The organism is Arthrobacter sp. zg-Y1116, assembly GCF_024385485.1.
GTDB lineage: Bacteria > Actinomycetota > Actinomycetes > Actinomycetales > Micrococcaceae > Arthrobacter_B.
Genome location: NZ_JANFLR010000004.1, coordinates 113,994 through 575,366 on the forward strand (window position 1 = coordinate 113,994; position 461,373 = coordinate 575,366).

General features: G+C 65.5%; 391 protein-coding genes, 2 tRNA genes and 2 pseudogenes (2 of these 395 running past the window's edge). 227 read left to right on the plus strand and 168 right to left on the minus strand.

Translation table 11 applies throughout. The annotated features are described in order from the left end of the window. The 8 genes from NNX34_RS12040 to NNX34_RS12075 all read left to right on the plus strand — a co-directional run. Window positions 1–123, plus strand: partial view of an FAD-dependent oxidoreductase gene (locus NNX34_RS12040; protein ID WP_255766766.1) — the final stretch only. The gene continues 1,137 nt to the left of window position 1, outside the view; the window shows 123 of its 1,260 coding nt (coding positions 1,138–1,260); the start codon falls outside the window, past its left edge; it ends in the stop codon at window positions 121–123. Further along, a complete protein-coding gene (locus NNX34_RS12045; protein ID WP_255766767.1) occupies window positions 120–968 on the plus strand; it encodes an NAD(P)-dependent oxidoreductase in 849 nt (282 codons plus the stop codon). The genes NNX34_RS12040 and NNX34_RS12045 overlap by 4 nt, the downstream gene beginning before the upstream one ends. Window positions 969–982: 14 nt before the next feature. Beyond that, window positions 983–1,777 (plus strand): ABC transporter ATP-binding protein, encoded by a 795-nt coding sequence (locus NNX34_RS12050; protein WP_227923191.1) that lies wholly within the window; start codon window positions 983–985, stop codon window positions 1,775–1,777. Continuing rightward, window positions 1,777–2,643, plus strand: a complete 867-nt coding sequence (locus tag NNX34_RS12055; protein WP_227923193.1) for an ABC transporter permease — start codon at window positions 1,777–1,779, stop codon at window positions 2,641–2,643. Before NNX34_RS12050 ends, NNX34_RS12055 begins: the two co-directional genes overlap by 1 nt. Next, on the plus strand, window positions 2,640–3,656 hold the full coding sequence (locus NNX34_RS12060) for an ABC transporter substrate-binding protein (RefSeq protein ID WP_255766768.1): 1,017 nt from the start codon (window positions 2,640–2,642) through the stop codon (window positions 3,654–3,656). The genes NNX34_RS12055 and NNX34_RS12060 overlap by 4 nt, the downstream gene beginning before the upstream one ends. Before the next feature lie 88 nt (window positions 3,657–3,744). After that, window positions 3,745–4,941: a lipase gene (locus tag NNX34_RS12065; protein ID WP_370647270.1), complete on the plus strand. Its 1,197-nt coding sequence runs from the start codon at window positions 3,745–3,747 to the stop codon at window positions 4,939–4,941. Between the two features lie 468 nt (window positions 4,942–5,409). Continuing rightward, window positions 5,410–7,089, plus strand: a complete 1,680-nt coding sequence (locus tag NNX34_RS12070; RefSeq protein ID WP_255766769.1) for a hypothetical protein — start codon at window positions 5,410–5,412, stop codon at window positions 7,087–7,089. Further along, a complete protein-coding gene (locus tag NNX34_RS12075; RefSeq protein WP_255766770.1) occupies window positions 7,086–7,343 on the plus strand; it encodes a hypothetical protein in 258 nt (85 codons plus the stop codon). Before NNX34_RS12070 ends, NNX34_RS12075 begins: the two co-directional genes overlap by 4 nt. Here the strand turns inward: NNX34_RS12075 and NNX34_RS12080 are convergent. The 6 genes from NNX34_RS12080 to NNX34_RS12105 all read right to left on the minus strand — a co-directional run bounded on the left by NNX34_RS12080 (window position 7,340) and on the right by NNX34_RS12105 (window position 19,262). Beyond that, window positions 7,340–8,872, minus strand: a complete 1,533-nt coding sequence (locus NNX34_RS12080; protein ID WP_255766771.1) for a hypothetical protein — start codon at window positions 8,870–8,872, stop codon at window positions 7,340–7,342. The two genes, NNX34_RS12075 and NNX34_RS12080, sit on opposite strands and share 4 nt — an antisense overlap. Next, window positions 8,869–12,249, minus strand: a complete 3,381-nt coding sequence (locus NNX34_RS12085; protein WP_255766772.1) for an exodeoxyribonuclease V subunit beta — start codon at window positions 12,247–12,249, stop codon at window positions 8,869–8,871. The genes NNX34_RS12080 and NNX34_RS12085 overlap by 4 nt, the downstream gene beginning before the upstream one ends. Beyond that, entirely contained in the window at window positions 12,246–15,101 is a 2,856-nt protein-coding gene (locus NNX34_RS12090; protein ID WP_255766773.1) for a PD-(D/E)XK nuclease family protein, read from the minus strand. Before NNX34_RS12090 ends, NNX34_RS12085 begins: the two co-directional genes overlap by 4 nt. Window positions 15,102–15,195: 94 nt before the next feature. Continuing rightward, complete coding sequence (locus NNX34_RS12095; protein WP_255766774.1) at window positions 15,196–16,770, minus strand: SIR2 family protein; 1,575 nt, start codon at window positions 16,768–16,770, stop codon at window positions 15,196–15,198. Between the two features lie 72 nt (window positions 16,771–16,842). Then, window positions 16,843–18,327: an ADP-ribosylglycohydrolase family protein gene (locus NNX34_RS12100; protein ID WP_255766775.1), complete on the minus strand. Its 1,485-nt coding sequence runs from the start codon at window positions 18,325–18,327 to the stop codon at window positions 16,843–16,845. Next, entirely contained in the window at window positions 18,324–19,262 is a 939-nt protein-coding gene (locus NNX34_RS12105) for an ARPP-1 family domain-containing protein (RefSeq protein ID WP_255766776.1), read from the minus strand. Before NNX34_RS12105 ends, NNX34_RS12100 begins: the two co-directional genes overlap by 4 nt. Window positions 19,263–19,354: 92 nt before the next feature. Between NNX34_RS12105 and NNX34_RS12110 the strand changes: the two genes are divergently transcribed. Further along, the gene (locus NNX34_RS12110; protein WP_255766777.1) at window positions 19,355–20,020 is read left to right on the plus strand and encodes an NUDIX domain-containing protein; all 666 of its coding nucleotides are present in this window, start codon (window positions 19,355–19,357) and stop codon (window positions 20,018–20,020) included. A 137-nt stretch (window positions 20,021–20,157) separates the two neighbouring features. On the opposite strand, the gene NNX34_RS12115 is transcribed toward NNX34_RS12110, so the two are convergent. From NNX34_RS12115 to NNX34_RS12130, 4 genes are all read right to left on the minus strand, one after another. Then, entirely contained in the window at window positions 20,158–20,799 is a 642-nt protein-coding gene (locus NNX34_RS12115) for a DUF4352 domain-containing protein (protein WP_255766778.1), read from the minus strand. A gap of 79 nt (window positions 20,800–20,878) precedes the next feature. Further along, window positions 20,879–21,379: a hypothetical protein gene (locus NNX34_RS12120; protein WP_255766779.1), complete on the minus strand. Its 501-nt coding sequence runs from the start codon at window positions 21,377–21,379 to the stop codon at window positions 20,879–20,881. Beyond that, window positions 21,372–21,797, minus strand: coding sequence for a PD-(D/E)XK nuclease family protein (locus NNX34_RS12125; protein WP_255766780.1), 426 nt, complete (start codon window positions 21,795–21,797; stop codon window positions 21,372–21,374). The genes NNX34_RS12120 and NNX34_RS12125 overlap by 8 nt, the downstream gene beginning before the upstream one ends. A 334-nt stretch (window positions 21,798–22,131) precedes the next feature. Then, window positions 22,132–24,645 carry a sigma-70 family RNA polymerase sigma factor gene (locus tag NNX34_RS12130; protein WP_255766781.1) on the minus strand — a complete coding sequence of 838 codons (2,514 nt, stop codon included), beginning with the start codon at window positions 24,643–24,645 and terminating at the stop codon, window positions 22,132–22,134. A 231-nt stretch (window positions 24,646–24,876) separates the two neighbouring features. Here NNX34_RS12130 and NNX34_RS12135 point away from each other — a divergent pair, with 231 nt between their 5' ends. From NNX34_RS12135 to NNX34_RS12150, 4 genes are all read left to right on the plus strand, one after another. Continuing rightward, a complete protein-coding gene (locus NNX34_RS12135; RefSeq protein WP_255766783.1) occupies window positions 24,877–31,674 on the plus strand; it encodes a DUF4011 domain-containing protein in 6,798 nt (2,265 codons plus the stop codon). Between the two features lie 53 nt (window positions 31,675–31,727). Beyond that, entirely contained in the window at window positions 31,728–32,813 is a 1,086-nt protein-coding gene (locus NNX34_RS12140) for a DUF3320 domain-containing protein (protein ID WP_255766784.1), read from the plus strand. Window positions 32,814–33,006: 193 nt separating this feature from the next. Continuing rightward, the gene (locus NNX34_RS12145; RefSeq protein WP_255767247.1) at window positions 33,007–36,120 is read left to right on the plus strand and encodes a DEAD/DEAH box helicase; all 3,114 of its coding nucleotides are present in this window, start codon (window positions 33,007–33,009) and stop codon (window positions 36,118–36,120) included. A gap of 102 nt (window positions 36,121–36,222) precedes the next feature. Then, entirely contained in the window at window positions 36,223–37,335 is a 1,113-nt protein-coding gene (locus tag NNX34_RS12150; protein WP_255766785.1) for a DGQHR domain-containing protein, read from the plus strand. An 80-nt stretch (window positions 37,336–37,415) separates the two neighbouring features. On the opposite strand, the gene NNX34_RS12155 is transcribed toward NNX34_RS12150, so the two are convergent. The 4 genes from NNX34_RS12155 to NNX34_RS12170 form a co-directional block, all read right to left on the minus strand. Beyond that, window positions 37,416–38,243 carry a hypothetical protein gene (locus NNX34_RS12155; protein ID WP_255766786.1) on the minus strand — a complete coding sequence of 276 codons (828 nt, stop codon included), beginning with the start codon at window positions 38,241–38,243 and terminating at the stop codon, window positions 37,416–37,418. Between the two features lie 115 nt (window positions 38,244–38,358). Beyond that, window positions 38,359–40,056 (minus strand): NERD domain-containing protein/DEAD/DEAH box helicase, encoded by a 1,698-nt coding sequence (locus NNX34_RS12160; RefSeq protein WP_255766787.1) that lies wholly within the window; start codon window positions 40,054–40,056, stop codon window positions 38,359–38,361. Between the two features lie 72 nt (window positions 40,057–40,128). Next, window positions 40,129–41,892, minus strand: coding sequence for a GTPase (locus NNX34_RS12165; protein ID WP_255766788.1), 1,764 nt, complete (start codon window positions 41,890–41,892; stop codon window positions 40,129–40,131). Beyond that, a complete protein-coding gene (locus tag NNX34_RS12170) occupies window positions 41,889–44,021 on the minus strand; it encodes a GTPase domain-containing protein (protein ID WP_255766789.1) in 2,133 nt (710 codons plus the stop codon). Before NNX34_RS12170 ends, NNX34_RS12165 begins: the two co-directional genes overlap by 4 nt. 174 nt (window positions 44,022–44,195) lie before the next feature. On the opposite strand from NNX34_RS12170, the gene NNX34_RS12175 reads away from it, so the two are divergent. The 11 genes from NNX34_RS12175 to NNX34_RS12225 all read left to right on the plus strand — a co-directional run bounded on the left by NNX34_RS12175 (window position 44,196) and on the right by NNX34_RS12225 (window position 61,868). After that, window positions 44,196–44,414: a hypothetical protein gene (locus NNX34_RS12175; RefSeq protein ID WP_255766790.1), complete on the plus strand. Its 219-nt coding sequence runs from the start codon at window positions 44,196–44,198 to the stop codon at window positions 44,412–44,414. Between the two features lie 3 nt (window positions 44,415–44,417). Beyond that, window positions 44,418–45,140 carry a hypothetical protein gene (locus NNX34_RS12180; RefSeq protein ID WP_255766791.1) on the plus strand — a complete coding sequence of 241 codons (723 nt, stop codon included), beginning with the start codon at window positions 44,418–44,420 and terminating at the stop codon, window positions 45,138–45,140. Window positions 45,141–45,208: 68 nt separating this feature from the next. Then, window positions 45,209–46,195, plus strand: coding sequence for a UvrD-helicase domain-containing protein (locus tag NNX34_RS12185; RefSeq protein WP_255766792.1), 987 nt, complete (start codon window positions 45,209–45,211; stop codon window positions 46,193–46,195). A 945-nt stretch (window positions 46,196–47,140) separates the two neighbouring features. Next, on the plus strand, window positions 47,141–47,434 hold the full coding sequence (locus tag NNX34_RS12190) for a hypothetical protein (protein WP_255766793.1): 294 nt from the start codon (window positions 47,141–47,143) through the stop codon (window positions 47,432–47,434). Between the two features lie 494 nt (window positions 47,435–47,928). Beyond that, window positions 47,929–49,215 carry an N-6 DNA methylase gene (locus tag NNX34_RS12195; RefSeq protein WP_255766794.1) on the plus strand — a complete coding sequence of 429 codons (1,287 nt, stop codon included), beginning with the start codon at window positions 47,929–47,931 and terminating at the stop codon, window positions 49,213–49,215. 11 nt (window positions 49,216–49,226) lie between these two features. After that, window positions 49,227–50,384 (plus strand): hypothetical protein, encoded by a 1,158-nt coding sequence (locus tag NNX34_RS12200; RefSeq protein ID WP_255766795.1) that lies wholly within the window; start codon window positions 49,227–49,229, stop codon window positions 50,382–50,384. A gap of 74 nt (window positions 50,385–50,458) precedes the next feature. Continuing rightward, window positions 50,459–51,298, plus strand: coding sequence for a hypothetical protein (locus NNX34_RS12205; RefSeq protein WP_255766796.1), 840 nt, complete (start codon window positions 50,459–50,461; stop codon window positions 51,296–51,298). Window positions 51,299–51,387: 89 nt separating this feature from the next. Further along, complete coding sequence (locus tag NNX34_RS12210; RefSeq protein ID WP_255766797.1) at window positions 51,388–53,283, plus strand: DUF262 domain-containing protein; 1,896 nt, start codon at window positions 51,388–51,390, stop codon at window positions 53,281–53,283. 247 nt (window positions 53,284–53,530) lie between these two features. Next, window positions 53,531–58,402: a type ISP restriction/modification enzyme gene (locus NNX34_RS12215; RefSeq protein WP_255766798.1), complete on the plus strand. Its 4,872-nt coding sequence runs from the start codon at window positions 53,531–53,533 to the stop codon at window positions 58,400–58,402. Window positions 58,403–58,871: 469 nt separating this feature from the next. Next, a complete protein-coding gene (locus NNX34_RS12220) occupies window positions 58,872–60,134 on the plus strand; it encodes an arginine deiminase (RefSeq protein ID WP_255766799.1) in 1,263 nt (420 codons plus the stop codon). A 285-nt stretch (window positions 60,135–60,419) separates the two neighbouring features. Beyond that, window positions 60,420–61,868: a basic amino acid/polyamine antiporter gene (locus tag NNX34_RS12225; protein ID WP_255766800.1), complete on the plus strand. Its 1,449-nt coding sequence runs from the start codon at window positions 60,420–60,422 to the stop codon at window positions 61,866–61,868. Between the two features lie 309 nt (window positions 61,869–62,177). Here the strand turns inward: NNX34_RS12225 and NNX34_RS12230 are convergent, their stop codons facing one another. The 8 genes from NNX34_RS12230 to NNX34_RS12265 all read right to left on the minus strand — a co-directional run bounded on the left by NNX34_RS12230 (window position 62,178) and on the right by NNX34_RS12265 (window position 68,952). Continuing rightward, a complete protein-coding gene (locus tag NNX34_RS12230) occupies window positions 62,178–62,471 on the minus strand; it encodes a putative quinol monooxygenase (protein ID WP_255766801.1) in 294 nt (97 codons plus the stop codon). Window positions 62,472–62,574: 103 nt separating this feature from the next. Then, window positions 62,575–62,976 carry a carboxymuconolactone decarboxylase family protein gene (locus NNX34_RS12235; protein ID WP_255766802.1) on the minus strand — a complete coding sequence of 134 codons (402 nt, stop codon included), beginning with the start codon at window positions 62,974–62,976 and terminating at the stop codon, window positions 62,575–62,577. After that, complete coding sequence (locus tag NNX34_RS12240; protein WP_255766803.1) at window positions 62,973–63,887, minus strand: NAD(P)-dependent oxidoreductase; 915 nt, start codon at window positions 63,885–63,887, stop codon at window positions 62,973–62,975. The genes NNX34_RS12235 and NNX34_RS12240 overlap by 4 nt, the downstream gene beginning before the upstream one ends. Window positions 63,888–63,897: 10 nt before the next feature. Beyond that, window positions 63,898–65,097, minus strand: coding sequence for an alpha/beta fold hydrolase (locus NNX34_RS12245; RefSeq protein ID WP_255766804.1), 1,200 nt, complete (start codon window positions 65,095–65,097; stop codon window positions 63,898–63,900). Then, the gene (locus tag NNX34_RS12250) at window positions 65,087–65,887 is read right to left on the minus strand and encodes an N-acyl homoserine lactonase family protein (protein WP_255766805.1); all 801 of its coding nucleotides are present in this window, start codon (window positions 65,885–65,887) and stop codon (window positions 65,087–65,089) included. The genes NNX34_RS12245 and NNX34_RS12250 overlap by 11 nt, the downstream gene beginning before the upstream one ends. After that, entirely contained in the window at window positions 65,884–66,591 is a 708-nt protein-coding gene (locus tag NNX34_RS12255; RefSeq protein WP_255766806.1) for a GntR family transcriptional regulator, read from the minus strand. The genes NNX34_RS12250 and NNX34_RS12255 overlap by 4 nt, the downstream gene beginning before the upstream one ends. 56 nt (window positions 66,592–66,647) lie before the next feature. Beyond that, window positions 66,648–67,631: a carbon-nitrogen hydrolase family protein gene (locus NNX34_RS12260; RefSeq protein ID WP_255766807.1), complete on the minus strand. Its 984-nt coding sequence runs from the start codon at window positions 67,629–67,631 to the stop codon at window positions 66,648–66,650. Next, a complete protein-coding gene (locus NNX34_RS12265; RefSeq protein ID WP_255766808.1) occupies window positions 67,624–68,952 on the minus strand; it encodes an MFS transporter in 1,329 nt (442 codons plus the stop codon). The genes NNX34_RS12260 and NNX34_RS12265 overlap by 8 nt, the downstream gene beginning before the upstream one ends. A 171-nt stretch (window positions 68,953–69,123) precedes the next feature. On the opposite strand from NNX34_RS12265, the gene NNX34_RS12270 reads away from it, so the two are divergent. The 6 genes from NNX34_RS12270 (at window position 69,124) to NNX34_RS12295 (ending at window position 73,965) form a co-directional block, all read left to right on the plus strand. Then, complete coding sequence (locus NNX34_RS12270; RefSeq protein ID WP_255766809.1) at window positions 69,124–69,744, plus strand: phosphatase PAP2 family protein; 621 nt, start codon at window positions 69,124–69,126, stop codon at window positions 69,742–69,744. 98 nt (window positions 69,745–69,842) lie between these two features. Further along, window positions 69,843–70,337, plus strand: coding sequence for a hypothetical protein (locus tag NNX34_RS12275; RefSeq protein WP_255766810.1), 495 nt, complete (start codon window positions 69,843–69,845; stop codon window positions 70,335–70,337). Further along, entirely contained in the window at window positions 70,334–71,338 is a 1,005-nt protein-coding gene (locus NNX34_RS12280) for a hypothetical protein (protein ID WP_255766811.1), read from the plus strand. The genes NNX34_RS12275 and NNX34_RS12280 overlap by 4 nt, the downstream gene beginning before the upstream one ends. Continuing rightward, window positions 71,289–71,873: a hypothetical protein gene (locus NNX34_RS12285; RefSeq protein ID WP_255766812.1), complete on the plus strand. Its 585-nt coding sequence runs from the start codon at window positions 71,289–71,291 to the stop codon at window positions 71,871–71,873. The genes NNX34_RS12280 and NNX34_RS12285 overlap by 50 nt, the downstream gene beginning before the upstream one ends. Window positions 71,874–71,878: 5 nt before the next feature. Continuing rightward, on the plus strand, window positions 71,879–72,310 hold the full coding sequence (locus NNX34_RS12290) for a helix-turn-helix domain-containing protein (protein WP_255766813.1): 432 nt from the start codon (window positions 71,879–71,881) through the stop codon (window positions 72,308–72,310). Window positions 72,311–72,756: 446 nt separating this feature from the next. After that, window positions 72,757–73,965, plus strand: a complete 1,209-nt coding sequence (locus tag NNX34_RS12295; RefSeq protein ID WP_255766814.1) for an alpha-hydroxy acid oxidase — start codon at window positions 72,757–72,759, stop codon at window positions 73,963–73,965. A gap of 55 nt (window positions 73,966–74,020) precedes the next feature. Here NNX34_RS12295 and NNX34_RS12300 read toward each other — a convergent pair whose 3' ends face one another. Beyond that, the gene (locus NNX34_RS12300) at window positions 74,021–75,298 is read right to left on the minus strand and encodes an MFS transporter (RefSeq protein ID WP_255766815.1); all 1,278 of its coding nucleotides are present in this window, start codon (window positions 75,296–75,298) and stop codon (window positions 74,021–74,023) included. 26 nt (window positions 75,299–75,324) lie between these two features. Here NNX34_RS12300 and NNX34_RS12305 point away from each other — a divergent pair, with 26 nt between their 5' ends. Next, a complete protein-coding gene (locus NNX34_RS12305; RefSeq protein ID WP_255766816.1) occupies window positions 75,325–75,915 on the plus strand; it encodes a TetR/AcrR family transcriptional regulator in 591 nt (196 codons plus the stop codon). On the opposite strand, the gene NNX34_RS12310 is transcribed toward NNX34_RS12305, so the two are convergent. Further along, complete coding sequence (locus NNX34_RS12310; protein ID WP_255766817.1) at window positions 75,878–76,411, minus strand: hypothetical protein; 534 nt, start codon at window positions 76,409–76,411, stop codon at window positions 75,878–75,880. The two genes, NNX34_RS12305 and NNX34_RS12310, sit on opposite strands and share 38 nt — an antisense overlap. A 180-nt stretch (window positions 76,412–76,591) precedes the next feature. On the opposite strand from NNX34_RS12310, the gene NNX34_RS12315 reads away from it, so the two are divergent. Both NNX34_RS12315 and NNX34_RS12320 read left to right on the plus strand, forming a co-directional pair. Further along, window positions 76,592–77,404 carry an excalibur calcium-binding domain-containing protein gene (locus tag NNX34_RS12315; RefSeq protein ID WP_255766818.1) on the plus strand — a complete coding sequence of 271 codons (813 nt, stop codon included), beginning with the start codon at window positions 76,592–76,594 and terminating at the stop codon, window positions 77,402–77,404. A gap of 176 nt (window positions 77,405–77,580) precedes the next feature. Further along, window positions 77,581–78,774, plus strand: coding sequence for a hypothetical protein (locus NNX34_RS12320; RefSeq protein WP_255766819.1), 1,194 nt, complete (start codon window positions 77,581–77,583; stop codon window positions 78,772–78,774). Window positions 78,775–78,802: 28 nt separating this feature from the next. Here NNX34_RS12320 and NNX34_RS12325 read toward each other — a convergent pair whose 3' ends face one another. Then, window positions 78,803–80,053 (minus strand): acyl-CoA dehydrogenase family protein, encoded by a 1,251-nt coding sequence (locus NNX34_RS12325; protein ID WP_255766820.1) that lies wholly within the window; start codon window positions 80,051–80,053, stop codon window positions 78,803–78,805. Window positions 80,054–80,161: 108 nt separating this feature from the next. Here NNX34_RS12325 and NNX34_RS12330 point away from each other — a divergent pair, with 108 nt between their 5' ends. Continuing rightward, window positions 80,162–81,346, plus strand: coding sequence for a thiolase family protein (locus NNX34_RS12330; RefSeq protein WP_255766821.1), 1,185 nt, complete (start codon window positions 80,162–80,164; stop codon window positions 81,344–81,346). 8 nt (window positions 81,347–81,354) lie between these two features. Here NNX34_RS12330 and NNX34_RS12335 read toward each other — a convergent pair whose 3' ends face one another. Beyond that, entirely contained in the window at window positions 81,355–81,483 is a 129-nt protein-coding gene (locus NNX34_RS12335) for a hypothetical protein (protein WP_255766822.1), read from the minus strand. Window positions 81,484–81,598: 115 nt separating this feature from the next. On the opposite strand from NNX34_RS12335, the gene NNX34_RS12340 reads away from it, so the two are divergent. Together NNX34_RS12340 and NNX34_RS12345 are read left to right on the plus strand one after the other, a co-directional pair. After that, a complete protein-coding gene (locus NNX34_RS12340; RefSeq protein ID WP_255766823.1) occupies window positions 81,599–82,138 on the plus strand; it encodes a hypothetical protein in 540 nt (179 codons plus the stop codon). A 71-nt stretch (window positions 82,139–82,209) separates the two neighbouring features. Beyond that, the gene (locus tag NNX34_RS12345) at window positions 82,210–82,620 is read left to right on the plus strand and encodes a hypothetical protein (RefSeq protein ID WP_255766824.1); all 411 of its coding nucleotides are present in this window, start codon (window positions 82,210–82,212) and stop codon (window positions 82,618–82,620) included. Window positions 82,621–82,667: 47 nt separating this feature from the next. On the opposite strand, the gene NNX34_RS12350 is transcribed toward NNX34_RS12345, so the two are convergent. From NNX34_RS12350 to NNX34_RS12405, 12 genes are all read right to left on the minus strand, one after another. Continuing rightward, window positions 82,668–83,456 carry a hypothetical protein gene (locus NNX34_RS12350; protein ID WP_255766825.1) on the minus strand — a complete coding sequence of 263 codons (789 nt, stop codon included), beginning with the start codon at window positions 83,454–83,456 and terminating at the stop codon, window positions 82,668–82,670. A 149-nt stretch (window positions 83,457–83,605) separates the two neighbouring features. Beyond that, window positions 83,606–84,403 carry an HAD family hydrolase gene (locus tag NNX34_RS12355; protein ID WP_255767248.1) on the minus strand — a complete coding sequence of 266 codons (798 nt, stop codon included), beginning with the start codon at window positions 84,401–84,403 and terminating at the stop codon, window positions 83,606–83,608. Between the two features lie 5 nt (window positions 84,404–84,408). After that, window positions 84,409–87,156 carry a phosphoribosyltransferase domain-containing protein gene (locus NNX34_RS12360; protein ID WP_255766827.1) on the minus strand — a complete coding sequence of 916 codons (2,748 nt, stop codon included), beginning with the start codon at window positions 87,154–87,156 and terminating at the stop codon, window positions 84,409–84,411. Next, window positions 87,153–88,343 carry an HpcH/HpaI aldolase/citrate lyase family protein gene (locus NNX34_RS12365; protein ID WP_255766828.1) on the minus strand — a complete coding sequence of 397 codons (1,191 nt, stop codon included), beginning with the start codon at window positions 88,341–88,343 and terminating at the stop codon, window positions 87,153–87,155. The genes NNX34_RS12360 and NNX34_RS12365 overlap by 4 nt, the downstream gene beginning before the upstream one ends. A gap of 4 nt (window positions 88,344–88,347) precedes the next feature. Next, on the minus strand, window positions 88,348–89,268 hold the full coding sequence (locus NNX34_RS12370) for a hypothetical protein (RefSeq protein WP_255766829.1): 921 nt from the start codon (window positions 89,266–89,268) through the stop codon (window positions 88,348–88,350). Window positions 89,269–89,271: 3 nt separating this feature from the next. Beyond that, complete coding sequence (locus NNX34_RS12375; protein ID WP_255766830.1) at window positions 89,272–89,823, minus strand: TerD family protein; 552 nt, start codon at window positions 89,821–89,823, stop codon at window positions 89,272–89,274. Continuing rightward, window positions 89,823–90,341 carry a hypothetical protein gene (locus tag NNX34_RS12380; RefSeq protein WP_255766831.1) on the minus strand — a complete coding sequence of 173 codons (519 nt, stop codon included), beginning with the start codon at window positions 90,339–90,341 and terminating at the stop codon, window positions 89,823–89,825. The genes NNX34_RS12375 and NNX34_RS12380 overlap by 1 nt, the downstream gene beginning before the upstream one ends. Window positions 90,342–90,379: 38 nt before the next feature. After that, window positions 90,380–91,573, minus strand: a complete 1,194-nt coding sequence (locus NNX34_RS12385) for a toxic anion resistance protein (protein ID WP_227923330.1) — start codon at window positions 91,571–91,573, stop codon at window positions 90,380–90,382. Window positions 91,574–91,666: 93 nt separating this feature from the next. Next, entirely contained in the window at window positions 91,667–92,248 is a 582-nt protein-coding gene (locus NNX34_RS12390; RefSeq protein ID WP_255766832.1) for a TerD family protein, read from the minus strand. A gap of 28 nt (window positions 92,249–92,276) precedes the next feature. Then, window positions 92,277–92,858, minus strand: a complete 582-nt coding sequence (locus tag NNX34_RS12395) for a TerD family protein (protein WP_255766833.1) — start codon at window positions 92,856–92,858, stop codon at window positions 92,277–92,279. A gap of 28 nt (window positions 92,859–92,886) precedes the next feature. Next, complete coding sequence (locus NNX34_RS12400; RefSeq protein WP_255766834.1) at window positions 92,887–93,477, minus strand: TerD family protein; 591 nt, start codon at window positions 93,475–93,477, stop codon at window positions 92,887–92,889. A gap of 12 nt (window positions 93,478–93,489) precedes the next feature. Further along, a complete protein-coding gene (locus NNX34_RS12405; RefSeq protein WP_255766835.1) occupies window positions 93,490–94,602 on the minus strand; it encodes a DUF475 domain-containing protein in 1,113 nt (370 codons plus the stop codon). Window positions 94,603–94,914: 312 nt separating this feature from the next. Here NNX34_RS12405 and NNX34_RS12410 point away from each other — a divergent pair, with 312 nt between their 5' ends. Next, the gene (locus tag NNX34_RS12410; protein ID WP_255766836.1) at window positions 94,915–95,223 is read left to right on the plus strand and encodes a hypothetical protein; all 309 of its coding nucleotides are present in this window, start codon (window positions 94,915–94,917) and stop codon (window positions 95,221–95,223) included. A gap of 69 nt (window positions 95,224–95,292) precedes the next feature. Here the strand turns inward: NNX34_RS12410 and NNX34_RS12415 are convergent, their stop codons facing one another. Both NNX34_RS12415 and sigK read right to left on the minus strand, forming a co-directional pair. After that, entirely contained in the window at window positions 95,293–96,051 is a 759-nt protein-coding gene (locus tag NNX34_RS12415) for an anti-sigma factor domain-containing protein (RefSeq protein ID WP_255766837.1), read from the minus strand. Beyond that, entirely contained in the window at window positions 96,048–96,746 is a 699-nt protein-coding gene (gene sigK / locus NNX34_RS12420) for an ECF RNA polymerase sigma factor SigK (protein ID WP_255766838.1), read from the minus strand. Before sigK ends, NNX34_RS12415 begins: the two co-directional genes overlap by 4 nt. A gap of 167 nt (window positions 96,747–96,913) precedes the next feature. On the opposite strand from sigK, the gene NNX34_RS12425 reads away from it, so the two are divergent. From NNX34_RS12425 to NNX34_RS12455, 7 genes are all read left to right on the plus strand, one after another. Next, window positions 96,914–97,747, plus strand: a complete 834-nt coding sequence (locus NNX34_RS12425; protein WP_255766839.1) for a hypothetical protein — start codon at window positions 96,914–96,916, stop codon at window positions 97,745–97,747. 251 nt (window positions 97,748–97,998) lie between these two features. Continuing rightward, entirely contained in the window at window positions 97,999–98,436 is a 438-nt protein-coding gene (locus NNX34_RS12430; RefSeq protein WP_370647271.1) for a class F sortase, read from the plus strand. A gap of 116 nt (window positions 98,437–98,552) precedes the next feature. Continuing rightward, complete coding sequence (locus NNX34_RS12435) at window positions 98,553–101,006, plus strand: hypothetical protein (protein ID WP_255766840.1); 2,454 nt, start codon at window positions 98,553–98,555, stop codon at window positions 101,004–101,006. 239 nt (window positions 101,007–101,245) lie between these two features. Continuing rightward, a complete protein-coding gene (locus NNX34_RS12440) occupies window positions 101,246–103,288 on the plus strand; it encodes a hypothetical protein (RefSeq protein WP_255766841.1) in 2,043 nt (680 codons plus the stop codon). Window positions 103,289–103,405: 117 nt separating this feature from the next. Beyond that, window positions 103,406–104,455 carry an SGNH/GDSL hydrolase family protein gene (locus NNX34_RS12445; protein WP_255766842.1) on the plus strand — a complete coding sequence of 350 codons (1,050 nt, stop codon included), beginning with the start codon at window positions 103,406–103,408 and terminating at the stop codon, window positions 104,453–104,455. Between the two features lie 85 nt (window positions 104,456–104,540). After that, on the plus strand, window positions 104,541–105,347 hold the full coding sequence (locus NNX34_RS12450) for an enoyl-CoA hydratase/isomerase family protein (RefSeq protein ID WP_255766843.1): 807 nt from the start codon (window positions 104,541–104,543) through the stop codon (window positions 105,345–105,347). Beyond that, window positions 105,328–106,200 (plus strand): 3-hydroxyacyl-CoA dehydrogenase family protein, encoded by an 873-nt coding sequence (locus NNX34_RS12455; RefSeq protein ID WP_255766844.1) that lies wholly within the window; start codon window positions 105,328–105,330, stop codon window positions 106,198–106,200. The genes NNX34_RS12450 and NNX34_RS12455 overlap by 20 nt, the downstream gene beginning before the upstream one ends. Here NNX34_RS12455 and NNX34_RS12460 read toward each other — a convergent pair. Beyond that, on the minus strand, window positions 106,187–107,230 hold the full coding sequence (locus tag NNX34_RS12460; protein ID WP_255766845.1) for a nucleoside hydrolase: 1,044 nt from the start codon (window positions 107,228–107,230) through the stop codon (window positions 106,187–106,189). The genes NNX34_RS12455 and NNX34_RS12460 overlap by 14 nt on opposite strands. Before the next feature lie 88 nt (window positions 107,231–107,318). Here NNX34_RS12460 and NNX34_RS12465 point away from each other — a divergent pair, with 88 nt between their 5' ends. Then, complete coding sequence (locus tag NNX34_RS12465; RefSeq protein WP_255766846.1) at window positions 107,319–108,476, plus strand: FAD-binding oxidoreductase; 1,158 nt, start codon at window positions 107,319–107,321, stop codon at window positions 108,474–108,476. A gap of 40 nt (window positions 108,477–108,516) precedes the next feature. On the opposite strand, the gene NNX34_RS12470 is transcribed toward NNX34_RS12465, so the two are convergent. Continuing rightward, window positions 108,517–109,704, minus strand: coding sequence for an ROK family transcriptional regulator (locus NNX34_RS12470; RefSeq protein WP_255766847.1), 1,188 nt, complete (start codon window positions 109,702–109,704; stop codon window positions 108,517–108,519). A gap of 205 nt (window positions 109,705–109,909) precedes the next feature. Here NNX34_RS12470 and xylA point away from each other — a divergent pair, with 205 nt between their 5' ends. The 4 genes from xylA to NNX34_RS12490 all read left to right on the plus strand — a co-directional run bounded on the left by xylA (window position 109,910) and on the right by NNX34_RS12490 (window position 114,394). After that, window positions 109,910–111,091 carry a xylose isomerase gene (gene xylA / locus NNX34_RS12475; protein WP_257795155.1) on the plus strand — a complete coding sequence of 394 codons (1,182 nt, stop codon included), beginning with the start codon at window positions 109,910–109,912 and terminating at the stop codon, window positions 111,089–111,091. Window positions 111,092–111,181: 90 nt separating this feature from the next. Further along, the gene (locus tag NNX34_RS12480; protein WP_255766849.1) at window positions 111,182–112,603 is read left to right on the plus strand and encodes a xylulokinase; all 1,422 of its coding nucleotides are present in this window, start codon (window positions 111,182–111,184) and stop codon (window positions 112,601–112,603) included. A 10-nt stretch (window positions 112,604–112,613) separates the two neighbouring features. Then, window positions 112,614–113,543 carry an aldose-1-epimerase gene (locus NNX34_RS12485; RefSeq protein ID WP_255766850.1) on the plus strand — a complete coding sequence of 310 codons (930 nt, stop codon included), beginning with the start codon at window positions 112,614–112,616 and terminating at the stop codon, window positions 113,541–113,543. Window positions 113,544–113,638: 95 nt separating this feature from the next. Next, a complete protein-coding gene (locus NNX34_RS12490) occupies window positions 113,639–114,394 on the plus strand; it encodes a hypothetical protein (protein ID WP_255766851.1) in 756 nt (251 codons plus the stop codon). A 24-nt stretch (window positions 114,395–114,418) separates the two neighbouring features. Here the strand turns inward: NNX34_RS12490 and NNX34_RS12495 are convergent, their stop codons facing one another. From NNX34_RS12495 to NNX34_RS12515, 5 genes are read right to left on the minus strand one after another with little or no spacing between them, the layout of a single operon-like run. Next, complete coding sequence (locus NNX34_RS12495) at window positions 114,419–115,417, minus strand: acetylxylan esterase (protein WP_255766852.1); 999 nt, start codon at window positions 115,415–115,417, stop codon at window positions 114,419–114,421. 51 nt (window positions 115,418–115,468) lie between these two features. Next, window positions 115,469–117,832, minus strand: coding sequence for a glycoside hydrolase family 3 N-terminal domain-containing protein (locus NNX34_RS12500; protein ID WP_255766853.1), 2,364 nt, complete (start codon window positions 117,830–117,832; stop codon window positions 115,469–115,471). 2 nt (window positions 117,833–117,834) lie between these two features. Next, window positions 117,835–118,653: a carbohydrate ABC transporter permease gene (locus NNX34_RS12505; protein WP_255766854.1), complete on the minus strand. Its 819-nt coding sequence runs from the start codon at window positions 118,651–118,653 to the stop codon at window positions 117,835–117,837. Beyond that, window positions 118,653–119,603: a carbohydrate ABC transporter permease gene (locus NNX34_RS12510; protein ID WP_255766855.1), complete on the minus strand. Its 951-nt coding sequence runs from the start codon at window positions 119,601–119,603 to the stop codon at window positions 118,653–118,655. Before NNX34_RS12510 ends, NNX34_RS12505 begins: the two co-directional genes overlap by 1 nt. A gap of 20 nt (window positions 119,604–119,623) precedes the next feature. Further along, on the minus strand, window positions 119,624–120,931 hold the full coding sequence (locus tag NNX34_RS12515) for an ABC transporter substrate-binding protein (RefSeq protein WP_255766856.1): 1,308 nt from the start codon (window positions 120,929–120,931) through the stop codon (window positions 119,624–119,626). A 139-nt stretch (window positions 120,932–121,070) separates the two neighbouring features. On the opposite strand from NNX34_RS12515, the gene NNX34_RS12520 reads away from it, so the two are divergent. Next, window positions 121,071–122,096: a LacI family DNA-binding transcriptional regulator gene (locus NNX34_RS12520; RefSeq protein WP_255766857.1), complete on the plus strand. Its 1,026-nt coding sequence runs from the start codon at window positions 121,071–121,073 to the stop codon at window positions 122,094–122,096. A 251-nt stretch (window positions 122,097–122,347) separates the two neighbouring features. Here the strand turns inward: NNX34_RS12520 and NNX34_RS12525 are convergent, their stop codons facing one another. After that, on the minus strand, window positions 122,348–124,138 hold the full coding sequence (locus tag NNX34_RS12525; RefSeq protein WP_255766858.1) for an HNH endonuclease signature motif containing protein: 1,791 nt from the start codon (window positions 124,136–124,138) through the stop codon (window positions 122,348–122,350). Window positions 124,139–124,396: 258 nt separating this feature from the next. Between NNX34_RS12525 and NNX34_RS12530 the strand changes: the two genes are divergently transcribed. Next, complete coding sequence (locus NNX34_RS12530) at window positions 124,397–124,687, plus strand: hypothetical protein (protein ID WP_255766859.1); 291 nt, start codon at window positions 124,397–124,399, stop codon at window positions 124,685–124,687. A gap of 52 nt (window positions 124,688–124,739) precedes the next feature. Here the strand turns inward: NNX34_RS12530 and NNX34_RS12535 are convergent, their stop codons facing one another. Further along, entirely contained in the window at window positions 124,740–125,336 is a 597-nt protein-coding gene (locus tag NNX34_RS12535; protein WP_370647050.1) for a VOC family protein, read from the minus strand. Here NNX34_RS12535 and NNX34_RS12540 point away from each other — a divergent pair. Next, the gene (locus NNX34_RS12540) at window positions 125,335–126,237 is read left to right on the plus strand and encodes a DUF5996 family protein (RefSeq protein ID WP_255766860.1); all 903 of its coding nucleotides are present in this window, start codon (window positions 125,335–125,337) and stop codon (window positions 126,235–126,237) included. The two genes, NNX34_RS12535 and NNX34_RS12540, sit on opposite strands and share 2 nt — an antisense overlap. 251 nt (window positions 126,238–126,488) lie before the next feature. Next, window positions 126,489–126,944: a DUF3817 domain-containing protein gene (locus tag NNX34_RS12545; protein WP_255766861.1), complete on the plus strand. Its 456-nt coding sequence runs from the start codon at window positions 126,489–126,491 to the stop codon at window positions 126,942–126,944. A gap of 71 nt (window positions 126,945–127,015) precedes the next feature. On the opposite strand, the gene NNX34_RS12550 is transcribed toward NNX34_RS12545, so the two are convergent. From NNX34_RS12550 to NNX34_RS12565, 4 genes are read right to left on the minus strand one after another with little or no spacing between them, the layout of a single operon-like run. Continuing rightward, window positions 127,016–128,335 (minus strand): multidrug effflux MFS transporter, encoded by a 1,320-nt coding sequence (locus NNX34_RS12550; RefSeq protein ID WP_255766862.1) that lies wholly within the window; start codon window positions 128,333–128,335, stop codon window positions 127,016–127,018. Between the two features lie 33 nt (window positions 128,336–128,368). Beyond that, entirely contained in the window at window positions 128,369–129,214 is an 846-nt protein-coding gene (locus NNX34_RS12555; RefSeq protein ID WP_255766863.1) for an SDR family oxidoreductase, read from the minus strand. A gap of 3 nt (window positions 129,215–129,217) precedes the next feature. Then, window positions 129,218–129,919 carry a type 1 glutamine amidotransferase domain-containing protein gene (locus tag NNX34_RS12560; RefSeq protein ID WP_255766864.1) on the minus strand — a complete coding sequence of 234 codons (702 nt, stop codon included), beginning with the start codon at window positions 129,917–129,919 and terminating at the stop codon, window positions 129,218–129,220. Window positions 129,920–129,963: 44 nt separating this feature from the next. Then, window positions 129,964–130,854 (minus strand): aldo/keto reductase, encoded by an 891-nt coding sequence (locus NNX34_RS12565; RefSeq protein WP_255766865.1) that lies wholly within the window; start codon window positions 130,852–130,854, stop codon window positions 129,964–129,966. 192 nt (window positions 130,855–131,046) lie between these two features. On the opposite strand from NNX34_RS12565, the gene NNX34_RS12570 reads away from it, so the two are divergent. From NNX34_RS12570 to NNX34_RS12585, 4 genes are all read left to right on the plus strand, one after another. Next, window positions 131,047–132,534 carry an aldehyde dehydrogenase family protein gene (locus NNX34_RS12570; protein ID WP_255766866.1) on the plus strand — a complete coding sequence of 496 codons (1,488 nt, stop codon included), beginning with the start codon at window positions 131,047–131,049 and terminating at the stop codon, window positions 132,532–132,534. Between the two features lie 21 nt (window positions 132,535–132,555). Beyond that, complete coding sequence (locus NNX34_RS12575; protein WP_255766867.1) at window positions 132,556–133,965, plus strand: aminomethyl transferase family protein; 1,410 nt, start codon at window positions 132,556–132,558, stop codon at window positions 133,963–133,965. A 110-nt stretch (window positions 133,966–134,075) separates the two neighbouring features. Beyond that, window positions 134,076–134,465, plus strand: coding sequence for a VOC family protein (locus NNX34_RS12580; protein ID WP_255766868.1), 390 nt, complete (start codon window positions 134,076–134,078; stop codon window positions 134,463–134,465). Between the two features lie 118 nt (window positions 134,466–134,583). Next, the gene (locus NNX34_RS12585) at window positions 134,584–135,963 is read left to right on the plus strand and encodes an MFS transporter (RefSeq protein WP_255766869.1); all 1,380 of its coding nucleotides are present in this window, start codon (window positions 134,584–134,586) and stop codon (window positions 135,961–135,963) included. On the opposite strand, the gene NNX34_RS12590 is transcribed toward NNX34_RS12585, so the two are convergent. Beyond that, window positions 135,960–136,322 (minus strand): hypothetical protein, encoded by a 363-nt coding sequence (locus NNX34_RS12590; RefSeq protein ID WP_255766870.1) that lies wholly within the window; start codon window positions 136,320–136,322, stop codon window positions 135,960–135,962. The two genes, NNX34_RS12585 and NNX34_RS12590, sit on opposite strands and share 4 nt — an antisense overlap. Before the next feature lie 168 nt (window positions 136,323–136,490). Here NNX34_RS12590 and NNX34_RS12595 point away from each other — a divergent pair, with 168 nt between their 5' ends. From NNX34_RS12595 to NNX34_RS12605, 3 genes are read left to right on the plus strand one after another with little or no spacing between them, the layout of a single operon-like run. Further along, window positions 136,491–137,315 (plus strand): (Fe-S)-binding protein, encoded by an 825-nt coding sequence (locus NNX34_RS12595; protein ID WP_255766871.1) that lies wholly within the window; start codon window positions 136,491–136,493, stop codon window positions 137,313–137,315. Further along, entirely contained in the window at window positions 137,312–138,811 is a 1,500-nt protein-coding gene (locus tag NNX34_RS12600) for a LutB/LldF family L-lactate oxidation iron-sulfur protein (RefSeq protein ID WP_255766872.1), read from the plus strand. Before NNX34_RS12595 ends, NNX34_RS12600 begins: the two co-directional genes overlap by 4 nt. Continuing rightward, complete coding sequence (locus tag NNX34_RS12605; RefSeq protein ID WP_255766873.1) at window positions 138,808–139,428, plus strand: lactate utilization protein C; 621 nt, start codon at window positions 138,808–138,810, stop codon at window positions 139,426–139,428. Before NNX34_RS12600 ends, NNX34_RS12605 begins: the two co-directional genes overlap by 4 nt. A 13-nt stretch (window positions 139,429–139,441) precedes the next feature. Here NNX34_RS12605 and NNX34_RS12610 read toward each other — a convergent pair whose 3' ends face one another. Together NNX34_RS12610 and NNX34_RS12615 are read right to left on the minus strand one after the other, a co-directional pair. Next, the gene (locus NNX34_RS12610; protein WP_255766874.1) at window positions 139,442–140,551 is read right to left on the minus strand and encodes an alpha/beta hydrolase; all 1,110 of its coding nucleotides are present in this window, start codon (window positions 140,549–140,551) and stop codon (window positions 139,442–139,444) included. A gap of 220 nt (window positions 140,552–140,771) precedes the next feature. Further along, complete coding sequence (locus NNX34_RS12615; protein WP_255766875.1) at window positions 140,772–142,178, minus strand: aminomethyl transferase family protein; 1,407 nt, start codon at window positions 142,176–142,178, stop codon at window positions 140,772–140,774. 302 nt (window positions 142,179–142,480) lie between these two features. Here NNX34_RS12615 and NNX34_RS12620 point away from each other — a divergent pair, with 302 nt between their 5' ends. Beyond that, window positions 142,481–143,464, plus strand: coding sequence for an ABC transporter substrate-binding protein (locus NNX34_RS12620; protein WP_255766876.1), 984 nt, complete (start codon window positions 142,481–142,483; stop codon window positions 143,462–143,464). Window positions 143,465–143,466: 2 nt separating this feature from the next. On the opposite strand, the gene NNX34_RS12625 is transcribed toward NNX34_RS12620, so the two are convergent. The 3 genes from NNX34_RS12625 to NNX34_RS12635 all read right to left on the minus strand — a co-directional run bounded on the left by NNX34_RS12625 (window position 143,467) and on the right by NNX34_RS12635 (window position 147,063). Next, the gene (locus NNX34_RS12625) at window positions 143,467–144,327 is read right to left on the minus strand and encodes a methylenetetrahydrofolate reductase (RefSeq protein WP_255766878.1); all 861 of its coding nucleotides are present in this window, start codon (window positions 144,325–144,327) and stop codon (window positions 143,467–143,469) included. A 99-nt stretch (window positions 144,328–144,426) separates the two neighbouring features. Then, window positions 144,427–146,166 (minus strand): L-lactate permease, encoded by a 1,740-nt coding sequence (locus NNX34_RS12630; protein ID WP_255766879.1) that lies wholly within the window; start codon window positions 146,164–146,166, stop codon window positions 144,427–144,429. A gap of 189 nt (window positions 146,167–146,355) precedes the next feature. Beyond that, window positions 146,356–147,063 carry a YoaK family protein gene (locus NNX34_RS12635; RefSeq protein ID WP_255766880.1) on the minus strand — a complete coding sequence of 236 codons (708 nt, stop codon included), beginning with the start codon at window positions 147,061–147,063 and terminating at the stop codon, window positions 146,356–146,358. A 187-nt stretch (window positions 147,064–147,250) separates the two neighbouring features. Between NNX34_RS12635 and NNX34_RS12640 the strand changes: the two genes are divergently transcribed. From NNX34_RS12640 to NNX34_RS12650, 3 genes are all read left to right on the plus strand, one after another. Next, complete coding sequence (locus NNX34_RS12640) at window positions 147,251–149,005, plus strand: gamma-glutamyltransferase family protein (protein ID WP_255767251.1); 1,755 nt, start codon at window positions 147,251–147,253, stop codon at window positions 149,003–149,005. Beyond that, window positions 148,989–149,672: a GntR family transcriptional regulator gene (locus NNX34_RS12645; protein WP_255766881.1), complete on the plus strand. Its 684-nt coding sequence runs from the start codon at window positions 148,989–148,991 to the stop codon at window positions 149,670–149,672. Before NNX34_RS12640 ends, NNX34_RS12645 begins: the two co-directional genes overlap by 17 nt. Before the next feature lie 112 nt (window positions 149,673–149,784). Next, on the plus strand, window positions 149,785–150,747 hold the full coding sequence (locus NNX34_RS12650; RefSeq protein ID WP_255766882.1) for an L-lactate dehydrogenase: 963 nt from the start codon (window positions 149,785–149,787) through the stop codon (window positions 150,745–150,747). 40 nt (window positions 150,748–150,787) lie between these two features. Here the strand turns inward: NNX34_RS12650 and putP are convergent, their stop codons facing one another. After that, window positions 150,788–152,296 carry a sodium/proline symporter PutP gene (gene putP / locus NNX34_RS12655; RefSeq protein ID WP_255766883.1) on the minus strand — a complete coding sequence of 503 codons (1,509 nt, stop codon included), beginning with the start codon at window positions 152,294–152,296 and terminating at the stop codon, window positions 150,788–150,790. A gap of 59 nt (window positions 152,297–152,355) precedes the next feature. Next, the gene (locus NNX34_RS12660; RefSeq protein ID WP_255766884.1) at window positions 152,356–153,084 is read right to left on the minus strand and encodes a DUF72 domain-containing protein; all 729 of its coding nucleotides are present in this window, start codon (window positions 153,082–153,084) and stop codon (window positions 152,356–152,358) included. Between the two features lie 114 nt (window positions 153,085–153,198). Here NNX34_RS12660 and NNX34_RS12665 point away from each other — a divergent pair, with 114 nt between their 5' ends. The 5 genes from NNX34_RS12665 to NNX34_RS12685 all read left to right on the plus strand — a co-directional run bounded on the left by NNX34_RS12665 (window position 153,199) and on the right by NNX34_RS12685 (window position 156,493). After that, the gene (locus tag NNX34_RS12665; protein ID WP_255766885.1) at window positions 153,199–153,708 is read left to right on the plus strand and encodes an SRPBCC domain-containing protein; all 510 of its coding nucleotides are present in this window, start codon (window positions 153,199–153,201) and stop codon (window positions 153,706–153,708) included. 116 nt (window positions 153,709–153,824) lie between these two features. Next, on the plus strand, window positions 153,825–154,814 hold the full coding sequence (locus NNX34_RS12670) for an LLM class flavin-dependent oxidoreductase (protein ID WP_255766886.1): 990 nt from the start codon (window positions 153,825–153,827) through the stop codon (window positions 154,812–154,814). A 49-nt stretch (window positions 154,815–154,863) separates the two neighbouring features. Then, the gene (locus NNX34_RS12675; protein ID WP_255766887.1) at window positions 154,864–155,334 is read left to right on the plus strand and encodes a thioesterase family protein; all 471 of its coding nucleotides are present in this window, start codon (window positions 154,864–154,866) and stop codon (window positions 155,332–155,334) included. Between the two features lie 102 nt (window positions 155,335–155,436). Next, window positions 155,437–155,982 (plus strand): YetF domain-containing protein, encoded by a 546-nt coding sequence (locus NNX34_RS16175; protein ID WP_255766888.1) that lies wholly within the window; start codon window positions 155,437–155,439, stop codon window positions 155,980–155,982. A 307-nt stretch (window positions 155,983–156,289) separates the two neighbouring features. Continuing rightward, window positions 156,290–156,493: a cold-shock protein gene (locus tag NNX34_RS12685; protein ID WP_146362594.1), complete on the plus strand. Its 204-nt coding sequence runs from the start codon at window positions 156,290–156,292 to the stop codon at window positions 156,491–156,493. Window positions 156,494–156,871: 378 nt separating this feature from the next. Here NNX34_RS12685 and glsA read toward each other — a convergent pair whose 3' ends face one another. Next, window positions 156,872–158,686 carry a glutaminase A gene (glsA, locus tag NNX34_RS12690; RefSeq protein WP_255766889.1) on the minus strand — a complete coding sequence of 605 codons (1,815 nt, stop codon included), beginning with the start codon at window positions 158,684–158,686 and terminating at the stop codon, window positions 156,872–156,874. 206 nt (window positions 158,687–158,892) lie between these two features. Here glsA and NNX34_RS12695 point away from each other — a divergent pair, with 206 nt between their 5' ends. The 6 genes from NNX34_RS12695 (at window position 158,893) to NNX34_RS12720 (ending at window position 165,071) form a co-directional block, all read left to right on the plus strand. Next, window positions 158,893–159,096 (plus strand): cold-shock protein, encoded by a 204-nt coding sequence (locus tag NNX34_RS12695; RefSeq protein WP_146362590.1) that lies wholly within the window; start codon window positions 158,893–158,895, stop codon window positions 159,094–159,096. Window positions 159,097–159,367: 271 nt separating this feature from the next. Beyond that, a complete protein-coding gene (locus NNX34_RS12700) occupies window positions 159,368–160,666 on the plus strand; it encodes an Nramp family divalent metal transporter (RefSeq protein WP_255766890.1) in 1,299 nt (432 codons plus the stop codon). A 185-nt stretch (window positions 160,667–160,851) separates the two neighbouring features. Then, on the plus strand, window positions 160,852–162,279 hold the full coding sequence (locus NNX34_RS12705) for a serine/threonine-protein kinase (RefSeq protein ID WP_255766891.1): 1,428 nt from the start codon (window positions 160,852–160,854) through the stop codon (window positions 162,277–162,279). Window positions 162,280–162,304: 25 nt separating this feature from the next. After that, entirely contained in the window at window positions 162,305–162,718 is a 414-nt protein-coding gene (locus tag NNX34_RS12710; protein WP_255766892.1) for a YchJ family protein, read from the plus strand. Window positions 162,719–162,866: 148 nt separating this feature from the next. Then, the gene (locus tag NNX34_RS12715; protein ID WP_255766893.1) at window positions 162,867–163,922 is read left to right on the plus strand and encodes a zinc-dependent alcohol dehydrogenase family protein; all 1,056 of its coding nucleotides are present in this window, start codon (window positions 162,867–162,869) and stop codon (window positions 163,920–163,922) included. 132 nt (window positions 163,923–164,054) lie between these two features. Then, window positions 164,055–165,071 carry a zinc-binding dehydrogenase gene (locus NNX34_RS12720; protein ID WP_255766894.1) on the plus strand — a complete coding sequence of 339 codons (1,017 nt, stop codon included), beginning with the start codon at window positions 164,055–164,057 and terminating at the stop codon, window positions 165,069–165,071. 9 nt (window positions 165,072–165,080) lie between these two features. Here the strand turns inward: NNX34_RS12720 and NNX34_RS12725 are convergent, their stop codons facing one another. After that, complete coding sequence (locus NNX34_RS12725) at window positions 165,081–165,731, minus strand: NADPH-dependent F420 reductase (RefSeq protein ID WP_255767252.1); 651 nt, start codon at window positions 165,729–165,731, stop codon at window positions 165,081–165,083. Between the two features lie 107 nt (window positions 165,732–165,838). Here NNX34_RS12725 and NNX34_RS12730 point away from each other — a divergent pair, with 107 nt between their 5' ends. Then, on the plus strand, window positions 165,839–166,936 hold the full coding sequence (locus tag NNX34_RS12730; RefSeq protein WP_255766895.1) for a HoxN/HupN/NixA family nickel/cobalt transporter: 1,098 nt from the start codon (window positions 165,839–165,841) through the stop codon (window positions 166,934–166,936). A 38-nt stretch (window positions 166,937–166,974) separates the two neighbouring features. On the opposite strand, the gene NNX34_RS12735 is transcribed toward NNX34_RS12730, so the two are convergent. From NNX34_RS12735 to NNX34_RS12765, 7 genes are read right to left on the minus strand one after another with little or no spacing between them, the layout of a single operon-like run. Further along, window positions 166,975–167,697 carry an ATP-binding cassette domain-containing protein gene (locus tag NNX34_RS12735; protein ID WP_255766896.1) on the minus strand — a complete coding sequence of 241 codons (723 nt, stop codon included), beginning with the start codon at window positions 167,695–167,697 and terminating at the stop codon, window positions 166,975–166,977. A gap of 32 nt (window positions 167,698–167,729) precedes the next feature. Beyond that, on the minus strand, window positions 167,730–168,632 hold the full coding sequence (locus NNX34_RS12740; protein WP_255766897.1) for an urease accessory protein UreD: 903 nt from the start codon (window positions 168,630–168,632) through the stop codon (window positions 167,730–167,732). Beyond that, the gene (gene ureG / locus NNX34_RS12745) at window positions 168,589–169,341 is read right to left on the minus strand and encodes an urease accessory protein UreG (RefSeq protein ID WP_255766898.1); all 753 of its coding nucleotides are present in this window, start codon (window positions 169,339–169,341) and stop codon (window positions 168,589–168,591) included. Before ureG ends, NNX34_RS12740 begins: the two co-directional genes overlap by 44 nt. Further along, the gene (locus NNX34_RS12750; RefSeq protein ID WP_255766899.1) at window positions 169,334–170,017 is read right to left on the minus strand and encodes an urease accessory protein UreF; all 684 of its coding nucleotides are present in this window, start codon (window positions 170,015–170,017) and stop codon (window positions 169,334–169,336) included. The genes ureG and NNX34_RS12750 overlap by 8 nt, the downstream gene beginning before the upstream one ends. Before the next feature lie 8 nt (window positions 170,018–170,025). Further along, window positions 170,026–171,732 carry an urease subunit alpha gene (locus tag NNX34_RS12755; RefSeq protein WP_255766900.1) on the minus strand — a complete coding sequence of 569 codons (1,707 nt, stop codon included), beginning with the start codon at window positions 171,730–171,732 and terminating at the stop codon, window positions 170,026–170,028. Window positions 171,733–171,734: 2 nt separating this feature from the next. After that, entirely contained in the window at window positions 171,735–172,052 is a 318-nt protein-coding gene (locus tag NNX34_RS12760; RefSeq protein WP_304659956.1) for an urease subunit beta, read from the minus strand. Further along, a complete protein-coding gene (locus tag NNX34_RS12765) occupies window positions 172,049–172,351 on the minus strand; it encodes an urease subunit gamma (RefSeq protein WP_255766901.1) in 303 nt (100 codons plus the stop codon). The genes NNX34_RS12760 and NNX34_RS12765 overlap by 4 nt, the downstream gene beginning before the upstream one ends. A gap of 96 nt (window positions 172,352–172,447) precedes the next feature. Here NNX34_RS12765 and NNX34_RS12770 point away from each other — a divergent pair, with 96 nt between their 5' ends. After that, on the plus strand, window positions 172,448–173,197 hold the full coding sequence (locus NNX34_RS12770) for a sulfite exporter TauE/SafE family protein (RefSeq protein ID WP_255766902.1): 750 nt from the start codon (window positions 172,448–172,450) through the stop codon (window positions 173,195–173,197). A 12-nt stretch (window positions 173,198–173,209) separates the two neighbouring features. Here the strand turns inward: NNX34_RS12770 and NNX34_RS16180 are convergent, their stop codons facing one another. Then, on the minus strand, window positions 173,210–173,848 hold the full coding sequence (locus tag NNX34_RS16180) for a hypothetical protein (RefSeq protein WP_370647054.1): 639 nt from the start codon (window positions 173,846–173,848) through the stop codon (window positions 173,210–173,212). 197 nt (window positions 173,849–174,045) lie between these two features. On the opposite strand from NNX34_RS16180, the gene NNX34_RS12780 reads away from it, so the two are divergent. Next, the gene (locus NNX34_RS12780; protein ID WP_255766903.1) at window positions 174,046–174,942 is read left to right on the plus strand and encodes a phosphodiesterase; all 897 of its coding nucleotides are present in this window, start codon (window positions 174,046–174,048) and stop codon (window positions 174,940–174,942) included. Here NNX34_RS12780 and NNX34_RS12785 read toward each other — a convergent pair. Beyond that, on the minus strand, window positions 174,939–175,364 hold the full coding sequence (locus NNX34_RS12785) for a pyridoxamine 5'-phosphate oxidase family protein (protein WP_255766904.1): 426 nt from the start codon (window positions 175,362–175,364) through the stop codon (window positions 174,939–174,941). The two genes, NNX34_RS12780 and NNX34_RS12785, sit on opposite strands and share 4 nt — an antisense overlap. A gap of 142 nt (window positions 175,365–175,506) precedes the next feature. Here NNX34_RS12785 and NNX34_RS12790 point away from each other — a divergent pair, with 142 nt between their 5' ends. Then, on the plus strand, window positions 175,507–177,180 hold the full coding sequence (locus NNX34_RS12790) for a catalase (RefSeq protein ID WP_255766905.1): 1,674 nt from the start codon (window positions 175,507–175,509) through the stop codon (window positions 177,178–177,180). Window positions 177,181–177,249: 69 nt separating this feature from the next. On the opposite strand, the gene NNX34_RS12795 is transcribed toward NNX34_RS12790, so the two are convergent. Further along, window positions 177,250–178,743 carry a stealth family protein gene (locus tag NNX34_RS12795; protein WP_370647056.1) on the minus strand — a complete coding sequence of 498 codons (1,494 nt, stop codon included), beginning with the start codon at window positions 178,741–178,743 and terminating at the stop codon, window positions 177,250–177,252. Window positions 178,744–179,074: 331 nt separating this feature from the next. Between NNX34_RS12795 and NNX34_RS12800 the strand changes: the two genes are divergently transcribed. From NNX34_RS12800 to NNX34_RS12810, 3 genes are all read left to right on the plus strand, one after another. After that, entirely contained in the window at window positions 179,075–179,731 is a 657-nt protein-coding gene (locus NNX34_RS12800) for a hypothetical protein (RefSeq protein ID WP_255766906.1), read from the plus strand. A gap of 222 nt (window positions 179,732–179,953) precedes the next feature. Next, entirely contained in the window at window positions 179,954–180,583 is a 630-nt protein-coding gene (locus NNX34_RS12805) for a DUF6318 family protein (RefSeq protein WP_255766907.1), read from the plus strand. A gap of 408 nt (window positions 180,584–180,991) precedes the next feature. Beyond that, window positions 180,992–181,489 carry a hypothetical protein gene (locus tag NNX34_RS12810; RefSeq protein WP_255766908.1) on the plus strand — a complete coding sequence of 166 codons (498 nt, stop codon included), beginning with the start codon at window positions 180,992–180,994 and terminating at the stop codon, window positions 181,487–181,489. A 584-nt stretch (window positions 181,490–182,073) separates the two neighbouring features. Here NNX34_RS12810 and NNX34_RS12815 read toward each other — a convergent pair. From NNX34_RS12815 to NNX34_RS12825, 3 genes are all read right to left on the minus strand, one after another. Continuing rightward, window positions 182,074–182,868, minus strand: coding sequence for an MSMEG_6728 family protein (locus tag NNX34_RS12815; protein WP_255766909.1), 795 nt, complete (start codon window positions 182,866–182,868; stop codon window positions 182,074–182,076). Window positions 182,869–182,880: 12 nt separating this feature from the next. Then, window positions 182,881–183,438: a GNAT family N-acetyltransferase gene (locus NNX34_RS12820; RefSeq protein WP_255766910.1), complete on the minus strand. Its 558-nt coding sequence runs from the start codon at window positions 183,436–183,438 to the stop codon at window positions 182,881–182,883. Between the two features lie 65 nt (window positions 183,439–183,503). Next, the gene (locus tag NNX34_RS12825; protein WP_255766911.1) at window positions 183,504–184,139 is read right to left on the minus strand and encodes a DUF1684 domain-containing protein; all 636 of its coding nucleotides are present in this window, start codon (window positions 184,137–184,139) and stop codon (window positions 183,504–183,506) included. A 22-nt stretch (window positions 184,140–184,161) separates the two neighbouring features. On the opposite strand from NNX34_RS12825, the gene NNX34_RS12830 reads away from it, so the two are divergent. Next, window positions 184,162–184,908 carry a TSUP family transporter gene (locus tag NNX34_RS12830; RefSeq protein WP_255766912.1) on the plus strand — a complete coding sequence of 249 codons (747 nt, stop codon included), beginning with the start codon at window positions 184,162–184,164 and terminating at the stop codon, window positions 184,906–184,908. 116 nt (window positions 184,909–185,024) lie between these two features. Further along, window positions 185,025–186,275, plus strand: coding sequence for a DUF6350 family protein (locus NNX34_RS12835; RefSeq protein WP_255766913.1), 1,251 nt, complete (start codon window positions 185,025–185,027; stop codon window positions 186,273–186,275). On the opposite strand, the gene NNX34_RS12840 is transcribed toward NNX34_RS12835, so the two are convergent. After that, window positions 186,272–186,703, minus strand: coding sequence for a hypothetical protein (locus NNX34_RS12840; protein WP_255766914.1), 432 nt, complete (start codon window positions 186,701–186,703; stop codon window positions 186,272–186,274). The genes NNX34_RS12835 and NNX34_RS12840 overlap by 4 nt on opposite strands. Before the next feature lie 40 nt (window positions 186,704–186,743). Here NNX34_RS12840 and purN point away from each other — a divergent pair, with 40 nt between their 5' ends. Next, complete coding sequence (gene purN, locus NNX34_RS12845) at window positions 186,744–187,322, plus strand: phosphoribosylglycinamide formyltransferase (RefSeq protein WP_255766915.1); 579 nt, start codon at window positions 186,744–186,746, stop codon at window positions 187,320–187,322. Window positions 187,323–187,329: 7 nt separating this feature from the next. On the opposite strand, the gene NNX34_RS12850 is transcribed toward purN, so the two are convergent. Beyond that, on the minus strand, window positions 187,330–188,682 hold the full coding sequence (locus NNX34_RS12850) for an MFS transporter (RefSeq protein ID WP_255766916.1): 1,353 nt from the start codon (window positions 188,680–188,682) through the stop codon (window positions 187,330–187,332). A gap of 262 nt (window positions 188,683–188,944) precedes the next feature. On the opposite strand from NNX34_RS12850, the gene purH reads away from it, so the two are divergent. The 3 genes from purH (at window position 188,945) to NNX34_RS12865 (ending at window position 193,048) form a co-directional block, all read left to right on the plus strand. Further along, on the plus strand, window positions 188,945–190,558 hold the full coding sequence (gene purH, locus NNX34_RS12855) for a bifunctional phosphoribosylaminoimidazolecarboxamide formyltransferase/IMP cyclohydrolase (RefSeq protein WP_255766917.1): 1,614 nt from the start codon (window positions 188,945–188,947) through the stop codon (window positions 190,556–190,558). 164 nt (window positions 190,559–190,722) lie between these two features. Then, a complete protein-coding gene (locus NNX34_RS12860; protein WP_227924196.1) occupies window positions 190,723–191,958 on the plus strand; it encodes an NADP-dependent isocitrate dehydrogenase in 1,236 nt (411 codons plus the stop codon). 127 nt (window positions 191,959–192,085) lie between these two features. After that, window positions 192,086–193,048 carry a bile acid:sodium symporter family protein gene (locus tag NNX34_RS12865; RefSeq protein ID WP_255766918.1) on the plus strand — a complete coding sequence of 321 codons (963 nt, stop codon included), beginning with the start codon at window positions 192,086–192,088 and terminating at the stop codon, window positions 193,046–193,048. A 314-nt stretch (window positions 193,049–193,362) separates the two neighbouring features. On the opposite strand, the pseudogene NNX34_RS12870 reads toward NNX34_RS12865, so the two are convergent. From NNX34_RS12870 to NNX34_RS12880, 3 genes and pseudogenes are all read right to left on the minus strand, one after another. Beyond that, window positions 193,363–193,758: pseudogene (locus tag NNX34_RS12870) on the minus strand (Hsp20/alpha crystallin family protein); the annotation flags it as partial. A 184-nt stretch (window positions 193,759–193,942) separates the two neighbouring features. Further along, complete coding sequence (locus NNX34_RS12875) at window positions 193,943–195,412, minus strand: glutamate--cysteine ligase (protein ID WP_255766919.1); 1,470 nt, start codon at window positions 195,410–195,412, stop codon at window positions 193,943–193,945. Window positions 195,413–195,418: 6 nt separating this feature from the next. Continuing rightward, window positions 195,419–195,958, minus strand: coding sequence for a hypothetical protein (locus NNX34_RS12880; RefSeq protein ID WP_255766920.1), 540 nt, complete (start codon window positions 195,956–195,958; stop codon window positions 195,419–195,421). Window positions 195,959–196,189: 231 nt separating this feature from the next. Between NNX34_RS12880 and NNX34_RS12885 the strand changes: the two genes are divergently transcribed. The 4 genes from NNX34_RS12885 to NNX34_RS12900 are packed head-to-tail and all read left to right on the plus strand — an operon-like array spanning window position 196,190 to window position 198,256. Continuing rightward, entirely contained in the window at window positions 196,190–196,960 is a 771-nt protein-coding gene (locus NNX34_RS12885; RefSeq protein ID WP_255766921.1) for a hypothetical protein, read from the plus strand. Next, window positions 196,960–197,385, plus strand: coding sequence for a phage holin family protein (locus NNX34_RS12890; RefSeq protein WP_255766922.1), 426 nt, complete (start codon window positions 196,960–196,962; stop codon window positions 197,383–197,385). The genes NNX34_RS12885 and NNX34_RS12890 overlap by 1 nt, the downstream gene beginning before the upstream one ends. Continuing rightward, window positions 197,382–198,011 (plus strand): DUF3618 domain-containing protein, encoded by a 630-nt coding sequence (locus NNX34_RS12895; protein WP_255766923.1) that lies wholly within the window; start codon window positions 197,382–197,384, stop codon window positions 198,009–198,011. Before NNX34_RS12890 ends, NNX34_RS12895 begins: the two co-directional genes overlap by 4 nt. A gap of 50 nt (window positions 198,012–198,061) precedes the next feature. Next, the gene (locus tag NNX34_RS12900; RefSeq protein ID WP_255766924.1) at window positions 198,062–198,256 is read left to right on the plus strand and encodes a hypothetical protein; all 195 of its coding nucleotides are present in this window, start codon (window positions 198,062–198,064) and stop codon (window positions 198,254–198,256) included. 95 nt (window positions 198,257–198,351) lie between these two features. On the opposite strand, the gene NNX34_RS12905 is transcribed toward NNX34_RS12900, so the two are convergent. The 7 genes from NNX34_RS12905 to purU all read right to left on the minus strand — a co-directional run bounded on the left by NNX34_RS12905 (window position 198,352) and on the right by purU (window position 206,584). Beyond that, window positions 198,352–199,443 (minus strand): Gfo/Idh/MocA family protein, encoded by a 1,092-nt coding sequence (locus tag NNX34_RS12905; RefSeq protein WP_255766925.1) that lies wholly within the window; start codon window positions 199,441–199,443, stop codon window positions 198,352–198,354. Between the two features lie 203 nt (window positions 199,444–199,646). Next, window positions 199,647–200,729 (minus strand): sugar-binding protein, encoded by a 1,083-nt coding sequence (locus NNX34_RS12910; protein WP_255766926.1) that lies wholly within the window; start codon window positions 200,727–200,729, stop codon window positions 199,647–199,649. A gap of 56 nt (window positions 200,730–200,785) precedes the next feature. Next, complete coding sequence (gene mmsB / locus NNX34_RS12915) at window positions 200,786–202,078, minus strand: multiple monosaccharide ABC transporter permease (protein ID WP_255766927.1); 1,293 nt, start codon at window positions 202,076–202,078, stop codon at window positions 200,786–200,788. After that, on the minus strand, window positions 202,075–203,646 hold the full coding sequence (gene mmsA, locus NNX34_RS12920; RefSeq protein WP_255766928.1) for a multiple monosaccharide ABC transporter ATP-binding protein: 1,572 nt from the start codon (window positions 203,644–203,646) through the stop codon (window positions 202,075–202,077). Before mmsA ends, mmsB begins: the two co-directional genes overlap by 4 nt. Window positions 203,647–203,857: 211 nt before the next feature. Further along, window positions 203,858–205,072: an ROK family transcriptional regulator gene (locus NNX34_RS12925; RefSeq protein WP_255766929.1), complete on the minus strand. Its 1,215-nt coding sequence runs from the start codon at window positions 205,070–205,072 to the stop codon at window positions 203,858–203,860. Between the two features lie 50 nt (window positions 205,073–205,122). Then, window positions 205,123–205,650, minus strand: a complete 528-nt coding sequence (locus NNX34_RS12930) for a gamma carbonic anhydrase family protein (protein WP_255766930.1) — start codon at window positions 205,648–205,650, stop codon at window positions 205,123–205,125. A gap of 64 nt (window positions 205,651–205,714) precedes the next feature. Beyond that, window positions 205,715–206,584, minus strand: a complete 870-nt coding sequence (gene purU, locus NNX34_RS12935) for a formyltetrahydrofolate deformylase (protein WP_255766931.1) — start codon at window positions 206,582–206,584, stop codon at window positions 205,715–205,717. Window positions 206,585–206,638: 54 nt separating this feature from the next. On the opposite strand from purU, the gene NNX34_RS12940 reads away from it, so the two are divergent. After that, window positions 206,639–207,178 carry a GNAT family N-acetyltransferase gene (locus tag NNX34_RS12940; protein ID WP_255766932.1) on the plus strand — a complete coding sequence of 180 codons (540 nt, stop codon included), beginning with the start codon at window positions 206,639–206,641 and terminating at the stop codon, window positions 207,176–207,178. Here NNX34_RS12940 and NNX34_RS12945 read toward each other — a convergent pair. Continuing rightward, the gene (locus NNX34_RS12945; RefSeq protein WP_255766933.1) at window positions 207,153–208,223 is read right to left on the minus strand and encodes an FAD-dependent oxidoreductase; all 1,071 of its coding nucleotides are present in this window, start codon (window positions 208,221–208,223) and stop codon (window positions 207,153–207,155) included. The genes NNX34_RS12940 and NNX34_RS12945 overlap by 26 nt on opposite strands. A 283-nt stretch (window positions 208,224–208,506) precedes the next feature. Between NNX34_RS12945 and glyA the strand changes: the two genes are divergently transcribed. The 5 genes from glyA (at window position 208,507) to NNX34_RS12970 (ending at window position 213,546) form a co-directional block, all read left to right on the plus strand. Beyond that, complete coding sequence (gene glyA / locus NNX34_RS12950; RefSeq protein ID WP_255766934.1) at window positions 208,507–209,790, plus strand: serine hydroxymethyltransferase; 1,284 nt, start codon at window positions 208,507–208,509, stop codon at window positions 209,788–209,790. A 2-nt stretch (window positions 209,791–209,792) separates the two neighbouring features. Further along, complete coding sequence (locus NNX34_RS12955) at window positions 209,793–210,785, plus strand: bifunctional methylenetetrahydrofolate dehydrogenase/methenyltetrahydrofolate cyclohydrolase (RefSeq protein WP_255766935.1); 993 nt, start codon at window positions 209,793–209,795, stop codon at window positions 210,783–210,785. A 67-nt stretch (window positions 210,786–210,852) separates the two neighbouring features. Beyond that, window positions 210,853–211,830, plus strand: a complete 978-nt coding sequence (locus NNX34_RS12960; RefSeq protein ID WP_255766936.1) for an ABC transporter ATP-binding protein — start codon at window positions 210,853–210,855, stop codon at window positions 211,828–211,830. Next, window positions 211,823–212,716, plus strand: a complete 894-nt coding sequence (locus NNX34_RS12965) for an ABC transporter permease (protein WP_255766937.1) — start codon at window positions 211,823–211,825, stop codon at window positions 212,714–212,716. Before NNX34_RS12960 ends, NNX34_RS12965 begins: the two co-directional genes overlap by 8 nt. Beyond that, a complete protein-coding gene (locus NNX34_RS12970) occupies window positions 212,713–213,546 on the plus strand; it encodes an ABC transporter permease (protein WP_255766938.1) in 834 nt (277 codons plus the stop codon). Before NNX34_RS12965 ends, NNX34_RS12970 begins: the two co-directional genes overlap by 4 nt. A 7-nt stretch (window positions 213,547–213,553) precedes the next feature. On the opposite strand, the gene NNX34_RS12975 is transcribed toward NNX34_RS12970, so the two are convergent. Continuing rightward, window positions 213,554–214,075 (minus strand): O-acetyl-ADP-ribose deacetylase, encoded by a 522-nt coding sequence (locus NNX34_RS12975; protein WP_255766939.1) that lies wholly within the window; start codon window positions 214,073–214,075, stop codon window positions 213,554–213,556. A 112-nt stretch (window positions 214,076–214,187) separates the two neighbouring features. Between NNX34_RS12975 and NNX34_RS12980 the strand changes: the two genes are divergently transcribed. From NNX34_RS12980 to NNX34_RS12995, 4 genes are all read left to right on the plus strand, one after another. Continuing rightward, on the plus strand, window positions 214,188–214,691 hold the full coding sequence (locus NNX34_RS12980; protein WP_255766940.1) for a hypothetical protein: 504 nt from the start codon (window positions 214,188–214,190) through the stop codon (window positions 214,689–214,691). Window positions 214,692–214,774: 83 nt separating this feature from the next. Next, a complete protein-coding gene (locus NNX34_RS12985) occupies window positions 214,775–215,668 on the plus strand; it encodes an exodeoxyribonuclease III (RefSeq protein ID WP_304659958.1) in 894 nt (297 codons plus the stop codon). A gap of 11 nt (window positions 215,669–215,679) precedes the next feature. Beyond that, the gene (gene trpS / locus NNX34_RS12990) at window positions 215,680–216,714 is read left to right on the plus strand and encodes a tryptophan--tRNA ligase (protein ID WP_255766942.1); all 1,035 of its coding nucleotides are present in this window, start codon (window positions 215,680–215,682) and stop codon (window positions 216,712–216,714) included. A 4-nt stretch (window positions 216,715–216,718) separates the two neighbouring features. Continuing rightward, window positions 216,719–217,315, plus strand: a complete 597-nt coding sequence (locus tag NNX34_RS12995; protein WP_370647058.1) for a 2'-5' RNA ligase family protein — start codon at window positions 216,719–216,721, stop codon at window positions 217,313–217,315. Here NNX34_RS12995 and NNX34_RS13000 read toward each other — a convergent pair. The 5 genes from NNX34_RS13000 to sdhC form a co-directional block, all read right to left on the minus strand. Next, entirely contained in the window at window positions 217,312–218,088 is a 777-nt protein-coding gene (locus NNX34_RS13000; RefSeq protein WP_255766943.1) for a S9 family peptidase, read from the minus strand. The two genes, NNX34_RS12995 and NNX34_RS13000, sit on opposite strands and share 4 nt — an antisense overlap. A 78-nt stretch (window positions 218,089–218,166) precedes the next feature. After that, window positions 218,167–218,943, minus strand: coding sequence for a succinate dehydrogenase iron-sulfur subunit (locus NNX34_RS13005; protein WP_146363732.1), 777 nt, complete (start codon window positions 218,941–218,943; stop codon window positions 218,167–218,169). Next, window positions 218,943–220,709 carry a succinate dehydrogenase flavoprotein subunit gene (gene sdhA / locus NNX34_RS13010; protein ID WP_255766945.1) on the minus strand — a complete coding sequence of 589 codons (1,767 nt, stop codon included), beginning with the start codon at window positions 220,707–220,709 and terminating at the stop codon, window positions 218,943–218,945. Before sdhA ends, NNX34_RS13005 begins: the two co-directional genes overlap by 1 nt. A gap of 67 nt (window positions 220,710–220,776) precedes the next feature. Beyond that, complete coding sequence (locus NNX34_RS13015; RefSeq protein WP_227924224.1) at window positions 220,777–221,259, minus strand: succinate dehydrogenase hydrophobic membrane anchor subunit; 483 nt, start codon at window positions 221,257–221,259, stop codon at window positions 220,777–220,779. A 6-nt stretch (window positions 221,260–221,265) separates the two neighbouring features. Continuing rightward, window positions 221,266–221,643 (minus strand): succinate dehydrogenase, cytochrome b556 subunit, encoded by a 378-nt coding sequence (gene sdhC / locus NNX34_RS13020; protein WP_146363726.1) that lies wholly within the window; start codon window positions 221,641–221,643, stop codon window positions 221,266–221,268. A gap of 225 nt (window positions 221,644–221,868) precedes the next feature. On the opposite strand from sdhC, the gene NNX34_RS13025 reads away from it, so the two are divergent. The 18 genes from NNX34_RS13025 to NNX34_RS13110 all read left to right on the plus strand — a co-directional run bounded on the left by NNX34_RS13025 (window position 221,869) and on the right by NNX34_RS13110 (window position 241,908). Next, complete coding sequence (locus tag NNX34_RS13025) at window positions 221,869–223,005, plus strand: mannose-1-phosphate guanylyltransferase (RefSeq protein ID WP_255766946.1); 1,137 nt, start codon at window positions 221,869–221,871, stop codon at window positions 223,003–223,005. Between the two features lie 100 nt (window positions 223,006–223,105). Continuing rightward, complete coding sequence (locus tag NNX34_RS13030; RefSeq protein ID WP_255766947.1) at window positions 223,106–224,296, plus strand: amidohydrolase; 1,191 nt, start codon at window positions 223,106–223,108, stop codon at window positions 224,294–224,296. 290 nt (window positions 224,297–224,586) lie between these two features. Continuing rightward, complete coding sequence (locus tag NNX34_RS13035; RefSeq protein WP_370647272.1) at window positions 224,587–225,675, plus strand: BMP family protein; 1,089 nt, start codon at window positions 224,587–224,589, stop codon at window positions 225,673–225,675. Window positions 225,676–225,804: 129 nt separating this feature from the next. Then, on the plus strand, window positions 225,805–227,367 hold the full coding sequence (locus NNX34_RS13040) for an ABC transporter ATP-binding protein (protein ID WP_255766948.1): 1,563 nt from the start codon (window positions 225,805–225,807) through the stop codon (window positions 227,365–227,367). Next, on the plus strand, window positions 227,364–228,713 hold the full coding sequence (locus NNX34_RS13045) for an ABC transporter permease (protein ID WP_370647061.1): 1,350 nt from the start codon (window positions 227,364–227,366) through the stop codon (window positions 228,711–228,713). Before NNX34_RS13040 ends, NNX34_RS13045 begins: the two co-directional genes overlap by 4 nt. Further along, a complete protein-coding gene (locus NNX34_RS13050; RefSeq protein WP_255766949.1) occupies window positions 228,710–229,996 on the plus strand; it encodes an ABC transporter permease in 1,287 nt (428 codons plus the stop codon). Before NNX34_RS13045 ends, NNX34_RS13050 begins: the two co-directional genes overlap by 4 nt. A 90-nt stretch (window positions 229,997–230,086) precedes the next feature. Next, entirely contained in the window at window positions 230,087–230,503 is a 417-nt protein-coding gene (locus NNX34_RS13055) for a cytidine deaminase (protein ID WP_255766950.1), read from the plus strand. A gap of 2 nt (window positions 230,504–230,505) precedes the next feature. Further along, a complete protein-coding gene (locus NNX34_RS13060; RefSeq protein ID WP_255766951.1) occupies window positions 230,506–231,795 on the plus strand; it encodes a thymidine phosphorylase in 1,290 nt (429 codons plus the stop codon). A 368-nt stretch (window positions 231,796–232,163) separates the two neighbouring features. Beyond that, a complete protein-coding gene (locus NNX34_RS13065) occupies window positions 232,164–232,832 on the plus strand; it encodes a DedA family protein (RefSeq protein ID WP_255767258.1) in 669 nt (222 codons plus the stop codon). A 19-nt stretch (window positions 232,833–232,851) separates the two neighbouring features. Beyond that, window positions 232,852–233,991: an adenosine deaminase gene (locus tag NNX34_RS13070; RefSeq protein WP_255766952.1), complete on the plus strand. Its 1,140-nt coding sequence runs from the start codon at window positions 232,852–232,854 to the stop codon at window positions 233,989–233,991. Continuing rightward, window positions 233,984–234,670 (plus strand): MazG nucleotide pyrophosphohydrolase domain-containing protein, encoded by a 687-nt coding sequence (locus tag NNX34_RS13075; protein WP_370647273.1) that lies wholly within the window; start codon window positions 233,984–233,986, stop codon window positions 234,668–234,670. The genes NNX34_RS13070 and NNX34_RS13075 overlap by 8 nt, the downstream gene beginning before the upstream one ends. A gap of 170 nt (window positions 234,671–234,840) precedes the next feature. Next, window positions 234,841–236,127 (plus strand): phosphopyruvate hydratase, encoded by a 1,287-nt coding sequence (gene eno, locus NNX34_RS13080; RefSeq protein ID WP_255766953.1) that lies wholly within the window; start codon window positions 234,841–234,843, stop codon window positions 236,125–236,127. Between the two features lie 538 nt (window positions 236,128–236,665). After that, window positions 236,666–237,154, plus strand: coding sequence for a septum formation initiator family protein (locus NNX34_RS13085; RefSeq protein WP_255766954.1), 489 nt, complete (start codon window positions 236,666–236,668; stop codon window positions 237,152–237,154). Between the two features lie 64 nt (window positions 237,155–237,218). After that, window positions 237,219–237,884 carry a DUF501 domain-containing protein gene (locus NNX34_RS13090; RefSeq protein ID WP_227924235.1) on the plus strand — a complete coding sequence of 222 codons (666 nt, stop codon included), beginning with the start codon at window positions 237,219–237,221 and terminating at the stop codon, window positions 237,882–237,884. Beyond that, window positions 237,881–238,858 (plus strand): Ppx/GppA phosphatase family protein, encoded by a 978-nt coding sequence (locus tag NNX34_RS13095; protein WP_255766955.1) that lies wholly within the window; start codon window positions 237,881–237,883, stop codon window positions 238,856–238,858. The genes NNX34_RS13090 and NNX34_RS13095 overlap by 4 nt, the downstream gene beginning before the upstream one ends. Then, window positions 238,855–240,270: a S8 family serine peptidase gene (locus NNX34_RS13100; RefSeq protein ID WP_370647274.1), complete on the plus strand. Its 1,416-nt coding sequence runs from the start codon at window positions 238,855–238,857 to the stop codon at window positions 240,268–240,270. Before NNX34_RS13095 ends, NNX34_RS13100 begins: the two co-directional genes overlap by 4 nt. A gap of 69 nt (window positions 240,271–240,339) precedes the next feature. Continuing rightward, the gene (locus NNX34_RS13105) at window positions 240,340–241,725 is read left to right on the plus strand and encodes an NAD(P)/FAD-dependent oxidoreductase (protein WP_227924237.1); all 1,386 of its coding nucleotides are present in this window, start codon (window positions 240,340–240,342) and stop codon (window positions 241,723–241,725) included. Between the two features lie 109 nt (window positions 241,726–241,834). Next, window positions 241,835–241,908: transfer RNA gene (locus NNX34_RS13110), tRNA-Leu, on the plus strand. A 10-nt stretch (window positions 241,909–241,918) separates the two neighbouring features. Here the strand turns inward: NNX34_RS13110 and NNX34_RS13115 are convergent. Further along, window positions 241,919–242,476: a hypothetical protein gene (locus NNX34_RS13115; protein WP_255766956.1), complete on the minus strand. Its 558-nt coding sequence runs from the start codon at window positions 242,474–242,476 to the stop codon at window positions 241,919–241,921. A gap of 211 nt (window positions 242,477–242,687) precedes the next feature. Here NNX34_RS13115 and NNX34_RS13120 point away from each other — a divergent pair, with 211 nt between their 5' ends. Continuing rightward, window positions 242,688–244,082 carry an ABC transporter substrate-binding protein gene (locus NNX34_RS13120; RefSeq protein ID WP_255766957.1) on the plus strand — a complete coding sequence of 465 codons (1,395 nt, stop codon included), beginning with the start codon at window positions 242,688–242,690 and terminating at the stop codon, window positions 244,080–244,082. Window positions 244,083–244,189: 107 nt separating this feature from the next. Here NNX34_RS13120 and NNX34_RS13125 read toward each other — a convergent pair whose 3' ends face one another. From NNX34_RS13125 to NNX34_RS13140, 4 genes are read right to left on the minus strand one after another with little or no spacing between them, the layout of a single operon-like run. Continuing rightward, window positions 244,190–244,936 carry an ABC transporter ATP-binding protein gene (locus NNX34_RS13125; protein ID WP_255766958.1) on the minus strand — a complete coding sequence of 249 codons (747 nt, stop codon included), beginning with the start codon at window positions 244,934–244,936 and terminating at the stop codon, window positions 244,190–244,192. Then, window positions 244,933–245,940 (minus strand): ABC transporter ATP-binding protein, encoded by a 1,008-nt coding sequence (locus tag NNX34_RS13130; protein ID WP_255766959.1) that lies wholly within the window; start codon window positions 245,938–245,940, stop codon window positions 244,933–244,935. The genes NNX34_RS13125 and NNX34_RS13130 overlap by 4 nt, the downstream gene beginning before the upstream one ends. Next, entirely contained in the window at window positions 245,937–246,917 is a 981-nt protein-coding gene (locus NNX34_RS13135; RefSeq protein ID WP_255766960.1) for a branched-chain amino acid ABC transporter permease, read from the minus strand. Before NNX34_RS13135 ends, NNX34_RS13130 begins: the two co-directional genes overlap by 4 nt. 14 nt (window positions 246,918–246,931) lie before the next feature. Then, the gene (locus NNX34_RS13140) at window positions 246,932–248,227 is read right to left on the minus strand and encodes a branched-chain amino acid ABC transporter permease (RefSeq protein WP_255767261.1); all 1,296 of its coding nucleotides are present in this window, start codon (window positions 248,225–248,227) and stop codon (window positions 246,932–246,934) included. Between the two features lie 346 nt (window positions 248,228–248,573). Between NNX34_RS13140 and NNX34_RS13145 the strand changes: the two genes are divergently transcribed. The 6 genes from NNX34_RS13145 to NNX34_RS13170 all read left to right on the plus strand — a co-directional run bounded on the left by NNX34_RS13145 (window position 248,574) and on the right by NNX34_RS13170 (window position 254,396). Continuing rightward, window positions 248,574–249,416, plus strand: a complete 843-nt coding sequence (locus tag NNX34_RS13145; RefSeq protein ID WP_255766961.1) for a Bax inhibitor-1/YccA family protein — start codon at window positions 248,574–248,576, stop codon at window positions 249,414–249,416. Between the two features lie 148 nt (window positions 249,417–249,564). Continuing rightward, a complete protein-coding gene (locus NNX34_RS13150; protein ID WP_255766962.1) occupies window positions 249,565–250,275 on the plus strand; it encodes an ANTAR domain-containing protein in 711 nt (236 codons plus the stop codon). Window positions 250,276–250,305: 30 nt separating this feature from the next. After that, window positions 250,306–251,292 carry an aldose 1-epimerase family protein gene (locus NNX34_RS13155; protein ID WP_255766963.1) on the plus strand — a complete coding sequence of 329 codons (987 nt, stop codon included), beginning with the start codon at window positions 250,306–250,308 and terminating at the stop codon, window positions 251,290–251,292. Between the two features lie 48 nt (window positions 251,293–251,340). Then, the gene (locus NNX34_RS13160; RefSeq protein WP_255766964.1) at window positions 251,341–252,573 is read left to right on the plus strand and encodes an AI-2E family transporter; all 1,233 of its coding nucleotides are present in this window, start codon (window positions 251,341–251,343) and stop codon (window positions 252,571–252,573) included. Beyond that, the gene (ilvA, locus tag NNX34_RS13165; RefSeq protein ID WP_255766965.1) at window positions 252,570–253,811 is read left to right on the plus strand and encodes a threonine ammonia-lyase; all 1,242 of its coding nucleotides are present in this window, start codon (window positions 252,570–252,572) and stop codon (window positions 253,809–253,811) included. The genes NNX34_RS13160 and ilvA overlap by 4 nt, the downstream gene beginning before the upstream one ends. Before the next feature lie 3 nt (window positions 253,812–253,814). Further along, complete coding sequence (locus NNX34_RS13170; RefSeq protein WP_255766966.1) at window positions 253,815–254,396, plus strand: rhomboid family intramembrane serine protease; 582 nt, start codon at window positions 253,815–253,817, stop codon at window positions 254,394–254,396. Between the two features lie 31 nt (window positions 254,397–254,427). On the opposite strand, the gene greA is transcribed toward NNX34_RS13170, so the two are convergent. Next, a complete protein-coding gene (gene greA, locus NNX34_RS13175; RefSeq protein WP_255766968.1) occupies window positions 254,428–254,919 on the minus strand; it encodes a transcription elongation factor GreA in 492 nt (163 codons plus the stop codon). Window positions 254,920–255,143: 224 nt separating this feature from the next. Next, a complete protein-coding gene (locus NNX34_RS13180; protein WP_255766969.1) occupies window positions 255,144–255,602 on the minus strand; it encodes a DUF4307 domain-containing protein in 459 nt (152 codons plus the stop codon). A gap of 57 nt (window positions 255,603–255,659) precedes the next feature. Here NNX34_RS13180 and mca point away from each other — a divergent pair, with 57 nt between their 5' ends. From mca to NNX34_RS13195, 3 genes are read left to right on the plus strand one after another with little or no spacing between them, the layout of a single operon-like run. Then, window positions 255,660–256,577 (plus strand): mycothiol conjugate amidase Mca, encoded by a 918-nt coding sequence (gene mca / locus NNX34_RS13185; RefSeq protein WP_255766970.1) that lies wholly within the window; start codon window positions 255,660–255,662, stop codon window positions 256,575–256,577. A gap of 51 nt (window positions 256,578–256,628) precedes the next feature. Continuing rightward, window positions 256,629–256,952 carry a hypothetical protein gene (locus NNX34_RS13190; protein ID WP_255766971.1) on the plus strand — a complete coding sequence of 108 codons (324 nt, stop codon included), beginning with the start codon at window positions 256,629–256,631 and terminating at the stop codon, window positions 256,950–256,952. A 10-nt stretch (window positions 256,953–256,962) separates the two neighbouring features. Then, window positions 256,963–259,071 (plus strand): thioredoxin domain-containing protein, encoded by a 2,109-nt coding sequence (locus tag NNX34_RS13195; protein ID WP_255766972.1) that lies wholly within the window; start codon window positions 256,963–256,965, stop codon window positions 259,069–259,071. Here NNX34_RS13195 and NNX34_RS13200 read toward each other — a convergent pair. Next, window positions 259,068–259,820 (minus strand): hemolysin III family protein, encoded by a 753-nt coding sequence (locus NNX34_RS13200; RefSeq protein ID WP_255766973.1) that lies wholly within the window; start codon window positions 259,818–259,820, stop codon window positions 259,068–259,070. The genes NNX34_RS13195 and NNX34_RS13200 overlap by 4 nt on opposite strands. A 184-nt stretch (window positions 259,821–260,004) precedes the next feature. Between NNX34_RS13200 and NNX34_RS13205 the strand changes: the two genes are divergently transcribed. From NNX34_RS13205 to NNX34_RS13220, 4 genes are all read left to right on the plus strand, one after another. Next, window positions 260,005–260,766: an isoprenyl transferase gene (locus NNX34_RS13205; protein ID WP_255766974.1), complete on the plus strand. Its 762-nt coding sequence runs from the start codon at window positions 260,005–260,007 to the stop codon at window positions 260,764–260,766. Between the two features lie 172 nt (window positions 260,767–260,938). Then, window positions 260,939–262,255 (plus strand): PhoH family protein, encoded by a 1,317-nt coding sequence (locus tag NNX34_RS13210; protein ID WP_255766975.1) that lies wholly within the window; start codon window positions 260,939–260,941, stop codon window positions 262,253–262,255. A 61-nt stretch (window positions 262,256–262,316) separates the two neighbouring features. Then, window positions 262,317–262,850: a prepilin peptidase gene (locus NNX34_RS13215; protein ID WP_255766976.1), complete on the plus strand. Its 534-nt coding sequence runs from the start codon at window positions 262,317–262,319 to the stop codon at window positions 262,848–262,850. Window positions 262,851–262,854: 4 nt separating this feature from the next. Beyond that, window positions 262,855–263,325, plus strand: a complete 471-nt coding sequence (locus NNX34_RS13220; protein ID WP_255766977.1) for an NUDIX domain-containing protein — start codon at window positions 262,855–262,857, stop codon at window positions 263,323–263,325. Window positions 263,326–263,393: 68 nt separating this feature from the next. Here NNX34_RS13220 and NNX34_RS13225 read toward each other — a convergent pair whose 3' ends face one another. The 5 genes from NNX34_RS13225 to NNX34_RS13245 form a co-directional block, all read right to left on the minus strand. Then, window positions 263,394–265,106 (minus strand): MDR family MFS transporter, encoded by a 1,713-nt coding sequence (locus NNX34_RS13225; protein ID WP_255766978.1) that lies wholly within the window; start codon window positions 265,104–265,106, stop codon window positions 263,394–263,396. Then, window positions 265,107–265,826, minus strand: a complete 720-nt coding sequence (locus NNX34_RS13230) for a TetR/AcrR family transcriptional regulator (protein WP_255766979.1) — start codon at window positions 265,824–265,826, stop codon at window positions 265,107–265,109. A 124-nt stretch (window positions 265,827–265,950) separates the two neighbouring features. Beyond that, window positions 265,951–267,372 carry a class II fumarate hydratase gene (locus NNX34_RS13235; RefSeq protein ID WP_255766980.1) on the minus strand — a complete coding sequence of 474 codons (1,422 nt, stop codon included), beginning with the start codon at window positions 267,370–267,372 and terminating at the stop codon, window positions 265,951–265,953. A 41-nt stretch (window positions 267,373–267,413) separates the two neighbouring features. After that, window positions 267,414–268,076: a carbonic anhydrase gene (locus NNX34_RS13240; protein ID WP_255766981.1), complete on the minus strand. Its 663-nt coding sequence runs from the start codon at window positions 268,074–268,076 to the stop codon at window positions 267,414–267,416. A 64-nt stretch (window positions 268,077–268,140) separates the two neighbouring features. Further along, complete coding sequence (locus tag NNX34_RS13245; protein WP_255766982.1) at window positions 268,141–268,734, minus strand: DUF4245 domain-containing protein; 594 nt, start codon at window positions 268,732–268,734, stop codon at window positions 268,141–268,143. A gap of 176 nt (window positions 268,735–268,910) precedes the next feature. On the opposite strand from NNX34_RS13245, the gene glpX reads away from it, so the two are divergent. Next, window positions 268,911–269,951, plus strand: coding sequence for a class II fructose-bisphosphatase (gene glpX / locus NNX34_RS13250; RefSeq protein ID WP_227924263.1), 1,041 nt, complete (start codon window positions 268,911–268,913; stop codon window positions 269,949–269,951). 56 nt (window positions 269,952–270,007) lie between these two features. Here glpX and NNX34_RS13255 read toward each other — a convergent pair whose 3' ends face one another. Continuing rightward, the gene (locus tag NNX34_RS13255; RefSeq protein WP_255766983.1) at window positions 270,008–270,853 is read right to left on the minus strand and encodes a tryptophan-rich sensory protein; all 846 of its coding nucleotides are present in this window, start codon (window positions 270,851–270,853) and stop codon (window positions 270,008–270,010) included. A 111-nt stretch (window positions 270,854–270,964) separates the two neighbouring features. On the opposite strand from NNX34_RS13255, the gene NNX34_RS13260 reads away from it, so the two are divergent. Continuing rightward, window positions 270,965–271,993 carry a peptidoglycan bridge formation glycyltransferase FemA/FemB family protein gene (locus NNX34_RS13260; protein ID WP_255766984.1) on the plus strand — a complete coding sequence of 343 codons (1,029 nt, stop codon included), beginning with the start codon at window positions 270,965–270,967 and terminating at the stop codon, window positions 271,991–271,993. 141 nt (window positions 271,994–272,134) lie between these two features. On the opposite strand, the gene NNX34_RS13265 is transcribed toward NNX34_RS13260, so the two are convergent. The 3 genes from NNX34_RS13265 to NNX34_RS13275 form a co-directional block, all read right to left on the minus strand. Further along, window positions 272,135–273,457, minus strand: a complete 1,323-nt coding sequence (locus tag NNX34_RS13265) for an MFS transporter (protein WP_255766985.1) — start codon at window positions 273,455–273,457, stop codon at window positions 272,135–272,137. Window positions 273,458–273,566: 109 nt separating this feature from the next. Beyond that, window positions 273,567–274,595: a 4-hydroxy-2-oxovalerate aldolase gene (gene dmpG / locus NNX34_RS13270; protein ID WP_255766986.1), complete on the minus strand. Its 1,029-nt coding sequence runs from the start codon at window positions 274,593–274,595 to the stop codon at window positions 273,567–273,569. Next, the gene (locus NNX34_RS13275; RefSeq protein WP_255766988.1) at window positions 274,592–275,539 is read right to left on the minus strand and encodes an acetaldehyde dehydrogenase (acetylating); all 948 of its coding nucleotides are present in this window, start codon (window positions 275,537–275,539) and stop codon (window positions 274,592–274,594) included. The genes dmpG and NNX34_RS13275 overlap by 4 nt, the downstream gene beginning before the upstream one ends. Window positions 275,540–275,679: 140 nt before the next feature. Between NNX34_RS13275 and NNX34_RS13280 the strand changes: the two genes are divergently transcribed. Next, window positions 275,680–276,492 carry an IclR family transcriptional regulator gene (locus NNX34_RS13280; RefSeq protein ID WP_255766989.1) on the plus strand — a complete coding sequence of 271 codons (813 nt, stop codon included), beginning with the start codon at window positions 275,680–275,682 and terminating at the stop codon, window positions 276,490–276,492. Between the two features lie 12 nt (window positions 276,493–276,504). Here NNX34_RS13280 and manA read toward each other — a convergent pair whose 3' ends face one another. Genes manA through NNX34_RS13300 form a run of 4 tightly spaced genes read right to left on the minus strand, consistent with a single transcriptional unit; the run spans window position 276,505 to window position 281,229 of the window. After that, a complete protein-coding gene (manA, locus tag NNX34_RS13285; protein ID WP_255766990.1) occupies window positions 276,505–277,833 on the minus strand; it encodes a mannose-6-phosphate isomerase, class I in 1,329 nt (442 codons plus the stop codon). A gap of 49 nt (window positions 277,834–277,882) precedes the next feature. Next, window positions 277,883–279,523, minus strand: coding sequence for an LCP family protein (locus NNX34_RS13290; RefSeq protein WP_255766991.1), 1,641 nt, complete (start codon window positions 279,521–279,523; stop codon window positions 277,883–277,885). A 5-nt stretch (window positions 279,524–279,528) separates the two neighbouring features. Next, window positions 279,529–280,059: a 5-(carboxyamino)imidazole ribonucleotide mutase gene (gene purE / locus NNX34_RS13295; RefSeq protein ID WP_255766992.1), complete on the minus strand. Its 531-nt coding sequence runs from the start codon at window positions 280,057–280,059 to the stop codon at window positions 279,529–279,531. A 3-nt stretch (window positions 280,060–280,062) separates the two neighbouring features. Then, window positions 280,063–281,229, minus strand: a complete 1,167-nt coding sequence (locus NNX34_RS13300) for a 5-(carboxyamino)imidazole ribonucleotide synthase (RefSeq protein ID WP_255766993.1) — start codon at window positions 281,227–281,229, stop codon at window positions 280,063–280,065. A gap of 193 nt (window positions 281,230–281,422) precedes the next feature. Between NNX34_RS13300 and NNX34_RS13305 the strand changes: the two genes are divergently transcribed. Then, window positions 281,423–281,974: a GtrA family protein gene (locus tag NNX34_RS13305; protein WP_255766994.1), complete on the plus strand. Its 552-nt coding sequence runs from the start codon at window positions 281,423–281,425 to the stop codon at window positions 281,972–281,974. On the opposite strand, the gene NNX34_RS13310 is transcribed toward NNX34_RS13305, so the two are convergent. Beyond that, window positions 281,952–282,686, minus strand: a complete 735-nt coding sequence (locus tag NNX34_RS13310; RefSeq protein WP_255766995.1) for a TIGR03089 family protein — start codon at window positions 282,684–282,686, stop codon at window positions 281,952–281,954. The genes NNX34_RS13305 and NNX34_RS13310 overlap by 23 nt on opposite strands. Before the next feature lie 335 nt (window positions 282,687–283,021). Here NNX34_RS13310 and NNX34_RS13315 point away from each other — a divergent pair, with 335 nt between their 5' ends. Genes NNX34_RS13315 through NNX34_RS13325 form a run of 3 tightly spaced genes read left to right on the plus strand, consistent with a single transcriptional unit; the run spans window position 283,022 to window position 288,755 of the window. Next, window positions 283,022–283,567, plus strand: a complete 546-nt coding sequence (locus NNX34_RS13315) for a WhiB family transcriptional regulator (protein ID WP_255766996.1) — start codon at window positions 283,022–283,024, stop codon at window positions 283,565–283,567. Beyond that, a complete protein-coding gene (locus NNX34_RS13320) occupies window positions 283,567–287,046 on the plus strand; it encodes a glycosyltransferase family 2 protein (RefSeq protein ID WP_255767262.1) in 3,480 nt (1,159 codons plus the stop codon). Before NNX34_RS13315 ends, NNX34_RS13320 begins: the two co-directional genes overlap by 1 nt. After that, window positions 287,043–288,755, plus strand: coding sequence for a DUF5719 family protein (locus NNX34_RS13325; protein WP_255766997.1), 1,713 nt, complete (start codon window positions 287,043–287,045; stop codon window positions 288,753–288,755). Before NNX34_RS13320 ends, NNX34_RS13325 begins: the two co-directional genes overlap by 4 nt. Before the next feature lie 19 nt (window positions 288,756–288,774). Here the strand turns inward: NNX34_RS13325 and NNX34_RS13330 are convergent, their stop codons facing one another. Then, the gene (locus NNX34_RS13330; protein WP_255766999.1) at window positions 288,775–289,287 is read right to left on the minus strand and encodes a metallopeptidase family protein; all 513 of its coding nucleotides are present in this window, start codon (window positions 289,285–289,287) and stop codon (window positions 288,775–288,777) included. Between the two features lie 141 nt (window positions 289,288–289,428). On the opposite strand from NNX34_RS13330, the gene NNX34_RS13335 reads away from it, so the two are divergent. The 3 genes from NNX34_RS13335 to ahcY all read left to right on the plus strand — a co-directional run bounded on the left by NNX34_RS13335 (window position 289,429) and on the right by ahcY (window position 291,604). Continuing rightward, window positions 289,429–289,818, plus strand: a complete 390-nt coding sequence (locus NNX34_RS13335) for a DUF3499 domain-containing protein (RefSeq protein WP_255767000.1) — start codon at window positions 289,429–289,431, stop codon at window positions 289,816–289,818. Between the two features lie 96 nt (window positions 289,819–289,914). Then, window positions 289,915–290,100 carry a Trm112 family protein gene (locus tag NNX34_RS13340; protein ID WP_255767001.1) on the plus strand — a complete coding sequence of 62 codons (186 nt, stop codon included), beginning with the start codon at window positions 289,915–289,917 and terminating at the stop codon, window positions 290,098–290,100. Between the two features lie 37 nt (window positions 290,101–290,137). Then, entirely contained in the window at window positions 290,138–291,604 is a 1,467-nt protein-coding gene (ahcY, locus tag NNX34_RS13345) for an adenosylhomocysteinase (protein WP_255767002.1), read from the plus strand. Between the two features lie 39 nt (window positions 291,605–291,643). On the opposite strand, the gene NNX34_RS13350 is transcribed toward ahcY, so the two are convergent. Beyond that, window positions 291,644–292,444, minus strand: coding sequence for an RDD family protein (locus NNX34_RS13350; protein ID WP_255767003.1), 801 nt, complete (start codon window positions 292,442–292,444; stop codon window positions 291,644–291,646). A 54-nt stretch (window positions 292,445–292,498) separates the two neighbouring features. Here NNX34_RS13350 and NNX34_RS13355 point away from each other — a divergent pair, with 54 nt between their 5' ends. After that, window positions 292,499–293,491: a stage II sporulation protein M gene (locus NNX34_RS13355; protein WP_255767004.1), complete on the plus strand. Its 993-nt coding sequence runs from the start codon at window positions 292,499–292,501 to the stop codon at window positions 293,489–293,491. Window positions 293,492–293,584: 93 nt separating this feature from the next. Next, window positions 293,585–295,303 carry a TIGR01906 family membrane protein gene (locus NNX34_RS16185; protein WP_370647275.1) on the plus strand — a complete coding sequence of 573 codons (1,719 nt, stop codon included), beginning with the start codon at window positions 293,585–293,587 and terminating at the stop codon, window positions 295,301–295,303. Between the two features lie 70 nt (window positions 295,304–295,373). Here the strand turns inward: NNX34_RS16185 and NNX34_RS13365 are convergent, their stop codons facing one another. Continuing rightward, complete coding sequence (locus tag NNX34_RS13365; RefSeq protein ID WP_255767005.1) at window positions 295,374–297,182, minus strand: AMP-dependent synthetase/ligase; 1,809 nt, start codon at window positions 297,180–297,182, stop codon at window positions 295,374–295,376. A 44-nt stretch (window positions 297,183–297,226) separates the two neighbouring features. Then, window positions 297,227–298,714, minus strand: coding sequence for a dolichyl-phosphate-mannose--protein mannosyltransferase (locus NNX34_RS13370; RefSeq protein ID WP_255767263.1), 1,488 nt, complete (start codon window positions 298,712–298,714; stop codon window positions 297,227–297,229). Window positions 298,715–298,928: 214 nt separating this feature from the next. Here NNX34_RS13370 and rsmI point away from each other — a divergent pair, with 214 nt between their 5' ends. Together rsmI and NNX34_RS13380 are read left to right on the plus strand one after the other, a co-directional pair. Continuing rightward, window positions 298,929–299,819 (plus strand): 16S rRNA (cytidine(1402)-2'-O)-methyltransferase, encoded by an 891-nt coding sequence (gene rsmI, locus NNX34_RS13375; protein ID WP_255767006.1) that lies wholly within the window; start codon window positions 298,929–298,931, stop codon window positions 299,817–299,819. A 158-nt stretch (window positions 299,820–299,977) separates the two neighbouring features. Further along, window positions 299,978–301,459 carry an NAD-dependent succinate-semialdehyde dehydrogenase gene (locus NNX34_RS13380; RefSeq protein WP_255767007.1) on the plus strand — a complete coding sequence of 494 codons (1,482 nt, stop codon included), beginning with the start codon at window positions 299,978–299,980 and terminating at the stop codon, window positions 301,457–301,459. A 71-nt stretch (window positions 301,460–301,530) separates the two neighbouring features. Here NNX34_RS13380 and NNX34_RS13385 read toward each other — a convergent pair whose 3' ends face one another. The 3 genes from NNX34_RS13385 to NNX34_RS13395 all read right to left on the minus strand — a co-directional run bounded on the left by NNX34_RS13385 (window position 301,531) and on the right by NNX34_RS13395 (window position 306,363). Beyond that, on the minus strand, window positions 301,531–303,882 hold the full coding sequence (locus tag NNX34_RS13385; RefSeq protein ID WP_255767008.1) for a DUF3488 and transglutaminase-like domain-containing protein: 2,352 nt from the start codon (window positions 303,880–303,882) through the stop codon (window positions 301,531–301,533). After that, window positions 303,879–305,216 carry a DUF58 domain-containing protein gene (locus tag NNX34_RS13390; protein ID WP_255767009.1) on the minus strand — a complete coding sequence of 446 codons (1,338 nt, stop codon included), beginning with the start codon at window positions 305,214–305,216 and terminating at the stop codon, window positions 303,879–303,881. Before NNX34_RS13390 ends, NNX34_RS13385 begins: the two co-directional genes overlap by 4 nt. An 82-nt stretch (window positions 305,217–305,298) precedes the next feature. Further along, entirely contained in the window at window positions 305,299–306,363 is a 1,065-nt protein-coding gene (locus NNX34_RS13395; RefSeq protein ID WP_255767010.1) for a MoxR family ATPase, read from the minus strand. A gap of 156 nt (window positions 306,364–306,519) precedes the next feature. Here NNX34_RS13395 and NNX34_RS13400 point away from each other — a divergent pair, with 156 nt between their 5' ends. Together NNX34_RS13400 and NNX34_RS13405 are read left to right on the plus strand one after the other, a co-directional pair. After that, complete coding sequence (locus tag NNX34_RS13400) at window positions 306,520–307,467, plus strand: TatD family hydrolase (RefSeq protein ID WP_255767011.1); 948 nt, start codon at window positions 306,520–306,522, stop codon at window positions 307,465–307,467. Window positions 307,468–307,886: 419 nt separating this feature from the next. Then, window positions 307,887–308,981, plus strand: a complete 1,095-nt coding sequence (locus NNX34_RS13405) for a resuscitation-promoting factor (RefSeq protein ID WP_304659967.1) — start codon at window positions 307,887–307,889, stop codon at window positions 308,979–308,981. A 28-nt stretch (window positions 308,982–309,009) separates the two neighbouring features. Here NNX34_RS13405 and NNX34_RS13415 read toward each other — a convergent pair whose 3' ends face one another. Beyond that, a complete protein-coding gene (locus NNX34_RS13415) occupies window positions 309,010–310,224 on the minus strand; it encodes a helix-turn-helix transcriptional regulator (protein ID WP_255767012.1) in 1,215 nt (404 codons plus the stop codon). Between the two features lie 248 nt (window positions 310,225–310,472). Here NNX34_RS13415 and rsmA point away from each other — a divergent pair, with 248 nt between their 5' ends. From rsmA to NNX34_RS13430, 3 genes are read left to right on the plus strand one after another with little or no spacing between them, the layout of a single operon-like run. Beyond that, window positions 310,473–311,357, plus strand: a complete 885-nt coding sequence (rsmA, locus tag NNX34_RS13420) for a 16S rRNA (adenine(1518)-N(6)/adenine(1519)-N(6))-dimethyltransferase RsmA (protein WP_255767013.1) — start codon at window positions 310,473–310,475, stop codon at window positions 311,355–311,357. A 19-nt stretch (window positions 311,358–311,376) separates the two neighbouring features. Then, window positions 311,377–312,333 carry a 4-(cytidine 5'-diphospho)-2-C-methyl-D-erythritol kinase gene (locus tag NNX34_RS13425; protein ID WP_255767264.1) on the plus strand — a complete coding sequence of 319 codons (957 nt, stop codon included), beginning with the start codon at window positions 311,377–311,379 and terminating at the stop codon, window positions 312,331–312,333. 6 nt (window positions 312,334–312,339) lie between these two features. Then, entirely contained in the window at window positions 312,340–314,235 is a 1,896-nt protein-coding gene (locus NNX34_RS13430) for an ABC-F family ATP-binding cassette domain-containing protein (protein WP_255767014.1), read from the plus strand. Between the two features lie 33 nt (window positions 314,236–314,268). Here NNX34_RS13430 and NNX34_RS13435 read toward each other — a convergent pair whose 3' ends face one another. The 5 genes and pseudogenes from NNX34_RS13435 to NNX34_RS13455 all read right to left on the minus strand — a co-directional run. Beyond that, the gene (locus NNX34_RS13435; protein WP_255767015.1) at window positions 314,269–316,779 is read right to left on the minus strand and encodes an FtsX-like permease family protein; all 2,511 of its coding nucleotides are present in this window, start codon (window positions 316,777–316,779) and stop codon (window positions 314,269–314,271) included. A gap of 6 nt (window positions 316,780–316,785) precedes the next feature. Further along, window positions 316,786–317,562, minus strand: coding sequence for an ABC transporter ATP-binding protein (locus NNX34_RS13440; RefSeq protein ID WP_255767017.1), 777 nt, complete (start codon window positions 317,560–317,562; stop codon window positions 316,786–316,788). A gap of 99 nt (window positions 317,563–317,661) precedes the next feature. Next, window positions 317,662–318,414, minus strand: coding sequence for a TetR/AcrR family transcriptional regulator (locus NNX34_RS13445; RefSeq protein ID WP_255767018.1), 753 nt, complete (start codon window positions 318,412–318,414; stop codon window positions 317,662–317,664). A 112-nt stretch (window positions 318,415–318,526) separates the two neighbouring features. Then, the gene (locus tag NNX34_RS13450) at window positions 318,527–318,982 is read right to left on the minus strand and encodes an NUDIX domain-containing protein (protein WP_255767265.1); all 456 of its coding nucleotides are present in this window, start codon (window positions 318,980–318,982) and stop codon (window positions 318,527–318,529) included. Between the two features lie 6 nt (window positions 318,983–318,988). Further along, window positions 318,989–319,573, minus strand: a pseudogene (locus tag NNX34_RS13455) (TetR/AcrR family transcriptional regulator); the annotation flags it as partial. 162 nt (window positions 319,574–319,735) lie between these two features. On the opposite strand from NNX34_RS13455, the gene NNX34_RS13460 reads away from it, so the two are divergent. The 12 genes from NNX34_RS13460 to NNX34_RS13515 all read left to right on the plus strand — a co-directional run bounded on the left by NNX34_RS13460 (window position 319,736) and on the right by NNX34_RS13515 (window position 340,707). Continuing rightward, window positions 319,736–319,807: transfer RNA gene (locus tag NNX34_RS13460), tRNA-Gln, on the plus strand. Window positions 319,808–319,894: 87 nt separating this feature from the next. Beyond that, the gene (gene glmU / locus NNX34_RS13465) at window positions 319,895–321,412 is read left to right on the plus strand and encodes a bifunctional UDP-N-acetylglucosamine diphosphorylase/glucosamine-1-phosphate N-acetyltransferase GlmU (protein ID WP_255767019.1); all 1,518 of its coding nucleotides are present in this window, start codon (window positions 319,895–319,897) and stop codon (window positions 321,410–321,412) included. Beyond that, entirely contained in the window at window positions 321,412–322,395 is a 984-nt protein-coding gene (locus NNX34_RS13470; RefSeq protein WP_255767020.1) for a ribose-phosphate diphosphokinase, read from the plus strand. The genes glmU and NNX34_RS13470 overlap by 1 nt, the downstream gene beginning before the upstream one ends. A gap of 256 nt (window positions 322,396–322,651) precedes the next feature. Further along, entirely contained in the window at window positions 322,652–323,260 is a 609-nt protein-coding gene (locus NNX34_RS13475) for a 50S ribosomal protein L25/general stress protein Ctc (protein WP_255767021.1), read from the plus strand. A 66-nt stretch (window positions 323,261–323,326) separates the two neighbouring features. Further along, window positions 323,327–323,914: an aminoacyl-tRNA hydrolase gene (pth, locus tag NNX34_RS13480; protein WP_255767022.1), complete on the plus strand. Its 588-nt coding sequence runs from the start codon at window positions 323,327–323,329 to the stop codon at window positions 323,912–323,914. 442 nt (window positions 323,915–324,356) lie between these two features. Beyond that, the gene (locus NNX34_RS13485) at window positions 324,357–326,963 is read left to right on the plus strand and encodes an AAA family ATPase (RefSeq protein WP_255767023.1); all 2,607 of its coding nucleotides are present in this window, start codon (window positions 324,357–324,359) and stop codon (window positions 326,961–326,963) included. A gap of 30 nt (window positions 326,964–326,993) precedes the next feature. Continuing rightward, a complete protein-coding gene (locus tag NNX34_RS13490) occupies window positions 326,994–329,690 on the plus strand; it encodes a LuxR family transcriptional regulator (RefSeq protein WP_255767024.1) in 2,697 nt (898 codons plus the stop codon). A gap of 292 nt (window positions 329,691–329,982) precedes the next feature. Beyond that, the gene (locus NNX34_RS13495; protein ID WP_255767025.1) at window positions 329,983–332,229 is read left to right on the plus strand and encodes a LuxR C-terminal-related transcriptional regulator; all 2,247 of its coding nucleotides are present in this window, start codon (window positions 329,983–329,985) and stop codon (window positions 332,227–332,229) included. 295 nt (window positions 332,230–332,524) lie between these two features. Further along, window positions 332,525–335,269, plus strand: coding sequence for a LuxR family transcriptional regulator (locus NNX34_RS16190; RefSeq protein WP_255767026.1), 2,745 nt, complete (start codon window positions 332,525–332,527; stop codon window positions 335,267–335,269). Then, complete coding sequence (locus NNX34_RS16195; protein WP_370647065.1) at window positions 335,266–338,013, plus strand: LuxR C-terminal-related transcriptional regulator; 2,748 nt, start codon at window positions 335,266–335,268, stop codon at window positions 338,011–338,013. Before NNX34_RS16190 ends, NNX34_RS16195 begins: the two co-directional genes overlap by 4 nt. Before the next feature lie 334 nt (window positions 338,014–338,347). Then, entirely contained in the window at window positions 338,348–339,931 is a 1,584-nt protein-coding gene (locus NNX34_RS13510) for a sugar transferase (RefSeq protein WP_255767029.1), read from the plus strand. Window positions 339,932–340,080: 149 nt separating this feature from the next. Then, on the plus strand, window positions 340,081–340,707 hold the full coding sequence (locus NNX34_RS13515) for an acetyltransferase (protein ID WP_255767030.1): 627 nt from the start codon (window positions 340,081–340,083) through the stop codon (window positions 340,705–340,707). 20 nt (window positions 340,708–340,727) lie between these two features. Here NNX34_RS13515 and NNX34_RS13520 read toward each other — a convergent pair whose 3' ends face one another. Further along, window positions 340,728–341,528 (minus strand): SGNH/GDSL hydrolase family protein, encoded by an 801-nt coding sequence (locus NNX34_RS13520; RefSeq protein ID WP_255767031.1) that lies wholly within the window; start codon window positions 341,526–341,528, stop codon window positions 340,728–340,730. A gap of 592 nt (window positions 341,529–342,120) precedes the next feature. Between NNX34_RS13520 and NNX34_RS13525 the strand changes: the two genes are divergently transcribed. The 4 genes from NNX34_RS13525 to NNX34_RS13540 are packed head-to-tail and all read left to right on the plus strand — an operon-like array spanning window position 342,121 to window position 346,836. Beyond that, window positions 342,121–343,371 carry a glycosyltransferase gene (locus NNX34_RS13525; protein ID WP_255767032.1) on the plus strand — a complete coding sequence of 417 codons (1,251 nt, stop codon included), beginning with the start codon at window positions 342,121–342,123 and terminating at the stop codon, window positions 343,369–343,371. Continuing rightward, entirely contained in the window at window positions 343,368–344,804 is a 1,437-nt protein-coding gene (locus NNX34_RS13530) for an O-antigen polymerase (RefSeq protein WP_255767033.1), read from the plus strand. The genes NNX34_RS13525 and NNX34_RS13530 overlap by 4 nt, the downstream gene beginning before the upstream one ends. Next, window positions 344,801–345,601: a CDP-alcohol phosphatidyltransferase family protein gene (locus tag NNX34_RS13535; protein ID WP_255767034.1), complete on the plus strand. Its 801-nt coding sequence runs from the start codon at window positions 344,801–344,803 to the stop codon at window positions 345,599–345,601. Before NNX34_RS13530 ends, NNX34_RS13535 begins: the two co-directional genes overlap by 4 nt. Further along, window positions 345,601–346,836: a hypothetical protein gene (locus NNX34_RS13540; protein WP_255767035.1), complete on the plus strand. Its 1,236-nt coding sequence runs from the start codon at window positions 345,601–345,603 to the stop codon at window positions 346,834–346,836. The genes NNX34_RS13535 and NNX34_RS13540 overlap by 1 nt, the downstream gene beginning before the upstream one ends. A 171-nt stretch (window positions 346,837–347,007) precedes the next feature. Here NNX34_RS13540 and NNX34_RS13545 read toward each other — a convergent pair whose 3' ends face one another. From NNX34_RS13545 to NNX34_RS16200, 3 genes are all read right to left on the minus strand, one after another. Further along, on the minus strand, window positions 347,008–348,474 hold the full coding sequence (locus NNX34_RS13545) for a polysaccharide biosynthesis tyrosine autokinase (protein ID WP_255767036.1): 1,467 nt from the start codon (window positions 348,472–348,474) through the stop codon (window positions 347,008–347,010). A gap of 68 nt (window positions 348,475–348,542) precedes the next feature. Then, on the minus strand, window positions 348,543–349,265 hold the full coding sequence (locus tag NNX34_RS13550; protein ID WP_255767037.1) for a hypothetical protein: 723 nt from the start codon (window positions 349,263–349,265) through the stop codon (window positions 348,543–348,545). Window positions 349,266–349,314: 49 nt separating this feature from the next. Beyond that, a complete protein-coding gene (locus NNX34_RS16200) occupies window positions 349,315–352,383 on the minus strand; it encodes a LamG-like jellyroll fold domain-containing protein (protein WP_370647276.1) in 3,069 nt (1,022 codons plus the stop codon). A gap of 244 nt (window positions 352,384–352,627) precedes the next feature. Here NNX34_RS16200 and NNX34_RS13560 point away from each other — a divergent pair, with 244 nt between their 5' ends. Together NNX34_RS13560 and NNX34_RS13565 are read left to right on the plus strand one after the other, a co-directional pair. Further along, complete coding sequence (locus NNX34_RS13560) at window positions 352,628–353,077, plus strand: adenylyltransferase/cytidyltransferase family protein (RefSeq protein ID WP_227924308.1); 450 nt, start codon at window positions 352,628–352,630, stop codon at window positions 353,075–353,077. Next, on the plus strand, window positions 353,074–354,561 hold the full coding sequence (locus NNX34_RS13565; RefSeq protein ID WP_255767038.1) for a glycerophosphodiester phosphodiesterase family protein: 1,488 nt from the start codon (window positions 353,074–353,076) through the stop codon (window positions 354,559–354,561). The genes NNX34_RS13560 and NNX34_RS13565 overlap by 4 nt, the downstream gene beginning before the upstream one ends. On the opposite strand, the gene NNX34_RS13570 is transcribed toward NNX34_RS13565, so the two are convergent. Beyond that, window positions 354,554–355,027 carry a VanZ family protein gene (locus NNX34_RS13570; RefSeq protein WP_255767039.1) on the minus strand — a complete coding sequence of 158 codons (474 nt, stop codon included), beginning with the start codon at window positions 355,025–355,027 and terminating at the stop codon, window positions 354,554–354,556. The two genes, NNX34_RS13565 and NNX34_RS13570, sit on opposite strands and share 8 nt — an antisense overlap. 298 nt (window positions 355,028–355,325) lie before the next feature. Between NNX34_RS13570 and NNX34_RS13575 the strand changes: the two genes are divergently transcribed. Both NNX34_RS13575 and sufU read left to right on the plus strand, forming a co-directional pair. Further along, window positions 355,326–356,642, plus strand: coding sequence for a cysteine desulfurase (locus NNX34_RS13575; protein WP_308219744.1), 1,317 nt, complete (start codon window positions 355,326–355,328; stop codon window positions 356,640–356,642). After that, window positions 356,643–357,092, plus strand: a complete 450-nt coding sequence (gene sufU, locus NNX34_RS13580) for a Fe-S cluster assembly sulfur transfer protein SufU (RefSeq protein WP_255767040.1) — start codon at window positions 356,643–356,645, stop codon at window positions 357,090–357,092. 64 nt (window positions 357,093–357,156) lie between these two features. On the opposite strand, the gene NNX34_RS13585 is transcribed toward sufU, so the two are convergent. Continuing rightward, the gene (locus NNX34_RS13585) at window positions 357,157–358,470 is read right to left on the minus strand and encodes a UDP-glucose/GDP-mannose dehydrogenase family protein (RefSeq protein ID WP_255767041.1); all 1,314 of its coding nucleotides are present in this window, start codon (window positions 358,468–358,470) and stop codon (window positions 357,157–357,159) included. 322 nt (window positions 358,471–358,792) lie between these two features. On the opposite strand from NNX34_RS13585, the gene NNX34_RS13590 reads away from it, so the two are divergent. The 3 genes from NNX34_RS13590 to NNX34_RS13600 are packed head-to-tail and all read left to right on the plus strand — an operon-like array spanning window position 358,793 to window position 362,082. Beyond that, window positions 358,793–360,049 carry a glycosyltransferase family 4 protein gene (locus NNX34_RS13590; RefSeq protein WP_255767042.1) on the plus strand — a complete coding sequence of 419 codons (1,257 nt, stop codon included), beginning with the start codon at window positions 358,793–358,795 and terminating at the stop codon, window positions 360,047–360,049. 13 nt (window positions 360,050–360,062) lie between these two features. Beyond that, on the plus strand, window positions 360,063–361,091 hold the full coding sequence (gene gmd, locus NNX34_RS13595; protein ID WP_255767043.1) for a GDP-mannose 4,6-dehydratase: 1,029 nt from the start codon (window positions 360,063–360,065) through the stop codon (window positions 361,089–361,091). After that, the gene (locus NNX34_RS13600) at window positions 361,084–362,082 is read left to right on the plus strand and encodes a GDP-L-fucose synthase family protein (RefSeq protein ID WP_370647277.1); all 999 of its coding nucleotides are present in this window, start codon (window positions 361,084–361,086) and stop codon (window positions 362,080–362,082) included. Before gmd ends, NNX34_RS13600 begins: the two co-directional genes overlap by 8 nt. Before the next feature lie 73 nt (window positions 362,083–362,155). On the opposite strand, the gene NNX34_RS13605 is transcribed toward NNX34_RS13600, so the two are convergent. Then, entirely contained in the window at window positions 362,156–363,769 is a 1,614-nt protein-coding gene (locus tag NNX34_RS13605) for a cell wall metabolism sensor histidine kinase WalK (protein ID WP_255767044.1), read from the minus strand. A gap of 181 nt (window positions 363,770–363,950) precedes the next feature. Between NNX34_RS13605 and NNX34_RS13610 the strand changes: the two genes are divergently transcribed. Further along, complete coding sequence (locus tag NNX34_RS13610; protein WP_255767045.1) at window positions 363,951–364,766, plus strand: response regulator transcription factor; 816 nt, start codon at window positions 363,951–363,953, stop codon at window positions 364,764–364,766. A gap of 79 nt (window positions 364,767–364,845) precedes the next feature. Here NNX34_RS13610 and NNX34_RS13615 read toward each other — a convergent pair whose 3' ends face one another. From NNX34_RS13615 to NNX34_RS13630, 4 genes are all read right to left on the minus strand, one after another. Continuing rightward, entirely contained in the window at window positions 364,846–366,534 is a 1,689-nt protein-coding gene (locus tag NNX34_RS13615) for a cell wall metabolism sensor histidine kinase WalK (RefSeq protein ID WP_255767046.1), read from the minus strand. 109 nt (window positions 366,535–366,643) lie between these two features. Further along, the gene (locus NNX34_RS13620; RefSeq protein WP_255767047.1) at window positions 366,644–367,018 is read right to left on the minus strand and encodes an Hpt domain-containing protein; all 375 of its coding nucleotides are present in this window, start codon (window positions 367,016–367,018) and stop codon (window positions 366,644–366,646) included. A 267-nt stretch (window positions 367,019–367,285) separates the two neighbouring features. Further along, window positions 367,286–367,720 (minus strand): VanZ family protein, encoded by a 435-nt coding sequence (locus NNX34_RS13625; protein WP_255767048.1) that lies wholly within the window; start codon window positions 367,718–367,720, stop codon window positions 367,286–367,288. Continuing rightward, window positions 367,717–368,295 (minus strand): low molecular weight phosphatase family protein, encoded by a 579-nt coding sequence (locus NNX34_RS13630; RefSeq protein WP_255767049.1) that lies wholly within the window; start codon window positions 368,293–368,295, stop codon window positions 367,717–367,719. The genes NNX34_RS13625 and NNX34_RS13630 overlap by 4 nt, the downstream gene beginning before the upstream one ends. A gap of 221 nt (window positions 368,296–368,516) precedes the next feature. On the opposite strand from NNX34_RS13630, the gene NNX34_RS13635 reads away from it, so the two are divergent. The 5 genes from NNX34_RS13635 to NNX34_RS13655 all read left to right on the plus strand — a co-directional run bounded on the left by NNX34_RS13635 (window position 368,517) and on the right by NNX34_RS13655 (window position 371,979). Beyond that, complete coding sequence (locus NNX34_RS13635) at window positions 368,517–369,029, plus strand: alternate-type signal peptide domain-containing protein (protein ID WP_255767269.1); 513 nt, start codon at window positions 368,517–368,519, stop codon at window positions 369,027–369,029. Between the two features lie 84 nt (window positions 369,030–369,113). Continuing rightward, window positions 369,114–369,665, plus strand: a complete 552-nt coding sequence (locus NNX34_RS13640; RefSeq protein WP_255767050.1) for a hypothetical protein — start codon at window positions 369,114–369,116, stop codon at window positions 369,663–369,665. 18 nt (window positions 369,666–369,683) lie between these two features. Continuing rightward, window positions 369,684–370,427: a signal peptidase I gene (locus tag NNX34_RS13645; RefSeq protein WP_255767051.1), complete on the plus strand. Its 744-nt coding sequence runs from the start codon at window positions 369,684–369,686 to the stop codon at window positions 370,425–370,427. After that, the gene (locus NNX34_RS13650) at window positions 370,427–371,386 is read left to right on the plus strand and encodes a hypothetical protein (protein WP_255767052.1); all 960 of its coding nucleotides are present in this window, start codon (window positions 370,427–370,429) and stop codon (window positions 371,384–371,386) included. Before NNX34_RS13645 ends, NNX34_RS13650 begins: the two co-directional genes overlap by 1 nt. Then, window positions 371,383–371,979, plus strand: coding sequence for a hypothetical protein (locus NNX34_RS13655; RefSeq protein ID WP_255767054.1), 597 nt, complete (start codon window positions 371,383–371,385; stop codon window positions 371,977–371,979). Before NNX34_RS13650 ends, NNX34_RS13655 begins: the two co-directional genes overlap by 4 nt. Here NNX34_RS13655 and nhaA read toward each other — a convergent pair. The 4 genes from nhaA to NNX34_RS13675 form a co-directional block, all read right to left on the minus strand. Further along, window positions 371,976–373,340, minus strand: coding sequence for a Na+/H+ antiporter NhaA (gene nhaA / locus NNX34_RS13660; RefSeq protein ID WP_255767055.1), 1,365 nt, complete (start codon window positions 373,338–373,340; stop codon window positions 371,976–371,978). The two genes, NNX34_RS13655 and nhaA, sit on opposite strands and share 4 nt — an antisense overlap. Before the next feature lie 168 nt (window positions 373,341–373,508). Beyond that, on the minus strand, window positions 373,509–373,730 hold the full coding sequence (locus NNX34_RS13665; protein WP_255767056.1) for an SCO4848 family membrane protein: 222 nt from the start codon (window positions 373,728–373,730) through the stop codon (window positions 373,509–373,511). Between the two features lie 3 nt (window positions 373,731–373,733). Next, entirely contained in the window at window positions 373,734–374,237 is a 504-nt protein-coding gene (locus NNX34_RS13670) for a DUF2505 domain-containing protein (protein ID WP_255767057.1), read from the minus strand. Between the two features lie 128 nt (window positions 374,238–374,365). Further along, entirely contained in the window at window positions 374,366–375,028 is a 663-nt protein-coding gene (locus NNX34_RS13675; RefSeq protein WP_255767058.1) for a hypothetical protein, read from the minus strand. Window positions 375,029–375,313: 285 nt separating this feature from the next. Here NNX34_RS13675 and mfd point away from each other — a divergent pair, with 285 nt between their 5' ends. Next, window positions 375,314–378,913 carry a transcription-repair coupling factor gene (gene mfd, locus NNX34_RS13680; protein ID WP_255767059.1) on the plus strand — a complete coding sequence of 1,200 codons (3,600 nt, stop codon included), beginning with the start codon at window positions 375,314–375,316 and terminating at the stop codon, window positions 378,911–378,913. 8 nt (window positions 378,914–378,921) lie between these two features. Here mfd and NNX34_RS13685 read toward each other — a convergent pair whose 3' ends face one another. From NNX34_RS13685 to NNX34_RS13700, 4 genes are all read right to left on the minus strand, one after another. Further along, entirely contained in the window at window positions 378,922–379,059 is a 138-nt protein-coding gene (locus tag NNX34_RS13685; RefSeq protein ID WP_255767060.1) for a hypothetical protein, read from the minus strand. Window positions 379,060–379,191: 132 nt separating this feature from the next. Continuing rightward, on the minus strand, window positions 379,192–379,443 hold the full coding sequence (locus NNX34_RS13690) for a hypothetical protein (RefSeq protein WP_229952409.1): 252 nt from the start codon (window positions 379,441–379,443) through the stop codon (window positions 379,192–379,194). Window positions 379,444–379,482: 39 nt separating this feature from the next. Next, window positions 379,483–380,157 carry a deoxyribose-phosphate aldolase gene (gene deoC / locus NNX34_RS13695; RefSeq protein WP_255767061.1) on the minus strand — a complete coding sequence of 225 codons (675 nt, stop codon included), beginning with the start codon at window positions 380,155–380,157 and terminating at the stop codon, window positions 379,483–379,485. Between the two features lie 136 nt (window positions 380,158–380,293). Next, entirely contained in the window at window positions 380,294–380,437 is a 144-nt protein-coding gene (locus tag NNX34_RS13700) for a hypothetical protein (protein ID WP_255767062.1), read from the minus strand. A gap of 154 nt (window positions 380,438–380,591) precedes the next feature. Here NNX34_RS13700 and NNX34_RS13705 point away from each other — a divergent pair, with 154 nt between their 5' ends. From NNX34_RS13705 to NNX34_RS13715, 3 genes are all read left to right on the plus strand, one after another. Beyond that, complete coding sequence (locus NNX34_RS13705; protein WP_255767063.1) at window positions 380,592–381,656, plus strand: hypothetical protein; 1,065 nt, start codon at window positions 380,592–380,594, stop codon at window positions 381,654–381,656. Window positions 381,657–381,793: 137 nt separating this feature from the next. Next, window positions 381,794–382,255: an STAS/SEC14 domain-containing protein gene (locus NNX34_RS13710; RefSeq protein ID WP_255767064.1), complete on the plus strand. Its 462-nt coding sequence runs from the start codon at window positions 381,794–381,796 to the stop codon at window positions 382,253–382,255. Continuing rightward, window positions 382,252–383,835 (plus strand): EAL domain-containing protein, encoded by a 1,584-nt coding sequence (locus tag NNX34_RS13715; RefSeq protein ID WP_255767065.1) that lies wholly within the window; start codon window positions 382,252–382,254, stop codon window positions 383,833–383,835. Before NNX34_RS13710 ends, NNX34_RS13715 begins: the two co-directional genes overlap by 4 nt. Before the next feature lie 48 nt (window positions 383,836–383,883). On the opposite strand, the gene NNX34_RS13720 is transcribed toward NNX34_RS13715, so the two are convergent. From NNX34_RS13720 to NNX34_RS13730, 3 genes are read right to left on the minus strand one after another with little or no spacing between them, the layout of a single operon-like run. Beyond that, the gene (locus NNX34_RS13720; RefSeq protein WP_255767066.1) at window positions 383,884–384,441 is read right to left on the minus strand and encodes a dihydrofolate reductase family protein; all 558 of its coding nucleotides are present in this window, start codon (window positions 384,439–384,441) and stop codon (window positions 383,884–383,886) included. Between the two features lie 18 nt (window positions 384,442–384,459). After that, complete coding sequence (locus tag NNX34_RS13725) at window positions 384,460–386,232, minus strand: phospho-sugar mutase (RefSeq protein WP_255767067.1); 1,773 nt, start codon at window positions 386,230–386,232, stop codon at window positions 384,460–384,462. A 48-nt stretch (window positions 386,233–386,280) separates the two neighbouring features. Beyond that, the gene (locus NNX34_RS13730; RefSeq protein ID WP_230024962.1) at window positions 386,281–387,081 is read right to left on the minus strand and encodes a purine-nucleoside phosphorylase; all 801 of its coding nucleotides are present in this window, start codon (window positions 387,079–387,081) and stop codon (window positions 386,281–386,283) included. 90 nt (window positions 387,082–387,171) lie between these two features. Between NNX34_RS13730 and NNX34_RS13735 the strand changes: the two genes are divergently transcribed. Together NNX34_RS13735 and NNX34_RS13740 are read left to right on the plus strand one after the other, a co-directional pair. Further along, window positions 387,172–388,578 (plus strand): NAD(P)H-quinone dehydrogenase, encoded by a 1,407-nt coding sequence (locus NNX34_RS13735; RefSeq protein ID WP_255767068.1) that lies wholly within the window; start codon window positions 387,172–387,174, stop codon window positions 388,576–388,578. Between the two features lie 178 nt (window positions 388,579–388,756). Continuing rightward, the gene (locus NNX34_RS13740) at window positions 388,757–390,184 is read left to right on the plus strand and encodes an MFS transporter (protein ID WP_255767069.1); all 1,428 of its coding nucleotides are present in this window, start codon (window positions 388,757–388,759) and stop codon (window positions 390,182–390,184) included. A 98-nt stretch (window positions 390,185–390,282) separates the two neighbouring features. On the opposite strand, the gene NNX34_RS13745 is transcribed toward NNX34_RS13740, so the two are convergent. Further along, a complete protein-coding gene (locus NNX34_RS13745) occupies window positions 390,283–392,088 on the minus strand; it encodes a biotin carboxylase N-terminal domain-containing protein (RefSeq protein ID WP_255767070.1) in 1,806 nt (601 codons plus the stop codon). Window positions 392,089–392,680: 592 nt separating this feature from the next. Here NNX34_RS13745 and NNX34_RS13750 point away from each other — a divergent pair. Further along, window positions 392,681–393,283 carry a hypothetical protein gene (locus NNX34_RS13750; protein ID WP_255767071.1) on the plus strand — a complete coding sequence of 201 codons (603 nt, stop codon included), beginning with the start codon at window positions 392,681–392,683 and terminating at the stop codon, window positions 393,281–393,283. A 255-nt stretch (window positions 393,284–393,538) separates the two neighbouring features. On the opposite strand, the gene NNX34_RS13755 is transcribed toward NNX34_RS13750, so the two are convergent. The 5 genes from NNX34_RS13755 to NNX34_RS13775 form a co-directional block, all read right to left on the minus strand. Next, window positions 393,539–394,174, minus strand: a complete 636-nt coding sequence (locus NNX34_RS13755) for a Maf family protein (protein WP_255767072.1) — start codon at window positions 394,172–394,174, stop codon at window positions 393,539–393,541. 93 nt (window positions 394,175–394,267) lie between these two features. Continuing rightward, window positions 394,268–395,662: a dicarboxylate/amino acid:cation symporter gene (locus NNX34_RS13760; RefSeq protein WP_255767073.1), complete on the minus strand. Its 1,395-nt coding sequence runs from the start codon at window positions 395,660–395,662 to the stop codon at window positions 394,268–394,270. Between the two features lie 173 nt (window positions 395,663–395,835). After that, window positions 395,836–397,536: a DUF885 domain-containing protein gene (locus tag NNX34_RS13765; RefSeq protein WP_255767270.1), complete on the minus strand. Its 1,701-nt coding sequence runs from the start codon at window positions 397,534–397,536 to the stop codon at window positions 395,836–395,838. A 74-nt stretch (window positions 397,537–397,610) separates the two neighbouring features. Beyond that, window positions 397,611–397,844, minus strand: a complete 234-nt coding sequence (locus NNX34_RS13770) for an acyl-CoA carboxylase subunit epsilon (protein WP_255767074.1) — start codon at window positions 397,842–397,844, stop codon at window positions 397,611–397,613. Beyond that, a complete protein-coding gene (locus tag NNX34_RS13775; RefSeq protein WP_255767271.1) occupies window positions 397,841–399,430 on the minus strand; it encodes an acyl-CoA carboxylase subunit beta in 1,590 nt (529 codons plus the stop codon). The genes NNX34_RS13770 and NNX34_RS13775 overlap by 4 nt, the downstream gene beginning before the upstream one ends. A 264-nt stretch (window positions 399,431–399,694) precedes the next feature. Between NNX34_RS13775 and NNX34_RS13780 the strand changes: the two genes are divergently transcribed. The 13 genes from NNX34_RS13780 to NNX34_RS13840 all read left to right on the plus strand — a co-directional run bounded on the left by NNX34_RS13780 (window position 399,695) and on the right by NNX34_RS13840 (window position 420,450). Next, complete coding sequence (locus NNX34_RS13780; RefSeq protein WP_255767075.1) at window positions 399,695–400,552, plus strand: NAD(P)-dependent oxidoreductase; 858 nt, start codon at window positions 399,695–399,697, stop codon at window positions 400,550–400,552. A 59-nt stretch (window positions 400,553–400,611) separates the two neighbouring features. Beyond that, complete coding sequence (locus NNX34_RS13785; RefSeq protein ID WP_255767076.1) at window positions 400,612–401,499, plus strand: biotin--[acetyl-CoA-carboxylase] ligase; 888 nt, start codon at window positions 400,612–400,614, stop codon at window positions 401,497–401,499. Between the two features lie 34 nt (window positions 401,500–401,533). Beyond that, on the plus strand, window positions 401,534–402,103 hold the full coding sequence (locus tag NNX34_RS13790; protein ID WP_255767077.1) for a PH domain-containing protein: 570 nt from the start codon (window positions 401,534–401,536) through the stop codon (window positions 402,101–402,103). Next, window positions 402,096–403,244 carry an adenylate/guanylate cyclase domain-containing protein gene (locus NNX34_RS13795; protein WP_255767078.1) on the plus strand — a complete coding sequence of 383 codons (1,149 nt, stop codon included), beginning with the start codon at window positions 402,096–402,098 and terminating at the stop codon, window positions 403,242–403,244. The genes NNX34_RS13790 and NNX34_RS13795 overlap by 8 nt, the downstream gene beginning before the upstream one ends. 236 nt (window positions 403,245–403,480) lie before the next feature. Then, window positions 403,481–409,498: an Ig-like domain-containing protein gene (locus tag NNX34_RS13800; protein ID WP_255767079.1), complete on the plus strand. Its 6,018-nt coding sequence runs from the start codon at window positions 403,481–403,483 to the stop codon at window positions 409,496–409,498. A gap of 71 nt (window positions 409,499–409,569) precedes the next feature. Continuing rightward, complete coding sequence (locus NNX34_RS13805) at window positions 409,570–410,547, plus strand: MoxR family ATPase (protein WP_255767272.1); 978 nt, start codon at window positions 409,570–409,572, stop codon at window positions 410,545–410,547. Between the two features lie 8 nt (window positions 410,548–410,555). Continuing rightward, a complete protein-coding gene (locus NNX34_RS13810; RefSeq protein WP_255767080.1) occupies window positions 410,556–411,914 on the plus strand; it encodes a DUF58 domain-containing protein in 1,359 nt (452 codons plus the stop codon). After that, window positions 411,911–414,388: a transglutaminaseTgpA domain-containing protein gene (locus NNX34_RS13815; protein ID WP_255767081.1), complete on the plus strand. Its 2,478-nt coding sequence runs from the start codon at window positions 411,911–411,913 to the stop codon at window positions 414,386–414,388. Before NNX34_RS13810 ends, NNX34_RS13815 begins: the two co-directional genes overlap by 4 nt. Before the next feature lie 7 nt (window positions 414,389–414,395). Continuing rightward, window positions 414,396–415,289, plus strand: coding sequence for a PP2C family serine/threonine-protein phosphatase (locus NNX34_RS13820; RefSeq protein ID WP_255767082.1), 894 nt, complete (start codon window positions 414,396–414,398; stop codon window positions 415,287–415,289). Beyond that, window positions 415,286–416,806 carry an FHA domain-containing protein gene (locus NNX34_RS13825; protein WP_255767083.1) on the plus strand — a complete coding sequence of 507 codons (1,521 nt, stop codon included), beginning with the start codon at window positions 415,286–415,288 and terminating at the stop codon, window positions 416,804–416,806. Before NNX34_RS13820 ends, NNX34_RS13825 begins: the two co-directional genes overlap by 4 nt. Further along, window positions 416,803–418,404, plus strand: coding sequence for a serine/threonine-protein kinase (locus NNX34_RS13830; RefSeq protein ID WP_255767084.1), 1,602 nt, complete (start codon window positions 416,803–416,805; stop codon window positions 418,402–418,404). The genes NNX34_RS13825 and NNX34_RS13830 overlap by 4 nt, the downstream gene beginning before the upstream one ends. 90 nt (window positions 418,405–418,494) lie before the next feature. Continuing rightward, complete coding sequence (locus NNX34_RS13835) at window positions 418,495–419,292, plus strand: hypothetical protein (protein ID WP_255767085.1); 798 nt, start codon at window positions 418,495–418,497, stop codon at window positions 419,290–419,292. Next, complete coding sequence (locus NNX34_RS13840) at window positions 419,293–420,450, plus strand: RDD family protein (protein ID WP_255767086.1); 1,158 nt, start codon at window positions 419,293–419,295, stop codon at window positions 420,448–420,450. Window positions 420,451–420,477: 27 nt separating this feature from the next. Here NNX34_RS13840 and eccCa read toward each other — a convergent pair whose 3' ends face one another. The 4 genes from eccCa to NNX34_RS13860 all read right to left on the minus strand — a co-directional run bounded on the left by eccCa (window position 420,478) and on the right by NNX34_RS13860 (window position 427,250). Further along, window positions 420,478–424,485: a type VII secretion protein EccCa gene (eccCa, locus tag NNX34_RS13845; RefSeq protein ID WP_255767088.1), complete on the minus strand. Its 4,008-nt coding sequence runs from the start codon at window positions 424,483–424,485 to the stop codon at window positions 420,478–420,480. Next, window positions 424,482–425,450 (minus strand): hypothetical protein, encoded by a 969-nt coding sequence (locus NNX34_RS13850; protein WP_255767089.1) that lies wholly within the window; start codon window positions 425,448–425,450, stop codon window positions 424,482–424,484. Before NNX34_RS13850 ends, eccCa begins: the two co-directional genes overlap by 4 nt. Window positions 425,451–425,541: 91 nt before the next feature. Continuing rightward, the gene (gene eccD / locus NNX34_RS13855; protein ID WP_255767091.1) at window positions 425,542–426,867 is read right to left on the minus strand and encodes a type VII secretion integral membrane protein EccD; all 1,326 of its coding nucleotides are present in this window, start codon (window positions 426,865–426,867) and stop codon (window positions 425,542–425,544) included. A gap of 5 nt (window positions 426,868–426,872) precedes the next feature. Continuing rightward, on the minus strand, window positions 426,873–427,250 hold the full coding sequence (locus tag NNX34_RS13860) for a hypothetical protein (protein WP_255767092.1): 378 nt from the start codon (window positions 427,248–427,250) through the stop codon (window positions 426,873–426,875). Window positions 427,251–427,393: 143 nt separating this feature from the next. Here NNX34_RS13860 and NNX34_RS13865 point away from each other — a divergent pair, with 143 nt between their 5' ends. After that, on the plus strand, window positions 427,394–427,711 hold the full coding sequence (locus NNX34_RS13865) for a DUF6457 domain-containing protein (RefSeq protein ID WP_255767093.1): 318 nt from the start codon (window positions 427,394–427,396) through the stop codon (window positions 427,709–427,711). A 104-nt stretch (window positions 427,712–427,815) separates the two neighbouring features. Here NNX34_RS13865 and NNX34_RS13870 read toward each other — a convergent pair whose 3' ends face one another. Next, window positions 427,816–430,164: an FdhF/YdeP family oxidoreductase gene (locus NNX34_RS13870; RefSeq protein ID WP_255767094.1), complete on the minus strand. Its 2,349-nt coding sequence runs from the start codon at window positions 430,162–430,164 to the stop codon at window positions 427,816–427,818. A 337-nt stretch (window positions 430,165–430,501) separates the two neighbouring features. Between NNX34_RS13870 and NNX34_RS13875 the strand changes: the two genes are divergently transcribed. The 8 genes from NNX34_RS13875 (at window position 430,502) to NNX34_RS13910 (ending at window position 438,553) form a co-directional block, all read left to right on the plus strand. Beyond that, a complete protein-coding gene (locus tag NNX34_RS13875; protein WP_255767095.1) occupies window positions 430,502–430,837 on the plus strand; it encodes a hypothetical protein in 336 nt (111 codons plus the stop codon). A gap of 79 nt (window positions 430,838–430,916) precedes the next feature. After that, window positions 430,917–431,222, plus strand: a complete 306-nt coding sequence (locus NNX34_RS13880; RefSeq protein ID WP_227924368.1) for a pore-forming ESAT-6 family protein — start codon at window positions 430,917–430,919, stop codon at window positions 431,220–431,222. A 252-nt stretch (window positions 431,223–431,474) separates the two neighbouring features. Then, window positions 431,475–431,933: a hypothetical protein gene (locus NNX34_RS13885; RefSeq protein ID WP_255767096.1), complete on the plus strand. Its 459-nt coding sequence runs from the start codon at window positions 431,475–431,477 to the stop codon at window positions 431,931–431,933. 7 nt (window positions 431,934–431,940) lie between these two features. Further along, window positions 431,941–432,522, plus strand: a complete 582-nt coding sequence (locus NNX34_RS13890) for a hypothetical protein (protein ID WP_255767097.1) — start codon at window positions 431,941–431,943, stop codon at window positions 432,520–432,522. Between the two features lie 102 nt (window positions 432,523–432,624). Further along, window positions 432,625–434,874 carry an NAD-dependent DNA ligase LigA gene (gene ligA / locus NNX34_RS13895; protein WP_255767098.1) on the plus strand — a complete coding sequence of 750 codons (2,250 nt, stop codon included), beginning with the start codon at window positions 432,625–432,627 and terminating at the stop codon, window positions 434,872–434,874. After that, entirely contained in the window at window positions 434,871–435,665 is a 795-nt protein-coding gene (locus tag NNX34_RS13900) for an inositol monophosphatase family protein (protein WP_255767099.1), read from the plus strand. Before ligA ends, NNX34_RS13900 begins: the two co-directional genes overlap by 4 nt. Window positions 435,666–435,691: 26 nt before the next feature. Beyond that, window positions 435,692–436,555, plus strand: a complete 864-nt coding sequence (locus NNX34_RS13905) for a phosphotransferase (RefSeq protein WP_255767100.1) — start codon at window positions 435,692–435,694, stop codon at window positions 436,553–436,555. A 231-nt stretch (window positions 436,556–436,786) separates the two neighbouring features. Next, window positions 436,787–438,553, plus strand: a complete 1,767-nt coding sequence (locus tag NNX34_RS13910; RefSeq protein ID WP_255767101.1) for a DUF222 domain-containing protein — start codon at window positions 436,787–436,789, stop codon at window positions 438,551–438,553. Window positions 438,554–438,586: 33 nt separating this feature from the next. Here NNX34_RS13910 and NNX34_RS13915 read toward each other — a convergent pair whose 3' ends face one another. Next, window positions 438,587–439,339: a bifunctional 2-polyprenyl-6-hydroxyphenol methylase/3-demethylubiquinol 3-O-methyltransferase UbiG gene (locus NNX34_RS13915; RefSeq protein ID WP_255767102.1), complete on the minus strand. Its 753-nt coding sequence runs from the start codon at window positions 439,337–439,339 to the stop codon at window positions 438,587–438,589. 148 nt (window positions 439,340–439,487) lie between these two features. On the opposite strand from NNX34_RS13915, the gene NNX34_RS13920 reads away from it, so the two are divergent. The 9 genes from NNX34_RS13920 to NNX34_RS13960 all read left to right on the plus strand — a co-directional run bounded on the left by NNX34_RS13920 (window position 439,488) and on the right by NNX34_RS13960 (window position 448,111). Next, the gene (locus NNX34_RS13920) at window positions 439,488–439,952 is read left to right on the plus strand and encodes a TraR/DksA C4-type zinc finger protein (RefSeq protein WP_255767103.1); all 465 of its coding nucleotides are present in this window, start codon (window positions 439,488–439,490) and stop codon (window positions 439,950–439,952) included. Window positions 439,953–440,072: 120 nt separating this feature from the next. Continuing rightward, entirely contained in the window at window positions 440,073–440,567 is a 495-nt protein-coding gene (locus NNX34_RS13925; protein ID WP_255767105.1) for a GNAT family N-acetyltransferase, read from the plus strand. Between the two features lie 193 nt (window positions 440,568–440,760). Next, window positions 440,761–441,057 (plus strand): Asp-tRNA(Asn)/Glu-tRNA(Gln) amidotransferase subunit GatC, encoded by a 297-nt coding sequence (gene gatC / locus NNX34_RS13930; RefSeq protein WP_227924393.1) that lies wholly within the window; start codon window positions 440,761–440,763, stop codon window positions 441,055–441,057. 8 nt (window positions 441,058–441,065) lie between these two features. Continuing rightward, the gene (gene gatA, locus NNX34_RS13935; RefSeq protein ID WP_255767106.1) at window positions 441,066–442,568 is read left to right on the plus strand and encodes an Asp-tRNA(Asn)/Glu-tRNA(Gln) amidotransferase subunit GatA; all 1,503 of its coding nucleotides are present in this window, start codon (window positions 441,066–441,068) and stop codon (window positions 442,566–442,568) included. Then, entirely contained in the window at window positions 442,569–444,086 is a 1,518-nt protein-coding gene (gene gatB / locus NNX34_RS13940) for an Asp-tRNA(Asn)/Glu-tRNA(Gln) amidotransferase subunit GatB (RefSeq protein ID WP_255767107.1), read from the plus strand. It abuts the gene before it with no gap. A 111-nt stretch (window positions 444,087–444,197) separates the two neighbouring features. Continuing rightward, window positions 444,198–445,097 (plus strand): aminoglycoside phosphotransferase family protein, encoded by a 900-nt coding sequence (locus NNX34_RS13945; RefSeq protein WP_255767108.1) that lies wholly within the window; start codon window positions 444,198–444,200, stop codon window positions 445,095–445,097. A gap of 61 nt (window positions 445,098–445,158) precedes the next feature. After that, window positions 445,159–445,899 carry a protein phosphatase 2C domain-containing protein gene (locus NNX34_RS13950; RefSeq protein ID WP_255767109.1) on the plus strand — a complete coding sequence of 247 codons (741 nt, stop codon included), beginning with the start codon at window positions 445,159–445,161 and terminating at the stop codon, window positions 445,897–445,899. After that, a complete protein-coding gene (locus NNX34_RS13955) occupies window positions 445,889–447,013 on the plus strand; it encodes an FAD-dependent oxidoreductase (RefSeq protein WP_255767110.1) in 1,125 nt (374 codons plus the stop codon). Before NNX34_RS13950 ends, NNX34_RS13955 begins: the two co-directional genes overlap by 11 nt. Before the next feature lie 183 nt (window positions 447,014–447,196). Then, window positions 447,197–448,111, plus strand: a complete 915-nt coding sequence (locus NNX34_RS13960) for a hypothetical protein (protein ID WP_255767111.1) — start codon at window positions 447,197–447,199, stop codon at window positions 448,109–448,111. Between the two features lie 217 nt (window positions 448,112–448,328). Here the strand turns inward: NNX34_RS13960 and NNX34_RS13965 are convergent, their stop codons facing one another. Together NNX34_RS13965 and hutH are read right to left on the minus strand one after the other, a co-directional pair. Further along, the gene (locus tag NNX34_RS13965; RefSeq protein WP_255767113.1) at window positions 448,329–448,628 is read right to left on the minus strand and encodes an acylphosphatase; all 300 of its coding nucleotides are present in this window, start codon (window positions 448,626–448,628) and stop codon (window positions 448,329–448,331) included. 100 nt (window positions 448,629–448,728) lie between these two features. Then, complete coding sequence (gene hutH, locus NNX34_RS13970) at window positions 448,729–450,306, minus strand: histidine ammonia-lyase (protein WP_255767114.1); 1,578 nt, start codon at window positions 450,304–450,306, stop codon at window positions 448,729–448,731. A gap of 123 nt (window positions 450,307–450,429) precedes the next feature. Between hutH and NNX34_RS13975 the strand changes: the two genes are divergently transcribed. The 7 genes from NNX34_RS13975 (at window position 450,430) to NNX34_RS14005 (ending at window position 459,585) form a co-directional block, all read left to right on the plus strand. After that, window positions 450,430–451,263: an IclR family transcriptional regulator gene (locus NNX34_RS13975; RefSeq protein ID WP_255767115.1), complete on the plus strand. Its 834-nt coding sequence runs from the start codon at window positions 450,430–450,432 to the stop codon at window positions 451,261–451,263. 24 nt (window positions 451,264–451,287) lie between these two features. After that, entirely contained in the window at window positions 451,288–452,973 is a 1,686-nt protein-coding gene (hutU, locus tag NNX34_RS13980; RefSeq protein WP_255767116.1) for a urocanate hydratase, read from the plus strand. Between the two features lie 21 nt (window positions 452,974–452,994). Next, window positions 452,995–454,200, plus strand: a complete 1,206-nt coding sequence (locus NNX34_RS13985) for an allantoate amidohydrolase (RefSeq protein ID WP_255767117.1) — start codon at window positions 452,995–452,997, stop codon at window positions 454,198–454,200. After that, window positions 454,197–455,633 (plus strand): formimidoylglutamate deiminase, encoded by a 1,437-nt coding sequence (locus tag NNX34_RS13990; RefSeq protein WP_255767118.1) that lies wholly within the window; start codon window positions 454,197–454,199, stop codon window positions 455,631–455,633. Before NNX34_RS13985 ends, NNX34_RS13990 begins: the two co-directional genes overlap by 4 nt. Beyond that, on the plus strand, window positions 455,630–456,853 hold the full coding sequence (hutI, locus tag NNX34_RS13995) for an imidazolonepropionase (RefSeq protein ID WP_255767119.1): 1,224 nt from the start codon (window positions 455,630–455,632) through the stop codon (window positions 456,851–456,853). Before NNX34_RS13990 ends, hutI begins: the two co-directional genes overlap by 4 nt. Window positions 456,854–456,940: 87 nt before the next feature. Beyond that, window positions 456,941–457,729, plus strand: a complete 789-nt coding sequence (locus NNX34_RS14000) for a CPBP family intramembrane glutamic endopeptidase (protein ID WP_255767120.1) — start codon at window positions 456,941–456,943, stop codon at window positions 457,727–457,729. Window positions 457,730–457,776: 47 nt separating this feature from the next. Continuing rightward, entirely contained in the window at window positions 457,777–459,585 is a 1,809-nt protein-coding gene (locus NNX34_RS14005; protein ID WP_255767273.1) for a glycoside hydrolase family 2 protein, read from the plus strand. A gap of 132 nt (window positions 459,586–459,717) precedes the next feature. Here NNX34_RS14005 and NNX34_RS14010 read toward each other — a convergent pair whose 3' ends face one another. Continuing rightward, window positions 459,718–460,545: an endonuclease domain-containing protein gene (locus NNX34_RS14010; RefSeq protein WP_255767121.1), complete on the minus strand. Its 828-nt coding sequence runs from the start codon at window positions 460,543–460,545 to the stop codon at window positions 459,718–459,720. A 654-nt stretch (window positions 460,546–461,199) separates the two neighbouring features. Continuing rightward, on the minus strand, window positions 461,200–461,373 hold the end of the coding sequence (locus tag NNX34_RS14015; RefSeq protein WP_255767122.1) for a VOC family protein. Its footprint extends 477 nt past the window's final position; 174 of the gene's 651 nt are visible here — the last part of the coding sequence; its start codon lies beyond the right edge, outside the window — the gene reads right to left on this strand; the stop codon is at window positions 461,200–461,202.

Below are 461,373 nucleotides of genomic sequence, written 5' to 3' on the forward strand. Positions count from 1 at the left end.
ATGGGCACCTCGTTCGCCACCGGGCATGCGGCCGGCCTGGCCGCATCACTCCATAGTTCCACCGGCAGTGTGGACGTTTCCAAGCTGCGCGGACTGCTTCAAGACCAGGGGGCCCTGCTGTGAGTATCAACCATCCGGACCCTAAACGGATCGCCGTCACCGGTGCCGCCGGCAGCCTGGCCCGGGACATCATTCCCCGGCTGGCCGATGCGGGCTACTCCATGGTCTGCGTGGACCGGACACCGCCGGCCGAATCCTTCGGACAGGACTGGGTGCTCACCGAGGTGGCCGACACCGGGACGCTCGTGGAGGCGTTCCGCGGATGCGGTGCCGTCATCCACCTGGCCGGGATTCCGCTGGAAGATGACTGGGACCGGATCCTGTCCGCGAATATCGACGGCACCCATTCCGTCCTGGAAGCCGCCCACATGGCCGGGGTACCGCGGGTAATCCTTGCCAGCTCCATCCATGCCGCCGGGTTCACCCCGGTACCTCCGGCCGGGGACTCCGTTCCGGACAACACCCCGGTGCGGCCGAACACTCTGTACGGCGTCTCGAAGGCGGCGGTGGAAGCGCTGGGCAGCTACTATTCCGACCGTTTCGGGATGGACGTAGTCTGCCTGCGCATCGCGTCGCGGTTCGACCGGCCGCGGGACGTCCGGATGTTGAGCACCTGGCTCTCGCCCGACGACGCCGCCCGCCTCTTTACGGCAGCCCTGACGGATTCAGTGAAAGGATTCCGGATTGTCTGGGGGGTTTCAGCCAACACACGAAGCTATCTCTCGCCGGACGCCGGGACCGCCCTCGGCTACGTTCCCAAGGATGATGCAGAACGTTACGCCGGAGACCTGACGGGCCCGGCGGCACCGGCTTCGGCTGCAGAGTCCGACTGGGACCGTCAGTTCATCGGCGGCGTCTTCTGCTCACCGCGTCCTCCCCGCCAGCCCAGCATGCATCCCTCCACCTGATGAGGAATTTCGAAATGACACAAGCTCCACCCGAGGTCCGCTACGCGTTCGAGGTCGACTCGGTCCATAAGGTCTTCACCGGATCGCAGAACGTGCACGCCCTTGATGACATCAACCTCAAGCTGAAAGAGGGCTCCTTCACCTGCATCGTCGGCCCGTCCGGCTGCGGGAAGTCCACCCTGCTCCGGATCCTGGGGGAACTGGAAACGGCTACCACCGGCACGGTCACCCGGAACGTTTCCGCGGAGAAGGTGCCGGCGTCGGCCTTTGTCTTCCAGGAACACGGGGTATTCCCGTGGTTCAACGTCCTGCAGAACGTGGCCTTCGGCGAGCACATGGCCGGCGTCGGCAAGCGGGAACGCCTCGAACACGCCCGGCACTGGATTGCGGAAGCCGGCCTCACCGGTTTCGAGGAAAGCTATCCGCACCAGCTCTCGGGCGGAATGCGCCAGCGCATCGCCATTGCCCGGGCCTTTGCCACCGGGTCCCCGGCGCTGCTCATGGATGAGCCGCTCGGAGCCCTGGACGCGCAGACCCGCATGCTGATGCAGGAACAACTGGTTCGGCTGTGGGAACTGGAACGCAAGACCGTTGTCCTGGTGACGCACTCCATCGACGAGGCACTCCTGCTCGGCGACCAGATCGTGATGATGTCCGCCCGCCCGGGCCGCGTCAAGGAGATCATCGACGTGCCCTTCGGACGTCCCCGCAGCATGGAAATCGAGGGCACCAGCGAATTCGGCTCCATGAAGCAGGACATCTGGGATTCCCTCCGCGACGAGGTACAAGCATCTTTGAGGTTCTCCTAATGACTAACACCGCAACTGCCCCCAAGACCACGGACTCCTCCGAGCTCGACGGCGCCATCCGCCGTGAGTACCGGCAGGTTGTCCGGCTGCGCTACCGCGACATCCTGCTGTCCACCCTGACCCCGGTGCTGCTCCTGGCTCTGTGGGAGGTGGCCGCCCGGAACGGTGCCCTGGACGCCCGGCTCTTCACCCCGCCGAGCCTCATCGCCGAGCAGGCATGGAAGATGACCCTGAGCGGCGAGCTGTGGCAGCATACCTCGGCCACCATGGGCCGACTGCTGCTGGGCTTCGTGCTGGGCGCCGTCACCGGCATCCTGGCCGGCCTGCTGATGGGAGTCTGGCGGCCGGTGCGCGCCGCGTTGGGGCCGACCTTCACCGCCCTATATGCCCTGCCGAAAATCGCCATTGTTCCGCTGCTGCTGCTGATCTTCGGGCTGACGGAGACCCCCAAGGTGCTTTCCGTTGCCATTTCCGTGTTCTTCGTAATGCAGATCAACACCCTGGCCGGCATTGTCCAGATCGACAGCCGGGTGCTGGAAGCGGCCCGGGCCTACAAGGCCAGCGGACTGAAGCTCTTCCGCTACGTACTGCTTCCCGGGGCAACTCCGGCGATCATGACGGGCCTGCGCGTGGCCGCGGGAATGTCCGTTATCGTGATCACCGCCGTCGAGTTTGTCGCCTCCAACAACGGCCTGGGCTATCTCATCTGGAACTCCTGGCAGCTGTTCCAGCCCAGCAAAATGTACGTCGGCCTCATTGTGGTGTCCCTGGTGGGCGCAGCGGTGACGGCGCTCATCATCCTTCTTGAACGGGCTGCCCTGCCCTGGAAATACTCATCCGGATCAAAGAAGAAAGATCAAAAATGAAAAAACACCTCAAGGTCCTGGCAGCAACGGTGCTGGCCGGACTTGCCCTCTCCGCCTGCGGCGCGGACTCGGGCTCCTCTTCCTCCGAAGAGGGGTCAACGGAAACCGCAACGGTGAAGGTCGGAATTGTCCAGCTGCCGATTTTCGCACCGATTTACGTTGCTGAAGCGAAGGGCTACTTTGACGAAGCGGGCCTGGACGTCCAGCTCGAAACCGTGAAGTCCGGCCAGGACGCGGTGCCGCTGGCGTCCAGCGGAAAGCTCGACGTCGTTGCCGCCGGCTTCTCCGCCGGCATGTTCAGTGCCATTGCAACCGGCCTGGACATCAAGGTTGTGGCGTCCATGGGTGTCAGCGACGGCGACACCGAGAAGAGCCCGACTGACCTGGTGGTCTCCAAGGCCAAAGTTGATTCCGGTGATATCACCAGCATCGCTGACCTGAAGGGCAAGAAGATCGGTGCTGCCGGCGGTGCGGGCGGCACGGGTGCCTTCCTGCTCAGCCTGGCCCTCGAAGAAGAAGGCCTGACCATCAATGACGTCGAGATTGTGAACCTCGGCAACCCGGACATGCCGACGGCGCTAGCCAACGGCAGCCTGGACGCCGGCTTGATCTCGGCTCCCTTCTCCACGCTGGCCATCGAAGACGGCACTGGCGTTTCCATGGCTGTCCCGCCGGCCGGGACTTCCGGTACCGGCATGCTGTACGGCGGCCAGTTCGCCGACACCGAGAACGCTCAGAAGTTCTTCGATGCCGTAGCCCGGGCTGCAAAGGACCTGCAGGGCGAGGACCGCTACTCGGACGAGAACCTGAAGATCATTGCCGACGCGACGGGACAGACGGTCGAGGAACTGAAATCCGTTCCGCTCTACACCTGGATGCCGAATCTGGAACCGCTGCCTGAGCAGCTGGAGGGTATGGAAGCTGTCTGGATGGAATCCGGTGCCATTGAGTACGAGGAAGCCATCAAGCAGGACACCTATATCGATTCATCCTTCTCCGAGAAGACGTCCTAACTACATCTGTATGGCATTCGCAGCGGCATCCCGGGAAACCGGGGTGCCGCTGTCTTGTCTGGGCGCCGCATAAACTGAGGGTGCCTATGTGGACAACCGAGAGAAGACCCTGAGCATGATCACCACCCCCATTACGCCGTCCCTTGTTCGCGGTGCGGCGGAACTGGAAACGACTCCCCGCGGTCTTCGGCCTCATCGGCTGCCAGCCTGGGTGCGCAACAGGTTCCCCGATCCGCAGCTGATGATGGCGGAAAGCCAGCCGTCTGGTGTCCGGTTGGTTTTCTCGACGACGGCGGAGGTTCTGGCGGTTGTGGTGCACCCGTCCCGGGTGGTTTACCGGGGTGCGGACCGGCCCCGGGGTTCTGTGGATCTGGTCGTGGACGGGAAGTTGCTCGAGAGCGACGAGCTCACCGGCGGCGACTATGTCGAGGTGGATATGTCGACCGGGGCGGCGACTCCGTTTGAGGGGCCGTCGCATACCAGCGTGTTCCGGCTGCCTGCGGGCTCCAAGGTCGTTGAGGTTTGGCTGCCGCACAATGAGGCGGTTGAGTTGGTCGAGATGCGCTCGGACGCTCCGGTGGCGCCGTATTCCTCGGGCAAGCCTGTCTGGTTGCACCACGGAAGCTCCATCAGCCACGGTTCGAATGCCGCTACGCCGTCCTCTATCTGGCCTGTGGTTGCGGCCCAGTTGGGCGGGGTGGAGCTGCATAGTCTTGGCCTAGGCGGGAGCGCTCTGGTGGACCCGTTCACGGCGCAGGTTCTGCGGGACACGCCTGCCGATCTCATCAGCGTGAAGCTGGGCATCAACGTGGCGAATATGGATTCCATGCGGCTTCGCGCTTTTGTGCCTGCGGTGCACGGTTTCCTCGATACGATCCGCGAGGGGCATCCGGAGACGCCGCTGGTGCTTATTTCGCCTATCTTCTGCGGTATCCACGAGGACACTCCAGGGCCTGGCGCTTTCGATCCGGCGTCGTTTGGTACTGATCAGGTTCGGTTTATCGCTAGCGGTTCGCCGGAGGGTGTGGCTGCGGGGCAGCTGACGCTCCGGGTGATCCGGGAGGCGTTGGAGTCACTCGTGGCCCGCCGGTCGGACGACCCGAACCTGCACTTCCTGGATGGCCTGAGTCTCTACGGGGCCGAGGACGCTGAGGTGCATCCGTTGCCTGACGCTCTGCATCCGGACACTGATACGCACCGGATGATCGGGGAGCGGTTTGCGGAGTATGCGTTTGCGGTAGACGGGCCGTTCGGGAAGGCGGCAGGAGTTGGGGTGCCGGCCTAGACGGATAAGGCGCTTACTTACATCCCGGGCTGCTATGTGAGCGCCTCACCCTCACCCGGCGCGAAAACTGCAGCTGCGTTCGCCAGCTGTTGCTTAGGGGTTGTGGCACGTCTTCTGCACCTCCGACTCCTCGAGAAGGACAAGGATTTCGTGCAGACTTTTCTGTCACATTGATATGGAGCGTATAGAGACCATCTTCCCTGGTGCCCGGTCACTATGAATTGCCGCTATTTCATGATGGGCGTCGTATTTTTGGATATAGCACTCCTGTTATTCGGGGACGGGGTGCGGGAAAGTCGAAGGCGGATAGTTTCAATTCGGCATCGTATCCACTGACACTTTCCAACATCGGGAAAGTGTCAGTGCTTCCCGGTACCTTGTTGTTCATCATTAGATGCAGGAATTTGAGGTTCCATGCACCCCTAACGGCTTCGACAGCGGGCCGCCCAGAAACTGGAGAGTTCTTTCATGGAATCAGCGTCCCCCTCCCCGCCGACGGACTGTACCGTCTGGATTCCCGCCGCTGAGTGGCCGCGGGTACAGACCGTGTTCGAAGCCATGAACAACGCGGAACCGGTCTGGCCCGGACTGCGGATTCCCGCGGAAACGTTGCCGGTTGAGGTTTTCGTGGACGAGAACGGCGACGCCGCGTACAGCTGTGAAAGCACCTCAATAGCCCACGACATTGTTGGGGAATCCACCGGATATGACATCTTTGGCGAACCGGGCTGGACCCTTGAAAAGTTCACGCTGTTCATGACGTCCCGGAAGCACATGTATAGCGAATCTGAGAACGGGAAATCACCCACCCTCGCCGCTCTGGCCGGTTACTGGCAGACCCCGTTCCTTGTCGACACGGCACAGAATGACTCCCACTTTGTGTACTTGGTAACCCCCGACGGAAATGTCACCATCGTCGAGTATGACGGCGGGCAGGACGGGATGCTTTCCCTTCGGGAAACATTCTTCGTCCGGGGTCTCGAAGCCGCGCTGGCGCTGCCGGGGGTTACCCTGCGCAAAGCCGGTCCCCGGCCACTGCCGGGCGTGGACTCGTTTGCCGCCAACCGCCAGGGCCTGCTCCATGACTGGGTTACTGCCCATGATCTCGGGCGGATGTCCGCCCCTCAGGGCGCGGAACTGTGCGCCAATGACCTGTTGTTCCCGCACCGCGACGAGATCAACACGCACCGACCGGTGGTCGCCTACGTGCGCAGTGCGCAGCACCTGTACGAACTGCTGTATCCGGTAACCCAGGAGCTGGGCCCGTTGGAGCTTCTGTGCGCCGTGGACGGAGTGCTGCAGCGCTACGTCGATCCGGAGACGGGCGCGGAGCAGGGACTGGGAGCCCTGGCCACCGACTGGGCGGATTGGATCCTTGAAGATTCGGTTCCGGAAGGACACCGGAGACCCAAGCAGCCCTGGGAGGGTAACAGCCTCGACGCCCGGCTGTACCGGCTGGAACATCACATCGTGGACTACGACGACCAGGAAACCGGCACCTCCCAGTTCGTTACCGCCCTGGAGCTGGAGACCTGGCTGAAGAGCGCCTTGGGCCGGCACAACCTCCCCATCAGTGTCGACGTTCTGAATGACGCGGCGCTGCTGCTCAAGGCGGGGACCATGCCCGTGTTCCAGCAACACACCTACGAGCGGTCTGAAGGTCCGGAGCTGAAGGTCCGGAAATCAAAGCAGTTCTTCTCCCCGTGGGCCGGATTCCGGACCTGGGAGCACCCGGATACCGGGCGCCATCTGTTTCAGCCGTATCTGAATACGGTGATGGACGGGGAAAAGGTGGAGTCCTTCCACGCGGTGAGCTGCCTGGACTTCGATGAGCTGGAACCGTACCTGCTGCCGAGCGGAGCCACGGTGGACATGCAGTCCTGGTTCGTGCTGAGCGTGCGTGATACCAGGACCTGCATCCTCTTTCCCGCCGCTGGCACCATGCTCAAGGTCAGCACTGACAACGACGGCGCTGCCGCCCGGATCACGGCGCGCGAATACCAGGGCCGACGCCGGGAACTGGATCGGGAACGTGCCTTCCACACCCGGTGGGCGGACTGGTTGGACGCCGACCATCAGCTGACCCACCAGGAAATCCTGGCGGGCATGGACACCCTGGACCGGATGATCAAGGAGAACAGTAAATGATTAGCACCAAGGACGACACCACCTCCGGTACCGGGACCGTCGCGGACTTCGGCTCCGTCCGCTGCCTGTGGGACGACTCGGTCTGCGTGGATCCGCCCACGCATTTCGTGGCCCTCGAGCTGGCCGAAGGGCCGGACGCCGAAGTCTTCTGCGTTCGGCATTATGTCCTCACCCTGGCCCGGATGTGCCAGTTGCACCTGCCGGATTGCGAGGGAGACTTTGCTGGCCATGTGGCCAGCCACGGGGAGCTCTAGGGGGCAGGCGGTACCCGACGTACCCCACCGCGAGCCTCCGGACCGGAGGCTCGCGGAACGGCTGTCCGCGGCGACTTCGGATAACGCTTCCGGATTCCGGCAAACCACAGCAGGAATCCCACAGGCAAGATCACCCCGAGGACGTACCCACACGGCGTGGCCGGCTCCACCAAGATCGCCGCCGAGCCCAGCGCCAGGCCGCCGGCTCCGATGAGGGTTGAGTATTCCCTGACCTGACGTTCGTTGACGTCTTTGCGTTCTTCCTCTTCCAGCGCCACACGGTTCCCCAGGTGGCTGGTCCAGTCGTTGTAATCCGTTGCGAGGCGGGCGAAAGCTTCCCGATCTCCCAGGCTCTGCTGCAGCTTTTGCAGGTATTCCGTCCACTCCGGCTGGTTCGGAACATTGTCGAACCAGATGCAGTTTCTGAAGAAGAAATAGCTGTCGCCGAAGTCGCGCAGGGCTTTCAAGGATGTTTTCAGGTCCGGCTTGTCGATTTCCATGCTGCGGGCCTGCGCAGCGAGTTCATCCGTAAAGTATTCCAGGCATGCATGTTGCCAATAGCTCAGGAGGGCAAGTTCCACGAACGGATTGTCGCCAGACTTCAGAACTTTGAGTTGATCCCACCACGCGTCCGGGACATCATCGGTAAAGATCACTGATGTCCCGAACGGCTCAACCCGGACATCGAAAGCGCCCGTCCGCTTCAGGAAGTTGGCGTTGGCGTACTCGTGGGAGTCAGGCGGAAGGCGCCGGTTATTCCGGTTGTGGGTCGCGAAAAAATAGGACCACTTCTGTAGGGAATTGGTCCCCCAATTGCGGTGGGTGTGCAGGCTTTTGAGCGGAGGAGGTACCCCGGGTCCGCTTTGGACCGCCATGGTCACGGTGGAAATGTAAAGCCGTGACGAGACAGAGAGGCGGTCAGCACCCTTGGGTTGGAGCACTCTGCCGTCCCCCTGAAACCGCAACCACGGTAGTCCGACGTGGTGGATTATTGATACCAAGGCTGCGGGAGGGCCGGACTTCGGTCCCTCCTTCGACCGCACGAGGAAATCTTCAAGGTCTGTTCCGTCCTTCACCTCGAGATCGACAATGAGGAACTGGCTGGTCCTGCTGCCGATGCGGAAGGAAATGCGTTCCACCTCCCAGCCCTCAACATCCTGGAAAGGGGTGGTTGACCCCGTCCATGCCTCACGCGTGGCCATCGATGCTTCGTCGAATCCCAACGCCCGTGCCATCGGTTTGCCCAGCAGATTCTTGGAAAACTTGCTTCCGGCGTCGCCGTTCCTTTCCACTTCGAGGGTCTCCGAGAGGAGCCCTTTTCTACCGGTCTTTGATTTTGCTGTTCCTGTTCCGATTGGCTGCCATTCGCCCGCCGGAGTATCGCCCAGCCGGCCTGGCTCCGGAACCCCGGGCATTTCGGGTAGGGGAACGATGTAGGTGACCCGGACAGTCTTCCAGCTGAACTCCGGTGTTTGGGCCTCGACCAGGGAATCCCGGTCAGTATCGCCGGCGGCTTGCGCGTTAATCATGATTCTTCTGTTCCCCCAGTTAGTGTTCTTTGCAAAACCTCTGCTCCGCCGGCACGGCAGAAAATCAGGACCAGCTCGCTGACCTGCTCCCCGGTAATCCGCTCGATCATCAGGGCATAGGTGCCCAGCTGCCGCCAGTACGCGGCGAGCTGCTCGGCGCCAACGCTGACGTCGGTCTTGAAGTCGGCGATGACCAGACTCCCGTTGTCCTCCCGGTACATCAGGTCGATGATGCCTTCCAGTGTCTGGTCTCCGTGGGGAGCCACCATCGGCAGCTCCAGCCAGTGCTCCCGGTCGGCGGCGCGACGCACCGGCACAGTTTCCAGTGCTGCCCGTGCGTAGGCCTCCAGATCGGCCGGGATGCGCAGCCCGGCAGCCGCGGCCACCCCGGACGCCAGCCCGGACAGCGACGGCGAGAGTTCCAGATCGGTCAGTTCCAGCAGCCGGTGCAGGGCGGTGCCGAACACCGGCCCGTGCTCCACCGGAATCCCGTCAAACCCGGGCAGCGACTCTTCTGCTCCGTCAGGCGGCTGGAAGGACGAGGTGGCCTCCGGCGCCGGGACGCCGCCGTCGGCCGCGGGATCCGTGGACCCGGCGCCGTCGCCCTTGGCCAGCGCGGTGGCCGACGTCCGGGACGAACGGGCCGACTGCTCCACCCACTTAGCCCGGTCCTCTTCCCACTTCTCGAACGCGGGCACGGGCGCCGGCGTCACCGGAGCCTTGTCCAGCGGAGGAAGCTCCTGCGGAAGCTCCAGATCCGGCGCCGGCTGATACTTCTTTCCCGGGGCGGCAGGCTCCGCCTGGGCTTTCTTCTCCATGTCGGCAAGCTGGCCGCTCATGCTTGATCCGGACCCGCTGTAGTGCGAGACCACCAGGTGGCTCATGGCACGGGTGCAGGCCACGTACAGCAGGCGGAGGCGTTCGGCGTCGCTGAACTGTGTTTCCAGCTGCTTGGCGGCGGCAAACCCGGAGGTTTCCACGTCCTTGAGGAAACGCACCAGGGTGTTCCCGGCGCCGTCCCACAGGACAGGGTCGGACACGGGCCGCGGCGCGGACCCTGCCCCGGCCAGAATCACCATGGGGAACTCCAGGCCCTTGGACGCGTGGATGGTCATGATCCGAACGGCGTGCAGATCCGTTTCGGGCACCACGGCTTCCTTGACCCGGGCATTGTCCCCCTGCTGGGAGGCAGCCCAGTTCAGGTAGTCCCGCAGCCCGCCGTGGGTGGCCTCCGACCAGGCGCGGGCCTGGTCAATGACGAACCGGATCCGCCGCCACACATCCCGGTACCGCGGCGTATCGGTGGCCGCTTCCAGCACCCGCTGTTCCCCGGCCAGCTGTTCCAGCAGTTCGGCCGGCGAGCGGACCGGCAGCTTGCCGTGCAGTTCCCGGAGGCAGGCCAGCGCCTTGTCGACGGCTGAGTCCTTCTGCCCATGGGGTGCGGGGGCGTAGAGATTCCAGTGGCCGCCGGCCTGCTTCCAGCGGAACAGGTCATCATCGCCGCAGGCAAAAAGCGCGGAGCGCAGGGTGAGCACGAGGGCCGCCTGATCAGCGGTGTTGCTCAGGGCCCGCAGTGCCAGCAGCAGGTCGGTGACCTCCTGCGTGGCATACACCAGGGAGGAGGCCTCGGCCCGGTATTCGATGCCAGCCGCATCCAGGGCATCCTCGATGTAGGGCAGCGCAGTCTTGGCGGGCAGCAGGATGCAGACGTCGCTCAGCTGCAGGTCCTCCCCGGCGTATTTTTCCTTGTTTCCGCCCTGATGCCGCCAGGCAGGGGTGCCGGCGCTGCCGGTGGCTACCCGGATGGCGGCGGCCACGTCGCGAGCCTCCATCGCGCCGCGTTCGGCAGCGGAAAGCTTCCCGCTGCCGCGGCCGATGACTGCGACGGCGGGGCCGCCGTCGTTGATCCACTCCGGCCGGTCGGGGTCCGGCGCCAGTTCGGCATACTCCGGCTGCACGGTCCCGTTGCCCTGGATGAGCCGGCCGAAGGCGGCGTTGACCCACTCCAGCACCGCGGTGGTGGATCGGAAGTTGATCTCCAGGGTGGCAATGGCGGAGCCGGTGTCCGCGGCCGCACGGTTGCGGGCGGAGAGGAACGTGGCAATGTCGGCCCGCCGGAAGCGGTAGATGGACTGCTTCGGGTCGCCCACCATGAACAGGCGCCCCGGCGGAACCGGCAGCTCGGCCCAGCCCTCGGGCCCGCAGCCGGTGCTTGCGGCGAGCCGGACGGCGATTTCGGCCTGCACCGGGTCGGTGTCCTGGAACTCGTCGAGCATCAGGTGCGTGTAGCGCTGCTGCAGCGGTCGGCGGGCCGGCGCGTCGTCGTCGTCCGCGCCGACCAGGAGATCCCGCGCATGGACGAGGAGGTCGTGGTATTCCAGTTCGCCGCTGCGCTGCCGGGTCCGGGCGGCGTCGAGCAGGATCTGGGCCATGATGGCGCTGACCGTGGCGACGGCGGGGGAAACCATCTCCGTGATGGTCTGGTTCCGCTGGGCGACCAGGTTCTTGAACTGCTCCCGGACGCTGTCGATGTGTCCGCCCCAGTTGGGTTTGCGACCCCCCGAATACCCGTTTTTGGGCAAGCTGTTCAGCACGTCGATGATGCTGCCCAGGTCTTCGGAGCCGTGCACTTCCTGCAGGCGGGTCCGCCACGCCTCCACAACAGGGAAACGCTCCAGCAGCGGATCCGCCGGGTCCGTGCACTTTGACTTGTTTTCCAGGACCAGTTCCGCGGCGCGCAGCAGGGGTCCGACGTCGATGGCGGGGACACGCTGGCGCTCCGGCGGGCGGGTGCGCAGCCGGTCCCAGTTCTCGTCCAGTGTCCCGGCCACATTGCGCAGCTGGTCCAGCGTGACGCCGACGGCGAGCAGCACCTGCAGCGCCTTGTCCGCGGCGGGATCCGTGAACAGGGCCTGCTGCACCTCTTCCCAACGCCGCTCGAAGGCGATCTGGGCGCGCAGCTCGTCCACCACGGTAATCAGCGGAGGTACACCGGCTTCGATCGGATATTCGCCGATCAGCCGGGCGGCGAACGCGTGGATGGTGCCGATCGGGGCAGCATCCAGCCGGTTCAGGGCCTCATCCCGCAGCCCGGCAGCCGCCTCGGTGACACAGCGGCAGCGGTCTGCCAGGGCCTTCCGGAGCCGTTCCCGCAGCTCGCTGGCGGCCTTTTCCGTGAAGGTGATGGCGGCGATGCTGCCAATGTCGATGCCGCTGTCCACCAGGGCGGTGATGCGGCCCACCAGGGCGTGGGTCTTGCCGCTGCCGGCACCGGCGTCCACGAACACGGTGGTGGACAGGTCAGCGGCGATCTGGTTCCGCGCCGCCTGGTCCTTCTTCGTGTTCTGTTCCGGCGGGGAGCATTGCGGGCAGCTCATTTTTCCTCCTGGAAGAACCGCGAATAATCGCTGAGGGCGGGGTCGGCCTGCAGCCGCTCCCAGGTGTGCCGGACGCCGGCGGCGCCCATCATGGTGGTGTGGTTGATGCCGCGGTCCGATTCGGGTCGGGGCGGGAAAACCCCTGCCCGAAGTGCTGCCATGATCAGTCCCGCGTCCGCGCGGAGGGTGGCAACGACGTCGTCGGTCACCGCGTACCCCACGCTCCGGTAGTCGCCGCGGGCCGTGATGAACCGGTATTCGGCGCGGACCTCCGCGGTGTTGTCCTGCCGGAACCGGCGGGCGAAGAGTCCGTAGACCGGCAGCTGGAAACGGGTGCCTCCGGCGGTGGGATCGCTTTCCTTCAGGGACTTGTATTTGTCCGATTTGCCGGTCTTGTAGTCGATCACCAGCACCTGGCCGTCGCTGTGCCGATCCACCCGGTCCACCTTGCCGCGGAAACGCACGGTGCTGCCGTCCGGCAGGTCCAGCTCCACGGGGTGTTCTTCCTCCGGTACGCCGAATTCCGCCTCCACGCCGATGTGCGTCCAGCCGGTCTGGCGGGCGGCGTCATCGGCGTCGTGGACCTGAGCCAGGTCCGCACGCATCCGGGACTTGTCCCGGTCCCAGGTGTGTTTCAGCCAGGCCGGATTGGCAGTGTCCTCGAACGCCTTTTCGGCAATCTCCAGCAGCCGGCGGGCGTCCGGGTGCGAGCCTGAGGTCAGTTCCAGGACGTAGTCCTCCAGCACCTGGTGCATCAGGTTGCCGCGCTGCATGTGGCTGATCTGGACTTCCAGGGTCACGTCCTCGAACAGCTCGGCCTTCAGGATCCGGCGCAGGAAATACCCCAGCGGGCTGATCACCCAGTCCTCCAGGTTGGTGGGGGAGATGGGCACGTCCGGATCAATGATGGAACCGGCGACGGCGGCCAGGTTGCCGTTGAAGCGGGAGAAGGTTCCGATGCGGCGGTGGTCGCGCACCTCCAGGGCTGCGGCCAGGACCCGATCCACGGCGTCGGAGTCCGGACCTTCGGTCAGCAGCCGGCGGACCCGCCATTCCTGGGGCGTGGCGGCGAGGCCGCTGGGATCGCCGTGGGTGAGGCCGTGGGCGAAGGACTGCAGGTCCCGGATCTTTGCCTCGCCGAGCCAGCGTGAGGGGGAGAGCCCGCCGCCGGCACGCAGGCTGCCGCGCGGATAGAGGACGGTGCGGCGGGTGCCGGTGGCCAGCAACCGCTGGAACTGGTCCTTTGCCGCCGCGGCGCGTTCGTGGACGGTGGGTAACGGGGCGGCCAGCAGGGGGATGGCGGCGTCCGGCAGCAGCGGGTTTTCCCGGATGCGGGCCGGGGCCAGCCCGTCCGCTGCGCCGACTATGAAGACGGTGTCCAGGTCCCGGCCCACGCCGTCGGCGTAGGAGCCCAGGACCACGCCGGTGCCGCTGCTGCCGGCCCAGAAGCGGCCGGAGTCAATGCCGCGGCTGACGGCGGCGCGGATGGCGGCTGCCGAGGGTGCAGGGGCGATGCCCTCCAGCAGGTCCAGTTCGCGCAGGAGGTCGGTGACGCGTTTACGGGCCTCGAGCGGCTCCAGCTCAGGGGAGCCCTGGCGCGGGGCGAAGAATTCGTCCACGAAGTCGGTGAGGCCCGCTGCAGCGGCGGTCCAGCTGCCGGCGTTGAAGAGCCGGGCGAGGCGTTCGCCGAGGATGGCGACGAACTCGGTGAAGCGGGCGTAGTTTTGCCGCCGCTGCTTCTCGAAATCCGGGAGGTCTTCGGTGGCTTCGTCCTCCTCCGTATCCTCGGGGGGATGGGCGTGCAGGCGCTCGCAGACAGCGCTGCTGGGCAGCTCCCCGTCCCGCCAGTTGGGAGAACCTTGGGACAGGGTGTCCAGGATGATCCGCACGTCGGGGGCGGCGGGGTCCAGGCTCAGCAAGTTCGCGAGGCCGCGGGCGAGGGCGGAATCCGCGAGGCCCCGGGCGCCGGCGCCGACAAACTCGATCCCGGCCTCGGTGAGGCGCCGGGCCAGCAGGGTCCGGTAGGGGTCCGCGGCGGAGTAGAACACTCCGATGCGGTGCCCGGGTTCATTCGCTGCGAGACGCTCGATGACGAGGCGGACGACGGCGCGGGCTTCGTCGTCGGCGTCGGAGGCACTGAGGACCGTCTCGTCTTCTGTGAGGGATGAGGCGGCTGTGAGGTGGGTGATGCCGTGCTGTGAGTCCAGGGCGGTGCGGAAGGCGGCGGCGGAGGGGTCGTGTTCGGGGGCGAGCTGGAATCCGAGGACGCTGCCCAGCCGCCGGGCGGCCTGCGGTGTGCCGAGGGCCGTGGTGGCTGCGGTGTAGCGCTCGTGGCCGGTGTACCAGCGGGCGCCCAGGGCTGCGGTGGCGCTCCGGTGGACGCGGGCCACTTCGCGGACCAGGCGGGGCAGGTTGTTGAGGTTCTCGGGGCAGGCCGCGTCCAGTACCGAGGAGGTGCTGGCGATGGCGCGGGCGGTGGCGGGCTGGTCGGCGACCTGCTCGAACAACCCGGGCGCCTGGGCCAGGACGGCCGTGATGGCACCTTCGCGGACCACGGCCGGCAGGGGAGCGCGGCCGGACAGCTGGGCGCCGGCTGCGGCGAGTTCGTCCGCGAGGTCGGGAAGGGTGACGGTGCGGACGGCGGCGCTGCCGCGGCCGTTGTTGAGGGTCCTGCCGAGGTAATGCTTGATGTCTAAGGCGGAGGAGTGGGACGGGGCGATCACCGTGACCGGATGGAGGGGACGGCCCTGCTGCGCCTCCGCCACGGCTGCGGCCAGCGCCTGGAGTGCTTCCGGCGTACTGGCGTAGCTGAGTGTGTGCGGGCTCGGGCCCGCAGCTGTTTCCGTACTCAATGAACTCCCCCTAGTTATTAAGTGAGTTCAACCTAGCAGGAGGGGGCGACGGTTTCGGGGCGGCTGGCCGGTGCGGAGCCGTTCGTAGTGGTGATTATGAGCTGGGAGCCGGAGCGCCCAGCTCAGCCAGCATCTCCCGCAGTCGGACCCCGCCGCTACTCTGGGCTTCCCCGTCGGTAAGGCGTTTGCCCAGATCCAGCAGCGACTCTCGGAGAGACTTTTCGGGCTCGGTCAGAGCCCCTTCATATCCTTCGGCCAACAGGTACGAATGGCTGTCCGTGGACAGGGCCACCAAGAGATCCAGGAAAATCTCAAGTGTTCGCCCGGAAGAGGGGATAAATTCCTTTCGGGATTCCGTGCTCATCGGCACCAGATTCAACTGGTCGGACCACATCCGCTCGTCCAGCGGATCGGTGGAGAGCATCAGTGCCGTCGCGGGTCCTTCCCCGGTCCTGCTTTCCTTGGGCAATGCCTGTTTTACATCGTGCAGGATCTCGTGGAAGTGGTCATCGGTCAGGCCGAAACCCACGAAGAGGAGGTGCTGCGTCATGAGGGTTGCTTTCACCAGAGCGGAAAGCGCGTTGCGGGACGTGCTGAAACCGAGATAGTCGTCCCTGGTGAGCACTATCGATTCCGGGTCCGTCACCGATCCATGGAGCTTGAGCAACCAATCGTCGTGTTCGCCGGCGCCGTCGGGAATCACAGAGCGCGGGACGCCGGCGTCGCCCGAGGCAATCTCAAAGAGTTCGTCGTAGTTCAGGGTGATCGCTTCCCTGCTGCCCAGACTGGCGAGGAGCGCCGGAGCCAAACCGTATCGTTTCAACTTCACGAGCTTCACGATGGCCTGATTGAAGGACAACGCATCCGGCTCGGCGCGTTCCTCGTAGATGGAGCGCAGAATGCTGGCTTGGTCGAGGTGGCCTCGCTTTTCGAGTGATTCTGTCTCGGAGTCTGTGAGCTTAGCGGTCTTGGCCAGCGCGGCCAGAAGCTCCGTCCAACTCGGTGCCCCGGCACTCATGCTCACGCCCGCTCCCATGAAGGGGACGAGCTTGCCGTCGCGGGCGTGAGCGGCCAAGCGTGCGGCTTGCGTCTGGTGCTCGCGGTCGAGGGGCGCCCACCATTCCGGCTGGCGCTTCCTGAGTTCCTGGGCGAGGGCAAAGTCCTTTTCGTTTGCCAGCACCAGTACGACATCGACGCCGGCCTCGGCGGCCGCGCTGCGTGTCTCTTCGAGGAGCAGACGAATGACGTCGCCTTTCACCAATCCTGCGCCGCCGCCTCCCGTTCCGAAAAGCGGCATCGCCAGCAGGGGGACGGGGCGGGATGGTTCGCGGCCAGCTTCGTTCCGCCGTCGTTTGGCTCCTTCGGCAGCTATACGGATGAATTCCCTTAGCGGAGGAATGAGCTCATTAACTAATGAAATCCCGGAGTACGGCACGGCGGTGAGGACCGGCAGCGGTTCATTGGCCGGCCACGTTTGGATCGGCTGCGCGAGCATCGCTCCACCGGCGAAGGCGGGGTCTTTGCCCTTCTGGACGGCGTCCTCGAGGCAGGGCACAGCGCGACGCCAGTGGCTGGCAATGCTGTAGGTCCGGTCGGTGGGCAGCAGCCACGCATCGCAAGCGAAGTTGGTCAGGCTGCCCCTGGTCACGAAGACGTGTGATTCCCCCATGAGGGAGTTCTACCACGGCCAGCTCCTGACCCACGTATTCGTGAGGTAGGACCCGGCCGATGCGCCGGCCGGTTAGGCAGTGATTTCATCCGACTCCGCCGCCAGAACCTGCCGGAAGGCCGAATTCGGGTGGGCGTTGGGGAGGACGCGGCGTACGCGTTCGAGCGCTTCCAACGGAGTCACCCCGGCGGCCCGGGCGCCGTACAACGCGGCGACGGTCGGCGTCCGCGACTCGGCCCGCACGCAGTGCAGCAGCACGGTCTTGCCCTCGGCACGGAAACGTTCGACGGCGGCGGCCGCCTCCTGCAGCACGTAACCGGCGTAGGCATTGGACTCCACCGAGGCGGAGTCCACCAGCCAGAACGCTGCATGGTTTTCCGGCGTAATGCCGGGGGCGTCGTCCGTGCCCAACCGGCACAGGCTGACCACAGCATCGATGCCCAGCTCCGCAGTCCTTTCAAGCGAGCCCACCCCGCCCAGCCAGACGCCGTCGTCGTCCGGGTGCCGGACCAGGACATCGGTCCGGTCCCATCCGTTGTAGTCAAAATGTGCCGTGCGCGGCCACTGGCGGATCTGGCGGCCGTTGCCGCCGGCGAGTTCGATGCCGAGGGTCATCAGGTCCCGTGTGCGCAGCCCGGGCCAGCCGTGCAGGTTGCGGCGCCATTCGAACGGGACGGCGGAGAAGCCATAGGCGGCGCCGAGCAGGGAGCCGGCGATGGCGGCCACTGTGTCGGTGTCATTACCGCCGCGGACCGCCTCCTCGAGTGCAGCCCGCAGGTGGCCGGGGCCTTTGCTTCCGGCACGCGTGGCGGCGATGGCGCTCCAAGCGCCCTGCAGCGCCTCCACCACCCAGCCGTTCTTCGCGAAGTCCCGTGGCCGGGAGCGTTCGGCGGTTTCGATCCGCTCGAGCCACAGCGCGGCACGGTCCGGCGGCAGCAGCGGCAGCCCGGTCCGGATGTCCAGTGTTCCGGTCAGGACCGCCTCGCGGATGGCGACGCACCACAGGCCGCAGGCCTCCCGGGCATCGTCCTCCACATGGGTCAGCGCGCTGAGTTCACCGGCAGCCGTCATGAGGTCGGCCGGCTTCCGGCCCAGATAGGCCAGGGCCAGGGGAGCGGTGCGCATCAGGGAACCGTTACCGCCGCTCCGGCCGGCCCGTTCGTGGAAAGCCTGGGCGGCGTGGGCAAAGTCCTCCGCGGTGACCTCGGATCGGCCCGCGGCCGCCGGCTGCTGATTCGCGGCATGGATGACGTTCCTGGTCTGCGAGCCCACATCCTTGGCTTCAGCGGCCCACGCCGTCCAGGCGCGGACGACGGCGTCCAGTGCGGCGGGGGTGGGGCCGGCGTCGAGAAGCGCTTCGGCGATGGGGATGGCCATGGAGGTGTCGTCGGTCCATTCAGCGGGATCGAACCCGAACGGGCCGCCACCCTTCATGGTGACCTCGGCGCCGTCGGGCAGGGGCGCGCCGAATTCGTAGCCGGCGCCCAGGGCGTCTCCAGCGGCGAGGGCAACAAGTACACCGGCGGCGCGGTCATTCTGCGCGGAGTTCAGATTCATAGGGCCTCCATCAGGGGGTGATTGGTGTTCCAGCAGGATAGGTGGGCGATATCGGGTTCCCGGTGGGGGAGCCTGACGGCCATGCCTTCCGCGATGACAGGGCCGCGGATGCCAAGGATGTTACGGCTGCGCATTGAGTCGTGGCGCCGGACGCCCTCGCTGTAGAACTCGCCGAAATCGATGGTTCCGGCGATGGCAGCAAAGTCGCGGGCGAGCTGGCCGGGCATCGGTACGGTGTTCTGGGTTGCTGCGGGCAACAGTGCCGCATCGAGCAGCGCCGCGTCCAGGAGCTGCTGGTAATGGAGTCGGAACAGTGTGGCGGTGCCGAAGACTTCCAGTAGCAGGGGTTGCCCGCCGACGCCGATCACCACACCGCGCTGGCCGTCAAGCGGCTTCGGCGCGGTGAAGCGGTGCCTGTCGAGGCTGCCGAAACGGTCCAGGTGCTCGGGAAGGGAGCTGGTGGCTGAAGGGCCGCGGACAGCGTCGAAGCGCCGGACCCTTTCCCAGATCTGCTCCTGGCGCCGGCTTCCGGCCTCGGGCGGCCCGCCGCCGGCCATCTTCGCGCGAATGCTCAGCGGCGCCCGCCGAGCTTGGCAGCGGTGTGTGTCTTGTCCGGCTTCCCACCGTCCGGCCTCGACGCAGAAGGTGTCGATGTCCACGGTCTCGCCGGTATCGATGAGGACGTCACGGGCGCAGGTGCGGTGCTGTTGTCCGCCCTCCAGCAGTTCGCCTTCGAGTAGCAGGGCGGCGTGTTTGCCGTTGTTGCGCACCGTCAGCTGGCCGACCCTGGCACCCGTCGCCAGCTCGGAAACGGCAAGGTCTGCGTGGAGTCCGGTGCTGATGCCGAGCCTCCCGTGTCCGGCTGTCCAGACGGGAAAGATCGTCAGCGGGCCGGCGGCAGTGCCGGCGCCGACGTGGAGTTGTGGAATCTGCATATCGAACCTCCTCGCTTTAGCGCAAATGTGAGCTAAGTAGTTCCAGTATGCACCGGTTGCATCTTTTGCGCAAGATTGAGATAAATGAGGGTATGAGTGAGTTCCGCGCATCCCTGTCCCTCCTGGAATATCCGCGGCCTTCGGTGGCCGTGGACACCGCAGTGCTGACCGTGGCCGGGGCTGAACTAATGGTCCTGCTCGTACGCAGGCGCGAGGAACACCACGCGGGGGAGTGGGCGCTGCCCGGCACGTTCCTGCGGGAACGTGAAACCCTGGCGGCCGCCGTCCTGCGATCCCTCCGGGACAAGGCCGGAATCGAGGGGAGGGTCCCGCAGCAGCTCCATGTCTTCGATGATCCGGGCCGGGATGACCGAGGCTGGACACTGTCCGTGGCCCATGTGGACGCAGTCCCGTTCCGGGAGTTGGAAACCCCGCTGCAGTCCGATGATGTCCGTCTGGCTTCGATCGCGGCGGAGGCGGACCTGATCGCTGCTCTGCCCTACGGCCACGCAGATATGGTGCTCTTGGCGGTTGAGCGGATGCGGCAGGACTATGCGCAGACTCCCGATCCGGCGGGCCTGCTGCCCGAGCCCTTCACACTGAAGGAACTCAGGGACCTACACGAAGCGGTGGCAGGCCGGACGCTGATGCGCGACACCTTCCGCCGGCAGATGGAACCGCAACTGGCCGGTACCGGGCAGATGTCGGACGGCACGAGGGGGAGGCCATCGCGGTTGTGGCGGCGTGGGGCGGTATAGCAACACGCCGGGGAGAGTGAATATGGCGCACAGTCGGCAGAAACGGGATCGCGACGCCGAAGAAGTGCGACCAGTCCGTGGTCACTCTGGTAAACCAAGTGACCGCGGACAAGCGCGTGGGTCGGTACAGGGTTGGGTTACGGCAGGTCTAGACGAACGATTGCGGGTTCGGCCGACGGTTCAGTCTCCGTGTCACGGAAGGCAAGCGCGAGCACTTTCGCTCCGTCGGGAACCAGGAATCCGTATGACATCTGGGATTCGAATCCAGGTTGAAGGCTTGCGTTGCACTGAGGGTTGTCCTTCATCTCATACAGGGAATCGATGGGGTCGAAGAGACGATCTTCAGCATCGAACAGGCCGACCTCAATCGGCCATCCACAGGTCAAATCCATGGATTCCTTGCCGTTGTTTTTTACGGTGGTCGTGACGATGACGTAGTGGCCGCCCGTTTGCGCGGGCACCTCTGTATACGTTTCATAACCGCTCCCCGAGCGGTAGTTGGTTTGGTTGAGCGAGACGGTTGGCGAATTCGCGGCACTGTGGACGGTCATTTGTACGCCGCCCTGTTCTGCAGGTTCCCCTACTTCTGCATAGCCCTTCTCAGTGGGCGACGGGGTCGGGCTAGGAGTAGCGGTGGGAGGCAAAGTGGGTTTTAGGCTCTTCGCTGTTTGCTCCTGAGTATCTGAGGGCACTGGCCCTTGGGCGTGCTGCACATCGGTCGTGCCACAGCCGGCCGCAATCAGTGACAGCGCGACGAGCGGTAAAAACAACTTCTTCAATTTTGATCCCCAACAAATATTTCGATTAATGGTGCCGGCGGTGAATGTTAGCCAACCTGCAAAATTTTACAGCTACCTATTACCGCCGAAGATTCGCAAAGGGTAGTTGGCCGTAGGCCACGAAGAACTCCTCCAGTAGCTCGTCCTCGGCGACCTTGGCGGACCGATCGGTAACCGGAAGCCACGCGATAGGTAGGTCGCGAGAGTTGGAGAGCTGCCATATGTACCGCCCTCCCTTGTGGCCGACGGATATACCTTGGCCGAACTTTGCGAATTCGCCGATCCGCTTCCGCAGGCCGCGGGTGCCGCTCGTACCCGCATCGGCTTTGCCGATATAAAGCGTCGGTGCATCCCACAACCGGCCCTTCAGCTTGGCAGGATCATCCGTCGGATCCGCGCCCTTGAACCATCCGCCCTCGCTGGTGTCGAGGACCTCGTGCGCACTGTCCGTGCTCCGTAGCACCGCGTACACACCGGGCTCGCGAGGAACGGCCGACAGATCGAGGTCTCCGAACGCCTTAAATCCGGTGAAGCCCCGACTTCTTAGATCCATCTCATTGAATGCACTCACACTAAACATGTGTACTCCTCAGGACCTCGGCGCCGCTGGCGCGGCAGAAAATCAGCACCAGTTCACTGACGCCTTCACCGGTAATCTGGCCGATCATTTTGGCGTACGTCCCCAACTGCCGCCAATACGCGGCCAGCCGCTCCTCGTTCACGCTGATATCAGTCTTGAAATCGGCGACCACCAGGCTGCCGTCATCCTCGCGGTACATCAGATCGATGATGCCCTCCATGGTGTGTCCGGTCTCCGGCACCATGATTGGCAGCTTCAGCCAGTGCTCGTGGTCGGCAGCCCGCCGGACAGGTGGGCCCTCCAGCGCTGAGCGGGCGGACGCTTCCAGATCGGCTGCGTTGCGCAGACCGGCACCGGCGGCGACGTCGGCCGCCAGCCCGGGAGGCGACGGCGACAGCTCCAGATCCGTGAGTTCCAACAGACGGTTCCTCGGCCAGATCGTCCAGTGTGGTTGTGCGGACGGCTGCGCTGCCGCGGCCGTCGTTCAGGACCCGGCCCAGATAGTGGGAAAGGTCCAAGGCGGAGGTGCGGCTGGGTGCGATCACCGTGACCGGCTGCAGCGGCCGGCCCTGCTGGGCCGCTGCTACGGCATTGGCCAAAGCCTGCAGTGCTTCGGGCGTGCTGGTGTAAGCCTGCGTTCGGGCCCCTGCGCTCGGTGCTGAACCGGCACCCGATGAATCTGTACTCAATGAACTCCCCCTTGTTATTAAGTGCACTCAACCTAGCAGCAGGTGCTGACGAGTCCTGGTTCACTACGCCGCGTCGTCGGACGCTTCCGATTCATCTTCGGCGCCCGGTGCCATCCCGTCGCCGTCGTAGAGGTACGCCCAGAGCACGCTGCATCGGGAGGGGTGGCGCAGTTTCTTCATGGTCTTGGATTCAATCTGCCGGATGCGCTCCCTCGTCACCCCGTACACCTGACCAATGGCATCGAGCGTTTTCTCTTCCCCATCAACCAACCCGAAACGAAGGGCGATCACCCCTGCTTCCCTTTCGGGGAGGGTGTCCAGCACGCTGTGGATTTGTTCCGTCATCAGTTGATGAATGATCGGATCGGCGGTGTCGAGGCCGAACGGGTCCCAAAGCTGTTCGGACATGGCTTCCATGCCGCCCCGGCCGTTGGGGACTTCGAGCTCAAGCGAGATAATGGACTTGTCGGCGGAAAGCAGCGCCGTGATTTGTTCTACCGACATACCAGTCCGTGCGCTAAGGTCATCTAAACTCGGTGCGTCCCCCAACAGGCCAGGCTCTTGCTGGGCAGTCCACAGTTTTTGCAACTTCTCAACCACGTGAACCGGCAATCGAATCGTGCGAGCCTGATCCGCCAGTGCACGGGTGATAGCTTGTCGAATCCACCATGTGGCGTAGGTCGAAAACTTGTTGCCGAGCTGGTAATCGAATTTGCGGACGGCCCGGTGGAGGCCCAAATTTCCTTCCTGGATTAGATCCAGAAAATCCAAGCCCCTGCCAATATGCCCCTTAGCCAGCGAAACTACGAGCCTCAAGTTGCAGTTCAGCAGCCGGTCAGCTGCCCGCTGCCCTGCATGCCTCAACGCTTCAAGTTCGCGGATTTCGCGTCTGGGGCGGAAGGCAGTCTGATCTGACAGCAGGTGAGCAGCATAAAGGCCAGCCTCGATCTCCTGCGCGAGTTCAACTTCCTCTTCGGCCGTCAGGAGCCCGTAACCTCCAACACGGCCCAGATAATCATGAACGGGGTCCGGGGATATCTTCACCGTTTTACGAAGCACCTCGGGCCAGTCGTCATCCCAATCATCAAGTACGAAACCCTGTGGCGATGGCTCTTCGGAAGTCTCGGTCTTGGAGGCAGCGCTTTCCTCCGTATGCTCCGGAACCGGGACGTCAAAGAGCTCCAACTGTTTCATCGGTTCCGGGATCGGCGGATTGAGGAAGTCCTCGAGTTGTTCGAGGTCGGACTCGAGGTCGAAGAACTCCACGTTCCGGGCAAACGGGAGCACGCGGCCCAGGAATTCTTCACCTTGGACATCGGGGTCCTCGACGGTGTCCTTGGAATAGAGCACCACTAGGCGGCCCGCCCGTCCATCCACTTTCTTCCGGATGACGCGGCCGAGCCGCTGGACCATTTGCCGTTGGCTGCGGTTGGCCGCCACGATGATGCCGAGATCTGCTTCCGGAACGTCAACACCTTCGTCCAGGAGCCGTGGCGCGGCAAGGAGCTGGGAAGTACCACTTCGGAAATCGGCCAGTCCCTGTTGTCGGTCGGCGTCGGACATTCCGCTGAAAATAACCGAGGCACTGGTACCCATGGACGAGTACACCTGTTGGGAACGGCGCGCGGAGTCCTGGGTTTGAGTGAATACAAGTGTGCCTTTTGACCGGTCTACTGTCTCTCTCAATGCTGCCAACGCGTGGTACTTTGTGCGGGCATCTGACAAGAGAGTGAGGCGTGAGGCCATAGCGCGCATATACCTACGGGCTACCGTGGTTTCACGGGTCTGGGATTCGGAGGCCGCTAACGAGGCGACCGCAGCGATAAAGGCATGAAACGGGGTCCGTGGCACCTCGGCATATGTAGTCAGGATACGCGCAGATTCCGTCATAGTCGCCGAAAGCTCATCGTAGTTCTCCCGTTCACTGGGAGTTAACTCGACTCCAACCAACGCGATATCGAACGGAGCAATTACCTTATCCCGGAGTGCCCGGTCGTACCAGAGCGTGTACACAACACCCCCGAAATAGGGGGAAAGGACCGCCTCATGCTGCTGATCCGTTCGCTCATAGGTAGCTGTGAGTCCCAGCCGCCAGGCGTAACCTTCCTGCAAGGCGTTTGTGAACATCGGTGCGGCATACCGGTGGCATTCATCGGCAATGATCAGTCCGGCTTTATGGCTACGCAGGGTCGCCCGATTCGACGCCGTATGAACTATCGCCACCAGCACATCAACATCGTCGAGCGAGTCAGTATGGCCATTGCCAAGTGCCCCGCGTCGGACGCGCGGCAAATCGGCTCGAACTGCAGACAGCCACTGGCGCTGCAGTTCAGCAGTGGGGACGAGGATGAGTACCTTCATTCCCTGTCGGACGGCTTCAAACGCCGCCGCGATTCCGACCTTTGTCTTGCCCGACCCTGTAACTGCCTCGATTACTCCACATCTGGCATTCGAGTGCCAGGCCTTCAGCGCTTCCTGTTGCCACGGGTAGAGGAAGGCATAGTCGTAACCGGTTGGCACCCCTTCAATGGTGGCGGCCCCCGGGACTCCCTCGGAACCGGTGGTGAGCTCGGTCATATTTCCCCAATGCAAAGACGGACGGAATTGTGATTCACAGATGGTGCGTTGAGAGTCACACTAGGACTCGGCACTGACATTTCAGGAATTGCAGCCAGAAAAAACTTTTTGTAACCCTTTGGGCATAACTTTTTGTAAGTTCCTCGCTGCAGGACAGCTAGCAAGTTACCGGTCGGTATATTCTGGCTGAGCGACGTCTGGGGAGGCGCCGATCGAGCATAGGGATGTGGAATGGCGTTATCCAACAGGGAGTTCATCGGAAGAACCTTGGAAATCTTGTCCAAGGTGCTGGAACCCTACATCGATCGGGCGATGGCTGAAGTCTCACCGGGAGTCGATTGGCCGTCCCTGCTATCCCGAAAAGACGAGCTCGCAGGCCGCGGCCTCAAGACGTACAAAGCCAGCGACGTGCAGACCCAGCTGCGGATGCTTACGGAGCGGCTCGGCAACCTTGGCTATCCTTTTGCCCTCCCGCCGGAAGCCAGCGCCTATGCCAGCGAACTGAGGCAAATCCGTAATCTGTGGGCCCACAACGAGCCCTTTTCGGACGATGACGTCGTGCGCGCTATCGATACCGCCCTGCGGCTCATGCGATGGATGCGACTGGATAAGCAGGCGGAGGAAGGTCAGCAGCTGCTGAAGGACTTCCGCGAAAACAGCGCTGCCGCTCCTCTCCCCGATCCCCCCGCCCCGGTCCCCGCCGCACCGCGCCCCCGGGCAGCGGTTCCCCGACTCGCTCCCGTCCCACTTTTCTTGGACACAGAAGCCGTATCCCCGCCACCTGCTCCAAAGGTTGAGGCACAGCAGGGAACCACCATCACCCTCGAGACCGCCTCGGAGGTCAGCTATGCCATGTCCTACAACGGCGGGCAGGTCATTAACCGTCTCGTTGTGGCGAACCCCGGCCCCGAAATCCGTGGGGCAGTACTGCAGCTCAGTCTCACCGCGGAAATAGGCGTCGTATCCCGGACCAGCGAGCATTACCTGGACATTCCCGCCGGCGGTTCGATCACGTTGTCGAGCCCCAACCTCCAGGGCGATCCCGCAGCCATGCTGCAGCTCGAAGACCGCCAACAGGGCACCGTCCGTGCCGAGCTCAAGGTGGAGAACGACGTCGTGGCGTCCGCCAGCCGGGACGTCGAACTGCTCGGAGCGCAGCACTGGAAGCTGCGGCGCGGACTGCTGGCGTTGGAATCCCTCGCGGCCTTCGTCCAGCCCAACCATCCGGAAATCGCGAAGCTCTGTTCTGAAGCGTCCGACCTCCTGAAGGCGGAGACCGGCAACAGTGCGTTGAACGGCTACCAATCAGGTTCCGAACGCGCCGACGCGATTGCCTGGGCCATCTTCCGGGCGGTCCAGAGTCGGGGCATCCGGTACAGCGAGCCTGCTCCGTCCTGGGGTCAGCACGCCCAGCGGATCCGGACGCCGGAGCAGGTCCTCAGCGGCCAGTTCGGCACCTGCATGGATACCACGGTGATCCTGGCCGCGGCGTTGGAGTTCGCCGGGCTGCAGGCAAACCTGTGGCTGATGGACGGACACATTTTCGTTGGCTACTGGCGCGATGAACGCAACTTCCAGACTCCAGCGCTGGAAGAGGCGGCCTATCTGGTCAATGAAGTGGATCTGGGCAACATCCGCCTCATGGAATCCACGATGGTCACGGACGGTGGCGAAACCTTCCGACCGCAGGACGTGCACGACGCCGCGTACAAGCGTTACCTGACCGGAGAGATGGACGAGGTCCGCGGGGTCGTGGATATCTTCGGCGCCCGCAGCGCCGGCATCCGGCCCATCCCGGCCCGGCTCACCAACGTGGGCGGAAAAGTGGAGGTCTACGAGTACACGCCCCCGCGTCCGGAAATGCCGTCCGTACCCCAGGGCAGCGGACGGGGATCCAAGAGCCGGGCCGACGCCAAGCAGCTCCCCCCACGTATCAGCCAGTGGAAGAACGCGCTGCTTGACCTCAGCCTGCGGAACCGGCTGATCAATTTCACCAAGACCGCACGCTTCCCGCTGGCGGTACCGGACAGCTGGATCGGGCAGTTCGAGGACCTGATCAGTGCCGGAACCCCGATCACGCTGGCCGCCTCCGACGACGTCGCCGCCATGCAGCGCGAACGAGGCGTCCGCTACGGCCGCGACCTGCCGCAGGAACAGCTGGCAGACATGCTGGTCAAGCGCCACGCCGTGTTCGCCGACGTCACCGAGGCCGGCTACCAGTCGCGGATGCGCAGCCTGGCCTATAAAGCCCGAACCCTGATTGAGGAAACCGGTGCCAACAACCTGTATCTGGCGTTGGGGTCGCTGGTATGGAGCCTCGACGGGAAGGAACTCCGTTCCCCGCTGGTCCTGGTGCCGGTTCAACTGCGCCCGACGTCGAAACAGGGTCCCTACGAGGTTGTCCTGGACGAAACGGGCGGCTCGACGCCGAACTACTGCCTGCTCGAAAAGCTCCGCATGGAACACGGGATGGAAATCCCCGGGCTCGCGGATCCGGAGGAGGACCACTCAGGCATCGACCTGGACGCTGCGCTCGGCGCAGTGCGGTCCGCCGTCCAGGCCAAGGGACTGCCGTTCCGGGTGGAACCGACCGTGGACCTGTCCATCCTGCAGTTCGCCAAATTCCGGCTCTGGAAGGATTTGGACGAGCATTGGGAAGAACTATCCAAGAACCCCTTGGTCCGCCACCTGGTCAGCACGCCCACTGACCCGTTCACCGATCCGGCCACCACGGAAACGGGCGAAGACCTCGACGAACTCGCGGCACGGGTGCCCATCCCGGCAGACTCATCCCAGCTGCAGGCCATCTCCGAAGCGGTCGCAGGAAAGACCTTCGTCCTGGAAGGACCTCCCGGCACCGGCAAGTCCCAGACCATCACCAACCTTTTGACCCGCGCCGTGGCCGACGGGAAACGGGTCCTCTTCGTGGCCGAAAAGCGCGCAGCGCTGGAGGTCGTGCAGAAGCGGCTCGACGACGTCGGCATGGGTGTCTTCGCGCTGGACCTCCATGACAAAGGGAGCAAACCGGCCGCGGTCCGAGAACAGATCCGACGTGCCCTGGACCACCACGCCGATCCGGACCGCCAAGGCCTGGACGCCGCGGTGAGCGAGCTGAACAAGGCACGGCGGGGACTCGTCCGCTACGCCGCACGCCTCCACGACGAAAACAACGCCGAGCTCTCGCTCTACAGTGCCCGGACCAAGGAGCTCGCCGTCGGGGACGAAGCTGAGCCGCTCTCCGTCCCGGAATCCTTTGTCGAAAAGACCAGCATTGACCAGTTGCAGCAGCTGCGAAGCCTGCTGGCCGAACTTCCAGATGTTGCCGACCCAGCTGCTCCGGGTGACCGCACGCCGTGGGGGTTCATCACCCGCCCCCTCACGAAAGCCAAAGCGGAGGCGGCAAGCGATGCCGCCCGCCGGTTCCAGGCCGCCCTGGACCGGACCACGGCGGATCCCGAATTTGCCCGCGTGGTGGAATCGGCACGCACCGTGGCCGACCTCGGAAAGCTCCGGGAGGTACTGTCCGCCGGCACTTTGGACCTGGACCTGCTGGATGAAGTGGCCTCCCGCCGGTGGAACAACGCTATCGACGGACTCGGCAACCACGTCACGGCCTTTATCGGTGCCGCCCATCCAGGGCTGGACAAGGTGGTGCCCGAAGCCATCGACCTTCCCGTGGCAGATCTTCACGCCCAAGCAGTTGCTGCGGCGGAATCCGGCTTCTTCGGGCGGAAGAAACGGCTGATCGCCGTCCGCGACCAATTGGCGAACTACATCCGCCCCGGCGTCGTGGTGAAACCCAAGGACGTCCCTGCCCTCACCGAAGCGCTGCTCACCGTCCAGAGTGCAGCGCGGGGCCTGGCCTGTGAGGCTGCATCGGTCCCGGGTGTTCGGTTGCCGGAGTCCTGGAACCCGCTGACCGAGGCCGGCCAGCACATGCTGAGGCACTCGGTGGACTGGCTCCGTTGGGCGTCGGACCTTGTCAAGGTCACCGGCAGGCCGGGCGATCAGACCTTCCTACAGATAATTCGCACCTACCTGCGCAAGGCAGGGCAGGTACCGGAAGGAGTGGGGAGGACCGCCGCCGACCTCGCGCAGGCGGCCGCCGACCTGTTCAACGCTGCAGGAGTGGGGCCCAGGGACCTCGAAGCCTGGCTGGGCGGTGCCACCTTGCTGGACCGCTGGACCCAGACCAGCCGAGGCCGCGACGTCGAACGTCCCGGCCTGCCGTCGCTGGCCCGCTGGCTGGACTTCATGAAGGCACTCGAGCCGTTGAACGTTGCTGGTCTGGGCGCTGCCCGTGGGCAGCTTAAGTCCGGGACAATTCCTGCCGACGACGCCGTCGGCGCGTTCGAACGCGGCCTTGCCCTAGCTGCCCAAAGCGAGCGTTCGGCGGCGACCGGGTTGGACCGCTTCGAGGCACGCAGCCACGAAAAGATGATTGAACGTTTCATCACGCGCTCCGCCGCCATCCGCCAACAGCTGAAGGCCGCCGTGCCCGCGGAAGTGTTAGCGCAGCGCAGCTTTAATCCGCAGTCCGAAGCGGGACAGATGGGCAAGCTGCACCGCCAGCTGGGCTCCAAGCGCGGGATGAAGGTCCGTCCCCTGCTGGAGAATTTCGGTGAGCTGATTACCCGCATCACGCCGTGCGTCCTGGTCAGTCCCGACTCCGTGGCGCGTTTCTTCCCTGCACGGTCAGACCTGTTCGACCTGGTGGTCTTCGACGAGGCGTCCCAGATTCGGGTGGCCGACGCCGTTGGTGCGATGGGCCGCGGACGTTCCGTCGTCGTCGTCGGCGACAGCAAGCAGATGCCGCCCACCTCCTTCGCCGAAACCAGCCTGGACCGGGACGACGAAGAGGATGACGCAGCGGACACAGTGGCGGATGAGGAATCAATCCTCTCCGAATGCGTGTCGGCGCGGGTTCCCCGGCAGTGGCTGACCTGGCACTACCGCAGCCAGGACGAGTCGCTGATCGCCTTCAGCAACCAGCAGTACTACGACAGCAAGCTCTCATCCTTCCCGGCCCCCGTGCATGGCAGTGCCAGCGCCGACGTGAAGGGCTACGGTGTGAACTTCATCCGCGTTACCGGCGGGCACTTCAACCGGACCGGCAAAGGCAAACTGCTTAGGACCAACCCGGTGGAGGCAGAGGCAGTCGTGGCGGAGATTCGCCGCCGCTTCCTCGCCTCGCCGCAGGTGTATCCCTCGGTGGGCGTGGTGACCTTCAACCTGCAGCAACGCGCCTACATCGAGTCTCTGCTGCGCGACGCCGAGGACCCCCGAATTGCCGAAGCATTGGACGCGCCGGACGGGCTCTTCGTGAAAAACCTGGAAAACGTACAGGGCGACGAGCGGGACACCATCCTGTTCTCCACCGGCTTCTCGAAAAACGAGAGGGGCTACCTGCCGCTGAACTTCGGTCCGCTGAACCGCAGCGGCGGCGAACGCCGGCTCAACGTAGCGGTCACACGTGCCCGGCGGCAGGTCATCGTGTTCTCCAGCTTCGATCCGTCGGATTTGCGGGCGGAGGAGACCTCGTCGCTGGGTATCAAGCACCTGCGCAGCTACCTGGATCTCGCGGCCAGTGGAACCGACGCCCTGCCGTCCGACGGCCGGCGGAAGCCCGCCGTGGACCGGCACCGGGAACAGATCGCAGATGCCCTGCGTGAGCGCGGGCTGGTGGTCGCCACCGACGTCGGACTGTCGGACTTCAAGGTGGACCTCAGCGTGGCGCTGCCCGAGGAGCCCGAGCGCCCGTTGATGGCGATCCTTTTGGACTCGCCCGTGTGGGCCTCCCGCGGAACGGTGGGGGACCGCGATGGACTGCCCACCGATGTGCTTTCACGGATGCTGCGGTGGCCGTCGGTCCAGCGGGTGTGGCTGCCGGAATGGCTGTCCGATTCGGCAGCGGTGCTGGACCGGTTGGAGAAGGAAATCCGGCGCGAAGACCTGTTGGCGGAGCCCGAGGTTGAGGTGCAGGAGCCGGTCGTTGTGCCGGTTCCCGTGGCACGTCCCGAGCCCGCTGTGGTCAAGGCTGTCCCGATTCCTCCGGCTGCTCCGGTGTCGAACGCTCAGCCGTACGTCCCGTGGTCCTACCGGGGAACCGGCGGCATCGAGTATCTGGACAACCTCGGCTCATCTCCCCGCGCCCGCGAAACGGTACGTGCCGTGCTCGAGGCGATTGTCGAAGCCGAAGGGCCCGTTCATACTGCACGGCTGGCGAAGCTGGTCTGCGCCGAGTTCGACCTGAACAAGGTGAACGGCCAGCGGGCAGATTCCGTCCTGAAGCTGATCGATCGTAAGAAGTTCCATGTGGATCGGGATGAGTTCGTCTGGCCTACGTCGCTGGATCCGACAACCTGGGTAGCTTACCGGGAAGCCGACGAATTTGAGCCGCGGAAAATCGAGCACGTCAGTCTGGTGGAGATCGGCAATGCGATGGCTGAGCTGTGTCGGGATGCCGCCGGACTGGCACCTGAGGACCTGAAGAGGCAGGCAGTCCGGGTCTTTGGTGGCAAACGGGTGACCGCGGGTATTGGGCAGCGGCTCGAGGATGCGCTGAGCGCAGCGCTGGATGCTGGGAAGGTGTCGTTCTCCGGGAGTGGGCTGGTGGTCGCCGCTGCTTCTCGTATAGTCACCCGCACGACGCAGTTGGACGAACCGGCCGCGGAGAGGAGGGAGCCTGACGGGACTTCCACCGCCTGGACCGAAGAAAGATCACGACAAGTTTTGCACCTGTATCGCCAGGGGCTGATGGTCAGGGACGTTGCACTCAATGCGGGGCTGGACCAGCATGACGTGGCCACCCACCTGATCAACAGGCTCCTGACTCCCGAAGGGGACATCATGGACGAAACCGGAGCGTACAGACACGGCAAAGCCTATTTGCCTGCCGAGCTCCGTCGAATGGAAGACCTATACCGCAAGGGTGAGTCTCTGCCCACAATCGCCAGTGACCTTCGCAGGACGCAGCTCGGCGTCGGCTGGCGGTTATTGGACGAGGGACTACCTCGTGCTGGGCGATAGCCACAGGGTCTGAGGAAGCCAGTTGAAACCAAGACCTCCACTCGGAGGCACTAATGGGGGAGAAAACCATGTCAAAGCACCATGTCCACGCGGCATTGGACCTGCTAAGCGAACGCCTGGATCCTTTTATCCAAGCATCGCTGCAAGACCAAATTCTGGGGCTGGAATGGTCATCTGTTCTGCGGGAATTGGACCAGATGAAGGGGAAAGAAGGCTGGACATATTCCCGCCGTGACCTGTCCCTCCAGCTGCGTATGCTTACGGAACGTTTGGGCGCTTTGGGATACCCGTTTGACGCGGGTGACAGGAACCGAACACTGAGTTCCTACGGGTCCGTACTGCGGATCATCCGAAACCGACTGTCCCACGGCGGCGAGTTCGAGGTCTTTGATGCCCTCCAAGCGGCCGACACTGTTCGAACAGTGCTGACCCATATTGGCGACACAGATGGTGCCGACCGGGCTGGGGAGATCCGGACAGCTGTTATCAAGGATCTGTTGGAAGCAAGCGAACCAGAAAGCGAAGCCGTTGCGGATAGCGATGATGAGGCCGTGCCGGTTCCAGCCGGCTCTAAGTCAAGCAACGCTGAAGCAGGAAATGGCGTAGATGTGCTTTACGGCTCCGTACCGTGGGAGTCCTGGACCCAGGTTGTTGTCGGGGAACAGGAAGACCTCGATTCAATGAGAACCGTTCGTGTCAAGGAGAACGTGCGGAGCCTGATTGAGGACATTGCCGAGGCTGAGGGACCGGTGCACCAGGATCGCGTTGCTCGGCTTGTCGGCCTTGCTTTCGGTTTTTCTCGCCTGGTGCCGGCGAGAATGAGGAGGATCCTTAACCAGATTCCCAGAGCCTCGGTTGATGTCGACTCCTACGGCTTCGTGTGGCCGAAGGGCATTGATCATTCGCGCTGGCTCATCCATCGAACAGGGACCGGTTCAGCACGCCCATTTGAGCAAATTGCCCCAACTGAAATCGCGAATGCCATTGTGGCAGTGATCAAAGATGACCCGTCGGTAGCTGGAGCCGACCTCCGGCGCAGGGTTCTTCAGCAGTTCGGCCGCAAGCGAAGCAGCAAACCAGCTCGGGAACAATTCGAACTCGGCCTGGCGTACGCAAAGAGCAGCGGGCGAATCCAGTAGTTGCCGCCGCTCTTCAAAAACTGTCAGTACCTACCGATAGCCTCAGCGGTAGGAGAAACGGTCCTCATAGGTGAGGATCGCATATTGGTTGGGAAAGCTATGTTAATAAAGTTGGTCCATCGGCCCATTGTCCGGGAGCTGAACCGGTTGGTAGGGGAGTAGAGTGATCCATTCCCACATCCCCGGCGAACGCATGCCGGAAGGGCTCTACGAGCTCCTCAACACGAATGATCTCCGACAGACATTGGCTGGACAGACCGGGTTGAAAGCTGTCCTCGAGCCCGTCCCGGACTCACTGTCCTCGGAAGCGTTGTCCTCTCACATCGCACGCAGGGTGCGGCAGGCGCTGGACCAAACCAACCCCGAAGACCGGGTAGCGTTGGCCAACTCATTGCTAAGCCGCCTTAGCGCAGACGGGCTGGAGCCCGGACCCCAACAGCTGACTTCTCTGTTCGCCGAAGAGGGGCTACGCCGTCGCCAGCTCCGCCGGCCCTCAACACCGCTCAGCCAGCCTGCACTGTTGACGAACGGTAAGGACGACCCCAACCTTGCCGCCGAGATCCGCACGGAAATGGGTTCAGCTGACACGGTAGATATGCTGTGCGCTTTCATCCGCTGGACCGGGCTTCGGCTGCTTGAACCAGCCCTGGCCGAGCTGCGGGACCGTGGCGTGAAGCTGAGGGTCCTCACCAGCACCTACATGGGTGCCACGGAACGCCGGGCCATTGATGAACTCGCCGTGAAGTACGGCGCCGACATCAAGATCAATTACGAAACGCATGCCACCCGGCTGCATGCCAAGGCATGGCTCTTCCGGCGGAACACGGGTTTTGATACAGCCTATGTGGGCAGCTCGAACCTCAGCGCCCCGGCCATGCTCGACGGACTGGAATGGAACGTCCGGCTCTCAGCGGTCGGCACACCAGAGTTGCTGCAAAAATTTGAGCTCACTTTCGACAGCTACTGGGAGCAGTCGGCTTTTCAGACATACGACCCTGTGCAGGACGGCGATAAACTCGACGCCGCTCTGGCCCGAAACGGCGGTAAATCCACGTCACGCCCGGCTGCAGCTACCGGGTTGGAACTTCAGCCGTTCGTCCACCAGCAGGAAATGCTGGAAGAACTGGACGCCGCTCGGGAAGTCCATGGTTACCACCGCAACCTCCTTGTGGCAGCAACAGGCACCGGGAAAACGGTTATTGCCGCACTCGATTACAAGCGGCTCTGCGAGGCAGCAGGGAAGCCTTTGTCACTTCTTTTCGTGGCGCATCGGAAAGAGATCCTGGAACAGTCGCTGCATACCTACCGTGACGTGATGCAGAGCGGATCCTTTGGTGAATTGTTCGTCGGTGATCACCGCCCAACGGTGTGGAAGCAGGTGTTCGCCAGCGTCCAGTCCCTCGCTGCCTACGGCATCAATAAGCTCGTCCCGGACGCGTTCGACGTCGTCGTCATTGACGAGTTTCATCATGCCCAGGCGCCGACGTATAGGCGACTGATCGACCACCTACGTCCTCAGGAGCTGCTCGGCCTGACTGCTACTCCGGAGCGAGGCGACGGCGTCAACGTTGCCGAGCAGTTCTTTGGCGGCCGCATCGCCAGTGAACTGCGACTGTGGGATGCGCTGGATGCCGACCTGCTCGTGCCCTTCCACTACTTTGGGGTCGCTGATGATGTGGATCTTTCACAGATTGAATGGAAACGCGGCAACTACGACGTCGGCCAGCTGAGTAGTCTCTATACGGGCAACGATGTGCGTGCTGCGAAAGTCATCAAGGAACTGCGGGACAAGGTCACTTCCACAGAGCTGATGCGTGCACTGGGCTTCTGCGTTTCGGTGCAACATGCGGAATACATGGCTGCGGTCTTCAACCGAGCAGGGATTGCTTCCATCGCCGTCTCAGGGAACACCCCGGAGTATGAACGGGCAGATGCGCTGAGACAGCTCCGTACACGAGAACTGAACTGCATCTTTGCGGTCGACCTCTTCAACGAGGGACTGGACCTGCCTGAAGTCGACACCATCATGCTGCTTCGTCCGACGCAGAGTTCAACCGTTTTCCTTCAGCAGCTCGGCCGCGGCTTGCGCCGGGCAAAGGACAAAGCGGTCCTCACCGTGCTGGACTACATCGGGCAACAGCATCGCGAGTTCCGTTTTGAGACGAAACTCCGGGCACTTACCGGGTTGGGGCGCAAAACGCTCGCAAAGGCTGTCGAGGATGAATTTCCCTTTCTTCCATCCGGCTCGCAGATTGTGCTGGACAGGGTGGCGCAGAAGATCATCCTCGACAACATTCGTACCCAGCTCCGATTTAACAGGCGACAGCTCGTCACGCATGTGCAGTCCCATGGAGAGCTAAGGCTTGAGGATTTCCTGCGGGAATCGGGGCTCAGCCTGGAAGACATTTACCGGAAGACCGGTGATTCATGGACGGCGCTGCTCCGGGACGCGGGCCTCATCGACCAGGTTTATGGCCCGGAGGCCGTCATTGCGGGAAAAGCTGCCCCGTCCGTTGCTGAGGAGGCTATTCTCCTTCGGCGCATGACGACGTTCCTATGCGTTGATGACCCGGAACGGGCCGAAACCTATGCACGTCTCGTTTCCGACGGCGCTCCGCGTTATGACCAGTTGAGCAACCGGGAGCAGACGCTGGCCAGGATGCTGTTTTTCGCCCTGTGGCCGGAAGGTGGCGGCTTCTCGGATTACGACGCCGGACTCGACTTCGTGCGCGCACTTCCACCCGTTGTTTCGGAAATTCAACAGCTCATGGACCTGGGCATTCAACGGTCCCGCTACGCACCCAAAGGCTTGGGCCGTGGCCTCCAGCACGTCCCGCTGTACTCCCACGCAACCTACCGGCGCGAGGAAGTCCTCGCTGCTTTGGGTTACCTTTCGTTGGAAGGACGCCGGGCGCGACACCGGGAGGGTGTTGCTTGGTGTGAGGACACAAAGACTGACGCCTTCTTCGTCACGCTCGAAAAGGACGCCAAGGACAGGGCGGCATCGATCATGTATAAGGACTACGCAATGAGTCCCGAGGTATTCCACTGGGAGTCCCAGAACGCGACGGCTCCCGGAAGCCCAACCGGTCAGCGGTATCTGGACCACAAGAAGGCAGGCAGTCAGGTGCTGTTGTTCACCCGGCCACGTGAAAACGACGGCTCGGGTTTGACCATGGCGTACACCTGCCTTGGGCAAATGGACTACATGTCGCACACGGGGTCAAAACCTATCGCTATCACGTGGAAGCTGCACCGGCCGATGCCCGGAGACGTCTACGTCGAGGCTAGCGCTGTTGCTTTGTGACCCTGAATTCGTTGCTGATCCGTCCGCATCGTTTCACTTCGAAGTAACCACGCCCAGCGTTGCTACAATTCATTATCAATCACTATGGGGGGACCGACCGCAATGAATAAAAACATGGAAATTCTAGGTGTACTAGATGCCGATCGCGAGGCAGTTGGCTTTATGACGCCCACTGCGATGAAGGGCCTCCTTTTCATAAGTAACTTTGAGAAAGAAGACCCAGACTCGCCAGCTCCCGACGGGCATGGGTACCAGCGGGAACCGATAAAAGATCGTATTCCCAAGATCGCTCGGTTTTACCTAGATAGCGGCCACATGGCCCGCACCACGCCGCTAACACTCTCCATACGGCTTGCGGACTCAAAGCAGATTTCTCATTTCATCGAACTGTTCAACGCCGAAGACAAGCACGCCATTCGGGAGGCTTTTGGCGATTCTTGCATCTCGGTCGTGGACGGACAACACCGGTACCTCGGCTTGGTCAAAGCAAATGAGATGGATGAAAACTACAACCCGAAAGTTCCGGTGTTGGTCAACTTTGGACTGACTTTCGCCGAAGAGGCTCAGTTCTTTGACGTCATAAACAGCACACAGCGCAAGCTGCCCAAGGCGCTGATAGAAATCACAAAGGCTGACGTTATCGACGCGGGCGAGATGACTCATGCTCAACGAATTCGCTTGATCACGACAATGCTTGCCCGGCACGCGGATTCCGTATGGCTGGACCAAATCAACTTCACGGGTGCCCGAGACCCCAAGAGGCCTGTCACCTTCGAGGGAGCACGACGTTCCACCGCTTCCATGTTCTCTAAAGAGATTCTTGAGCGCATTGATGCCAGGGACCTGAACGCCGAAAGGATTGCCCGTGATTTCTGGCGGCTGGTCGCAGAAGCCTGCCCGGATGCCTGGAATAACGAGCCGCGGAAAATCACGAACGACGACGGAGAAGTGGTTGAGGCGGATGTCGCGTACCGGCTAAAAGAACTGGTAGGTGTGGCCTCCCTGGCAAGGCTGGGTCAGAACGTCATAGCGAGTGCCCTTGAGCATGACAGTTTTGACCAGAGGTTTGCCCAACTCATCGGGAAACTGGCTGCAGTCGACTGGGCGAAAATTCCGGGGAATCCCTGGATGAGGTCGCAGGCAGGATTCGCCGGTCAGTCAGAGCTGTACAGCGTTCTCTATAGCTGGGTTTACAGCGGTAAACACCCAGAGTAGGAGGTCCCACTTGGGCTGTAAGTTCTGAGTTGACAGTGGCGTGCCATTCCAGCGAATGGCCCGCCACTGTCTGCCGTGCCTCATAGACAGTCTGGAGTCCGAGCTGATGCTTCGCTTTCTGACTGATCGTCCAAGTCGATGTCGCTGAGGATGTCCTCCAGGAGCGCAGCTTTAGCCATTGCGGCAAACTGCGCCTCCGTGTTTCGAGTATGAATCCCCACCAGCTCGGCCAGGGTCTCCAGGGGACTGTCCTCCCACTGGCGGGTAAAGCAGAAATCACCTTCTTCTAAGTCGATCCACAGAACGAAACCATGCTCGGGTATGGGGTCCTTCTCGACAACAAATCGAAGACTGCCTCTTTCAGAGGTGTATGTCTGGCCTTCGGGAGGATCAGAGGCTACCCAAGTCATTGCTCCAGTACGGGTGGCATTAATTAATCGATCGATTACGGTATCCCAGTCATCGTCTGTGGCCACACACACCAGCGATAGCTGTTCTTCTTCAGTCAGAGGGGTGCCGTGATCTATGCTGCCCAGAATTTTGACCAGCGATGCGGCTGCCGCCCGCAGATGTGCTTGGGCCTCGTTACGCCGTACCTGCTCCCTAATAGCTCGAAACAGGAGGTCAAATGGAATGCCCTGAGCAGACTGCTTGTTCGTGACTTTGATCGGCTTTTCAGAAGCGGGTTGTCCACCAATCTCCCTTCGGACTGACATCTGATAGGAGAATCCACGGAAGCGTCCAAAAAATGTGAAGGAAGTCTGCCCCTTATAAGCTCGGAAGTGCCGAGCATTTGTGCTGGGATCGAAGTTCGGATCTATTTCCCAAACAAGTTGCCCGGTTTCTGTGGCCGTTAGGACCTTTTCAACGAGCTTAGTCCATTCCGTTGTGTCGAAATCATATGGCATTATGTTGTTTCTCCCCATTGATACTCGATGCTGCTGATCGGTAATAGAAGATGTCTGTTATCTGGTTCCTCACCGAGTCTAATGTCTTGTTTGATGCGGTGTGTGTGCAGCATGCCTATATCGTGTAGATGGAATCCGTTGGTGGCGCCCACCCCTCCGCCCGCCCCAAGGCCAACTCCAGCTCCCGCCCGCCGGCTTCAGCAATCAGCGCCGGATCACCAACCACTACCAGCAGGCACCGAGCCCGCGACAGCCCCACATAGAGCTGCTCCGGAGCACGGGCCATGTCCTTGAACCCGTTCACACAGAGGATCACGACCGAGCGTTCCAGCCCCTTAAACCCCAGGACATGCCCGTAGAACTCCGCGTCGTCGTCGTGGAAGGACTTCCAGTACTCGGGGATGCGCTGGGACTCGTAATAATCCTGATGGATCGGATGGCGCTTGTTGGTGGTGAGCAGGGCGATCTGGTTGGCCGCCCAGCCTTCGTCAATGAGAACGTCCACGCAGTCGCTCGCCACATCCAGCGCATCTTCGGTGTCGCAGGCCACGAGGCGCACCGGCAGCCCGTCCCCGCCGCGGGGTGAGAAGTGTTCGCCGGCGAACCCACGGAAGGTGTGCGCGATCCGTTTGGTGTTGCGCAGGTTCTCGTCGATGTGCAGGGTGACGAGCCCGGCAGTGGGATCCTCAGCTGTTCCCGCGGCTGCCGCGTCCCACCGTCCGTAGACGTTCTGCCGTTCGTCCATGAACGCGTACACCCCGCCGTCGTCGGGCTTCTTCAGACATGCGAGCAGCGCCTCCCACCAGAGTGGGGCGAAGTCCTGGGCCTCGTCGACGACGACGGCGTCCAGCTTCTCCTCGACCGGCAGGACGTCGGCGAGTTCCTTGAGTAGGCGCGGCATCTCCTCGTCGAAGTACTCCTGCCCGGACCCGTCGGGCACGCCCAGAGACTGCACGTACTCGTGGAACTCGCCCACGAAAACCGGCCCGGCCTGCTTCCAGCCGGCGACCTCGCGGCGCAGGTGCATGCTGAGTCCCTTGTTGTAGCAGAACAACCCGACGCGCTGGCCGGCCTTGGCGAGGCGCTTGGCCTTCTCGACGGCGAGCCAGGTCTTGCCGCTGCCGGCGCCGCCGACGAAGCGGGCGCGGGTGATGGAGCGGGTGGAATCCAGCAGGACCTTCTGCCGGGTGGTGAGCCGTTCCTGATGGTCCTCCAGCTCGGCGGCGTCCAGCCCCGGGCGGTCTGCCGGGGTGAGGTCGCCAGAGAGATGGGGGAGGATGCGCTCGAGGTATTTCGGGGAGAGCGGTACGGACCCCTGCCCTTCGGTCTCGATGGCGGCCCGAATCTTTGCGGCGCAGCCGGTTTCCAGCTCGGCCTGGTCGATGATGAGGCTGCGCGGCGTGCCGGCCATCTCCCAGCCGGGCTGGACGTCGGAATAGGGGAAACACGCCATGTAGGTGATGCGGCTGGTCAGGGGAGTGCCGAGGCGGCTGCCGATCCAGTCCTTGAAGGCGTGCTGGGCGCTCTGGGCCTGGGCGACGGGGCTTGCCATCGGCCGTTTTCCGGTCCGGTCGCTTTGGTACCACTGGCCGTTCTCCACGGAGACCCGGCCGCCCTTGACCTCAAGGACGGCGACGCCCACGCCGGGCCAGAGGACCAGGATGTCGATCTCGTGTTCGGCGCGGCCGTGCCGCAGCTGGACCGAGTGTGCCAGCACGACGTCGTCGGGCAGCTGGGCATGGAGGGCGTTCCAGACCGCCTGTTCGGCTAGATGGCCGTCCTGAAAGTCGGGCTCTTCCGGTATGCAACGCACGATTCCCCCTAGTGACGGCTGGAGCCGACTATTGGGTAATCTACCTGACGGATCCAGAAGACTCGGGGCAGCTCAGGGAGCTGCCGCGCCGGCGTCATATTGGAGCGCCTTGCTGTTTGCGCTGGACAAGGTTGTCAACGTGCTTTGTGCTCGCTCCCGGACGGCCAGAAGCCGTTCCCGGTAACCGGATCTCGTTGTACGCGTCCCGTGGATCTCTTGGGCAAGTCTGTCGATGCGCTGGAGCTCAGGCCCGAAAAGATCCTCCAAGCTGTCATTGACTGTCCGGAGCGCGTCCATCACGATGCCGTCTGCCTGCGCCAGTATCTGCTCGGTAATGTCGCGGTGACGTTGGGTACGCTCCCGTTCAGCCTTTACGGCCGACCGTTCGTCGGCGACGACCCCGTACAACTCCTGTCCGACGGTGAACACAACGTTGCCCGCCTTCGCGATCTTGCCGACGTTGTTTGCGAGGCGCACCGCCTCCCACGGCTTGAACTTCTTATGGAAAGCCTTACCGACCTTGAACACGACCTTGTGTCCTACACTGCCGGCGGCCGCTCTCGTACCGGTGCCAGCCCCCCAAACCTCGTTGAATTTCTTAAGATGCTGCGAGAACCCACCCGCCCAGCCTGGCATCTGCTGATGCGGGGGGCCTCCCCGTCGAACCGCCACATTCGGTGCTTCGAAGCCGCTTGTAGCGGCTTCACCAAGTCCAACTGAAATACGTCCGAACGGTGATGCCTCGATCTCCAGGATTTCCGAGGCCAGATCGTCGAATTGGACTTCGAGCAGCTGACGCACGGCATCCTCAAACCGCACGAGGGCTCCACCGAGGTCATCGTTTAGGGTGGCTAGCGCTTTGTCATGCTCGTCGTCGGTGGATCCCTGCAGCCCATTTTGCTGCTCGTTCGATTCGATGTGGTCGGCGAACCGGGTGGCGGCCCGACCCGCCGCTTTGCGGAATTCGCCTGCGCGGGCCTCGAGCAGGGAGTTGAGATGGATACGCTTCTTGGCGAGCGCGGAATGTTGCCGGGACAGGACAGTGAGCGCGGCTTGTTCGTCGGGGTCATCCGTCAGGTCTGCGATCGATTGGAAAGCAAGTGCGGCGATGTGTTGCAGCGGCTGGCGAAGCGTGCCCTGCTCTCCCTGTTGTGCGGCGAAACGATTGATGAGGCTCGCGACATTGTCGAGGCCTGATTCCTCCACAAAAGCACGCGATGCAGCTTCGTCGATGGGGGCAAGAGCAAGGCCATCAAGGTAGTACTGGGCATCGCATTCAACCCATGGAACCTTATCGAAGGACCCCAGCGCATCCCTGATGGCGGCGTCCCGCACCCCTTCGGCAGCACCCATCGTGCCTGACTTGGTGACCACGATCATCGTCTGGCGCGATTTGCCCAGTCGCCCGATAACATCGCGGAGATGCTCGGAGAGCACGTTGTCGAACAGCTCGACAGTCACCGCAAACAGCACGAGGTCAGCTGATTGCAGCGCCTTTTCGGCCAGATCGTCGTGGTGGGGGCGGCCCGCATGCACTCCTGGAGTATCGACTAGACGGACATCGCCGTCCCAATCGAATTCTTCCACGGCATCGGTAGTAACCCCCGACCCTATGACGACGCCGGCTTCGCCTTGCGTCAGCGCCTTGATTAACGTGGATTTGCCGCTACTGTACTGGCCGGTGAAGACCAATAAGGGCGTTGAATGGGGGTCGACAGTCAGGCGGTCGAGCAACGGTTGCCCCACAGCCGGATCCAGCTCGTCAAGGACTCCACGAAGCTCGTTGCCCAACTCCCTAATGGCGGACGACGACTCCTTATACAGGTTAACGCTCACGGTTCGGACGACCTTCTCTTGTGCTCAATGCGGATGTATTTCCCCGTGTGCGATGACAAAGCGTCGGACCAAGTGTCCGTAATGCCGCTCGGGACATCCTCCTCTATAAGGATGGTCGCGGCGCCGGACTCGGGCGTCAGGACTGTAGCTGGCTTGTCGGTAAGGCCGAGGACATAGGGGAGTGCGGACGCTGCCCCGTCCCCGGAATCGGGCGGATGACCGCTGGCGAGCTTCTCCCCTATGTCTGGCGGGAACAGCCACGCCTCCGAGTGTGCAGAAGTTTCGAACTCGGCGAGGATACAAACACCCGGAACCCGAGTAGCCCGTTTAAGGAAACGTGCCAAACGTTCACGGCCGGCTAACCGCAGCAGGGCGGAAACTGTTTCTTTGTCCAAATCCTTAATCAGGGCACCGAGCTCCTTGCTTTGTGTAATCCGCTGCTCCGCCAAATAAACCAGTGACTGACATTGGTCTTCACCCCGGGCACGCTCGGCTTCTAAATGGGCACGGACTACGCTGAGACGTTCTTCGGCGACTTGGCTATATGCGCTTTCCAACCGGTCCAGAATGGGGCCAATCTGCTTGGCCAGCTCCTCACGCCGTTTCCGCAGCACGCCGTCTTTGCCCAGGAACCATCGGTCCCCGAGTCCTTTGAGGGGTTCCAGCGCGAGACCTAGGCCCAAACCCACGAGACCTCCGATCGCGGCGGGGACGACCGCACCGGGGCCGCTGGGTATCCCTACCAAGGCTCCGATCTTGGTACCGGCCCAGGCGCCGGCTATGGCACTACCGACGTTCATACCCCGGACCCCCAAGCGGGCCAGCCTGTTCCCGAGTACTGAATCAAACCCGGTGAGATCACGTAGGCCGAACATTTCCCCTGAAACGTGCGTCCACTCGGCGTCCGCTGCGGTGATCGACGACGTCACGTCATCCATTAGTTTCGAGAGCCTAGAATCCAGCATAGCGGTCAGTTCATCGTGTAAAGCCTGGAGTTCTTCATCCCATACCTGTTGGACCGATTCCCCAAAGTCCGACAGTGACAGGTGCCAGTCGTGACGCCGTGCCACAACGATTGCGATCTCGGAAGCCATGTCTTCGCCCGCCAGCCGAAGGATACGGGATAGGCGCCGGTGGACCTCTTCATTTCGCTTCCCGCTCTGGGCGGCATACGAGCGGTAGGTTTCCGCCCCTTGCGCCAATGACAGCATGAGGATTTCGGCTTGGCTGCGTTGCCCGTCCACCATGCGCAGTACCCGCCTGCTTGCGCTTCGAGCGCTGTATTCGCGATTCAAGGAGTCAATAAGGTTACGGATACGGCTAGCAGTCTCGAGCTCTTCATCAACGTCGCCGGTGTGTGCGCGAGCCTCAGTTGCAGCCAGCGCGTGGACGTGGATGATATCGAGGGGTTCGACAGCTGCTTTTGCCATGTGTCGCCTGAGCTCACTAACCAGTCCCTCCCTCTGCCCGAAGACGCGCTCAGGGAACCTCAATAGGTTCAACCTTCCGACGCCGCCGAGGGACTGCCTGCAGTTCAGTGCAACGATGATCGGCTTACCCATGAGGGCGAGACCGGTGAGTGCATGGGCTGTCTCCTCCTGGACAGAGTCGCTGCTCGCGACCCACAGGATGAGATCTGCTTCGCGGGCAGCCTCGAACGCTAGCTCAACATCTTCGGCTCCGTCTTGGGCGCCGACGCCGGGAGTATCAACGATCTCAATGTGGCGGAATCCTTCCGGCTGCGCCACGAAAATATCGCGCGAGAACCGCTGGCGACCGTCTCCGATCCGGTCAAAGTGGGCACCTGAGAGCGCTGCCAGGAGCGACGATTTACCTGCCATTGTCCGACCCATGAGGACAACCCTCATCGGGGAATTCAGGGACGGTTCGTCGTCCTGCCAGCTACTCCAGGAGGTATCGTCGAGGATGGATATGCCGGGAACGGCGCCCTCCAACCCGGACTCTTCCAGCATGGCCTTGTCGCGAATGGCTTCCACCTCAGCGGCAAAGGCTCCCACGACGTCGTGAATATCAGAATGGGTGCCTGATGGTGCCGGCTCTTCCCCGAAAAACACGGGCAAAGCCGAGGGTAGCCACTTATGGCGGGAAGGCGGGTCGGGGTCGGTCACGTCCCGATCCTCTCACGGCCATCGAGGAGCAGCGGAACGCGTTTCACGACATACGCGCCGTGCCCGTTTGTGTCGTAGGCCACGGATATCCTCGTCCTAGGCGTTAGAGCCCTCGTCGGTGAGGGCGTTAGGGATGGGGAAGAGCCATGACGATTGAGTCGATGGACACAATCAATGAGCAGGTCCGAAGAGATCGCCGTTGAGCAGGCGTATTTCGATGCAGCAGCGGAGGCTCGGGACGTCGCAGCAGCTGAACGGTCCGTTGAGAACTGGTCGGCAGGTACCGCGGCCGAGCGGCGTGCCTTCCAGCGAGCCTTCGACTCCAACGGCTCGGGCTTCGCCGACGCAAATATCGCCTTCGGGAGGATGGACCTCGACGACGGCGAGGTGTAATATGTGGGCCGCCAACGGATCTATGACGCGGATAAACAGCTCTTGGTCATCAACTGGCAGGCGCCAGCTGCTACCGCATACAACCAGGCCACTGCGGGCAATCCGAACGGACTGCTTCGTAAGCGGGCTTTTACCGCCGAGAACAACCGGATCCTCGATTTCCAGGACACTGTTTTCAAGGAACTGGCTGCGGCAGTTGCGGAGCTCGAACAGTGGGAATCACCTGATGACGCGCTGCTCGATGCCCTGTCCACGAAGCGCAGCGGCCAAATGACCGATATCGTCCGCACCATCCAAGCAGCGCAGGACAAGATTGTTCGTATGGGCAAGGACCGCCTGCTCATCGTGCAGGGCGGCCCGGGCACAGGAAAGACAGCGGTAGCCCTGCACCGCGTTTCATGGATCCTCTTTAACTATCAGGATGAGATCCGGCCGCAGGATGTCCTGGTCGTGGGACCAAACCCCACGTTCACCCGTTACATTAGGCGCGTCCTCCCGGATTTGGGAGACAACGACGTCGTCCAGCAGTCACTACCGGAAATGCTCGCGCATGGGGTGAAAGTCGCCGCTACCGAGCCTGACGACGTAGCCGCAGTGAAGGGGTCTGCGATGATGGCGGACCTCGTGGCCGCGGGACTCAACGACCGCATTCGGGAACCGAAGACACCCGTTCGGGTCCAGATGCGGGGGAGCGGGCGGTACATCGAGATTCCGGCCGCTCGGTAACGGAGCTGATCCGGCATTTCCGCAGCGAACCATACCTGGATGGAAGGCTGAAACTCCGGGCGGCGCTCGTGGAGCTGGCCAATGCCGAGCTGCGCATTCCCGGCAAGCTGGCTTCAGCAAACCTACTGGATCCCAAGAGCCTTGAGTCGGCAGTGAACTCCGTATGGCCGCAGCTATCGGCTCCGCAGTTCGTCCGCGAACTGCTGGGCTCGAGGGACCGCATCATCCGTGCCGCCGCAGACACCGATCTGCGCGCTTCGGACGTCAGTCTCGTACACCGACCCATGGCCTCCAGTATCTCCGGCGAGCCCTGGACGCTCGCGGATCTGGCGCTCATCGACGAGGCGACGGAGGCCATGCAGGGGGAGCAGGAGCTTTTCCAGCACATCGTTGTTGATGAAGCGCAGGACTTGTCGGAAATGCAGCTGATGGCCATCCGGCGGCGCTCGCGTAAGGGCTCAATGACAATCGTGGGTGACATCGCGCAGTCCACGGGACCGACCGCTCTGGACTCTTGGGACAGGGTCACTGACTTCCTGCGGTCGAGCCTTCCTGCTGAAACGGTGGAGCTGGAGCACGGTTACCGCGTACCCCGGGAGGTCTTTGCGTTGGCGGAGCCCGTGCCGAAGGTGGCGGCCCAGTCGGTGGCTCCTCCGACGGTTATCAGGTCTGCGGGGGAGGGACCGCAGTTGACGTCTAAAGATCCTGATCAGCTGCACGCCGAGCTCGCGAGAATTGTCTTACACCACAGCGGCAGGGGCCGGTTCGTCGGCGTGATCGCCGTCGAGGAACAGTGGGATGATATCCGGGCTGCATTCAGAGCTGAGGACATCCAATGGAGCGAATCAACTTCGGGGGACCTGAGCAGTGCCATCAACCTGGTGACGCCAGAAGCCTCCAAGGGACTGGAATTCGACGCCGTTATCCTCGCGGACCCACGGGGAACGGTTGCTATACATCGCCCTGACCCGCACAACCACGCGGCTGGACATTATTTATCCGTCCGGCAGGTTGCCGGAGATCCTAGGCGGAATGGCCGCCAAGGTCGTAGGTGAGAACGAGCCGGATCAGCTGGCTGTCTTGGAAGTTGGAGTTTCGCTTCAGCAGACGGCGGCGTTGGGATCTTCCAGTGGGATGACACCGGTACCAGAAGCTGCGGAGCCGAAAGTGTCGCGTCGGCGCCGATTGATACTTCGCCTGAACCCCTACTCACCGAACCTAGTCTCGACCTCAGAGGAGAGGCACTCCAAAGCGGTGCAGTACTCAGTCCCATTCAGCAGCAGATGGTAAAAATGGCCGCCCAGCTATTTGCCAAAGAGATGACGTCCGCTGTCCAGCCTGAACTTCGCCGAGAGGTGCTCAAGGAAATCAGTCGAATTCTTGATTTGGGTTAGCTTCAACCTCGTGAGGTCTTGAACAGGGCTACCTGAAGACTCCCGGCCACCGACACAATAAATGGCTCTGCATCTATCGAACATGTGTGTCGTAGGATGTCGTTGCAAGAAAGTTATGCTGAATCTACTACTGGGGGGTAAGTTGTGGGCTGGTTTCAAACGAGGAGTGAGGCACCTGTTGTGGGAAGGGTCATCGTTCGCTTTACGTATGAGCCAAGATCCACACTGACATACACCCTAGACCAAGGAGAATCAGGTCGCGTCTGGCAGATGAGTATGCAAGCGCTTCTCACTAACTACAATTTTTCCTCGCTGGAAGAGGCGTTGGGGAATATGATCCCTAACGCTCTAGATGTGCTCAATAGAGATGTTCCCAGCCTTGTAATGGGCGAATTCCGAGTAGACATTGATAAGAGTTGCGAGCCGGCGGAAGTCATTTGTGTGACAAATGACGCGAAGTTTCTTGATTCGGAATGGAGAGCTGTTCGGGCTGCCGCTGTGCGAAATTAGTCGGGTCCAAAGCTCTCGCAGAAATTCAAGATTAGTCAGCTCCGCCTGTAAGACGCGCTGGATGCCGAACTCCTCGTGCCCTTCCACTACTTCGTCGTGGCCGACGACGTCGATCTCTCGGAGGTTGAATGGAGGCGCGGCAATTACGACGAGCTCCGCAACCTGTACACAGGCAACGACGCGCGGGCCGCGAAAGTGGTCACGGAACTGCGGGACAAGGTGTCGTCCACGCAGCAGATGTGCGCCCTGGGGTTCTGCGTTTCGGTTTCAGCATGCGGAGCACATGGCGAAGGTCTTCAACAGGCGGAATTCCCTCTGTTGCCGTTTCGGGGGACACCCCGGGCGATGAGCGGGCCGATGCGCTCAGGCGACTTCGGAACCGGGAGCTGAACTGCATTTTCGCGGGTATGCTTCCATTGATACGGTGCCATGTGCGTCGGCCCCGATGTTGGCCAGTTCCATTGCGTACCAGCCCGTATGAAGCGCAAGGACCATTATGTTCAGAATAGAGCTATGGCCAGCCAATCTTGACCCGTCACCAGTTTGTTTCGGCCCATATATGGCCTCCTTATGGGCGGGCGGTCACGGCTCGTACTATCGGCTGGATTAAGTACCCAACCCTACGCGGACTGATTACCGTGGCCTAAGCCGATGATCGAGGTCCCTGGCTTGACTCGGTGGAGGGGCTGAATTGGTGTCGCATCAGCATTCGTTACAAGAACCAGATGCTTTTAGCAGCCGCCGCGGAATTCGGGAATGCTCTCTTAAGGGGATTGCATCGGTGACTTGCGACCGCTAAAGCAAGAAAAGCGAGCTTCGATTTGCTGAGATCAGTGCAGAAGTGTTAACTTACTTAGTTACCCGAAATACCGATAGGAGAATCCATGGCGAGGGAGCAGAACCGTATCCGCGAGGTCGCGGAACAGCTGCACGGTCTTGGCTATCCCCTCGTGCAGACGCAAGTACGGGTACCGAGCGCGGTTCGTCTTAGGGTGGATGTTCTCGCTTGGGCGGTTAACGATGAGGGAGCAATCGTCCCGAGCCTGGCCATCGAGATCCAGAACGGCCAGCGACCTGAGGCCGCGCTGCCGCTGCTTGCACAGGTTCGAGCCGCGCTGGGTACAGTCGAGCACTACATCCTGGCCGAGGATCGATGGTTTCTCGCAGGTCGTGGGCTACGTATGATTCAACCGGCAGATGGACCACCCACGCCCCGGCGCCACTCCGAGGGGCAATTGAAATCCCTTGAGCTGGTCACCGAGCTGCTCCAGCAGCGAATTTGGTCGAATACCAAGGCGGGCAGTGACGGCAATCAGAACGGGTCCGCCTTGAGCGCGTTCGTCGATGCCGTGTCGGTTGATTCCGATCGTTCTACGATTGAGACCGTGCACGGTGACGTCGTCGCCGTTGAACCGACTGTGTTGTGGAATGCGAGGCGAGCCGTCCTCGCGGACATTGCGGAGCGTGACCGCACGACGAGCCAGCATGTTAGCCGGCCCGGTATCTCATCCGCGATAAGTTCACTCGTCGGGGCACGGCTTGAGGGAACAGTAGTAGATCCGTTTTGCGGATCGGGATCATTCCTCTGGCTGTTGCAAGAGAGAGCCGTATGTGAAGGCCGTGATATTGAAACGATTGGGCGAGATATTCGCCAAGACGTCATTCATGTTGCGTCCGTGATTGGCCAGACGGCCCCGACTGGAATTACCTTCGAAATTGGTGACGCATTCGCGGATGCCCTACCGGAAGCGGATGTGATCGTAACCGCACCGCCCATGGGTGTCCGACTCACAACGCCACACAAGTTGCAGAACGGCACTTCGACCCGGCAGGCGGATGTTGCAGCCGTGGACGTCAGCCTCCGTGCCCTCAAGCCCGGCGGCCGCGCGGTGTTTCAACTGGCCCCGGGCATGACCTTTCAATCTGTATCAGAGGCCTACCGCGACTACTTGTCGCATGAGTACCGGGTGGCGGCGTTGATCGGATGCCCGCCTGGGTCTGCTTACGGCACCATGATCCAGACTGTTCTGATGGTCGTTGACAAGTCACCTGCCGGCGAGACGTTCGTCGCACAACTCTCCGAGGATTGGGAAACGCAGCTCGCCCCTAATGGGCCAGTGATGATGGCTGCGCTCTCCCATATCGATGGCCCAGGAAACGGTTCTCGATGAGCTCGAGACCGATGACGATCGTAGATCTTCGGCTGGAGCCCGATTGGGTTCCCAGACGGTTGGTGAGCGGCACCTTCCGGTGGCCAGTTTCGACGCAAACGCTTCAACTGGATGAGATCGGGACACGGATCCAGCCACGGCTGTTCGTGGAGCAAGGCTCGCAGGTGATAGTTCCGGAGGGCATCGACCGCGTGCACGGTGGTATTCGTAGGCGTACGACGAAGTACCAGGGCGCAGGACACCTCGTTGGCGGAGAGATTGGGAACCTGCAGCCTGGCGACGTCCTCATACCGGCACGTGCAGACCTTCCCGCCTTGATGCTCCACGCTGACTTGGCAGGATCAACAGTGTCAGGAGGATTCTCAGCGTTTCGGTTCACGACTCAAGCCGACGCATATTGGGTTTGGGCAGTGTTCAGCTCGGTTGCCGGCCGCGATTTCCGCCGAGCGTTCCTGAGCGATTCTTCGTGGGCAAAACGGCCGCGTGTCGGTGATGCTGCGCTTCCGTGGCCCGATGAGGCTACCCGCGCTCGGATGCTGAGCTCTGTGTCCGCGATCGAATCGCAATGCCGTGGCCACGAGGAGAGCGCGGTTGCCACCTGGTGGAACACGACGGACTTGCGTCGGACTGAGTGGAGGATAGCACTGGCAACGCCGGAACCGGAGCGGCTATTCGACGGGGTTCCGCTCGCCGATCTAGCCATCGAGATTAGGCCAGGTAGGGCATTCAACTCAGGTGAAACCCTCACGGCAGCGACCGATGGCGCGCTTCCGGTCGTGACTGGGGCGACGCTTGCCGGCCGTCCGATCACTCGATGGTTGGTCGAAACGTCGGCTTCGGTTGTAGCCGAAGCCGGAGATTTACTCGTCGCTGTCGTCGGAAAGCGCGCGAACGCCCGGATCGTCGAACAGCGCTCAATATTAGACTCCGGAGTCTATAGGGTGCGCCTCGCCGAGGCGCGTCTGAGCACAGCGGTCGCGGCCTTCTTTAATGGCCAAACCGGTTACGGGCTTCGCAGCACTCTCCTATTCGGAACAACTATCCCTCGGGTGAGCGTCAACGATCTCAGGCGCATGCGCATCCCGGAGTCGGTGCTGCGGGGCGAGGCTCCAGACAGGCCCACGGAACCACTCGCTGAAAGGCTGGAGCGCCTGCTGTGGTCCAAATGAACTGCGTCTTCGTGCCGCTAGTGTTCGCGGAGCTGTACAGGCACCTCGCTCAGGAACAGCAACACTCAAACGCCTTGGAGGACCAACTCGCCTCGATTCACCTGCCGCTTGAGTGGCTCGTCGAAGCTAGGGACGCCTACGACGAGAAATGGAACTCTGAACTTGAGTACACGACACCGGACAACCTAGCCCAACAAACCTTGACGGAACAACACTCGCAGTTTGCGTCATGGCTGCTCGCCAGCCTGCATACCAGCGGGCCGTGTGGCGAGCTGTCCTCGAAACTCGAAACCAGCGTCATGACGCGTGCCTTGCACGAGGTCGGCGGGATAAAGATGCCACTTCCGCCCGTCCTCAGCCCGAAGATCATTGGGTGGACGCTTGGCAGCGTGATCGGCCGAAGGGGGAACGACCTCCCGGTTGTGCCGGCATTGGTGCCGTCCGACGAGAATATCCAGATGGCATTCGAGGGCCTCGTAGAGCACGTTCTCGCGATTCAGGGGATGGATGAGCCGTGGCCCGAAATGATGCAGACAGCCATGTACTGGCGCGGGTACGGTCTCGCTGAGGCGCTTCGCCCGGATGCTGGTTCAGGAGGGCCCGCTCTTAAACAGCTTCGGCTTGAGGCGTTCTCAACTATGGCATCCGCCGAGCGAGTCGAAGTTGGAAATCACCTCGACAAATTCAACGGCCGACGCAACGCACTCTCGCACATCGCGGATGATCAAAGCCGAACCCGGTTCATTGATGTGATTGACGAGATCCGTCAATCATCCGGTGTTGATCTCACCATGCGTGCGATGACACAGTTCGTGTTTAGTGATGTGGCGCGCGCCGCAAGGGAGCAGCCGCCTCCAGTCGTTCGTCGGGGAGCATGGGAAGTAATGGAGCATGAAATCCAAGTCTGGATCTGACTCCGTTTCGAGCAGTTCTAGGACCTCCCGAAATGTGGTTGGGCCCAGGAGAGTTTTCGCGCTCCTTACTAAGACAAGAGGATTTTCAAATGTCGTTTCAGACCCCGCAGTACAGCCTCGATGTGTTGCTGACGAAGACTCGAACGGGTGCGCTGCAGTTGCCAGATTTTCAGCGACCCTACCGGTGGAACGACGAGCGCATCCGTTCTTTGATCGTGACGATCCTGCGCGGACATCCAATGGGCGTGCTTATGACCTTAAGGACGGGTGGCACGGAAGTCCGCTTCAAGCCGCGCCCTGTTGAAGGATCGCCAGCTGTAGGCGTTGAGCCTGAGCTCCTCCTGCTGGACGGGCAGCAACGGACGACTTCCATGTTCCAGGCATTGACCGGTAGCGGAGTGGTGGACACGGAGGACGACCGCCATAGGAGGATGCGCCGCAGGTACTTCGTAGATGTGCGCCAAGCCCTTGGTAGTCCCCGGGAGCAGGACGCTGCGGTTCGCTCCCTACCCGAGGATGGGATCGTTCGTAGCGATTTCGGCCGCCAGATCGAGATCGATGTGTCAACACAAGCTGGGCAGATAGCTCACGGATTGATGCCCGTGGCTACGCTCTTCAATCGGGATGCTGCGTTGCCCTGGCTGTTCGAATACATGAGCGCGGCCCCAGAAGAGCACTCTGCACGGATGCAGGTTTTTCAGGACTTCACCACCAAGGTGCTCACTCCGGTATCCAACTATGCAGTACCCGCCATCGAGCTGGGTAACGACACCACACGAGAAGCCGTGGCGACGGTCTTCGAGAAGGTCAACGTGGGCGGCATGCCCCTGGACGTATTCGAACTGCTCACAGCTACTTTTGCCGGGGACAACAGCTACTACGAAGAACGTGGAGAAGATTTCCGTCTTGCAGAAGACTGGAAGAGAACGCAAGACATCATTGCCGCGCATCCCGTTCTGAAGGACTTCAGAACAACCGACTTCTTGATGGGCGTCTCCGTGCTAGTCACGCTGGAAAATCGTGACGCGGCCCTACGGGGACAGGACCCGAAGCCGCCGGCAACCAGCGCTCGGCGGGAGGACATTCTCTCAATGAGCTTGGCAGACTACCTCCGATGGGCAGATCGCTTACGAACAGCGCTGCCCGCAGTGGCTAGGCACTTGCATTCCCTCCACATACATACGGCCAACGACATTCCGTACAAAAGTCAGGTTGTTTCGCTAGCTATCATCCACGTCCTGCTTGGTACGGAAGCCGAGGAATACGGCGTTCGCGCTCGCATCAATCAGTGGTTCTGGTGCGGTGTTCTCGGCGAACAGTACGGGTCGACCATTGAGGGTAAACTCGCTCGCGACGCCGAGCAGGTGCCCAGCTGGGCCAGAGGTGGCGTACCGGGGGAGCGGCTGACACAGCCCGACATCGTAGCGCGGGCACAGTTTGCGGAAACCCGTCTGGGATCATTGCGGACTCGGAACGCCGCGGCCTACAAGGGGATCTATGCACTGCTTATGGCTCAGGACGTTCCATGCCGCGACTGGAAAATGGATCAGATCATCGACCACAGCAGCTACCAAGACTTGAAGATCGACATTCACCACATATTCCCAAAACAATGGTGTATCGAAAATGAAATCCCTGTTCCGTGGCGGGAAAGCATCATAAATAAAACGCCCTTGTCTCGGAGGACGAATATCCAGATAGGCGGTGTCTCCCCGGCTACTTACATGCAGAAACTGGATGCTGGGCTACCTGCAGGGCACCTCGATGCCCTGGTACGTACCCATGCCATAGACCCGGACACGCTCCGTGAGGGTGACTTTGACAGGTTCTTCCTTGCCCGGATGAAATCACTCGTCGCTCTGATTGAAAAAGCAACTGGCAAGGCTGTGAACAGAGACTGGAACGAGGAAGCCGAAGCCGAGGTTTCCCAGTTTGACGACACTGAAGGAGTCGAACTCGAGGAGGTGGACGAGGTAACTGCGTAGGTGCTTCTTGGTCGGAGCCCAGATCGGGCATTCTGGGCGCGGCGCGCTGATAGATGCAATGGCCAGCCGTCGGCTGTGAGTTGAGACGCGTGCCTCTGGAAGGGGTTTGGCGTCTTGCGCTGGTCCCGGTAGGGGCGGCCGGTGAGAGTCGGTGTGGTTTGGGCCCGTGTGGCTGGTTGGAGGTCATATGATATGAGTGGCCGGTTGCGGCCGGATATGTTTGTTTCTCTTCGCTGGGGGTCCTTTCATGGCTACTACGTTTGATGTGTTACTTGATTCCTACCGGGAGCTTGCTGATTCGGAGCGGATGAAGGGCAGCTACTTCGAGCAGCTGGTCAGCCAGTATCTGGAGAACGACGGTGTCCAGGCTCCCCAGTACCAGAATGTCTGGCTGTGGCGGGACTGGCCCGGTCGTGACGGCAAGAAGGACAACGGTATCGACCTGGTTGCCGAGCGGCAGGACGGCGGGTTCACTGCGATCCAGTGCAAGTTCTATGCCGAGGGTCACCGCATCCAGAAGCAGGACATCGACTCGTTTGTTTCGGCGTCGGGGAAGCCCCCATTCACGCATCGCCTGATTGTTGACACCACTGGAGCGGCTTGGTCTGCGAACGCGGAGGAGATGCTGGAAGGCCAGCACCTTCCTATTCAGCGGATCGGGCTGACGGATTTCCGTCATTCCAATATTGACTGGGCCACCTACGAACTGACCGACCCTTCCAAGGCTCCGCGGCTGCATGAGAAGAAGCAGCTGCGCACGCATCAGCATGAAGCGGTCAACGCTGCCATGAAGGGTTTCGAAGCCCATGACCGGGGCAAGCTCATCATGGCGTGCGGTACCGGTAAGACCTTCACTGCGCTGAAGATCGCTGAGCGTTTCGCGGAAAAGGAAGGGCACGTCCGCGTTCTTTTCCTTGTCCCGTCCCTGGCCCTGATGTCCCAGTCGCTGAAGGAGTGGTCTGACGAGACCTCGCTCCCGATGCACGCGTATGCCGTTTGCTCCGATACCAAGGTGGGTCGTCAGAAGAACTCCGACTTCACCGATGTCGCGCTCCACGATCTGCAGATCCCTGCCACCACCGACGGGGCCACGCTGGTGAAGGCCATGGGGTCCCGGGAACTGGACGAGGGGATGACTGTTGTCTTCTCGACGTACCAGTCCATTGACGCGGTGTCCCAGGCGCAGAAGGCCGGACTGTCTGACTTTGACCTGATTATCTGCGATGAGGCTCACCGCACCACCGGTGCCACGCTCTCGGGCACGGAGGAATCCCACTTCGTGAAGGTGCACCGTAACGACGTCGTGGCAGGTGCCAAACGTCTCTATATGACGGCCACGCCTCGCCTGTTCAATGACGATACGAAGAACAAGGCGTTGGAGCGGGACGCCATCCTCTGCTCAATGGATGATGAGAGAATGTATGGTCCGGTGTTCTACCGCATCGGGTTCGGTGAAGCGGTCACGAAGAAACTCCTGACCGACTACAAGGTCCTGGTCCTTGGCGTGGACGAAACCCAGGTGGTCTCCAGCTTCCAGGACCAGCTTGCAGACTCGAACATGGAACTGCAGATCGATGACGTCGCCAAGCTCATCGGCTGCTGGAACGGGTTGGCGAAACGCCGCTCCGGCACCCACGAGGCATCATTTGGCAACGATGTCGCGCCGATGCGGCGTGCGGTTGCCTTCAACCGGGATATCAAGTCCTCCAAACTGGTGGAGTCCGAGTTCGAGGACCTGGTACGCGTCCATCTCACGAACATCGACAACGAAGACCCCACCGATGATTTGAAAGTGGAGGTCAAGCACGTCGACGGCGGGTTCAACGCCATCACCCGGGCAGAGCGTTTGGACTGGCTCAAGGAAGACGTCGACGGCGCGCAGCCGACCTGCCGGATCCTGACCAACGCCCGTTGCCTCACGGAGGGCGTGGACGTCCCGTCCCTGGATGCCGTACTGTTCCTGAACCCGCGCAACTCGATGGTCGACGTGATCCAGGCCGTGGGCCGGGTGATGCGCATCGCCGAAGGAAAGCAGTTCGGATACATCATCCTGCCTATTGCCATTCCCGAGGGGATGTCGACGTCGGAGGCGCTGCGTGACAACAACCGGTACAAGGTTGTCTGGCAGGTTCTGCAGGCGCTGCGTGCCCACGATGAGCGGATGGACGCGGCGATCAACCAGATCGAGCTGAACGATAAGGCGCCGGAATCCATCCTGGTGGACACGGTGGATCTGAGCCCGAAGAAGAAGCCGTCTCTGCTGAATCCTTCCCCGACTCCTGGTCCGGATCAGCCTGACGAGCCCAAGTATGAGCAGCCGACCCTTCAGTTCCCGGCGGAGGAGTGGAAGGACTCGGTCTACGCGAAGATCGTGGATAAGTGCGGTAACCGGATGTATTGGGAGGACTGGTCCAAGGACATCGCAGATATCGCGAATAAGCACATTGCCCTCATCAACAATCTTCTGGCTACGGCTAACCCTGAGCATCGGAAGGCGTTCGATGAGTTCATTCAGGGTTTGCAGGAGAACCTGAATCCTGAGATCGATGAAGCGCAGGCTATTGAGATGCTGGCCCAGCATCTGGTGACCAAGCCGGTGTTCGATGCGATGTTCAAGGACTCGAACTTCACCGAGCACAACCCGGTGTCGGTGGCGATGCAGAATATCCTGAACCAGCTCGATCAAAATTCCGCGTTCGAGAAGGAACGGGCCGGCCTGGAGAAGTTCTACGAGTCGGTGCGGGCGCGGGTGAAGTCGATTGATAACGCTGCCGCGAAGCAGAAGATCATTGTGGAGCTTTACGACAACTTCTTCCGCAACGCGTTCCCGCGGGTCGCTGATCGGCTGGGGATCGTCTTCACCCCGGTACCGGTGGTGGATTACATCCTGCACTCCGCTGATGCTGCGCTGCGCCTGGAGTTCGGCAAGTCCCTGTCGGATGAGGGTGTGTCGATTCTTGAGCCGTTCGTTGGTACGGGCACGTTCGTGACCAGGTTGTTGCAGTCGGGGTTGATTAAGCCGGAGGATCTGCACCGCAAGTACACGCACGAGCTCTTCGCGAACGAGATTGTGCTCCTGAGCTATTACATTGCGGCGATCAACATTGAGACGGTCTTCGCGGAGGAATCGGCTAAGCACGGGCTGGAGCATGGTTATGTTCCGTTTGATGGTATTGCTTTGACGGATACATTCCAGTTGAACGAGTCCGATGGAGCTTTCGAGTCTGGTGGTTTCTTCCCAGAGAACTCGGAGCGGGTGAAGCGACAGAAGAACCAAGACATCCGTGTCATTGTAATGAATCCTCCATACTCTGTCGGGCAGACCAGTGCCAATGACAACAATCAAAACCAGAAGTACCCTGCACTGGACGCCTCCATTAGTGCCACCTACGCCAACCGTTCCACTGCAACTAATAAGAACACCCTCTACGACTCCTATATTCGAGGTATCCGTTGGGCATCTAACAGGATTAAGGATGACGGTGTAATCGCATTTGTCTCCAACGGCGGTTTTATTGATAGTAATACCGCAGACGGCATCCGGAAAACTTTTGCTGCTGAGTTCAGTCGGATATTTGTGTACAACCTTCGTGGTAACCAGCGCACATCTGGAGAAACCTCACGTAGAGAAGGCGGTAAGATATTTGGCAGCGGTTCGCGCACCCAAGTCGCCATCGCAATTCTTATTAAAAACTCCGCCCATGTTGGTAGTGCAGAAATATTTTATCGCGACATCGGTGACTACCTTACGCGCGACCAGAAGCTTGATATTCTAACTGTTGAAAAGTCCCTCGGGGGAACCGAATGGGACAGGATATATCCTAATGAGCACGGAGATTGGGTAAATCGTCGCGACGATCGCTTTGATTCTTACCAACCGATTGGGGACAAGCTAACCAAGGGCAAGGCAAAAACTCCGGCTGTCTTTGAAAATTATTCTTCCGGTTTGAAGACTAATCGAGATGCATGGGTGTACAACTTTAGCTCGTCGAAGCTGAAGGATAATGTATCGCGAATGATTGAAACATACGAAGTTGAACGAGAACGATACCGTACGGCGAATCATATTCTCGATGATTCGGGAGTGATGGCCTTCGTGGATCGAAACCCAACCCGTATCAGCTGGGATCGGTCTCTCCGGACCAGTCTCCGTCGCGGGAAAGAGGTAGCGTTTACGCCTGAGAAAATTCAGAAGAGTCAGTATCGGCCGTTTTGTAGCCAAAACGTCTACTTCGATAGATCACTCAATAATGATCAAAGTCAGCTTCCGAAAATGTTCCCGACACCCGATCATTCCAACTTGGTGATCACTTTGCCTGGGCCTGGTTCGGCAGGGCCGTTCTTTACTTTGATGCAGAATCAGCTTCCCGCCCTAGGTGTGGCTACGTCGCTTCAAATCTTCAGCCTCTATACGTATACACAACAGGAGGCCGGAGATTCCCAAGGCGATCTTTTTGCTGACGACGAAGCGGATGCGGTCATCAACGGATTTTGTCGTAGGACTAATGTCACTGATGCTACGTTGGCTGATTTTAGGGGCGTTTATCAGGACAACAGTATTTCCAAACTAGACATATTTTATTACGTCTACGGTGTACTTAGCAGCCCTAGCTATCGACAGCAATATGAAGCTGACCTCAGGAAGTCGCTTCCTCGCATTCCTCGGGTTCAGGAGTTTTGGAAATTTAGTACTTGTGGTCGTCGTCTGGCGGATCTGCATGTCGGGTACGAGTCTGTTGCGCCATTTCCCCTCGAGGAGATAATTCAAGGCAATGCGGGGGGGGATCCTTATGAATTGTTTAGAGTCAAGAAGATGTCCTTCGGTGCCCGAAAAGATCGCTCGATGATTGTTTACAATAAAAATGTTACACTTGCCGGCGTTCCCGCCGAGGTGTTCGAGTACCGGCTGATGGGTGATAGATCAGCACTTGAATGGATAATGGACCGGTACCGGATAACGACGCATAAGGAGTCTCAGATTGCCAACGATCCCAATGACTATTGCCGCGAGATTCGGGATCCTAGATACATCGTTGACCTCATAAAAAGAATCGTCACCGTTTCGTTAGAAACCAATAAGATCGTGGAGACTCTTCCCGCTCTGGAGGTCATCGGATAACCTGTTCGTGCGTTGCTGGGTCGCCACTTCCAAGGGGTGAAATTCGCCAAGTCCGGATTGGTGGCTGATGCGGGCTCTGGGCTGAATTACGCGGAGTCAATGAGACGGGTTGGGGCAGCATGTCCCGGCTCCGCATTCCGAGCCGGAGTGCCTTGGTGGTGGCTTCCAATCTCATCTCGGTGTCCCGCTTGGCCGTCCTTTAGGGACCACCGAATGTTCAAGCGTGCCGGTCCGAATCTGCCGGCTAATGGGGCGACTATCTGCTGGCCGGACTTCGTGCTCACATAACTTCATGAGGAAACGGTTTGAAACGGCTTTCGCGGCCTGATCTTCCTGGAGGGGAGGGAACGCGGGCGAGGGGCGTTTAGATGCCCGTCGGAGGAGAATCACCGGGGGAAGGTGTCTCGATTCGGCCCCCGCCCCTCCGTCTGGAAGGATGCTGGTAAGCCTGCTGATAAAGGAGCCACCCATGCCTTCCCCCGCCTCCACCCCGAACACCGCCGCCTATGGGGTGCACTCGGAGGTCGGCAAACTGCGCAAGGTCCTGGTCTGCGCGCCGGGCCTGGCCCACGAACGGCTCACCCCCACCAACCGCGAAGACCTGCTGTTCGACGACGTGATGTGGGTGGAAAACGCCCAGCGCGACCACGCGGACTTCGTCACCAAGATGGAAAACCACGGCGTGGACGTGGTGGAACTGCACGACCTGCTCGGCCAGACCATGGACCTGCCCCAGGCACGGACCTGGCTGCTGGACCGGAAAATCGTGGCCAACCGGGTCGGGCTGGGACTGGTGTCCGGCACCAGGGCCTTCCTGGATTCGCTGACCGGAGCGAACCTGGCGCGCTACCTCATCGGCGGGCTCGCGACGTCGGACCTTCCCGCCGACTACCGCACCGGGTACATCGCCCTGGCCCGGGAATCCTCGGGCCGGCCCGAGTACCTGCTGCCGCCGCTGCCCAACACCCTCTACACGCGGGACACCACCTGCTGGGTCGGCGGCGGGCTGACGCTGAACCCGCTGTACTGGCCGGCACGCCACGACGAGACCCTGCTGATGCAGGCCATTTATAAGTTCCATCCCGAGTACGCGTCGTCCACCGTGTGGTGGGGCGACGGGGAACAGGACTGGGGCCAGGCGTACCTGGAAGGCGGGGACGTGATGCCGGTGGGCAACGGCACCGTGCTGATCGGCATGGGGGAGCGCACCTCCCGCCAGGCCATCACCCAGCTGGCGCAGTCGCTGTTCGCCGCCGAGGCCGCCGAGCGGATCGTGGTGGCCGGCATGCCCAAGCTGCGCGCAGCGATGCACCTGGACACCGTGTTCACCTTCGCCGACCGGGACCTGGCCACCATCCACCCGGCCATCGTGGACGGCATCCATGCCTTCACCATCCACCCCTCGGACCGCAGCCCCGGCCTGGAAGTGCGGGACCACCGCGACCGCCGCTTCGTGGACGTGGTGGCCGAGTCCATGGGCTACAAAAAGCTGCGCCTGGTCGAGACCGCCGGCGACTACTCCGCCTCCGAACGGCAGCAGTGGGACAGCGCGAACAACGCCGTCGCGCTGGAGCCGGGCGTGGTGTTCACCTATGACCGCAACACCCAGACCAACGCGGCGCTGCGGAACGCCGGCGTCGAGGTCATCCCGATTGTCGGCGCCGAACTCGGCCGCGGCCGCGGCGGCGGGCACTGCATGACCTGCCCGATCATCCGGGATCCACTCGACTAACGACGACGGCGGCGTGCCGCGGCTGGCATGTGACCGCGGCCCCGGCCACGGTTTCGACGTGGGCTCCAGCGAACGCACCGCCTTTGACGGGTGCACGCCTTTCCACTGCAAGGACCCCTTCGGCAACCGCCTCCGGGCGCTGGCCACCGATTCGGACCCCGGCGTCTCCTTCTGAGAGAATAATGGTAAGGCTGCTGACGAAGGGACCCCTGCAGGGAGCGGGCGGCCCACCCACTGTTGTCTAACCGGTGTGACCTCAGCCGCCACGCCCGATTGGAAAGAACCATGTCTAATCCGCCTGCTCCGGGAGAGAAGGCCCCAGCAGCCAAACTCTCCCTGCTGACCCTCACCACTGTGGTGATCGGGTCCATGGTCGGGGCCGGGGTGTTTTCCCTGCCCCAGCGCTTCGCCGAGGAAACCGGGGTGTGGGGTGCGCTGGTCGCCTGGCTGATTGCGGGTTCCGGCATGCTGATGCTGGCCTTTGTGTTCCAGCGGCTGTCCATGCGCAAACCAGCGCTTGATGCGGGGGTCTTCGCCTACGCCAAGGCCGGCTTCGGAAATTACGTGGGGTTCTTCTCCGCAGCGGGTTACTGGGCCAGTGCCTGCGTGGGAAACGTCACCTACTGGGTGCTCACCATGTCCACGTTGGGAGCCCTGTTTCCGCAGCTGGGCGCAGGGGACACCCTCCTCGCCGTCGTGCTGTCCTCGGCCGGGCTGTGGGGATTCTTCTTCCTCATCAGGCGCGGCATCAAAGAAGCCACGGCCATCAACCGGATAGTCACGATCGCCAAGGTTGTTCCCATCCTGGTCTTCGTGCTGTTTGCTGTCTTCCTGTTCGACCCCGCCGTCTTCGCGGGAAACCTTACCGGTGCGGACTATACGGGGCCGCTGTTCGAGCAGGTCAGCAACACGATGCTGGTGACGGTCTTCGTTTTCCTCGGTGTCGAAGGTGCCAGCGTGTATTCGCGCCATGCCCGACGGCGGGAGGACGTTGGCCGGGCCACGGTCCTCGGATTTTTGAGCGTCTTTGCCATCTTTGCCTCGGTCACGATCGTTTCCTACGGCGTTCTGCCGATGGAACAGCTCGCCGAGCTGCGCCAACCATCCATGGCGGGTGTCCTGGAAGCGGGAGTGGGGACCTGGGGGGTGGTGTTCGTCAGCGCAGGCCTGATCATTTCGGTGATGGGGGCCTACCTGGCTTGGAGCCTGATGGCAGCGGAGGTCCTGTTCGTGGCGGCCACGGAGAAGGACATGCCGCGGTTCCTGTCCCGGGTCAGCGATGACGATGTCCCGGTCAACGCCCTGCTGCTGAGTACCCTGCTCAGCCAGCTGGTAATGGTCATCACCTACTTCTCCGGGGACGCCTTCGACTTCGCACTGGACATGACCGCGGTCCTGACGTTGTTTTCCCTCCTTTTCGCGGCCCTCTACGCCCTGAAGCTCGGTTGGAGCGGGGAAACGTATGAAGGAGCCCCGAGCCGCACCCGGCGGGGCGACCTGGCCATTGCCGTCATTGCCTCCATTTATTCAGTGTTCCTGGTCTATGCCGCCGGGCTGCCCCTGGTGCTGCTTTCGATGATCTTCTACGCCCCCGCCACCGTCCTGTTCGTGATTGCCCGCCGTGAACAAGGGCAGCGCGTTTTCCGGGGAGGGGAGCTGGTTCTTTTCCTCATTACTTTGGCCGGAGCCGTCGCAGGCGTGCTCGCCCTGGTCCGGGGCTGGATAGCGCTCTGATCTAGCGGACTCGCGGGCTGGCCACACCATGAGGGCGGCCCAGCGCTCCCGCGCCAGCGTCGACGTCGTCGAAGTCCCTGTCTGCTTGCCAGGCCACGGAGCACCCCGAGGTCCAGACCTGGCTGCTGGACCGCAAGATCATCGCCAACCGCGTGGGGCCGTCGGTGCCGAGCTGGGCAGTTGCCGCGGCGGCGGGCACTGCATGACCTGCCCGATCGTCCGGGACGGGCTCGACTAACGACGACGACGGCCAGGGACGCCGCGACGACGGATCCCGCCGGGGCAGCGGGGGCGGGAGGACCAAACCGCCTACGACCCGTACATGGATACCGTGCGGTCCTGAAGCAACTGGATGATGCGGCCGCGGCCGATTTGCTGGAAATGGACGGACTCGCGGTGGGCGTCAAAATCAGCCGCCGTGCGGTAGGACTCCAGAATCACAACTTTGCGCGGGTCCTCGACGCCGCGGAAGTACTCGTAGCGGAGGTTGCCTGCCTCGGTCCGGCTGGCTTCAGCCAGCAGCCTCAGTTCGGCAAGCACCTCGTCCTCGGAGCCCGGTGTGACGGTGTAGACGGCCACGACGTCGAAGGTCTTCTCTGGCACGGTTGTCTCCTTAATAGGGGGCGATGTTGGTTCTTCGCTTAGATAAGCAGGAACCCCTCGGGCCGTGCCCGGAGACGCGGCCCGAGGGGTAGCGGCGTTGGACCTATTCGGTGCCGGTATGAACAGAGACAGTGGGCTCCAGGCGTTCCGCGCCAACCACTTCTGCCCACGCCTCAACGCCGTACTGGAACGAGACGATGCCAGCCTCGGGCAGCGAGATTTCGATAGCCTCCAGGATTTCCTGCGGAGTGAGGCCCAGTCCCAGACCTACCTGGATGTGGCTCTTCAGCTGCGGCTTGGGGGCACGCATCACGGTCAGGCTGAGGATGAACAGAAGTTCCTTGGTCTTGCGGTCCAGCAGCCGTTCGCTGAGGTACGCGGCCTGAACCAGGTCATTGGCGGCCTGAAGGGCAGGGAAATCGGCCGCGGCCATCACCTTGTGGTAGTCGAGGACGTACCCCCGGCTGGTGGCCATCTGGTCAATGTATTCCTGTGCTTCGCTCATTCTTGGGTCCTTTCGTCGTCCCTGGTGTTACTGATTTGGATGGAGGTATGGGTTTCGTAGTACCGGGCCAGTTCGGTGTGATCCGGATGCTCTCCGAGCAAGGGACGGTTCTCTTCGGCAACGGCCAGCGCCCGGTCGGTGACGGGTGTGGTGATCCCCCCGGTCAGGCCCTGGGCGATCCGCAGATCCTTGAGCATGAGGTCGTAGGCGAACCCCGAATCGAAGGTCCCGGTCAGGATATGGTTCGGGTACTTCACCTCGCTGGCCTGGCTGCGTCCGGTGGAAGCGTTCAGGACCGTCACCATGGTCTCGGGGGTGATGCCGAATTTCGCCGCGGCAGTAATGACTTCGGCGGCGGCGGCAATGTTGGTTGCGGACAGCAGATTGTTCAGGGCCTTGGCGGCGTCACCGCTGCCGGCGGGGCCGACATGGTGCACAGCGGTCCCCATGGACTGGAGCAGCGGCCTCGCCCGGTCAAATGCCTGTTCTGTACCGCCCGCCATGATGGACAGCTCACCGGTTACAGCCTTGCGCTGGCCGCCGGAGACGGGAGCGTCGAGATAATCGATACCGCGTTGTTTCGCGGCCGCGGCAAGCGCCTTGGAGCTTTCCGGTTCCGAAGAACTCATGTCAATGACCAGTGCCCCCGGGGCCAGCGCCGCCAGGAGGCCGTCCCCGCCCTGCAAGATCGATTCCACGATGGCGGAATTCGGCAGCATCAGCACGAGAGTGTCCACGGATTTAGGGACGGACGCCAGCGAGGAAAGCCCTGCAATCGATAAGTCCCGGGCGAGCTTTTCCGTCACATCTGGGCGCGCATCAAAAATCGTGAGCGAATCTCCGGTATGACGGTGCAGGTTACGCACCATGGGCTCACCCATGGTGCCGAGTCCGATAAACAGGACTGTCATGTAGTTCCTCCTAAGAACCAAGTGTGGATAGTCGCAGTAATGCTTCCTGCAGGTACCGGGCAAAGCTGTGCGGTGCTTCCGCATGGGGAAAATGGCCAAGGTCGTCCATCAGGATGAACTCGGCGTTCGGGATCCTGTCCGCCAGGTCCTTTACCTTCTCCGGGGGGACCGTGGTGTCGTAGGCGCCGCCGAGGAGAATGACCGGCGGCGTTGAGCCGTCCAGGCTGCCGAGCTCAGTGCTCAGATCCCAGGTCACATAGCTTTTGATATCCGTGGGATAAGTGCCGTATCCGCCGTTGGTGTAACCCCACCAGACGCGGTCGCGCCAGGATTTCGGGGACGACGGCGACATGGCGCCGAATATCCATTCGGCCGCAGCAATGTTTTGGTTCACGTCCACGGCATCAAACCAGGGCGCTGTCCGGTTGCCGACCTGCACACAGGTTTGGGCCGCAATCGCACCCCGGAATACCTCGGGGTAGCGGATTACTGCCCGGACTGCGGCGGCGCCGGCCATGGATGCACCCAAAATGACAGGGCGGTCCAGATTCAGCGCTTTGGCCACACGGACCACGGTTTCCAGATAATCGTTCTCACTGAGGGTGTAGTCGGTTCCTGTCCTGCCCCAGGCCGGCTGGGATTTCCCGTGCCACGGAAGGTCCAGGCAGATCAGTTCGATCCCCTCCGGCAGGCACCCGGCCAGTCCGTGGAACTGCGTGGTGTCGCTGCCGGCGGTGGGCACGCACAGCACAGGGATGCCGCCGCCGGCCCGCTCCACGAAGACATCACATGTGCCATAGGTGCTGTGTTCAATGCGGTGGTAACTGCCCTGCAGGGGCGGTGGCGGGGGAACCGGTTCATCTGCTGACGATGTACGGCGAAGGACCTCGTGGGTGCGGCGGACTATCTGCAGGTGCTGTTCCAGAACCTTCCGGGATCCGGTCAGGTCCAGATCACCGCGCAGCAGGCAGGACAGCACGGACTGCCACTGCGGTTCCGGAGCCGGATCCAGCAGCCGCTGCCAGGTTCCATCCGTGCCGTGCAGGGAGAAATCGACCTGGCCGGGCTCGGCGTCCAGGAGCTTTCCATCGGCGAGGTGAATGGTGAGGACGTCGCCGTCGGAGACCAGTTCAAAAGCCACCTCGGCGCCGCGGGAAAGTGCCCCGAACTCGGCGTCGTCCCGCAGGGCCTGGATGCCGTTATTCCACATGATGAGCAGCTTTCACTGTGCTGGCGAATGTCCCCAGGGTGCCTTCCAGCCGATCGTGCCGGTCCAACTCGCTGATGTCATGGCCGCTGATGACGCCGGCGTAGGCACCGTCCCGGATGCGTTCCAGCACCCCGTAGGAGGTGGGCCAGTCCGCCATGGATTTGAAGAGCATGTCCTTCTCAATCTCCTCGTGGAAATGCCCGGCATCACTGGCCAGCAGCACGGTTCCCGCCGGGGTATCCACCTCGACGATGCTCTGGCCCGGGGTATGACCGCCGACCGGAATCATGCGGACCCCCTCCGCGACCTGGACAACCCCGTCAACAAGCTCCAGCGTTCCCGCGGCAAGAAGCCTGACCAGTTCGGCGATTTCCCCGGGTTCGACGAAATTGGTGAACAGGGGTTTTCGGGCCAGTGGGCCGGTCCAGAACTCGTACTCACTCCTGGCCATGTAGGCACGCCGGGGAGAAATCCGGTCCACGTTGCCGATGTGGTCATAGTGCGCGTGCGTGAGGATCAGGGCGTCGGGACTGGTTGTGACACCCAAGTGCTGGAGTGCCGTCAGTGGATCCACCAGTACTTCGCGGTTCCGCGCCCGCGCCGGGGCGGCGGCGTAACCGGTATCCACGAGGATGGTGGTTTGTGCATTGCGGATCACCCAGAGGTAGTACCCCATTGCATGCTCGGCGTCGGGTTCGCTGTACCAGTCGTAGTTCAGATACGCGTCGCTCCTGGTGGTGGTCCGTTGTCCATGCCGGACAATCAGGATTTCCCAGTCCTGCCCTGTCATAAACGTGCCCCCTCGGGCTCTGGATATTCGGTTCCGGAAAGGCTGTCGTGGGTTTCGCTCCTCAGGTGCGCCAGAGCTATGTCCCGGGCAATGTGGACGTGGGTCCGCGCGCATTCCAGCGCCCGGTACTCATCGCCGGCGACCACTGCGTCCACCATGGCCTGGATCTCTTGAAGCATCCGCTCGCCCCTGCCGGGGGAAGAGAGCGTCAGACGCCGCAACTGGCTGATGCGTGTCTGCACGTTCTGCAGCATTTCCCCGATCGTGTGGTTGCGCGAGATGGACACCAGCAGTGCGTAAAAGCGGTCCTTGATGGCCGTGATGTCCTCGACGTCGGCTTGGAGCGATGCCCGCAGTTCGAGCATCAGGATCGTCATGTCCTCAATGTCCGTGCTGTCGCGGCGCCGGGCCGCCAGCCGCATGATGGCGCATTCCAAGGCTTCCCGCACTTCGTAGAGTTCAGCGGCCACCTCCACGGTGAGACGTTCCACGATCGGACCCACGTTCGGTTCGATACGTACCAGCCGCTCCGATTCCATCTGCCGCAGGGCCTCCCGGATCACGGTCCGGCTGACGCCGAACTTTTCGACGAGGTCCTTTTCCTTCAGACGCATTCCCGGGCGGAAGGATCCATTGATAATTTCCCGCCGGATGGCCTCGACGATTTGCTCTCGCAGAGGGGCTGCAGTCTTTTGGATGGTCATAGCGTTTTCCTTACCCGGTCTTTTCTTCGAAGTGCATCTGCGCGGAACAGACATACTCAGTTTGGTGCCTTAGCAGTATGCACACCCCCTTGACCCGCGAGGGCCACCGGATTATCCAGCCAGGTGACGGGCTGCTTCGGCTGGCGGTCCACCTGCAGCTGGAAAATGTCCGGGCGTCCGTAATGCCCCACTACGTCCATATCGAGGTGGGCCCGTGTCTGGTCGGCCAGGTCGATCCGGGCGTAGAGGATGCCCTCTTCGTCAAAGAGCGGACCTGCGAGCAGCTCACCGAGCGGTGAAATAATCGCGCTGCCGCCGCGGAGGGCCAGTTGCTGGTCCTCGGGCAGTTCGGGCTCCAGCTCTGCGGGGATGTCCTCCTTTCGCAGGATCTGGCAGGCGCTGAGCACATGCACCCGTCCTTCGAGCGCAATGTGCGTCATGGTGGGCAGCCAGGTGGGGCGGTCGTCCACGGTGGGCGCGCAGTACAGTTCGATTTGCTGGGCATACATGGCGTACCTCAGCAACGGCATGTAATTCTCCCAGCAGATGACCGCACCGACCCGGCCGACAGGAGTGTCTACGACGTCGATCGTGGATCCGTCGCCGAATCCCCAAATCAAACGTTCAGAACCCGTGGGCATAAGCTTCCTGTGGATATTCAGGATCTGGCCGGTGGGTCCAATCGTTACCGCAGTGCAGTACAGGGTGTACCCGAGGCGTTCGATAACACCAATGACGACGGTTAGCTCCCCATCACGGGCAGCTTCCCCGAGCTCCCGCAGCTCTGGACCGTCCAATTCCACCGCTGAGTCGAAGTACCTGCGGAAGAGTTCACGGCCCTGCGGGGTCCGCCGGCCCACGTAGGAGTCCAGGCCCGCGCCTTTGGGATAACCTCCGATAAAGGCTTCCGGGAAGACCGCCAGCTCGGCACCGTGACGGGCACATTCCTGCATGAGGGAAACCGCCCGGCGGATGGCCTCCGGCGTATCAAACAGTGCTGATGCCGCCTGCACTACGGCAACTTTTGTCAGATCAGTCATTGAGATTCCTGTACCTGGTTTCGGGCATCAGCGGGATGAGGATGGCGCCGCAGACAACGGCAACTGCAATGAGATAGAAGGAGGGTGCTGCAGGACCGTAGCTGGATACAAGCCAAGTAGCGATGAATGGCCCGGGACCCGCCAGGAGAGCGTAGGCCACGTTGTATCCCAATGATGATCCGGTAGACCGGATCGAAGCGGGAAACAATTCGACCATCGCAACTACGCCCATCACCGCGATCATCGCCTGCAGCACCGCCCAGATGATGAGCGCGATGAGGACCAGCCAGAATTCCCCGGTGGAGATCATCAGGAACAACGGGTACCCCAGGACAGCGAAGCCCACCGTGGGCACAATGACCATCGGGCGCCGACCAATCCGGTCGGAGACCATGCCGGCAATGGGGTTGAGGGCGGCGTAGATAACCAGGCCGATGATGGAGACAGTCAGGGCCGGCACGGTTTCCATGCCTGCAACCTGCTGCAGATAGTTGTTCATGTAAGTCACCAGGTAATACAGGGAAACCCCGAAAATACCTGCGATGGCGAAAGCCATCAGGAACCCGCGCCAGAAGGCACCCCGCGGTGCACGGATTACCTCTCCTGCGTTACGGCGGGATTCGAGTTGCTGGAAGACCAGTGTTTCTTCCAAATTCCGCCGTATGTAGAGCGCGACTGCACCCAGCAGCAGGCTGATGACGAACGGAATACGCCAACCCCATGAAGCGACGTCTTCTGCGCTCAGCACCGAGTTGATGAGCAGTGCGACGCCGGTGCCGGCTATGAATGCCAACGCCGCAGAAGCGGAAACAACGCTGGCACGGGTGGCCCGCTGGGAGTTGGGTGCGCTCTCCACTAGGAACATCGCCGAACTTGTCCACTCTCCGCCCACAGACAGTCCCTGAACAAAACGCAGCACGGTGACAATGATCGGAGCGGCAATTCCGATGGTGTCAAAGCCGGGGGCGAGGCCAATCAGGGCGGTACACACGCCCATGACAAGCACCGAAATCATCAAGACGAGACGGCGGCCGAAGCGGTCGCCCAAGGGACCTAGAACGGCAGCGCCCAGCGGGCGGGCAAAGAACCCGACGGCGAAAACGGCGAACGCCGCGAGAGTAGCTGACGTTTCGTTATTCGAGGGGAAGAACGTCGCGCTGATATAGGCCACGAAGTATCCGTAGATCGCGAAATCAAACCATTCCATGAAGTTGCCTATGCCTACGGCTATTTCACGCTTGCCGAAGGGATAGCGGGCCTCTTGGGCCACCGAGCTGGGGGACTCCGTCGCCGGTGACGAAGCTGTCGGTAGTTCGGACATGGCTGCCTTCCATCGTTCTCATATGACGGTATTACGGTATGACGAGAGACACTATGTGCCCGGATTTGATTGTGTCAAGGGTCACATTTGGGCATTTTGAAAATAGGGACTCCGATATGGCCATATGGCCAGGAGCGAAACCGCTCAGCCCTGCCCCAGTAGAATCGACGGATGCCCGAAACCCGCCAGCCCACCGCACCGCCCGCATCACGCGCCACCACCGTCTCCACCCGCCTGGCACGCATCGTCACCGAAGTCTCCGCACCGGCCGTCCTCGTGGGAATTCTTCTTCTGCTGCAGCCGCTGCTCAGCCCGGGCGTGACTTGGCTGCAGGGCATCACGGCGGCGCTGTTCACGGTGGGGCTGCCCTTCGCCGGAATCCTGGTGCTGAAGCGGCGCGGCAGGGTCACCGACCATCATGTGGGCGTACGGACGCAACGCGCACCGATCCTGGCGGCCTCCGCCGTGTCGCTGGGCATCGGCGCACTGCTCCTAGTCCTGCTGGATGCCCCGGCCGCGATGTTCGGCGAAATCGGCGGCGTGTTCATCGGCATGATGCTGTGCCTGGCAGCGAACCTGGTGTGGAAGCTGTCGGTGCATTCCGCCGTCGCCGCCTACGTCGGGCTGGCCCTGCTGGCACCGATCCCGGCGGTCGGCGCAGCGCTGGCCCTGCTGCTGGCCTCGGCCACGGGCTGGTCCCGGGTGAAGCTCGGCGACCACACGCCCACCCAGGTCCTGGCCGGACACATCGCCGGATGCCTGACCTTCGCCGCAGCCATGCTGCTGCCCTAGGGCCCCGCGCTGAGGCCAATCAACAGATTGCGATAAAGTCGGGGGCAGTCTCTTTACATATTTGCCTGGCAAAGATGTGAAACAACGATGGGGGATTCATGACAACGCGATTCGGGAAGTCCGCCGGTGAACGGGCCACCTCAAAAGCAGTGGTCGCCGCCCTGCAGCTCGGCGAGCACGTCACCTTCGATGAACTGCTGGCCGCCGTAACCAAGACACACGGAAAACCCATTGAACTGCGCGACATCGACTCCGCCGTCATTCCTTCCGTCACCGGTCTCTGGATCGAGAAGGACACGAAGTCGATCATCCTGCTGCCCTCCGGCGACAACCGGCTGCACCGCACCCACGCCGCCTGCCACGAATTCGGGCACATCCTCCTGCGCCACCAAGGATGCGGCGGAGTGGAAACAACCATGCCGTCCGTGTTCCAGCACATCGGCAGCCGCCAGGGAATCCGGCGGATGCTGGCGCGGTCCCTGACCTGGAACGCAACCGAACGGGCCGCCGAGCAGGTGGCCTACCTGCTCTCGCTGGCCCTGCTGCCTCGGGAACGCGACAGCGCCAGCACCTTTGAACGGACCTTCCAGTGATCACCCTGCAGATGTTGCCGGCTGCCGCCCTCTGGACGCTGGTGATCATCCGGCTGGTGGGCCTGCGCTTCGGCTGGAAGCTGGGCATCCTGCCTGGCATGGCCGCGGTGGCCACCGGCGCCACCCTGAACATTGACCAGGTCTACCTCTTCGTAGATTCCCTGCTGGGGGAGCGGAACCTGCTCAACCTGATCGTCCACCTGCTCATGGGTGCCGGCATGACGGAACTGAGCCGCCTGCTGCTCAAGGCCACCGGCAGAACGGACGACGACGGCGGGCGGCACGTGAAGGTACTGATCGGCATGGGTGTTGTCCTGGCCGTCATCCAGACGACCCTGCTGCTGGTGTCCGATACCCCAGGCTCCGCCACCAACTTCACCGACACCTTCGCCTCGATCCCCACGATTGCCCCGTACCAGGCGAGCTTCTTTGCCTGGATCGGCCTGGTGCTCGGCTACACCGGTGTCGAATGCCTGCGCCGGGACAGGAGCGGAGAATCCCGGGAATTCGGCATCGGCGTGGGCATCCTCAGCGCCGGGTGCGGAGCCGGCGTCGGCGCCGTGTCCCTGAAAATGCTGCTCATCGGCCTGGAATTTGCCGGCGTGCAGGCATCCTTCGGCCTCTACATCGGCTACCGCATCCTCATGGCGCTGACCATGTTGGGCTTCGCGGTCGGGTTCGCGGTACCGTCCTACGCCCGCCTCAAAACCGCCGCTGCCGCCCGCCGTCGTCGTGCCAAAGACCTGGACGCCCTGCGGCCGATCGTGCGCCGCCTGATGAAGACCTGCGAAGGCACGCGGGCTCTGGAAGCGGCCAACGTGTCCCTCGACGCCCGCACCTCCAAGACCCAGCTCTACCGCTGGTTCATCCTCATCGGCGACATCCGGGTCCTGGAACCCGGGCTGCTGTCGCCGGAGGAGACCCGCATCATTGACGAGATAGGCAGAAGAATTGAAGACAACGGAACACCGGCCCGCCGCGCAGCTGTCCTCGGCGGTTAGCTGGTACTCCAAAATCCTGCCGCCGGCCCTGGTGCTGGCCGTCCTCATCATTGCTGCGGGGATCCAGGCGGGGCTGGGACCGGTTGGCGTGCTCCTGCTCCTGGCCGGCGTCGTCGTGGTGCCCGGGACGATCTACAAGGGCACCAAGGGACTGTTCCGACGCCGCGGGATACCGGACCGCTGGCGGGCCGCCCTGGTGGCTGCCCTGATGCTGGCCGGCGCCGTCGTCTGCTACCTCCTGCCCGTGGCCTCGCCGGTGCCCGAAACGGTGACCGGGCTGCTGCTCGGCAACCTGGGCCTCGTCTTCTTCCGGCGCTGGCTCAACGTTTCGGCGCACGTGTCCGTGCTGACCTTCGGCGTGCTTTGGATTATGGCGACATACGGGGCGGGCTGGGCGTGGCTGTTGATACTATCGCCGTTGATGATCTTCAGCCGGGTGTCCCTCGGCGAACATACGTTGCGGGAGGCGCTGTCCGGCGCGGCCCTGGGAGCGGCCACCTTCTGCTGTTTCCTCGCAGTGATGACTTGGAGCTGAACTACGTGAATGATTTTGATCTTCCCCCGGAGCGCGCTGCGGGCATCCGACGAGCCGAAACGCTTGCCCGGAAGATCAATCTCCTGCTGGACGTCATCATGTCCGACTCCGGAAAGCCCTTTGACTACCCGACAATTAGGGACGCCGCGCAGAAAGCGGGCTACTACCTCTCGCGCACCCGGTGGTCGCTGCTGAAGTCCGGCAAGGAGCAGGTGGTTCCAGAGGAAGCGCTGCGCGCCATTGCCGCCGTCTTCGACGTCGATCCCGACTACCTGCTGCAGGAGGACGGAAACCTGCCCGAGCGGGTCGAGGCCGAACTGGAACTGCTCCGCAGCCTGCGCCGCGCCGAGGTGCGGAACTTCGCGGCTCGGGCCCTGGGCCCGGTGGATCCGGAGGCCTTGAAGGCCATCGCGAAAATCCTGGACGAGGATCACTAGCCTTCCGCCCCTTTGCCCCGCGGCGTTCTTCGAAGCATCACGTCGCCGAGAAATACTTTGACCCGGACACCTAGCGGTGGTAGCGTCTCACCCATGTCTCACACATGTGTGAGACGGACTGAAAAGTTCATGAACGGCGGACGGAGCGATCCTGGGCCGATGGGGAATCTTCGTGCATTTGTGGCTGGGGGGTCACTGCCGAAGTCTCCACCTCGAAGGCTCACCGGCCTCCGTTCCCGTTTTCCGGCGCGTCTCGGCGCGCTGTATCTGTAGCATCCGCTGCCTGTGGGGGGTCGGTGGATGGCTGCAACCGAAGCCAGCGGATATCCTCCGCTGGCTTCGCTGTTTTCGGGAGGTGTTGAGGCTGCGCGTAAAGATCGGTCAACTCCTGCTCCATGACGGCCCCGCCGTCCTAGACTGGCGCCAAGCCGAGCCAGAAAGCAGCCATGAAACGCCGAATTCCCCAGTACTCCGAACTCCGCGATCTCGTCCAGTTTCGATCCTTCGACCTGGACCGCCGCCGTGCCCGCCTGGCCAGGGCAACCAACATCTGGGAACTGCGGGACATCGCCAAACGCCGGATCCCGGCCGCAGCCTTCGACTACGTGGATGGCGGCTCGTTCGGGGAGCACGCCCTGCAGCGCAACCGCGAGGCCTTCAATGACATCGAATTTGTGCCGCATGTGCTGCGCGATGTGACCGACGTGGATCTGAGCACCAAGATCGCCGGCACGGAGTCGGCCATGCCGGTCGGCATCGGTCCCACCGGGCTGACGCGGCTGATGCACACCGAAGGGGAGGTGGGCGGCGCGCAGGCCGCGGCCGCCTTCGGGGTGCCTTTCTCGCTCTCCACCATGGGTACGGCCTCCATCGAGGAACTGGCTACCACGGTGCCCGACGCCGCCAAATGGTTCCAGCTCTACCTCTGGAAGGACCGCGAACGTTCCCGCGAACTTGTGCAGCGGGCCGCCGCGGCGGGCTACGGCGCGCTGATCGTCACAGTGGACACCCCGGTGGCGGGCGCCAGGCTGCGCGACACCCGCAACGGCATGACGATGCCGCCCACCCTGACCGCCAAAACCATTCTGGACGCCTCTTACCGGCCCGAGTGGTGGTTCAACTTCCTCACCACCAAACCGCTGGGCTTCGCCAACTTCGAGGGTGAACGGGTCTCCCTGGCCGAAACCGTGAACACCATGTTCGAAGCCTCGCTGAACTTCGGCGACTTGGACTGGCTGCGTGAAACGTGGCCGGGCAAGCTCATCGTCAAGGGCATCCAAACGCCCGGCGACGCCGTCGAGGTCCTTGCCCGCGGCGCGGACGCCTTGGTGGTTTCCAACCACGGCGGACGGCAGCTGGACCGCGCCCCGGTGCCGCTGCGGATCCTGCCGTCCATCCGGGCTGCCGTCGGACCCGAGGCGGAGATCATCCTGGACTCAGGCATCATGTCCGGCGGCGACATTGTGGCGGCGCTTGCTGCCGGCGCGGACTTCACGCTCATCGGCCGGGCCTACCTGTACGGGTTGATGGCCGGCGGCCGACAGGGCGCCGAACGCACCCTGGACCTGCTGCGCACGGAAATGACCCTGGTGATGCAGCTGCTCGGCGTCACGAGCGTGGCCGAGCTGCGTCCGGAGCATATCCGCAGGGTGTGACCTTGCGGGCTCCGGGGTTCTGAAAGCAACCCCGGGTGACCGCCCCGGCTTTCGATCAGGACGCGGCCCCGGAACGGGCAGTCCGGAGTCCGTCGTCCGTCGATATGTCGTGGGTTCGGATGCGGGCAATGACCCCGGCAGCGCTGACGCCGCACGCCGCCGCGGAAACGGCAAAGGCCAGCCCGAAGCCGGACGCTTCGATGAGGGCACCGGTCAGGGCCGCCCCGGCGGCCTGCCCCAGGATGAGGCTGATGAAGAGGGCCGAGGTGCCGGCGGCGCTGCTGCTCGCCGTCGCGGTGGCCCAGATGATGAGGACCGACGTCGCGGCGGTGTAGGCCAGACCGAACAGTGCGGCCGCGGCGAAGGAGATCCCGGTACTCCCCGGTGCGACGGCCATCCCCGCGGTGGCCGCCGCGGTGGCCAGCACCGTGACCGGCCAGGTGAGGCGGATCGAGTGCCGGGCCAGCCACGGGGCGGTCATGACCGCGGCGGCGCCGCCGACACCAAGGGCAATCCAGGCCCCGGCAGACAAAGTGACGGGCATGCCGCCCTGGTCCTCGAGCAGGGTGCGTCCGTACACCCAGACCGCGGCGCAGCCGATGCCGTAGGTGAAGGCGGCGGCGAGCGGCCATTTCAACGCGCCCAGGCCCAATCCCCGCTGCCGGCTTCCGCCGCGCTGCCGGCGCCCGGCGTCGTCGTTCCTGCCCGCGTCTTCCGTCCCGCCCGCGCCCGCTCTGCTGCCTTGGAGACTCCCACGGCCCCGCGAGACGTCACCCAGCAGTACCCCGACCATGCCCGCCACCGCGATGACCGCGATCAGCCCCCACGCCAGCCGCCACGAGGATCCCAGAAGCAGTGCAAGCAGCCCGGCTGCAACTACCCCGAAGCCGGTGCCGGAGTTCACCACCGACTGCCGCTTCGCCACGGAGAACGGCTTCGTGTTCCGCTGCACCAGTTCCACCAGGGCGGGGGAAGCGAACCCTGCACCCATCCCGGCCAGCAGCACGGCCGCGGCAAAAAAGCCCGTGGACGGAGCCGCGGCGATACCCGCTGAGCCGAGTGCCGCCGTCGTCCCCGCCAAAATGGTCATCAGCCGCGGATGCCGCGGCGCGTAGACGAACCCCAGCGCGGCCGACACGCAGTAGATCACCGAGGCGCCGGAGGAGAGCAGTCCGCCGACGGCCGGGGTCAGGTCGAAGGACGTGGAAAAGGCGGGCAGGAACAGGCCGTAGCCCAGCCGCGCCAGGCCGTAGGTCGCGGCGATAAGGGTTACCGCGGCGACCGCGAAGAGCGGGCCGGCGGTCGGAAGAGAAGGCTGTAACGGTCGTTTCATTGAAACGTACGTTATATGCTGGCGGCATGGTTGGACAACCCAGTGCACGGAACCGTCTGCTCGATGCCGCCGAGGAGCTCGCCTTCACGCAGGGTGTCGCGGCGACACCCGTGGACCGGATCCTGCAGCGCGCCAACGTTGCTCCGGCGACGCTGTACGCGCACTTCGGCAACAAGGAGGGCCTGATTGCGGAGGCGCTGCGGCGCCGGCTGGAGAACTGGGATGCGGCGTGGCAGCTCGAAATCGCTGCCGCCGCCACGGACCGGGACCGGCTCCTGGCGGTCTTTCCCGCCCTGACCAGCTACCGGTCCGGCGCATCCGCTGCGCGCTGGTGTGCCGCGCTCGGCGTCGCTGCAGAAACCGTCGACCCGGGCCGGCAGCTCGCCGAAACCCTGTCGCAGGATACGCAGCTGCTCACCGACCGCTTCCGCGAACTTGCGGTGCCCGTTGTCGGCGCTGACGACGCCGACGCGCTGGCGGCCCACCTGCTGCTGATCTTCACCGGCGTGCTGGGCATGCTGCTCCGCGGTGCCTCGCCGGAAGATGCGGCGGCCACGGGCCGTGCCACCGCGGGTTTCGTCATCGACGGGTTCGGGCCCTCCCGCTCGGCCGCGTAGTCCCGCCCGGTCGCCTAATCCCGGACGACGACGGCGGCGTCCGTTTGCGAACCGGGGCCCCGCCGGGGCTGAGGTACCGGACGTCACGGCGGCCGTCGGTGAGGATGCGCAGGTCCTCATCCAGGTTCCTCCGCAGCTCCATCAACGCGAACTGGTAGCTCTCCGGATCTGCGGCAACATCGCGCAGGTAGCGGTTGCTGGCGGCTGACATTCGCATCATTACCTCGGTAGCACCGGATCCGGGCGTGAGGTGCGCGAGTGTCTCCATGACGTTTTCCCGCAGGTCCTGCACGGCGGACCGGTGCCGGGCTTCCATCGGTCCGCCCTGCGCCGGCTGGGGATCGATCGGCGCGAGCGTCCGCTTTAGGTGCAGGTAGGTGACCAGCTCGTTGAGCGCCCGGGACTCGTGCCGGCGATCCATGCTCCGCTTGGCCAGCCAGCCTGCACCGAAGCCGACCAGCACTCCGAGGACGGGCCAGAGAACGTTCCACTCCATTGCAACCTCCTGGGGACGTGCAGAGAGGCTACGGTGCTGTCCGGGCATCGGCTAGAGGATCGACGTCGGACCGGACTGCTTGGTGCCAGTTCCAAATGGCAACTGATCCTCCACAAGTCCTGTAGTCTTCGGGTCGATGCATTTGCATCCACATTCGACTGTTTTGTCCATGGGGGACCTATGTCTGTTTTGCCCGCCCGCCGCACCGCGTCAACGATGACCCGCAGCACCGCATCTTCCGCCCGCTCCCGGGTGCTCACAATCGGCGCGCTGGCGCTCAGCACCGTCGTCGTCCTGTCCGGTTGCGGCGGCGGCGATGCCGAACCTGCTGCCGCCACTCCATCGCCGTCGCCGACCAAGACCACTTCGTCCCCGACGCCGACGCCGACGCCGACTGCGACGCAGATCGCCAATAAGGCCTGCAAGACCGCCGGTGCCACCCAGACGCAGAAGCAGGCGGGAACAGCAACCCCCACCCCGTCCGCATCCACCAAATCCGCCAAGGCAACGCGTTCGTCATCCGCGTCTCCGTCGTCGACCACGGCTTCGCCGTCAGCCACGCCGACGTCCCAGTCCGTGGTCTATGTCTGCACGGAGAATGACAACGGCTTGCTCGTCTGGATGGACGAGGACAGCTCGATCAAACTGATTGCCGAGCGCCAGGAAGCTGCGGACAAGCAGGCGGAAGAGGAAGCCGCCGCAGCCGAACAGCAGCGTCTCGCCGACGAGGCGGCAGCAGCGGAGACCCAGCGCGTGGCCGACGAGCAGGCGGCAGCAGCGGCGGAAGCGCAGCGGGTGGCGGATGAACAGGCCCGCCAGCAGGCTGTTCCCGCCCCCGTGGTTCCGGCTCCGGCACCGCCCGCGCCGCCGGCCAGCGTTTACTACCCCAACTGCACTGCGGCTCGTAACGCCGGAGGCGCTCCCGTCTACGCCGGCGGGCCCGGCTACGGCACCCACCTGGACCGCGACGGCGACGGCGTCGGCTGCGAGTAATCCCACCAGTTTCCGGAAGCAGTAGATGTTGCCCTTGGACCCGCCTAGCGTGGTTCCAGGGGCAACTTCCGTTAACGGCTCCGGTATCCCGGAAGCCGGCGTTGTTGCCGCATCAGAAGCCGGCCGCGGTTTGCGGAACGGGGGAGGCCGGCCCGGTTCCACAGCGCTGAGGCATCATGTCGCACGAATCAACACCGGCAGCAGGTCCCCTCGATGCGTCCATGCCGCAGCGAAGTCCCGAGCTCGGAAATCCCCGCTCCGCTTGGCTGGTCCTCGGCCTGACGGCCGGGTTGCTCTGGGTGGCGGCACTGCAGGGGAGCCTCGGCGTCATCGTGTGGCTGCTGGCCACCGGATCGCTGCTGGTGCTCACCGCGCTGTATGCGCTGGGCTTCCGACGCCGCAGCTGGGCCAATCTGGACACGCTCGAACAGCGCAAATTCGCCCTGTCCCTCGGGGCCGTGGTGCTGGTGGTCGGTATGGTCGCAGGAGTCGTCTCGACGCCCGATCCCGTTCGAAGTTCAGTGTCCGCGGATGCCGAAGGCCTTCGGCCGCGGCCCGATCTTTTCGCCCTGCCGCCGACGACGCCGCCGCCCGGGGCTGTGCTGAACCTGCCGCTGCCGTCGGGTGTGGAGGACGCGATCGACGATTCGACGGATGAGCCGGGCGACGTTGCCGTACTTGCGGATGCTTTGGTGCAGGAGCCGCTTCAGCAGGTGTCCCTTCGAAACAGTCCGTGTGTCAGCGAAGGGGACACGCGCACGGAACGCCAGGTCGCGTACCGCTGCACGCGCAACCCGGCCGGGGATCTTGTGTGGCTGGACCGTGCATCCGTATCCCAGCAGGTGCAGGCCGAGCAGGAGGAAAAGGCACGCCAAGCGGAAGCGGAAAGGGCGCGTCAGGCGGACGCGAACCGACGGGAGCAGGAGGCGCAACAGCGGGCAGCCGAAGAACTCGCACGTGCTGAAGAAGCCGCCCGGAACCCCCAACCCCTGCCTCAGCCCCCGGTGAATCCGCCGGCCGATTCGCCGCAGCCCCCGCCGGTTGAGCCGCCTGTTGGACCGCCGACCGACCCGGGCGAGCCGCCTCCGCAGCCACCCACGGAGCCGCCGACGCCTCCCACCGAACCGCCGACCTCCCCGCCGAGTCCTGACCCGACGGCACCGCCCCCGGCACCGCCCACACCGCCGGGTCCGCCGGAACCGGGGACGCCGGACCCGGACATTCCGGTCATTCCGCCGGAATTCCCGTTCCCGCCCGATCCGCCTTCGCCTCCGCGGCCAACCCCGCCGCCGTCGTCGTTCGCCCCGCCGTCAGACGCACCGGACTCGACCGAGGCAGCCATCGAAGCCGTTCTGCCTGCCGCCCGGTAACCCGTGCCGCCCGGTAAACCAGCGCCGCCTACCGGAATGCGGAAATCCCCGTGATGTGCTGGCCCAGGATCAGGGTGTGCACTTCGTCGGTGCCCTCGTAGGTCCGCACCGATTCGAGGTTGTTCGCATGCCGGAGCGGTGAATAGTCCAAGGTGATGCCGTTGCCGCCCAGGATGGCGCGGGCGTCCCGGCAGATCGCGATCGCTTCGCGCACATTGTTCAGCTTGCCCACGGAAATCTGCACCGGTTCCAGCGTGCCGGCATCCTTGAGGCGGCCGGTGTGGATCGCCAGCAGCACGCCCTTGGAGATTTCCAGCAGCATGTTCACCAGCTTCTCCTGGGTGATCTGGTAGGCGGCGAGCGGCTTGTCGAACTGCAGCCGCTCCAGCGAGTACTTCAGTGCCTCCTCGTAGCTGTCCCGGGCCGCGCCCATCGAACCCCAGAGGATGCCGTAGCGGGCCTCGTTCAGGCAGGAGAACGGTCCGCGCAGGCCCTTCGCGCCGGGCAGCAGCGCCGAGTCGGGCACCCGCACGTCCGCCAGGAACACATCGCACTGGATGGAGGCACGCATGGAGAGCTTCGGTTCGATCGGCACGGCGGAGAAGCCCGGGGTGTCCGTGGGAACGAGGAAGCCGCGGACGCCGTCGTCGGTCTGCGCCCAGATCACTGCGACGTCGGCAATGGAGGCCAGCCCGATCCACCGCTTGGCGCCGCTCAGGACCCAGCCGTCGCCGTCGTGCACTGCGAAGGTGCTCATGCTGGACGGGTCGGATCCGGCGGTGGGTTCGGTGAGGCCGAAGCAGCCGATCAGTTCGCCGCGGGCCATACCCGGCAGGTACCGGTTCTTCTGTTCCTCCGACCCCCATTTATGGATGGCGGTCATGGCCAGCGACCCCTGCACGGAGACGAAGGTGCGCAGGCCCGAATCGCCGGCCTCCAGTTCCATCGCGGCGATCCCGTATTCGACGGCGGAGCGGCCGGGGCAGCCGTAGCCCTCCAGATGCATGCCGAGCACGCTGAGGTCGCCCAGTTCCCGGACGATTTCCACCGGGAAGACGGCGTCTTCGTACCAGTCCTTGATATTCGGCCGGATGCGCTCGTCCACGAAGGCGCGGACCTTCGCGCGCAGAGCCAGTTCGTCCTCGCTGAGGAGTCCGTCCAGGCCCAAGACGTCCGACGCCGTCCGGAGGGTTTCGAGGTCCGGTGCCGCGAGGGCGGGAGAGGCCGCGGCGGGGGAGGGGGAGGCCGAGGCGGTGGACGGCGTCGTGGGCGTGCTCATGGTTCCTCCTGCGGCCGCAGCTTCGCGGCCCGAACGTGGTGTCTTGCCGGAATCGGCGGCGTGTTGTCCAAGTCACATTACTATTGCGGGCGCAGTACTATTTCCAGCATGACTGAGGCTTATCTGGTGTCCGGCGTCCGCACTCCCGTCGGCCGCTACGGCGGTGCCCTCTCAAGCGTCCGCCCCGACGATCTCGCGGCCCTGGTATTGCAGGAGGCGGTGGCCCGCGCAGGGGTGAACCCTGCCGACGTCGACGAGGTACTGCTGGGCAACACGAACCAGGCCGGCGAGGACAACCGGAACGTGGCACGGATGGCGGCCCTGCTGGCCGGGTTCCCCGACACCGTGCCGGCGATGACCGTAAACCGGCTCTGCGCCTCCGGGCTCAGCGCGATCATCACGGCCTCGCAGATGATTAAGTCAGGCGCCGCGGACATTGTGGTGGCCGGGGGAGTGGAGTCGATGTCTCGGGCGCCGTGGGTGCTGGCGAAACCGGAGAAAGCCTTCGCCAAGCCGGGGGAGCTGGCCGATTCCGCGATCGGCGCCCGCTTCACTAACCCTCGGTTCTACGACCTGCCCGGCACCACGTATTCCATGCCCGAAACCGCCGAGGAGCTGGCCACCCGGGACGGGATCTCCCGCGAAGATTCCGACGCCTTCGCGCTGCGCTCGCACCAGCGCGCGCTCGCAGCCATTGACGAGGGGCTCTTCACGGACGAGATCGTGCCGGTGGAAACGAAGAAGGGCGTGGTGAAGACCGACGAGGGACCGCGCCGGGAAACCAGCATCGAGGCGCTGGCGAATCTGCGGCCCATCGTCCGGCCCGACGGCGTGGTGACCGCCGGGAACTCGAGCTCACTGAACGACGGCGCGTCCGCCGTCGTCGTCGCCAGCGCCAATGCCGTCCGTCGGCTGGGTCTGAATGCCCGCGCCCGGATTGTCGACGGCGCTTCCGCCGGTGTGGCGCCCGCCGTGATGGGCATCGGACCGGTGCCTGCAACGCAGAAGGTGCTGGACCGGGCGGGCTGGTCGCTTGGCGATCTCGAAGCCGTGGAGTTGAACGAGGCCTTCGCCGCACAGTCGCTGGCGTGCATACGCGCTCTGAACCTGGACGAGTCCATCGTGAACCGCGACGGCGGGGCCATCGCTCTGGGGCATGCGCTGGGGTCTTCCGGGTCCCGGCTTACGGTGACGATGCTGAACCGGATGGAACGTGAGGGTGCTTCGAAGGCCCTGGTGACCATGTGCGTGGGGCTGGGCCAGGGCGTCTCGATGCTGCTGGAGCGGGTGTAGGCGCTTACCTACGCGTCAGCCAGCCGGGCAAGCAGTTCGGCGTCCTTCGTGAGGATGGAATGGAGTGCAGCGTCGATTTCACGCCGGCGCTCGCCTCGATCCTCACTGTCCCGCGGGTCTTCATCCTGCTCGCTCATGCGAGCACTCTACCGCCCGCATGTTTCGGCAGCGCCGGGCTGTGTCGAAAGCATCCGCAATAGCTAGCGGACGTTAGTCTTTGGAAGTTATTTCAGGTGAAAAGAAAAAGGAAAAATGAGCAAGATAAATATGGCTACCGTGCTGCTGATTGGTGCAATTGCACTGACTGGTTGTAGTTCCGACGACAACGAAGCCGGAAATGAGTCGGCCGCAACGCCTTCGACCGTATCTGTCCCGACCAAGACGCCTGAGACGCCCGAGGCCCCTGAAGTAGCTGAGTCCGAGACTGCTGTGGCTGTGGCAGAACGTCTCAAGGCGAGCGTACCTACAATTAGCGCGATCACGGAGGTAACGGAAACCAACGATTCGAATGGTTTGATTGGCCGTCCCGGTCAATACACCAGCGCAGCCTGGATTGCCGATACAGCCGCTGACCCTAGTGAAACGGGTGTGGATGGTGGGGCCGTAGTTGAGGTGTTCGCGACTCCCGAAGACGCACAAACCCGGTCGGCATATATTCAGGAGACTCTTGCGAGCCTGGGCCCGGCATTCGGTACCGAGTATCACCATCTGGACGGCGCAGTTTTGCTTCGGGTCTCCGGAGTTCTAATGCCTAGTCAGGCGATCGTGTACGAACAGGCCTTCACCGAATAAACAGACAGTCTCAAATAAACCCGTCTCGATCAGGGGGTATCGCCATGCCGTTGTTCAGCACTAAACCGATAGTGGAAAAGAAGGAACAGTGGACCTCGGCCCAGCCGCCGCAGGCGGTCCTGGACGCGTTGGCCACGGCCTTCTCCACCCACGGAGAGGAGGTTCGGCGGGGAAAGTCCTCGCTGGAAGTGCACATGGGGTCCAACGCGCTGTACCGGACCTGGGGAAACATGACGGCTGAAGGCCGCGCCAATATGCCCGTCGCACTGACCTTCAACGCGTCCGAATCCGGGACCGGCACCTCCATCGAGGTGCACGCGTTCGACACCTTCGGTTTCCGGCTCGGCAGCGGTAAGTCCTTTGGTGTTGCGGAGAGCTTTAACCGGCGGTTGGATGAATTCCTGAGCTACGCAGCAGGGGTGATCGGTAGGGACCGCCCCATCACCGAGCCCGCTCCTGCCCCGCCGCGGATCAACATCTAGGCCGGTGTATCCGCAGCTCCGTCCGGCAGCTTGCGAGTGGAAAGGGCTTACCAGCGGACCTTCGGGACTGCACTCTTGGGAATTCCCGTTTTCCAGTTAGGGGGCCCGGGAATTTCGTCGGGATTGGCGAGGAAGTCATTCAATGCCTTCTCCGCCGTGCTCAGACCGTGTACGAACACCACGGGTTCGCTATTCCCCTGCGGGGCGGTGACCTGGAAGCCGGAACCCGCTCCCGAAGATGACTGATCAACAATCAGTACCGCCCAGGTGTCCTGGTGGTCAACATCGGGATTGCGGTGGCACACCAGGCCCGTGGTGATACTTCCCGAGATTTGCAGGTGCGCAGATCCATGCTCAATCAGCAGCGAGTGCCTCGCCTTCCGGCCGCCGTCCATGGCCTGGAGTTCCGTGACTGCGGCCTGCCAGATTTCGCTGACCGAGTTAAATCCTCGATACCCCAAAAACCACTCTCCGGTGCGGGCATTCTTGCGCATCTCGATCCGCATCTCCTGCAGGCCTATTCCGGTCAGCATGCCGACAATGAGACCTAGATTCCATGCAAGCGCGGGCATGCCGACAATGAAAAAGGATAGACATGAGCCAATCAGGGCGGCGAGGAAAATCCACGGCGACCGGAGTGGAAGTAGCACGACTATGGCACCAAAGAGCAGACCAGCCCCAAGCAAAGGGAAATCAGAGGGCAACTTATCCTGATTTCCATAGACGAACACGTACACAGCACCAGCCAGAGCCATGACGGGAAAGAGGAGCGGCAAAAAGGGAGGCTTACGGGGAGGGCGTACCCCGCCTTTCAAAGCACCTGGCTGTTGAGACATGGATGAGACCTTTCATAAATCCAGCAAAGAGCGAGGTTGCGGAGCCGATCCTATCCTTGAAAGGGAATAACAATCGAAGGCTTAACGGCATAACTGCCTGATTTTCCCAACGCCTTCCGGCAGCCTAAATGCCTCGCGACCAGCCAGCCCTATCCCCGCACCAGCCCCAGCATCAGCCGGACAATTTCTTCCCCGGCCAGAACCCCGCGCGCCTCGGTGACCTGAAGGTGCGGATCGAAGTAGCCGGCGTCGTCCAGCTCGCCGTGCGCGGGACGGAACGCCACGTCGGCGCACTCCAGCATCGGCCGGTCCAGCAGCGAATCCCCGGCCGCGATGATGCGGTCCGCACCGATCCGGCGGGCAACCTCGGCCACGGCCTGCTGCTTCGTGACCGGCGTGGGTACGCAGTAGAGCTTGCGGCCCTGCAGCGACACGGTCCAGCCGCGCGCATCGCACCAGTCCTCCAGAGCCAGCAGGAACTCACCGGGGAGGGCATCCCGGTCCACAATCGCGTACGCGAACAGGTCCTCAGCGGAACGAAGCTTCAGAATCCATTCATGGAACTCAGGACGGCCCAGGTAGGCCTCAACCTCGGCCAGCGGCGCGCACCCGGAGCCCACCAGGCCGCGCACGGAGGCCTGCCAGTCGGCGTCGGGCTCCCCATGGTGCAGGATGACGCCGCCATTGGTGGTGACGGCATACTCCGGCGTCGGGCCGGGCAGCTGGATGCGGCGGTACTGGGCCACGGTCCGCGTGGTCACGGGGACGAACACGGAGACTTCCGCGGCGGAGACCAGCAGCGCCTCGGCGGCACGGGTCATGAAGGACAGCGGCTTACCCTCATAGACTTCGGCCACCACCATGGCCGGAGCCAGGGCGTCCTCGGTGTTCAGGAACAGCGCGTTGGCGGAGTAGATCAGGGTGCGGTCCAGGTCGGACGCGAGCATCGTCTTCACGCGTCGGCCCCCGGAACGGCAGCAGCAACGGCCCGCCCGTCGGCGCCCACGGCGCCGGCAGTGAACCGGGGATGGATCAGGCCCACGCAGCTGAACGGCAGGTCCGGCACTTCCTCCACGGGCACGCCGCGCTGTTCGGCCAGAAGCAGCACATGCGCCACGTCCTCCAGCGCCCCGGGATGCACCAGCACCTTCCACGGCACCCGGCGCAGCAGCACACGGGTGGTCTCGCCGACGCCGGGCTTCACCAGGTTCACGTTGTGGATGCCGTATTCCTCGCTTAGGCGCTCCACTGCCTGCCAGCCCACCCACGTGGGGGTCCGGTCCGCAGCAGCGAGTGACGCCGCAGCAGCCTCCGCTTCGGGGCGTACGTCGTCGAAGTGCCGTTCGATCGCCGTCAGGAAGTCCCTCGACACATCGGCGCCGGCCAGATGCGCGTAGAACTTCGCGCCGTGGAAATTGTCCGGCGCAATCAGGTCCTTGTTGAAGACCGTGCGGGACACCAGCCCGGAGACGGTCGAGTTCAGGCAGGCCGACGGAATCAGGTAATCCTCCCGCGTGCCGAACAGCCCCACGGAGTGGCCGGGATCGGCCAGCACCGCGAGCTCCGGGGAGAACCGCACGCCGTCGGTGGCTTCGAACTTATCCAGCGCCGCGGTCAGCTCGCGTGTGATGGCACCCTTGCCGGTCCAGCCGTCCACGAACAGGATCCGCTCCGGGGAGTACGTCCGCGCCAGGTAACGCAGCGCCGTTTCATCCATTCCCACGCCGCGCACAATGCTCATGGTGTAGTGCGGCAGGTCCAGCCCATGCATCCGCTGCGCCCAACGGCGCATGAGGATCCCGATCGGTGTGCCGGCCCGGGCGAGCGACACCAGCACCGGTTCGCGGTTTCGGGTGGCCAGCGCCAGTTCGGTCACGGTGCCGACGGCGGACGCGACCCGGGGCGCGGAACGGCGCAGCGCCTCCTCGTACAGGTCCTGGTACTGCGCCGAGGGCAGGTACTCCATCGGCAGCGACTCCGCGTAGTTCGCCCCGCCGGACTGGATGGCCGCCTCCCGCTCGGCGGTGGGGGCCTCCAGCTGGGCGTCGCGCAGGTCCTTCAGCAGCCAGGTCACGTCCTCGGGCGCGTAGGACCCGAACTCCGGGCCGGTCAGCGGCACGGCCGCGGCAACGGAACCGGTCCAGTCCTCGGGCGCGGGGACATCGGCCGGCAACAGGACAACGACGACGGCGCCGGTCACCGCGCGCAGCGCCTCGGTCACGCTGCCCGGGCCGCTGATGGATGCAGGGTCGGTGCCGGGTTCGGGCAGGAGCACAATGCTGTCGAAGCCGGTGTCCGAGGCGCTGTCGTCGGCAGCTCGGCGGGGTCCGACGTTGTAGGCGTGCCGTGGGCCGGGACCATCCTCGGTGACATCGTGGCTGGCGAAGTCCACGGCATTGGCAATGGCGTAATCCGGCCGGTCGATCGGGACGATGGGGGAGCGGGTGGTGGTGGAGAACCGGACCGTGGCGCCCGGCAGGGCCTCGGCCACGGCGTTGGCGATGGTCAGCGGCACATGGATGAATTCCTCGCAACCCAGGAGCAGCACCGATTCCGCCGAAGCGGGCAGCGCGGCGGAGATGCGGGAGGCAACGAGCGCCAGGCTCTCTGCCGAGACTGCTCCGGGCAGGGCGTCCGGCAGGGTGCCGAGGTATTCGGAGGAGATGCCGGCACGGTTGCCGAAGCGGTCGCTGCGCAGGCTGCGTGCGGCACTGGAGTAATCCAGCACGGTCACGCTACCGGGGTCGGAAACGGCAGCGGACAACGCGGCCGGCTCAGTACCGGCCGGCTCTGCGCCGGCGGACTCCTGAGGAGCCAATCCGCCGATCAGTTCCTCGGCCCGGGCCAGGATGTCCTCGCCCAGTTCGATGCTGCCCGTCCCCAGCGCGACCACGCGGATGCTGCAGCCCAACTCGTCCGCGAGCTCGTCGAAACGGGCACGGTCGGTGTCCGAGCGCAGGTCGATCAGCGAGGCCACTACGTAGAGCGGATGCGGTGCGGCGGCATGCAGTTCGGTGATGGTGTTGATGACGGTGGCGCCGGTGCTGAGCTCATCGTCGACCAGCACCACGGGGGTAGGGCTGTTCAGCCGGGCGGGGTCCACGGGCAGCAGCCGGTGCGAGGTGGCGTGTGAATGGGCTTCCTCGAAGGCGCCGTACGCCACCGCACCCGCGGGTGCGTGCCGGGTGGAATGGATGTAGTAGGAGCCCAGCATGTCGGCGACGAGCCGGCCCAGACCGGTGGCGGTCTCCGCGTAGCCGATGGTCACCACCTCGGGGTGGGCGACGGGCAGGTCCCAGAGCCGTTCACGGGCATACTGCAGCCGGGCGCGCGGTGTGCGGGCCGCGGCGTGCCGGCCGCTGTCGTCGTTTGCCCGCCTGGATCCGGCTGTACTCTCGCCGTCCTCGAGCACCGCCGCAAGGTCGGCTGCGACGCCGCGCAGCACGGCGTCGTCCACCGTGCTGCCGAGTGCCGCTCCGGCCAGTGCGCCGAGAAGCTCTCCGGCAGCCAGGACGAGTGCCGGTTCGGTGGGTACATGTTTGGCCAGCACGCGGGACACGAGCAGGTGCGCGCGGCGGGGGTTGCGGCGCAATGCCAGTCCCACCAGGTCCTCTACCGGCAGCAGCGCTGCAGGATCAGAGGTGATCCGCACTCCCAGGGCCTCGTTCACAAATCCGCCGGTCCAGGGGTGGTGCTTCAATTCATGCTCGCTTCCAGAAGATCTACATAGGTGATGTCGGGGGCTGCCACGCCGAAGGCAGCGGCCCGGACGAGGGTGGAAGCTGCCCACGCCTGATGCGGTTTCATTTCGTTCATCTTGTTGCGGTAGGGCGACGCCGCGGCGCCGCCCCCGGCCTCGCCGGAAATGTGGAGGGCATCCAGGTACGCCTCGTGGCTGATCACGGACATGGCGTGGACCAGGGGAACATGCGAGGGGTGGATGACGGTCTTGCCGAGCAGTCCGTTGGCCTGGTCCAGTTCGATTTCGCGGATCAGCCCGTCCAGGTTCGCCGTCAGCAGCCGCTGGCGCAGGCCCAGCTCGTCGGCGTCCGCGAAGGGGGAGGAACGCAGCATCGGGCGCAGCAGGCGCTCGCCGGAGCTGTAGTGTTCCCAGACCGGGCCGCTGATGACAAAGCCGCCCGGCCTGCCGAGCATGTTGACGATGTCCCCGATCACCGCGGAGACCACCTTGACGTCGTAAATGGTGAGGTCCCGGGAACGGCGCAGCCCGTAGGCGCTGGACATGTCCGTGGCGCCGATCCGCACGGCCAGGATGTCCGGCCGGTTCGCTTCCAGCACCTCGAAGATGCCGCCGAGGGTATGCGTGCGGGTCTCGGCGTGGATCATCAGCGGAGACTCGAGGATCGGCATGATCCGCAGCGGCCGGGCACCGGGATCGACGGCCCAGCGGGCGTCGTTCACGGTATGCAGGGCGTCGAGGAAGCGCTGGGCGGCACCCGACGTGTTCTCGAACTTCGGAATCACGAACCCGGTGAGGACGTCCAGGGTCTGCCCGCCGCGCTCGGCGAGGCCCAGCAGCTGTTCGGGAGTGCGGACGCGGACGAAGAGCATCAGGTCTTCGGGGTCGCCGGCCTTCCGGATGCCGGCAGCGTGCAGCTCGGCGACGGCTTCCACCACGTTGGTCTCTGCTGCCGGAACCTCGGCGTCGGCAATGGAATCCTCCAGGCAGATGACCATGCTGACGGCTCCGCGGGCAGCCTGTTTGCGGACGTCCTTGACCAGGTCCGGGCGGGTTGCGGGGCAGTAAAGCGTGGCCCCGAGCGCGGTCGCCAGCAGTCCGGCGTCGGAATCGAGGGTCAGTTCCTGCGGTGCGAGATGGAACAGGCGGGCGGTTTCCGGCTCGCTGAGGTAGGAGAAATGGCGCATCGGATTAGCGCCCCTGGTAGGGGAGGCGGGTGGTCATGGTGAAGCCGAAGGCCTCCCAGATGGCTTTGAACTCCATGCCGTACGGCAGTTCCTCGGCCCGGAGTTCGAGTACGTCGTCAATGCGGATCACGGAGAGCGCGTAGTAGCTGCGGTGGCCGGCCTGCGCCGGGATGGTCACCGACTTGCCGTTGTAGACCCCCACGCTCATGGGCTGCTTCGGCTTCGCGAAGAACAGTGCCCGGCGCAGCATTCGAACATGGCGCAGCGGAACGAGCGCGAGGTCATCTTCATAGCCGACCAGCGGCCGGTTGCCCGGAGCCTGGACCTGGACGCCGTCCAGGTCTTCGGGCCGGAACTCGCCGGCGGAAATGGAGCCGGTGCTGTATCCCGGGCCCTCCCACACCGCACGCACGGTACCGGCAACCACGAGGCTGCCCACGGCGGATTCCATGGGGGTCAGGCGCAGTACCGGGTTCTGCCGGTCCAGGCTGCGCAGCTCGCCCATGCCCGGTGCCGGGAAGAGCCTGTTGTGCAGGGGCTCCGCCCGTACCGGTTCGGAAGTGCGGGAGGACGACGTCGGCCGTGGTGCTGCGGGGGCAGCGGCCCGGCTGCTGGCCGCCTCGGCATTCGGGGACAGGCCCAGCGAAAGCGACGGGGAGACCGACGGCGCGGGCTGCTGCCGCGGCGGCGGGGACAGTGAAAGGGACCCCGGAGCCGGAGCCGGGGTGGCCGGCCGGGCGGGCGCGGAAGCCTGGGGCGCTGAAGTGCGCGGCGCTGCGGCAGGGGTCGGCGGCGTCCGCGGCGCGGGGGCAGCCTGGGGCGCGGTGGCCGCTTGGGGCGCAGCGGGAGCCGCCGCGCGCGGCTTGACCCGGCGGCTCAGGAAGGGAAGGTCGGTGCGGACGGCCGACGAGCGGTTGACGGCCATCGCCTAGAGATCGAATCCGAAGTCGGCAGCCAGTCCGCGCAGGCCGGTGGTGTACCCCTGGCCCAGGGCGCGGAACTTCCAGTCGGTGCGGTGCCGGTACAGCTCGCCGAACATCATGGCGGTGATGCTGTCCCGGTTCGCCGAGGGCAGGTCGAACCGGACCAGCTCCCCGCCGTTGGGCCGGGCCACCCGGATGTAGGCGCTGCGCACGGCGGCGAAGGTGCCCGGTCCGCGCATCTCCGGGTCGGCATAGACGGCGAAGACGATCTTGGAGACGGCGTCCGGCACCCGGGACAGGTCGACGTCGATCTGCTCCGTGTCGTCGTCGCCCTCGAACACCACGGAACCCTCCGGGCTGGCGATCTGGTTGAAGAAGACCAGGTGCTCGTCGGAGAGGACCCGGCCGTCGGAGCCGCACAGCAGGGTCAGCGGAACCAGTTCGGCGGCGGGCCCGCGGCTGGGGATCACGTCCCAGCCCAGTCCCACCAGGACGGAGCTGAGGCCGGGGTTTTCGGCGGTGAGGGCGGCATTGGCGCCGGCTACCAGGGTTCCCATCAGCGGTCCCCGAGGGTCAGGGAGGAGGGGGAGAACTTGTCATCGAGGAACCGTCCGTGGGTGGACAGCTCGGCAATGGCGCCGGTGCGGACCTGGTTCTCCAGGTCCCGGGCAATGCCTTCCAGGATGGTGAGTTGGTCAACGAGCAATGTGGTGGCCTCTGAACTCTCGGTCCGCTCCCGGTCGCTGAGGGCCACGTAGGCACGCAGGGGCGTAGGGAGGTAATTGGTAATGATGGCGTTGAGCAGCACGCGCTGCTCGGTGGAGGCGCCGTGGCTGCCCACGTATTCGACCAACGGCGCCAGGATGTCATCGATCTGCCGGACCATGGAGGACACCAGGGTCGGCAGGGCGGCGCCCGCCCGGCGCACGGCCCGGCGCAGGTTCTCCAGCGACTTCACGGTCTCCTGGTGTTCGGCGTCAGGGCCCGACGGCGGCGTGGCCGCGGACAGCGCCGGTGGCGGTTCCGGCTCCGGCGAGTTGCCGAAGAGGGAACCGAAGAACCTGCCTACTGCCATGGCCTGCTCCTACCCACCGGTGCTGTCCTGCCCGGCATTTAGCGGGACTCGCTCTGGCGGGAGCGCTCGAGGTACGGCTTGGCCTGCGTGATGGTGGATTCCAGGGACTTCACGGTCCCTTCCATGTTGCGGGCCGCTTCCGAGCGGAACGTGTCGATCGCGTCCATGGTCTGGTACACGTTGTCGAACGCCTTCTGCAGGGTTTCCACGCTCACGCCGGAGCTGGAGGCCTGCTGGTGGATCCGGGCGGTCTGGTCCTTGAGCATTTCGCTGGTGCTCAGGATCATGTTGTTCGTGGTGGTGTTCACCGCGTCGATCTGGTCCAGCACCATCTTCTGGTTGGCCAGGGCCTGGGCCACGATGACGGCGGTGCGCAGCGCGGAAATGGTGGTGGTGCGCGCCCGCTCCACACCCTTGATCAGTTCCACGTTGTTCTTGCGGATCAGGTCCATGGCGAGGTAGCCCTGCACGGACACGGCCAGCTGGGTGAGGATGTCCTGGCGGCGCTGGCGGATGGGGAAGAGGACATCCGCTTCCAGGGCGTTGGCCTGCTCAATCTGCCCGGAGTTCTTGAGCTTGTCCACCTTTTCCACGCAGGCCGCATCCAGGGACTCGGCGAGCACGGAGTATTCGCTCAGGGTCTGCATGGTCTTCCACAGCTCCACCTTTTCCCCGGCGAGGGAGGCGTTGTCCTTGAGCAGTTCATCCTGGCCGGCCATCAGGGCCTTGATGATCTTGTCCAGCTGGACCTGCGCGGACTCGTACTTCTGGAAGTACTTCGCCAGCTTGTTGCCGCCGGGGATGATGCCGAGGATCTTGCGTCCGGTGCCCAGGTTCGCCTGGTTCGGGGTGAGGTCCTCGACGGTGCTGCGCAGGTCGCCCAGGGTGACGGCGACCTTCTTCTGCGCGTCGTTGCCGGACTTCTTCGCCCCGGCCACGGAGGTGGAGGAACGGTCCAGCAGACGGGTGGAGTATCCGGCGGACTGCACCATTTCCGCACCGGCCAGCTTGTTGATGGAATCCACCTGTGCGGTGAACTCCGGGCTGCGGGCGTCCAGCTTGGAGACTTCCTCCATGAAGGACTTGGCCTGGGCGGCGATTTCGACGCGGCGTTCCTCCGGCACCGGAACCATGCCCGGGGCGCTCTCGGGAGCGACCGGAGCGGGCGGTTCCGGGGCTTTCAGCACCAGGGCGGCTTCGGTGGCGTCCGGGGGAGTCAACGGTGTGGTCATGGTCCAGCCTTTTCTTGTGAGCTGCGTATACGGATGCGGGGAGTGTCCCGGCCTGCGGAACACTCCCCGCAGGGTGTAACTGGAAAAGCGAGTCTAGCTGAGCTGCACGCCGAAATCGGTGGCGATGCCGGCCAGGCCGGTGGCGTAGCCCTGGCCTACGGCCTTGAACTTCCACTCGCCGTTGTTGCGGTACACCTCGGCGAAGATCATGGAGGTCTCCGGCGCGGCGTCCTCGCTGAGGTCGAAGCGGACAATCTCGCTGTCGTTTTCCTGGTTGATGACACGGCAGTACGCTCCGCGGACCTGGCCGAAGTTCTGGTTACGGGCCTCGGCCTGGTCGATGGAAACCACAATGACCACGCGGTCGACGTCGGCGGCCATCTGCGTCAGGTCGATCTGGATCTGCTCGTCGTCACCTTCGCCGGCGCCGGAACGGTTGTCGCCCAGGTGGGTGACGGAGCCGTCCTTGGCAGCGGGCTGGTTGTAGAAGATGAAGTCGTCGGAGGAGCGCACCTTGCCGTTGGCTGCGATCATCAGCGCCGAGGCGTCCAGGTCGAAGGGTTCGCCCGTGGTGGTGCGCGGGTCCCAGCCCAGGCCGACTACGGCCTTCTGGAGTCCGGGATCGGTTTTGGTGAGGGAAAGGTTGTTGCCCTTGGTGAGGGTCAGTCCTGCCATGGTGTTCAGCTCCTTGTAGACGTGGGGATTAGTCGAGGGCGATGCCGAAGTCGGTGGCAACCCCGTACAGCCCGGACGCGTAGCCCTGGCCGATGGCGCGGAACTTCCACTCTCCGCGGTTGCGGTAGATCTCGGCGAAAATCATGCAGGTTTCCGCTGCGGCGTCTTCACTGAGGTCGTAGCGGACCACCTCAGCGTCGGTGTCCTGGTTGACCACGCGGCAGTACGCATCACGCACCTGCCCGAAGTTCTGGTGCCGCGCTTCGGCCTGGTCGATGGAGACCACAATGACCACGCGGTCGACGTCGTCGGTCAGGATGCTGAGGTCAATCAGGATCTGCTCGTCGTCGCCGTCGCCCTGGCCGGTGCGGTTATCGCCCTGGTGGACCACCGAGCCGTCCTTGGCGGACAGCTGGTTGTAGAAAATGAAGTCATCCTGGGAGCGCACCTTGCCGTCGGCTCCGAGCAGCAGAGCGGAGGCGTCCAGGTCGAACGGATCTCCGCTGGTGGTGCGCGGATCCCAGCCCAGGCCGATCAGGGCCCGTTCCAGGCCCGGGTCAGCCTTGGTGAGGGAAAGGTTGCTTCCTTTTGAAAGTGTCAGGCCGGACAAGGTGCTCTCCTTACGGATGGGCGGGTGGTTAGAGCGAGCGGGCTGCGGTGGGGATCAGGTCCATCACGGTGCGCCCCTGGGCGCGTTCGCCGATGGCCTTGAAGCTCCAGCCGGACCCTTCGCGGCCGACCTTGGCCATCACCATGGCGGTGTGGTTGCCGGCGTCGGTCAGCTGGTAGCGGGCGATTTCCGGGCTGCCGGGCGTGGAATCGTCGACCAGCCGGCAGAACGCGTTCTCCACCTGGTCGAAGGTCTGCCGGCTGTAGCTGGAGATCACGAACACGATGTTCTGCACTGCGGGGGAGACGGCTGCCAGGTTCACCAGGATGACCTCGTCGTCGCCCTCGCCGGCGCCGGTGAGGTTGTCGCCGGTGTGCTTGGCGGAGCCGTCCTTGCTCGCGAGCTGGCCGTACCAGACCTGGTCAACAGCGTTGCCGTTGGCGTCGAAGAAGATGGCCGAGGCATCGAGGTCCACTTCCGCGGTCTTCTTGCCGCCGAACAGTCCCCGCTTGACCGGGGCAGCGGAATCCCAGCCCAGTCCCAGGCGGGTCTTGCTCAGTGCTCCGCCGTCCTTCTTCGTCAGTGACAGCGACTGACCTTTCTGCAGGCTCAGGCCCATGATTCTCCCTCGTTAGTTTGTGTAAACAGGATCTTTGGATGCACCGGCGGACTTCGCTGCGCGCTTGTTACGCACAATCGAGGAGGTCAGCGACGCGAGGATGAAGACCACGCCGATCAAGCCGGTGATGACCTCGTTGATCTCGATTTCGATGGTGAGCAGCAGGATGGCCGCCAGGGCGCCGATGGCCCAGTGGGCACCGTGGTCCAGGTAAACGAACTCGTCCAGGGTGCCCTGCTTCACGAGGAACACGGTCAGGGACCGGACGAAGATCGCACCGATGAGGCCAAGGCCCAGGGCAATGATGATCGGGTCCGAGGTGATGGCGAAGGCGCCGATGACACCGTCGAAGGAGAAGGATGCGTCAATGACTTCCAGGTAGAGGAAGAGCATGAAGGCGGCCTTGCCGGTGGCCTTCACCAGGGCGCCGTTGCCGGACTTCGGGGCGCGTGCCTCGACGTCGTCGGCATCGAAGTCGTCGTCGCCGTCGACGTCGAACATGTCACCCAGGCCGGTGACCAGCAGGTAGGTGATCAGGCCGGCGGCGCCGGCGATGAAGACGTCAGTGGTGTGCGAGGGATCCGAGAGGGCACCGGCGGCCAGCAGGGCACCGAGGCCGACGATCAGCGAGGCGCCGTTGACCTTGCCGACCTTAGCGAACGGGGTTTCCAGCCAGCGCAGCCAGCGGATGTCCCGGTCTTCGAACATGAAGTCAAGGAAGATCATCAGCAGGAACAGGCCGCCGAAGGCGGCGATCTGCGGGTGGGCTTCATGCAGGAGGTAGCCGTAGCTGCCCGGCTCGTCCGGATCGCCCTTCTCGAGGGCCAGCTGCAGCGCTTCGATCGGGTTGATGCTGGCGGTGACGCCCACAATGACCAGCGGGAAGACGATGCGCATGCCGACGACGGCGATGAGGATGCCCACGGTGAGGAACATCTTCTGCCAGAAGGGGCTCATTTTTTCGAGAATGCGCGCGTTGACCACGGCATTGTCGAAGCTAAGGCTGATTTCGAGAACGCCCAGGATGGCGCAGAGGATGAGTGCCTCTACCCCGCCGTAGAAGAACGCCGTTACCAGCGCGGCGGCCGTGATAACAAACGACCAACCGAAAGTTTTGAAAAACACTCTGCTTGCAGCTCCTTCAGTTCCTGCGCGCAGCCGGTGGGGGCGGAAAGGGCAAAAACTAGGTAGAGGATGGCTTCATCCGAATCGAATTAGGCTTCAGTATGTCGCACCCCGGACACCGCGGGCAACTACCGGCGGTGACGTTCGCGGAGAGGGTAGAGCCAGGGGAGTGCAGGGCGCCAGAGCGGCGGCCGACTGCGGCAGTCCGTTGAGTCCTTTTGACGAGGCGGCGGCGATTGGGCGGCGGCCCTCGCGGTCTGAAAGAATAATGGAAAGCCTGCTTACTCAGGCACCCATTTGAAGGAGGACTGCATGCAGGACGAAAAGTTTGGGAACGGAAATCCGGAACCGGTTATGAACATTCCGGCAGCAGACGTCGTCAACGGCGGCGCATCCGCCGCCCCGCCCGCGCAGGTGGACCCCGCCGAGGTTGCCATCCTGGCCGAGGCCGAAGATCCGGGTACCGACCCGCTCCGGCTGCAGGAACTGGCCACCGACCACCCGCTGGCGCGCCCTGCGGTGGCAGCCAACCCCGCTGCCGGCCCGGAGCTGCTGGCCTGGCTCGGCGCGCTTGGCGACGCCGGCGTGAACGAAGCATTGGCGCGCCGCGGCGACCGCTAGCCTCCACTCCACTGGGAACGTCCCGTTGCACGAAGTCGATGCGGCGGGACGTTCCTTTTAAAGGGAAGCCTAGATCTCCGCGACGGCCACCAGCGGGAACGTAGGCGTGGCAGACCCGCCCGCAGGCTCAACCGTCAGGGCCACGGCTCCGGCCTTGGCGACGTCGCCGCTGAGCCAGACGCTGACGTCCCCTCCGGAAAAGTGCGTATCCGGAATGGGAGTCTCGCCCTCGAGCAGCCACAGCTGGTACTCCCGTCCCTCGCCGGGATCGGGCAGGGTGTCCGCGACGAACAGGGCGGCATCCTCCTCCCGGGAAACAACCAGGGTGGCCGGTTGGCCGTTGACGTCGACGCGCTGCGTGGCGACATCCGGTGCGGCCAGCAGCCGGGTTTCCCGGTCCTGTTCCTGAGCTGCCTGCTGTTCCTGCTCGCGCTGCTCCGACTGGACCCCCAGGTTCCAGCCGGCCAGGCCGATTCCGGGGAGCAGGACCGCAGCCGCTGCGGCGGCAAGGAGACGACGCCCGCGCCGTCGTCGTCGTTCCTCCAGGGAGACGACGACGGCGGCCGGCCCGGTCCGGGGGCCGGGCAGCGGCTGGGTGCCGTGGATGGAAGACAGAACGGAGCTGCGCAGGGCAGGCGGGGGAGTCTGGGCCGTCTCCGCAGCAAGGCCGGCGGTGACTTCGGCATATTCGGCGACCTCCGCCTGGCAGCGGGGGCAGTCCGCCAGATGTTGTTCGAATTCTTCGCGCTCGGCAGGCTCCAGGGCGTCCACGGCATACAGCGGGGCGAGCTCATGGAGGTCCCCGGCGTTCTGGCTGTGCTGGTTCATGACTGTCCCCCCAAAGCCGAGCGAAGCTTCTTCAACCCGTCACGGATCCGTGCCTTGGCCGTGCCCAACGGGATATCCAGGCGCAGGGCAACCTCCTGATAGGTGAATCCCTGGTAGTAGGCCAAGGCAACGGCTTCGCGCTGGAGCGGGGTGAGGGTGCTCAACCCGTTCTGCACCTCGTGGGTTTTCATCCCCTGCTCCACTTCCTGCCATGTCTGGTCCACTGGCGTTCCCGTCCGTTGGTCCTCGTAGGTCTGTTCCCGCTCGCGTTCACGGGCCACCTGGCGTACCCGGTCCACTGCCCTGCGGTGGGCAAGGGTGCATAACCATCCCAGCACTGTCCCGCGCGCCGGGTCGAAACGTGCGGATTGCTGCCAGGCCATCAGATAGACCTCCTGGACAACTTCGGCCGCGATTTCCGGAGACCGGGTCACCCGCACCGCCAGCCCGTACACCTTGGCGGAGGTGGCGTCATACAGGGCCGCGAAACTGGTTTCGTCACCTTCGCCGCAGCGACGCACCAGATCGTCGAGCCCGGGCCCTCGGTCCTCCTGCCCGTCTTCCGGTACGGAGGCAGGCCGAGCGGTGAAGTCCGTCGGGCCGGTTCCCGAGTCAGTCATGGGCTCCCACAGGTCATCCCTTCGACGACGGCCCCCGGCCGAGGCAACGGACGGGGAGATGTTCGCTGAGAACACTGTCATACTTTTGCACCGCGCAGATACCGAGTCTCCATACCCAGTGTTCGCAGCCGGGCCGCCGATGGATGGGTGCTCCTCTTATCTCCCCGGACAGGTAGCCCGCACAGATTTCAAAGTAATTTCCCTCACGACCCATCCGGGAACGGATCGGCTCCGAACCTTCCATGTCTAACGACCGATGCACGCACCTCGATGTGCACACCGACACGACGAAGGAACCGATCATGAACAAGAAGATGCGCCTGCTTGCCGTTCCCACCCTGGCCCTGGGTGCGCTGGCCCTTTCGACGGGTCCCGCCATGGCCCACGGCGAAGACTCCTGGTCGAGCCAGGCCACGCTGAACACCATGAACAATTCGGGCACCACCGGACAGGCCATGGTGGAGGTGCACGGCATGGAAGCAAAGGTCACGGTCAACGTCTCCGGTGCGGCCGAGACCTTCATGGACGGTCCCTTCCCGCACGCCCAGCACATCCACATCGCTGCCCAGGGTGTCTGCCCCGGTCCCGATGCGGACACCGACGGCGACGGCGTCGTCAACACCACCGAGGGACATCCGTTCTACGGCCACATCGGCAACTCGCTTACCACCGAGGGTGACACCAGTGCAGACTCCGCGCTGGCCATCGATCGTTTCCCGGGCGGATCCGCCTACACCTACGAGCGCACCTTCGAACTGACTCCGGAGACCGCAGCATCACTGAAGGACGGGTCCGCGGTAGTGGTAGTCCACGGCGTGGATCCCGCGCTGATGCCCGCCGCCGCAGCGGAGAAGATGTCCGACCTCGATGAGACGCTGCCTGCCGCAGCGACCCTCCCCGCGGCCTGTGGCACGCTCACCGGTTCGCAGATGGATGCGATGCCCGAAGGCGGAGCGGACACCGGGGTCGAGGCAGCAGCCGGCAACGGCAACACCGCCGGAATTGCCGTAGCCGGCGCCGGTGTTCTGGCCCTGGCCGGTGGGGCGATGGCTATCCGCCGTCGTGCCAACGCCTAAGACTGACCCCCGTAGCTGAAGCGTCGATTCCCATGACGGCATCCCGCCCCGGCCGCCGCGCAGGACTGATGTCCTGCGCGGCGGCCGCGCTTCTCCTGCTCTCCGGGTGCAGCGGCACAGCCGCCCCGGAGACCGGACCACTTACAACAACCACAACGACGGCGGCCTCCCCGGATTCCACGGCCCCCGCGCCAGGCCAGCCTGCAGCCCCGCAGGCTGACTCTCCTCCGGTGCTGGCACCCTCCGCGCCGGTGTCCTTAACTATCCCTGCCACCGGCACCAAATCCCGGCTCCTGCATCTAGGACTGCGGGAGGACGGTTCCTTGGAAGTTCCGCCGGAGCCTCCCGGTTCGCCGGCGAGCTGGTACACGGGATCACCCACCCCGGGGGAGCGCGGGCCCGCCGTGCTGCTGGGACATGTCAACGCCACCGGCGGGGGCGAGGGAGTCTTTGCCGGCCTGCGGAACCTGGTGCCCGGCGACCGGCTTGAAATTGCCCGGGAAGACGGGACCACCGCGGTCTTCTCGGTGGACCGGGGAGAGCAATACGGCAAGGACGAGTTCCCTACGCTCGCGGTCTACGGCAATACCGCCGGTGCGGAGCTGCGCCTGATCACCTGCGACGGTTTTGACCCTTCCACCGGAACCTTCGACGACAACTACGTTGTTTACGCCAGTCTCACCCGCTGAACCTGCCCCCCAGCCGAACCACGGCCCGTGCTAGGGTCTAGTGCCGTACGTATCTGTTGGCTCGGGGGGACCATCACTTACTCCTTCCGGGTCCTTGCTGACATCCTGGGGGAGTCTTGAAACACTGCACGTCCTGCGGCGCTGAACTGCAGCCGCATTGGAAATTCTGTACCAACTGCCAGGCGCCTCAGCCGGCACAGTCGGGCGGCGAAAACGCCGCACCTCAGGGCACGGAAGCCGATGCGGCCCCGAATTCCGGTACGCACCGCGCCGACTCCCCGCAGGACGCAGCCCCGCAGGCAGGCTCCCCTCAGACCGAGCCGCAGGCCGTCGACTCCCAGAGCCCGGCCGAGCAGCCGACGCAGCGCTTCGACCAGGCCAAGGCCGAGCAGCCGACGCAGCGCTTCGACCAGGCTCCGGCCCAGCAGCATCCGGCCCAGCAGCACAGCGAACAGCAGACCGCAGCCATGCGCGCTCCGGGAGCACCGACTTCAGTTTTCGACCCGCCCTTTGTCTCGCACGCCGCATCCCAGCCCGGCACCGGCTACGCCGGCTCAGGTCACGCCTCCGGAGGCCCGGAGGCAGTCGGTCCTAACTCAGGCGGTCCCACTTACGGCGCTCCCAACGACGGCGGCCCCGCCGGCCCGCAGGGACCCACCGGACCCGGCGCGCCGTCGTCGGGCGGCAAGAAGCCTTCCCGCAAGCTGACGATCATCCTGGTCTCCGTACTGGCACTCCTGGTCATCCTGGGGCTGGCGGCGTTCTTCATCGTGCAGAACATGGTCCGCGGAGGTGCCGGGTCCGCCGAAAGCGCTGCCGACAAGGTGGTGGAGGCCATCGAGTCCAAGGACATCATTGGACTGGCCACCATGGTGCCGCCGGAGGAACGCGAACCGCTCCAGCGCATCCAGGAACAAGTGATGGACAAGGTCGAGGAATTCGGCCTGGAGGAAGCCATCAACAAGGTCGCCGACGAAGACGCCGACATCGACGACGAACTGACTTTCGACGGCATCAGCATCACCTTCGAGGGTGTCGATCCCGAAGTCACCGAGATCGACGACTCCACTGCGCTGATCACATACACCACCGGTGAGGCACGGATCCAGCTGGATCCGGCGGAAACCACCGGAGCCATCCGCTCCGGTCTCGAGGCGGGCGGCTACGAAGACGAAGAAAAGATCGATGAAACCGTCCAGCTCAATGAACTGGGAGCGGACGGCTCTCCGCTGACCCTGGTGGCCACGGAACGTGGCGGCCGTTGGTACGTGAGCCCGATGTACAGCATCGCCGAAATCATCAACGAGGGTGAAGGGAATGACCGCGGCAGCGTTCCCGAAACAGCGGGCGGCAGCGACAGCCCGGCTGCAGCCGCGCAGGCCGCAGTAGAGGCGGTGCCGGAGGTGGTTTCCGAGGGAAGCCTGGAGCCGCTGGCCGGGACGCTGTCCATCCACGAAGGCAGCCTGCTGTACCTGTACCAGGACCTGTTTGACGACATGATGGCCGGGGCGGGCGGCGAAGAGCTGAACATCAGCGACGTGCGCTTCACGGATGGTGACAAGGACGGCGACCGTGCCGTCGCCGTCGTCGAGAACATCACCGTTGAAAGCGAATACGGCGACAAGATCACCCTGACCAGCGATTGCATCGAAGGCGAGCGGGAGTCCGACAGCATCTGCTTCGGCGATTCCGGTTACTCCATTGAGCCCTCCGTGGAGATGCTGGGCGGTGCGAAGATCATGAGCCTGACCACCATCGAGGAGGACGGCAAGTGGCGGGTGAGCCTGGGACACACCGTCGCGGACTGGATCATCAACTGGACCGATTCCCTGACCCGTGAGCAGGCCCTGGCCCTGATGCAGCTCGCGAACACCGAGGACGCCACCGGAGATATCAGCGTGGACGAATCCACCGAGGTGGAGTTCAACTCGGCCGGCTTCGCGGTCCTGAACCTCAAGGTGGACGAGGACATGGCCCTGCAGGCAGAAGACGGCGACTTCGGCGACATGCTGGTGTACTCCGAGGACGGCAAGGAGCAGATCGCGGACCTCGGATGGGGCGATGAGGTCGAGGCAGGCAACTACAAGCTCGTGGTCTTTGCCGGCCCGGAATGGCAGGAAGAGTTCGCCGAAAAGGGCAAGGACTTCGAGTACTCCGCCGACCTGACCCTGGTTGAGGGGAAGGGATACGACTTCTCGAAAGAGTCTTACTCTGACTCGGATTACTCTGCGGGCTCAGTGCCTTCCGGTTCGTACATCAGCAGCGATTACGGTGTGCTCTCCACCGGTGCCTCGTCAGAGTCCGTGAAGAGCCACACCCTCTCGAGCACCGACGTTGAAGCCGATCTGGAGATCAGCGCCCTCGGGTCAACGACATCAACGATCGTGATCGGGGTCACGATGGACGGTAAGGAAGAGAAAGTTGAAATCCCGGCAGGGGAGCGGACTGAATACTCCATCGCTTACCCCGCTGACGGGAAGGACCACGAGCTGAAAGTCCAGATACTGTCCTCGACTCCCGAGAGCGACTTCGCTCTTGTGAGCTATACGGTCGCGGTCAAGACGAAGTAGCACCGCTTCCCGGCGGCGGTTCAGCCCGTCGCCGGGTCTGCCGGACCACCGGCGTAAATGATTCTTGAAGATCCAAGGAAGGCGTTATGAAATTCTGTCCCGAATGTGGGAAACAACAAGAACCGGGGGGCCGGTTCTGTGCGGAGTGCGGGTATGCCATAGGTGCCGCGCCCGCTTCTGCAGCCTCCGCGCCGGGTACGGAACCTGCCGCCCATCCCGCAGCACCAACCGCCGGATCGGTGGAAGACCGGCAGCTCGCCGCAGTCGGGGCGGGTCAGCACGGTTATGGCCAGCCCGGCCAGGCCGGCCAGGCCTACGGCCAGGCCGGCCAGGCCTACGGCCAGGGTGGGTACGGTCAGCCGGCCCAGCAGCGTCAAGAGCAGCAGTATCCGGGTAACCCCGGCTACGGCCAGGCCCAGGCGCAGGCTTCCTCCGGCACCAAGCGTCCGTCCCCCTTTGCCGGGGTTCCGGTCAGCGACTACGTCCGGGACGGCATCGCGTTCCTGGCCCTCTTCGCCTCGCTGTTCATGACGTGGACCATCAGCACGAGCAGCTACGACGACGGCACCAAAGCCGGTGCCCGCGTTGACGTACTGCTGATTACCCTCCTGAGCATCCTGTCCCTGGGCATCAGCTATCTGTGGCGCGGCGGCGTCTTCGGCCCGACGGTCGGCTACCGGAAAATCCAGGACATTCGTCTCCTGGCCAACCTCCCGTACATCATCCTGGTGCTGGTGTACTTCGTCCTGAGCCTGGTATCGGGCTTCGGGGATGACAGCTACCGCTACCTGGGCGGCGCCGTCGCCGTCGGACTCGCCGGTGCCCTCCTCGCTGCACAGCCCCGGAAGGGTGAAATAGCCCCGGGCGACGTCGATCATGCCCGCCACCGGCGCTGGCTGTTCGTCATGCTGGGCATTGCGGGCTTTGCCGCCGTCGTCACCATCGTGCAGATCATCCTGTTTGTTATGGACGCGCATGACTACTACACAGGCGCCGGCGCGTGGCTGTTCCTGATTGCGCAGATTGTTGCCGCGCTCCTTGCAGTGGGGGTCCTGGGGCTTGTTGCCCTGAAGGTCTTCCGCGGCTCCGACGCCTGGCGCTTTGCCGGTGCGGCACTCGGTGTGGGCGCGGCTTTCCTCACCATGCTGGCACTCATGGGTGTGGATTCACTTGGGGAGGGCTTCTTCCCGGGGGTTGCCGGGTTCTCCACCTTCTTCTGGATGGCCTTCGGCGCTGCGGTTTCCGCTCCGTCCGTCGCCCGCACCACGCACCGGACCGCAGTTGCCCCTGCGGACCGGCTCACTGCCCTCCGCCCCCTGCTGCTCCTGACCCTGATCCTGGCGTCGGCCCTGGCCGTCTTCATGGTGGTCGGGCTGGTGCAGACCCTGTTGGAGGATCTCGACGGCGTCGCCACGTGGTCCGTGGGCCTGGTCCTTGCGCTCCTGCTGGTGGCTGCCACCGTAGTGGTCCGGAAGCTTGCCGCCCGCGACGAGCGGTCCGCCTTCGTGATGGGCAGCGTGTATGCGGGTGCCCTGTTTGTCCTGTCGCTGATCCTCATGATCCTTTTCGAAGTCCAGGACCTGGATTATTCGACGACGCGCACCGCGCCGTTGCCGATCGGAACGGTCATGTCCCTGATCATGGTGCTGACCTGGGTTATGCCCTTCGCGGTTCTGGCCGTGCTTTGGCTGGACAAGGCTGCGCGGGCACACTTCAAGTCGCTGCCCGCTTCCGGAAACTCGGGCACCGGTTTCGCCTTTGAAGGGGCTCCGGCCCGGGCACAGGTTCCCGCCATTCCGACGCCGGCCACTTTCGTTGGGGCTCAGCAGCCGCAGTTCCCGCAGCAGGGCCAGCCCGCTGGACAGCCCGTTCAGCAGCAGGCACCGGTTCAGCCCCAGCAGGCTCCCGTGCAGGAACCGGTGGTGGAACAGGCTCCCGTCCAGGCGCCCCAGCACGCAGCTCCCGTCCAGGAACCCGCTCCGGCCCGGGAACCCGTGCAGACTGCGGTAACTGAGTCGCCGGACCAGGACCAGGCCCAGGACCAGGATGAGGAAGTGTCCGAGGATACCGTTCGGCGTACGCCGGCCGCTGACCCGGATGCCGCCCTCCTGGCCGAAGCTGCCGATCCGGCCACACCCCTGGTCCGGCTCCAGGAGCTGGCTACCCACCCGCGGGCCCGGGTAGTCGTGGCAGCCAACCCGTCCACCTACCCGGCACTGCTGACCTGGCTGAGCCAGCTCGGCGATCCGGCCGTGAACGAGGCGCTGGGCCGCCGTCGGTAAACGGCCCTAAGTAATAGGTATGACGCGGCGGCCGACGTCGTTGGTGCGGGTTATCACTGCCAACGACGCCGGCCGCCGGCCTTTAACTTCCACCCGCTCAAGGATTCAGGGGCGCTCATGAAAAACTCCGCAGGCTCCGGCGCGAAGCGGCGTGCAGCAGCCGGCATCGTGGGGGCCGCAATGCTGCTCTCCGGGTGCTCGACCGCCCCTGCCGCGGGACCGCCGTCGGGCAGTACGACGACGGCGGCCAGCCCCGATCCCACCCCGAGCCCAACCTCCACGCCGTTACCGCCCCGGCCTTCGGGCTGGCTCGCGGAGGTAACCGGCGACGCCGGACGCCTGGCTATCCTCGGCGACTCCTTCGCCGCGGGAGAGGGGGCCGGCGATTACCGGCCTGCGGTGTCCGGCGTCCGGGATTCCTGCCACCGCAGCCTCCACCCGCCCGCTGCGGAACTGTTTGCCCCGCAGAACATCGCGAACCTCGCATGTTCCCGGGCCACCACCGGGCACCTGACCGCTTCGCAACGGCTGGCCGCCCTGGATCCCGGGGCCGGACCGACTACCGACCCCGGCACGGTCCCGGCGCAGCTGGAGCAGCTGCAGGGCTTCGAACCGACCTTGGTGGTGCTCTCGGTGGGCGGCAACAACCTCGACTTCGCCGGAATCCTGCAGGCCTGCCTGCTGGAAACCACTCCCTGCAGCGATGACCCGCAACTGGCCGCCCACGCGGCGGAGCAGCTGTCCGGCCTCGAGGCCGACCTAATGGACGCCTATGCCAGCGTCGCGACGGCCGTCCCTGCTCCCGTGCTGGTGCTTCCGTACCCCCAGCTTTTCGATGAGCCAGACGGCGACTGCGGCCGGCTCAGCACGGAGGAGCAACGCTTCGGCCGGGACCTCATCAATGACTTGAACGCCGTCATCCGGTCCGCCGTGGACAGCTCCTCCGCGCCGAACGTCTACTACGCGGACGCCGTCGAACAGGCCCTGGCCGGACACGGCGCCTGCAGCCCGGAACCGTTTGTCCATGCCGCGGATGTCTCCGGGCTGCTGCAGGCCGCCGATTCGTTTACCGCCAGCCAGGAGCTGCTGCACCCCACCTCTGCGGGCTACCGTGCCATGACCGCGGAGCTGGTCCGCTGGGCCGCAGAGCACCCCGTGCCGCAGTGAGCCGCATCACGGCAAAGCCCGGTGCCTGCGTAATACTAGGACTGCCGGCAAGGACGCCGGCCCGCAACGAGAGGACGGGCGCACCGTGACGGAACCCCCGCAGCAGACCCAGGCATTCGCAGGATTCTCCACGCTCCGGGTGAGCGAGGGAGCGGACCGGGTCCACGTCCAGCTGCACCGGCCCGAGGTCCGCAACGCCATTGACGCGGCCATGGTGAAGGAACTGCATGCGGTCTGCGCCGAACTGGAGCGGCAGCCGCGGGTCCTGATCCTCTCCGGTACCGAGGCCGGCGGAAAGGGGATCTTCGCCTCCGGGGCGGACATCACCGAGCTGCGCGAACGCCGCCGCGATGACGCCCTGGCCGGCATCAACTCCGGCCTCTTCACCCGGATAGCCGCCCTGCCGCTGCCGGTCATCGCCGCACTGGACGGATTTGCCCTGGGCGGCGGAGCGGAACTGGCCTACGCCGCGGACTTCCGGCTGGGCACACCACGGCTGAAGATCGGTCAGCCCGAAGCAGGGCTGGGAATCATGGCGGCTGCCGGAGCCACCTGGCGGCTGAAGGAGCTGGTGGGCGAGCCGCTCGCCAAAGACATGCTGCTGGCCGGACGGATCCTGTCCGGGGAGGAAGCACTGGCCGTCCGGCTGATCACCGAACTCCACCACCCCGCCGGCCTGCTGGCCGCCGCCCACGCGCTCGCGGACCGCATCACCGCCTCCGATCCGCTGGCCCTCCGCCTGACCAAAGCGGCCTTCGCCGCCCCGCGTGAAGCCCATCCGCTGATCGACAACCTCGCCCAGGGAATCCTCTTTGAATCCGAGGCCAAGTTCGACCGCATGCAGGACTTCCTCGACCGCAAGGAGAATTCCCGTGGCCCTCGAGAGCGCTGACACCGGCACCGTTCCGGCACGGGTAGGGGTGCTGGGCGGCGGACGCATGGGAGCAGGTATTGCCCACGCCTTCCTCCTGGCCGGAGCGGAGGTGGTGGTGGTCGAACGGGACCGGGAAGCCGCCGACGCCGCCCGCACCCGGATCACCGGGTCCCTAGCCAAAAGCGTGGAACGCGGGGATACGGACGCAAGCGCCCAAGAGCTCGCCGACCGTGCCGCCTTCGCCGTGGATTACGGACAGTTTGCGGGCTGCGGCCTGGTGGTGGAGGCGGTGCCGGAGGACTTCGCGCTGAAGTCCGCGGCCCTGCGCGCTGTGGAGGAACAGCTCGACGACGGCGCCTGGCTGGCGACCAACACGTCCTCGCTGTCGGTGGACCGGCTGGCTGCGGGTTTGAAGCGGCCGGAGAACTTCTGCGGCCTGCACTTCTTCAATCCCGTGCCGGCTTCCCGTTTGGTGGAACTGGTCCTCGGCGCCCGGACGTCGGAGCAGTTGGCCACCAGCGCACAGGAATGGATCGAAGCCCTGGGCAAGGCCGCCGTCGTCGTCCGCGATGCGCCCGGTTTCGCATCCTCCCGGCTCGGCGTCGCCATTGCCCTGGAGGCCATGCGGATGGTCGAGGAGGGGGTGGCGTCCGCCGAGGATATCGACGCCGCCATGACGCTGGGCTACCGCCATCCCACCGGCCCGCTGCGCACCACGGATCTGGTGGGACTGGACGTCCGGCTGGGGATTGCCGAGTACCTGTACTCGACACTGGGGGACCGCTTCGCGCCGCCGCAGATCCTCCGGGAGAAGGTGGCCCGCGGCGAACTCGGACGGAAGACCGGGCAGGGCTTCTTCAGCTACGAATAGCTTCGCCCGGAGCCACCGTGTCCAGGAAGGTCCGGACCATGGCGGGGTGGTCCAGCGCCATGGCCACCGAAATCACCGGAGCCGGGGCGAGCAGGCCGTGCACCGTGTCCTCGCCGGCGATTCTCCGCCGGTCCACCAGGGTCTGGCCGCGGCTGTGCCCGGCGAGCTCCACCCGCACCGGGTAATCCTCCAGCACCACGGTTTCCGGTGCAGCGATCAGGCAGGCGGCACCGGCGTCGCCGATGGTCATGGGGTCCAGGGTGCCGTCATTGGCGCTCACCGTGGGAAGCGGCTCCGCGCCCAGGACATCTCCGGCCGCCCGGGTCCGGGCGCCCAAGGCCAGCAGGGAGCCCACGAGCCGGGCACCGGGATCCGCGGAGGCTTCCAGCTTTAGGTACTGCGGCGCATCGAGGGTCGCGAGCATAAAGACGTCCAATCCGTACATGGTCACGGGCACGCCGCTCTCCAGCACCACGGCCAGCGCCTCGGGATCATGCCAGGCATTGAACTCGGCATGCGAGGTGGCATTGCCCATCCCGGCGGATCCGCCCATAAACACGATCCGTTCCAGCTTCCGGGCCGTGAGCGGGTAGGCCCGCAGGAACACCGCCAGGTTGGTCAGCGGGCCGATGCCCAGCAGGGTCACCCGTTCCGGAGAGTCTTCGATGGTGCGGTGCAGCAGTTCGACGGCGGCCAGGGGTGAAGCCGATGCGCTGGCGGCGGGCAGCTGCAGCCCGCCGATCCCGTTGGCGCCGTGGAAGGCGTGTGCATTGCGGGGCTCGTTGATCAGCGGCCGCTCCGCCCCGCGGGCCACCGGAACGTCCGGCCGTCCGGCAAGGTCCAGCACGTCCAGGGTGTTGCGCAGTACCTGGTCGACGTCGGTGTTCCCGGCCACGCAGGTCACGGCGCGCAGGTCGATGCGCGGGCTGCGGGCCAGGAAGGTCAGGGCCAGGGCATCGTCCACGCCGGTGTCGACGTCGGCAATCACCGGGATACGGCGCGGTTGATCGGGGGAGGAAGAAGAATGCACGGCGCCGTCTTTCGCTTAACCTGCTGGAAATTACCTGACAAGGTAACCAGAGAATTAAACCCTGCGGTACTTCATGAAGGGGAAAGGCATGCCGATCACGCTTCCGCCGGATACCGTCGCCGTCCTGGGCGGCGGAGTGCTGGGACTTTCCACTGCGGTGCAGCTGCTGCGCGGCGGTGCGGACGTGCTGCTGGTGACGGAAGCGGAGGTGGGCAGCGGAGCCTCCGGGCGCTCGCTGTCCTGGCTGAACGCCGGCGGCGGTTACGGCGAGGATTACTACCGGCTGCGGATGGCCGGTATCGACCGGTACCGGACCCTGCTGGCGCAGAATCCCGGCATCGACTGGCTTGCCTTCGACGGCGGCCTGTACTGGGATGACGACCCGTTCGTTGTCGTCGAGCGGCACAACGGTCAGACCCGGCAGGGCTACGAGGCCCGGATGCTGGAACGCGAAGACGTTCCAGGTGTGGTGCCCGGCGTGGACCCGGGGGTGTTGCCGCACCGGGTGCTGGTCAACCCGGGCGAAGGCTGGGTGTCGCTTCCGCACCTGGTCCGGTATCTGGCCGAGGAATTCACGATGCGCGGCGGCACCCTGATTGAACACGCCGGCAGGTGCACGGTTACCCGCGCGGTTCCGGGCGGCGCCGGGCCCGACGGCGGCATCAGGGCACGCGGGATCCGCACCGCCGGCGGGGAAGAATACGGGGCCGACGCCGTCGTCGTCGCCTGCGGAGCCGGCACCCCCGCAGTACTCGCCGAGGCCGGCGTCCACCTGCCCGACGCCTCCGACCCGGCCATGCTGGTGATCAGCGAACCGGTGGACCACGGACTGCGGGCCGTGCTGAACACGCCCCGGATCTCGCTGCGCCCGCACCCCGGCGGACGGCTCGCCATGGATTCCACCTGGTACCTGGACCGGGTGCAGCGCCTGGAGGACGGCAGCTGGAGCGTGGATCCCGAGGTGCCGGTCGAGCTGGCGGCGGAGGCGAGCCGGGTGCTGGCCGGGCATCCGGAGGTGGTGCCGCAGAGCCGGCAGCCGGGGTTGAAACCGGTGCCGGGGGACGGTGAACCGGTGCTCGGTGAGCTTGCCGCGCTGCCCGGCTGCTGGACCGCCTTCACGCACTCCGGGGCCACGCTGGGCCTGATCGCCGGGGAGCTGGTGGCCGCGGAAATCCTCACCGGCCGCCGGCACCCGCTGCTGGAACCGTTCCGGCCCGAGCGTTTCAGCTTCGGCTGGGACTCCTAAGCCGGCGGGTTTCTAGGCTTGCCGGTTCCTAGGCCGGTTCCTAAACGGCGCGCGGCGCGGCCAGCACGGGAGCGAAGGCCAGCTCCGCGGCGCCGACCAGCAGCAGTTCCGAACGCAGCGCCGCCCGGCGCAGCTGTACCCGCCGGCCCAGGCCCGCCACCGCCTCGGCGGCAACGGCGTCGGTCAGCCGCTGGGGATTGGAAGCAAACAGGGTGCCGAGGAAACCGCCCAGGACAATCGTGTCCGGATTGAAGATGTTCACGAAGTTCGTCAGCGCTACTGCCAGCTGATCCAGCTGCCGGTCCGCCTCGGCGCGGACTGCAGCGGTCTGCTGCTCGGCCATCGCCGCGTCCAGCGTGTCCTGGTCCGCACGGTCCAGGCCCAGCACCTCCAGCAGTCCGGCCAGGTTCACTTCCGTTTCCAGGCAGCCGCGCCGGCCGCAGTGGCACCGTTCACCGTCGCTGCGGACCAGCGTGTGTCCGAGCTCGCCCGCGTAGCCGTCCGCCCCGCGCAGCGGCCTGCCGGCGACGATGATCCCGCCGCCGATCCCGCTCGCACTGCCGTTGAGGTACACGGCATTGTCGGTGTCGACGGCGGCACCGAAGAGACTCTCGGCCACTGAACCCAGGGTGGCATCGTTGCCGGCGAAGACAGGCAGGGCGAGTGCCTCGGCCAGGGGCGCGGCCAGCGGCTCGTTCCGCCAACCCAGGTGCGGTGCCAGCAGCACCTGGCCGTCGGAGGTGCGGGTGAGCCCGGGAACGGCCACGCCGACCCCGGCAATCCGGTCCATTCCGGCCAGGTCCGGAGCCATCCCGGCCAGCACGGCGCGGGTGATGCTTACCGTCTCGGCCACGCTCGGCCGGGAAACCGTGTCGTGGCGGACCCGGCGGTGCACCCGGCCGCCCAGTCCCACCAAGCCGACGGTCACGGCGTCGACGTCGGGATGGACCACTACGGCGGCCACCCGCTCGTTGGGGTGGACCAGCGGGCTGGGCCGGCCGACCCGTCCGGCGGGCGGATCCGTCTCGTAAGCCAGCCCCATGCCGGCCAGTTCGCCGACGAGGGCACCGATGGTGGAGCGGTTGAAGCCGGTAAGCCGGGTCAGATCCGCGCGGGAGAGCTGCCCGTTCCGGTGCAGCAGGGTCAGGATGCGGGAGAGGTTGGCGGACCGCAGGTTATCGGTACCGCGGCTTGCCGGTGCAGGGGCGCTGATAATGCCGCGTTCCACGTCTTTGTTTCCTCCCCGGTTACTGGTCATCCTCCAGCCTACCTGTCGCCGTCATGATTTGGTTGGGGGCGGCAACAAAATATCCTCCGGCAGCCCGCACCGCGTGCGGGGCGGAAGCTTATTCGTCCGGGAACCATTGACACCGGACCGCTGCCCGAATATGTTGTTGCTTCCAACTAATACTTGATCTGGAGCTATCGTGACAATGACGCCATCGCCTTCCGACCGCTTTACCTTCGGCCTCTGGACCATCGGCTGGACCGGAACCGACCCCTTCGGCACACCGACGCGGGCCGCACTGGATCCCATCAAGGGCATGCATAAGCTCGCTGAACTGGGCGCCTACGGGGTGACCTTCCACGACAATGACCTGGTTCCCTTCGACGCCACGGCGCAGGAGCGGGACATCATCATCAAGAACTTCACCAACGCCCTGGCCGAAACCGGCCTCAAGGCACCCATGGTGACCACCAACCTGTTCACGCACCCGGTGTTCAAGGACGGCGGCTTCACCTCCAATGACCGCTCCGTCCGCCGCTTCGCACTGCGCAAGGTGCTGCGGAACATCGACCTCGCCGCGGAGCTCGGCGCGGAAACCTTCGTGATGTGGGGCGGCCGCGAAGGCAGCGAATACGACGGTTCCAAGGACTTCTCCGCAGCCTTTGACCGCATGCGTGAGGGCATCGACACCGCTGCCGGCTACATCAAGGAGAAGGGCTACGGGCTGCGCATCGCCATCGAGCCCAAGCCCAACGAACCGCGCGGCGACATCTTCCTGCCGACCATCGGCCACGGCCTGGCATTCATCGCCCAGCTCGAGCACGGTGACATTGTCGGCCTGAACCCGGAGACCGGGCACGAGCAGATGGCCGGGCTGAACTTCACCCACGGCATCGCCCAGGCCCTGTGGTCCGGCAAGCTGTTCCACATCGACCTCAACGGCCAGAAGTCCATCAAGTTCGACCAGGACCTCGTCTTCGGGCACGGCGACCTCACCAGCGCCTTCTTCACCGTGGACCTGCTGGAGAACGGTTTCCCCAACGGCGGACCGCGCTACGAAGGCCCGCGGCACTTCGACTACAAGCCCTCCCGCACCGAGGGCTACGAAGGCGTCTGGGAATCCGCCAAGGCCAACATGGACATGTACCTGCTGCTCAAGGAACGTGCCCTGGCCTTCCGCGCCGATCCCGAGGTGCAGGAAGCCATGCAGTACGCCGGCATTACCGAGCTGGCACAGCCCACGCTGGCTGCCGGTGAATCCGTCACGGACCTGCTTTCCGATTCCGCGTCCTTCGAGGACTTCAACGCCGACGCCGCCGCGGACCGCGACTTCGGTTTCGTGAAGCTGAACCAGCTTGCGCTGGAACACCTGATGGGTGCCCGCTAGGCTACCTGCGCACGACGCGCAAAACATCACCGAATCGTGCTGCCGCCGGGCCCTGGGGGACCGGCGGCAGCACCCGTTGAAAGGCTCGACATGCCACTCGTTGCCGGAGTCGACAGCTCCACCCAGTCCTGCAAGGTAGTCATCCGCGATGCCCGGACCGGCGCGCTGCTGCGCGAAGGCACGGCCCGCCACCCGGCTGGTACCGAGGTGGACCCGGAAGCATGGTGGGCAGCCTTCCTGGAAGCCGCGGAGGCTGCCGGGGGACTGGACGACGTCGACGCCGTCTCGGTAGGCGGGCAGCAGCACGGCATGGTCTGCCTGGATGAAACCGGTGCCGTGGTCCGCCCGGCCCTGCTCTGGAACGATGTCCGCTCCGCCGCTGCCGCGGACAAGCTCGTTGCCGATGCCGGGCCCGACGGTGCCCGGTACTGGGCCGACACCACGGGCTCCGTGCCCGTGGCCTCGTTCACTGCGACGAAGCTGCGCTGGCTGGCCGAAAACGAACCGGAAAACGCCGCCCGCACCGCCGCCGTCTGCCTGCCGCACGACTGGCTGAGCTGGCGCCTGGCCGGTTACGGGCCGGGCAGCGGTGCAGAAGGGCTGGCCGCCCTGACCACCGACCGGTCCGACGCCTCCGGCACCGGTTACTGGTCCCCGTCCACCGGCGAGTACCTTCCTGAAATCCTGGAGCAGACCCTCGGCCACGTGCCGCAGCTGCCCCGCGTCCTGGGTCCGCTCGAGGCGGGCGCCCACACCCCGGCCGGTGCGCTGATCGGGCCCGGCGCCGGTGACAACGCCGCCGCCGGACTGGGTGTCGCGGCCGGGGTGGGGGATGTGGTGGTCTCCATCGGCACCTCCGGCACCGTGTTCGCCGTCGTCGACGCCCCGACGTCGGACGCCACCGGCCTGGTGGCCGGCTTTGCCGACGCCACCGGTCACTTCCTCCCACTGACCGCCACCCTGAACGCGTCCCGCATCCTGGACGCCACCGCCGCCCTGCTCGGGGTGGAACTGAACGAACTGACACGGCTGGCCCTCTCCGCTCCGGCCGGTGCCGACGGCCTGGTGATGGTGCCCTACTTCGAAGGGGAACGCACCCCTAACCTGCCGGACGCCACCGGGTCCCTGCACGGCATGACGCTGCGGAACTTCACTCCCGCGAACCTGGCCCGGGCCGCCGTCGAGGCCGTGGCCTGCTCGCTCGCGGACGGTTTCGCGGCGCTGAAGAACACGGGGGTCTCCGCGCAGCGTGTGATCCTGGTGGGCGGAGCTGCCCGGTCCGAGGCGATCCAGCAGGTCATTGCGGCTGTCTTCGCGCTTCCCGTCACCGTCCCGCGGCCGGGGGAGTACGTGGCTGACGGCGCCGCCCGGCAGGCCGCAGCCATCCTCACCGGTGAGTGGCCTGCGTGGAACGACGGCGCGTCCGTGGTGGTCACGGCGGATCCCACGCCCGGGGTGCTGCAGCGTTACCGGCAGGCGGCGGGAAGCCCTGCGCTGCCGGCTGCCGGATAGGATCGGGCCCATGACTTCCTCTTTCGGGCCCAACGGCCATCCGGTTTCCCTGGCCGCCGGGGATTACCGGGCCACCATCCTGCCGGTGGGTGCCACGCTCGCCGGGCTGGCCTTCGGCGGCCGGGACGTGGTGCTGCCGCTCGCGGAGGACGAAATTCCGGAGGCCTTCAGCGGCAAGGTGCTGATGCCCTGGCCCAACCGGATTGCCGGCGGCCGCTACACCTTTGGCGGCACCGAGTACCAGGTGCCGGTCAACGAGCCCGAGACCGGCATGGCCCTGCACGGACTGGTGGCCTGGGATGCCTGGGACGTTGTCGAAACCTCGCCGGAGCGCGCGGTCCTGCGGCACCGGCTGATGGGACAGCCCGGTTATCCGTTCCAGCTGGAACTGCAGGCGGTCTATGCCCTGGATGCCGACACCGGGCTAAGCGTGGAGTTGTCCGCCGCCAATGCGGGCACTGCGTCCGCACCCTACGGAGCCTCTGCCCACCCCTACCTCACTGCAGACCGGGTGCCGGTGGACGGTTGTGTGCTGGACGTTCCTGCCGTGCAGGTCCTCGGTGGTCCGGAGCAGTCCGGCCGGCCCCTGGATTTGAGCGAACTGCGGGACACCGCGGGGACCGTGCTCTCCTTCTCCGCTCCGGAACCGATCGGTACCCGCACCGTAGACCATGCCTTCACCGGGCTGCCCGACGGCGACTGGCAGGTCACGCTTACCGACCCGGAGACCGGCTTCGGTGCTGTCCTGTCCGCCACCGGCAGGGAGGCGCCGTGGCTGCAGGTCTATTCCGGCGAGAAGATGGACCGCCTGGGCGTGGGCGTGGAGCCGATGACCTGCCCGCCGGATGCCTTCAACTCCGGGGAGGGCCTCATTGTGCTGGCACCTGGCGAGGAGCACCGGCTGGCTTTCCGGATTGCCGCCGTGAAGGCCGAATCCTAGTCATTAAGGTTAAGCAAAACAATAAACTGACTGCCCGCTGCCAAAGACTAAAAGTCTAAGAACTCGATTATCTGAACCTCAGCTATCCTGTAATTATGGCTATCTATTTTTCGTCGCGCGCGGCAAAAGAGTTATTGGACTATGAGGAAGGAGAGCAACATTTTGAAGCGGCCGGCACGGGCTCCGCGGAACTGAATCTTGGTTTCTTTAAGCTTCAATTGCCGTTTGTCCCGTGGAAGCGGAGGTTCACGAGATCTGAACGTCTACTCAAAGCAGCCCACCGGTACGGCAGGGAGATAGTCCCAGTGGAGCAGGCAAAAGAGCAGGACCTCGTGAACATCTCATTGCGAAACATTGCATACGGCGCGGTCAAGACAATGGGCATTGGCGGGAGCCAGGAGCCATTCACAATATTTCTGTTTGCCGGAGAAGCACCTCGGCTGGGGATCTCGCCATCAGTTTCTGTGATGGGGGTTGGATCGGTTGACAATTATTCGCGATACGTAGGGGATGAATCAGCGTTTAGAGGGACATGGTTTCCATCGAGTCCGGAAGGGCGGGCCGAAATTTATAGGCGGGAGGGGATCCTAACCGCAGAAGAACGCGACCGTGAATTTCACGCATGGGGCTTGTCCATGCAAGCGGAAGTGAAAACTGGGCATCAAGTCGAGTTGTTTGAAGATCTCTTAGGTTCCTTGAACCATAATCACATGAGCAGCGAAGTTGTGGTGGACAACTACCGTCAGTCTTTGAAAAAGGCAAAGCTCATCGGCGTTGTGGAAGACTCTCGTGAAAGCGATCAGGGCGCGCGGAGTCTCTTAGTTCGACCCATCCTAATTGACGGAAAATAACATCAATGTCCGTCTAGGGCCCAACTAATACACTTCCCCGAACTGCTTCTGCAGGAACGCCAGGGCCAGGACCTCGTCCTCGATGCCGCCGGCCTCATGCTGGTTGAACGGCCACACGGACAATTCCTTCGGTCCGGCGTAGTTGTTGTACGCGGCGTAGACGGTGGACGGGGGAGTGGTGGTGTCCATCAGCCCCACCGAGAACAGGGCGGGGGCCGTGGCGCGCGGCACCAGGTTCGCGACGTCGAAATAGCGCAGCGTCTGCATCACCTGCTGCGCCGCCCCGCGCTGCATGGACAGGAAATCAACGATTTCACGGTACGGGTAGCCGTCGGTGACGGTCAGTGCCCGCGGAAAGTCGGAAAGGAACGGCACCAGGGCGACGACGGCGGCCACCTCAGGGCACAGCGAGGCGGCAGCCAGGGCCAGCCCTCCACCCTGGCTCTGCCCCAGCACGGCCACCCGCGCCGGATCGACCGGTGCGGCTCCGCTGTCGGCCAGCGAACGCATAGCCTCCACCGCCCGGACGGCATCGGTGATTAGGCGGCGGTAGTAATAGGTCTGCGGGTCGAGCACCCCTCGCGTCATCACCCCCGGAACCTGCGGACCGCCACTGCCGGCGGCGTCCGGCGTCGCACCCGTGCTCCACCCCGCGCCCTGCCCGCGGGTGTCCATCTGCAGGTGGGCAAAGCCGGCGGAGGCCCAGAACAGGCTCTCGCGGGCGTCCCCGCGCCCGCCGCCGTAACCGACAAACTGCACGACGCCGGGCAGTTGCCCATCACCGCGCACGCTCCGGGCGGGCAGCCGCAGCCAGGCCTGGATGGGTTCACCGCCGAAACCCGGGAACACCACGTCGTAAACTTCCACCGTCCGCAGCCCGCTGGGGTAGGGGGTGACCCCTACCGCCAGCGGGTGCTGCCGTGCCTCGTCCAGGGTGTCCGCCCAGAACCGGTCCAGGTCCTCCGGAGCGCTGGTGCTGCCTCGATAGGCGGCAAGCTGGTCAGCGGGCAGGTCGTAGTACATGCGTTTCCGGCTCCCGGGTTGAAGGTGCGCGTTGCGTGCGGTTGCGGGTGTTCAGCCCAGCGGCACCACGTCCGCCGGACAGTGCAGCCGCCGGGTGTGGTCTACTTCCCGGACGGTTCCCGTCAGGGTAACACCGGCGGTTGTCCGGATATCAGTGCTGGAAGCCCCGAGCCGCAGCTCCAGCTCGCCGGGCTCCACAACGCGCTGCCCGTCCCGCCCGGTGAAGGACGCGGCGTCGGCCGGAACCGTAAACCGCACCTTCGCCGCTTCCCCCGAGCGCAGCGGGACCCGGGCGAACCCGGCCAGCCGCTGCACCGGACGCACCACCGAGGCCACCGGATCGTGCAGGTAGAGCTGGACGATCTCGACGCCGTCGCGCCCGCCGGTGTTGGCTACGGTCACGGAGACGGACGTTTCGCCGTCGACGCCGAACTCCGCCGGGCCGTCCAGGGCGATGTCCGACCAGTCGAAGCTGCTGTAACCCAGCCCGTGGCCGAACCCGAAGGCCGGCGTCGGGTCGATGCTGGACACGTCGCTCAACTGTGCGAGCGGGGCGGCCAGATAGGTGGACGGCTGGGCGCCGGGGGAGGCCGGGACGCTGACCGGCAGCCGGCCGCTGGGATTCACCCTGCCGCTCAGCACACCGGCGATCGCCGGTCCGCCCTCTTCTCCGGGGAAGAACGCGTGCACAATGGCGGCGGCGTCCGTGGCGGCGCGGCCCAGGGCATAGGGGCGCCCGGTCAGCAGCACCAGCACCACGGGTTTGTCGGTATCCAGCAGTTCATCCAGCAGCTGCTGCTGCACTCCGGGCAGGACCAGCGATTCGGTGTCGCAGCCTTCGCCGCTGGTGCCGCGTCCGAAGAGTCCGGACCGGTCGCCCAGCACGGCCACGACGACGTCGGCCTCCCGGGCGGCGGACAGCGCATCGGCGAATCCGTCCGTCTCGGGTCCGTCCACGCTGCAGCCGGCGGTCACGGTCATTGCGCTGTCCGGGAACTCGCCGCGCAGCGCTGCCGCGACGGTGGGCAGCTCGATTCCCGCTGCCACCTCGGGGTGCTGCACACCCACGTGGGCGGGGAAGGAGTAGCAGCCGAGGAACGCCATCGGGTTGTCGGCATTGGGTCCAACGACGGCGATCCGGCCCGGCGCTGCCAGCGGCAGGATTCCGTTGTTGGCGGTGAGGATCAGTGCCTGCTCGGCGACCTCGGCCGCCAGCGAGCGATTCTCCGGACGGTCCAGGTTCACCGAACCCAGCACGCCGGACGAGTCCGTGAGGTCCATGCCGGCCAGGGCCGAGGGCACCGCGGACCAGTCCGGGTCCAGCAGCCCGAGTTCGACCTTCTGGGTCAACACCCGCAGCAGCGCGGTGTCGATGACGGCTTCATCCAACCGCCCGGACTCCACTTCTTCGATGAGCTGCTCGCCGAAGGCATCCACGGTGGGAAGTTCCACGTCCACGCCGGCGGTCAGCGCCGCCGCAGCCGCCTCGCCGAGCGAACCGGCCACCCGGTGCAGTTCCTTGAGGAAGCTGATTCCGAAGTAGTCGGCCACCACGGTGCCGTCGAAACCCCACGTCTCGCGGAGCAGGCCGGTGAGCAGTGAGCGGTCCGCAGCGGAGGGGACGCCGTCGACGTCGGTATATGCGTGCATCACCGAGCGCACCCCGGATTCCCGCACGGCCATTTCGAAAGGCACCAGCAGGACGTCCGCGCGTTCGCGCATGCCGACGGAGACCGGGGCCAGGTTGCGGCCGGCCTTGGATGCCGAGTAGCCGACAAAGTGCTTCAACGTGGCCACCACGCCCGCACCTTCAAGTCCGCGGATGTAGGCGGAAGCGATGCTGCCCACCAGATACGGGTCTTCGCCGATGGTCTCCTCCACCCGGCCCCAGCGGGCGTCGCGTACGACGTCGAGCACGGGAGCGAGGCCCTGGTGCACGCCGACCGAGCGCATGTCGGTGCCGATAGCCGCACCGATCCGGCCGATCAATTCCGGGTTGAACGTGGCACCCCAGGACAGCGGCACGGGATACGCCGTGGCACCCCAGGCTGCGAACCCGGCCAGGCATTCCTCATGTGCCATGGCCGGGATGCCGAACCGGTTGGACTCGGCGATCCGCTGCTGGGTGCGCATCAGGGACAGGGCGCCCATGCCGGCGTCGACGGGCAGGGTGCCGAACGGCCGGGTGAGCTGGCCCAGCCCGTTCGGCAGGAGATCCTCCAGCGGCACCGGTTCCTTCATGTCGTGCTGGTGGGGTGCCACCTGGCCGCCTTCGCTGGAGGCACCGACCCAGACGCCGAAGAGCTGGGCCACCTTTTCCCGCAGCGTCATCTGCTCTGCCAGCCGGGCGGCGCGCTCGCGGGCGGTCAGGGAGGTGTCCCGCCAAGGGAGGTGCTGAACTGTTGTTTCTGTCATGTCTACTTTCCGCCAACGCCCATAAGGCCCTGGACCAGTGCGCGGCGCGCAAAGAGGTACACCAGCAGGACGGGAACCATGGAGAGCATCACCGCGGCGAGGATGCCCGGCACGTTGATGCCGTACTGGGTTTGGAAGTTGAAGAGGCCAAGCGTGATCACCTTGGTGGATTCCGACTGGGTCAGGATCAGCGGCAGCAGGAACCCGTTCCAGCCCTGCAGTGCGGCGAACACCGCAATCGTGGACAGCCCGCCCTTGGACAGCGGCAGCACCAGGCGCAGGAAGGTGCGTGTGGTGGACGCTCCGTCCACGGACATGGCTTCGTAGAGTTCGGGGGTGATGTCCCGCATGGTCCCGGAGAGGATCAGCGTGCAGATCGGCAGTGCGAACGCGGCCGTGGGCAGGATGATGCCCAGCAGGGTGTCATACAGGCCCACCGAGTTGATCAGGTAGAACATCGGCACAATCACTGCTTGGACCGGAATGGCCAGCCCGAGCAGGAAGAACCGGAAGATCAGCGTTGTGGAGCGGGACTGGCTGCGCACAATTGCGTAGGACAGCGGCGGCACCACCAGCAGGACAATGCCCACCACACCGGCCGTAACCAGGAAGGTGTTCAGGAAGTACTTGCCGAAACCGCTGTCGAAGACCAGCAGGAAGTTCTCGAAGGTCAGGCTGGTGGGCACGGACAGCGGGCCGTTGGCGCTGAACTCGGCACGGCTCTGCACGCTGGCGGCAACCATGACGTACAGCGGCAGGGCAACGATCAGGAGCCAGACGGTGACCGCGGCTCCGGCAATGTAATTGGGGCGGGTACGCATCAGACTCCCTCCATGGTGCTGCGCATTTTGTCGTAGCCGGAGGCCTTCACCATGATCAGTGAGATGGCGGTGGCCACCACCACGAGGACCAGTGCGATGGCGGAACCCATGCCGAAGTTGTAGCGGCGGAAGGCTTCCTCGTACATGTAGAACGCGGTGATGGTGGTGTCCGTCCCGGGTCCGCCGTTGGTCAGGATCAGCACCGTCTCGAAGGTGGTCAGCCCGCCCACCACCATCAGGATCACCGAGGTGATGATGCTGTTGCGCAGCTGCGGCAGGGTGATGGAAAAGAACTGGCGTGCCCGTCCGGCGCCGTCGATTTCCGCGGCCTGGTACAGCACCGGCGGAACGGACTTGGCGGCTCCCTGGTAGATCAACGTGTGGAAGGGGGTGAACTGCCACATACCCACGAAGATGATCACGCCGATGGCAGTGGACTGGTTGCCGAACAGGTTGCCGTCCCCGAACAGCCACTTGAGCTGCGCCGGAACCCCGAAGTTCGGATCCAGCAATGCGCGCCACAGCACCGAGATGGCGGCGGAGGAGAGCAGCAGGGGGAGGAAGAAGATGGCGCTGAGCACGGCGCGGTTCCGCTGCGGTCCTGCTGCCCAGACACCGAGCAGGATGCTCACGGGAGTCTGGGTGGCAACACCCAGCACAATGAACAGCACACTGAGCCACAGGCTCTTGAGCATTACCGAATCGCCGGCGAGCGTTTCCCAGTTCTCCGTGCCGACAAACTTCGGTTCGCCCAAGCCCGTCCAGGTCATAAAGGACAGGACGACGACGGCGATCAGCGGGACCACGGCGAAAAGCAGGAAGAAGACGGTGGCGGGCAGGGTCCAGGCGACGCCCGGACGGTTCAGCCGGGCCCGGCCGGCCCGCACCGGACGTCCCTTGGAGGGGTTGTCCGGTGCGGCCGGCGGCCGGGGTGGAAGCAGAGTGGTCATGGTCTCGGCAATCGGTCCGGCTATTTCTTCAACGACTGCATGGCTTCAATGAAACCGTCTTCGTCGATGCTTCCGGCGAAGAAGTCGGCAACAGCGCTGTGGATGGTGGGTGTTGCGGCCGGCGGGTAGGCCTGGTCCCAGGACAGCTGGAAGTTAGGCGCATCCTCTACCAGTCCGAACTGGAAGCGGGCGTAGTCCGGGTTGGTCGCCTGGTCCAGGAATCCCTCGGTGCTGGTGGTGGTGGGCAGGTTGCCGATGGCCATCTGCTCCTGGACAAACTCGTCCGAGTACATCAGCTTCAGGAAGTCACGTGCGGCTTCCGGGTAGCGGGTGTCCGCCAGGACGGAGTAGTAGTTGTTGGTGTTGCCGACCAGGTTGGCAGGATCTCCCTTGCCGCCCTCGATCTCGGGGAATTCGCTCCAGCCCAGGCCGCTGGCTGCGAACTCGGGGTTGACGTCCTGGATGGTGGAGTACTCCCAGGAGCCCATCAGTTCGAAGCCCGCCTGGCCGCTGGAGAGCAGGGTGTGGGAGCCGCCGTCGGTGAACTTCACGGACTGGAAGTTGGTGCCGAAGGCCCCGGTGTCCACCAGTTCACGCAGCATGCCCAGCGATTCCCGGCTTTCTTCGGAATCCCAGACGTCGGTGTCGCCGTCGATAGCGGACTGGAAGAGTTCCGGTCCGGCTACGCGGTCATAGACGTAGGAGAACCACATCTGGGTGGGCCATTCGTCGCCGCCGCCGAGGGCGATAGGGGTCTTGCCTGCAGCCTTGAGTTTCTCGACGGCGTCGAGCAGTTCGTCCCAGGTCTGCGGTGCTTCCTCGATGCCTGCCGAGGCGAGCACTTCCTTGTTGTGGAAGAGCATCACGGGCTGGGTGCCGCGCATCGGCACTCCGTACGGGGTGTCATCCACCGTGGCGACGTCGAACACCGAGGGAAGGAAGGCGTCCTTCAGCTGCGGATCCTCCTCGATGAAGTCATCCAGCGGCATCAGCAGATCTGCATCGACGAAGTCGGAGATGCTGCCTCCGCCCCAGTTGAAGAAGATGTCCGGTGCAGCGTCGGTGCTCATGACCGTCTGCAGCTTCTGCTGGTATTCGGCGCCGGGGATGGTATCCAGCACCACCTTGACGTCGGAGGTCTCATTGAAGCGTTCGACCATGGCGGATTCGACGTCGTTGCTCGCGTCTCCGTAAACGAGGACATGGATCTCATTTTCGGGACGGTCCGAGGCAGCGGAGTCGCCGCCTCCACAGCCGGCCAGGGTGAGGCTGAGCGCCAGTATGCCGGCGGCAGCCAGGACCGGGGTCCGGGACGAGGGTTTGTTCATCGTTGAACACCTTCCGAAAGTTTCGGTATATTGGTCGAAAGTTACTAGACGCCGTCAGCATAAGATGCGCGTAATGTGATGCGCAACACTTTTCGATAAACTGTTGTCCGCGCTGGCTCGAACACCCGAAGGACTACCTATGCAGTCATCACTGCCGCAGAACCCGGTCACGCTGGCGGACCTGGCCTCCGAGGCTGAGGTTTCACTCTCGACAGTTTCGAAAGTTCTCAACGGCAGAACGGACGTTTCGCGGAAAACGCGCGCGAAAGTCGAGGCGTTGCTGGAGGAGCACGGCTATCGCCGTAAAGGCGGGGCCAAGTCGCGGCTGCTGGAACTGGTGTTCCACGAACTCGAAAGCGCCTGGGCACTGGAGATCATCCGCGGCGTGGAGAACATTGCCCGGGAGAAGGGCCTGAGCGTGGTCCTGACGGAGAGCGGCACCCGGCACGCGCCGTCGCCCGAGTGGGTGGAAGGGGTCATCGCCCGCCGGCCAGTTGGCGTCGTACTGGTCTTTTCCGACCTGGCGCAGGACTCACGCCGGCAACTCGAAGCGCGGTCCATTCCGTTTGTGATCATCGATCCGGCGGGGGATCCTGCTCCGGATGTGCCGTCCGTGGGGTCGGCAAACTGGTCCGGCGGCATGATGGCCACCCGCCATTTGATCGATCTGGGGCACACCCGGATTGCTGCGATCACGGGGCCGGAGGACATGATGTGTTCGCTGGCGCGGATTGACGGCTACCGATCTGCGCTGAACAACGCCGCACTGCCGCTCGACCGGGATCTGATTCGGTACGGAAACTTCCACGTTGACGGCGGCCGCGATCACGCGCTGGAGCTGCTGTCGCTTCCGGACCGGCCTACTGCCATTTTTGCCGGCAGCGACCTGCAGGCGCTGGGGGTGCTCGACGCCGCCCGGCAGCTGGGTATCAGCGTCCCGGATGAGCTGTCGATTGTCGGGTATGACGATCTGCAGGTGGCGCAGTGGTCCAGTCCTGCGCTGACCACCGTGCACCAGCCGCTGATCGAGATGGCCGAAGAAGCTGCCCGGATGGCGGTCCGGTTGTTCGAGGGGGAGCGGCCGAACAACCTGCGCCTGGACCTGGCCACCTCGTTGGTGGTGCGGCAGAGTACTGCCCGGGTGCCTGCGGCCGTCACCTCATAGGCCCGGCTGGGTCCCGGCTGGGTCTCGGCTGGGTCCCGAGGCGCCCGGGTGCCCACTGCTGCCAGCGTCTTTCCGTGAGCCCGTGAGCCCGTGAGCCCGTGAGCCCCGTGACGCGATGACGCGGTGAGGCCGTGAGGCCGTGAGCCGGTGCGCCCACGACCCGAGGCGCCCGTGCGCCCGTGACGCCGTGATCCTGTAAGCCGTCCCGACACAAGGACGCCAGGATCTCATGCCGCCGTTTTGCACTCCGCTCAAAACGGCGGTGGGGCTTCAGGAATGTTTTTCTCATGGTCTGTCGTCGCGTGCGCCGTCCCTAGGTCCGGGAGCCGCTGCTTATGATCCGTCCGCGGGTCCGTCGGCTGCTGAGAAACCAAATCGAGAAACGGCTCTGCGCGATAGACTCGGCCGGTCGGCGAAGTCCACTCAATCACCCCGGGGATGGGCTGGCACGCTTTCCAATAGCCCAGAGTCTTGAACCGGTGGTGCCGGCGGCAGAGGTGTTCAAGGTTCCCGTGGTCCGTGGGACCGCCGCGCGCCCAGTCGATGGTGTGGTCGATGTCCGCATTTGCGGTGCTGACCCGGCAGCCGGGAAACCTGCAGGTTCCGTCCCTTGCGCGGAGCCAGCGGCGAAGCCCGGCAGGGACCTTTCTGCGCCGTCCCACGCCCAGGATCTCTCCGGTGTGCGGGTTTTGGGCCAGTCCGGTCCATCCGACGGCGTTGCGGGCCAGTCGGCGGGCTTCTTCGGCGCTGATGGGGCCGTAGCCGTGCAGTTCTGCCGGCTGGTCGTCGGCTCCGAAGAGGGTCTCTGCGCTGATCAGGACCATGATTTCCGCCCTCGGGACGATTCCATCGTCCGGTCCTGTTGGGCGATCGGGTGCGCCCTCCGGGCCGTTGCCAAAGCCGGTTCCGTCCTCGTCCCGGGTGGCTGCGCCAGTGTCATTGCTGGTGTGGCCGGTGCCGGGCCGGGTTCCGGACGCGTCTCGGGAACCGGCCTTGTCTCGGGCTCCGGCAGTCGCGAAAAGTCCCCGGCTGCCGCCCATCAGCAGCTGCGCCAAAATATCGGCACGCAGCTGGTCCGTGGTCCGAGGATCCCCTCCCGCCTGCTCACCCCGCGCCGCAGTGCTGAGAGCGGTATAGATCTGCTGCGCTTCCGCCGCACGCAGATGAGCCGACAGGCAGGACATACCGTCTTCTTCGCGGTCCAGGGTGACCATGCGCTGCTCGAACGCAGTCAGGTGCCTTTTGCTGACCGTCTCCGGGAACGTCTTTTCGCGCAGCCGCCGGGCCTTGGCCGAAAACTGCGCCCGCGTCTGACCCTCCGCAGCCTTCAGCAGGTCGGCCTCGAACCCTGGGAGTTTCTCCGCAGGAACGTTCTGGCACTGCTCCAGGACCACCTGGGCATGCTGGTACGAGAACCGCCCCTCCTCCAGCCCGGTCAGGGTCGCCGTATGGGTGCCGCACAGCTGCCCGGCCTCACTCAACAGCCGCTGACCGGTCACCTGCGGAACATTCAGGATGGCGGCACATTCGGCAGCCGCGAGGCTGAAAGCAATCCCGGGTTTATCCCGCTCCGACGGGTCGAAGAACTTGTCCCGGAAGATTTCCTCCATCCGGTTCAATAGGCGGGACCGCTGCGCCTGTCCCCAGGAAATCAAATGCTCCACCCGGACCAAAGCCTCACCGACCGTGGCTTCGTCAAAGGCTTCGAGGTTCTGCAGGGCCAGTGTGCCGGTGAAACCGTCCGGGTAAGCATCAGCAGTGTCCCCGGCGGCGCGGCTTTCAAAGGCCCCGTTCCGAAAAACCTTTTCCACCGGGTCGGCTTCGGCGGAGAAACCAGAAGGGGCAGCCGTGGAAGTGGAGGCTGGTCCGGTCGTGCCGGCGTCGGGCTTCCCGCCGTCACCGACAGTCACTGCCAGCGCCGCGCAAAACACCGCGAGAGTTACGGGAGAGCAGGACGCCTCCGCGTCACCAGCCGGCCTTGTCGGCGGCTGGTCCATGCCTGGCTCTTCAGTTGTCGGTTCGGTGTTTCCGAGCTGATCCATACCTCAGGATTTCATCCGGCACTGACATTTCCGGGCCCAAACCAGCCCCTAACTGGCCTCCCCGGAAATCGAAAATACCTGTCTTTTCTGCAGCACTACCTACCCCGGGAGCCTGGCTCCGGGAGTGCCCGCCGGAGGAGCCCCAACGCCCCCCCCAACGCCTCTCAGCACCGACATCTCAGCACCCAGGTTCGACGGACCACCTGATCATGGCTAAGGTCAGCGGGACCGATACACCGGAGAGAGAGCCGCCCCGCTATGCCGCAAAGTGTTGAAGACGTCCGCGATGAAATCCTTTCGGCCGCTTCTGCCGTCCGAGCCGCAGCGAGGATGGACGACGACGAGTGGCGGAGTGGGCTGGCAAACCGGATTGAGCACATGTTTGCCGGCATTACTGAAGTTTCCGACCTGCGGGAGAGGGCCGCTGACTGCCTGCGCCTGTACGGAGGGATGGGCTCCTTTGCGGACGTCGGCACCGAGGCCATGGCTGGCGCGGTCAACAAGCTGCGCGTGCCTTTGGTCCGTGCGCGCACTTTCGCGTTTGACTAGACAGGCCCGCCCCGCACCGTCGGACCGCCCTGCACCCGGTACGCCGGCAGGATCAGCCCGCAGGCGGTGAAAGGATTTCCACCCGGTTCCCGAACGGGTCCCTGCAATGGAACCGCTCGTAACCCTCGAACGTGTGCCGGTCAGCCCAGGAGACATCGAAGCCGTGCCGCGAGAGCCTGGCTCCCAGTTCCTCGAGTGCATTAGCGGAATCCAGCAGCAGGGCAGGGTGTGCCTTCCTGGCAGGAACAAAGGGGGAGTCCACTCCCAGATGAATCTCCGCGACGACGTCCTCGCCGTCGAACGCCCGGAACCAGCAGCCTCCCCGGCCGGCGAGCGACGGCGGCTTGTCCACCTCAGTCAGTCCCAGTGCCTCACCGTAAAACCGCCGGGCCTGGTCCTCCCCGCCCGTGGGTATTGAAACCTGTACATGGTGCAGCCGCATGAATCCCCCGAGTCCCGACTGATTACAGTAACGGACCTGATTGTGCCAGAAGGTGCCGTTGACCGGCTCCGGGGCGGGTTCCAGACTGGGAGCAGCACGTTCGCCGTCCACCACCGAGCGTCCGCCACCGAAGCCAGCCACCGCCACCGAAGCCACCGAAGCCACCGAGCCACCGCCACCGAGCCCCCGACCGAAGGCGCTTCCCATGGACAAAAACTTCCTGAACTACCCGGACTGGCAGGCCACCGCCGATACCCTGCACCTCTACCTGCAGGTAGCGGGCAAGGTGAAACTGGAGCACAGCTACCCAGAACCGGAATGGGGCCACGTACGGATGCCCCTCACCGTCCAGGGCATCGGGACCGGCATCATGCCGGGACCCGATACGAACTTCGAGATTTACTTCAACCTGCGCCAGCATCATGTGGACGTGCAGAACAGCAACTACATCCGCACCCGGATCGAACTCACCGACGGCCTCAGCGTGGCGGACTTCTACCGTCAACTGATGGGGGCGCTGGAATTCATCGATGCGCCCACGGTCATCAACACCGACCCCCAGGAATTCTACGATCCGGTGCCTTTCGACGCCGACACCAAGCACTCCACTTATGACAAGCACGCGGTGGAACTTTTCCTGGACAACCTGCACTTCGCCCACCGAAGCCTTGGGCAGTTCCTCGGGCCGGTGCGCGGAAAGGTCTTCGCACCGTCGTACTGGTTCGGCACCATGGACCTTTCCGGAACCATCTTCAGCGGACAGTCGGAGCCCTACCCCGGAAACGGCGTGATCGCCGTGAACTGTTTTGATGAACGGTTCTGCGAGTTCGGCTTCTGGCCCGGCGACCCGTCCTCCACCGAACCGGCGTTTTACGTGATGCCTTATCCGTTCCTCTCCAACATCGGCAGCTACGGGACCATGCTGGCTCCGGCCAAGGCAGAATTCCTCACTCGGTCCAGCGAGTTCATCCTCACGCTCAAGGACGCCTTCAGTTATGACGATCCGCAGCAGGCCGTGGTGGACTTCTGCCGAACGAGCTTCGACATAGTGCAACGGTTGGATCCGTGGGACGACATCGACTGGATCACCGAACCGCTGGCTTACTGACGGTAGCCCGGCGGCGCGGCACCCAGACCTCTTACGCCACGCGCGAGCAGCTCGAAAAAGCGCACGCCTGACCCGTCCGGCTTCGGCAGGAGGCTGCCGTGACACGACCCCGAACCCCGGGGCATCGTGTCGCGGCAGCCTTTTCTGTGGCCGGGCATCGACGGCGGTCCCGGGCCCGGGAGCAGATTCGCGCCACCCGCTGGCATGCTGACATACTGTTGGTAAACCCGAAATGAAGGCGGACCCCCTCGATGTCACCCCGCAAACTGTTCCGCACCCTCGCCCTGGCCGAAGCCGTGACCTGGACCCTGCTCCTGATCGGCATGTTCGCCAAGTACGTGCTGGATTTTGAAGCGCTCACGCCCATCTTCGGCGGCCTGCACGGCTTCGTCTTCCTGTCCTACGGCGTGGTCACCCTCTTTGTCTGGGCCAACCAGAAATGGCCGGCCCGCACCGGCATCCTCGGCCTGGCCACCACGGTGATCCCGTGGGCCACCATTCCCTTCGAGAAGTCGGTGGACCGCCGCGGCATGCTGAAGGGCGGCTGGCGGATGGCCCCCGGCGGCGAAGAGCCCACCAACGGCGTGGACCGGATTGCCGCCCTGGTGCTGCGCCGGCCGATCGCCGCCGGGATCGTGGCCCTGGTTGCCGTGGCCGTGGTCTTCAGCGTCCTGCTCTACCTCGGCCCGCCCGTTCAGCTGGGGTAACCGTTCCGCTGGCCCGCCCGTTCAGCTGGGGTAACCGTTCCGCTGGCCCGCCCGTTCAGCTGGGGTAAGCCCTAGGACTCCGTGGCCAGCGGGGCGCCCGGCTCAGCCGGGGCCGCGGGCTCAGCGGCACCGGAACGCAGCCGACGCCGGCCCGGACGGTTGGAGCCGCCGCCGCGGTACGCCGTCGTCGCCGTGGCCAGAATGAGGACGATCAGGGCGGCACAGCCGATGATCACCGAAACCATGGCCATCGCCCCGCCGCCGAGAATGCCGACCAGCGGGCTGATGATCCCGGCCAGGCCCACCTGGAGGGCACCGATCAGTGCTGCGGCACTTCCGGCCATATGCCCGTAGTCGTTCAGGGCGAGTATGGAGGAGTTCGAAGCGATGAAGCCGTGCATCGCCAGGACCAGCCACAATCCGGCGGTCAGGCCGGCGGCGCCGCCGAAGCCGGTCAGCACAATCACCGGCAGCAGGACGGTCAGCCCCAGCAGCAGGACCACGGCCAGCCGCAGGATCCCCATGGGGGAGTAGCGGCCCACGAGCCACGCGTTGAGCTGCGCGGAGATGACCATGCCGACGCCGTTGATCGCGAACACTGCGGCGTACTGTGCCGGGCTGAGGCCGTATTCGTCCTGGAAGACGAACGGCGAACCCACCACGTAGCTCATGATCACTGCCATGCCCAGGCCGGGAATGGTGGCCAGCGCCAGGAACTGCCGGTCCTTCAAAAGGACCCGGAAACCGCTGAAGGTGCTGGCGCCGCCCTTGGTCCGGCGCCGTTCCGGCGGCAGCGTTTCGGGCATCCACTTCAGCACGATCGCACCGAGCACAACACCGATCAGTGCCAGCGCCAGGAACACCGCCCGCCAGTTCCACAGGCCTGAAACGGCCTGCCCGATGCTGGGGGCCAGCAGCGGGGCCAGGCCGATGATCAGCATCAGCCGGGAGAGCATCGCGGCGGCGGAGGAGCCGGTGAACCGGTCACGGACCACGGCGAGGGCCACCACGCCGGCGGCGGCGTTGAAGAAGCCCTGCAGCAGGCGCAGCACAATCAGCGCGCCGATGTTGGGAGCCAGGAAGCACAGCAGCGAAACCACCACGTGCAGGGCAATGCCGATGATCAGCGGCAGCCTTCGCCCGAAGCGGTCCGAGAACGGTCCGATGACCAGCTGCCCGACGGCGGCACCGAGCAGGGTGCCCGAGAGCGTGAACTGCGCGGCGGCGGCGCTGGTGTGCAGGTCCTCGGCCACCTCCGGCAGGGCGGGCAGGTACATGTCCGTGGTCACTGCCGGAAGCGCGGCCAGCGCGCCGAGCATCAGGATGTATTTGATGCTCGTGCGGGTTGCGGTGCGGTTTCGTGTTCCGTTTTTGGGCGGGGTATCGCTCACAGGCACTCCTGGTGCGGTTGTGGTTCCTAAATTCTATGGATGGCGTACGCCGGCACCGGCCAGCACGGCGCGGTAGCCTTCCCGGTACGTGGGGTAGGCGAAGTCGAATCCGGTTCCGCGCAGGCGCCGGTTGCTCAGCCTGCGGTTGCCGCCGCGGCTGCTGGAGGTGTCGCCCGCCGGCGGCAGCTCGCGGCCGAGCTCGGCAGCCAGGAATCCGAGCACTTCGGCCAGCTCCACCGGCTCCATATCCACTCCAACATACAGCGGCGCGGGATGGAAAACCCGGGTGGCCAGGTGCACGATGGCCTCGGCTGCGTCGTCCCGGTGGATCCGGTTGGTCAGCTGCGTGCCGGCAGGTACGACGGCGGTTCCGGCGCTCACGGAGTCGATCAGCCGGGTGCGTCCCGGCCCGTAGATGCCGGAAAGCCGCAGCACCACCGCGTCGGGGCTGCGGGCGTGCAGCAGCTGCTCGGCCTCAAGGATGACGGCCCCGGTGGCCGACGCCGGGCGGGCCGGGGTTTCCTCGTCCACCTCGCCGCCGTCGGCATCCCCGTACACGGCTGTGGAGGAAACGAACAGGATGCGGCGCGGCTCCACGCCGTCGCGCTCCAGCGCGTCCAGGACGTTGGCGGTGCCGGTGACGTAGGCGGCACGGTAGGCCTCCTCGGTCCGCTGATCGGCGGCCACCGCAATGACGACGACGTCGGTGTCCGCCGGAATGCGCGGCAGGTCGCCTGCCAGATCCACGGTCTGCCCGGTGATCTCCTTCGGCAGTTTCTCCGGGGAGCGCCGCCAGCCGAGCACGGAAAAGCCGGCCGCAGCGAACCGCAGGCCGGCCTCCGTGCCCAGATCGCCGCAGCCGGCGATCAGGACCGTCATGTTCTACTCAGCCAGGGCGGAGATGACGGCCTTGGCCACATCCTCGCTGGACTGGGGGTTCTGGCCGGAAATCAGGTTCCGGTCGCGGACCACGTAGCTGGTCCAGGCGGGACCGGTTTCGATCACGGCGCCCTTGTTCCGCAGCACTTCCTCCACGAACCAGGGGGTGTTCTCCCCGGTGCCGCCGTTAAGCTCTTCCTCGTCCGTGAAGACGGTGAGCTTGCGGCCGGAGAAGATGAATTCGCCGTCCTCGGTTTCGGCGGCCAGCAGGCCGGCCGGGCCGTGGCAGAACGGGGCAATGATCTTGCCCGCGGCATCGGCCGCGATGAGGATCCGGCCCATGTCCTTGTCGAAGGCCAGGTCCGCCATGGGGCCGTGCCCGCCCGGCATGACCACGGCGTCGTACTCTGACATGTCAGCGTCGGCGAGCACCAGCGGCGAGGAGAGCTCGGCGTCAATGTAGGCAATGTACTGGGTGAAGGCAGCGGCCTTTTCCGGGCTGCCGGCGGATTCGGGAGCCAGGCTGACCTGGTCCACGGTGGGCTTCATGCCGCCGGGGGTGGCGATGCGGACGGTGTGTCCGGCTTCGCGCAGCACGCGGTGGGATTCAACCAGTTCCTCGGCCCAGTAGCCGGTGGGGTGTTCGCTGCCGTCCTTCATGGTGAGGGAGTCTGCTGCGGATACAACCATCAGGATATTTGCCATGCGTTCTTTTCTCCTTTGCTTGGCGGGAAAAGCGGAAAGTGTTGTTACTCGGCCGGTGCTGCGGCGGCGCCGGCGGCGTCCAGCTCAGCGAAGGTGGCGTCGTCGAGTGAGATGTCTGCGGCACCCAGGTTGTCCTCGAGGTGCTCGATGGAGCCGGTGCCCGGGATCGGCATCATGACCGGGGAGCGGCGCAGCAGCCAGGCCAGGGCAACCTGCGAGGTGCTGGCGTTCAGGCGCTTCGCTGCTTCGTCCACGGGACCGCCCGGCCGGGCCAGCTCGCCGGCGGAGATCGGGGCCCACGGAATGAAGCCGATGCCGTTGTCCTCGGCGTACTTCAGCACGTCCTCGGAGGAACGGTCGGTGAGGTTGTAGCGGTTCTGCACGGTGGAGACGGTGAAGAACTTCGACGCGGCTTCCAGCTCGGCAACGGAGACCTGGGACAGGCCGAGCGCCTTCACCTTGCCCTCCTGCTGGAGGTCGCGCAGGACGGCGAACTGCTCTTCGGGATCGACCTTGGGGTCGATGCGGTGCAGCTGCAGCAGGTCCAGGGAATCGACCCGCAGCTTGCGCAGCGCGAGTTCGGTCTGCTGGCGCAGGTATTCGGGGCGGCCCACCGGTACCCAGACGTCCGGGCCGGTACGGACGAAGCCGACCTTGGTGGCGATGCGGACGCCGTCCGGGTAGGGGTAGAGCGCCTCGGCGATGATTTCTTCGCTGATGTTCGGTCCGTAGGAGTCTGCGGTGTCAATGAAGTCGACGCCCAGCTCGACGGCGCGGCGCACCACGTCGACGGCGGTTCCGCGGCTTTCCGGCTCGCCCCAGACACCGGGTCCCACAATCCTCATGGCGCCGAAGCCAAGGCGGTGGACAATGCCGAGGTCCTTGAGGTCGATGGTGGGGGACAGGGCGGGAGAGGTTTCCGTCGTATCAGTCATGTAGGCGTCAACAAGGCCTGTCGCCGGGTTTATTCCTCAGCATCCTTACTTAGGTGCCGGCGGCCCCCTTTCGGACCCTGTTGTCCGGACCCCCGCTGTGGGCTACCTTGTACCCACCGTGGCAGGGCATTCGAAGCTTCCGGCCGGCGGATGCAGCAGCAGCAGCAGCAGCAACACAGAGAGGTGTTGGCGATGACGAAGACTTCCGCCCAGGTGGTGACCGGGCTGTACATCAACGGCGAGCCCCGGAGGACGCAGGAAACCCTGGCTGTCGCGGATCCTGCCAGGCCCGGGCAGGTGGCAGGCCACGCAGCGGCCGCAACCCCGGAGGACGTGGCGGACGCCGTCAGCGCCGCGAAGGCGGCCTTTCCCGCCTGGTCGGCGCTGTCCGCGCAGGAACGGGCGGCGCAGATGGCCGACGCGATTGCAGGCATAGCCGACCTGCGGGATGAGGACGCGGCCATCCTGTCCCGGGAGAACGGCAAGATCGTTATGGAGAGCTGGGTGGACGCCCTCGTTTTCGAGCTCCGCTGGCAGCTTGCCCTGTCCCTGGCCGATCAGGTGGACAGCGACGCGATCCTCGAACCGGCGCCGGGCATTCCCGTCACCACCACCGTGTCCTATCAGCCGCTGGGCGTGGTGACCGTGATTGTGCCCTTCAACTGGCCGGTCGCAATCCTCGGCGCATCCCTGCCCCACGCCCTGCTGGCGGGGAACACCGCCATCGTTAAACCGCCGCCCACCGCGCCGCTGGCAACCACCCGGATTGTGCAGCGCGTGGCCGAAAAACTGCCGCCGGGAGTGCTGAACGTCGTCACCGGCCGGGACAGCGACATGTCCGGCCTGATCCGGAACGACGACGTTGCCAAGGTCTGTTTCACCGGCAGCGTCAACGGCGGCAAACGGATTATGGAAATGGCCTCCGGGTCACTGACCCGGGTCACCCTCGAGCTCGGTGGAAACGATGCGGCCATCATCCTGGACGATGCACTGCTGGATGACACCCGGCTGGACCGGCTGCATGCCGCGGTCTTCGATACAACGGGCCAGATCTGCATGAACGCCAAGCGGATCTACGTTCACCGCTCCCGCATCGACGAACTGGTGCAGGGACTGTCCGCCCGGTTGGAAAACGCCGTCATCGGCTACGGCCTCGACGAAGGAACAACCATGGGGCCGCTGCATTCACCGGCGCAGAAGGCCTTTGTGGCAGACCTGATCGAGGAGGCAGAGGCCGCCGGCGCCGAGGTCCGCCGGTTCGGCACCCTTCCCACGGATCCGGACCTGCGGGACGGCAACTTCCTGCGCCCGGCGCTGGTCCTTGATCCGCCGCCGGAACTGCGGGTGGTCACCGAGGAGCAGTTCGGGCCCGTGATTCCAATCATTCCGTTTGATTCCGAAGACGAAGCCGTTACCTGGGCGAACGACAGCTGGGCGGGGCTCTGCGGCTCGGTCTGGACCGAGGATCCGGCAAGGGCGAACGCGGTCGGTTCGCGCCTGGCCTGCGGCTACGTGTGGGTCAACGACCACGGAGCAACCCGTCTGGACCTTCGCGCCCCGTTCGGCGGCATGAAGCAGTCCGGTATGGGCCGTGAACAGGGAATCCAGGGCGTCCGGGCTTTCCAGGACACCCGATCCATTGCCCACCTTGACGAAGTTGCAGCCGCGGCTGCCCACTGAGGCCCACGAAAGGAACCGAATATGTCCCCCAATTCCCTGCAGGAGGTTCTGGACGCGTCCGGAAACGCCGTGGATTACCTGCGCAATGTGCAGGTGGGCGCCTACGTTTACCCGGTCGTCGCTGCGGAGTTCACCAACTGGCGCAACGAGGTCCGGGCCTGGCGCGAATCGGCAGTGCTGTTTGACCAGTCCCACCACATGGACAACCTGAGCATCTCCGGACCCGGAGCCCTGCAGCTGATGTCCGATACCGCCATCAACTCGATGGCGAACTTTCCCGTCGGCAGGGCCAAGCAATATGTTCCGGTCACCCCCTACGGACACGTCATCGGGGACGGAATCCTGTTTCGGGAAGCGGAGACTGAATTCGTCTTTGTCGGCCGCTCGCCTGCCGTGAACTGGCTGCTCTACAACGCGGAACAAGGCGGATACGACGTCGAGCTGAAGACCGACCGGCGCTCGCCGTCACGCCCCATGGGAAAACCCGTATTCCGGGACTACTGGCGGCTGCAGATCCAGGGACCCCGCGCCTGGGACGTCATCGAGAAAGTGAACGGCGGCCCGCTGGAGCAGCTGAGATTCTTCAGCATGTCCCATATGAACGTGGGCGGAACCCGGGTACGGACCCTGCGCCACGGCATGGCGGGAGCGCCCGGCCTGGAACTCTGGGGTCCGTACGAGGACTACGACCGGATCCGGGACACCATCCTCAGCGCCGGCGCGGAGTTCGGGCTTGAACCTGCCGGCGCGCGCGCCTACTCCTGCAACACCCTCGAATCCGGGTGGATCCCCTCACCCCTGCCCGGCATTTACAGCGGGGAACAGCTGGCAGGCTACCGCCGCTGGCTGGGCGCCGACAGCTTCGAAGCTCACTCCGCCGTGGCCGGGTCCTATCTGCCGGACTCAGTCGAGGGGTACTACACCACCCCCTGGGAACTGGGCTACGGATCCTTCATCAAGTTCGATCACGACTTCATCGGCCGGGACGCGCTGGAGGCCATGGACCCGCAGGCCCAGCGCCGGAAGGTCACGCTGGCCTGGGACGGCGACGACGTGGCAACCATCCACGCCTCGATGTACCAACAAGAGGAACTGCCCTACAAGTTCTTCGACCTGCCCAATGCCAACTACGGTGCCTCGAATTTCGACACGGTTCTGGACGACTCGGGCCGGGTGGTGGGCATTTCCATGTTCACGGGTTACAGCTGGAATGAGAAGCGTCCGCTTTCGCTGGCCGTGGTGGACCCGGACGTGGAGATCGGGTCGCGGCTGTCGGTGGTCTGGGGCGAACCGGACGGCGGGACCCGGAAATCGTCGGTGGAACCGCACCGGCAATACAACGTCGGCGTGGACGTCAGCCCGGTGCCGTACTCCGAAGTGGTCCGCCGAACGTACACGGACGGCGGCTGGCGGAAAGCGGCGACGGTCTAGCCGGTACCGGTGCGACGGACAGCTGCGGTCCGGACTGGCCTGCCGGACGAGGACAGAAGCTGTCCGCAGCACCGTTCCACGCCGACGTCGGCGGCCCTAGCGTGAAGGCCATGGACTGGAAAATTGAACTAGTGCCCGTGCCGGTGTCCGACGTCGACGCCTCCAAGAACTTCTACGTAAACCAGGTGGGTTTCAACGCCGACCACGACGAACGCATCGATGAAAGCCTGCGCTTTGTGCAGCTGACTCCGCCCGGGTCTGCCTGCTCGGTGGTGATCGGTCCCGGCACCACCGACATGGTCCCCGGTACCCAGCGGATCCAGGTGGTGGTTCCCAGCGCGGCCGATGCCCGGCAGCACCTCGTGGACCACGGCGTGGCCGCCAGCGAGATCACCCCGCTGGACTGGGGAACGTTCGTTTACTTCAGCGATCCGGACGGCAATCAGTGGTCGCTGCAGGAAATGCCGGAGATCCCGCCCACCCTGCCGTCACAGCTGTAGGGCAGGCCTGCCCGCCGTCCGGCAGGCGCTGACACCTGCCGCGCTTGACCTCAACCGCACTTGAGCTTGTTGACTTCGAGCAGCACATCCGGAATCAACATCCTCAAGGAGCATTACTTTGCAGGCCGAACACAAGGTCAACACCGGGCGCGACCGCGCCGGTTTCTGGTCCCGCCGTTACCTCCCGACCAATGTAGGGCTCTTTACCCTTGCCTTCCTGTTTGCCTTCGAATCCCTCGCCGTGGGCACGGTCATGCCGGTGGTTGCACGGGAGCTGGACGGGCTGTCCCTCTACGGCCTGGCCTTCGGTGCGCCGATGGCCACCGCCGTCGTCACCATTGCGCTGGCCGGCGGCTGGACCGACGCGCGGGGACCCGCCCCGGCGCTGCGGACCGGCGTCGTCCTGTTTTCCGTGGGCATTGCCGCCGCAGCACTGGCGCCGTCCATGGTGATGCTGGTCCTTGGCCGGTCGCTGCAGGGACTGGGGGCAGGACTGGCGGGAGTGGCAATGTACGTGGTCATTGCCCGCGGCTACCCGCAGTCCCTGCGGGCCAAGGCCTTCACCGTGCTCAGCAGCGGCTGGGTGTTTCCCGCGCTGGTGGGACCGGCCCTTGCCGGATGGCTGAATGACCTGCTGGGCTGGCGGTCGGTTTTCGGAGTGGCGCCGCTGTTCGCCGTGGCCGCCTACGCAGGCCTTGCGCCGGTGCTCCGGAAGCTGCCGGGGAGTAAAGCCTGGCGTCCGGATTATGTGCGCACTGCATGGGCAGTGCTGGCGGCCGGGGGCGTGCTTGGCATCGGGCTGACCGGAGGTGACGCCACAGGATGGGCACTGCTGCCGGCTGCAGCCTGTGCCGCCCTGGTGCTCTTGTCCGGCCCGCGGCTGCTGCCGCGACGGACCTGGACCCTGGGCCGCGGCCTGCCTGCAACCATCCTGCTGCGCGGTTTCATCGGAGCTGCCTTTATCGGGGCGGAGGCCTATCTGCCCCTGGCACTGTCCGTGCACCGGGGGTTCACGCCTACGCAGGCCGGGCTGCTGCTGACCGTCTCGGCAGTGGCCTGGTTCGCCGGATCGCTGGCCGCGGCCAATCTGGCGGTCCTGGCGAACAAGGTGGCGAGGGTCCGTTTGGGGGCACTCCTCCTGGCCGTAGGCATCGGTGCGGCGGCATGGAGCGTGGATCCCCAGGTGAGTATCCTGCTGCCCGTGCTGGGCTGGGCAGTTGCAGGTGCCGGCATCGGGATGGCGTTTCCCACCCTGTCGGTACTGATGCTGGACTTTTCTGCCGAGGGGGAGGAAGGCACCAACAGTTCTTCCCTGCAGGTCAACGACAACCTGGTGCAGTCGCTGTGGCTGGCTCTGGGCACCGTGGCTTTTGCCCTGATGCTGCCGGTGGCGCCGCTGGGTGCGTTCATCGGCGCCTTTGCCAGCGCCGCCGGCCTGGCCGCCGCAGCGCTGGCCCTTTCGGGGCGGCTGGCACCGCCCCGGCCTGCACTGTCCTAGAGCTCGGCGGCTACGGCGTTCAGGACCTCGGCCAGGTCCGCTTTGCCCTGGCCCCAGTCCATCAACGTGGTGGGAACCGCCGGTGTACTCGTGGCCACCACGCGCGTGGTGCCGGCGTCCACCGGTTCAAAGGAGAGCACAATGTTGGATCCGTAGGACTTCCAGGTCATTCCGACCGAAAACTCGGCCCGTTCCTGCCACACCCCGGTGAGGGTCATCTTGGGTAACCGGTGTGCGGCCCGCTCGACGGCGGGCGGCAGGGCAGCCACAGGTGCGGAGATCACCAGTTCGCCCCGGCCGCGGGCGCGCTTCGAGGTTATGTCGAGACTGATTGTTTTTGCATTCCCCATGTTCGTCATGCAACAGAGAATAGCGCAGCGGTGATTGCCCTGCGGGAGGCCGGGAGGGAGGGTGCTGGGGGCCGATCGCGAACTTCACCCGCAGCAGGCATATCAATCGACGGAGTTATATTGAAAGATGGTTCCACCCGAGGAGGTGCAGCGCCGCACTTCCGCTGAAAGGCAGCCATGAAGATTGCTTTGTTCGCCACCTGCATTGTGGACGCCATGTATCCCTCCACGGCCCGCGCCACGGTCTCCATCCTGGAACGGCTGGGGCACGACGTCGTGTTCCCGGCCGGCCAGGCCTGCTGCGGGCAGATGCACCTCAACTCCGGGTACTTCCCGGAAGCGGTGCCCGTGGTCCGCAACCACGTAGAGGCTTTTGAGGCAGAGGAGTACGACGTCGCCGTGGCGCCGTCGGGCTCCTGCGTCGCCTCGGTGAAACACCAGCACGCAATGCTGGCCCGATCCGTGGGCGATCCGGACCTCGAATCCCGGGCCGCCGCCGTCGGCGCACGGACCTACGAACTCTCCGCCCTGCTGACCGACGTCCTGGGCGTGACGGACGCCGCCGCGCAGCTGGGCTCCTGGTATCCGCACCGGATCACCTACCACCCCAGCTGCCACGGCATGCGGCTGCTGCGGCTGGGGGACCGGCAGGCGAACCTGCTGCGCACAGTGGAAGGCCTGGAGCTGGAACCGCTGCCCGAAGCCGACCAATGCTGCGGCTTCGGCGGAACGTTCTCGCTCAAGAACGCGGACGTCTCCTCGGCCATGCTGGCGGACAAAAACGCGAACATCGCCGCCACCGGTGCGGAACTCTGTACCGGCGGCGACGCCTCCTGCCTCATGCACATCGGCGGGGGCCTCTCCCGCGAAGGCAGCAGCATCACAACCCTGCACTTCGCGGAGATCCTCGCCAGCACGCACGACCACCCGGCACCGCCGCCGGGTGCCGGGCGGGACAGGGCCCGGAGCACCGCTCGCCTCACGGGAAAGGCCGGACAATGAGTTCCACGTATCTGGGCATGCCGGCGGTTCCGGTTTTCGGCAGCGGCAACCTGCACACCACTGAGCCCTTTCCGGTCGCCGCGCGGCGGGAACTGGACAACGCGCAGCTGCGTGCCAACCTCGGCCACGCCACCCATACCATCCGGGACAAGCGGCTGCGCGTGGTGGCCGAACTGCCGGACTGGGAGGAACTGCGCGAAGCCGGCAGTGCCACTAAGGCCGCTGTCATGGCGCGGCTGCCCGAACTGCTTGAGCAGTTCGAGGGGAACTTCACCGCACGCGGCGGCGTCATCCACTGGGCGCGGGACGCCGCGGAAGCCAACGAAATAGTGCGGGACCTGATCCGCGACGCCGGCGCGGACGAAGTGGTCAAGGTCAAATCCATGGCCACCCAGGAAATAGGCCTCAACGAATACCTTGAAGAGCACGGCATTTCCGCGTTCGAAACCGATCTGGCGGAGTTGATTGTCCAGCTGGACCATGACAAGCCCAGCCACATCCTGGTGCCGGCCATCCACAAGAACCGGAGCCAGATCCGGGACATCTTCCTGCGCGAGATGCCGGATGTTGATCCGGACCTCACCGACGCTCCGGCCCGGCTGGCCGAAGCGGCGCGGCTGCACCTGCGCCGGAAGTTCCTTTCCGCGAAGGTGGCCATCTCCGGCGCGAACTTTGCCCTGGCCGACACGGGCACGCTCGCCGTCGTCGAATCCGAAGGCAACGGCCGGATGTGCCTGACCCTCCCGGAAACCCTGATCACCGTGATGGGGGTGGAGAAGCTGCTGCCCTCGTGGACGGACCTGGAGGTGTTTATGCAGCTGCTGCCCCGTTCCTCCACGGGGGAGCGGATGAACCCCTACACCTCCCTCTGGACCGGAGTCACGGCAGGCGACGGGCCGCAGAATGTGCATCTGGTGCTGCTGGACAACGGGCGCAGCGCGGCGCTCGCGGATGAGCGAGGGCGTTCGGCCCTGCACTGCATCCGCTGCAGCGCCTGCATGAACGTCTGCCCGGTGTACGAGCGCACCGGCGGGCACGCCTACGGCTCCACCTACCCCGGACCCATCGGGGCGATCCTTTCGCCGCTGCTGACCGGGATCACCTCCGAAGAGAACGCGTCGCTGCCGTACGCCTCCTCGCTCTGCGGCGCCTGCTACGACGCGTGTCCGGTGAAGATCAACATTCCGGAAATCCTGGTGCACCTGCGCTCCGAGGATGTTCAGAGCCGCCGCGGGACGAAGAAGGTGCCGGGGCAGATGGACGTTGCCATGAAGGCAGCGTCCTGGATGATGGGCTCGGGGCGGCGGATGGCCCTGGTGGAGAAGGCCCTGCCGTTGGGAAAGCTGGCGGCCGGACCGGATAGGAAAATCAAGAAGCTTCCCGGCCTCGCCGCCGGGTGGACCAGGAGCCGCGACATTCCGGCTCCGCCTGCGCAGTCCTTCCGGGACTGGTGGGCCAAAGAGCACGAAGACACTGCGTCGAAAGAGCAAGCATGAGCGCCCGTACGGAAATCCTGGACCGGCTGCGGTCCGCCCTCCACGATGCCCCGGAAGCACCGGAAATCCCACGGAAGTACCGGCACAACTCCGGCATGAACGAGGACGAACTCATCGAACTGCTCAGCGACCGGCTGCTGGATTACAAGGCCGGCGTCAGCGTGGTGGATGAAGTATCCGTGCCCGCCCGGGTGGCCGAACTGCTGGCAGGGGAGACTTCCTATGTGGTTCCCGCGGGACTCGATGAACGCTGGACGGCGCTGGCACCGGGACGGGTGGTGGATTCACCGGAGGAGCCGCTGAGCGTGGAGGAGCTGGACGGCATTGACGCGGTAGTGACCGGCTGCGCGGCGGCGGTGGCGGAAACCGGCACCATCATCCTGGACGGCAGCCCGGGGCAGGGCCGGCGGGCGTGTTCACTGGTTCCGGACCACCACGTGTGCCTGGTCCGGGCCCGGGACATCGCCGGTGTGCTCCCCGAAGCGGTGCGGCGCCTGGACGTCACCCATCCGCTGACCTGGATCAGCGGTCCGAGTGCCACCAGCGACATCGAACTGCAGCGGGTGGAAGGCGTGCACGGGCCGCGGCGACTGGACGTGGTGATCATCCGGTCCTGACCTTGCAGCCCGGCTAGGCGGCGAGCAGCCCCTTCGTGCGGGACAGGTCCTCCAGGAGGTCCTTGCCCCGGGAGATCACCTTCTGCGGCGGCTGCCCGGGCAGGGCGGATACGCCCGTCACGTCCGCCAGGAAGGTAACCGTCGAGTGCAGCGATTCCATCGCCTCGGGGCGGTGTAGCTGGAACTGATACTCGTGTCCCAGCCTTGGCTTGTACTCCTTTGGCCAGAACCTGCGGCGTACGGGCACCCCGAGGTCCTGCAGCCGGTCTGCCAGGGGCATCGACTGCTCCCGGGTCAGGTTGTCGCCGTTTCCACCGGAAATATAGGTGGGCGGAAAGCGGTGATCCACGTGTTTCGGGATGCACATGTGGTCTGCGGCAGGGGTGGCTGCCCAGTTCCTGGACCCCGTGTAGGCCCACAGGGCTTTCCGGAGTCCCCAGCCCACCGGCCCGGCCATGCGGGCCACGGATTCCAGATCGAAGACTCCGCAGTTCAACACGATTCCGCACAGCTGTCCGGGACCCGCCGCAGGAATAACCCCTGTGTCCCGGGCGTACTCCGGGTTGGTGATGACCAGGGCCAGCTGTGCGGCCAGCTGAGCGCCGGCGGAATCACCGGCCAGCACAATCCGGTCGGGATCCAGCCCGTAACGGTCCGCGCGTTCGCGGATGAAGCCCAACGCAGTGTTGAGCTCTTTCACCGCGGTCGGATAGACGGCTTCGGGTGAGATCGAATACCCAACCCCCAATACGGCGTAACCGTATCCGGCGAGGACCTTGAGATACGGCGCCACATCTTCCTTGGAACCGGAAATCCATGCACCGCCGTGGATCCACATCACCACCGGGAGCGGTTTCCGGGCCGGATCGTCGGGAAGGAACAGATCAAGGGAGGGTTTGCCGGCGGACCCCAGATAACGCAGGTCCCGGTGTCTGGTCACTGTGAACCGGGGGATATGGGGAAGGACCTTCTTCACCGGGACCTTGCCTGCACCGGCGAAAACCCCGCGAATGAGCAGTGCAGCCGGCCGGGGACCCCGCTGCAGCACGGCAGCGGCACTGATACCGGCAGCGGCGACCGCCCCGGCCAGGAGCCCCGCCGCAGTAAGCGAGGAGAGCTTCATCCCCTTAAGTTAAATCCCCGGAAACCGGCCCCTTTCGGCGGGTTCCGCGCCATTGAGCGGCTCAGGGCCGGCAGCTGCGAGGAATCTCATGGCCGGTGGTGTTGGACGGCACTGCGGGGACGCGCTGTCCGGATTCCGGGCAGCGGCCCAGGCGTGCCGGACGCTGCAGCGGGTTCCGTATAAGGTCCCCGGCATCTGCAGCGCCCGGCGCGTCCCCTTCTCAGGCCGGGCTGTTCCCCGTCCGCCAGCCGCCCTTGTACTCCTTGCGGACCGTTTCGGAGAACGGCACCGGGCTCACGGTTGCACGCACATCAAGCTGCCGGTGCGGTTCCACCGTTGTCTTGGCGCTGCCGCCGTCGGGCTCGCCCCACACCACCCGGAGTTCGGCACCCAGGGGCACCGACGGATCCACCGTTGCCAGCGAGAGGCCGCGGCGCTCGTTCGCCGAGTACCCGGTGAACATGGAGAGGCCCACGACGTTCCCGTCCGCATCGATGACCGAGTCGTAGTTGGAGGATCCGTAGTTGGCCAGCGGAAGGTCAAAGTGCTTGTAGGGTTCCTCCGTGCCCAACGGTGAGGCCAGGATCTTCCCCAGGTCTTCGGCGTTCCAATCCAGCGTCACTTTGCGGCGCTGTGCCGACGGGTCCATCTGTTCCAGGGCCTCCCGGCCAATGAAGTCGTGGTCGAACTTCACGAAGGACCCGTAGCCCAATTCCCACGGGGTCAGGTAGTAGTCCTCGATGTTCGGGCTGACAAAGCTGCCGGCAATGGCGTTGGAAGCTTCGTAGCTGTCCGCTCCCAGCCACTCCCTGTACGGCCGCAGCTCCTCACCCGTGTAGATGGCCGGCAGCGGAGAAGGGATCCAGCCGGACTCGAGCGTATTGGACGGATAGGCGCGGGCGCCGACGGCGGCCATCCCGTACTCCGCGCCGACGTCCATGATGGTGTCCCGCACTTTCTCGTAGGACCCGTAATCGCCCCAGATCTCCAGCCCCGGAGCTCCGGCCATGCCGTGGCGAAGCGTCCGAACCCGTTCGCCCGCAATCGTCATATGGTCCATGTTGAAGAATTTCAGCTGCTCCACCGAGGAGCCGTTCAGCTTCTCGATGATCTGCCAGGCATTGGGCCCCTGGATCTGGAACCGCCAGTAGCGTCGGGATACCGGACGGCCCATCGGCCGTGAGGGGGAACGCCGGTCGACCTGCACCTCGAGGTCATAGTCCCCGGTTTCTGCGTTGAACAGCAGCCAGTTTGCCGCAGGCGCGCGTCCCACGTAGATGTATTCGTCGTCGTCCTCGTGGAAGAGGATGCCGTCACCGATCACATGGCCTGACGGGCCGGTGGGAACATACTGTTTCGCCTTGTTGACCGGAAAATTCGCCACGCTGTTGACCGCGGTGTCGGAGATCAGTTTCAGGGCGTCCGGGCCCTTGATGAACAAGTTGTCCATATGGTGGGACTGGTCAAACAGCACGGCCGTCTCCCGCCAGGCCCGCTGTTCGCTGCGCCAGTTGCTGAACTCCGGCGCCACGACGGGATAGATGTACGCCCCGATCTGGGAATTACGGAGTCGATCCACAACATTTCCGCTCGAATCCAGAACGTCCTGCAGATTCTTAGGTGCCACGTTGAACCTCTTCTTCGCTGGGATAATGGAACGCTTTTCTCCGCAAGCCGCGCCTCCGCCGGCGGACCACGGAATCCATTTGCCGTCCCTCGCCCACCCACGGAGAAGCAGCACGGATTGACCTGACCCTAGGGCCATCTTCGAGTGCTGTCGAGAGTCGACACCCGGAGCCCCCGGCGGCAGGGTTCCCCGGCCCGCCGAATACCTCGCTGGCCGAGCAGGCTAAACACGGCTAGGGTGCAGCTACCGACAGGGCGGCCGGGACCTGGCTTGCCTCCGGCTAGTGAAAACTGGAGGGCACGATGAGGAAAACCGGTGTTGCTGCGGTCCTGGCAGCGGGCCTATTGGGCCTTACGGGATGCAGCGGAGGTTCGCCGTCGTCCGAGACCGAAAACGAAACCGGAGCCAGCGAGGACCTGGTGTCCATAGAGGTGGGGGTCATTCCCATTGTGGACGTGGCGCCGATCTACCTGGGGGTGGAGCAGGGATTCTTCGAGGACGAAGGCCTGGAACTGACCCTGACGCTTGCGCAGGGCGGCGCGGCGATTGTCCCGGCAGTCACCTCGGGACAGATGGCGTTCGGCTTCTCCAACGTAACCTCCATGATCGTGGGCAAGTCCAAGGGCCTGCCGCTCCAGATGGTGGCCCCGGGCGCCAGCACCACCGGCGACGTCGATGCGGATTTCGCGTCGGTGATGACGCTTCCCGGCAGCGGGATCGAGGAGATCGAGGACCTGGCCGGCAAGCGGGTGGGCGTGAATACGCTGAACAACATTTCAGACTCCACCATTTCCGAAGCAGTGAAGCAGGCCGGCGGTGACTACGAGAGCATCGAGTTTGTCGAGATGCAGTTTCCCGACATGCCGGCCCAGCTCGACGGCGGCAACGTGGACGCCATTGCCGCAGTGGAACCCTTTGTGACCATCACCGAGGCGCAGGGCGCCGTTCCGGTGTTCTCGAACTACGCGGAGCCCATCAAGGACCTCACCGTGGCCGTTTATTTCACCTCGGACCAGTACGCGCAGGAGAACCCGGAGACCGTGGAGAAGTTTGTCCGTGCCATGACGGCTTCGCTGGAATATGCCGATCAGAATCCTGACGAGGTACGCGCCGTCCTGCCGAGCTACACCTCGCTGGAACCCGACGTCATCGAGGAGTTGACCCTGCCCAGGTACTACGGCGAGATCAACCAGGATTCGCTGGAGGAGGTCATGCGCATCTCGCTCGACCGCGGACTGATCGAGGAGGAACCTAATCTGGAAGAGCTCCTGCCGCGGTCCGGGTGAGTTCAGCGGCGGTACCCATGTACCCAATCCGCCGTAGCCTTGATCCCGCCGAAGGTGTAGAAGTGCAGCCGGACATCACCGTGGACTGCGGGTGAAAGAGCCTCGGCCAGGTCCTGGATGAACCGGTCCGGGCCTGCCGTGCCCAGCAGATTGGTCAGGGAAAACCCGTACTTGTGGGCGATCCCGGCCGAGGAGGAAACCCCGAACCGGCGGGCGTAACCGAGGAGGCGCTTCACGCCGGCGGGTCCGGGGACGCCGATCCGGACGGGTGCACTCACTCCGCGGCTGCGGAGTTCCTCCAGCCAGGCAAGGACAGGAGCCACGTCGAAGCCGAACTGCGTGGTGATCGAAGCGTCCAAACCGGTCTCGTCCAGCGCCTGGATCTTGTCTTCCAGGGCGGTCCAGAGGGTGTCGGTACCAATGTCCGGATGACCCTCGGGGTAGCCGCTGATGCTCAAGGCCCGGACACCGTGCCCGGGCAGCAGTCCGCTGCGGATCACGGACAATGCGTCCGGAAAGGGGCCCAGCGGGGACACCGGGTCTCCGCCGACCACAAAAAGCTCACGCGTTGCGTCCGCTTCCTCGAGTGCCACCAGGAACTTGCCGAGGTCTTCCCGGGATTCCAGCCGCCGCGCGGAAATATGCGGAACGGGAACGAATCCGCCGGCCCGGACGGCCGCAGCGGCGGCGACGCGCATCGGGAGGTCCTCATTACCCAGGAACGTGACGTTGATCCGCGTCCCCGAGGGAATGGAAGGCTGCGCTTCCTGGAGCGCGCCAATGTCCTTCCCGGTCATCTCGAGCGAAAAATCCGCGAGTAGCTGCGCGGGGGCGGAAGGCGTTTCAGCGGGGTCCGGAGTCATGCGCGTTACCCTAGCGACCGCGGAAACCGGTGTCCATGGTTCCGCTCCGGAGCCGGAACCGTCCGGTTCCCAGGAGGACCCGGGAGGATGGCCGCGGAGCTACGGCAGCATCCACTCCAGGACGGGGGTGGACTGCAGATACACCAGGATGCACAGGGCGAGCAGCAGCAGCACGCTCCAGCCGATCACCTTGCGAAGCAGCACCGATTCCTGCCCGCTCATATTCACGGCGGCAGCCCCGATGGCCAGGTTCTGCGGGCTGATCAGCTTCCCCATGACTCCGCCGCCGGTATTAGCGGCGACCATCAGCTGCGGATCCAGGCCGGCTTCAATTCCGGCTGTCTGCTGCAGCTTGGCAAAAAGCGCATTCGCGGAGGTATCCGAACCGGTCACCGCCGTGCCGATCCAGCCGAGCACGGGGGAGAGGAAGGCAAAGAAGCCGCCGGTTGCCGCGAGCCACGTACCGATTGATACCGTCTGTCCGGAAAAGTTCATCACGTACGCCAGGGCCAGCACGCCAAGGATGGTCAGCGCGGCGGAACGCATCCGCACCGCCGTCGTCCAGATTTCCCGCACCGCCGCTCCCATGGTCAGCGGATACCGGCCGTTTTCATTGAAGCGCGAGTAGACCAGGGCGACTATCAGGCCCGTGATCAGCAGCAGCGTACCCGGACTGATCAGCCATTCGAAGGAATAGATCGTGGAGGACTGGGTCTGGCCGTTGCTGTCCAGCAGGGCTTCGTGCAGCACCGGCCAGGGGATCTCGATGTTGGTCTTCGCGAGCGCTTCGGGCACGTCGACGCCCAGCGTCCAGAGGTTCACAAAGCCGAAAATGACAATGACCGCCACATACGGGAACAAGGCCATCCACGCCCGGGACGGGGTTAACCGGTCCTCGGCGGTGTCATCCGCCGCGGTCAGCACGTCCGACGCCGCGCCGGTCCCCGAGGGCGTCCATCCATCGGCCCGTGCCTCGGCCAGTTCCGCCTTCATCCGCTGGCCCGCCTCGGCTCCGTTGCGCGGATGCCAGATGCGCAGGAACCCCACGGCGGCCAGCATGGCCACGAGGGAGGCCACGATATCGGTGAGCTCGTAGGAGAAATAGTTCGAGCAAAGGAACTGGAAGATGGAGAAAACGACGCCGGTGAACAGGGCTACGGGCCAGCAGTCCCGGAGGCCGCGGCGGCCGTCCAGGATGAACAGCAGGATCAGCGGCACAAACAGGGCCAGCACCGGTGTCTGCCGGCCCACTACGGCACCGATCTCGTCGCCGGTGTAGTTGGTCAGATTGGCGGCGGTGGTGATGGGGATGGCCAAGGCGCCGAAGGCCACCGGGGCGGTGTTGGCCACCAGCACCGCCGTGGCTGCACGGATCGGGGCGATGCCCAGGGCCAGCAGCATGGTCACGGTAATGGCCACCGGGGCGCCGAACCCGGCCAGGGCTTCCAGGAGTCCGCCGAAGCAGAAGGCCACCAGGATGGCCTGCACCCGCAGGTCCCCGCCGCCGATCGCGTCGAAGACCCTTCTCAGGTCCTCGAACCGGCCGCTGAGTACCGTCACCTGGTATAGCCAGACGGCCATCACGATGATCCAGACCACCGGGAACAACCCGAAAGCCGCCCCCTGCGTGGCGGAGAGCAGGGCGAGTCCAAGAGGCATGCCGAAACCGAAGACGCCGACGGCGAGGGCCACCAGCAGTGCCCACGCTCCGGCCACGTACGCCCGCGTCTTGGCGAAGGCCAGCAGGAAGAAAAAGGTCAGCAGCGGAAGCAGCGCCACGAGGGCGGAGAGGGCAACGCTGTTGAGCACGGGATCGGTGCTGGGAGTAAAGCTGTCCATAGGGGCCTCCGCGTCGAGCCGGAAGCGGGGCTCAACGGATGGAGCTTCCCGGCCGAACCGGAACACCGGTCAAACCTGGGAAGCGCTGGATCAAGCGTTCCTCCAAGCCTAAGGCCGGGTTCCCGGCTGGTAACCCCCGGAAGGCATCCGCAGCCCTGTACCGGAGAGGAAGTGTCCTTCCGGGCCGCTTCAGCCGGCCGAAACCCCGGCCGCGGCGCGTTCGCGGTGGTGGCGGACGTAACCGGTCACGGCCACCGTTATCGAGATGACGGCAGAGACGGTCAACCCCAGCCAGAGCCCGACCTGCAGGGCAGCAGCGCCGGCCACCGCCCCAAGCAGAATCAGGGCAATTGCGAGGGCACGGCGAACCCAGTGCTTGCTGTCCCCGCCGGCCAGCCGCGAATCCGAGGCGAGCCCGGTGATGGTTGAGGTCACCACCACTGTCGTTATCTCAGCGACCTTCAACCGCTTGGCGGTGGAGGCCTGGATCCCCATGGAGACGGCGAGAGCCGACGTCGTGATGCTGCCCAAAAGCGAACTGGCCTGCACGTCCACCACGGCCGTGAGGACGGCCAGTGCGGTAATGACACCGGCGACCACCATCAGTGACAGAGTGGTCCGCCCGGACCAGCCCTCCGGCTCCCTGCGCAGCATCCGTCCGGCCAGGGCCGCACCCAGCATAAAGAAGACCAGCGCCAGGACAGGGCGCAGGATCGGCAGATCGGCACCGCCGGCAAAGGCCATGCCCAGGAGCACCACGTTGCCCGTCATGTTTCCGGTGAAGACCCGGTCAAGGCCCAGGTAACCGACGGCGTCGACCACCCCCGTGGAGAAGGTCAGGGCCAGCATCAGCCATAAATGCACCCGTTCGGTTGGTACGGCGTTCAATCGTTTCACTGGCGGAATGTCTCCTTAGGCAGCCGTCCGTATACGAACGGGTGGCGGAATGTCCGATTGTATTCAAAATTGCGCCAGATGATGCAAGGATTCCCCTACCTCCGTCGTCTGCTGAAAGCTGCCCCCTTTGACCTACACAGCGCCTGCTCCCTTCACCACCCGTCCCACCCTGCAGGGCACCTTCGGCATGACTGCCTCGACGCATTGGCTTGCCACGGCCTCGGCGCAGGCCGTGCTTGAGCGCGGTGGAAACGCCTTCGACGCCGCGGTAGCTGGCGCCTTTGTGCTGCATGTCGTGGAACCGCACCTCAACGGTCCGGGCGGGGACATGACCGGCGTTTTCGCGACGGCGGAGAACCCCGGCGAACCGATGGTGCTGATGGGCCAGGGACCGGCTCCCGCCGCAGCCACCCGGGAGCACTACCTCGCCGAAGGCCTGGAACTGGTCCCGGGCGCCGGTGCCCTCGCCGCGGCCGTTCCCGCCGCCGTCGACGCGTGGTTGTTGCTGCTGCGGAAGCACGGCACCTGGGAACTTGCCGACGTCCTGGCCTTCGCGGTGGATTATGCCCGCAGCGGCCACCCCGTCCTGGGCCGCGTCGGCGCCACCATCGAGTCCGTGGCGGAGCTGTTCACCGAGCACTGGCCCACCTCGGCCGCGCAGTGGATGCCTGAAGGGCGTGTGCCCCGGGAGGGAGACCTCATCCGCAACGAGGCCTATGCCAAGGTGCTGGACCGCCTGGTGGAGGCCGGCTCCGGCGCGGGCAGCCGGGCTGAACGGATCGATGCCGCCCGGCGCGAATGGCGCGAAGGCTTCGTGGCGCGCGCTGCCGCCGATTTCACGGCCGCACCGCACCGGCACTCATCGGGCACAGACCATGCCGGCGTTATTACCGCCGCAGACTTCGCGGCCTTCGAAGCGGGATTTGAACCTGCTGTCACCTTCGACTTCCGCGGCCACACCATTGCCAAAACCGGGGCCTGGGGGCAGGGACCGGCATTGCTGCAGACCCTGGCCATCCTCGCCGGCTTCGATGACGAGCGGCTGGATCCTTCCACCGCGCTGGGCGCCCACACCATTCTGGAGGCCCAGAAGCTGGCGATCGCGGACCGCGAGGCGTACTACGGTGACGCGCAGGTCCCCCTCGACTACCTGCTGGGCGAGGAATATGCCGCGGAACGCCGCGCGCTCATCACAGACCTCGCTTCCCGCGATTTCCGACCCGGCACGGTGCCGGGCCACACGCCGTTTGTGCCGCCGCTGCGCACCGACTACCTGCCGCCCGCCCTGGCCGGTGCGGGCGGAGCCGGTTTTGCCGGCGTCGGCGAACCGACAGTGATGCCCACCGGCGAGACCCGCGGGGATACCTGCCACATCGACGTCGTCGACCGGTGGGGGAACATGGTTTCCGCCACTCCGTCGGGAGGCTGGCTGCAGTCCTCGCCGACCATCCCGGAACTGGGTTTCTGCCTGGGCTCCCGGCTGCAGATGACCTGGCTGGAAGAGGGCGCGCCGTCCACCCTGGCGCCGGGGAAACGGCCCCGCACCACCCTGACCCCCACGCTGGTGCTGAAGGACGGCGAACCGGTGGTTGCCCTGGGTTCGCCCGGCGGGGACCAGCAGGACCAGTGGCAGCTGCTGTACCTGCTGCGCACCATCGTCGGCGGGTACACCCCGCAGCAGGCCATTGACGCCCCCGCCCTGCACACCACGTCCATTCCCGGTTCGTTCTGGCCACGCACCTGGACACCCGGCGGCGCAGTGGTCGAAGACCGGCTGGGGGAGGACGTGATAGCCGAGCTCGAATCCCGGGGCCATGTGGTGACCCGGGCCGGGGACTGGGCGCTGGGGCGATTGTCCTCGGTGGTCCGCGCGCCTGGTTCGGGCCTCCTGCAGGCAGCCGCGAATCCGCGGGGAGCGCAGGGGTATGCGGCCGGGCGCTGACGGCACGTCGCGCGTCCGGGACACCCTCCGGCAGGACATCATCTTCGGCCGCCTGAACCCCGGTACGCGCATCACGGAAGCGGCCCTGGCGGCGAAGTACGGCATGTCCCGGGTCCCGGTGCGTGAGGCGCTGCGGGCGCTGGAAGCCGAGGGATTCGTGGAATCGCGGCCGTACGCCGGATCAACGGTTTCAGCCATACCGGTGGAGGAGGCGGATGACCTTTTCGCAGTGCGCGCGGTGGTGGAAGCTGCGACCGCGCGCCGGGCCGCTGAGCGGGCTGCCCGCCAGCTCAGCGCCGGTGCACCGGATGAAACGTGGTGGGACGCGCGGCGCGGCATGGCCCGGATCCTCGACGCCGGCGATGCGGCCGTTGCCGCCGGACGCCTTGACCTGCTGCCGGACCTGAACGTGCGGTTCCACCTCGGTGTCGCGGCGCTCGCGGACAGCCGGTCCCTGACGGCGCTGCTGCGCCAGCTCGCCGGCAAGATCGAATGGCTCTACGCGGCCGACGTCGGCTCCCGCGGCAAGGACTCCTGGAGCGAGCACCGCCGGATCATGGCCGCCGTCGACGCCGGTTCCGCAGCCCGGGCGGCGGAGCTGATGGAAGCGCACATCCAGGCATCCCGTGCCGGTTACCTGAGCCGCTTCCGTCCCGCCCGGGACTGACGCCGGCTTCCCCCTTCCGCAAGGGGGATGGGAGCTCCGGCCGTTCCGTTCGGGTGAGCCCCGAGCCTATAGTTCAAGAGGGGTTCCCTCCTACTGTGAGCGAGGCTTCAAGATGGCCAATATCACCACCCGACCCATCACAAAACTTGGAATCGTGGGAGCCGGAAGTGTCGGCACTTCACTGGCGTACGCGGCGATCATCCGAGACACGGCCCGCCAGATTGCGATTTACGACATCGACGCCGTCCGGGCAGAAGCCGAGGGGCTGGACCTGGCCCACGGCACGCAGTTCACCGGCGCCAACACGGTCACCGGCGGAGGCAACGTCGAGGACCTGGCCGGGGCTGACGTCATAGTCATCACCGCCGGTGCCCGGCAACAGCCGGGCCAGAGCAGGCTGGACCTGGCCGGCGCGAACGTGCGGATCCTGGAGAACCTGATGCCGCAGCTGATGGAGCAGGCTCCGGACGCGGTTTACATCATGGTGACCAACCCGGCCGACATCCTTGCCGTTGCGGCGCAGAAGATCGCAGGCCTGCCGCGCAACCGGATCTTCTCCTCGGGCACGGTTCTGGACACCTCCCGGCTGCGGCTGCTGCTGGCGCGCGAAGCACACGTACTGATGACCAGCGTGCATGCCACCATCATCGGCGAACACGGCGACAGCGAGTTCCCTGTCTGGTCCAACGCCACCATCGGGCCGGTGCCCATCCGGGATTGGAAGATCAGCGGAAGGCAGGTCTTTACCGACGAGTTCCTTGCCGCCGCCACGGACGACGTCGTCAACGCCGCCTACAGGGTGATCGACGGCAAAGGGGCCACCAATTACGCGATCGGCCTGGCCGGAGTGCGGATCATCGAAGCGGTGCTGAATGCCGAAAATGCCGTCCTGCCCGTTGCGGCCACGCTGGAGGGGGAGTACGGGATCAGCGGTGTTGCGCTGTCCCTCCCGTCCATCGTGGGCCACAACGGGGTCTACAAGATGCTCGAAATGCCGCTGGACGAGGCCGAGACCGGGAAGCTCATGGCCTCGGCCGAGACCCTGCAGGGCACTCTGAAGTCACTGGGAATCTGACGGACCCGTAAGGCGCGCGGTCCTTACGGGTCCGGGGTTCCTAGCTGACTGCTGACGGCTCGGGTTCCTGTGCCGGTTCCTTCGCCAGCCGGACGGCGTCGTTGAATTCGGCGTCAATCTCCGGTGAGGGTTTGTGGGTCAGCAGGCTGACCACCACGGTCAGGGCCACGTTGATGACGAAGCCGGGAACAATCTCGTACAGGGTTCCCGAGAGCGCATCCACGCTGCCCCAGATGTAGGCCGTGACGGCGCCGGCAATCATGCCGGTCAGGGCGCCGGCAGTGCTCAGCCGCCGCCAGAACAGGGCCAGCAGGATGGTCGGTCCGAAGGAAGCGCCGAATCCGGCCCAGGCGAAGCCCACCAGGTCAAGAATGGTGTCGTTGCGGCCCAGCGCAATGAGGATGGAAATCACGGAGACCACCAGGACGCCAAGCCGGCCGAGCATCACCAGGGACCGCGGGGAGGCCTCGCGGCGAAGCGCAATCCGGTACAGGTCTTCGACCAGCGCCGAGGACGTCACGATCAGCTGGGAGGAGATGGTGCTCATGATCGCGGCCAGCACCGCGGCCAGGACAAAGCCGGCCACGAGCGGGTGGAAGAAGACCTGGGCGAGGCTCAGGAAGACCGCTTCCGGTTCGTCCAGGGTCAGATTGTTCTGCTGGAAGTAGGCCACGCCTACCAGCGCAGTGAAAACGGCACCGATCACGCTGAAGAGCATCCAGCCGACGCCGATCCGGCGGCCTGCTTTCGCATCGGCGGGGGAGCGCAGCGCCATGAAGCGGACAATGATGTGCGGCTGGCCGAAGTAGCCGAGCCCCCAGGCGAGTGCGGAAATGATGCCCAGCGCTGTGCCGCCGGCAATCGGGTCCAGCATGTCCGGGTTCACCTCGCGGAGGGAGTCGGTCATGCCGCCGAAGCCGCCCACGTTGACCAGGCCAACCACGGGAACCAGTACCAGGGCGGCCACCATCATCAGGCCCTGCACCACGTCGGTGTAGCTGGCGGCGAGGAATCCGCCGAAGAGCGTGTAGGCAATGGTGACGACGGCAACGATCAGCATGCCGGTTACATAGCTTGAGCCGAAGGAGCTTTCGAAGAAGACGCCGCCGGCGACCATGCCGGAGGAGACGTAGAACGTGAAGAAGACCAGGATGATCAGGCCCGACACCACTCGGAGGAGCCGTGAGCGGTCCCGAAGCCGGTTCTCGAGGAAGCTGGGCACCGTGATGGAATTGTTCGCGACCATCGTGTAGGCGCGGAGGCGGGGTGCCACGAACTTCCAGTTCAGCCAGGCCCCGACGGTCAGGCCGACGGCAATCCAGCCTTCCACCAATCCCGAAACGTAGATGGCGCCCGGCAGGCCCATCAGCAGCCAGCCGGACATGTCGGAGGCGCCTGCGCTGAGGGCCGCGACGCCGGGCTTCAGGTCCCGTCCCGCGAGCATGTAGTCGTCCAGGCTGTTGGTCTTGCGGTAGGCCCACCAGCCAATCGCCAGCATGGCGAGCATGTAGATCGTCATGGCGATCACTTTGTACGTCTGATCTGTCATTGCTTAGTTGCCGTTCCGTTGGTGCGTGTGGGAAGTACGGCGTCCAAGTATGTCAGGAATCACATCGATGTAAGTTCTCGCAGCCGCCAGGCGTTCCGGACCGCATGTCCGCCGAGGTCGTTATTGAAGTAGGCGTAAACGTCCTTGCCCGCGGACTCCCACTCGCGGATCCGGGCCGCCCACCACTGCAGGTCTTCCTCGGTGTAGGAATCGACGTAGAGCTGCTCGGGGTTCGGTCCGTGCAGCCGGACGTACACAAACGGGGCGGTGGCGCGCAGGGTGCACGGCAGGTGCGCCCCGCTCATGACGGTGTAGGCGGCGCCGTGGCGTTCCAGCAGCTGGAAGACCTCGTCGTCGTTCCAGCTGTCGTGCCGGAACTCCACAGCCACCCTGATGTTGTCGGGGAGTTTCGCCAGGAGGTAATCCAGGCGGTCGTCGTCGCGCTCCATATCCGGGGAAAGCTGAAGCAGGAACACTCCGCTGCGGTCTCCCAGCGCGGCGAAACAGCGCTCGATCCGGCCGACCCACTCATCCGGATCCCGCAGCTTGCGCCCGTGGGTCAGCCCCCGGGGAGCCTTGACCGAAAAAACGTACCCTTCCGGCAGCCGGTCCCGGTAGGCGGCAAACGCCTCCTCGCGGGGCCAGCGGTAGAAGCTGCCGTTAAACTCCACGGTGTCGAATTCGCTCGCATACCTTTCCAGCCATACCCGGGCCGGCACGCCCTTGGGGTACAGCACGTTGCGCCAGTGGGTGTAGGCCCAGCCCGATGTTCCGATATGGATGCTCACAGCATCCAAACTAGCCGCTGGCTGTGCACCGTTTCGGGATTGTGCGTGCCTCCCTCGGGTTCCACACTGGAAGGGGATCCCGCCGTGCCACCCCCCTGCAGGCAGGAGCGTCGAATGAGTGACCAATTTCCCGATAGCGTGCTGCCGGAGGAGGATTTCCTGCACATGGTGCGGGATCTGCCGTCCGGCCCCACCGCCATCTACGAGGCCTGGATCGATCTGGCCCGAATTACTTCCTGGTGGGGCGCGGCAGGTTTTATCGTCCCGCCGGACCGCATCTCCGCCAATCAGCACGTTGGCGGGGACTACCAGGCGTGCATGATCAATCCTGCCACCGGCGACGAACTCTGGTGGGGCGGTGAATACCTGGTCCTCGATCCGCCGCACCGATTGGGAGTGACGCAGCAGTGGCAGCAGCCGGACGGTGCTCCGGCGGGTCCGAAGCGGGTGCTCAATGTCGAGCTGCAGGCCATGGACGTCGAGGAAGGGCCCCCCGTGACCCGCATGACATTCCGGGAGGGTCCCTTCGGTGCAGGCAGGGACATCGAAGGATATGAAAGCGCGTGGAGCGAGTCCTTTAAGCGGCTGGCCCGCTATCTGGCCGGACAACGCGGACCGGCGTGACCCGGCCGTTGCTGCAGGCAGGCCCCCGGATGAAATAACCCGGGCTGTGTCGGGGTTGCTACTAGCGTGCCCGGACAAAAAGGTCCGGAGCGCAAGCAACTGAAAGGCACGCTTCAATGACTGTTCCGCTCTCCATTCTCGATCTCGCCATCATCGATGAGGGCGAGACCGCACGCGATTCCTTTGCTTCTTCACTGGCGCTGGCACAGGAAGCGGAAAAGCTCGGATATACCCGCATCTGGTACGCCGAGCACCACAACATGCCCACCATCGCTTCCTCAGCCACCAGTGTGTTGATCGGCTACATTGCCGCTCACACCCAGAGCATCCGGCTCGGCGCCGGCGGCGTTATGCTGCCGAACCACGCTCCGCTGACCATTGCGGAGCAGTTCGGCACCCTCGAAACGCTGTTCCCGGGCCGCATTGATCTTGGGCTCGGCCGGGCTCCCGGCACGGACCAGAAGACGCTGCACGCGCTGCGCCGGGACCACATGTCCTCGGACAGCTTCCCCCAGGATGTCCAGGAACTGCAGGGATACCTGAGCGGCAACACCCTCATCCCGGGCATCAACGCGACGCCGGGAGCAGGCACCAACGTGCCGCTGTACATCCTTGGCTCCTCCCTCTTCGGCGCCAAGCTTGCCGCGGCCCTGGGCCTGCCGTACTCCTTTGCCTCGCACTTCGCTCCGCAGGCACTGCAGGACGCAGTGACCATCTATCGCCGCGACTTCAAGCCCTCGGCCCAGCTGGCCGAGCCGTACGTGATTGCCGGCGTGAACGTGGTGGCCGCCGAGACCACCGAAGAGGCGCAGCAGATGTTCGCCGATTCGCAGCGCCGCCGCGTGACCCAGCTCTTCGGCCGGGGCCGTACCTTCACCGATGAAGAGGCGGATGCCATCCTTCAGTCACCGGGCGGACAGCAGGTCAAGCAGATGGGCCGCTACTCGGCCGTCGGCAACCCCGAGGAAGTCCGGGACTACCTCGACTGGTTCACCGGGCATGCGCAGGCCGATGAACTGATCGTTGCCACTCAGACCGCCACACTGGAATCGCGGCTCCGCTCCTTCCAGCTGCTTGCGGATGCGGCGCTGCCGGTCCGCGCCTGAACCATGCCTCATCCACGGTGGCCTGCGGCTGCTGTGCTAGATATGAAGGATGAGTTCTAAGCCCCACGTCATCCACTGTTCCGTCGGCATGCGCTGGGGGGACATGGATGCGTACGGCCACGTCAACAACGTGGAGATTGTCCGCATTCTCGAGGAAGCCCGCGTGCATGCCTTCGGCCCTCCCGGCGGAACGGGAGGGCCGGGGCACAAGCCGGCTGTTCCGCTGTTCAGCGATGTTCCGCCCGGTACCCAGTCCCTCGTCGTCGAACACCGTGTCCGGTACGTTGCGGAGCTGACCTACCGGAACATCCCGGCCGACGTCGACGTCTGGATCAGTGCGGTCAAGGGCGCGAGCCTCACGCTTTCCTACGTCATACATGACCCGGTGACACAGCAGGCCTGTGTCCGCGCGGAAACCACGCTGGCCTTCGTCGACGGCGCAACGGGTGCGCTGCAGCGGCTGACGCCGGCGCAACGGGAAATGGCGGCCGCCCACAGCGGAGCTTCCGTTTTCGCGTGAAGTCCCGGCCGACCCCCGGCGGCCCCTATGATCGGCCCGCCCCGGCCAATAACATCTTCGGTAGTCCCGGCAGGTCCCCACCGGAAGCTAAGGAGATGCGCCGTGTGGCACAACCTCGGCATCACCCCGTCCGAAGCTCTTTGGGTTGTACTGAGTGCCCTCGGCATTTACGCAGCCTTTTCCCTGTTGGTGCGCGGCTTGGGGCAGCGCGCGCTGGCTAGCTGGTCCACGCTGGACCGCGCCATCGTCATTGCACTGGGCGGTGTGCTCGGCCGGGTGGTCCTCGGCTACACGCCCACCCTGGCCGCCGGCGTTATCGGGTTGGCCACCATGTTCGGGATGCTGCGCCTGGAGGGCTACCTTCGCCGGAGCAGGCACGGAGCCTACCTGTCCAGCCGGCCGATCCTCCTGATGGCCGGAAGCGAAGTGGTGCAGGAGGGTCTGCAAAAGGCGCACATCTTGGAAGAGGAGCTGTTCTTCAAGCTGAGGCAGTCCGGCATCCGGAACCTGACCGAAGTGGCAGCGGCGATCCTGGAGCCCACGGGCGAGGTCAGCGTTCTGCGCCGGGGTGAGCTCATTGCTCCCCAGCTGCTGCTCAGGGTGACCAACGCGTCCCGGATTCCGCGTGAGCTGGTGCTTCCCGAGTAGGTCAAGGCATGACGCCGACCACGGCACGAAGCCCTGTTCGACGCCATGCTCGACGAGAATCCAGCTTGGATCACTGAGGCCCGTACCAAGGGCCTGATCAGGTAAACGGAGGGCGCGGGGGAGTGGATTAGGCGCTCGGGCAAACCTCGTGTAGGCTGAAACGCAGTTGTTGTGTTGCGCATTTTGTATTTCAAGTGGCGAAACCCAATTGGTCTAGCTGCTTTTTCTGTAGAAGCGGTAAAGGAACACCGCGACTGAAACCGCCCGAAAGTCGGGATGTGTTTCGAATGCAGAAGGAATTAAAAAAATGGCTACAGGTACCGTGAAATGGTTCAACTCCGAAAAGGGCTTCGGCTTCATTGAGCCCGACGACGGCAGCGCCGACGTCTTCGCTCACTACTCCGCGATCAACTCCAACGGCTACAAGTCGCTGGACGAGAACCAGAAGGTTAGCTTCGACACCGAGCAGGGCCCCAAGGGCCCGCAGGCCTCGAACATCCAGGCCCTCTAAATTTCTTAGAGACTTTGTAACGGCCGCTTAGCGCCGATACTACATAGAGCAGGACGGGATCTCCCGTCCTGCTCTTGTGTTTAACCGGCGTGCTTGGGCTGAAGGTCGCCGGAAAGCGGGTTTCCCTGCAGTTTGTCAGGATTCCCGCGCTGCGCGGCGCAGGGATTGGCACAAACTGCAGGGATCCGGACAAAGCGCAGGGGGTCCGGACAGCTGGAAAGTGCGGGCCCGACATACCGTGCAGGCGCCCGGGTTAGGCGGCTTTAATATTCCTGCGAGCCCTGCGAGCGAGGAATTTCGTTGCCGCCGTTCCGGGTGCCGGAGCAGGAGCCGCCGCAGCGCCGGAGCAGGAGGCTGCGGAGGCCCGCCGCAGCGCCCTCAGTCGTGAATCCGGACGGCTGCCTCGCGCAGGTACTGTTCAACCCGGCTGTACGCGTCCTGGGTCAGGGCCTTCCACAGGTTCATGCTCAGCACCGGATCCTTTTCAGCCAGCTCGTCGATCGAGTCGGCGGTCAGCACCTTGACCTTCACCGGTCCCGCCGCCTTGACGGTGGTTTCCTGGCGTTTGTCCTCACCCATCGCCATTTCACCGAAGGTCATGCCCGGACCCAGCGTGGCGAGTTTGACCCTGCTGCCGTCCGGACCGGGCATGGACGTGGTGATGTGCCCGGAAACGATGAAGAAGACACCCCCGAAGCGCTGGCCTACGCGCCGGACCACGTCGCCGTCGTCGTACGCCCGGTCCTCCATCATTTGCTGCAGCAGCTGCGCTTCTTCGGGGTCCAGCGGGCTGAGCGCCGGGGAGTCTGCTGGATCGATGCTGTCCGGCAGGACAAGCTCGGTGCCGTAGCCTTCCAGCAGCCTGTTTTCGCACCACTCGATGGCCGCGGAACGCATGGTGAAGGATTCCGTCTTCCGGTCCAGTTCCTGCAGTGCGGCCGTAACCGACCCCTCGACATCCACCAGGGCCAGCTCGCGCCCGGCACGGCGGAGCATGTCTTCCGCCTCGGCAATCAGCCGGATAGCGACGTCGGACACTTCGTCCACGCTGCGCAGATCGGCAATGACGAGTTCGACGTCGTCGGGCAGCTCGGTAAGGGCCCGCACCATGGACTCGGCCCCGGCGAAGAGCAGGTCGCCGTTGAGCTCGATCACCTGGACCCGATGGCCGTGCTCGGCCAGGATCTCCGCAGCTTCGTCCGTCCGGCGGATGCCGGAAGGAGTGGAGGTGATGTCGTAGATGGCGCGGATGGCGGAGCGGCCGGTCCGTGCAGCCCGGACAAAGTGGAGGCCGAGGTCGTGGGAGAGCCGCTGGCTGACCGCCACCCCTCGCACGCTGTTGCCGTGGGCGTCCAGGGGAGGGGAATAGACGGCCAGGCCTACTTGACCGGGCAGGACGGCAAGGATGCCGCCGGCCACGCCGGACTTTGCGGGCATGCCTACGCTGCTGATCCAGGATCCTGCGTCGTCGTACATGCCGCAGGTGGTCATCACCGAAAGGACGCGTTCCACCGAGGCCAGGTCCAGGACTTCTTCTCCGGAGAGGGGGTGGCGGCCGCTGTTGGCCAGAGTGGCGGCCATCAGGGCCAGGTCGCGGGCGTTGACCATGACCGAGCACTGCCGGAAGTAGTCCTTGATAATCGGGGCGGGATCGGACTCGATGATTCCGAAGGAGCGCAGCAGATAGGCCAGCGCGGTGTTGCGGTGGCCGGACCTCAGCTCGGAGGCGTAAATCCGCTGGCTCACGTCGAGGTCACGGCCGGCGAAGGCCGAGTAGGTATCCAGGATGCGCTTGAACCGGGACCTGCCGCCGGATCCTTTGACCAGGGAGGTGGCGGTCAGGGCGCCGGCATTGATCATCGCGTTGGCCGGGCGGCCGGTACCTTCGGCCAGGGAGATTTCGTTGAAGGAGTCCCCGGACGGTTCCACGTCCACCTTCTCGTCGACCGCTTCCATGCCCAGGTCTGCGAGGGCCAGGGCGTAGGTGAAGGGCTTGGAGATGGACTGGATGCTGAACTCTTCGCGGGTATCCCCAACCTCATAGACAAAGCCGTCGGCGGTGGCGAGGGCAATCCCGAAGCAATCCGGGTTCACATTGGCCATGGCCGGTATGCCGCGGTACGGGGTGCCGTCTTTCAATCCGGCTATCTCGGCGTGGATCCTGCGTAGGTAGTTCTCGATCGGGGAGTCCATACTTCAAGCCTAGGTGCTTGCGGAGGGGTGACTCTCCACGGGGTGCGCGGTATACTTTTGTTGTTGCAGTGTTGTGCAATTTGTACGTTCAAGCGGCGAAACCCAGATCTAGGGCCAGCCGCTTTTTCTGTATTTTGCATGGAAGGCACGGCAGCGTGAAACTCCCCGAAGGTCGGGGCAGGTTTCGTTCAGAAGGATGATTAAAAATGGCAACAGGTACCGTGAAATGGTTCAACGCTGAAAAGGGCTTCGGATTCATCGAGCCCGATGACGGCAGCGCCGATGTTTTCGCCCACTACTCCGCTATCAACTCCAGTGGCTACCGGTCTCTCGAAGAGAACCAGAAGGTCACTTTCGACACCGAGCAGGGCCCCAAGGGTCCGCAGGCGGTTAACATCCAGGCTGTCTAATAAGACATTAGGTCCGTTTCACGGGCCGGCTTGAATCAGGAGCAGGACGGGATTAATTCCCGTCCTGCTTTTGTTTTGCCCGCCGGATTCTTTCGCTGGCCGTCCATTGCCGGCCCTCGCGGGCGGGCCGGGACGCGTGAGCAATCTAACGCAGGATGACCCGCCGAATGCCGTGTGCCCCAGCCTGGATGCGAAGCTAACCGGGCTCGGAGCGGCGTGCACCATGGGGTAAGCTCCGGCCACACGCGCACCCCAAGGTTAGGAACCAGGCATGTCGGCTGATACCCCTCCCAAGAGGCCCGTAAACCACTCCGATGCAGTGGACGACGACGGCGGTGCACCCGCCAAATGGAAGCTGGTCGGCCCCGGGCTCGTGGTGGCGGCTACCGGCGTCGGCGCCGCCGACATGGTGGCCACCCTCGTTGCCGGATCCCGCTACGGGTACGCGCTGCTCTGGGCGGTGATCCTCGGCGTCGTCCTGAAAATCATCCTGGTGGAGGGTGCCGGACGCTTCACCCTTGCAACCGGTCTGACCATCTTCGAGGGCTGGCGGTCCCTGGGTAAATGGACCACCTGGTATTTCGGCCCCTACATCATGATCTGGGGCTTCATCTACGGAGCCACCGCCATGTCCTCCGCTGCGTTGCCGTTGGCCGCGGTTTTCCCCGCCCTCCCGCTGACGGCGTGGGCGGTCCTGATGGGCCTGGCCGGTTTCGTTATGGTGTGGTTCGGCAGATACGCCACCTTCGAGAAAATCACCGCCGTGCTGGTGGGGCTGATGTTCGTCACGGTGGTGGGGCTGGCCGTGATTGCCGTGCCGAATATTCCGGCGATGTTCGCCGGACTGATTCCGATGATCCCCGAGGGCGGAGTGTTCTACACACTGGCATTGGCCGGCGGTGTGGGCGGAACCATCACCTTGGCCGCGTACGGGTATTGGCTGCGGGAAAAAGGCTGGTACACCCCCAAATGGATGCGGGTCATGCGCATCGACAATTCCATGGCGTACGTGATGACGGGCCTTTTCGTGGTGGCGATGCTCATTGTCGGCGCGGAAGTGGTCCGTTCCGCAGGAGTTTCCCTTTCCAGCGGCGACGAAGGCCTGCTGGATCTGTACGACGTGCTGAAGCTGGAATACGGAGACGTAGTTGGCACCGGATTCCTGATCGGGTTCTGGGCCGCCTCCTTCTCCTCGATCATCGGGGTGTGGAACGGCGTCTCGCTGATGTTCGCCGATTTCTGGGGGAACATCCGAGGCAAGGAATCCGGCCACCCCGACACCCGTATCGGCGGAAAGTACTTCCGCTTCTACGTCCTCTGGCTGACCTTCCCGCCGATGATCCTGTTCCAGCTCGGACAACCCATCGGCCTGATCCTGGTCTACGGCGTACTGGGTTCGCTGTTTATGCCCTTCCTTGCGGTGACCCTGCTCGGCCTGCTCAACGGCCGCCGCATCCCCAAGCAATGGGCCAACAAGCTCCATACCAACCTCGCCCTCGGTTTCACGGCGCTGCTGTTCATTGCGCTGGGCATCCAGCAGCTGTGGGACAACATCGCCAAGGCGCTGTAGCGGCACGGAAACTTCCGGAAGAGCTCCCGCAGGCCGGCCCGCCGCGGACCTTTCGCGGCGGGCTAGTTTAGCGCAGCAGGCGGGCTTCCACGAGGGGTAAAACAGAGTAAAAGAAAAGTGCTTACGGGCCATCTACGCAGCGATTCTGCTCAGCTACGCTATTAGCGGCGAGAGAAGGTTGCAGGATGGAAACCAGCGCAACAGGTGGCCTCGACAGGCTCATCGCAGGCCGATACCGACTCATCGAACCAATTGGACGCGGGGGCATGGCCACCGTCTATCGAGGCCAGGATGAAGCGCTCGGCCGCGACATTGCGGTGAAGCTCTTCCGCGCCAGTGCCGTGGCTCCGGACGACATCGGGCGCCAGGAAAACGAGATGCGCCTCCTCGCTTCACTTTCGCATCCGGGCCTGGTCACCTTGTTCGATGCGGGCAAGGACGACGCCGGCCCCGGGGACGGGAACGGCAAAGCGGGGGAGCCGCGGACGTATCTGGTCATGGAGCTGGTGGACGGTCCGGACCTGCGCAAGCGCCTGCGCGAGGGTGCCGTCCTGTCTGCGGATGTCCCCTCCATCGGGGCCGAGCTGGCGGGAGCCCTGGCCTATATCCATGACAGGGGTGTGGTTCACCGTGACGTCAAGCCGGCAAACATCCTTCTGCCGCCGGCTGTCGCGGGGACATCGCCGCGGGCCAAGCTGACGGATTTCGGTATCGCCCGGATACTGGGCGGCGCACGGATCACTGCTGCCGGTGCCACCCTCGGCACCGCCAACTACCTCAGCCCGGAACAGGCGTCCGGACTCGGGGCAGAGGCAGCAAGCGACATTTACTCCCTTGGCCTGGTGTTGCTTGAGTCCGTCACGGGAAGGGTGGAGTTTAACGGCAGCGCTATCGAGGCGGCGGTCGCCCGCCTCAGCCGCGACCCCGCGATTCCAGAGTCCCTGGAAAGCCATTGGCGCGGCCTGCTTTCCGCCATGACCAGCCGGGACCCGGACCTGAGGCCGACGGCCGCTGAAGTGTCCGCGACCCTGTTGGACTACCGCTGGGCGGAAGGGACGGTGCAGCCGGGACGGGTACCGCAGCTGGCCTCGGGCCCGGGTGGACCAGCAGGTCCGCCGGCTCCCGCAGACCGGGCTCCCGCCGAACCGGACTGGGACCCGTGGAGCGGACCGGCAACGCAGGCGGATGTTGCCTCCGTGAAAGCCGACGACGCCGCCGGGGGAGCCGGCGTCGTCGTTACCCCAAGGGAAGCGGACGGGACCGATGGCGGCCAGGCCCTGGGCGGGCATCCCTCGGCGCCCCTGCCTTCGGTTCCCCCGCCCATGGACCTGCCGGCCCTGTCCGGGCAGATCACGTCTCCGCCGAGTGTCCCGCCCACCGTAGGGACGGTAGCCGCAAAGCCGTTGTCCGAGCCGACGCCGCGTGTACAGGTGCTCGTCGAACCGCGGCAGTCCTTCGCCGGACGAGCCCTGCTTGCCGTCCTGGTGATGGCCGTGCTGACGGCGGCGGTGGTCCTGATGCTCGGGCGCGTGGGGGCGCTGCCGGACGGAGGCGTCATCCCGGGGGAGATCGGGCAGAACCTGGAGCGGCTGCAGGACAACTTCGGGCCGTAACGCACCGGCGCGGGATACTGGAGCGATGAGTACCTCTACACCCGTCCCGTCCACCCCTGTCACCGAGGAAAGCCGCTGCCCGTGCCTTAGCGGGGAAACCTACGGGAACTGCTGCGGGCGCTTCCACTCCGGAGGCGCCACCGCCCCCACCGCGGAGGCGCTGATGCGCTCGCGGTACAGTGCCTTCGCCACCGGAAACGTTCCCTACCTGCTGGCCACGTGGCATCCGGACCACCGCCCCGCGAACCTCGAACTGGACACCGGGATCGAATGGCGGCGCCTGGATATCCTTTCCACCTCCGGCGGAGGTCCCCTGGACAACACCGGCACGGTTGAATTCCGTGCCCATTACCGGCAGGACGGTCAGCGCGGTACGCAGCAGGAACGAAGCAGCTTTGTCCGTGAACGGGGTCAATGGCTCTATGTGGAGGGACGATAGCCCGCCGCTTCTTCCGGACAGCCACGGGCGGGACCTAGGCTTGAAAGCATCCGACGGCGGCCCCGAAAAAGGCACGCTCAGGGAAGCTCCCGAAATGCAGGCGCATCAGAGGTCCTGCACGTAAGTCGGATGAGCAGGCGAGGACACTATGAAAGCACTCGTTTATGAAGGCCCCGGCCAGAAGTCCTGGAAGGACGTTCCCGACCCCCAGATCCAAGACCCGCGCGATGCCATCGTCAAGATAGATACCACCACCATCTGCGGCACCGACCTGCATATCCTCAAGGGCGACGTACCGGCAGTTACGCCGGGCAGGATCCTAGGCCATGAGGGTGTCGGCACCGTCACGGAGACGGGCTCCGGGGTGAACGCCTTCAAGACCGGGGACAAAGTAATCCTGTCCTGCGTCTCGGCGGATGGTTCCTGCAGTTTCTGCAAGGAGGGGCTCTACTCGCACTGCACCGGAGAGGAAGGGCAGCCCGGCATTGGGTGGATCTTCGGACACCTGATCGACGGGACGCAGGCCGAGTACATCCGTGTGCCGTATGCGGACACGTCCATGTACCGGCTGCCGGAAAACGTCTCCCAGGAGCACGGTGTCCTGCTCAGCGACATCTTCCCCACCGGGTTTGAAATGGGCGTGCAGTACGGGCAGGTCCAGCCGGGCGACGTCGTCGCAGTGATCGGCGCCGGCCCCGTGGGGCTGGCCGTGATTGCGACCTCGGGACTGTACGGTGCCGCGAAAATCATCGCCGTGGACCTGGACGCCAACCGGGTGGAGCAGGCCCGAAAATTCGGTGCCACCCACGGAGTGAACTCCGGGGATAAGAACTGGCGGGAACAGATCATGGACCTGACGGATGGCTGGGGCGTGGACGTCGCGGTGGAGGCCGTCGGTATCCCTGCCACGTTCGAGATGTGCACCAGTATCGTCCGGCCCGGCGGCAACGTGGCCAACGTGGGGGTGCACGGGACGCCCGTGAGCCTGGAGCTGGACCGGCTGTGGATCGAGAACATCAACATCAGCATGGGCCTGGTCAACACGAATACCCTGTCCATGCTCCTGAAGCTGATTGCCGAAGGGAAGCTGCCGGCCGAGGAGTTCATCAGCCACCGCTATTCGCTGGGCGACATCCTCACGGCTTACGACACCTTCTCCCGGGCCGCGGAAACGAACGCGTTGAAGGTGATCCTGCAGGCCTGAGCAGTCATCCTGCGGGCAGGAGGGCGGCATCCGGTAGCGGGTGCCGCCTTTTTGCGCATTGGCGGCACCGGCAGATAATGAGAACTGCGGCCGCGTCTGCTCCCGCAGTTCTCAGCTCAGAAGAGGTTTTCCATGTCTAACGGCACCATGATTGCAGGACGGCTCAACGTAGAGACCGGCACCTTCGCCATGCAGGAAGTTCCGATTCCCGATCCTGGCCCGGGCTTCGTGCGCATCAAGGTCGGAGCCGCGGGCGTGTGCCTGTCCGACGTCCACCTGATCCAGGGCCTGCTGCGTCCGCAGTTCCTCCAGGGCAACGAGGTCACCCTCGGCCACGAGGTGGCCGGCACCGTGGACCTTCCCGGTGCAGGTGTCACCTCCGTTGCTCCCGGCGACCGGGTGGTGGTGCAGGCCGGGTACGAATACAACGGCGTCACGCTCACGATGGGCGTTGACTACGACGGCGGCTGGGCCGAGTACCTCGTGGTTCCCGCCGGTGTGCTGGTGCCGCTGGGTGATGACATTCCCTTCGACCAGGCGTCCATCATTCCCGACGCCGTGTCCACTCCTTGGGCTGCCATTGCCTCCACTGCTGAAGTGCGCGCCGGTGAAGCAGTGGGCGTCTGGGGCATCGGCGGGCTCGGTGCGCACGGTGTCCAGCTGCTGCGCCTGATTGGTGCCGCGCCCATCATTGCCGTTGATCCCATCCCCGAGGCCCGGGAGCGTGCCCTGGAATTCGGTGCCGATCTGGCGCTTGATCCGATGGCGGAGGACTTCTCGGACGCGATGAAGGCCGCCACCGCCGGACAGGGGCTCGACGTCGCCCTGGACTTCGCCGGTGTTGACGCCGTCCGGACCCAGGCCATCAACTGCCTGGGCCGGAGCGGACGCCTCGTGCTCGTGGGTCTGTCCGGCAAGCCGATGACCATCAATGACAGCACCGGTTTCTCCTTCGCACGCAAGCAGATCCGCGGCCATTACGGCTCGGACGCGCACCACGTGCCGCAGCTGGTGTCTCTGGCCCGGCTGGGCCGGCTCGATTTCGCCAAGTCCGTCAGTGCGCGCATCCCGCTGGCCGACGCCGAGCAGGCGGTCAAGGCGCTCGACGCGAAGGAAGGCAACCCGATCCGCCTGGTGCTGATCCCGTAGCGTCGTCCGCTACGGCATGTCTGCGTAGCGGACGGCATTGGCAAGGGCTTGTTCCAGCCCCTTGGTATCCAGCGCCTTCACATAGGCAGGTGTGTCGCGCTGCCAGCGCCAGCCTTCGGCCAGCGGACCGGCGTTGACGACGTCGAACCCGAATTCGCGAATCAGGGACGTCACCAGTTCTTTGGACGCCGCGTCGTTGCCGGCAATCGGCAGCGCGCGGCGGTTCGGCGTTCCGGCGGGGGTAGCCTGGCTGGTCAAGTGATCGGCCGCGATGTTGTTGAACGCCTTCACCACGTGCGAATCGGGCAGGTGGTTCTGCAGGAGTTCGCTGGTGGTGAGGGACTCGTCGTCGAGCTCGGCGATGTTCCCGTCCCGCTGGGGGTAGTAGTTCATGGTGTCGATGACGGTCTTGCCGCGCAGTTCCTCCACCGGCACATCCGCGTAGTTCTTCAACGGGATGCTCACCACCACTACGTCTGAGGCTTTCGCGGCTTCGGCCGGGGTGGCTGCGCGGGCATGCCCGCCCAATTCCATGATGAGTGCCTGGAGGGTCTCGGGGTCCCGCGAGTTACTGAGGACGACGTCGTACCCCTGCTTCACGGCGAGCCGCGCCAACTGTGAACCGATGTTCCCGCTGCCGACAAAACCGATGGTCCGAATACGAGGTGTGCTCTCCAGTGTGCTCATAAAGGCATAACCGAGGAGGCTGCCAAATATTCCGACCCCGCTGTTACGTCGCGGAAATCTACGTTCCCTACGATCGGCCCATGACTGCACCCTCCCGTCCCATTGCCCTGTCTGGTCCAGCCGCCCCGCACGACCCCCGCCGTCGTCGGACACTGGCGTGGATGGGGCTCGCCGTCCTCGCGCTGCACCTGCTGGGGTGGGGCGGTTTCCTGCTGGCGGTCGCACCGCACGGATACAGCACGGCCGCCGGATCAGGGTTCGGCGCCGGACTTGCCTTGACCGCCTACCTGCTGGGCGTGCGGCATGCATTCGATGCGGACCATATCGCGGCGATCGATAACACGAGCCGGAAACTGGCTGCCGGTGGCGACCCGCCGGTCTCGACCGGGTTCTGGTTTGCCCTGGGCCATTCAACCGTTGTGCTGCTCGCCGTCGGACTGCTCGCGGCCGGCGTTGACGCAGTCGCCGGGCAGCTCACCGACGATGCCTCGGTGCTTCGACAGTTTTCCGGGGTGTGGGGGCCGGCTGTTTCCGGCACCTTCCTGCTGGCAATCGGGGCCATCAACCTGCTGGCACTGCGCGGCATTGTCCGGGCGTACCGGAAACTACGGGACGGGAGATACAACGAGGTCGAGCTGGAGCGGACGCTGGATCAGCGCGGATTGGTTGCCCGGATGCTGGCTCCGGTGGCACGCCGCGTGGATAAGGCCTGGAAGCTGTATCCACTCGGGTTCCTGTTCGGGCTCGGGCTGGACACCGCCACCACCATCGGCCTGTTTGTGGTGGCGGGCGGCGCCGTCGTCGTCCTGCCGTGGCAGGCGGTGATGGTGCTGCCGCTGCTGTTCACCGCGGGCATGGTCCTTTTCGATTCGCTGGACGGGATCCTCATGAGCCGGGTGTACCGGTGGGCCTTCGACTCTCCAAAACGGAAGCTGTTCTACAACCTGGTCATTACAGCCGTTTCGGTGCTGGCTGCCTTCGGCGTCGGCGCATGGGTGCTTGGCGGACTGTTCACCGAGACACTGGCGCTGGAATCGGGCCCCGTCGCGTGGCTGGGGAACCTGAACCTGGAGTATCTCGGCTTCTCAGTGGTGGGTCTGTTTGTTGGCGTCTGGGGAATTGCCTACGCATTTTGGCGGGTCTCGGGGGAGCGGCTGGCTGCGGCAGAGAAGGGCTGAGTCCGCCGCACCGGCAGCGGCTTAGTGGAGCCGGCCCGCTAGATCCGCCGCAGGTAGCGTTCCGGACCGTTGAGGAAACTCTTCCAATAGGTCACCAGATCGAGTTCGTCCCACTGACGCTCCCGGAATCCCCATGGACCCAGCTCGAGGATCCGGGCTCCCGGAAGCGCAGCGAGCAGCGGCGAGTGGGTGGAGAGCAGGACCTGCGACTTGCCGTCCGCAAGTTTGTCCTTCAGGACACCCAGCAGTGCCAGGCAGCCGGAGAAGGACAACGCGGATTCGGGCTCGTCCAGCACCCACAGCCCCGGGCCGCGGAACCTGTCCTCCGCCAGCGCCAGGAAGGATTCCCCGTGCGAGAGGGAATGGAACTCCACATCCAGACGGGATGTGGAGGGGTTCTCCTCCAAGTAGGTGAAGAAACCGTGCATGGTCTCGGCCCGCAGGAAGTAGCCCCGCTTCGTCCCGCCGGGATTACGGACCAGCTGCAGGTGGCGGCTGAGCTCTGATTCGGTGCTGCGGGTGGTGTGGCGGGCACCGGTGGAACCGCCTTCGGGGGAGAGGCCAAATGCCAGTGCCACCGATTCGATCAGCGTGGACTTGCCGGACCCGTTTTCGCCCACCAAGACTGTGGCCTGGGCAAGGTCAAGGCCCGCCTTCAGCAGCTGCGCCACCGGCGGGAGGGTTGCAGGCCACTTCTGCCGGTCCAGGGGTTCCAAGGGGTGCTCCCGAACCTGGCGGATGGGGTATCGGTCCGTGAACATACGCAGATTCTGCCACGAACAGGTGCACCGGATCAGGCAGGGGCCTCACCGCGCAGCTGGTCCTTCCACGACCGGTAGACGGGGTCGGTTTCCCGTGCGGCTTCATGTGCCGTATCCGAAAGCGCCCGGATCACTGCTCCCTCCGCCGCTAAATCCAGGCGCCGTGCACTGCCGTCACCCCGCCCGGCGCCGTTACCGGGCCTGGGGCCGCCGACCGGCCCGGCGCCGTTCGGATGCAGGGACTGCGGCCGCCAACCGGCCGCCGTCGCACTGGACAGCACCTTGGCGGTGCCGAGGACGCCGACGGCGCGTTGCCGGGTGCCGCGCAGGTCAAGGTCTTCGTACAGGTAGTCCCCGTTCGGGCCGGTCAACCGGGTGATGCTCCGCAGCGGCCCGGCCTCCTCTCCGGAGCGGCCAAGGACCAGCGTTTCGCGGAGCAACACCCGGGCGCCGACGCCCAGCTTCACACGGGTTTCACGCAGCACGTTGGATCCGGCGGCAGCCACAAACGGTGCTCCCTCCCAGATCAGCACCGCGCCCTCGTCCAGCACCGCCTCGAGCGTCCAGCGGGCCTGCTTGCCTTCGGCGTCGTAGGCCACCATGCCGGCCGGCTCGACCACTTCCAAGGTGACACCCGGACCCACAGCCACCTCAATCCGGACGTCGTCTCCGCCGAGCAGCATCATGTGGATGCCGATCAGTGCCACCCGCAGCTGCCGTGCCCCGGAGCCCCCGGAACCGCCGGAACCCCCGGCAACCGGACGGGGCGCCAGATAATGCCCCTGATCCAGGAGCGCGAAACGTGCTCCCTCCCCGGAGGGTTCCACCGCGATACGGGTAGGCCGCTGCCCGGCGGGGTGCGCGCCGGACGGTGCGGAAGAAGGCACCCGCTCAGTGCTGGTGGACAGTGCCTTCATCCCCGTGCGCGTGGACAAACCCGCCGTCTTCGTCCGCATGGAAATGCGGCGCCATGGGTCCGGGGTCCTGCGGCGTATGCTGCCCGGATCGGTGCAGTGCCACCAGCCCGCGGACCCAGGCGCAGAGTTCGTCTACGGTGTCCTGCTGTTTGCGGGAAAGGGCCAGCACCGGAGCGCCGTCCCGTGCCTCGACGGCGTCCGCCACCATTTGTTCCACGTCCACTTCCACGTACGGAGCCAGGTCTATCTTGTTGATCACCAGCAGATCGGCACGGGCAATACCCGGTCCGCCCTTCCGCGCGACGTCGCCGCCGCCGGCAACGTCCAGCACAAAGATCTGTGCGTCCACCAAGGCAGGGGAGAAGGTGGCTGTGAGGTTGTCGCCGCCGCTTTCGACCAGGACGAGGTCCAGCGGCGCGAAGTCGGACTCCAGGTCCTCCACGGCGAGCAGGTTGGTGGTCACGTCATCGCGGATGGCCGTGTGCGGGCAGGCACCGGTTTCCACTGCGCGGATACGCTCCTCCGGAAGCACACCCGCGGAGCGCAGGAACCGGGCATCCTCATCCGTGTAGATGTCGTTGGTGATCACGCCGATCTGCAGCTCGCCGGCCATGGACCGGCAGATCGTGGCAATCAGCGAGCTCTTGCCGGTACCGACCGGACCGGCAACTCCCAGGCGCAGTGAACGGGTGGACGGGGCAGCAGCGGGGAACGAATTGTCAGGCAACGAATAGTCTCCTTGTTCTAGTGGTGTGGTCTTCGGCCCAGTGCTCCATCAACGGGGCGCTGAGGGCGGGAATATCGTCTAAGCCGCCAATGAGCAGCGACTCCACGGCGACAGCGTCGATCTCTCCGGCGGCGTCCAGGATCCAGGCGGTGGCATCCATCGGATCGATGGGCAGCAGCTTCAGGGCAGCTGCCACCACCGACTGCGCATCGTCGTAGCAGCAGAGCCGGGCGAGCTGCAGCTCGCCGACGCCGAGCGCAGCGGCAGTCACGCCCAGGGCCACGGGCCGGGTGGGCCGCGGGACGGTCCGCTGCAGCTCGACGACGGCGGGAGAGTCCGGTCTCAGCTTCCCGGCCAGTCGCAGCATGCCCCGGCCCAGACGGCGCGAGGCTTCCCGCTGCGCAGCGGAGGGCGTCCGCGCGTCGAGGGCAGCTTCGATCCGGGCAAAGCTGATGCCCGCTGCGCCGCAGGCGGACCGGTGCGCCAGCACCGCGGCGGCGGTTTCCACCCGGACCACTGTGTGCAGCCGGGCGAGCAGGTAGGGATACACGCCGTCGACCCCAAGGCCGGCCAGGACCGCAGGCTCCAGGCCCGCCGAATGTGAGTACGCCCCGGAGGGCAACCGCGAATCGGCCAGCAGGAAAGCCGCAACACCGACGTCGGGAGCTGGCAGCATCGCTTCCACTAGAACAGCGAGTAGCGCTGGGTCAGGGGCAGCTCGGACGCGGGGGCCGGTTCAATGACCTGCCCGTCGATGCTGACCATAAAGGTTTCCGGGTTCACCTGGATATCCGGCAGCGCCGTGTTGTTCGGCAGCGACGCCTTGGTGACGTCCCGGGTGGAGCGGATGGCGGTCAGTGTGCGGGTCAGCCCGAGGCGGTCCGCCAATCCGTCGTCGAGCGCGGCCGGCGCCACGAAGGAGGTGGACAGATGCGGTGCCGACGACGCGGTTCCCGCCAGTGCTTCCCGCATCCAGACGGGCTGGGGCGTGGGCAGGGTGGCATTGGGGTCACCCATCTGGCCAGCCACAATGGCTCCGCCCTTGATCACCAGGGTGGGGCGGATGCCGAAGAACGCCGGATCCCACAGCACCAGGTCCGCCATTTTGCCGATCTCGACGGATCCGACCTCGTGGTCGATGCCGTGCGCCACGGCCGGACAGATGGTGTATTTGGCAATGTAACGGCGCACCCGCTCGTTGTCGGCCGGAAGCTGTGAGTGCGTGGCGCCCATGTACTCCTTCATCACGTGCGCCACCTGCCACGTGCGGGTGATCGTTTCGCCGATGCGTCCCATGGCCTGGGCGTCGGAGGAGGTAATGGACATGGCGCCGAGGTCCTGGAGGACGTCCTCGGCCATCATGGTGTTGGCCCGGATCCGGGACTCGGCAAATGCCAGGTCCTCGGGGATCCGGGGATTCAGGTGATGGCAGACCATCAGCATGTCCAGGTGCTCCGCCACGGTGTTGACCGTGAAGGGGAGGGTCGGGTTGGTCGACGCCGGCAGCACGTTCGCGGCGGCAGCCACTGTGATGATGTCCGGAGCGTGCCCGCCGCCGGCACCCTCGGCGTGGAACACATGGATGCCGCGGCCGTTGATCGCCTCCAGCGTGTTCTGCACATAGCCGGCCTCGTTCAGGGAATCCGCGTGCAGGGCCACCTGGACGCCCCACCGCTCCGCGGCGGTCAGCGCGGCATCGATGGCGGCCGGCGTCGAGCCCCAGTCCTCGTGGACCTTGTAGCCCGCGGCTCCGGCCAGGGCCTGCTCTTCCAGCGAGGCCTGGCTGACGGTGTTTCCCTTGCCGTACAGCAGGAAGTTCAGCGGGAGGTGGTCCAGTGCCCGGTGCATCACCTGCAGGTTCCAGGCGCCCGGGGTCACCGTCGTCGCCTTGGATCCTTCGGCCGGTCCGGTGCCGCCGCCGCCCACGGTCGTGATGCCGGAGGCAAGCGCTTCCCGCAGGGCGTCCGTGCCCAGCAGATGGACGTGGGTGTCGATACCGCCGGCCGTGAGGATCCGGCGCTCGCCGGAAATGATCTCGGTTCCGGGGCCGATGACCAGCGCCGGATCGATTCGGTCCATGATGTCCGGGTTGCCCGACTTCCCGATGCCCGTTATCCGGCCGTTCCGGACCCCGACGTCGGCGCGCACAATGCCCCAGTGGTCCACGATGACGACGTTGGTGATCACCAGGTCCGGAGCGCCCTCGGCGGAGGTCCGGGTGGACTGGGCCATGGACTCGCGGATGTTCTTGCCGCCGCCGAAGACGGATTCGTCCCCGCCGAAGGTGTAATCCTGTTCCGGGCTGATCCAGAGATCGGTATCGCCCAGCCGGATCGAATCGCCCGTGGTGGGGCCGTACAGGTGGGCGTATTCGTGCCTGCTGATCCGCATGTTCAGGCCCCTTCCTGCGCGGTACCCCGGAGTTGAAGGCCGGGAACGGTGCCGGTGCCCGCCAACCGGACGAGGGTGACCTCGCGGGAGGCACCGGGTTCGAAGCGGACGGCCGTACCCGCCGGGACTTCCAGCCGGAAGCCGACGGCGGCATCCCGGTCGAAGCGCAGCACCGGATTCACGTCCGCGAAATGGAAGTGGGAGCCGATCTGGACCGGACGGTCGCCGTCGTTGGTCACCACCAGGCTGCGGGTTTCACGTCCGGCATTGATCTCTACGTCTCCCTGCGCGGTACGGATCTCACCCGGCACCAGGTTCATGAGATCGGGTCCGTAATAGTGACCAGCTTTCGGCCGTCAGGAAACGTGGCTTCAATCTGCAGATCCGGAATCATTTCCGGCACCCCTTCCAACACTTCGTCGCGGCGCAGGACCGAGCGTCCCTCGCTCATCAGGTCGGCGACCAGCCCGCCCTCGCGTGCCCGTTCCATCACCCAGCAGGAAAGCAGGGCCACGGCCTCGGGGTAGTTGAGCCGGATGCCGCGTTCGCGGCGGTCCCGTGCCACCATGCCGGCAACGCTAAGCAGCAGCTTGTCCTTATCAGCGGGAGTGAGGAACATGCGCCGATTCTGCCACCGGGTTGTTTCCGTCGTGTTGCGTAATTTGCGTATGCGGAGGAATTGGGAGCCTGCAGTTTTCCGCCATAGACTTCGGCAGTGAATTCCGGACTGCTGCTGGCCATCTTGATCGCCGTCTTTGTTGGGGGAATCGCGCAGCGTGTGGCCGGGATTGGTTTCGGGCTGCTGCTGGCGCCGTTCTTCATTGTTGCCCTCGGCCCGTACCCGGGTGTCGTGGTAACCAATGTTTGCGGGATGCTCGCCGCCGGTCTGGTGATCCGGCACGTCTGGCAGCGAATCGACTGGAAAATGTACGCCTCGCTGGCCGTCCCGGCGGCGCTCGGCGTCGTGCTGGGAACGTATGCGGCATCGGTCCTTCCAGTGGGACCGCTGGAAATCGGGGTCGGAATATTCATGCTCGCCGCCCTGACTTCATCCCTGGTGCTGAACCGCACCGAGGTGGTGCTGCGTGGAGGTTCGCCGAAAACTGCTGCAGGACTTCTGGCCGGCATCAGCAACTCCATGGCCGGAGCAGGGGTTCCGGCCGTGAGCGCCTACGCGGTACTGGCCCGGTGGCCGCAGGCCTCTTTCATGGCAACCATGCAGCCCTTCCTTGCCACCCTGAGCATCGTGACACTGGCGGCCCACGCCGTGGTGGACCCGGGGGAGTGGCCGCAGCTTGCCTGGTGGATCTGGGCACTGCTGGGCATCCTCACGGTGGCCGGGCTTCGAGCCGGAAGCCGGCTGGCACCGCACGTTCCCGAGTCCACGGCCCGCCGCGTCGTCGTTATCCTGGCCTATCTCGGAGCCGTATCCGCCCTGGTGAAGGGGATCATCGACCTGCAGTAGCCGCGCTGGAGCCTATTTGCCGCCGGACTTCCCGGCACGGTCCTTGGCGGCCTTGGCAACCTTCACGGCTGCAGCGGCCTTGGCGACCTTCACGGCCTTTCCGTGCTTGTCGGCTTTGGCAGCCTTCGCAGCCTTCTCAGTCTTGGCGGCTTTGGCGGCCTTGGCGGCTTTGGCAGCACCCTTGGCCCCGACCGCTGCTGCGGTACCCATCACCGGCGTCGGAACCGTGACGACCTTGACCTTGGTCTTCGGCCGCTTGCGGTCCAGGACCAGTGCGGCCGCAATGCCGGCCATCCAGGTGTCCTTCGCCAGCCCGAGGCCGTCGGGGGTGGGGCGGATGCCGTCTGCCTCGGTCATTCCCGGCGTCATGAGGTACATCCGCACCATGCCGCCCGAGAAACAGCCGAGCATGAGCCCGGCCAGACGGCTGGGGACGAACGGGAGCAGCAGGGACAGCCCCACGCAGATCTCGGCCGTGCTGAGCAGCTTGCCGAATTTCGCCGGTTCAATGTCCTGTACCTGGGGAAAGGCATGGGCGGCCATCTGCTGCAGGTAGGCCGCGTTTTCGGCATCCATATTGCGCTTGTTGAGGCCGGAGTTGAGGATGTAGGCGCCGGTGGTCAGGCGCAGGGGAATGTGGCTGAGTTTCATGGGGGTCCCTTCACAGACGATGCAATTCCGAGCCTACGGCCGCCGCGGTGCCTGCGCCAGAGTAGACGCTGGAACGAACGGTGGCGAAGAGCGGGGCAAAAATGTCCGAAACGCGGGGGAACAGGTTACTCACCGGTCGCCATCTCTGCTTTCATAAAGGGGTACGCTGCAGCAGCTGTCGACACAAGAAGGTTCCGATGGAATACCTCCCGGGTGAGCATCCTCGCCCGCGTCATTTCCTCCTCCATCTCAGCGACACGCACCTGCTCGGGGGTGACAACCGCCTGTATGGCGCAGTGGACAGCCATGCCAAACTCCGTGCGCTTTTCGCCCGCCTCGAAGACAGCGGACAACGGCCCGAAGCTCTGATTTTCACCGGCGACCTGGCGGACCGCGGGGAAGCCGGCGCCTACGCCAAGCTCCGGGAGATCGTTCTCCCTGCGGCTGAGCGGATGGGCGCCCGGGTGATCTGGGCGATGGGCAACCACGACAACCGCGCGGCTTTCCGCCAGGTCCTGCTGGACGAGGCCCCGGAAATGTCACCCGTGGACCAGGTGCACCACCTCGGCGGGCTGCGGATCATCACCCTGGACACCACGGTCCCGGACCACCACCACGGGGAGCTCAGCGACGGCCAGCTTGCCTGGCTGCGCCGTGAACTGCAGACGGCCGCTCCGGAGGGAACCATCCTCGCAATGCACCATCCGCCGGTCCCCAGCGTGCAGGACCTCTCCGTCCTGGTCGAACTGCGGCAGCAGCACCGGCTTGCAGGCGTCCTGGCGGGCAGCGACGTCCGGGCCATCATTGCCGGGCACCTGCACTATTCGACGTTCGGGACCTTCGCCGGAATCCCCGTGTCCGTGGCGTCAGCCACCTGTTACACGCAGGACCTCACGACGCCGGGAACCCGAGGCCAAGACGCGGGCCAGGGCTACAACATGGTCCACCTCTACGAAGATTCGGTGGTGCACTCCGTGGTGCCTTTGGAGGAAAGCGGCACCGTGGGGGAGCAGGTGGGGCCGGAGGAAACCGCTGCCCGCCTGGCGGAAGCAGGTATCCGGCTACCAGATGCGCTCACACTGACATCCGCCTAGTCCCGGGACGGCTCCGGACCCAGGTTGAAGAACCGGCCGGTGACGGTTTCGGGCACAATCTCCACGTAGCGGTACTTCTCCGTCCGAACCCAGGGCTGCAGGGGAAGGCTGTCCGCCGCTTCGATCTCGGCGCCCGTCTCCAGGAAGCGGGTTGTCCCCTTGACGACGACGGACCAGGCCTGATCGCTGTGGACGCCGTCGGCTTCGAACGCGACGTACGTATTGACCGCCATTTCCGCCAGCTTCGTGCCCGGCGCGGTGCGAAGGAGGAGCACGCCGTCGTGTGCCAGATAGTTGATGGGATAGATGCTGGGCCGGTTCGCCACACTGACCGCCAGGCGGCCGTGGTGGGTGTGTTCCAAGTACTTCCAGCTCTGTTCATCAGACAGTTCAACGACCGGGGGAAGCTCTTCATTAGTCATGCACTCAGTGTGCCAACGGTGTCCGACCACCGCCACCATCAGGTTGCTTATGAACTTGACTCTGTCCCGGCACTTGCAAGAGAGTGGACTAGGTAGTATTGCCCCGCCAGCAATAAACCTCACCACCGAGGAGCACACGTTTATGACAGATGCAGGACAGCAGCATTCCACTTCCGGCCAGAACGACGCCGGAGACCCGAAGACCCTGACCACACGCCAGGGACACCCGGTCTACGACAACCAGAACACCCGGACCGTGGGAGCCCGTGGCCCGGCCACGCTTGAGAACTACCAGCTCCTCGAGAAGATCAGCCACTTCGACCGTGAGCGGATCCCCGAGCGCGTAGTCCATGCCCGCGGTTTCGTGGCGTACGGCGAGTTCGAGGCTTCCGGCAAGTGGGGCGACGAGCCCATTGCCAAGTACACCCGCGCCAAGCTTTTCTCCGAGCCGGGCAAGAAGACCGATGTTGCCATCCGTTTCTCTTCCGTGATCGGCGGACGTGACTCCTCCGAGGCCGCACGCGACCCCCGCGGCTTCGCCGTCAAGTTCTACACCGAAGACGGCAACTGGGACATGGTCGGCAACAACCTGGGTGTCTTCTTCATCCGCGATGCCATCAAGTTCCCGGACGTGATCCACTCCCTGAAGCCGGACCCCGTCACGTTCCGCCAGGAACCGGCCCGCATCTTCGACTTCATGTCGCAGACTCCCGAAGCCATGCACATGCTGGTCAACCTCTTCAGCCCGCGCGGCATCCCCGCGGACTACCGCCACATGCAGGGCTTCGGCGTGAACACCTACCGCTGGGTCAACGCCGCCGGCGAATCGAAGCTGGTCAAGTACCACTGGCTCCCGCAGCAGGGCGTGAAGTCCCTGACCGAGGAAGACGCCGCGAACATCCAGGCCAACGACCTGGGCCACGCCTCGAAGGACCTCTACGAGGCCATCGAACGCGGCGACTACCCCAAGTGGGACCTGTACGTTCAGCTCATGGATGACCACGATCATCCGGAACTGGACTTCGATCCGCTGGACGACACCAAGACCTGGCCGGAGCAGGAGTTTGAGCCCAAGTACGTGGGCACCATGACCCTGAACCGCAACATCACGGACCACCACAACGAAAACGAGCAGATCGCTTTCGGTACCGGTGTCCTGGTGGACGGGCTGGACTTTTCCGACGACAAGATGCTCGTTGGCCGTACGTTCAGCTACTCCGATACGCAGCGCTACCGCGTAGGCCCGAACTACCTGCAGCTTCCGGTGAACTCCGCGAAGAACGCACGCGTCGCCACCAACCAGCGCGGCGGCCAGATGTCCTTCGGCACCGACCTCGCGCCGGGCCAGAACCCGCACGTGAACTACGAGCCGAACATCACCGGCGGCCTGCAGGAAGCAGCCAAGCCGGAGCAGGCCGAAGTTGGCCCCGAGCCTGAGGGCCGCCTGACCCGCGCCCGCCTGCCCCGCACGAACGATTACATGCAGGCCGGCCAGCGCTACCAGCTGATGGAGCAGTGGGAGAAGGACGACCTGGTCGCCAACTTCGTTGCCAACGTCGGCCAGGCTGTCCGTCCGGTGCAGGAGCGCATGCTCTGGCACTTCTACATGAGCGATGACGAGCTGGGCGCACGCGTCGGCGAGGGCCTGGGCATCAGCTTGGACGAGATCAAGGATCTCGGCCCGCTGGCTACCCAGACACTCAACGAGGAAGAAACCGAGCGCATGAAGAACCTGGGCCACAACGGTCCCCGGAACGTCGAAGGCCTCACCATGACCCACTGCGTGCCCAATGAGCACGTGGTAGTTACCCGGTAAGGAACTTCCACAAACAACGACGGCGCGGCCGCACTTTTCGTGCGTTCCGCGCCGTCGTTGTTTAATTCCCTACTTTTCCCAGGGTGCCCGGACCGGGAAGTACTTTTCGAGGAAGTCCGTCACCCGTTCGGCCCGTTCCGCCGCGGGGACTTCCGGGAAGCTTCCGTCATTGAGGCAGAACATGTCCTTGTGGCGTTTGGCGAGCAGCCGGTCCATCATCTTCAGGCCGGCGTAACTGGTGGTGTCCACGTACCGGACCTTCGCCGTCTCCTGCGTGACCGCCCGGCCTGTGAGCAGCGCGTAGTAGTGGTAGAGCGAGTTGGTCACGGAGATGTTGTCCTTGGCCCGGAAGGTGCTCGCGGCCGTGGCGGCGAACTCCTCGGGGAACTCCGCCTCCATTTCCAGCAGGACACTGCGGCGCAGGGGAGCTGCCGTGTGTTCCAAGTGGCGGGTGGTGACCCGGCCGAAGCGCTCCCAGAGCAGCCGGCGGTTCACTCTCGCAGCATTTTCGAAGCCGCTGCGCTCGGAATCATTGGCGCCCAGGCCAATCCGGGTGCTGGCTTCAATGAACTTGGTGATCCCGCCCGGGGAGAAGAACATGTCCGGGGCAACGGGGCGGCCAAAGAACATGTCGTCGTTGGAGTACAGGAAGTGTTCCGCCAGTCCCGGGATGTGCTGCAGCTGGGCCTCGACCGCCTGGGAGTTGTGCGTGGGCAGCACGGACGGGTCCTTGAAGTGTTCGGAGGCAGGCACGAAGGTGACGGACGGGTGCTCAGCCAGCCAGTCCGGCCGCGGCGAGTCCGAGGCAATAAAGATGCGGCGGATCCAGGGGGCGAACATGTGCACTGAACGGAGGGCGTACTTCAATTCGTTGATCTGCCGGAACCGGGCCTCGTGGTCGTCGCCTTCGCCCACCACGGCGCCGCTCATCCGGGCGGCGCGGGCGGCCTGGAACTCGGGGGAACTGCCGTCCACCCAGGAGAACACCAGATCGATGTCGAACCGGATGTCCGTGGCGTGGTCCGCGAACATGTTCTCGATGGTCGGCCAGAGCAGTCCGTGCTTTTCCACGGTGCCGCGGACCACCTCGGCAGCCGGCAGGGTTCGGCGGGTGAGGGAGTTCTCCACGGGCAGGGTGATGTTCTCGCCCTCCAGGTCCCAGAGTTCAATCTGCACCCCGGCCGAGCCTGAAATCAGCAGGTTTGTGCCGGTGAATGCCCGCGGGCGGTACACGCGGATGATCCGGGCCTTGTCGATGGAGGAGAGGTCCCCGTCTGCGATCAGCAGGGTCCGGCTCTTTTTGGTATCGACGGTCCGGGCGTAGAACGGCTCGTCGCGGCAGGCCTCGACCATCGCCTTCCGCAGCTGCTGGCGCACCCGGAGGTCGACGGCAATGACCGGACGCTGGTCGTTTCCGCGCACCAGAAGGTACTCCACCCCGGCGTCGTCGAGCACCCTGCGCACGAAGAGCAGGTCCTCCACCATGGCCTCGTGCGGTGTGAGACCGGTGTCCATGAGGGCCAGGCGGCCCTTGACCAGGGCGACATTGGTTCTTTGCTCCACTCGCTGGAGCACCGCGGGGGAAGCGGCGAGCAGGGTCTCCGGTTCGAGATCCGGTTCCGGGGCTCCGAAGTAGATATCGTGTTCGGCGGCTGTATCGGTAATAGGAACCTCCTAGGGCGGGTGGGCGCCCATAGTGCAGGCGCTGATGAGTGCTGCGTTGCACGGGAACTGCTGCCGGGCGTCCGGCGGGTCCTTCAAGATGCGCCGGGGATGCTCCGAACGCTATGTGCTCAACCGCGGGCCGCCAGTAGCATTGTCTTCGGACACGGACATTCCGGGAGTAGATGTGGGATACCGTAACACCGCCCGTGGCAGCACCGCGCGTAAAGCCATGGCTCGTAACATAACCGCCCGTAACACTGGCCTGCTCGCGGCAGCTTTGCTCCTCACCAGTATCTCATCCTGCGCTGCGCCGCCGCAGGAGGACCCGACGTCGTCCGCGCCACAGTGGTCCACCTATACGACGGCGGATAGCAGCCTCCGCTTCGAGCACCCGGCCGGGTGGGACATCCGGGAGCTTCCGGCACGCGCCAATGATCCGGCGGGCGGGGTGTCGCTGGAAGTGCTCGACGACGGCGGCCGCGTGCTTGCCCGGCTGGACACCGGCATCATCACGGACCTGAGCTGCACCGAACCTGCCGAACCGGCGTCCTACGTGGAGTATGAGAGCGTGCCGATGCCGAAGCTGGAGTCGAAACAGGGGTCCGACCAGCGGTTTGTCTACCGCTCCCTGGCACCGTCCGGGCCACGCAATGCCCAGGCAACCTACGCCGTGGTGAGCGGTCAACAGCAGAGTCCGGAATGCGGGCTGTTCGATTTCTTCAGGCTGACCGAGTCGAGCGGGGGACGGTTTGCGGGGGAGTACGGGGACGGTTCCGGGGATGCGCAGGACACGGATACCTATCTCGACGGTGCCGAACGGTACCGGGAGACGCAGGAATACAGCGACATCAAGGAGATGCTGACGTCCCTGCGCAACGCGGATTAGGACCGGGTGGGCAGCTGCGGGAGCACTTTCATCCGAGACTCCCAAATGCCTCATTTATAAGCCGGCTGATTTCTGTGAGCACTCTGGTGCCCTGTGGATAAGTCGCTACGCTCTGCAGCGGCCTGATTACTATGGCCGAACCGACTGCTTGATCCTTTGTCTCGCGGCCCACCCAGCCTTGGGGGTTTTCGAATGCGTAAAGTTCTCCGCCGTACCGTCCGAGTGAGGCTTGCGACCGTCGCGGTTGCGGTCCCGTTGCTGTTCCTGACCGCGTGCTCGGGTGCGTCTGGTGATTCCGGGGATTCCGGAGCAGGGAAGCAGCCTTCGAGTCCGGCTGCCACGGCTTCGGAAACGCCGACTCCGACTCCGACTCCCAGCGCCGAGTACAAGCCCGCGTCGGCTGAGGGGCCTGCGGAGAACGTCCCGCTGCCGGTGATGCCGGAGGAGGCGAAGGTCGAGTCCAAAGAAGGGCTCGAGGCCTTCGCCCGGTATTGGTATGAGGCAGCGAACTACGGGTACGAGACCGGCGATGTGGGGCAGGTCCAGGAGATTAGCAGTCCGGACTGTACTGCTTGCCTCAACTACTACGACGTAGTCTCCCGGGGGTTCGTTGATGATGATTGGATGGCGAACTCGGCCATAGAAGTCCTCGACGTTCACTCAGATTTTGTACTCACGCCCGACGGACGTTTCCAAGCGATCGTTTATTTTCAGCAGGAGGCGATGGAATACTACGGCCCGGAGGGGCTTCAAACGATGGGTGAACCTGACCCTGCTGTGGCGCAACTGCTAGAAGCCGTCTGGACAGATAACCAATGGAACGCCGTCGCCCTCGTAACCATCCAGGGCTGAGGGAGCCCGATGCGGAAGTTTAGCGCCCTTGCGCTGGCGGTATTCATATCCATGATGTTCCACCTTGCGCTGACGGGCCCATCAGCGGCGGAAGGCGGTGGGGAAGGGGATATGAAGGGCGGAGGAAAAGTGATTGGCACAGTTTATGTTCAGCATCCAGAAACTGGAATGTGGTCCCAAATGCCTGTCGGAATCCCTGATGACCCTTTTGGATACCGCTTCGAGCCAGTCTGTTTTGATGATTTAGCTGGAAACGTGGATTGTCTGGCCGCGAACCAGGCCGCGTGCACGGCCGGTGAGGATGGGAGACTGGTCCACTGGTTCCGAGGTCTAAAAACTCGTGATCCCAGCCTATGGGAAAAGGTCAGCGAAACCCCGTCCTGCATCTACTCCGAAGAGCCCGTGGACGTGGGCGAGCAGATCCAGGCACAGATCCTCACCGCCTTCCAGGAGCGCCCGATAGCTGCCGGGAAACTGGTCCTGCAACCCAGTCCCCACACGCTGGTAGGGATGGAAACCAACGTCTACGTCGAGGCCACAGAGCAGGTCTTTGAAATGGTGCTGCTGGACCAGACGGTCCGGATTGTTGCTACCCCCACCGAGTTCGAGCTGAACTACGGGGACGGCACCGTGTACGGGCCTACCAGTGTCCCGGGGGCCCCGTTGGTCCAGGACCGGTGGGGCGAGCAGACCCAGACCAGCCACAAATACGATGCCAGCGGCGACTACCAAGTGGGTGCCACTGTGCATTTCTCCGGAGCCTATTCCGTGAACGGCGGACCGATGATTCCCATCGATGGTCGTGCAGCGGTGTCCTCCGAAGCTCAGACCCTGAGCGTCTGGCGGGCGGAAACCCGCAGCGTCGCCGACAACTGCCTGGTGAACCCGAGCGGTGTCGGATGCTAGCCCGACACAGCGTGGTATGAGCCTGCGAACTACGGGTTCAAGCCGGCGAAGCGGGGCTCGTAGAGCGACAAGCAGCCCGGAATGTGACAGCGATCAGCCGGTACCGGCCCGGCAGAGCGGTGCGGCACATAGTCGGGCTCTTCCTGCCTCTCCATGCCGAGCAGTCTGCCCCGGAGGGCCGCGAATCGCGTGAGTTCCGGGCGCCGGGCCCGGAAATCCTTCGAATTGTCGGAATCCCTACGGTTTGTGACAATCCCTGCGCCGCGCAGCGCGGGGATCCGGACAAGGTGCGGGGATTCGGACAAGGCGCGGGGATTCGGACAAACCGCAGGGGGGATTCGGACAAGGTGCGGGGATTCGGACAAACTGCAGGGGGGATTCGGACAAGGTGCGGGGATTCGGACAAACTGCAGGGGGGATTCGGACAAGGTGCGGGGATTCGGACAAACCGCAGGGAGGATCCGGACAAGGCGCGGGGATTCGGACAAACCGCAGGGAGGATCCGGACAAGGATGGCGAAGTGGAAGTCGTCACCACCGCGACCATGAAGGTACGTGCATGGTGGACCCAACAGATGACGGCTGCTAGACGGAATCCGGCCGCGGCACCGCAAACAGCGTCCGGGGATCCTGCAGCACCGCAGGGTAGGCGAACGCTGACCGGGAAATTTCCCCGTTCAGCTTCACCTGCCGCACCGCCGTATCGTTCGTGAGCTCCACCGGCCCGGCACGGCCCAGAAGCAGGCGGGTCCGGTCAGCCGGAGAAAGAACAGCCACCTGGTCGCCGTCGTCCATGTCCTCGAGCAACCGAACCAACTGCCGGCCCCGCTTACCGGTGATCGGGGTGCCCTTGGCGGAAAGCATCGGCAGCACGATGGCGGCAGCATCGCCGTCGGGCACCGCACGCACCACCCACAGTCCTTCACCCGGGCCAGGGTCAACAGGATCCGGAACGTCGGCAGGGGAGGGCCAGACATAGGGCAATCCGGCCTCGGTATCCGGAAACAGCGGTCCGTAGACGTCCGGAGACTTCTCGATGAGGTTGGAGCGATGACTGCGGTGCAGTTCTTCGTTCCCGATCCAGACGGGAAGATCGACGTCGGCTTCCGCAGCCTCCGGAGCGAACTCCAGGATCTGTTCCCGGACGGTATCGGCATGTCCGCGGGCAATCCACTCACCCGTCATCGCCAGCCCGTAGGCGGTGAGCGCCGGCACGAAGCCCTTCCACATCAGCAGGGCGGGGTGGCGCTGCCAGCCGTAATCGGGAACCACCAGCCCGCGCAATAACTGCAGGGTCTCCACCCGCTGCTTGCCAAGCCGCGCCTGGTCCAGGACGGCGGCGCTGCGGGCGAAGCCCGGATACGGAAGGAAGGTCTGCACGCGCCTAGTCTGTCACTGCCCGCCGGTGCCGAGCTGCCGGACCATGATCAGGTCCCGGAAAGTGTGGACTCCCACCTGGAAGGACCGGCGCCCGAAGGTCTGGAACCCGGATTTGCGGTAAAAGGACTGGGCCCGCACATTCCGGTTGTTCACGCCCAGCCACATGGACCGGGCGCCCGCCGACTCAGCGGCCCGGGCAGCAGCTTCGACCAACTGCCCGGCAAGACCGCTGCCGTGCGCAGCCGGACGCAGATAGAACTTGCTCAGCTCGGCCGAGGGCAGCGCCGCCCGCCCCGACTCCAGCGCCTCCACGACCTCCGGATCGGACGGCGGCGCCAGCACGAGCAGGCAATAACCGCTGAGCCGGCCCTCCGTCCGGGCGACCAGCACACGGTAGGTCTCGTCAGCGAGATAACCGGCGAAGCGCTCGGCGGAAAGATTCGCCGCAATAAACGCCGCGCTGTCCTCCGAAGTTACCTCAGGCGGGCAGGCCAGCGGGAACGTGACGGCAGCCAGGTCGGCAAGCCCGGGAACATCTTCAAGGTCTGCGGATGAAATGGAAGCTTGCACCCTTCCAGCATAGGCAGGCGAAATGGCTCACCGGCCCGCCCCGTAACCCGGCAGGCTTCCCGAAATCAGTACCGTGCGTAGAGCTCGCCCACCTGCAGTGCGGCGTCCACGGTGTTGTCCGGACCCGGAAGCGGGCAGGCCCATGCCTCGTCATACGCGCAGGACGGGTTGTAGAGGAAGTTGAAATCCAGGATCAGGCTGCCGGGAAGATCGCCCGTCCCGAGGTTCGCGCCCTTGATCGTGTCCAGCAGGTACCGTCCCCCTCCGTAGCTGCCGCCGTCGACGCCGGATGTCGCATCGCGCACGGGAATGAAGACCCCGCCGCCGTAGGAGTCCAGATGCCAGACCGCCAGGCTGCCCACGCCGTCAGCGGAGACCGTGCCGAGCCGGGTAAACGGCACTACGCCGTCCGTCCCCGTAGCGACCTCCATCTTCTCGCCGGCGCCGGCGTCGTCAATTACCGCCTCGAACCGGAACGCCGGATCGTAGCGGGCCGTCCGCAAGCCGCGGAAGCGGCGCCGCGTGTCTTCGGGAAGGGGCGACGCCGGATGGGTGCCGAAGAGCCGGTCGCGTCCGGTGGCCCACAAGGCATGGGAGTGCGACGCCGACATGCCGTCGGCGGCTCGCCTCGCCTGCTCGTAAAGGGCGAACGTGTTACGGCGCCAATCGGCGGTGTCAAGGGCTGTGACGGGAGATACCATTCGTCCAGCGTAGTGTGTTCGAGTGACTACCGGACTCCTCATAGTGGTGCTCGTCGCCATCTTCATCGGCGCGATCGCCCAGCGGATCGCCGGCCTGGGCTTTGCGCTCCTGATTTCCCCCTTCCTGGTGATCATCCTCGGCTCCCACGGGGGAGTGCTGATGGTGAACATCTGCGGACTGGTCTCTTCGCTGCTGATCATGTCCCGTGTCTGGCGGGACGTGGACTGGTCCATGTACCGCTGGTTGGCGGTCCCAGCGGTTATTGCCAGCGTGCCGGCATCGGCAGCCGCGGTTTACCTGCCCGCCGCACCGCTTGCCGTGACGGTGGGCGCCGTCGTCCTCGTGGCGCTAAGCATCTCGCTGCTCCTGCAGCGCACCTCCGTGGTGCTGACCGGCAACGTGCCGAAAGCCGTGGCCGGTTTCGCTTCCGGGATCACGAACGCGATGGCCGGCGTCGGCGGTCCCGCCGTAAGCGTGTATGCGTTGCTGGCCCGTTGGCCGCAACGTCCGTTCGCAGCCACGCTGCAGCCGTTCTTCGTCACCACCGCCACGGTCACCCTGACGTCCAAGCTACTGCTGGATCCGGGGCAGATGCCGCCGTTCGAGTCCTGGGCGTGGGCATTGATCGGGGTCATGATCGTGGGCGGCATCTTCGTCGGCGAGAAACTGCAGCGCTATATCCGCGATGACCAGGCGCGGCTGGCCGTGATCGTTATTGCGTTCATCGGTGCGGCAGCGGCACTGGTCAAGGGTCTGATCGACCTCTAGGGCACCGCCGGAGTTACCCGACTCACGCCGGCGCCTCAACGGGCTGTGCAGGCCCGGATGGCACGATAGAAACGATGAAAATTTTATTGCGGCCGAAGAAGCCGGGTGTGCCGCCCATGCCACTCTGGTTGCAGGGGACCTTCGAACTGGGCCAGGCCGCCGTGCTTTCCGCCCTGCTGGTCCTCCTGCCGCTCATCGGCGTGTGGTTTGCCAACGGGTTTACGGATCGGGACTTCACCTCCCTGGCCCGCCTGGGCGGCCAGGCCTGGCTGCTGATCCACGGCGTGCCGATGTCACTGAGCTTCCCCGCCGGTGAACTGGGAGAGGCACCCGCCTCCGGGCTGCTCTCCTTCTTTCCGCTGGGACTGACTCTGCTTCCGTTCTTCCTGTCCTGGCGTGCGGGCCGGCGGCTTGCCCGGGCCTCGTATACGGACCAGCTCTGGCAGGCAGTTCTGGGCGCACTGGGCACCTATGCGCTGATCGGTGCCGCGGCGGCGTACTTCTGCAGTACCGAAGGCGTGCGGATTTCCGTGACGGCAGGTGCCCTGGTTCCGCTGATCGCCGCAGGTGCCGGGCTCATTGTGGGTGCCCGCATAGAGGCCGGCTCCTGGGTGCGGTTGATCGGCATGGACCTGACCGATTGGATTGCCCGCACCAGCCAGCATTCCCGCTGGGCGGGTTCCTACATGTGGGCCGCGATGCGCGCCGGCGCCGTAGGCACCCTCGCTGCGCTGGGTCTGTCCGCCGTGCTGCTGGTGGTGGCCCTGGCAATGAACTGGGCCGAGATCGCGTCCGTCTACGAACGGCTCGACGCCGGTGCGCTGGGCGGGGCGGTGCTCACCGTGGTGGAACTGGGCCTGATGCCCAACTTCGTGGTGTGGACGCTGGGCTGGGCGTCCGGCGCAGGCTTCTCGCTGGGAACCGGAAGCATGATCAGTCCGCTGGAAACCACCGTCGGTCCGCTGCCCGCACTGCCGGTGCTGGCGGCGCTGCCCGTGGGAAACATGGAATACGGCTACGCGGCTCTGCTGATCCCGGTAATGGCCGGGATCCTGGCGGGCTGGTGGTTCCTCCGGGAGGGCGAAAACCACTTCGACGAGTGGCTTTCCATCAAGATCCGCGCCCGCTGGTTCACCGCACCCGTTTCCACGCTTGTACTCGGGGTGATCGTCGGCCTGGTGTCCGGAGTGCTGGCCGCCGGCGCTGCCTGGCTGGCCCTCGGCTCCCTTGGCATCGGACGCTTCGTCAGCCTCGGACCGGACCCGTTGTGCCTGGGGCTGTGGGTGGCCGCGGAAGTAGGGATCGGCGTCGTTATTGGTTACGCCGTAGGGCCGTGGCTCGAGCGTGAACCCAAGCCGGACGCCTAGCGGATCTGCTGGAACGGCAGGTATTCCGCCTCGCAGGCTTCCACGCCATCGAGGGTGAGGGCGGAGCGCATGCAGGATTCGTAGGTTACGGTCTCATCCCAAAGCATGGCCATTCCGGCCAGCCCCAACGTAGTGAGGGCCGTAATGACCAGGCCCAGCGACACCAGTACCGGCATCAGCGGTCCCATCCGGCGCCTCGCCAGCTTGACCACGGCGATGATCCCCACCACCAACGCCGCGATCCCCAGCGCAAGCGGGATCAGCTTCCACGGCAGGACCAGGTTGCTGCTCAGCAGCATGGCGAACATCAGGAGCCAGAACACTCGCACGTACTGAATCGCGTTGCGTTTTTGCTCGTCTGTAGGCGCGGGATGGCGGCTGTCGGGCGCGGGCAAGGTCTTGGTCTGGTGCTGGGTGCCGTCGGTCATGGGTTTAAGCGTAGGGGACGCCGCGTCCTATGGTGGACGCATGCGCATCGTAGTCCTCGTGTCCGGCACCGGATCCAACCTCCAAGCGGTGCTGGACGCCGTCCGTGACGGCAGGCTTGACGTGGAGATTGCCGCCGTCGGCTCCGACCGGCCCGGAACCTACGGGGTCCAGCGCGCCGCCGACGCCGGCTACCCGACCTTCGTGGTCCCCTTCCGGGAGTTCCCGGTGCGGGCGGACTGGAACCGGGCCCTCACGGAAAAGGTTGCCTCCTATGAGCCGGATCTGGTCCTTTCCTCCGGATTCATGCGGATTGTGGACGAGCATTTCATCGACACCTTCGAGGGACGCTACCTCAACACCCACCCGGCGTTGCTGCCGTCCTTCCCCGGGGCGCACGGGGTCCGTGACGCACTTGCCTACGGTGTGAAGGTCACCGGCTGCACGGTTCACCTGGCCGACGCCGGCGTCGACACCGGTCCGATCCTCGCCCAGGCCGCCGTCGAGGTGCTCGACGGCGACACTGAGGAAACGCTGCACGAACGCATCAAGGTGCAGGAACGGCGGCTGTTGATTGAAACCCTGGACCGGATCAGCCGCGAGGGCCTGCCGGCGCTGTAACCACCGGCTAGTCCAGGGCCGCACCCTTTGTCTCCGGCGCGAACCGGGCCATCCACAGTACGGCCATGAGCACCAGGATCCCGGCCAGGGCGAAGGACATCGGCAGTCCCAGGTAGGGCCAGAGCACCGACACGAAGATCAGCGGACCGAAGCCGGCGCCGATCCGGGAAACGGTGGACGCCCAGCCGAAACCGCTGCCGCGCAGATTGGTGGGGTAGAGCTCCGACACATAGGCATAGAGCACGGGAATGGCTACCTGCACCACAAACCCGTACACCAGCAGCAGGATCGTGGCGGCAGCGGGGACATCCACCACCAGTGCGACCACCACCAGGATGGCAGCCGAAAGCGGGCCGGTAATCGCCAGGATCCATTTCCGGCCGACCTTTTCCACGAGCAGCGCGGCCACGATCACGCCCAGCAGGCCGACGGCGGCCATCCCCGAAGTGGTCAGGAACGCGCGGTGTTCGGCGAACCCGGCATCCACGAGGATTTTCGGCATCCACTGCAGGGCCAGGTAATAGACCAGCAGGATGGTCAGGAACAGGGACCAGGCCGCAATGGTGGTCTTGGCGCTGAACCGCCAGAGGTCCGTGAGCTGGGTGCCGACGGTGCGCAGGGACAGCTTCTCGGGGGCCTGCGGTTCGGGCAGGCGCCATTCGGTCTGTGTCCCGCCGGTGCGGCGGACCAGATCGTCGATGACCGCGGAGGCTTCCTCCGTGCGGCCCTTCCGGACCAGATAAAGCGGAGACTCCGGGACCGAGCGCCGCACCCAGAAGACCAGGAACGCGGGGATCACCATGATCAGCATGGTGTAGCGCCAATCCGCGAAAGTGGCCATGATGGCCGCTGAGGTGACACCGCACAGCGCTGCGCCGACGGGCCACCAGCCGTCCATGCCGGTCAGCACCCTTCCCCGCTGTTTCTTGGGAGTGAACTCACCCACCAGGGCATAGTCCACCGGAACGCAGCCGCCCAACCCGAAACCGGCCATGAAACGGAAGATGCAGAACCAGACGATGTCCGGGGAGAAGGCGCCCAGCACCGTAAAGATCGAGAACACCAGCAGCGTGGCGGAAAAGGCCCGCTTCCGGCCGATCGCATCGGCAATGGAACCCCAGACGAAGGCACCGATGGCCATGCCCAGCAGGTTGGCTGTTCCGATCCAGGCCGCTTGTGCCGGGGCCAGCGCCCATTCCTTGGAGAGCAGGGGAATCAGGACGCCGTTCAGCGTTACATCCCAGGCATCGAACATAAAGCCGAGGCCGCCGATGAGGAAGATCTTGCCCTGGACCTTCCACCGCCAGGGCAGGTTCTGGACCACCTGGTCACCGGTGGGCAGGGCGTTGGTGACGGACATGTGTTTCGGGGCCTTTCGGAGGGGAGGTGCGCGGGTTCGGGGAGAACACTACCGCGGCGGAGCCCCTGCATGTGGATAAAACCGAAGGGACTCGCGCGGAAGGGACTATATTGCCATCGCTGGATCACAGGCAGCCGGGCAGGAAAACGGGCCCGAGACGGGTTGTTACACGCAGCCCGGGGACCGGAAGGAAGCGAAGGCATAAACTTCTCGTGGGCCGCACGGCCTGCGCCCCGATCATCGACCATTTGGAGTGTCAGTTGTGAGCAATCCCGTCCTTGACCGTGTTCCCATCCGCCGGGCCCTGATCTCGGTCTACAACAAGACGGGCCTGACGGAACTCGCGCAGGGCCTCGCGGCAGCCGGCGTCAGCATTGTCTCCACCGGTTCCACCGCAAAGCAGATTGCCGCAGCGGGCGTCGAGGTCACCGAGGTCGCCGAAGTCACCGGGTTCAAGGAATGCCTGGACGGACGCGTCAAGACGCTGCACCCGCGGGTCCACGCGGGGATCCTCGCCGACCGCCGCCGCGAGGACCACATTGCCCAGCTGGAGGAAATGGAGATTGAACCCTTCGACCTCGTGGTGGTGAACCTCTACCCGTTCGTGGAGACCGTCCGCTCCGGCGCCGGCCAGGACGAAGTGGTGGAACAGATCGACATCGGCGGCCCCTCCATGGTCCGCGCCGCGGCGAAGAACCACCCCTCGGTGGCTGTGGTGGTGGATCCCGGCAAATACTCCGACGTCGTCACCGCGGCAGCCGAAGGCGGATTCGCCCTGGCGGAACGACGCCGGCTGGCCGCCGAAGCCTTCGCGCACACCGCTGCCTATGACACGGCGGTTGCCACTTGGACGGCAGAGCAGTTCGGGGACGGCACCGAAGACGGCACCAAGTGGCCGGCCTACACCGGTCTCTCCCTGGAACGCGCCGAGGTGCTGCGTTACGGGGAAAACCCGCACCAGGACGCGGCGCTTTACGTGGACAAGGGGGCCGCTCCCGGCGTTGCCCAGGCCGACCAGCTGCACGGCAAGGCCATGTCCTACAACAACTACGTGGACGCCGACGCCGCCCTGCGCGCAGCCTTCGACTTCTCGGAACCGGCAGTCGCCGTCGTCAAGCATGCCAACCCGTGCGGCATCGCCGTGGCTTCGCCCGGTGCCGCGGACCCAATCGCGGACGCGCACGCCAAGGCGCATGCCTGCGATCCCGTCTCGGCCTTCGGCGGAGTCATTGCCGCCAACCGCACGGTCACTGCCGGCATGGCGCGGACCGTGAAGGAGATTTTCACGGAGGTGGTGATCGCTCCTGACTTCGAGCCGGAAGCCGTGGAGATCCTTTCGGCGAAGAAGAACATCCGCCTCCTGACGCTGCCCGACGGCTACGGGCGCAGCAACACCGAATTCCGGCAGGTGTCCGGGGGTGTCCTGGTGCAGAAGGCGGACCGGCTTCAGGCTGAGGGCGACGACCCCGCAAACTGGACGCTCGCAGCGGGCGAGGCCGCCGACGAATCGACGCTGGCCGATCTGGCCTTCGCCTGGTCCGCCGTACGTGCAGCCAAGTCCAATGCCATCCTCCTGGCGAAGGACGGCGCGTCGGTGGGCGTGGGCATGGGACAGGTCAACCGGGTGGATTCCTGCCGGCTCGCCGTCGAACGTGCCAATACGCTCGGCGCTCCCGGCGAGGAACGGGCTCGCGGCTCCGTAGCCGCTTCCGACGCGTTCTTCCCCTTCGCGGACGGCCTGCAGATCCTCGCCGACGCCGGTGTCCGCGCGGTGGTGCAGCCGGGCGGATCGGTCCGGGACAACGAAGTGGTTGAAGCCGCGGCGGCGGCCGGCATCACCATGTACTTCACGGGTGCTCGCCACTTCTTCCACTGAAGTCCCGCCTGGAACGGCAAGGCGGTGCAGGTAATGCGCCGCCTTGCTGTTTAGGGCGCGGATAGTGGGCTGTGGCATAGTTGAACTCAAATAAAAGCCAAAAAGACGGGTTCCGTCATGCCACAAGACATGCTCCGGTGCCCACCAACACACAAGGAGATCGTGTGGCTGAGAAAATTAAGGTTGTGGGCTCTGTAGTAGAGCTCGACGGCGACGAGATGACCCGCATCATCTGGCAGTTCATCAAGGATCGCCTGATCAACCCGTACCTGGACGTAGACCTGAAGTACTACGACCTCTCCATCCAGAACCGCGACGCGACCGACGACCAGGTCACCATCGACGCAGCCAACGCGATCAAGGAACACGGCGTAGGCGTCAAGTGCGCCACGATCACCCCTGACGAAGCACGCGTCGAGGAATTCGGCCTGAAGAAGATGTGGGTCTCCCCGAACGGGACCATCCGCAACATCCTGGGCGGCGTGGTCTTCCGCGAACCGATCATCATCTCCAACATCCCGCGCCTGGTCCCGGGCTGGAACAAGCCGATCATCATCGGCCGCCACGCCCACGGCGACCAGTACAAGGCCACGAACTTCAAGGTTCCCGGTGCCGGTACCCTGACGCTGACCTACACGCCCGCCGACGGCAGCGAAGAAATCAAGCAGCAGGTTGTTACGTACAACGAAGATGGCGGCGTCGCCATGGGTATGTACAACTTCAACGATTCCATCAAGGACTTCGCGCGCGCTTCCTTCGCCTACGGCCTGCAGCGCAACTACCCGGTGTACCTCTCCACCAAGAACACGATCCTGAAGGCCTACGACGGCCAGTTCAAGGACCTGTTCCAGGAAGTCTTCGACGCCGAGTTCAAGGACCAGTTCGAAGCAGCCGGCCTCACTTACGAGCACCGCCTGATCGATGACATGGTTGCCTCCGCGATGAAGTGGGAAGGCGGCTACGTCTGGGCCTGCAAGAACTACGACGGCGACGTCCAGTCCGACACCGTGGCACAGGGCTTCGGCTCGCTGGGCCTGATGACCTCCGTGCTGATGACCCCGGACGGCCAGACCGTCGAGGCAGAAGCTGCACACGGTACGGTTACCCGCCACTACCGCCAGCACCAGCAGGGCAAGCCCACCTCCACGAACCCGATCGCCTCGATCTTCGCGTGGACCCGTGGCCTGATGCACCGCGGCAAGCTGGACAACACCCCCGAGGTCATCAACTTCGCCGAGACCCTTGAAGACGTTGTCATCAAGACGGTCGAATCCGGCAAGATGACCAAGGACCTGGCACTGCTGGTCGGCCCGGACCAGGCCTACCTGACCACGGAAGAGTTCCTCGCCGCACTGGACGAGAACCTCAAGGCCCGCCTGGGCGCCGAGGTTGCAGCCTAAGCATCACTGCACCAACGACGACGGCGCGCTGCCCCTTTACGGGGCGGCGCGCCGTCGTCGTTCCCCGCCTTGTTAAGCACCTGCGTAACAACTAGCGCTGCCGCACGGGCGGTGCCACCATGTGGGGATGTCGAACTCCACCACTGCGCAGCCCGCCGCGAAGAGCGCCGAAGAGCGAAGCGCCCGCATAGCGGTAACCGTGTTCCCGCTGCTGATTGTTGCCGGGGGAGCGGTGGCCCTGTTCTTCCCGCAGGCCTTCACCGGACTGTCCGGCTACATCAACCCCGGGCTGATGCTCATTATGTTCGGGATGGGCCTGACCCTGACCCTGCCGGATTTCGCGCTGGTTCTCCGGCAGCCGCTGCCCGTCCTGCTGGGAGTGGTTGCGCAGTACCTGATTATGCCGCTGCTAGGTTTCGGCATCGCCTGGGCGCTGCAGCTCAGCCCAGAACTCGCGGCCGGCGTGATCCTGGTGGGCTGTGCCCCCGGCGGTACGGCGTCGAACGTGGTGACGTACCTGGCCCGCGGGAACGTAGCCCTTTCCGTCGCCATGACGTCGGTTTCCACACTCCTTGCGCCGCTGCTGACCCCGCTCCTCGCGCTGTGGCTCGCCGGCCGGTACATGGCGGTGGACGCCGGGTCAATGGCATGGTCCATTGTCCAGATTGTGTTGATCCCGGTGGTGCTGGGCCTGGTTATCCGATATTTGGCACCCCGGGTGGTGGACCGGGTCCTGCCTGTCCTGCCCTGGATTTCGGTGCTGGCCATTACCTTCGTGGTTATTGCCGTGGTGTCGGGCAGCGCCGAAGCCATCTTTACCGCGGGCTGGCTGATCCTGCTGGCGGTGGTGCTGCACAACGGCCTGGGACTTGGGCTGGGTTACGGCGCAGCGAAACTGTTCCGGCAGCCGATTCCCTCGCGCCGGACCATGGCCATTGAAGTGGGTATGCAGAACTCCGGGCTGGCCGCGGGACTTGCCAGGCAGTACTTCGCTCCCGAAGCGGCCCTGCCTGCAGCGGTCTTCTCGGTCTGGCACAACGTCAGCGGTGCCTTGATGGCAGCCATCTGGCAGCGGCGCCCCACCAGCTGAGCGTCCGGCCGGTTAGGCCCAGCGCAGCCGATGAAACGCCCGTGACGCGGCGCAGGCCCCGGACACGCTGTCCGGGGCCTGCGCCGGTTGTGCCGGCCGTTCTGCGGCTAGATGCCCGCGCCTGGATCGCCGGACGAAGACTGCCCGGAACCGGATGATCCCGAGCCCGCGGATCCGGAACCGGATGACCCCGAACTGCCGCTGCTGTGGCCGAACGAGCCCGGCGAGCCCGAACCGCCGGAACCCGAGCCGCTGGACGAGACCGAGGCAGGCTCCGACGAAGACTGCCCGGAAATGGTGTGGCCGTCCTTGTAGGCGGCCGCCACCTCGATCTTGCGCGGCTTCGAGCGTTCGCTCACCGGAATGAAGACGCTCAGCACCCCGTTCTCGTACTTCGCTGAGATCGAGTCAATATCAATGCCCTGGCCAAGATTCAGCTGGCGCAGGAAGGTTCCGCTTTCCCGTTCGCGGTTAAGCCAGGTAACTCCCTCGGTGGTGTGGATGGTCCGCTCGGCCCTGATGGTCAGCAACTGGCCGTCAACGTCCACGTCCACTGAGCCGGGGTCGATGCCCGGCAAATCCGCGTTGAGGATGTAGTGGTCGCCCTCGCGGTAGAGGTCGATCGGCATGAGCCGCAGCCGCTGCCGGGGATCGAGAAGGGCGCCTGCCATCCGGTCAAGCTCGCGGAAAGGATCAAACTTCATCGCCATTGTCATCAACTCCTGTTGCCCCGGTACCCGCCGGGCACCGGTGGTTGGAATGCCGTTGTTGGAAAAGGGTCGATAAAGGTTGAGTCGTCATGACTCAACGATGGAATTCACGCTAGCACTCACCACTTTTGAGTGCTAGGTACAGCGTCCGATTCTTGCCGCCAGGCGCCCGGTTTTCGCCCGGTCAGCCGACCGGCCAGGAGTGGACAGCCGCATTGGTGTGCATGTTCTCCCAGTAGAGCCGGGAGAGCTCGCCCAGGGCCGCCGGCCGCGGCATCCCGGCATCCTCGAGGCGGCGCAGCGTGGCGATCTGCCAGGCAGCGCCGTTCTGCTCCGTGCGGGCACGTTCGGCCACCACGCTCAGGTAGCGGTCGATCAGGGAGGAATCCACTTTCAGTTCCCTCAGTCCCTCGGCGGCCTGCGGAATCAGGTGGCGCACAATCAGTTCGGCCACCGGAATCTCGCCGATGCCCGGCCAATAGACTGCTGCCTCCAGTCCGTACCGGGCGCAGGCCAGGAAGTTGTCCGACGCCGTCTTGAACGCAATGCGGCTCCACAGCGGCCGGTCAGCTGTGCGGATGTACTCCACGAGCCCGTAGTAGAACGCGGCGTTGGCGACCACGTCCAGGACGGACGGGCCGGCCGGCAGCACCCGGTTCTCCAGACGCAGGTTGGGAGTGCCGCTGCCGGGGTCGTAGATCGGCCGGTTCCAGCGGTAGACCGTGCCGTTGTGCAGGCGCAGCTCGGGCAGCAGCGGGGCACCGAAAGCGGTGGCTTCCGTTCCGCTGCCGGACAACTCCGGAAGCAGGGCAGGGAAATAGCGCACGTTTTCTTCGAAGAGATCGAAGATCGAGGTAATCCACCTTTCCCCGAACCAGACACGGGGGCGTACCCCTTGGTTGCGCATCTCCGGCGGCCGGGTGTCTATGGCCTGCTTGAAGAGTTCAATCCGGGTCTCGTGCCACAGCACATGTTCCATGAAGATGGGTGAATTGGCGGCAAGGGCAACCTGGGGGCCTGCGATCATCTGTGCCGCGTTCCAGGCCGGAGCAAACTGTTCGGGCGAGACTTCCAGGTGCAGCTGGACCGATGTGCACGCAGCCTCAGGCGCGATGTTCTGTGCGTAGAAGGACAACGGCTCCGGGCCGGACAGGTCGAGGAGGACGTCTTCTCCCCGGGCCTGGAGGACCGACGTGTTCAGGGCGGCATAACGCTGCCCGCTGCTGAGCCAATCCCATCCGTCCATGAAGCGGGGGGTGAGGGTGGGGAGGATGCCCACCATCATGATGTCTGCCGCTTCCTGGGCGGCACGCTCATCGGCACGGTTGAGCTGCACCCGGAGGCTGTCCTCGAGCTCCTTCAATCCAAACTGTGCCACCGACAGTGCGGGGTGGTTCATCTCGATGTTGAAGGCGCCGATTTCGGTCTGGAAGGCCGGATCGGCGATTCGCTCAAGGACAGCCGTGTTGCGGAGGGCGGGGGAGAAATCACGGTTGGTCAGGTTCAGCTCCAGTTCCAGGCCAATGCTGGCCGTGTCCGCAAACTGCGCGGTGGAAAGGAAGTGAGCGAAGTGGTCCAGGTTTTCCAGCAAGCGCTGCCGGTAAGCCGTGCGCTGCGCCCGGCTGAAGGTCCTGCTCGTAACTTCTGCGCCCATTGCCCGTTACTTCTTTTTCAGGCCCTTGAGGACATTGGCCGGCCGTTGCATCTCGCCGTGCTGGGCGCCCATCACAATCACCGCACCCGAAAGCACGGGGATGCTCCACTGCAGGACCTTCAGCTGGCGTTGGGCCGACTTCAATTCCTTGGATGCGCCCTCGCGGGGTTCTGTTGCCCCTTGGCTGCCCTGCTCCGAGAGCTTCCCTACCTTGCCGCCCAGGATGCCTGAATAGAGGGTGACTACCGCCGCCAGCGCCGTCACGGCTGCCTTGTATACGGTGAGAGAACCGACCCCCTCCTGCTTGGAGACCCGGGTTTTGTTGTCACCGATAAGCGCGAGTCCGGCCAGGAAATGCAATCCGATAGCTCCGGCCTGCACGGGGGCCCACTTTTTCCAGCCGAGGGCGGACAGCCGGGTTCTCTCAGTGGGATCCTTGGCCTCGGCAGTTGCTCCGTTAAGTCCGACGGCGCCCATCAGGGAACCGCCGAACCAAGCCGCCGCCGTGAGGTCATGGACGGATCGTGCTACTAGATTTGCAGCCAATGTGATGCTCCTGTGCGTTGTGGCCGAGGGGACTGCCCTGCCGGATTATTCGGCAGGGTACGGCGTCCGCTGGCTCTTCTGATCGGTGGAAAAAGAAAACCACGCACGGAATCCAATAGCAAGGGCACTTACAATCCTAACACGCTACACATTCGTAACTAAGTGTGCTTATTATCTTTGTACGGACCATCCGATCTTGATCAGCAGTTGCAATGACGAAAGAGAGCGATGATGACAGAGAACTTCACTCCGCGCGACGGAAGCCATGCAGCATCCCCGGCCGGAAGTACCAATGACTCCACAGCCGCTGCGAAGGCCGATGCGGCCAAGCAGCAGGCCGGTGACATCGCCCAGCAGGCCAAGGGTAACGCCGCTCAGGTAGCGGACACCGCCAAGTCTGAAGCAGCGGGTGTTGCCTCCGAGGTAAAGACCAACGCCAAGGACCTGTTTACCCAGGCCCGTTCCGATCTCACCGAGCAGGCAGGTACCCAGCAGCAGAAGGTGGCTGAAGGCCTTCGCTCGATGGCAGACGAACTGCACTCCATGGCGCAGTCCGGCCAGTCCGGGGTAGCCGCCGATCTCGTCGGTCAGGCCGCCAGCCGTGCGTCTTCGGCCGCCACGTGGCTCGACGGCCGCGATCCGGGATCCCTGCTGGACGAGGTCAAGGGCTTTGCCCGCCAGCGCCCCGTCGCCTTCCTCGCCATCGCAGCCGGAGCCGGTTTCCTGGCAGGCCGCCTCAACAAGGGCCTCAGCGCAGGCCTCCCGACGCAGGGTGCGTCCGGATCCGCCGGCCAGCACGTGGGACCGCCCGTTCCGCCCGTGACGCCTGTCCCGCAGGCACCGGTGGCACAGCCCACGGTCGGCACCGCCGCGACCAACGATCCGTTCGGCACCGAACCGGTCCGCCAGCCGGGTACGGGTCCCGCATCGGCCCAGACTCTTCCGCCCACCCCCTCCACCGGCGTTCCGGCAGCTGATCCCTACAGCGGTGGTCGGCACTGATGAGTACCGAACTCCCTCCCACACCAGCACAGGCTAAGGCTGAGTCCACGTCCCTGGGCGATCTGCTCGGCCAGGTGACGCAGGACATGTCCACCCTCATGCGTCAGGAAGTGGAGCTGGCGAAGGTCGAACTGAAGCAGTCCGCAACCCGCGCAGGCACGGGTGCCGGAATGTTCGCCGGAGCGGCCGTCGCAGGCTACTTCGTACTCCTCTTCCTCTCGGTCGCCCTGTGGTACGCACTGGGCACGACGGCGATCGGCTTCGGCTGGTCCGCAGTGATCGTGGCGGTTATCTGGGCCATCGTCGCTGCCGTCCTCGCCTCCCGCGGACGCAAGGAAATGAAGAAGATCAAGGGCATGCCGCAGACGTCCGAGACGCTGCAGGAGATCCCCCAGACTATGAAACCAAGCGAGGAAACACGATGAGTGAAAACCCGGATGAGATCCGCGCCGACATCGAAGCAACCCGCCGGCGCCTAGGCACCAACGTGGACGCCGTGGCGGACAAGGTAACTCCTTCCCACATCGTTCAGCGCCAGACGGACAAGATGAAGGACAAAGTATTCGGAGTGAAGGACAGGGTGATGGGTGTGGCCGATTCAGTAGGTAACAGCGCAAGCAATACCGGCAGCAACATCGGCGGCAGCGTGTCCGACATGGGCAGCAGTGTTTCGGACGGCATGTCTGCCGCCGGCTCCGCCGTCCAGGGTGCACCGGCGAAGCTCGCCGGCCAGGCGCAGGGCAACCCCATTGCCGCAGGTTTGATTGCCTTCGGCGCAGGCCTGCTGGCGGCAACGCTGATCCCCGCCAGCGACAAGGAGCGCGTCGCTGCTGACAACATCAAGACCGCCGCGCAGCCGATGACCGACGAACTGGCAGGCGCAGCCAAGGAAATGGCTGAAGGCCTCAAGGAACCGGCCCAGGAAGCGGTCGAGAACATCAAGGCCACTGCCACGGACGCCGCGCAGAACGTGAAGTCCGAAGGCCAGGCAGCCGCCGCGGACGTCAAGGATTCCGCTTCCGAAGCGCCGCAGAACGTGAAGAACGCCTAGCAGGCACCACACCACACCGCAGCACGCGTCACTCAGCAAAGGAGTACCTGATGCAGATCGACAAGCAGCAGATTATCGAATTTCTGAAGAATCGCGGCGACAGCTCGAAGGCAGGCCAGGCGGAGTCCGAACTGCCGGAGAAGGTGGATACCGAGCGCGACTCGGGTCTGCTGGACAAACTTGGTGTAAACCCCAAGGACCTGCTCGGGAAACTCCCGGGTGGCCTGGGCGGACTGGGCAGCTAGCACAGCACTGAAACGACGACGGCGGTGCCGCACCTGCAAAAGGTGCGGCACCGCCGTCGTTTTTAGTGCCTTGCCAGCTGCTGCGCCTCCACGGCTCAGTCAGCGGGGACAGTGGCCTTGTCATTGGCGTACAGCACGCCGATCTGCGCCCGTACCGCGTCAAAGAGCCGCATGGTCCGCAGGGAGTCCGCCCACGTCATGGTGGGGCTTTCCACCATGCCCGCCTGGATGCAGCGGGTCACCTCGCGCAGCTCGTACGCGTAGCCGTTGCCGACCTGCGGGAACCGCTCCACGCGGGCCTCGCCGTCCTGCGGCACGATGGTCAGCTCCACCGGGTTATGCAGGGGTGCGCCGGTGCGGAGCCAGCCCCTGGTGCCGGAAATGACCGCGGTCCGCGGGCAGGAGGAGACCAGAGACGAGGTCAGCTGCGCCAGGCCGCCGGACGGGTACCCGAGCGTCAAGGCGTTCTGTGTGTCCACGCCGTCGGCGTTGATGCTGCCTACTGCGTGGACCGTCTCCGGGTAGCCCAGCGCGCCCAGGGCAAAAGTGAGCGGATAGACGGTCAGGTCCAGCAGTGCGCCTCCGCCCGCCGCCGGGTCCCAGAGCCTGCTGGCAGGGTCATACGGTGCCGGGAAGCCCAGGTCTGCCTGCACCCAGTTGATGTCGCCGAGCTCACCTGAGGCAATGAGTTCCCAGATGCGGTTGATGCAGGGCAGGAAACGGGTCCAGACCGCTTCCATGAGGAACAGGTTGCGGGACCGGGCCAGTTCGATCAGGTCCTCGGTTTCGCGGGCATTGATGGTCAGCGACTTTTCGCACAGTACGTGTTTGCCGGCCTCCAGAGCCCGCCGGGCAATCCGATAGTGCTGGGCGTGCGGGGTCCCGATGTAGACGACGTCGACATCGGGATCGGCAAAGAGCAGGTCGTAGCCCGAGGCATCGTCTGAGTCGAAGTAGCTGCTGGCGAAACCGAAGCGGGCGGCGAACTCCTCGGCCGTGGCCCGGCGGCGGGAACTGACCGCCTGCAGGACGGCGTCCTCCAACCGGGCGATGTCTTCAGTGACACGCTCGGCAATGTTTCCGGTGGCGACTACGCCCCAGCGCAGGGTTCGTCCCGTGGACTGGACGGGACTAGGAGCTCCCGGCTGGACACAGGGCGGGGTGGGTATGTGTTGAACGGCAGTCATGGTCCTCGTCTTCCGCGTCGTTGCAGGGAGTACCCCTACTCTATGGTCGCCCCGGCCATTGGCCTAGGGATGGACTCCGGGTTCGTGCGGCACGAAGTGCAGGCGACCGGTGTGTGGAACAGAGTGGAACAGGCGTGGAACAGCCCGGGTCTCCGCTGAGGGAAACCCGGGCTGTTCCGCCCCGAGGGGCAGTGAATACGTGCTTACTTGGTGAGCTCGGAGAGCGTGGGGTCATTCGCGTAGGCCTCGGCAGCGTTGGCCTTGGTGACGATGACCGGCTCCAGAAGGTAGCTCTCGACTACCTTCTTGCCGTTGTCGTAGCTCTCGTCGTCGTTGATTTCGACCTCTTCACCGGCGCCCAGTGCCTTGACCATGTCAATGCTCTGGTTCACCAGGTTGCGGGTGTCCTTGTTGATGGTGGAGTACTGCTTGCCTTCCATGATCAGCTTGACGGATTCCACCTCGGAGTCCTGGCCGGTGATGACGGGCAGCGTCTTGCCGGCGCCGGAGACCGAGGTCAGGACGGCGCGGGCCAGGGTGTCATTGGGGGAGAGGACGCCGTCCAGTTCCTGGGAGGCGTAGTTGCTGGAGAGCAGGGTGTCCATGCGCTTCTGGGCGTTCTCCGCCTTCCAACCCTGGGTGACGGCCTGGTTGAACTCGGTCTGGCCGGAACCGACCACGAGGTTTCCTGCTTCGATCTCCGGCTGGAGGACATCCATGGCGCCGTCGAAGAAGACCTGGGCGTTGGCGTCATCCGGAGAACCGGCGAACAGCTCAATGTTGTACGGGCCCTCGGGCTTCTTCTCCTTCAGCCCGTCCAGCAGGGCCTGGCCCTGCAGCTGGCCGACCTTGAAGTTGTCGTAGGCCACGTAGTAGTCAACGTTTTCGGTGTTGGTCAGCAGACGGTCATAGGCGATGACGGTGATGCCGGCGTCCTTGGCGTCCTGCAGCTGCGAACCGAGCTGGCTGCCGTCAATGGCACCCACAATCAGGACCTCGACACCGTTGGTGATCATGGAGCTGATCTGGTTCTGCTGTTCGGACACGCCGCCGTTGGCGAACTGGACCTGGCCTTCGTAGCCGGCTTCCTTGAGGCCGTCGTTGAAGAGGGTCTCTGCCAGCACCCAGTTTTCCGAGGTCTTCTGCGGCAGGGCAACGCCGATGGATGCCCCGTCGTCGAAGCCTTCTTCGGCGCCGGAAGCGGTTTCTTCGGTACGGCCGCAGGCGGACAGCGACAATGCTGCCACCGTTGCCGCAACGGCGAAGGACTTTGCGAATTTACGCATGGTGTTCTCTTTCTGAATAGCGGTTGTGGAAAATAGTGCGGAGTAAGTGGTGCGGTCTAGGCGTCGGTGGAGATGACGGTCTTGGTGCCCGTAGGCATTTCCGGGGTGGCGTCGACGACGGCGGGGGCCGGCTTGGGCTTGTTGCCGCCGAAGTTGCGCATCAGCAGTCCGGTGATGGAGGGCTTGCCCTGGGTCTTGTTGTAGACGTCCAGTGCGACGGCGAGGAGCAGGACCAGGCCCTTGATCATGGAGGTCGTGTCCGCGCCCACGCCGAGCAGCTGCAGGCCGTTGTTCAGGACGGCCATGACCAGGCCGCCCACGATGGAACCGACCACGGTGCCGACGCCGCCGGACACGGCCGCTCCGCCGATGAAGACGGCGGCAATGGCGTCGAGTTCCCAGTTGGTGCCGTCAAACGGACCGGAGGCGGTGGAGCGGGCCACGAAGATCATGCCGGCCAGGGCGGCCAGGATCGACATGTTCATCATGACCATGAAGTTGACCTTCTTGCCCTGCACTCCGGAGAGCTCTGCTGCGTGCCGGTTGCCGCCCACCGCGTAGACGTGGCGGCCGAGGATGGTCTTGTTGGAGACGAAGCCGTAGAAGAGGACCAGGACGCCCAGGATGATGCCCGAGACCGGGAAGGACGTGCCGGGACGGCCCGTGGCGAAGAGGTACGTGGCGTAGAGGATGACGGCGCAGAGCAGGCCGATCTTGACCACCGGAACCCAGGCAGGCGGGTTGGCGGTGCCCAGCTTGGCGTTGCGGGAACGCTTGCGCATTTCGCCGTAGATCACTGCGGCGCAGAGGATCAGGCCCAGCAGCAGCGTCAGGTTGTTGTAGCCGGGGATCGGGCCGCCCTCGGGCAGGTAGCCTGCGCCGATGAACTGGAATTCGGAGGGGACCGGAACCGTGTTGGACTTGCCCACCCACTGGTTGGCTCCGCGGAAGATCAGCATGCCTGCCAGCGTCACGATGAACGCCGGGATTCCGACGTACGCCACCCACAGGCCCTGCCAGGCGCCGATTGCGGCGCCCACCAGCAGGCCCAGGAGTATGCCCGCGTACCAGGGCAGGCCCCAGTCCCGCATGGCCATTGCGACGACGATGCCCGAGAACGCGGCGACGGATCCCACAGAGAGGTCGATGTGGCCGGCGATGATCACGAAGACCATGCCCACGGCCAGGATCAGGATGTAGGAGTTGCCGTTGAACAGGTTGATCATGTTCGTGGGTGTCAGGGTCTTGCCTCCGGTGAGGACCTGGAACAGGCCGACCAGGATGGCCAAGGCGAAGATCATCCCGAATTGGCGGCCGTTGCCGCCCAGGAGTTGCTTGATGGCGTTCATGAAAGTGTTCCTTGAGTGGCGTAGTCGGCGGGCTTCCGGGCGGGGGAGGTCATGAGCCTCATGAGGTTCTCCTGGTTGGCCTCCGCCTTGGAGACCTCGCCGGTGATCGCCCCTTCGAAGATGGTGTAGATGCGGTCGGAGAGGCCCAGGAGCTCGGGGAGCTCAGAAGAGATCACGATGACTCCCTTGCCCTGGTTCGCGAGCTGCTGGATGATTCCGTAGATTTCGTACTTGGCGCCCACGTCGATGCCGCGGGTGGGTTCGTCCAGGATCAGCAGGTCCGGGTCGGTGAACATCCACTTGGCCAGGACAACCTTCTGCTGGTTGCCGCCGGAGAGCTTGGAAACGCCCTCATCGACAGTGGGTGCCTTGGTGCGCAGGCTCTTGCGGTATTCCTCCGCGTGGCGGAACTCGGCGTCGTTGTCGACAACCAGGCCCCGGGTGATCTTTTTGAGGTCTGCCGAAACCGTGGTGGCCTTGATGTCGTCCAGGAGGTTCAGGCCCAGGGTCTTGCGGTCTTCAGTGACGTAGGCCAGGCCATGGTTAATCGCGGAGTGCACCGTCTTGAGGGTGATCTCCTTGCCGTCCTTGATGATCTGGCCGGAGATGAAGTTGCCGTAGGAGCGGCCGAAAATGGAACGGGCCAGCTCGGTGCGTCCGGCGCCCATCAGTCCGGCGAATCCGACAATCTCGCCGCGTTTTACGTGGAAGTCCGCGCCCTTGCAGACCAGGCGGTCCGCGACGGAGGGGTGGCCCACGGTCCAACCGCGGACCTCGAAGAACGTTTCACCGATCGTCGGGGTGTGGTCCGGGAACCGGGACTCCAGCGAACGGCCCACCATGCCGCGGATGATGCGGTCTTCGTCCGCGCCTTCGGCGGCGACGTCGATCGTCTCGACCGAGCGGCCGTCGCGGATGATGGTGATGGAATCTGCAATCTGCTCAATTTCATTGAGCTTGTGCGAGATCATGATGCAGGAGATGCCCTTGTCCCGCAGGCCTGACATCAGGCCCAGCAGGTGCTGGGAATCGGTCTCATTGAGCGCTGCGGTGGGCTCGTCGAGGATCAGCAGCTGTACCCGCTTGTTCAGCGCCTTGGCGATCTCCACCAGCTGCTGCTTGCCCACGCCCAGATCCTTGATGGGCGTGGTGGGGTCTTCCTGGAGTCCGACCCGTTCCATGAGGTCCAGGGTGTCGAAGTTGACCTTGTCCCAGTCGATGACGCCGAACCGGGTGGGTTCATTGCCCAGGAAAATGTTCTCGGCAATGGAGAGTTCGGGAATCAGCGCCAGTTCCTGGTGGATGATGACAATTCCCGCGGCTTCGCTGGACCGGATATCGCGGAACTGGACGGGCTTGCCCTGGAAGACGATTTCTCCGGTGTACGTACCGTGGGGGTAGACGCCGGAGAGGACCTTCATCAGCGTGGATTTTCCTGCGCCGTTTTCTCCGCAGATGGCGTGGATTTCGCCGGCCCGGACGTTCAGGGCCACATCCGCGAGGGCCTTGACGCCGGGGAACTCCTTGGTGATGGAGTGCATTTCCAGAATGAATGGACTAGACGACATGCGTATTGTCCCTGCCGTGATGGCAGGGAGCGCACCGCGCGCCGACTGCCGGAGCTGCTTCTGCTCGCATGAGTGCCTCCGTGTGACCTCTTTGTCGTGATACGGCCCACAGAGTGGGCCGTAAGGAAGTTACCACGGTCACAGGCACTGCCGTCAAGTCTTGAACGCAACAGGAGCGGTTTCGGGTAGTTTGCGGGCCGCCGGGCAGGTACTACGCAGCCTTGGTTCCCTGCTCCTGGAGAACGAGTGCCGCTGCTCCCAGGGCTTCGGCACGGTCCCCGAGCGAGGACATAAGCACGGTGGAGGTTTCGCCGACGAGGGGAACGGCGTGCCGCAGCAGGCCGCGGCGGATCGGGTCCAGGAACGTGTCGCCGAGGTCGGTCAGCGAACCGCCGATGATGATGAGTTCCGGATTCAGGGTGTTCGCGAGGTTGGCGGCCGCGCGGCCGACCGCAACGCCGGCGTCGTCAATGACGCGCAGGGTGGCCGGATCCTTTCCGGCGGCCCGTGAAAGGATGTCCGCGGTGGTGACGGTGCCGTTGGAAGCGCGGCTCAGCAGCTCGATCATGATGGAGGTCGAGGCGATGGTTTCCAGGCAGCCGCGGTTGCCGCACCGGCAGATCAGCCCCTGGTCGAAGATGGTGGCGTGGCCGATTTCTCCGGTGATACCGACATTGCCGTAGTAGAGCGAACCGTTGATGACCAGCCCGGCGCCGATGCCGGAGGCAACCTTGATGAAGATCAGGTTTTCGCTGCAGCCGTGCGGCCCCCAGGTGACTTCCGCCAGCGCACCGAGGTTGGCGTCATTGTCGATGTAGACCGGGACACCCAGCCGGTCGGCGAGGTCTTCGCGCATGTTGATCCCCACCCACTCGGGGAGGATTGCACCCTGGACCACAGTGCCCGTGCGACGGTCGATGGGGCCGGGGATGCCGACGCCGGCACCCAGGACCGCGCTGCGGTCCACCCCCTGCCGGCGCAGCAGCCGGGCCAGCAGGGCCGCAGCGGCATCCATGCCCTCTGCTGCGGAGTGGCCCAGCGGAAGCTGGACGGACTCCTCCTGCAGGATCCGGTGGCCGAGCGAGGCCAGGATCACCCTGACGTGCCGGCGACCGATGTCGATGCCGGCAGCAACGGCTCCTGACTCGTTGAGCCGCACCGAAAGCGCCCTCCGCCCGGAGCTGGTGGTGGGTTCGGTGATGACGAGCTGACGCTCGCTCATATCGCCCACGATGTTGGAGACCGTGGCGCGGGACAACCCCGTCTGGCGCGAAAGTTCCGCCTGCGTCAACGGACCCGAGGCCAAAAGGGCCTGGATGATGCGCTGCCGGTTGCGTTCGCGCAGGGCGCTCTGCGAGCCCGGATTGGGTGGGGTGGTCCCCGGCGTGCGGGTGGTCCTCAACGGCGAGGATGGATCGGCTGGCATTAGTTTAGAGTGCTACATCACACTCTTGCAGTCAAGAAGTGAACACAAGCCTAGGGTTGCGCGGCTACGGCAGAGCGGTGGTCGGCAGCCGTCTGCCGGTAGTTTTCCGCGTTGGCCTTCACTCCCGCGAACTCCTCATCCGTGAGCGTGCGGCGGACCTTTGCCGGCATGCCGGCCACCAGCGAGCGGGGCGGGACCACCGTACCTTCAAGAACCAGTGCGCCGGCGGCCACGAGGGAACCGGCGCCGATCACGGCACCGTTCATAATCGTGGCGCTCATACCGATCAGGCAGTCATCCTCGACCGTGCAGCCGTGCACCACGGCATTGTGGCCGATGCTGACCCGCTCGCCCACCGACGTCGGGAAGCCCGGGTCCGCATGCAGGACCACGTTGTCCTGGAGGTTGGTTCCGGCGCCCACGCGGATGCTGTTGGAGTCACCGCGGATGCAGGCGCCGTAGAAGGCGCTGGAGTCCGCTGCCATGGTGACGTCGCCAATGAGCGAAGCTGTGGGAGCGAGGAAGGCGCTGGGATCGACGGCGGGGGTCTTGCCCCGGAATTCAATGATGTGTGCCATGCCACCCAGCGTAGCGCCGCCCGGAGGCCGGTTAGCGGAAGCCGGCACCCGCAGCAGGAACCGCCTAGTTGAAGACGATGGTCCGCCCGCCGTCCAGCAGGACCCGGTGCTGGGCATGCCACTGCACGGCCTTGGACAGTGCCCGCCCCTCTACGTCGCTGCCCAGGGCCGCCAGCTGGGCAGCCGAACGGGCGTGGTCCACCCGCATGACTTCCTGTTCGATGATGGGACCCTCATCCAGGTCCGAAGTTACGTAATGCGCCGTGGCACCGATCAGCTTCACTCCCCGGGCATGCGCCTGGTGGTAGGGCCTCGCTCCCTTGAAGGAGGGCAGGAAGGAGTGATGGATGTTGATGGCACGCCCGGACAGGTCACGGCAGAGGTCGTTGCTCAGGATCTGCATGTAGCGGGCGAGGACCACCAGCTCAATGTCCAGTTCGGCCATCAGGGCGCGCAGCCGGTCCTCCGCCTGGCCCTTCGTGTCCGGAGTGACGGGGACATAGTGGAACGGCACGCCGTAGAAGTCGGCGAGGGATTCCAGCTCGCGGTGGTTGGAGACAATGGCCGGGATATCGATCGGCAGGGTCCCCGCACGCTGCTGGAACAGCAGGTCGTTGAGGCAGTGGCCGGACTTGGACGCCATGATCAGGGTGCGGGTCCGGCGGCCGGCGCGGTGCAGTTCCCAGGACATGGCAAATGCAGACGCCGTTGCAGCGAGTTCCGCATGGACCTGCTCGTAGGAGCGCGGGGAAGTGAAGTCCACGCGCATAAAGAAGGAGCCGGTTTCCCGACTGCCGAACTGCGCGGACTCGGTGATGTTGCCTTCGGCCGCCACCAGGGAAGCACTGACGGCATGGACAATGCCGGGACGGTCGGGGCAGGACAACGTCAGGGTAAAGGCGTTGGCGGCGGAGGCGTCGGGAAGAGAGCTCATGTCTGTCACCCTTGCTAGGTTACCGGTTTCCGTGCCCTGGCCTAGGGTGGGCACATGGATGTGATGTTCCTTCCGTTTTCCGACAAGGACGAGGGAGAGCTCGTACGTTTCCTCACTACCAACAGCTTTCCCTACCACCGGATCAAGGCGCCTTCCGAGGGGCTGGTGCGGCGCCTCCTGATCGAGGGACGGTTCGACGGCGACGGCGTGAGTACCTTCTGGGTGTTCGGCGACAACCACCGCATGGGCCTGGTCATCTTGGAGGAGCTGGGAACGACTACACCGGTGCTGGACCTGCGCCTGGTGGAGAAGTTCCGCGGCCGGGGCAACGGCGTACCGGTGTTGAAAGCCCTGACCGGCAAGGTGTTCGACGACTATCCCGAAGCGCACCGCTTCGCGGGCCATACGAGCGAGGACAACATCGCCATGCGCAAGACCCTGCTGCGTTCAGGTTTCGTGAAGGAAGCGCATTACCGGGAGGACTGGCCGCTGGAAGACGGGCGCAGGGTTGCCACGGTGGTTTACGCCATCCTGCGCCGTGACTGGGAACAGGGCACGGTAACTTCCATCAACTGGGAAGAGCTGCTTTCGTAGCCGGCTGGCGCAGGGCGGCAAGCGCGGCTGCCCGGCCGGCGCGGGTAGCCCCCAGCGTGGAGGAGGACTCACCGTAGCCCACCAGCAGCAGGCGGGGCTCGCGCACCACGCGGACCCCGTCCATCCGGATCCCGCCGCCGGGTTCGCGCAGGTGCAGCGGCGCCAGATGCTCCAGGGCGGCACGAAAGCCGGTGGCCCAGAGGACAGTGTCCACGGCCTCGGCGGACCCGTCTGCGAAAACAACTCCGGAGGTGGTCAGGCGGCCGATCTGTCCGCGCGACACGAGCACCCCGTCCTCAATGCCCCGCCGGTATTCATCCGTCAGCGGCAGGCCCGTAGCGGAAACGACGCTCAGCGGCGGCAGGCCGGCACGGGTCCTGGCGCTGACTTTCGCTTCCACGGCCCGCCCCCACTCGGAGTCGAACGGGCGGAGGGTGAATTCCGGCGGCCGGCGGGTGGACCAGACGGTTTCCACACCGGCACGCTGCAGCTGCAGCAGGAACTGCACGGCGGAGGTGCCGCCGCCGACCACAAGGACCCGCTGCCCGGCAAAGTCAGCCACGCTGCGAAAGTCCCGGGTATGCAGCTGCCGCCCGCGGAAGGACTCCCGCCCGGGGTAATAGGGCCAATACGGCCGGTCCCACGTGCCCGTGGCGTTGATGACCGTGCGGGCCTGCCACTCGCGGCCATCCACGGCACGGACCGTGAGCCTGCCGCCGTCACCCTCCGCCACCGCCGCCACGGAGACCGGCCGGACGACGTCGAGCCCGAACTCCTGCTCATAGCGTCCGTAGTACCTGGTGACGACGGCGGAAGCGGGTTCGGCGGGATCGGGCGAGCCCAGCGGCATCCCCGGGAGATCATGCAGGGCGTGCGCCGTACCGAAGGTCAGCGAATCCCATCGGTGGCGCCAGGCTCCGCCCGGCCCGGGGTTCGCGTCCAGCACGGTGAAGCCGGCGCCGGGCTCCAGGCCGCGGCGGCGCAGGTGATAAGCGGCGCTGAGCCCGGCCTGGCCGGCTCCGATCACGAGTATGTCCGTTTCCACCTGTGCACTCCTTCGTTCCTGAGAACGGTAACGGTCCGGGCATTGCGGCTATTCCGCCGAAGCCCTGCAGACGGGGGACAGGTGAGGCTAGGATGGAGAGCGTCGCGACTGGCGTTAGGTGGATTACCACCAGGAAGCGGCACGGCACCCCTGCGGGGGTGTCCTAACGACCACGGATCGCACGCCTGGGCCGCGGGTCACGCGCGAAACTGTTGTGCCATGCCCGGCCTATGCCCCGACAGGTAGCCTGACCTATAGAGAACCCCTTCCCAGGAGATCCCACGTGAGAGTATCCACCCAGTCCGTCACCAACGCGCCGCTTATCGATGTTGATCCCGAAATAGCAGCGGTCCTGAATGATGAATTGTCCCGCCAGCGCAGCACCCTCGAGATGATCGCCTCCGAGAACTTCGCCCCGCGCGCCGTCTTGGAAACCTCCGGCTCCGTCCTCACCAACAAGTACGCCGAGGGCTACCCCGGGCGCCGCTACTACGGCGGCTGCGAACATGTGGACGTGGCCGAGAACCTAGCCATCGAGCGGGTGAAGGCCCTGTTCGGTGCGGAGTTCGCCAACGTCCAGCCGCACTCCGGCGCGCAGGCCAATGCTGCCGCGCTCGCGGCCCTGATGGCACCGGGCGAGAAACTGATGGGGCTGAACCTGGCCCACGGCGGGCACCTTACCCACGGCATGAAACTGAACTTCTCCGGCAAGCTGTACGACGTCGCGGCCTACGGGGTGGACGAGCAGACCTACCGGGTGGACATGGAGCGGGTCCGTGAACAGGCGCTGGCGGAACGCCCGCAGGTTATTGTCGCCGGCTGGTCCGCCTACCCGCGGCAGTTGGACTTCGAGGCCTTCCGCTCCATTGCCGATGAAGTTGGTGCCTATCTCTGGACCGACATGGCACATTTTGCCGGGCTGGTGGCCGCGGGACTGCACCCCAACCCGGTGCCGGTGTCGGACGTCGTCACCTCCACCGTGCACAAGACCCTTGCCGGGCCGCGCTCGGGAATGATCCTGGCGAAAAAGGAATACGCGAAGAGGCTGAACTCCGCCGTTTTCCCCGGCCAGCAGGGCGGCCCGCTGATGCACGTGATCGCCGCGAAGGCCGTGGCCTTTAAGATCGCCGGCACCGAGGAGTTCCGGGAACGGCAGGAACGCGTGCTCGAGGGTGCGCGGATCATTGCCGACCGCCTGAACGCAGCGGATGTAGCCGAACACGGCGTTTCAGTGCTCACCGGCGGCACGGACGTCCACCTGATCCTGGTGGACCTGCGGCACTCCGCCCTGGACGGAAAGCAGGCCGAAGACCTGCTTGATTCCGTGGGCATCACGGTGAACCGTAACTCCGTACCCTTCGACCCGCGGCCGCCGATGGTCACGTCCGGCCTGCGGATCGGCACCCCGGCGCTCGCAACCCGCGGCTTCGGCGCCCCGGAATTCACCGAGGTTGCCGAGATCATTGCCGCCGCACTGAAACCCGCTCCCGACGTCGAGGTCCTGCGGGGCCGCGTACGGGCGCTGGCAGACAATTTCCCGCTTTACCCCGGACAGGAGGAATGGTAACCGTGGAGAAAGGAACCAATATGGAGGGCGCCGTGACCGGCGAGGACGCCAGCGTGAACCTCGGCTGGGACGTCAAGGAAAAGACCGATTTCGGCACTCCGGTTGCGGCGAAGATCCTCGACGGCCGTGCCGCCGCCCGGGAGATCAAGGAGGACCTGACCGAACGGGTGCGCGTGCTGAAGGAAGAGCACGGCGTCACTCCGGGGTTGGGGACGGTGCTGGTGGGCGATGACCCCGCCAGCCACTCCTACGTGGGCGGCAAGCATAAGGACTGCAAACAGGTGGGGATTAACTCCATCCGCCGGGACCTACCGGGCGACATCAGCCAGGCAGACCTGGAAAAGGTCATTGACGAGCTGAACGAGGACCCGGCCACCACCGGGTACATTGTGCAGCTGCCGCTGCCGGCGCACATCGATGCCAATGCCATCCTGGAGCGGATCGCCCCGGAGAAGGATGCGGACGGGCTGCACCCGGTCAACCTGGGCCGCCTGGTGCTCAACGTCAGCGAACCGATGACGTCGCCGCTGCCCTGCACGCCGCACGGGATCGTGCAGCTGCTGGTCCGCAACGGGATTTCGCTGAACGGCAAGAAGGTCCTCGTGGTCGGACGCGGCGTCACCGTCGGGCGGCCGCTCGGCCTGCTGTTGACCCGCCGTCCGATCAACGCCACGGTCACGCTGGCGCACACCGGGACCGCGGACCTGTTCGAGCACCTGCAGGCAGCCGACGTGGTGGTCGCCGCGGCCGGCTTCCCGGAAATGATCCGGGCCGAGGAGCTCAAGCCCGGCGCGATCGTGCTGGACGTCGGCGTCACCCGGGTCACCGATCCGGAAACCGGGGAAACAACGCTGACCGGCGACGTCGAACCGGCAGCGGCCGACGTCGCCTCCTGGATCTCGCCCAACCCCGGCGGCGTGGGCCCGATGACCCGCGCAATGCTGCTGGCGAACGTGGTGGAAGCCGCCGAACGGCAGGCCGGAATCCTGGTCTAGGACCAAATCGGAGCAGTTGACGGGGCCGGTGCGCAGCGACATGCACCGGCCCCGTCCTGCGTCCACTATGCTGTCTCAAGTGTCGCAGATCACATCAAGCAAAACCGTCCCCGAAACCCGCTCCGACTTTGTCATTTCCGCACGGAACCTGACCAAGTCCTACGGTGATTTCACCGCCGTCAACGGCATCTCCTTTGACGTTCCGCCGGGGGAGTCCTTCGGGCTCCTCGGGCCCAACGGCGCGGGGAAATCCACCACCATGAAGATGATCGGCGGCGTCTCCCAGCGCACCGCCGGAGACCTGAGCATTATGGGCCTGGATCCGAACCGGTACGGCCCCGAAGTCCGCGCCCACCTGGGCGTTGTGCCCCAGCAGGACAACCTGGACGAGGACCTGCGTGTGCGGGACAACCTCATAGCCTACGGCCGCTACTTCGGCCTGCCCAAGAGCTACCTGCAGCCCAAGGCAGACGAACTGCTGGAATTCGCGCAGCTCACGGACAAGGCGAAGTCCCGCGTGGAGTCCCTCTCCGGGGGAATGAAGCGGCGCCTGACCATTGCCCGGTCCCTGATCAACGACCCGAAGATCCTGCTGTTGGACGAACCGACCACCGGACTGGATCCGCAGGCCCGGCACATCCTCTGGGACCGGTTGTTCCGGCTCAAGGAAGCCGGCGTCACGCTGATCCTCACCACCCACTACATGGACGAGGCGGAGCAGCTGTGCGACCGGCTGATCGTGGTGGACAAGGGGGCCATCATGGCCGAGGGTTCCCCGGCCGCCCTGATCCGCGAGTACTCCACCCGCGAGGTGGTGGAGCTGCGGTTCGGATCCGAGCGGAACACCACTGTGGCCGGCGAGCTTGAGGGAATCGGCGAGCGGCTGGAGACCCTCCCGGACCGGGTACTGATCTACGCAGACGACGGCGAAGCCGCGCTGGATGCCGTCACGAGCCGGGGGCTGCGGCCCATCACGTCGCTGGTGCGCCGCTCCTCGCTGGAAGACGTGTTCCTCCGCCTCACGGGTAGGAGCCTCGTTGAGTAAGCCCGAAGCCGCCGACCCCGGCGTCCAGCGCCATGAGGTGCTCGGGCTGCGGTCGCCGCTGACCCCACGCCAAACCGCCGCCAGGGCGCGGCGCTTCGGCTCCTTCTACTACGCAGACATGTGGGTCCGGCGGATGCGGGGCTATCAGGGGACCGTGCTGATGACCGCCATTGGCACGCCGCTGGTCTACCTGCTGGGCATGGGCACGGGCCTGGCCGTGCTGATCGACGGGAACTCGAATGCGGGTTTCCCGGGCGCCAACGGCTCGACGGTGTCCTACCTGATGTTCCTGGGACCGGCCCTCGTGGCAACCGCCGCCCTGATGGTCTCCAGCGAGGAAAACACCTACACCGTCATGGGCGGGTTCAAATGGCACCGCACCTACTACGGACCCAATGCCTCCCCGCTCTCCAGCGGGCAGATTGCCGTCGGACATGTCCTGGGACTGACCGTCCGCATCCTGCTGACCACAGGCATCTACTACCTGTTCCTGGTGCTCTTCGGTGCGGTTGCGCAGCCCGCAACCGGCTGGCTGATGATCTTCACCGCACTGCTGGCCGGACTGGCCTTCGGGATGCCGCTGATGGCCTTCAGCGCCACCCTGAAAGAGGACAAGGGGCAGTTCGCCTTGGTCCAGCGGTTCATCGTGATGCCGTTGTTCCTGTTCTCCGGCACCTTCTTTCCGCTGGAGTCGCTGCCGCTGGCCGTCCGCTGGATCGGCTGGATCTCACCGCTCTGGCATTCCACTGAACTGGGCCGGGTGCTCAGCTACGGGCACCCGGAACCGGCAGCCATGACCGCCGTCCACGTGGTGTACCTGCTGGTCCTAACCCTCGGCGGGCTGCAGCTGGCCCGGCGGAACTTCACGAGGAGGCTCGACGGATGAGCATCGAAAACCGCACGGCGCCCACGATGCTTGTACCGCAGGACCGGTTCCTCGGCTCGCTGTACGGGCGGAACATCCGTGCCGTGATTGCCCGCGGGCTGAAGGCCACGTGGGGCACCAACTGGAGCATCATGGTCAGCGGGTTCGTCGAACCGGTGCTGTACCTGGTGGCCATGGGCATTGGCCTGGGTGCCCTGGTGGGGGCGGTCACCGGCCCGGGCGGGCAGGAAATGGAGTATGCCAACTTCATTGCACCGGCGCTGCTGGCAGTCTCCGCGATGAACGGCGCGGTGTATGACTCCACCATGAACGTGTTCTTCAAGCTCAACTACGCCCGCCTCTATGAGGGCATGCTCTCGACGCCGCTGGGTCCGCTGGACGTCGCGATGGGGGAGATCTTCCTGGCCCTGCTCCGCGGTGCCCTCTACGCCACGGGCTTTACCGCCGTGATGGGCGCCATGGGACTGATCACCTCGCCCTGGGCGCTGCTGATGATTCCGGCAGCCGTGGTGATCGCGTTCGGCTTCGCCTCCTTCGGGATGGCCGTGACCAGTTACATGAAGACGTTCCAGCAAATGGACTGGATCCAAATGCTCATGCTGCCCATGTTCCTGCTCTCTGCCACCTTCTACCCGCTGAGCGTCTACCCCGAGGCGGTGCAGTCCGTGATCCAGGCGCTGCCGCTCTGGCACGGCGTGGAACTGCTCCGGCAGATCAGCGTCGGCATCTTCAGCTGGGGGACGGCAGGGCACTTGCTCTACTTCGTGGTGATGATTGTGCTGGGCCTGACCCTTACCACTCATAGGCTCCGGGCGCTGTTCCTGAAATAACTGCCGGTCAGCCGGCCAGCTGCTCATACTTGCGGGCGAAGATTCCGGCCAGGCGGTCGTTGAACAGCACGAACTCCGCGCGCTTCAACGTCCCCGGGGTGTGGTCCAGGAGCTCCTGCAGCCCGATCCCGGCCACGGTCTCCGGGTCCCAGCCGTAAATGCCGGCGCTGACGGCGGGAAAGGAAATGCTCTCGGCGCCCAGGTCCTCGGCCGCGGCCAGGGCAGTGCGGAAACATGACCTCAGCAGCTCCGGGTCCGTTTCCCCTGCCCCGGCGTTGGGTCCCACGGTGTGCACCACCCACCGGGCCGGCAGGTTGAACGCCTCGGTAGCGACGGACCGGCCGGTGGGCAGTCCCTGCGGCAGTGATGTTTTCCGCAGCTCCCGGCAGGCTGCCAGGAGCTGCGGGCCTGCCGCGCGATGGATGGCGCCGTCCACCCCGCCGCCGCCCAGCAGCGATGAGTTGGCGGCATTGACGACGACGTCGGTATCCCGGGTGGTGATGTCACCGGTGGCGATCGTGATCTGCATCGAGCCAGTCTGCCACTGCAGCTGCCCCGTTTTCCACCGCCGGGGGGAGGCAGGCACCAGCGCAGAGCGAACGCGGCACCGGGCACCTGTCCGAGTTTGAGAGAATAAAACCATGCAGTCGATCCGAAACGGCCAGATGCCGTCGTCCTCGTCCTCGCCCGGCCGCGGCATTAGCCGCAAGATGGGCTCTACGGGCATCGTCGTGATGCTCATTGTCTTCCTGGTGGCAGTGGTTTTCGCCGCCAACCAGAATGACGTCATCGGTTGGATAGTGGTTATTGTGTCCCTCGGCTGGCTGTTCCTCGCTACGTTCGTTGTGTTCTCCGTTCGGAGTGCCACGCGCAAGGCCACCGCAAAGCTCGCCGAAGCCACTGCCGGCCTTGCTCCCCGGGGCGGCGTCCAGATTGTCGACGAAAGCACTACTGTGCGCGACCAGAAACTGGACCACAGCTTCAAGATCATCCAGGTCCAGGCGAATGTCATTGCCCAAAACCTGGACACTGACCGCGAAATGGTGGACCGCGCGCTGGAGACCATCGAGATCACGGCGCACAACGGCCGTGGCATGATCAAGAAGGACGACGGCGGGTCCGTCGAAGGCACCATAGTCGACTAGTTCCCGCCTGCCGCTTCCGGAAGCGCCGCATCGACGCGGCGTGCCGGGGACGGCCGTTTCGGGATGAACAGCTACTGAGGAGTATGGTTATTCGCGTGAGTTCGGCATCAACAGGGACGGCATCAACAGGGACGGCATCAACAGGGACTGTGGACAGTTCCGGGGAAACGCTGCGCATTGCGTCCGTGAACGTCAACGGCATCCGCGCCGCCTACAAGCGGGGCATGGCCGATTGGCTGGCAGGACGCGATGTGGACATCCTGTGCCTGCAGGAGGTGCGCGCCCCCGACGCGATCCTGAAGGACCTGCTCGGTGATACCTGGCACGTCCAGCACGCCGAATGCCTCGATGCAAAGGGCCGTGCCGGTGTTGCCATCGCCTCCCGCACGGAGCCCGTGGCCGTCCGGGAACACATTGGCGACGAGTACTTCGCACGTTCGGGCCGCTGGGTGGAGGCGGACTTCAAGGTTGCCGTCGCGGGAGAAGAGAAGATCCTCACCGTCGTCAGCGCCTACGTCCATTCCGGCGAGGTGGATACGCCCAAGCAGGTGGACAAGTACCGCTTCCTCGACACGATGGCCGCCCGGCTTCCGGCCCTGGCACAGACGAGCGACTTCGTGCTGGTGGTGGGGGACCTGAATGTGGGACACACGCCCCTGGACATCAAGAACTGGAAGGGCAACGTCAAGCGCGCAGGTTTCCTGCCCGAGGAACGTGCCTACTTTGACCGCTTCTTCGGCGAAGAGATCGGTTACACCGACGTCCACCGGTCCCTGGCCGGCGAGGTCAACGGACCCTACACCTGGTGGAGCTGGCGCGGACAGGCGTTCGACAATGACTCCGGTTGGCGGATCGATTACCACATGGCCACGCCGGAGCTGGCGGCACGCGCCGTCACCGCCGTCGTCGACCGTGCCCCCACGTACGACTCGCGCTTCTCAGACCACGCTCCAGTAGTGATCGACTACCAGTTCTAAGGGTTTCCTCCATGACATCTGAGTCTTCCAGCAGCCGCCGGCGCATCCTCTCGGGCATGCAGCCGTCCGCGGATTCCCTGCATCTGGGCAACTACCTCGGCGCCTTGGTGAACTGGGTACGGCTCCAGGACGAATACGACGCCTACTTCTTCATCCCGGATCTGCACGCCATCACGGTGCCCCAGGATCCCGCGGACCTGCGCAAGCGCACCCGCGTCACCGCTGCCCAGTACATCGCGGGCGGCGTCGACGTCGACAAGGCCACTCTGTTCGTCCAGTCCCAGGTGCCCGAACACGCCCAGCTGGCCTGGGTGCTGAACTGCCTCACCGGATTCGGCGAGGCCTCCCGCATGACGCAGTTCAAGGACAAGCAGCAGCGCTTCGGCTCGGATTCGGCCAGCGTCGGACTGTTCACCTACCCGATCCTGCAGGTGGCCGACATCCTGCTCTACCAGCCGCACGGCGTGCCCGTGGGCGAAGACCAGCGGCAGCACGTGGAGCTGAGCCGGGACCTCGCCAAGCGGTTCAATACCCGGTTCGGCGAGACCTTCGTGGTGCCCGAGGTCTTTATCCAAAAAGAAGCAGCCAAGATCTACGACCTGCAGAACCCTTCGGCGAAGATGTCCAAGTCCGCCGCATCGCCGGCAGGCCTGATCAACCTCCTCGATGAGGACAAGGTCATAGCCAAGCGGATCAAATCGGCCGTGACCGACGACGGCAGCGAGATCCGCTTCGACCGGGACGCCAAGCCCGGGGTTTCGAACCTGCTGTCCATCTACTCCCTGATCAGCGGACGCAGCGTCGAAACACTGGAGAAGGAGTACGAGGGGAAGATGTACGGACACCTGAAGGTGGACCTCGCGGAGGTCGTCACCGAACACATCCGGCCCATCCGTGAACGTGCACTGCACCTGCTGGACGATCCGGCCGAGCTGGACCGCCTGCTCGCAGTGGGTGCCGCCAAGGCGCGGGAATCGGCTTCGGTGACCCTCGCGGACGTGTACAACAAGGTCGGCTTCCTGCCGCTGGGCAGCGTTACCGCGTAATCCCATGAGAATCTCCGAATCCTACGACCAGGCCATGGCAGCCGGCAGCATGAACGGCAGCCACGCTCCTCAATGCGATGCGCGCTGCGTGGGGATCGTGATTGCGGTTCCGGAGCCGATGGCGAGCGAGCTGAAGGCGGCACGGGCATCCTTCGGGGATCCCATGGCGGCACTGATCCCTGCCCACATCACCTTGGTCACGACCACGGAAACGGATGACTGGGAAGCGACGTTGCGGCATGTGCGCAAGGTCGCCGCGGCGCAGGAACCGTTCCGGGTGACGCTGGAGGGGACCGCCACCTTCCGGCCGGTTTCGCCGGTGGTCTTCCTGAACGTCGAGGAGGGCTTTGACGAGTGCACGGCGCTGCATAAGGAGCTCCAGAGCGGCCCGCTGGCCCGGGACCTGGCCTTCCCGTTCCACCCGCACGTTACGGTGGCGCACGATGTCAGCGAGCAGAGCATGGACGAGGCCGTCCGCCGGCTGGACCGCTATTCCGCAGGCTTTACGGTGGATTGCGTGGGCCTTTACGAGCACGATGCCACCGGCCTGTGGAAGCTGCAGGAGCACGTCCGGCTCGGATCCGGGAAACAGCCGGACTAGGACTCCCTGCCCAGATCAAGATAGGTGCCGGCCCACGCGGCGATGATTGCCGCTGCACGCGCTGTCTGGGCCCGGTCCACCATCAGATGGTCGCTGCCTTCCAGCGAAATGAAATTCCGGGGATGCCGTGCCGTCCGGAAGATCTCGCTCGCGTTGTCGATGCCCACGGTGTTGTCGGTGGGGGAGTGCATCACCAGCAGGGGCAGGTGCAGCTCCTTGATGCTGTCCGTGAGGTCATGACCGCGCAGGTCCTCAATCAGGTGGCGGCGGATTTCCAGTTCCCCGCCGCCCAGATCCACGGCTGCCGAACCCTCTTCGTGGATCCGGTCCAGCTCCGATTCAAAGAGGTGGACCACATGTGAGGGACGGAAGGGCGCGGCAATGGTGACGACGGCGTCCAGTCCGGGAACCCGTGAAGCGGCCGCCAGGACGGCCGCGCCGCCGAGCGAATGTCCGACCAGCAGGGAGACCGGGCGGCCGGTATCCGCCATGAAGCCGCAGGCACTGAGCACATCTGCCACCTTGGTACTGAAGCTGCCGTCTTCCCACCTGCCGGTGGAGCTGCCCAGCCCCGCGGCGTCGTAGCGGAGCACCCCGATGCCGTGGCCGGCCAGGGCCTTGGAAATCCGGGAGGCCGCGGCGCTGTTCTTTCCCAGCGTGAAGCCGTGGCAAAAGACCGCCCAGGCGCGGGCACCGCCGTCGGGGACATCGAGGGTTCCGGAGAGCGTGGTCCCGTTGACGCCGGGAAAGGACACAGATTCAAACGAAGGCATGGAGCAACTCTATCGAGTACGCAAAAGGCGCCGGTAAGCGGAGGAATCCGCTTACCGGCGCCTTGCGCGGGGAAGTACTTAGAGGGAACGGGCCAGGATGGCCTGCTTGACCTCTGAAATGGCCTTGGTGACCTGGATGCCGCGGGGGCATGCTTCCGAGCAGTTGAAGGTGGTGCGGCAGCGCCACACGCCTTCCTTGTCGTTCAGGATCTCCAGGCGCATATCTCCGGCGTCGTCACGCGAATCGAAGATGAAGCGGTGCGCGTTCACGATTGCCGCCGGGCCGAAGTACTGGCCGTCGGTCCAGAAGACGGGGCAGGAGGACGTGCACGCGGCGCAGAGGATGCACTTGGTGGTGTCGTCGAAGCGCTCACGGTCCTCGGCGGACTGCAGGCGTTCCTTCGTGGGCTCGTGGCCCTTGGTCACCAGGAACGGCATGATCTCGCGGTAGGACTGGAAGAACGGCTCCATGTCCACGATCAGGTCCTTTTCCACCGGCAGGCCCTTGATGGGCTCGACGAGGATGGGCTTGGACGTGTCCAGGTCCTTCAGCAGGGTCTTGCAGGCCAGGCGGTTGCGGCCGTTGATGCGCATGGCATCGGAGCCGCAGACACCGTGGGCGCAGGAACGGCGGAACGAAACCGAGCCGTCGTGCTCCCACTTGACCTTGTGCAGTGCGTCCAGCACGCGGTCCGTGCCGTACATGGTCAGCTTCCACTCATCCCAGTAGGCTTCGTCGGAAACCTCGGGGTTGTAGCGGCGGACCTTCAGGGTGATCTCAAACGAGGGGATCTCTCCGCCGACTGACTCGGGGAGCTCTACCTTCGAGGCCGGCTCGGCGATTTCGGTTGTCATTAGTACTTCCTCACCATCGGCTCGTAGCGCGTGAAAATGACCGGCTTGGTGTCCAGCCGAATGCCGGCGGTGTGCTCGGCATTCTCGGCTTCGTCAACCTTGTAGGCCATGGAATGCTTCATGAAGTTCTCGTCGTCGCGCTCCGGGAAGTCCTCGCGGAAGTGTCCGCCGCGGGATTCGGTGCGGTGCAGGGCGGCAACGCTCATGACCTTCGCCAGTTCCAGGAGGAAGCCCAGCTCCACGGCCTCGAGGAGGTCGAGGTTGAAGCGCTTGCCCTTATCCTGGACGCTGATTTTCTGGTAACGCTCCTCGAAGGAAGCGATGTCCGTCAGGACCTGCTGGATGGTCTCCGCAGTGCGGAAGACCTGCATGTTGGCATCCATGGTGTTCTGCAGGTCCCGGCGGATTTCGGAGACACGCTCAGTGCCTTCCGAATTGCGGACGTGGTCCAGCAGATTGACCGTGTCCAGTTCGGAGTTCTCCGGCAGGTCGACGAAATCGGCGGTCAGGGCGTATTCGGCAGCGTAGATGCCGGCCCGCTTGCCGAAGACGTTGATGTCCAGCAGCGAGTTGGTGCCCAGACGGTTGGAACCGTGCACGGACACGCAGGCGACTTCGCCGGCCGCGTACAGCCCGGGGATCACCGTGTCGTTGTCCTGGAGTACCTCGGCCTTGATGTTGGTCGGAATGCCGCCCATCACGTAGTGCGCCGTGGGGAACACCGGCACCGGTTCGGTGTAGGGCTCCACACCGAGGTAGGTGCGGGCAAACTCGGTGATGTCCGGAAGCTTCGCGTCGATGTGCGCCGGTTCCAGGTGCGTCAGGTCCAGCAGGACGTAGTCCTTGTTCGGGCCGCAGCCGCGTCCTTCGCGTACCTCGTTGGCCATGGAACGGGCCACGATGTCGCGCGGCGCCAGGTCCTTGATGGTCGGGGCGTAGCGCTCCATGAAGCGCTCACCCTCGGAGTTGCGGAGGATGGCGCCTTCGCCGCGGGCAGCCTCGGAGAGGAGGATGCCCAGTCCGGCCAGGCCGGTCGGGTGGAACTGGATGAACTCCATGTCCTCCAGGGGAATGCCCCGGCGGAAGGCGATGCCCATGCCGTCACCGGTGAGGGTGTGCGCGTTGGACGTGGTCTTGTAGACCTTGCCGGCGCCGCCGGAGGCGAACACGACGGACTTGGCCTGGAAGATGTGCAGCTCGCCGGTGGCGAGGTCATAGGAAATGACGCCCGCTACCCGCTTCTGGCCGTCGAGGTCGACGACGGTGATGAGGTCCAGGACGTAGTACTCGTTGTAGAACTCAACGTTGTGCTTGACGCAGTTTTGGTAGAGCGTCTGCAGGATCATGTGTCCCGTGCGGTCTGCGGCGTAGCACGCACGGCGTACCGGTGCCTTGCCGTGGTCACGGGTGTGCCCGCCGAAGCGGCGCTGGTCGATGCGTCCTTCGGGCGTGCGGTTGAACGGCAGGCCCATCTTTTCCAGGTCCAGCACGGCGTCAATGGCTTCCTTGGCCATGACCTCGGCTGCATCCTGGTCCACCAGGTAGTCACCGCCCTTGACGGTGTCGAAGGTGTGCCATTCCCAGTTGTCTTCTTCGACATTGGCCAGGGCCGCGCACATGCCGCCCTGTGCCGCACCGGTGTGGGAGCGGGTGGGGTACAGCTTGGTCAGTACCGCCGTACGTGCGCGCTGACCTGATTCGATGGCGGCACGCATACCGGCGCCGCCTGCGCCGACGATGACGACGTCGTACTTATGGACCTGCATAGCAGATGCTCTTTCTGTTGAAACTACTAGAAATTCGTGGGCGTACCCTGGTTGTCCTGCGCAGGCCTTAGCTGGCGCCGCAGAACTCCTGGAGCGTCTCAGCCGAGGCGCCTGCAAGGCAGGGGTCAAAGGTGAAGATCACCAGGGTGCCGAGCACGATGATCACGAAGGTCGCGACATAGAGGACAGTCTTGAGCCACATGCGCGTGGCCTTCTTGTCTGCGTAGTCGTTGATGATGACGCGGACGCCGTTGGTGCCGTGCAGCATGGCCAGCCACAGCATGACCAGGTCCCAGACCTGCCACAGCGGGCTCGCCCACTTGCCGGCAACGAAGCCGAAGTCGACGGCATGGATGCCGTCGCCCAGGACCAGGTTCATGAACAGGTGCGTGAAGATCAGGACAACAAGGATCACGCCGGAGACGCGCATGAACAGCCACGCAAGCATTTCAAAGTTGCCGCGGCCCGATGAATTGCGCGTGTAGCGCGGGGCGATGCGTCCTGAACGGGGTGCTTCGAGGGCGTGCGCTTCGTTAGTAGATGTGCTCATTGGTTATTAACCCCCGAAGACGTTGGGCAGGTGGCGAATAGAGAAGCCGATAACCGTAACGGCCCACAGGGCAACAACGCCCCAGAGCATCTGGCGCTGGTACTTCGGCCCCTTCTTCCAGAAGTCGATCAGGACTACACGCAGGCCGTTGAAGGCATGGAACACAATGGCCGCAACGAGACCAAGCTCGCCGAGGCCCATAATCGGGTTCTTGTAGGATTCGATCACCACGTTGTAGGCCTCCGGCGAAACGCGCACCAAAGACGTATCCAGAACGTGGACCAAAAGGAAGAAGAAGATCGCCACGCCGGTGATACGGTGCACAACCCACGACCATTGGCCCTCACGGCCACGGTAGAGAGTGCCTGCTGGTAACTTCGACACTGAATTTTCCTCCCTGCATCGCAGCGGCGTTAGCGCGTGTTCCACGCAGTGATGACGCCGGTGCGACAGCGATATAAGCTCTACCATAATCTAGGCTTGCGTGACCGGGGTTTCAATTTAGGTTCGCCTATGGTGTGACGCTGATTACATTGAACCCGCAGCGCAAACGCTGTATCGGGGGTGGTTCCTGATGCTCGCCGACCGGCTGGGCTAATCTTGGCTGTGATGAGTAACGAAAAGCCACAAGCAGACACTGCGTCCGTTCTTGACCGTTTTTACGGGGTCATCCCGGCGGGCGGCGTCGGGACGCGCCTTTGGCCCCTTTCCCGTGCGGCCGCACCCAAGTTCCTGCATGACCTGACAGGTTCGGGGTCCACCCTGATCAGGGCCACGTACGAGCGCCTCAGCCCGCTCAGCGGAGACCGCGTCATGGTGGTGACCGGGGCCGTGCACCGGCAGGCCGTGCGGCAGCAGCTGCCCGAAATCTCCAACAAGAACCTGGTCCTGGAACTCGAGCCGAAGGATTCGGCCGCAGCGATCGGCCTTGCAGCGGCGATCCTCTACAAGCGGGATCCGCAGATCATCATGGGATCCTTCGCCGCAGACCAGGTCATTGCCCCCGTGGAGGTCTTCCAGGCCGCCGTCCGGGAAGCCGTGCACACCGCGGCGCAGGGATATATCGTCACCATCGGCATCGAACCCACGCACCCGTCCACCGGATTCGGCTATATCCGTGCCGGCGAGCAGCTCCGGGTTGCCGGCGCACCGACCGCGCGCGCCGTGGTCGAGTTCGTGGAGAAACCGTCCGCGGACGTTGCGCAGACGTACCTGGACAGCGGCAGCTACAGCTGGAACGCCGGAATGTTCGTGGCCCCTGTGGACCTGATGCTCAAGCACCTGGAAGCCAATGAGCCGGTGCTCTACGCCGGCCTGATGGAAATCGCCGACGCCTGGGACACCACCCGCCGCCGCGAAGTGGTCCGTCGGGTCTGGCCCACGCTGCCAAAGATCGCCATTGACTATGCCGTCGCTGAACCGGCGGCCGCAGCAGGCGACGTCGCAATGATCCCAGGCGCCTTCAGCTGGGACGATGTAGGCGACTTCGCCGCGATCGGCCGCCTGAACCCCGCAGCGGAAAACAGCAACCTGACGGTGATGGGGGAGGGCGCCCGCGTCTACTCCGAAAACGCCTCCGGGATAGTCGTCTCCGATACCAAGCGTGTCATTGCGCTGATCGGGATCGAGGACATCGTCATCGTGGACACACCCGACGCCCTGCTGGTGACCACCAAGGAACACGCGCAGGAAGTCAAGAAAGCCGTGGAACACCTGAAGGCCAGCGGCGACACCGACGTCCTGTAGGCCGTCCGCGGAACACCGTCACGCAGCGTCGTTTCCGGCGTCGCACATTCCCGTTTTGGCTCCGGAATTGGCTAACCTTGAGGTTGTGCAGACTATCCCTTTGAGCAATTCGCCAATCCCCTCAATACAGGGGAGTGTGGCGCCGCTCCTGGGCGGGTTGATCGAGTTCCGTCGGGACCTGCACTCGCATCCCGAGCTCTCGCATAAGGAATTCCGCACTACCGACCGCATTGTAGAAGCCCTGGAGCATGCAGGCCTGACGCCCAAGCGACTCGACAACACGGGCGTTGTGGTGGACATCGGTGAGGGCCCCGTCCGCCTGGCGGTCCGGGCGGATATCGACGCCCTTCCCGTGCTGGAGGAGACCGGGCTGCCGTACGCCTCGGAGAACACCGGCATAGCCCATGCCTGCGGCCATGACATCCACACCACGGTGATGCTGGGCGTGGCAAAGGTGCTCGCAGGGTTCGACGCCGCCGGCCAGCTGGGCGGACGGGTGCGCGTTATCTTCCAGCCGGCCGAAGAAGTCATGCCGGGAGGCGCCCTCTCGGTGATCGAGCAGGGAGCCCTGGACGGTGTCCCGCGCGTCCTGGCCCTGCACTGCGACCCCCGGGTGGATGTGGGGCAGGTAGGCACCCGCATCGGCGCGATTACCTCGGCGTCAGACACCATCCGGATCGAACTCAGCGGCCGCGGCGGGCATACCTCCCGCCCGCACCTGACGGAGGACCTGGTCTTCGCGCTGGCCGAGATTGCCGTCAGTGTTCCGGCCGTGCTCTCCCGCCGCATCGACGTGCGCAGCGGTGTTTCCGTGGTGTGGGGGCAGATGCACGCAGGTTCCGCACCCAACGCCATTCCCGGACACGGATTCATGGCCGGCACCATGCGCTGCCTCGACGCCGAGGCCTGGCACGCCGCCGGAGAGCTGCTGGACAAGGTGGTTCGGGAAATCGCGGCGCCGTTCGGCGTCGACGTGCATCTGGAGCACATCCGGGGCGTTCCCCCGGTTATTAACGCCGACGCCGAGATCAGCCTGATCGAAGCGGCGGCCCGCGCCGAACTGGGCGAAGACGCCGTCGTGCTGGCCCCGCAGTCGATGGGCGGGGAGGACTTTGCCTGGATGACGCAGGCGGTTCCGGGCGCCCTGATGCGGCTTGGCACACGTTCGCCGGGCGGGGAAACCTTCGATCTGCACCGCGGAGACTACAACCCGGATGAACGGGCTATCAGCTGCGGCGTAAGCGTGATGGCGGCGGCCGCACTCCGCGCCGCCCGGGGCCTGCGGCACTGAATCAGCCGCGGCCGTTCCGGCCCTGCGGGCCCGCGTAACCTGGCGACACAATAGCGGCTGCCGCTGCGCATGTGAACGGGGCGGGACCATATCAGCCCGGTTCAGGCCGGAAGTGCCCGTTTGATAACAACATGTAAACAATGTTCCACCAGCACCGGATTTGGACTTGGTGTTGCCTCCGACACATTATGGTTATGTTGCTGCGGTCCAACGACGGACGGAGCGCTGCGCCACACGCTGCACCTTCAAGGGCACCGTTCGGCGAAAACCATTTCTTTTCTGGAGGAACATTGAAGAATTACCCGCGCAGCTTTAAGCGCAACGCAGGCGTCTCCGCCGCCATGCTCGGCGTGTCAGCTCTCCTGCTTTCCGGCTGCGGTGCTGCACCGGAAGAGGAAGAAGGCGGCTCCGAAGCAGCCAACAGCGACTTCACCGGCTGCATTGTTTCCGACGCCGGTGGCTGGGATGACCGCTCCTTCAACCAGTCCAGCTACGAAGGCCTGATGGCGGCGAAGGATTCCCTGGGCATCGAGACCCGCGACGCTGAGTCCCAGGCGCCCACCGACTTCACGAACAACGTTGACAGCATGGTCCAGGCCGGCTGCGACCTGACCGTGACCGTCGGCTTCCTGCTCTCCGACGCCACGAAGGCCGCTGCCGAAGCGAACCCCGACGTGAACTTCGCGATCGTCGATGACAACGCCATCGAGCTCGACAACGTCAAGCCGATCATCTACGACACGGCCCAGGCAGCTTTCCTTGCCGGCTACGTCGCTGCAGGCTCCTCCGAGACCGGCACCGTCGCTACCTACGGCGGCATGAACATCCCCACCGTCACCATCTTCATGGAGGGCTTCGCCCAGGGCGTTGAGTACTTCAACAAGGAGAACGGCAAGGACGTCAAGCTCCTCGGCGCTGACTCCTTCGTCGACAGCTTCGACAACCGTGCCGCAGGCAAGACCCTGACGCAGAACTTCATCAACGAAGGCGCCGACGTCATCATGCCCGTCGCCGGTCCGGTGGGCCTGGGCACCATGGAAGCCGTGGTCGAGGCCAACGCAGGCGGCAAGAACGTCCGCGCGGTCTGGGTTGACTCCGACGGATATGAGACCGCGGAAATCGGTCAGGAATTCATCCTGACCTCGGTCATGAAGCTGATGGGCGACGCAGTCGAGGACGTCATCACCGAGTCCACCGAAGACAACTTCAGCGCCGAGCCGTACGTGGGCACCCTGGAGAACGGCGGCGTCGACCTGGCACCGTTCCACGACCAGGAAGCCAACGTCCCCGAAGAGGTCAAGTCCGCGGTCGAGGACCTGAAGGCCAAGATCATCTCCGGTGAGATCAAGATCGAATCCGAGTCCAGCCCGCAGCAGTAACAGCGGACCGAACTGCCCTCAGACAACCGCCATGCCCCGCAGTTGCGACTGCCGGACATGGCGGTTTGTCTGTGCCGGACAGCCCTACCTCCCACACAGCACTTTTTAGAACAGATTGGTTGGGGTTTTGTGAAACTCGAGCTTCAAGGCATCACCAAGCGATTCGGTTCGCTGGTAGCCAATGACCACATCGACCTCGTGGTCGAGCCGGGGCAGGTACATAGCCTGCTCGGCGAGAACGGCGCCGGTAAATCGACGTTGATGAACGTCCTCTACGGCCTCTACGAGCCGACCGAGGGACAGATCCTCATCGACGGGCGACCGGTAACCTTCAGCGGCCCCTCGGATGCCATGGCCGCCGGCATCGGCATGGTGCACCAGCACTTCATGCTGGTACCGGTCTTTACCGTGGCCGAGAACGTGGCCCTGGGAAACGAAAAAACCCGGTTCGCCGGAATGCTGAACCTGGACGAAACCCGCCGCCGTATCCGGGAAATCTCGGACCAGTACGGGTTCGACGTCGACCCCGATGCCCTCGTGGAGGACCTGCCCGTCGGCGTCCAGCAGCGCGTGGAAATCATCAAGGCGCTGATCCGGGACGCAGAAGTCCTGATCCTCGACGAACCGACCGCCGTCCTTACCCCGCGCGAAACGGACGAACTGCTGGGCATCATGCGCCAGCTCACCAGTGACGGCAAGGGCGTCGTCTTCATCTCGCACAAGCTCCGCGAGGTCAAGGCCGTCTCCGACGTCATCACGGTAATCCGCCGCGGCAAGGTAGTCGGCTCCGCAGAACCCAGCGCCGGCACTACGGAACTTGCAGCGCTGATGGTGGGCCGCTCGGTCAGCCTGAGCCTGGACAAGGCTCCGGCCGTTCCGGGTGAAGAGACCTTCCAGGTGGAGAACCTCACGGTTGTCTCCGCGGGCGGCCAGCCGGTGGTTAACGGCCTGAGCTTCGGCATTGCCAAGGGCGAAATCCTTGCCGTTGCCGGTGTGCAGGGCAACGGCCAGACCGAGCTCACCGAAGCGGTCATGGGCCTGCAGGAACACGTGACCGGCTCCATCAAGCTGGACGGACGGGAACTCGTGGGCATGAAGACCCACAAGATCATCGACGCCGGTGTCGGCTTCGTCCCCGAGGACCGCAACGTGGACGGACTGGTCGGCACCTTCTCGGTTGCCGAAAACCTGGTCCTCAACCGCTATGACGAGCCGCCGTTTGCGCGCGGCCTGTCGATGAAGCCTGCGGTGGTCGGCGCCAACGCCGAGGAAAAGATCACCGAGTTCGATATCCGTACCCAGACTGCTGCCACCCCGGCGGGCACACTGTCCGGCGGCAACCAGCAGAAGGTGGTTATGGCCAGGGAACTGTCCCGGCCGCTCTCGCTGTTCATCGCCAGCCAGCCCACCCGCGGGGTGGACGTTGGTTCCATCGAATTCCTGCACCGGCGGATCATCGCCGAACGGGAGGCCGGCACGCCGGTGATGATCGTGTCCACCGAACTGGACGAGGTCCTGGAGCTCGGTGACCGCATTGCCGTGCTGTACGGCGGCCGCCTGATGGGCATTGTGCCCGGCGGCACATCGCGGAATGTGCTGGGCCTGATGATGGCCGGCATGACCGCCGACGAGGCGCTGGCCCGAGAGGCCGCGCCCGAGGAAACACCAATTATTGAGGGAGGGGCGCAGTGAGCCCGGAAAAGTCCACCACTGGTGGGCCAGCACCAGACCGCAAGATTTCGGCTGCCGACGAGGCACGCCTCGAAGTAGCTGCGGAGACCGCCGGAGGCCAGCTGGCGCCGCCCGCCGCCGCCGTCGGCAGCACCATCCTGCCGGAGCTGGACGCCCGTCGCGGCGTCCTCGAGCGGATCGTGACCGGAAACGGGCTGGTATCCGTCCTCGCCGTCCTGATGGCCCTGATTGTGGGCGGGGTGCTGATCGCCCTGACCAACGAGGAAGCCACCGAGGCAGCCGGCTACCTGTTCAACCGTCCCGGCGATTTCTTCGCCGCGGCCTGGGACGCGGCGGCCGGAGCGTACTACTCGCTCTTCCAGGGGTCGATCATCAACCTGGAGGCTGAGTCCTTCACCCGTGCGATCTACCCCCTCACCCAGACGCTGACCACCGCCACCCCGCTGATCTGCGCCGGCCTCGGCGTCGCGCTGGCGTTCCGTGCCGGCCTGTTCAACATCGGTGCGCAGGGCCAGATCATCATCGGCGCCACACTGGCGGCGTGGGTCGGGTTCACCTGGCAGCTGCCCGCAGGGCTGCACATCCTCCTGGTGATCATCGCCGGCCTGCTCGGCGGAGCCATCTGGGGCGGCATTGCAGGCCTGCTGAAGGCCCGCACGGGTGCCCACGAAGTGATCGTGACCATCATGCTCAACTACGTGGCCATCCAGCTGGTCGCATTCCTGCTCACCACTCCCGGTTTCCAGCGGGAGGGCAGCAACAACCCGATCAGCCCGCTGCTGGTTGACAGTGCCATGTTCCCCAAGCTGTTCGGCTCTGACTTCCGCCTGCACTGGGGCTTCATCCTGGCGATCGCGGCCACGGTCTTCGTATGGTGGCTGCTCAACCGCTCCACCATCGGGTTCGAACTGCGTGCCGTGGGCGCCAACCCCGACGCCGCCCGAAACGCCGGCATCAGCACCACGAAGGGCTACGTGGTGGTTATGCTCATCGCCGGCGCCCTGTCCGGCCTCGCCGGCGTGTCCCAGGTCTCCGGAACCGAGCGCGTGCTGACCACCGACGTGGCTGCCAGCTTCGGCTTTGACGCCATCACGGTGGCGCTGCTGGGCCGCTCGACGCCGTGGGGAACCTTCGCTGCCGGCCTGCTCTTCGGCGCCTTCCGCGCCGGAGGTGTCGCCATGCAGACCAACACCGGTACCAGCATCGACATTGTCCTGGTGGTCCAGTCCCTGATCGTGCTGTTCATCGCGGCCCCGCCGCTGGTGCGTTCGCTGTTCAGGATCCCGCCGCCCGGAGCCTTCCGCTCCGCCCGCAAGCCCGCCGCAAGTGCCGGAGGAGCAGCATGAGCACCGCAACCACCACCCCCGCGCTGAACCCGGCGCCCGCCACACTTGTGCGCAGCTGGAAAACACCCATCCTGCTGGGCGTGCTCGCCCTGTTGTCCCTGGTGTTCTTCGCCTTCGGGGCTCCGGCCACCGACGTCACCTTCCGACTGACCGACCCCGGGGCGGCCATCACGCTGCCGGACCTGGTGTTCTCCGCCAAGGCTTTCGGCTGGGCAGGCGCAATCGTGCTCGTCCTGGCCGCTGCCTGGGCCTTCGTCCTCGTCCGGTCGGGGCGGCGCCTGCCGCTCTGGCTCCCGGTGATTTTCGGCGTCGTGTTCGTGGCGGCGTTCCTCTCCTGGTCCGTCGGCAGTGCAGGCACGCCCAACATCGCCCTCTACGGACTCCTTGCCGGCAGCATCACCCTGGCCGTGCCGCTGATCTTCGGTTCGCTCTCGGGCGTCCTGTGTGAGCGCGTCGGCGTGGTCAACATCGCCATCGAGGGCCAGCTCCTCTTCGGCGCCTTTGCCGCCGCAGTGGCCGGCACCGTATCCGGCAGCGCCTTCGTCGGTCTGCTGGCAGCAGCCGTTGCCGGTGTGCTCGTCTCCCTGGTGCTGGCAGTCTTCAGCATCAAGTACGTGGTCAACCAGGTCATCGTGGGCGTCGTGCTGAACGTGCTCGTGTCCGGCCTCACCGGTTTCCTCTTCTCCACCGTGCTCAGCGCGAACCCGTCGGAACTGAACTCGGCGCCGCGCCTGCCGAACATCCGGATCCCGTTCCTGGCAGACATCCCGATCATCGGACCGATCCTGTTCGACCAGTCGCTGATCGGCTACCTGATGTACTTCGCTGTTGCCGCGGTCTACTTCGGGCTGTTCCACACCCGTTGGGGCCTGCGTACCCGTGCAGTCGGAGAACATCCCAAGGCGGCCGACACCCTGGGCGTCAACGTCAACCGGACCCGGTTCACCAACGTGCTGCTCGCCGGCGCGGTGGCCGGCGTCGGCGGGTCGTTCTTCACCCTCGTATCGGTCTCCAGCTTCGGCCAGGACATGACCGGCGGCCAGGGCTACATTGCCCTCGCGGCCCTCATCCTGGGCCGTTGGAACCCGCTCGGTGCCGCAGCCGCGGCCCTGCTGTTCGGCTTTGCCACGAACCTGCAGTACGTCCTGGGCCTGCTGGGTACCCCGGTGCCCAGCCAGTTCCTGTCGATGCTGCCCTACGTAGTGACGATCTTCGCGGTGGCCGGCGTCGTGGGCAAGTCCCGCGGACCGGCTGCCAGCGGCGTGCCCTACATCAAGGGATAGCTCTCAGGGGGACCTGCTGCCGGGAAACCGGCGGCAGGTCCCTCTTGGTTTCCGGTCCGACCGGACCGGAAACCCAATTGGAAGGAAGACATGACACAGACGACCCCCGGCCAGGTGGACTGGGACCAGCTCCTGGAAACCGCACGCGCGGCCCTGGCCCACGCCTACGTGCCCTACTCGAAGTATCCGGTGGGTGCCGCGGCGCTTACCGACGACGGCCGGATCGTTTCCGGCTGCAACATCGAAAACGCCTCCTACGGGCTGACTCTGTGCGCAGAATGTTCAATGATCAGCCAGCTGCGCATGACCGGCGGCGGCCGCTTGGCCGCCTTCGCCTGCGTGGACGGCTCCGGCAATGTCCTGATGCCGTGTGGCCGCTGCCGGCAGTTGCTCTACGAATTCCGGGCACCGGGCATGCAGTTGATGACAGTAAGCGGGATCAAAAGCATGGACGAAGTCCTGCCGGATGCTTTTGGACCGCAGCACCTCGAAGGGCAGGACAAATAAACATGAGCGCTGAAAAGTTCGACGCCGTAGACATCATCGGAATCAAGCGGGACCGGGGCACACTGAGCCCGGAACAGATTGACTGGACCATCGACGCTTACACCCGCGGAGCAATCGCGGACGAACAGATGGCCGCGCTGAACATGGCCATCCTGCTCAACGGCATGAGCCGGGCGGAAATCTCCCGGTGGACCACCGCCATGATCAATTCGGGGGAGCGGATGGACTTCTCCTCCCTCGGGAAACCCACTTCGGACAAGCACTCCACCGGCGGTGTGGGGGACAAGATCACCCTCCCGCTGGCACCCCTGGTGGCCGTTTTCGGTGTTGCCGTCCCGCAGCTCTCCGGCCGCGGGCTGGGCCACACCGGCGGCACCCTGGACAAGCTCGAAGCCATCCCCGGGTGGCAGGCCGCCCTGACCAACGACGCCTTGATGGCCCAGCTGCGCGACGTCGGCGCGGTCATCTGTGCAGCGGGTGCCGGACTGGCTCCGGCCGACAAGAAGCTGTACTCGCTGCGCGACGTCACGGGAACCGTGGAAGCCATCCCGCTGATCGCTTCCTCGATCATGAGCAAGAAGATCGCCGAAGGCACGGGTTCGCTGGTGCTCGACGTCAAGGTCGGAAGCGGCGCATTCATGAAGACCGAAGCCCGCGCCCGTGAACTGGCCGAGACCATGGTGGCCCTGGGCAAGGACGCCGGCGTAAACACGGTGGCCCTGCTGACCGACATGTCCACGCCGCTGGGCCTGACTGCCGGCAACGCCATCGAGGTGCAGGAGTCCGTGGACGTCCTTGCCGGCGGCGGACCCGAGGACGTCGTGGAACTCACCCTGGCCCTGGCCCGGGAGATGCTCACGGCTGCCGGGCAGCCCGATGCCGACCCGGAAGCAGCACTGAAGGACGGCCGTGCCATGGACGTCTGGCGCCGGATGATCTCCGCGCAGGGCGGCGATCCGGATGCTGCGCTTCCGGTGGCCCGCGAATCCGAAACCATCTACGCGCCCGCCGACGGTGTGCTGGTGGAACTCGATGCCCTCTCCGTAGGCGTTGCAGCTTGGCGCCTTGGCGCCGGGCGTGCCCGCAAGGAAGACGCGGTCCAGGCCGGTGCCGGCGTCGTTATGCATGCCAAGCCGGGCGCCGTCGTCCGGGCCGGTGAGCCGCTGATGACGCTGCTGACCGACACCCCCGAAAAGTTCGACCGGGCGCGCGAAGCACTGGCCGACGCCGTCGTCGTTGCCCCCGAGGGGTCGCGTCCGGCCCGGAAGCTGATCATCGACCGGATCAGCTAGGGGTTCGGGGCCTCGTTGCTTCCGGCGCCCTGGGGTGCCGGGGCGCGGGGTGCCGGGCCCTGCGGGCCCTACAGGCCCCGGAACGGCGGCAACGAAATTTCCGTGCTCGCAGAGCTCGCAGGAAATATTAAAGCCGCCTTCCTCCGGGGCCCTCCGCGGCCCTTCGGGTCCGGCGCGCCGGCCGGGGGCTATCGGGAGCGATGCCCCTCAGCTGGTGGGGTCTCCTCCACGTCCCTCCGGGGCGGGTGAAGGAGGGCGCGTCGCCCGGAAGGTTCGCCGCAGGCAGCTGTATCTGCGTGGCATGCTTGTAAAGGACCTAGGTAGCTTATTTCAAGGAGCGGCAGCTGTTGGACATTCTCAGTGCCACAGTGGACGGCATAAACAACTTCATCCTCTCCACAGCGGGTTCGCCGTGGGTCTACATCGGGCTCCTGGCCTGCTGCCTGATCGACGGCTTCTTCCCGCCGGTGCCCAGCGAGTCACTGGTGGTCGCGCTGGCATCGCTGGCGCTCAGCGGCGCCGGCGTGAATATCTGGCTGATCATTCCCGCAGCAGCACTGGGAGCGTTCCTTGGCGACAACCTTGCCTATCTCCTGGGCCGCTGGATCGGGACCGAAAGGTTCCGCTGGATGCGCACGCCGAAGATGCGCCGTTCCTTCACATGGGCACGCCATGAACTCGACAAACGCTCCATGTCGCTGATCCTCGTGGCCCGGTTCATCCCGGTTGGCCGCGTGGTAGTAAACCTCACCGCAGGCGCGACAGGATTCCCGCGACGCCGGTTCATCTCCCTGACCGCGATCTCCGGGATTGTCTGGGCGGCCTACAGCGTGGCCATCGGCGCGATAGCCGGTGCCTGGTTCAACGAGCACCACCTGCTCGGCGTGGCGGTGGGTGTCACCGGTGCCCTTGTCCTGGGCCTGGTCATCGACCGCATCATCACCATGGTCCGGGGCTCCGCAGCGGGGACGGCACACGCGGCAGCGGACGACATGCCGAACGCCGATGACGACGAGAGCACGCAGAAGGCCGCCTGAAACACCGTAGAGTTGCCGTGTGACTGAGCCTACAAACCTCCCCGAATCCTCTTCCCTCGACGTGCGCAGCCTGCCGAAGGTATCGCTGCACGATCACCTTGACGGAGGCCTCCGTCCGGCCACCATCATTGAGCTGGCCGCCGCCGTCGGCCACACCCTGCCGAGCACCGACCCCGCCGCACTGGGGGAGTGGTTCCGCGATTCGGCGGACTCCGGATCCCTGGAGCGCTACCTCGAAACCTTCGACCACACCATCGCCGTGATGCAGACGCACGAGGGCCTGGTGCGGGTGGCCCGCGAATTCGTCGAAGACCTCGCAGCTGACGGAGTGGTCTACGCGGAAGTCCGCTGGGCGCCGGAACAGCATGTGCAGGCAGGGTTGAGCCTGGACGAAGCCGTCGAAGCGGTGCAGGCCGGCATCGAAGAAGGCGTTGCGAACGCGGAAGCCGCCGGCAGCTTCATCCAAGTGGGCCAGCTGATCAGCGCCATGCGGCACGCGGACCGTGCGATGGAAATTGCCGAGCTGGCCGTGCGGCACCGCGACTCCGGCGCCGTGGGCTTCGATATCGCCGGTGCCGAAGACGGCTTCCCGGCTTCGCGGTTTAAAGACGCCTTCACCTACCTGGCCGAAAACCAGTTCCCGGCCACGGTGCACGCCGGAGAAGCAGCCGGCATCGAGAGCATCGTGGATGCCCTGGTACACGGCCGGGCACTGCGGCTGGGTCACGGCGTGCGGATTGCCGAGGACATCGACGTCGAATTCGAGGACAACGGCACGCCGGACGAACCCGAAGTGGGCATCGTGAGCATGGGCCGGGTGGCCAACTGGGTCCGCGACCGCGGTATTGCCCTGGAGGTGTGCCCGTCCTCGAACCTGCAGACCGGTGCCGTTGCCTCCTTCGGCGAGGACATTGAAACCCACCCGATCGACCTGCTCTACCAGACGGGATTCGCCGTCACCGTCAACACGGACAACCGGCTGATGAGCTCGGTGACGCTCACCGGCGAGTTCGAGCTCCTGATGGACACCTTCGACTACGACCTCGACGATGTCCTGGAACTGACGATGAACGCCGTCAACGCGGCGTTCCTGCCGCTGGACGAGCGTGCCGCGCTTTCGGCCTACGTCACCGAGGGATTCAACCGCGCCCGTGGCTGAAATCCCCCTTCCCGATGACCTCGGCGAGCGGTTTACCCGCCTCGCCGAGGTCATCGGTGCCCTCCGGGAACGTTGCCCCTGGACCGGGGCCTTGACCCACGAATCCCTGCTCGAGTACCTCGTGGAGGAAACGTACGAGCTCGTTGAAGCGGTGGAAGGCGGAACATCCGGTCCCGGGCGCGCTGAGGAACTACGCGGCGAACTCGGCGACGTGCTGCTGCAGGTGATGCTCCATGCCCGCCTGCAGCAGGAATCCGGCAGCTTTTCGGTCGCAGACGTGATCGATTTCCTCACCGCCAAGATGATCCGCCGCAACCCGCATGTCTTCCGCCCCGACGGCAGCCTCCGGGAAGAGTGCGGGGACTCCGGTATTGCGGCAATTGAACAGGCATGGGACGAGGCGAAGAAAGCCGAGACGCCCTCCCGGACCTCGCCGTTCGAAGGAATTCCGGCCGGCCTGCCGGCGCTGCTCCTGGCCGCCAAGACCCTCTCCCGGGCACGCCGTGCCGGACGCCGGGAGCCACCGGAGCCGGCCTCCACTGTGGAGTTTTCCGATGAAAACGAGCTCGGTGACGTGTTGTTTTCGCTCGTCAGCCGCGCCTCGGAGCAGGGGCTTGACGCCGAAACGGCCCTGCGGGCAGCGGTCCGCCGGTACACAGCCGAAGACGCAGGCACCTGATTCCGGCGGTGCCGGCCTGTGCCGAAGAGATCCCCAATATCCGTGATTCAGCTCACCGGACCTTACTCGGAGCCGTGATTCTATTAGGCTAAGAGGCAGACACTGTGACTTGCTGCCCACGCAGCAACGCGGTTTTCTCCCCAATCGTTCCAATGAACAGGAGCAATTCAATGGCCATCATCGATGCCATCCATGCCCGCGAGATTCTTGATTCCCGCGGCAACCCCACCATCGAGGTGGAGGTGCTGCTCGACGACGACACCTTCGGCCGCGCGGCTGTTCCCTCCGGCGCCTCCACCGGCGCTTTCGAAGCCAACGAACGCCGTGACGGTGAGAAGAACCGCTACCAGGGCAAGGGCGTACTGCAGGCCGTTGAAGCCGTGATCGAACAGATCCAGCCGGCACTGCTCGGGTTCGATGCCGCCGACCAGCGTGCCATCGACCAGGCCATGATTGACCTGGACGGCACCGAGAACAAGTCCGGCCTGGGCGCCAACGCCATCCTCGGCGTTTCCCTCGCCGTGGCCCGTGCCGCCGCCGAGTCCGCTGCACTGCCGCTGTACCGCTACCTCGGCGGTCCCAACGCGCACATCCTGCCCGTGCCGCTCATGAACATCCTGAACGGCGGATCGCACGCCGATTCCGACGTCGACATCCAGGAATTCATGATTGTTCCCCTGGGTGCCCAGACCTACTCCGAGGGCCTGCGCTGGGGCGTTGAGGTCTACCACAACCTCAAGTCCGTGCTGAAGGAAAAGAACCTCTCCACCGGTCTTGGCGATGAAGGCGGCTTCGCTCCGAACCTGCCCTCCAACCGTGCCGCCCTGGACCTGATCATCGAAGCCATCGAGCGTGCCGGCTACGTACCGGGCAACGACATTGCCCTGGCACTGGACGTGGCAGCCTCCGAATTCTTCAAGGACGGCTCGTACGTCTTCGAGGGGCAGAACCGGACCGCGGCGGAAATGTCCGCCTACTACGAAGAACTGGTCCGCGACTACCCGCTGGTCTCCATCGAGGATCCGCTGGACGAGGAGGACTGGGACGGCTGGAAGACCCTGACCGCGTCCATCGGCGACAAGGTGCAGATTGTGGGCGATGACCTCTTCGTCACCAACCCGTCACGGCTGGAAACCGGTATCCGGAACAACGCCGCCAACTCGCTGCTGGTGAAGGTCAACCAGATCGGCACCCTGTCCGAAACCCTGGACGCCATCACCATGGCCCAGCGCGCCGGTTACACCACCATCACGTCCCACCGCTCGGGTGAGACCGAAGACACCACGATCGCCGACATCTGCGTTGCCACCAACGCCGGCCAGATCAAGACCGGCGCTCCGGCCCGTTCCGAGCGCGTGGCCAAGTACAACCAGCTGCTGCGCATCGAAGAGGAGCTGGACGACGCCGCACGCTACGCAGGGCGCAGCGCCTTCCCGCGCTTCAACAACGCCAAGTAGCCGTACCGCCGCAGCGGATGCCGGCCCGATTCCGGGACCGTAGGCGTTGCGGAACAGGCTCCAAACACCGCGGGTGGGTAACCTCATAGGAGGGAACCCGCCCGCGGTTGTTTTTAACCGCCTGCCCCGCCTTTTTGACAGCACCGATTTAGACAGGAAGCGCATGCCAACCCGACGCCCCAAGGTGCCCCGGCCCGCGGCCCCAGCGAACCCGGACAGGGTAAAAGCCAGCGGAGGCAACGCGTCGAAACCGGTGACGGCGAAGCCGGCCGCCTCGAAGACGGCGGCGCCCAGGGCTGCTGCCCCCAGGGCTGCTGCCCCCAGGGCTGCAGCGCCCAAGGCTGCAGCGCCCAGGTCTGCTGCGCCCAGGGCCGCGGCCCCGAAAGCTGCAGCGCCCAAGGCTGCAGCTGACAAATCACCGGCACCCAAGGCTGCGCCAAAGCAGCCGGCGGCCCGGAAAACCGAAGCTTCGAAGGCCGGCGCCCAGCCGGGGAACCAGCGCTTCGGGAAGCTGTCGGCATCGGACGCCCGCGCAGCAGTGCGCTCCCAGCTTTCCGGCGCGATCCGCCGCAAGTCCGATCCGGCACCCGAATCCAAAGCCCCCGCAGCTGTGCCGGAGGTGGAAGCTCCCGATGAGCTGCGTCCCGTACCTGCAAAGGCATTCTCCGGACGGTTGCTGGTCCTGGCCATGGTGATGGTGGCCATCACCGTCCTGCTGGCACCGTCGGTACGGACGTACCTCCAGCAGCGCTCGGAGATCGCCGTGATGAAGACGGAGATTGCCGAGGCCCAAGCAACACAGGCCGAATTGGAAGTCCAGCTGGGCCGCTGGGAAGACCCTGCCTACATCAAGCAGCAGGCACGGGACCGCATTTTCCTGGTGATGCCGGGGGAGAAACGGTACCTGGTCAAGGGTGAAAACGGTGTGGAGCAGGCAGAGGAGCTTGCTGCCGAAGAAGAGCCCGAAGACCTGCAGTGGGTCGATTCGCTGTGGGACTCGGTCAAGAAATCCGCCACGGCACAGTAATCTGGAGGCTGATAGAAGAAGCAGCCCGGGGCCCTCGCCGGCCCCCACGGAAGGAACCTCCTGCATGACCCAGGACCAGCTCGCCCCCACCCAGGAAGACCTGGAAACCCTGAGCCGGCAGCTTGGCCGCCCGGTGCGCGACGTCGTCGAAATCGGCGCACGCTGCGTCTGCGGCAACCCTCTGGTAGCCACCACGGCCCCCCGGCTGAGCAACGGCATACCTTTCCCCACCACGTATTACCTGACGCACCCGGTCATCACAGCTGCCGTATCCCGGCTGGAAGCCGCCGGCCTGATGACCGATATGAGCCGCCGGCTGGAGGAAGACCCGGAGCTGGCGCAGCGGTACCGCAGCGCCCATGAACACTACCTCCGGGTCCGTGACGAGATCGGGGAGCGCACTGGGACCGGTCCGGTACCGGAAATCGACGGTGTCTCCGCCGGCGGGATGCCCAACCGCGTGAAGTGCCTGCACGTGCTGGTGGGCCATTCCCTGGCCGCCGGTCCCGGGGTTAATCCGCTGGGCGACGAAGCGCTGGCCGCTATTGAACAGTGGTGGACAACCGACCGCTGCTACTGCGAAGGTGCTTGGGACACTGCAGCTCCCGCTCCCGCGCGTGACCTCAGCCGCCACACGAAGACGCAGGGCCTCAGCCCGGAAGAGCTCGAGAGCAAGAAGGCCGCACGCCGGCAGGCAACGGATGCCGCAATGAACGAGGGGGAACTGTGACAGGCCAGGAAGGTCACCGCGCGGAAAGCGTGCGGGTTGCAGCCATCGACTGCGGCACCAACTCCATCCGGCTCCTCATCGCGGACATCAGCCGGGACGAGCGCGGCGCAGCCCGGCTCACCGACGTCGTACGCCTGATGCGGGTGAACCGGCTGGGACAGGGAGTGGATGCCACCGGACGGCTGGCCCCGGAAGCGCTGGAACGCACCTTTGCCGCGGCTGATGAGTATGCCGCCCTGATCCGCGAGCACGGTGCATCCCGCATCCGGTTCGTTGCCACCTCCGCCAGCCGTGACGCCGAAAACCGGCAGGAATTCGTAGACGGAATCCGCGAACGCCTTGGCGTGGAACCCGAAGTGATCAGCGGAGATGAGGAGGCTGCGCTTTCCTTCGCCGGTGCGGCAAGCGTCTTCGCCGACGGCAACGGCGCCAAGACACTCGTGGTGGACCTGGGCGGCGGCAGTACCGAGTTCGTCCTCGGTGACGGCACCGGCGTCCTGGCGGCGAAAAGCACCAATATGGGCTGCGTGCGCTTTACCGAACGGTACCTCCTGTCGGATCCACCCACCGAAGCGGAAATCGCGTCCGCACGCACCGAGATCCTGGACATGATTGCGTCCGCGCTGGTCACCGTGCCGCTGGCCGAAGCCGATCGGCTGGTGGGGGTGGCCGGGACGATCACCACCGTCACCGCTGCAGCCCTGGGCCTGGCGGAGTACTCTCCCGAGGCCATTCACGGGGCCGAGCTGAGCCGGGAACGGATTGACGAGACGGCCGACTCCCTGCTGCGGCAGGACCGTGCCGGGCGGGCAGCATTGCCGTACATGCATCCGGGCCGCGTGGACGTTATCGGGGCCGGAGCGCTGATCTGGCGCACCATCGTGGACCGCATCGACGAACTGACCGACGGCCGCGTGGCCACGGCGTTCGCCAGCGAACACGACATCCTTGACGGCATTGCGCTGAGCGCGTGAGGGCAACGGGAACCGCCCCAGGCCGCCGCCGGGGAGGCGCAGCACGCCTGAGGGCCGCTGCCGCAGCGCTCTGCACAGCAGTGGCGCTGCCGCTTCTGGCACCTGCTCCGGCGCAGGCCGATGAATGGCGGGACAAACAGTACTGGCTTACCGACTACGGTGTGACCGAGGCCTGGAAGACCACCAAGGGCGCAGGAGTGAAGGTGGCCGTGATCGATACCGGCGTCGATGCCACTCACCCCGACCTTGCCGGCGCCGTCGCCGGAGGGTTCGATGTATCAGGAGCAGGCGACCCGCAGGGCGCCAAGGGCCTGGGCAGCACACCCGAGCACGGAACGCTGGTGGCGACCCTGCTGGCGGGCCGGGGGCACGAGAAACCCCAGGAGGACAAGGAAGCCGGCGAAGGGGAGAAGAAGGAGGGCGAGGACAAGGACAAGGACAAGCCCGCCGACCGCCCCGACGGCATTATCGGCGTTGCCCCGGAGGCAGAGATCCTCGCCGTTTCCACCTGGATCGGCGGAACAAATCCCGGCGGAGTTCCGATTGACACGCAGATCCCCGCCGCCGTCCGCTGGGCCGTGGACAACGGCGCCAAGGTCATCAACATGTCCCTTGGCAGTACCTCGACAGCTTGGCCCGAGAGCTGGGATGACGCCTTCCTCTACGCCGAACAGAACGACGTGGTGGTGGTCGCAGCCGCCGGCAACCGCGGTGGGGGCATGACCCAGGTGGGAGCACCCGCCACCATTCCGGGCGTACTTACCGTGGCCGGCCTGAACCGGCAGGGCGAGGCCAGCCTGGACTCGTCCTCCGAAGGCATCAGCATTGGTGTTGCCGCTCCTGCCGAAGACCTGATCGGGGGGATGCCCGGGAACACATCCCGGTATGCGACATGGGAAGGCACTTCCGGGGCGGCGCCGCTGGTTTCCGGCGTCGCTGCACTGATCCGTGCTGCCCACCCGGAAATGAGCGCGGCGGATGTGATCAACCGGATTGTCAGCACCGCGCGGGACGCCGGGGACCCCGGTACGGACACTATCTACGGTTACGGAATCCTGGACGCCAACGCCGCAGTGAACGCCGACGTTCCCTCGGTCACCAGCAACCCGCTGGGAACCATTGCCGAGTGGATCCGCGTGCACCGGCGGGTGGCGGAGGAGCCGCCCGGCGCCGCGGACATTCCCGCCCCCACGGTCCCGGACCTGCCGGAGCCGGCGGTGCCGGTGGCGCAGGAGCCGGTTGCCGCGGACGGCAACCTTCCCGCCGTCGTCATCCTCGGATTCGGCGGGCTCCTGGTGGCCCTCCTGGTGGCCGGCACGGTGCATGTGACCCATGTTCGACGCCGGGGCAAGACAGCCGGCGGGACCCGGAACACCGAAGCGGACTCCCTGGACGAGGCCGGGATCCGATAGCGAAAGGCCCGGTTCCCGGTTTGTCAAATGGTTCGTGAAGACTTTCACAAACTCAGGTAGGATTAGGGCATGGCATCGAACAAGCAGTTTTCTGATCGTCCCCGCGTTCTGGTGGTCGGCGGTGGTTACGTCGGTCTGTACGTAGCCAAAGACCTCCAGAAGAAGGTAAAGGAACAGGGAGGGATTGTTACGGTAGTGGATCCGCTGCCGTACATGACCTACCAGCCTTTCCTTCCCGAGGTTGCCGCAGGCACCATTGAAGCCCGCGACGCCGTTGTGTCCCACCGCATGCACCTGAAGAACACCGAGCTGATCAACGGCAAGGTGACTTCCATCAACCACGCCGCCCGCACCGCGACCATTGAGCCGGGCGACGGCAGCGAGCCGTTCGACCTGCCCTACCAGGACGTTGTCCTGGCCGCCGGTTCGATCACCCGCACCTTCCCGATCCCGGGCCTCGCAGAGGCCGGCATCGGCATGAAGAGCATCGAAGAAGCCATGGCCACCCGCAACCACGTGCTTGAGCGCATTGAAACCGCATCGCTCATGCCCGCGGGCCCGGAGCGCGAACGCGCCCTGACCTTCGTCGTCGTCGGCGGCGGCTTTGCCGGCATCGAAACCCTGACCGAGCTCGAAGACATGGCCCGCGACGCGGTCCGCATCAATGACCGGCTTCGCCGCGAAGACCTCCGCTTCGTCCTGATCGAAGCCATGGGCCGGGTCATGCCCGAGGTCAAGCCTGACCAGGCCGAGTGGGTTGTCTCGAGCATGCGTGAGCGCGGCATCGAGGTCCTGCTGAACACCTCGCTGGCGTCCGCAGAAGGCGGCGTCCTCAAGCTGATCAACATGGCGGACAAGTCCCCGGCGGGCGAGTTCGGTGCTGACACGCTGATCTGGACTGCCGGTGTGCAGGCGAACCCGATGGTCCGCGCCACCGACTTCCCGATCGACGAGCGCGGCCGTGTCCGCGCCAACGCCGAACTGCGCATCACCGGCGACGACGGCCCCATCGACGGCGCCTGGGCTGCCGGCGACGTCTCCGCCGTTCCGGATCTCTCCGGCGGCGGTGTAGGCGGCTTCTGCGTCCCGAACGCACAGCACGCCGTCCGCCAGGCAAAGCTGCTGGCCAAGAACATCATGGCTGCCCGCTACGGCGTCGGCACCGTGGAAGAGTACAACCACAAGAGCCTCGGCGCTGTGGCCGGCCTCGGCCAGTACAAGGGTGTCGCCAACATCATGGGCTTCGGCCTGAAGGGCTTCCCGGCCTGGCTGGCACACCGCGGCTACCACGGCCTGGCCATGCCGATGTTCGAGCGCAAGTTCCGCGTCATCTCGGGCTGGCTGCTGAACGTGAGCTACGGCCGCGACCTGACGTCGCTGCGCAATCTGGAAGACCCGCGCCGCGGCTTCGAGGAAGCAGCAACGCCGGCTAAAAAGCCGGCAGTGAAGGCCTAGTTCCGCAGTCGTTCACAAACAACAACGGCGGCCCTCCAGCAGGAGGGCCGCCGTTGTTGTGTTTCCTGCGGTCCGCGCGTGTCCAGTAGGCTTGGAAGGCAATCGCAGAGCCCCAGTAGCCCAATTGGCAGAGGCAACGGACTTAAAATCCGCGTGTTGTCGGTTCGAGTCCGACCTGGGGTACCCCGACCGACTAGCCGCGCGAGCGGTTGCGGTGGCGCAGCAGCAGTCCGCCGGCGAGCAGCCCGAGGATGACGACGGCCGCGATCGCCGGGAGCGCCAGATCCGAGGCGGTCCGTTCCTCCTCAACCTCGTCCGTGGCGGACGGCGAGGGGCTGGCGGTCCGGCTGGGACTCGGCGACGGCGTGCCGGCGGAAGAGTTCCCTCCGGCTCCGCCTCCGGTTGTTCCACCCGTACTGCCGGTGGAAGCCGGGGAGGGCGGCACAGTGGACGGTGTGGCTTCCGGCGTGGGCTCCGCGGGCTGGGCTGGTGCCGCCGGAACCGGAACGGCGGGAACCGCCTCGGAGTAGTTGCCGGTGGACGGATCGTAGTTGCTTTCGCCCGGGTTGTAGGACGGTGCCGGCACCGCGGGGCTGTAGGTGCTGACGACGCACGTCTCGACCCCGTCGACGACGGCGGAAAGGTAGCCCGGCGCGCACTCCAGGGCCTGTGCCGGAGCAGCTGGCCCCATCAGGAGCAGGGCAGCGATCGGAAATGCGGAAGCGGCAGTGGACAGGCGTGGAACGTGCATTGTTTCCCCCAAGATAACGGTTCTACGGCCATCGTATAGGTCGAACAGGCACTTCCCGGCAAGGGCGCCAATGTTGGAATGTGACGAGCGTTACAAGGCTGTAACCGGAGCCTCTTATATTCGTCACAATGTTCCATTAGCTTTTCTTCTAATCAGGAACACCTGGTAATTGCGTCAAAGGCACCCGCCTTTCGATCGGGGAGAAACTTTTATGACTGCACTACGCACTGCCAGCGGTCTTGGCCAGGGCACGGGATACGCCCGCACCGCCAAGATCGCCGCCCTTGGACTGGGGCTTGCACTGTTCGCCAGCGGCTGCAGCAGCAGCAGCAGCGGGGAATCGTCCGCTGAAGAAACATCCGCAGAGACCGAAACCGCCGCTGCCTCAGTCCTGTCCTGCCCGGAAAGCCAGGGGGGAACGGGGGAGGACCCGGGCGCCAAGGGCGATCCCGCAGCAGTGCCCGCCTCCACCGGCACCACGGACGTACCGCTCAAGATCGGCACGCTGCTGCCCACCACCGGTTCGCTGGCCTACCTCGGCCCGCCGGAAATCGCCGGTACCAACCTGGCAGTCGAGGAAATCAATGCGGCCGGCGGCGTCCTCGGCAAGGACATCGAAATTGTCCACCGCGACTCCGGCGACACCACCACGGATATCGCCACCCAGTCAGTAAACGACCTGCTCAGCCAGGGCGTCAGCGCCATTGTCGGTGCAGCGTCCTCGGGCGTCTCCAAAACGGTGATCGGCAACATCACCGGCGCCGGCGTCATCCAGTTCTCCCCGGCCAACACCTCACCGGACTTCACCACGTGGGATGACAACGGACTGTACTGGCGGACCGCTCCCTCGGATCTCCTGCAGGGACGCATCCTGGGAAATTACATCATGTCCTGCGGCGCCCAGACCGTGGGCATGATCGTGCTTAACGACGCTTACGGCACGGGGCTGCAGAGCAATGTGAAGACCTCGGTTGAATCCGCCGGCGGCCAGGTGGTGGCCGAGGAGATGTTCAATGAGGGCGACTCCCAGTTCAGCAGCCAGGTGGACTCCGTTGTGGCAGCAAAGCCCGACGCCATCGTGGTGATCAGCTTCGACCAGGCCAAGAGCATCGTGCCGCTGCTGACGGCCAAGGGTGTCGACTCCAGCCAGTTGTTCTTTGTGGACGGCAATACGTCGGACTACAGCAAGGACCTGGACGCCGGAACCCTTGAAGGGGCGCAGGGAACCATTCCCGGAACCTTCGCATCGGAAAACTTCAAGGAGTCCCTGCTTGCAGTCGATCCGGCCCTGAAGGACTGGTCCTACGCGGGTGAAAGCTATGACGCCGTCACCCTCTTGGCGCTGGCCGCCGAGGCCGCGGGCAGCACCGATGGCAAGGCCATAGCCGCCCAGCTGGAGAGCGTGTCCGGCGAGGGCGAGAAATGCTACGACTTTGCCGGCTGCGTGACCATCCTGCGCGGCGGCGGAGACATCGATTATGACGGCTACTCCGGACCGATCACGTTCGATGAGAACGGAGACCCGACGGAAGCCTTCATCGGTATCTACCAGTACGACGCTGACAACGTGCCGCAGCCGAGCCGCTCCGAAGCGGGCAAACTGTAACTGAAGCAGAACAGCAAGGAAGAAGCCCCCGCCGGTTCCGGCGGGGGCTTCTTCCTTGCTGCTGACTGTCCTTGGCGGTGCCTCGCCGAGCGTTGCCCGGCCCGGGGCTAGGCTGTGTCTGCCAGGGTGCCCAGATAGAGCTGGATGACCTTCGGATCCTTCATGAGTTCGCGCCCGGTACCGGTGTAGGCGTCCCGGCCCTGATCCAGCACGTACGCCCGGTCACAGATCTGCAGGCAGCGGCGGGCGTTCTGTTCCACCATGATCACGGAGACCCCTGCCCGGTTGATCTCATGCACCCGCAGGAACGCCTCGTCCTGTTTGACGGGGGAGAGCCCGGCGGAGGGTTCGTCCAGCAGCAGCACTGCGGGATCCATCATCAGGGCACGGCCCATGGCGACCATCTGGCGTTCACCGCCGGACAGGGAACCCGCCCGCTGGGCCCGGCGCTTGGCCAGTTCGGGGAACACTCCGGCCACGAAATCGAAGCGTTCCCGAAAGGTCCTGGGCGCCTGGTAGACGCCCATCTGCAGGTTCTCCTCGATGGTCAGGGAGGGGAAGACGTTGTTGTTCTGCGGGACGAACCCCACACCCCGGCTGACGAGCTTGTTGGCCTTGAGCCCGGTGAGGTCCTGGCCGCGGACCACCACGGTCCCGGAATGCACCTTGACCAGGCCGAACATCGCCTTGAGCAGGGTGGACTTGCCGGCGCCGTTGGGTCCGATGATCCCGATCAGCTCTCCCCGGCGGGCTTCGATGCTGCAGCCGTTGAGGATATTCACCCCGGGGATGTACCCCGCCACGAGGTCGGTCACCTTGACAACCGAGTCGCCGTCAAATGCCTCCGCGCTCATGCCTGGTCCTTCCGTTCGTCGTGGTGCCGGGCCGATGCCCCGGCAGGTTGGATGGCGGGTTCGGTTCCCACCGATGACTCGGCGTCGTGCTCCAGCTCCGCCTCCAGTTTTTCGAAACCCTCCGAATCGGCGAGGTCCACGTCATGATGGGCGCCCAGGTAGGCGTCGATCACGGCTTGGTCCTTCATGACCTCGGAAGGCGGCCCCTCGGCCACCACCTTGCCTTCGGCCATGACCACCACCCAGTCGGCAATGTGGCGGACCATGTGCATGTCGTGCTCAACGAACAGGACGGTCATGCCCTCGGCCTTTAGGTTCTTGATGTGATCCAGCAGGGACTGGGTCAGCGCCGGGTTCACGCCCGCCATGGGCTCATCCAGCATGACCAGTTTGGGGCGGACCATCAGGGCGCGGGCCATCTCCAGCAGCTTGCGCTGGCCGCCGGAGAGGGACGCTGCATAGTCGCTCCGCTTGGTGTCCAGCTTGAACTTGGCCAGCAGAACGTCGGCCTGTTCGGTAATCTCCTTTTCCCGCTGGCGCCACAGCGGAGGCAGGAGCGCCCGCCTGAGGGATTCCCCCGGCTGTGCGGTGGCACCCAGGCGCATGTTTTCCAAGACGGTCAGTTTGCCCATGACCTTGGTCAGCTGGAAGGTGCGGACCATGCCAAGGCGTGCCACCTTGTAGGCGGAGACCCCGGCCAGGTCTTTGCCCTCGAACTGCCACGTGCCTGACTGGGGCGTGTCGAAGCCGGTCAGCAGGTTGAACAGAGTCGTTTTCCCGGCACCGTTGGGACCGATCAGTGCGGTGATTTTATGCCGCGGAATCTCCACATGCTCCACATCCACGGCGTTGATTCCGCCGTAGGTCCGGGTGACGTTTTCCGCGACCAGGATCGGATCCCGCTTGGCGCAGCCCGGGCCGATCTCACCTTGCGCGATGGGACGGGTGTCGTCCATGTATTCGTTGTCTGCGGCCGCCCGAGGCCCGTCTGCTTGGTGGCTCATGCGAACGACAGCTCCTTCTTGTTGCCCAGGATGCCCTGGGGCCGGAAGATCATCAGCAGCATCAGGGCTACGCCTACAAGGATGTAGCGGATCTGGCCTGCCTGGGTAGTGGTGATGAACGTGATGTACCCGGATTCAATGGCGCCGTAAAGCACACCTTGCGTGACGGAGAGGATGGCCCAGAAGATCATCGACCCCAGGACCGGGCCCAGCACGGTGGACATTCCGCCCAGGAGCAGGGCCGTGTAGAGGTAGAACGTCAGCTCGGTCCCGTAGTTTGCCGGCTGCACGGCGTCCCGGGGGAGGGTGAAGATGATTCCGGCCAGCGAGCCCAGGAGGCCGCCGATGACCAGCGCCTGCATTTTGTAGGCGTACACGTTCTTGCCCAGGGCACGGACGGCATTCTCGTCCTCCCTGATGCCCTTGAGTACGCGGCCCCAGGGACTGCGGATCAGCATCCACACCAGGAGGCAGGCGAGAGCCACCAGGAGCCAGGCGACCAGGCGGATCCAGAGGTCCCGCTCATTCATGGAGACGGGGCCGAGACTGTAGGAGCCGGCCGGAATCGGGTTGAGGGCATAGAAGCTGCCGGTAAACGCGGCGAGGCCGTTGGCGGATCCGGTCACCGGTGTCATGGAGTTGGTGGTGACGACGTACCGGATGATCTCGGCGGCGGCAATGGTAACGATGGCAAGGTAATCCGCACGGAGGCGAAGCGTGGGTATGCCCAGGATGACGGCAAACACCGCTGATGCCAGCAGGGCGATCAGCAGCGCCAGCGGCAGGGGGGCATTAAAGGACAGGATAGGGATGGCGAAACCGTACGCACCGACGGCCATGAAGCCGGCCTGGCCGAAGTTCAGCAGGCCGGTGTAGCCGAAGTGCACGGCCAGCCCGAGGGCGGCCAGTGCATACGCGGCCGTGGTGGGGCTGATGATTTCGGTGAAGGCACCGAGAAGAATATTGGCGAAATCCATCTGTAACTAAGCCCCTAACCTATGCGCTCGCGGCGGCCGAGGAGTCCCTGCGGCCGGACCAGCAGGACAAGAATCATGATGACCAGGGCGCCGACGTATTTCAGGTCCGCCTCCAGCCAGAGGGTGGAAATCTCGACGAAGAGACCCACCAGGACGGAACCGACCAGCGCCCCGAACACCGTGCCGAGGCCGCCGAGGGTCACTCCGGCGAAGATCAGCAGCAGGATCTGCTGGCCCATGTTGAAGGAAACGCCCGGACGGTAGTACGCCCAGAGGATGCCGCCCATGGCGGCAAGGGCTCCGCCGATGACCCAGACGAGCCGGATGACCCGGTCCACGTCAATGCCCGACGCCGCGGCCAGGGCGGGGTTGTCCGCCACTGCCCGGGTGGCCTTGCCGATCCGGGTGCGCAGCAGCAGGAGCGCGACCACCAGGATGACGGCCAGGCTGACGATCAGGGACACCAGGGTATTCCGGGGGATGGAGACGGGGCCGAGTTCCAATATCGGGCTCTGGGAGCCCGGCAGCTGCTGGGTGCCGCCGCCAAAGAAGAACAGCACGGTGTAGCGGACCGCCACGGCCAGGCCGATGCTGACGATCATCATGGGCACCAGGCCGGTGCCGCGGCGGCGCAGCGGTTTCCAGATCCCGGCGTCCTGCACGTAGCCAAAGGCCGCACCGCCCACTACCGCCAGTGGAAGAGCGGCCCAGAGCGGCATGCCCAGAGAGGCGAAGGCGAAGGCCAGGACGGCGCCCAGGGTCACCATCTCTCCATGGGCGAAGTTGGTCAGGCCGGTGGTGCCGAAGATCAGCGAGAGGCCGACGGCGCTCAGCGCCAGCAGGAGCCCGAAGCTCAGGCCCGCCACGGCACGCTCGAGAAGCAGGGATCCGAAGCTTTCCTCCTGCAGCACAATGCCTTCACCCAGCAGGAACAGCGTGGTGATGTTGGTGGTGTTGGCGAAGGTCACGGTGCGCGGGTTCTGCTGGCCTTCCGCCAGGGCGACGCCCTCCGGAAGCGTTGATTCGTCCAGCTCCACTTCATACGCGCCCTGCTGCGGGACGCCGATGGACCAGGAGCCGTTTGCTCCGGTGACGGCTTCGCCCTCGTATCCGTTGCCGTTCGCGGTGATTTTCACCCCCTCGAGCGGAGTGCCCTCATTCTTGATGACGCCGCTGATCCGGTCGCGGTAGTCCGCCCCGGAGGCAGGACTGGTGGCTGATGGCGAGGCATCAGACGTTGCAGTTGTTGCAGACGCGGCTGGAGCCGCGAGCAGCAGGGCAGCAAACATTGCCGCCACGGCCGCCAGCATCCCCAGATAACGGGTCAGCGCCGATGTTCTTACCAAGTTTTGAAACCTCCACGCAGGGCTGCGGAACCGAGGGAACGGCGCGCAGGCGGGCAGATGTGACACAGGTCACCGATTGGAGAACATGCTACCCACAGAATGTTTCAGGCAATGACCTTTCTTCCGGCGTGCATGTCGCAATCGAGTAACGACTCCGTTGCGGCAACGCAAGCGAAGCCTTCCCCCGAGGGGACCCGCGGTACCAAACCGTTACCGCCAGGCAGCGGTTTCGCGGGAATCCGCCGCCCCCCGTGCTCGTTGTACTTGGTAGGCTGGGCTGAAACAGCCCCCCAGATGGAGGACAGATTCAATGGCACTTGGCGGAAATCCGGTATTCAACGGAAAAAACTTCCGTTCCCAGACCCGCGGCGGTACCGCAACGGGCTCCCTGGCAACAGACAACAGCTACATGACCCCGCAGCAGCTGCAGGATCTTTACACGGCCCCTTCGGCGAAGCCGTCCGACATGGGCCGCATGACCTATGACGACGTGATCATGAAGACGGTGTTCTGCCTGGCGATGGTCCTGGTGGGTGCCGCCGTTCCGACCTTCCTGCTGCCGGGAATGGGCAGCGGACTGATGATCCTGGGCGCCCTGGGCGGTTTCGTCCTGGGCCTGGTGAACTCCTTCAAGCGTGAGCCGGTTCCCGCACTGATCCTGGCCTACGCCTTCCTTGAAGGTATGTTCCTCGGCGGTCTCACTGCCGTCCTGGACAATGCCTACCCGGGCGTCGGCCTGCAGGCGGTGCTGGGCACGCTGGCAGTCTTCGCGGTCACCCTCGTGCTGTTCCGCAGCGGCAAGGTGCGCGCGACTCCCAAGGCCGTCCGTTTCTTTATGATCGCCATCATCGGCTACGCGGTCTTTTCGCTGCTCAACGTCGGCCTGATGATTTTCGGCGGCGTGCAGGACCCGTGGGGCCTGCGGGGCAGCGTGGAGATCTTCGGGATTCCCCTGGGCGTCTTCATCGGCGTCCTGGCCATCGGCCTGGCAGCGTTCTCGCTCATCATGGACTTCACGTCCATTGAGCAGGGCGTCAAGGCCGGCACCCCCGAGCGTTACTCCTGGACCGCTGCGTTCGGCCTGACCGTGACGCTGGTGTGGCTGTACGTGGAGATCATCCGTCTCCTCTCGATTCTCCGAGGCAACGACTAGACGTTCCCGGCAACGACACATCGGTAGCACTACCGGAAGGACCGCAGGCAATGCCTGCGGTCCTTCCGCCGTTTAAGGCGCTGGACTCTGGGCACCCTCCGCATACGGACGTAGCATGGCCGCTGGGGGACCGGGAAAGGGGGCTTCGATGGCCGAATCTGAGCGGCAGCCGGTGGTCGAGGAGCTCGTTGCCGCCCTGTTAGCCGGGTCGGATACCGAGGTATTCCTGTCCGTTGCCGCCGGGATCGCTGCCCGACGGCTGGGCCTGTCTGCACCGGACGGCTGTTCGATCGCCGTGGAACGCAGCCGGCGGCCGCTGCTCAGCGTCCGGACCCCGGGGTTACCGGCAGTCCGGGCGGAGCATGGTCCCGGCAGCCCGGGCGGAACCGTGCTGGGCGGCGGACCCGACGTCGTGGTGACGGACCTGGCCGCGGAGCAGCGATGGCCGGGGCTGGCCGAGGCCGCCGCTAACGGAATCCGGTCGGTTGCCGCCGTCGCCCTGCCGCTGGAGGGGGACCGCGGGGTCCTCAGCTGCTTTTCGCCGCGGACGCACGCGTTCGGCCCGGGCGAGGTTGCCGGTGTGCGTGCCGTTGCCGCCGAAACAGCCAAGGTCCTCCGGCTGGCCCTGCAGATCGATGCGCAGGCGAACCGGGCGGCGAATCTCCAGGCCGCCCTGGAATCGCGGACGGTGGTGGACCTGGCAGCGGGCATCATCATGGGGCAGAACGGCTGCAGCCAGCAGGCTGCCATCGACATCCTCCGCAGTGTCTCGAACAGCCGCAACATCAAAATCCGCAATGTCGCAGCAGGCGTGGTGGCTGCCGTCAGCGACCGGGTCAACACACATTTTGATGAGTGACCGCCGGGCGCACGGGTAAGATCGGATGGCATGAACGCAACCGGCAGCGAACCGGGAGAGGCCGGCCCGGCCACCGGTGCACAATACGAAATCAGCCGCGGCAAGGCCCGCGCCGTCATCGCCTCCCTGGCCGGCGCGCTGCGCCGGTACACGGTAGACGGGGTTGACCTGGTGCAGACGTATCCGGACAACGCCATACCCCCGTCCGCCAACGGGGTGCTGCTGGCGCCCTGGCCCAACCGGACGGCGGACGGACGCTGGACCCTGGCGGGGAAGACGCAGCAGCTGGACATCACCGAGCCCTCCCGCGGGCACGCCAGCCACGGACTGCTGCGCAATACCGGTTACACGGTCCGGGAACAGGTGCCGGGCGCCGTGGAACTCAGCGCGGAGATCTTCCCGCAGCACGGGTATCCCTTCCACCTCGTGCACCGGGCGCGCTACAGCCTGGACGACGACGGCGGCCTGCGGGTGCAGCAAAGCCTGACGAATGCGGGCGCAGCGGCCGCTCCCGTTGCCCTCGGCGCCCATCCCTTCCTGCGGCTCGGCGATGTACCGACCGAAGACCTGGTGCTCACAGTGTCCGCCTCCACCGTGCTGACCGTTGATGAGCGGCTCATTCCCAATGGGCGGCGGGAACCAGCCGGAGCGGCGGACCTCCGCGGCGGGGCCCGGGTAGGGGATCTGGCACTGGACAACGCCTACACGGACCTTTCGTTCGATGAGGCAGCCCCCGGCACGCACCGGCATACGCTCACCGCGCCGGACGGACGAAGCGTGAGTCTCTGGACCGGAGCCGAATGCGGTTATGTCCACGTTTTCGTCACCGACACATTCCCCGGGCAGCGCCGCGCGGTGGCACTGGAACCGATGACTGCTCCGGCCAACGCCCTGAACTCGGGGGAGGGGCTGGCGTGGCTGCCCCCGGGGCAGGTCTTCTCCGCCCGCTGGGGCATCCGCGCCGAGCTGGACCCGGCGGCAGGGAACAGCAGAGCTCGAGGTAACAGCGGAGGATAGGCACGTAAAGGGGGTCCCGGCCCAAGCCCGGTATGGAAAGATGGCCCCATGAAACCCCATGCACGCCGCACATCGGCGCCCCGCGCGCTGCAGGCTGCGGCGGCGAATTCCAACCGGAACAACGACGAGGTCCCTTTCGCCCTGCGGGTCAGTGCCGCCTGGGCCTGGCGCCTCGGCATTGTCCTGATTGTCGGCGCCGGGCTTATCTGGATCCTCAGCCATTTCTCGCTGCTGATCATTCCGCTGATGATCGCCGCCCTGCTGGCCGGGCTGTTGTCGCCGGTTTCGAGTTGGCTGCGGCGCAACCGGCTTCCCGGCGGCCTGTCGGTTGCCGTGACCATCGTGGCCTTCCTCGGCGTCGTTATCGCTGCCCTGACGTTGGTGGGACGGCAGCTTGCCCTCGGGTTCCGGGATCTCTGGGGTGAAACCCTTGCAGGGGTCCGCCAGATCCAGGGCTGGCTGTCCGACGGCCCGCTGAACATCACTGCAGGCGACATGGACTCGTTGTTCAACGAAGCCACCACCACGCTGCAGGACAATTCGGCCAACATCCTCTCCGGTGCCCTGAGCGTGGGCAGCAGCGCCGGCCACTTCGCCGCCGGCATCCTGCTGACCCTCTTCGCCTTGGTTTTCTTCCTGCTGGACGGCCGCCGGATCTGGGAGTTCACTTCCGGACTGCTGCCGCGCCGGGCACGGCCCGCCGCCTACGGAGCCGGCATCCACGGCTGGGAATCCATGGTCAACTACGTACGGGTGCAGGTGGTGGTGGCACTCATCGATGCCATCGGCATCGGCGGCGGCGCAGCCCTCATCGGTGTTCCGCTCGCCCTGCCCCTCGCGGTTTTGGTGTTCCTGGGCTCGTTCGTTCCGTTGGTAGGTGCGTTTGTCACCGGCTTCGTGGCCGTCCTGCTGGCGTTGGTGGCCAACGGCGGAGTCAACGCGCTGATCATGCTGGGCATCGTCCTGCTGGTACAGCAACTGGAATCCCACATCCTCCAGCCGCTGGTCATGGGCAGGGCCGTCTCCCTCCACCCCCTGGCCGTGATCCTGGCAGTCACGGGCGGCACCCTCGCCGCGGGGGTCCCCGGGGCCCTGTTTTCAGTGCCGCTGCTGGCCATCCTCAACACGATGGTCCGTTACATAGCGGCCCGCGGCTGGGAGGACGACCCGGCCATGGAACCGGAGGGGGAAGAGGACGACGACGGCGATAACCCTGTGCCGGAGGAACACGGTTCCGGCACGGAGGACACGTCGGCTACACAGGAAGAGCGCCGCCCATGACCGATCTGTCGCAGTTGCCCGTCACCCTGGATGACATCCGGGCAGCGGCAAAGCTCCTCGACGGAGTTATTGCCCACACCCCCGTCGAGTCATCACGGGCGCTGGCCCGCGAAACCGGTTCACCGGTGTACCTCAAATGCGAAAACCTCCAGCGGGCAGGGTCATTCAAAGTACGCGGCGCCTACGTCCGCATGGCCAAGCTGTCCCCTGCGGAGAAAGCCCGGGGAGTGGTGGCTGCCTCTGCCGGCAACCATGCGCAGGGCGTGGCCGTAGCTGCGGCGCGCCTGGGCATTTCCGCCCGGATCTATATGCCGCAGGGAGTGGCGCTGCCCAAGCTGGCCGCCACCCGGGGACACGGCGCGGAAGTCATCCTTCACGGCCATACCGTCGACGAGGCCCTGGCCGAGGCCCAGCGGTACGCCGACCAAACGGGCGCCGTCTTTGTCCACCCGTTCGACAACGTGGATGTGGTGGCCGGACAGGGGACCATCGGCCTTGAGCTCCTGGACCAGATACCGGATCTGGACACCGTGCTGATGGGGGTGGGAGGCGGCGGCCTGCTCGCCGGCGTCGCTGTCGCGATCAAGTCGCGGGCACGGGAACTTGGCCGTGAGATCCGGATCATCGGGGTGCAGGCGGAAAACGCAGCCTCCTATCCGCCCTCGCTGGCCGCTGACGCGCTGGTACCCCTCACCAGGGTCAGCACCATCGCGGACGGCATTGCCGTCGGCCGGCCCGGACAACTGCCCTTTTCAATCATCCGCGAGCTGGTGGACGATGTGGTGACCGTGAGCGAGGATGCCCTTGCCCGTGCACTGATTTTCCTCCTCGAGCGTGCCAAGATGGTCGTGGAACCGGCCGGGGCCGTGGGAGTGGCCGCGCTGATGGAAGGGAAGATAGAAAATCCCGGAAATACGGCGGTAATCCTGTCCGGCGGCAACATCGACCCGATGCTGATGCTGAAGGTCATCCAGCGGGGATTGGCGGCTGCGGGCCGTTACCTGGTGGTCCGCATCCTCCTTGACGACCGTCCGGGGTCGCTGGCGACCATCTCGCGGATCATCGCGGAAGCGGATGCCAACGTCACCGGAGTGGACCACACAAGGGTAGGAGGATCAATCAGCATGGGAGACGTAGCGATCACCATCAACATGGAAACAAAGGGGCACGAGCACTGCGAACTGGTGCTGAAGAACCTGCGCACTGTTGGTTTCCAACCCGTCGTACTGGCCGGTTAAGCCATGTTTGCTTCTCGTGCACGCACCGCACTGGCCGGGTCGCTCCTGTTCGCCGCCGTGCTCTGGGCGGTCTACCTGCTCACGCTGCTCTTCAAGCCGGTCCTCTTCCCGCTGCTGGGAATCCTGCCGAGGCAGCTTGAGGGGCTCGACGGCGTGGTGTTCGCCCCGCTGCTCCACGCCGGGACGTCCCATCTCCTGGGCAACACCCTGCCCCTGATCGTCTTTTCATTCCTGACGCTGCTGGAAGGGGTGCGGCGGTTTGTTTCGGTGCTGGCCATTTCCTGGCTGTGCTCGGGCATCGGAGTCTGGCTGTTCGGCAGCGGGCTGACCGTAGGCGTCTCCGGCGTGGTGTTCGGATTATTCGCGTATCTGATCGTCCGCGGCTTCTACAACCGCAACACTGGCCAGATCCTGCTCAGCGCCGTGCTGTTCCTGGTGTACGGATCAATTCTCTGGGGCCTTTTCCCCACTGCACTGGGCGTCTCCTGGCAGGCGCACCTGTTCGGGGCAGCGGGCGGCGTCCTGGCCGCCGTCGTGCTGCGGCATGACCGCCGCGCACCAACGCAAAAGCGGGCCCTCCCGTAGGAGAGCCCGCCGCCACTGAACCGCGGAAAACCTAGCCGGTGTAGGGCTTGGCGGAGATGATCTCGACGGTGATGTTCTTGCCGTTCGGCGCGGTGTAGGTAGTGCTGTCCCCGGCCTTGAGGCCCTGGATGGACGCACCCAGCGCAGACTTTTCGCTGTAGACGTCGATGTTGCCGTCGCCGGCGATCTCGCGGCTGCCCAGCAGGAAGGTCTCCACGTCGCCGGCGACGCGGGCTTCCACCAGCATGCCCGGCTCTACGACGCCGTCGTCGGCCGGAGATTCACCAACCTGTGCACTTTCAAGGAGCTGCGTCAGCTGCCGGATCCGGGCCTCAGCCTTGCCCTGTTCCTCTTTGGCTGCGTGGTAGCCGCCGTTTTCCTTGAGGTCGCCCTCGGACCGTGCCTGCTCGATGCGGGCAACGATTTCCGTCCGACCGGGGCCGGACAGGTGATCCAGTTCCGCCTTCAGGCGGTCGTAAGACTCCTGCGTGAGCCAGGCGACAGATGCGCTGTTGGTTGACACGGGTATCTCCTTATATAAACGTCCGGGCCATCGATTGGTCCGGCATGGCTGAATGCCCGCCGGCCGGATTGGCCTGACAAGCAAAGACCCCGCCGGGCGGAGACCAACTGGTTTGGAATGTCTACCAAAGACCAGCCGGACACCTGGGCGGGGCATGTCGTAAGTTCCCATAGTAGTTTGCCCGCGCACATAACCCAATATGCGGGATGGAACGTCTTAGGGGGCTAGTCCTCGTCCACTATCCAGCAGGAGGACACGCCGCCGGTCACTGCCGGGGAGTCCGTGCGGAGTTCAACCCGCTGGGTGCTGCTTTCCGGAGCATCCGGTCCCAGGACCACCGTCTTCCAACCCACGACGGCGTAACTTTCGTTGAGTGCCTGGATGGCGCAGGCAGCGGTGCTGCCGGCGGATTTATCGACCTTGAAATCCACCGTCACGCGGCCGTCCTCGGGCAAGGTGTAACCCACATCCTTGGACGTGACCGTTCCGGTGGAGGCAGGGATGTTCATCCACGCCGCGGCCACTACACCGGCGGCCACGGCGGCCGACACCCCGATGATCTGCGTCCGCCGCGACAGGCGCCGCTTTGGAGCGCCGTAGCGATTGGCTAATCTGGAGTCGGACGTGGAAACGTCCGGCTGATGGGGTGCCGACGTCTCGGGCTGACCTTCCGAAGTGCTCACAGGCCCATTTTAGCTTCTCCATTCCACCGCCGTTTTCCGCTTACTTCAGGAGTTGCCTTGTCTGCCCGCGAAAGCACCTATTCCCGGCCTACCGCCCCGCTGCGCCTGCTTGCGGTGCATGCCCACCCCGACGACGAGGCCAGCAAGGGCGCGGCCATGATGGCCTCCTACGCAGCCGCCGGCGTCGAAGTGATGGTTGCCACCTGCACCGGAGGGGAACGGGGATCCATCCTCAACCCCGGTGCCGAAGACGATCCCGCAGGCAAGCGGGACCTGGCCGGACTGCGCCGGCGTGAAATGGCTGCTTCACAGGCGGCCCTGGGGATCCAGCACCGCTGGCTTGGATTTGCGGATTCCGGGCTGCCCGAGGGGGATCCGCTGCCGGACCTGCCCTTCGGCTGCTTCGCGCTGCAGCCGTTGGAACGGGCTGCGGCACCCCTGGTGAAGCTGGTCCGCGAGTTCCGTCCGCACGTCATCATCAGCTACGACGAAAACGGCGGTTATCCGCACCCGGACCACATCATGGCCCACAAAGTCGCCGTGGAGGCGTTCGCCGCGGCCGGCGATCCGGAGCGGTACCCCGGGACAGGTGCCGCGTGGGAGTCGTCGAAGCTCTACTACGACCGGGCTTTCAACCCGGAGCGGTTCCGTGCCCTGCACTTTGCCCTGGAAGAGGCCGGGCTGCAGTCCCCGTACGCAGAGCGGATCGCCGCCTGGCAGGAAACCGATACGGAAGGCCACCAGCCGCCCGCTCCCACTCATGCGACCACCACGCAGATCGAGTGCGGTGACTTCTTCGAAGTCCGCGACGAAGCCCTGCGCAGCCACCGCACGCAGGTGGATCCGAACGGCTTCTTTTTCGCGGTCAGCCCGGATCTGCAGCGCAAGGTCTGGCCCTGGGAGGACTACTCGCTGATTGAGTCGCGGGTGGAAACAGAACTGCCGGAAACCGACCTGTTCGCTGGCATACGATAGACCCTAGGAACGTAGGTTCCGCCGCAGTATTGGCTAAAAGAGAGATATACCGTGAACTTCCTGTACAGCCTGGCTACGGCCGCCACCCCGGCACCCGAGGAGTCCCTCGCGCCTGGAGTTGCCGCAGAAGACGTCACCCCGGGCACGCTGGGGTTCCTCTTCACGCTCTTCGTGGTGATTGCGATCATCTTCCTGATCCGCGATATGACCAAACGCATCCGCCGGGTCCGGTACCGCGAACAGGTGCTGGCCGCCCAGGAAGCCGCCGAGCGCGACGCTTCCGGCCAGCCGGATGCCTCCCGGACGGCGCTTTCCATGGACAAGACCGGGGATAATCCCGCGGACCGCGACACCACCTGGGACCACCTGCGGTAGCGGGAATGCCATGGCTGAAAGACTGAGGAACCAGGCGTCGGCCTACCTGCGCCAGCATGCGGACAACCCCGTCGACTGGTGGCCCTTCGGTGAGGAAGCCTTCGCCGAAGCCCGGCGCCGGAATGTTCCCGTCTTTATCTCCGTGGGTTACGCGGCCTGCCACTGGTGCCACGTCATGGCGCACGAATCGTTCGAGGATGCCGCCACGGCGCAGTACCTGAATGAGCACTTCGTGTCGGTGAAGGTGGACCGCGAGGAACGTCCCGACGTCGACGCCGTGTACATGGCAGCGACGCAGGCACTGACCGGCCAGGGCGGCTGGCCGATGAGCGTGTTTACCCTTCCGGACGGCCGCACCTACTATGCCGGCACCTATTTTCCGCCCCGGCAGCTGCAGGGCATGCCGTCCTTCCAGCAGGTTCTGGAAGCGGTTTCCTCCGCCTGGCGGGAGCGCCCGGCCGAAGTGGAAGCAAGCGCGGCGCAGATCGCCGCCCACCTGGCCTCCGCCCAGGCGGGAAACCGCCGGCTGATCGGCAGCCTCGAGGTGACTCCCGAATCCGGTCCGCTTTCGGGCGAGGTGCTCGAGGCTGCGGTAGGCGCGGTTATCGAACAAGTTGACCCGCGTTTCGGCGGGCTCGGCGGTGCACCGAAGTTCCCGCCGTCGCCCCTGCTGCGGTTCCTGCTGGTGTACGGATCGACTGACCGGCCGGCCGCCGGCGCCGCGGCGTCCGTGGCTGGCCGCACCTTGGAAACCATGGCCCGCAGCGGACTGTACGACCAGCTCGAAGGCGGCTTCGCCCGGTACACCGTGGACCGGGCCTGGGCCATTCCGCACTTTGAGAAAATGCTCTACGACAATGCCCAGCTGCTGCGCCTCTACGCACACTGGAGCCGCTCGGCGCCCACGGAGGACCAGCGGCAGCTTGCCCTGCAGGTAAGCGCCGATACCGCAGCCTGGCTGGCCAAGCGGCTGCGCGTGGAGGGAGGAGGATTCGCGTCCTCGCTCGACGCCGATACCCTCGTGGACGGGCAGCGCCGCGAAGGCGCCACCTATGTGTGGACAGCCGAGGAGCTTCGCACCGCCGTCTCCGGTGCCGACGCAGATGCGGTCCTTTCCTTGCTGGACCTGGAAACCGGCCGAATGGAGGACGGCGGGTCCACCCTCCACTTCGGCCGCAGCCTGGAGCCGGAGGAGGAGCTGCTCTGGCAGCGCGTGCGGCCTGCGCTGCTGGCCGTTCGTGACCGGCGGCCCCAGCCGGACCGCGACGACAAAGTGGTGGCAGGGTGGAACGGGCTGGCCATCGCGGGCCTGGCCGACACGGCGTTGGCCCTCGACGATGCCGGGGACCCGGGGGAGAAGGCCGCCGTTCTGCTGGACCTGGCCCGGGATGCCGCGGAATACCTGCTGCGCGTCCACTACCGCAACGGACTGCTGTCCCGGGTCTCCCATGCCGGCACCGCCTCCGGCATTGAAGGCCTGCTCGAAGATTATGCCGGTGCGGCCGAGGGGCTGTTTGCGCTCTACGCCGCCACCGGTGAGGAACAGTGGTACCGCACTGCTGAGGAGCTGGTGCTGGCCGCCGAGCAGCGCTTCATCATGGACGGGGTCCTGCAGGACACCGCTGTGCGCACGGACCAGCTGGCAGCCGCGCAGGGATCGCTCTCAGCAGCGGATCCGATGGACGGCCCCGCGCCCAGCGGTACAGCGCTGTTTGCCGGCGTGCTGGTGACGTACGCGGCCTATTCCGGTTCCTCCCGGCACCGCGCCCTCGCGGAAGCACTGCTGGCCCACGTTCAGCTGGTGGCGGCACGTGCACCGCGCGCCGGCGGGTGGGCGATGTCCGTCCTCGTGCAGGCCCTGGAGGGGCCGCGGGAGCTGGCCGTTACGGGCAGTGATCCCGTGCTGGTGCGGCAGCTGCTCCGGGCCGGCCGGGCCGCGGGCGGTCCCGCCGTCGTCGTGGCCAGCGGACCCGGCGGGGAAACGTCGGTGCCGCTGTTGCGGGACCGGCCCGCACCGGACGGGGGAGCCTTGGCCTACCTGTGCCGCGGGATGGTCTGCAACCGGCCGGTATCCGACCCGGAGGAGCTGGCGGCCCAGTTCAGCGCGCTGCGTTCCTAGCCGGCCACCGAGCGGACGGCCATCATGATGGCGATGTAGTGTGCGGCGAATCCAGCCAGGGTAAAGGCATGGAAAATCTCATGGAAGCCGAACCAGTCCACCGAGGGATTGGGCTTCTTCATGGCGTACATAACGGCACCGGCAATATACATGGCACCACCCACGCAGATGAGGATGGCTGCCGTCGGGTTGGCCGTGTAGAAATCCGGAAGGTAGAACAGGGAGGCGCAGCCCAGGGCAATGTACACGGGTGTGTACAGCCAGCGGGGAGCATGCAGCCACAGGAGCCGGAACGCGACACCGACCAGGGCACCGGCCCAGATGATCCACAGCAGGGTCACGGCGGTGTCCCGGGGCAGCAGGGACCAGGCCAGCGGGGTGTATGAGCCGGCAATGACCAGCATGATGTTGGTGTGGTCCAGGCGCTTGAGCACCGTTTTCACCTTCGGGGACCAGTTGCCGCGGTGGTAGACGGCGCTGGTGCCGAACAACAGCACGCCGGTGAAGGCATAGATTGCGGAGGCGATCCGGGTGTCGGCCGTCGGAGCGAGGACTACGAGGATGATCCCGGCCGCCAGCGCGAGGGGAGTGGCACCGGCATGCAGCCAGCCGCGCAGGCGCGGCTTGATTTCCAGTTCTTCGGCGACTGCTTCAACCGCGTTTTCCAGGGGGCCGGGTGCGGTCTTCGATTCCGGGTCGTGCTGGGCTGGAACCCGGGAGGCAGGGGCGGAAAATGGTGACGAATCCATAACGGAAATTCTAACCTACGTTCGGGTAACTTATGGCTGGGTAACCCCGCGCCCGCTCCGGTCTGCGCTTCGGCAAGCTGAGCTAGCGGTAGCCTAGGAGAAGATTTTTATCCTTTGGGCAGACCCGGGGCAGGCGGGACCATGTGGTGGTGCCGCTCCGGATCCCAGGTACGTGAGGCAAACAATGAAATTCCCCGGTGTTGTCTACGCCTACTACGAGCGTAAGCTGCGGCGGTCCCTGATTGGAGACCGCATCCCCGAACACATCGGGGTAATGGTGGATGGAAACCGGCGGTGGGCCAAACTGGCCGGCGCGCCTACCAGCGACGGGCACCAGGCCGGAGCGGACAAGATCCTGGAGTTCCTGGGCTGGTGCCAGGAACTGGGTGTGCGGATGGTGACCCTCTACATGCTGTCCACGGACAACCTCAACCGTGACGCGGACGAGCTGGAACCGCTGCTGGACATTATCGGCAACACCCTGGACCGCCTGGGCGAAGAGGGCAACCTGCGGGTCCAGCCGGTAGGGGCCCTGGAGATCCTTCCGTCACGGCTGGCCAAACAGCTCACGGAGCTTGGCGAAAGCACCGGCGACGCCGACGGGCTGCATGTAAACGTGGCCATCGGTTACGGCGGCCGGCGGGAAATCGTCGACGCCGTCAAGGAACTCCTGCGGGACGCCGACGCCGAAGGCAAAGGCATCGCGGAAGTCACCGAGGAAATCTGTGACGCCAAGATTTCCGAATACCTCTACACCCGCGGCCAGCCGGACCCGGAACTGGTCATCAGGACCTCCGGCGAGCAGCGCCTCTCCGGCTTCCTGATGTGGCAGAGCGCCTACAGCGAGTTCTACTTCTGCGAAGCGCTCTGGCCGGATTTCCGGCGGGTGGACTTCCTGCGTGCCCTGCGCGATTACGCCAGCCGGCAGCGGCGCTTCGGCTCCTAGCGGGCTCCCCGCACGGCCGCCAACGGCCGTGTCCTGCTGCGGGGCGGCGCCCTGCGGGCGTACTTTGGTGCTATCGGCCCGGCTGAGGCAGCGGGCGGAACGTCCAACGCAACATTGAGATGGAATACATCCAGCGACCGGGGCCCTGGGGCGCCCCTGACGGGAGTTCCACATGGCAGCTGAACAGCAAGTGCAGGAGCGGGCCAGCTTTGTGCTGGATACCTCGGTGTTACTGTCCGATCCACGGGCGATCCTCCGCTTCGCCGAACATGAAGTAATACTTCCCCTGGTGGTCATCACCGAACTGGAGCGTAAGCGCCAGGATCCCGAGCTTGGGTATTTTGCCCGGAACGCGCTGCGGCTGCTGGACGACCTCCGGGTCCAGCACGGCGGCCTCGGGGCGCCTATCCCGTTGGGGGAGAGCGGCGGCACGCTGCGGGTGGAACTGAACCATATCTCCACGGACGTGCTGCCCGCGGGCATCCGGGGCAGCGACAATGACAGCCGGATCCTCGCCGTGGCCAAGAGCCTGGCCGACGGCGGCCGGAACGTGACAGTGGTGTCCAAGGACCTGCCCATGCGGGTGAAGGCCTCGGCGATGGGGCTGGCAGCGGATGAATATCGCAACGAACTGGTCCGGGATTCGGGCTGGACCGGAGTGGCGGAACTGGAAATCTCCGACGCCGACATGGCGCTGCTGTACGACCACCAGCCGCTGCTGATCCCCGAAGCCGCGGACCTGCCCGTCAACACCGGCACGGTGCTGATGGCCGGGCGGGCTTCGGCGCTGGGGCGGGTGGGGGCGGATAAGCGGCTGCGGCTGGTCCGCGGGGACCGGGACGTTTTCGGGCTGCACGGACGCTCGGCTGAACAGCGGCTGGCCATCGACCTGCTGATGGACCGTGAGGTGGGCATTGTCTCGCTGGGCGGCCGGGCAGGGACGGGTAAGTCCGCGCTGGCCCTGTGCGCGGGGCTGGAAGCGGTGCTCGAACGCAGGGAACACCGCAAGGTGATGGTGTTCCGGCCGCTCTACGCCGTGGGCGGCCAGGAGCTTGGCTATCTGCCCGGCACGGAGTCCGAGAAAATGGGCCCCTGGGGGCAGGCGGTCTTCGACACCCTTGAGGCGCTGGTCTCCGTGGAGGTGGTGGAGGAGGTCCTGGACCGCGGCATGCTCGAGGTGCTCCCGCTGACCCATATCCGGGGGCGTTCACTCCATGACGCCTTCGTGATCGTGGACGAGGCACAGTCCCTGGAGAAGAACGTGCTGCTGACGGTCCTGTCACGGATCGGACAGAACTCCAAGGTGGTCCTGACCCACGACGTCGCCCAGCGGGACAACCTGCGGGTAGGCCGGCACGACGGCGTGGCCGCCGTGGTGGAGACGCTCAAGGGCCATCCGCTCTTTGGCCACGTGACGCTCACCCGCTCGGAGCGCTCGCCGATTGCCGCGCTGGTGACCGAGCTGCTGGAGGAAGGGCAGATCGGCTAGCTTGTCCACAGCCGCCGGCCCGGCCGCCTGAACCGGCCGGGCCTCCGGCTACGGTGGTTCCATGGTGGGCATCCTGGCGGGTTATTGGGCAGCGGGCGCAAGCGGTGGATCAGGCGCATCCGTTGCCGCGGTGCTGCTGGTTGCCGCGTTGGCCTGGTTTGCGGCCGTCGCCGTCCGGCTGGCCTTGGCCGACATCCGTACCCGCCGCCTGCCCAACGCCGTGGTCCTGCCGTCCTATCCCGTAGCCGCCGTGCTGCTGGCCGGTGCCGCGCTGGCCGGCGGGGAACCGGAGCGTGTTGGCGCAATGCTGCTGGGGGCCGCTGCGCTGTGGATCGGGTTTTTTGCCCTGCGGCTGCTCAGTCCGGCCGGAATGGGCTTCGGAGACGTCAAGCTGGCCGGACTGCTGGGCCTCTATTTGGGATTTCTCGGTGCCGGCCACGTCCTGGCAGGGGTGGTGGCTGCATTTGTTTTCGGCGGACTCTGGGGGCTGGCGTTGATCATTACCCGGCGGGGTACGGCGTCGTCAACGGTGGCGTTCGGCCCGTTCCTGCTCCTGGGGGCCGCCGTGGCCATGGCTGCCCCTGCCCTACAGTAGAAGCATGCCTACGCCTGATTTCGTCCTGTCCCTGCGGAAGCGGATAGGACATGATCCGCTCTGGCTTCCCGGGGTCACAGCCGTCGTGTTCAACGCGGAAGGGCAGGTGCTGCTGGGCCGCCGCGCGGACAACGGACGGTGGGCCCTGATCACCGGAATGCTCGAGCCGGGGGAGGAGGCAGGGCCGGGAACGGTGCGTGAAGTGGAAGAGGAGACCGGTATCCGGGCCGAGCTGGAGCACCTCATCCACGTCGGCGCCCACGGGCCGGTCACCTTCCCCAACGGGGATGTCTGTTCCTTCCTGAACCTGGCTTTCAGCTGCCGGTACGTTTCGGGCGAGGCACGGGTGAACGACGACGAGTCCACCGAGGTGGGCTGGTATCACCTGGATGCCCTGCCGCCCCTGAGCGAACGGCACCGAATGCTGATTGACCTGGCCCTGACGGCCGACGGCGTGCCGGTCTTCGAACGCTGAGCCGCTGACAACCCAAAGGGCCGCCCCGCAGCAGCGGGACGACCCTTTCGCCGGTTAAACCGAAGCCGCTACTTCTCCCGGTAGGGGTTCTCCGGAGCCTGCAGCGGAGCCTCCGAAGCATCCGCACGCCCGGCTTCCGTGCCCGACGGGGCGGTAGTGTCCCGGCCGGTTCCCTTGAGCACGGCCAGGCGTTCCGCTTCCAGCCGGTCCGCCTCCGGGCCGGCGACAGCTTCACCGCGGGCCACCATGCCGGCGACGTCGGACAGCGGAATCTGCTTCAGGAAGAGGGCCAGGACCAGTGCGATGACCAGGAACGGGATCAGGTACCAGAAGACAGGGGCCAGGGAATCGGCATAAGCGGTGACAATGCCGTCCCGGATCGGTTCCGGCAGATCATTCATGACGGACGGCTGCAGGGTCGCGGTGGCCTCGCCCGCAGCGGAAGGATCGAAGCCGGCCTTGGTGAAGACCTCATGCAGGTTCTCGGAAAGGCGCGAGGTGAACATGGCACCAAAGATGGCCACGCCCAAGGCGGCGCCGACCTCGCGGAAGTAGTTGTTGCTGGACGTGGCGGTGCCGATCTGGTCCACGGGCACGGAGTTCTGCACCACCAGGACAACCACCTGCATGATGTAACCGAGCCCGGCGCCGAAGACGAACAGCTGCGCGCAGATCACCCAGACCGGGGTGTCAGCCGAAAGGGATGTCATCCACAGCATGGCAGCGATCACCAGGGCCGCACCCATGATCGGGTACTTCTTGTAGGTGCCGTGCTTGGTGATGGCGAGGCCGGAGTAGATCGAGGTACCCATCATGCCCACCATCATCGGCAGCATCAGCAGGCCGGAAACGGCTGCCGAGGTGCCGGTGGACATCTGCAGGAAGGTCGGCACGAAGGCAAGGGCAGCGAACATGCCCATGCCCAGGGTGAAGCCGATGGCGGTGCTGTTGACGAAGATCGGGTTCCGGAACAGGCTCATCGGGATGATCGGGTCCGCAACGCGGTTTTCCACCATCACGAACAGGATTGCCGCAACCAGCATCCCCGCGCCGAAAGCCAGCGTCAGCGGGTCGGTCCAGCCGCGCTCGTCGCTGCCGCCGAAGTCCGTAAAGAAAATCAGGCAGGTGGTGGCTATGGACAGCAGCACCACGCCGCCGATATCGATCCGTTTGGTTGCCTTCTTGCTCGGCAGCGTCAGGGTGAAGAAGGCGATCAGGAAGGCAACGATGCCGATCGGGATGTTGATGTAGAACGCCCACTGCCAGGTCATGTGGTCCACGAAGAAGCCGCCCAGCAGGGGACCTGCGACGGCGGAAAGACCGAAGATGCCGCCGAGGGGGCCGAGGTACTTGCCGCGCTGGTCGGCCGGCACGATGTCCGCGATGATGGCCTGCGACAGGATCATCAGGCCGCCGCCGCCGAGACCCTGAATGGCCCGGAAGACCACGAAGCCCCAGAAATCGGTGGCAAAGGCACATCCGACCGAGGCCGCGGTGAACAGGACAATGGCGAACAGGAACAGGTTGCGGCGGCCCAGCACGTCACCGAACTTGCCGTAAATGGGCATCACGATGGTGGTGGCCAGCAGGTAGGCGGTGGTGATCCAGGTCTGATGCTCGACGCCGCCGAGTTCGCCCACGATGGTGGGCATGGCGGTGGAAACAATGGTCTGGTCGAGGCTGGCAAGCAGCATGCCGGCGATCAGGGCGGAGAAGATGATCCAGATGCGTTTCTGGGTCAGCAGGAGCGGCCCGGAAGCACGTTCGGCGGTGGAGGTCATTTACGTGTCCTTGGCGGTATCGGATGGGGCGGTATCGGATGGGGCGGTGGGGGCAGGGCGGGGATCCGTCGGCGCGGGGGGAAGCAGGGGCGCCGCCGAAAACACTTCGATTGCGGCATTGACCTCCGTGACGAGGATGCTGCGGTAGGAATCTGTGTTGGCCGGATCGAAGAAGCGGAGTCCGGCGCGCTGGACCAGTGCCCCGAAGACGGCAACCGTTGCCCGGACGCGTGGATCATCGGCAGGCAGGGATTCACGGGCGGCTACTATCCGTGCAAAGGCTTCCTCGGTCTCCTGCGAGCCGTGCATGGCCTTGGAGATAAGCCGGGGTTCGGCACTGACAGCTTCCTTCAGCTGGGCCATCTCCACGCGGGACATGGCCATGCGTTCGGTCATGCCGACGGCCAGGTCAACGAAGTCCGCCACCAGGGCAGGGGAGATCCCTTCCCTCGCGGTGCCGGTCCCGCCGTCGATAAAACGCCGGACCAGATCCTCCGGAAGGTCATCAGCGGGCGAGCCCAGGATGGCGTCTTCCTTGGCGGGAAAGTAGTTGAAAAACGTCCGCCGGGAGATGCCGACCTGATCGCACAGCTGTTCGACGGTGAAGCCGTTGACGCCGTGGGCGGCGGTCAGCGCGCGGGCCTGCGCCGTGATGGCGGCCCGGGTGGCCGTACGCTTGCGTTCGCGCAGGCCGCAGTCTTCTGTTGCACTATTCGGCATGGCGTAAAGTTTTGCACTCTGCATCAGCGGGTGCAAATTTCCGGTCTGCCGGGCAAGCAAAAGGAGCGCCCGGGATTCCGGACGCTCCTTCGGCAGGCCTGCCGTGCGGGGACGGCGGTGGTCCTTAGGCCTGCGGCGGCTTCGTCATGGACAGGACGTCAAGGGCCTTGTCCAGCTGCTCCACCGTGAGTTCGCCGCGCTCGACGTAGCCGAGGTCCTCGACGGCCTGGCGGATGGTCTTGCCTTCCTTGACCGAGTACTTGGCGATCTTCGCGGCGTTTTCGTAACCGATGAACTTGTTCAGCGGAGTCACGATGGACGGGGAAGCCTCGGCCAGGTAGCGGGCACGCTCGACGTTGGCTTCGATGCCGTCGATCATCTTGTCCGCCATCACGCGGGAGGAGTTCGCCAGGAGCCGGATGGATTCGAGCAGGTTCGCGGCGATCACCGGGATGCCCACGTTGAGTTCGAAGTAGCCGAAGGTTCCGGCCCAGGCCACGGCGGCGTCGTTGCCCACTACCTGCGCGGCGACCTGCAGGACGGCCTCGGAGATGACGGGGTTGACCTTGCCCGGCATGATCGAGGAGCCCGGCTGCAGGTCAGGGATGGCAATTTCGCCCAGGCCGGTGTTGGGACCCGAACCCATCCAACGGAGGTCGTTGGCGATCTTGGAGAAGGACACGGCGATGGTGCGCAGCATGCCGGACACCTCAACCAGGGCGTCGCGGTTGGCCTGTGCTTCGAAGTGGTCCCGTGCCTCGGTCAGCGGCAGGCCCGTGTCAGCGGCCAGCAGCTCGATCACGCGCTGCGGGAATCCGGCGGGAGTGTTGATGCCGGTGCCGACGGCGGTGCCGCCCAGCGGGACTTCGGCTACGCGGGGCAGGGATGCCTGCACGCGCTCGATGCCGTAGCGCACCTGCGCGGCGTAGCCGCCGAATTCCTGGCCAAGGGTGACCGGAGTGGCGTCCATCAGGTGGGTACGGCCGGACTTGACGACGTCCTTGAATTCTTCGGCCTTGCGCTCCAGGGACACGGCAAGGTGCTCGAGGGCGGGGACCAGGTTATTGATCAGGGCGGATGTGGCGGCAACGTGCACCGACGTCGGGAAGACGTCATTGGAGGACTGCGAGGCATTCACATGGTCGTTGGGGTGGACGCTGGTCTCGCTGCCGGCTTCCTTCAACGCACGGGTGGCGAGCTCGGCGAGCACCTCGTTGGTGTTCATGTTCGAGGAGGTGCCGGAACCCGTCTGGAAGATGTCGATCGGGAACTGGTCATTGTAGGTGCCGGCGGCGACGGCGTCGGCGGCCTTTTCAATGGCCCGGGCGCGCTCGTCGTCGAGCACTCCCAGTTCCGCGTTGGCAGTCGCCGCGGCCTTCTTGATCCGGGCGAGCGCTTCGATGTGCGAGGGTTCCAGCGTGGTGCCGGAAATGGGGAAGTTCTCGACGGCGCGCTGGGTCTGGGCACGGTAGAGGGCGGAGGCCGGAACGCGGACCTCACCCATGGTGTCGTGTTCGATGCGGTATTCGGAGGTGTCAGAAGTCATGCCCCCAAGCCTAATCTCCGAAGGCACCGCAGTGATAACCGCTACTTCGGCAGCGCCGAACGCAGCACGGCGGGGTGCTCAAGGGCACCGAACCCGGAGACGAGCTCGGCGTTGCCTTCCGCCAGCCGGTAGGACAGGCCGATGACGGCGACCCGTCCTTCCTCCACAGCCGCGGAAATGAGGCGGGAACTTTCCACCAGGCGTTCCGCGGTCTGCTTCGTGTGTTCAACCACCATGTCGTTGACGTCGTGCAGGTCCTTGCGCTGCGCCGCCAGCACGGACGGAGTGATCCGCTCGACGAGGGTACGGACGTAGCCGGTGGGCATTTCGCCCGTGTCCACGGTGGCTTTGGCGGCAGTGACGGCGCCGCAGTTGTCATGCCCCAGCACCACGATGAGGGGCACGCCCAGCGTGCCCACGCTGTACTCCAGCGAGCCGAGCACCGCGTCGTCAATGACCTGCCCGGCGGTGCGCACCACGAATGCGTCCCCAAGGCCGAGGTCGAAGATGATCTCGGCGGCAAGGCGGGAATCCGAGCAGCCGAAAATCACTGCAAACGGGTTCTGCCCTTCAACCAGCGAACTGCGCCGGGGGGCGTCCTGGTTGGGGTGGCTGGCGGTGCCGGCCACGAAACGTTCGTTGCCTTCGCGCAGCTTCTGCCAGGCCTGGGCGGGTGTGATGATCTTTTCGCTCGCTGTTTCCACGATATCGAGGTTACTCCTATGGGAACCGGCGGGGCCTCAGCAGGAACGCCCGCAGCCGTCAGGGTTAGTTGCTGCGAAGTTCGCGGACCACGTGGTCGGCCAACACATCGAATTCCGCCAGGTCGGCGGAACCGGTGAGGATCACGGTCTGCCCGTCGATCTCCGCGACCAGGGTTGAGTCCGCATTGGAGGAATCACGCAGTTCCCAGGTGACTCCACCTGCCGGCCGTTCACCGGACACGGTCGAATCGCCGCTGTGTTCGTAGATCCAGGTGGGATTGGCGGCGTTGGTCTGCGTCAGGGAGATGAACTCGGTATCCGGAGTGACATATCCGACTTCCCAGTTCGGGACGCCGTTGTTGGTCCCGGCGTTCCAGCGGGCGTAGTTGGCACTCCAACCGTCCGGAAGCTCCAGTGCCAGCGGCTGGTAGCCGGCGTCGCCGGCAGCCTGGTTGGCAGCGGCAGCAACATCGACGTTGCGGGCCTGCATCTTGGGTGCGGGATTAAGCAGCACCGGCACCAGGCACAGCGCCAGGGTGAGCCCGGTGGCGATCAGCATGCCTATCACGGTGGCATTGGCCCGCTTGGCCTGCTTGGCGGTCAATACCGGCGTTACGGGTTCATCGGTCTGCTGGGGATCGGGCTGCGTTTCACTCACCCATCCATAATCTCCTATTCGGATGCTTATGTCCTACTCCGAGTAATGCACCGCCGCGGAAATCCGCTGGCTGAGGTGGTGACGGGAAGCACGCAGACTATGATCGGACAAAGGCCACCCGCTTTCGGCGGTGTCCGCAGACGTTTACAGCAGAGTTTTACATCATAATTTCGAAGATGAGGTTTGACGTGTCCAAAGGTGCCCAGTACTCCACACTTTCCCCCGCATTGGCAGTCGGGGACTCCGAGCCGGACCGCAACCTGGCCCTGGAACTCGTGCGCGTCACCGAGGCGGCGGCCATCGCCGGCGGCCACTGGGTGGGCTTCGGCGACAAGAACGCGGCAGACGGTGCTGCCGTGGACGCCATGCGCTCACTCATTTCCACGGTCCATTTCAACGGCGTGGTTGTGATCGGCGAAGGCGAAAAAGACGAAGCGCCGATGCTCTACAACGGCGAGTACGTCGGTGACGGCACCGGAGCCCTGTGCGATGTCGCCGTGGATCCGATCGACGGCACCCGCTTGACTGCCCTGGGCATCAACAATGCCCTTGCCGTGCTGGCCGTTGCGGAACGCGGCACCATGTTCGATCCCTCGGCGGTCTTCTACATGGAAAAGCTGGTCACGGGGCCCGAAGCCGCGGACATGGTGGACCTTCGCCTTCCGGTGAAGCAGAACCTGCACCTGATCGCCAAGGCCAAGGGCAAGAAAATCAACCAGCTCAACGTGATGATCCTGGAGCGGGACCGGCACAAGCCGCTGGTGCAGGAAATCCGCGACGCCGGTGCGCGCACCCGGATGCTGATGGACGGCGACGTTGCCGGCGGCATCGCGGCCGCACGCGAAGGCACCGACGTCGATGCCCTGATGGGCATCGGCGGCACCCCCGAGGGCATCATCACGGCCTGCGCCATCAAGACGCTGGGCGGCGTCATCCAGGGCCGGCTGTGGCCGACCTCCGACGACGAGAAGCAGAAGGCCATCGACGCCGGACATGACCTGGACCGCGTGATGTCCACCAATGACCTGGTCACCAGCGACAACTGCTACTTCGCCGCCACCGGGATCACCGACGGCGACCTGCTGCGCGGCGTGCGGTACAAGAAGGACCGGGTACTGACCCAGTCGATCGTGATGCGTTCCAAGTCCGGCACCATCCGCGTGGTGGACGGCGAGCACCAGGCGCACAAGTGGGAGTCCTACGCCCGCTCCAACTAGGCGTTACTGACACAGTTGATGCTGCCTGGCTCCCGTCCGCAGGCAGCATCAACTGTTTACCGGGCTTCCTTTACTGAAGCCGCGGACCGGACCGCCCGGACACGGAAGGCCACGGTTACTGCGGCTACAACCACGGCGGCGGCAACGGCGGCGACAGCGGTGGGAACCGATTCCAGTCCTCCGTTCAGCCGGGAAACGGCGATCCAGGCCAGCCCCCACACCAGCGACGCCGCCGGGGCAAGACGGCCGCGTCCGGCTGCGGCGAGCCCGGCGCCCACTCCGGCAACCACGGCGAGCACAACGCAGGCCCAGGCTTCCGGAGCAATACCGAATCCCCGGAATCCCTCGGCAGTCAGTGCCGAGGCCGTATTCGCGGCAGTGGCCACGCAGACCCAGCCCAGGTACAGGCCAAGGACTCCGTCCACGGCGATGGCTTCGAGCCAGCCGGACGCCCGGGTGGTGGCGTAGCGGCGGAAGCACAAGGCCAGGACGGCGAGCAGCAGCACAATCACCACAACGCTCAGAATGACCGCGCCGGCCTGGACGGTGAGGATCCAGGCGGCGTTAAGCACCAGCGAGGCGGCGACCAGCCAGCCCAGGGAGCGCTGCCGGTCCGACCTCCGCTGGGACGGGAACCACTGGTAGACGGTGTAGAGGCCCAGTCCCGTGTAAACCACCGGCCAGATCGAGAAGGCCGAGCCGGCCGGGGCGAGGTACGTGGCGTCTGCGCTGAGGGCGCCGCCGGCCGCCTCCGCAATGGGAGTGCCGCCGAAGACACCCACACCGACCATCGAACCGGCAATGCAGGCCGCGAAACAGATACTTACGGTGCTGAGGCGGGCCAAGTCAGCTCCGCCGGAACTGGTCCGGGACGTCCGGGTGTTGGATGCGTAGGAACTCATAGTTGACCGTAACAAAGCAGCCAACCGCCCGGCAGTGGCGCGGCGAAAACCGGAAGCGGTCCGGTACCGCTGTTTTCGGGTGTGGCAGCGGAGCCAAGTAGGCTGGAAGGCATGACACTGCGCGTTACCCCCTGCTCCGATGCCGCCGCCTGGAACGAAACCGTGAACCGCTTCCGCGGACATCCGCAGCAGTTGTGGGGCTGGGGGAAGACCAAGGCAGACCACGGATGGAACGTAGACCGCGTCCTGGTGAGCGACGACGCCGGCACGGTCCTCGGGTGCGCGCAGGTCCTGCTGCGTGCACTTCCTTTCCCCTTCCGGGCCTTGGCCTACATTCCCCGCGGCCCGCAGGGCGAGCCGGGACGGGAACTCGAAGTCCTGGACGCCGTTGCGGATTACGTCAAGAGCACCCATTCCGCCGTGGCCTTGTCCATCGAACCCGATTGGGATGCGGACGGGAAGCTGGTGGCAGGGTTGCCCGGGCTAGGCTTCCGCAGCAGCGACAACACCATCCTCATCGGCCGGACACTGATCCTGGACCTGCAGCGCAGCCTCGAGGACCTGTCGGGGGACATGAGCAAGAAACACCGGCAGTACATCCGCAAATCCGGGCGCGAGGACCTGACCTACCGGCGCGTGACGCGCGGGGAAATCGCCAAATGCCTGGCGGTGTACAAGCTGACCGCCCAGCGGGCGAACTTCGGCATCCATGAGGATTCCTATTACCTGGATATCTTCGACAACCTCGGCGAGGATTCACCGGTCTACGCTGCCTTCAAGGGCGAGGACGTGGTCGCGTTCCTGTGGCTTTCCACCAGCAACTACACCTCGTTCGAGCTCTACGGCGGAATGACGGAGGAGGGCGAACGGCTGCGGGCGAACTACGCCCTTAAATGGCACGCCATCTCCGATATGAAGGAACGGGGGATCACCCGGTACGACTTCAACGGACTGCTGAATGACGGAGTCTCGAAGTTCAAGATGGGCTGGGCGAAGCACGAGGATCAGCTGGCCGGCACCTGGGACAAGCCCCTCTCGCCGCTCTACCCGGTCTTCTCCGCCGCGCTGCCGCTGGCCAAGACAGGAATGCGCAAGGCCCGCGGGGCAGCGGCCGCGCTGAAGGCCCGGCTGGGCCGCTAGCACCCGCGTTGCATGCCGGGAGTCTGAGGCATGCTGCGCCACTCTCGTTCAGGACAGAGTTGAGGCCAGATTCGCCGATCGCGAGTCTGGCCTCAACTTTAGAGATATGGCCGGGCGTCCTCCCGGTCATCAGTTGATCAGTTAATCGAGGATTTCCCCCGAACGGTCCTTGGCGAACAGCACGGCAACCACCGAGACCACGCTGCAGGCGATGATGAACAGACCGATCGGTATGTAGCTTCCGCCGAATCCGGTAAGAAGGGCTGTGGCTATGAGCGGTGCGGGGCCCCCCACCAGGGCTGCCCCGATCTGATAGCCGAGCGAAACCCCCGTGTAGCGGACATCCGCCGGGTAACTTTCGGCAAAGAACGTTCCCAACACAGCCCCGTACATGGACCAGATGCAGCTGAAGCCGACAACTACGGCCACGGTGAGCAGGAGGAATGACTCCTGGTTGACGAGCCAAAAGAACGGAATAATGTAAATCATTATGAGCCCGGCACCCGTAAGGAACATTCTCTTGCGGCCCAACCGGTCAGAGAGCGCACCGACGCCGAGCATGACCGGGATCGCGAGAATCGCTGCTATCAAAACTGCGTTCAGCGCCTCGCTGCGGGCAAACCCGAGGCTCACCGCGTAGGACACAGTGAAGGTCGCAAAGATAAAGAAGGTCGACGTTTCCACAAATTTCGCGCCAATGGTGATGATGACAGCACGCCAGTGATGGCGCAGTGTCTTCATAAGCGGAACCTTGACTGTCGAGTTTGTCGCTACAACATTTTGGAATGAGGGGGTTTCCGCCACGCTGTGCCGGATCCACAGACCGATTCCGACCAGGACCACGGAGAATAGGAACGGGATGCGCCAACCGTAGGAAAGGAAATCCTCGTTGGAGAAAATCGAACTTGTTGCGGAGGCGGCCAGGTTCCCGAGGGCCAGTCCAAACAATGCCCCGGTCTGCGGTACAGCACCATAAAGGCCGCGCTTATTTCGAGGTGCGTATTCGACGGCCATAAGGAGTCCGCCACCCCATTCCCCGCCGAGTGCCAGGCCCTGTAGCAGCCGAAGCACGGTCAGCAGGATGGGGGCCCACATCCCGATGGTCTCGAAGGTCGGCATGAGGCCTATGGCTACGGTCGCCACGCCCATGATGGTCAGGGTGATAACCAGAGTCTTTTTGCGGCCGATGCGGTCACCGATGTGGCTGAAAATGATGCCGCCGATCGGGCGGATGAGGAAAGCCAAGGCAAATGACGCCAATGCGAGCATTTGGCTGGCCACCGGGTCGCCGGACGGGAAAAACAGCGGACCGAACACGAGTGCAGACATGGTCCCGTAGAGGAAGTAGTCGTACCATTCGACTGCGCTCCCAACTGCGCTCCCGAAAAGGGCCCGCCGGCGCGTTGGGCCATCGATTAGCTCTGACTTGTCTCTTGGAGCCGAGGGCTGAGCGATTGTGCTCATGACGTGAACCTTTCGTCGTTGAAGGGTATGACTTCCGGCATTTCCGGCGGGTGTGGAAATGAGATGCGTGAGTGGCTTCCACGGCTTAGTGCGCTGTATGGCATCGCGGTCAGCCCTTTGCCTTGAGTAGATCCAGGGCTACGTCGACGATCATGTCTTCTTGGCCGCCGATCATTTTGCGGCGTCCGAGCTCGAGGAGGATTTCGATGGTTGGAATGCCGTACTTGGCGCTTGCTGTTTCAGCGTGAAGGAGGAACGAGGAGTAGACGTTGGCATAGCCGAGGCCCAGAGTCTCGCGATCAACCTGTACCGGACGGACTTGAAGAGGCCGGACGATATCGTCCGCTGCGTCCATAAGCGCCATCACGTCAGTTCCATGATTCCAACCGAGCTTGTCCGCGACAGCAACGAAAACCTCAAGGGGCGTATTGCCTGCTCCTGCTCCCATACCTGCCAGGCTTGCATCTACTCTGATGGCTCCTGCCTCAACGGCTGCCATCGAGTTGGCAACTCCCAGAGCGAGGTTGTGATGGGCATGGATCCCGATCTCGGTCTGTGGAGAAAGGACATCCCTGAGAGCGGTGATACGTTCCGTCACATCAGTCATTGTCTGACCTCCGGAGGAATCGACCACGTACACACACTGAGCACCGAACCCCTCCATGAGTTTTGCTTGCTGGGCAAGCTTTGCAGGCGTGGTCAGGGCACTCATCATCAGGAAGCCGGTCGTGTTCAAGCCGAGATTCCGCGCCGTGTCGATGTGCTGTGCTGAGACGTCGGCTTCTGTGCAGTGAGTTGCCACGCGCACGTATCCGACACCTGCGGACGCAGCCCTTTTCAGGTCGGATATCGTGCCGATGCCCGGGATGAGCAGGGTGGCGATGGCGATATTGTTTGCTGCCTCCGCTGCTGCTTCGATCAATTCAACGTCCGAGTGGCGTGAGAACCCGTATGTGATGCTGGAACCGTTGAGCCCATCGCCGTGCGAAACCTCCACGCTGTCGACTCCAGCCGCGTCAAGGGCCGAAACGACGTCGCGGACGTTCTTGACGGTGTATTGGTGTCGTACTGCGTGGCTGCCGTCCCGCAGGGTAACGTCCGAAATAAACAGTTTTTCCGGTACTAGGGAATCGTTCATGATGCCGCCCCAGCTTTCTGGACATGGGTTGCCACTATTTCTGCGGTGCGAAGCGCAGCGGACGTCATGATGTCCAAATTGCCCGCATATGAGGGGAGGTAGTCAGCAGCCCCTTCGACTTCAAGGAAAACAGTGGTTTTCAGGCCGGTAAAAGCCCCCAAGTCCGGAACATTGACCGGTTCCAGAACGTCGTCGAACTGGACCTCCTGCTTCAGGCGATAGCCGGGAACATAAGCGTTTACCTTAGCCACCATTTCGCGTATGGAAGCCTCGATCGCGTCCCTGTCGGCGGAGGCTGGCGTCAGCACCAGAACGGTATCGCGCATTATCATCGGCGGCTCTGCGGGATTGAGGACAATGAGTGCTTTGCTTGCGGCGGCACCGCCAACCAACTTGAGTGCCTCAGCGGTTGTTTCGGTGAATTCGTCGATATTGGCCCGGGTTCCAGGCCCGGCTGATCTGCTGGAGATGGACGCAACGATCTCGGCGTAGTGAACCCGTGTAACGGCAGAGACGGCAGCAACGATCGGGATGGTCGCCTGGCCGCCGCAGGTAACCATGTTCACGTTTAGTGAATCAATGTGCTCAGCAAGGTTCACGACCGGCACGCAATAGGGGCCGATAGCGGCCGGCGTGAGGTCGATCAGGCGAATGTCCGGCTTGGCCGACCTCAGTTTGTCGGCGTTGAAATGGTGTGCTCCGGCCGATGTCGCATCGAAAACTATCTGGATATCAGCGAAGACAGGCGACGAGATGAGGCCCTCCACCCCCGTGGAAATCGCTGTGACGCCTAACTTGCTTGCGCGTGCCAATCCATCAGACTCGGGGTCGATGCCGACCATGGCGCGGATGGAGATGATCCCGTTGCGCTGAAGAATCTTGATCATTAGGTCAGTGCCGATATTGCCTGAACCTATGATCGCTGCGGGAATGCCCTCAGCCATGCTCAGCTCCTGTCGTAGTATTTAGTGCGCCCATATCTGTTCGAAACTTCGGCACCTGTTCTAGGCATCGAACACGAGGCAAAGGGCAATGTCAATAGGTCCATTTGCGGCACCCTGAATTACCGGGTATCTATTGGGATATGGCCCGACTTACCCCCGCCGTGCTGCGGACACTCGACATTCTGGAACTGTTTCTTGATGACGGAGCACCGCTGAGCGCCCCGGATGTCGTTCGGAAGACAGGGCTTCCCCGCACTTCAGTGCACGAGCTCCTGGCAACCCTTGTTGCCAGGGACTACCTGCAGAAGGATGACGTATCAGGCACATTCCGCTTAGGGGTCCGACTCCTTCATCTGGGGAATGCCTATTCGGCCAGATTCGACATGCTCTCAGCTGCAAATGACGTTGCTCGTGAACTGGCGGAACGAAGTGGCGAGACTGTCAGCGTTGCCCTCCTCGAAGGTGGAGACGTGTTCTATCTGGCAAAGATAGAAAGCCGTGACAACCTTCGCCTTCCCTCCAGCATTGGCCAGAGGCTGCCTGCGAGTGTGACGGGACTGGGTAAGGCGCTGCTTGCGTATGCGTCTCCGCAGTCTCTCGCCACCCGGTTTTTGGACCCGGATAACCTGCCCCGGATGACGCAGAACAGCATTGGCACTCTCGCTGAACTCGAGGTCGAGCTCCAACGTATCCGGGAGCGCGGCGTCGCCTTCGAGAATGAAGAATCGACGCCGAATATCCGTTGTGTCGCAGCCCCCGTCCGTGACGGTACGGGGGCAGTCGTAGCCGCCATCAGCATGTCAGTTCCCGTGGCGCGATGGCAGCAATATCCGGAGGAGATCTGGACCGGGCTCGTCCTGGAGGGCGCTCAGCACTTCTCTTCCCTGCTTGGTTTCTCGGTGTCCCCGCAGGGGCAGGGAGGCGGCTCGGCCGGTAAGTCTGAGATCCCTTAGGATCTAAGGCCCTTAGGCCTCGATATCCAGCCGGGGGGCATCTGCTTCCCCGGCCGGAACCGACCCGACCGTCACTGCAAAGGCCAGCGCGCCGTCGTCGTGCTGGGCGGAGTCCGCAGCGAGCCGGGCCGCCACGGGTGCCTCGAACGCCGGAAGGAAGGCACTGTCTCCGGGCTCGAGGGTGAGGCTGCCCGAGGGCGACGTCAGGGCAATGGTGCCCCGCACGGCGATGACCACCGCGGGTCCGTGCTGCAGTATTGCCGCTTCGGCCGGGAGCGAGTCTCCCTCGGCGCCGGAAGGCCCCTGGGCCAGCTCCAGGCGCTGGAGCGCAAACTCCTCGAACGGCGGGCGGAATACCTGCTGACCTGCCCCCGTGTCCTCGGCCGCCACGTAGGGGACGCCCAAGGGACGGAAATCGACGGTCCGAAGCAGCTCCGGAACGTCGATGTGCTTCGGGGTCAGCCCGCCCCGCAGGACATTGTCCGACGCCGCCATAACCTCCACCCCCAACCCGCTGAGGTAGGCGTGGACGTTGCCGGCCGGAAGGTACACCGCTTCGCCGGGCTGCAGTGAAGCACGGTTGAGCAGCAGGGAGATCAGGACACCTGGATCGCCCGGGTAGTAGCCGTTCAGCTCGGTCAGTGTGGACAATTCGCGGGCATATTCGCCGTAGTCGGTGAGCTTCGCGACGGCAGCGGCGGCAAGTTCGACGGCCTCACGCACGGCTTCGCCGTCATTGATGAGGGTGCGGAAGACGGACTGCAGCCGAGCCGGTGCCGGATGGCCTGAGGACAGTTCCGCCGCGATCCATTCCAGCAGGTCGGGCACCTCCCGGCCGGCGGCGGTGACCGCAGCATTGACGGCCCGGAAGAGGCCCGCAGACTCCTCCGGCTCGCGGAAGCCGCACAGCGCCTCGAAGGGCGTGAGCGCGAAAATCATCTCGGGCTTGGAGTTGCCGTCCTTGTAGTTGCGCTCCCGGGCGCCCCGGTCCACGCCGGCTTCCTCTTCCGCTGCGTAGCCGGCCCGGGCCTGCTCGGTCGTAGGGTGGACCTGCAGCGACAGGGGAGCCCCGGCCGCCAGGATTTTTGCCAGGAACGGCAGCTCGGAACCGAAACGCCCGGCGGCGTCGGCACCGAGCATCAGCTCGGGGTCGGCCGCAATCAACTCGTCGAGCGTTTCGCTGCCGCCCACCGGCGGAACCAACGCCGAGGGAGCCCCGGGATGCGCACCGATCCACAACTCAGCCTCGGGCTCGCCGGAAGGTTCCCGGCCGAACAGTTCGGCGATCGCGGTGGTTGATCCCCAGGCATAGGGTCGAAGGGTGTTCCGGAGTAGGTACACGGGCCTCTTTCGGGTGCTTGAGAATCGGGTCGGGTCGGGAAGGGGAGGACTATCCCACGCTGCACTCGCCGTTGTTGTTCAGGAGCGATCCGAGGGTGGCGTCATCGCCGATTTCCGCGAGGTACTGAAGATACTCCACCGTTATTTCCGTTTCCTCCTGCGGCACCTCGGTGATGGGAGTTCCGTCGGCTGCCTCACCGTCGGCGCCGGTGTCTGATTTCGGCGCCGGTGCGGCTTCCTCTGGAGCAGCTTCCTCCGGAGCCGGTGCGGCTTCTTCCGCCGGAGCAGGGGCCGGAGCCGGCTCGGCCGGTGCGGCTTCCAAACCGGCCAGGAAGTCCTGCACCCGGGAATGGATCAGGTTGAAGTCCGGATAGGTCACAAAGTTGTCCGCCGCCGTGCCGAAGTCCGGCGGGCCGATGGTCATCCGCTCCATGGGCTGGCCCTTGGCCTTCAACGCCAGGTCCACGAAACTGCCCAGCTGGTCCTGGGGGAGGTCCGTCTTCACGATCTCTTCACCGGCGGTGGCAATGGCCTGGAAGCGGGTCAGGAGCGTAGCCGGGTCCATCTGCGCCACCATGGCCTGCTGGACACACTGCTGCCGGGCGATCCGGTGGTAGTCAGTCACGAATTCGCGCGAGCGGGCGTACCAAAGGGCATGGTAGCCGTCCAGGGTCTGGGTGCCCGGCGGAATCCAGCCGTCCGGGGGATAGTGCCGGTTGGTGCCGGGAATCTCGCCGGCAGTGATAGGCACCCAGCCGCCGGAATTGACGGTGACGCCGCCCATGGCGTCGACCAGCTGTTCGAAACCGCCCATGTCCACAATGACGTAGGCCTGCACCTCAAGCCCCAGGCTGCCGCTGACGGCCTCCATCATGGCTTCGGCGCCGGGATCAGCTGACCCGGGGTAGAGATCCGCGTAATTCTCCGTCACCGTCTGGTAAAGGCTGTTGATGATGCACTCGTCGCCGCAGTTGTAACCGTCGGGGTACACATCGTGCAGCGGGGAATCCGTGGGGAACTGGGCGTTCTGGAAGTTACGGGGAATGCTGAAAGTCACGGGCTGGCCCGTTTTCGCATCCACGCTGATCATCGAGATGCTGTCGGGACGCAGGCCGGTGCGGTCCTCGCCGGCGTCTCCGCCCATCAGCAGGAAGTTGTACCTCCCGTCCACCGGATCAAGGGACGGGCCCGAGGAAAAGATGGAGCCGAAAGTCTGCCGGCTGACGTTCATCAGGTAGGCGCCGTAGGCGAGGCTGCCGCTGGTTCCCACCATCAGCAGGACCAGGCAGGCGGCAACGAGCGGCCGTACCCGGCGCTGCAGCAGCGGAGGGCGGATGATGCGCAGGGTGTTCAGGAACAACAGTCCCCAGGCCACGGCCAGAGCGGCCAGGACGATCATGATTCCGAACGAGGCCCAGCCGTTGGCCAGGATGTTGATCAGCAGTGCACGGTTGGTGACGGCCAGGATGATGGCCGCCACAGCCACCGCCCAGACTGCGAAGGTGACTTTCAGGGCACGCCGGCCGAGGCGCCGGTCCCCGGCTACCACCTGCGCGGACCCGGGAAGCACCAGGGTCAGCAGCAGGAGGATGAAGGCACGCTTGGTGCGCACCGCGGGGGCCGCGGTCTGGGGATACCGCACGGGATCGGTGAAGGAGCCGCCCGCGGGCTCGGAACGTTGCTGGTTCATTGCTGCTAGTCCGTTCCGGGCAGGGATGTGCGCAGTGCTGCGCCTTTGGCCATGGCGGACTGGCGCAGCCCGCCCGCAAACTCGATGAGCTGTTGCTGGAGGCTGGCAGCGAGGGGGTCCGTACCCGCTGCGAGTATCCGGACAGCCAGCAGCCCGGCGTTCCGGGCACCGCCGATCGAAACCGTGGCCACCGGTACTCCGGCGGGCATCTGGACGATTGAGAGCAGGGAGTCCATGCCGTCCAGGTATTTCAGCGGCACGGGGACTCCGATGACCGGAAGCGGGGTAACCGCGGCGAGCATGCCGGGGAGGTGGGCGGCGCCGCCTGCTCCGGCAATGATGACGCGTAGCCCGCGTCGGTGGGCGTCCTGCCCGTATTCCAGCATGTCGGCCGGCATCCGGTGGGCCGAAACGACGTCGGCTTCATAGGGGATGCCGAATTCGGCAAGGGCGGCAGCGGCTGCGTCCATGACCGGCCAATCGGAGTCCGAACCCATGACGAGGCCTACCAGCGGCGTGGCAGCACGGTGGGGCATGCTTCAGTTCTCCTTCAGGGGGTCGCGGCCGTCACGGATGATGGCTGCTGCCCGGCCGGCACTGCGGCGGAGGGCGGGGAGGTCGTCGGCGGAACCGACGGCATTAACGTGGCCGATCTTACGTCCCGGCCGGACGGATTTGCCGTAGGTATGGACCTTGACGGCGGGTTCGGCGCCCAGTGCCAGGGGATAGGCGGCAAAAAGGTCGGAGTTGTCGCCGCCGAGGAAGTTCTTCATCACGGCTGTCCCGCCCCGCAGGAAGGTGGCGCCCAGCGGGAGGTCGAGGACTGCGCGCAGATGCTGCTCGAACTGGCCGGTGACGGAGCCGTCCATGGTCCAGTGCCCGGAGTTGTGCGGTCGCATGGCCAGTTCGTTGATCAGGAAGCCGGGGCCGCGGCCGGGGGTCTCGAAGAGCTCGACAGCCATGACGCCGGTGACGCCCAGTTCGTCCGCCAGTCGCAGGGCCGCTGATGCGGCAGCGTCCGCGACGGCCGGATCCAGCTGTGGTGCCGGGGCGATGACCTCGTCGCAGACGCCGTGGACCTGGATGGATTCGACAACCGGCCAGGCACTGCTTTCACCGCTGGGAGTGCGGGCCACGAGGGCGGACAATTCCCGGTTGAACGGTACTTTTTCCTCGACCAGCAGGGGTTCGGAGCCGAACCAATCGGCACAGTCCGCGGCAGCGGCGGCGTCGTCAACTATGCGTACGCCCTTGCCGTCGTAGCCGCCCCGCGGTGTCTTCAGGACCACCGGCCAGCCGGCGGAGTTGCCGAACGAGACCAGCTCCCCGGGCGTGGAAACCGCGGCCCAGCGGGGATTGGGCAGTCCGAGGCGCTCCACGGCGGCACGCATGACCAGTTTGTCCTGGGCATGGATCAGTGCTGCGGGACCGGGCTGGACATTGATGCCCTTCTCCACGAGGGCCCGCAGATGTTCAGCGGGCACATGCTCGTGGTCAAACGTGACAACGTCCACCTGGGCGGCAAAATCCGCTAAATCCTGCAGATTCCGGTAATCACCCACTGTGGCATTGGCCACTGCCGCCACAGCAGATACGTCGGGGCCCTCGGCGAGCACGCGCAGCTCAAATCCGAGGGCTGTGGCCGCCGGGGCCATCATCCGGGCGAGCTGGCCGCCGCCTATCACGCCGATAATTGGGAAATCCACGGCTTAAGCGTACCGAAAGGGGCTGTTATTCCCGCCTCGCGGCACCGTTGTCCTCCCCGACACTAAGCAGACTCCCATAAAGGCGCGGTAATATCGGCTGTTGACCGCCGCGCGTCCGCGCGTCGGGAACTGGCAGCCGTCGATTCTTGAATGAGTCTTTGGGGGTGCTGCCGTCGATCGGCCTCGGAGGGTCATGAATACATCGCTGTCAGATCGGCTTCGGGGCCTGGTTTCCCTTTTTTGGCGCGAGGTTGCCAAATTCGGCACGGTAGGTGCCGTGGCCTTCGTTGTGGACAACGGCCTTACCCTCTACCTGATGCACGGACCGATGTCCGGCAGCGAGGTCAAGGCACGTTTCGTGGGCGCCGTCGTCGCCACCATGGTCTCCTGGGTTGCCAACCGCTACTGGACGTTCCGCCGCCGCCGCAGGGTGGACAACGTGGGCCGTGAACTGGGACTGTTCGTTCTGATCAACGGCGTGGGCATTGTCATTTCCACAGGTTTCACCTGGGTGGCCCGCTACCCGATGGGTATCGAGGACAAGAACATGCTGTTCCTGGCCGGCGTGCTGGGCATCGCCGTCGCCACCGTCCTTCGGTTCTTTGCGTACCGGTTCTGGGTCTTCAATGTTGAACTGGACCAGGAGCCCGGCTTCGAGCAGGACTATGAACTGATCGACGAGTCCATAGTCCCGCCCGGCAAGGCCAACCGGTACGGCGCCGCTAAGCCTCCAAGCGCTTCGTAACCTTCTCAGAGGCCAATACCCGTTCGTCCGGTTCAACGCCGGCCGCCGTAAGCACGACGGCGCCGCCCGAGGCCCACGTGGCTACAGCCGCCTCCAGTACGAGCGGCAGGTCCGGAGCCGAAGCGAGCAGTACTTCGGCGGAGCCGTCCGATGCGCTGAACAGGGTCCCGAGCGATCCGTAAGACACTGTTCCCTTCAATTCGCGGGCGGCGGTAGGGCTTCCGACCTCAAGGGCCGGTTGTCCGTCGTCGGGCCGGGGGCCCTCCATGAAGGTGTCGGCGTAGGAGCGCACCTCCGCCGCGTAGTCGACGACGCCGGCCGGCAGCTCCGACGGGAACGCCAGCTCCAGTGCCCCCAGCGCGACGGCGACGACGGTCCCCTCGGTGCCGCTGTCCGCAGCGTCGGTGACCGTAATGTCGACGGGTCCTCCTTCGGCCGGGGAACCGAGGATCACGGTGCAGCCGGTCTGCCAGGCAGCCAGGGCCCAGACCAGGGTTTTCCAGTGGATGGGCAGGTCCAGGCGGACGAGCCGGCCGGGCTCGGCGTCCAGTTCATCGACCAGGAAGTTCGAGGTCTTGGCCACCCAGTTGTCCAGCACCTTCCCGGAAAGCTCGATCCGTTCCCCGGCGGGGCCGTACCAGATCAGGGCGGGGGAGGTAGCCTGGCTCGTGCGCAGCCCTGACAGTAGGGTGCTTGCTGCGGACATGGTCATGGAGAGGGCCTCTTTCGTTGGTTCCAGCTAGGCGGCACGGCGGGCATCGGCGTACGGCGAATGGCGACGCGTAATAAACATGGAACGCGCTATTCGCGGTTCCCCGACCGGGAAAAGCGCGGCGCGCCGGGCTTATGTGCGAAATCCCGGGCGTGGCGTTCCCGGCATCCGCTGATTGAACTCTATAGGATGCCTGAACAGCTTGACGGAGCCGTATTACACGCGTGTAATTAGGTATCGGATTTGTTCCAGCCACATGGGAGGACCCGCAGGGCCCAGGCCCCGCCGGGTCGACCACACAGCCGCCGCTGGAGCAGCAACACCGGGAGGACTCCATGGGGCAAGCAGAAGAAACGCAGGACAACACGGTCATTGCCGGGCAGGCTTCGGCCAGCTACGGCTCAAGGGGTGTCCCCGTCGACTGGTACGTGGATCCTGCAGATCCGGCTGCTGCCGAGCGCTACCGCAGGGAAACCGCCGGCACCCTCGAGGACCAGGCCACTGCCTTCCTCGCGGCGCATGAGGCACTCGCGGATGCTCCTGCCGACGAGGAGCTCGTCCTGGACCCGCCCGTTACGTTGTTCCAGGCTCCGCCGGAGTCCGATAGCCGGCCCGTCTGGATCGGATTGCCCGGCCTGGGCCAGGACTACGCCGACGAAGGCGAGTTGGGTTGGCAGGCGGATGCCCTCTGCGCACAGACCGATCCCGAGGCGTTCTTTCCGGAAAAGGGCGGCTCGACGAGGGACGCCAAAAAGGTCTGCGCCGCCTGCAACGTGCGTTCGCAATGCCTCGAATATGCACTGGCCAATGACGAGAGGTTCGGAATCTGGGGCGGCCTGTCCGAGCGCGAACGTCGTCGGCTTCGGAAGCAGGCAGTCTAATTCATTCGCAAGTCCATGTCTGCGCTGTTGTTGTAGCCCATAACGGCGCCTCTTATCTACCCGATACACTCTCCGCGCTGACGGCTCAAACCCGGCCCGCGGACTTCTACATCGGCGTTGACGCCGGTTCCACGGACGCCAGCGCGTCATTGCTGCAGCTGGGACTCCCGGTCGGCAGCCCGGTCATCGGAGTTCCGGCGCGGAGCGGCTTCGGAGCCGCGGTGAAGGCGGGCCTGGCCGAACTCCCGGACAACCTGCGCGTCACCGGCAGCGGTTCCGCTTCCGGCAGCGGCACCGAGGACGCCGCCGGCAGCGTGCAGGAATGGATCTGGCTGCTGCATGACGACTCGGCTCCGGATCCAGGGGCACTGCAGGAACTGCTTCTAGCAGTTGAGCGCGCTCCTTCCGTAACCATTGCCGGTGCGAAGCAGGTGGAATGGGATAACGACCGACGCCTGGTGGACGTGGGTGTCAGCATCAACCGGTGGGCCGAAAGGCTCACGCTTATCGACGCCGATGAGCTCGACCAGGGGCAGTACGACTCCCGCAGCGATATCTTTGCCGTGAACTCCGCCGGCATGCTGATCCGCCGCGACGCCTGGGACCTGTTGGGGGGATTCGACCCTGCATTGCCCGGCAGCGGAGATGACATTGACCTCTGTTGGCGGAACCGGCTGGCCGGAAACCGGGTGGTGGTGGTGCCTTCCGCACGGATGCGCCATGCGGGAAACCGTCCCAACCCCGCGGCCTCCGCATCCGCTGCCCGGCGGGCGGAGATCTTCCTCCGGCTCAAGCACGCACCCTTGTGGCAGGTGCCGTTCCTTGCAGTAGGTGCGGTCCTGGGCGGCATTGGCCGCTTCTTCCTCGGCATGGTGGCCAAGGACCCGGGATATGCGGTGTCCTCGCTGCTCACCAGCGCCGCGGCTGTCCTGCGCCCGGTCGATCTGTACCGCTCCCGACGGCGGGCAGCGGTGACCCGGCGGCGCCCGCGTAACGCGGTTAACGCACTGCGCAGCGGCAGCAGGGAGGTCCGGGAGCACCGGCGGACAATGTACCGGGCTGATTCGCCGGAAACTGCCGAAACGGGCAGCGCGGAATACGTCCCCAGCGGGGACACCAATAACGATTTCGCCGCCTTGGAAGGTCCCGGGCGCACCTGGGTGGGGCTTGGCGCCCTGGCTGCTGTGCTGTTGCTGGCAGGGTTGTCCCTGGCCGGGCTGCACCGGCTCTTCGGCGCCTCGGCCGCGGCCGGCGGTGCGCTGGTGCCCCTGGGTCCGGGTGTGGGTGAAATCTGGGCCGCCGCTACCGGTTGGTGGGCGCAGGTGGGCTCCGGAGCCCCGGCCCATGGCGACCCCTTCAACTTTGTCCTCACACTGCTGGCGATCGCCGGATTCGGCAACGGCAATGCCGCCCTGCTGATCCTGCTGCTGCTGGCGCTCCCGCTGGCCGGGCTGAGCGCCTGGTTCGCCGCCGGAGCCTTTACCAGCCATCGCGGGCTGCGCTTCTGGGCTGCCATGTTCTGGGCAGCGGTTCCCGCGTTCCAAGTGGCCCTGGGGAGCGGCCGGCTCGGCGCCCTGGTTGTCCATCTGCTGCTTCCCCTGACGGTGCTGGCGGTTGCCCGCGCCGTTGGCTCGGGTGCAGCACCCGGGACCGCAGGCGCCGGGAGCGCAGCCGCTGGGACCGCGGCCGCCGGCACGCCGGTACCCGCCGGAGCCGCATCCTGGACCGCAGCCGCTACCGCAGGCCTTCTGCTGGCCGCCGTCACTGCTGCCGCGCCGCTGGTGTTCGTGCTGGCTGCCGCCGCCGTCCTCCTCCTGACGCTGGGGCTGCGGCGCCGAGCAAGGACCCTGTGGTGGTCCCTGCTGCCCGGCGCCGTCCTCCTGCTCCCGCAGGTCCTCTCGGCGGTGCCCAACCTTCGCGCCGTGCTGGCGGATCCAGGCCTGCCGCTTGCCTTCACCCGCTCCGAGGCCTGGCAGCAACTGCTCGGCTATCCACTGGCCTTCGACATCAACGGCACCTTGGCGGGCCTGCTTCCGGCCGGTCCCTGGAACCTGGTCCTGGCCCTGGTGGTCGGCGCTCCGGTTGTGTTCCTGGCGGCCCTTGCCCTTTTCCGTTCCCGGTCCGCGCCGCTGGCGAAGTTGAGCTGGCTGCTGGTCCTGACGGCCCTGGCACTCAACGCCGCAGCATCGTACCTGGGAACCGCTGCCGCGCCGGATGCCGTGGTGACGGCGTTCACCGGCCCGCTCGTCTCCGCCTGCACGTTGTTGCTTCTCTGCCCGGCGCTGGTCTTTGCCGGCGATCTCCTGTCCGGTGCACGGCGCCGTACGGTTGCGCGCAGCAACCGCATCCTGGCCGCGGTTCTTGGAACAGTACTGGCGGCCGGTCCGGCCGCCAGCCTTGGCCTCTGGGTCATCCCGCAGTTCACCGGCAGCGGTTTCCCCGGAACGCAGAGCCCGGACGTGGCCGCCGCAGCGATCCTGCCGGGAACCAACCTGGAGGTCCAGGGTGCGGAAGCCCGCAGCCTGCCCGCCACGGCAGCCGATGCCGGCCATGACACCACCCAGTCACGCAGCCTCGTCCTTCATGCCGACGCGGAGGGCAATGTCTCAGCTGCGCTCATGCGGGGCGGCGGGACAACCCTCGAGCAGCTTTCGACCATTTACGCTGCCCGCGGGGTAAATGGCGGCGTCGGCAGCGAAACGCTGGCGGACGACGATCCGGCGACTGCCGACCTGCGTCGGGCGGTGGCCGCGATCACTGCGGGCAGCGGAGTTGACCCGCGGGCAGACCTCGCCCGTCTCGGCGTCGCCTTCGTGGTGCTGCAGGAGTCCGATACGGCCGCCGAGTTGCTCGCCGGGCGGATGGACTCCGTACCCGGCTTGTCCGCGGTGGGACAAACCGGCTCCGGGTGGCTTTGGCGGGTGAGCGAACCCCTCAGCGCAGCCGGTACGGAAACGCAGTCCGGGCTTGGTGCCAGGGCACGCATCGTCAATGCGGACGGCAGCACCGCGGCAGGGGTGCCGTCCCAGACCGAAGAAATCCGCACCTCCATCCCGGCCGGCACGGAAGGCCGGCTGCTCGTCCTCGCCGAACGTGCCGACGCCGGATGGCAGGCCAGCCTGAACGGCAGCCCGCTGACCGCAGCGGATCTTCAGTGGGAGCAGGCCTTTGAACTGCCTGCCGAGGGTGGAGAGCTCCGCGTGGACTACGTCAGCGCAGCCTCGCCGTGGCTTGAGGCGCTGCAGATCCTGGTGATCGGCCTGACCTTGCTGCTGGCGCTTCCCACGCCCACCGGCCAGACTGTCCGCCTTCCCGGCAAACGGGAATTACCCGAGACGCCAACGGCGGCAAACGAGCCGCAGCCCGCGGCCGGACCGGCACCCGGCTCGGCACAGACGGCCGCAAAAGAGGAATCGCCCGTGCCCCTCGGCGCAGGCCCGCACCGGGTTGACCGGACCCCGGAAGGAAGCCAGCAATGAGCAGGGACAAGTCCGGCAACAAGCCGGGGGAGCAGGAACTTCCTTCTACGGAGGACGAGGCTGAGCTGCGCCGGGAGGCGCCCGAGGCGGCTTCATCAACGCCTCCGGCGTCCGCGCCGGCCGGCTCCAAGGCCGACGGAGCCACTGCCCGCAGGGCCGGTTCCGGCGGCGCCAGGACCGCCGGACGCTGGACGACGGGGATCCTGCTCCTGACTGCTTCCGGTGCGCTGGTGGCGGGGACGTCGCTTGTTGGAACCGGTTCCGCAGGCGGCGCCGTCGATGTTCCCTATGCCGAAGTCCCCGCCGGGCCCCTGACCGGTGTGTGCCCGCAGCCGCCGCGGCTGCTCGCCGGCAACACGGCCGGTACGGATGCCGAGTTCAGTGCGGAGTCCACCTCCGCCAAGTCCGTAGTGAGCGCGGTTCTCCTGGCTGATGCGGGCAACCCGCTGCCGGCTGCCGAACTGTCGTCAGTCTCGGACGGTTCGGTCCTCCAAGGCATCGGCGGCGGCACGGAAGCACCGCTCGCTGGAGAGCGGACCGCCGGCGTCGTCCGCGAGACGCCGGTCTCTGCGGCGGCGCTTTTGAGCGCCGAGCCAGCCGATGCCCAGCAGGTCACGGCCGGAGCCACCATGACCTATACCGCCGCAGACGGCGATCTGGCCGGACTCACGGCGGCCACCTGCCAGGCGCCCGCCAACGACCTTTGGCTGGTGGGAGCACGGACGAACGTCGGTGCCACCGCGGTGCTGCAGCTGACCAACCCGTCCCTGACCCCGGCCGATGTCGATTTGGAGCTTTACGGCACTGCCGGTCCGGTGGAAGGGCCGGGTACCCGGGGCATCGCCGTAGCCCCGGGCGAAACCAAGTCAGTGGTCCTTGCCGGCCTGGCCGCCAACCAGGAGTCCCTGGCCGTGCGGGTGCGGAGTTCGGGCGGACCGGTTTCAGCGGTCATCTCGCAGAACCTGCTGCGGGGCCTGACCCCCGGCGGCGTGGAGCTGATCCAGCCCACGGCGGCACCCGGTCCGGCGCAGGTGGTCAGCGGCGTGCGCATCCAGAACCCGGAGGCTACCCGCAACTTGGCCAAGGAAGAGGGCTATGCATCGGTGACGCCGTCACTGCAGGTAGCGGTTCCGGGCGGCAGCGACGCCGTCGTGAATGTCCGCGTCTTCGGCAGCGGCGGCGAAGCCGTCCTGGCGGGCGGCGGAAGCTACAACGCTGCGGCAGGCACAGTGACGCGCCTTCCGCTGGATACGCTGCCCGAGGGCACCTACACGCTGGATATTACGTCCGACGTCGCCGTGGCCGCTTCAGCCGTCTTCAGCCGGGGTTCCGATGCCGAGAAGGGGACCGATATTGCCGTTGCCCCCGCCGGCGAACGCCTGGGCAGCGAGCACCTGGCGGTGCTGGCCTCAGGGGACTCCGCTCTCTCCTTCACGGCACCGGAAGGCGCTTCCGAAGTGCGCCTCGCTGCTGTCACCGCCGACGGTGTCCTGCTGGCCGAAAAGACGGTGCAGCTCAAGGCAGCCTCTACTACCGTGGTCAACCCGGCCGATCTCGGTGGACCCGCCGCCGCAGTCCTGGTCAGTGCCACCGGAGCCCCGGTTTACGGGGCACAGATAGTGACCGGGGGAGATACCGGGATCAGCGTGGTGCCCCTGCCCCGGGGCACTGTAGGCGGCAGCCGCGTCCAGGTGGGTGTGGGGTACTAGCCCTCGGTTGCAGGGGAGGTTACAGGGGACGGAACCGGCCGTAGGCAGGATCAACGGTTTCGGGGTCCATTCCCATCAGTATCGCCAGCTGCTCCACGATGACGTCATGCACCAGTTCGCTGACGGGCACCAGGGAGCGGGCAGCGGTTTCGACGGCGTGCCGGTAGATGGTGATGACCGGCGGCCGGTTTGGTGCGGAGGCGGTCCCGGCGCCCAGCGGAATGGGTCCGCCGGAGCGCGCCAGCTCCTCAAGTCCTGGAGGGATCTCCTCGACCACGAACTGGTAGGTCTGGATCTGTTCGCCCCAGAGCCGTTCCAGCCGCTGCGCTGATTCGAGTACCCACTCGTCGAAACGTTCCGCGCGCGTGCGGGCACCGGCCAGATGCGGCGGGATCACGTCTCCCCGCAGGCCGCGCCCGTGCCGGTTGCGCCGCCGTTGCCGGAAGGACCGGGCGGGCGCACCGGGGGAGGAAGCGGCTGCGGCACTTGACTCATCTTCGAGACGCACCCGGAATGAAGATCCCATGGACATGTAAGAACTCTAACCGCTGGTCCCAGCCCCGGGGACCCCTTATCTTTTGTGCACTCGTCTTGCGTTGCAGCCGTGCCCGGGGACCGCGGTTCCGGCGCGCCTGCACCGGCACCGCGCAGGGAGCGGGTAAAGTGATCCTCCGTGGAATCCTTACGCCAGTGCTCCCGGTCAGCCTGCCGCCAGCCGGCGGTAGCTACGCTGACCTACGTATACGCCGATTCCACTGCAGTGCTTGGCCCGCTGGCCACGTACGCCGAGCCGCATTGTTACGATCTGTGTGCCGGCCACTCCGCCCGGCTTACCGCCCCGCTGGGATGGGAACTTGTCCGCCTGAACCTGGAGGGCCAGCCCCGGACTCCGACCAGTGACGAACTCTCCGCTTTGGTGGACGCCGTACGCGAACAGGCAGCGAAGGCAACGGAAGAGGATGCCACGGAGTCGCAGCGCAGCGGAAAGCATGCCCTGGAGCCACCCGCCGAGACCCCCGGGACCCGCCGGGCGCACCTGAAGGTGCTGCGCGAGCAGAACTAGGCACCGCCCTTCGCCGGGTAGCTGGCTTCCAAGCGCTAGGCTTGGCTGTGATGCGCCGCCCACCGCGGCACCCGATTTCAAGGAAGTGCTGTATCAATGGCCAATCTGACAGCCGGACTCCTCGACGTCCTGCGTTGCCCTGCCACCGGATCCGTCCTCGTCCAGGACGGTGACGAACTCGTTTCGACCGTTCCCGACGCAAGCGGCGAACGGGTGCGGTACCGCGTGGAAGAAGGCATTCCGGTTCTGCTGAAGGCCGCCGCCACTCGGCAGGAGGGCTAACCGCCCGGACCCGCCGCGAACCCGTAAGGATTCCAGCGTGAGCATTGACTTCAAAGTAGCTGACCTTTCCCTCGCCGAAGCCGGACGCCACCAGATCCGCCTGGCCGAACACGAGATGCCAGGCTTGATGGCGCTGCGGCGCGAGTACGGTCCAAGCCAGCCGCTGGCCGGGGCCCGAATCGCCGGGTCCCTGCACATGACGGTGCAGACCGCCGTGCTGATCGAGACGCTGACGGCCTTGGGCGCTGAAGTCCGCTGGGCGTCCTGCAATATCTTTTCCACGCAGGACGAAGCCGCTGCTGCCGTGGTGGTAGGCGGGGGAACGGCCGCCGAACCCGCAGGCGTTCCCGTCTTCGCGTGGAAGAACGAGTCGCTCGAGGATTACTGGTGGACCGCCGAGCAGATCCTTAGCTGGCCCGAAGGATCCGGTGGCCCGAACATGATCCTCGACGACGGCGGCGACGCCACCCTCCTGCTGCACAAGGGCGTGGAGTTCGAAGCGGCGGGGTTCGTACCGGAAAACCCGCAGGACGGCGACGAGGACTACTCCTACGAGTTCACCGTGATCCTCGACCGTCTGCGGCGCAGCCTGGCGGAGCATCCGGGGAAGTGGACCGAAATCGCCAAGGGCATCCGGGGCGTCACGGAGGAAACCACCACCGGTGTGCTGCGCCTCTACCAGCTCGCGGCCGAGGGGAGGCTGCTGTTCCCGGCCATCAACGTCAACGACTCCGTCACCAAGTCCAAGTTCGATAACAAATACGGCATCCGGCATTCCCTTCCGGACGGATTGAACCGTGCCACTGACACGCTTATCGGCGGCAAGGTTGCCGTGGTCTGCGGCTACGGCGACGTCGGCAAGGGCGCCGCGGAGGCACTCCGCGGGCAGGGCGCCCGGGTGATCGTCACGGAAATCGACCCGATCTGCGCGCTGCAGGCGGCGATGGACGGCTACCAGGTGGCGAAGCTGGAATCCGTGCTGGCGCAGGGCGATATTTTCATCACCACCACCGGGAACAAGGACATCATCATGGCCTGGCACATGGCCGCCATGAAACACCAGGCGATCGTCGGCAACGTCGGGCACTTCGACAACGAGATCGACATGGCCGGACTCGCCCGGGTGCCCGGCATCCGCAAGGTCGAGATCAAGCCGCAGGTCCATGAATGGGTGTTCGATGAAGGCACCGACGCGCAGCGCAGCATCATTGTGCTCTCCGAAGGGCGGCTGCTGAACCTCGGCAACGCCACCGGGCATCCGTCCTTTGTGATGAGCAATTCCTTCGCGAACCAGACCATTGCGCAGATTGAGCTGTTCACCAGGCACGGCGACGGGACCTACGCCAACCAGGTCTACGTGCTGCCCAAGGTCCTGGACGAAAAGGTGGCCCGCCTGCACCTGTCCGCCCTCGGCGTCGAACTGACCGAACTCACCAAGAGCCAGGCGGACTATCTGGGCGTCGACGTGGCGGGTCCCTTCAAGCCCGAGCACTACCGGTACTGACTGCCGGGGTTTGTTAAGGGCCGACGGATTGGCCCGGACTCAGTCGCTGAACGGCATCCGGTGCAGCCGTTCGGCCAGGGCCCGGGACTGCCGCCGTTGGCGGTCCAGCCGGACGTAATCGCGGTTCCGGCGCTCGGCGACGACCGCCCGAAGGTAGGCCTCCGGATGCGTGCCCGGCGGCGGCTGCGGGGATACATGCGCAGTGGTTTCCGAGGCAAGTTCGGATGCGAGCACCATTCTGGCCGTTCCGGTCATGTGCCCGCTCTGGGCCAGGAAGCGGGAGATGCGGCGCGCCAACCCGTCGGGCAGGCGGCCGATATCGGCCAGGTCCGCCCATCCGGCAAGTTCCGGGGGAGCCGCCACCAGCTCCGGCAACGGTGCCACCACCCGGTCCCGCAGGGCGTAGGTGCCGGCCAGGAGATCGCCGAGGCGCTTGGACTTGTCATTGAACAACGCCACCATGAAGGCCAGCGAACCGGCGAGCATGTAGATCTCCAGTACCGCGGTGAACGCCCGGATGAAGGCGTGCCGGAACCGCACCGAACCGCCGTCGTCGCGGACAATCCGCAGCCCCATGACCAGCCGGCCGAGCGACTTTCCCCGCGTCAGGGTTTCCACCGCCGCCGGGACCAACACAAACAGCAGCACCACAAGGCTCAGCGACAGTGCCTGTGCCAGGGCCGGGTCCGACGACGCGACGGCCTGCGCGACCAGCAGCATCAAGACGATAAACACGAGGACCTGGGCAATGACGTCGATGAGGGCGCTGACCATCCGCGCCGCGAAGCCGGCAGGACGGAGCTCAAGGACCACCGCTTCGCCGGTAACAATGCTGCTCATTCGTGCCCTCCTGAAGTGATGGGGACCACTGTACCGACCCGTTAGGGTGTAACCGTGGACCTCGATGCCTTCACTGCCGTGCACAGCGATGACTGGAAACGCCTCGACGAGCTGGCTGCGCGCCGCCGCTTAAGCGGCCCGGAAGCGGACGAACTGCTTCGGCTCTACCAGCGTGCCTCCACCCATCTTTCCATCGTGCGCTCGGTAGCCCCGGAAGGAACACTGTCCGCCTCCCTCTCGATGCGCCTGTCCCGCGCCCGGACCCGGTTCACCGGCAGCCGGTCCAACTTCATGGAGGACCTGGCGAACTTCTTCGTTTCGTCCCTCCCAGCCGCCTTCTACCGCGTGCGCTGGCTGACCGTTGCGATAGGTGCAGCCTTCGTCCTGGTGGCCTGGCTGACCGGTTTGTGGGCCGTCAATACGCCGGGGGTGCTGGCCGCAGTAGGGTCGGACGAGGAGGTCCGCCGCTATGTCGAAGAGGACTTCGTCAACTACTACTCCGAAAATCCGGCGGCGTCTTTCTCCGGCATGGTCTGGACCAACAATGCCTGGATCGCCGTCCAAGCGGTCGCGTTCGGCATCACCGGACTGTGGGTGCCCTGGATCCTGTACCAGAACGCCGTTAGCGTGGGCCTGTCCGCGGGGATGATGGCAGCACACGGCCGGCTGGACGTGTTTTTCACCTATATCCTGCCGCACGGGTTCATGGAACTGACCGCCATTTTCATTGCCTCAGCCGCCGGGCTGCGGATTTTCTGGGCCTTCGCCGCACCCGGGCGGCGTTCCCGGATGACCGCCGTGGCGCAGGAGGGGCGTTCACTGATGACGGTTGCCCTTGGCCTGGTAGTGGTCCTGTTTATCTCCGGACTGGTTGAGGGCTTCGTTACACCCAGCCCCCTGCCGGCCTGGCTGCGCCTGACCATCGGGTTCGGAGTATTTGCGGCGTACTGGGCGTACACGCTCATCCTCGGCGGGAGGGCCTACCGGGCCGGTCACCGAGGTGACCTGTCCGCGCGCGACGCCGGAGCGTATCTGCGTACTGCCTAGCCGCGGGGTGGCGTGCAGTCCACCCGGTGCTGTCCCGGTAGGGTCGAGTGTAAGACCAGCGGAGAACAGTTCAGGGAAGTGAAAGAGGAAGCAGTGGCAAGTCAGGACGAAACCCCCACGCATCGATCGACGGCCGGAGGGGAGCCGCTCAACGGAACCGAGGCTTCAGCGCCGCCGCAGGGGAAGGCCCCCAACGGATCCGGCTCCCACGCCGCTACTGCCCCGGAAGCCGCCGGGACCCGTGAGCACGCCGACTGGGACGCGGAGTTCGACAACCTCACCGCATCCGAGCAGGCCGAGGCCGACGCGGAGGCTGCAGCAGATGAGGCAGGCGACGCCGGCGTCGCAGAACCGGACGCCGCCGAACCGGACGTCGCAGGACCGGACGCCGCAGGACCGGACGCCGAGCTGACCCCGGAAGCGCCGGAGGACCTCGAGGACACGGAAGAGCCGGAAGACGCGGAGGACGCTGAGGCCCTCCGGAACCGGGAAGCGGCTGAGGGCACGGCCGCGTCCGAAAACCCGGATGCGGCAGCAACTGCCGGCGCCGGTGGAACCGTCCCGGGCGGCCACCCGAAGGTCGCCCAGCGCAGCCAGCTTCCCATGCGCCGGGCAAGCACCCTCCCCGACCTGAGCGGTTATTCCTCCACCGACGACGCCGTGGACGCCGGCCCCGAGGACCGGGACCGGGACCGCACGGATGAGGACATGGCGGCAACATCCGCCCAAACGCCTTCGGGCGCAGTGGAAGCAGGCGAGGAACGGCCGCATGCCGTGCCCTCCGGAGCGCACGACGCCGGCCGGCATGAAGCCGATGCATCCGGGGACTCCGAAAGGGAAACCGAAACGACGCCGGAGCGCGAAACCGAAACGTCCGACGACGCCGACGGCGAAGTGCAGGACGGCACTGCGGCGGTGGCTGCCGAGTCTACAAACACCGCCGTCACACCGGTTATCGTCCACTCTGCCGAGACGGAGAGCGGGACAGAGCCAGCCACTGACAGGGCAGACCACGCCGACGACGCCGACGCGGCACTGGCTGAAGCGCAGCGACGTGCACAGGAACGCGAGAAGGCTGCAGCGGGTAAGCCCGTCCTGGCCCGTGTCCTGCAGGTCATGATTGCCGTGTTCTTCCCGGTCATGGTGCTGGCCGCGGCGATCCGTGCCGTCGCGACGCCCCTGTTCCTGTGGGCTGAGTACCATCGGCCCGGTTTCCCGGCAGACAGTTACGGCTTCTCCACCGATGACCGGATGACCTACGGTTCCTACGCCGTGGACTACCTGCTCAACTTCAGCGGATCCCGGTATCTGGGGGACCTGGTCGGAGACGGCGGAGAACCGCTGTACCTGGCCAGCGAAGTCAGCCACATGGCCGATGTCAAGACAGTGCTGACGGTGGCCTTCATCGCTGCGACGGTGATGGCGGTGCTGAGCCTCTTCGCCGCACTTTATCTGCACCGACGCAGCCCGGGCGGCATCCGCCGGTCCTTGTTCTCCGGTGCGGTGATCACGTTGGTCCTGGTGGCGGCGCTGGTCGTCCTCGCCGTTCTGGGCTGGGAACAGTTCTTCACCCAGCTGCACACGGTCTTCTTCTCGAACGGGAACTGGACCTTCCGGCTGGATGACACGCTGATCCGGCTCTTCCCGGCCCAGTTCTGGATGGACGCCGGGATTACCATTGCCGCGCTGGTGCTGCTCACCTGCGTTGTCGTGCTGGTCTGCTGCTGGCCCACCCGGGCACGCCGGGAACGCGTGCAGCAGGCCCGGGAAGACGCCCGCCGCCGTTACGCAGAGTCCCTCGAAGCACTCTAGGCAGCCCCGCAGCATAAAAATCCCCCGTACCGGTATCGGTACGGGGGATTTTTACTGCCGGTGTGTGTGCCTACTTGGCGTAGAGCTTGTCGACCTCGTCGGAGTAATCCGCAATCACCGCATTGCGGCGCAGCTTCAGCGTGGCCGTGAGATGGCCCGATTCCAAGGTGAAATCCTTGGGCAGCACGGTGAACTTGCGGATCTGTTCGGCCCGGGACACCGTTGCATTGGCGGCGTCGACTGACTCCTGCAGCAGCTGCTGCACCCGGGGATCCTCCGCAGCAACACCGTCCGGGGCGCCGTTCTCCCGGCTCCAGGCGGCGAGGGCCTCCTCGTCCAGCGTGATCAGGGCGGAAACGAACGGGCGTCCTTCGCCCACCACGATGGCCTGTGAGACCAGCCGGTTCTCCCGGATCTTTTCTTCCAGCGGGCCGGGAGCCACGTTCTTGCCGCCGGCAGTGACCAGCAGGTCCTTCTTGCGGCCGGTGATGCGCAGGAAACCGTCGTCGTCGAGAACGCCCACGTCGCCGGTCTTGAACCACTCGCCCTCGAAGGCGTCCGCAGTTGCTTCAGGGTTGCGGTGGTAGCCCTTGAAGACCACGGCGCCGCGGACCAGGACCTCGCCGTCGTCGGCAATCCGGATGGTGGTGCCCGGCATGGGCAGGCCTACCGAGCCCACCCGCGTGCGGGTCGCCTGGTTCACGCTCGCCGGGGCGGTGGTTTCGGTCAGGCCATAGCCCTCCAGTACCGTGACTCCGCAGCCGCGGAAGAAGTGCGCGAGCATCGGGCTCAGCGCGCTGGCGCCGGAGATCGCGAATGCGGCATTTCCGCCAAGGACCGCACGCACCTTGGGATAGAAGAGCCGATCAAACAGTTTGTGCTTCAAGGTCAGCGCCACCGACGGGCCGCGGCCGCCGCGGGCGGCCGAGTCCTGTGCCTCGGAGTAGGCAACGGCGGTGGCGGCGGCAGCCTCGAAGGCCTTGCCCTTGCCGGCGGCTTCGGCCGAAGCCTGGGCGCCGGTGTAGATCTTTTCGAAGATCCGCGGCACGGCCAGCAGGAACGTGGGGGAGAAGGACTTGAGGTCCGACATCAGGTCGGACGCACTGCGGGAATGGCCCACCTTGACGCCGGCGTGCAGGCAGCCCACCTGGACCGCCCGGGCCAGCACATGCGCCAGCGGCAGGAACATCAGCGTGGTCGGGTTGGGGATCTTCAGCATTTCCGGCAGGACTTCAATGACGTTGACGCCGAAGAGGGCGAAATTGCCGTGCGTGATTTCGCAGCCCTTGGGCCGGCCGGTGGTGCCGGAGGTGTAGACCATCGACGCGGTGTCGCTGAGGTTCGCGGTACTGCGGGCGGTTTCCAGCGTGTCGTCGCTGACACTGTTTCCCGCGGCGGTGAGGCCGGTGAACGTGTCGGCGCCGTCGCCGTTGTTCATCAGCCAGATGGAGAACTCTCCGTCAAGGGCGGAAGCGGCGGCCAGCACGACGTCGGCCTTGCGCGCGTCCTCCACGAACACGTGCCGGGCACCGGAATCCTTGAGGATCCACTCGACCTGGGAGGGGGAGGAGGTTTCATAGATCGGGATGGTCACGGCTCCCGCGAACCAGTTGGCCATATCCGCCACGGTCCACTCGTAGGAGGTCCGGGACATGACGGCAACGCTGTCTCCGGGACGGACACCGGATCCGATCAGGCCTTTGGCCAGCCGGGTAACTTCTGCGAGGAACTGCGCGGCGGTGATGTCTTCCCAGCTGCTGCCGTTCTTGACCGCGTACAGGACGCGGGCGGGATCTTTTCGATGCATTTGGAGCAGGAGATCCGTAACATTCGAATCTTCGGGAAGGCTAACCAGGAGGTCAGTGGCGGACTCGCGCACTTATGACCCTCTCTTTCTGTGCATTGAGCACATGGGTAATGAGACTAAATCCAACTGGGCATCCACATACGCAGCCGCCAGCCAGAATACGGGATGGTATCCGCCGTCCAGACCGGCAGGAAATATGCCGATAGCGCCAGGACCCCCGCGACGAAGCAGGCGGTAAGCAGGAGGCCGATCCGCCGGCGCTGCGGACTGTCCGCGGGCCGGCCGAGTATCAGGCCCAGCACGTACACCAATGCGAGGACGAGGAATGGTTCAAAGGAGACCGCATAGAAGAAGAAAGTTGTCCGTTCAGGATAGGCGAACCACGGAAGGTATCCAGCCGCCACTCCGGACAGGACCGCACCGGCCCGCCAGTCCCGCCGGCCGGCCCAATAGAAGAGCACCACCAGCAGCGACAGGGCGGCAGCCCACCAGATCAGGGGATTGCCGACGGAGGTGACCGCAGTGGAGCAGCTCTCCGCGGCGCAGCCGGCCTCTCCTTGCGCAGAGGACTCGTAGAAGAACGACGTGGGGCGGCCCATGAACAGCCAGGTCCAGGCGTTGGAGGAGTAGCTGTGCTCCGAACTGAGTCCGTTGTGGAAGGCATAGGCACTGCGGTGGTACTCGGCCAGTGAACGCAGCGCAGCAGGAAGCCAGCTCCAGCCTTCGTCCGGGTTCTCCTCGGCCCACTGCCGGTCGTACGCGTCATCGGACAACAGCCACCCGCTCCAGCTGGCCACGTAGGTGATCAGCGCGGCCGGGATGATGGTGAGGAACGCCGGCACGCCGTCCCGGAACAGCGCGCTTTCCCACTGGCGGATGCCCGCAACCCGCCGGGCACTGACATCCCAAAGGACAGTCATCAGGCCGAAGACGGCAACGAAGGCCAGGGCTGACCACTTGGTGCCCACAGCCAGGCCGAGGCAGACGCCGGCGACGATCCGCCAGGGGCGCCAGAGCAGCCACGGCCCGTAAAGCAGTGCACCGCCGGAGTCTGCGCGGTCCGGGGCGCCGGCGCCGGCCGTTCGGGAGAGGGCATGTGCCAGCCGCAGCCGGCCGTCCCGTCGGTCCAACAGGAGCGCGCCGAACGCGGCCACCACCCAGAACGTCAGGAAGACATCCAGCAGGGAGGTGCGGGAATGGACCAGATGGTGCCCGTCCACGGCCAGGAACAACCCGGCCAGGGCGCCGAGAGTCGCCGAGGAGAACAACCGTGCGGCGATGAGCCCCAGGAGCAGGACCGTAAGGGCGCCGGTAAGCGCGGCGCCGAAGCGCCAGCCGAAGGAATTATCCGATCCGAAAAGTGCCATGCCGAAAGCGATCATCCATTTGCCGACAGGCGGATGCACCACATATTCGGGCTCATCGAGCAGGACCTGGGGCCGGCCCGCAGCAAAGGACTCGTTTGCATCCTCGGGCCAGGCACGTTCATAGCCGGACTGCAGCAGCGAGTAGGCGTCCTTGACGTAGTAGGTCTCGTCAAACACCAGGGCGCCGGGCTCACCCAGGCGGGTGAAGCGCAGCACACCGCCCAGTACCGCCATCATCAGCGGCAGGATCCAGCCGGCCGCCCCCAGCGGCACCAGGCTGCTGCCCAGCAGGCGGTTCCGCAGGGCATCGAAGGTGAACGCATGCTGTGGGGACTCGACCGCGGCCGGTGCCTCGCGGTGCGTCGTCGAGGTACCGGAGAGACTCACGCGCACCACTCTATAGCCTGTCGCGTAGGGTTAGAGGGTGGACTCGAGCAAGGTAACAGGCAGCATGACAGGCACCAGGACAGGCACCATGGCAGGCACCGCGAACAACGACGCCGCAGGGCCGGGGCAGATTGTCCTGGCGGCAACCCCCATCGGCAACATGGGTGATGCAACCAACCGGCTGATCGGATTGCTGGAAAGCGCCGACATCATTGCCGCGGAGGACACCCGGCGCCTGCACCGGCTGGTAAGCGCCCTCGGCATCACCACGCGGGGCCGGATCATCAGTTACCACGAGCACAACGAAGCTTCCCGCACTGCCGATCTGCTGGAGATGGTCCGCGGCGGCGCCACCCTCCTGATGGTGACCGATGCCGGCATGCCCGCCGTATCCGATCCGGGCTTCCGCCTGGTGGAGGCTGCGGCCGCCGACGGACTGACCGTCACCGCCGCCCCCGGACCCTCAGCGGTGTTGACCGCGCTGGCCCTTTCCGGCCTGCCGACGGACCGCTTCTGCTTCGAAGGCTTCCTTCCCCGGAAGCCCGGGGAACGCAGCAGCCGGCTCGCGAAGCTGGCCGGCGAGCAGCGGACCATGGTGTTCTTCGAGGCTCCGCACCGCCTCGAACCCATGCTGCGTGCCCTGGACGCCGCCTTTGGCGGGGACCGCCGCGCCGCCGTCGCCCGCGAGCTCACCAAGCTGCATGAACAGGTGCTGCGCGGGCCCCTGCGCGAGCTGCTGGAATGGGCGGAGGCCGGGGACGTGCGCGGGGAAATCGCCGTGGTGGTCGAAGGCGCACCGGACGCCGCCCCGGAACAGGCGGCGGACCACGTGGCCGCCGTCAATTCCCTGGTGGAGCAGGGCATCCGGCTTAAAGACGCCGTCGCCGCCGTGGCCGAGGATGCCCGGATCAGCAAGCGCGAACTGTATTCGGCGGTGCTGGAAGCGCGCAGCTAAGCGCTCCGACCTATGCCTGGGGATGGGCAGATGCACAGTAGCTCCTCCGGAAGGTAGTGCATACCCGCATTTACAGGCAGTGCCGCCGAAGCCTACGGTTTAGTGAGACCACGGGCACGCCGCCCGCGGTGGATCCGATGATTTTGGAGGCATTCCCTATGGGCATTCCCGCAGACCGTGAAGCCGAACTCCTGGCGCAGGTCCCCACCGGCCTGTTGATTGACGGCCAGTGGCGGGAGGCGTCCGGCGGCCGCACGTTCGACGTCGAAGATCCCGCCACCGGCAAGGTGCTGATGAGCATTGCCGATGCCTCCACGGAAGACGGTGCGCTGGCCATGGACGCCGCCGCAGCCGCCCAGGATGCCTGGGCACGGACGGCACCCCGCGAACGCGGGGAAATCCTGCGCCGCGCCTTTGAACTGGTGACGGAACGCGCCGAGGACTTCGCCCTGCTGATGACGCTGGAAATGGGCAAGCCGCTGGCGGAAGCCCGCGGCGAGGTGGTGTACGGCGCGGAGTTCCTGCGCTGGTTCTCCGAGGAAGCCGTCCGGGTTTCCGGACGCTACAGCACCGCTCCCGACGGTAAGTCCCGGCTGCTGGTGAACAAGAAGCCGGTGGGCCCGTGCCTGCTGATCACCCCCTGGAACTTCCCGCTGGCCATGGCCACCCGCAAGATCGCCCCCGCCGTGGCGGCCGGCTGCACCATGGTGCTCAAGCCCGCCAAGCTGACGCCCCTGACCTCCCAGCTTTTCGCGGCCGTCATGATGGAAGCCGGGCTGCCTGCCGGCGTGCTGAACGTTGTCTCCACCACTTCCGCCGGCGACGTCACCGGCCCCATCCTCAAGGATTCCCGTCTGCGGAAGGTTTCCTTCACCGGATCCACACCCGTAGGCCAGGGCCTGATCCGGGACGCAGCCGAGAACGTCCTGCGCACCTCCATGGAGCTCGGCGGAAACGCCCCCTTCATTGTTTTCGAGGACGCAGACCTGGACAAGGCCGTGGAAGGTGCCATGACCGCAAAGCTGCGGAACATGGGCGAGGCCTGCACCGCGGCGAACCGCTTCATCGTCCAGGACACGGTGGCGCAGGAGTTCGCAGAGAAGTTCGCGGCACGGGTGGGTGCCATGACTACCGGCCGGGGTACCGAAGACGACACCAAGATCGGGCCGCTGATTGACGGCAAGTCGCGGGACAAGGTGCACGCCCTCGTCAGCGAAGCGGTCGACGGCGGCGCAGTGGCACTGGTCGGCGGGGAACCCGTGGACGGCCCGGGCTACTTCTACCGCCCCACGGTCCTGCAGAACGTTGCCCCGGATGCCCGGATCCTGAAAGAGGAAATCTTCGGTCCGGTGGCACCGATCGTCACCTTCTCCACTGAGGACGAAGCCGTGGCGCTCGCCAACAACACCGAATACGGACTGGTGTCCTACGTCTTCACCCGGGATTTGAACCGCGGACTGCGGATCGGCGAAAAGCTGGAATCCGGCATGCTGGGACTCAACGCCGGAGTTGTTTCCAACGCCGCCGCACCGTTTGGCGGAGTCAAGCAGTCCGGGCTGGGCCGCGAGGGCGGTGCCGAAGGCATCGAGGAATACCTATACACGCAGTACATCGGGATCGCCGACCCCTACGCCGGGTAGGTAACCGACAGGAAGAAACCCAGTGACGCCGCCGGCGTCACTGGGTTTCTTTTTGCCCTTTCAGGTCAGGCTCAGTCGTGCCGAAACCGCATGGCCAGCGACGGCGGGAGGAACCGCGCGTGCAGCCGGCCGAACAGGCTGGTGCCGCTCCGCAGTTCGTTCCGCACCGTTTCGAGGTCCTCCCATGCCGGGGCGGCTCCCCGGCCGCCGCGTCCGCGGCGGCCGAAGCCGGCGTAGGCCTCTTCCTCGAATGCCAGACGGATGCGGGTCAGCGCCTCGTCCGCCTGCGGGGAGAAGCCGGCCTCGCCCGCCAACCGGCGGGCGTACGTCCGGGGAGTGTCGGAGGTCCGGCCGGGATGCCCGTAATCGATCCCCAGATCTGCTATTTCGTCCCAGACCGGCCCCGAACGGGAACCAGCGGCGGCGGCCTTCCGCCGCCGGGCCGCACGGTGCCGCCGCATCGCCCAGGGCGTCAGCACGGCAGCCGCTGCCGCCAGCGTTCCGAGGACGGCGCCCAGCCACGCGGTCGTGCCCGTGTCGGCGGGTTCGAGCACGGTTTCGGGTGCCAGCGGAGCTTCCTCCTGCGGGACAGCCGGCGCCGTCGCCAGCGCGTCAGGGACCCGGGGATCGTCGTCGTCGTGAATAGTGGCAGTCCCCGGCGTGCGCTGCTGCTGGGCGTAGTCCGGCACCGATCCGCGGGAAGGCGTGGGCTCGAAGCGGACCCAGCCGGCACCTTCGAAATACAGCTCGGGCCACGCGTGGGCGTCCGTGGAATCGACCTCGAACTCGCGCAGCGGTTCTCCGTTGGGGCCGGTCCCGTCCGGGGTCTCGCCGGTGTCCTGGCCGGGCGCGTAGCCCAGTGCCATCCGGCTGGGGATGCCCTCCTGCCGGGCCATCACGGCCATGGCTGCGGCGAAATGCACGCAGTAGCCGGCCTTTCGTTCGAGGAACTCGGACAAGACCGAAATCCCGTTCCCGTCATAGCCGCCCTCCACCGGTGCTTCCAGCGAATAGCTGAACTGCGGCCCGCGCAGATAACTCTGGAGGGCCATGGCCTTGGCATACGGTGTGGCGGCATCCCCGACTGCCTCCGCGGCTGCCTCCCGGATGTTTCCGGGCAGGTCAGCCGGCAGGTCCGTGAAAACCGGGTCCAGGTCCGCGCCGTCGGCCGCCGGAATTGCCGCCAGCTGCTCCGGCGTGAACTCGGCCGCGATGCTCAGCACCTGGTAATCCTGCCGGGCCGCGCCCTCGGAATCGTCGTCCAGCACGGTCATGGTCTTGGGATCCCAGGACCAGCTTCCTTCGGCACCGGTAACGCCCAGCGGATAGTAGGGGGCCAACAGCCACGGACTCGAATACGTGTTGGAGCTGATCCGCGTCACCACCGCCTCGGCCTGGCTTCCCCTCGGCGGTGTGTAGGCGCCGCCCGACATGGTTGCCACGCCCTGCCGGCGTTCGTCCTCGCGCACGTCGGGAGCCCAGCGGCTCCCGGAAAAATCCTCCAGGGTAGTGGAGCGGAGGTACACGGGTTCGACGGACGAGGTTGCATAGGTGATCCGGCCTGAGGACTGCGGCTGGCGCAGGTCATTGCCCAACGTGACTATGGGGTTCAGCCCGGTGCTGCCGGAAAAGAAGTTGAATCTGGTGCCTTCCGGGAAGGCGCCGCCGTTGAATCCGGGCAACACCGGAGGCAGCAGGAGTGCCAATGCCAGGGCAGATGCGGAAACTGCCGTTCCGCGTGCCAGCCAGGTCCGCGGGTTACCGTGCCCGTGCTGTTCCCTGCGTGCACTGACCGTCAGCAACAGCAGGTATCCGACCGCTGCGAGGAAGAAATATCCTGCTCCAAGGCTCGCGGGTTTCAGCACTGCGGGGATCATCAGCACCGCTAACAGGCCCAGCCCGGCGGTTGCCGGCATCCGCAGGGTGGCCGCCAGGGTATCCGTCAGGACGGCTACCAGCCCGATGCCGGCACAGCACAGGAACAGGATGCCGGGCAGCGGCTGCACGGGGGCGACTTCGGTGAGGACGACCGTCCGCGCCTCGGCCAGCAGCGCATCCGCCCGGGCAAGGGTGCCCGGGCCGGGCAGGAAGCCCAGGAATGACGCCGATGAAGCGAACAGCCAGGTCAGGGTGCACGCCAGGACCGCCATGCCTGCCACCGGAACCAGAGGTTGCGGCACCTTCAGCCGCCGCGCACCGGCGGTGGCCGCCAGCGGGACGAGGACGGCGAAAAACAGCGGCGGCAGCCAGGACCAGCCTTCGATGACCCCGTGCACGCTGAGCGAACAAAGCAGGACCGCCAGCGCTCCTGCTCCGGCTACCGCAACGTTGGCCGGCCCGCGGTCGCCCCGGGGCGCCGGTTCCGTACCCTGCAGGTGGCCGGACGCCGGCACGGCCTCCGGGCGGCTCAGCAGGGCGCTCATACCCGCCCCCCGGCGTGGACGCCCTGGGGATCGTGGTCAAGGAGGGACCAGGCCGCGGGTACCGGAGTTGCCGGTGTTACCGCCGCGGCAATCCACCCGGCCTCCCGCAGGATTGTCAGGACAGGACGCAGCGCGGCCGGCCGGTCGGTAACCAGCAGCACCAGTGGTTGGCGGGCATACCGTGCGGCCGGAGCCAGCGTATGCGCCTGGGCAGTGTCGATCCGGCCGGCAACAACGAGCAGGGGGCCGGGCGCCTGGCCGGAAACGTCCAGCGCGGCAAAGGGGGCAGCGGCATCGGTGGGATTCCCCGGCGTCGGGGGCGGCGGAGATTCCAGGCCCAGGGCGGCCAGCCCTTCGGCGAGGTTTTGCACCCCGTCAAACCCGCGGAAGTCGGTCTCGCTGCTGTCTACGGCAGACGGGGAACGGGCCAGCCCGGGCCGGGAGAGCTCGTCGGTGAAGCGCACGCCGTAGCCGGACTCGGAGAAGAAAACGGCGGAGGAAACAACTGCCGAAACCGCCCATTCGAATGTTTCCGACGTCAGCAGCTCGCCGTTGTCAGGATTCAGCGGCGATCCGTCATCGTAGGAGGCCAGGCGCTGGTCCAGCACGATGGAAGCGGTCGGCGCGGTCACCGGTTCCTCCTGCCGGACCATCAATTCCCCGTGCCTGGCCGTCGCCGGCCAGTGCACCCGGCGCATGGGATCTCCATGACGGTACTCGCGGGTGGAAGCATCATCTTCGCTGGGCGTTCCGCGGCGCCTGCTCGGCGCACTGCCGTCGGTGCCCATGGCACTGAACAACGACGACGGCGGAAGCTCAAGCGGGGCCGGCGCCACTGCCAACCGGTCGGTTCCGCCCAGTGTGTGTACCGTCCGCGCCAGGCCCAGCGGATCGACGAAGTCCGCGGTTACGGGGCCGATGCCGTAGAGGCCGCGACGGCTCGACCGCAGGCGGTACTCATAGGTACTGGATCCGTTCTCCGCCGCGTAACCGGAGGGGAACCGGAACACCGGGCTGGGCCCGAAACGGAACGGCAGCCCCTCGCGGATGAGTGCTTCGGATGCAGGGGTTCCGCGGCTGAGCACCCGCAGCGATACCGTGGCGGCCGTGCCTGTTTCCACCAGCGGGGGAGAGAAGCTGCGCTCGACCTCAAAGCCGGGTTTGAACAGGCGAAGCAGTGCTGCGGCCAGGATCGGCAGTGCGATCAGCAGGACAGCGAGTGCCAGCAGGTCCCGGCGGCCCAGAGTGACTGCCCCAAGGAGCGCCGCCGTCCCGGCGCACACCAGGCCCCAGCCGCGCGGGGTGAAAAACCTCGTAACGGATGAGGTGTCCATGGGAGCCTTTCGCTCGGCGGTGCGGACTCTGTGCGGGCTCGGTGCGGCGGGAAGCCGGCTCGGGTGGAACCTGTCGGGGCCGCTAGCGGTGCAGCCGCTGCGGTGTTCCGGCGGACCGGGGAACCGGCACGGCCGCAATCACGGACGCAATAATGCTCGTGGCGCTGATCCCCGTTCCGGCTGCCTTTCGCTGCAGCAGGAGCCGGTGGGCGAGTACGGGATCCGCCAGCCTCGTCACGTCGTCCGGCAGCACGAAATCCCGGCCTTCGAGCGCTGCGTAGGCCTTGGCCGCACGGAGCAGCTGCAGAAGGGCCCGGGGGCTGGCACCCAGCCGGAGATCCGGGTGTTCGCGGGTGGCCCGGCCCAGGGAAACCGTGTACTCCTTGACGGCGTCGGAAACGTAGATATCGCGGACCCTGGCGATCATGGCCGAGGCCTCGCGTATTCCCACAACGGGGGTAATGCTGTCCAGGGGTGAGCCGGATTGATGGTTCTCAAGCATTTCCACTTCGGAACGAGCATCCGGGTAGCCAAGGGAAAGCCGGGCCATGAACCTGTCCCGCTGCGCCTCCGGCAGGGGATAGGTCCCCTCCATCTCGATGGGATTCTGCGTGGCAACCACGATGAAGGGTGCCGAGAGCCGGTGGGTGCCGCCGTCGACGGTCACCTGGTGTTCCTCCATGCATTCCAGCAGAGCCGACTGGGTCTTTGCGGAAGCCCGGTTGATTTCGTCGGCGATCACCACGTTGGCGAACACCGGGCCCTGGCGGAATTCGAACCGGTGGCTGTCCTGGTTGTAGATGGACACCCCGGTGACATCCGACGGCAGCAGATCCGGGGTGAACTGGATGCGGCTGACTGTGCAGTCAATGGTCCGGGCCAGTGTCTTGGCGAGCATTGTCTTGCCGACCCCGGGAACGTCTTCGAGCAGCACGTGCCCCTCGGCAAGGAGGACCGTCAGCACCAGCCGGGCGGCGTCTTCCTTGCCGTCAATCACCGTATTCACGGCGGCCAGGATTCCCTCTGCCGCTTCGGAGAAGGCTTGGGCGTCGACCGCGGCGGGAGGGGAATGGAGGGTGGCGGCCGAGGGCCGGGAAGGAAAGCCGTTAAGGGACGCTGCGGCGGCAGACGGGATCGGAGCGTCCATGGACACCTTCCATACTCGGCGGTTGCAGCTGCAGCAAACAGACCGCACCTGCGGTGACACGGCAGGCGGAGTAAGCCCCGCTATCCGTTTTCGACCTGCGGGAGCTCCAACAGCAGTTTGTCTGTTCAGGCTACTAGCTCACCTAGGCTTAAGAACATGATTAATCGAAGTGGATTTGTCCCGGGCAGCACACCGACGGCCTACCTCCCGTCCGCCGAAGGCGCCGGAACCGTCCGGCACAAGGGCAAAGGCTATCCGCCGGCTCCTGAGCCGCTGCCTGTGCCCGTAATGGATAACCACACGCATTTCGACTTTCCGGCCGGCGACATGGCCGGCGACATGGCCGGCGACTTTACGGTTGCCCTCGCCGCTGCCCTTGACGCGGCGGAGGCAGCCGGCGTCCAAGGTGCCGTCCAGGTAGGCACCGATCTCGAGTCTTCCCGCTTCACTGTTTCCGCTGTCGACGCCGATCCGCGCCTGCTGGGTGCGGTGGCCATCCACCCAAACGATGCCCCCGTGCTTGCAGCGGAAGGGACCCTGGAACCGGCGCTGGCCGAGATCGAGGCGCTCGCAGCCCATCCGCGCATCCGGGCAATCGGCGAAACCGGGCTCGATTACTTCCGGACCGGGGAAGACGGCCGGGAACGGCAGCACTACTCATTCCGCCGGCACATCGACATCGCCAAGCGCCTGGGCCTGGCACTCCAGATCCATGACCGCGATGCGCATAACGACGTCGTCCGCCTCCTGAAGGAGGAAGGCGCCCCCGACACGGTGGTTTTCCATTGTTTCTCCGGGGACCGCGAGCTGGCCCGTACCTGCAACGAAAACGGCTGGTACATGTCGTTCTCCGGCACCGTGACCTTCAAGAATTCGCACGACCTCCACGAGGCCCTCTCGATCGCGGACCGGAACCTGCTGCTGGTTGAAACGGATGCTCCGTTCCTGACTCCCCACCCGCACCGCGGGCGTCCCAACGCCAGCTACATGGTCCCCTATACGGTGCGGTCCATGGCAGACCGCATGGGAGTGGACCTTTCCGAGCTGGGAGCAGGACTGGCCGCGAACACTGTCCGGGCCTACGGCTCCTGGGCCGAGCAGTAGGAACGGCAGTCAGCACGCGTCGAAGCCCGCGCCGCGCCGCGGGCCGCACGACTACCCGGGGACCCCTGTTTGCCCTCACATCACGGTTCGGTTACGGTAGGGAGCAATTAGCCGGGGTCGGGGAAGGCATCCGGACTATCACTGCATGAACACTGCATAACACTGCAACAATTTGCGGGCCCATGCCGCCGAGCGGCTGCACGGACCTGTGATACCGGTCCGCGTCAGTTCGCTGCTGCGGCTGGTTTTTGTTCGCCAAGCCTGTGCCTGGCCGCGTCCCGTTGCCCTGCCCTCCGGCAGGTGCCCCGGAATGCGCACGGCGCTTAAAGTCCCCGTGCCCGGATTCTGTGACCGTTTGGAATCTCGTGGCGAGAACACTTGCAAGGCGTGGGATAAAGCTCGTTGGCCAGGCAACCGTTATGGTGTGCCTGCTGCTAGGCATGGTCGCCTTTGTCGGCGCCAGCAAGTCGGTGGTGTTGACCGTCGACGGCAAGAGCCAGGAGGTGCAGACCTTCGACGCTACCGTTGCGGATGTACTGGCACAGGCCGATGTGACTGTAACCGCCGTTGACCGGGTGACACCGGAGCCAACGGCAGCCTTGGAAGACGGCGCCACCATCGAAGTCCAGCGGGCCCTCGCAGTGGATGTCGTGGTGGACGGCAAGGGGACCACGGTCCACACCACCGGCGAAACCGTCGAGGATCTGGTTTCGGAGCTGCGGGTGGCCACCAACTCCGCCGTCTCCGCCCCGATGGATACCTCGCTGGACGGGCTGGACGGCAGGATTTCGATCTCCACTCCCAAGACGGTGTTCGTCACCGTGGACGGGAAAACCCACGAACACACCACCACAGCGGGAACCGTGCGGGACCTGCTGAAGGAATCAGGGATGCAGCTTGGCACCGGGGACCAGGTTTCGGCTCCGCGCAGCGCCGGCCTGGTTGACGGCATGGGCCTGAAGGTCACGCGTGTTTCGGCCGGCGTTGAGGAGACCGTCACGGAAGCGGTGCCGTTTACCAGCTCCGAGGTTCCCGATGCGGACCTGCTCGAAGGCGAGAAGAAGGTCACCACAGCCGGAGTGGACGGGGAACGTTCCCGTGTCTTCTCGGTCACCCGCGTAGACGGCAAGGAAGTCAGCCGTACCCTCGTGAAGGAAAGCGTGACCAAGGAACCGGTAGCCGAAGCCGTCGCCAAGGGCACCAAGAAGCGCCCGGAGGCGAAGCCTGCCGCCGGTCCGAGGGCCGGCGGCGGCGGTGAGGCACCGGCCTCCGGGACCTGGGCCGCCCTGGCGCAGTGTGAATCCGGCGGCAACTGGCACATCAACAACGGCAACGGTTATTACGGCGGCCTGCAGTTCAGCTCCGGCAGCTGGCTGGGTGCCGGCGGCGGTGCGTACGCTCCTGTTGCCAGTGAAGCCACCCCGGAGCAGCAGATTGCGGTAGCCGAGAAGCTGCGGGCCAACGGCGGATGGGGCCACTGGCCGTCCTGCGCCTCGAAGCTCGGCTTGCTCTAACCCGGGCCCGCCCAACCCCGGCTGCTTCTCACCCGGCCGCCATCTCGTGGGCCAGGGCCGCCGCGTGTGCTGCGCGGTCCTTGGCTCCGGCCGAGCGGAAGCGCTGTTCGCTATCCGCCAGATAGACGGAACCGGCGTCGGGCATGCCGGTCCGCGCCAAGGCCAGGCCGAGGTGGAGGGCCAGTTCGCCCGAGTCCTGGGGTGAGAGCTCGCCCCGGTGGGCGTACACGTCCGAGAGCATCCACACAGCCCGCGCATGGTCGCCGTTGAGGTCCAGCCAGATTCCCCGGCTGTGGTCTGCTTCCAGCCGCTCGGGACCATGCAGTCCGACCACCGACATGGCCGCCTCGGCATGCTCGATGCAGGTCAGGGTCTCCCTGTCGTGGATGCCCGCCCCGAGCCGGATGGCAGCGGTGGCGTTATTGAAGCGGGCCCACAGCTCGACGTCGACGCCCGGCTCCAGGAGGTCCGCAGCAGTACGGTGGTGCATTAGCCCGGTGGAGATGTCCCCGCGGCGAAAGGCCACAGTGCCCACCGCCCAGCGGGCCTTACCCTCGATTTGCCGGCCAACCCCCGTCTCCAGCAGGGGAAGCACCAGGGTGCGGCAGTAGGTCCATGCCTCGTCGAGCCCGCCCGCCTCGGCCAGCGCGGTGACCAGCGCTCCGCACGCGTCAAGGAAGGCAGCCGCACCGACCCTGGCTTCCTGCACCCGCGCAACGGCGCTGCGGGCATGGGTCACGGCCGAACCCAGTTCCCCGGTGCCCAGGTAGGCGGTGGCGAGCAGTGTTTCCGCCTGTGCCCGGAGGCCGGGGTACTCCGCCGCCAGGGGATGGCGGGCCAGCAGGGACGCCTTCGCGATGCAGTCCCGGTAGGCGTGCGTGGTGCAAAGACAGTGGGCTGCCAGATAGGTCATATCCCACCAGGACTGCGGATGCCCCTCAGCCAGCGCCGCACCCGCGGCGGCATCCGCCAGTGAGCATGCCGCTCCGTAGTCGCGCTCATCCAGCGCCTGCCGGGCGGAAAGTTCCAGGAACAGGGCCGTTTGTTTCCCTGTCCGGCCCGGGGCGGCGCCTGAGTCCAGCCGGTCGGAGAGCAGGCTGACCGCACCCGGAACGGGTTCCCTCCGCCCGGCTTCCAAAAGCGAGATCTCACGGGGCCGAAAAGCACCGTGTCCTAGCTGGGCCTGCGTCAGGTTTCGCTCCTGCCGCGCCGAGCGCAGCTTTCCACCGAATGATTTGCCCATCGTCGATACCGCCGATCTCCGGGGTGCGGCACACTGTTACCGGTGCCGGCAATGCGCTCGATGCTACCGGTGGAGACCAGTCGTCGGCAGGGCATTCCGTGCTTATGGAACGCAAAACGGCGAACTCGATTCCGGCACCTTCGAAGCGCGCCACCCGGGCGTGGGAAGACCTCCGGGGAGTGGACCGGACGGCTGCACCGGCGTACCCTCGGCGGCGGCAGCCACGCCCGCTCGGCTAGTATTACTGGGTGAGAGAATCCGAACCTGCCCCCCGAACACCAGTTCCCGCACTCCTTGGTGCCTCGGATATCCGGGCGCTGGCAGAAGAACTCGGAGTCCGCCCCACTAAGAGCCTCGGCCAGAACTTCGTTATTGACGGAAACACCATCCGCCGGATTGTGGCTGCGGCGGACATCGCTCCAGGGGAGACCGTGCTGGAGGTCGGCCCCGGCCTCGGGTCCCTGACGCTCGGGCTCCTCGACGCAGCCGAGTCGGTGGTGGCTGTGGAGATCGATCCCGTCCTGGCCGGAAAGCTTCCGTCCACGGTGGGGCAGCGGCGCCCGGAAGCGGCCGGCCGGCTGCACGTTGTGCTTGGCGACGGCATGCGGATCACCGAGCTGCCCAAGGAACCGACCGCGCTGGTAGCGAACCTGCCCTATAACGTGGCCGTCCCGGTGGTGCTGCACCTGCTGGAGCATTTCCCGTCCCTGCAGCACGGCCTGGTCATGGTCCAGGACGAAGTGGCGGACCGGATGGCAGCCAAGCCCGGCTCCAAGACCTATGGGGTGCCCTCGGTGAAAGCCGCCTGGTATGCGCAGATGCGCAAGGCCGGCGTCATCGGCATGAACGTCTTCTGGCCGGCGCCCAAGATCGCCTCCGGCCTGGTCGGGTTTGTCCGGCACGAACCGCCGCAGACGCGAGCAACCCGTGAAGAGGTCTTCGCAGTTATTGACGCTGCCTTTGCGCAGCGGCGCAAGACCCTGCGCGCCGCCCTGGCCGGATGGGCCGGCAGCCCCGCCGAAGCGGAAAAGGCACTGCGTGCTGCAGGAGTGGATCCCAGCGCCCGCGGCGAGGTCCTGGACATCACGGCATTTGCCCGGATCGCCGAGGCACGGAAGCCGCTCATTGCCTGAGGGAAAGGAAACCGAAGAGATGGCCGCACCGCGCTCCGTCACTGTCCGGACCCCCGGCAAGATCAATGTGTCCCTGAAGGTGGGACCGCTGCGTCCGGACGGCTACCACAGCGTTGCCAGCGTCTACCTTGCGGTGTCCCTCTTCGAGGAGGTCACGGCCACGGCGCTGGAAACCGACGAGATCCGGTTGACGCTCAGCGATCCCGACGGCCGCCTTCCGCAGGGAGGCATACCCCTGGACGGGGACAACCTGGCCGCACGTGCCGCCCGGGCAGTGGCTTCCCGGATTGGCAGGGAGCATCCCGGCGTCCACCTGCACATCACCAAGCGGGTGCCGGTGGCAGGCGGAATGGGAGGCGGCTCTGCGGACGCCGCCGCCGCGCTTCTCGCCTGCAATGAGCTGTGGAACGCGGGCCTGTCTCAGGCTGAGTTGGCCGGCCTGGCTGCCGGGCTCGGGGCCGATGTACCGTTTGCCCTGCTCGGCGGTGCTGCTGCCGGGCTCGGCGTGGGGGACCGGCTCACCCCGGTGCCGGCACCGCACCGGCTGCACTGGGTCCTCGTCCCGGCACCTTACGGGCTTTCCACCCCGCAGGTCTATGCCGCCGTCGACCGACTCCGCACGGGAACCGACGTCGCCGAGCCCACCGAAGCGGACCCCGTGATCCTCGACGCCCTCGCCGCCGGGAACACTGCCGCACTGGCGGGCGTTCTAGTCAATGACCTGCAGCCGGCGGCCTTGGAACTTGCCCCCGAACTGGGGACCGTTCTTGAGGCGGGGATCCGGCTCGGCGCCCTCGCCGGCATGGTTTCCGGTTCCGGCCCCACCCTGGCTTTCCTGGCCGCGGATGAAGCAGCTGCGTCCGCCCTGGCCGCCGCGCTGCGCACCGAAGGCCACTCGGCCCTGGCCGTTTACGGGCCGGCCGACGGCGCCGTCACGGCTGCCGACACCACCGCACCTCAGACGCACAGAAAGTAGTACCGATTGGCACACCTGCTTGGTGCTGAAAACCTCAGCATTTCCTTTGGCACGCGCACCATCCTGGACGGCGTTTCGCTCGGCCTCGAGGAAGGCGACCGGATCGGCATGGTCGGCCGCAACGGCGACGGCAAGTCGACCCTGATGAGCCTGCTGGCCGAACGGCAGACGCCCGACGACGGCCGCGTGACCCGCCGCCGCGATGTCACCGTGGGCTACCTGGACCAGACGGACGTACTGGACGGGGACCTGACCGTCGGCCAGGCGATCGTCGGCGACGCCGCGGACTACGAATGGGCGTCCAACGCGCGGATCCGCGACGTGATGAGCGGCCTGGTGCAGGAAGTGGACTGGAACGCGCAGGTCTCCTCCCTGTCCGGCGGGCAGAAGCGCCGCGTGGCGCTGGCCAAGCTGCTCACCGGCGACGACGACGTCATCATGCTGGACGAGCCCACCAACCACCTCGACGTCGAAGGCGTGGCCTGGCTGGCCCGGCACCTGAAGCAGCGCTGGCGCCCCTCCGACGGCGGCCTGCTGGTAGTCACCCACGACCGCTGGTTCCTGGACGAAATCTGCACCCGGACCTGGGAAGTCCATGACGCGATGGTGGATCCGTTCGACGGCGGGTACGCCGCCTACGTGCTGGCCCGCGCCGAGCGTGACCGGATGGCCTCCGTGGTGGAAGGCAAGCGCCAGCAGCTGGTCAAGAAGGAACTGGCCTGGCTGCGGCGCGGCGCCCCGGCCCGGACCGCCAAGCCCAAGTTCCGCATCGAGGCCGCGAACAACCTGATTGCGGACGTCCCCGAACCCCGCGACACGCTGTCCCTGAACAAGATGGCCACCGCCCGCCTGGGCAAGGACGTCCTGGACCTGGAGAACGTCTCCCTGACGCTCGGGGACACCGACCTGTTCCGCAACATCACCCTGCGCCTGGCCCCGGGGGAGCGGCTGGGCCTGGTGGGTGTCAACGGCGCCGGCAAGACCACCCTGCTGCGCCTGCTCAACGGCGACATTGAGCCTACGTCCGGCCGGCTGAAGCGCGGCAAGACGGTCCAGACCGCCGTGCTGTCGCAGGAGGTCCGGGAACTGGATGAGGTCGCGGACCAGCGCGTCATTGAAGTCATTGAAAACGAGAAGCGCGTCTTCAACGTGGGCGGCCGCGAGTTGTCCGCCGGCCAGCTCGTGGAGCAGCTGGGCTTCAGCGCCCAGCGCCAGTGGACACCGGTGCGCGAGCTTTCCGGCGGCGAACGGCGCCGGCTGCAGCTGCTGCGCCTGCTGGTGGGTGAACCGAATGTGTTGATGCTCGACGAGCCGACCAATGACCTGGACACCGACACGCTGGCTGCCGTCGAGGACGTGCTGGACGGGTGGCCCGGCACGCTCGTGGTGGTCTCCCACGACCGGTACCTGCTGGAACGGGTCACCGACCACCAGATGGCGCTCCTCGGCGACGGCAAGCTGCGCGGACTGCCCGGCGGCGTGGACCAGTACCTGGAACTGCGCGGCGAAGCCCTGGCCGCCAACTCGTCTGCGTCCACCGCTGCCCGCGGCTCCTCCCAGGCGGCCCGCGCCGCTGCGGCCGGCGCCACGCGTCCCGGCGGCACGTCCGCGGCTGCTCCAGCCGGCGCCCGGGGCGGAACGACGACGGCGCTGGCCGGCTCCGGTGCATCCGAAGCTGAAAAGCGGGCGGCCAAGAAGGACCTCACCCGGATCGAGCGGCAGCTGAGCAAGCTCACCGCACAGGCCGAAAAAATCAACGCCCAGATGAACGACGCCACCCAGAAGCCCGGCGGCGCGGACTTTGAACTCATCGGCGAGCTCAATGCCAAGCTGCAGGCCGTTGCGGCCGAGCAGGAGGAGTTGGAAATGGAGTGGCTCGAGGCTTCGGAGATCCTCGAGTAGCCGCAAGGTGCGGGCGGCGCATCCTGGGCCGGCTCACATGGTGTCTGCCGTGGCACTGAGCGGTCCGCGCATCGCCCGCCGCGCCGTCATCGCGGCGACCGGCAGCGTCGTCAGCGCAACGGCGGCGCAGAGGGCACCGGCTATAGCCAGGGGCAGCGGGGCGAGCGGACTGGCGCCTACGACCACGGCGGTGGGCAGGACTGCGGCGCACGCAGCGATGACGGCGATGGCGATGCCGACGGCGGCGCACACGGCGGTCTCGGTAATCAGCAGCCTGCGGACCTGGGCGCGGGTCGCGCCGGTCAGGCGCAGCATGGCCAGCTCGCGGCGACGGCCCAGGGTGGAGACGGCAACGGTGTTGGTGACGGCAACCATCGCGTAGGCCAGCACAACCAGCAGCAGCAGGCCGTTGATGAGTGCGTTGATGTTGAGGCCCTCCTGCAGGGACGCCTCCAACGCGCCGCGGTCCCCGACCCGCAGTGAGGGATGGCCGTTCAGCGCACCTTCCACGGCAGGGGCCACGGCCTCCGCGGCGGTGCCGTCGCTGGCGCTGACCAGCAGCGCCGCGGGTGCCCGGTCGCTCGTGTGGGCTGTGAGGAGCTCGACGGGCAGCAGGAGGTTTTCGTAGCCCGGCAGGTCCTCGTAGGCGGCGGCGACACGAAGTTCTGCGCCGTCGCCGTCACCGAACCGGAAGCCGATGGTGTCTCCTATGTCCACGCCGAGGGCAGCCGCGGTATCGACGGGCAGTGCGACGGAGGCGCCGGTCAGATCAGCGAAGTCGCCGGCCACGAGCCGGTTGCTCAGCACCTCCTGCGCCTGGGCGCCGTCGAGCCCGCGCACCGGCCAGTGCCGGTCGCGGTGCGAGGCGTCGTAGGGGCGTTCGATCCAGCCCCCGGACGTCACAAACGGGGTGGCCGCGTCCACCTCGGGCAGGGCGGCGATTTCGTCTGCGCGTTCGGCAGCGGCGCCGGCCGCGCCGGTCACGACGGCGTCGGCCGTGATGGTCTCGACCTGGGCGTCGGCGGCAGCTGCGGTGAGCATGGATGAGGACACGAGATTGCCGGCGCCGATTCCGAAGACCAGTGCGGCGGCCCCGGTGACGGTTGAGAGGGCCGCCGCCCGGGCGCGGATACTCGTCCCGGCGAGCCCGGCGACGCCGTGCCGGTGGTCGCCCATCACCGGCCGGAGCACGGCGACACCCAGGCGCAGGTAGGCCGGGGCGAGAAGCGCGGCGGAAATGGTGCCGGCAAGCACGGCAGGACCGGCTGTGGCGGAGACCAGGGCGGGCGGCATCAGGAAGGTGAGCACGGCGAGGGCGACGGCGCCAAGCCCGAACAGGATTCCTGCCAGCCACCGGATAATGCCGATCCGGGCAGGGGGAAGTTCAGCTTCGCGCATCGCGTCGATTGGCCGGGAGCAGCGGGCCGTCCGGGCGGCCAGGCCGGCGGCCAGCCAGATCACCAGCCCGGTTACGGCTGCGGCGGCGGCCAGCGGGACCGGCCCGGAGCTCAGCTCGAGTCCCTTGGGGAGGGCGCCGCCGGCCTGCATCCCCAGGTGCAGGAGGTAGGCCAGCGGAATGCCCGGGACGAGGCCGAGCAGGGCGCCGAGAAGTCCCGCGGCCATGACTTCGCCGACGACGAGTGCACGGACCTGGCGTCCGGTTGCGCCGGTGGCGCGCAGGAGGCTGATCTCGCGGCTGCGCTGGCGTACGGACAGGGCGACGACTCCGGAGATGACGGTCGCCAGCACCGTCAGGACGATGCCTCCGGTTACCGCCCCGACAACGATGGCGGGAATGCGGGCCGCCGACACTGCCGGATCCTCGGCGGCGCCGCGGCCATCACCGGCCAGCACCCGCACGTCCGCGAGCTCCGCTTGCAGCGCCGCGCGGACGACGGACAGATCGGCATCCGGAGCCAGCACCACGCCCAATGCGTCCAGCGGGTTCCCAGCGGCTTCTTCGCTGAAGAACACGGTCGCCGGATCCTCCGGTCCGCCGATAACGGCGGCGGTCCGGACGCTGAGGGTCCGTCCCTCCATGGTCAGGAGCAGGTCTTCGTCCTCACCCGCCGCCAGGGCGTCCGCGGCGGCGGCGGTGAGCACCACCTCGCCGGCGGCGGGACCTGCGGCCGGAACAGGGTCGATGCCGCTGACGGCGACGGATGGCCAGTTCTGCGCCGTGAGCGGCAGGGCCCGCGCCGCGCTCCGGGCGAAGGAATCGAGGAACATGACGGGCACAATCTGTGCCACGCCGTCGATTCCGTCCGCCGCCGCAGCTGCTGAGGCTGACAGCCGGTGCCGCTCGGGCAACGGGCGGAGATCGGTGGTTTGTTCGCCGTCCCGGTTGAGCATCGTATAGCTGGGATCACCGATGACCACCAGGTCGGCCGCGCCGATGCGCTCAGCCGGCGCCGAAAGCCGGATGCCGGTCTCGATCATCGCGCCGCACATCACGATGAGCGCGGAACCGAGGCCCGCTGAAACCACGATGGCGAGCAGGGCAGCGGTGCGGTGCCGCAGGCCTTCAAGGATCAGCGTCAGCATGACGCCTCACCGTCCGTGGCCGGTGACGGGCAGGCGGGAAAGGGCGGAGGCGATTTCCCCGGCTGATCCGTGCCCGCGCTGTTCTTCGATCCGGCCGTCGAAGAGGAAGATCACCGAATCGGCGTAGGACGCCGCAACGGGGTCATGGGTGGTCATCAGGATGGTCTGTCCCTGCCGGTGCACTGCCTCCCGCAGCAGGTCGAAGACGCCGGCGGCAGTTCGGGAATCCAGGGCTCCGGAGGGCTCGTCCGCAAAGAGGACCTCCGAATTGGCTGCCAGGGCCCGGGCGATGGCCACTCGCTGCTGCTGCCCGCCGGAGAGCTCACCCGGGCGGTGGCCGGACCGGTCGGAAAGCCCGACCAGGGCCAACGCGTCCTCGGCCAGCCGCCGGACCGGTCGGCGTCCTGCCAGGACGGCGGGGAGCTCAACGTTCTGTGCGGCCGTCAGGGCGGGCATCAAATTGAACGATTGGAAGACGAAGGCCACCCGCTCCCGGCGCAGTCGGGTGAGGGCATCCTCGGAGAGGCCGCTGAGGTCATGGCCAACCAGAATGGCCCGCCCGGTGGTCGGGGTGTCAAGACCCGCCGCGCAGTGCAGCAGGGTGCTTTTGCCGGATCCGGAAGGCCCCATGACGGCGGTGAAGGATCCCTTGGGCAGCTCCAAGTCCGTCTCGTGCAGGGCGGTGACGGCTCCCGCACCGGAGCCGTAGGTCTTAGACACCCGCTCCAGGACCACCGGAGCCGTTGGCGCCCGTGCCGGGGTACTGATGGCTGCTCTGTTCATCGTTCGGCCTCCTTTGTGCCTGCCATGAACAGTTAGGACTGTACACGGATGGCGGGCATGCGTGAAGGGGCTGCACGAAGGTTTCCGGTGTGCCGCCGTTCAGGATTTCCGGGGGCCGGCGTCGTGGCGGGGGAGTCGGCGGAGTCCGTTGAGGATGGCCTCCAGTCCGAACTCGAAGTCCTCATCCGCTCCGGCCGCAGCCTGACGGAAGTGGCCGTCCGAGATGAGGGCGGACACGCGGGGGAGCCGAGCCGAAAAACGATGGACGCCGATGCGGTCCACCAGCGCCTCGGGATCTGCGGAGCTGCCTTCCCGGGCGACGTCGCGCTCTGCTCCCGCACGGGCACGCACGTAGCCGTCGAGGAGGCCTGCGGCTTGGAGCGCCTGCCGCCCGCTCATGCCGCTCGGCTCCAGGCGCTCCAGGAGATTGTCCAGCCAAGCGAGCGCATTGGGTGCGAACGGTATGCGGATCCGCAGGTCAGTGAGCCAGGGGTGCCGCTCGTATCGCTGGCGCAGGGCCCGGCACCAGGCCGCGGCCGCCGATGCCCAGTCTTCCCCGGGACCGATGCCCGCCGGGGCGCCGAGAGCCTGGTCATGGACGATGACGTCGAGGTCATCCCGGGAATCCACGTATCGGTACAGTGCATTGGCCGTCACCCCCAGCCGTTCGGCGATCCGTCCCAGCGAAAGGGCTTCAGCTCCGTCGGTGTCGGCCAGCGAAATCGCCGACGCCGCGATGCCCGCAATGCTGAGCATTGCCTTGGGCCCCGGCCTGGTCTGCGGCTTGTCCTGCCCCCAGGCCTGGAGCACGCCCCTCGGCAGCGTGCCCTGCGGGTCCGTCTTCTCTACCATGCGTTCAGTCTACGACAACCGTATATGCTACGAACTGTTCGGGGGTCTCACGCTAAGGAGGTGGGCCAAGGACGGGACAATACTCTCGGAACCCGCTGCCTCCGGGGGGCTTCTAGGCCGAGAGCAGTTGGGGGAGGATGTGGTCGCGCAGCAGGGGAGAGAGGTCCTTGCGTGCGGCGGCTGCCGCCGGCTGCAGCCAGAGGAGCTCCTCAATTTCCGCCGCGGCCTCGGGCATCGGCGCTCCGGCCGGCAGGTCCAGGCTGAACAGCCCGGCGTCAATGAAGGTGTCCTCCTCGTTTGCCGCCGGTCCGTACCAGCGGCCCTCGGATCCGAGCTCCTCCGGAGCCACGTCGAGCCCCAGCTCCTCGCCCACCTCGCGGGCCGCCGCCTCCGCAAAGGTTTCGCCGGGTTCCAGTTTGCCGCCCGGCTGCATGAAACGGGAGGTACCGCGCTTGCGCACCAGCAGGATGCGTCCGGTGTCGTCGGTGACCAGGACCGCGGAGAGCCGCAGGACCGTCGGGGACTGCCCGTCGTAGCCGCCCTCCGGTAAAACGGCGCCCGCGGGCATGTGGGAGAGCCGGGGATCCTTCTGCAGGCCCGCCAGTCCGTTCCAGGAAAGGTTTACCAGGTGTGCTGCCACGGCGGCCTTGTCCGGGGTCCGTGTGTCCAGCCACCACTGGCCGGTCATGGCGACCATGCCCACCAGCATCTGTGCGTACATCCCTCCCACCTCGGCGCTCAGGCCGCGGCTGCCGAACTCCTTTGACAGGATGTGTTCCACATGGCGGGTGATCCGGGACAACAGGGTGGAGAATGTCCCCTCCGGCTGCGACGGCGGGGAGTCCCGGGTGAGGATCCGGAAGCCGTCCGTGTGGTTCTCGATGAAGTCCAGTAAGGCGTACGCGGCCCGTTCGAGGAGCACCCGGGGGCCGGCGTCGGCGCTGAGCGACTCGGTCATCACTTCCAGCAGGCGGCGGAACTCAATGTCAACAACCTCCGTGTAGAGGCCTTCCTTGGATCCGAAATGCTCGTAGACCACAGGTTTCGACACGCCCGCTGCAGCGGCAATCTCCTCGATGGTTGCACCGTCGAGGCCGCGCAGGGCAAACAGCCCGCGTGCCACCTCGATCAGCTGGGCGCGGCGCTGGACGCCGGTCATACGCAGGCGTGTGCCGCCGGCGGAAGTCTTTACCACCGGACCAGTGTACCCACGCGCCCCTGCCACCTCGGCGCCAACACAGCGGGCGGGGACTCAACTCGCGCACCCAACGGCTCCCGTGGCAGACTAAACTCTTGTGTGCGTGGCTAGCCAGGCAGACGATCCGCCCTGGTGTAATGGCAGCACCCCGGCCTTTGGAGCCGTGGAGTATAGGTTCGAATCCTATGGGCGGAACGCTGCGCGACGCCCCAGGAGAATCCTTTCCGGGGATCGGCCGCGCTTCGACAAAGACCGGCCGTACCACCGAGGAGCGCCATTTTCGTGACCACCAACGATGTCCGAACCAATGAGGCCTCCGCCGGCGCTTTGTCCGCGGTGATTGTGCTCGCAGCCGGCGCCGGAACCCGGATGAAGTCCCGGACCCCGAAAATCCTGCATCCCGTGGGCGGCATCTCGATGCTCGGCCATGCACTCGCCGCAGCCTCCGAGCTGCACCCCCGTTTCCTGGCCGTCGTGGTGCGCCACGAGCGGGACCTGGTCGCCGGACATGTCGCCGAACAGGCCCCCGGGGCCGTCATCGTCGACCAGGATGCGGTTCCCGGCACCGGCCGCGCGGTCCAGGTGGCGCTCTCTGCCTTGGACGCCGTCGCCCGGCTCGACGGCACCGTTGTAGTCACCTACGCGGATACCCCGCTGCTTGAGGCGCAGACACTTCGCAGCTTGGTGGCCGTGCATGAAACGGACGGCAACGCGGTGACCGTGCTGACCGCGCGGCTTACGGACCCGACGGGCTACGGACGGGTCCTGCGGGCAGCAGACGGGACAGTGACCGGAATCGTCGAGCACAAGGATGCCACTGACGAGCAGCGTGCCGTAAACGAGATCAACTCCGGCATCTATGCCTTCGATGCCGCGGTGCTCCGCAGTGCGCTCGAATCGGTGACCACCTCCAACTCGCAGGGGGAGATGTACCTGACCGACGTCCTGGGCATCGCCCGCGCGGCGGGCGGACGCATCAGCGCCGTTGTCACCGACGACACCTGGCAGGTGGAGGGCGCCAATGACCGTGTCCAGCTCGCTGCCCTCAACGCAGAACACAACCGCCGCAACCTGGATCGGTGGATGCGCGCGGGTGTCACGGTCGTTGATCCGGCCACCACCTGGATCGACTCGACAGTGACCCTCGCGGAAGATGTCACGGTGCTTCCGGGCACGCAGCTGCACGGTTCCACCAGCGTCGCCCGGGACGCCGTCGTCGGGCCGGATACCACGCTGACCAACGTGTCCGTGGGCGAGGGAGCTTCGGTGGTGCGGACCCACGGCAGCGATGCCGTACTGGGTGCCGGAACCAGCGTGGGACCGTTCGCGTACCTGCGCCCCGGAACAGTGCTGGGCGCCAAGGGCAAGATCGGAACCTTCGTGGAGACCAAGAACGCCGAGATCGGCGCCGGATCCAAGGTTCCCCACCTTTCCTATGTGGGGGATGCCACCATCGGCGAGCAGTCGAACATCGGTGCAGCCTCGGTTTTCGTGAACTACGACGGCGTAAACAAGCACCATACGACCATCGGTTCGCATGTGCGCATGGGCAGCGACAACATGTATGTGGCACCCGTCACGGTGGGCGACGGAGCGTACAGTGGAGCCGGAACGGTGATCCGCAAGGATGTCCCCGCCGGTGCCCTGGCAATCAATGTGGCGCCACAGCGCAACCTCGACGGCTGGGTGCTGGATAAGCGCCCCGGTACCGCCGCCGCCGACGCTGCGGCCGCCGCAGCTTCAGCCATCAGCACTTCTTCCTCCGAAACTGATTCCCCCACGCGAGAAAGCGATCATTAATGAGCAGCGAGATCACCGCACAAGGTGAAAAGAAGCTTGTCCTTGCCACTGGCCGGGCACACCCGGAGCTGGCGGAGGAGATTGCACGCTGTCTTGACACGGACCTGCTGCCGCTGGCGTCCTATGACTTCGCGAACGGTGAGATCTACGTCCGTCCCGGCGAGAGTGTCCGCGGTACCGATGCCTTCGTGATCCAGGCGCATCCGGCACCGATGAATAACTGGCTGATGGAACAGCTGATCACCGTGGATGCGTTGAAGCGGGCCTCCGCCAAGCGCATCACCGTGGTTTCCCCGTTCTACCCGTACGCCCGTCAGGACAAGAAGGGCCGCGGCCGCGAGCCCATCTCGGCGCGCCTGATCGCCGACCTGTACAAGACGGCCGGCGCGGACCGCATCATGAGCGTGGACCTGCACACCTCCCAGATCCAGGGCTTCTTCGACGGCCCCGTGGACCACCTGATGGCCATCCCGCTGCTGGCCGATTACATCCGCACCCGCGTGGATGTTTCCAATGTGACCGTCGTGTCTCCGGACACCGGCCGCGTCCGCGTTGCCGAGCAGTGGGCCGAGCGCCTGGGCGGCGCACCGCTGGCCTTCGTGCACAAGAGCCGCGACCTCACCGTCCCGAACCAGGCCGTGTCCAAGCAGGTCGTGGGCCAGATTGAAGGCCGCACCTGCGTGCTGATCGATGACATGATCGACACCGGCGGCACCATTGCCGGTGCCGTCCGCGTGCTCAAGGAAGCCGGAGCCAAGGACGTCATCATCGCCGCCACGCACGCCGTGTTCTCCGACCCGGCCGCCCGGACCCTGGCTGAATCGGGTGCCCGCGAGATAGTTGTCACCAACACCCTGCCCATCCCGGCCGCCAAGCGTTTCGACCAGCTGACCGTCCTCTCGATTGCCCCGCTGATCGCCCGGGCCATCAAGGAAGTCTTCGAGGACGGATCCGTCACGAGTCTCTTCGACGGCAAGGCCTAGGCGCTTACGGCACCCTGCTTACCCAACCGCCCGCCCGGGCCGCGCCTCACGGCCGTTCGGGCGGGCGGACTTGTGCTGGTAGCATGGAGACCGATGCCTAGGCGAGGGAGCGGCCCGGAGAACTCCGGACGAACTCCGTTATCGACGGTGGCTGGCAACTTCTGATCGTACAAAGGACCGTTATCCGGTCCGTACGGTGCACTGTTCCGAAACCGGCGCCTGAGGCAACCACGGAACACCACTTACAGGAGTAGCAATGTCTGAGCAGAAGCTCGCAGGAACCGCCCGCACCGAGTTCGGCAAGGGTGCCGCCCGCAAGGCCCGCGCCGCCGGCCAGATCCCGGCCGTCATCTACGGCCACGGCGCCGATGTCATGCACATCCTGCTGCCGGCCAAGGCCACCACGCTGGCCGTCCGCACCTCCAACGCCCTGCTGGAAATCGACGTCGACGGCGAGTCCCACCTGGCCCTCGCGCGTGACATCCAGCGCGATCCGATCAAGCAGATCATCGAGCACATCGACCTGCTGACCGTCCGCAAGGGCGAAAAGGTCGAGGTAGAGGTCAACGTCCACGTTGAAGGCGAACTGGAAGCAGGCGACTCCGTCTACAACCAGGAAGCCAACACCGTCCTGGTTGCCGCCGACGCCACCGACCTGCCGGAAACCATCGTGGTGAGCATCGAAGGCCGCAAGGCCGGCGAGCACATCTACGCCTCCGACCTGATCCTGCCTGCCGGCGTCGAGCTGCTGCTCGATCCCGAGACCATGATCATCAACATCTCCGAGTCCGCCGTGCAGGACCTGGGTGTTCCGTCCGACGAGCAGGTTGCCGTTGCAGCTGCTGAAGTCGGCGCCGAGGCGTAACCCACTTCCGGGGTCTGCTCCCGGTAACGGAGCCGTCCGGTTCTTAGCGAAGGAGCAGTACCCGCAGTGAACAGCAACACCTGGCTTGTAGCCGGGCTCGGCAACCCCGGGCCCGGCTACAGCCGTAACCGGCACAATATCGGTCAGATGGTCCTCGACGAGCTGGCCTCCCGGATGGGCGGAAAGTTCAAGACCCACCGGTCGCACGCCTCCATTGTCGAAGGACGCCTCGGGATCGGCGGACCGCGCGTAGTGCTGGCCAAACCGCTGACCTATATGAACCTCTCCGGCGGCCCGGTTTCCTCCCTGGCACGGTTCTTCGATATCGACCCCGGACACGTGGTGGCCGTGCATGACGAGATCGACATCCCTTTCAACACCGTTAAGCTCAAGCTCGGCGGAGGAGAAGGCGGACACAACGGTCTCCGGGACATCAGCAAGGCCCTGGGCACCAAGGACTACCTCCGTGTGAGGGTAGGCGTCGGCCGACCGCCCGGGCGCATGGATACCGCGGATTACGTGCTCAAGGATTTTTCCGGTACCGAGGCCAAGGAGCTTCCGTTCCTCGTCGGCGACGCCGCCGATGCCGTGGAGCTGCTCCTGTCCGAGGGCCTTACCACCGCTCAGCAGAAGTTTCACGCCACAGGCGCCTGACGTCACAGCTAGGTAGCGGCGGGGCAGATTGGAGTAGTTTTCCAGCGTCCCGAATGCCGGGTGACCATTGTTTCGGTTCGGTGACCGGGCCTAAAATGGAATCAGCCTCAAGGGCTCCCAAAGCGGGGCCGACGTCGGGAGGCCTCCGAGACTGGGCCACCCCCATCCCGGCGTCGGTCCCTTATTCATCCCGCTTTCGCCCCGGTCTTGTTCCCCCCAGTCTGACCGCCCTAGTCTGACAGTTAGCCTCGGTCTGTTATCCATGGCCCAGGTACGCACCTGCTCGACGCGCTCAGCGCGGTCGCGTCTAAATGCATGTTTTTGTATCTAGACGCCGCCCACATACGCGCGTATGCTCCATCCCACTGAGCAGTTGCTACCGATAGCCGCGGCATCCGGAGTCCGGATCCGTGCAGGCGTTGTGGGGGGCGTGGGCTGGCTGATGGAAAGTGTTTCACTTGTCGCCGGGCTAATCGGGCGAACTGAGCTTCTTGACGACCTGTGCTCGGCACTTACTGCCGGCGGTGCCGGAGCCGTTATCCTCGGTCAGCCCGGTGCCGGGAAAACTGCCGTGCTGCACGCAGTGGCGGACCGCCTCCGGGCAGACTTCCATATCATTCCGGTCCGCGGTACGGCCATCGCCGCCGGGACTCCTTACGGAGCCTTGGCCTATCTCATCAGCGGCCTGCCCGAAGGCGCGGAGCGGGATCCGCTTCAGCTGCTGCAGGAACTTAGCCGCTCCTTTGACGCCGAAGCACGGGAAAACCGCGTGCTGGTTACGGTGGACAACGCGGATCGGCTGGATCGATTTTCCATCATGGTGCTGTCCCAGTTGCTGCGGCGGGGAAAGATTGCCGTGCTGGCGGCGGCGTCCCTCGACTGGGAAGCAGACCATGAGCTGGTGGGCCTCTGGAGCGAAGGCCTGCTGGAACGGGTCGACCTTGAACTGCTTACCGAGCGGGAGACCCGCCAGCTTATGCAGGAATTGCTCGGCGGTCCCGTTTCCTCCCTTGCCGCGGGCACAATGTGGAAGGAAACAGCGGGCAGCCCCCGGCTCATCCGGCTCATGACAGCTGCACAGGAGCGATCCGGGACCCTGGTGCGTCGGGAAGCGGTATGGGTCCGGACCGCTCCCTTTGTCCGCACCGGCGAGGTCAGCGAGGTTTTCGACACCGTGCTGGACCGGCTGGGTGCACACGAACGCCGGCTGGTCGAGGTCCTGGCGCTGTGCGTCAGCCTGCCTCTGTCCATCGTCCTGGAACTGGTACCGGCAGCCGCCGTCGAGGCACTCGAAGAGCAGCAGATCATCTCTGTTGGCGGCAACCCGCCGTCAGTGCGGCTCGGCGGCGGAAATCCGGGGTCGGTAATAGCGGCGAGCATGGCGCCCGGCCGGAGGCGGGAACTGTGGGAAGACATGGGAGTCCGGCTTGACCCTGCGGACATGGACGGCGAGGAACTGACCGGGTTCCTGGGCTGGGCGTTGTCCTGCGGGGAGGAGATCGGTCCGGGGGAGGCCCTCTTGGCCGCACGTGTGGCCAACGACCGTGCGGATGCAGCGGCCGCGCTCCGGTTTGTCCGGGCGGCGGCCTCGAAAACGCCCGGCCAGGAGATGGTTCTTGAAGAGGTCCGCGCCCTGCACAGTGTGGGCCATCTCGACAAGGCACTCCGCGTCTTGCGTGAAGCCGAGCCCCGCCTGGCCTCGGAGAAGCGCTCCAGCTTCGTGCCGTTGATGCTGCTTTACAGCTATACCCTGGCCCGTGTTCCCGGATCGGGAGACCCGCAACAGGCGCTTGCCGCGATAGAGGAGTCATGCCCGGCCGAAGGGGAACCACCAGAGCTTGAAGCGGCACTGGTCATGGCCCGCAGCGCACTGGCTGCGGACGGGGGGCGCCTTCCGCTGGTCCCGGAGCGGCTCGCCAGCCTTAGGGAGGACGGAAAACTGGGGCAGGCCACTCGGATGCAGGCAGCAGCGTTGTCCGCCCATGTCCTCGCCCTGGCCGGCCGGACCGATGAAGCACTGCACATCCTCGACCAGCTGGGGCCGCCGGAGAATTACGCGGTCAATGGCGGGAACGCCGGGGAAGCCTGCACCCGCATATTCGATACCTATGTCCTTTCAGGCGAGCTGGACCGGGCTGCAGATTTCGTCAAGGCCTTCGACGCGATCGGGGTCCGCCCCTCCTACCAGGGCAGCGCAGGTGAACTGGCCGTGGCCATCCTGGCTGCCTGGCAAGGACAGGAGGGCATGGCCCGGGATGCGCTAACCGGTGCTATCGGGCAGCTCCGCGTCCATGACCCGCAAGACATGCTTCCCCTTGCCCGAACCCTTACGGCCTATATCCATCGTGAGCGGCGCCCGGAAGCCGCCGAACTGCTTCGGCAGGCAGGCATCGGCAGGCAACATCCCAGCTACTTCCGGGGGTTCCTCCTCCGCTATTTCTCCATCCTGGCCGACGGCGCCGATGACGGAATCCGCGGCGGGCGCCTGCGCGCCGAAGCTGCGTCCGCGCACGCGGCAGGGTACGCGGCACCGGCGCTGCTGTTCCTGTCTGCAGCTGTTCGGGCCGGTGACAAGGACGCTGCCGCCGATGTGATCAGGGTGTCCAAGGAGGTGAGCGGAAGGTTCAGCGAACGGATGGCGGACTTCGCTGCCGGTTTGCTCAACGATGATCCGGCCCGGCTGGTCGCTGCGGCAAGGGGTTTCCTCGACTGCGGGCAGTACCTGCTCGCACGGGATGCCGCCAGGGCTGTCGAGCACAGCCTGGCAGAATGCAGCGCAGACGAGCGGAAAAGACTGGCCAAAACTGCCCGTGAAGTGGCAAATGCGAGCATGCGCCGCATGGAGCATTCCGGCGGCCGCGCAGAAACGCTGGCAGAACTGAGTGAATTCGAGGCAGATCTTGCGCATCGGGCGGTTACGATGGCCACCACCACGCAGATAGCCAGGGAACTGAACCTGTCTCCCCGAACCATCGAGTGGCACCTGGGAAAGATTTTCGCGAAGCTCCACGTCTCCGGCCGCATTGAGCTGTCCGAGATCCTGGCCTAGGGACCGACGGGGGGGGATGGAATGCACGGGTTGAACGCACGGTCGCTGACGGGCCGGGACACCGTCCTTGCCTCCGTGCTGCAGAGCCTGCGCCGCCCCGCGGGCCACGGTGCCGCCGTGGCGGCGGAAGCCGGGCTTGGCAAAACCGCCCTGGCAACGGCTGTCGTCCAGGAGATGCAGGCCGAGATGCCCGTTTACTGGGTGTACTCCAGCCCTGCCCTGAAGTCCGTGCCGTACGGTGCACTGGCTGCGCTCCTGCCTGACCTGGCGCAAGGGCAGACGGGGTCTGCCCTTGCGGTGATGCGTGCCCTGATGGCCCGCATCATTCCCCAGGCACCCGCGGGGGGAGCACCCGCGGACCAGCCGGGTGCGGCACCGTTGGTGGTAGTTGACGACGCGCACGATATTGACGTCCCCAGCTTCGACCTACTCGTCCAACTCCTTGACGCCCGCCACATCAGGCTGCTCGTCCTCACCCGGTCCTTCCGGGACATTTCGGGCGTGCTGCCGCACATGTGGGACGGTCAGGTAACCCGCCACCACCTCCTGCCGCTGGACGAACTGGACGTCCTTCAGCTGTGCCAGCAGGAGCTCCAAGGCCAGGTCAGCACCACGGCCGCGGTTGAGCTGGCCCGTCTCACCGGAGGAAATCCCATGTACCTGCTCGCCTTCCTTGACGAGGCGGTGCGCAGCGGTTTCCTGGTCCAGCGGCAGGGGATCTGGGGAACGACGGAAAGCGAGACGCCCGTCGGCGGACGCGTGGGAGACCTCGTCAAGGCCCAGATCCGGGGTCTGGACCCGGAGGACCGCACGGCGCTGGAGATCATTTCGCTTGCTGAACCGCTGCCGCTGCGGCTTGCGTTCCGGCTGGGACTGCATGCCTCCGTGGACCGTCTTGCGGATTTCCTCCTGGTGGTGGTTTCAGGTGCGTCCGACGCCGGGCAGGTTGTGCGTCCGCTGCATCCGATCTATGGAGAAGTTGTCCGGGGGATGGTTCCGGCTGCCCGCAGTGCACGCCTGCTTAAACAGCTGCAAGCCGTGCTGGCAGGCGTGGACATCGGGGAGGAAGGGCAACTCCACCTTGTCTCGTGGTCCTTGGCACTCGGGGTGCAGGTCCCGGAGCAGGAGCTGTTGTATGCCGCGGAAACGGCAAACAACCGATCCGATCCCCGGCTGGCGCTGAGGGCTGCCGCTGCTGTCGGAAGAGGGGTGCTGCGCATACCGGCACGCATACAGGAGGCGCGCGCACTGCTGCTGCTCGGCGAAGCGGGCCAGGCGGCGGCAACGTTGGAGGGGACACTCGAGCAGGCACCGGACCTGCGCACCGTGAAGCAGTCGATGATGGTGCACGTCCAGCTGGCGCAGCAGTCCACAACCGGGACCGGCTGGGAGGTTCCCCTGGCCAGCCAGTGGAACCGCGCAATAGACCGCTTGTCCGGGAGCCAGCCGGCGCAGGCGGTTGAGGCGGCCCGCTGCGGGGCGCACATGCTCCGTCTTCTGTCCCGGGTTTGGGCGGGCGAATACGCCCAAACAGAACTGGAACTGGCGGAGGTACTCCGCAAGGCACGTGAAAGCGCAGACACCGAGGCAATCCTTTTTGCCGAAGCGATAACGGCCGAGGTCCACGTGGCGACGGGCCGGGCCCAAACCGCGCTTGAACACAGTACGACTGCCATGGAACTGTTACGGGAAGCCACTGCCGGTTCAAAGCTCTTTGGTCCGTTTATCCTGCACCGGCATCTCACCGCGCTGCTCTGGCTTGGGGAATGGGAACAACTGCAGCGGTCCGTTGCCTCCGCGGATTCACCCGTTCAGCGCGCGCTGCTGCATTCCGGCGGTGTCGCGGATTTTGCGATGGGCATGAGCCACCTGCGTTCCAATGCCCTGCACGAGGCCGTGAAGGATTTTTCCGCTGCAGTCCAAGCGTCGACCGGCAACGATCCCGAAGGAATCCTTCCGCTGTCCCTGGCGATGGGTTCCTTTGCCGCTGCGAGCCTTGGGCAACGGGAAGTTGCCGGACGGCTGCTTGCCGCTGCGGGAAGGACTCCGCCGCGGGGACCGGAGCAATACCGGCTTTTGGCCGAGGGTATTCTCGCCGGGGGACGGTTTGCGCTGGACGCCGACGGCTCCTACCTGCAAAAGCTTCGCGACACCGCCGCTGCGGCGCAGGAGCGTTCCTTCACAGCGGTGGAGTTCACGCTGCGCCACCTGTCCATGCGTCTGGGCGACTTTTCCGAGGCCGGCCGCCTGCTGAAGGTGACGGAGGGATTCGAGGGACCGCAGGCTCTGGTCATGAACCGGGTGACCCGAGCCGTCCTGGACCAGGACAGCGCTGCGTTGGTGGCACTGGCCTCGGACCCGGAGCCGGAACTTGACCTGCAGCTGGCCCGGCAATGCCTGCTCGAAGCCCAGCGGCTGGCCCGCAGGAACAACGACCGTGCCTTGTTGAACCGGATCCATCGGCTGACCGGACGGCACGGCGGCGGGAACCGCAGCATGCTTCCGGAGTTGACCCGGCGGGAGCGCGATGTTGCTGCGCTGGTCGCCGCCGGACAGCGCAACGCCGAAATAGCCAGCGCGCTGAACCTCTCCGTCCGAACAGTCGAAGGGCATATCTACCGCACGTACGAAAAACTGGGGATCAGCCGCCGGGAAGAACTGAGGGAACGGTTTCCCCTGCTTGACCGCCCCTCCGGAGGTTGGAACCGGCCCGCTCCGGCCGAGTAATTTCCGCCGGGAACACCAGTAGGTTTTACTCGGGCGCCGCCATTCCGGGGTTCGTAGCCTTGTGCATGTCACTCAAGGTTCAACCTGGTTACGGCAGCGGGTTTCCATCCGGTCCTGCCGCCCCGGTACCTCGGGTCCCACATACGGAGCCGGCGGCGTCGATGCCCTCTGAGACCGGGGCGTCCCCCCAGCCGCCGTCGGCTCCTTCCCGGGCGCATTCATGCGCCCGCACCAAAACCCCCACTATGCGCGTGACGCCAGCCCTGCACGACGCCGGTGAAGGAGCCGTTCGATGGAAGTTGCCGGACGCACCCTGACTGCAAGCAGCCGGAACCCCGGAAGTGAAACGGGAAACCAACTTGGCGAACCCCTCCTGGCGCAGGTCAAGAACGCAGTTGCAGGAGCCCTTGAAGCATTGTCCGAAGACCGGAGCGTGGTGGTGACGGGGGCCGCGGGAACAGGTAAGTCCACCGCGATGGCCGGTATCCTGGCCGGGCTCGGCGACCGCTACTCGGTGCTGCAGCTGCGCGGGGCGGCCTCGTGGGCCGAAAAACCCTTCGCCGGATTGTTCTGGCTGCTCAGCGAGCTGCCGCCTGAGGCACTGTCCGATCCGGTGTACGTACTCCAATTCCTCCGGCGGGTGTTTAAGGGCAAGGCTGCCGGACGGCGTCTTGTTCTTGCAATCGAAAACGTGGAGGACATGGATGCGGCAACCATCGCCGTCCTTCTCCAACTGTGCAGGACAGGCAGTGCCCTGATGCTGGCAACTGTCCGGGATCTCTCCGCCTGCACCAGCGAGTTCGTCCGATGGTGGTCCGAAGATTCAGTGCACAGGGAAGTCCTGGAGCCGCTGCGTCCCGGGGGAACCCGGGTGTTGCTCGAGGGATTGGCCGGGGGAACGGTTTCCAGCCGGCTGGTGGCCCAGGTACAGGCCCGGAGCCGGGGCAACCCACTGCTTTCCTCCGTGTTCCTGCGGGAACAGATGGACGCCGGGACAGTGGTCCGCCGGCGGGGAATATGGGTATGGACGGGGTCGGTGTCATATTCCGGCGCCCTCGCCGAGCGGGTGGAGGCGGAGACCGGCGGGCTGTCCACGGCGGAACGGTTCGCCGCAGACGTGCTCGCGGTCAGTGGCGCCCTTCCTATTCTTTTGCTCCTGCAGGTTGCCGATCCGCCGGCTGTGGAACGGCTTGAGCAGAATCTCCTGGTCTCCTCCGGATCAGCCGGTTTCCTTCGGTTCAAGGACCCGCTGCTAGCCGAGGCCGCGGCCGCACTGGTTCCGCCGGGCCGCGCCGCAGAGATCCGGTCCCGGCTTGCCTCGGTCCAGAGGCAGCAGAAAGCCGAAGACAACAGGGAGCCCTCACCTGCCGCGGAAATGGCTGCTGCACGGGTAGCAGCGCAGGAAGCAGGGAAATTGTCTCGCTCCGGCCGGTGGACGGAAGCCAGCGCAGCCGCGCAGGCGGGGCTGGAACTGGCGGACAGATGTGGAATAACCGGCCGCTGGCGCCGGGACCTCCTGTCGGAGCTGTTTTGTGTGTTCCTGCGCTGCGGCGAGCTGCGGCATGCGGCCGATGTCCTGGCAAAAACAGGCGAGGCAGTCGAGGGGATGGAGCTTCGAGGAGGCAATGACCTGTGCGAGGGCATTGTGCAGGTCCTGGACGGCCGCGCCGACCGTGCCTTGGACTCCCTGCAGCGGGCCGTCGCGCAGTTCGAGGCAGAAGGAACAGAGGACCTGGTTCCCCTCGCCGAATCGGCCGCAGCCTATGCCTGCGTGCTGCTTGGCGACGGCGATGCTGCCCGCGGCTACCTTACGGCGGCCGGCGCGGGCGCCCGGCAGCGTACGGGCGGTGCCAATGCTCCTTCCACGGATGCCGGCGCACGGACCTTCGACTGGGAAACCGCCCTCACCCGGAGCTTTTCCGGGTTGTGCGCCGTTTACGGCGTGACGATCCCCGGAGGCAACGGGGAGTTCACTACTGTCGCGGCACACGGCGGACCTGAGGGCCTTCCGGAGGCCATGCTGGTGTTGGCCGCTGCCGCGCTGCACGGCAGGCCTGGGGCAGCCGAGGAACTGCGGGAAGCAGCGGCCGGCTGCAGCGGGGAATCCGCGCAGATGTACCTGGAATTGGCCGAGGGGCTCACGGCGCTCCGACCCGCCAGCCTGCTCAGGGCAGCGGAGAGGGCGCACGGCCTGGGCCAGTATCTGACGGCACACGGGGCAGCCGGCGAGGCAGTCCGCCTGGCACGCGCGCAGTCGGACCGTGCGCGGCTGCGTGCAGCGCGTCGACTTGAGAACGCCAGTTACCGTTTGCTGCGGGCGGCCAACTCGGTTGCCGACCGGTTACCGGAACTGTCGGACTTTGAACGGGAGCTGGCGCTCGGGGCAGCAGCAGGGAAGAACAGTTCACAGCTGGCCGGTGGCCTGCACCTCTCGCCAAGAACAGTGGATTGGCACCTTGGCCGCATCTTTCAGAAACTACGTGTTTCGGGGCGGGCAGAACTGAGGGAGTGCCTCGAGGCGGAGCGCCCCCGTAACTGATGAGTCGCCCTTTGCCCAGTGTTGGCAGCGTTACGGGTGGTTTGTTCGGAAAAACCACGTAGGCACGAGCTGCCCCGGCACTATATTTCCAAGTAACCCAAGTGGCATCACTAGGGAGTGCTACTCGTGTAGTGCACACCCACCCTTTCTACTCTGGTGCACGGCAGCAGGGCCGAGTCCTACGCGGAATCCGCACACCGATGGTGCCTGGATGTGACAGCTCCCTGCCGAACATGTTCCAGAACCGCTTGTACGTGAACCGAAGAACGTTAACCGACAGAAAACGGGTCTCAAAGTGCAGCCTCATGAAGATCAACCAGCCTTTCCCGTTCTAACCGCCGCCGATACGCCGGACGCGGCAGCGGGCACGGGCGCCCGACAGCAGGCCCAGCCCGCCGTCGTCGGCAGGGAGCAGGTACTGGAAGAAATACTGCGGAACCTGTCCGGGGGCGCGCAGGGAACCGGCTGCCTGCTTGTGGGGGAGGCCGGTATCGGCAAGACCGCCGTGATGCAGCACGTGCTCCGCAACCTGCAGGAAGACACGTACATAGTGCAGGTGCGTGGCTCGGTATTTGCGGGGCGGACACCGTTTGGCGCACTGACGTTCCTGCTCTCGGACCTGGATCCGGAGCTTTCCAGCCATCCGGTGATGATCCTGCGCGGCCTCACGCAGCTGGTGTCGGAACGTTCCGGCGGCCGGCCGGTGCTCCTGTCCGTGGACAACGCAGAGGAGCTGGACGAGTTTTCAGCCATGGTGCTTACCCAGATGGTGCTTAACCGCAGCGCCGGCATGCTCGTGGCATTCCGCGATTTCAGTTCGGCTCCGGCGGAATTTGCGGGCCTGTGGCGGGACGGCATCCTGGAGCGGGTGGATCTTGAGCCGTTGAGCGTCCCCGAAACCGCCGCTTACCTCGGTTCGCTGCTGGGCGGTACGGTCTCGCGGGCAGCAGCAGCCGCAGTCCACGACCACGCCGGAGGGAACCCGCATCTGCTGGCGCTGGCCCGAACAGACTTCCAGGATGCCGGGCGGCTGAAACTGCATAACGGCACGTGGATCCTTGCCCCAGGCGAAGAAATCCGCGGTGGGCGGGTCGCTTCAGCAGTCATGGGCAACCTCTCCGACCTGCCGCCCGCCCAGACCAATCTCCTCCAGTTGCTGTCAATGGCGCAGTCGCTCCCGCTGCCCGTGGTCCTTGCCCGGCTGGACAGTGCGGATCTGGACGCGCTGCAGGAAAAGGGAATCGTGACACTCGATGCCCGTCCCGTTGTTGACGTGCTGATCTCCAATCCCGTAGTGGCACGGTCGGTTCGGGCTAGCCTGACACCGGCGCGGCAGCGGCAGCTCTTTGAAGAACTTGCGCCGGCGCTGAACACCGGCCTCGTCCTGGATCCGCTCGTCCTGGCCCGCTGGCTGAGTGCCATCGGCGAAGCGCCGTCCTTGGAACTGGTGCTGCGGGCTGCGCGTCTTGCCACCGCCTCGGGGCAGCCGGAGACCGCTGTCCGGTTGCTTTCGGAGGTCACCGACGGTGAGGAAAGCGCCGGGGCCGTCGTCGAACTTGCACGTGCACGCACAGCCCAGGGCGAATACGGGGCAGCAATGGGGGTGCTTGCGCGCTTCCGCGGCAGCGAATCGGTTCCGTCCGGCCAGGACCGGATCCGACTGCTGCTCGCCGAGGGCAAGGTGATGTGCATTGAGGCCACCGGACTGCGCGATCCCCGCTCCGCGGAAACTCCCGCGGAGCCGGCCCGGATGCGGCATACGGATCTCTTTGAGCAGGCGGAACAGGAGATCGCTGACCTCCGAGACAACGGGGGAGATGTCGCCGACCTGGTCAGGGAACTTGCTCTGGCCCGCGCCGAATGCCATTCCGCTCACGGCCGGTTCGTCGCCAACGCCACCTACCTGGCTGACCTGGAGCTCCCCGACGCGGGCTTCAGGATACTGCGTGCCGCCTGGCAGGCCGAGGCATGGAGCATGACCAACCGCCAGGATGACGCCGTCGAGCAGGCAGGCAAGGTGGAGCGGCTGCTCCAAGGCACGGAGCTTACTGCCGGTACCCGTGCCCGCGTGGTCAGCAGGCTGCTGCACACCTACGCGCTCACCGGGGCGCTCCCCGCCTGCGAGCGGTTGCTGGAGCGGTCTGCTGCAGAGGGAATGGAGGGCACGTACGCGGAACTGGCTGAAGGTTTACTGCATGCCTTCGCCGGCAGGCCGGAACCGGCACTCGCCGCACTGACGCCCGGGGTCAGCCAGCTGACGGTTAGCGGACCCGCGGCGTTCCTTCCGCTCGCCGCTGCCGCGGCAGCGTACTGCCACGCCGTGGAGGGGCGGAGCGAGGAAGCGCGCCGGTACCTCCAGGTACAGCGCTCGGCGGCGGACGGCGGCCCTTGGACGGTTCGCCGCGGTGCCCGGCACTTCGCGGCCCTGACCGAAGCAGCGCTTGGATCCGAGACGGGCAGTTCCCGTTTTTCCTCGCTGGCAGCGCAGGACCACCGGCGGGGAGCGTACGCCTATGAACTGCTGGCCCGGTTCACCGCCATGAGGCTGGGCGATGAGGAAAGCCTGGATGACGTCCTCTCGGTGGCGGCCAACCTGGAAGGGGACTTCGCCTCATTGTGCGAGCTTTATGCCAAGGGGCTGGGCAACGGAGACGCCCAGGTATTGCTGCGGGCGTCTGAGGTAGCCGCCGGGGTCGGGCATGTGCTGCTGGCCCGGGAAATCTCGGAACACGCCTTGAGCATCGCCTCGGGAGCCGGGGACCGCGCCACCGTCCGTTTTATCCACCGCAGCCGCCGGGTGGCAGCTCCCGATTCTCCGGCCGAAGCCGCGGACGAATTCCTGGGAGCACTTACCGCCAGGGAACGCTCCATCGCCCGGAAGGCTGTGGCGGGCACCAGCAACAAAAAAATCGCAGAGGAACTGGGCATCTCGGTCCGGACAGTCGAAGGGCATCTCTACCAGGTGTACTCCAAACTCCATGTGGGAAGCCGACGGGAACTGGCCCGAACAATTGCTGAGCAGTCAGGGGCGAAGAAATGACGCACTGGGGACAGGGGCGCCGGTTGTTCGGCCGCGAACGTGAACTTGCAGAGGTGACTAACAGGCTCTTGGATCCGGGGCTGCGCGGCGTAGTCCTGCTCGGAGCCGAGGGGATCGGGAAGTCCTCCCTCGCCGAACTGGCGGCTGAGCGCCTCAGCTCCATCATGGTTCCGTATTATGTCTGCGGGTCCCCGGTGTTGTCCCGGATGCAGTACGGCATCCTGTCCACCTATCTGGGTTCTGCCACGGCTGCAGAAATGGAGTCCCCGCTCGCGGTCCTGCGGACGGTGCGGGCGCATTTCCAGCGGTTGACGGAAACCAGCGGTATGCAGTCCCTGCTGGTGGTGGATAACGCCCAGCACATCGACGAGGCCAGCGCGCACCTGCTGACCCAGCTGGCCATGTCCGGAGAACTGCGGCTGATGGTCATTTCCCGCGCCCGGGCACCGCGGATACATGAGTTGCTCTCACTGGCCCGGGACGGTCTGCTGGCCCGGATAGACCTGGGACCGCTGTCCCGGCACGCCGTTCACGAGTTCTGCGTCAGCGCCCTCGGAGGCCCCGTACTCCAGGCCTCGAGCACACTGTTGAGCCGGATGTCCGGCGGCAACCCGCTGTACGTGAAGGAACTGTTGACCCGGGCCCAGCGGCAGCAGCGGCTTCTCGAAGTGAACGGTGCCTGGTACCTGGGGAAAGAACCCGACAGCCTCGACACCTCCCTGGTGGATCTGGTCAAGGGCATGCTGGCTTCGCGCAGCCCCGCAGAACGCAATGTCCTGGAAACGGTGGCGCTCGCCGAACGGTTGCCGCGGGCCGTTGTATCGGCGGTGTCCGACGACGACGCCGTCCGCTCGCTCTTGATCGACGGGATCCTGGAAATCCTGCCGGACCGGGATGAATCCGTACATCTGGTGCAGCCGCTGCATGAGCAGATCATCCGCAGCCTGGTTCCGGCCGCCCGCAGCTCCGAAATCCGTGCCCGGGTCCTGGGCCGCTACGAGCCCGGATCCCTGCTGGATACGGTGCAACCGGCCGGCCTGGATACCCTGCTCAGGTACGCGGAGTGGGCCCTCGACTGCGGCGAACGGCTTTCCGCCGAGGAGCTGCTGGCGGCGGCGCGAGCGGCAAACGGAATGTGGGAGGCAGCACGCGCTCAGCGTTTCGCTGCCGCCGTCCACCAGCCTGCCTTCCGTAAGGCCGCAGAAGTGGAGCTTGCAGTTTCGGCTGCCGCACAGGGCAGCTACGGACGCGCCCGAACCCACTTGGAAGCACTCAAGACGGGTGCGGGTGAGACCTGGGATCAGCGGAGCCTGCAGCGGGCTGCCTTCACAAGTGCGCTGATGCTCCGCCAGAGCAACGTGGACGCCGAGGAATTGAATGCCCTGGCACAGCGCTGGACCGACGTGGCAACCGGAATGGCCGCAAGGGAGATAGCGTCCGCCGGCACGCCGCCGGGAGTATCCGCCGGTGCTGGAGTGCTCACGGCCGCCGCACTGGTGCTCAAGGGGGACTACGCCGAAGCCCGCACCCGGCTGGCCGCCCTCGCCGGCGACGAGGAAGAACCCCGGTCTGCCGACGACGTCGAGCGGGCCGTGATCATCCACGCGCTCTATGCGGAAGTCCTGGGGGCATGCGGCGACGTGGGACCGGCACTGAAACAGGCGCAGGCCGCCGCGAACCTCCTCGCGGGCAGTGCCGGCCGGTTCCGGAGCTATGCCGGGTTCGTTTTTGTCCGCCATGCCCTCGCCCTGCTCCACGGCGGCCGGTTTGTCCAACTGGAACAGCTGATCGCCAAGATGCACACCGGACCCCAGTACCTGCTGACCGTGCTGGGAGGGACGTTGGGCGTTTTCGAAGCCGCCCTCGAAATCCACCGGGGGAGATTGCACGAAGGACTGCAGAGGCTGCGCCCTGCCGTGGAAGCGCTGCGCGACAAGGACCCCGAGCTGATGCTTCCCTACGCCCTCGGCTTGGCCGGCTACGCCTCGACGGTGGTCGGAGACGGAACTCCTGCCGCCGGGCCGGGCACCCAGGTATCCGCCGCAGGCTACCCTGGTCCCCGGCATTTGTGGCTCACCGCGCAGGCTTATGCGGCGGCTGCTGAGGCCTCCCAGTCCACCGAGGGGCCGACTTCCGGCAGGCTGGCGGTTCTTGCCGCCGAGGCCCGGGCGGCCGGGCTGCGCAGCAGCGAAAAGGACATCCTGGAACTGTGCCTTGCCGTGGGGGACCTGACCCAGGTGGGACGGCTGGCCGAGCTGACGGCGGACTTCGAGGGCGCAGAAGCCCAGGCCCTGCACGCCTATGCCGCGGCAGTCGCCTCCGGTAATCCGGACCGTATGGTTGCCGCCGCCGAGGACGCGATCGGAGCACAGAAGTACCTGGTGGCCGTGGAGAGCATTGGCCACGCCATCCGCTTCTACGGAAACCATGGAAACCTGCGCCGGCAGCGTGCGCTTATCCAGCAGCTGCGGCGGCGACGGGAGGAACTGGCGGGAGTAACCGTCTCCTACCTGAGTCCGTCGCTGCACCTGGTCCGGCTCACCCGACGGGAACACGAGATTGTGGCATTACTGTTGTCCGGGGCAACCACCAAGGATATTGCCGGCCACTTCACACTGTCCCAGCGGACCGTGGAGGGGCATGTGTACCGGATTTACGTCAAGCTGGGGATCAGCCGGCGGGCGGATCTGGAATCTGCCTACCGCGCCCTGGAACCGGGCCCCCGAACTGCGCCTCTGCTGTAATCGACCGTCCGGAAAGCCACGGTCGGAGCGTGCCGGTATGCGCACACGTAGAGGTACCGAGTACAAGACAGGTACTGCCGTTTGTCAGGGCGAGATCAGCCCGCTGACTTGAGTATCCGTTACGCGTGTCCGCCCTGCATTGCCGCTCCTAAATTGATGTCAGTTGGGTAGACGTTGATTTGGGAAAAGGGACGCCGGTCTCGGTCTGGGGGGAAAGATGGGCACTCGTCTGTTGCCGAAAGAACGCCGTCGTAAGGCGGCGAACGCTGTGCCCGCCGAGGCAAGACACAGGGCAGCCGAACGCACGGTATCCGAACGCAAGGCGCCAGATCTGGTGCATTTTTCCGCCACCGGTCCTCCCGGCGCGCATTCCGACGGCTCCGTTATGGCGCAGGTCCGCGGAGCAGCTGAAACCGTCCTGCCGGCGCAGCCTTTTGTCTTTCCGAGTTTCACCACTGCCAAGCCGTTCAGCAGGACCGGGCGTACCAGGAGCGCGGCAGTACTTTGGAACCGCCGTTACGCCCGAATCCTTTCGGTCTGTGACGCACTGATTGTCTTCGCTGCTGTCTTTGGCGGCTATCTCGTGCGGTTCGGGCTGGAGCCCGCCGTACTGCCGGTCGGCGTGTTCGAGACCAGCTACCTGGTGGTAGCGGCGGTCACGGGCTGCGCCTGGCTGCTGGCACTGTCTGTCTACCGGACCCGGGATAAACGAATAACCGGAATGGGCACCGACGAATACAAGCGGCTGGTGAATGCCACCGTCGCCCTATTGGGCGGGCTCGCCCTTGCCTCAGTCGCTTTCCAGTTCGACCTTGCGCGGGGCTATTTCGGCTTCGTGCTCTTCGCCGGCACTGCCGGGTTGGTCTGCAGCCGGTGGTTTCTGCGGCAATGGCTGGCCGGCCAGCGGCAACGCGGCCGCTACCTCTCGAAGGTGGTGGTTCTGGGCAGGCCGCGGGACGTCCGCTACGTCACCCACCAGATCGGGAGGAAGTCACGGGCCGCCTACCAGGTGGTGGGGGTGGCGCTGACCGGAAAGCCGCGGACCTGGCTGGAAGTAGACGGCACGCGCGTTCCCGTGGTGTCGGATGAGCACTCGGTGGTCGACGCCGTGCGGCGCGTGGGTGCCGACGCCGTCATTGTCGCGGGTCCCACCAAGGGCGGCAGCAAGTATGTACAGGAGCTTGGCTGGCAGTTGGAGGAATCAGCCACGGAACTGATCCTCACCACAGGACTGACCAATGTAGCCGGCCCACGGATTCACGCCCGCCCGGTGGAGGGACTGCCCCTGATGCACGTCGAGCTCCCGCAGTACGCCGGTGCCCGGCATGCCATGAAACGGACCCTGGACATAACCCTCTCCGGGCTGGCACTGCTGGTGCTGTTGCCGGTCTTCATCATCCTGTCCGTGCTGATCAAAAAGGACAGCCCCGGTCCGGTTCTCTTCCGCCAGGAACGCGTAGGGCGGGGCGGCCGGAAGTTCCTCATGTACAAATTCCGGTCAATGGTGGAAACCGCCGAAGATGATCTTGCCGGACTGCTGGACCGTAATGAGGGAGACGGCCTGCTCTTTAAAATGCAGCACGACCCGCGGGTCACCGACGTGGGTCGATGGATGCGCAAGTACTCCCTCGATGAGCTGCCCCAGTTCTGGAACGTATTCGTGGGCCACATGTCCCTGGTCGGCCCGCGGCCGCCCTTGCCCCGCGAAGTGGCCCGGTACGGCAACCGGGTGCACCGCCGCCTTTACATCAAGCCCGGCCTCACCGGTATGTGGCAGATCAACGGGCGGTCGGAACTCAACTGGAAAGACGGCGTCCGGCTGGATTTGTACTACGTCGAAAACTGGTCGCTTGCCGGAGACCTCATCATTCTCTGGCGTACGGTGCAGATGCTCCGCCGGCCAGTCGGCGCCTACTAGCGCGTGCCCGCCGGCTTCGGCTGGTCTCCCCAAGAAGAAAGCGGAAACCATGGAATCTTTCGTTACCGGAGCCGGTGCACCACGGCTGGTCGCCTCCTCCCGGGGGGACTGGCCCAGGCAACCCCGGCGGATGCCTCGGAGGCCGCACAATGCTGCGGCCTAAGCCCCGACCGGTAGGGGAAAACGCCGGCGCTGTCATCGATTTGTCCAAGGCACCCGGTTCCAAGGAATCCTGGGGAAAGCCACTGTATGTGGTGGCCCTGTGGTCCGCGTGTGAACTGGTCTTTGTCACGAACCCGTGGCAGATCAGTTCCCGTCTGCGGGTCGCTGTGCTGCGGGCCTTCGGGGCTGAGGTTGCCGACGGCGTGATCTTCCGTCCGCGCACCCGCGTCAAGGCACCGTGGAAGCTCCACATCGGTCCCCGGTCCTGGATCGGTGAAGGCGTGTGGTTCCACAACCAGGACGACATCTGGATCGGAGCCGACGTCGTCATCTCACAGGAAACGTTCCTGACCACGGGCAGCCACCGGGTCCGTACCGACATGGGGCTGGTGACCAGTCCCATCCGGGTTGACGACGGCGCCTGGGTCACGTCGCGCTGCATGGTGCTGGGAGGAACCCGAATCGGGAAGTCCGCAGTCATCCAGCCAATGACCGTGGTCAAGGGGACGGTCCCGCCGGGACAGGTCTTTGGCAGCGCCGTCGGACCGACCGGGCTCGGGGAACGGTTCGTGTCCGCCGCGGAGAGCAGCAATGCGGAACGGAAATCTTCGTGAGGGCCGCAGCCGGGTACCCGCTATGCGGCGCGGACTTCGCGCAGGGCGTCCTCCAGCAGCGGAAAGATCTTCCCCGCCAGGTAGTCATGGCCAAGGTCCGTGGGATGGACACCGTCCTCACTGATCAATCCGGTGTTGTCGCCGGCGAACCAGCCGGCCGCCAAGGCATCAACGTACCGGACGTCTTCCTCGCTGGCGGCCCGAGCCATGGCCTCGTTGTTGGCCTGGATGAAATCCGGAGCGGTGTCCTGGGGCCAGACCGGTCCGACGGCGACGATGCGGGCCCCCGGTGCACGGTCCCGGACGTCCGCGTACAGCGCCTTGGCGGCAACGTACATGGCATCGTCCGTCTGGAGGCCGTCATTCCTGCTGCCGAAAACCAGGACGACATCCGTATCCTCCCTCAGCCGGAGAGTGGCAATCTCCCGGAAGGTCAGACCTTCGATGCCGCGGGCTATGTAGCCGGACCCTGGCTGCGCCATGACGTTCAGTTCGACCGTATCGCCGCGGTCCGTGAACCGGGTGCCGACCAGCCGGGTCCAGTTAGCCGCCCCGCGGCCGCCTTCCACGGAACCCGCCGTGAAGGAATCGCCCAGGACATCGATTTTGACCACCGAATCTGCGAAGACCTCGCCTGTGCCGGGGCCTCCGGAAGACGGGCGTGGGGAAAGAGCCCGGCTGGTCTCCGGGGCCTGGGAAAGCGCGTACGCCGAGACCAAGCCGGCAGTCACGGCAAGGACCAGGAACCAGACGAACTTCCGGCCCTGCCGTCTCCTCCGGGAACGGCGCTTGGATGTGTGGCGTCCATGTCGAGTAGGCATTCCTGAATCGTAATCGAATAATCCCGTAAAAAGATGCTGACTCGGTCCATAAATACTTAATCCAGGGGGAGTACGTGGGTAAAATACCTGTTTTTCTTTTGAGTGAAACAAGCTATGCCAAAAATGTCTCAGTAATGTCGTCCGGAGCGCTCGGTGCGTCCTGTCGAACATTCCTTCAGGGCATCGCGGGATCGGGCCGAGCGGCTGCGATTGCCCCGTCTTGCCGCGTATTTTCCGGTACCTCCTTCCTTAATGATGGAGTTCAGCGCGAAAAAGGAGGCGGGCATCAAAACTTCGGGATTTGGTGCGAGCGGGCAGCCGGGGGATATGCTCCGGAGCGGTTTATGCGGCCTGCAGTCCTTGATTCACCCGTTTATTGGCATTGTGCGGGGCCGGGGCTGAAATCTGGACGCCGGATGGTGCAGAATGCATTCCTGTCATTCGGTTTTAGCGCTATTCGCGGAATTCCCGAAACGGACGGATACTGCCGGGACGGGCAGCAGCGAAACGCGGGGTCCGCCTCTCCCGCTGACCAGGGGAGCGGCAAGTGAAGGCGAGGGAGCAGGGTGCTTCCGGTGGACTGCTCACCTCCGTGCCAAAGACCGCTGCCGTACCAACCGTGGGCTCTGCTGCTCAAGAGAACCGGCGGCGGGACCGTTCGGGTCCGGCCCCGGCCGTCCTGCAGATCGGCGGGCTCGCGGGCACGGCAGCCGGTGGCGTATGGGTAGTGGCCCAGATGCAAAGTGATGCCCTGGCCGGACTGGGAGTGAAAGTCGACCTGGTCGGTGGCTGGTTGGGCGTTCCGCCGGCTACGCACGTCGGCGCAGCTGCGCCGCAGGCTCCGTCCCTCCCGGCGGAGCAGGGGCAGCCAGCGGTGGTACCCCGCCTCTTCCGGATGCGTCGGCCCGCACCGGGAGCCGGACTGCGGGCTCCGGTCAGTCTGGCACTGCCGCGCTACGTACTCAGAGCCGCAGCAGGGGCCGGTGTCGCGCACGTGCACCTCTGCCGGGATTTCGTGACCTGCGCTTCGGTGTTCCTGCTTGGCCGGGCCAAGGTGCCGGTGGTGGCCCAGGCGCACGGGATGCTCCAGCCGTCGCGGCGCCCCCTGTTGCGGGCTTTCGACCTGCTGATCACCCGCCGCATCCTGCGGATCCCGACTCTCTGGCTGACCCTCACCGAGGACGAGGAACGGGGGCTGGCTCAATTGGGAGTGGATCCCGCCCGTTTCCACCGTGTCGTGAATGCGACGGCGGAACCGCGGCAAAGGTGGTCGGACCCGGACAAGGCCGTGTTCCTGTTCGCGGCCAGGCTGGCACCGCGCAAACAGCCCGGGGTCTTCGTGCAGGCTGCCATACAGGCCCTGGACGCGGGACTGGACGCCCGGTTCGTCATTGTCGGACCTGATCAGGGCGAAGCAGCGAAGGTGCGCGCCTTGATTGCTGCTTCCCGGCACGCGGACCGTTTCGAGTTCGTCGGAGAGCTGCCGGCGGCCGGCGTCCAGGCGCGGATGGCGGCGTGCACGGCCTACGTCCTGCCCGCGCTGTCCGAGCCATACCCCATGACGGTGCTTGAGGCGGCTGCGCTGGGCACACCGCTGATCCTCACTGTGCAGTGCGGGCTGGCTCCCTTAATGGCCCGGAAGGACGCCGCCGTCGTGGTGGAACCTGATGTTTCCACCGTTCGGGACGCGATGCTTGAGCTGGCCCGAAACCCCGCTGCCCGTGTGCGGATAGGTGGCAACGCGCGGCGAATTCACCGGGATAACTGGTCCACCCGCGCACTGGCCGAAGACCTGCTCACAACCTATCGCGGCGTAGCCGGGTCGGATGGAAGGCAGCTATGACAACCCTGTTGCCCGCCGGTACCGAGATCGAGAAGCGCTCGAGCGCCCGGTCCGCCGCCGCCATGGTGGCGTTCCTCGCCTTTGGCGTGGTGCTCCCACTGCTGGTCCGCGGCGCCAGCGCCGTTTTTTACACCGACACGGATTTCCTGATCCGCTACGCTGTCGTGCTCTACGCCGCTGTGAAACTTTCCCTCGTGCTTAGCCAACGGGCCATCCGCCCCGTCTCCGGTGTGTTCTGGATCTTCGTCTATACCTGTATGGGGGTGGCACCGCTCGCGCAGTTGACCACTGGGCGGTCCACAGCCCTCGCGATCCAAGTGGACGACCAGATGCTGACGGGGGCCAGCCTGCTTACCCTTCTGGGATGCGTCTGTTTCGACATCGCATACCACTCACGGCTGCGCCGGCCGCAGGCAGATAAGCCCCGGATGCGTGTGCACAGGCTGCGCGGCATAAGGGTCCTGCGCATGTTTTCCATTGGTGCGCTGGCTGCGGGACTGATTTATATCGTCCAGGTGGGAGGTATGGCCGTCTTTTTCCTCAGCAGGCAGGAGGCCGGCGCGGCACTTGATGCGATCAACCCGGACAGCGGCCAGGCCTTGCGGGCGATCATCTCCGGCGCAGGGTCGGTGGCCAACCTCTGCGCGCTTATCTTCTACATTCACGTGGTCCGTACCCGGGAGCATGCGCTGGTAATCCTGGACGTCATCCTCATGGTGGCGCTGGTGCTGATGAACGTCGTCGTGAACAACCCGATCTCCAATTCACGCTACTGGGTCCTGGCTGTACTGTTCGGGCTGGTCCTCCCGCTGATCCGGGGACGCAAGGCGCTGTTCAACCTTGCCATCCTGGGCGGAACACTTGCCTCGATCTTCGTTTTCCCGCTGTCGGACATCACCCGCCGGGCCGCCGGTACGCAGGCTCCGCTGCAGGTCGATTCGGTGTGGACCATGATCGCCACGAAGGATTACGACCAGTTCACCATGCTGGCCAACACCCTCGGCTATACCGCTGACCACGGACTGTCCTGGGGTATGCAGGCGCTGGGGCCGCTGCTTTTCTGGGTGCCGCGGGTGGGCTGGCCGGATAAGCCGTACGACACCGGTGTTGAGGTTGGCATCTGGATGAACAACTCAAATCTCAACCTGTCGGCGCCGCTATGGGCGGAGGCCTGGATCAACTTCGGACTGCTCGGCGTGGTGCTGGCCTTCGCCGGCCTCGGCGTCTTGGCCCGCCGCCTGGACACGGCGTACCGGGCAGACGTTTTGGGAATGGGATCCGTCGGGTATCTGGGTATCTCGATCTTTGCGGGCTACCTCTTCATCCTGATGCGCGGATCGCTGCTTCAGTCCATGGGCCGGCTGATGATCCTGGCGGTTTCCATCCTCATCCTGACCACCGTGGCCAACGGCCGCGAAAGGAGCACACCATGAGCGGGCCCCTGCCCCTGCCCCAGGCACCGGACCGCCCGGGATTCCGTGCCTCCTTTGACCAGCTGAGACAGGCGCAGAAAACCCGCAAGGGCGCCCCGTTGTATCTGCTCTACGTGAACCGGCCGGCCGGCCGCGCCGTCGCAGCGGCCCTTCGGGGAACCCGGATCGCCCCCAATCATGTGACCTGGGCCGGAGCGGTCCTGACCTACGGGTCGTTGGTCTGGCTGGCGCTCTGGGCGCAGCCCGAGCCGGCGGCAGCACTGGCGGGCGTGCTGCTCGCTGCCGGGTATGTCCTTGATTCCGCGGACGGGCAGCTGGCCCGGCTGCAGGGCAGCAGCACGGCCTACGGGGAGTGGCTGGACCACCTGCTGGACAACGGCCGGATAACGGTAATGCATGTGGCTGCTTTCTGCTTTCTCGCGCGGACAACGGATTACGACGTCGTGCTGCTGGCTCTCGCCTGCGGTGTTTTCCTGCTGGCCAGCTCTGTGATTTTCTTCGGGGGAATGCTCTTCGACCAGCTGGCCAGGAACGCCCGGACGGATCGCGGCCCGGGTCACGGGCCCGATGGGTGTTCCGGACAGGTCGCCGGCGCGAATCCGAATGCCGACCGGCGCCTGTTCGTCCGTTCCGTGGTGATGCTCCCCGCGGATTATGGAATTACCTGCCTGGCTTTCCTGGCGCTGCCCGCGCCTTCGGTCTTCCTCACCGTTTACCTCATCCTGGCCGCCGCACACGTTGTGCTCGGTGCCGCGTTCGTACGGCACTGGCGGTCCAAGCTCCTCCGGCTGCGCTGATGGGAGCAATGCGCCGCTTTGCCACCTTCGCCGACCAGGGTGTCTCGAGTGTGTCCAATTTCGTGGCCGTTGCCGTGGCGGCGAACGTGGCAGGCACCGGCGAGTTCGGCCAGTTTTCGCTCGCGTATGCCGGGTTGCTGCTGTTCCTCGGAGCGCAGCGCGCATTCGTGGGTGAAACTCTGCTGGTGCGCTACTCGCGCACCGGTGCCCTCAACGCACAGGTCATCGCCGCCAGCCTGGGCGGATCGGTACTCGTGGCCGTACCGGCGGCGCTGTTCCTGCTGGGAGTTGCTGCCCTCGCAGAAGGGCAGGACGCACTCCTGTGGATGGTCATGGCGCTGGCAGCACCGTTTATCCTGCTGCAGGACAGCCTTCGGTACCTCTTCATCTGTCAGGGACTGCCGGCACGGGCGCTGGCCATAGACGGGCTCTGGGCAGGCCTGTCCATTCCTGCCATGCTGCTGGCGGCGAACGCTGGCTGGTCCCTGGCTCCGGTGCTCTTATGGTGGATCGCGGGGGCGTTCGCAGCGTTGGTCGTTGGCCTGATACTTGTCCGAAGTGTGCCGGCTGTGATGGCCGGAGCACGCTGGCTGCGGCTGAACCGGGACTGTGCATTCCGTTATCTCGCAGAGTTCGCTGCCCTCAACGCCTCGAGCTTCGCGGTGCTGTATCTGCTGGTCTTTCCATTGGGGGCCGCCGGTGTCGGGGCACTGCGTGCGGCGCAGTTGCTGTTTTCGCCGCTGAACACGGTTTTCGGTGCAGTGAAGACGGCGATCATTCCGGAACTGGTGCGCTCGCGGGGGACGGCAGTGTTCCGGCGGCGGCTGCTGGAAGCCTCGGCGGTGGTGTGTGGACTCGCTGTGGCCTGGGGTGCTGCCGTACTGCTTCTGCCCGATGCTGCCGGGGAATTCGTATTGGGCGATACCTGGTCCAACGCCACGGAGCTGCGCTGGCCGTATGCCATGCACTACCTGGCCATGGTCCCTTACACGGTCATGCTGGCCTATTTCCGGGCCTCCGAGGCCAACCGGCTTTCCACCCTTATGCGTGCAGTCCTTGCCGGCCTAACCCTGGTACTGCCGCTCTGTTTCGCCCTGACGGGATCCGTGGTGGCCGCAGCGTGGGGCTTTGCAGGTGCCGTCGCCCTGGCCTCGGCCTGCGGCTTGCTCAGTCTGGCCGTCAGGCGCCGCAGCGGAGCTGAGGCAGCGATGACGCAGGAGGTCTCCAGCCGGTAGACGCGGGAGCCGCTGTCCGAACAGCCGGGCTGCACGGGCAGAAGGTACCGGTGCCCCATCAGGGGAGGAATGCAGGCAAAGGCCCGGCACCTGACCAGGGTGATCAGGTGCCGGGCCTTTGCCTGCCGCATGACACAGTGCGGTCCGTCGGGTCCGCAGGGGGACTGGGAATCAGCTCTTTACAGGGTGCTTCCGGCGGGCGCTGCGGCCCTCACCGCCGTGCACGATGGCAGCCTCAGCTTCGGCGATCGGCGACGACGGCTGGCCGCTCTGCTCCCCGTCCAGCGGGGACGCCGGAACGGCTCCGTAGCCGGCGAGGTACGCCGAGTTCGCATCCGGGCCCTTCCGCGGTATGCGGTTCAGGACGACCCCGATGACATTGGCTTTCACCAGGTTCAGCTGTTCAACTGCCTTGGACAGATTGTGCTGGCTGACCTTTGTCGCACCGACCACCAGCAGCAGGCTGTCCGTGTACCGGGTCAGAATAGTGGCGTCGGCGACCGGCAACACCGGCGGGGCATCAAAGATCACGACGTCGTATGCCTCCTCCATTTCCCCGATCAGCTTCTGCATGGTGGATGAACCCAGCAGTTCCGTGGGGTTTGGCGGCAACGGACCCGAGGTCAGGACGGACAAGCCGCCGTTGCCCCAGTGCTGCGCCGCATCGGAGAGGTTGGTACGCCCGATCAATACCGTGGTCAGTCCCACGGTTTGCTCCAAACCGGTGGCAGCGGCCACCGAAGGGAGGCGCAGGTCAGCGTCGACCAGCAGGACGCTGCGGCCGCTTTGCGCGATGCTCAGCGCCAGGTTCAGGGCTACTGTGCTTTTGCCTTCTCCGGCCTGGGACGACGTGACTACTACGGATTGCATCTCATGTCCGACGGCGGCGAACTCCAAGTTGGTCCGCAGCTGGCGGAACGCATCGCTGCCCGAGCCGCCGAGCACGAACGGTGCGGAGGAGACCCCGGGGGTCGCCGATTCAGTGATACCGCCCAGCAGCGCCAGCGAGGTGGACCTGCGCAGATCTGCTTCCGTCCGGACATGCCGGTCCAGGACGTTCCTCAGGATGGCTACCACCAGCCCGGCGGCCAGGCCGTAAAGCAGGCCGAGCAGCAGATTCAGGGAAGTCTTGGGGCTGGACGGGCTGGCCGGTGCCTGCGCAGTGTCCACTGAGGACAGCCGGACCGGCGAGGGCAGTCCGTTGGTGGGACGCTCCAGGTCTGCCACGGACACAATCAGGCTTGAGACAACGCCGTTGGCAATTTCCGCGGCACGCTCAGGAGAGGAGTCGACGGCTTCGATCTCAATGATCACCGTGTTGCGGGAGGTCGAGGCTTTGACGTTCTTCGCCAGCTCCGGCGCGGTGGTGTCGAGGCCGAGCTTTTCAATCACCGGGTCCAGGACCTGCGGCTTCCTGACCAGGTCGACGTAGGACTGCACCCGGGCCAGCGCGAAAACACTGCCCTGCTGTAGTTCGGCCGATGACTCCACGTTTTGGGTCGAGACAAAAATACTGCTGTTTGCGGTGTAATCCTTCGGCATGATGACAGACACCACGCCGGCCGTGATCAGGCCAATAAGAGCGAATGAAACAATAAGCATCCAATTTCGTCGCAGGACGAGAATCTGTTCGCGCATATCCATTGGTTACCCCTTCCCTTGGATAAGATGGCTGGTTGGTTGCGGTGCTTGGTGGATCCGGCGCCTCATGAGCGGAACCAGGAGTGGCACTGGCTGGAATCCACCCGTGCGGCATCTGCCCCGATAGTGACCGGTGCGGAGCCGTCGTAGTTTCCGATCAGCGCGCCGGACCCGGTATAGATCGAGATGCTGCATCCGTCGATGCCTGTGTAGGCACGGTAGGTGCCGGGAGCGATGGAGGGTTCTTCTGCGTGGGGTGCGGGCTCGCCCACAATGAAAACCCCGTCCGGGAATCCGAGTGCGGATGCCTCGAGCTCCGGCAGCAGGTCCGCGCACAGAGCATTGATCGCGTCGGCCATCTCGGTCGAGGGATTCGTAATCAGCTCGCTGACCACGGCCTCGGGATCGGATGCCTTTGCGCTCAACAGAACGTCGCATCGTTCCTGGCCGACCTGCAGTACGGCGTTAGGATCAACGCCCTCGGGCACCTTGCCCTCGAGGAAGACCTTCTCGGCGTCGTTGAAGGTGGGCTCCGGTGCCGGCTGCGGGGACTGGTCGCCGGTGGGCTGTTCCTCCGCGTCAGGAGCGCCGGACGGGGATTCGGCGGCGGTGCTGCCGCCGCCGGACGGGGAAGGGGGTGCGGAGGGGATGGAGCTGGCCGTAGCCTTCGGGTTTCCCTGCCCGGGATCGGAGGAACTGCAGGCTGTGGCCGTCCCCAGCAACGGAACCAACAGCCCGGCGGCGAGCAGACGTGCCGCCACGGGTTGTTTACTGAGACCTGTTTTCATGCGATGCGCTTTCTCTTCAAGGCGGAACGTGTGCCCCGCCGGCCGGATGTCAGGGGGCGAAGACGAGGGTCAGGACCGGACGGCGGGTGGATGATGCTTCTCTGGTGTAGAACCACGCGTTGTCCGTGCCGGTACTGGTGATGCCCAGGTTCACCGGTCCGGCCAACAGCGCGGAGACGGCCTCCGGATCAAGGTTGATGGTGTAGGCACTGTTCACTGCGGTAGGTGCGATGCTGCCCAGCAGGGTCGAAGCCAGAGCCGGCCTGGTGTTCCAACTGGTAGCCGCCTCCGACCAGCTGCCGGTAACGGAGTGGATTGTGTGCTGGTCCACCGATCCCGCGATGGACTCGGTCGTGGTGTAGAGCCGGAGGGTGGCCGATTGCAGGCGCATCCCGTCCGGCACTTCGGTGCCGGGCAGGAACCGCAGATACGAGGTGTAGCCAAGGTTGCCGCGGGAGGCCATGGTGACGGGGGAGCCGAACGCCGAGTTCGGTGCTGCTTGATTAACGTAGGTGTCCTCCGACGGCGTCAACGTCAGCGTGACCGGCTGCACGGGGACTTCGGCGGTGGGAACTGTTGCGGAGGCCGGCGCCGAAGCCGGTCCGCTGTTCTCCGCGGCGTCAACTGCCACGATCCGGTAATGGTAGGTCCCTGGTGCCAGTTCCCTGTCCTCGTAGGACAGTGCCGTTCCGGGCACCGTGGCCCGCAGGGTTCCTGCGGACGGAGTGAAATCCTCCACGGTGGACCGATGGACCCGGTACCCGGTGACTCCAACATTGTCGGTGGCAGCGGTCCAGCCCAGATTCACGGTGGTTCCCGAGAGGGAGGCAGTTGCACCTCCCACCGCCGACGGCGGCGTGCTGTCCGGAGCCGGGGCGCCTCCGCCGGCGGCTGTGTAGTGCGCCTGCACCGTGGCCTGGCTCAGGGCCGTGGGGTAGACGGCGAATTCATCAACGCTGCCCTTGAAATACCGGCTGCGGGGCATCTGCGGCCACGTCGAGCCCAGCTGGTCTCCGCCGATCCGCCAGGATCCGGCGACCGATTCGTTGGTGGTCACCTCGTTCGCGCCCACCTGCACGCCGTCGACATAGAGAACCATGCCGTTGGGCCCCTGGGTGGCGACCACATGATGCCAGGCGTCGTCGTTGTAGGTAGCGGGCGAGACGAGCGTCTGTGCACTGCCGTTCCAGACCCCGAAGATCAGGTTGCCGGCGTTGTTCATGTAGACGTGCCGGTCGTAGCTGCTGCTGAGGCCGGGGGAAGTATTGTTTCGGCGCGGCTGTCCGTTGCCGAAGCCGAAGATTTTTCCGCCCGTGGTGGTGTCGGTCCGGAACCAGGCCTCTGCACTGAACACCTTGGGCGGGGTGACCCGCTGCGGGCCGTAGACGAAATCGTCCACACCGTCGAAGCTGGTGGCCCGGTTGGCGTCGCCGGCAAGTGCGCCGGCGGCTGAGCCCATGACGGGAGAGCCGTAGGGCAGACCCATCCGGTCGCCTGCGGAATCCGGCGCGGCGGCAAAGGAGTCGCCGAGGCGCCAGTAGGTTTCCGCGCCGTCCGCGCGGACCCTGGAGGAGTAGGCCTGCGCCGTGGTGGCCGTGGTGATCTGTACCTGGGCCGAGAGCGGTCCCGCGTGTCCGTCGGGATCGTTGGCGCGGACCCGGTAGGAGTAGCTGACCCCGGGTGTCGCGGTGGTGTCCGTGAATGAGGCCTGCGGCAGGTTCCACCAGAGAGAGGACGCCGCTACGGTGCGCAACGGGGTGGAGGATCCGTTGCGGTAGATGCTGTAGGTCAGCTCCGAGTCGTCGGGGTCTGTTGCCGTCTGCCAGCGGATGGTGTTCTGCCCGACGGCGCGGGACTCGACGCTGACGAACCGGGGTGTGCCGGGGCCGGCGGTGCCAGGACCGGGGCCGAACCGGGTCAGGCTTTGCTGGGCCTTGCCGTTGGTGGTGGTGAACTCCCCGCCGACCCACAGCACGTCGTTTGATCCGGTGGTGGTGTGTGCAAGGGTCCGCGGACCGATGCCTTCACCCTGCCCGTCATTGGTCAGGGGGTTCCACTGCATCATGGGGGAGGGGTTGTCCACGTCCTGGGCACTGAGGTGGATCCGGCTTCCATCGGTGAATGAACCCATGCTGCCGCAGTCGTGGGAGTGATGCGCGGCGTAGAGGCTGTGCTGGTAGATGGACACGGCCTGCGTGGCACCGAGGCAGGTGTCCCTCCAGACCTGGTCATACGTGCCCAGATCGAGGCGGGCCCGTCCGTCGAAGACACCACCACCGGTTCCTTCGTTGCCGATGTAGAAGCTGGTGGCATCGGAGGTGATGGATTTCACTACTGACGTTCTCGGAATGAAGAAGTTCGGATATGTCCTGATGTTGCTGCCCGAGACCGGGTCCAGGACTGCCAGGGACTTGGAGTCGGTGCCGTTCATGGTCGTGAAGTCTCCGCCGGCGATGACCACGTTCTTGGCGGGCGGGACGTGCAGGGCCCGGATGGGCAGGTCCGCCGACGGGGCCCAGGGCAGCAGTGCTCCGGTCGGAGTGACGGCGGCGAGGCGCTCACGGGGGGTGTTGCGGACGGTGCGGAAGTCCCCGCCGAAATACACGGTGTCGCTGGTGGCGTCGATGGCGCGGACGGTGGCGGAAACGCCGCCGGGATTGAAGCTGGTTTTGACGGTGCAGCCGGGCAGGTTGATCGCGGCGATGCTTGAGGCATTGACGCCGTTGACGGAGCTGAAGCTGCCGCCGATGTAGAGGGTTCGCCCGTCAGGGGAAACATCCATGGCGCGGACGGTGCCGCTGCCGCCGGTGACCGAGAGGTTGCAGTTGGTCGGGTTCCCTGTGTAGGCGTCGAAAGCGGCGAAGTTCACGGCGCTGCGTGTTCCGGTGCCGCCGGCGGTGGTGCCGGGCGGGCGGATGGCGGTGAAGGTGCCGCCGGCGTAGACGATGCCGTTGGACTGTGCCAATGCCCAGACGATGCCGTTGGTCTGCCAGGTGGGCAGGTCGGTGGCAGAAAAAGCGACGCCGGGGCTAATGGCAGACGCCGGCGTTGCTGTCCCTGCCAACGTGGTTGCTGCCAGGGCCGCAACCGCCAATAGAGCTGCTAATGATTTACGCACGCCACGCCTCGTTTACATGGGGTCGGGACGATTTGCCCGAGACTGTGAGCATCGTAGCCATGCGGAAGAGGCCGTTTGCACGGTGTCCATTACCCGACTTGTGCCCGACGTTACGCGGCATCCGCGCACCGGTACCCGTGTTTGCAGTGAGGTTACTCGAAGCCGAAAAATGCCCTTTACCGCCGGTTCCCGGGACTGGAAGATAAGCCGGAAAGTCACTGTCGCAGCTGGGGGTCCATAGGTCATGCCTGTAAAAGTCGGTTACGCCTCGGGCGTCTACGATCTCTTCCATATCGGCCATTTGAACCTGCTGCGTGAGGCCCGGGACCGGTGTGATTTCCTTATCGCCGGCGTCGCTTCGGCGGAAATGTCCCAGCGGCTTAAAGGCACCACCCCGGTGGTTCCGCTGGCCGAGCGGCTGGAGATCGTGCGCAGTATCCGGTTCGTGGACGCCGTGGTGGTGGATGAACACGTGAATAAGGCCGAGACGTGGCGCGAAGTCGGATTCAACGTTTTCTTCAAAGGCGACGACTGGCGGGGCACACCGAAGGGCGTACGTCTGGAACGGGATATGAAGCTGATCGGTGTCGAAGTCGTCTACCTGCCGTATACGGCAACCACCTCTTCTACGATGCTGCGCCGCGCGCTGAGCGCAATCACCGGTTTACCCGGCGACTCTGCCCTGAACGCATGAAACACCGCGGCACTCCCGGCCTGGGCGCCCCGGCGCCCTCCGGGCCGAGCCGCCGCAGCGTATTGGCCTTGGGAACCATCGGCCTGGCCTTGGCCGGATGCATGCCCAAGGACGTGGATCCGGACGCCGGTGCCTCCGAAGAGACCCCCGCGGCAGCCCAGGTGCACACGGTGCGCTCACTCTTCGATTCGCATCCCTTCCAAGTGGCCCACCGCGGATCCTGGGACAACTGGCCCGAACACACAATGACTGCCTACCGGGAAGCGGCCCGTGCCGGGGCTCCGGCCCTGGAAGTTTCGGTGTGCTCGACGGCGGACGGCACCCTGGTCTGTCATCACGACATCGATACCGGAAGAACCACCGGGCAGAACCTGGTCATTGGCGATACGACCTGGAAAGACCTGTCGCGGCTGCGCGTCGACGCCCGGCCGTGGCTGGGCCCGCACATGCCGGTGGAACCGATTCCCCGGCTGCAGGAGGTCCTGGACGCGTTCGCCGGCACGCATGTGATCTTCCTCGAGGACAAGCAGGGCACCAACACCAAAGCCCTCCTGGACTTGATGGACACCTATCCGGATTCGCGCCGGCACATCATCTGGAAGCAGTCCGCAGTTGCAAAGCAGATTCGTGCGGTGACCGAGCGGGGATACGACAGCTGGGGCTACTTCACCGAGGAACAGATGTCCTTGCTGCCGGATAACTCTGAGCGGTTCACGTTCCTGGGAATCAACACCCTCGCCACGGACGCGGAGATCACCGCCGCGGTGGCAACGGGGAAGCCGGTGATCTGCTGGGAGGTCCACTCCCGGGCGGAGCGGGACCGGCTGATCGGGCTTGGAGTCGCGGGGCTCATGAGTGCCAACGTTCCCTATCTGTCGGTCCGGACCTCGCCGGAGACCGCCGATCGCTTCGGGGATGGTCTCCGGGCAGCCGGGGACCTCCCCTGGACAGTGAAACAAGGGTGGGACGTGCAGCCGCAATTGGACGCGGACGAAGGGGTGCTTCGGCTCCACGCCCCGGTGAACAGCAGCTACCGGATGGGGTCCATGGGGCCGGTGGAGCAGGACGTGTACAGCATTGAGTTCGAGATGCGCTGGCCGGGACAGCTTCCCGGCGTCGAAGGGCACGCCGGCCTGGCGTTCGGGCAGGATAACGACCTGCCCTACCGGGTGCTGATACCGAGCGAGGTGGGCGGCTACCACCTCGTGTTCCGGCCGAACGGGGAAATGGCACTGCTGCTGCGCCATTCAGGCGAACCAAACGGCCTGCGGCTCGCCGTCCTGGAGACCGAGCCGGCCAAATCCGGCGAATGGCTCTCGTTTAGAGTCGAGATAGCCCCCGACAGCCTGCGCTTCTCCCGCCGGGACAGCTCCGGATGGGCAGGCATGGCTGTCGAACGCAGCTACCGCGGCGGTTACTTCAGCCTCACCCGCAACTATGCCGGGGATTTCCCGGTGGAGTTCCGCAATGTGGCAATCACCTGATCGGCAGTTCCGGCCGCACACCCCGCCGCGCACCCCGCCGCAGCAACGCGGCCATCCCGATCCCGGCCAGCGCGCCGGCGCAGTTGAACAGGACGTCCCTCGCGTTGCCCACCCGCTCGGGCAGGAACAGCTCCTGGGCCAGTTCGCCGGTTCCGGACAGCACGGTGCAGATCAACAAAGCGATCCACCACCGCTGCGGTGCCATAAGGCGGGCCGCCATGAAACCAAGCGGCACGAAGAGCGCCACGTTTGCGGAGGCCTCGAGGACGGCGTAGCTCAACCCGGGCAGGCCCAGCTCCTCGAGCCGCTGCAGGGCCCTCAGCAGCCTCCCGTACAACGGGCGGTCGACCGGTGTAGGCCACAGGACCACCGCAAGAATGCCGGCTGCAAGCACCACGGCGGCAGCAGCTTTGGCTGCCCGGCGGATCCGGTAGCTCGGAGGGCGCTCGGTGGATTTCCTGCGCATGTTCCTTCCCGGCTGTCCAAACGTCTTTGGCTGGAAAGCTACCGGTTGGGAGGCGGAACCTTAACGCGGGCCCATACCCGGTTTTGTGCTGGCCTTACCTACTCCTGCGGCGGCACCGTCCGGCGCATCGCCGTCGTACGGCCCGGTGCCCAAGGGCTGCCGCTGGGTTTGTAGTATTTCGCCCAGGGACGAACGGAACTTAGGCCAGACTCAGATGCATTGCCCCCTGCTGCGTGGGACGATTAGGGAAGATTTGTCTTGCGTAATGCAGGACGCCGCCAGCAGAGGAGTAACGAACGTGCCTGTGGTGACTACCCCCGCAACGTTGCGCCCGGCAACCGGGCCCATGGACAACGCCGAAGTGCTGCGCATCCGCAACGACTTCCCGATCCTCGACCAGGAGGTCAACGGGCACCGGCTGGTCTACCTTGACTCGGGTGCCACCTCCCAGAACCCGCTGAGTGTCATCGAAGCCGAGCAGGAGTTCTACGAGCAGCGCAATTCCGCGGTCCACCGCGGCGCCCACACCCTTGCCGTCGCCGCCACCGACGTCTACGAGCAGGCCCGCGAAACGGTGGCGGCCTTCATTAACGCCCGTCCCAATGAGCTGGTGTGGACCTCCAACGCCACCGAAGGCCTGAACCTGCTGGCCTACTCCTTCTCCAACGCTTCCCTGGGCCGAGGGGGAGAAGCTGCAGCCCGGTTCGCGTTGAAACCCGGGGACGAAATAGTCGTCACCGAAATGGAGCACCACGCCAACCTGATCCCGTGGCAGGAGCTTGCGGCCCGCACCGGCGCAACTCTGCGCTACATTCCGGTGGACGACGACGGCGCGCTGCGGCTCGAGGAGGCCGAGCTCATCATCGGGCCGCGCACCAGGATCCTGGCGTTCAGCCATGCCTCCAACGTGCTCGGCACCATCAACCCGGTGGAGACCCTGGTGGCCATGGCACACCGCCATGGCGCCCTGGTGGTGCTGGATGCATGCCAGTCCGTGCCGCACCTGCCGGTGGACGTGAAGGCGCTCGACGTCGACTTCCTGGTCTTCTCCGGGCACAAGATGCTCGGGCCCACGGGCATCGGCGCCCTCTACGGCAAGGCCGAGCTGCTGGATGCCATGCCGGTGTTCCTCACCGGCGGGTCCATGATCACCACGGTGACGATGGAAAAGGCCGCGTACCTGCCCGCACCCCAGCGTTTCGAGGCCGGAACGCAGCGGATCTCGCAGGCTATGGCCCTGGGTACGGCAGCGAACTACCTCACCGAGACCGGGATGGACCGCATCCACGCCTGGGAAACCACGCTCGGCCAGCGCCTGGTGCAGGGGCTGGCGGCCATCGACGGGATCCGCGTGCTGGGGCCGAAAGCCGGTGTGGAACGGATCGGCCTGGCGGCGTTCGACGTCGACGGCGTCCACTCCCACGACGTAGGCCAGTTCCTGGATGACCAGGGGATTGCCGTGCGGGTGGGCCACCACTGCGCCCAGCCGCTGCACCGCCGGCTGGGGCTGGTTTCCACCACCCGTGCCAGTACGTACCTCTACAACACCACGGACGACGTTGACGCGTTCCTAGCCGCAGTGGCCGGCGTCCGTCCGTTCTTTGGAGTGAAGTAAATGAGTTCGGACCTGCAGCAGCTCTACCAGCAGATCATCCTGGAACACGCCAAGCGGCGGCGCGGCGACGGCTTGGCAGCGGCCCCGGACGGGCTGGCTTCGGGGGAGTCCCACCAGTTGAACCCCACCTGCGGCGATGAGATCACCCTGCGGGCCGCCGTCGACGGTTCCACCGTGCACGGCATCAGCTGGGAAGGACAGGGTTGCTCCATCTCCATGGCGTCCGCTTCTGTGCTGACGGAACTCGCGGCCGGCCTGGAGCGGGACGAAGTCCTCTCGCTGGTGGACGAGTTCCGTACGCTGATGCGTTCGCGGGGCAGCATTGAACCGGATGAGGAAGTGCTCGGCGACGCCGCGGCCTTTGCAGGCGTGGCCCGCTACCCGGCGCGGGTCAAGTGCGCCATGCTCGCCTGGGTTGCCTTGGAAGAAGCGCTGCTGGCGGCAAACTGAGGCGTCCGGCCTCGTGCGACCTCGTGCGGCTGCCGGACCGGACGGCTAACGGGCTCCCGGGCGGTTAGGGCCGGCCCATGCCGCGGTAGTTCCAACCGGCGCCCCGCCAGGCGGCCGGGTCGAGGACGTTGCGGCCGTCAATGATGTTCCGATCCGCAACGAGGGTCCCGGTGGCTTCCGGGTCGAGGGACCGGTATTCCTTCCACTCGGTCAGCAGCACCACGGCATGGGCCCCCAGCAGCGCATTCCCGGTGACGGGCTCGTAGTTCAGTTCGGGGAAGCGGCCCTTCGCGTTCTGCAGGGCCTGGGGGTCGGCCACGGTCACGGTGGCACCCTGGAGCTGCATCTGGGCCGCAGCGCTCAGGGCAGGGGAGTCGCGGACGTCGTCGCTCTCCGGCTTGAATGCGGCGCCCAGGATGGTCACCCGCTTGCCCAGCAGGGAGCCGCCGCAGATTTCGCGTGTCATTTCGACAACCTTGGAGCGGCGGCGCATATTGATGGCGTCCACCTCGCGCAGGAAGGTCAGTGCCTGGTCGGCACCCAGTTCCCCGGCCCGTGCCATGAACGCACGGATATCCTTGGGCAGGCAGCCGCCGCCGAACCCGACGCCGGCATTCAGGAAGCTCCGTCCGATGCGTTCGTCCATGCCGATGGCGTCGGCCAGGGCCGTGACATCCGCACCCGACGCCTCGCAGACCTCCGCCATGGCGTTGATGAAGCTGATCTTGGTGGCCAGGAAGGAATTGGCGGCGGTCTTGACCAGTTCGGCCGTGGCATAGTCCACCACCATGCGCGGGGTGCCGGCGGACAATGGGGTGGAATAAACCTCGTCCAGCGCCGCGACGGCGGCGGCTCCCGCCGCGTCGTCGGGAACACCGTAGACAAAGCGGTCAGGGGTTAACGTGTCCTGGACGGCGTGACCCTCGCGCAGGAATTCCGGATTCCAGGCCAGGATCGCTTCCGGCGCGGCTTCAGCCAGCTGATCGGCCAGCCGTGCGGCGGTGCCCACCGGGACGGTGGACTTGCCGGCCACTATGTTGCCGGGGGCCAGGTACGGCGCCAGGCCGGCGACTGCCGCGTCCACGTACCGCATGTCCGCGGCGTACTCGCCTTTGCGCTGGGGCGTGCCCACGCAGACGAAATGGACGTCAGCGCCGGCGGCGTCCGCCAGGTCGCTGCTGAACCTCAGGCGGCCACTCTCCAGCCCTTCCGCAAGGAGCTCAGGCAGGCGGGGCTCGAAGAACGGCGCCCGGCCCGCGGCGAGGTCCGCGATCCTTGCGGTGTCGACGTCGATCCCCACAACGTTATGTCCAAGCCGGGCCATGGAAACCGCGTGGACGGCGCCCAGATAGCCGCAGCCAATAACCGAGAGACGCACTGTTACCCCAAAGGTTCGATAGCGGAAGACGGCTACCAGCCTATCCCTTGAGCCGTGTGCGCACGGAACCCGGGACTGTTGGCTGCACGGGGCCGGTAGCCCTTGCTTTCTCCGGGTGGGCCGCCGAGAGCGGCAGCTGAACGGTTGGTTGGGGGGTGCGGCGAGCGATGGTTACGGAAGAAATCACCTACTGCATGCATTTCCGGTACTCACATAAACACTTGTTTTTCATAAAAGGGCACCCAACCACGCATTGCGGCTTCGAGTACTAAATGAAATTCAATCCATCGTTTAGGTCTCATCCGACTGCTAGTCTCCCCATGTGATTCCAACTAACCCAAAAATACTCATTGCGGGCTTGAATTACAGCCCTGAGCCATCCGGCAACGCGCCATATATCTCTGGGTTGGCTACCGGACTTTCCGATAAGGGTTACCGAGTAAGCGTACTTACGGGCTATCCGCATTACCCGGAGTGGCGGCGGCGCCCGGGATACAAGGGATGGAGTATCTCTGAAGCAATCGGGGGCGTATCCGTTCGACGGTTAAACCATCTCGTCCCTGCCAGGCCTCGGAGCTTCGCAAGGCTCGGTATGGAGCTTTCTTTTGGCCTTCGACTGGCCTTTGCACGCTGGGGCCCGCAGAGCGCGGTCATCCTCGTTAGCCCAGCCCTTTTCGCCACGGGGATCGCTCTGCTCCGAGCACGCATGGCCCCGGCCAAGCCCCCCGTCCTCATCTGGGTGCACGATCTCTACAGCCTGGGCATTACGGAGACCGGAACCTCCGGTTCCGCAGTCAGCAAGGTCATGGAATGGGTTGAATCGAAAATACTGCGATCAGCCGACCGTGTTGTGGTCGTTCATGAGCGCTTTCGCCATTACGTGACCGGGCAACTCGGAGTGGACCCCGACCGAGTGGAAGTCGTCCGTAACTGGACACACCTCAAGCCGTTTAACCTTGAGGACCGCGCTGCTTCCCGTGCCTCGTTCGGATGGTCGCCGGACGACGTGGTTGTCCTTCATGCAGGGAATATGGGCGCCAAACAGGGGCTGGAGAACGTGGTGGAGGCAGCCCGCGTTGCCTCTCGCGAGGGTAGTGCCGTCCGTTTCGTATTGGTCGGCGACGGCAACCAGCGGAGCCGGCTTGAACAACTCGCGCAGGGCGTTGGTCAGATCGAATTTGTGGATTCACTTCCCGGTAATCGATTCCAGGAAGCCCTCGCCGCGGCGGACGTCCTCCTGGTCAATGAACTGCCGGGCGTCCGGGAGATGTCCGTGCCCAGCAAATTGACGTCATATTTCAGCTCCGGTGTTCCCATACTGGCCGCTACCGACAAGGACAGCGTCACGGCCGAGGAAATCGCTACCGCGCAGGCGGGTATGCGAGTGGCTGCAGGGAGCCCGGTTGATCTTGTCCGCGGCGCAGAGGCAATGGCGGCGGACAAGGAACAAGGGCTCCGTTTTGCTGAAAACGGCCGCCGTTTTATGGAGACGACATTGTCTGAGGAGCACGCCGTCGCTAAGTATGGTTCGTATCTCATGCATCTCACTGCCCACCATCAAAAGGAACGCATTAAGTAATCGGGGGATTGTTTTGGTTAAGCGCGCACTCATTACAGGAATCACCGGGCAGGACGGCTCCTACCTTGCGGAGCTTCTGCTGAGGAAGGGATATGAGGTGCACGGGCTTATCCGCCGCGCCTCGACATTCAATACCTCCCGGGTGGACCACCTTTACGTGGATCCGCACGACCCGGAGGCAAAACTGTTCCTGCACTACGGAGACCTCAGCGACGGGTCGCGCCTGGCGACGCTGCTCGCCGGCCTGCGGCCGGATGAGGTCTACAACCTCGCCGCCCAGTCCCATGTCCGTGTGTCCTTTGACGAACCCGAACATACGGCGGACACCACGGGCATGGGTTCGGTTCGGCTCCTCGAGGCAGTGCGCCTCACTGGAATAGACACCAGGTATTACCAGGCATCCTCGTCGGAAATGTTCGGCGCTACTCCGCCGCCGCAGAACGAGGACACTCCGTTTTATCCACGGTCGCCGTACGGCGCCGCGAAGGTATACAGCTACTGGATCACGAAGAACTACCGCGAGGCCTATGGCATGTACGCGGTGAACGGAGTTCTTTTCAACCACGAATCCCCCCGCCGCGGCGAAACATTCGTCACCCGTAAGATTTCCCGCGCCGTAGCCGCCATCAAGGCCGGGCAGCAGCGGTATCTGTACATGGGTAACCTGGACGCCATCCGTGACTGGGGCTACGCCGCGGAATACGTGGAGGGCATGTGGCGCATGCTGCAGGCGGACGAGCCCGAGGATTTTGTGCTGGCCACCGGTGGAAACTACACCGTGAGGGACTTCCTCACCATCGCCTTCGAACACGCAGGGCTCGAATGGGAAGAACACGTGAAGTTCGATGAACGGTATCTTCGGCCCACGGAGGTTGACGCACTCGTTGGTGATGCCTCCAAGGCACAGGAGAAGCTTGGGTGGAAAGCCACGGTACATACTCCCGATCTCGCCCGCATCATGGTGGATGCTGACACCGAAATGCTCAAGCACTCGGGCCGTAATTGGGTCGATACCGTGAACCTCGAGTCTTGGAATGACTGACGTGGCGCAGCACTCAATGGCAGACAACACGGGCTTCGAGCCCGGCAAACTCGACCGCAACGCTCCCTTCTACGTCGCTGGACACCGTGGACTCGTAGGGTCGGCCATTTGGCGCAACCTCGAATCCGCAGGTTTCTCGAATCTCCTGGGCCGGACCTCCAGTGAACTGGATCTGAAGGATCGCCCGGCCGTCTTCGAATACTTTGCGGAGACCACGCCCCGCTATGTGGTCCTGGCGGCAGCGAAGGTGGGAGGCATCCTCGCCAACAATACGTACCCGGTGGACTTCCTGACCGAGAACCTGCAGATCCAGATCAATGTGCTGGATGCCGCACGCGAACAGGGCGTGGAACGTCTTCTTTTCCTGGGATCTTCCTGCATATACCCCAAGTTTGCCGAGCAGCCCATTTCGGAGGATTCGCTTCTGACGGGGCATCTCGAACCCACCAACGACGCATATGCGATCGCGAAGATCGCCGGAATCATGCACATCCAGGCCGTCCGCCGCCAGGACGGGCTGCCCTGGATTTCAGCGATGCCCACCAGCCTTTACGGCCCGGGGGATAACTTTTCGCCGGAAGGATCCCATGTCCTTCCGGCTCTCATCCGCCGCTATGACGAGGCAGCGCAACAGGGATTGAGCACCGTGACCAACTGGGGTACAGGTTCGCCCCGGCGTGAATTCCTGCATGTCGACGACATGGCAGCTGCCTGCCTCCACCTCTTGGAGCATTATGACGGACCGCAGCAGGTGAACGTGGGAACGGGATCAGACCTCACGATCAAGGAACTCGCCGAACTTGTCGCCGACGCCGTGGGCTACAACGGGTCCGTGGAGTGGGATGCCTCGAAACCCGACGGCACCCCGCAAAAGCTACTCGACGTCTCCAAGCTGGCTGCCACCGGCTGGACCGCACAGATCCCCTTCGAGGACGGCATTCGGGACACAGTGTCCTGGTATCGGAGCCATCTCACCTCACTGCGCGGCTAGGCTCGGCACGAACCTGCCAAAACCGGCGCGGTCCCCGGGACGGCCAGGACGGGTGACTTATGTCCGGCGAAGGTTAGTTTCCGGATCCGGGCAGCTCCACCCGGAACGTGCTCCCCGCACCGAGCTCCGAGCTGAACGAGATCCGCCCGCCGTGGGCTTCCACGATCGACTTGGTGATGACGAGTCCCAGGCCCACGCCCGGGATGGCCGCCTTCTTCACCTGGCCGGTGCGGAAGAACTTGGTGAACACGTCCCGCTGGTCGGCCTCGCTCATGCCGATACCGGTGTCCTCCACCTCCAGCACCAGGTTCCCTTCCTCCCTCCGGGAGCGAACGGTGACCTTGCCGCCGTCGGGGGAGTATTTGATGGCGTTGGAGAGCAGGTTGTCCAGCACCTGGGAGATCCGGGCCGGGTCCACCGACGCACGCAGTTCCGCTTCGCAGTCACAGCCGAGGTCCACGCCGATGGCGGTGGCTCTGGGCCGGGCGGAGTCCAAGGCCACACTCACCAATTCGGCGACATCGGTTTCGGAGCGTTGCAGGTGCATGGTTCCGGAGGCGGTGGTCAGCAGGTCGGCCACCAGCAGCAGCAGCCGCTCGGCGTTGCGCTGGGCCACCTGCAGGGCGTTCACGAGGTGCCCCGGAAGGCCGGCGGTCTCTTCGTCATCAACGACGAGGTCGAGGTAGCCGATGATCGAGGTCAGCGGGGTCCGCAGCTCGTGGGAGACACTGGAAACAAAATCCTCCCGGGCATTGAGTGCATTGACCATTTCCGTGACATCGCTGTAGGCCAGCACGGAGCCGGCGAATTCTCCCTGTTCGTGCATGGCACGGGCACAGACGGCGAGGGCACGCTGCCGCTCCCCGGTTCCAACCCAGACAATGACGTCCGAAAAAGATTCTTCGCGCATGGCCCGCTGCGAAGGCCTTTGCGCCAGGGGCACCGGCGTGAGCTGGTCCAGGCCGTAAATCCGGGCATCGCTGCCCGTGTCTGCTCCGTCGTGGAGACCGGCCAACGCATGGTTGATCCGCTGGCGGCTGTTCATCAGGATGGTCCGGCCCGCAGCATCCACCGCCATCACGCCCACATCGACCGTTTCCAGCACGGCGTCCAGCAACTGCGAGCGTCGGCGGGTCTCCCGCAGGCTGGCCTGCAGCTCGGTTTCAATCGCCACAAGCCGCTTCTGCTGGGACGTGGTATCCGATTCCATCGTCGAGATCACCACGCCCATGGCAAACATGACGAACGGGATGAGGAGGGGGGCCACCAGATCCTCCCGGGCGGGGAAACCGCCCGCCTGCGTGAACAGTGGTGCCCACAGCAGCATCGTGGTGCAGACATAGCTGAGTAGCCATGCCCTGCGCGGAGCAGCACCGGACCAGGCCATCCAGAAAACGGGGAAGACTGCCAGGAAACTAAGTCCGATCACTGAGTTGCGACCCTCGTAATAGAGGCCGCCCACAACAGCGAAGTCCAGGACGGGGATGCACCAATAGGCCAACGGGGGATACCGTTCCCACGGGACAACCACGCATGCCAAAGTCAGAGCGGCAAGGAGCACCAGTGCGAATTGAAAACTGTGGCTGCGTAATACATCCGGGGCCACCACGGCGGTAATCACGATCGCTATGCCAACCGATATCAGCAACGGCTGCTGGCTTACCAGCAGCCGGCGCCGAAGACTCAATTCATTAAACTGCGATTTGATACCAGGAAGCGTGGCCACTCGGTCTTTGAGACTGGACATGAAAAAAGGGAACCCCCGGATTCCTGTAGTGGTAGCTCAGAGTATAGGGGTGCTCCTGTAGGATACCGAGCAAGGGGAGCGGGGATTCAGAAGGTCTCGCAGGACAGGAAAAAACAAAAACATGGAAATTCAACGTGTAGCCGTCATCATCGAGGATGATGCAGATATCCGCGATCTTCTTAACGCAGTTCTGCAGCAATCAGGTTTCAACGTCTTTACTGCTCCGAACGGCTCCGAAGGTGTTGAGGCAGTGCGGCTGCATAATCCCACTGTCGTCACGTTGGACCTGGGTCTTCCGGACATTGACGGGTTTGAGGTAATCCGGCAGCTGCGGCAGTTCAGCGATGCCTACATCGTGATGCTCACCGCCCGGGCTGAGGAGCTCGACACCCTTATGGGGCTGGAAGCCGGCGCCGACGACTACATCACCAAGCCCTTCCGGCCCCGGGAACTGCGGGCCCGGATTTCAGCCATGCTCCGCCGTCCCCGTGGAGAGTCTGCAGGCGAAGGCGAGACGCCCGTGTCCGCTGATGCTCCTTCCTCCCTCGGCGGAAGCCAGGGAACCCCCTCCGCAGCAGCGGTGCAGCCTCCGGCTCCCGCAGCGGCCCCGGGCACGCTTGCCCACAACGGTTTGACCCTGAACCCGGGGACGCGCACCACCGAAATCAACGGCAAGGGCGTAGAGCTGACCCGCACCGAGTTCGACCTGTTGCAGGCGCTCCTTGAGGGCGGCCGCCTGGTACGGACTAAAACCGACCTGGTCCGGCGGCTGCGGGGCGAGGAGTATGACACCGGATCCTTCATCAGTGACGCCGATGAGCGGACCGTGGAAGTGCACGTGGGCAATTTGCGCCGCAAACTCGGGGACGATTCGAAGGCACCGCGCTGGCTCGAAACCGTACGCGGCGTCGGCTACCGCCTGGCTCCGCAGGCCTGACCGGCAGGGTCCCGGCCCTCGAGCCCACGGGCCCTCCGAGCCCACGGGCCCTGGGCCGGCGTGAGTACCGGCGGCGTTGCTAAGCGAGCGCCGGCACGCCGGCAGGGAGCTCGACGGTAAAGCTGGTGCCGCGGCCCAGCGTGCTCTCGACCCGGATGCTGCCGCCGTGGGCCTCGGCGATGTCCTTGCTGATGGCCATGCCGAGCCCGACTCCGGGGATGCCCGCCTGCCGAACCGTGCCGGTCCGGAAGAACTTCTCGAAGACATCATCCACATCGTCCGCGGTCATACCCATGCCCGTATCCGACACACGGAACACCGCACGGTCCCCTTCGCGCCACGCACTGACCGTGACCGTGCCGCCGTCGGGGGAGTATTTGACTGCGTTGGAAAGCAGGTTGTCCAGTACCTGCGCGATACGGTGCGGGTCCGCGAACATCGGGAGCTCCGCCGGGGCATCGTTGACCAGATCGACGCCGGCCTCCCGTGCACGGGTTTCCGCCGTGCGGAGGCTGTTGCGGATGATCTCCGCCAGGCACATGGGCCGGGATTCCAGCTGAACGGTGCCGGAGGCCGCTGTGAGCAGATCCGACACCAGCCGGAGCAGCCGCTCGCTGTTGCGCAGGGCCACCCGCATTGATCCGGGAATGGTGCCCTGCAGCCCGGTCTCTTCTGCCTCGTCCAGGGCCAGGTCCAGGTAGCCCATGATCGACGTCAGCGGAGTTCGCAGCTCGTGCGAGACACTGGCCACGAAGTCGTCCTTGGCGGCCAGCGCACCAACCATGGCCGTGACATCGGAGAAAACGATCACCGCACCGTTGAAACCGCCGTCGTCATTGCGCAGCACGGCCCCCGAGACGTTCATTGCCATCTGGCTGCCGGGCGGACCCAGCCACAGCTGCAGGTCGCTGAAGTCCGAGCCGCGCAGGGCGCGGGCAACGGGACGCTGGTCGAAGGGTACGGGAGTAGTGCGGTCAACTGTGTAGAGGAACAGGTCGCGTTCATGCGGGTGGACCGTGCCCGGGGGCAGTGCACGTTCCTGCAGCATCCGCTGGCGGCGGTTCATATGCCGCGGCACGCCGTCCTCGTCCACCAGGAGGACACCGACGTTGATGGCGTTCAGCACCCCGTCGAGCTGTTGGGATTGCCGTTTGCTCTCCGCCAGCGCGGCCTCGAGCAGCCGGTCCTTGTTCTCCAGCGTTTCGCGCTGGGAACGGATGTCTTCGCGCAGCACGGACACGGTGATCGCGACGCCAAGGCTGACCAGGGGAACGAGCAGGGGGGCGGAGAGGTCCGCACCGCTGACCGGACCGGACGTGCCCAGGATGAAGGGGTGCCATACGGACAGCAGGGGGCAGAAAAAGCTCAGGTACCGGGCGGCCGGCGGGGAGACGCGGGACCAGGACATCCAGAACACGGGAAACACGTGGAGGAGGCTCAGCCCGTTAAGGATGCCGGTGCTGCCGTGCTGGAGTTGGGCGATGGCCACGAAGTCAAGCAGCGGGATGATCCAGTAGGACGGATACCAGAGCCGGTTCCAGGGAAGGGCGATGCATACGGCGGTGGCAACGGCCAGCGTGACCAGGCCGGCCACGAATTCCCGGCGGTGGAAGACCTCCGGCAACTGCCAGGCGGCAACCGCGCAGATCAGCGCCACCACGACGACCAGCGGGGCCTGGCTCACTGCGGTCCGGTACCGCAGCGGAAGCTCGTGGAATTGGGACGAAATGCCGAAAAACTTCAGCGTCGACTGCGACAACCGCGACACGCGTGACCCCCTCGTAAAACACAACAGGGTCTAACGATACCGGTGGTATGTGGCAGGCGTGACCGCGCTCACTCCCATGGCACGGCGGTCGGGATGGTGGGAGCGGGACTTAGGCGGCGGAAAACAGGTCTGACTCGTTCAGATAGGCCATGGTTTCGGCGCCGCAGGTGCGGACAGCGGTCACCATCTCCTCGAGGCCCCGCAAATCGCGGCGTGCTACGAGGTCCTGCGCAGCAGCGCCAAGGGCCGAGAGCCGTTCAGCTCCGGCCATATGGCTGGAAATCTTGATGCTGAGGACCACATCCATGGCGGCGTCGAAGTCCCGGCCCTGCACCGCCTGGTGGAGGCGCGTGAACCGGCCCTCCCACATCGATGTGAAGTTGGCGACGAACCGGCGGCAGGATTCCACGCCAACCTGGTCGCTAAGTTCCCGCAGCCGGTCCAAGGAGATCAGCCGCGCCTCGAGTTCTTCCTGGGGCGTCATCAGCCGGCGCTCCTGAGTGGCAGGGCGGCATTCCGATTCCGCGGTAATACTCGTGCAGCGGCGGACCGGCGCGGTGGCCGGACCGGTGGGGGCTGCGGGGGCGTGAGAGACAAACAAAATATCCTTCGGTGTGGGGTCGCCGTCGGGCGGTTCGGTGCCTGATGGAAGCCAGCCGAATACTCCCGGCTGATGTCCTACGGTCTCACCCCAACCTCAGGAAAAGTTGCCTGCAACGCTCAAGATCGAGGCAATATTGCAGGCCGCCGGCTAATCACCCTTCCGGCTGCGGAAGGCATAGACCGCCAGCGTGCCGAGCGCCGCACCCAGCGAGTTGGCGATGACGTCGTGGACAGTGGCGTAGCGGGCCGGCAGGAACACGTGCTGCCCGGCTTCAATGGCGCAGGAGGCGGCCATGCCGACGACGGCGGCCAGCCAGGCGAAACGGTCGGTGAGGTAAGCGGCGGCCAAGACACCGAAGGGAATGAACAAGACCACGTTCGCGGCGGACTCCACGAGGGTGTAGTCGACCCATTCGGGCACGCCTCGGCTGTGCAGGGCAGTAAGGACGGCGCGGAGGGTGCCGGCCGATCCGGCGTCGACCGGGGAGGGCCAGAACGCGATGAGCGCCACGACCCCTATGTAGAGGAGGAAGAGCCCGGCCAGCAGCCGCCGTCGTCGTCTATCCCGGATGACCAGGTTCACCGGTAGCGGCGCTCCCAGGCGAGCAGCTCACCCACCGCCGGAGTCAGCTCGCGGACCATCTGCTGGTAGACGTCGTCGCTGCGGCGGTAGGGGTCCACTACGTCGTCTTCCTCCGGTCCCGCCGGATGGGCGCTGCGGAGCCGCAGCGCCCGGGCCATTGCCGTCTGCCACCGTTCGGCGGCCGGGGCATCGGGGTCCGCGTCGACCAGCGGGAGCAGGCGGGCCAGTTCGCGCAGCGTAAAGGTGCGCCGCAGCAACGCCGGGGCGAGGTCCACGATCCTGCTCCGGTGGGCCCGGGTCATGCCCAGCACGAGGTCCTGCCCCTCGAGAATCTCCGCAGAGAGCTGCCGTGCGGCGAAGCCGGCGGAGTCGCCGCCGAAAATGTTCACGAAACCGGCCACGTGCGGTTCGATGCCGGATCCGACCAGGGCGCCGGTGCCTGCGCTGGTGACTTCGAATTCACCGGGGGCAACGCTGTCCAGTCCGGCCTGGAGCAGGCGCTCGGCCATCGGGGAGCGGCAGATGTTGCCGGTGCAGACAGTCAGGATTCGGAACGGAGCAGCGGTGGGTCTCATGTCCTCAGGCTTCGGATAGGGCTGGTTCCCGGGCCGGATGCGGCCGGTTGTGCTGGTGTTGAGGTTACCTTGTGTGGCGCTTGAGCTTTGCCGGAATGTTGCATGAACCCTGTGTTTGGGCGGCGTTGTTTCTTGAGGGGAGGGCGGCAAAGTAATACCCAGCGGCGAGGAAAGCCTTCCGAGCCAAAAGACTTTCGAACAAGGGGAACAGCGTGAACAAGATGGCTAAGGGTGCACTGGCAATCGGTATCGGCTCGGCAATGCTGCTCGGCGGCGGCGGAACGCTCGCCGTCTGGAACGATTCCCAGACTGCGAACGCCGGCACCATCGTCTCCGGTGACCTTGACGTGACCGCCGCGCCGGGTAAGTGGACCAACAAGGCCGGTACCGAAATCGACATCACCAAGTACATGGTTGTACCGGGCGATGAACTGACCTTCACCCAGGATGTCAGCCTGCAGCTCGACGGTGACCAGATGAAGGCGACGCTGGTTATCAACGAGGACGTCAGCAACGGCTTCACGGGCAGCGCCAAGCCGGTTCCCACCCTGACCCAGGGCGGCAAGCCCCTGAACGCGGCGAACCTGACCGCCGCGAACGACGTCGACAGGGCGGGAGTGGTCACCGCCAAGGCCGTCTTCGTCTTCAACAAGGACACCGGCGCCCGCACGGACACCAACGTCAGCCTGGACCTCTCCCGCGTGAACTACGTCCTGACCCAGGTCGCCAAGTAGCATTCCCTAAGCCCCTTGTTCTCACCCCGGTTGTGCGCGGAACACCTGTCCCGCGCACAACCGTTCCCCTGGAGGAAAAAATCCGTGAAGAGCTCCCGAGTACTGAAGGCAGCCGGCCTGATTCTGGCCGCTGTGGTACTCGGACTGATGACGGTCCAGGGAAGCTATGCCCTGTGGAACGCCGCCGCACAGCAGAACGCCGGCACCGTCCAGGCCGCCGATTTCAACATCCTGGTGAATGAAGCCAACATGGCCCAGACACCGACCCTGTCGTTGGACGTTGCTGGATTGCACCGCGGAGTACCAAAATTCACCGCAGTGAAGGTGACCAACAACACCAACGTCACCGCGCAGTCCCCGCTGGTCCTGCAGCCCGCCGTTTCGCTCCCGGTACCCGGCAGCCTGCTCAACGGCAACCTGACTGTGCACACCGCGGTTGTCCGGGGATCGGCGATCTGCACCGCCAACCTGGCCTACCAGGCCGGAACCCCGGTTCTTCCGGTCCTGGCCACCGGAACCACCCAGACCATTTGCTTCAAGGTAGAAGTCAAGCAAAACACCCCGGCAAACCAGCTCGGAACGCCGATCAGCATCCCGGTAAACCTCAGTGTGGCGCAGCTTGCGCCGGCAGCTTAGTTGATGGATAGGAAAACCATGTCGAGTGGCCGCAGGACAGCAGAGAAGCCCGCCAGCCCGCTGCGTTTCATCGGAACCGGTCTGAGCTACATCGCCCTGTGCGCCACGGCCCTCGTTGCCCTGGTCCTTGTAGTCATTCCCCTCGTGACCGGCTCGCAGACCTTCAGCGTCCTGACCAGCTCCATGGCTCCGCACTACGCCCCCGGCACCTTCCTGGTCGTCAAGCCCACCCCGTTCGAGGAACTGCGCGTAGGTGACGTGATCACCTACCAGATCGAGTCCGGCAGCTCTGCCGTCATCACCCACCGGATCACGTCCGTGGGCACCGCGCAGGACGGCGAACGCACCCTGATCACCAAGGGCGACAACAATGACGTTGCCGACGCAGAGCCTGTGCGCGAAGTCCAGGTCCGCGGCAAGCTTTTCTACGCCGTACCGTTTGTAGGTTTTGCCGCCAATGCCCTGGGTAACTCGGACCGCGGAGCGGCACTCCAATGGGGTGCTGTCGCACTCATGGGCTACGGGATCATCTCCATGGTCCGCGGCGCGCTGGCCAAGAAACGCGGTGACGGGGAAACCCCGCAGGCAGACAACGACGATCCGGATAATGGTTCCACCGACGACGGCGCGGACCCGTTCTTCGCCTTCCGCACCCAGGACCCGCTGGATCATGACGATCCCGTCCTGGAAGAGTGCGAGCACTGCAACCACGACAGCGCCCACCCGCATGTCCGCAGCCACCGGAAGCCCGTAGCCGTCTAATGCGGATTCCCAAACCGGTGAGGCACTGGCTGACGGTTGGTGCCGTGTGCGGAGCCGCGGCGACCATCACCCTCGCCGGTATCCCTGCCGCTTCCGCATCCGGAAGCTACCTCAGCTTCAGCCCCGACGGCGTCGGCTTCAGCCCAACACTGACCCGGCCCGTCTTCAACCAGGCGGTTCAACTGGTCCCGGGAGCATCCACGGGGGGCAGCGTGTGGGTGCGGAACGACGGCACCGAGGCAGCCTATCTCTCCGCCGGCGCCGTCAGCGCCGCCATGGACCCGGAGCTGTCGGGCCTGGTCAGCGTGAGCGGATCGGCCGGTGCCGCAGGCGGCGTGCCGGCATACCTCGGCGCTCCCGGAGCGTGCAGTGACCTTTACCGGGGCTGGGAACTGGGCGCGGGTGACGCCGTCCTCGTGCAGCTCACGGCAGGCCTTGCCGCGGAAGCTCCCAACGCGGCCATGAAACGCAGTGCCCGGTTCGACGTCGTGTTTTACCTGCAGTCCACGGACGGTGCAGGCACCGGACCCAGCGCCTGCGAGGCGCTGGGGAACAACGGCCACACCGGCGACACGCCGCCGGCGGATCCGGGGACACCCAATGCCGAAGTCCCCGGAAACGGAAACTCCTCGGATGACACCCGGAACACCGGGACCGCGGGCCAGCAGGCTGGCCAGGAGCGGCCGGCGGCAGCCACGGTCCAGGGCACTGCGCCAACCGACGGCACAGCGGTGCTGGCCGCTTTCCCGGCTGCCCCCGCGCAGGCACAGGACCCGGACGCGCGCTTCAACACCCAGGTCCCGCCGGCGGAAACCGGACGATTGGAAGCGGCTTCGCCCGCGTCGTTCGAAAGCACCGTCGAACCCATCATCCGTTCGCTCTCCGGTACGCTCCTGATAGTGCTGTCGGTGGCGTTCTTCGCCGCCGCCGGAATCCGACTACGAAGCAGGAGCCGATGAGCAGGAAAACGCAGCAGGGGGCTGCGGCGGGCACCGACGCCGTGACGGAGACCCGTCCGGGCCCGTTGAGGCGGCTTCGTGCCCAGCCGGGTTTCCGGACCGCTGCGGTGGTCTTTGTGCTCACGGTGGTTCTGGGCCTGGGCGGTCCCGCCGCGTATGCGTACTGGAGCCAGTCGACTGCAGTGACCATCTCAGGGCTCCCGACCGCAAAGGTTCAAACGCCCGCCGCTCCCGTTTGCACCACTCGGGTTTTGGCCAACGAGATCAGCTGGACCGCCGTAACGGACGTGGACTCCGACGTGGTCTATGTGCTGTCCTTCGCCGTCAATGGGCGCACCAAGACCTACGCGGTTCCGCGCAGCACTACTATGGTCAAGCCCGTATACCTCAGCGGTCTGAGCGACGCGCTGGGCAGGACCCCCTATGACAAGGTGTCCCTGACAGTCACGCTGCGGACAGCCACGGTCAAAAAGGATGTCCCGTCAGTGACGCCCATCAGCGAGGGCGATGTCCTGTCCGCTTCCCAGGCGTCCACGCTCCCGATGTTCTATTACTCGCCGCCGGGACTGCTGGCCTACCCCTGCTCGCGCTAGTTCTCCCGGTCCTCGTACACGTCCGGGATGCCGTCCTGGTCATCGTCGCGCCGGTCTTCAGCTTCGATGAGCCGGTAGCGCCGGTTCCGGGCGGTCAGCAGGGCTGAAGCCAGCAGGGCTGCCAGCACGGAGGCCACGAGGATGCCGACCTTGGCGTCGTCGTTGTGCAGCGAGCCGACCTCGAAGCTCAGGTCATTGACCAGCAGGGAGACGGTGAAGCCGATCCCGCCCAGGATGCCGATGCCTGCCAGATCAATCCAGCGCACATCCGGGTCGAGCTTTGCCCGTGTGCCTGCGGTCACCGCCCACGTGGTGAGCAGGATGCCGACGGGCTTGCCTGCAACGAGGCCCAGGATAATTCCGATGGCAACGGGATCAGTGACCACCGAGGCCACGCCGCTCCAGCCGCCCAGAGCCACGCCGGCGGAAAAGAAGGCAAAGACCGGAACGGCAAAGCCGGTGGAGACGGGCCGGAAGCGGTGCTCGAAGATTTCCGAGAGGCCGGGGGCCTCAGGGTCAGCGGGCAGTTTCTGCCGGTCCGGTCCGCGGCGCAGCACCGGAACGGCAAAGCCCAGCAGCACCCCGGCCACGGTGGCGTGCACGCCGGAAGCGTGCATCAGCGCCCAGGTGGCGACACCCAGGGGCAGCAGGATCACCCAGGCGGGCCAGCGCCGGGTGCCGAAGAAGCGCGGGACGCGCTGGACCAGCAGCGTGAACGCGGCCAGCGGCAGCAGCATCCACAGCAGGTAGCTAAGGTGCACGTCTTCGGAGTAGAAGAAGGCAATGATGGCGATGGCGATGAGGTCATCCACCACGGCGAGGGTCAGCAGGAAGATGCGCAGCGCGCTGGGCAGGTGCGAACTGATGACCGCCAGGACTGCCAGGGCGAAGGCAATATCGGTGGCGGTGGGGATGGCCCAGCCCCGCAGGCCGTCCGAACCGGAAATCAGGTTGACGGCAACGTACACCAGTGCGGGCACGATAACGCCGCCCACCGCTGCCGCTATCGGGACGATCGCCTGTCTGAGGTCCCTCAGGTCCCCGGCAATGAATTCTTTCTTCAGCTCGAGGCCGACCAGGAAGAAGAAGATGGCCAGCAGCCCGTCGGCCGCCCAGGTGCCGATGCTCAGCTTGAGGTGCCACGGCTCGTAGCCGATTTCGAAGTCACGCACCGCAAAGTAGGTATCCGCGGCCGGAGAGTTGGCCCAGATCAGGGCTGCGATGGTGGCGATCAGCAGCAGGACGCCGCCCACTGTTTCCTGACGGAGGATCTCGCCGATGCGAAGTGTCTCTCCGTAGCTGCGCCTGCCCAGGACTGTGTGCGCGCCAGTGGGCTTGGGGGAGGAGGGCTCAGAGGCCATGAAAGGTTCCAATCAGATTCGGGTACGGCAAAGTTATTGCCGACCAGACTTCCCGGCGCACCGTGTACCAGTCTAACTGCATCAGCCAGGCAGCGTGTGATGAGGGACGAACCGGGCAGCAAAACGCCCCGGCAGGAAAGCTGCCGGGGCGTGCGTCATCAGGGAAAGTCAGCCGATCAGGCCACGGACGCCGATCACGAGGGTTGCCAGTCCGAAGACCATGGCCGTGCTGATCTTCATGAGGTTCGTGGTCATGTACCGGGTCGGCGAACCTTTGGCGTCCCGCGCCTGCGGGGACTTCAGGACGTCCCGCAGATAGGGCGGCCAGACGATGAGGGACCAGAGACCGGCGATCACCAGGACCAGCGCGAGGGGAGTGGAGAGGACCATGGGTTAGCTCTTCCGGCTTTCAATCCACTTGCCGGCCTGGCCTGCCTGGATCGTAAGGGCCTTGCCGATCATCGGTTCGGCGGCCTTGGCGATCTTGTCGCCAAGGAACGGAATGCTGGAGGCCACCTTGCCGTCAACATCCACGCGGGTGCCCTCGGGGGTGCTGACCAGTCGCTGCACGGCGTTGACCTTCAGCGGGACCCCGCCCACGGAGAGCTCCACTGCCGCTTCACGGGATCCGTCGGCAGCAGGTGCGGCCCACTGCTCTTTCTGGGTCACGGTCAGGGTGGCACCAACAAACTTCTTCGCAATGTCCGGCAACCGGTCCGTGGGCATCGTCCGCACAGCAGTGAGGACAAATGCCCCGGCGGTGTCACCGTCCACGGAAGCGGAAACCAGGGAACCGCCTACGTGCTCGCTCATGCTGCGCAGGAAACCCTCGTCAGCGAACGTGTCCGTCACGGTCCGTACGTCGTAGGGCAGGATAGTTGATGCGTTCAGGGCCATAGGTCCTCCGTAAGGTGAGCGGTAATGCCGGATTCCGCGGGCTTGTACAGCCCGCCGGCCGGCCAACCCTCATCCTAAACCGCACGCACAGCTGCCCCGAAACCGGGGCCGGGGAGTCCCGGACCGGGTCAGGGCACCAGATTGATGCAGCCCACGGGGCTTCCCGCCGCACCGCCCTGCCCCGCATCGAGGATGAGGAGCGACTCGGCGTCGTCGTCTGGCAGCGTCCACGGAACCGTGGTGCTCGCGGTGGCATTGCCGGCGGTGTCGGTAGTGAAGTCCAGGACGAGGCCGCCCTGGCTGCCCTGGTACTCCGCGCCGGCGTCCGATGGATCTGCTCCGCAGTCATCCTCGTGCAGCCGGGCACTGTAGGTCGTGTCGGCGGCGAAGCTCTGTGCCTGGAGCTGAACGGTGGTGTTCTCCGCGCTTTCCTCCACGGTGACAATCGCAACGGACTCATCCGGGATCAAGGCGGTGCTGTAGGTGGTCGCTACGGCGTCGTCGCAGTACGGGCCGAAGGTTCCCTCGATGATCCCGCCCGGAGTCGGGGACGCAGTGAACTTTCCGCAGCGATCGGGGTTGGCAGTGCGGCCGGGAACGCCGGCCGCCTGGCAGTTTTCTCCGCTGGCGTCCGGGGAATCGGTGCCGCAGGGCGAAGGGCTGGATGAGGAAGAGGAAGGGGAACCTTCGGGATCGTTGTCGCCGTCGCCGTCGGAAGTGCCCGCGCAGCCGGTGAAGGCCAGTGCGAATACCGCACATCCCGTGGCCAGGAGGGTCGCTTTGCGTGCCATGGGCAATCCTTACGTTGTCGAAAGGCGAGGCCGGCGAATGGATAACTGCCGTCTTCGGGTGACCCGTGCTTTTCCAGCGTGGCAGGCGGCCCGGCGAAAATCCAGATCCAGCGGCGCTGCAGCCCGGGTCCGGATCTCCGCGCACCTCGCGCTTTCGCACGTTTTCCGCTCTCAGCGCGAGCGCCGGACCGGTGCCCCGGCAGCAGGTAATGTGGAAGAAAACCCCGGGGTTCCGTTTGTGGACTTCGGGTATTTGCGTTGCCGTCATGAAGGAGAAAACACCCCATGAGCCTGAACGGACTGCGTGCCGCCCTCGCTGAGGACCCCTCGTACGCAAGGGTGCGGACTCTTTCCTCCCGGCCGCCCGCAGGCCGCAGCGAAGACCTGCAGATCGGGGCTCCGCAGGGCATGCGCGCCGCCCTGCTGGCCGAAGTCGTGGACGGCCTGGCATCGGCCGGAACCGGTGCCGGCGTTCCGCCGGTGGTGCTGGCCGTGACGGCGACGGGACGCGAGGCCGAGGACCTGGCAGCCGCGCTGCGCAGTTATCTTCCCTTGGCCGGTATCGAAGAGTTCCCCAGCTGGGAGACCCTGCCGCACGAGCGGCTGTCCCCGCGCTCGGATACCGTCGGACGGCGCCTGTCGGTGCTCCGCCGGCTGGCGCACCCGGAAACCGCCCCGGTGCAGATTGTGGTTGCCCCGGTGCGCGCCGTGCTCCAGCCGCTGGTGGCCGGACTGGGCGAACTCAAGCCGGTGGCGCTGAAGGTCGGCCAGGAGCAGCCCTTTGACTCCGTGGTGCAGGCACTGGCGGAGGCCGCCTATGCGCGGGTGGATATGGTCTCCCACCGCGGCGAGTTTGCCGTGCGAGGCGGCATCCTGGATGTTTTCCCGCCCACCGAGGACCACCCCATCCGCATCGACTTCTTCGGCGACGAAGTCGATTCCATGCGCTGGTTCGCGGTCGCTGACCAGCGGACCCTGACCGGGGAGCACATCACCCACCCCTCGGAGCTCTACGCCCCGCCGTGCCGGGAAATCCTGATCACGCCGTCGGTCATGAGCCGCGCCGCCAAGCTCAAGGACCAGATGCCGGCCGCCTCGGACATGCTGGAAAAGATCGCCGGCGGAATTGCCGTGGAAGGCATGGAATCCCTCGCTCCGGTGCTGGTGGACTCCATGGTCCCGCTGATGGGGGAGCTGCCCCGCGGATCCATTGCCGTGGTCATCGAGCCGGAAAAGGTCCGGGCCCGCGCCCACGACCTGGCCGCCACCAACGAGGAGTTCCTGGCCGCAGCCTGGGCAACGGCGTCCGACGGCGGTGCGGCGCCCCTGGATCTTTCCGCCGGGCTGGCCTCGGACCTGGACGCTGCAAGCTTCCGTTCCCTGGCCGATACGCGCACTGCCGCGCACGCCAATGACGTGGCCTGGTGGTCCATTACATCCTTCAACCCCGACGACGAAACCGTCCTGGACATCGACACCCTGACCATCAACGCCCGGGAACCGCGCGGCTACCGGGGCGACGTAGCGGAAATGATGGAGTTCATCGGCGGCCGCGTCCGGGACGCCTGGCGTGTGGTGGTGGTGACGGAGGGGCCGGGCCCGGCCTCCCGCCTGGCCGAACTGTTCCGGGAGAACGACATTCCCGCAGCGCTGGTGGAATCCGTGGACGAGGAACCGCGCCCCGGCGTCATCGCCATCACCACGGCCAGCGCCGGCCGCGGGTATGTCTTTGACACCCTCAAGACCGGTCTGCTGACCGAGGCGGACCTGCTCGGCCGCGCCAGCACCTACTCCACCCGCGACATGCGCAAGATGCCTTCCAAACGGCGCAACGCCGTCGATCCGCTGCAGCTGCAGGAGGGCGACTTCGTGGTGCATGAGCAGCATGGCGTGGGCAAGTTCATTGAGCTCATCCAGCGTGCCACCGGCGCCGGCACCAACAAGACAGTGCGCGAGTACATGGTGCTTGAATACGCGTCCTCCAAGCGCGGGGCGCCGGGGGACCGGCTGTTCGTCCCCACCGACCAGCTGGACCAGATCACCCGGTACGTGGGCGGTGAAACCCCTGTCCTGTCCAAGATGGGCGGTTCCGACTGGGCCAAGACCAAGAGCCGGGCGCGCAAGGCGGTCAAGGAGATTGCGGGGGAGCTGATCCGGCTCTACTCCGCCCGGATGGCGTCCAAGGGCCACGCCTTCGGCCCGGACACCCCGTGGCAGCGTGAACTCGAGGAAGCGTTCCCTTATGTCGAGACCCCGGATCAGCTGACCACTATCAACGAGGTCAAGGCGGACATGGAGCGTGAAATCCCCATGGACCGGCTGGTCTCCGGCGACGTGGGCTACGGCAAAACCGAGATCGCGGTGCGTGCAGCGTTCAAGGCCGTGCAGGACGGCAAACAGGTGGCCGTGCTGGTGCCCACCACGCTGCTGGCCCAGCAGCATATGGAAACCTTCGCCGAACGCTTCTCCGGCTTCCCGGTCCGGGTGGATTCGCTCTCGCGCTTCCAGACCGCCAAGCAGGCCAAGGCAACTATCGAGGACGTCAAGACCGGCGCCGTGGACGTGGTCATCGGCACCCACCGTCTGCTGTCCCAAGAGGTCCGGTTCAAGGACCTGGGCCTCGTGATCGTGGACGAGGAGCAGCGCTTCGGCGTCGAACACAAGGAAGCGCTGAAGAAGATGCGCACCAACGTGGACGTGCTGGCCATGAGCGCCACCCCGATTCCCCGCACCCTGGAGATGTCCCTGACCGGTATCCGCGAGACATCCACCTTGGCCACCCCGCCGGAGGAACGGCACCCGGTGCTCACCTATGTGGGCCCCTACACGGACAAACAGGCCTCCGCCGCCATCCGCCGGGAGCTCATGCGCGAGGGCCAGGTCTTCTTTGTCCACAACCGGGTGTCCTCGATTGACCGGACGGCCGCCCATCTGCGGGAACTGGTGCCGGAGGCGCGGATCGCCGTCGCGCACGGCCAGATGAGCGAGTCCAAGCTCGAGCAGATCATTGTGGATTTCTGGGAGAAGCGCTTCGACGTGCTGGTGTGCACCACCATCATCGAAACGGGCCTGGACATCTCCAATGCCAACACCCTGATCGTGGACCGTGCGGACCACTTCGGGCTTTCGCAGCTGCACCAGCTGCGCGGCCGGGTGGGGCGCGGCCGGGAGCGGGCCTATGCGTACTTCCTGTACCCGTCCGAAAAGCCGCTGGGCGAGGTGGCACTTGAACGGCTGAAGGCCGTGGCCACGCACAACGAGCTGGGTGCGGGCATGCAGCTGGCCATGAAGGACCTGGAGATCCGCGGTGCCGGCAACCTGCTGGGCGGGGAACAGTCCGGCCATATTGCCGGCGTCGGCTTTGACCTGTACATCCGGCTGGTAGGCGAAGCCGTGGCCGACTACCGGGGCGAGGCCGAGGAGAAGGCGGCCGAAATGAAGATCGAGCTGCCGGTCAACGCCCATCTCCCGCACGACTACGTTCCGGGGGAGAGGCTGCGGCTGGAGGCCTACCGCAAGCTGGCGTCAGCACTCACCAATGAGGCGATCGACGAAGTGCTGGCCGAACTGGTGGACCGTTACGGCGAGCCCCCGCAGGAAGTGAAGAACCTGATCGATGTAGCCCGCTTCCGGGTGGATGCACGCGCCGCCGGGCTCACCGACGTCGCGCTGCAGGGCAACTTCATCAAGTTCGCACCGGCGGACCTGCCCGAGTCGAGGACCATGCGACTGCAGCGTATGTATCCCGGGGCGCTCGTGAAGCCGGCGCTGAACGCGGTGCTGGTACCCAAGCCGAAGACCGCCAGGATAGGCGGGAGGGATCTGGTGGACGCCGAAATCCTGGCCTGGGCCAAGCAGGTGCTCGACGCCGTGTTCAAGGAGTAAGCCGGAGGCTAGCCAGTCACCGCAATGACGAAAACACCGGCGGCGGCCACTACGCAGGAGGCCAGTACCGAGTAACCGACGAGGACGATGCGCTGCTGCAGGGCCCGGTTCCGGCGCCACTCCCTGCGGGTCATGGTGGTAGTCATAAACCGAATCTAGGGACGGCTGGGCGCGGCCGCTAAGAGTAGGACACACCTGCTTAACCCCGGCGACTACTCAGTTAAACGCGATGCACCCCAGCCCGAGGGCTGGGGTGCATCGCTGTTTACGCAGGAAAACTACTCGTTGTGCGAGTATCCCTTGGCCAACTCCGTGGTGGTGTCGGAACGGCCGATGCTGAATGCAACGAGGTACATGCCGGTCGCGGCGACCAGCAGAACGGCCATCGGCCACACGTTGTCCAGGGTCAGCCAGTTCACCGCGTAGATGGCGCCCAGGAAGATGGCGAACATCACGGCAAAGATGAGGATGTTGCTGACCAGATGGCCCTCGCCCGAGTGTGAAGGCTGCTTTGACCGTGTTCCAACCATGAAGTTCTCCGTTTCAAAAAGTGTCAGTAGCTATGCCGGTCAGTAGTCCGACGTGGCTTTGCTTCCATTAACAATAGCGATTCCCGAGCTCGCTCCGATACGCGTGGCCCCGGCATCGATCATTGCCTGCGCATCTTCGAGCGAACGGACACCGCCGGAGGCCTTGACTCCGAGGTCCGGACCGACCGTCCGGCGCATCAGGGCAACGTCTTCGGCAGTGGCTCCGCCGCCGTTGAAACCGGTGGAGGTCTTCACGAAGTCGGCTCCGGCTTCGACCGAAGCTTCGCAGGCCAGGACCTTCTGCTCATCAGTGAGCAGGGAGGTTTCGATGATGACCTTGAGGATGCCGCCGGCAGCATGCACGGCGTCGGCGACGGCTGCAATGTCGCGGACCAGGGCGGCGCGGTCTCCGCGCCGGGCTGCGGCGATGTCGATGACCATGTCGATCTCATCTGCGCCGTCCTGAAGCGCGCCCTGGGCTTCAAAGACCTTCACCTCGGTGGTGGTGGCTCCCAGCGGGAAGCCGATGACCGAGCAGGTGAGCACTCCGCTGCCCTTCAGCGCGTTGCGGACGGTACCGACCCAGATCGGGTTAACGCAGACGGACTTGAACTGGTACTCAGCGGCTTCGGAGCAGACCCGGAGGATGTCGTCGCGGCTGGCCTCGGGTTTGAGGAGCGTGTGATCAATATACGAGGCAATGGGTGTAGACATGGGATCTATCTTGCCATAGGGCAGTGGTGCCGCGTGGTCGAGATCACGGTGGCGGCGGGCTGCCGGGGCGTGCGCAAGGATGAAAAAATCGGCCGGGTCCGCAATGCGGAGCCCGGCCGATTCACCTTTGAGGTTATTAACCCACGCTGGGCCAGTTACCGTACGGCTGGACAATATTCTTGTTGGCGCCGGCCAAAGGAGCTGAGTCGGAGGTCTGGGCTACGGTGCCCGCCCCGAAGATAACGGCGGCCAGGAGTGCAGCTGCACCGAATTTTTTCATGTAATGCTCCTTGAGAGAAAAGGCTTATCGGTCGAAACACTAGAAGTATAGCTATGCTTAGGCACCTATTGATATGCGGTCGGGGGACTTTAGGGAATGCTGAGGAAACATTGCAGAACACCATTGGACCACTGTCGCAGGAGGGCCGGATTCCTTGGAAGCTGAACGAGACTACCTAGCAAACGAGTATCGGGCGCAACAGGCCAGGGAGCGCCGCGATTACCGAAAAGCCATCGAATACACGGAACTTGCCCGAGATTCTGCCCTTCAGGCCGGCGACAACTGGGGGTACTGCCGGCTAATGCTGGACATTATCCGATACCAGTACGATCTGGGGTTGGTGGACGACTGCATCCAAACGATCGAAACCCTCATCGCTCACCCTGCCATTCTGGAGTACCCGGAGTCCGGCGTCCGTGCACGGGTGCTTTACGCGCAGGTTCTGCAGGACAAGGGCGCAAGCGAGCGTGCCCTCCGTGCGGCGCAGGAAGCCGTAAGCATCGTTCCAGATCGGTCGAGGGAGTTGCGGACGGCTGCTCAGCACTCACGGGTGTCAACGATGGCGGAAGAGGGGGAGGTGGAGGCGGCATGGCAGGAAGCGATGGTGCTGGACTCCCTCGTTGGTCCTGAAGCAGGCGCAAGGGCTAGCGGCATGGCCTACTGGACGATCGGAAATTCGGCATTTATGTCCGGACGGATCGAGGAAGGACTCCGGTTCCACCGGCAGGCAGCAACGGCCCTGACCTCGTTGGGGGACGTCAACCTATGGGCACTGTTTAATAAGGCCTCGGCAAACCTGCGCATGGATGCAGGGGTAGTGGGGCCGGAGACCCTCGAATGCATTGAACGGGCGGAAGTAGCCATTTCGGTTTCCGAGGGAAACCTGGCCGACCGGCTGGAGATCCTTTTATCACGCGCCCACTGGGAACACTTGGCAGGAAATAATGGCGTAGCCGAACAAAAGCTCCGGGACGTGGCCATCAAGGCCGAAGAATTATTCCCGTATACCCGGGCACAGGCACTGATGGTTTTGGCGAGATGCCTGTTCGACCTCGGGCGAGCTGGGGAGGCATTGGACGCGGCGCGGGAAGGTGAACGACTATTCGACGGTATAGGGGCACCTGTCCAAGCCGAAAGAGCACGGGAGATTATCAGGACCATCCTCCGAAATGACTCCATCGCCCAAACAGCTGAACACGAAACGAAAAGTCAGGCCTAGGAACTCGATATTTAAGTATCGAAGGCGCACAATACAAACACCGTCTTTCGAATTATCGGCGGCAATCACGGACGAGCCGTTCCAAATCGGCGAGGGAATCCGCTGCATTTGATCCTGCGCAGCGACTTGGGGGAAGCATGGCTAGACGCGATAGATTGCAGTACGCAGGGACACGCCCTTATGCCGACCCGCAGAACCCGACGGACGGCAAGGGCGTGCTAACCGGGGATGAAAGGATTTCCCCCGGGCACATCTCGGTCGAATTCGCCGAGGAGGGACATTTGGTACTGGCGCTGCCGCCAGGTGAAGTGATCACCGGGACGATGGCCCTGCAGGCGGCAGAGAAGATCCAGGCCCTCGCCGGAGCCAGTACCCTGCCTCTGCTCCTGGTCTTGACTGGAGTGGATTCAGTATCCCGAAGCGCCCGCGACGTTTTCAGTGCGGCGCGGTCGCTCTCGGCGGTGGCCGTCATGGGTGTCTCGCCGGTGGACCGCGTTATTGCCAATTTTCTGCTGGGCGGCGAAGTGCAGCCGTGCCCCACCCGCTACTTCTCAAGCGAACCTGACGCGCTTGGCTGGCTGAAACGATTTGCGGTATGACACCTGACTCTGGAGCTGCCAATCTGCCTGGCGAAGCCGTCCGGCTGAACAGGATAGTTGAGGGCATTGTCAGTATCGCGGCGGGAAACCTCACATCGCGAATTCCCGTTTCGCCCGCACGCGACCAGATTGATGCCGTCAGCACGGGCATTAATCTGCTGGCCGAAGAACTGGACGATATTTACCGGGACCTTGAGCAGCGTGTGCAGGACCGTACCCAGGAGCTCCGGGAAGCCCACGCCCAGATGCAGCACATGGCCCTTAGCGACCCCCTCACCGGGGCTGGAAACAGAACTGCCTTGATGCAGGCAGCTGAGGACGCGTTGACGGTTTGGAACGTCGAGCAAGTTCGGGATACCGCGCCGGCGGTATTGATGGTTGACCTGGACGGGTTCAAAGACATCAATGACAGCTTCGGACACCAAGCGGGTGACCGGGTACTCCAAGAAGTGGCGACAAGATTGCTCGCCTGCGTGCCGGGGGATAGCACCGTTTCACGGCTCGGCGGCGACGAATTCGCGGTTCTGCTCCCTGACGTCAGCCGCATGTCCGCCCGGGCGACGGCCGAGCGTGTGCAGGAAGCACTGGGGTTCAAAATGAAGGTGGAGGAACTGGATGTCTGGCCCCGTGCCAGCATTGGCGTGCACCTTGCCGAGGTTGGGCAGTCCGCCGAAGACCTGCTTCTCCGCGCCGACACGGCAATGTACGAAGCGAAGGAAGACGGTCCGGGCCTGGTTCGGCTATTTGAACCGGTGATGCTCTACGCCCGCCAACTGCGGCGCAAAATGTCCTCTGATCTGCGCAATGCCGTTGAACGCAACGAGTTTCGGCTGGCGTACCAGCCCGTTGTAGATCTGGTCACCGGCAAGATGCAGGGTGTGGAGGTGCTGCTGCGCTGGGAGCATCCGACGCAGGGACTGGTCATGCCGGACATCTTCATTCCGCTGGCCGAGGAGAGCGGAGCCATCCTGGGGATCGGACGCTGGGTGCTGCGGTCTGCCCTGGAGCAACTAGCGCAGTGGCGTGAGGCCGATCAGGACCAGGACGGCTTCCATATCCGCGTCAACGTCTCCCCGTCTGAACTGCAGAGCATGGACCTGGTCGACTTTGTCCGGGCGCAGCTGCGGGAAGTCGGCGCAGCTCCGCAGGATCTGGTTCTCGAGATCACCGAGAGCGCTTTCGTGGGCAGCGGAGACGTTGAGACTTACTCCATGAGGTCGCTCAAAGCCCTGGGCGTCCGCTTGGAAATCGACGATTTCGGCACGGGGTATTCATCCATCAGCTACCTGCGGCGCCTGCCGGTGGATACCGTCAAGGTGGACCGCGCCCTGATCGCCGAGATCAGCCGCGACGAAGGGCAGCTGCAGTTCGTGGACGCCGTTCACCGGCTCATTCAGGCCGCCGGAATGGAAGCAGTCTTCGAAGGAATAGAGACCCTGGAGCAGGCTGAACTACTGCAGGACATGGGCTGCTGCAGCGGCCAGGGCTACTACTTCAGCCGGCCGCTCACCGCCGGGCAGGTGGGAACGCTCCTGACCAGCGGCAGCCGCCTGCCGCTGGCCACGGAACTGCTGGCGTAACCGGACACTGCTGGCCTGACCGGGCGCCCGGACGCAGGTGAAGGAAGCTCAGTTCCGGACCCGGTACCGCAGGAACACGACGCCGTTGGCGAATCGCTTCTCCTCCAGCAGCTCCAGGTCCAGCCGCAGACCGTCCGGAAGGAACCGCTTCCCGCCACCGACAATCACGGGGGAGAGCAGCTGCTGCAACTCGTCAACCAGCCCCGCCTGCAGCGCCTGGCCGGCGAGGTCCGCTCCGCCCACGGACACGTCGCCGTCGGACGCCTCCACGAGTGCCCGCACGGCAGCGGGATCGAACTCCCGTTCCAGCCGCGTGCGCGGGGCGGAGAGGCCGGCGAGGGTTCGCGAGAAAACCACCTTGTCCGCCCCCTGCCAGATCCGCGCGTACTCGTGGATGGCGGGCGGCTCGTCCTCTGCGGGGACGGCGTCCCAGGCAGCCATCACGTCATAAAGCCGCCGTCCCAACAGATGCGTGTGGACGTCCCGCTCAAGCCCGTTGACGAAGGAATGGACCTCTTCATCGGGCATGCTCCAGTCAAAGGACCCGGACTCGTCCGCTATGTACCCGTCGAGCGACGTGATGCTGGTGTAGATCAGCCGTCCCATGCCGGCCTCCCGCTTAGGTTAGAGTCCCAGGGCTGTCCGTACATCGGCCAGCACTGCATCCAGGGTTGCGCGTGCGTTCGAACGCGCAGCCGGCAGATCAGCCGCTGAACCGACGGGCTCAATCACCTCGAGGTAGCACTTGAGCTTCGGCTCGGTTCCGCTGGGACGGATGATGACCCGGGTGTTGTCACGGGTAACGTACCGCAGCCCGTCCGTGGGCGGCAGTCCGTTGGCGCCTTCGGCAAGGTCGACGGCGGTCTCCACCGGGGAACCGGCGAAGGAGGCCGGCGGGTGCTCACGCAGCCGCTGCATCATTTCGGTCAGCAGGCCCAGGTTCTCCACCCGGACGGAGAGCTGGTCGCTCTGGTGCAGGCCGTGCTCCAGGGCCAGCTCGTCGAGTTCGTCAAAGAGGGTCCGGCCCTTCGCCTTCAGGGCAGCGGCCAGCTCGGCCAGCAGCAGTCCGGCGGAGATGCCGTCCTTATCCCGGACCAGTCCCGGTGCCACGCAGTAGCCCAGTGCTTCTTCGTATCCGTAGGTCAGCTTCGGCACCCGGGAGATCCACTTGAACCCGGTCAGGGTTTCCTGGTGCTCAAAACCTGCAGCATCCGCAATGCGGGCCAGGAGGCGGGAGGAAACAATCGAGTTGGCGAAGACAACGCCGGACCGGGCTTTCTCGCCCCGTACCTTCCAGCGGCCGGCAGCGATCCGCCGGGCAATGTGGCGGCCCAGCAGGGCGCCGACTTCGTCACCGCGCAGCATGCGCCATTCGCCCGTGGCAGGGTCCTTGGCCGCGATGGCGGCGCGGTCGGCGTCCGGATCATTGGCCAGGACAAGGTCCGCGTCCCGCTCGGCGGCAAGCTTCAGGGCCAGGTCCAGCGCTCCGGGTTCCTCCGGGTTCGGGAAGGCAACGGTGGGGAAGTCCGGGTCCGGCAGTGCCTGCTCCGGAACCAGGGTCACCGAGGTGAACCCGGCACCGCGAAGCACGGCGGACATGGTTTCGCCGCCGACGCCGTGCATAGGCGTGAGGACGATGTCCAGGTCCCGTGCCGGGTAGCCTTCCCGGTGCGCCAGATCGTCGACGGCGCCGATGTAGTCAGCGATCAGCGACTCGGAAACTTCGGTGTAGCCGTCCGGTGCCAGCTCAATGGAGTCCAGCGGAACGGTGTAGTCGATCCGTGCGGCGATCTCGGCGTCGTACGGCGTGACAATCTGCGCACCCCGGCCGGGACCCTTGACCGTGCGGCCGCCCAGGTAGACCTTGTAGCCGTTATCCGCGGCAGGGTTGTGGCTGGCAGTGACCATCACGCCCGCGTCCGCGTCCAGGGCGCGGACCGCGTAGGCGAGCAGCGGCGTCGGAAGCGTGCAGGGCAGCAGGAACGTTTCGATGCCGGCGGCGCCGAAAACGGCAGCCGTTTCCAGCGCGAAGTCCTTCGACTTGTACCGGGCGTCGTAGCCGATCACGGCGCTGGGAGTCCAGTTGTCGCCGGCTGTGTCCTGCAGGAAGGACGCGATGCCTGCAGCGGTGCGCCGCACCACCACGCGGTTCATCCGGTTTGAACCGGCGCCCAGCTCCGCACGCAGCCCAGCGGTTCCGAACTCGAGCGTGCCGGCAAACCGGTCCGCCAGTTCCGCCGCAGCGGCGTCCGCACCGTCGGGGTCCGCACCGTCCGTGTCCGCGAGGGTGCGGAGGAGGGTGCGGAGCTCACGGGCGGTGTCCGGATCGGGGTCACTGTCCGCCCACGCGTGCGCGGCGGCGGTTAGTTCTTCGAGGTCGGCGGGGATCAGAGTCATGTGGATACCTACTGTTGCTGGTGCGGGTAGCTGTGCGGCGGAAAGCTGCTAGATCTTGTTGATGATCTCGGCGAGCAGCTTGGAGATGCGCGGTCCGGCGGCCTGTCCCGCTTCCAGGACCTCGCCGTGGCTCAGTGCCACCGGGCTGATGCCTGCGGCCAGGTTGGTGACCAGGGAGATCCCGAAGACCTCCATGCCGGCGTGGCGTGCGGCAATGGCTTCGAGTGCCGTGGACATGCCGACCAGGTCGGCGCCGATGGTCTTGGCGTAGCGGACCTCGGCCGGCGTTTCGTAGTGCGGGCCGGTGAACTGGGCGTAAACGCCTTCATCCAGGGTCGGGTCCACGCTGCGTGCCACGTCGCGCAGCCGCGACGAGTACAGGTCTGTCAGGTCAACGAACGTCGCGCCTTCGAGCGGGGACGTGGCGGTGAGGTTGAGGTGGTCGCTGATCAGCACCGGGGTGCCCGGCTGCCACTCGGGATTCAGCCCGCCGCAGCCGTTGGTGAGGACCATGACCTTGGCGCCGGCGGCGGCTGCGGTGCGGACACCGTGCACGACGGCGCGTACGCCCTTGCCCTCGTAGTAGTGGGTGCGTGCACCCAGGACCAGGGCGCGCTTGCCGTCGGTGGTGAGGACGGAGCGGATGGTGCCCACGTGCCCCTGCACGGAGGGGGCCGAGAAGCCCGGGATATCGGAGGCGGAGAGCGTAGCGGTGGTCTCGCCGATCAGCTCGGCGGCTTCACCCCAGCCGCTTCCGAGGACCAGTGCAATGTCGTGGGAGGGCACGCCGGTGTGCTCTGCAATGTAGTCGGCGGCCTGCTGGGCAAGTTCAAATGGGTCGTTAGTCACTTAACAAACTTACAGCCTTGCCGGCCTGCCGAAGTCCGCGCCTGCACCGCCGTTTGAGCGCCGTCACTCGATGGGACAGAATAGACCCTTGTGACCACCCAACTAGATTTTACTGCCCGAAAACTTGCGATTCTCGGAGGCGGCCCCGGCGGCTACGAGGCTGCCCTCGTGGCGGCATCCCTCGGAGCGGACGTAACCGTCGTCGAGCGGCAGGGGCTGGGCGGCTCCGCCGTGCTCACCGACGTCGTTCCGTCCAAGACACTTATTGCCACTGCCGATGTGATGACCCGGCTGAATGCGGCCCGGAATCTCGGCGTGGAATTCGGGGACGTGGCCTCGCCGGTCTACGCAGACCTGAAGGTGGTCAATCATCGCCTGCTGGCCCTGGCCAAGGAACAGTCCAATGACATCCGCAGCACCCTGGAACGGGTGGGCGTGAAGGTGAAGATCGGCGAAGGCCGCCTGCTGGACAACACCACCATTGAAGTCACCGCCGACGACGGCACCGTGGAAACGGTCAAGGCCGAAGCCTTGCTGATTGCCACCGGCGCGAACCCCCGTGAGCTGGAGACCTCCGTTCCCGACGGTGAGCGGATCTTCACCTGGAAGCAGATCTACAACCTCACCGAGGTTCCCGAGCACCTGATCGTCATCGGTTCCGGCGTCACCGGCGCGGAATTTGCCTCCGCCTACAACGGGCTCGGCACCAAGGTCACGCTGATCTCCAGCCGCGACCGCGTGCTGCCCGGCGAGGACGCAGATGCCGCCGTCGTGCTGGAAGACGTTTTCCAGGCCCGCGGCATGACCGTGCTCAGCCGGTCGCGCGCCGACTCCGTGAAGAATACGGGCGACGGCGTGCTGGTCACGCTTTCGGACGGACGGACTGTTGAAGGCAGCCACTGTCTCGTAGCCGTGGGCGCCATCCCGAACACCGCGGGCATCGGTTTGGAAGAAGCAGGGGTGCAGCTGGACGAGCGCGGCCAGATCCGGGTTGACGGCGTCTCCCGCACCACGGCCAACAACGTCTACGCCGCGGGCGACTGCACCGGCGTTTTCAACCTGGCCTCCGTGGCGGCCATGCAGGGCCGCATCGCCGTGGCACACCTCATGGGCGACGGCGTGAAGCCGCTGAAGCTCAAGACCGTGGCCTCGAACATCTTCACCTCCCCGGAAATCGCGTCCGTGGGCGTTTCCGAGGCCGACATTGCCGAGGGCCGGTACCAGGGCGACGTCATCAAGCTGTCCCTGCACACCAACGCCCGGGCCAAGATGATGGACGTCAAGGAAGGCTTCGTGAAGATCATTTCCCGCAAGGGCTCCGGCACCGTGATCGGCGGCGTCGTGGTCGGTCCGCGCGCCTCGGAGCTGATCTTCCCGATCGCCATCGCCGTCACCCATAAGCTCCACGTGGATGACCTGGCCAATACTTTCGCCGTCTACCCGTCGCTCACGGGCTCCATTTCCGAAGCCGCCCGCCGCCTGCACGTCCACATGTAACCAACTACTCTTCTTCTTCCCGCGCCCGCATCGGATTATCCGTTTGCGGGCGCGGGATTTTTTATGCCCGTGAACCGGCAGCATGAAATATTTGTCCGGCATATGGACACAAATCTCAAATAACGGACGCATGCTCCTACGATATGGATACTTCATTTCCTCTTGCGAAAGAGCTCCAATGTCTACTAAGAATCCCTCCGCGGCATCTACGCCGGCGCCGGCGCCGGCCAAAACCAATTCCAAGGGCCGCGTGATTGTTGCCAGCCTCGTCGGAACCTCCATCGAGTTCTATGACTTCTACGTATACGCAACGGCAGCAGTCCTCGTCTTCCCCCGGTTGTTCTTTCCGAATGCCGAGGGCATCACGGCCCTGCTGAGCTCGTTCGCCGTGTTCGGGGTGGCTTTCATTGCCCGGCCGCTGGGCTCCATCGTCTTCGGGCACTTCGGTGACAAGGTGGGCCGCAAGGGAACCCTGGTGGCATCGCTGTTGACCATGGGGATTGCGACGTTCCTGATCGGTTGCCTGCCGACCGCGGAAAACGGCTGGACGGTCCTCGCTCCCGCAATGCTGGTGGTCCTGCGGTTTGCCCAGGGCCTGGCCCTGGGTGGGGAATGGTCCGGAGCGGCGCTGCTCGCGACGGAGAACGCGCCGGCCAACAAGCGTGCCGTCTGGGGAACCTTCCCGCAGCTGGGCGCGCCGATCGGGTTCATCCTGGCCAACGGCCTGTTCCTGTTGCTGAGCTTCCAGCTGGATGCCGAGCAGTTCGACTCCTGGGGCTGGCGCGTGCCGTTCCTGGCCAGCGCCGTCATGGTGATCATCGGCCTGTACGTCCGGCTGAAGCTGGTTGAGACGCCGGCCTTCCAGAAGGTTGTGGATTCGGGAGAGGTCAGCAAACTGCCCCTGAGCCGCGCCTTCAAGTACAGCTGGCGCCCGATGATTGCCGGCACCTTCATCATGCTGGCGACGTATGTGCTGTTCTACCTGATGACCACGTTCACGCTGTCCTACGGGACCGCGGCCAAGAGCGCGGAAGCGGCCAAGGCCGCCGCGGAAAAGGCCGGCAAGCCGTTCGACCCGGAGACCTTCGCCGCCGGTCTGGGCTACGCCCGCAACGACTTCCTGATCATGCTGATCATCGGCGTGGTGTTCTTCGGGATCTTCACGCTCGTCGCCGGTCCGCTGGCGGAGAAGTTCGGACGCCGCAAGACACTGTTGGTTGTCACCGCCGGCATCTTCCTCTTCGGCTTCACGTTCTCGCCGCTGCTGGGCGGCGGAACCGTGGGGGTGATGGCGCTGCTGATCATCGGCTTCACCCTGATGGGCCTGACGTTCGGACCCATGGGAGCCCTGCTGCCGGAGCTCTTCCCGACCAACGTGCGGTACACCGGGTCGGCCATCGCCTACAACGTCTCCTCGATCCTGGGCGCAGCGGTGGCACCGTTCATCGCCGTCGCCCTGTGGCAGGCCGCGGACGGAAGCCCGTGGCTGGTGGGCATCTACCTGTCCTCCATGGCGGTGCTGACGCTGATCGCACTGTTCGTGACCAAGGAAACCCGCGACGTCGACTACGAAAACAATTCCAGTGAGGGCGTGAAGGTCCCCTAGGCCTTTCAAGCACACAGCAGCAGGCCCGGTTCCCGTGGGGGGAGCCGGGCCTTCTGCGTTTTGCGGTGCTGCTGCTGTTGCGCGGGGTTGCTCCGGGATCAGTCCAGAATCGAGGCGATGACGGCGCCGGCGGACACCGTCGCGCCGGGCAGGGCGCTCAGGCCGGAGATGGTGCCGGACTTGTGCGCGGTCAGCGGCTGTTCCATCTTCATCGCTTCGAGCACCACCACGAGGTCACCCTCGCGAACCGCTGCGCCGTCCTCGACAGCCACCTTGACGATGGTTCCCTGCATGGGTGAGGTCAGGTCATCGCCTGCGGTCGCGGTGGATGCACCGCCCCGGGAACGCTTGCGGGCCTTGCCGTTGCCGCGGGTGCCGTTGGATGCGCCGGCTGCGGGGCCGCCCAGGCCGGCCGGGAGCACGACCTCGAGCCGCTTGCCGCCTACTTCAACGGTGACGCGCCGGCGCTCGTCGTCGTCGTCGCCCGTTCCGGGTTCGCCGCTCCAGGCCGGGATGGTGTTCGCGAACTCGGTCTCGATCCAGCGCGTGTGGACGCCGAAGGTCTCCTCGCCGGTGAAGGCGGGGTCCGCAGCGACGGCGCGGTGGAACGGCAGCACGGTGGGCAGGCCGGCGACGTCGATCTCCGCCAAGGCGCGCCGCGCACGCTGCAGCGCTTCGCGGCGGGTGGCGCCGGTGACAATCAGCTTGGCGAGCATGGAATCGAAGTTCCCGCCCACGGTTTCGCCCGCTTCGATGCCCGAGTCAACGCGGACGCCGGGGCCGGTGGGCAGCTTGAACTCGGAGACGGTGCCGGGGGCGGGCATGAAGTTGCGCCCCGGGTCTTCGCCGTTGATGCGGAACTCGAAGGAGTGGCCGCGCACTTCCGGGTCGCCGTATCCCAGCGCCTCGCCGCGGGCGATGCGGAACTGCTCGCGGACCAGGTCCAGGCCGGTGACTTCCTCGGAGACGGGGTGTTCCACCTGCAGCCGCGTGTTGACCTCCAGGAAGGAAATGGTGCCGTCCTTGCCGACCAGGAATTCGCAGGTCCCGGCGCCCTGGTAGCCGGCTTCCTTGAGGATGGCCTTCGACGCCGAGTACAGGCTCGCGTTCTGTTCTTCGGTGAGGAACGGGGCCGGGGCTTCCTCGACAAGCTTCTGGTTGCGGCGCTGCAGGGAGCAGTCGCGGGTGGAAATAACCACTACGTTTCCGTAGGCATCAGCAAGGCACTGGGTTTCCACATGGCGCGGGGCGTCCAGGAAACGCTCGATGAAGCACTCACCCCGGCCGAACGCAGCTGTGGCCTCGCGGACCGCCGAGTCGAACATTTCGGGAATCTCTTCGCGGGTGCGGGCAACCTTGATGCCGCGGCCGCCGCCGCCGAAGGCTGCCTTGATGGCCAGCGGCAGTCCGTGCCGGTCCGCGAAGTCCAGGACATCCTGGGCCGACTCGACCGGATCCGCCGTACCCGGAACCAGCGGGGCGCCGACCTTGGCGGCAATATGCCGGGCCTGGACCTTGTCCCCGAGCGAGGAGATGGCGCTGGGGGAGGGGCCGATCCAGGTCAGGCCGGCGTCGAGGACGCGCTGGGCGAATTCGGCGTTCTCGGAGAGGAAGCCGTAGCCGGGGTGGATTGCGTCGGCGCCTGCCCGTGCGGCGGCGTCGAGGATCTTGTCCATGTCCAGGTAGGACTCGGCGGCGGTGCTGCCGCCGAGCGCAAAGGCCTCGTCGGCGAGGCGGACGTGCAGGGCGTCGCGGTCGGGATCGGCATAGACCGCAACGGCGGCAATTCCCTCATCGCGGGCGGCGCGGATGACGCGGACCGCAATCTCGCCGCGGTTGGCAATGAGGATCTTGGTGAGTGCCTTGGCGGGGGTCGCAGCAGGCGCGGGGATGTTCTGGCTCATTGGTGCACTGGCTCCTTTTGATCTGTTCGGAGCCTAGCGCGGTTTTGTGGTCTCGGGCCATAATGCGTGCTGTTTCTGCGTGGGAACCGCCCGTTCGTTGTGGGGATTCTACAAAAGGCCGGAGGTTCCCGGCGGTTGGTGGAAGTCGGGTGAGTATCCCTCCACCGCCGGATTCTCGAAGGTGCCAGTTCGATCTGGAGCCCGAACGAGATGGCGGGGAGGTTCGCGACAGGTGATGGATGGAGACATGAGATCCCCTAACCCATTGCCGGCTGCACTCCACGGCAGGCCTTTCACTGTGGCAGAAGCCGAAGCGCAGGGCGTTAGCGCGGAGCGGCTCCGTTCCTCCGACCTCTGGACACCGAGCCGGTCCGTGCGGGTGCCCGTGGGAGGCCGGTTCTCCCTGGCCGACAGCTGCCGGCCGTATGTGGAGTTATTGCCGGACGCCGTCCTGAGCCATGCGACGGCGGCGCGGCTGCACGGACTGGTGCTTCCTTGGCGGCTGGCTGAGGAACCGGTGATCCATCTGAGCCGACCCCCGGGGCTAGGGACGCCGAGGAGAAGGAATGTGGTGGGGCACCGTTTGGAGCTAATGGCGGATGAGACGGAGACGGTCCAGGGACTGCCGGTCACCAGCATTGCCCGCACATGGCTGGACCTTGCCGGAATGCTGTCTCCGGAAGAGCTCGTGGTTATGGGGGACCAGATCGTCAGTGAGCATCATCGGAATTTTGGAACGCCCCGTGTAGCACTCGTGCCATTGGCGGATCTGCGCGAATTCATCGAGGGTAAGGCGCGCAACGCTCATGTCCGCAAATGCCGGAGTGCACTGGAACGCCTCCGGGTGGGAGTGGATTCACCGCCGGAAACGCGGCTGCGGTTGATGCTGCTTGCTGACCCGGAGCTGCCCGAATTCCTCCCAAACGTTGCCATCTGTGATGCCGCGGGAGAGCCGCAGGTATGGGCTGATCTTGGCTGCCAAGAATTCCGGACCTGTCTTGAGTACGACGGCGCGCATCACCTAACACCCGAACAGCAGGCCCGTGACCACTACAGGGATCTCAAGACGGCGGAGTTGGGGTGGATTCAGGTCAAGATAAGCAAAGCTGACTTTGCGCAGGGCCAGCACCGTATCAGAGCAAAGGTACTCAGAGGCCTGGCCCTGGCCGGGTGGCGCACGGGTAGCGGCTCGTAAGGCTGAGGTTCTGCGGTGCTAGTACAGATAACGGGGTGCTGGCGCCCGGATACGCCCGTTAGCCGTACAACGGCCGCTGACCGGACCGGGATAAGCCCGTTAGCTGTACAACGGCCGCGGTGGCGCGGTGCTAGTACAGATAACGGGGTATTGGCGCCGGGATAAGCCCGTTATCTGTACATCCGCCGCGGACCAGACCGGATACGCCCGTTATCTGTACAGCAGCCCGCCCCGGCGCCGGGAACGCAGCAGACGCTACTTCCAGAGGTCGATGATCCGCACGTCGGCGCTGGCCAGGAGCTCGCGCAGCGTCGAAACGGAAAGCCCGACGACGGCGTGCGGGTCGCCGTCGACCCGCTCGATGAACGCCCCGCCCAGGGAGTCGATAGTGAAGGAACCGGCCACCTGCAGCGGCTCGCCCGTGGCGATGTAGGCCTCGATCTCGTCCTCGGAAAGCTTCACGAAGTGCACCTCGGCAGAGGACACCGCCCCGAGGGTGGCTCCGGAGCCGTCCTCGTCGGTGTCGCGGCAGTCCACCAGCCAGTGCCCGGTATGCAGTACCCCGGAGGAACCGCTCATGCGGCGGATCCGTTCGCGGGCGACGTCGGCTTCCCACGGCTTGCCGTGTGCCTCGCCGGCAAATTCGAAGACTGAATCGCAGCCGATCACCAGCGCGCCGTCAGCCTCGGGCAGGGACGCTACGGCTTCGGCCTTGGCGCGGGCCAGCAGCAGGGCCGTATCGTGCGGGTCGGTCAGGCCGTAGCGGGCGGTGACGGCGTCTTCGTCGACGTCGGAGACGAGGACGGTGTGGCTGATGCCGGCATCGGTCAGCAGCTTGGTGCGGGCGGGGGACGCGGAGGCCAGGATGAGGCTCAGGTTCGGGTTGGTCACGGGTTCAAGCCTAGTGCCGCGGCGGACCGGCCCGGAAACCAAAAACGCCGGGCCGCCCCCGAAGGGACGGCCCGGCGCTGCTGCACGAAGGGATCAGCTCTTGGACTCAACGAGCAGGGGGACCTCGATCTGCTCGGAATCGTCCGCGAAGGGATCGCCCTGGCGGCGGGCGTTGTACAGTCCGTTGTCCAGCAGTCCGTTGCGCCGGGCCACGAGGGTGGGGACCACGGTCTGGCCGGCCACGTTCACGGCGGTGCGTCCCATGTCCAGGATCGGATCGATGGCCAGCAGCAGGCCGACGCCGGCCAGCGGCAGGCCGAGGGTGGACAGGGTCAGCGTGAGCATCACGACGGCGCCGGTGGTGCCGGCGGTTGCGGCGGAACCCAGGACCGAAACCAGCGCGATCAGCAGGTAATCGGTGAAGACCAGGTCCACGTTGAAGAACTGTGCCACGAAGATCGCGGAGACGGCCGGGTAGATGGAGGCGCAGCCGTCCATCTTGGTGGTTGCACCCAGGGGTACGGCGAAGGAGGCGTAGGCCCGGGGCACGCCGAGGTTACGCTCGGTCACGCGCTGGGTCAGCGGCAGCGTACCCACCGAGGAGCGCGAAACGAAGGCCAGCTGGATGGCGGGCCAGGCGCCGGAGAACCACTGGCGGACGGAGAGGCCGTGGGCCTTGATCAGTGCCGGGTAGACACCGAACAGCACCAGGAACAGGCCAAGGTAAACGGTGAGGGCGAACATGCCCAGGGAGCCGATGGTGTCCCAGCCGTAGGTCGCGACGGCGGTGCCGATGAGGCCGACCGTGCCGACCGGTGCGAGGCGGATGATCCACCACAGGACCTTCTGGATAACGGCCAGGGCCGAGGCGTTCAGGGCCAGGAACGCTTCGGCGGGCTTGCCGACCTTGAGGGCGGCAATGCCGACGGCGATGGCGATCACGAGGATCTGCAGCACGTTGAAGCTGACGCTGGTGGTGACGTCCCCGGACTCCGCCACCTTGGAGCTGGCGCCGAGTCCCAGGAAGTTGGCCGGCACCAGGCCGGTCAGGAAGCCCACCCAGCTGCCCTGGCTGCCGCTGAACTCCTCGCCCTGGCTGACGTCGGCGTTGTTGCCGGGCTGCAGGAAGAAGCCCAGCAGGATGCCGATGACCACGCTGATGAGTGCCGTGATGGCGAACCAAAGCAGCGTCTGCCAGGCCAGCCGGGCGGCGTTGGAAACGGCCCGGAGGTTGGCGATGGAGCTGACCACGGCGGTGAAGATCAGGGGGACAACGGCGGCCTTCAGCAGCGATACGTAGCTGGTGCCGATGGTGTCCAGCGTGGTGGTGAGCCAGTTGGGCTCATCGTCAACGGTGCCCATTGACTTGGCCAGCAGGCCCAGCGCCAGGCCCGCAATAAGGGCGGCGATGATCTGCGGTCCGAAGGACGTTGCCCACTTGGGCAGCCGCCGGGCGGTGGATTCAGGGGAGGAGGTCTGTGAGGTCACGGGAAAGACTCTAGCGGTGCGTCTTTACCAGAACCGCCTCCAAGTTGCGAAATATGACGGCAGGAAAAAGTCGGAGTGCTCACCTGGCGGTCGCCAAATCCGCGCTGTTACGGGGCTTCGCCTCAGCGGCCCGGGATATTCCCCGGGCCGCTGTGACTAAGATCGCGTCCGTTTTACTCGCCCAGGAGGGCCCGCCGCAGCGTGTCCAGCCCCACGGAGCCGAGCTGCAGCGCCCGGGTGTGGAAAGCCTTCTCGTCGAACGCACCGGCCTCACGGCTGCGGACCTCGTCGCGGATCTGTTCCCAGAGCCGCTGGCCCAGCTTGTAGGACGGGGCCTGTCCCGGCCAACCCAGGTAGCGGGTGAACTCGAAGTTGAGCTGCCCTTCGCTGATCGACATGTTTTCTTTCAGGAACGCGTAGCCCTTGTTGGCCGTCCAGGTGCCTTCACCCCACCGTTCCGGGATTTCCAGTTCCAGGTGGACGCCGATGTCGAAGACCACGCGGGCGGCACGCATCCGCTGCGCATCCAGCATTCCCATCCGGTCGCCCGGGTCGCTGAGGTAGCCCAGCTGCTCCATCAGCCTTTCGGCATAGAGGGCCCAGCCCTCGCCGTGGCCGGAAACCCAGCAGATGTTGCGTCGCCAGTCGTTGAGCAGTCCGCGGGATGCCGTCGCCGTCGCAATCTGCAGGTGGTGGCCCGGAACGCCCTCGTGGTAGACCGTGGTGGTTTCCTGCCAGGTGGTGAAGGTGTCCTCGCCGGCCGGCACGGACCACCACATGCGGCCAGGGCGGGAGAAATCGTCGCTGGGACCGGTGTAGTAGATCCCGCCCTCCTGGGTGGGTGCAATCATGCACTCGATCCGGCGCATCGGTTCGGTGATCTCGAAGTGGGATCCGGAGAGGTCTTCGACGGCGCGGTCGGCGAGGTCCTGCATCCAGGCCTGCAGTTCATCCGTTCCGTGCAGTTGGCGAGCCGGATCCTCATCGAGGATCCGCATGGCTTCCGCCACGGTGGCGCCGGGCCGGATTTGCTCGGCCACGGCTTCCTGCTCGGCGATGATGCGGTCCAGTTCCTCCACGCCCCACTGGTAGGTTTCCTCCAGATCGACGGCGGATCCGAGGAATTGGCGGGACATCAGCGCGTAACGCTCCCGGCCTACGGCATCTGCGGCGGGTGCAGCCGGAAGAAGTTCCTCCTCCAGGAAGGATGCAAGGTTGGCATAGGCCCGGCGGGCGGATTCGGCTCCAGCTTTCAGGTCCGCGCGGAGCGCGACGGGCAGCTCTCCGCCTCCGGGGAGGGCGGCATTGGCGGCGAGGGCGTCAAAGAACCCGCCGTCCTCTGCATACGCGGAAGCCTGCTCCACCACGATCTTTACCTGCCGGCGGGCGGACACCCGGCCGTGTCCGATGCCGCTGCGCAGGCTGGTGATGTAGCCGGCGACGGCGTCGTCCACGTTGTTCAGGCGCCCGGCGATGTGGTGCCACTGCTCTTCGGTATCCGTAGGCATGAGGTCGAAGATGCTGCGGATTCTTTGCGCGGGGGAAGCAATGTTGTTCAGCTCGGCCAGGTCCCAGCCGGACTCGTGGATTTCCAGGTCCAAGCCGAGGCGTTCGTGCATGGCGTCAAGGGTCACGCGGTCGACGTCGTCTGCGGGCTCAAGCCCGTCCAGCCGGCTGAGCGTCTCCCGGACTGCTTCGGCATAGGACTCCAGGCCGGCCGGCGAGTAATCGCCGTATTCGGTTTCCCGGCCCGGGATGCCCAGGGACGTGGCGAGGGACGGATCCAGCTGCAGGAACGTGGAGGTGAAGGCATCGGCAACGGCGTCGATGGCGGTAAGCCGGCGCACCGGGGTACTGCCGGCAGTGGCGGACACGGGCGCGGAGGAAGGTGTCTGATGAGTCACAAAGGTAGCCTAACCGCACACCGGCCCCGAGGCACTTATCGGGGCTAGCGGTAACTCCGCCGCCAGGACCCCGGCCCGGGCTTCGGGTCCAGGCGCAGGTTCCGCCGCCGTGCCCACGCGCGGTGGGCCGGGCGGGCGGGAGGCAGGAGTGCAGCCTGCGCTCCCAGCCCGGCGACGACGGCGGTCAGGGCTGCAAGTTCCTCGTCCGTCGGGGAGCCGGAAACCACGGAAAACAGCGGCTCCGAAGCCGGTTCCGGGGTGCTGCCGTCAATACTCACAGCGGCATGTTCCCGTGCTTCTTGGCGGGCAGGGACGCACGCTTGTCCCGCAGTGCCCGCAGGCCCCGGATCAGCTGCAGGCGGGTGTCCGAAGGGGCAATGACTGCGTCCACGTACCCGAGCTCGGCCGCCTGGTAGGGGTTGAGCAGCTCATCTTCATATTGCTCAATGTATTGGCGCCGGACGTCCTCGACGTCGCCGCCGGCGTCGGCCGCTGCCTTGAGCGGCGCGCGGTAGAGGATGTTCACCGCGCCCTGGGCACCCATCACGCCGATCTGCGCAGTGGGCCAGGCGAGGTTGATGTCGGCGCCGAGCTTCTTGGAACCCATCACGATGTACGCGCCGCCGTAGGCCTTGCGGGTGATGACCGTCAGCTTGGGAACCGTGGCCTCGGCGTAGGCGTAAAGCAGTTTGGCGCCGCGGCGGATGATGCCCTGGAACTCCTGGTCCTTGCCCGGCAGGAAGCCCGGCACGTCCACGAAGGTCAGGATCGGGATATTGAAGGCGTCGCAGTTGCGGACAAACCGGGCCGCTTTTTCGGAGGCGGCGATGTCCAGGGTGCCGGCAAACTGCATTGGCTGGTTGGCCACGATGCCTACCGTGTGGCCCTCCATGCGGCCGTAGCCGATGATCACGTTCGGGGCGTACAGGGCCTGCATTTCCAGGAAGTGCCCGTCATCCAGGACGGTCTCGATGACGGTGCGGATGTCATAGGGCTGGTTTGCGGAGTCCGGGATCAGCTCATCCAGGGCCAGGTCCGCGTCGGTGGTTTCCTGGTCCTGGTCAAACGCGGTCAGCGGTGCTTCGGCCAGGTTGTTCGACGGCAGGAAATCGAGCAGCTCGCGGACGAACTCGACGGCGTCCTCTTCGTCGGAGGCCAGATAGGCGGAGGTGCCGGTGTTGGCATTGTGCTGCCGGGCGCCGCCGAGGGTTTCCATATCCACGTCTTCACCGGTGACCGTCTTAATGACGTCGGGACCCGTGATGAACATGTGCGAGGTCTTGTCCACCATCACCACGTAGTCGGTGAGGGCGGGGGAGTAGGCCGCTCCGCCGGCGGAGGGGCCCATGATCAGTGAGATCTGGGGAACGACGCCGGAGGCGTGGACATTGTTGCGGAAAATATCGGCGAACATGGCCAGCGAGGCGACGCCTTCCTGGATGCGGGCTCCGCCGCCGTCCAGGATGCCGATCACCGGGCAGCCGTTGCGCAGGGCGAATTCCTGCACCTTGACGATCTTCTCGCCGTTGACCTGGCTCAGGGAGCCGCCGTAGACGCTGAAGTCCTGGCTGTAGACGGCCACGGGGCGTCCGTCGACGGTGGCGTAGCCGGAAACCAGCCCGTCGCCGAGGGGTTTCTTCTTTTCCATGCCGAAAGCGGTGGAGCGGTGCACGGCGAGGGCGTCGAACTCCACGAAGGACCCGGCGTCCACCAGCAGGTCGATCCGCTCGCGGGCGGTGTGCTTGCCTCGGGCGTGCTGCTTTTCCACTGCCGCCTGCCCCGAGGGCACCGCTGCCGAGGCCTGCCGGCGCCGGAACTCGGCAATCTTGCCGGCCGTCGTATGCAGGGACAGGTCCTGGTCGATACTCAAAGGGGCCTCCGGGTGCTTCAGTTCAGACGCTGCCGCGCCTTCGGGGAATCCCGAGGATGGGGCAGTGCAGGGCGTTAAGTAGGTTCCGCACAAAATGCGTGACGGTTTACCCAGTCTAATGAGCCGCGCCGGGGGGACAGAGTGTAGAAAACCTACAATGTCGTCTCCTGCCGGTTGGTCCGGTCCCCGGAAGGGAATCTCCGGAGACATGATGTTACTGGCTAGTAACATAGCTGCAGGGTGCATTACCCTGTGGCTATGAGCATCCCCAACAGCACCCCGGAAACGGCGTCCCGGTCCCTCGCCGGACGCACCATCCTGATGTCCGGCGGAAGCCGCGGCATCGGCCTCGCCATTGCCCTGCGCGCAGCAGCGGACGGCGCCAACATCGCCATGCTCGCCAAAACGGCGGAGCCGCACCCGAAGCTCGAAGGTACCGTCTACACGGCCGCCGAACAGCTGGAAGCAGCCGGCGGTAAGGCCCTGCCGATCATCGGCGACGTGCGCCGCGACGAAGACGTTGCCCGCGCCGTCGAATCCACCATCGAGCAGTTCGGCGGGATCGACATTGTCCTGAACAATGCCTCTGCCATCGACCTTTCCGGCACCGACGCCGTGTCGATGAAGAGCTATGACCTGATGGCCGACATCAATACCCGCGGCACGTTTATGCTTTCCAAGTTCTCCCTGGACGCCCTGCGCCGGTCCGGCAACGGCCACATTCTCACCCTGTCCCCGCCCCTGAACCTGGATCCCAAGTGGGCCGGCGGCTACCTGGCGTACACCATGGCCAAGTACGGTATGTCCCTCACCACGCTCGGCCTGGCCGAGGAACTGAAGAACGACGGCGTGTCCGTGAACTCGCTCTGGCCGGTGACCGGCATTAACACCGCGGCCATCCGCAACATGCCCGGAGGGGACAAGCTCGCCGCGGCCTCCCGCAGCGCTGACATCATGGCGGACGCCGCACACGCGATCCTCACCCGTCCGAGCGGACAGTCCACCGGCAACTTTTACACCGACGAAGAGGTGCTGCGCGAGGAAGGAATCACGGATTTCAGCCGCTATGCTCCCGGAGTGCCCGCGGACAAGCTGATGCCGGACTTCTTCCTCTAACCCGCGCTGCAGGACCGGGCGCGAAGGGAATGTCAGGGCGCCCGCGTAAGATCGGAAGAATGCAACTGCACTACTCCAGCATGGAAAGACCGGCCCTGGACCCCGGCCGCCTGAGGGCGGCACTGGTGGTACCCAACGGTCCCTTCGCTGCGCTGGAAGTGGTGGCGGAGACCGGATCCACCAATACGGATCTGGCGGACGCCGCACGGCTGCGCCCCTGGGAGGTCGCGGACCTGACCGTCCTGACCGCTGAGCTGCAGACGGCAGGCCGCGGCCGGATGGACCGCAGCTGGGTGGCCCCCGAGCGTTCCTCGCTGTTCGTCAGCGTGCTGCTGCGTCCGGCGGGCCCGTCCGGACGCCCCCTGCCCACAACCTCCTATGGCTGGTTGTCGTTGCTGGCTGCCCTGGCCATGGCCGAAAGCGTGGCGGCGCGCACCGGCGTCGAAGCCCGGTTGAAATGGCCGAACGACGTCATGGTGGACGGGCGGAAACTCGCCGGAGTGCTGGCCCAGTTGGTTCCGGCATCCGACGGCGGCCCGCCGGCCGTGGTGGTCGGCGCCGGCCTGAACGTGAGCCTCACGGACGAAGACCTGCCCGTCCCCACCGCCACCAGCCTGTTGATGGAGTATGCGTCCACTACGGACCGGAACGTCCTGCTGCAGGATTACCTGTTGGCGTTGGCAGCCCGGTACCGGTCCTTCTGCTCGGTGGACGGCGACCCGGAGGCAGTGCCTGCCGGATCCCGGGAGGCACTGCGGGACGAGGTGTCGGCACGCCTGGGCACCCTGGGCCGCGGCGTAAGCGCACAGCTGCCCGGCGGCGGCGTCCTTACCGGCCGTGCCGTTGCCCTGGCGCCCACGGGTGCCCTCGTCATTGTCGACGACGCCGGCGCCACGCATACCGTCAGCGCGGCCGACGTCGTACACCTGCGCCCCGAGCAGCCGTGAGGGCTGAACCCACCCGCCTGCCGGGAGGCGACCCGTGCGCCTGAAACTCTCTCCCGGCGAGCACATCATCGCCGCGGGCCGCCCGCACGCCCGTTCCCTGTGGAAACCGCTGGTGCTCGCCGGAATCACCGGAGCCCTGGCCGGTTACGCCTTGGGCTGGCTAAGCCGGGACTCGCTGCCCGGACAGCTGGCCGAATTCAGCCCCTACCTGCAGCCGGCGGTTGTGGCGCTGGCCGTGCTGCTGCTGGCCCGCTACGCCGTTCCGCCCGTGCTGCGCTGGCTTGCCGGACGCATCATCCTCACCGACCGGAGGCTGATCCAGCGGCAGGGAGTGCTGATGCGCCGCGAGCACGAGATTGCCCTTGCCGCCATTTACCAGCTGGAAATCCGGCAGTCCGTGACGGACCGGATGCAGCGCAGCGGCACCCTCATCCTCGACCTGGGGCATGGGCGGATTATGCAGTATCCGGCGGTGCCGGAGGTGCACCGTTTCCGCTCCATGGTGGTCGCCGCCATCGGCCAGCTGCCGCTGACGGCCATGTTCGATGGTGTAGATATGGAAACAGACGGGGAATACGACTACGAAGGGAGGGACGATGACTGATACCGGCCACGGCGAGCAAGGTTCCGCGAACCACCCCGAACCGACGACCCCGCCCGTGCAGCCCGTTCCGGTGCCCCGTCCCGACTACACCCATGCCAGTACCGGCACCGAGATCGACCGGGAGGACGTGCGCAAGCTTGAGGCGCAGCTGCTCGGCGGCCCGCGTACGCTTCGCCGCCGTGAAGCCGCCGCCGAAGCGGGCGTGTCCCTGCTTTCTGCGCGCAAGCTCTGGCGGGCCATGGGTTTCCCCAACCTTGACGACGACGCCGTCTTCTTCACCGAACAGGACCGCGAGGCCCTGAGCACCGTGATCGAACTGGTGCGCGACGAGCAGCTCACCGAGGATGCAGCCATCTCCATCATGCGGTCCATCGGCCAGATGACGGACCGAATGGTGGTCTGGCAGGTCGAAGCGCTTGTGGAGGAAATGGTGGTCCGCCGCGGTATCACCGACGCCGAAGCCCGCAAGCGGCTGGTCGAGGCTCTTCCCGGCCTGATCGAGCCGCTCGAAAAGACCCTCGTTTACGCCTGGAAACGCCAGCTCAACGCGGCCGTCCAACGCCTGGCCCTGCGTGCCGAGGCAGGCCTGGCCAGCCACGACGACGCCGCCTCCGATGACGCGCCGCTGCCGTTGGCGCGCGCCGTCGGTTTTGCCGACCTCGTCTCCTACACCAGCCTTTCCCGGCAAATGAACGAGAAGACCCTGGCCCAGATGGTGCAGCGTTTCGAGCACAAGTGCGCAGAGATCATCTCGGTGGGCGGCGGACGGCTGGTGAAGACCATCGGTGACGAAGTCCTCTTCAACGCCGAGAGCCCGGAGGCCGGAGCGGAGATTTCGCTGGCGCTGGCGAAGGCCTTTACCGAGGACGATCTGCTGCCCTCTGCCCGGGTGTCCCTGGTCTGGGGCCGGGTGCTTTCCCGGCTTGGCGATATCTACGGACCCACCGTCAACCTTGCTTCCCGGCTCACCTCCCTGGCCGAACCCGGTACGGTCCTTACCGATGCCTCCACTGCCGCGGCGCTGAAGGACAACCCCAAATTCGTGCTCATCCCGCACCAGCCGCGCAACGTGCGCGGGTTCGGTGAAATCCATCCGGTGACCCTGGCCCGGGGGACCGGATCCGGCCTCGTGCTGGACTAGCGGACCCTCCGGCCCCTCGGCTTTGCGGGGCTGCGGGTGAGGTAGCTCACCCACCCCTGGGATTTGTGCAACACTATGCGGTGGAACTGCTGTGTCCGCCGCGTTGTCCCCGGTGGAGCCACGGTTCCGGTGCAGGTTCATAACCAGGGGGAAACATCGTGGCAGTGCTCGGGGGAAAAGCACGTCTGCTTAGCCGTAGGCGGCGGAAAGCAGTCTCGGTAGGGTCGGCTGTCGCCGTGACCACGGCGTTGGTCACCGGCGCATTGCTTTATCCCGGCTTTGCCAGTGCCGACGTGGACCTGAACGACGGCGGTGTCTGGGTCACCAACCGGACCCAGGGCATGGTCGGCCACCTGAACTACCCCTCAAAGCTTCTGGACGGCGGCTACACCGCCAACAGCGACAATTTTGATGTCCTGCAGAACGCCGGCACCGTCTTCAACCTCAACACCGACCAGTCCAAGATCAGCCCCGTGGACGTGGCCAACGTGGTCCGCGGTGCGGAAGTCCAGCTTCCCGGTACGGCCGCTTTCTCTTTCGGCACCGAGACCGTGGCGGTCACCGACCCGGCACAGGGCAGGGTCTGGATTACCCCTGTCAGCGAGATGGGCTTCTTCAGCGACGGGGAAACCGAGCCCGTACTGGAAGGGAACCCCGGGGTGCTTGCCGCGGTTTCCGCCGGTGACCACGTGGTGGTGGCAGCACCGGAAGACGGCATGCTCTACACCTTCGAGAAGGATGAAAACGGCGGCTACGGAGAACCCGAGGAGCAGGAAGCCCCGGCGCTGAAGGACTTCAAGGACGCGCAGATCGCCGCCGTCGGAAACCAGGCCGTGGTCCTGAACACGGAGACCGAAACGCTGCTGCTGCCCAACGGTGACACGGTCGGCATTCCTGGCTCCAAGAACGCCAAACTCCAGCAGAGCGGGCCGGCGAGCGACTTCGTGGCCATAGCCACGGAGGAAGCACTTATCCTCCAGCCGCTCGACGGCGGAGATCCGGAAGTCACGGACATCGACGCCGGCGGCGGGGCCGCCGCGCCGGTGAAGCTGGGGGACTGCGTATACGCAGCCTGGGCGGGAGCCGGAACCCACGTGCGGAACTGCGGCAACGATGCCGAAGACGCCCGCGAAGACATCCCCGACCTCACCGCCTCCTCCGAACTGGTGTTCCGGGTCAACCGGGACGTGGTGGTGCTCAACGATGTCAACGGCGGTGACGTCTGGCTGGTGCTCGAAAACATGCAGCTGGTGGATAACTGGGGAGACATCATTCCGCCCCAGCAGGATTCGAGTGACGACGAGGAAGAGTCCGCCAGCGAAAACCCGGTGAACACCCTGCCCGACCGCACCACGGAAAACCGTCCGCCTTCGGCCGCCGATGACCAGCTTGGCGCCCGGGCCGGACGCACCACCATCCTCCAGGTGCTGGACAATGACAGCGACCCCGACGGGGACCTCCTGACCGCTTCGGTGGTCGGCGGCCAGCCCCTGGTCGGTTCGGTGCAGCCCATCTACAACGGTGCCGCCCTGCAGATTGTCATTCCCTCCGGCACACCGGCCGGAACCGGCAGCTTCACCTACGAGATCACTGACGGCCGGGGCGGCACGGACACGGCCACCGTGACGGTCACGGTACCCGGCGCGGGAACCAACACCCCGCCTGAGCCGCGCCGCAGCACAAAGATCCTGCTGGAACAGGGGAAATCCGTCAGCCAGAACATCCTCAACGACTGGAAAGACGCTGACGGGGACGACCTGGTCCTGACCGATGCCCAAATGACGGAAGACGGCGACCAGGTCCACCCGAACTCGGACGGCTTGCTGGATTTCCGGGACGTCGGCAAGACCCAGGGGATCAAGGAAGTGCCGATCACGGTGTCGGACGGCACTGACGAGGTGGAAGGCATCGTGACGTTCGACGTCCGCCCCACCGGTGTCCTGCCTCCGGTGGTGAACTTCGACCACTTCACCGCCACGGTGGACCAGCACATCCAGATGTTCCCGTTGAAGAATGACTTGGACCCGGCCGGCGGCCAGCTTTCGCTGGCCAAGGCGGAGGGGGAGAACGGCCTGGCGCTGACGCCGGACTATCAAACGGGTTCCATTGGCTTCCTGCCCACGGAGCCGGGGACTTACTACATCGAGTACCTGGTCACGAACGGTCCGCAAAGCGCCAGCGGCCTGATCCGCGTTGATGCACAGCCTGCGGGCCGGCAGGGAGCTCCGGTGGCCGTGCGCGACGTCGCCCTGCTTCCCAGCGGCGGCAGCGTGCTTGTGGACGTGCTTGGCAACGATACGGACCCGGCCGGCGGCCTGCTGGTTGTCCAGTCCGTCACCTCTGCACTCGAAACGCCCGTGAACGTGGCTGTCCTGGACCGCAACCTCCTGCAGATCCATGACGTGCGGGGGCTGGACCGGCAGATGACGATCGAATATGCCGTCTCGAACGGAACGTCCACGGCAACGGGTGAAGTCAACGTCATCCCGGTTGACCGTCCTGAAACGGTGCTGCCCCCGGTCACCGGTCCCGACGAAGCGGTGGTCCGGGTGGGGGACGTGGTGACCATCCCGGTGCTGGACAATGATTCCTCGCCGGTGGGAGAGAAGCTGACGCTGAATCCGGTACTTCCGCAGTCGGTGGATCCGGCCGACGGACAAATGTTCGTTTCGGAGGACAACCTGCGCTTCGTGGCGGGCCAGACGGCGAAGACCGTGTACGCCATCTATGAAGTATCAGACGAGTCCGGGCAGAAAAACTCGGCCCAGGTCCGCATCAACATCCGACCCCGCGACGACGAGAAAAACACACCCCCCATCCCGCAGAACGTGGAAGGGCGGGTGGTCGCAGGCGCCACGGTGCGCATCCCGATTCCGCTGGACGGGTTGGACTCGGACGGCGATTCCGTGGTCCTGAACGGTATTGGTTCCGCACCGACCCTGGGAGCGGCGCTCGCGGGTCCCAACTACATTGACTACACGGCCCTTGCCCAGTCGGCAGGAACGGACACCTTCACCTATACGGTGCGTGACCGTCTGGGCCTGGAGAACACCGGCACGGTGCAGGTTGGTATCGCCCCGGCGGCCGAGGCCAACCAGAGACCGGTGGCCGTTGATGACGTCGTGGCGCTGCGGCCGGGCCGCGCCCATGCCATGTCCGTGCTTCGAAACGATTCGGATCCGGACGGGGACCCGGTTTCCCTTAACGTAGCGGCCATAACAAGCAGTGATCCGGCACTGGAAACCCGCGGAGATCCGCCGAGGCTGCTGTTCTCCGCCCCGGAGACACCGGGGGTCTACAGCATCAGCTATGGACTCAAGGACAACCGCGGGGCGTCGACAACCGGCAATGTGACCGTGACGTCGGACGAGAATGCCCCGCTGCTGCCGCCGCTCTCGCGCGATGATCTGGTGGACGTCAGCGAGATCCGTGACCAGAGCTTCGTGGAAGTTCCCGTATTGGAAAACGACGAGGATCCTGACGGGCTTGCCACGGAGATGGAAGTGCGGATCCTCGGTGACCATCCGGGCGCGTCCGTCTCCGGCGACGGCGTCGTCCGGGTCGACTTGGCAACCGAGGCACAGATCGTCCCGTACACGGCGGTGGACCAGGACGGCGGAACATCGAGCGCCATCATCTGGGTACCCGGCCTGGGCACCCAATATCCCATGCTGCGGCAGGGCGAGCCGCTGGAAGTGCGCGCCGGAAGCACCCTGGACCTTAACCTCAAGAGTCTGGTAACCGTACGGGACGGGCATACTCCGCGCGTCACCACGGCCGAACGCATCAAGGCCATCGGTACCAAGGACGGCGGGGTCCGGATCATCAGTCCGACGGTCCTTCGTTATGCTCCCCATCCGGATTATTCGGGGCTCGGTTCGGTCACCTTCGAGGTAACCGACGGCGTGAGCGCGGAGGATCCGGAGGGTTTGAAGGCCACCTTGACCGTGTTGGTGAACGTTATTCCGCTGCCGGCCCAGAACTTCCCGCCCACCATCAGCTCGGGCTCCCTGGAAACCGCAAAGGGGGAAGCCCCGTCCGTGCTGGACCTGGCTTCCCTGGCCTCCGACCCGAACCCGGAGGACGCAGGCCGGCTCCGGTTCCGCCTGGAAGGGTCGGTGCCGCTGGGCTTCGACGCCAAGCTGGACGGAAGCCTCCTTGAGGTAAGCGCACGCGATGACGCCGCCGTCGGCACACTGGGTGAGCTCTCGGTGTCGGTGACGGACGGCCGCGGGGACCTGGTCATCGGGCGGGTGGACCTCATCGTCCTGGCCTCGAACCGCCCACTTCCCGTCGCCAACGACGACATTGTTCCGGATGCGGTCCAGGGCCGTGCCGTCACGGTTCCGGTCCTGGCCAACGACGTCAATCCCTTCGACGACAAGCCGCTCGAACTGGTCGACGTGGCAGCGGACGGAAACGGAACCGCTGTGCGCCAGGGGGACTCCGTTGTGGTCACGCCGGGGGCCGACTTCGTGGGCAACATGACCGTCCGCTACACGATCCGGGACCGCACCGGCGAACCCGGGCGTAACGCCGTCGGACAGATTCGCCTGACGGTGCAGGGGAAACCCGCGGCGCCCTCCACTCCGGTGATTGAGTCCACCCGCAGCCGGACCGTGGTGCTGGCCTGGAATCCGCCGGCGGCCAACGGGTCACCCATTACCGGGTACACCGTGACTGCGGCAAACGGTTTCAGCCAGGCCTGCCCGGCCACCACCTGCACGTTGACCGGGCTGACCAACAACGTTGAGTACGTCTTCCGGGTCACGGCGACCAACGCGAACGGCACCTCCGCGCCGTCGCCCACGTCTGCAGTGGCCAGGCCCGATACGCAGCCGGGCCGCCCGGCGCCGCCCGGCCTGGTCTACGGCGACAAGGAGCTTACGGTGAACTGGGTGGCGCCGCCCAACGAGGGTTCACCCATCACCGGTTACGACCTCCAGATATCCCCGGCGCCGCCCAACGGGGTCTCGCAGAAGTCCGCTCCGGCGGCAGGGGGCTCGATCACGTGGGGTTCCCTCGAGAACGGGACCAGCTACCGCGTCCGCATCCAGGCGCGCAATCTGGCCCCCGACCCGTCGGAATGGAGCGAGTATTCCGTCCCGGAAACCCCCAACGGGCTGCCGGGTGCCCCGGGCATACCGAACACTATTACCGCCCAGCCGGTGGGCACCGAATCGCAGCTCAAAATCGGCTGGGAGGCAGCACCGAACAACGGCGCTCCGATCGACAAATATGAGGTGCTGGTCTTCCAGAACGGCACGCAGGTGGGAACCTTCCCCGGCACGGCCGAGACGGGCACCACCATCACGGTGTCCAACTCGGAAGAGGATTACTCCTACGCCGTGCGTGCCCACAACCGTTCCGGATGGGGCGAAACAGGACCCATGTCGGCGCCGCGCCGGGCACGGGGTAATCCGGAGCCCCCGCAGCCTCCCACGCTGGTTGCCGACAACACGTCCAAGGCCGGCGGAGCGGTAAAGATAACCTTCACCGAGCTCAGCAAGGAGCAGCGGAACGGTGCCAAGGCGGGCGAGATTGTCTATTACGCGTACTTCAGCAACGGCACTACCGTCCCGGTGACGAACGGCCAGGTCCTGTACGGCTTCACCAACGGTAATGCCATTACGGCCTCGCTCACGGCCTCCGTCAGCTTTGACGGAGCTAGGTATGAGAGTCCGCAAAGCGCCGCGGCGGCAGAGGTAAAACCCTACGGTGCGGCGGGGAAACCCGTTCTCGGCGGGACCGACGGCAACACCCAGAGCATCCGCGCAACGGTGACCTGGCAGCCGCCGGACCCCAGCGCCCACGACACCCGCGAGATCTGGATCAAGGTCAATGACGAGCAGTACCAGCTGTATAACCTTTCAGGCCAGCTTGAGCTGGGCAACGAGCTGGACCAGGAGATCAGGGTGGAGGCCTACTCCGTGAACTCCCTGGGTACCAAGAGCGAGCCGGAGAAGCGGGTCTACAAGACGGGTATCCCGTTCAAGGGCACGGTGAACAAGCTGACGTGCTGGAGCCACCCCCTGGGGCCGGTGAAACCTGTGGGCGAGTACTGCGTCACAGGCGCCCCGGCAATCGATGCGAAAGTACAGGCCACCTGTAAATGGGTGGGGAATAAGGACACCTGGCTTTACATTCCCAAGGGCGGCTTCTACGAGATGAGGTACCTGAATTCCAACGACGTTACCCACGCGGAAGGGCCCAATGTCGCCGCACTGCCCATGTGCACCGGCAACGAAGACTGACCTTGCCGCACCCGCCGAACACCAACCCGCCGAACACCGACTCGAGAACAACAACTGGAGAAATGACTACGATGGCAATGACCGAAGAACAGGCAGCCTGGTTCGCGGAGACCTTTGAACGGCTCACGGCGAACGTCGGTGAAGCGGTGCTGGGGAAGAAGGACGTTGTCCGGCTCGTATTGACCGCAATGCTGGCTGAAGGCCACGTGCTGCTTGAAGATGCCCCCGGCACCGGCAAGACCATGCTGGCCCGTTCGCTGGCAGCCACGGTGCAGGGATCCAACTCCCGCATCCAGTTCACCCCGGACCTGCTGCCTTCCGACGTCACCGGCATCACCATCTATGACCAGAAGCAGCAGCTGTTCGAATTCCACCGCGGGCCCATCTTCGCGAACATCGTGCTTGCGGATGAAATCAACCGCGCTTCGCCCAAGACGCAGTCAGCGTTGCTGGAGGTGATGGAGGAATCCCGGGTCACCGTGGACGGGGAGACGTACACCCAGGACCGGCCGTTCATGGTGATCGCCACCCAGAACCCGATCGAGCAGGCGGGCACCTACCGGCTTCCCGAAGCCCAGCTGGACCGCTTCCTGATCAAGACCTCCATCGGCTATCCGGACCACGAGGCAACCCTGGAACTGCTCTCCGGCTCCTCCACCCGAGACCGCTCGGCGGCCCTCACCCCGGTGATCACGACGACGGCGGTCCGGGACATGGCCGAGCTGGGCACCACGGTGCACGTGGAACCCGCAGTGCTGGAGTACATCTCGCACCTCGTGTCAGCCACCCGTACGGCAACCGAAACACGGCTTGGCGTCAGCGTCCGCGGGGCCCTGGCGATGGTTCGCGTCGCGAAGATCCGGGCAGCTTCGGAGGGCCGGAACTATGTCCTGCCCGACGACGTCAAAGCGCTGGCACCGGCCGTCTGGACCCACCGGCTCGTGATGGACCCGGAAGCCGAGTTTGCCGGAGCCAGCCCCGAAGCCGTCCTGCTGTCAGTGCTTGCCGACGTGGCTGCACCCCAGCAGCGGGCCCAGGCGCAGGCCTAGGGACGACCATGCCAAAGTTTTCCGGGCGCACCGGCCGGTGGAGCCGGCGCGCCGCAGTCGGCCTGCGCCGGCGTGCCCTGCGAGTGCGCCGTGCAGTCCTCCGCTCCGCTTACTGGAGGGCCGCCGCACCCAAACTGGCGCCGGCCGCCCGGCGCCTAGGCCCGGTCCTGGAGCGGACCGGAGCCGGACTCGGCTCGGCAGGACGCCGCCTGCGTGCGGCCATGGCCGCCGTCAGCCCGCTGGGCTGGCTGGCCGTGGGACTCACCTTTGTTCTTGTTCTCCTCGGCACCGTGTTCAACTGGCAGGAGGCGCTGGTTGCCGCCGTAGGTTCCGGTGTCCTGCTGGTGCTGGGAACGGCGTTCGTCGTCGGCCGGCTCTCCTATGACGTGGCACTGGACCTGGCCCGCACCCGGGTTGCCGTCGGCGACGCCGCGGTAGGCAGCCTCAGCATCACGAGCACGGCCGCGCGGTCGATGCTGCCGGTGACCTTTGAGCTTCCGGTGGGCGGAGCCGTCGCCGCGTTCGACCTGCCCCGCATGCGTCCGGGACACACACATGAGGAACTCTTCAGCATCCCTACGCGCCGCCGAGCCGTCATCAAAGTGGGACCCGTGGAATCCGTACGCCAGGATCCGCTGCGGCTGATGGGCAGGCGGCTTATCTGGGCCGATCCCGTGGACCTGTACGTGCACCCCCGCACCGTGTCCCTCAGCGGTTCCACCACAGGGTTCATCCGGGACCTGGAAGGCGAGCCCACTACGGACCTGTCCAGCTCGGACGTGGCCTTCCATGCCCTCAGGGCCTATGTTCCCGGTGATGACCGCCGGCACATCCACTGGAAGACCACCGCGCGGACGGGCACCCTGATGGTCCGTCAATTTGAGGAAACCCGGCGTTCCCACGTGGCGGTCGCACTGTCTTTGAGCAGCGCCGAGTACACCTCCGAGGAGGACCTGGAACTGGCAGTGTCGGTTGCGGGTTCGCTGGGGGTCCAGGCGTTCCGTGAACAGCTGGCACTGTCGGTGCTGACCCAGGACGGGCCGCTGCGCTGCACAACTGCGGGTGCCATGCTGGACGGCCTGACCGAGGCAGAGGGTAAGTCACGCACTTCCGGGATCGTCGACCTCGCCCGGATCACGGCGGATGCCGTGCCCAACGCCTCTGTCGTGTTCCTTGTAACGGGCACCGAACCCAACGGCGCCGCGCTGCGGTCCGCCTCGATGAAGGTGCCGCCGGGCATCCGCTGTATTGCGCTGCGTTGCGGAACGGGCCTGGAACCCGCTTTGGCCGCCATAGGCGATCTTGCGGTCCTGGACATCGGGGACCTGGAGTCCCTCCCCGGCGTGCTGCGGAAGGCTGTCGCGTGAGCACGAACGTAACCGGCCCGAAGGCGGCAGCCCTGCTGCCCCGGCTGGCTGACTGGGCGCTGCTCACGGCAGTGCTGACCCTCGGGATCCTGGGATTCGGACCCACCTTCGGCTGGGACATGCGGTTCCTGGTAGCCGGAATCGGCGGCATCCTGCTGGGCCTGGGCCTGGCCGAAGCATCCGCCAGGCTGCGCTGGGGATTCTGGGCCACCGCAGGCGCTGCGGCCGGCACCTACGTACTGCTGGGCAGCGCCTTCGCGGCACCGCTCGAAGCCATCGCCGGCATCATTCCCTCGTTCGCTTCCGTCCGGGTGCTGGTCCTGGGCATCGTTTTCGCGTGGAAGGACCTGCTGACCATCGCGCCGCCGGTCGGTCTCGCGGCAGGCATGCTGGTGGTGCCGTTCCTGCTTGGCCTGATTGGCGGACTGGTGGCCGGGCTCCTCGCCTGGCGTGCCCGCCGGCCCTATTGGGTGTTGGCTCCTGTCCTGGCCGTGTTCGTTGCAGGCATAGCCCTCGGCACGGACGAGGCGCCCCTGCCCGGCATCCGCGGGGCCGTGCTGATTGCCCTGACGATGCCTTGGCTCGCTTACCGGCGGGAGCTGGGCCGGTCCACGGTTGAAACCATTACCCTGGAGGGCACCGGCCCGGCTGCCGCGGCGTCCGCGGGGGAGGCTACCAGGCGAAACCTCCGCAGTGCGTCCGGGCAACCGTCCGCTGCGGCCCGTGCCGCCCGCGCGCGGCGGCTCGGTTTCGGAGCGGCCGTGCTTGCCGCAGCGCTGGCTGCGTCCCTTGGAACGGCTCCGCTGCTGGACCAGGGCACCGACCGCCGGGTGCTGCGCGACGTCGTCGAGCCACCCGTGGACCTCTTCGACTATCCCAGCCCGCTCACGGATTTCCGGCGGTATGTGAAGGACGAATCGGACACCACCCTCTTTACGGTGGAAGGACTGCCCGAGGGCCAGCGCATCCGCCTGGCCGCCCTGGACGCCTACGACGGCGTGGTCTACACCGTGGACCCGGGCAGCAACGGGAACTTCACCCGCGTGGGCGACGCACGCTCGGACCTGGCCCAGACGGCCGACGAGGACGGCACCAAGGCGAACCTGAAGTTCACCGTTGGCGAGTACAGCGGCGCCTGGGTTCCGGCAGGCGGGCAGGCCACGGGCTTCAAGGTAGCGGGTGATCGGGCCGCGGACCTTGCCGCCGGCCTCTACTACAGCGAAGCCTCCGGTACGGCGTTGACGGTGGCGCAGCTGCAGCCCGGGGACACTTATGAGGCCAGTGTCCTTTTCCCCGAAGAGCCCGACGACGCCCAGTTGGCCAAATACCGCTTCTCCTCCACCCAGCTTCCCCGGGTCTACAACGATCCGCCGATCCTGGGCTCGAAGGCGGCGGATTACGTGGGGGATGAGTCCCGCCCGGTCCAGCGCGTGCGCCGCCTGCAGCAGATCCTCGCCTCGGAGGGTTTCTTCAGCAACGGCAAGGAGGGGGAGACCCCCTCGCTGCCCGGCCACGGAGCCGCGCGGATGCTGCGGCTGATGGACGCGGACCAAATGGTCGGCGACGACGAGCAGTATGCCGTCGCCATGGCGTTGATGGCACGCAAGCTGGGCATCCCGGCTCGCGTGGTCATGGGCTTCTATCCGGATTGGGACGAAGTGAAGGATCCGTCGGCGCCGCTGGAAATCACCGGTGACGACGTCCACGCCTGGGTGGAGGTGGAGTTTGAACACGTGGGCTGGGTGCCCTTCTTCCCCACCCCGGATGAGGACAACGAACCGGTGCCGCCGCAGCAGCAGCCGAAGTCCACGCCGAAACCCCAGGTCCTGCAGCCGCCGCCTCCGCCGCAGGAACCTGCCGAGCTGCCTCCGGACACCGAGGCCGAGGCCCAGGACCCGGAGGAGCAGGAAGACGACTTCTGGGCTACGTTCCGGTACTGGCTGCGCCTTGTGGCCCTGGCCTCGCTGCCGCTTGTCATCCTGCTGGGCCCGTTGTTGCTGATCCTGCTGGTCAAGGTCCGACGGCGCCGGTCCCGGCGGAAGTCCGGCACACCCTCCCTGCGGGTCGGCGGCGGCTGGAAGGAAGTGGTGAGCCTGGCCACCGATCTCGGCAGCCGCCCGCCCAGCACCGCGACCCGGCGCGAACATGCCGCCCTCCTGCAGCATGCGTTCCCTGTCACGGCGGATTCGACTGCTCTCCTGGCCCGGCGCGCCGACGCAGGTATCTTCGGCCCGGGTGAACCTTCCGAGGCCGAGGTGGAAGAGTACTGGAAGCAGGTTGAGGAGCACCTGGGCAGGCTCGCAGGATCCGTGGGTTTCTGGCGGCGCCAGCGGGCCCGCTATTCGCCGCGCTCCCTGCTGCTCGACGCGCGGATGTGGACCCGCCGCCTCAGCCCGGGCCGCTGGGCGCTGCCGTCGGCTAGGGTAAGCAAGAGAACTCGTAAGCCAGATCACTTTAGTGAACCTTCCGGATAGGGCGTGAATGAACTCCGACGAAACTGCATCCCCGGATACCGATATGCACGCCGTGTTTGGCTACGCCTCGGACCGCGGACTACGCCGCGAACTGAATGAGGACTCGCTCATCGCCGCAGACCCGATTTTTGCCATCGCCGACGGCATGGGCGGGCATGAGGCGGGGGAGGTGGCCAGCAGCATCTGTGTCCGGACCCTTGGTGATTCCCCGATAGTGGGCAAGCACCTGCCGGAGTTCTCCGCCGAACAGCTGGAGGCCCTGGTCAAGGAGGCGGACCACCGCATCCGTGAAGCCACAGGCGGGCGGGCCGGCACCACGCTGACCGGCGCCGTCCTCGTCCGGGAAGGGGGAAACCCCTACTGGCTGGTGTTCAACGTGGGCGATTCACGCACCTACCGGCTGAGCCATGGCGTGCTGGAACAGATCACCGTGGACCACTCCGAGGTCCAGGAACTGGTGGACCTGGGACAGATCACCCCGGACGAGGCCCTGGTGCATCCGCGCCGCCACGTAGTCACCCGCGCCCTGGGCACCGGAAACGATGCCGAAGCGGACTTCTGGCTGATCCCGGTGGAGCCCGGGGACCGGCTCCTGGTCTGCTCCGACGGCCTCACCGGCGAGGTTGCCGACGGGCACATCCTGCAGATCCTGACGTCCGTCACCAACCCCCAGGACGCCTGTGCCGCCTTGGTGCAGGCTGCCTTGCGCTCGGGCGGGCGGGACAACGTCACGGTATTGGTCATCGATGCCGAGGGCGGACCGGACGGACATGAGTCCGCCGCCATTACGTTGCCCGGAGGGGCCCAGGAACAGCAGCCCACCGGCCCGCGTCCGGTCGAAGGCGACCCGGCGGGTGCCGGCACCGACCCGGCGGTATCACGGAAGACCCCGGAGGAATGAAAGACCTGCGCTACCGCCCCGGGACGTGGGTGTGCCTGGTTCGCGATGCGGTGCTGTGCCTGCTGCCCCCGGACACCGGGGAAGAGCGGGTACGGGAGATCTGGGCACTGCTGGCCACGGAGCCGGCACTCGACCGCGTTTTTTCGGTTGTGTCCGGGGGACTCTCCGGCAGCCTGGCCGATATGCCTTCCTTCGGTGTGCTTTCCCTGCGGGACCGGGAGCGCCTGCACGTCATCCTGCGCGGTCCGCTGGAACTGCAGCAGGCCGGGAAGGACGAGCCGGCGGCGTCCGGCGAATTTGTCACCACCTGGAGCGAGCGGGTCCTGCCTGCCGGCGGTTCGTTCACCCTGAAAACCGCGGCTTCGGCTGGTGCTGCCGGAAATTCCGCGGAGAATCCGCTGCTGCCGCTCGAAAGCGGCGTTGCCCTGGTTTCGATGCTGGAATTCGGCTCCCTGGACGTCGGGGCGCGGGTAGTCGGTGCGCAGGGAACCGCCGGTGCGAAGCCCGCCGAAGCTCAGCCCGCGCAGGTCCAGCCGGTGTCTGTCCAGCCGGTGGAATCCCGGCCGGCACCAATCCAGGTCGCTTCCCCGGAAGGGAACGCTGCCGCCCCTGGCGAACCCGTTCCGGCAGCGGAGCAAACCGTCGAACCCGCGCAGGAGCAGGTTTCCGCGGAGGAACCGGACCTGAGCGAGACCGTCCGTCCCCCGGAGGAGGCTTTCGTCCCGTCGGATACCCTCCAGCCTGCCGAAGCATCCCTTCCGCCTGCACCGAAGGCGGCTGACGCGCCGTCCGGTGCGCTGATCGATTCAGTTCCGTGGCTGGGCGGCACCTCGACGGCTCCCGCCGGTGCCCCGGGGCGTCCGGCCACAGCCCCCGTGCCTGCAGCCCCCGTTCCCGCTGCTGCAGCCCCCGCGCCTGCAGCCCCGGCACCGGCGGCAGCACCGGCGGCAACTGCCGATCAGGCGCCGGAAGACCTGGACCACGACGGCGACACCATCATGAGCAGCGAACTGACGAAGGCAGCACCGGCGCCGGCCCCTGCCGGGCACCCGAATGCGGCCCCGACGGTCCTGGCCCGCACCTGCCCGCAGGGGCACGCAAATCCGCCTACGCGCAGCGTGTGCGTACACTGCGGGCAGCCGCTGGGCGAAGAGCCCCACCCAGTTAGCCGTCCTGCCCTGGGACGGGCCGTGTTTTCCACCGGCCACGCGGAGGTCCTGGACCGGAACATTATTGTTGGACGCCAGCCGTCAGTGGCCAGGACCCAGGGCTCCGACATGCCGCGGATGGTGCAGGTGCCCAGCAGCGGAGGCGATATTTCCCGTTCGCACGCCGAGATCCGGCTGGAGGGATGGCACGTGATGCTCCGGGACCTGTTCTCCACGAACGGCACCGTGCTGGTCCGCGAAGGACAGCTGCCGCACCGCCTTGGCCAGGGTGAAGGGGTAATCGTGCTCGACGGCGACACCGCCGAGCTCGGCGACGACGTCTGGATCCGGTTCGAAGGACTGGCATGAAGAAGCGTGCTCCGGCGCCCCCGCCGGAGATCTCCGGCTACCGCTATCTGCGGCACCTGGGCTCCGGCGGTTTTGCCGACGTCTACCTCTATGAGCAGGACCATCCCCGGCGGCGGGTTGCCGTCAAGGTGCTCCTCTCGGACCTGCGCACCAACAGTGCCCGGCGCAGTTTCGAGGCCGAAGCGAACCTCATGGCACAGCTGTCCTCGCACCCGTACATCGTCACCATCTATGAAGCGGACATCACTGAGGCCGGCCACTCCTATCTGGCCATGGAGTACTGCTCCCGGCCCAGCCTCGACATCAGGTACCGCCAGGGCGGCCTGCCGTTGGCTGAAGTGCTCACCATCGGCATCCAGGTGGCGTCCGCCGTCGAGACCGCCCACCGTGCCGGGATCGCCCACCGGGACATTAAACCGGCCAATATCCTCACCACGGACTACAACCGTCCCGCCCTGACCGACTTCGGGATTTCCGGCACCACCGAGGCCGCCGAGGACGAGGACCTGGGGCTGTCCATTCCCTGGTCGCCTCCGGAAGCGCTCACCGGCGGCCGGGCGGACGGAATCCGCGTTGACGTCTGGGCCCTCGGCGCCACCCTGTACACCCTGCTGGCAGCGCGTTCGCCGTTTGTGCTGCCCGGGCAGGGCAATACCCAGCGTGAACTGATCGACCGGATCGTCAGCCAGCCGCTGCGGCCCACCGGACGGGCGGACGTCCCGGAATCCCTGGAATTGGCTTTGGCCACGGCGATGGCCAAGTCGCCCGAGTCGCGGTTCTCTTCCGCCTACGCCTTCGGGCTGGCACTGCAGCGGATCCAAGGCGAGCTGAACCTCGCCAGCACCCCGTTCGAGGTGCTGCAGGAACCGGACCCGACTGAGGAGAGCGGCGAGGACGAGGACCGCACCCGCATCCGGCGCGTCGTCTCCATCGATCCAGGCACCACCACGCCGCCGCGCCGGGCACCCATGCAGCGCCCGACGTCGTCAGTCACCGGCGCGCCCGGTACGGCGCGGGCGGCGGTCCCGGCCACGGTTTCCCCGGCCCCCTCCGGCGGCGGCGAAGCTGCCGCGGTCCATGAGGGCACGGTAATGCGTTCGGGACTTGCGACGGCGGTACCGGCTCCGGGGGCCGTGGACCCGGCAGCTCCGCAGGCTTTCAGCTGGCCGGAACCGCCCCGGCGCCGGGGCAAGACTGCACTGCGCATCGGCCTGGTGACAGCGGCAGCGGCCGCCGTCGGCATTGTCGCAGCGGCCCTGCTGCTGCCCGAGACGGAGCCGAAGAGCGTCCTGCCCACGCCGTCGAAATCCGCGCAGAACCCCCTGGCGGGAACCGAAGGTGCGGTGCTTCCGCCGGAATCGCTGGCGGCCACTGTGGCGGACGGTTCGGTGTTGTTCACCTGGAGCAACCCGGAACCCGCAGACGGGGATATCTATCTGTGGCGGACGGTCAGCGCCACGGCCCGGGGAGAGATGGTCCGGACACCGGAGACCAACGCACAGGTTCCGGCGTCGGACGGCGAGACCTGCATAGAAGTGCAGGTGGCGAGGGACAACGGAAAAGCATCGCCGCCGGTGGCGTTCTGCGCGCCGCAGTGAGAAGCAGCAGGTGCAGATGGACAATGAGGACGTAGCGGGGCCATGGGGGAGCCGCACGGAAAGCCGGGCAACCGGACAAGGGGGAGACGCGTGGGGGAGCTTGCCATAGAGTACTGCGGCGAATGGTACGAGCCGCAGGAGCCTGCCGTTTTCAGCATCGGCAGGGAGGGCGACCTGGCTATCGACGACAATCCCTACCTGCACCGGAAGTTCCTGAGCATTGCCAAGGACAACGGCATCTGGTGGCTGACGAATATCGGCAGCCGGATTTCGGCCACCATTGCGGACTCGGGCGGCGGTATGCAGGCCTGGCTGGCTCCCGGCGCCCGGCTTCCCGTGGTCTTTGAACAGACCCGGATCATCTTCAGTGCCGGTTCCACCACCTACGAGTTTGACGTCCACCTGAAAACGCCCACCTTCCGGCAGGATCCCCTCAGCGCAGCCGAGGGCGGGGACACCACCATCGGTCCCGTGCTCTTCACCGAGTCCCAGAAGGCAGTGATGGTGGCGCTGGCAGAACCGCTGCTGCGGCGGGACGGCACCGGCTACAGTGCCCTGCCGACATCCGCGGAGGCAGCGGAGCGACTGGGCTGGTCGCAGACCCGGTTCAACCGGAAGCTGGATAACGTGTGCGAAAAGCTGGACCGGGTGGGTGTGGCGGGCCTGCGCGGAGCCGAGGGAAAGCCGGCGTCGAACCGGCGGGCCCGTCTGGTGGAGCATGCCGTAACATCCCAGCTCGTAACCTCGGCCGACCTGGCACTGTTGGACCGTCCTGCCGATAATCCGGCAGGGACCGCTCCCATCCGCGAAAACGTGCAGCAGCAGGCACCCGAAGCGGCATTGCCCGGGGCCCGTACTTCGATCAACAGAATGACAAGGAACACCTAGATGGCCTCCAGCACGAACCTCGTCAATGCCACGGCTTTCCAGCGACTGGCCGCCAAGGCACTGGACGCGCTGCCGTCCGCGGTGCTGTTGCTGGCCGTGACCTGGCTGTTCTCGCTGGTCGGGGGCGACGACGCCCGGATACTGGGGATGACAACGGGAGCGGTACTGGCCGGCGGATATGCGCTGTGGCTCTGGATCTGGGAAGCCGGCTCCGGCAAGACCCCGGGAAACCTCGCCTTGGGCATCCGGACCACCAGCGGCAACGGACACGCCCCGGGGCTGGTCCCCGTGCTGCTGCGAAACGCACTGCTCGGGGTGTCCGGCGTCGTGGTGGTAGGGCCGGTGGTTCTGCTGGTCTCCAACCTGTGGGATAAGAACCACCAGCGGCAGGGCTGGCATGACAAGGTTGCCGGCACCCTGGTGGTGGACGTGCGGGCCGGCCGTGATCCGCTGCTGACCGGCGGAATCCGGTCCGCCGACGCCTCCGGGTCTACACTTGCCGTCCCGCCGACGACGACGCCTGCCGGCTCTGCTGCCGCCCCGGTCACTGCGGTGCCGGGGTTCCCCTCTTCCGCCGTCCCCCAGACTGCTTCGTCCCCGTTCCAGACCGTGCCTGCCGCCGTGGCTGGTGCTCCTGCCGCACCGGCTGGTGCGCCCGTCCCGGCTCCGGTCTCCCCGCGGCGCGCGGCGGCTGCGGCGCTGACTGCCGGGGCGCTGCCGGCCCCTGTGCCGGCCCCAGCCCCGGCCGCTGCCGCTGCCCCGGCGGACGTTCCCCAGCATCCGGACGATGAGCTGGAAATGACCCGGGTGGCGTCCCGGCACCGCTCGACCGGCGTGTTGGTGCAGTTCGACGACGGTGCCGCCGTCGTCGTCACCGGCACCGCGCTGCTGGGGCGGAATCCGGCAACCAAGCCCCAGGAAACGGTGGGGCAGCTACTCGACTTCGCGGACATGGGCCGCTCGGTCTCCAAGACCCATCTGCACCTGCAGGCGGATCCAAACGGCGTCTGGGTGACGGACCGCAATTCGACCAACGGCAGCGCCGTCGTCACCGCCCAGGGACTGCGGGAGGAGCTTGAACCGCTGCGCCCCGTCCTTGCCCCCGCGGGCAGCACCGTTTTCTTCGGTGACCGCAGCTTCACCGTCTCCCGGGCCTAGGAGTCCCGGGCCGCGTCCAGCCTGTAATCAGCGCGCCGGTTCTCCCACCAGCACGTCGCTGGCCGTCTCGTTCCAGAACAGCTGGAGGGTCTGTACCGGCCGTCCGGGCTGGACCAATTGGGCGCGTCCCGGTGGCAGTGCCCGGGCCCGGACACCGTTGATGAGCGTGCCTTCCCCGCGGTCGCCGGAGAGGATCAGCGCCGCGGCACCGGAATCACGCAGGGCCGTGAAGAAGGACTCGTACATGCCCCGGCTGGCACCGCGGACCCGGCGGGAAAGCACGGCGTGCAGCCCGATCTCCGGGGCCAGCGGCAGGAAGGGCGTCAATCTGCTCAGGGGGGACGAGCCGCCGGCGGTCAGTACGTCATAGTCGTCGATCACCAGCACCACCCGGGGCAGGGCGGCGACCTCTTCGGGGGTGGCGCTGATCCGTTTCTGCAGCTCCCCAGCTACGGCGGATGCCAGCTGTTCGGCCAGGGCCGCGCTGGTGGCATAACCGCCCAGGTAGTCGTCCGGCACCTCGTCCGCGAGCGTGCGCCGCGGATCGAAAACCGCGAACACAATGTCCTCGGCGTTGTGCTGTTCGGCCAGGCGACGGATCACCGACCGCATGGCGTTGGTCTTGCCGGCGCCGTCGTCGCCCATGATCACCAGATGGCGTTCCTTGTTGTGCAGGTCCAGCAGCTCGGTGCCCAGGTCCGTCTCGCGCTGGCCCAGCGGCACCGTGGCCGGGGCCGCCGGCGTGGGGGCGGTTGCTGCGTCCACCACTGCCGGCAGGACGCGGACCTGCATGGCGCGTTCGTCCGTGGAGGCGGAAACCGCGTCCACCAGGTCCCGCATCCCGGAGTTGGCGGTGTCCGGGTCCGATTCGGAGTCGATGCGCGGAAGGGCGAAATGCCCCTGCAGCTTCCGGTCCATCAGTGCCCGGCCGGGCGTTCCCGGGCTCACGGCCTCGGCCAGTTTCCGGCCGTGCGCAGATTCCCCGGGATCGGACAGGCGCAGTTCAATCCGGTTGCCGAAGAAGCTTTGCTGCGCAATGCGGATTTCGTTCATCCTCGAGCAGGTCACCACCACATGGATGCCGTACCCGCCGCCGCGGCTGATCAGGGCATGCACGGATTTTTCAATCTCTTCGAACTCGTCCGAGAGCTGCCCGTAGCCGTCCAGCACCATCACGATGTCCGCACTGGGCAGTTCCGGGATGCCGCCCTGCGCACACAGACGGCGCAGAGTGGGCAGCGAGTCGATCTGGTACTTCTCGAAGATCCGCTCCCGCTGGGAGAGCATGGCCAGGATTTCATCCACCGTACGGCGGACCACCTCACGGTTGGTGCGTACCGCCACACCACCCACGTGGGGGAGCCCTTCGAGCGGAACCAGGCCGCTGCCGAGGAGGTCAATGGCGTAGATACCCACTTCGGCCGGGGAATGGGTCAGGGACAGGCTGGCGACGAGCGTGCGCAGGGCGGTGCTTTTGCCGGTCTGCGGTCCGCCGACAATTGCCGCATTGCCGCCGTTGGCAGCCAGGTCCAGTTCCCAGATGCCCTGCCACTGCTTCGCCGGATCATCGAGCAGCCCTACCGGGACTTTCAAACCGCCGCCGGTAGCCAGCCGGATGCCGTGGCTGGTGGCGTCCAGCCCGCCCGCGGCGATGTCCAGCGCAATGCCGCCGGGGAGCGGCGGCAGCCAGATCGGTTCGACGGCGCGGGGGAATTTCGCGAGCGTGTCCATCAGGGTGGAGAGCACCGTGGGCCCGGTGGTCCGCTTGGAGCCGGAGGTCGACGCCGGTTTGGCGGGGTCCTGCGGTACGGCCTCTTCGAGGGTCGCGGCATACCGCGGGACGCGCAGGACGGCGGGCCGCCCGGCGTCGTCGGTCTCCGGCTCGTCCTCTTCTTCCAGCTCAAGCGGGCCGGACACATACCCGGACTTGAACCGGGTGTACGTGGTGGTGTCCACCTTCAGGTACCCGAACCCGGGGACCGGCGGCAGGTGGAAGGCATCGGGGGTGTCCAGCACGGTGCGGGATTCAGCTTCGGAGAGCGTGCGCAGGCCGATCCGATAGGACAGATAGGTGTCCAGGCCGCGGAGCTTGCCGCCCTCGATGCGCTGGCTGGAGAGCAGCAGGTGCACGCCGATCGACCGCCCAATGCGGCCGATGGACAGGAAGAGCTCAATGAAGTCCGGGCGTGCGGTCAGCAACTCACCGAATTCGTCAATGATCACCACCAGGTGCGGCAGCGGTGCCAGGTCCTTGCCCTGTGCCAGCAGCTCCTGCCGGTGCAGCTGGTAGTCGGTGATGTTGGCGAGGTTGCCGGCCTCCTTGAGGACTTCCTGCCGGCGCTGGATCTCGCCGGAGAGGCTGGCATAGACGCGTTCGATCAGGCTGACGTCGTCGGAAAGGTTGGTGATGACGCCGGTGACCTGGGGTGCGTTGGCGAAGGGGGCAAACGTGGCGCCGCCCTTGTAGTCCACCAGCACCATGGCCAGCACCTCGGGGGAGTGCGTGGCCAGCAGGCCCACCACGAGGCTGCGCAGCATTTCGGACTTGCCGGAGCCGGTGGCACCCACGCACAGGCCGTGCGGGCCGTGCCCGAACTGTGCCGATTCCTTCAGGTCCAGCAGGGCCGGACGGCCGCGGTCATCGGGACCCAGCGGAACCCGCAGGAAGTCCACCTCCCCCCGGGGCTTCCACAACCGGCGGATATCGGCTTCATCCAGGCGCGGGGAGAGGCCCAGCATTTCCAGGAACCCCTGGGAGTTTTCCGAGGAATCGTGTTCCATCGAATCGGGGGAGAGCCGCAGCGGGGCCAGGCTGCGGGCCAGGGACTGTGCGAGCGGGACCGGCAACTGGTCCAGGGTGCCCGCCTCGATCACCGGCTCCACGGGGTCGGCCCGGTAGTTTTCCACCCGGAAGCCCTCGCCGTCCTCGCTGATGCGGATGGCCACTTCGCTGGGTTCCTGCCGGCGTTCCTGCACCAGGAACAGTGTGGTGATCCCAAGGGCGCCGGGGGAGGACTGCTTGTCCGGGACTGCCAGCTCCACCGGCAGCTCTCCGTAGGAGTCGGCAACCACCAGCAGGCGGGGCAGCGCCGTGCCCACGCCTCCGCGCAGGAAGTTTTTCCGGGACTCCGCGGCCAGGCTGGAACGTCCGTGGAGGTCATCGGCCAGCAGGTCCGACAAGACGTCCATGGACGGGGCGAGCCGCCGGACGGGTCCGGTGCGGTGAGTGCTTTTCTGGTCGGCCAAGTGGGGCAGCCACGTGGCCCACTCCCAGTTTTCCCGTTCGGCCTCGGGCACGGCCAGGGCCAGGTGGAGGTCCTCCGGGGAATGGAAAGCCGCACCCTGGACCAGCAGCAGGCGGCTGACCCGCAGCACGAACTCCCTTGAGCCGACAATGCTGACATTCCCGGCGCAGTCCAGAGGTACCGTCAACGGCAGTTCGGGGCTGGACTCGTAGCGCCGCTTGAGGATCTCCAATTCGGTCGTCATGAAGGTGTCACTCTGCATTACCGCCGAACCGGAGTTCATGATCTGCACTTCACGGTTCTGGCGCGGACCCGTACCGATGCGCACGTGCAGGAAATCCTCGTTGTGCCGCCGCCGCTCCCAGATCCGGCGGGTGTTGCGGATGATGTCGAACAGGGCGTCCGGCGGCGGGCTGGCAATCCGGGCCACCTTGACGGCCGTGTGTTCCTCGGCGCGGAGCGTCGCGCGGCAGCGTTCCAGATACTCGAGATAGTTTTCCCGCTGTTCCTTGCGCTGGCGGCCCTGCTTGCCGCGCTGGCTGACCATCATGATGACGGAGGCCAGGATGGTGACCACCATGGCCAGAGCGCCCACGGCAGCCAGCGGGGAACCGCGGAAGAGCATCATGACCGTCATGGAGACGCCTGCGCCGAGGAGGGGTACCAGCGACATCATGTTCATGCCGCCCTTGCCTTGTTGCATCTGCGGCGGGGCGTCCATGGTGAAGGCTTCCAGGCCGCGGGCGGGCGCCGTGGTCCGGGCCGGCCGGTGCAGGATCCGAACGCTCATGCCGTGGCCCTCGCCAGGACGCCGGCGGCCAGGGCGGCAGCCTCGAGACGGGTTCGCCGGGCGAGCAGGCCAAGGCTGATTTCCACTCCGGCGGCGAGGTGCCGGTCATATCCCAGCCCGACGGCGTCGATACCCATGCGCGTCAGACGACGGGCTTCGGCGTCGGCGCGGAACGGCGCGTCCGGCTGGTTCCGGACTACCACCACCAGCAGCGGCACGGCCGCCAGTGCCGGGTCCCGCTGCCAGGCCGTGGCGTACAGGCCGGCATCTTCCAGGCCCGCCACGGAGGCTGTTGTCGTGAAGACCGCCAGATGCGACTGGGAAAGCGCCCACCGCGTGCTGGGGAGATCCAGCCCGGTGCCGCAGTCCATCACGGTGATGGGGCAGTACCGGGAGATGGTCAGGGACAGTGCCTTGGCGGCGGCGTCGTCGGCGGCCGGCCGTCCACCGGTGCCGCGGCGCCCGGTGACCAGCAGGTTTCCGCGGCCGGCGGGGGTCAGCAGCGCGGAGAGGTCAGCCAGCGACGTCGGCGGGCGGCGGGACAGCTCAGCTGCGGCGATATCCAGGGAGGCTGCGTCGGGGACACCGGTGCGCAGCGCCAGCGTGCCGCCGGAGGGAGCGTTGTCCAGGACCGTAACGGCGTCGGTGCGCATGGAGGAGTAGACCGATCCGAGCAGGGCCGCCAGCGTGGTCTTTCCGGCACCGCCGCGGGAGCCGACGACGGCGATGCGCCGGCCGGTGGACACCGGTGCCTGCGCCCCGGCCGCGGCCTCGGCCAGACGGTGCGGATAATCATCCCCGCGGAAGAGGTTCCCCGCGGAGCTGACCGACCGGCGGAGCAGGCCCTCGGCCGGACGGGTCCGCAGGGTGCGGCGGAGCCGCTGGGGCGTTGATTCGAAGCCGTCCGGGGTGGCGGTACCAGGGGCACCGTAGGGCAGCGGCTCGGCGTTCACGGGTGAGCTCATGGCTATAGTCCTCCACCGGCCGCGGCGGCCGGATCAGCGGGATGAAAGGTGGCGGATGGCGGGCAGGCCCGCGGGTGAAGCGATTCGCCCATCAGAAGCTGTCCAACAGCTGGGAGTAGATGCCGAACATCCCGATGACCAGGGGAATCGATGCCAGGATGGCGAAGGTCTCCAGGCGCTTGGCCAGCAGGCGAAGGCGGGCTTCGGCGTGGTCCGGCAGATCAAGGGTCAGGCTGACCGCGATGCAGGCGGCAAGGATCAGCACCGCCAGGCCCACAGCCCAGGGCGCGGAGGAGAAAAACCGCAGGGATGCGAGGGCGAGGGCGGTCAGCCCCACACCGGATGCGGCGTACAGCGAAATGCGTTCGGCGGCGAGCGGGAAGGACCGGGCCCGGAGGAAGACCGCCAGGGTCAGGGCGAACAGCAGCGACAGCGTCCATTTCTGGTGCTCCGTGTCGGTACCGAGCACCCAGAGCCCCAACGCTATGGAAACCGATGTAAGGACCGCGCCCAGGGTGAGGCCCCGATGGGCACCGGCCACGGCCTCAAGCGCATCCGTCCTGCTGATGGTTCCACCGGTGGCACGCTGGTCATCCAGGGTTGCCAGGCCGGAGGCGGACAGTGCCAGCTTCGGGAGCAGGCCGAGCAGGAGGACACTCGCCACGGCGGCCAGCGCTGCCGTGCGGGAAGGGTTCTCGGAAACGATCCCCGCCGCCGCCCAGATCACGGTGGCCAAGGCAAGGGTGCCGGCGCCCGTGAAGAGGGCCCGCGGGTTGGCTGCGCTCAGCCCCATTCCCACAAGGGTCAGGACGGACAGTCCGGCGAACAACAGCAGGGTTGTTTCCGGTTCCAGGTCGCCGCGCAGCAGGGCGCCCAGGCCCAGCAGCCAGCCGGCCCCCTGCAGCGTGGGGCCGATGGCGGAGGTCCGGGGCGGCCGTGCCAGCGCAGTGCCGGCCGTGAGGAGCACCAGGGACGCGGAGAGCAGCAGCCACCAGGCGTCGTCGGGGGCCACCGAGCCCAGGAGGATCTCTGCCCCTGCCCACAGGCCCACGGCAGCGAAGATGCCGGCGGTCAGTTCCCTGAACCTGTCGGTCCAGCGGCCGGAGACGGCCTCGGTCTCGCTGACCACCAGGTCCGTGACGTCATAGACGACGGCGGCGGGGGGCGCCTCGGACGCGTTGCAGAGCAGCAGGGAGGAACCGTCGGCTATTTCCGCACTGCTCAGCGTGCTCTCCGCGGCCAACTCGGTGCCGTCGGGTCCCACCAGGACCTTGGCGGCTACCTCATCTGCCGGCGGGTCGTTCAGCAGCTCCAGGACCTGCGGCATCAGTGCGCCAACGGGCTGGTCCGACGGCAGCAGCAGGTCCAGGTGGCGCCGGGAACCGATCAGTGTCACTCGGGTGAAGGCATGGGCCATGGCGGCTAGGATCCTGTCTGCATCGAAAAGGCAACGTTGTACCGGCCGGCGGGGCCGGCGTCGTAATGCGCATCGCGGGGGTCCGAAGAGTGGTAGGCAGCCGAATTCTGCTGCCGGCGCTGCTCCTCCTGCTTTTGGCGGTTCTCTTCCAGGAGGTTGCTCACGAAGGAATACCCCACGCAGACCGCAGCGATGACCGCTGCGGCAGCCACGCTGAACAGGAAGAGGCGCACACTGTCCATCCACCGGCGCTCGTTCGGGTTTTCCCCGTACAGCAGGGCGCCGAGCAGCCGGTTCCGGCGCACGGTCACGGATTCGATCAGCTGATTGTCATAGTCGCTCGCCAAAATAAGTCCCCCCACCACTTGGACAAGTACCGACATATCCTTACACGATCCGGGTGGGGTCTGCGTCACACGCGCCGGAGCCGCACCGCCGAAGCTGCGGCGTACGTTGTGGATGCCGGGCCGCGGGTGCTAAAGCTTGAGTAATTATTCACCGCACACGCACCGATGAAGGAGCCGCAATGAGCACCAACCCGGAGATGGAAGAGCGCCGACTGGACGATTGGAGCCGGCGCCTCACCCAGGCGCTGCAGATCCTGGATCTTGAAGTGGACCACAAGATGCTCGTGGAGCTGGCGGAGAAGTCGGCCCGGACCGTTGCAGACAACGCGGGCCTGGTCAGTGCCTTTGTGGTCGGGTACGCAGCCGGGCTCACCACCACCAGTGGGCGGAAATCCTCTGAAGAAGCGGTCCGGAAAGCGGCAGAAACAGCCTTCCAGCTGGCTGAAACCGGCTTGGAAGGTCCGGACCAGCCCGGCTGGAAGGGCTCTGCCCAGTAAGCAGACGTCAAGACGCACAACAGGCCGGGACCGAAGTCCTGGCCTGTTGTGCGTTTGGCTGCCTACATGGGTGCCCCTACATGGGTGCCGCTACATGGGTGCCCCTACACGGGCGCCGTTTCGCGGCGCATCTTGTCTTCCGGGCCCGCAGTCTGCTGTGCGGCCGGTTCCACCTTGACCAGCACGGTCTTGGACACCGGGGTGTTGCTGCCCTCGGCAACGTGGTCCAGCGGTACCAGCACGTTGGCTTCCGGGTAGTACGCCGCTACGCAGCCCTTGGGCGTGGGGTAGGAGACCACCCGGAAATTGCGCAGGACACGCTCGGCGTCGTCGTGGTGGACACCGTGGATGTCGATGTACTGGCCGTCTGCCAGGCCGAGTTCCTCGATGTCACCGGAGTTCATGAACAGCACGTGGCGGCCGCCCTTGATGCCGCGGTACCGGTCATTGTGCCCGTAGATGGTGGTATTCCACTGGTCATGGGAACGCATGCTCTGCAGCAGCAGGGTGCCTTCCGGCCGCTGGACCGCTTCCAGGTCATTGACCGTCAGGACCGCCTTGCCGGTGGGGGTGTGGAAGGTCCGCGAATCCCGGGGGCCGTTGGGCAGGACAAACCCGCCCTCGTGGCGGATCCGCTCGTTGTAGTCTTCGCAGCCCTCCACTACCCGTGAGATGTGGTCCCGGATCAGGTCGTAGTCCTTTTCGTAGCCGGCCCAGTCGGCGTCGATCCGGTCACCGATCACCAGGGCACCAAGCCGGGCAACGAGCGCCGGTTCGGAGAGCAGGTTCTTCGAGACGGGTTCCACCCCGCCGTGCGAGGCGTGGACCACGCAGACCGTGTCCTCCACCGAAACGAACTGCCGGCCGGTTTCCTGGATGTCGATTTCGGTGCGGCCCAGCACCGGCAGGATCAGCGCTTCCTTGCCGGTGACCAGGTGGGAGCGGTTGAGCTTGATGGACATCTGCACGGTCATGTCCGTCTTTTGCATGGCGGCCTCGGCGAAGTGGGTGTCCGAGATGGCGGAGATCAGGTTCCCGCCCAGTGCCATGAAGAATTTGATCCGGCCGTCCTGCATCCGGAGGAAGGTTTCCACGGCGTCGGCGCCGTGCTCGCGCGGCGGGTCGAAGTTGAATTCCTTGCCGAGCGAGTCCAGGAAGGTCCCCGGCATCTGCTCCCAGATGCCCATGGTGCGGTCGCCCTGGACGTTGCTGTGCCCGCGGATAGGGGCGGCGCCGGCGCCGGGCTTGCCGATGTTGCCGCGCAGCAGCAGGAGGTTGATGATCTCCTTGATGGTGGCAACGCCCTTCTTCTGCTGGGTGATGCCCATGGCCCAGGTGATGATCACCTTTTCGGCCCGCAGGTAGCGTTCGGCCAGTTCGTCGATTTCCTCGGCGCGCAGCCCGGTGGCTTCCAGCACTTCCTCGTCGTCCAGCAGCAGCAGATGTTCCTTGAGGTCTGCCAGCCCTTCGCAGTGCTCCTCGAGGAATTCGTGGTCGAGGACGGTCCCCGGGTTCTTGTCCTCTGCCTCGAACACCCGCTTGGAAATTGCCTGAAGCAGGGCCATGTCCCCGCCGAGCCGGATCTGCAGGAACTGGTCCGCGAGTTCGGTGCCCTTTCCTGCGATGCCCCGGGCTTTCTGGGGGTTCTTGTAGCGCTTGAGTCCGGCCTCGGGCAGCGGGTTCACGGCTACGATGTTGCCGCCGTTGCGCTTGCACAGTTCCAGTGCGGTGAGCATGCGCGGATGGTTGGTGCCCGGGTTCTGGCCCATGAGGATGATCAGGTCGGCCTGGCCGAAATCGTCATAGGTCACCGTGGCCTTGCCGATTCCGATGGTCTGGCCCATGGCCCAGCCCGAGGACTCGTGGCACATGTTGGAGCAGTCGGGCAGGTTGTTCGTGCCATAGGCGCGAACGAAGAGCTGGTACAGGAAGGCCGCCTCGTTGGAGGTGCGCCCGCTGGTGTAGAACGCCGCTTCGTGCGGGGAATCCAGGGCCTTGAGCCGGTCAGCCACAATCCCCAGTGCTTCATCCCAGCTGACGGGCCGGTAATGGTCTTCACCAGCCGGCTTGTACAGGGGCTCGGTCAGCCTGCCCTGCATGCCCAACCAGTATTCCGAACGCCCGCGCAGGTCCGTGAGGCTGTGTTCGGCCCAGAAGTCCGAAGAAATAACCACCGGCGTGGCTTCCCACGTGACGGCCTTGACGCCTTCTTCGCAGTATTCGAACGGGCTGCGGTCCTTCGGGTCGGGCCAGGCGCAGCTCGGGCAGTCGAACCCGTGCTTCTGGTTCATGCGGAAGGTGGTCCCCAAGGCGCGGGCGAGCCCCATGTGTTCAATCGCCGGCTTCATGGAGTGGTAGACGGCAGGAAGTCCCGCCGCCCACTCCTTCGGCTGTCCCTTGACCTCTATGTCGCTCTCGTTGACTTCTTTAACGCGGGGTTCTTTCCTGGCCACGCCGCACTTCCCTTCATCGCGATGTCTGCCGCTAGGGCGGCGACTGCTTCTACCGCAGTTTATCTACCAACAGGCCTAGCAGTCCGGGCGCACCGCCGCAAGGACTGCTGCCGTCCTTGCGACGGCGGGCGCCTTCGGAATTGGTGGACGTTATCCGTGGGCACACACCCCATGGGTAGTTCTGCCCATGTGTTTTCCTTGACCGGTTTGGTTTTGGTGGGTTTGATGGGGGTTACCGGCAAATGGAACGGGATTTACCTTTTTGGTGAATTCGTCCGGCTGCTCGGGGGAACAGTTCGGACGAGGGTGCCGTGGGGTGCCGAAAAGGTGGTTTGCCATGAAGTTTGATATGGGTTCTTCGACCCTTGGGACGTTGACGCAGCAGACGAGTTCCTCGAATGAGGATCTGGGTCAGCTGGTGCGGAGCCTGATGGAGGCTGCGGCGCCCCTGGAGGGCAAGTTCAACGGTGCCGGCCGGGTGAAGTTTGACGAGTTCAAGGCCCGCACGGACGAGGTTGCCAATGAGCTCAATAGCTCCCTCTCGGCGATCCTGATGGGTCAGTCGGAGATGGACCGGCACTTCCAGACCGGTGATCAGGAGGCTGCGGACAATGCGGCCCAGCAGCAGGGGTCGGCGTCGTTCGACTCTGCGCGTTTTGGTTCTTCGCGCTAGTTCTTCTGTCCCTTTTCCTAGTTCTTCCTTAGTTCGGTTGCTTTCCGGCGCGTGGGTGCCGGTGTTGAAAGGATTTGCCATGTCCCAGGATCGTTTGAGCTATGACACTGATACTTCCTCTGCGGTGCAGGGGGATATCCAGTCGATTGTTGCCCGGCTGGAGTCGTTGATCGGTGAGCGTGAGAAGGCTGTGAATGCGGCTATGTCGGATTTCCAGGCTGACGGTGTTTCGGAGGATTACCAGGCGGTGGAGAACCGTTTCCGGAATGCAGCGAATGAGACGCGGAACATTATTGCGTTGGTGAAGCAGACGCTGTCGCAGAATGATGAGACGGCTGCGGGTGCGGGTGCGCGGGCTAAGTCCGCCGTGCAGAACATCGGCTAATCACTGATTGCACAACACAACGGCGCCGGGCTGGATCCGGTGCCGTTGTTGTTTTTAATGCGCACGCGTGCATAGCGGCCTTATCCGGGATTTGGATGTGTTCCAGCCCCTCGGCAGCCCTCAACTGCACCACATACACGGGTTTATCGTTATTCGGAAGATACGGGAATGGAATGTGGAGAAGGGTGCAGGCGGTTGAATGAGGAAACTCGGGGACCCGAAGATGCAGGCCGCCGCGGAGCTTCCCGTCCCGTGTCCCAACCCCTACCGGAGACGCTTCCGAACGGTATGCTGCCGCCCGGTAAATACGCGGTGTGGAGGGGACGGTGGTACCGGGCTGCGCGGCTGCGTAAGGGGTTCATCACTCTGTTTCATGAGGCGGCGCCGCCGGGACCGGAATGGACCTCCATTTCGGCGAGGGATGGACGAGGCGGGCACGCCTCGTGGACCCTGGAAATCGCCGATTATGAGGTGGACCGTTTTGTGAGGCTCGCCGTGACCGCGACGTGGCATGGCAACAAGATCGGCATCGCCAGGTATGCCGACGGCGTCGTTCACGCCTGGGTGGAACCGCACCCGGCCCAGGAACCGAAGATTGACCGGGGAGAAATTCCCGAGATTGTCCAGGTCGATCGGATTGAGTATGTGGGCACCTTCCGGTGGGAGGATCTGGAAGACATCAGGATGGAAGAAAAGGACCTGATGCAGTAGGAAGTGTTTGTCGCTGTCTGAGGGCAGTTTTGATCGTCGGAAACGGTTGTTTCTTAGAACAACCAATTCCGGTAGTAATGGTTTGGCGGCGGTATATTTCCTGGCTATGTGGAGTTCCAGCGGCACGAAATTGACCGGTTCGTACGGTACGTGGAGGGGGCAGGAACTCGAGGTTGATTCGACGACGCCTTATGACAGAACGATCTTGCTTATTAAATATGGCGGAAACTCTCCAGGTGTGGGCTGGATGACGATTGACCATGGGGACCAGTTCCCCTCGCCCGGCGTCAGGCATTCGCTGAGGGTTCCATATGAGGAGGTTTCGAATATTCACGCCGTGCGGGCAACTGGAGAGTTGAGCCCCAGGGGCGTCGTGACGATCCATGGTGAGGATCAGGGCGGAAACCTTGCTGTTATTACCAAGTTCACCACCGACCTTGGACTGAAGGAGCGGTTGCTGAAAGATCACGGGTTCCATACGTTTCATGACGAGCCCGTCACCCGGTCGGCGGTTTTCGGTTGGCTCCAAGCTGCCTTGGTCGGCAATATCAAGTCCGAACTCTCGTGGCGGAAAGACGACGACTTATGATTCTGAAGCGGAACGGGATGCGGACAACGACAGCCCGGCCGGTCCGGCGTCGTAGTCCCGCACCGCTCCCGGAACCGGACGCGATACGGCAAGATTGGTTAGGTGAGCACAGCCAAGACATCTCCTGAACCCACGGACACCGAAGCCGCCGTCGAATCGGTCAGCACAGACGCCCCGCCCGCAGAAGACCTGCGCGAGGAGTACCAGACACTTGCTGAGCAGGTGCGCCGCTACCGCTTCGCGTATTACAACGAAGACGCACCCCTGGTTTCGGACGCGGAATTCGACCGGCTCTACCGCCGCCTGGAAGAGCTCGAGGCGCTGCACCCCGAGCTGGTCACCAATGACTCACCCACCCAGGAAGTAGGCGGCGAAGTATCCGCCGCCTTCGCCCCGGTGGAACACCTGCAGCGGATGTACAGCCTCGAGGACGTTTTCTCCCTCGATGAGCTCGACGCCTGGATACGCAAGGCCGAAGCCTCCGTTGCAAATATTGCCCCCGGTGCGCAGATCAAGTGGCTCACCGAGCTGAAGATCGACGGCCTCGCGGTCAACCTGCTCTACCGCAACGGCGAACTGGTCCGGGCCGCCACCCGCGGGGACGGCACCACGGGCGAGGACATCACCCACAACGTACTCACCATCGCCTCCATTCCGCGCACCCTCAAGGGCGAGGACCTCCCGGCGGAAATGGAAATCCGCGGGGAGGTCTTCATCCCCTCCAAGGAATTCGCGCACCTCAACGAAACCATGGTGGAAGCGGGCAAGGCGCCCTTTGCGAACCCGCGCAACGCCGCCGCCGGTTCCCTGCGGCAGAAGGACCCCGAAGTCACCGCCCGCCGCCCGCTGAGCATGTACGTGCACGGCATCGGGGCACGCGAAGGACTCAACGTGGCGAGCCAGTCCGAAACCTACGAACTGCTGAAGCAGTGGGGACTGCCGACGTCGCCCTATTACAAGGTGCTCGACACCTATGAGGAAGTGCTGAAGTACATTGCCGACAACGGCGAGCACCGGCACGATCTCTCCCACGAAATCGACGGCATCGTGGTCAAGGTGGACGACTTCGGGCTGCAGCGCGCCCTGGGCAACACCTCCCGCGTCCCGCGCTGGTCCGTGGCCTACAAGTACCCGCCGGAGGAAGTGAACACCAAGCTGCTGGACATCCGCGTCAACGTGGGACGCACCGGCCGCGTCACGCCCTACGGGATGATGACGCCGGTGCTGGTCTCCGGCTCGACGGTGGAAATGGCCACGCTGCACAACCAGGACGTGGTGAAGGCCAAGGGTGTGAAGATCGGCGACACCGTCGTCCTGCGGAAGGCCGGTGACGTAATCCCCGAAATCGTGGGCCCCGTCGTCGCACTCCGCGACGGCAGCGAACGCGACTTCGTGATGCCCACCCACTGTCCCTCCTGCGGCACGGAATTGAAGCCGGCCAAGGAAGGGGACGTGGATATCCGCTGCCCCAACTCCAAGTCCTGCCCCTCCCAGCTGCGCGAGCGGGTGTTCCACCTGGCCGGCCGCGGTGCCTTCGACATCGAAGCGCTCGGCTGGGAGGCGGCCATCGCCCTCACCTCGCCGGCCGAGCCGGAAACCCCGCCGCTCACCAGCGAGGCGGGTCTGTTCGACCTGTTGATCGAAGACCTGGCGGACGTGCGGATCGAACGGCCGAAGCGTGTGAAGGGCGTTGTGGACGGCACGGAACTCGTGCCGTACTTCTATACCAAGGGCACCGCCAAGAAGCCGTCCGTGCCCAGCGCCACCACGCACAAGCTGTTTACCGAGCTGGAGAAGGCCAAGACCCAGCCGCTGTGGCGGGTCCTCGTGGCCCTGTCCATCCGGCACGTAGGCCCGACGGCGGCACGCGCCCTGGCGGGTGCCTTCGGTTCCATGGACGCCATCCGGGCTGCGACGGAAGAGCAGCTGGCGCACGTCGACGGCGTCGGACCCACCATCGCCGCGGCGCTGAAGGAATGGTTCGCCGAGGACTGGCACCGCGAGATCGTGGACGCCTGGGCCGCCGCAGGGGTGCGGATGGCCGACGAGCGCGACGAATCCGTGCCGCGGACGCTGGAGGGCCTGACCGTCGTCGTCACCGGCACGCTGCCCAACTTCAGCCGCGACGAGGCCAAGGAAGCCATTCTGACCCGTGGCGGCAAGGCTTCCGGCTCGGTCTCCAAGAAAACCGACTACGTGGTGGCCGGGGAGAACGCGGGCACCAAGCTGGACAAGGCCGAGCAGCTGGGTGTGCGTGTGATCGACGAAGACGGCTTCCGCACGCTGCTGGCCGAGGGGTCCGTTCCGGGCGGGCCGGTACCTGAATCCGAGCCGACCGAGGAGTCCGAATGATGCCGTTGCCCGACGCAGCTGACCCGCTGGAACTGCTCGAAGTGGCCCGCGAGGCTGCCGCAGCGGGTGCCGCTGTGCTGGCACAGCGCTCTGCCGGCGGCCTCAACGCGGTGAACAAGAGTGCCGACGGCGACTGGGTCACGGATTTCGACACCGCCGCCGAGGTGGCGGTCCGGGAAGTCCTGGCCCGCTTGCGCCCGCACGACGTCGTGCTGGGGGAGGAGCTGGAACCGGCCGTCCCGGTGCATCCCTCAGGCATCCGCTGGTCCATCGATCCGCTGGACGGCACCACCAACTTCATCCGCGACATCGTCTATTACGGCACCTCGGTGGCGGCGGTGAACGACGACGGCGAGTGGCTGGCCGGCGTCGTCCACGCTCCGGCGCTGGTACGCGTGTATTCGGCGGCCCGCGGGCACGGCGCCTGGCTGGCAGAGCACGGCAGCGTCCGGAAGCTCACCGGTCCCGATCCGCAGCGGGTCGGAAAGCTGCTGGGCACCGGGTTCTCCTATGATGCTTCGGTGCGCTCCGAGCAGTACGCGGCCCTGCCGCAGGTGGCCGGGCAATTCGCCGATGTGCGGCGCCTGGGGTCCGCAGCCTTGGACCTGTGCATGGTGGCGGACGGTTCCCTGGACGCCTATATCGAGCGCGGCCTCAACGAATACGACTATGCAGCCGGTGCCCTGATTGCCGAGGAAGCCGGTGTGCCTGTCCAGCGTCCGCCGCAGCCTGCCAACGATGCCGAGCGGCTCGACGCCGTCACTGTCGCCGGGGCAGCGCTGCTGGGTTAGCGGTCACCGGACGTTAGTCTGCTGGGATGGAATCTTGGCATCGGAACCGGCTGAGCGTGCGGCAGGCTGAACTCGTCGAGGCTTGGCTGCCGGGGGTGAGTCTCGTTACCGATCTCTCCTGGAACCTTCTGGATACCGCGATCCTTGAAGTTGCGGACGCAGCTGACGGGCAGCGCAGGTACATCGTCAAAGCGGCCGGGCCCTCCAACCACCACATAAGCCGTGAAATAGACGCCCACGAGTCGTGGGTCAGCGTCTGGTCCCGGCAGAACCGTGCGCCAATGCTCGTTCAGTCGGACCGTTCCGAAAACATCTTGGTCACGGAGTATCTGGATGGATCCCTCGTGGAGGGAACCGCAGCTGAATATTGCCCGGATACTTATCAGCAGGCCGGGTATCTTTTGCGGATATTCCATGAGCAAACTGCGCGTACTGACGTTGACTATGAGGTGCGGGCCACTGCCAAAGCGTTGTCTTGGCTGGAGAAGCCGCACCGCATTTCCAAATCCCAGGTTGAACAGGCCAAGGCCGTTCTCGGAGCCTATCGGCCCAAGCCGGTGGTTCTCGTTCCGACCCATGGTGACTGGCAACCTCGCAACTGGCTCATAGACGGCAGCGAGTTGAGGATCATCGATTTCGGCCGGTACGACTTGAGGCCGGCCGTGACCGACCTTTGTCGCTTGGCGGTGCAGCAATGGAAGTCTCACAGTTATCTGGAGGGTGCCTTTTTCGAGGGGTACGGTACGGACTTCAGGGACAGCGAACTCTGGAACCTAACACTGCTGCGCGAAGCTGTCTCCACTGCTGCCTGGGCTTACCAAGTCGGCGACCCTAAGTTCGAGGCACAAGGCCATCGGATGCTCCGGGATGCGCTGGGGAACTTCTCGTAGATTGCATTTGCCGGGTTTGTTCAAAGCGATCTTCGGTGGTCTGGTCCTCCTCGGCCACCAAGTGCACGGACGGCACGGCGTCAGGGGTGAGCGTGCCAACTGGGCGCCGCCGGTGGCTTGGTTTATGGGTAGGTAGTTGCGTTCGAAAGACGGGTATTTCCGGTTTCCGGGAGCCCTCTTTTGGGCCTGTTTTCCGCCCGGAAATGTCAGTGCCGGATGAAATCCTGAGGTATGGATCAGCTCGGGAATGCAGAACCGACAACCGAAGCGCAGGGCAGTGAAAACCAGCTGCCTGCTGGCACCACTGGTGAAGCGGATGAGCCCCGCGGGGCCTGCACCCTGTCGGTGTACCGGGCTGAACCGGCGGCCCCCGAGTCTGACGGGACCGCTAACGCGAGTGCCGGCAGTTCCGCTCCGGAGAACGACGCCGAGGCAGGCACCCAGCCAGCCGAGAATCCCGTTCCTGATGCCGGCCCTCTCCATGCCGGCCCCTCCGCCGCCGAGCCAGCCGAACACGAACCTCCCGCTGCCCCCGATTCCGAAGCCGATAGTTCTGCCTCCGATTTCCCAGACGGCTTCACTGGGACACTGGCGTTGCAGAACCTTGAAGCCTTTGACGAGCAGATGGTGGGTGAAGCCCTGTCCCGGATGGCGCATTTGATGTCCTGGGTGCAGGCGCAGGAAGCCCGCCTGGTCAACCGGATGGGGGAGCTCTTCCGGGACGACAGATATGCCGCTTCCAAATGGATCGAACCGGGGCTGGCCTTTAGCCTCGCAGCTTCCGAATGCGCGGCCGTCCTGAATGTTCCGCAGGTCACCGGACAGCGGCTCCTCAGTGAAGCGACGAGTCTCTGCACTTCCCATACGGCAACCCTGACCGGGCTCGAAGAGGGACGCTTTTCCTACCAGCATGCCCAAGTGGTACTGGATCAATGCCAGAACGTTCCAGCTGCGGCGCTCCCGGAATTTGAGGCCGATCTGCTGGCAGCAGCCGAGGGCCAGACGCGCTCCCAGTTCTCCGCCAAGGCCCGCCGGCTGCGGGAGAACCGCTATCCGCAGACCATCAACAAACGGCACCTGACCGCGTTCGAACAGCGCAAGGTCACCCTGGACCGGGAAGAGGACGGCATGTCCTGCCTCTCCGCCCATCTGCGGGCAGCGGAAGCGCAGCAGATTTACACTGCTCTCAGTACTGCGGCGCGGGGTGAACAGGTAGTCGGGGATTCCCGGACCACGGATCAGCTGCGTGCGGATATTCTGGCGCAGCTGCTGATTGGCAGCAGCCGGGGACTCTTTACTGCGACCACAGACGAGGCCGGAACCCCGGATGAGGCCGAAACCGGCTCTGGAGGCGGCTCGGAAAGCGCTCCGAATCGCCACACCGGACCGGACGATGGAATCGTCCCTCGGGCGGAAATCATGGTCCTGATCAACGCGGAGACCCTCTTCGGCGCGGACGACCAGCCCGCCGAGCTGCACGGGTACGGGCCCATTAGCGCCGAAGCGGCACGCAGGCTGGCCCGCAACGCCGTCGGTTGGACCGGACTGGCCCAGGACTCGCAGACCGGAGAGATCCTGGGCGTAGGACGGCGCAGAAAGGTTCCGGCCGGGCTCCGCCGCTGGCTCCGCGCAAGGGACGGAACCTGCCGGTTTCCCGGGTGCCGGGTCAGCACCGCGAACTCGGACGTCGACCACACCATCGACTGGGCGAAGGGCGGTCCTACCGACCACGCGAACCTGGAGCACCTCTGCCGCCGGCACCACCGGTTCAAGACCCTCGGTTACTGGAAAGCGTGCCAACCCACCCCCGGAGTGATCGAGTGGACCTCGCCAACCGGCCGGGTTTATCGGACCGAGCCCTTTTTGGAACTGGACCTGCCAGGTCCGGCAGTAAATCGGAGTACGGATCCCCGGCAGGAGGAGTTCAGGCCGACGGATTCCAGGCCGAAGGATTCAACGCAGGACGATTCCCGATTGGAACAGGTGCCGCCATTCTGAGTCGGGTTCAGCCGGCCGCGGCCGCGTCCCGAGCTACCGCCGGGCAGCCACAATGATCTCCCGGCTGGACGCTTCCCTGAACGGCCCGCCCTCCCAATCCCCGTACCAGTCCACGGAGCTGAAACCGGCCCGGTCCAGCAGGTCCTTCAGCACCTCTGCCCGCACAAACTTCAGGGTGCTGCGGCTGATGAACCGCTCGCCGTCGGACCGGAAGACGGTGCGGTCCTCGAACGTGACCAACGCGCCGTCGGGCTGGTCTTCCACCGAGATCAGCTCCCACTCCACCTCCAGCGTTCCCGCCGAAGATTCCTGGACCGACGGGCCAGCATTGCCGCTGTCCCACTCCAGCCAGGCCTTCGCCGCAGGATTCCGGGTCTCGAAATAGAAGGTGCCACCGGGCACGAGCCGGGACCGAACGGCCGTCAGCGTTTCGAGGATGGCGGCCTCCGTCAGGAGGCACTGAAACGCATGCCCGGTCATCAGGGCAGCATCAAACGGACCCTGCGGCAGATCCACGGCGGTGCCCTGCAACCAGGTGACCCTCTCGCCGCCCTCGCGAGACCGCGCCACCTCCAGCATGCCGGAGGCCGGATCGACGCCGGTCAACGTGTGGCCCGCCAGCGCCAGACGCACGGCGAAACTGCCGGTGCCGCATCCGACGTCGGCGATGCGGAGCGGCTTATCGCCGATAAGGCCGGCATAAAAGTCGGTGTCCCATTGCCCGGCATTGTCTTCGTCATAGAGAGCCGCCAACCGCGGCTCGTTGTAGAACGTGTCAACCATCATTCCCCCGGATTTCGGACAGTTGACCCGAATCCTACCGGGATTAAGCCCTGAGGAAAGGACCGTCCTCGGGGGCACTTTTCCGCGCTCCGGCGTCGGATAATTTATCCCGATGCATCCCGTGCAGCACAGACTCACAGGAGGAAAACGCATGCCTAAGAAAGCACCCACGGCCCCGCGCAAAACCATCCGCGGAACGCCCGAGCCGGCAGCGGTCGCGCTGCAGACTCCCACCCCGCAGACCCCGCAGACCCCGCCGGAGCTGGACGCGGCCTACTTCGCCCGCCTGATCGACGAGCGGATGGAACACACCCGTGAGCAGATCAGCACATTAACGGCCGTGATCCGGGAAGTCACCCTGGCCGCCAAGGACATTCCGGCAGACGACGAACACGATCCCGAAGGAACTACGGTTTCCGTAGAGCGGGCCAACGAGGTGGCACTCCTGGCCGCAGCGGAAACATCGCTCCTTGAACTGATGGAGGCACGGGAACGCCTGAACACCGATAGCTACGGCATCTGCGAACGCTGCGGGACGGCGATCCCGACGGCCCGGCTCGAAATCCGTCCCGAAACCCGCTTCTGCGTGGAGTGCGCTTCAGCCCGCCGGCGGTAAGCGCACCGGCGACGGTGCGGTTGAACCGTGTGCGCCGCCTCACCGCCGTCCGGAAACGCGGCGGGGCGGGGATAGAATCTACGTGCACTTCAACCAACACCTTAAGGACTCGTACCACGCATGAGCATCACCATCCGGCTTGCCACCGAGGCTGACTTTGACGACATCCGCCGGATTACCCGTGAGGCTTACCTGCACGGCAATCACATCGAGGCTGACAACCCCTACGTCAAGGAACTGGAAAACGTCGAGGACCGCGCCAAGCACACCGAGCTGTGGGTAGCAGAGCTCGACGGCAAGGTGGCTGCCTCCGCCGCAATCACCTACGCGGGCCAGCCCTACACGGACATCGCCATTGAAGGCGAACTGGAATTCCGGATGCTCGCCGTGGATCCGACCCTCCAGCGCGGGGGAGTGGGCCGCGCGATGGTTAACGCCATTGTCGATTACGCCCGGAACAAGGACGGTATCGAGGCCGTCAGCCTCACCAGCATGACCACCATGCTGAACGCCCACGCCCTCTACCTGTCCTGCGGGTTTGAACGCGTTCCGGAACGGGACTGGACCGTTCCCGGCGAAGACTACATTCTCTGGGTGTTCCGCAAGGCCGTTTAGCCCTCAATCAGTACGCGGCCCCGGCCGTCCCGGTGCCCGACGGCGGCGGGACGGCTTTTGCGCGTCGGCAGCGTGTTGCAGCGCGCCGGCAGGGTGTGGCGGCGGCCTCCATGCCCTGCCCCGAAACGCCGTAGACTGGAACGGATACCGGCGTAAAGCCGAAAAACGTTCCTAAAAGACGCATGGGAGACTCATGTCTGAGATCAATCGTGAGGCTGTGGCGCATCTGGCGCGGCTGGCCCACATTGAGATGACCAACGACGAGCTGGACAAGATGGCCGGCGAACTCGATGTCATCGTGGATTCGATCAAATCCGTAAGCGAAGTTGCCGGCGAGGACATCCCGGCAACCTCCCACCCCATCCCGCTGGTCAATGTCTTCCGTGAAGACGTTGTGGGGCAGACGCTGACCAATGAAGAAGCACTGTCCGGCGCCCCGGACAACGCCGCCGGCCGCTTCAAGGTCCCTGCCATCCTGGATGAGGAGTAAAAGCTTCCATGAGTGAACTGATTACATCAAGCGCCGCACAGCTGGCCGCCAAGCTGGCTTCCGGCGAAGTGTCCGCCGTCGAGGTCACACAGGCCCACCTGGACCGCATCGCGGAGGTGGACGGCGCCATCAACGCCTTCCTGCACGTCAACACCGATGAGGCGCTGCAGGTTGCCGCCGACGTCGACAGGGCCCGCGCCGCCGGCGAGGAACTGCACGAACTGGCCGGCGTCCCCATCGCCATCAAGGACCTGATCGTCACCAAGGGCCAGCCCACCACGGCAGGCTCCAAGATGCTCGAGGGCTGGATGAGCCCCTACGACGCCACGGTGATCTCGAAGATCCGTGCCGCGCGCATGCCGATGCTCGGCAAGACGAACCTGGACGAGTTCGCCATGGGCTCCTCCACGGAACACTCCGCCTACGGCCCCACCCGCAACCCGTGGGACCTGGACCGCATCCCCGGCGGCTCCGGCGGCGGGTCCGCTGCCGCCGTCGCCGCTTTCGAAGCACCGCTGGCACTGGGCACCGACACCGGCGGCTCCATCCGCCAGCCGGCCGCCGTCACCGGCTCCGTGGGCGTGAAGCCCACCTACGGCGGCGTTTCCCGCTACGGCGCAATCGCCATGGCTTCCTCGCTGGACCAGATCGGCCCGGTCTCCCGCACCGTGCTGGACGCCGCGCTGCTGCAGGAACTCATCGGCGGCCACGATCCCCGCGATTCCACCTCCCTGACGGACCCCGTGGGTTCACTGGCCGACGCCGCCCGCAACGGCAGCGTCGCCGGCATGCGGATCGGCGTCATCAAGGAACTGCAGGGCGAAGGCTACGAAGCCGGCGTCCAGGCCCGCTTCACCGAGTCCCTGGACATGCTGCGGGATGCGGGTGCGGAAATCGTTGAGGTGTCCTGCCCCAACTTCAAGTACGCCCTCGGCGCCTACTACCTGATCATGCCGTCCGAGGCCTCCTCGAACCTGGCCAAGTACGACGGCGTCCGGTACGGCATGCGCGAGCTGCCCGCCGAGCCGCCGCTGACCATCGAACGCGTCATGAGTGCCACCCGCGCCGCCGGCTTCGGCGACGAGGTCAAGCGCCGCATCATCCTGGGCACCTACGCCCTGTCCGCCGGCTACTACGACGCCTATTACGGCTCGGCCCAGAAGGTGCGCACCCTGATCCAGCGCGACTTCAACGCCGCGTTCGCCCAGGCCGACGTGCTCATTTCCCCGACCTCGCCCAACACGGCGTTCAAGCTCGGCGAAAAGCTGGACGATCCGCTGGCCATGTACCTGAACGACGTCGCCACCATCCCGGCCAACATGGCCGGCGTCCCGGGCATTTCCATCCCCGGCGGCCTGTCCGACGGCCTGCCCGTCGGCATCCAGTTCCTGGCCCCGGCCCGCGAAGACATCCGCCTCTACCGTGCCGGCGCAGCCCTGGAGGGCCTGCTCGAGCAGAAGTGGGGCGGCCCGCTGCTGGCCTCGGCACCCGTACTCGGAGGAGTGAAGTAAATGTCCGTCCATATCCAGGATGAAACCCTGTCCTTCGAAGAGGCCATGGAGAAGTACGACCCGGTGCTGGGGTTCGAGGTCCACGTGGAGCTGAACACCAAAACCAAGATGTTCTCCGACGCCCCGAACATCTTCGGCGACGAGCCCAACACGGCCGTCACCCCGGTGGACCTGGGCATGCCCGGCGTGCTGCCGGTGGTGAACAAGAAGGCCGTGGAGTACTCGATCCTCATCGGCCTTGCGCTGAACTGCAAGATCGCCGAATCCTGCACCTTTGCCCGGAAGCAGTACTTCTACCCGGACACGCCCAAGAACTTCCAGACCTCCCAGTACGAAGACCCCATCGCGTACGACGGCTACCTGGACATTGAGCTTGAAGACGGCACCGTGTTCCGCGTCGAGATCGAACGCGCGCACATGGAAGAGGACGCCGGCAAGCTGACCCACATGGGCGGAGCCACCGGCCGCATCCAGGGCGCAGACTTCTCCCTGGTGGACTACAACCGCGCCGGCGTGCCGCTGGTCGAGATTGTCACCAAGCCGATCGAGGGTGCCGGCTCGCGTGCCCCCGAGCTGGCCAAGGCCTACGTGGCGGCCATCCGGGAAATCGTGAAGAACCTGGGTGTCTCCGACGCGAAGATGGAGCGCGGAAACGTCCGCTGCGACGCCAACGTTTCGCTGCGCCCCTACGGCCAGGAAAAGTTCGGCACGCGTTCGGAAACGAAGAACGTGAACTCGCTGCGCGCCGTCGAACGCGCCGTCCGGTTCGAAATCCAGCGCCACGCCGCCGTCCTGGACTCCGGCAACACGATTGTCCAGGAGACCCGGCACTGGCACGAGGACACCCGGTCCACCACCTCCGGCCGGCCCAAGTCCGACGCCGATGACTACCGGTACTTCCCGGAACCGGACCTGGTTCCCGTGGTCACCACCACGGAATGGATCGAAGAGCTGCGCTCCCGCCTGCCCGAGCCGCCGGCCGAGCGCCGCAAGCGGCTCAAGGAAGACTGGGGCTACTCCGACGCCGAGTTCCGCGACGTCGTCAACGCCGGAGTCATGGAAGCCATCGAGGAAACCATTGCCGCCGGTGCGTCCGCGCAGGTGGCCCGCAAGTGGTGGATGGGTGAGGTTGCCCGCCGCGCCAAGGAAGCCGAAGTGGATCCGGTGGACGTCGGCGTCACGCCCGAGCTGATCGTGGAACTGGACCGCCTGGTGCAGACCGGCAAGATCAACGACAAGCTGGCACGCCAGGTGCTCGACGGCGTCCTCGCCGGCGAAGGCACCCCGGAGGAAGTCATCGAGAAGCGCGGCCTGGCCGTGGTGTCCGACGACGGCCCCCTGCTTGAAGCGATCGACGCCGCCCTGGCGGCCCAGCCGGACGTCGCGGACAAGATCCGCGGCGGCAAGGTCCAGGCCGTCGGCGCCATCGTGGGCGGGGTTATGAAGGCCACCCGCGGCCAGGCCGACGCCGGCCGCGTCCGCGAGCTGATCCTGGAACGCCTCGGCGTGCAGGGCTAACGCACCGAGAGATCGTGGGGGGACCCCGGCAGGCATTGTGCCTGCCGGGGTCCTGCTGTGTGAGGCCTGCTGTGTGTGGCCCGCTGCACACCCGGCGGGTACGCTGACGAAATGGCCAACCTTCCCGCTGCCGAAATCTCCGCCGACCCTGCGCTGGTGCGGCAGCTGGTGCGGGAGCAGCACCCGGACCTGGGCGGGCATTCCCTGACGCAGGCCGCCAGCGGCTGGGACAACTACATTTACCGGCTGGGCACGGAGTATGCGATCCGGCTGCCCCGCCGGCAGTCCGCCGCCGGACTCACGGCCAACGAGCAGCGCTGGCTCCCGCAGCTGACCGCCGACGTGCCCGTATCAACGTCAGCCCCGCTGTTCCGCGGGACCCCGTGCGAGCTCTATCCCTGGCCGTGGAGCATCACCGCCTGGTTTGACGGCCAGGACGTGTCCTTATCGCCGCGGGACCGCAACGTTGCCCTGGCCGAGCCGCTGGCCGCCTTCCTGAACGCCTTTCACCGGCCGGCACCGGCGGACTATCCCCGCAATCCGTTCCGGGGCGGGCCGTTGGCCGATCGGGCCGAAGCAGTGCAGGGCAGGTTGAACAGCGGCATGGTTCCCCACGCCGCCAGGGTGCAGGAACTCTGGGACCAGGCACAGGACATCCCGGCCTGGACCGGGCCCCCGCTGTGGCTGCACGGCGACCTGCACCCGGCGAACCTGGTGGCCAAGGACAACACCCTGCAGGCGGTCATCGATTTCGGCGATCTCACCGCGGGTGATCCGGCCACGGACCTAGCTGCCGCCTGGCTGGTGTTCGACGCCGAGGGCCGGGACACCTTCCGCCGCAGCCTGGGCGACCAGTACGACGGCGACCCGTACGTGTGGGAGCGGGCGCGCGGCTGGGCGATGTGCATGGCCACCATCCTGCTGGCGAACTCCGACGATGCCCCGGGGCTGTACCTGGTGGGCTCGGAAACCCTGATGGAGATCCTCACCGGCGACCGGGAGAGGTTCTAACCCGGTGGCGGCAGGCAGCTGGAAGCATTCTGTCCGGATTTCCACTGAAGGCGACGGGCACGTGCAGGAGGACACCTGCGGCTACGCAGGCTCCACGGCCTGGGTAATCGACGGCGCCAGCTCCCTCTTGCCTCAGCTCGGGCTGCCCGGCCCCTCTGACCCGGCCTGGTATGCCCGGAACCTTGACCTGTTACTGACTGATGCCGCGGTTGCCGTTGGGGTTGCGCCCGCCCCGCAGGTGCTGGCCGATGCCCTGACCCGGATGGACCAGCTGGCCCGTACCCTGGCCGGCGAGGAGCGGATCCGCTTCCCGTCTGCCGCCCTGTGCCTGGCCCAGCTGACCGGGGACGGCGTGGAGATCCTGGCACTGGCGGACTGCCACGCGGTGGTGGAACTGGAAGACGGTTCGTTGGTGCATGTCACCCATGAACCCGCCGATATCCGGATCGGCACGGAACATTCGGCGGACCCGGCGCGCGAACGCGAGATGCGGGTACTGGACCGGGAACTGCGCAATACCCCGGGCCGGCTATGGGTGGCCCGGCGGGAAGCCGAAGCCGCTTACCAGGCCCGCACAGTCCGGCTCGGCCCGGCACGGCGGGTAGTGCTCGCCTCAGACGGCGCCTGGCGGGCAGTGGACCTTGGCATTGTCGACGGGCCGGGCGGCTTCCTGGCGGCGGCAGGCTCCGCCGTCCCCGCGCAGGAGATGCTGCTGGCCCTGCGCACGCTGCAGTCGGGGCTGGGGGAAAGCGCTGACGATGCCACCATCCTGACCCTGGAAAGGACCTCCCGTGACCGCTGACATTTCCTGTGACGTCCTGGTGATCGGCGGAGGGATCGCCGGCCTGTCCCTGGCCGCCGAACTAGCCTCGCGGCTGGCGGCATCCCCGGAAACCCGGGGGAGGGCCGGCGGGGTTGTCCTGGTGGAAGCCGAACCGACCTTGGGCTACCACACGTCTTCCCGCTCGGCCCGGCAGCTGATCCCCAGCTACGGTCCGCCCGTTATCCAGGACCTGACCCTGCGTACCCTGGCATTGATCCGGGCAGCGGAAGCAGATCTGCCCGAACCGATCCTGGCGCCCCGGAGCTTCCTGCTGATCGGGGATGAGGAGGCGGTGCGGGACAGGGCAAGCACCCACATGCATCCGGTCATGCCGGCTGAAGCCCTGGGACTGGCTCCGGAGCTGCGGCCGGAGACTTTCAGTGCTGCCGGATTGGACACCACCTCGGTGTCCTGCAACACGGACGCCCTGCTGGAATTCCATCGGGCACGGCTGCTGGCAGCGGGGGGCCGGATTATCACCGGGCAGCGGGTCGAAGCTGCCCGGCAGGCAGGGGAGGGGACGCTGTGGAAAGTGTCTGCTCCGGGCATGCGTTTCCAGGCTTCAACGGTGGTCAACGCGGCCGGCGCCTGGGCAGACACCCTCGCCGGTGTCTTTGGGGCGCAGCCCCTGCGGCTCACGCCCTACCGCCGCACCGCCGCCGTCGTCGACGTTGAACGACCGCTGGAAGCCGGCGCACCGATGGTGGCTGACGCCTCTGACCGGTTCTACTACAGGCCGGAGGGCAGGCAGGTACTGATCTCGCCGTCGGAGAGTGAGCCAAGCGTGGCGGAGGATGCCCGGCCACGGAACGCGGATGTGCAGGCGCTCGTGAAAGTGGTGAACAGCGTCACAACCATGGGTATCACCGGGGTTGCCCGAGCCTGGACCGGACTGCGGACGGAGGCACCCGACGGGGTGCCCGTGGTCGGCTGGGATCCAGCCGTGCCGGGGTTCTTCTGGCTGTCGGGACAAGGCGGATACGGGTTCCAGACCTCGTCCGCCATCGCAGAGCTGGCAGCGGGGATCCTGCTTGGCGAGGCCGTAGGAAAAGAGGCCCGGAACGCCCTTAGCCCCGCTCGAGTGCAAGTGTGACGAAAGTCTCACCAATCGGCGCGTAACGAATCAGCCAAGGTGCGCGCGTATGGTCATTAGGGTCCCGAGACATGCCTAGAGTTGTACTAACAAGCGCGTTCCCAAAAACCCGAATGCATTAAAAGTTCGGTGCCCGAAAGGTCAGTCTCAGTGCCAGATTTCTTGCCGCCAAAATTTGTTGGCGTGCAGCAGCGTCCGCTTTACATCCGGGTTCGTTCCATCCTGGAAATTCTCAGTACGCTGTGGCTGATTTCTGCCGTTATCGGCATTGGTTTCTTTTCCGGCGGGACCACATCGCTCGCCTTTTCCCTGATTCTTCTTTACGGCACGGGTGCGGCCCTGCTGGTTGTCATTACGGCGCTTTACCGCGTCCTCTCCCGTGCGGCACGCCAGCGGGTTGAGGCCGCCCCCGATGACAACGCCGCCGCCGTGTTCGTGGACACCACCCGGTCAGCGACCGAAGAAATCATGGCCGCTCTCCGTCCGGCCGCGCCGTATGGCCGCCCCGGCGTCTCCGTGCGGATGCCCCAGTCGGTGGATGCCCTGGATGTGGCCGCAGCCCTGACGGCACGGACGGCTGCAATGACCTCTGCCGTGGCCGCCGAGAAGTCCGCGGCCGCCGCCGCTGCGATGGTTGCTCCCGGAAAGTCGACTGGCAGCACGTCCGCAGTGAACAAGTCCGCCGTGAACAAGTCGGCCGTAAACAAGTCGGCCGTAAACAAGTCCGCCAGTAAGAAGAAGGCTGCTCCGAAGCAGCCTGCCCAGCCCAAGAAGGTACAGGCCGCCAAGTCCCGCCCCGCCAACAACAACGGCTCGCGCGGCACCGCCAGCCAGGCCTCCACTGCTCCGAAAAAGAACACCGGCGGCAAGAAGCCGGGTTCGGCCGGGAAAGGTTCCGGCGGGGAGAAGGCCTCCAGCAGCGGGTCTGCCGGAACCAAGAAGCCTGAACGAGCCGCGGCTCCGGAAGTGAGCATGCCCGGGATCCGCACGGCTCAGCAGGAAATTCTTCCCCGCCAGGCCGGTGCGCCGTCCTGCGGTCTGTCCGCCGGTGCAACCCGTCCCGCTGGTCCGGGCCCGCGTCAGCTCATCGCCGCCTGACCGTCCGCGGCGCCGCATACTCAGGTAGTTGTCAGGTTGTCTTCAGCACCTACCCAGACGGGCCGTTTATCGTCGTTAGTACCTCATAAGGGTGCGAGTGATGAATGGACCGAGTAGTGACCGGTCCGGACGCCGGCAGACTAGGGTTGTTTCCCCCAACCAGCCCCAAGTCTGCCGGCGTTTTCCCTTTTAACCCGCAGGTCTTGCCGGCCCGGTGCTATTCGGCGCTGAACTCGCGGAATTCGCCGGTGGCCGGGGAAAAGGATTCCTCCACGCCGACCACCACGCCCGGAGCCTTCGGGCCGCGCAGGAATTCCCGAAGTCCGTCCAAGGCCGGTTCCCTGCCCTCGGCCACCACATGGACGGATCCGTCCGCCGCGTTGGAGACCACGCCGGTCAGGCCCAGCTGCACGGCCTGCCGAAGGGTGCGGTACCGGAATCCGACGCCCTGGACCTCCCCGGTAATCCGGGCCGTCAGCCGGCGGGCGGTTCCTTCCGGATGCTCTTGCTCGTTCATCTGGACAGCGTAGCTGCATCTCCAAAGCGTCGCGCGGGGTGACCGCACGGGAGCGCCGCGGGATCGCCCCAGGGCGGCCGGAGGTTCTTCGAAGCGAAAATCAGTGCAGGCGGGTTCCCAGCTCTGCCTCCACCGCTGCCAGCAGGGAGCCGCCGTCGACGAGCACCCTGAGAGCCTCGATTTCCGGGGCGAGGTACCGGTCCGGACCGGGCCCGGGGACAACAGTCCGAATCACGGCCCGTGCCGCCGTCACTGCGGGAGCGCTGCGGGAAGTGGCCGTGCCGCCGTCGCGCATGTCCAGCCCCCGCGCCGAGGTCAACAGCTCAATGGCCAGTACCCGGGTCAGTCCGTCCAGCGCCCGGCGCAGCTTCAGCCCCGCCGCCCAGCCCATCGAGACATGGTCCTCCTGCATGGCGGAGGACGGGATGGAATCCACCGATGCCGGCACCGCCAGGCGCTTGAGCTCCGAGACAATTCCGGCCTGCGTGTACTGCGCGATCATGTGCCCGGAGTCCACACCGGGGTCGTGGGCGAGGAAGGCATTGAGGCCGTGGCTGCGGGACCGGTCCAGGAACCGGTCGGTGCGCCGCTCGCTCATGGAGGCAACGTCCGCGACGGCGATGGCCAGGAAATCCAGCACATAGGCCACCGGCGCACCGTGGAAGTTGCCGTTGGACTCCAACCGTCCGTCAAGCGTCACCACCGGGTTGTCGATGGCCGAGGCCCGCTCGGCTGCGGCCACGGCTTCGGCATGCAGCAGCGTGGAGCGGGCGGCGCCATGAACCTGGGGCGCGCAGCGCAGCGAGTAGGCATCCTGCACCCGGGTGAATCCGCCAGTCTTCTGCTCCTCGATCAACGCCGATCCGGACAGGACCGAGCGGATGTTCTCCGCCGACTCGCTTTGCCCGGCCTGGGGCCGCAGTGCCTGGAGGTCGGCGGCAAACACACTGTCGCTGCCGAGCAGGCCTTCCACGCTCATGGCGGCCGCGAGATCCGCCGTGGCCAGCAGCCGGTGCAGGTCCGCAATGGCCAGGGTCAGCATCCCCAGCATCCCGTCCGTGCCGTTAATGAGCGCCAGTCCCTCCTTCTCCTGCAGCTCCACCGGTTCCAACCCGGCCGCGGCGAGCGCTGCCGAGGCGGGCACCAGCTGCCCGCCGGCGTCGCGCACTTCCCCTTCACCCATCAGCGCCAGGGCACAGTGGGAGAGGGGAGCGAGGTCTCCGGAGCAGCCCAGGGAGCCGTACTCGCCGACCACAGGGGTGATGCCCGCGTTGAGTATCCCCGCGTAGGCCAGCGCGACGGCGGGACGCACTCCGGTCCGGCCCGTGGCCAGCGTGGCCAGGCGGTTGAGCATCAGGGCACGCACCACTTCCCGGTCCACTTCGGAGCCCGACGACGCCGCGTGGCTGCGGATCAGCGAGCGCTGCAGCTGGATGCGCTGCTCCGGCGGGATCTGCTTGACCGCCAGGGCACCGAATCCGGTGGAGACGCCGTAGTGCGGCTTGTCGTCTGCGGCCAGGGCCTCGATGACCCCGCGCGAGGAGGCCATGGCAGCCAGGGCCTCGGGAGCCAGCGCCACCCGCACCCCGTGCCGGGCGACGGCGAGGATATCCTCGCCGGAGAGCGGACCAACCCCCAGCTCGACGGCGGCGTCCACGTTGTTGTTGCGTAGCTGCATGCTTGTTCCTTCTGCGCTTGGAGGGCCCCGGTTGCTATCCATCTTGCCCTTTCAACCCGGTGCGGAGAGGGACCCGGACAGATTCGGCTTCTGGGATCCCAGACACTGGCCTAGACTCTGGACATGCCCGCCGCCTATACCCGTGTCCAGGTCCCGGCCGCAGCCCAGGTCCTGGCCATCCTGCGCTATCTGGGCCAGCAGGCCGGTCCGGTCAGTGCGTCCGCGGTCGCGCGGGACCTTTCCTTGCCGCGCTCCACCACCTACCACCTGCTCGCGGCGCTGGTAAGCGATGGTTTTGCCGTGCACCTGCCGGAAGAACGCCGGTATGCCCTCGGTGCTACGGCACACGAAATGGGCACCGGCTATGCCCGACAGGCTCCGCTGCAGCGGATTGCCCGGTTCCCGCTGCGCCGGCTGGTGGCGCAGACCCGCTTCACCGCGCATCTGGCAGTGCTGCAGGGAACGGACGTGATTTACGTGATCGAGGAACGGGCTCCGCGCCAGCAGCCGCTGGTAACCGACGCCGGCATCCGGCTTCCGGCACACCGGACTGCCAGCGGCCGGGTCCTGCTGGCCGGGATGACCGGTGCCCAGCTGCGGGCGCTCTATCCGGATCCGGGGACGGTACGGTCCTCCCGCAGCAGCGGCGCCGGCCTGCCGGGCCTGCTTGAAGAGGTCCGACGGCGCGGCTATGCCTGGGAAGAGAATGAAGTCACCGAGGGATTCTCTTCCATTGCCGTGCCCGTACCGGACCGCTCCGGGCACGCGGTCGCCGTCCTGACCCTGACCGCGCCCAACCTGGCCCCGCCACCGGGCATCCAGGCGCTGGCAGACCAGGTCCTGCCCGATCTGCTGCGGTGCGCCGCAGAGCTTTCCCGCCGGCTCGGCGCCCGGCCGCAGCCTGCTCCCAATGTGTCTGGCATCCCAGACGTCCGCAGCGGGGTGGATGACCCCTGAACCGCCCGGGGCTACGGTCTGGCTATGTCTTCCACCTCTGACCCGTCCCGCCGCATCCGGGCGCCCCGCGGCACCACCCTCACCGCGCACAGCTGGCAGACCGAGGCGCCGCTGCGGATGCTGATGAACAACCTGGATCCGGAAGTAGCCGAACGGCCCGAGGACCTGGTGGTCTACGGCGGCACCGGACGGGCCGCCCGCAGCTGGGAGGCCTACGACGCCATCATCCGGACCCTCTCCACGCTGGCCGACGATGAAACACTGCTGGTGCAGTCGGGCAAACCAGTGGGGGTTTTCCGCACCCACGAATGGGCGCCGCGTGTCCTGATCGCCAACTCCAACCTGGTGGGGGACTGGGCCACCTGGCCCGAGTTCCGCCGGCTGGAAGCGGAGGGCCTGCTGATGTACGGCCAGATGACGGCCGGTTCGTGGATCTACATCGGCACCCAGGGCATCCTGCAGGGCACTTTTGAAACCTTCGGAGCCGTGGCCCGTAAGCTCTTCGGCGACGAAAACGCCACTCTGGCCGGCACCCTGACCCTGACCGGCGGCTGCGGCGGAATGGGCGGCGCGCAGCCGCTGGCTGTCACGCTGAACGGCGGAGCGGTCCTGATTGTCGACGTTGACGAGGCCCGCCTGCGCCGACGCGTCGGGAAGCGCTACCTGGACGAGGTGGCACCGGACCTGGACACCGCCGTCGCCCGCGTCATGGCTGCACGGAACGAAAGACGTGCCCTGTCCGTGGGGCTGGTGGGCAACGCCGCGGAAGTGTTCGAGGAACTGCTGCGCCGGCAGCTGGCCGGGGAGGTCACCATCGACATTGTTACCGACCAGACCTCCGCCCACGACCCGCTGAGCTATCTGCCCGCCGGCATCCCCGTGGACCGCTGGCAGGCCGAAGCCGCCGCGGACCCGGAAGGCTTCACCAAGCAGGCCCGCGAGTCCATGGCCCGGCAGGTTGCCGCCATGGTCGGGTTCCAGGACGCGGGCGCCGAAGTCTTCGACTACGGCAATTCCATCCGGGACGAGGCACGCCAGGGCGGCTATGCGCGGGCCTTCGACTTCCCCGGCTTTGTCCCCGCGTACATCCGTCCGCTTTTCTGCGAGGGAATGGGGCCCTTCCGCTGGGTGGCGCTCTCCGGCGATCCGCAGGACATCGCGGTGACCGATGCAGCCATCAAGGAGCTGTTCCCCGAGAACTTCCGCCTGCACCGCTGGATCGACGCCGCGGCCCAACACGTCGAGTTCGAAGGCCTGCCCGCGCGCATCTGCTGGCTGGGCTACGGCGACCGGGCCAAGGCCGGGCTCCTGTTCAACCGGCTCGTCGCCGAAGGCAAGGTGAGTGCGCCCATTGTGATCGGCCGGGACCACCTGGATTCGGGGTCGGTGGCCTCTCCCTACCGGGAGACCGAGGCCATGGCGGACGGGTCGGATGCCATTGCGGACTGGCCGCTGCTCAACGCCCTGCTGAACACCGCTTCCGGAGCCACCTGGGTGTCCCTGCACCACGGCGGCGGCGTGGGCATCGGCCGGTCCATCCACGCCGGCCAGGTGGGCGTGGCGGACGGAACCGAGCTGGCCGCCCGTAAACTGGAAACCCTTCTGACCAATGATCCGGGCACCGGCGTGATGCGGCACGCGGACGCCGGCTACTCCCGGGCCGCGGACGTCGCCGCCGAACGCGGAGTACGCATCCCCATGAACGAATAAGCACCCCGCCTGGAGAAAACCATGGACACTGACACTGTTACCGGCCTGCTCGCTTCCATTGCCGACGTCGGACGGGATTCCCGGCGCGGCGGCTACTCGCGCCCGGTGTTCTCCACGCCGGAGCTGACGCTGCGCGAGTGGTTCCAGGCGGAAGCCCGAAGTCGCGGACTGGACGTGGAAACGGACCGCAACGGCATCCTCTGGGCCTGGTGGGGGCAACCCGAACGCGGGGCACTCGTGACCGGCAGCCACCTGGACTCCGTGCCGGGCGGCGGAGCTTTCGACGGGCCGCTGGGGGTGGCCTCCGCGCTCGCCGCCGTGGACCTGCTGCGTGAGCGGGGAATCAGCCGCAACCGCTCCCTGGCCATCACCGTCTTCCCGGAAGAGGAAGGGTCCCGCTTCGGCGTGGCCTGCCTGGGTTCGCGGCTGCTGACCGGCGAAATCGATGCTGACAAGGCCCGGAACCTGCGCGATGCGGACGGCACCACCTTTGCGGACGCCGCCCGGGCCAACGGACTCGACCCCGCGCGGCTGGGACGCGACGACGAGGCGCTGGCCCGGATCGGGGACTTCGTGGAACTGCATGTGGAGCAGGGCCGCGGGCTCGGCGAGGACGGACCGGCGGTGGCCGTAGGCGGATCCGTGCTGGGCCACGGCCGCTGGCGGATCAGCGTTTCCGGGCAGGGGAACCATGCCGGCACCACGGCCATGGCGGACCGCGCCGATCCCATGGTTGCCGCCGCCCAGATCATCCTCGCCGTGCAGAAGGCCGCCGAAGCCGTCGACGGCGCCCGGGCCACGGTGGGCCGGATCGCGCCGGTGCCCGGCGGCACCAATGTCATCGCCTCCCGGGTGGACCTCTGGCTCGATGCCCGGCACCCCGACGACGCCACCGCGCTGGCCCTCGTGGAAAGCATCCACGGCAAGGCGCAGAAAATCGCCGCGTTCGAAGGCTGCACCGTCTCCCTGACACCGGAATCCTGGACCGGCGCAGTCAGCTTCGACGCCGCACTGGGCCGCAGCCTGGAACTGGCTCTTCCGGGAGCCCCGGTGCTGGCCACGGGGGCGGGGCACGACGCCGGCATCCTCGCCGGACACGTGCCCTCCGGAATGCTGTTTGTCCGCAACCCCACCGGGATCTCGCACTCCCCGGAGGAACACGTGGAAGCCGACGACGCCGACGCCGGAGCCGTGGCGCTTGCCGACGCGCTGGAGGCGCTGCTGTGAGCGGTGCGGCGGGCCCCACTGCCGCCGGTCCTTCGATCGAGGGTGCTGCCGTCTGGTGTGAGGCGGGGTGGTACGAGGGCAGTATCCGGGAAGGCATCCGGCTGACGGTCGACTCCGCCGGTATCGTTACGGCGGCCGTGCCCGGGACGGAAGCCGAACCCGGGGACCTGGTGCTGTCCGGCGTCGTCTTCCCGGCAGCCGCCAACGCCCACTCGCACGCCTTCCACCGGATGCTGCGAGGACGCACCCACACCGCCGGGGACTTCTGGAGCTGGCGGGAGCAGATGTACTCGGCCGCGGGCACCCTCACGCCGGAACTCTACGAGCAGCTGGCGACGGCGGTGTTCGCGGAGATGGTGGTCTCGGGATACACCAGCGTGGCCGAATTCCACTATGTACACCATGCCCCGGACGGGTCCGCCTATCCCGGGCACGGAATGGAACTGGCCCTGGCCCGGGCCGCAGTTGCCGCCGGCATCCGGCTGACCCTGCTGGACACCTGCTATCTTTCCGGCGGTTTCGGGCCCGGCGGGTCCGGGACGCCGCTGGACGCCCGGCAGCGGCGGTTCGGGGACGCCGACGCCGATGCCTGGCTGGAGCGTTTCGCGTCGCTGCAGGCGGCGGCCGGGGAGCGGTTCGATCCGGAGCAGGTGAGTGTCGGGGCCGCCCTGCACTCGGTCCGCGCCGTACCGGAAGCTGCGCTGGCCCGTATCGCGGAGCGGCTCCCGGCCGGGATTCCGCTGCACATCCACCTGTCCGAACAGCCGCAGGAAAACGCCGGCTGCCTGGCCGCCACCGGGCTGACCCCCACCGGGCTGCTGCACCGGCACGGGCTGCTCGGCCCCCGGCTCTCGGCCGTCCACGCCACGCACCTGACGGACGCCGACATCGCCCTGCTGGGAGAGGCCGGGGCCACTGCGGTGTTCTGCCCCACCACGGAAGCGGACCTCGCTGACGGACTTGGCCCGGCGGGAGCTCTGCGGAACGCCGGAGTTGCCCTGGCGCTGGGCAGCGACCAGCACGCCGTCGTCGATCCGTGGCTGGAAATGCGGGCGCTGGAATACGGAGAGCGGCTGCGGACCGGAAGGCGCGGGGCGTTTACCCCGGCGGAACTGCACGCCGCCGCGTCCGACGCCGGGACCGCCGCTCAGGCACGCACAGCCCCCGGGCTGGAACCGGGGAAGGCCTGCGACCTCATGGCCGTGGACCCGCACAGCCTGCGCACCACCGGGTCACGGCCCGACCAGCTGGCCTTCTCCGCCACCGCTGCGGACGTGACCGCCGTCGTCGTCGGCGGCCGGCTGCGCGCCCGGAACGGTTCGCACACTTCGCTGGGAAACCCGGCCGCCCTGTTGCGGGAGGCCATTGCCGCCGTCGACTCTGCGGCCGCTCCGATGGACAAAACCCGCTTGGAAGGAACCCGGCGCCCATGAGCTCCGCTTCAACACTGGTCACGAACATCGGCGAACTCTCCACCCAGGACGACACCGCGGACACCCCCGTGCTGCGGGACGCGGCCGTGGTGTTCGAGGGGGAACGGATCAGCTGGATCGGCCCGGCGGGGAACGCACCGGCGGCAGACGAGGTCATCGACGCCGGGGGACGGGCCGGACTGCCCGGCTGGGTGGACTCGCACACCCATCTGGTGTTTGCCGGGGACCGCAGCGGGGAGTTCGAGGCACGGATGGCGGGGCAGGCCTACGCAGCCGGCGGGATCGCCGTCACTACGGAAGCCACCCGGGCGGCGTCGGACTATGACCTGACCCGGATGCTCCTGGCCCGGGCCGCCGAAGCCGCGGCGGGCGGCACCACGTACCTGGAAACCAAGACCGGCTACGGGCTGAGCGTGGAGGAGGAACGCCGGCATGCCCGGATCGCCTCCACGGTGGCGGACGCCGTCACGTTCCTGGGCGCGCACCTCGTCCCGGACGGAGCCGACGCCGACGAGTACACGGAGCTGGTCTGCACCGACATGCTCGCTGCGGTGCGCCCGTACGTCCAGTGGGCGGACGTCTTCTGCGAAAAGGGAGCCTTCACCGAGGAGCAGTCCCGCCGGGTGCTGCAGGCGGCCCGGGATGCGGGCCTGGGGCTGCGGGTGCATGGAAACCAGCTCGGCCCGGGGGCCGGGGTGCGGCTCGCCGCGGAGTTCGGGGCGGCCAGCGTCGACCACGTGAACCACCTGCCCGACGACGACGTCGCCGCGCTCGCGGACACATGGTCCGGGTGGGACCCGGGTACCGGCGTTCCCGGAACCGTCGCAACGTGCCTGCCCGCCTGCGACCTGTCCACCCGGGCACCCCTGGCTCCGGCACGGAAACTGTTGGACGCCGGGGTGCAGGTGGCATTGGCTTCCAACTGCAACCCGGGAACGTCCTTCACCAGCTCCATGGCTTTCTGCGTGGCCACCGCCGTGCTCCAGATGGGACTGACCGTGCAGGAAGCCGTCCGGGCCGCCACTTACGGCGGCGCCCTGGCACTGCGGGTGCACACCGGGTCCGACCGGGACGGTGCCCGGGCTGTCGGCTCGCTCGCCGTCGGACACCGTGCCGACCTGCAGCTGCTCAACGCGCCCTCAGCTGCCCATCTGGCGTATCGGCCCGGCATGCCGCTGACCGGCATGGTGTTTCGAGCCGGGGTGCCGGTGCGCCGCTGAGCGGGGCCGCGGGGCATGGTCCAGGTTCGATACGAGAGTCGGTAAGCCCGCCTCCTGCATGCCGATGTGTCCGGCACAATGGTGTCCATGCGCGCTGCCTTCCCCTCCGCCCCCGCCGAATCCCTGGATCCGCGGGCCCGCCGGATGCTGGTGTTCGAAATCCTGATTGTGCTGGGGCTTTCGCTCGGCAGGTCCGGGGTCTATGCCGTCGTCGAACTCATTGAGAAAGCCACCCAGGCACCGTTGGGCGACCAGACCACCACCTTGAATCCCGTCCTTGATGATCGGCCGTACTTCGACCTGGTGTACCAGCTGCTGGGGATCTTCTTCTCCCTGCTGCCCGTGGCGCTGGTCCTGTTCCTGCTGACCGAACCCGGGAAATCCGCGTTCCGCCGGATCGGGTTCACGTTTGCCCGGCCGCTTCGCGACTTTGCGTTGGGGGTGGCTCTGGCAGCGGTCATCGGTATCGGGACGCTTGGCGTTTACGCCGCCGGACGGGCACTGGGCATCACCACCGCCATTGTTCCGGCAGCCCTGGACACCTACTGGTGGACGCTGCCGGTGCTGATCCTCTCTGCCATGCGGCATGCCGTGCTCGAGGAAGTCATTGTGGTGGGCTATCTGTTCCTGCGGCTGCGGCAACTGGGCTGGGGGACGCCGGCGATCATCCTCACCAGCGCCCTGATCCGGGCCAGCTACCACCTCTACCAGGGGATCGGCCCAGGCATCGGGAACTTCCTGATGGGCCTGCTCTTCGGCTACGTCTACACCAGGACGCGGCGGGTGATGCCGCTGGTGATTGCGCATGCGCTGGTGGACATTGCCGGGTTTGTCGGGTTCGCCTTGTTCGGTTCTGCCATCGGGATCGGCGACTAGGCGGGCACCGCGACTCCGCCGGCACATAGGATGGCCCGGTGACACTGATGACCCGCTGGGGTGCAGCCCTGGACCCCGAATCCGTCCTGCCGGAATACCCCCGACCCCAGCTGGCCCGCGACAGCTACCTCAATCTCAACGGCTACTGGCAGTACGCCATCACCGGCGCCCGCCGGGAGCAGCCGCCACGGGACGGGGACTGGGACGGGGACATCCTGGTGCCGTTCTCACCAGAGGCGCCGCTCTCCGGCGTGAACCGGCACCTCCAGCCGCAGCAGCTGCTCTGGTACCGGCGGACCGTGACCCTGCCGGAGGGCTTTGCGGGGGAGCGGGTACTGCTGCACTTCGGCGCCGTGGACTCCAGCTGCCGGGTCAAGGTCAACGGCATTCCCGTGGGCGGGCATGACGGCGGCTACCTGCCGTTCTCCCTGGACATCACCGACGCGCTGGCTGCGGGTCCGGACGGCGGTTCCCCCGGGGCCGAGCACGAAATCGTGGTCCGGGTCCGGGACCTGAGCAACACCGGCTCCGCCAGCCGCGGCAAGCAGACCCTGGACCGCGGCGGCATCTGGTACACCGCACAGTCCGGGATCTGGCAGACGGTCTGGCTGGAAGCGGTGCCGCAGGCGAGCATCACCCGCCTGGTCCTCGTGCCGGACCTGGACTCGGTGACCGCCACGGTGCTGGTCGACGACGTCCGGTCCGCCCCGGACAGCACTGGCCTGCAGGCGGAAGTCACCGTAACCGCGGGCGGGCAGCAGGTGGCGGCCGCCGTCGTCGTTCCCGGAAACCCGGTGCGGATCCCGATTCCGGATCCGCACCTCTGGACCCCGGAGGACCCGTTCCTGTACGACGTCGCCGTGCGGCTGCTCACCGCCGGGAGGGAAACCGACCGCGTGCGCAGCTACACGGCGCTGCGGACCGTCGGCACGGGGCCCGACGACGCCGGGCATCTGCGGCTGCTGCTGAACGGGCGGCCGTATTTCCACGCGGGCCTGCTGGACCAGGGGTACTGGCCGGACGGGCTGTACACCGCGCCGTCGGACGAGGCCCTGGCCTCCGACATCCGTGCGGCGAAGGACCTGGGCTTCAACATGCTGCGCAAGCACATCAAGATCGAGCCGCTGCGCTGGTACTACCATGCCGACCGGCTCGGCATCCTCGTCTGGCAGGACCTGGTCAACGGCGGCACGTCCTACAAGCACGCCGTGGTCACTGCCCCCGCGGTGGGTGCGGCGCACCGGGCCGACGGCGACTATGCCGCCTTCGGGCGTGCCGACGAGCAGGGCAGGGAACAGTTCCTGGCCGAACTGCACGGCACGGTGGAGCTGCTGGGCAACAGCCCGTCGATCGTGGTGTGGGTGCCGTTCAATGAAGGGTGGGGCCAGTTCGATGCCAATGCCGTCGCCGACCTACTGCGGGGCCTGGATCCGACCCGGACCATCGACCATGCCAGCGGCTGGCATGACCAGGGCGGGGGAGACCTCAAGAGCGTGCACGTCTACTTTGTGCCGTTCCGGATGCGGAAGGGCTGGCTGGCTGGGTCCCGTGCAGTGGTGCTGTCCGAATACGGCGGGTACAGCCTGCGCATCCCCGGGCACACCTTCAACGACAAGGAGTTCGGCTACCGGCGGTTCCGGTCCCGGCGTGCCCTGGCCCGCGCCTACGAGCGGCTGCACCGGCGGCAGATTGAACCTGCGGTGGCCCGGGGGCTTGCCGCCACGGTCTACACCCAGCTCACCGACGTCGAGGACGAGGTCAACGGCCTGTTGACCTATGACCGCAGGGTGGTGAAGCTCGACGCCGAGCTGGTGCGGGGACTCAATGCGAGGCTTCGCCGGGCTGCCGGGGGCTGACCCGTGCTGCTTGCCTTCGGGATCCGCTCAGTCCCTGCACTTTGTCCGGATCCCCGCAGATTGTCCGGATCCCCGCACCGCGCGGAGCAGGGATTGCCACAAACCGCAGGGATCTGGACAACCCGGAGGGAATCAGCGGCGCCGGGAACGGGGGAGACCAGCGCGGACCAAGCGCTGTACCAAGGACTCAGGGTGCTGGGGCTCTCTTGAGATGTCGTCCCAGGACCAGCGTATAAAACTGACCCCCGTTGCGCGGATGGCATCTTCGCGCCGTTTCTCCTGACGCAGTGTGTCCCACGAAGGGGCAAGGGCTGCATCGCCCCGACCGTATTTCACCGCGCCGTCGAACTCCCCGACGAGCCTCTGCTCGCGCCAATAAAAGTCGACCCGATAGCGGCCGGCGGAGGTGTTGAATTGTTGCTGGAGTTCGGGCGGAAGGAAGCGGTGCCTGTGAATGGCGGCCCGGGAATAGGACTCGCCCGCCGACTCGGAGCGTGGATCGGCGAAGTCGATCACCTGTCGAGCCCGCAGCCGCTTTACCTGGCCGGGCAGGCTCCCGGATAACTCCAACAGGTGGTTCTTTCCCAAAGAAGGAAGACCCAGGACGGGATCGGGCCGGAGCACGTGGTCCATGGCGGGAACCGCGTGCTCGAAAGGGAGATAGGCAGCCATGTCTAGAACGGTCTGGGCCCGGGACGTCAGGGGCACCTCTTCCAAGGCAGTGATCGGTTCGAGCAACTGGCGCTCCACCCATCGGAGTCCGCCGCGACGCTGGCCGTGAGTGGGAGGCACGGCCAACAGCAGCACCTCGGCAGAGTGTCCGATCACCGGCAGCCCCCACATGACCGCAGCAGATTGCTGGATAAGGATGCGCTGACCGTGTCCCTGTTCCACAGCAGCCCGAATCCGGACGCGTTGCTGTTCCCACGGGGAAAGATGCTGCCACTCATCCGTCTGCATGTAGACACCTGTACGGAGGCGGATCAGCTGGCCGGCCCGGCAGCTCGAGGCTAAGGAACGGCGGTCAGTACCGTGGGCTTCAGCATCGGCTGTAAAGATGAGCTCCGGATCCATGGGCTCAAAGATGGATGGGTAACAGCGGACCCGCGAGGGTAATCCTCCCTATTGTGGACAACCCTCTGGTACCTCGGCCTGGAGAAGCCCTGCGGTTTGTCGCGATCCCTGCGGTTTGTGACAATTCCTGCGCCGCGCGGTGCAGGAATCCGGACAGACCGCAGGGATCCGGACAAGCTGCGGGGACAGGCTGCGGGGATCCGGACATACCGTAGGGATCCGGACAGGCTGCGGGGACAGGCTGCGGGGATCCGGACATGCCGCAGGGGTCCGGACAGGCTGCGGGGACAGGCCGTGGGGATCCGGACATGCCGCAGGGGTCCGGACAGGCTGCGGGGACAGGCCGCGGGGATCCGGACATACCGCAGGGATCCGGACAGGCTGCGGGGACAGGCTGCGGGGACATACCGCAGGGACCCGGACGCAGCGCAGGGATCCGGACACGCGGACAGACCGCGAGGATCCGGCAGGGAAACCCCGAACCGGCAGGAAAAACCCGATCCGGCAGGAAAACCCCGAACCGGCAGCAGAAACCCAGTGCTAGATCTCGACAGGACCGTTCGCCGTGTCGAAGGTGACGGACATGATGCCCGGTGTACCCGCCGGAGCAATCCACGTGACATCCACGTTCTCCAGCGGCTTCTCCACGGGATGGCCCAGCCAGTCGGTGACGCGTGCAGCGGAGCCGGCAATGGTCAGGGACTTCAGCTTCAC

What these genes read in the sequence shown, in the direction of transcription:
- NNX34_RS12910 (WP_255766926.1), bottom strand. Translation starts at nt 200,729, where the DNA reads ATGCGTAAATTCGCAAAGTCCTTCGCCGTTGCGGCAACGGTGGCAGCA.
- NNX34_RS13780 (WP_255767075.1), top strand. Translation starts at nt 399,695, where the DNA reads ATGAGCATCCCCAACAGCACCCCGGAAACGGCGTCCCGGTCCCTCGCC.
- NNX34_RS12150 (WP_255766785.1), top strand. Translation starts at nt 36,223, where the DNA reads ATGAATAAAAACATGGAAATTCTAGGTGTACTAGATGCCGATCGCGAG.
- NNX34_RS12270 (WP_255766809.1), top strand. Translation starts at nt 69,124, where the DNA reads ATGCCCGAAACCCGCCAGCCCACCGCACCGCCCGCATCACGCGCCACC.
- NNX34_RS12730 (WP_255766895.1), top strand. Translation starts at nt 165,839, where the DNA reads ATGACTGCACCCTCCCGTCCCATTGCCCTGTCTGGTCCAGCCGCCCCG.
- NNX34_RS12310 (WP_255766817.1), bottom strand. Translation starts at nt 76,411, where the DNA reads ATGGAGTGGAACGTTCTCTGGCCCGTCCTCGGAGTGCTGGTCGGCTTC.
- NNX34_RS12210 (WP_255766797.1), top strand. Translation starts at nt 51,388, where the DNA reads ATGTCGTTTCAGACCCCGCAGTACAGCCTCGATGTGTTGCTGACGAAG.
- NNX34_RS12325 (WP_255766820.1), bottom strand. Translation starts at nt 80,053, where the DNA reads ATGAGCACGCCCACGACGCCGTCCACCGCCTCGGCCTCCCCCTCCCCC.
- NNX34_RS12375 (WP_255766830.1), bottom strand. Translation starts at nt 89,823, where the DNA reads ATGGGAACCCTGGTAGCCGGCGCCAATGCCGCCCTCACCGCCGAAAAC.
- NNX34_RS12940 (WP_255766932.1), top strand. Translation starts at nt 206,639, where the DNA reads ATGGATGTGATGTTCCTTCCGTTTTCCGACAAGGACGAGGGAGAGCTC.
- NNX34_RS12685 (WP_146362594.1), top strand. Translation starts at nt 156,290, where the DNA reads ATGGCTACAGGTACCGTGAAATGGTTCAACTCCGAAAAGGGCTTCGGC.
- NNX34_RS12120 (WP_255766779.1), bottom strand. Translation starts at nt 21,379, where the DNA reads ATGTTTAGTGTGAGTGCATTCAATGAGATGGATCTAAGAAGTCGGGGC.
- NNX34_RS13475 (WP_255767021.1), top strand. Translation starts at nt 322,652, where the DNA reads ATGTCTGAGCAGAAGCTCGCAGGAACCGCCCGCACCGAGTTCGGCAAG.
- NNX34_RS12260 (WP_255766807.1), bottom strand. Translation starts at nt 67,631, where the DNA reads ATGACTGATCTGACAAAAGTTGCCGTAGTGCAGGCGGCATCAGCACTG.
- eccCa (WP_255767088.1), bottom strand. Translation starts at nt 424,485, where the DNA reads ATGAGCGTTCGGATCCTGCACCGGCCGGCCCGGACCACGGCGCCCGCC.
- NNX34_RS13415 (WP_255767012.1), bottom strand. Translation starts at nt 310,224, where the DNA reads ATGGGCAAATCATTCGGTGGAAAGCTGCGCTCGGCGCGGCAGGAGCGA.
- NNX34_RS12530 (WP_255766859.1), top strand. Translation starts at nt 124,397, where the DNA reads ATGCCGCAAAGTGTTGAAGACGTCCGCGATGAAATCCTTTCGGCCGCT.
- NNX34_RS12710 (WP_255766892.1), top strand. Translation starts at nt 162,305, where the DNA reads ATGAGTACCTCTACACCCGTCCCGTCCACCCCTGTCACCGAGGAAAGC.
- purN (WP_255766915.1), top strand. Translation starts at nt 186,744, where the DNA reads ATGCGCATCGTAGTCCTCGTGTCCGGCACCGGATCCAACCTCCAAGCG.
- NNX34_RS12200 (WP_255766795.1), top strand. Translation starts at nt 49,227, where the DNA reads ATGACGATCGTAGATCTTCGGCTGGAGCCCGATTGGGTTCCCAGACGG.
- NNX34_RS13850 (WP_255767089.1), bottom strand. Translation starts at nt 425,450, where the DNA reads ATGAGCTCACCCGTGAACGCCGAGCCGCTGCCCTACGGTGCCCCTGGT.
- NNX34_RS13145 (WP_255766961.1), top strand. Translation starts at nt 248,574, where the DNA reads ATGGCACTTGGCGGAAATCCGGTATTCAACGGAAAAAACTTCCGTTCC.
- NNX34_RS13305 (WP_255766994.1), top strand. Translation starts at nt 281,423, where the DNA reads ATGAATACATCGCTGTCAGATCGGCTTCGGGGCCTGGTTTCCCTTTTT.
- NNX34_RS13235 (WP_255766980.1), bottom strand. Translation starts at nt 267,372, where the DNA reads ATGACTTCTGACACCTCCGAATACCGCATCGAACACGACACCATGGGT.
- NNX34_RS13805 (WP_255767272.1), top strand. Translation starts at nt 409,570, where the DNA reads ATGGCAATGACCGAAGAACAGGCAGCCTGGTTCGCGGAGACCTTTGAA.
- NNX34_RS13560 (WP_227924308.1), top strand. Translation starts at nt 352,628, where the DNA reads ATGCCTGTAAAAGTCGGTTACGCCTCGGGCGTCTACGATCTCTTCCAT.
- NNX34_RS12630 (WP_255766879.1), bottom strand. Translation starts at nt 146,166, where the DNA reads ATGGACAGCTTTACTCCCAGCACCGATCCCGTGCTCAACAGCGTTGCC.
- NNX34_RS12490 (WP_255766851.1), top strand. Translation starts at nt 113,639, where the DNA reads ATGGCTATCTATTTTTCGTCGCGCGCGGCAAAAGAGTTATTGGACTAT.
- NNX34_RS12085 (WP_255766772.1), bottom strand. Translation starts at nt 12,249, where the DNA reads ATGAGCTGCCCGCAATGCTCCCCGCCGGAACAGAACACGAAGAAGGAC.
- purU (WP_255766931.1), bottom strand. Translation starts at nt 206,584, where the DNA reads ATGAGCTCTCTTCCCGACGCCTCCGCCGCCAACGCCTTTACCCTGACG.
- NNX34_RS12380 (WP_255766831.1), bottom strand. Translation starts at nt 90,341, where the DNA reads ATGGCAGTAGGCAGGTTCTTCGGTTCCCTCTTCGGCAACTCGCCGGAG.
- sufU (WP_255767040.1), top strand. Translation starts at nt 356,643, where the DNA reads ATGAGTTCGGACCTGCAGCAGCTCTACCAGCAGATCATCCTGGAACAC.
- NNX34_RS12735 (WP_255766896.1), bottom strand. Translation starts at nt 167,697, where the DNA reads ATGTTCACGGACCGATACCCCATCCGCCAGGTTCGGGAGCACCCCTTG.
- NNX34_RS13280 (WP_255766989.1), top strand. Translation starts at nt 275,680, where the DNA reads ATGGCCCGACTTACCCCCGCCGTGCTGCGGACACTCGACATTCTGGAA.
- NNX34_RS12520 (WP_255766857.1), top strand. Translation starts at nt 121,071, where the DNA reads ATGCAGTCATCACTGCCGCAGAACCCGGTCACGCTGGCGGACCTGGCC.
- NNX34_RS13675 (WP_255767058.1), bottom strand. Translation starts at nt 375,028, where the DNA reads ATGGCACGCAAAGCGACCCTCCTGGCCACGGGATGTGCGGTATTCGCA.
- NNX34_RS12500 (WP_255766853.1), bottom strand. Translation starts at nt 117,832, where the DNA reads ATGACAGAAACAACAGTTCAGCACCTCCCTTGGCGGGACACCTCCCTG.
- NNX34_RS12485 (WP_255766850.1), top strand. Translation starts at nt 112,614, where the DNA reads ATGACTTCCTCTTTCGGGCCCAACGGCCATCCGGTTTCCCTGGCCGCC.
- purE (WP_255766992.1), bottom strand. Translation starts at nt 280,059, where the DNA reads ATGCCCCACCGTGCTGCCACGCCGCTGGTAGGCCTCGTCATGGGTTCG.
- NNX34_RS12215 (WP_255766798.1), top strand. Translation starts at nt 53,531, where the DNA reads ATGGCTACTACGTTTGATGTGTTACTTGATTCCTACCGGGAGCTTGCT.
- NNX34_RS12600 (WP_255766872.1), top strand. Translation starts at nt 137,312, where the DNA reads ATGAGTTCCACGTATCTGGGCATGCCGGCGGTTCCGGTTTTCGGCAGC.
- NNX34_RS13130 (WP_255766959.1), bottom strand. Translation starts at nt 245,940, where the DNA reads ATGAGCCACCAAGCAGACGGGCCTCGGGCGGCCGCAGACAACGAATAC.
- NNX34_RS12675 (WP_255766887.1), top strand. Translation starts at nt 154,864, where the DNA reads ATGAGTTCTAAGCCCCACGTCATCCACTGTTCCGTCGGCATGCGCTGG.
- NNX34_RS12370 (WP_255766829.1), bottom strand. Translation starts at nt 89,268, where the DNA reads ATGGCCGTCAACCGCTCGTCGGCCGTCCGCACCGACCTTCCCTTCCTG.
- NNX34_RS12575 (WP_255766867.1), top strand. Translation starts at nt 132,556, where the DNA reads ATGTCCCCCAATTCCCTGCAGGAGGTTCTGGACGCGTCCGGAAACGCC.
- NNX34_RS12605 (WP_255766873.1), top strand. Translation starts at nt 138,808, where the DNA reads ATGAGCGCCCGTACGGAAATCCTGGACCGGCTGCGGTCCGCCCTCCAC.
- NNX34_RS12220 (WP_255766799.1), top strand. Translation starts at nt 58,872, where the DNA reads ATGCCTTCCCCCGCCTCCACCCCGAACACCGCCGCCTATGGGGTGCAC.
- NNX34_RS12225 (WP_255766800.1), top strand. Translation starts at nt 60,420, where the DNA reads ATGTCTAATCCGCCTGCTCCGGGAGAGAAGGCCCCAGCAGCCAAACTC.
- NNX34_RS13485 (WP_255767023.1), top strand. Translation starts at nt 324,357, where the DNA reads ATGGAAAGTGTTTCACTTGTCGCCGGGCTAATCGGGCGAACTGAGCTT.
- NNX34_RS12695 (WP_146362590.1), top strand. Translation starts at nt 158,893, where the DNA reads ATGGCAACAGGTACCGTGAAATGGTTCAACGCTGAAAAGGGCTTCGGA.
- NNX34_RS13210 (WP_255766975.1), top strand. Translation starts at nt 260,939, where the DNA reads ATGGCAGCTGAACAGCAAGTGCAGGAGCGGGCCAGCTTTGTGCTGGAT.
- NNX34_RS12265 (WP_255766808.1), bottom strand. Translation starts at nt 68,952, where the DNA reads ATGTCCGAACTACCGACAGCTTCGTCACCGGCGACGGAGTCCCCCAGC.
- dmpG (WP_255766986.1), bottom strand. Translation starts at nt 274,595, where the DNA reads ATGAACGATTCCCTAGTACCGGAAAAACTGTTTATTTCGGACGTTACC.
- NNX34_RS13610 (WP_255767045.1), top strand. Translation starts at nt 363,951, where the DNA reads ATGGAAATTCAACGTGTAGCCGTCATCATCGAGGATGATGCAGATATC.
- NNX34_RS13530 (WP_255767033.1), top strand. Translation starts at nt 343,368, where the DNA reads ATGACAACCCTGTTGCCCGCCGGTACCGAGATCGAGAAGCGCTCGAGC.
- NNX34_RS13785 (WP_255767076.1), top strand. Translation starts at nt 400,612, where the DNA reads ATGCAACTGCACTACTCCAGCATGGAAAGACCGGCCCTGGACCCCGGC.
- mmsA (WP_255766928.1), bottom strand. Translation starts at nt 203,646, where the DNA reads ATGTCGTCTAGTCCATTCATTCTGGAAATGCACTCCATCACCAAGGAG.
- NNX34_RS12100 (WP_255766775.1), bottom strand. Translation starts at nt 18,327, where the DNA reads ATGAATCTGAACTCCGCGCAGAATGACCGCGCCGCCGGTGTACTTGTT.
- NNX34_RS13685 (WP_255767060.1), bottom strand. Translation starts at nt 379,059, where the DNA reads ATGACTACCACCATGACCCGCAGGGAGTGGCGCCGGAACCGGGCCCTG.
- mmsB (WP_255766927.1), bottom strand. Translation starts at nt 202,078, where the DNA reads ATGAACGCCATCAAGCAACTCCTGGGCGGCAACGGCCGCCAATTCGGG.
- NNX34_RS12355 (WP_255767248.1), bottom strand. Translation starts at nt 84,403, where the DNA reads ATGCTCGCGTCCGACCTGGACCGCACCCTGATCTACTCCGCCAACGCG.
- NNX34_RS12055 (WP_227923193.1), top strand. Translation starts at nt 1,777, where the DNA reads ATGACTAACACCGCAACTGCCCCCAAGACCACGGACTCCTCCGAGCTC.
- NNX34_RS12590 (WP_255766870.1), bottom strand. Translation starts at nt 136,322, where the DNA reads ATGACGAACATGGGGAATGCAAAAACAATCAGTCTCGACATAACCTCG.
- NNX34_RS13825 (WP_255767083.1), top strand. Translation starts at nt 415,286, where the DNA reads ATGAAAGACCTGCGCTACCGCCCCGGGACGTGGGTGTGCCTGGTTCGC.
- trpS (WP_255766942.1), top strand. Translation starts at nt 215,680, where the DNA reads ATGACATCTGAGTCTTCCAGCAGCCGCCGGCGCATCCTCTCGGGCATG.
- NNX34_RS13745 (WP_255767070.1), bottom strand. Translation starts at nt 392,088, where the DNA reads ATGAGCCAGAACATCCCCGCGCCTGCTGCGACCCCCGCCAAGGCACTC.
- NNX34_RS13090 (WP_227924235.1), top strand. Translation starts at nt 237,219, where the DNA reads ATGACCCAGGACCAGCTCGCCCCCACCCAGGAAGACCTGGAAACCCTG.
- NNX34_RS13255 (WP_255766983.1), bottom strand. Translation starts at nt 270,853, where the DNA reads ATGAGTTCCTACGCATCCAACACCCGGACGTCCCGGACCAGTTCCGGC.
- NNX34_RS13330 (WP_255766999.1), bottom strand. Translation starts at nt 289,287, where the DNA reads ATGTCCATGGGATCTTCATTCCGGGTGCGTCTCGAAGATGAGTCAAGT.
- NNX34_RS12070 (WP_255766769.1), top strand. Translation starts at nt 5,410, where the DNA reads ATGGAATCAGCGTCCCCCTCCCCGCCGACGGACTGTACCGTCTGGATT.
- NNX34_RS13600 (WP_370647277.1), top strand. Translation starts at nt 361,084, where the DNA reads ATGACTGACGTGGCGCAGCACTCAATGGCAGACAACACGGGCTTCGAG.
- NNX34_RS13565 (WP_255767038.1), top strand. Translation starts at nt 353,074, where the DNA reads ATGAAACACCGCGGCACTCCCGGCCTGGGCGCCCCGGCGCCCTCCGGG.
- eccD (WP_255767091.1), bottom strand. Translation starts at nt 426,867, where the DNA reads ATGGCCCATGCCTTCACCCGAGTGACACTGATCGGTTCCCGGCGCCAC.
- ilvA (WP_255766965.1), top strand. Translation starts at nt 252,570, where the DNA reads ATGACCGATCTGTCGCAGTTGCCCGTCACCCTGGATGACATCCGGGCA.
- NNX34_RS13140 (WP_255767261.1), bottom strand. Translation starts at nt 248,227, where the DNA reads ATGCTGGCGGCCGTGGCGGCAATGTTTGCTGCCCTGCTGCTCGCGGCT.
- NNX34_RS12135 (WP_255766783.1), top strand. Translation starts at nt 24,877, where the DNA reads ATGGCGTTATCCAACAGGGAGTTCATCGGAAGAACCTTGGAAATCTTG.
- NNX34_RS13425 (WP_255767264.1), top strand. Translation starts at nt 311,377, where the DNA reads ATGGCCGCACCGCGCTCCGTCACTGTCCGGACCCCCGGCAAGATCAAT.
- putP (WP_255766883.1), bottom strand. Translation starts at nt 152,296, where the DNA reads ATGACAGATCAGACGTACAAAGTGATCGCCATGACGATCTACATGCTC.
- NNX34_RS12865 (WP_255766918.1), top strand. Translation starts at nt 192,086, where the DNA reads ATGTCGAACTCCACCACTGCGCAGCCCGCCGCGAAGAGCGCCGAAGAG.
- NNX34_RS13550 (WP_255767037.1), bottom strand. Translation starts at nt 349,265, where the DNA reads ATGAAAACAGGTCTCAGTAAACAACCCGTGGCGGCACGTCTGCTCGCC.
- hutU (WP_255767116.1), top strand. Translation starts at nt 451,288, where the DNA reads ATGTCTTCCACCTCTGACCCGTCCCGCCGCATCCGGGCGCCCCGCGGC.
- NNX34_RS13265 (WP_255766985.1), bottom strand. Translation starts at nt 273,457, where the DNA reads ATGAGCACAATCGCTCAGCCCTCGGCTCCAAGAGACAAGTCAGAGCTA.
- NNX34_RS14005 (WP_255767273.1), top strand. Translation starts at nt 457,777, where the DNA reads ATGACCCGCTGGGGTGCAGCCCTGGACCCCGAATCCGTCCTGCCGGAA.
- NNX34_RS13340 (WP_255767001.1), top strand. Translation starts at nt 289,915, where the DNA reads ATGGCCAATCTGACAGCCGGACTCCTCGACGTCCTGCGTTGCCCTGCC.
- NNX34_RS12465 (WP_255766846.1), top strand. Translation starts at nt 107,319, where the DNA reads ATGCCGATCACGCTTCCGCCGGATACCGTCGCCGTCCTGGGCGGCGGA.
- rsmI (WP_255767006.1), top strand. Translation starts at nt 298,929, where the DNA reads ATGACAGGCACCAGGACAGGCACCATGGCAGGCACCGCGAACAACGAC.
- NNX34_RS12555 (WP_255766863.1), bottom strand. Translation starts at nt 129,214, where the DNA reads ATGACGGTCCTGATCGCCGGCTGCGGCGATCTGGGCACGGAGGCCGGC.
- NNX34_RS13860 (WP_255767092.1), bottom strand. Translation starts at nt 427,250, where the DNA reads ATGTCGGTACTTGTCCAAGTGGTGGGGGGACTTATTTTGGCGAGCGAC.
- NNX34_RS12505 (WP_255766854.1), bottom strand. Translation starts at nt 118,653, where the DNA reads ATGCGTACCCGCCCCAATTACATTGCCGGAGCCGCGGTCACCGTCTGG.
- glsA (WP_255766889.1), bottom strand. Translation starts at nt 158,686, where the DNA reads ATGGACTCCCCGATCGAGAACTACCTACGCAGGATCCACGCCGAGATA.
- NNX34_RS12140 (WP_255766784.1), top strand. Translation starts at nt 31,728, where the DNA reads ATGGGGGAGAAAACCATGTCAAAGCACCATGTCCACGCGGCATTGGAC.
- NNX34_RS12985 (WP_304659958.1), top strand. Translation starts at nt 214,775, where the DNA reads ATGGTTATTCGCGTGAGTTCGGCATCAACAGGGACGGCATCAACAGGG.
- NNX34_RS13005 (WP_146363732.1), bottom strand. Translation starts at nt 218,943, where the DNA reads ATGACAACCGAAATCGCCGAGCCGGCCTCGAAGGTAGAGCTCCCCGAG.
- eno (WP_255766953.1), top strand. Translation starts at nt 234,841, where the DNA reads ATGGCCATCATCGATGCCATCCATGCCCGCGAGATTCTTGATTCCCGC.
- NNX34_RS12650 (WP_255766882.1), top strand. Translation starts at nt 149,785, where the DNA reads ATGGCCAATATCACCACCCGACCCATCACAAAACTTGGAATCGTGGGA.
- NNX34_RS12540 (WP_255766860.1), top strand. Translation starts at nt 125,335, where the DNA reads ATGGACAAAAACTTCCTGAACTACCCGGACTGGCAGGCCACCGCCGAT.
- NNX34_RS13060 (WP_255766951.1), top strand. Translation starts at nt 230,506, where the DNA reads ATGAGCGCTGAAAAGTTCGACGCCGTAGACATCATCGGAATCAAGCGG.
- NNX34_RS13135 (WP_255766960.1), bottom strand. Translation starts at nt 246,917, where the DNA reads ATGGATTTCGCCAATATTCTTCTCGGTGCCTTCACCGAAATCATCAGC.
- NNX34_RS12445 (WP_255766842.1), top strand. Translation starts at nt 103,406, where the DNA reads ATGAAAAACTCCGCAGGCTCCGGCGCGAAGCGGCGTGCAGCAGCCGGC.
- NNX34_RS13435 (WP_255767015.1), bottom strand. Translation starts at nt 316,779, where the DNA reads ATGCTGACGCTGATCCTTGAAGGCCTGCGGCACCGCACCGCTGCCCTG.
- NNX34_RS13405 (WP_304659967.1), top strand. Translation starts at nt 307,887, where the DNA reads ATGGTGTGCCTGCTGCTAGGCATGGTCGCCTTTGTCGGCGCCAGCAAG.
- NNX34_RS13125 (WP_255766958.1), bottom strand. Translation starts at nt 244,936, where the DNA reads ATGAGCGCGGAGGCATTTGACGGCGACTCGGTTGTCAAGGTGACCGAC.
- NNX34_RS12385 (WP_227923330.1), bottom strand. Translation starts at nt 91,573, where the DNA reads ATGACCACACCGTTGACTCCCCCGGACGCCACCGAAGCCGCCCTGGTG.
- NNX34_RS13700 (WP_255767062.1), bottom strand. Translation starts at nt 380,437, where the DNA reads ATGAAAAAATTCGGTGCAGCTGCACTCCTGGCCGCCGTTATCTTCGGG.
- NNX34_RS13865 (WP_255767093.1), top strand. Translation starts at nt 427,394, where the DNA reads ATGAGCACCAACCCGGAGATGGAAGAGCGCCGACTGGACGATTGGAGC.
- NNX34_RS13945 (WP_255767108.1), top strand. Translation starts at nt 444,198, where the DNA reads ATGGCCAACCTTCCCGCTGCCGAAATCTCCGCCGACCCTGCGCTGGTG.
- NNX34_RS13715 (WP_255767065.1), top strand. Translation starts at nt 382,252, where the DNA reads ATGACACCTGACTCTGGAGCTGCCAATCTGCCTGGCGAAGCCGTCCGG.
- NNX34_RS12080 (WP_255766771.1), bottom strand. Translation starts at nt 8,872, where the DNA reads ATGATTAACGCGCAAGCCGCCGGCGATACTGACCGGGATTCCCTGGTC.
- NNX34_RS12320 (WP_255766819.1), top strand. Translation starts at nt 77,581, where the DNA reads ATGTCGCACGAATCAACACCGGCAGCAGGTCCCCTCGATGCGTCCATG.
- NNX34_RS13400 (WP_255767011.1), top strand. Translation starts at nt 306,520, where the DNA reads ATGATTAATCGAAGTGGATTTGTCCCGGGCAGCACACCGACGGCCTAC.
- NNX34_RS12295 (WP_255766814.1), top strand. Translation starts at nt 72,757, where the DNA reads ATGAAACGCCGAATTCCCCAGTACTCCGAACTCCGCGATCTCGTCCAG.
- NNX34_RS14000 (WP_255767120.1), top strand. Translation starts at nt 456,941, where the DNA reads ATGCGCGCTGCCTTCCCCTCCGCCCCCGCCGAATCCCTGGATCCGCGG.
- NNX34_RS12275 (WP_255766810.1), top strand. Translation starts at nt 69,843, where the DNA reads ATGACAACGCGATTCGGGAAGTCCGCCGGTGAACGGGCCACCTCAAAA.
- gatC (WP_227924393.1), top strand. Translation starts at nt 440,761, where the DNA reads ATGTCTGAGATCAATCGTGAGGCTGTGGCGCATCTGGCGCGGCTGGCC.
- deoC (WP_255767061.1), bottom strand. Translation starts at nt 380,157, where the DNA reads ATGTCTACACCCATTGCCTCGTATATTGATCACACGCTCCTCAAACCC.
- NNX34_RS13635 (WP_255767269.1), top strand. Translation starts at nt 368,517, where the DNA reads ATGGCTAAGGGTGCACTGGCAATCGGTATCGGCTCGGCAATGCTGCTC.
- NNX34_RS12970 (WP_255766938.1), top strand. Translation starts at nt 212,713, where the DNA reads ATGAGCATCGAAAACCGCACGGCGCCCACGATGCTTGTACCGCAGGAC.
- NNX34_RS13200 (WP_255766973.1), bottom strand. Translation starts at nt 259,820, where the DNA reads ATGGATTCGTCACCATTTTCCGCCCCTGCCTCCCGGGTTCCAGCCCAG.
- NNX34_RS12595 (WP_255766871.1), top strand. Translation starts at nt 136,491, where the DNA reads ATGAAGATTGCTTTGTTCGCCACCTGCATTGTGGACGCCATGTATCCC.
- NNX34_RS13725 (WP_255767067.1), bottom strand. Translation starts at nt 386,232, where the DNA reads ATGACTCTGATCCCCGCCGACCTCGAAGAACTAACCGCCGCCGCGCAC.
- NNX34_RS12195 (WP_255766794.1), top strand. Translation starts at nt 47,929, where the DNA reads ATGGCGAGGGAGCAGAACCGTATCCGCGAGGTCGCGGAACAGCTGCAC.
- hutI (WP_255767119.1), top strand. Translation starts at nt 455,630, where the DNA reads ATGAGCTCCGCTTCAACACTGGTCACGAACATCGGCGAACTCTCCACC.
- NNX34_RS13315 (WP_255766996.1), top strand. Translation starts at nt 283,022, where the DNA reads ATGGGGCAAGCAGAAGAAACGCAGGACAACACGGTCATTGCCGGGCAG.
- NNX34_RS12245 (WP_255766804.1), bottom strand. Translation starts at nt 65,097, where the DNA reads ATGTGGAATAACGGCATCCAGGCCCTGCGGGACGACGCCGAGTTCGGG.
- nhaA (WP_255767055.1), bottom strand. Translation starts at nt 373,340, where the DNA reads ATGGCCTCTGAGCCCTCCTCCCCCAAGCCCACTGGCGCGCACACAGTC.
- NNX34_RS13160 (WP_255766964.1), top strand. Translation starts at nt 251,341, where the DNA reads ATGAAACCCCATGCACGCCGCACATCGGCGCCCCGCGCGCTGCAGGCT.
- NNX34_RS13540 (WP_255767035.1), top strand. Translation starts at nt 345,601, where the DNA reads ATGGGAGCAATGCGCCGCTTTGCCACCTTCGCCGACCAGGGTGTCTCG.
- NNX34_RS13535 (WP_255767034.1), top strand. Translation starts at nt 344,801, where the DNA reads ATGAGCGGGCCCCTGCCCCTGCCCCAGGCACCGGACCGCCCGGGATTC.
- NNX34_RS14010 (WP_255767121.1), bottom strand. Translation starts at nt 460,545, where the DNA reads ATGCAGACGGATGAGTGGCAGCATCTTTCCCCGTGGGAACAGCAACGC.
- NNX34_RS12790 (WP_255766905.1), top strand. Translation starts at nt 175,507, where the DNA reads ATGACAGATGCAGGACAGCAGCATTCCACTTCCGGCCAGAACGACGCC.
- NNX34_RS13050 (WP_255766949.1), top strand. Translation starts at nt 228,710, where the DNA reads ATGAGCACCGCAACCACCACCCCCGCGCTGAACCCGGCGCCCGCCACA.
- NNX34_RS13275 (WP_255766988.1), bottom strand. Translation starts at nt 275,539, where the DNA reads ATGGCTGAGGGCATTCCCGCAGCGATCATAGGTTCAGGCAATATCGGC.
- NNX34_RS13205 (WP_255766974.1), top strand. Translation starts at nt 260,005, where the DNA reads ATGAAATTCCCCGGTGTTGTCTACGCCTACTACGAGCGTAAGCTGCGG.
- NNX34_RS12095 (WP_255766774.1), bottom strand. Translation starts at nt 16,770, where the DNA reads ATGGGGGAATCACACGTCTTCGTGACCAGGGGCAGCCTGACCAACTTC.
- NNX34_RS13810 (WP_255767080.1), top strand. Translation starts at nt 410,556, where the DNA reads ATGCCAAAGTTTTCCGGGCGCACCGGCCGGTGGAGCCGGCGCGCCGCA.
- NNX34_RS13115 (WP_255766956.1), bottom strand. Translation starts at nt 242,476, where the DNA reads ATGCACGTTCCACGCCTGTCCACTGCCGCTTCCGCATTTCCGATCGCT.
- NNX34_RS12580 (WP_255766868.1), top strand. Translation starts at nt 134,076, where the DNA reads ATGGACTGGAAAATTGAACTAGTGCCCGTGCCGGTGTCCGACGTCGAC.
- NNX34_RS12765 (WP_255766901.1), bottom strand. Translation starts at nt 172,351, where the DNA reads ATGTTCCTCACTCCCGCTGATAAGGACAAGCTGCTGCTTAGCGTTGCC.
- NNX34_RS13390 (WP_255767009.1), bottom strand. Translation starts at nt 305,216, where the DNA reads ATGGACACCTCATCCGTTACGAGGTTTTTCACCCCGCGCGGCTGGGGC.
- NNX34_RS12425 (WP_255766839.1), top strand. Translation starts at nt 96,914, where the DNA reads ATGTCTAACGACCGATGCACGCACCTCGATGTGCACACCGACACGACG.
- NNX34_RS12365 (WP_255766828.1), bottom strand. Translation starts at nt 88,343, where the DNA reads ATGCGCCATTTCTCCTACCTCAGCGAGCCGGAAACCGCCCGCCTGTTC.
- NNX34_RS12565 (WP_255766865.1), bottom strand. Translation starts at nt 130,854, where the DNA reads ATGACTGATACGACGGAAACCTCTCCCGCCCTGTCCCCCACCATCGAC.
- NNX34_RS13900 (WP_255767099.1), top strand. Translation starts at nt 434,871, where the DNA reads ATGATGCCGTTGCCCGACGCAGCTGACCCGCTGGAACTGCTCGAAGTG.
- NNX34_RS13545 (WP_255767036.1), bottom strand. Translation starts at nt 348,474, where the DNA reads ATGCGCGAACAGATTCTCGTCCTGCGACGAAATTGGATGCTTATTGTT.
- NNX34_RS13985 (WP_255767117.1), top strand. Translation starts at nt 452,995, where the DNA reads ATGGACACTGACACTGTTACCGGCCTGCTCGCTTCCATTGCCGACGTC.
- NNX34_RS13215 (WP_255766976.1), top strand. Translation starts at nt 262,317, where the DNA reads ATGGTGGGCATCCTGGCGGGTTATTGGGCAGCGGGCGCAAGCGGTGGA.
- NNX34_RS13220 (WP_255766977.1), top strand. Translation starts at nt 262,855, where the DNA reads ATGCCTACGCCTGATTTCGTCCTGTCCCTGCGGAAGCGGATAGGACAT.
- NNX34_RS12800 (WP_255766906.1), top strand. Translation starts at nt 179,075, where the DNA reads ATGGCTCGTAACATAACCGCCCGTAACACTGGCCTGCTCGCGGCAGCT.
- NNX34_RS12755 (WP_255766900.1), bottom strand. Translation starts at nt 171,732, where the DNA reads ATGCGGATCAGCAGGCACGAATACGCCCACCTGTACGGCCCCACCACG.
- NNX34_RS13645 (WP_255767051.1), top strand. Translation starts at nt 369,684, where the DNA reads ATGTCGAGTGGCCGCAGGACAGCAGAGAAGCCCGCCAGCCCGCTGCGT.
- NNX34_RS13910 (WP_255767101.1), top strand. Translation starts at nt 436,787, where the DNA reads ATGGATCAGCTCGGGAATGCAGAACCGACAACCGAAGCGCAGGGCAGT.
- NNX34_RS13665 (WP_255767056.1), bottom strand. Translation starts at nt 373,730, where the DNA reads ATGGTCCTCTCCACTCCCCTCGCGCTGGTCCTGGTGATCGCCGGTCTC.
- NNX34_RS12235 (WP_255766802.1), bottom strand. Translation starts at nt 62,976, where the DNA reads ATGAGCGAAGCACAGGAATACATTGACCAGATGGCCACCAGCCGGGGG.
- NNX34_RS12760 (WP_304659956.1), bottom strand. Translation starts at nt 172,052, where the DNA reads ATGAACCTGGTGCCGGGTGAGATCCGTACCGCGCAGGGAGACGTAGAG.
- NNX34_RS13570 (WP_255767039.1), bottom strand. Translation starts at nt 355,027, where the DNA reads ATGCGCAGGAAATCCACCGAGCGCCCTCCGAGCTACCGGATCCGCCGG.
- gatA (WP_255767106.1), top strand. Translation starts at nt 441,066, where the DNA reads ATGAGTGAACTGATTACATCAAGCGCCGCACAGCTGGCCGCCAAGCTG.
- NNX34_RS12515 (WP_255766856.1), bottom strand. Translation starts at nt 120,931, where the DNA reads ATGAACAAACCCTCGTCCCGGACCCCGGTCCTGGCTGCCGCCGGCATA.
- NNX34_RS12780 (WP_255766903.1), top strand. Translation starts at nt 174,046, where the DNA reads ATGGAATACCTCCCGGGTGAGCATCCTCGCCCGCGTCATTTCCTCCTC.
- NNX34_RS13630 (WP_255767049.1), bottom strand. Translation starts at nt 368,295, where the DNA reads ATGAGACCCACCGCTGCTCCGTTCCGAATCCTGACTGTCTGCACCGGC.
- NNX34_RS13515 (WP_255767030.1), top strand. Translation starts at nt 340,081, where the DNA reads ATGCTGCGGCCTAAGCCCCGACCGGTAGGGGAAAACGCCGGCGCTGTC.
- NNX34_RS12330 (WP_255766821.1), top strand. Translation starts at nt 80,162, where the DNA reads ATGACTGAGGCTTATCTGGTGTCCGGCGTCCGCACTCCCGTCGGCCGC.
- NNX34_RS13520 (WP_255767031.1), bottom strand. Translation starts at nt 341,528, where the DNA reads ATGCCTACTCGACATGGACGCCACACATCCAAGCGCCGTTCCCGGAGG.
- NNX34_RS12525 (WP_255766858.1), bottom strand. Translation starts at nt 124,138, where the DNA reads ATGGATCAGCTCGGAAACACCGAACCGACAACTGAAGAGCCAGGCATG.
- NNX34_RS12350 (WP_255766825.1), bottom strand. Translation starts at nt 83,456, where the DNA reads ATGTCTCAACAGCCAGGTGCTTTGAAAGGCGGGGTACGCCCTCCCCGT.
- NNX34_RS13670 (WP_255767057.1), bottom strand. Translation starts at nt 374,237, where the DNA reads ATGGCCCTGAACGCATCAACTATCCTGCCCTACGACGTACGGACCGTG.
- NNX34_RS12110 (WP_255766777.1), top strand. Translation starts at nt 19,355, where the DNA reads ATGAGTGAGTTCCGCGCATCCCTGTCCCTCCTGGAATATCCGCGGCCT.
- NNX34_RS13310 (WP_255766995.1), bottom strand. Translation starts at nt 282,686, where the DNA reads ATGACCATGTCCGCAGCAAGCACCCTACTGTCAGGGCTGCGCACGAGC.
- NNX34_RS13450 (WP_255767265.1), bottom strand. Translation starts at nt 318,982, where the DNA reads ATGCCCGCGGGCGCCGTTTTACCGGAGGGCGGCTACGACGGGCAGTCC.
- NNX34_RS12105 (WP_255766776.1), bottom strand. Translation starts at nt 19,262, where the DNA reads ATGCAGATTCCACAACTCCACGTCGGCGCCGGCACTGCCGCCGGCCCG.
- NNX34_RS13230 (WP_255766979.1), bottom strand. Translation starts at nt 265,826, where the DNA reads ATGCCGAATAGTGCAACAGAAGACTGCGGCCTGCGCGAACGCAAGCGT.
- NNX34_RS13750 (WP_255767071.1), top strand. Translation starts at nt 392,681, where the DNA reads ATGGCGGATGAGACGGAGACGGTCCAGGGACTGCCGGTCACCAGCATT.
- NNX34_RS13690 (WP_229952409.1), bottom strand. Translation starts at nt 379,443, where the DNA reads ATGGTTGGAACACGGTCAAAGCAGCCTTCACACTCGGGCGAGGGCCAT.
- NNX34_RS12300 (WP_255766815.1), bottom strand. Translation starts at nt 75,298, where the DNA reads ATGAAACGACCGTTACAGCCTTCTCTTCCGACCGCCGGCCCGCTCTTC.
- NNX34_RS12130 (WP_255766781.1), bottom strand. Translation starts at nt 24,645, where the DNA reads ATGACCGAGCTCACCACCGGTTCCGAGGGAGTCCCGGGGGCCGCCACC.
- NNX34_RS12250 (WP_255766805.1), bottom strand. Translation starts at nt 65,887, where the DNA reads ATGACAGGGCAGGACTGGGAAATCCTGATTGTCCGGCATGGACAACGG.
- NNX34_RS12665 (WP_255766885.1), top strand. Translation starts at nt 153,199, where the DNA reads ATGAGTGACCAATTTCCCGATAGCGTGCTGCCGGAGGAGGATTTCCTG.
- NNX34_RS12535 (WP_370647050.1), bottom strand. Translation starts at nt 125,336, where the DNA reads ATGGGAAGCGCCTTCGGTCGGGGGCTCGGTGGCGGTGGCTCGGTGGCT.
- NNX34_RS12510 (WP_255766855.1), bottom strand. Translation starts at nt 119,603, where the DNA reads ATGACCACTCTGCTTCCACCCCGGCCGCCGGCCGCACCGGACAACCCC.
- NNX34_RS12890 (WP_255766922.1), top strand. Translation starts at nt 196,960, where the DNA reads ATGAGTACCGAACTCCCTCCCACACCAGCACAGGCTAAGGCTGAGTCC.
- NNX34_RS13915 (WP_255767102.1), bottom strand. Translation starts at nt 439,339, where the DNA reads ATGATGGTTGACACGTTCTACAACGAGCCGCGGTTGGCGGCTCTCTAT.
- NNX34_RS13920 (WP_255767103.1), top strand. Translation starts at nt 439,488, where the DNA reads ATGCCTAAGAAAGCACCCACGGCCCCGCGCAAAACCATCCGCGGAACG.
- NNX34_RS13875 (WP_255767095.1), top strand. Translation starts at nt 430,502, where the DNA reads ATGAAGTTTGATATGGGTTCTTCGACCCTTGGGACGTTGACGCAGCAG.
- NNX34_RS12560 (WP_255766864.1), bottom strand. Translation starts at nt 129,919, where the DNA reads ATGGCAAATATCCTGATGGTTGTATCCGCAGCAGACTCCCTCACCATG.
- NNX34_RS13925 (WP_255767105.1), top strand. Translation starts at nt 440,073, where the DNA reads ATGAGCATCACCATCCGGCTTGCCACCGAGGCTGACTTTGACGACATC.
- NNX34_RS13395 (WP_255767010.1), bottom strand. Translation starts at nt 306,363, where the DNA reads ATGGACGCTCCGATCCCGTCTGCCGCCGCAGCGTCCCTTAACGGCTTT.
- NNX34_RS12255 (WP_255766806.1), bottom strand. Translation starts at nt 66,591, where the DNA reads ATGACCATCCAAAAGACTGCAGCCCCTCTGCGAGAGCAAATCGTCGAG.
- NNX34_RS12645 (WP_255766881.1), top strand. Translation starts at nt 148,989, where the DNA reads ATGCGGCCGGGCGCTGACGGCACGTCGCGCGTCCGGGACACCCTCCGG.
- NNX34_RS12875 (WP_255766919.1), bottom strand. Translation starts at nt 195,412, where the DNA reads ATGGGCGCAGAAGTTACGAGCAGGACCTTCAGCCGGGCGCAGCGCACG.
- NNX34_RS13740 (WP_255767069.1), top strand. Translation starts at nt 388,757, where the DNA reads ATGTCTACTAAGAATCCCTCCGCGGCATCTACGCCGGCGCCGGCGCCG.
- NNX34_RS12335 (WP_255766822.1), bottom strand. Translation starts at nt 81,483, where the DNA reads ATGAGCGAGCAGGATGAAGACCCGCGGGACAGTGAGGATCGAGGCGAG.
- NNX34_RS16180 (WP_370647054.1), bottom strand. Translation starts at nt 173,848, where the DNA reads ATGAAACTCAGCCACATTCCCCTGCGCCTGACCACCGGCGCCTACATC.
- NNX34_RS13975 (WP_255767115.1), top strand. Translation starts at nt 450,430, where the DNA reads ATGCCCGCCGCCTATACCCGTGTCCAGGTCCCGGCCGCAGCCCAGGTC.
- NNX34_RS13105 (WP_227924237.1), top strand. Translation starts at nt 240,340, where the DNA reads ATGGCATCGAACAAGCAGTTTTCTGATCGTCCCCGCGTTCTGGTGGTC.
- NNX34_RS12850 (WP_255766916.1), bottom strand. Translation starts at nt 188,682, where the DNA reads ATGTCCGTCACCAACGCCCTGCCCACCGGTGACCAGGTGGTCCAGAAC.
- NNX34_RS12825 (WP_255766911.1), bottom strand. Translation starts at nt 184,139, where the DNA reads ATGGTATCTCCCGTCACAGCCCTTGACACCGCCGATTGGCGCCGTAAC.
- NNX34_RS13325 (WP_255766997.1), top strand. Translation starts at nt 287,043, where the DNA reads ATGAGCAGGGACAAGTCCGGCAACAAGCCGGGGGAGCAGGAACTTCCT.
- NNX34_RS12670 (WP_255766886.1), top strand. Translation starts at nt 153,825, where the DNA reads ATGACTGTTCCGCTCTCCATTCTCGATCTCGCCATCATCGATGAGGGC.
- NNX34_RS13155 (WP_255766963.1), top strand. Translation starts at nt 250,306, where the DNA reads ATGAACGCAACCGGCAGCGAACCGGGAGAGGCCGGCCCGGCCACCGGT.
- NNX34_RS12050 (WP_227923191.1), top strand. Translation starts at nt 983, where the DNA reads ATGACACAAGCTCCACCCGAGGTCCGCTACGCGTTCGAGGTCGACTCG.
- NNX34_RS12400 (WP_255766834.1), bottom strand. Translation starts at nt 93,477, where the DNA reads ATGGGCCTGAGCCTGCAGAAAGGTCAGTCGCTGTCACTGACGAAGAAG.
- NNX34_RS12305 (WP_255766816.1), top strand. Translation starts at nt 75,325, where the DNA reads ATGGTTGGACAACCCAGTGCACGGAACCGTCTGCTCGATGCCGCCGAG.
- NNX34_RS13880 (WP_227924368.1), top strand. Translation starts at nt 430,917, where the DNA reads ATGTCCCAGGATCGTTTGAGCTATGACACTGATACTTCCTCTGCGGTG.
- NNX34_RS12715 (WP_255766893.1), top strand. Translation starts at nt 162,867, where the DNA reads ATGAAAGCACTCGTTTATGAAGGCCCCGGCCAGAAGTCCTGGAAGGAC.
- NNX34_RS12835 (WP_255766913.1), top strand. Translation starts at nt 185,025, where the DNA reads ATGCCACTCTGGTTGCAGGGGACCTTCGAACTGGGCCAGGCCGCCGTG.
- NNX34_RS13370 (WP_255767263.1), bottom strand. Translation starts at nt 298,714, where the DNA reads ATGATGGCGGTACTGGGCGGTGTGCTGCGCTTCACCCGCCTGGGTGAG.
- NNX34_RS13710 (WP_255767064.1), top strand. Translation starts at nt 381,794, where the DNA reads ATGGCTAGACGCGATAGATTGCAGTACGCAGGGACACGCCCTTATGCC.
- NNX34_RS13290 (WP_255766991.1), bottom strand. Translation starts at nt 279,523, where the DNA reads ATGAACCAGCAACGTTCCGAGCCCGCGGGCGGCTCCTTCACCGATCCC.
- NNX34_RS12545 (WP_255766861.1), top strand. Translation starts at nt 126,489, where the DNA reads ATGTCACCCCGCAAACTGTTCCGCACCCTCGCCCTGGCCGAAGCCGTG.
- NNX34_RS12785 (WP_255766904.1), bottom strand. Translation starts at nt 175,364, where the DNA reads ATGACTAATGAAGAGCTTCCCCCGGTCGTTGAACTGTCTGATGAACAG.
- NNX34_RS12340 (WP_255766823.1), top strand. Translation starts at nt 81,599, where the DNA reads ATGAGCAAGATAAATATGGCTACCGTGCTGCTGATTGGTGCAATTGCA.
- NNX34_RS12975 (WP_255766939.1), bottom strand. Translation starts at nt 214,075, where the DNA reads ATGCAGATCACGATCGCCACCGGTGACATCACCACCCGGGATACCGAC.
- NNX34_RS12885 (WP_255766921.1), top strand. Translation starts at nt 196,190, where the DNA reads ATGACAGAGAACTTCACTCCGCGCGACGGAAGCCATGCAGCATCCCCG.
- NNX34_RS12155 (WP_255766786.1), bottom strand. Translation starts at nt 38,243, where the DNA reads ATGCCATATGATTTCGACACAACGGAATGGACTAAGCTCGTTGAAAAG.
- NNX34_RS13000 (WP_255766943.1), bottom strand. Translation starts at nt 218,088, where the DNA reads ATGCCTTCGTTTGAATCTGTGTCCTTTCCCGGCGTCAACGGGACCACG.
- NNX34_RS13055 (WP_255766950.1), top strand. Translation starts at nt 230,087, where the DNA reads ATGACACAGACGACCCCCGGCCAGGTGGACTGGGACCAGCTCCTGGAA.
- NNX34_RS12895 (WP_255766923.1), top strand. Translation starts at nt 197,382, where the DNA reads ATGAGTGAAAACCCGGATGAGATCCGCGCCGACATCGAAGCAACCCGC.
- NNX34_RS12900 (WP_255766924.1), top strand. Translation starts at nt 198,062, where the DNA reads ATGCAGATCGACAAGCAGCAGATTATCGAATTTCTGAAGAATCGCGGC.
- NNX34_RS12705 (WP_255766891.1), top strand. Translation starts at nt 160,852, where the DNA reads ATGGAAACCAGCGCAACAGGTGGCCTCGACAGGCTCATCGCAGGCCGA.
- NNX34_RS13225 (WP_255766978.1), bottom strand. Translation starts at nt 265,106, where the DNA reads ATGACCTCCACCGCCGAACGTGCTTCCGGGCCGCTCCTGCTGACCCAG.
- NNX34_RS13620 (WP_255767047.1), bottom strand. Translation starts at nt 367,018, where the DNA reads ATGACGCCCCAGGAAGAACTCGAGGCGCGGCTGATCTCCTTGGACCGG.
- NNX34_RS13650 (WP_255767052.1), top strand. Translation starts at nt 370,427, where the DNA reads ATGCGGATTCCCAAACCGGTGAGGCACTGGCTGACGGTTGGTGCCGTG.
- NNX34_RS13820 (WP_255767082.1), top strand. Translation starts at nt 414,396, where the DNA reads ATGAACTCCGACGAAACTGCATCCCCGGATACCGATATGCACGCCGTG.
- NNX34_RS13120 (WP_255766957.1), top strand. Translation starts at nt 242,688, where the DNA reads ATGACTGCACTACGCACTGCCAGCGGTCTTGGCCAGGGCACGGGATAC.
- NNX34_RS13260 (WP_255766984.1), top strand. Translation starts at nt 270,965, where the DNA reads ATGACACTGCGCGTTACCCCCTGCTCCGATGCCGCCGCCTGGAACGAA.
- NNX34_RS12315 (WP_255766818.1), top strand. Translation starts at nt 76,592, where the DNA reads ATGTCTGTTTTGCCCGCCCGCCGCACCGCGTCAACGATGACCCGCAGC.
- NNX34_RS13445 (WP_255767018.1), bottom strand. Translation starts at nt 318,414, where the DNA reads ATGGTAGAGAAGACGGACCCGCAGGGCACGCTGCCGAGGGGCGTGCTC.
- NNX34_RS13385 (WP_255767008.1), bottom strand. Translation starts at nt 303,882, where the DNA reads ATGAGCGCCCTGCTGAGCCGCCCGGAGGCCGTGCCGGCGTCCGGCCAC.
- NNX34_RS12240 (WP_255766803.1), bottom strand. Translation starts at nt 63,887, where the DNA reads ATGACAGTCCTGTTTATCGGACTCGGCACCATGGGTGAGCCCATGGTG.
- NNX34_RS12480 (WP_255766849.1), top strand. Translation starts at nt 111,182, where the DNA reads ATGCCACTCGTTGCCGGAGTCGACAGCTCCACCCAGTCCTGCAAGGTA.
- NNX34_RS13025 (WP_255766946.1), top strand. Translation starts at nt 221,869, where the DNA reads ATGAGTAACGAAAAGCCACAAGCAGACACTGCGTCCGTTCTTGACCGT.
- NNX34_RS12750 (WP_255766899.1), bottom strand. Translation starts at nt 170,017, where the DNA reads ATGCTGCCAGCTCCCGACGTCGGTGTTGCGGCTTTCCTGCTGGCCGAT.
- mfd (WP_255767059.1), top strand. Translation starts at nt 375,314, where the DNA reads ATGAGCCTGAACGGACTGCGTGCCGCCCTCGCTGAGGACCCCTCGTAC.
- sdhA (WP_255766945.1), bottom strand. Translation starts at nt 220,709, where the DNA reads ATGCAGGTCCATAAGTACGACGTCGTCATCGTCGGCGCAGGCGGCGCC.
- NNX34_RS12700 (WP_255766890.1), top strand. Translation starts at nt 159,368, where the DNA reads ATGTCGGCTGATACCCCTCCCAAGAGGCCCGTAAACCACTCCGATGCA.
- NNX34_RS13795 (WP_255767078.1), top strand. Translation starts at nt 402,096, where the DNA reads ATGACTGATACCGGCCACGGCGAGCAAGGTTCCGCGAACCACCCCGAA.
- NNX34_RS12075 (WP_255766770.1), top strand. Translation starts at nt 7,086, where the DNA reads ATGATTAGCACCAAGGACGACACCACCTCCGGTACCGGGACCGTCGCG.
- NNX34_RS12570 (WP_255766866.1), top strand. Translation starts at nt 131,047, where the DNA reads ATGACGAAGACTTCCGCCCAGGTGGTGACCGGGCTGTACATCAACGGC.
- hutH (WP_255767114.1), bottom strand. Translation starts at nt 450,306, where the DNA reads ATGCAGCTACGCAACAACAACGTGGACGCCGCCGTCGAGCTGGGGGTT.
- NNX34_RS12625 (WP_255766878.1), bottom strand. Translation starts at nt 144,327, where the DNA reads ATGACTCCGGACCCCGCTGAAACGCCTTCCGCCCCCGCGCAGCTACTC.
- NNX34_RS12930 (WP_255766930.1), bottom strand. Translation starts at nt 205,650, where the DNA reads ATGGCACACATCATTGAATTCCGGGGCAAGACCCCCGCCGTCGATCCC.
- NNX34_RS13150 (WP_255766962.1), top strand. Translation starts at nt 249,565, where the DNA reads ATGGCCGAATCTGAGCGGCAGCCGGTGGTCGAGGAGCTCGTTGCCGCC.
- NNX34_RS12720 (WP_255766894.1), top strand. Translation starts at nt 164,055, where the DNA reads ATGTCTAACGGCACCATGATTGCAGGACGGCTCAACGTAGAGACCGGC.
- NNX34_RS13195 (WP_255766972.1), top strand. Translation starts at nt 256,963, where the DNA reads ATGGCTGAAAGACTGAGGAACCAGGCGTCGGCCTACCTGCGCCAGCAT.
- NNX34_RS12840 (WP_255766914.1), bottom strand. Translation starts at nt 186,703, where the DNA reads ATGACCGACGGCACCCAGCACCAGACCAAGACCTTGCCCGCGCCCGAC.
- NNX34_RS12410 (WP_255766836.1), top strand. Translation starts at nt 94,915, where the DNA reads ATGCAGGACGAAAAGTTTGGGAACGGAAATCCGGAACCGGTTATGAAC.
- NNX34_RS13905 (WP_255767100.1), top strand. Translation starts at nt 435,692, where the DNA reads ATGGAATCTTGGCATCGGAACCGGCTGAGCGTGCGGCAGGCTGAACTC.
- NNX34_RS13350 (WP_255767003.1), bottom strand. Translation starts at nt 292,444, where the DNA reads ATGAGCAGCATTGTTACCGGCGAAGCGGTGGTCCTTGAGCTCCGTCCT.
- NNX34_RS12925 (WP_255766929.1), bottom strand. Translation starts at nt 205,072, where the DNA reads ATGCCAGCCGATCCATCCTCGCCGTTGAGGACCACCCGCACGCCGGGG.
- glpX (WP_227924263.1), top strand. Translation starts at nt 268,911, where the DNA reads ATGAGGTTTGACGTGTCCAAAGGTGCCCAGTACTCCACACTTTCCCCC.
- NNX34_RS12145 (WP_255767247.1), top strand. Translation starts at nt 33,007, where the DNA reads ATGCCGGAAGGGCTCTACGAGCTCCTCAACACGAATGATCTCCGACAG.
- NNX34_RS13655 (WP_255767054.1), top strand. Translation starts at nt 371,383, where the DNA reads ATGAGCAGGAAAACGCAGCAGGGGGCTGCGGCGGGCACCGACGCCGTG.
- NNX34_RS13495 (WP_255767025.1), top strand. Translation starts at nt 329,983, where the DNA reads ATGGAAGTTGCCGGACGCACCCTGACTGCAAGCAGCCGGAACCCCGGA.
- NNX34_RS12060 (WP_255766768.1), top strand. Translation starts at nt 2,640, where the DNA reads ATGAAAAAACACCTCAAGGTCCTGGCAGCAACGGTGCTGGCCGGACTT.
- NNX34_RS13720 (WP_255767066.1), bottom strand. Translation starts at nt 384,441, where the DNA reads ATGGGACGGCTGATCTACACCAGCATCACGTCGCTCGACGGGTACATA.
- NNX34_RS16195 (WP_370647065.1), top strand. Translation starts at nt 335,266, where the DNA reads ATGACGCACTGGGGACAGGGGCGCCGGTTGTTCGGCCGCGAACGTGAA.
- NNX34_RS13965 (WP_255767113.1), bottom strand. Translation starts at nt 448,628, where the DNA reads ATGAACGAGCAAGAGCATCCGGAAGGAACCGCCCGCCGGCTGACGGCC.
- NNX34_RS12960 (WP_255766936.1), top strand. Translation starts at nt 210,853, where the DNA reads ATGCTGTCTCAAGTGTCGCAGATCACATCAAGCAAAACCGTCCCCGAA.
- NNX34_RS13440 (WP_255767017.1), bottom strand. Translation starts at nt 317,562, where the DNA reads ATGAACAGAGCAGCCATCAGTACCCCGGCACGGGCGCCAACGGCTCCG.
- NNX34_RS13840 (WP_255767086.1), top strand. Translation starts at nt 419,293, where the DNA reads ATGGCCTCCAGCACGAACCTCGTCAATGCCACGGCTTTCCAGCGACTG.
- NNX34_RS12610 (WP_255766874.1), bottom strand. Translation starts at nt 140,551, where the DNA reads ATGAAGCTCTCCTCGCTTACTGCGGCGGGGCTCCTGGCCGGGGCGGTC.
- NNX34_RS13470 (WP_255767020.1), top strand. Translation starts at nt 321,412, where the DNA reads ATGAGCAGCGAGATCACCGCACAAGGTGAAAAGAAGCTTGTCCTTGCC.
- NNX34_RS12495 (WP_255766852.1), bottom strand. Translation starts at nt 115,417, where the DNA reads ATGTACTACGACCTGCCCGCTGACCAGCTTGCCGCCTATCGAGGCAGC.
- NNX34_RS12640 (WP_255767251.1), top strand. Translation starts at nt 147,251, where the DNA reads ATGACTGCCTCGACGCATTGGCTTGCCACGGCCTCGGCGCAGGCCGTG.
- NNX34_RS12175 (WP_255766790.1), top strand. Translation starts at nt 44,196, where the DNA reads ATGAGCAGGTCCGAAGAGATCGCCGTTGAGCAGGCGTATTTCGATGCA.
- gatB (WP_255767107.1), top strand. Translation starts at nt 442,569, where the DNA reads ATGTCCGTCCATATCCAGGATGAAACCCTGTCCTTCGAAGAGGCCATG.
- NNX34_RS13015 (WP_227924224.1), bottom strand. Translation starts at nt 221,259, where the DNA reads ATGAGCACATCTACTAACGAAGCGCACGCCCTCGAAGCACCCCGTTCA.
- NNX34_RS13170 (WP_255766966.1), top strand. Translation starts at nt 253,815, where the DNA reads ATGTTTGCTTCTCGTGCACGCACCGCACTGGCCGGGTCGCTCCTGTTC.
- NNX34_RS13830 (WP_255767084.1), top strand. Translation starts at nt 416,803, where the DNA reads ATGAAGAAGCGTGCTCCGGCGCCCCCGCCGGAGATCTCCGGCTACCGC.
- NNX34_RS13380 (WP_255767007.1), top strand. Translation starts at nt 299,978, where the DNA reads ATGGGCATTCCCGCAGACCGTGAAGCCGAACTCCTGGCGCAGGTCCCC.
- NNX34_RS12905 (WP_255766925.1), bottom strand. Translation starts at nt 199,443, where the DNA reads ATGACTGCCGTTCAACACATACCCACCCCGCCCTGTGTCCAGCCGGGA.
- NNX34_RS12415 (WP_255766837.1), bottom strand. Translation starts at nt 96,051, where the DNA reads ATGAACCAGCACAGCCAGAACGCCGGGGACCTCCATGAGCTCGCCCCG.
- xylA (WP_257795155.1), top strand. Translation starts at nt 109,910, where the DNA reads ATGACGCCATCGCCTTCCGACCGCTTTACCTTCGGCCTCTGGACCATC.
- NNX34_RS12620 (WP_255766876.1), top strand. Translation starts at nt 142,481, where the DNA reads ATGAGGAAAACCGGTGTTGCTGCGGTCCTGGCAGCGGGCCTATTGGGC.
- NNX34_RS12390 (WP_255766832.1), bottom strand. Translation starts at nt 92,248, where the DNA reads ATGGCAGGACTGACCCTCACCAAGGGCAACAACCTTTCCCTCACCAAA.
- NNX34_RS12980 (WP_255766940.1), top strand. Translation starts at nt 214,188, where the DNA reads ATGCAGTCGATCCGAAACGGCCAGATGCCGTCGTCCTCGTCCTCGCCC.
- NNX34_RS12995 (WP_370647058.1), top strand. Translation starts at nt 216,719, where the DNA reads ATGAGAATCTCCGAATCCTACGACCAGGCCATGGCAGCCGGCAGCATG.